Annotated in this window: 376 protein-coding genes, 4 tRNA genes, 3 rRNA genes, 1 pseudogene and 1 CRISPR repeat array (2 of these 385 only partly in view); of the genes and pseudogenes, 269 read left to right on the forward strand and 115 right to left on the reverse strand. The window is 43.8% G+C overall.

Translation table 11 applies throughout. From position 1 onward, the window contains the following. Both KIH87_RS02650 and KIH87_RS02655 read right to left on the reverse strand, forming a co-directional pair. Positions 1–1,668 carry the 5' portion of a peroxidase family protein gene (locus tag KIH87_RS02650; RefSeq protein WP_232359997.1) on the reverse strand. Its footprint begins 72 nt before the window's first position, so the window shows 1,668 of its 1,740 coding nt (coding positions 1–1,668); the start codon lies at positions 1,666–1,668; its stop codon lies off the left edge, out of view. 324 nt (positions 1,669–1,992) lie between these two features. Then, on the reverse strand, positions 1,993–3,708 hold the full coding sequence (locus KIH87_RS02655) for a peroxidase family protein (RefSeq protein ID WP_232359998.1): 1,716 nt from the start codon (positions 3,706–3,708) through the stop codon (positions 1,993–1,995). Between the two features lie 192 nt (positions 3,709–3,900). On the opposite strand from KIH87_RS02655, the gene KIH87_RS02660 reads away from it, so the two are divergent. Both KIH87_RS02660 and KIH87_RS02665 read left to right on the forward strand, forming a co-directional pair. Continuing rightward, positions 3,901–4,737, forward strand: a complete 837-nt coding sequence (locus KIH87_RS02660) for an MBL fold metallo-hydrolase (RefSeq protein ID WP_232359999.1) — start codon at positions 3,901–3,903, stop codon at positions 4,735–4,737. A gap of 116 nt (positions 4,738–4,853) precedes the next feature. Continuing rightward, positions 4,854–5,030: a hypothetical protein gene (locus tag KIH87_RS02665; RefSeq protein WP_232360000.1), complete on the forward strand. Its 177-nt coding sequence runs from the start codon at positions 4,854–4,856 to the stop codon at positions 5,028–5,030. 85 nt (positions 5,031–5,115) lie between these two features. Here KIH87_RS02665 and KIH87_RS02670 read toward each other — a convergent pair whose 3' ends face one another. Next, entirely contained in the window at positions 5,116–6,321 is a 1,206-nt protein-coding gene (locus tag KIH87_RS02670; protein ID WP_232360001.1) for a DUF819 family protein, read from the reverse strand. A 163-nt stretch (positions 6,322–6,484) separates the two neighbouring features. Here KIH87_RS02670 and KIH87_RS02675 point away from each other — a divergent pair, with 163 nt between their 5' ends. Continuing rightward, positions 6,485–7,471 carry an esterase/lipase family protein gene (locus tag KIH87_RS02675; protein WP_232360002.1) on the forward strand — a complete coding sequence of 329 codons (987 nt, stop codon included), beginning with the start codon at positions 6,485–6,487 and terminating at the stop codon, positions 7,469–7,471. Positions 7,472–7,523: 52 nt separating this feature from the next. Here the strand turns inward: KIH87_RS02675 and KIH87_RS02680 are convergent, their stop codons facing one another. Then, the gene (locus KIH87_RS02680) at positions 7,524–9,677 is read right to left on the reverse strand and encodes a GspE/PulE family protein (RefSeq protein ID WP_232361414.1); all 2,154 of its coding nucleotides are present in this window, start codon (positions 9,675–9,677) and stop codon (positions 7,524–7,526) included. A gap of 653 nt (positions 9,678–10,330) precedes the next feature. Between KIH87_RS02680 and KIH87_RS02685 the strand changes: the two genes are divergently transcribed. The 12 genes from KIH87_RS02685 (at position 10,331) to rpsQ (ending at position 17,793) form a co-directional block, all read left to right on the forward strand. Further along, positions 10,331–12,433: a serine hydrolase family protein gene (locus KIH87_RS02685; RefSeq protein ID WP_232360003.1), complete on the forward strand. Its 2,103-nt coding sequence runs from the start codon at positions 10,331–10,333 to the stop codon at positions 12,431–12,433. 414 nt (positions 12,434–12,847) lie between these two features. After that, positions 12,848–13,159 carry a 30S ribosomal protein S10 gene (rpsJ, locus tag KIH87_RS02690; RefSeq protein ID WP_232360004.1) on the forward strand — a complete coding sequence of 104 codons (312 nt, stop codon included), beginning with the start codon at positions 12,848–12,850 and terminating at the stop codon, positions 13,157–13,159. Between the two features lie 18 nt (positions 13,160–13,177). After that, the gene (rplC, locus tag KIH87_RS02695) at positions 13,178–13,816 is read left to right on the forward strand and encodes a 50S ribosomal protein L3 (protein WP_232360005.1); all 639 of its coding nucleotides are present in this window, start codon (positions 13,178–13,180) and stop codon (positions 13,814–13,816) included. Between the two features lie 16 nt (positions 13,817–13,832). Continuing rightward, the gene (gene rplD / locus KIH87_RS02700) at positions 13,833–14,438 is read left to right on the forward strand and encodes a 50S ribosomal protein L4 (protein ID WP_232361415.1); all 606 of its coding nucleotides are present in this window, start codon (positions 13,833–13,835) and stop codon (positions 14,436–14,438) included. Beyond that, positions 14,435–14,737 (forward strand): 50S ribosomal protein L23, encoded by a 303-nt coding sequence (gene rplW / locus KIH87_RS02705; protein WP_232360006.1) that lies wholly within the window; start codon positions 14,435–14,437, stop codon positions 14,735–14,737. The genes rplD and rplW overlap by 4 nt, the downstream gene beginning before the upstream one ends. Positions 14,738–14,752: 15 nt before the next feature. After that, positions 14,753–15,577, forward strand: a complete 825-nt coding sequence (rplB, locus tag KIH87_RS02710; protein ID WP_232360007.1) for a 50S ribosomal protein L2 — start codon at positions 14,753–14,755, stop codon at positions 15,575–15,577. A gap of 15 nt (positions 15,578–15,592) precedes the next feature. Continuing rightward, positions 15,593–15,868 carry a 30S ribosomal protein S19 gene (gene rpsS, locus KIH87_RS02715; protein ID WP_232360008.1) on the forward strand — a complete coding sequence of 92 codons (276 nt, stop codon included), beginning with the start codon at positions 15,593–15,595 and terminating at the stop codon, positions 15,866–15,868. 9 nt (positions 15,869–15,877) lie between these two features. Further along, complete coding sequence (gene rplV, locus KIH87_RS02720) at positions 15,878–16,210, forward strand: 50S ribosomal protein L22 (RefSeq protein ID WP_232360009.1); 333 nt, start codon at positions 15,878–15,880, stop codon at positions 16,208–16,210. Between the two features lie 9 nt (positions 16,211–16,219). Then, the gene (gene rpsC, locus KIH87_RS02725) at positions 16,220–16,918 is read left to right on the forward strand and encodes a 30S ribosomal protein S3 (RefSeq protein ID WP_232360010.1); all 699 of its coding nucleotides are present in this window, start codon (positions 16,220–16,222) and stop codon (positions 16,916–16,918) included. Between the two features lie 2 nt (positions 16,919–16,920). Next, positions 16,921–17,334 (forward strand): 50S ribosomal protein L16, encoded by a 414-nt coding sequence (rplP, locus tag KIH87_RS02730; RefSeq protein ID WP_232360011.1) that lies wholly within the window; start codon positions 16,921–16,923, stop codon positions 17,332–17,334. Continuing rightward, entirely contained in the window at positions 17,334–17,540 is a 207-nt protein-coding gene (gene rpmC / locus KIH87_RS02735) for a 50S ribosomal protein L29 (RefSeq protein ID WP_232360012.1), read from the forward strand. The genes rplP and rpmC overlap by 1 nt, the downstream gene beginning before the upstream one ends. Before the next feature lie 52 nt (positions 17,541–17,592). Then, positions 17,593–17,793, forward strand: coding sequence for a 30S ribosomal protein S17 (gene rpsQ / locus KIH87_RS02740; protein ID WP_232361416.1), 201 nt, complete (start codon positions 17,593–17,595; stop codon positions 17,791–17,793). Positions 17,794–17,840: 47 nt separating this feature from the next. Here rpsQ and KIH87_RS02745 read toward each other — a convergent pair whose 3' ends face one another. Then, positions 17,841–18,368, reverse strand: a complete 528-nt coding sequence (locus tag KIH87_RS02745) for a hypothetical protein (RefSeq protein ID WP_232360013.1) — start codon at positions 18,366–18,368, stop codon at positions 17,841–17,843. A gap of 204 nt (positions 18,369–18,572) precedes the next feature. Next, positions 18,573–20,492: a hybrid sensor histidine kinase/response regulator gene (locus KIH87_RS02750; protein ID WP_232360014.1), complete on the reverse strand. Its 1,920-nt coding sequence runs from the start codon at positions 20,490–20,492 to the stop codon at positions 18,573–18,575. A 443-nt stretch (positions 20,493–20,935) separates the two neighbouring features. Between KIH87_RS02750 and KIH87_RS02755 the strand changes: the two genes are divergently transcribed. Next, positions 20,936–21,931 (forward strand): FHA domain-containing protein, encoded by a 996-nt coding sequence (locus tag KIH87_RS02755; protein ID WP_232360015.1) that lies wholly within the window; start codon positions 20,936–20,938, stop codon positions 21,929–21,931. 20 nt (positions 21,932–21,951) lie between these two features. Next, positions 21,952–24,555 carry a serine/threonine-protein kinase gene (locus tag KIH87_RS02760; protein ID WP_232360016.1) on the forward strand — a complete coding sequence of 868 codons (2,604 nt, stop codon included), beginning with the start codon at positions 21,952–21,954 and terminating at the stop codon, positions 24,553–24,555. Positions 24,556–24,559: 4 nt separating this feature from the next. On the opposite strand, the gene KIH87_RS02765 is transcribed toward KIH87_RS02760, so the two are convergent. Both KIH87_RS02765 and KIH87_RS02770 read right to left on the reverse strand, forming a co-directional pair. Next, positions 24,560–25,039: a hypothetical protein gene (locus KIH87_RS02765; protein ID WP_232360017.1), complete on the reverse strand. Its 480-nt coding sequence runs from the start codon at positions 25,037–25,039 to the stop codon at positions 24,560–24,562. Positions 25,040–25,316: 277 nt separating this feature from the next. Next, the gene (locus tag KIH87_RS02770) at positions 25,317–26,120 is read right to left on the reverse strand and encodes a kinase (RefSeq protein ID WP_232360018.1); all 804 of its coding nucleotides are present in this window, start codon (positions 26,118–26,120) and stop codon (positions 25,317–25,319) included. 294 nt (positions 26,121–26,414) lie between these two features. Here KIH87_RS02770 and KIH87_RS02775 point away from each other — a divergent pair, with 294 nt between their 5' ends. The 4 genes from KIH87_RS02775 (at position 26,415) to KIH87_RS02790 (ending at position 28,830) form a co-directional block, all read left to right on the forward strand. Further along, a complete protein-coding gene (locus KIH87_RS02775; RefSeq protein ID WP_232360019.1) occupies positions 26,415–27,086 on the forward strand; it encodes a hypothetical protein in 672 nt (223 codons plus the stop codon). A 138-nt stretch (positions 27,087–27,224) separates the two neighbouring features. Further along, entirely contained in the window at positions 27,225–27,461 is a 237-nt protein-coding gene (locus tag KIH87_RS02780) for a hypothetical protein (protein ID WP_232360020.1), read from the forward strand. 214 nt (positions 27,462–27,675) lie between these two features. After that, positions 27,676–27,966: a hypothetical protein gene (locus tag KIH87_RS02785; RefSeq protein ID WP_232360021.1), complete on the forward strand. Its 291-nt coding sequence runs from the start codon at positions 27,676–27,678 to the stop codon at positions 27,964–27,966. A gap of 60 nt (positions 27,967–28,026) precedes the next feature. Next, positions 28,027–28,830, forward strand: coding sequence for a hypothetical protein (locus tag KIH87_RS02790; protein WP_232360022.1), 804 nt, complete (start codon positions 28,027–28,029; stop codon positions 28,828–28,830). Here KIH87_RS02790 and KIH87_RS02795 read toward each other — a convergent pair whose 3' ends face one another. The 9 genes from KIH87_RS02795 to KIH87_RS02835 all read right to left on the reverse strand — a co-directional run bounded on the left by KIH87_RS02795 (position 28,831) and on the right by KIH87_RS02835 (position 38,090). Next, entirely contained in the window at positions 28,831–31,584 is a 2,754-nt protein-coding gene (locus tag KIH87_RS02795; protein ID WP_232360023.1) for a P-loop NTPase fold protein, read from the reverse strand. A gap of 112 nt (positions 31,585–31,696) precedes the next feature. Continuing rightward, positions 31,697–32,011: a helix-turn-helix domain-containing protein gene (locus KIH87_RS02800; RefSeq protein WP_232360024.1), complete on the reverse strand. Its 315-nt coding sequence runs from the start codon at positions 32,009–32,011 to the stop codon at positions 31,697–31,699. Next, on the reverse strand, positions 31,998–32,330 hold the full coding sequence (locus tag KIH87_RS02805; RefSeq protein WP_232360025.1) for a type II toxin-antitoxin system RelE/ParE family toxin: 333 nt from the start codon (positions 32,328–32,330) through the stop codon (positions 31,998–32,000). The genes KIH87_RS02800 and KIH87_RS02805 overlap by 14 nt, the downstream gene beginning before the upstream one ends. A 90-nt stretch (positions 32,331–32,420) precedes the next feature. Beyond that, complete coding sequence (locus KIH87_RS02810) at positions 32,421–32,777, reverse strand: type II toxin-antitoxin system RelE/ParE family toxin (protein WP_232360026.1); 357 nt, start codon at positions 32,775–32,777, stop codon at positions 32,421–32,423. Beyond that, positions 32,735–32,971, reverse strand: coding sequence for an addiction module protein (locus KIH87_RS02815; protein WP_232360027.1), 237 nt, complete (start codon positions 32,969–32,971; stop codon positions 32,735–32,737). Before KIH87_RS02815 ends, KIH87_RS02810 begins: the two co-directional genes overlap by 43 nt. A gap of 99 nt (positions 32,972–33,070) precedes the next feature. Then, positions 33,071–34,900, reverse strand: coding sequence for an ABC transporter ATP-binding protein (locus tag KIH87_RS02820; protein ID WP_232360028.1), 1,830 nt, complete (start codon positions 34,898–34,900; stop codon positions 33,071–33,073). 73 nt (positions 34,901–34,973) lie between these two features. Then, entirely contained in the window at positions 34,974–36,476 is a 1,503-nt protein-coding gene (locus KIH87_RS02825; RefSeq protein WP_232360029.1) for an amidase, read from the reverse strand. 165 nt (positions 36,477–36,641) lie between these two features. Beyond that, on the reverse strand, positions 36,642–37,031 hold the full coding sequence (locus KIH87_RS02830; RefSeq protein WP_232360030.1) for a GFA family protein: 390 nt from the start codon (positions 37,029–37,031) through the stop codon (positions 36,642–36,644). A gap of 18 nt (positions 37,032–37,049) precedes the next feature. Further along, on the reverse strand, positions 37,050–38,090 hold the full coding sequence (locus tag KIH87_RS02835; protein ID WP_232360031.1) for an energy transducer TonB: 1,041 nt from the start codon (positions 38,088–38,090) through the stop codon (positions 37,050–37,052). 192 nt (positions 38,091–38,282) lie between these two features. On the opposite strand from KIH87_RS02835, the gene KIH87_RS02840 reads away from it, so the two are divergent. From KIH87_RS02840 to KIH87_RS02860, 5 genes are all read left to right on the forward strand, one after another. Further along, positions 38,283–39,077, forward strand: coding sequence for a TIGR00266 family protein (locus tag KIH87_RS02840; RefSeq protein ID WP_232361417.1), 795 nt, complete (start codon positions 38,283–38,285; stop codon positions 39,075–39,077). A gap of 99 nt (positions 39,078–39,176) precedes the next feature. After that, positions 39,177–40,229: an aldo/keto reductase gene (locus KIH87_RS02845; protein ID WP_232360032.1), complete on the forward strand. Its 1,053-nt coding sequence runs from the start codon at positions 39,177–39,179 to the stop codon at positions 40,227–40,229. A gap of 256 nt (positions 40,230–40,485) precedes the next feature. Continuing rightward, entirely contained in the window at positions 40,486–40,905 is a 420-nt protein-coding gene (locus KIH87_RS02850; RefSeq protein ID WP_232360033.1) for a ribonuclease E inhibitor RraB, read from the forward strand. A 361-nt stretch (positions 40,906–41,266) separates the two neighbouring features. Beyond that, positions 41,267–42,871, forward strand: coding sequence for a phosphoethanolamine transferase (locus KIH87_RS02855; RefSeq protein WP_232360034.1), 1,605 nt, complete (start codon positions 41,267–41,269; stop codon positions 42,869–42,871). 13 nt (positions 42,872–42,884) lie between these two features. Further along, entirely contained in the window at positions 42,885–43,262 is a 378-nt protein-coding gene (locus KIH87_RS02860; RefSeq protein WP_232360035.1) for a diacylglycerol kinase, read from the forward strand. An 85-nt stretch (positions 43,263–43,347) separates the two neighbouring features. Here KIH87_RS02860 and tolC read toward each other — a convergent pair whose 3' ends face one another. Next, complete coding sequence (gene tolC, locus KIH87_RS02865) at positions 43,348–44,652, reverse strand: outer membrane channel protein TolC (protein ID WP_232360036.1); 1,305 nt, start codon at positions 44,650–44,652, stop codon at positions 43,348–43,350. 253 nt (positions 44,653–44,905) lie between these two features. Between tolC and nudF the strand changes: the two genes are divergently transcribed. The 5 genes from nudF (at position 44,906) to parE (ending at position 49,472) form a co-directional block, all read left to right on the forward strand. Continuing rightward, the gene (nudF, locus tag KIH87_RS02870; RefSeq protein ID WP_232360037.1) at positions 44,906–45,529 is read left to right on the forward strand and encodes an ADP-ribose diphosphatase; all 624 of its coding nucleotides are present in this window, start codon (positions 44,906–44,908) and stop codon (positions 45,527–45,529) included. Positions 45,530–45,567: 38 nt separating this feature from the next. After that, entirely contained in the window at positions 45,568–46,014 is a 447-nt protein-coding gene (locus KIH87_RS02875) for a DUF1249 domain-containing protein (RefSeq protein WP_232360038.1), read from the forward strand. Between the two features lie 21 nt (positions 46,015–46,035). Continuing rightward, positions 46,036–46,782 (forward strand): metallophosphoesterase family protein, encoded by a 747-nt coding sequence (locus KIH87_RS02880; RefSeq protein ID WP_232360039.1) that lies wholly within the window; start codon positions 46,036–46,038, stop codon positions 46,780–46,782. Positions 46,783–46,870: 88 nt separating this feature from the next. After that, positions 46,871–47,410, forward strand: a complete 540-nt coding sequence (locus KIH87_RS02885; protein WP_232361418.1) for a YqiA/YcfP family alpha/beta fold hydrolase — start codon at positions 46,871–46,873, stop codon at positions 47,408–47,410. Between the two features lie 136 nt (positions 47,411–47,546). Then, entirely contained in the window at positions 47,547–49,472 is a 1,926-nt protein-coding gene (parE, locus tag KIH87_RS02890) for a DNA topoisomerase IV subunit B (RefSeq protein ID WP_232360040.1), read from the forward strand. 46 nt (positions 49,473–49,518) lie between these two features. Here parE and KIH87_RS02895 read toward each other — a convergent pair whose 3' ends face one another. Continuing rightward, the gene (locus KIH87_RS02895) at positions 49,519–49,836 is read right to left on the reverse strand and encodes a hypothetical protein (protein ID WP_232360041.1); all 318 of its coding nucleotides are present in this window, start codon (positions 49,834–49,836) and stop codon (positions 49,519–49,521) included. 289 nt (positions 49,837–50,125) lie between these two features. On the opposite strand from KIH87_RS02895, the gene KIH87_RS02900 reads away from it, so the two are divergent. Further along, positions 50,126–51,288, forward strand: a protein-coding gene (locus KIH87_RS02900; RefSeq protein ID WP_232360042.1) for an IS3 family transposase whose coding sequence is annotated in 2 segments (ribosomal slippage) — positions 50,126–50,381 and positions 50,381–51,288 — 1,164 coding nt in all. Because the reading frame shifts where the segments join, the coding sequence is not laid out codon by codon here. Between the two features lie 213 nt (positions 51,289–51,501). Beyond that, the gene (locus KIH87_RS02905) at positions 51,502–54,261 is read left to right on the forward strand and encodes an ATP-binding protein (RefSeq protein ID WP_232360043.1); all 2,760 of its coding nucleotides are present in this window, start codon (positions 51,502–51,504) and stop codon (positions 54,259–54,261) included. Between the two features lie 61 nt (positions 54,262–54,322). Here KIH87_RS02905 and KIH87_RS02910 read toward each other — a convergent pair whose 3' ends face one another. The 3 genes from KIH87_RS02910 to KIH87_RS02920 all read right to left on the reverse strand — a co-directional run bounded on the left by KIH87_RS02910 (position 54,323) and on the right by KIH87_RS02920 (position 58,846). Beyond that, positions 54,323–55,657 carry an ATP-binding protein gene (locus tag KIH87_RS02910; RefSeq protein WP_232360044.1) on the reverse strand — a complete coding sequence of 445 codons (1,335 nt, stop codon included), beginning with the start codon at positions 55,655–55,657 and terminating at the stop codon, positions 54,323–54,325. 109 nt (positions 55,658–55,766) lie between these two features. Next, positions 55,767–58,022, reverse strand: a complete 2,256-nt coding sequence (locus KIH87_RS02915; RefSeq protein WP_408635784.1) for a YgiQ family radical SAM protein — start codon at positions 58,020–58,022, stop codon at positions 55,767–55,769. A gap of 302 nt (positions 58,023–58,324) precedes the next feature. Then, positions 58,325–58,846 carry a hypothetical protein gene (locus KIH87_RS02920; protein WP_232360046.1) on the reverse strand — a complete coding sequence of 174 codons (522 nt, stop codon included), beginning with the start codon at positions 58,844–58,846 and terminating at the stop codon, positions 58,325–58,327. Between the two features lie 227 nt (positions 58,847–59,073). Between KIH87_RS02920 and KIH87_RS02925 the strand changes: the two genes are divergently transcribed. The 5 genes from KIH87_RS02925 (at position 59,074) to KIH87_RS02945 (ending at position 62,992) form a co-directional block, all read left to right on the forward strand. Then, positions 59,074–60,236, forward strand: a protein-coding gene (locus KIH87_RS02925) for an IS3 family transposase (protein WP_232360047.1) whose coding sequence is annotated in 2 segments (ribosomal slippage) — positions 59,074–59,329 and positions 59,329–60,236 — 1,164 coding nt in all. Because the reading frame shifts where the segments join, the coding sequence is not laid out codon by codon here. A gap of 194 nt (positions 60,237–60,430) precedes the next feature. After that, complete coding sequence (locus tag KIH87_RS02930; RefSeq protein WP_232360048.1) at positions 60,431–60,772, forward strand: PadR family transcriptional regulator; 342 nt, start codon at positions 60,431–60,433, stop codon at positions 60,770–60,772. Continuing rightward, on the forward strand, positions 60,769–61,440 hold the full coding sequence (locus tag KIH87_RS02935; RefSeq protein ID WP_232360049.1) for a permease prefix domain 2-containing transporter: 672 nt from the start codon (positions 60,769–60,771) through the stop codon (positions 61,438–61,440). Before KIH87_RS02930 ends, KIH87_RS02935 begins: the two co-directional genes overlap by 4 nt. Positions 61,441–61,608: 168 nt before the next feature. Further along, positions 61,609–62,619 (forward strand): tRNA dihydrouridine(20/20a) synthase DusA, encoded by a 1,011-nt coding sequence (gene dusA, locus KIH87_RS02940; RefSeq protein WP_232360050.1) that lies wholly within the window; start codon positions 61,609–61,611, stop codon positions 62,617–62,619. A gap of 121 nt (positions 62,620–62,740) precedes the next feature. Continuing rightward, positions 62,741–62,992 carry a hypothetical protein gene (locus KIH87_RS02945; RefSeq protein WP_232360051.1) on the forward strand — a complete coding sequence of 84 codons (252 nt, stop codon included), beginning with the start codon at positions 62,741–62,743 and terminating at the stop codon, positions 62,990–62,992. Between the two features lie 8 nt (positions 62,993–63,000). Here KIH87_RS02945 and nadE read toward each other — a convergent pair whose 3' ends face one another. Further along, positions 63,001–64,971 (reverse strand): NAD(+) synthase, encoded by a 1,971-nt coding sequence (gene nadE / locus KIH87_RS02950; RefSeq protein WP_232360052.1) that lies wholly within the window; start codon positions 64,969–64,971, stop codon positions 63,001–63,003. A gap of 328 nt (positions 64,972–65,299) precedes the next feature. Here nadE and KIH87_RS02955 point away from each other — a divergent pair, with 328 nt between their 5' ends. The 9 genes from KIH87_RS02955 (at position 65,300) to KIH87_RS02995 (ending at position 73,722) form a co-directional block, all read left to right on the forward strand. Further along, positions 65,300–65,578, forward strand: coding sequence for a hypothetical protein (locus tag KIH87_RS02955; RefSeq protein WP_232360053.1), 279 nt, complete (start codon positions 65,300–65,302; stop codon positions 65,576–65,578). Between the two features lie 592 nt (positions 65,579–66,170). After that, on the forward strand, positions 66,171–66,830 hold the full coding sequence (pspA, locus tag KIH87_RS02960) for a phage shock protein PspA (RefSeq protein ID WP_232360054.1): 660 nt from the start codon (positions 66,171–66,173) through the stop codon (positions 66,828–66,830). 96 nt (positions 66,831–66,926) lie between these two features. Next, positions 66,927–67,127, forward strand: a complete 201-nt coding sequence (locus tag KIH87_RS02965) for a PspC domain-containing protein (RefSeq protein ID WP_232360055.1) — start codon at positions 66,927–66,929, stop codon at positions 67,125–67,127. A 27-nt stretch (positions 67,128–67,154) separates the two neighbouring features. After that, on the forward strand, positions 67,155–67,484 hold the full coding sequence (locus tag KIH87_RS02970) for a hypothetical protein (RefSeq protein WP_232360056.1): 330 nt from the start codon (positions 67,155–67,157) through the stop codon (positions 67,482–67,484). Positions 67,485–67,723: 239 nt separating this feature from the next. Next, positions 67,724–68,200 carry a copper chaperone PCu(A)C gene (locus KIH87_RS02975; protein ID WP_232360057.1) on the forward strand — a complete coding sequence of 159 codons (477 nt, stop codon included), beginning with the start codon at positions 67,724–67,726 and terminating at the stop codon, positions 68,198–68,200. Positions 68,201–68,216: 16 nt separating this feature from the next. Continuing rightward, complete coding sequence (locus KIH87_RS02980; protein WP_232360058.1) at positions 68,217–69,185, forward strand: DUF2333 family protein; 969 nt, start codon at positions 68,217–68,219, stop codon at positions 69,183–69,185. 250 nt (positions 69,186–69,435) lie between these two features. Then, on the forward strand, positions 69,436–71,262 hold the full coding sequence (locus KIH87_RS02985; RefSeq protein ID WP_232360059.1) for an assimilatory sulfite reductase (NADPH) flavoprotein subunit: 1,827 nt from the start codon (positions 69,436–69,438) through the stop codon (positions 71,260–71,262). Next, positions 71,262–72,962, forward strand: a complete 1,701-nt coding sequence (gene cysI, locus KIH87_RS02990) for an assimilatory sulfite reductase (NADPH) hemoprotein subunit (RefSeq protein WP_232360060.1) — start codon at positions 71,262–71,264, stop codon at positions 72,960–72,962. The genes KIH87_RS02985 and cysI overlap by 1 nt, the downstream gene beginning before the upstream one ends. Further along, complete coding sequence (locus KIH87_RS02995; RefSeq protein WP_232360061.1) at positions 72,955–73,722, forward strand: phosphoadenylyl-sulfate reductase; 768 nt, start codon at positions 72,955–72,957, stop codon at positions 73,720–73,722. Before cysI ends, KIH87_RS02995 begins: the two co-directional genes overlap by 8 nt. A 58-nt stretch (positions 73,723–73,780) precedes the next feature. On the opposite strand, the gene KIH87_RS03000 is transcribed toward KIH87_RS02995, so the two are convergent. After that, positions 73,781–74,692: a TIGR03899 family protein gene (locus KIH87_RS03000; protein ID WP_232360062.1), complete on the reverse strand. Its 912-nt coding sequence runs from the start codon at positions 74,690–74,692 to the stop codon at positions 73,781–73,783. 658 nt (positions 74,693–75,350) lie between these two features. On the opposite strand from KIH87_RS03000, the gene KIH87_RS03005 reads away from it, so the two are divergent. Beyond that, positions 75,351–77,591, forward strand: a complete 2,241-nt coding sequence (locus KIH87_RS03005; protein WP_232360063.1) for a bifunctional diguanylate cyclase/phosphodiesterase — start codon at positions 75,351–75,353, stop codon at positions 77,589–77,591. 60 nt (positions 77,592–77,651) lie between these two features. Here KIH87_RS03005 and KIH87_RS03010 read toward each other — a convergent pair whose 3' ends face one another. After that, the gene (locus tag KIH87_RS03010) at positions 77,652–78,233 is read right to left on the reverse strand and encodes a uracil-DNA glycosylase family protein (RefSeq protein ID WP_232360064.1); all 582 of its coding nucleotides are present in this window, start codon (positions 78,231–78,233) and stop codon (positions 77,652–77,654) included. Positions 78,234–78,323: 90 nt separating this feature from the next. On the opposite strand from KIH87_RS03010, the gene KIH87_RS03015 reads away from it, so the two are divergent. Continuing rightward, entirely contained in the window at positions 78,324–78,638 is a 315-nt protein-coding gene (locus KIH87_RS03015) for a hypothetical protein (protein WP_232360065.1), read from the forward strand. Between the two features lie 85 nt (positions 78,639–78,723). On the opposite strand, the gene sthA is transcribed toward KIH87_RS03015, so the two are convergent. After that, on the reverse strand, positions 78,724–80,160 hold the full coding sequence (gene sthA / locus KIH87_RS03020) for a Si-specific NAD(P)(+) transhydrogenase (RefSeq protein WP_232360066.1): 1,437 nt from the start codon (positions 80,158–80,160) through the stop codon (positions 78,724–78,726). Between the two features lie 89 nt (positions 80,161–80,249). Beyond that, complete coding sequence (locus KIH87_RS03025) at positions 80,250–81,377, reverse strand: acyl-CoA desaturase (RefSeq protein ID WP_232360067.1); 1,128 nt, start codon at positions 81,375–81,377, stop codon at positions 80,250–80,252. Positions 81,378–81,504: 127 nt separating this feature from the next. On the opposite strand from KIH87_RS03025, the gene fabR reads away from it, so the two are divergent. Next, positions 81,505–82,140: an HTH-type transcriptional repressor FabR gene (gene fabR / locus KIH87_RS03030; RefSeq protein ID WP_232360068.1), complete on the forward strand. Its 636-nt coding sequence runs from the start codon at positions 81,505–81,507 to the stop codon at positions 82,138–82,140. A 63-nt stretch (positions 82,141–82,203) separates the two neighbouring features. Here the strand turns inward: fabR and trmA are convergent, their stop codons facing one another. Beyond that, on the reverse strand, positions 82,204–83,301 hold the full coding sequence (gene trmA, locus KIH87_RS03035; RefSeq protein WP_232360069.1) for a tRNA (uridine(54)-C5)-methyltransferase TrmA: 1,098 nt from the start codon (positions 83,299–83,301) through the stop codon (positions 82,204–82,206). 195 nt (positions 83,302–83,496) lie between these two features. Here trmA and KIH87_RS03040 point away from each other — a divergent pair, with 195 nt between their 5' ends. Next, a complete protein-coding gene (locus tag KIH87_RS03040; protein WP_232360070.1) occupies positions 83,497–84,957 on the forward strand; it encodes a DUF5610 domain-containing protein in 1,461 nt (486 codons plus the stop codon). A gap of 84 nt (positions 84,958–85,041) precedes the next feature. Here KIH87_RS03040 and KIH87_RS03045 read toward each other — a convergent pair whose 3' ends face one another. Next, positions 85,042–85,488 (reverse strand): RNA recognition motif domain-containing protein, encoded by a 447-nt coding sequence (locus KIH87_RS03045; RefSeq protein ID WP_232360071.1) that lies wholly within the window; start codon positions 85,486–85,488, stop codon positions 85,042–85,044. A 488-nt stretch (positions 85,489–85,976) separates the two neighbouring features. On the opposite strand from KIH87_RS03045, the gene KIH87_RS03050 reads away from it, so the two are divergent. The 5 genes from KIH87_RS03050 to rrf all read left to right on the forward strand — a co-directional run bounded on the left by KIH87_RS03050 (position 85,977) and on the right by rrf (position 91,487). Further along, positions 85,977–87,511 (forward strand): 16S ribosomal RNA (locus KIH87_RS03050). 239 nt (positions 87,512–87,750) lie between these two features. Further along, positions 87,751–87,827 (forward strand) — tRNA-Ile (locus tag KIH87_RS03055). A 232-nt stretch (positions 87,828–88,059) separates the two neighbouring features. Next, positions 88,060–88,135 (forward strand) — tRNA-Ala (locus tag KIH87_RS03060). 225 nt (positions 88,136–88,360) lie between these two features. Next, positions 88,361–91,232, forward strand: a 23S ribosomal RNA gene (locus tag KIH87_RS03065). Between the two features lie 139 nt (positions 91,233–91,371). Beyond that, positions 91,372–91,487 (forward strand): 5S ribosomal RNA (gene rrf / locus KIH87_RS03070). Together the 16S, 23S and 5S rRNA genes with 2 tRNA genes alongside form the textbook arrangement of a ribosomal RNA operon. A gap of 331 nt (positions 91,488–91,818) precedes the next feature. Here rrf and KIH87_RS03075 read toward each other — a convergent pair. The 5 genes and pseudogenes from KIH87_RS03075 to KIH87_RS03095 form a co-directional block, all read right to left on the reverse strand. Then, positions 91,819–92,470 (reverse strand): annotated as a pseudogene (locus KIH87_RS03075) (IS630 family transposase); the annotation flags it as partial. Between the two features lie 17 nt (positions 92,471–92,487). Then, positions 92,488–93,514 (reverse strand): IS630 family transposase gene (locus KIH87_RS03080; RefSeq protein WP_408635799.1). Its coding sequence is split into 2 segments (ribosomal slippage): positions 92,488–93,058 and positions 93,057–93,514, totalling 1,029 coding nucleotides; the frame shifts between segments, so codons are not numbered across the junction. 34 nt (positions 93,515–93,548) lie between these two features. Next, the gene (locus KIH87_RS03085) at positions 93,549–93,959 is read right to left on the reverse strand and encodes a helix-turn-helix domain-containing protein (protein WP_232360073.1); all 411 of its coding nucleotides are present in this window, start codon (positions 93,957–93,959) and stop codon (positions 93,549–93,551) included. Positions 93,960–94,126: 167 nt separating this feature from the next. Continuing rightward, positions 94,127–95,242, reverse strand: coding sequence for an anhydro-N-acetylmuramic acid kinase (locus tag KIH87_RS03090; protein ID WP_232360074.1), 1,116 nt, complete (start codon positions 95,240–95,242; stop codon positions 94,127–94,129). Next, the gene (locus tag KIH87_RS03095) at positions 95,242–96,552 is read right to left on the reverse strand and encodes a peptidoglycan DD-metalloendopeptidase family protein (protein ID WP_232360075.1); all 1,311 of its coding nucleotides are present in this window, start codon (positions 96,550–96,552) and stop codon (positions 95,242–95,244) included. Before KIH87_RS03095 ends, KIH87_RS03090 begins: the two co-directional genes overlap by 1 nt. Positions 96,553–96,703: 151 nt before the next feature. On the opposite strand from KIH87_RS03095, the gene tyrS reads away from it, so the two are divergent. Further along, positions 96,704–97,903, forward strand: coding sequence for a tyrosine--tRNA ligase (tyrS, locus tag KIH87_RS03100; RefSeq protein ID WP_232360076.1), 1,200 nt, complete (start codon positions 96,704–96,706; stop codon positions 97,901–97,903). A gap of 102 nt (positions 97,904–98,005) precedes the next feature. Here tyrS and KIH87_RS03105 read toward each other — a convergent pair whose 3' ends face one another. Together KIH87_RS03105 and KIH87_RS03110 are read right to left on the reverse strand one after the other, a co-directional pair. Further along, entirely contained in the window at positions 98,006–99,340 is a 1,335-nt protein-coding gene (locus KIH87_RS03105) for an NAD(P)/FAD-dependent oxidoreductase (RefSeq protein WP_232360077.1), read from the reverse strand. Next, the gene (locus KIH87_RS03110) at positions 99,340–99,918 is read right to left on the reverse strand and encodes a GNAT family N-acetyltransferase (protein WP_232360078.1); all 579 of its coding nucleotides are present in this window, start codon (positions 99,916–99,918) and stop codon (positions 99,340–99,342) included. Before KIH87_RS03110 ends, KIH87_RS03105 begins: the two co-directional genes overlap by 1 nt. A gap of 245 nt (positions 99,919–100,163) precedes the next feature. Between KIH87_RS03110 and KIH87_RS03115 the strand changes: the two genes are divergently transcribed. The 3 genes from KIH87_RS03115 to KIH87_RS03125 all read left to right on the forward strand — a co-directional run bounded on the left by KIH87_RS03115 (position 100,164) and on the right by KIH87_RS03125 (position 101,624). After that, a complete protein-coding gene (locus tag KIH87_RS03115) occupies positions 100,164–100,970 on the forward strand; it encodes an acyl-CoA thioesterase (protein ID WP_232360079.1) in 807 nt (268 codons plus the stop codon). A 127-nt stretch (positions 100,971–101,097) separates the two neighbouring features. After that, positions 101,098–101,361, forward strand: a complete 264-nt coding sequence (locus KIH87_RS03120) for a type II toxin-antitoxin system Phd/YefM family antitoxin (protein WP_232360080.1) — start codon at positions 101,098–101,100, stop codon at positions 101,359–101,361. Continuing rightward, complete coding sequence (locus tag KIH87_RS03125) at positions 101,361–101,624, forward strand: Txe/YoeB family addiction module toxin (protein WP_232360081.1); 264 nt, start codon at positions 101,361–101,363, stop codon at positions 101,622–101,624. The genes KIH87_RS03120 and KIH87_RS03125 overlap by 1 nt, the downstream gene beginning before the upstream one ends. 98 nt (positions 101,625–101,722) lie before the next feature. Here the strand turns inward: KIH87_RS03125 and ahcY are convergent, their stop codons facing one another. The 7 genes from ahcY to KIH87_RS03160 all read right to left on the reverse strand — a co-directional run bounded on the left by ahcY (position 101,723) and on the right by KIH87_RS03160 (position 111,267). Beyond that, complete coding sequence (ahcY, locus tag KIH87_RS03130; protein WP_332460725.1) at positions 101,723–103,111, reverse strand: adenosylhomocysteinase; 1,389 nt, start codon at positions 103,109–103,111, stop codon at positions 101,723–101,725. Positions 103,112–103,408: 297 nt separating this feature from the next. Continuing rightward, positions 103,409–104,359, reverse strand: coding sequence for a cobalamin biosynthesis protein CobD/CbiB (locus KIH87_RS03135; protein ID WP_232360082.1), 951 nt, complete (start codon positions 104,357–104,359; stop codon positions 103,409–103,411). A gap of 18 nt (positions 104,360–104,377) precedes the next feature. After that, positions 104,378–105,076, reverse strand: coding sequence for a 5'-methylthioadenosine/adenosylhomocysteine nucleosidase (locus KIH87_RS03140; RefSeq protein ID WP_232360083.1), 699 nt, complete (start codon positions 105,074–105,076; stop codon positions 104,378–104,380). 15 nt (positions 105,077–105,091) lie between these two features. Continuing rightward, positions 105,092–106,261, reverse strand: coding sequence for a carboxynorspermidine decarboxylase (gene nspC, locus KIH87_RS03145; RefSeq protein ID WP_232360084.1), 1,170 nt, complete (start codon positions 106,259–106,261; stop codon positions 105,092–105,094). A gap of 38 nt (positions 106,262–106,299) precedes the next feature. Further along, the gene (locus tag KIH87_RS03150; RefSeq protein ID WP_232360085.1) at positions 106,300–107,499 is read right to left on the reverse strand and encodes a saccharopine dehydrogenase family protein; all 1,200 of its coding nucleotides are present in this window, start codon (positions 107,497–107,499) and stop codon (positions 106,300–106,302) included. 514 nt (positions 107,500–108,013) lie between these two features. Continuing rightward, a complete protein-coding gene (locus KIH87_RS03155) occupies positions 108,014–110,182 on the reverse strand; it encodes a malate synthase G (RefSeq protein WP_232360086.1) in 2,169 nt (722 codons plus the stop codon). Between the two features lie 131 nt (positions 110,183–110,313). Next, on the reverse strand, positions 110,314–111,267 hold the full coding sequence (locus KIH87_RS03160; RefSeq protein WP_232360087.1) for a LysR family transcriptional regulator: 954 nt from the start codon (positions 111,265–111,267) through the stop codon (positions 110,314–110,316). A gap of 132 nt (positions 111,268–111,399) precedes the next feature. Here KIH87_RS03160 and aceA point away from each other — a divergent pair, with 132 nt between their 5' ends. From aceA to KIH87_RS03175, 3 genes are all read left to right on the forward strand, one after another. Next, positions 111,400–112,719, forward strand: a complete 1,320-nt coding sequence (gene aceA, locus KIH87_RS03165; protein WP_232360088.1) for an isocitrate lyase — start codon at positions 111,400–111,402, stop codon at positions 112,717–112,719. A gap of 205 nt (positions 112,720–112,924) precedes the next feature. After that, positions 112,925–113,872, forward strand: a complete 948-nt coding sequence (locus KIH87_RS03170) for a chemotaxis protein CheV (protein ID WP_232360089.1) — start codon at positions 112,925–112,927, stop codon at positions 113,870–113,872. 123 nt (positions 113,873–113,995) lie between these two features. Beyond that, a complete protein-coding gene (locus KIH87_RS03175; protein WP_232360090.1) occupies positions 113,996–114,925 on the forward strand; it encodes a DMT family transporter in 930 nt (309 codons plus the stop codon). Positions 114,926–114,932: 7 nt separating this feature from the next. Here KIH87_RS03175 and KIH87_RS03180 read toward each other — a convergent pair whose 3' ends face one another. The 9 genes from KIH87_RS03180 to KIH87_RS03220 all read right to left on the reverse strand — a co-directional run bounded on the left by KIH87_RS03180 (position 114,933) and on the right by KIH87_RS03220 (position 121,626). Further along, complete coding sequence (locus KIH87_RS03180; RefSeq protein ID WP_408635800.1) at positions 114,933–115,646, reverse strand: VC0807 family protein; 714 nt, start codon at positions 115,644–115,646, stop codon at positions 114,933–114,935. 176 nt (positions 115,647–115,822) lie between these two features. Then, complete coding sequence (locus tag KIH87_RS03185) at positions 115,823–116,401, reverse strand: rhomboid family intramembrane serine protease (RefSeq protein WP_232360092.1); 579 nt, start codon at positions 116,399–116,401, stop codon at positions 115,823–115,825. 84 nt (positions 116,402–116,485) lie between these two features. Then, on the reverse strand, positions 116,486–117,649 hold the full coding sequence (locus tag KIH87_RS03190; protein WP_232360093.1) for a glutathionylspermidine synthase family protein: 1,164 nt from the start codon (positions 117,647–117,649) through the stop codon (positions 116,486–116,488). 41 nt (positions 117,650–117,690) lie between these two features. After that, positions 117,691–118,368 carry a DUF1190 domain-containing protein gene (locus tag KIH87_RS03195; protein WP_408635785.1) on the reverse strand — a complete coding sequence of 226 codons (678 nt, stop codon included), beginning with the start codon at positions 118,366–118,368 and terminating at the stop codon, positions 117,691–117,693. 18 nt (positions 118,369–118,386) lie between these two features. After that, positions 118,387–118,803 (reverse strand): DUF350 domain-containing protein, encoded by a 417-nt coding sequence (locus tag KIH87_RS03200; protein WP_232361421.1) that lies wholly within the window; start codon positions 118,801–118,803, stop codon positions 118,387–118,389. 15 nt (positions 118,804–118,818) lie between these two features. After that, positions 118,819–119,466: a YjfK family protein gene (locus tag KIH87_RS03205; protein WP_232360094.1), complete on the reverse strand. Its 648-nt coding sequence runs from the start codon at positions 119,464–119,466 to the stop codon at positions 118,819–118,821. After that, a complete protein-coding gene (locus KIH87_RS03210; RefSeq protein WP_232361422.1) occupies positions 119,459–120,508 on the reverse strand; it encodes a potassium channel protein in 1,050 nt (349 codons plus the stop codon). The genes KIH87_RS03205 and KIH87_RS03210 overlap by 8 nt, the downstream gene beginning before the upstream one ends. 32 nt (positions 120,509–120,540) lie before the next feature. Then, complete coding sequence (locus tag KIH87_RS03215) at positions 120,541–121,221, reverse strand: PspA/IM30 family protein (RefSeq protein ID WP_232360095.1); 681 nt, start codon at positions 121,219–121,221, stop codon at positions 120,541–120,543. Positions 121,222–121,236: 15 nt separating this feature from the next. Next, entirely contained in the window at positions 121,237–121,626 is a 390-nt protein-coding gene (locus tag KIH87_RS03220) for a DUF2170 family protein (protein WP_232360096.1), read from the reverse strand. Positions 121,627–121,773: 147 nt separating this feature from the next. Between KIH87_RS03220 and KIH87_RS03225 the strand changes: the two genes are divergently transcribed. Then, positions 121,774–122,064: a DUF6471 domain-containing protein gene (locus KIH87_RS03225; protein ID WP_232360097.1), complete on the forward strand. Its 291-nt coding sequence runs from the start codon at positions 121,774–121,776 to the stop codon at positions 122,062–122,064. Positions 122,065–122,146: 82 nt separating this feature from the next. On the opposite strand, the gene KIH87_RS03230 is transcribed toward KIH87_RS03225, so the two are convergent. Further along, positions 122,147–123,793 (reverse strand): methyl-accepting chemotaxis protein, encoded by a 1,647-nt coding sequence (locus KIH87_RS03230; protein ID WP_232360098.1) that lies wholly within the window; start codon positions 123,791–123,793, stop codon positions 122,147–122,149. A 454-nt stretch (positions 123,794–124,247) separates the two neighbouring features. Between KIH87_RS03230 and queA the strand changes: the two genes are divergently transcribed. Beyond that, on the forward strand, positions 124,248–125,300 hold the full coding sequence (gene queA, locus KIH87_RS03235; protein ID WP_232360099.1) for a tRNA preQ1(34) S-adenosylmethionine ribosyltransferase-isomerase QueA: 1,053 nt from the start codon (positions 124,248–124,250) through the stop codon (positions 125,298–125,300). 105 nt (positions 125,301–125,405) lie between these two features. On the opposite strand, the gene KIH87_RS03240 is transcribed toward queA, so the two are convergent. The 8 genes from KIH87_RS03240 to KIH87_RS03275 all read right to left on the reverse strand — a co-directional run bounded on the left by KIH87_RS03240 (position 125,406) and on the right by KIH87_RS03275 (position 133,160). Further along, positions 125,406–125,975, reverse strand: a complete 570-nt coding sequence (locus KIH87_RS03240; RefSeq protein WP_232360100.1) for a DUF2726 domain-containing protein — start codon at positions 125,973–125,975, stop codon at positions 125,406–125,408. Positions 125,976–126,075: 100 nt separating this feature from the next. Beyond that, positions 126,076–126,528 carry a hypothetical protein gene (locus KIH87_RS03245; protein WP_232360101.1) on the reverse strand — a complete coding sequence of 151 codons (453 nt, stop codon included), beginning with the start codon at positions 126,526–126,528 and terminating at the stop codon, positions 126,076–126,078. A gap of 103 nt (positions 126,529–126,631) precedes the next feature. After that, complete coding sequence (locus KIH87_RS03250) at positions 126,632–128,248, reverse strand: alkaline phosphatase family protein (RefSeq protein ID WP_232360102.1); 1,617 nt, start codon at positions 128,246–128,248, stop codon at positions 126,632–126,634. Between the two features lie 351 nt (positions 128,249–128,599). After that, complete coding sequence (locus KIH87_RS03255; RefSeq protein WP_232360103.1) at positions 128,600–129,439, reverse strand: 2OG-Fe(II) oxygenase family protein; 840 nt, start codon at positions 129,437–129,439, stop codon at positions 128,600–128,602. 117 nt (positions 129,440–129,556) lie between these two features. After that, the gene (locus KIH87_RS03260; RefSeq protein WP_232360104.1) at positions 129,557–130,768 is read right to left on the reverse strand and encodes a NupC/NupG family nucleoside CNT transporter; all 1,212 of its coding nucleotides are present in this window, start codon (positions 130,766–130,768) and stop codon (positions 129,557–129,559) included. 12 nt (positions 130,769–130,780) lie between these two features. Beyond that, positions 130,781–131,404 (reverse strand): uridine kinase, encoded by a 624-nt coding sequence (udk, locus tag KIH87_RS03265; protein ID WP_232360105.1) that lies wholly within the window; start codon positions 131,402–131,404, stop codon positions 130,781–130,783. A 176-nt stretch (positions 131,405–131,580) separates the two neighbouring features. Continuing rightward, the gene (locus KIH87_RS03270) at positions 131,581–132,537 is read right to left on the reverse strand and encodes a hypothetical protein (RefSeq protein WP_232360106.1); all 957 of its coding nucleotides are present in this window, start codon (positions 132,535–132,537) and stop codon (positions 131,581–131,583) included. Beyond that, positions 132,534–133,160 carry a type 2 periplasmic-binding domain-containing protein gene (locus KIH87_RS03275; protein WP_232360107.1) on the reverse strand — a complete coding sequence of 209 codons (627 nt, stop codon included), beginning with the start codon at positions 133,158–133,160 and terminating at the stop codon, positions 132,534–132,536. Before KIH87_RS03275 ends, KIH87_RS03270 begins: the two co-directional genes overlap by 4 nt. A 650-nt stretch (positions 133,161–133,810) precedes the next feature. Here KIH87_RS03275 and KIH87_RS03280 point away from each other — a divergent pair. Both KIH87_RS03280 and KIH87_RS03285 read left to right on the forward strand, forming a co-directional pair. After that, the gene (locus KIH87_RS03280; RefSeq protein WP_232360108.1) at positions 133,811–136,963 is read left to right on the forward strand and encodes a TonB-dependent receptor; all 3,153 of its coding nucleotides are present in this window, start codon (positions 133,811–133,813) and stop codon (positions 136,961–136,963) included. 122 nt (positions 136,964–137,085) lie between these two features. Then, the gene (locus KIH87_RS03285) at positions 137,086–138,264 is read left to right on the forward strand and encodes an endonuclease/exonuclease/phosphatase family protein (protein WP_232360109.1); all 1,179 of its coding nucleotides are present in this window, start codon (positions 137,086–137,088) and stop codon (positions 138,262–138,264) included. A gap of 4 nt (positions 138,265–138,268) precedes the next feature. On the opposite strand, the gene argR is transcribed toward KIH87_RS03285, so the two are convergent. After that, positions 138,269–138,730, reverse strand: a complete 462-nt coding sequence (gene argR, locus KIH87_RS03290; RefSeq protein WP_232360110.1) for a transcriptional regulator ArgR — start codon at positions 138,728–138,730, stop codon at positions 138,269–138,271. A 378-nt stretch (positions 138,731–139,108) separates the two neighbouring features. Between argR and mdh the strand changes: the two genes are divergently transcribed. Beyond that, complete coding sequence (gene mdh / locus KIH87_RS03295; protein ID WP_232360111.1) at positions 139,109–140,044, forward strand: malate dehydrogenase; 936 nt, start codon at positions 139,109–139,111, stop codon at positions 140,042–140,044. A 72-nt stretch (positions 140,045–140,116) separates the two neighbouring features. On the opposite strand, the gene KIH87_RS03300 is transcribed toward mdh, so the two are convergent. Beyond that, a complete protein-coding gene (locus KIH87_RS03300) occupies positions 140,117–140,734 on the reverse strand; it encodes a YigZ family protein (protein ID WP_232360112.1) in 618 nt (205 codons plus the stop codon). 132 nt (positions 140,735–140,866) lie between these two features. On the opposite strand from KIH87_RS03300, the gene KIH87_RS03305 reads away from it, so the two are divergent. The 3 genes from KIH87_RS03305 (at position 140,867) to KIH87_RS03315 (ending at position 144,009) form a co-directional block, all read left to right on the forward strand. Continuing rightward, a tRNA-Leu gene (locus KIH87_RS03305) sits at positions 140,867–140,953 on the forward strand. Positions 140,954–141,071: 118 nt separating this feature from the next. Next, on the forward strand, positions 141,072–141,365 hold the full coding sequence (locus KIH87_RS19520; protein ID WP_232360113.1) for a VF530 family protein: 294 nt from the start codon (positions 141,072–141,074) through the stop codon (positions 141,363–141,365). A gap of 211 nt (positions 141,366–141,576) precedes the next feature. Beyond that, positions 141,577–144,009, forward strand: coding sequence for a DNA-directed RNA polymerase (locus KIH87_RS03315; protein WP_232360114.1), 2,433 nt, complete (start codon positions 141,577–141,579; stop codon positions 144,007–144,009). Positions 144,010–144,168: 159 nt separating this feature from the next. Here the strand turns inward: KIH87_RS03315 and KIH87_RS03320 are convergent, their stop codons facing one another. After that, the gene (locus tag KIH87_RS03320) at positions 144,169–144,567 is read right to left on the reverse strand and encodes a hypothetical protein (RefSeq protein WP_232360115.1); all 399 of its coding nucleotides are present in this window, start codon (positions 144,565–144,567) and stop codon (positions 144,169–144,171) included. Between the two features lie 58 nt (positions 144,568–144,625). Here KIH87_RS03320 and KIH87_RS03325 point away from each other — a divergent pair, with 58 nt between their 5' ends. The 8 genes from KIH87_RS03325 (at position 144,626) to KIH87_RS03360 (ending at position 154,389) form a co-directional block, all read left to right on the forward strand. Next, positions 144,626–145,567, forward strand: a complete 942-nt coding sequence (locus KIH87_RS03325) for a phage tail tube protein (protein WP_232360116.1) — start codon at positions 144,626–144,628, stop codon at positions 145,565–145,567. Between the two features lie 99 nt (positions 145,568–145,666). Further along, positions 145,667–146,029: a hypothetical protein gene (locus KIH87_RS03330; RefSeq protein WP_232360117.1), complete on the forward strand. Its 363-nt coding sequence runs from the start codon at positions 145,667–145,669 to the stop codon at positions 146,027–146,029. Between the two features lie 53 nt (positions 146,030–146,082). Further along, entirely contained in the window at positions 146,083–146,349 is a 267-nt protein-coding gene (locus KIH87_RS03335; protein WP_232360118.1) for a DUF1799 domain-containing protein, read from the forward strand. Between the two features lies 1 nt (position 146,350). Then, positions 146,351–149,737 carry a hypothetical protein gene (locus KIH87_RS03340; protein WP_232360119.1) on the forward strand — a complete coding sequence of 1,129 codons (3,387 nt, stop codon included), beginning with the start codon at positions 146,351–146,353 and terminating at the stop codon, positions 149,735–149,737. An 11-nt stretch (positions 149,738–149,748) separates the two neighbouring features. Further along, a complete protein-coding gene (locus KIH87_RS03345; protein ID WP_232360120.1) occupies positions 149,749–151,143 on the forward strand; it encodes a hypothetical protein in 1,395 nt (464 codons plus the stop codon). Continuing rightward, positions 151,136–151,975, forward strand: a complete 840-nt coding sequence (locus KIH87_RS03350; RefSeq protein ID WP_232360121.1) for a hypothetical protein — start codon at positions 151,136–151,138, stop codon at positions 151,973–151,975. Before KIH87_RS03345 ends, KIH87_RS03350 begins: the two co-directional genes overlap by 8 nt. A 6-nt stretch (positions 151,976–151,981) precedes the next feature. Then, positions 151,982–152,500, forward strand: a complete 519-nt coding sequence (locus tag KIH87_RS03355; protein ID WP_232360122.1) for a hypothetical protein — start codon at positions 151,982–151,984, stop codon at positions 152,498–152,500. Then, positions 152,500–154,389 carry a hypothetical protein gene (locus KIH87_RS03360; RefSeq protein ID WP_232360123.1) on the forward strand — a complete coding sequence of 630 codons (1,890 nt, stop codon included), beginning with the start codon at positions 152,500–152,502 and terminating at the stop codon, positions 154,387–154,389. Before KIH87_RS03355 ends, KIH87_RS03360 begins: the two co-directional genes overlap by 1 nt. Positions 154,390–154,470: 81 nt before the next feature. Here KIH87_RS03360 and KIH87_RS03365 read toward each other — a convergent pair whose 3' ends face one another. From KIH87_RS03365 to KIH87_RS03390, 6 genes are all read right to left on the reverse strand, one after another. Continuing rightward, positions 154,471–155,691 (reverse strand): aminotransferase class I/II-fold pyridoxal phosphate-dependent enzyme, encoded by a 1,221-nt coding sequence (locus KIH87_RS03365; protein ID WP_232360124.1) that lies wholly within the window; start codon positions 155,689–155,691, stop codon positions 154,471–154,473. A gap of 33 nt (positions 155,692–155,724) precedes the next feature. Continuing rightward, positions 155,725–156,528: an SDR family NAD(P)-dependent oxidoreductase gene (locus KIH87_RS03370; RefSeq protein ID WP_232360125.1), complete on the reverse strand. Its 804-nt coding sequence runs from the start codon at positions 156,526–156,528 to the stop codon at positions 155,725–155,727. Positions 156,529–156,540: 12 nt separating this feature from the next. Then, positions 156,541–157,389, reverse strand: a complete 849-nt coding sequence (locus tag KIH87_RS03375) for a cyclase family protein (RefSeq protein ID WP_232360126.1) — start codon at positions 157,387–157,389, stop codon at positions 156,541–156,543. A gap of 17 nt (positions 157,390–157,406) precedes the next feature. Continuing rightward, positions 157,407–158,789, reverse strand: a complete 1,383-nt coding sequence (locus KIH87_RS03380) for an FAD-dependent oxidoreductase (RefSeq protein ID WP_232360127.1) — start codon at positions 158,787–158,789, stop codon at positions 157,407–157,409. 238 nt (positions 158,790–159,027) lie between these two features. Further along, positions 159,028–159,705, reverse strand: a complete 678-nt coding sequence (locus tag KIH87_RS03385) for an IQ calmodulin-binding motif-containing protein (protein ID WP_232360128.1) — start codon at positions 159,703–159,705, stop codon at positions 159,028–159,030. 1,715 nt (positions 159,706–161,420) lie between these two features. Then, positions 161,421–162,447: direct repeats of the CRISPR family, unit length 37 nt; unit sequence GTTTCACGGGCACTTCGCCCTGAGGTTTGGTTGCAAC. A 412-nt stretch (positions 162,448–162,859) separates the two neighbouring features. Further along, on the reverse strand, positions 162,860–163,207 hold the full coding sequence (locus KIH87_RS03390; RefSeq protein ID WP_232360129.1) for a hypothetical protein: 348 nt from the start codon (positions 163,205–163,207) through the stop codon (positions 162,860–162,862). A 2,489-nt stretch (positions 163,208–165,696) separates the two neighbouring features. Between KIH87_RS03390 and KIH87_RS03395 the strand changes: the two genes are divergently transcribed. Beyond that, positions 165,697–167,631: an N-acetylmuramoyl-L-alanine amidase gene (locus KIH87_RS03395; RefSeq protein WP_232360130.1), complete on the forward strand. Its 1,935-nt coding sequence runs from the start codon at positions 165,697–165,699 to the stop codon at positions 167,629–167,631. 49 nt (positions 167,632–167,680) lie between these two features. Here the strand turns inward: KIH87_RS03395 and KIH87_RS03400 are convergent, their stop codons facing one another. From KIH87_RS03400 to KIH87_RS19465, 3 genes are all read right to left on the reverse strand, one after another. Further along, positions 167,681–168,673 (reverse strand): adenosine deaminase, encoded by a 993-nt coding sequence (locus tag KIH87_RS03400; protein ID WP_232361423.1) that lies wholly within the window; start codon positions 168,671–168,673, stop codon positions 167,681–167,683. An 83-nt stretch (positions 168,674–168,756) separates the two neighbouring features. Continuing rightward, the gene (locus KIH87_RS19460) at positions 168,757–169,038 is read right to left on the reverse strand and encodes an EamA/DMT transporter family protein (RefSeq protein ID WP_332460726.1); all 282 of its coding nucleotides are present in this window, start codon (positions 169,036–169,038) and stop codon (positions 168,757–168,759) included. Between the two features lie 36 nt (positions 169,039–169,074). Then, positions 169,075–169,602 carry an EamA family transporter gene (locus KIH87_RS19465; RefSeq protein ID WP_332460727.1) on the reverse strand — a complete coding sequence of 176 codons (528 nt, stop codon included), beginning with the start codon at positions 169,600–169,602 and terminating at the stop codon, positions 169,075–169,077. Positions 169,603–169,757: 155 nt separating this feature from the next. Between KIH87_RS19465 and KIH87_RS03410 the strand changes: the two genes are divergently transcribed. Then, the gene (locus tag KIH87_RS03410; RefSeq protein WP_232360131.1) at positions 169,758–170,255 is read left to right on the forward strand and encodes a hypothetical protein; all 498 of its coding nucleotides are present in this window, start codon (positions 169,758–169,760) and stop codon (positions 170,253–170,255) included. 177 nt (positions 170,256–170,432) lie between these two features. Further along, the gene (locus tag KIH87_RS03415; protein WP_232360132.1) at positions 170,433–170,741 is read left to right on the forward strand and encodes a hypothetical protein; all 309 of its coding nucleotides are present in this window, start codon (positions 170,433–170,435) and stop codon (positions 170,739–170,741) included. Here the strand turns inward: KIH87_RS03415 and KIH87_RS03420 are convergent. From KIH87_RS03420 to suhB, 3 genes are all read right to left on the reverse strand, one after another. Beyond that, the gene (locus KIH87_RS03420; RefSeq protein WP_232360133.1) at positions 170,738–172,492 is read right to left on the reverse strand and encodes a GGDEF domain-containing response regulator; all 1,755 of its coding nucleotides are present in this window, start codon (positions 172,490–172,492) and stop codon (positions 170,738–170,740) included. The two genes, KIH87_RS03415 and KIH87_RS03420, sit on opposite strands and share 4 nt — an antisense overlap. A gap of 8 nt (positions 172,493–172,500) precedes the next feature. Then, positions 172,501–173,250 carry a sensor histidine kinase gene (locus KIH87_RS03425; RefSeq protein WP_232360134.1) on the reverse strand — a complete coding sequence of 250 codons (750 nt, stop codon included), beginning with the start codon at positions 173,248–173,250 and terminating at the stop codon, positions 172,501–172,503. Positions 173,251–173,836: 586 nt separating this feature from the next. Further along, positions 173,837–174,610: an inositol-1-monophosphatase gene (gene suhB, locus KIH87_RS03430; protein ID WP_232360135.1), complete on the reverse strand. Its 774-nt coding sequence runs from the start codon at positions 174,608–174,610 to the stop codon at positions 173,837–173,839. Between the two features lie 426 nt (positions 174,611–175,036). Here suhB and KIH87_RS03435 point away from each other — a divergent pair, with 426 nt between their 5' ends. From KIH87_RS03435 to der, 14 genes are all read left to right on the forward strand, one after another. After that, complete coding sequence (locus KIH87_RS03435; RefSeq protein ID WP_232360136.1) at positions 175,037–175,372, forward strand: DUF6694 family lipoprotein; 336 nt, start codon at positions 175,037–175,039, stop codon at positions 175,370–175,372. A 22-nt stretch (positions 175,373–175,394) separates the two neighbouring features. After that, entirely contained in the window at positions 175,395–176,039 is a 645-nt protein-coding gene (locus KIH87_RS03440) for a DUF7424 family protein (protein ID WP_232360137.1), read from the forward strand. 130 nt (positions 176,040–176,169) lie between these two features. Further along, entirely contained in the window at positions 176,170–176,898 is a 729-nt protein-coding gene (gene trmJ, locus KIH87_RS03445; RefSeq protein WP_232360138.1) for a tRNA (cytosine(32)/uridine(32)-2'-O)-methyltransferase TrmJ, read from the forward strand. Between the two features lie 111 nt (positions 176,899–177,009). After that, positions 177,010–177,483, forward strand: a complete 474-nt coding sequence (gene iscR, locus KIH87_RS03450; RefSeq protein WP_232360139.1) for a Fe-S cluster assembly transcriptional regulator IscR — start codon at positions 177,010–177,012, stop codon at positions 177,481–177,483. 34 nt (positions 177,484–177,517) lie between these two features. After that, positions 177,518–178,669, forward strand: coding sequence for an IscS subfamily cysteine desulfurase (locus tag KIH87_RS03455; protein WP_232360140.1), 1,152 nt, complete (start codon positions 177,518–177,520; stop codon positions 178,667–178,669). A gap of 200 nt (positions 178,670–178,869) precedes the next feature. Continuing rightward, the gene (ndk, locus tag KIH87_RS03460) at positions 178,870–179,301 is read left to right on the forward strand and encodes a nucleoside-diphosphate kinase (RefSeq protein ID WP_232360141.1); all 432 of its coding nucleotides are present in this window, start codon (positions 178,870–178,872) and stop codon (positions 179,299–179,301) included. A 288-nt stretch (positions 179,302–179,589) separates the two neighbouring features. Then, positions 179,590–180,726, forward strand: a complete 1,137-nt coding sequence (locus KIH87_RS03465; protein WP_232360142.1) for a bifunctional tRNA (adenosine(37)-C2)-methyltransferase TrmG/ribosomal RNA large subunit methyltransferase RlmN — start codon at positions 179,590–179,592, stop codon at positions 180,724–180,726. Positions 180,727–180,819: 93 nt separating this feature from the next. After that, entirely contained in the window at positions 180,820–181,851 is a 1,032-nt protein-coding gene (pilW, locus tag KIH87_RS03470) for a type IV pilus biogenesis/stability protein PilW (RefSeq protein WP_232360143.1), read from the forward strand. Between the two features lie 17 nt (positions 181,852–181,868). Continuing rightward, positions 181,869–183,032, forward strand: a complete 1,164-nt coding sequence (locus KIH87_RS03475) for a RodZ domain-containing protein (RefSeq protein ID WP_232360144.1) — start codon at positions 181,869–181,871, stop codon at positions 183,030–183,032. A 42-nt stretch (positions 183,033–183,074) separates the two neighbouring features. Further along, positions 183,075–184,193, forward strand: a complete 1,119-nt coding sequence (gene ispG / locus KIH87_RS03480) for a flavodoxin-dependent (E)-4-hydroxy-3-methylbut-2-enyl-diphosphate synthase (protein ID WP_232360145.1) — start codon at positions 183,075–183,077, stop codon at positions 184,191–184,193. Positions 184,194–184,365: 172 nt separating this feature from the next. Beyond that, complete coding sequence (hisS, locus tag KIH87_RS03485) at positions 184,366–185,652, forward strand: histidine--tRNA ligase (protein WP_232360146.1); 1,287 nt, start codon at positions 184,366–184,368, stop codon at positions 185,650–185,652. 30 nt (positions 185,653–185,682) lie between these two features. Continuing rightward, positions 185,683–186,312 (forward strand): YfgM family protein, encoded by a 630-nt coding sequence (locus KIH87_RS03490; protein ID WP_232360147.1) that lies wholly within the window; start codon positions 185,683–185,685, stop codon positions 186,310–186,312. A gap of 31 nt (positions 186,313–186,343) precedes the next feature. After that, entirely contained in the window at positions 186,344–187,597 is a 1,254-nt protein-coding gene (gene bamB, locus KIH87_RS03495) for an outer membrane protein assembly factor BamB (protein ID WP_408635786.1), read from the forward strand. Positions 187,598–187,629: 32 nt separating this feature from the next. Next, on the forward strand, positions 187,630–189,075 hold the full coding sequence (gene der / locus KIH87_RS03500) for a ribosome biogenesis GTPase Der (RefSeq protein ID WP_232360148.1): 1,446 nt from the start codon (positions 187,630–187,632) through the stop codon (positions 189,073–189,075). 67 nt (positions 189,076–189,142) lie between these two features. Here der and KIH87_RS03505 read toward each other — a convergent pair whose 3' ends face one another. Then, positions 189,143–190,015, reverse strand: coding sequence for a hypothetical protein (locus tag KIH87_RS03505; RefSeq protein WP_232360149.1), 873 nt, complete (start codon positions 190,013–190,015; stop codon positions 189,143–189,145). 54 nt (positions 190,016–190,069) lie between these two features. Beyond that, positions 190,070–191,413 (reverse strand): exodeoxyribonuclease VII large subunit, encoded by a 1,344-nt coding sequence (gene xseA / locus KIH87_RS03510; protein ID WP_232360150.1) that lies wholly within the window; start codon positions 191,411–191,413, stop codon positions 190,070–190,072. 111 nt (positions 191,414–191,524) lie between these two features. Here xseA and guaB point away from each other — a divergent pair, with 111 nt between their 5' ends. From guaB to KIH87_RS03530, 4 genes are all read left to right on the forward strand, one after another. Then, positions 191,525–192,994, forward strand: a complete 1,470-nt coding sequence (guaB, locus tag KIH87_RS03515; protein ID WP_232360151.1) for an IMP dehydrogenase — start codon at positions 191,525–191,527, stop codon at positions 192,992–192,994. A 146-nt stretch (positions 192,995–193,140) separates the two neighbouring features. After that, complete coding sequence (guaA, locus tag KIH87_RS03520; protein WP_232360152.1) at positions 193,141–194,718, forward strand: glutamine-hydrolyzing GMP synthase; 1,578 nt, start codon at positions 193,141–193,143, stop codon at positions 194,716–194,718. A gap of 86 nt (positions 194,719–194,804) precedes the next feature. Continuing rightward, complete coding sequence (locus KIH87_RS03525; RefSeq protein ID WP_232360153.1) at positions 194,805–195,236, forward strand: CidA/LrgA family protein; 432 nt, start codon at positions 194,805–194,807, stop codon at positions 195,234–195,236. After that, entirely contained in the window at positions 195,229–195,954 is a 726-nt protein-coding gene (locus tag KIH87_RS03530) for an LrgB family protein (protein ID WP_232360154.1), read from the forward strand. The genes KIH87_RS03525 and KIH87_RS03530 overlap by 8 nt, the downstream gene beginning before the upstream one ends. Before the next feature lie 79 nt (positions 195,955–196,033). Here KIH87_RS03530 and KIH87_RS03535 read toward each other — a convergent pair whose 3' ends face one another. Next, positions 196,034–196,267 carry a hypothetical protein gene (locus KIH87_RS03535; protein ID WP_232360155.1) on the reverse strand — a complete coding sequence of 78 codons (234 nt, stop codon included), beginning with the start codon at positions 196,265–196,267 and terminating at the stop codon, positions 196,034–196,036. Positions 196,268–196,677: 410 nt separating this feature from the next. Between KIH87_RS03535 and tadA the strand changes: the two genes are divergently transcribed. Both tadA and KIH87_RS03545 read left to right on the forward strand, forming a co-directional pair. Further along, complete coding sequence (gene tadA, locus KIH87_RS03540) at positions 196,678–197,193, forward strand: tRNA adenosine(34) deaminase TadA (RefSeq protein WP_232360156.1); 516 nt, start codon at positions 196,678–196,680, stop codon at positions 197,191–197,193. Between the two features lie 89 nt (positions 197,194–197,282). Further along, positions 197,283–197,690, forward strand: a complete 408-nt coding sequence (locus KIH87_RS03545) for a thioesterase family protein (protein ID WP_232360157.1) — start codon at positions 197,283–197,285, stop codon at positions 197,688–197,690. Between the two features lie 83 nt (positions 197,691–197,773). Here KIH87_RS03545 and KIH87_RS03550 read toward each other — a convergent pair whose 3' ends face one another. Together KIH87_RS03550 and mltF are read right to left on the reverse strand one after the other, a co-directional pair. Beyond that, positions 197,774–197,926: a hypothetical protein gene (locus KIH87_RS03550; RefSeq protein WP_232360158.1), complete on the reverse strand. Its 153-nt coding sequence runs from the start codon at positions 197,924–197,926 to the stop codon at positions 197,774–197,776. A gap of 340 nt (positions 197,927–198,266) precedes the next feature. Then, a complete protein-coding gene (gene mltF, locus KIH87_RS03555; protein ID WP_232360159.1) occupies positions 198,267–199,655 on the reverse strand; it encodes a membrane-bound lytic murein transglycosylase MltF in 1,389 nt (462 codons plus the stop codon). Between the two features lie 306 nt (positions 199,656–199,961). Between mltF and purL the strand changes: the two genes are divergently transcribed. Then, positions 199,962–203,852: a phosphoribosylformylglycinamidine synthase gene (gene purL, locus KIH87_RS03560; protein ID WP_232360160.1), complete on the forward strand. Its 3,891-nt coding sequence runs from the start codon at positions 199,962–199,964 to the stop codon at positions 203,850–203,852. A 617-nt stretch (positions 203,853–204,469) separates the two neighbouring features. On the opposite strand, the gene smrA is transcribed toward purL, so the two are convergent. Further along, positions 204,470–205,066 carry a DNA endonuclease SmrA gene (smrA, locus tag KIH87_RS03565; protein WP_232360161.1) on the reverse strand — a complete coding sequence of 199 codons (597 nt, stop codon included), beginning with the start codon at positions 205,064–205,066 and terminating at the stop codon, positions 204,470–204,472. Between the two features lie 1,071 nt (positions 205,067–206,137). Here smrA and KIH87_RS03570 point away from each other — a divergent pair. The 16 genes from KIH87_RS03570 (at position 206,138) to KIH87_RS03645 (ending at position 262,053) form a co-directional block, all read left to right on the forward strand. Beyond that, on the forward strand, positions 206,138–207,442 hold the full coding sequence (locus KIH87_RS03570; RefSeq protein WP_232360162.1) for a phenylacetate--CoA ligase family protein: 1,305 nt from the start codon (positions 206,138–206,140) through the stop codon (positions 207,440–207,442). Continuing rightward, positions 207,433–208,644 carry an aminotransferase class V-fold PLP-dependent enzyme gene (locus KIH87_RS03575; protein WP_232360163.1) on the forward strand — a complete coding sequence of 404 codons (1,212 nt, stop codon included), beginning with the start codon at positions 207,433–207,435 and terminating at the stop codon, positions 208,642–208,644. The genes KIH87_RS03570 and KIH87_RS03575 overlap by 10 nt, the downstream gene beginning before the upstream one ends. Before the next feature lie 91 nt (positions 208,645–208,735). After that, positions 208,736–211,213, forward strand: coding sequence for a penicillin acylase family protein (locus KIH87_RS03580; RefSeq protein WP_232360164.1), 2,478 nt, complete (start codon positions 208,736–208,738; stop codon positions 211,211–211,213). A gap of 1 nt (position 211,214) precedes the next feature. After that, positions 211,215–212,966: a cyclic peptide export ABC transporter gene (locus tag KIH87_RS03585; RefSeq protein WP_232360165.1), complete on the forward strand. Its 1,752-nt coding sequence runs from the start codon at positions 211,215–211,217 to the stop codon at positions 212,964–212,966. Beyond that, a complete protein-coding gene (locus tag KIH87_RS03590; protein WP_232360166.1) occupies positions 212,956–213,945 on the forward strand; it encodes a sulfotransferase domain-containing protein in 990 nt (329 codons plus the stop codon). Before KIH87_RS03585 ends, KIH87_RS03590 begins: the two co-directional genes overlap by 11 nt. 65 nt (positions 213,946–214,010) lie before the next feature. Further along, a complete protein-coding gene (locus KIH87_RS03595) occupies positions 214,011–215,609 on the forward strand; it encodes an MBL fold metallo-hydrolase (protein ID WP_232360167.1) in 1,599 nt (532 codons plus the stop codon). Between the two features lie 38 nt (positions 215,610–215,647). Beyond that, positions 215,648–231,979 (forward strand): non-ribosomal peptide synthase/polyketide synthase, encoded by a 16,332-nt coding sequence (locus KIH87_RS03600; protein WP_232360168.1) that lies wholly within the window; start codon positions 215,648–215,650, stop codon positions 231,977–231,979. Between the two features lie 144 nt (positions 231,980–232,123). After that, complete coding sequence (locus tag KIH87_RS03605) at positions 232,124–233,098, forward strand: TauD/TfdA family dioxygenase (protein ID WP_232360169.1); 975 nt, start codon at positions 232,124–232,126, stop codon at positions 233,096–233,098. Positions 233,099–233,206: 108 nt separating this feature from the next. Then, a complete protein-coding gene (locus tag KIH87_RS03610; RefSeq protein ID WP_232360170.1) occupies positions 233,207–241,384 on the forward strand; it encodes a non-ribosomal peptide synthetase in 8,178 nt (2,725 codons plus the stop codon). Further along, positions 241,381–253,011 (forward strand): non-ribosomal peptide synthetase, encoded by an 11,631-nt coding sequence (locus KIH87_RS03615; RefSeq protein WP_232360171.1) that lies wholly within the window; start codon positions 241,381–241,383, stop codon positions 253,009–253,011. Before KIH87_RS03610 ends, KIH87_RS03615 begins: the two co-directional genes overlap by 4 nt. A 57-nt stretch (positions 253,012–253,068) precedes the next feature. Continuing rightward, positions 253,069–254,436, forward strand: coding sequence for a sigma-54-dependent transcriptional regulator (locus tag KIH87_RS03620; RefSeq protein WP_232360172.1), 1,368 nt, complete (start codon positions 253,069–253,071; stop codon positions 254,434–254,436). A 439-nt stretch (positions 254,437–254,875) separates the two neighbouring features. Beyond that, positions 254,876–256,015: a glycosyltransferase gene (locus tag KIH87_RS03625; protein WP_232360173.1), complete on the forward strand. Its 1,140-nt coding sequence runs from the start codon at positions 254,876–254,878 to the stop codon at positions 256,013–256,015. Positions 256,016–256,171: 156 nt separating this feature from the next. After that, the gene (locus KIH87_RS03630; protein WP_232360174.1) at positions 256,172–257,161 is read left to right on the forward strand and encodes a glycosyltransferase family 29 protein; all 990 of its coding nucleotides are present in this window, start codon (positions 256,172–256,174) and stop codon (positions 257,159–257,161) included. Positions 257,162–257,517: 356 nt separating this feature from the next. Further along, entirely contained in the window at positions 257,518–259,944 is a 2,427-nt protein-coding gene (locus KIH87_RS03635; protein WP_232360175.1) for an ABC transporter permease, read from the forward strand. Positions 259,945–260,033: 89 nt separating this feature from the next. Beyond that, complete coding sequence (locus KIH87_RS03640) at positions 260,034–261,290, forward strand: efflux RND transporter periplasmic adaptor subunit (RefSeq protein WP_232360176.1); 1,257 nt, start codon at positions 260,034–260,036, stop codon at positions 261,288–261,290. Positions 261,291–261,324: 34 nt separating this feature from the next. After that, positions 261,325–262,053, forward strand: coding sequence for an ABC transporter ATP-binding protein (locus KIH87_RS03645; RefSeq protein ID WP_232360177.1), 729 nt, complete (start codon positions 261,325–261,327; stop codon positions 262,051–262,053). Positions 262,054–262,339: 286 nt separating this feature from the next. Here KIH87_RS03645 and KIH87_RS03650 read toward each other — a convergent pair. Both KIH87_RS03650 and KIH87_RS03655 read right to left on the reverse strand, forming a co-directional pair. Continuing rightward, positions 262,340–262,414: transfer RNA gene (locus KIH87_RS03650), tRNA-Arg, on the reverse strand. Between the two features lie 59 nt (positions 262,415–262,473). Beyond that, positions 262,474–263,634, reverse strand: coding sequence for a flagellar assembly protein T N-terminal domain-containing protein (locus KIH87_RS03655; protein ID WP_232360178.1), 1,161 nt, complete (start codon positions 263,632–263,634; stop codon positions 262,474–262,476). A 315-nt stretch (positions 263,635–263,949) separates the two neighbouring features. On the opposite strand from KIH87_RS03655, the gene KIH87_RS03660 reads away from it, so the two are divergent. Continuing rightward, positions 263,950–264,408 (forward strand): LPP20 family lipoprotein, encoded by a 459-nt coding sequence (locus KIH87_RS03660; RefSeq protein ID WP_232360179.1) that lies wholly within the window; start codon positions 263,950–263,952, stop codon positions 264,406–264,408. Positions 264,409–264,748: 340 nt separating this feature from the next. Here the strand turns inward: KIH87_RS03660 and KIH87_RS03665 are convergent, their stop codons facing one another. From KIH87_RS03665 to flgA, 3 genes are all read right to left on the reverse strand, one after another. After that, complete coding sequence (locus KIH87_RS03665; RefSeq protein ID WP_232360180.1) at positions 264,749–265,165, reverse strand: flagella synthesis protein FlgN; 417 nt, start codon at positions 265,163–265,165, stop codon at positions 264,749–264,751. A 23-nt stretch (positions 265,166–265,188) separates the two neighbouring features. After that, complete coding sequence (gene flgM, locus KIH87_RS03670) at positions 265,189–265,524, reverse strand: flagellar biosynthesis anti-sigma factor FlgM (RefSeq protein WP_232360181.1); 336 nt, start codon at positions 265,522–265,524, stop codon at positions 265,189–265,191. A gap of 170 nt (positions 265,525–265,694) precedes the next feature. Further along, complete coding sequence (flgA, locus tag KIH87_RS03675; RefSeq protein ID WP_232360182.1) at positions 265,695–266,405, reverse strand: flagellar basal body P-ring formation chaperone FlgA; 711 nt, start codon at positions 266,403–266,405, stop codon at positions 265,695–265,697. 160 nt (positions 266,406–266,565) lie between these two features. Here flgA and KIH87_RS03680 point away from each other — a divergent pair, with 160 nt between their 5' ends. From KIH87_RS03680 to flgL, 13 genes are all read left to right on the forward strand, one after another. Beyond that, positions 266,566–267,489 carry a chemotaxis protein CheV gene (locus tag KIH87_RS03680; protein WP_232360183.1) on the forward strand — a complete coding sequence of 308 codons (924 nt, stop codon included), beginning with the start codon at positions 266,566–266,568 and terminating at the stop codon, positions 267,487–267,489. A 150-nt stretch (positions 267,490–267,639) separates the two neighbouring features. Further along, complete coding sequence (locus tag KIH87_RS03685; protein ID WP_232360184.1) at positions 267,640–268,470, forward strand: CheR family methyltransferase; 831 nt, start codon at positions 267,640–267,642, stop codon at positions 268,468–268,470. Positions 268,471–268,760: 290 nt separating this feature from the next. Beyond that, positions 268,761–269,165 (forward strand): flagellar basal body rod protein FlgB, encoded by a 405-nt coding sequence (gene flgB, locus KIH87_RS03690; RefSeq protein ID WP_232360185.1) that lies wholly within the window; start codon positions 268,761–268,763, stop codon positions 269,163–269,165. Positions 269,166–269,338: 173 nt separating this feature from the next. Continuing rightward, complete coding sequence (gene flgC / locus KIH87_RS03695; protein WP_232360186.1) at positions 269,339–269,761, forward strand: flagellar basal body rod protein FlgC; 423 nt, start codon at positions 269,339–269,341, stop codon at positions 269,759–269,761. A 9-nt stretch (positions 269,762–269,770) separates the two neighbouring features. Further along, complete coding sequence (locus KIH87_RS03700) at positions 269,771–270,694, forward strand: FlgD immunoglobulin-like domain containing protein (RefSeq protein WP_232360187.1); 924 nt, start codon at positions 269,771–269,773, stop codon at positions 270,692–270,694. A 24-nt stretch (positions 270,695–270,718) separates the two neighbouring features. Further along, positions 270,719–272,101 carry a flagellar hook protein FlgE gene (gene flgE / locus KIH87_RS03705; protein ID WP_232360188.1) on the forward strand — a complete coding sequence of 461 codons (1,383 nt, stop codon included), beginning with the start codon at positions 270,719–270,721 and terminating at the stop codon, positions 272,099–272,101. Between the two features lie 183 nt (positions 272,102–272,284). Further along, positions 272,285–273,028: a flagellar basal-body rod protein FlgF gene (gene flgF, locus KIH87_RS03710; protein WP_232360189.1), complete on the forward strand. Its 744-nt coding sequence runs from the start codon at positions 272,285–272,287 to the stop codon at positions 273,026–273,028. Positions 273,029–273,067: 39 nt separating this feature from the next. Then, complete coding sequence (gene flgG, locus KIH87_RS03715; protein WP_232360190.1) at positions 273,068–273,856, forward strand: flagellar basal-body rod protein FlgG; 789 nt, start codon at positions 273,068–273,070, stop codon at positions 273,854–273,856. Positions 273,857–273,889: 33 nt separating this feature from the next. After that, entirely contained in the window at positions 273,890–274,585 is a 696-nt protein-coding gene (flgH, locus tag KIH87_RS03720) for a flagellar basal body L-ring protein FlgH (RefSeq protein ID WP_232360191.1), read from the forward strand. Between the two features lie 19 nt (positions 274,586–274,604). Then, the gene (locus KIH87_RS03725) at positions 274,605–275,714 is read left to right on the forward strand and encodes a flagellar basal body P-ring protein FlgI (protein ID WP_232360192.1); all 1,110 of its coding nucleotides are present in this window, start codon (positions 274,605–274,607) and stop codon (positions 275,712–275,714) included. Positions 275,715–275,731: 17 nt separating this feature from the next. Further along, positions 275,732–276,724 (forward strand): flagellar assembly peptidoglycan hydrolase FlgJ, encoded by a 993-nt coding sequence (flgJ, locus tag KIH87_RS03730; RefSeq protein ID WP_232360193.1) that lies wholly within the window; start codon positions 275,732–275,734, stop codon positions 276,722–276,724. A gap of 22 nt (positions 276,725–276,746) precedes the next feature. Further along, a complete protein-coding gene (gene flgK / locus KIH87_RS03735; RefSeq protein WP_232360194.1) occupies positions 276,747–278,843 on the forward strand; it encodes a flagellar hook-associated protein FlgK in 2,097 nt (698 codons plus the stop codon). A gap of 10 nt (positions 278,844–278,853) precedes the next feature. Beyond that, entirely contained in the window at positions 278,854–280,077 is a 1,224-nt protein-coding gene (flgL, locus tag KIH87_RS03740; RefSeq protein WP_232360195.1) for a flagellar hook-associated protein FlgL, read from the forward strand. A gap of 42 nt (positions 280,078–280,119) precedes the next feature. Here flgL and KIH87_RS03745 read toward each other — a convergent pair whose 3' ends face one another. Continuing rightward, on the reverse strand, positions 280,120–281,010 hold the full coding sequence (locus KIH87_RS03745; protein ID WP_232360196.1) for a LysR family transcriptional regulator: 891 nt from the start codon (positions 281,008–281,010) through the stop codon (positions 280,120–280,122). A 98-nt stretch (positions 281,011–281,108) separates the two neighbouring features. Between KIH87_RS03745 and metE the strand changes: the two genes are divergently transcribed. Next, the gene (gene metE, locus KIH87_RS03750) at positions 281,109–283,388 is read left to right on the forward strand and encodes a 5-methyltetrahydropteroyltriglutamate--homocysteine S-methyltransferase (protein ID WP_232360197.1); all 2,280 of its coding nucleotides are present in this window, start codon (positions 281,109–281,111) and stop codon (positions 283,386–283,388) included. Between the two features lie 54 nt (positions 283,389–283,442). On the opposite strand, the gene KIH87_RS03755 is transcribed toward metE, so the two are convergent. Continuing rightward, entirely contained in the window at positions 283,443–284,381 is a 939-nt protein-coding gene (locus tag KIH87_RS03755; RefSeq protein WP_232360198.1) for a hypothetical protein, read from the reverse strand. A gap of 294 nt (positions 284,382–284,675) precedes the next feature. On the opposite strand from KIH87_RS03755, the gene KIH87_RS03760 reads away from it, so the two are divergent. The 27 genes from KIH87_RS03760 to KIH87_RS03890 all read left to right on the forward strand — a co-directional run bounded on the left by KIH87_RS03760 (position 284,676) and on the right by KIH87_RS03890 (position 310,509). After that, positions 284,676–285,503 carry a flagellin N-terminal helical domain-containing protein gene (locus tag KIH87_RS03760; RefSeq protein WP_232360199.1) on the forward strand — a complete coding sequence of 276 codons (828 nt, stop codon included), beginning with the start codon at positions 284,676–284,678 and terminating at the stop codon, positions 285,501–285,503. A gap of 435 nt (positions 285,504–285,938) precedes the next feature. Then, complete coding sequence (locus KIH87_RS03765) at positions 285,939–286,769, forward strand: flagellin N-terminal helical domain-containing protein (protein ID WP_232360200.1); 831 nt, start codon at positions 285,939–285,941, stop codon at positions 286,767–286,769. 455 nt (positions 286,770–287,224) lie between these two features. Beyond that, the gene (locus KIH87_RS03770) at positions 287,225–288,052 is read left to right on the forward strand and encodes a flagellin N-terminal helical domain-containing protein (protein ID WP_232360201.1); all 828 of its coding nucleotides are present in this window, start codon (positions 287,225–287,227) and stop codon (positions 288,050–288,052) included. Positions 288,053–288,760: 708 nt separating this feature from the next. Then, a complete protein-coding gene (locus KIH87_RS03775; protein WP_232360202.1) occupies positions 288,761–289,585 on the forward strand; it encodes a flagellin N-terminal helical domain-containing protein in 825 nt (274 codons plus the stop codon). 121 nt (positions 289,586–289,706) lie between these two features. Next, entirely contained in the window at positions 289,707–290,138 is a 432-nt protein-coding gene (locus KIH87_RS03780) for a flagellar protein FlaG (RefSeq protein ID WP_232360203.1), read from the forward strand. A gap of 15 nt (positions 290,139–290,153) precedes the next feature. Beyond that, the gene (gene fliD, locus KIH87_RS03785) at positions 290,154–291,656 is read left to right on the forward strand and encodes a flagellar filament capping protein FliD (RefSeq protein ID WP_232360204.1); all 1,503 of its coding nucleotides are present in this window, start codon (positions 290,154–290,156) and stop codon (positions 291,654–291,656) included. A 15-nt stretch (positions 291,657–291,671) separates the two neighbouring features. Next, positions 291,672–292,103, forward strand: a complete 432-nt coding sequence (gene fliS / locus KIH87_RS03790; protein ID WP_232360205.1) for a flagellar export chaperone FliS — start codon at positions 291,672–291,674, stop codon at positions 292,101–292,103. Then, positions 292,100–292,411: a hypothetical protein gene (locus tag KIH87_RS03795; protein ID WP_232360206.1), complete on the forward strand. Its 312-nt coding sequence runs from the start codon at positions 292,100–292,102 to the stop codon at positions 292,409–292,411. Before fliS ends, KIH87_RS03795 begins: the two co-directional genes overlap by 4 nt. A gap of 65 nt (positions 292,412–292,476) precedes the next feature. Next, the gene (gene pseB, locus KIH87_RS03800) at positions 292,477–293,475 is read left to right on the forward strand and encodes a UDP-N-acetylglucosamine 4,6-dehydratase (inverting) (protein ID WP_232360207.1); all 999 of its coding nucleotides are present in this window, start codon (positions 292,477–292,479) and stop codon (positions 293,473–293,475) included. A gap of 17 nt (positions 293,476–293,492) precedes the next feature. Then, positions 293,493–294,641 carry a UDP-4-amino-4,6-dideoxy-N-acetyl-beta-L-altrosamine transaminase gene (gene pseC / locus KIH87_RS03805; RefSeq protein WP_232360208.1) on the forward strand — a complete coding sequence of 383 codons (1,149 nt, stop codon included), beginning with the start codon at positions 293,493–293,495 and terminating at the stop codon, positions 294,639–294,641. Then, positions 294,638–295,354: a pseudaminic acid cytidylyltransferase gene (gene pseF / locus KIH87_RS03810; RefSeq protein ID WP_232360209.1), complete on the forward strand. Its 717-nt coding sequence runs from the start codon at positions 294,638–294,640 to the stop codon at positions 295,352–295,354. Before pseC ends, pseF begins: the two co-directional genes overlap by 4 nt. A gap of 3 nt (positions 295,355–295,357) precedes the next feature. Then, a complete protein-coding gene (locus KIH87_RS03815; protein ID WP_232360210.1) occupies positions 295,358–296,356 on the forward strand; it encodes a glycosyltransferase family 9 protein in 999 nt (332 codons plus the stop codon). An 8-nt stretch (positions 296,357–296,364) separates the two neighbouring features. Next, positions 296,365–297,432, forward strand: coding sequence for a pseudaminic acid synthase (pseI, locus tag KIH87_RS03820; RefSeq protein ID WP_232360211.1), 1,068 nt, complete (start codon positions 296,365–296,367; stop codon positions 297,430–297,432). Further along, complete coding sequence (gene pseG / locus KIH87_RS03825) at positions 297,429–298,457, forward strand: UDP-2,4-diacetamido-2,4,6-trideoxy-beta-L-altropyranose hydrolase (protein WP_232360212.1); 1,029 nt, start codon at positions 297,429–297,431, stop codon at positions 298,455–298,457. The genes pseI and pseG overlap by 4 nt, the downstream gene beginning before the upstream one ends. A 1-nt stretch (position 298,458) precedes the next feature. Continuing rightward, positions 298,459–298,992, forward strand: coding sequence for a GNAT family N-acetyltransferase (locus tag KIH87_RS03830; protein ID WP_232360213.1), 534 nt, complete (start codon positions 298,459–298,461; stop codon positions 298,990–298,992). Between the two features lie 2 nt (positions 298,993–298,994). Continuing rightward, on the forward strand, positions 298,995–299,240 hold the full coding sequence (locus tag KIH87_RS03835) for an acyl carrier protein (RefSeq protein ID WP_232360214.1): 246 nt from the start codon (positions 298,995–298,997) through the stop codon (positions 299,238–299,240). Next, positions 299,237–299,971, forward strand: coding sequence for an SDR family NAD(P)-dependent oxidoreductase (locus tag KIH87_RS03840; RefSeq protein ID WP_232360215.1), 735 nt, complete (start codon positions 299,237–299,239; stop codon positions 299,969–299,971). The genes KIH87_RS03835 and KIH87_RS03840 overlap by 4 nt, the downstream gene beginning before the upstream one ends. A 14-nt stretch (positions 299,972–299,985) precedes the next feature. Further along, positions 299,986–301,410 (forward strand): AMP-binding protein, encoded by a 1,425-nt coding sequence (locus KIH87_RS03845; protein ID WP_232360216.1) that lies wholly within the window; start codon positions 299,986–299,988, stop codon positions 301,408–301,410. Between the two features lie 14 nt (positions 301,411–301,424). Further along, a complete protein-coding gene (locus KIH87_RS03850) occupies positions 301,425–302,540 on the forward strand; it encodes a LuxE/PaaK family acyltransferase (RefSeq protein WP_232360217.1) in 1,116 nt (371 codons plus the stop codon). After that, a complete protein-coding gene (locus KIH87_RS03855) occupies positions 302,518–303,765 on the forward strand; it encodes an acyl-CoA reductase (RefSeq protein WP_232360218.1) in 1,248 nt (415 codons plus the stop codon). Before KIH87_RS03850 ends, KIH87_RS03855 begins: the two co-directional genes overlap by 23 nt. A gap of 69 nt (positions 303,766–303,834) precedes the next feature. After that, positions 303,835–304,737, forward strand: a complete 903-nt coding sequence (locus tag KIH87_RS03860; RefSeq protein ID WP_232360219.1) for a LicD family protein — start codon at positions 303,835–303,837, stop codon at positions 304,735–304,737. Between the two features lie 38 nt (positions 304,738–304,775). Continuing rightward, on the forward strand, positions 304,776–305,279 hold the full coding sequence (locus tag KIH87_RS03865) for an adenylyltransferase/cytidyltransferase family protein (protein ID WP_232360220.1): 504 nt from the start codon (positions 304,776–304,778) through the stop codon (positions 305,277–305,279). Next, positions 305,279–306,649, forward strand: coding sequence for a hypothetical protein (locus KIH87_RS03870; RefSeq protein ID WP_232360221.1), 1,371 nt, complete (start codon positions 305,279–305,281; stop codon positions 306,647–306,649). The genes KIH87_RS03865 and KIH87_RS03870 overlap by 1 nt, the downstream gene beginning before the upstream one ends. 74 nt (positions 306,650–306,723) lie before the next feature. Beyond that, positions 306,724–307,776, forward strand: a complete 1,053-nt coding sequence (locus tag KIH87_RS03875) for a TylF/MycF family methyltransferase (RefSeq protein ID WP_232360222.1) — start codon at positions 306,724–306,726, stop codon at positions 307,774–307,776. Positions 307,777–307,793: 17 nt separating this feature from the next. After that, positions 307,794–308,750, forward strand: a complete 957-nt coding sequence (locus KIH87_RS03880; RefSeq protein ID WP_232360223.1) for an NAD-dependent epimerase/dehydratase family protein — start codon at positions 307,794–307,796, stop codon at positions 308,748–308,750. Next, positions 308,747–309,304 carry an SIS domain-containing protein gene (locus KIH87_RS03885; protein WP_232360224.1) on the forward strand — a complete coding sequence of 186 codons (558 nt, stop codon included), beginning with the start codon at positions 308,747–308,749 and terminating at the stop codon, positions 309,302–309,304. Before KIH87_RS03880 ends, KIH87_RS03885 begins: the two co-directional genes overlap by 4 nt. 206 nt (positions 309,305–309,510) lie before the next feature. After that, the gene (locus tag KIH87_RS03890) at positions 309,511–310,509 is read left to right on the forward strand and encodes a GDP-mannose 4,6-dehydratase (protein WP_232360225.1); all 999 of its coding nucleotides are present in this window, start codon (positions 309,511–309,513) and stop codon (positions 310,507–310,509) included. 35 nt (positions 310,510–310,544) lie between these two features. Here the strand turns inward: KIH87_RS03890 and KIH87_RS03895 are convergent, their stop codons facing one another. Beyond that, positions 310,545–312,122 carry an FkbM family methyltransferase gene (locus KIH87_RS03895; protein WP_232360226.1) on the reverse strand — a complete coding sequence of 526 codons (1,578 nt, stop codon included), beginning with the start codon at positions 312,120–312,122 and terminating at the stop codon, positions 310,545–310,547. A gap of 283 nt (positions 312,123–312,405) precedes the next feature. Here KIH87_RS03895 and KIH87_RS03900 point away from each other — a divergent pair, with 283 nt between their 5' ends. Together KIH87_RS03900 and KIH87_RS03905 are read left to right on the forward strand one after the other, a co-directional pair. Continuing rightward, positions 312,406–313,611, forward strand: coding sequence for a glycosyltransferase family protein (locus tag KIH87_RS03900; protein ID WP_232360227.1), 1,206 nt, complete (start codon positions 312,406–312,408; stop codon positions 313,609–313,611). Positions 313,612–313,689: 78 nt separating this feature from the next. Beyond that, a complete protein-coding gene (locus tag KIH87_RS03905; protein WP_232360228.1) occupies positions 313,690–314,349 on the forward strand; it encodes a class I SAM-dependent methyltransferase in 660 nt (219 codons plus the stop codon). A gap of 82 nt (positions 314,350–314,431) precedes the next feature. Here the strand turns inward: KIH87_RS03905 and KIH87_RS03910 are convergent, their stop codons facing one another. Continuing rightward, the gene (locus KIH87_RS03910; RefSeq protein WP_232360229.1) at positions 314,432–315,295 is read right to left on the reverse strand and encodes a hypothetical protein; all 864 of its coding nucleotides are present in this window, start codon (positions 315,293–315,295) and stop codon (positions 314,432–314,434) included. A gap of 386 nt (positions 315,296–315,681) precedes the next feature. Here KIH87_RS03910 and KIH87_RS03915 point away from each other — a divergent pair, with 386 nt between their 5' ends. Continuing rightward, the gene (locus tag KIH87_RS03915; RefSeq protein ID WP_232360230.1) at positions 315,682–316,689 is read left to right on the forward strand and encodes a hypothetical protein; all 1,008 of its coding nucleotides are present in this window, start codon (positions 315,682–315,684) and stop codon (positions 316,687–316,689) included. A 116-nt stretch (positions 316,690–316,805) separates the two neighbouring features. Here KIH87_RS03915 and acpP read toward each other — a convergent pair whose 3' ends face one another. Next, positions 316,806–317,060 (reverse strand): acyl carrier protein, encoded by a 255-nt coding sequence (gene acpP, locus KIH87_RS03920; protein WP_232360231.1) that lies wholly within the window; start codon positions 317,058–317,060, stop codon positions 316,806–316,808. 450 nt (positions 317,061–317,510) lie between these two features. On the opposite strand from acpP, the gene KIH87_RS03925 reads away from it, so the two are divergent. The 18 genes from KIH87_RS03925 to KIH87_RS04010 all read left to right on the forward strand — a co-directional run bounded on the left by KIH87_RS03925 (position 317,511) and on the right by KIH87_RS04010 (position 336,397). Beyond that, entirely contained in the window at positions 317,511–318,182 is a 672-nt protein-coding gene (locus KIH87_RS03925) for a class I SAM-dependent methyltransferase (protein WP_232360232.1), read from the forward strand. 50 nt (positions 318,183–318,232) lie between these two features. Next, on the forward strand, positions 318,233–319,564 hold the full coding sequence (locus tag KIH87_RS03930; protein WP_232360233.1) for a hypothetical protein: 1,332 nt from the start codon (positions 318,233–318,235) through the stop codon (positions 319,562–319,564). Positions 319,565–319,670: 106 nt separating this feature from the next. Further along, the gene (locus KIH87_RS03935; RefSeq protein ID WP_232360234.1) at positions 319,671–320,447 is read left to right on the forward strand and encodes a phytanoyl-CoA dioxygenase family protein; all 777 of its coding nucleotides are present in this window, start codon (positions 319,671–319,673) and stop codon (positions 320,445–320,447) included. Between the two features lie 59 nt (positions 320,448–320,506). After that, positions 320,507–321,319 carry a transketolase gene (locus KIH87_RS03940; RefSeq protein WP_232360235.1) on the forward strand — a complete coding sequence of 271 codons (813 nt, stop codon included), beginning with the start codon at positions 320,507–320,509 and terminating at the stop codon, positions 321,317–321,319. A gap of 84 nt (positions 321,320–321,403) precedes the next feature. Next, positions 321,404–322,327 (forward strand): transketolase family protein, encoded by a 924-nt coding sequence (locus KIH87_RS03945; RefSeq protein ID WP_232360236.1) that lies wholly within the window; start codon positions 321,404–321,406, stop codon positions 322,325–322,327. Positions 322,328–322,334: 7 nt separating this feature from the next. Next, the gene (locus tag KIH87_RS03950) at positions 322,335–322,940 is read left to right on the forward strand and encodes an HAD family hydrolase (RefSeq protein WP_232360237.1); all 606 of its coding nucleotides are present in this window, start codon (positions 322,335–322,337) and stop codon (positions 322,938–322,940) included. Beyond that, entirely contained in the window at positions 322,940–324,094 is a 1,155-nt protein-coding gene (locus KIH87_RS03955) for a phosphotransferase (RefSeq protein ID WP_232360238.1), read from the forward strand. Before KIH87_RS03950 ends, KIH87_RS03955 begins: the two co-directional genes overlap by 1 nt. A gap of 250 nt (positions 324,095–324,344) precedes the next feature. Further along, on the forward strand, positions 324,345–325,982 hold the full coding sequence (locus tag KIH87_RS03960) for a hypothetical protein (RefSeq protein WP_232360239.1): 1,638 nt from the start codon (positions 324,345–324,347) through the stop codon (positions 325,980–325,982). Positions 325,983–325,997: 15 nt separating this feature from the next. Then, positions 325,998–326,936 carry an AAA family ATPase gene (locus tag KIH87_RS03965; RefSeq protein ID WP_232360240.1) on the forward strand — a complete coding sequence of 313 codons (939 nt, stop codon included), beginning with the start codon at positions 325,998–326,000 and terminating at the stop codon, positions 326,934–326,936. An 8-nt stretch (positions 326,937–326,944) separates the two neighbouring features. Beyond that, positions 326,945–329,725 (forward strand): formylglycine-generating enzyme family protein, encoded by a 2,781-nt coding sequence (locus KIH87_RS03970; RefSeq protein ID WP_232360241.1) that lies wholly within the window; start codon positions 326,945–326,947, stop codon positions 329,723–329,725. A gap of 3 nt (positions 329,726–329,728) precedes the next feature. Continuing rightward, positions 329,729–330,652, forward strand: coding sequence for a formylglycine-generating enzyme family protein (locus KIH87_RS03975; RefSeq protein WP_232360242.1), 924 nt, complete (start codon positions 329,729–329,731; stop codon positions 330,650–330,652). A 311-nt stretch (positions 330,653–330,963) separates the two neighbouring features. Then, a complete protein-coding gene (locus KIH87_RS03980) occupies positions 330,964–331,215 on the forward strand; it encodes an AbrB/MazE/SpoVT family DNA-binding domain-containing protein (RefSeq protein WP_232360243.1) in 252 nt (83 codons plus the stop codon). Further along, positions 331,215–331,556 (forward strand): type II toxin-antitoxin system ChpB family toxin, encoded by a 342-nt coding sequence (locus KIH87_RS03985; RefSeq protein ID WP_232360244.1) that lies wholly within the window; start codon positions 331,215–331,217, stop codon positions 331,554–331,556. Before KIH87_RS03980 ends, KIH87_RS03985 begins: the two co-directional genes overlap by 1 nt. A 101-nt stretch (positions 331,557–331,657) precedes the next feature. Then, the gene (locus KIH87_RS03990) at positions 331,658–332,728 is read left to right on the forward strand and encodes a zinc-binding dehydrogenase (RefSeq protein ID WP_232360245.1); all 1,071 of its coding nucleotides are present in this window, start codon (positions 331,658–331,660) and stop codon (positions 332,726–332,728) included. 122 nt (positions 332,729–332,850) lie between these two features. Next, positions 332,851–333,918 (forward strand): Gfo/Idh/MocA family oxidoreductase, encoded by a 1,068-nt coding sequence (locus KIH87_RS03995; protein ID WP_232360246.1) that lies wholly within the window; start codon positions 332,851–332,853, stop codon positions 333,916–333,918. Then, positions 333,911–335,146, forward strand: a complete 1,236-nt coding sequence (locus tag KIH87_RS04000) for a methyltransferase domain-containing protein (RefSeq protein WP_232360247.1) — start codon at positions 333,911–333,913, stop codon at positions 335,144–335,146. The genes KIH87_RS03995 and KIH87_RS04000 overlap by 8 nt, the downstream gene beginning before the upstream one ends. Further along, positions 335,143–335,670, forward strand: a complete 528-nt coding sequence (locus tag KIH87_RS04005; protein ID WP_232360248.1) for a WbuC family cupin fold metalloprotein — start codon at positions 335,143–335,145, stop codon at positions 335,668–335,670. The genes KIH87_RS04000 and KIH87_RS04005 overlap by 4 nt, the downstream gene beginning before the upstream one ends. Further along, complete coding sequence (locus KIH87_RS04010) at positions 335,660–336,397, forward strand: SDR family oxidoreductase (protein WP_232360249.1); 738 nt, start codon at positions 335,660–335,662, stop codon at positions 336,395–336,397. The genes KIH87_RS04005 and KIH87_RS04010 overlap by 11 nt, the downstream gene beginning before the upstream one ends. Positions 336,398–336,406: 9 nt before the next feature. Here the strand turns inward: KIH87_RS04010 and KIH87_RS04015 are convergent, their stop codons facing one another. After that, complete coding sequence (locus tag KIH87_RS04015) at positions 336,407–336,637, reverse strand: hypothetical protein (protein ID WP_232360250.1); 231 nt, start codon at positions 336,635–336,637, stop codon at positions 336,407–336,409. Between the two features lie 244 nt (positions 336,638–336,881). Here KIH87_RS04015 and KIH87_RS04020 point away from each other — a divergent pair, with 244 nt between their 5' ends. From KIH87_RS04020 to djlA, 22 genes are all read left to right on the forward strand, one after another. After that, positions 336,882–338,351: a PfkB family carbohydrate kinase gene (locus KIH87_RS04020; protein WP_232360251.1), complete on the forward strand. Its 1,470-nt coding sequence runs from the start codon at positions 336,882–336,884 to the stop codon at positions 338,349–338,351. Further along, positions 338,348–339,088, forward strand: coding sequence for a nucleotidyltransferase family protein (locus KIH87_RS04025; RefSeq protein WP_232360252.1), 741 nt, complete (start codon positions 338,348–338,350; stop codon positions 339,086–339,088). Before KIH87_RS04020 ends, KIH87_RS04025 begins: the two co-directional genes overlap by 4 nt. Further along, positions 339,089–340,633: a hypothetical protein gene (locus KIH87_RS04030; RefSeq protein WP_232360253.1), complete on the forward strand. Its 1,545-nt coding sequence runs from the start codon at positions 339,089–339,091 to the stop codon at positions 340,631–340,633. It abuts the gene before it with no gap. Positions 340,634–340,669: 36 nt separating this feature from the next. Further along, positions 340,670–341,464 (forward strand): phytanoyl-CoA dioxygenase family protein, encoded by a 795-nt coding sequence (locus KIH87_RS04035; RefSeq protein WP_232360254.1) that lies wholly within the window; start codon positions 340,670–340,672, stop codon positions 341,462–341,464. Between the two features lie 43 nt (positions 341,465–341,507). Further along, complete coding sequence (locus KIH87_RS04040) at positions 341,508–342,344, forward strand: N-acetylneuraminate synthase family protein (protein WP_232360255.1); 837 nt, start codon at positions 341,508–341,510, stop codon at positions 342,342–342,344. 113 nt (positions 342,345–342,457) lie between these two features. After that, complete coding sequence (locus KIH87_RS04045) at positions 342,458–343,081, forward strand: KdsC family phosphatase (protein ID WP_232360256.1); 624 nt, start codon at positions 342,458–342,460, stop codon at positions 343,079–343,081. Between the two features lie 37 nt (positions 343,082–343,118). Beyond that, positions 343,119–343,823, forward strand: coding sequence for an acylneuraminate cytidylyltransferase family protein (locus KIH87_RS04050; RefSeq protein WP_232360257.1), 705 nt, complete (start codon positions 343,119–343,121; stop codon positions 343,821–343,823). Further along, positions 343,820–344,632 (forward strand): SDR family NAD(P)-dependent oxidoreductase, encoded by an 813-nt coding sequence (locus tag KIH87_RS04055; protein ID WP_232360258.1) that lies wholly within the window; start codon positions 343,820–343,822, stop codon positions 344,630–344,632. Before KIH87_RS04050 ends, KIH87_RS04055 begins: the two co-directional genes overlap by 4 nt. Positions 344,633–344,812: 180 nt before the next feature. Continuing rightward, positions 344,813–345,661 carry a sugar phosphate isomerase/epimerase family protein gene (locus KIH87_RS04060; protein ID WP_232360259.1) on the forward strand — a complete coding sequence of 283 codons (849 nt, stop codon included), beginning with the start codon at positions 344,813–344,815 and terminating at the stop codon, positions 345,659–345,661. Further along, entirely contained in the window at positions 345,654–346,418 is a 765-nt protein-coding gene (locus KIH87_RS04065) for an SDR family NAD(P)-dependent oxidoreductase (protein ID WP_232360260.1), read from the forward strand. The genes KIH87_RS04060 and KIH87_RS04065 overlap by 8 nt, the downstream gene beginning before the upstream one ends. An 82-nt stretch (positions 346,419–346,500) precedes the next feature. Beyond that, complete coding sequence (locus KIH87_RS04070) at positions 346,501–347,364, forward strand: SDR family oxidoreductase (RefSeq protein ID WP_232360261.1); 864 nt, start codon at positions 346,501–346,503, stop codon at positions 347,362–347,364. Between the two features lie 264 nt (positions 347,365–347,628). Further along, positions 347,629–348,399: an EAL domain-containing protein gene (locus KIH87_RS04075; RefSeq protein ID WP_232360262.1), complete on the forward strand. Its 771-nt coding sequence runs from the start codon at positions 347,629–347,631 to the stop codon at positions 348,397–348,399. A 367-nt stretch (positions 348,400–348,766) separates the two neighbouring features. Next, positions 348,767–349,843: a methyltransferase domain-containing protein gene (locus tag KIH87_RS04080; RefSeq protein WP_232360263.1), complete on the forward strand. Its 1,077-nt coding sequence runs from the start codon at positions 348,767–348,769 to the stop codon at positions 349,841–349,843. A gap of 118 nt (positions 349,844–349,961) precedes the next feature. Continuing rightward, complete coding sequence (locus tag KIH87_RS04085; protein WP_232360264.1) at positions 349,962–350,183, forward strand: AbrB/MazE/SpoVT family DNA-binding domain-containing protein; 222 nt, start codon at positions 349,962–349,964, stop codon at positions 350,181–350,183. A 45-nt stretch (positions 350,184–350,228) separates the two neighbouring features. Further along, on the forward strand, positions 350,229–350,657 hold the full coding sequence (locus KIH87_RS04090; protein ID WP_232360265.1) for a PIN domain-containing protein: 429 nt from the start codon (positions 350,229–350,231) through the stop codon (positions 350,655–350,657). Positions 350,658–350,749: 92 nt separating this feature from the next. Beyond that, complete coding sequence (locus KIH87_RS04095; RefSeq protein ID WP_232360266.1) at positions 350,750–351,697, forward strand: DUF2608 domain-containing protein; 948 nt, start codon at positions 350,750–350,752, stop codon at positions 351,695–351,697. A gap of 280 nt (positions 351,698–351,977) precedes the next feature. Beyond that, positions 351,978–355,637, forward strand: coding sequence for a 6-hydroxymethylpterin diphosphokinase MptE-like protein (locus tag KIH87_RS04100; protein ID WP_232360267.1), 3,660 nt, complete (start codon positions 351,978–351,980; stop codon positions 355,635–355,637). Between the two features lie 92 nt (positions 355,638–355,729). Further along, positions 355,730–356,560, forward strand: a complete 831-nt coding sequence (locus KIH87_RS04105) for an FkbM family methyltransferase (protein ID WP_232360268.1) — start codon at positions 355,730–355,732, stop codon at positions 356,558–356,560. A gap of 125 nt (positions 356,561–356,685) precedes the next feature. After that, positions 356,686–357,318 carry a class I SAM-dependent methyltransferase gene (locus KIH87_RS04110; RefSeq protein ID WP_232360269.1) on the forward strand — a complete coding sequence of 211 codons (633 nt, stop codon included), beginning with the start codon at positions 356,686–356,688 and terminating at the stop codon, positions 357,316–357,318. A 204-nt stretch (positions 357,319–357,522) separates the two neighbouring features. Continuing rightward, positions 357,523–358,512: an aminoglycoside phosphotransferase family protein gene (locus tag KIH87_RS04115; RefSeq protein WP_232360270.1), complete on the forward strand. Its 990-nt coding sequence runs from the start codon at positions 357,523–357,525 to the stop codon at positions 358,510–358,512. Then, a complete protein-coding gene (murU, locus tag KIH87_RS04120; RefSeq protein WP_232360271.1) occupies positions 358,512–359,249 on the forward strand; it encodes an N-acetylmuramate alpha-1-phosphate uridylyltransferase MurU in 738 nt (245 codons plus the stop codon). Before KIH87_RS04115 ends, murU begins: the two co-directional genes overlap by 1 nt. 2 nt (positions 359,250–359,251) lie before the next feature. After that, positions 359,252–360,268 (forward strand): co-chaperone DjlA, encoded by a 1,017-nt coding sequence (gene djlA / locus KIH87_RS04125; RefSeq protein WP_232360272.1) that lies wholly within the window; start codon positions 359,252–359,254, stop codon positions 360,266–360,268. Between the two features lie 602 nt (positions 360,269–360,870). On the opposite strand, the gene KIH87_RS04130 is transcribed toward djlA, so the two are convergent. Further along, a complete protein-coding gene (locus KIH87_RS04130; RefSeq protein ID WP_232360273.1) occupies positions 360,871–361,494 on the reverse strand; it encodes a peptidylprolyl isomerase in 624 nt (207 codons plus the stop codon). 56 nt (positions 361,495–361,550) lie between these two features. Next, positions 361,551–362,879: a methyltransferase gene (locus KIH87_RS04135; RefSeq protein WP_232360274.1), complete on the reverse strand. Its 1,329-nt coding sequence runs from the start codon at positions 362,877–362,879 to the stop codon at positions 361,551–361,553. A gap of 76 nt (positions 362,880–362,955) precedes the next feature. Here KIH87_RS04135 and KIH87_RS04140 point away from each other — a divergent pair, with 76 nt between their 5' ends. From KIH87_RS04140 to KIH87_RS04220, 17 genes are all read left to right on the forward strand, one after another. Next, entirely contained in the window at positions 362,956–363,612 is a 657-nt protein-coding gene (locus tag KIH87_RS04140) for an alpha-ketoglutarate-dependent dioxygenase AlkB family protein (protein ID WP_232360275.1), read from the forward strand. A 194-nt stretch (positions 363,613–363,806) separates the two neighbouring features. Continuing rightward, a complete protein-coding gene (bolA, locus tag KIH87_RS04145) occupies positions 363,807–364,130 on the forward strand; it encodes a transcriptional regulator BolA (protein WP_232360276.1) in 324 nt (107 codons plus the stop codon). 370 nt (positions 364,131–364,500) lie between these two features. Further along, a complete protein-coding gene (locus tag KIH87_RS04150) occupies positions 364,501–364,962 on the forward strand; it encodes a TRAP transporter small permease subunit (RefSeq protein ID WP_332460728.1) in 462 nt (153 codons plus the stop codon). A 5-nt stretch (positions 364,963–364,967) separates the two neighbouring features. Beyond that, on the forward strand, positions 364,968–366,341 hold the full coding sequence (locus KIH87_RS04155; RefSeq protein WP_232360278.1) for a TRAP transporter large permease: 1,374 nt from the start codon (positions 364,968–364,970) through the stop codon (positions 366,339–366,341). 83 nt (positions 366,342–366,424) lie between these two features. Continuing rightward, entirely contained in the window at positions 366,425–367,543 is a 1,119-nt protein-coding gene (locus tag KIH87_RS04160) for a TRAP transporter substrate-binding protein (RefSeq protein ID WP_408635790.1), read from the forward strand. A 234-nt stretch (positions 367,544–367,777) separates the two neighbouring features. Beyond that, on the forward strand, positions 367,778–368,959 hold the full coding sequence (gene fabV, locus KIH87_RS04165) for an enoyl-ACP reductase FabV (protein WP_232360279.1): 1,182 nt from the start codon (positions 367,778–367,780) through the stop codon (positions 368,957–368,959). Between the two features lie 395 nt (positions 368,960–369,354). Further along, positions 369,355–370,695: a Na(+)-translocating NADH-quinone reductase subunit A gene (locus tag KIH87_RS04170; protein ID WP_232360280.1), complete on the forward strand. Its 1,341-nt coding sequence runs from the start codon at positions 369,355–369,357 to the stop codon at positions 370,693–370,695. 3 nt (positions 370,696–370,698) lie between these two features. Continuing rightward, positions 370,699–371,907, forward strand: a complete 1,209-nt coding sequence (locus KIH87_RS04175) for an NADH:ubiquinone reductase (Na(+)-transporting) subunit B (RefSeq protein ID WP_232360281.1) — start codon at positions 370,699–370,701, stop codon at positions 371,905–371,907. Next, positions 371,894–372,649: a Na(+)-translocating NADH-quinone reductase subunit C gene (locus KIH87_RS04180; protein WP_232360282.1), complete on the forward strand. Its 756-nt coding sequence runs from the start codon at positions 371,894–371,896 to the stop codon at positions 372,647–372,649. Before KIH87_RS04175 ends, KIH87_RS04180 begins: the two co-directional genes overlap by 14 nt. Before the next feature lie 11 nt (positions 372,650–372,660). Continuing rightward, the gene (locus tag KIH87_RS04185; RefSeq protein WP_232360283.1) at positions 372,661–373,296 is read left to right on the forward strand and encodes an NADH:ubiquinone reductase (Na(+)-transporting) subunit D; all 636 of its coding nucleotides are present in this window, start codon (positions 372,661–372,663) and stop codon (positions 373,294–373,296) included. Positions 373,297–373,301: 5 nt separating this feature from the next. After that, positions 373,302–373,910, forward strand: coding sequence for an NADH:ubiquinone reductase (Na(+)-transporting) subunit E (gene nqrE, locus KIH87_RS04190; RefSeq protein WP_232360284.1), 609 nt, complete (start codon positions 373,302–373,304; stop codon positions 373,908–373,910). A gap of 31 nt (positions 373,911–373,941) precedes the next feature. Next, entirely contained in the window at positions 373,942–375,174 is a 1,233-nt protein-coding gene (nqrF, locus tag KIH87_RS04195; protein WP_232360285.1) for an NADH:ubiquinone reductase (Na(+)-transporting) subunit F, read from the forward strand. A gap of 82 nt (positions 375,175–375,256) precedes the next feature. Then, complete coding sequence (nqrM, locus tag KIH87_RS04200) at positions 375,257–375,490, forward strand: (Na+)-NQR maturation NqrM (RefSeq protein ID WP_232360286.1); 234 nt, start codon at positions 375,257–375,259, stop codon at positions 375,488–375,490. Positions 375,491–375,703: 213 nt separating this feature from the next. Then, a complete protein-coding gene (locus KIH87_RS04205) occupies positions 375,704–377,701 on the forward strand; it encodes a methyl-accepting chemotaxis protein (RefSeq protein ID WP_232360287.1) in 1,998 nt (665 codons plus the stop codon). 345 nt (positions 377,702–378,046) lie between these two features. After that, positions 378,047–378,937: a diguanylate cyclase gene (locus KIH87_RS04210; protein ID WP_232360288.1), complete on the forward strand. Its 891-nt coding sequence runs from the start codon at positions 378,047–378,049 to the stop codon at positions 378,935–378,937. Between the two features lie 124 nt (positions 378,938–379,061). After that, positions 379,062–379,703 (forward strand): OB-fold-containig protein, encoded by a 642-nt coding sequence (locus KIH87_RS04215; RefSeq protein WP_232360289.1) that lies wholly within the window; start codon positions 379,062–379,064, stop codon positions 379,701–379,703. 111 nt (positions 379,704–379,814) lie between these two features. Then, positions 379,815–381,599 carry a flotillin family protein gene (locus KIH87_RS04220; protein ID WP_232360290.1) on the forward strand — a complete coding sequence of 595 codons (1,785 nt, stop codon included), beginning with the start codon at positions 379,815–379,817 and terminating at the stop codon, positions 381,597–381,599. A 35-nt stretch (positions 381,600–381,634) separates the two neighbouring features. On the opposite strand, the gene KIH87_RS04225 is transcribed toward KIH87_RS04220, so the two are convergent. After that, a complete protein-coding gene (locus tag KIH87_RS04225) occupies positions 381,635–382,981 on the reverse strand; it encodes a KamA family radical SAM protein (RefSeq protein WP_232360291.1) in 1,347 nt (448 codons plus the stop codon). A 132-nt stretch (positions 382,982–383,113) separates the two neighbouring features. On the opposite strand from KIH87_RS04225, the gene KIH87_RS04230 reads away from it, so the two are divergent. The 6 genes from KIH87_RS04230 to KIH87_RS04255 all read left to right on the forward strand — a co-directional run bounded on the left by KIH87_RS04230 (position 383,114) and on the right by KIH87_RS04255 (position 388,626). Next, entirely contained in the window at positions 383,114–384,085 is a 972-nt protein-coding gene (locus tag KIH87_RS04230) for a 2-hydroxyacid dehydrogenase (RefSeq protein WP_232360292.1), read from the forward strand. Between the two features lie 79 nt (positions 384,086–384,164). Then, the gene (dinB, locus tag KIH87_RS04235; protein WP_232360293.1) at positions 384,165–385,232 is read left to right on the forward strand and encodes a DNA polymerase IV; all 1,068 of its coding nucleotides are present in this window, start codon (positions 384,165–384,167) and stop codon (positions 385,230–385,232) included. Between the two features lie 78 nt (positions 385,233–385,310). Beyond that, positions 385,311–386,834, forward strand: coding sequence for a M17 family metallopeptidase (locus tag KIH87_RS04240; protein WP_232360294.1), 1,524 nt, complete (start codon positions 385,311–385,313; stop codon positions 386,832–386,834). A gap of 36 nt (positions 386,835–386,870) precedes the next feature. Beyond that, entirely contained in the window at positions 386,871–387,089 is a 219-nt protein-coding gene (locus KIH87_RS04245) for a DUF1653 domain-containing protein (protein ID WP_232361426.1), read from the forward strand. A 30-nt stretch (positions 387,090–387,119) separates the two neighbouring features. After that, on the forward strand, positions 387,120–387,983 hold the full coding sequence (locus tag KIH87_RS04250) for an MBL fold metallo-hydrolase (protein WP_232360295.1): 864 nt from the start codon (positions 387,120–387,122) through the stop codon (positions 387,981–387,983). 49 nt (positions 387,984–388,032) lie between these two features. Beyond that, on the forward strand, positions 388,033–388,626 hold the full coding sequence (locus KIH87_RS04255; protein WP_232360296.1) for a GNAT family N-acetyltransferase: 594 nt from the start codon (positions 388,033–388,035) through the stop codon (positions 388,624–388,626). 3 nt (positions 388,627–388,629) lie between these two features. Here KIH87_RS04255 and KIH87_RS04260 read toward each other — a convergent pair whose 3' ends face one another. After that, positions 388,630–388,986: a hypothetical protein gene (locus KIH87_RS04260; protein WP_232360297.1), complete on the reverse strand. Its 357-nt coding sequence runs from the start codon at positions 388,984–388,986 to the stop codon at positions 388,630–388,632. A gap of 1,052 nt (positions 388,987–390,038) precedes the next feature. On the opposite strand from KIH87_RS04260, the gene KIH87_RS04265 reads away from it, so the two are divergent. After that, the gene (locus tag KIH87_RS04265; protein ID WP_232360298.1) at positions 390,039–391,496 is read left to right on the forward strand and encodes a phospholipase D-like domain-containing protein; all 1,458 of its coding nucleotides are present in this window, start codon (positions 390,039–390,041) and stop codon (positions 391,494–391,496) included. A 73-nt stretch (positions 391,497–391,569) separates the two neighbouring features. Here the strand turns inward: KIH87_RS04265 and KIH87_RS04270 are convergent, their stop codons facing one another. Next, complete coding sequence (locus KIH87_RS04270) at positions 391,570–392,559, reverse strand: serine/threonine dehydratase (RefSeq protein ID WP_232360299.1); 990 nt, start codon at positions 392,557–392,559, stop codon at positions 391,570–391,572. A gap of 54 nt (positions 392,560–392,613) precedes the next feature. Continuing rightward, positions 392,614–394,836, reverse strand: a complete 2,223-nt coding sequence (locus KIH87_RS04275; RefSeq protein WP_232360300.1) for a S9 family peptidase — start codon at positions 394,834–394,836, stop codon at positions 392,614–392,616. A gap of 247 nt (positions 394,837–395,083) precedes the next feature. On the opposite strand from KIH87_RS04275, the gene KIH87_RS04280 reads away from it, so the two are divergent. Continuing rightward, complete coding sequence (locus KIH87_RS04280; RefSeq protein WP_232360301.1) at positions 395,084–395,908, forward strand: tRNA1(Val) (adenine(37)-N6)-methyltransferase; 825 nt, start codon at positions 395,084–395,086, stop codon at positions 395,906–395,908. 86 nt (positions 395,909–395,994) lie between these two features. Here KIH87_RS04280 and KIH87_RS04285 read toward each other — a convergent pair whose 3' ends face one another. The 4 genes from KIH87_RS04285 to fldB form a co-directional block, all read right to left on the reverse strand. Beyond that, positions 395,995–396,372, reverse strand: coding sequence for a hypothetical protein (locus tag KIH87_RS04285; RefSeq protein ID WP_232360302.1), 378 nt, complete (start codon positions 396,370–396,372; stop codon positions 395,995–395,997). Positions 396,373–396,715: 343 nt separating this feature from the next. Next, complete coding sequence (locus KIH87_RS04290; RefSeq protein WP_232360303.1) at positions 396,716–397,162, reverse strand: GNAT family N-acetyltransferase; 447 nt, start codon at positions 397,160–397,162, stop codon at positions 396,716–396,718. Between the two features lie 8 nt (positions 397,163–397,170). Next, positions 397,171–397,875: a dihydromonapterin reductase gene (folM, locus tag KIH87_RS04295; protein WP_232360304.1), complete on the reverse strand. Its 705-nt coding sequence runs from the start codon at positions 397,873–397,875 to the stop codon at positions 397,171–397,173. 52 nt (positions 397,876–397,927) lie between these two features. Beyond that, a complete protein-coding gene (fldB, locus tag KIH87_RS04300) occupies positions 397,928–398,494 on the reverse strand; it encodes a flavodoxin FldB (protein WP_232360305.1) in 567 nt (188 codons plus the stop codon). A 127-nt stretch (positions 398,495–398,621) separates the two neighbouring features. On the opposite strand from fldB, the gene xerD reads away from it, so the two are divergent. The 11 genes from xerD to KIH87_RS04355 all read left to right on the forward strand — a co-directional run bounded on the left by xerD (position 398,622) and on the right by KIH87_RS04355 (position 410,751). Beyond that, complete coding sequence (gene xerD / locus KIH87_RS04305) at positions 398,622–399,563, forward strand: site-specific tyrosine recombinase XerD (RefSeq protein WP_232360306.1); 942 nt, start codon at positions 398,622–398,624, stop codon at positions 399,561–399,563. A 205-nt stretch (positions 399,564–399,768) separates the two neighbouring features. Next, positions 399,769–400,494 carry a bifunctional protein-disulfide isomerase/oxidoreductase DsbC gene (dsbC, locus tag KIH87_RS04310; protein WP_232360307.1) on the forward strand — a complete coding sequence of 242 codons (726 nt, stop codon included), beginning with the start codon at positions 399,769–399,771 and terminating at the stop codon, positions 400,492–400,494. Positions 400,495–400,525: 31 nt separating this feature from the next. Further along, a complete protein-coding gene (recJ, locus tag KIH87_RS04315) occupies positions 400,526–402,241 on the forward strand; it encodes a single-stranded-DNA-specific exonuclease RecJ (protein WP_232360308.1) in 1,716 nt (571 codons plus the stop codon). 21 nt (positions 402,242–402,262) lie between these two features. Beyond that, on the forward strand, positions 402,263–402,538 hold the full coding sequence (locus KIH87_RS04320) for a hypothetical protein (RefSeq protein ID WP_232360309.1): 276 nt from the start codon (positions 402,263–402,265) through the stop codon (positions 402,536–402,538). 58 nt (positions 402,539–402,596) lie between these two features. Next, positions 402,597–403,349, forward strand: coding sequence for a DNA repair protein RecO (gene recO / locus KIH87_RS04325; protein ID WP_232360310.1), 753 nt, complete (start codon positions 402,597–402,599; stop codon positions 403,347–403,349). Positions 403,350–403,461: 112 nt separating this feature from the next. After that, positions 403,462–404,193 carry a pyridoxine 5'-phosphate synthase gene (pdxJ, locus tag KIH87_RS04330; protein WP_232360311.1) on the forward strand — a complete coding sequence of 244 codons (732 nt, stop codon included), beginning with the start codon at positions 403,462–403,464 and terminating at the stop codon, positions 404,191–404,193. Positions 404,194–404,257: 64 nt separating this feature from the next. Continuing rightward, entirely contained in the window at positions 404,258–404,638 is a 381-nt protein-coding gene (acpS, locus tag KIH87_RS04335; protein ID WP_232360312.1) for a holo-ACP synthase, read from the forward strand. Between the two features lie 34 nt (positions 404,639–404,672). Beyond that, entirely contained in the window at positions 404,673–406,085 is a 1,413-nt protein-coding gene (gene rlmD, locus KIH87_RS04340) for a 23S rRNA (uracil(1939)-C(5))-methyltransferase RlmD (protein ID WP_232360313.1), read from the forward strand. A gap of 33 nt (positions 406,086–406,118) precedes the next feature. Beyond that, the gene (gene relA / locus KIH87_RS04345; protein WP_232360314.1) at positions 406,119–408,275 is read left to right on the forward strand and encodes a GTP diphosphokinase; all 2,157 of its coding nucleotides are present in this window, start codon (positions 406,119–406,121) and stop codon (positions 408,273–408,275) included. Between the two features lie 1,316 nt (positions 408,276–409,591). Beyond that, on the forward strand, positions 409,592–409,975 hold the full coding sequence (locus tag KIH87_RS04350) for a hypothetical protein (RefSeq protein WP_232360315.1): 384 nt from the start codon (positions 409,592–409,594) through the stop codon (positions 409,973–409,975). Positions 409,976–409,995: 20 nt separating this feature from the next. Continuing rightward, positions 409,996–410,751 (forward strand): hypothetical protein, encoded by a 756-nt coding sequence (locus KIH87_RS04355; RefSeq protein WP_232360316.1) that lies wholly within the window; start codon positions 409,996–409,998, stop codon positions 410,749–410,751. Here the strand turns inward: KIH87_RS04355 and KIH87_RS04360 are convergent. The 3 genes from KIH87_RS04360 to KIH87_RS04370 form a co-directional block, all read right to left on the reverse strand. Further along, entirely contained in the window at positions 410,748–411,023 is a 276-nt protein-coding gene (locus KIH87_RS04360) for a hypothetical protein (protein WP_232360317.1), read from the reverse strand. The two genes, KIH87_RS04355 and KIH87_RS04360, sit on opposite strands and share 4 nt — an antisense overlap. Positions 411,024–412,286: 1,263 nt before the next feature. After that, positions 412,287–413,153: a ParB N-terminal domain-containing protein gene (locus tag KIH87_RS04365; RefSeq protein ID WP_232360318.1), complete on the reverse strand. Its 867-nt coding sequence runs from the start codon at positions 413,151–413,153 to the stop codon at positions 412,287–412,289. Between the two features lie 189 nt (positions 413,154–413,342). Continuing rightward, complete coding sequence (locus KIH87_RS04370) at positions 413,343–414,959, reverse strand: DUF6538 domain-containing protein (protein ID WP_232360319.1); 1,617 nt, start codon at positions 414,957–414,959, stop codon at positions 413,343–413,345. A 293-nt stretch (positions 414,960–415,252) separates the two neighbouring features. Between KIH87_RS04370 and mazG the strand changes: the two genes are divergently transcribed. The 3 genes from mazG (at position 415,253) to KIH87_RS04385 (ending at position 417,246) form a co-directional block, all read left to right on the forward strand. Continuing rightward, positions 415,253–416,044 carry a nucleoside triphosphate pyrophosphohydrolase gene (gene mazG / locus KIH87_RS04375; protein WP_232360320.1) on the forward strand — a complete coding sequence of 264 codons (792 nt, stop codon included), beginning with the start codon at positions 415,253–415,255 and terminating at the stop codon, positions 416,042–416,044. Positions 416,045–416,076: 32 nt separating this feature from the next. Then, the gene (locus KIH87_RS04380; protein ID WP_232360321.1) at positions 416,077–416,772 is read left to right on the forward strand and encodes an aspartate/glutamate racemase family protein; all 696 of its coding nucleotides are present in this window, start codon (positions 416,077–416,079) and stop codon (positions 416,770–416,772) included. 252 nt (positions 416,773–417,024) lie between these two features. Beyond that, a complete protein-coding gene (locus KIH87_RS04385; protein ID WP_232360322.1) occupies positions 417,025–417,246 on the forward strand; it encodes a hypothetical protein in 222 nt (73 codons plus the stop codon). 82 nt (positions 417,247–417,328) lie between these two features. Here the strand turns inward: KIH87_RS04385 and KIH87_RS04390 are convergent, their stop codons facing one another. Continuing rightward, positions 417,329–419,533: a beta-lactamase family protein gene (locus KIH87_RS04390; RefSeq protein ID WP_232360323.1), complete on the reverse strand. Its 2,205-nt coding sequence runs from the start codon at positions 419,531–419,533 to the stop codon at positions 417,329–417,331. A gap of 191 nt (positions 419,534–419,724) precedes the next feature. Here KIH87_RS04390 and KIH87_RS04395 point away from each other — a divergent pair, with 191 nt between their 5' ends. Beyond that, on the forward strand, positions 419,725–420,078 hold the full coding sequence (locus KIH87_RS04395; RefSeq protein ID WP_232360324.1) for a hypothetical protein: 354 nt from the start codon (positions 419,725–419,727) through the stop codon (positions 420,076–420,078). Positions 420,079–420,877: 799 nt separating this feature from the next. Next, entirely contained in the window at positions 420,878–421,306 is a 429-nt protein-coding gene (locus KIH87_RS04400; protein ID WP_232360325.1) for a hypothetical protein, read from the forward strand. Positions 421,307–421,521: 215 nt separating this feature from the next. Here KIH87_RS04400 and KIH87_RS04405 read toward each other — a convergent pair whose 3' ends face one another. Beyond that, on the reverse strand, positions 421,522–422,445 hold the full coding sequence (locus KIH87_RS04405; protein WP_232360326.1) for a LysR family transcriptional regulator: 924 nt from the start codon (positions 422,443–422,445) through the stop codon (positions 421,522–421,524). Between the two features lie 127 nt (positions 422,446–422,572). Between KIH87_RS04405 and KIH87_RS04410 the strand changes: the two genes are divergently transcribed. The 7 genes from KIH87_RS04410 to KIH87_RS04440 all read left to right on the forward strand — a co-directional run bounded on the left by KIH87_RS04410 (position 422,573) and on the right by KIH87_RS04440 (position 434,405). Next, on the forward strand, positions 422,573–424,057 hold the full coding sequence (locus KIH87_RS04410) for an NAD-dependent succinate-semialdehyde dehydrogenase (RefSeq protein WP_269751483.1): 1,485 nt from the start codon (positions 422,573–422,575) through the stop codon (positions 424,055–424,057). A 46-nt stretch (positions 424,058–424,103) separates the two neighbouring features. Further along, positions 424,104–425,390, forward strand: coding sequence for a 4-aminobutyrate--2-oxoglutarate transaminase (gene gabT / locus KIH87_RS04415; RefSeq protein WP_232360327.1), 1,287 nt, complete (start codon positions 424,104–424,106; stop codon positions 425,388–425,390). 52 nt (positions 425,391–425,442) lie between these two features. Beyond that, entirely contained in the window at positions 425,443–427,353 is a 1,911-nt protein-coding gene (pdxR, locus tag KIH87_RS04420; RefSeq protein WP_232360328.1) for a MocR-like pyridoxine biosynthesis transcription factor PdxR, read from the forward strand. 854 nt (positions 427,354–428,207) lie between these two features. Beyond that, positions 428,208–429,065 (forward strand): carbon-nitrogen hydrolase family protein, encoded by an 858-nt coding sequence (locus tag KIH87_RS04425; RefSeq protein ID WP_232360329.1) that lies wholly within the window; start codon positions 428,208–428,210, stop codon positions 429,063–429,065. Positions 429,066–429,197: 132 nt separating this feature from the next. Beyond that, complete coding sequence (locus KIH87_RS04430) at positions 429,198–431,621, forward strand: TonB-dependent receptor (RefSeq protein WP_232360330.1); 2,424 nt, start codon at positions 429,198–429,200, stop codon at positions 431,619–431,621. Between the two features lie 119 nt (positions 431,622–431,740). Further along, positions 431,741–433,180 carry a tetratricopeptide repeat-containing sulfotransferase family protein gene (locus tag KIH87_RS04435; protein WP_232360331.1) on the forward strand — a complete coding sequence of 480 codons (1,440 nt, stop codon included), beginning with the start codon at positions 431,741–431,743 and terminating at the stop codon, positions 433,178–433,180. Then, on the forward strand, positions 433,173–434,405 hold the full coding sequence (locus KIH87_RS04440; RefSeq protein ID WP_232360332.1) for an MFS transporter: 1,233 nt from the start codon (positions 433,173–433,175) through the stop codon (positions 434,403–434,405). The genes KIH87_RS04435 and KIH87_RS04440 overlap by 8 nt, the downstream gene beginning before the upstream one ends. 887 nt (positions 434,406–435,292) lie before the next feature. Here KIH87_RS04440 and KIH87_RS04445 read toward each other — a convergent pair. Next, a complete protein-coding gene (locus KIH87_RS04445) occupies positions 435,293–436,375 on the reverse strand; it encodes a ketopantoate reductase family protein (RefSeq protein ID WP_232360333.1) in 1,083 nt (360 codons plus the stop codon). A 2-nt stretch (positions 436,376–436,377) separates the two neighbouring features. Beyond that, positions 436,378–437,286 (reverse strand): acetoacetate decarboxylase family protein, encoded by a 909-nt coding sequence (locus KIH87_RS04450; protein WP_232360334.1) that lies wholly within the window; start codon positions 437,284–437,286, stop codon positions 436,378–436,380. 78 nt (positions 437,287–437,364) lie between these two features. Here KIH87_RS04450 and KIH87_RS04455 point away from each other — a divergent pair, with 78 nt between their 5' ends. Both KIH87_RS04455 and KIH87_RS04460 read left to right on the forward strand, forming a co-directional pair. Next, positions 437,365–438,315, forward strand: coding sequence for a helix-turn-helix domain-containing protein (locus KIH87_RS04455; RefSeq protein ID WP_232360335.1), 951 nt, complete (start codon positions 437,365–437,367; stop codon positions 438,313–438,315). Positions 438,316–438,490: 175 nt separating this feature from the next. Beyond that, entirely contained in the window at positions 438,491–440,560 is a 2,070-nt protein-coding gene (locus KIH87_RS04460) for a neutral/alkaline non-lysosomal ceramidase N-terminal domain-containing protein (protein WP_232360336.1), read from the forward strand. 549 nt (positions 440,561–441,109) lie between these two features. Here KIH87_RS04460 and KIH87_RS04465 read toward each other — a convergent pair. Then, positions 441,110–441,835 (reverse strand): hypothetical protein, encoded by a 726-nt coding sequence (locus KIH87_RS04465; RefSeq protein WP_232360337.1) that lies wholly within the window; start codon positions 441,833–441,835, stop codon positions 441,110–441,112. Positions 441,836–441,940: 105 nt separating this feature from the next. On the opposite strand from KIH87_RS04465, the gene KIH87_RS04470 reads away from it, so the two are divergent. From KIH87_RS04470 to KIH87_RS04500, 7 genes are all read left to right on the forward strand, one after another. Next, complete coding sequence (locus KIH87_RS04470; protein ID WP_232360338.1) at positions 441,941–442,180, forward strand: hypothetical protein; 240 nt, start codon at positions 441,941–441,943, stop codon at positions 442,178–442,180. Further along, positions 442,161–443,702, forward strand: coding sequence for a Fic family protein (locus KIH87_RS04475; protein WP_232360339.1), 1,542 nt, complete (start codon positions 442,161–442,163; stop codon positions 443,700–443,702). The genes KIH87_RS04470 and KIH87_RS04475 overlap by 20 nt, the downstream gene beginning before the upstream one ends. An 81-nt stretch (positions 443,703–443,783) precedes the next feature. Continuing rightward, a complete protein-coding gene (locus tag KIH87_RS04480) occupies positions 443,784–444,314 on the forward strand; it encodes an RNA methyltransferase (RefSeq protein ID WP_232360340.1) in 531 nt (176 codons plus the stop codon). A 143-nt stretch (positions 444,315–444,457) separates the two neighbouring features. Next, complete coding sequence (locus KIH87_RS04485) at positions 444,458–444,697, forward strand: hypothetical protein (protein ID WP_232360341.1); 240 nt, start codon at positions 444,458–444,460, stop codon at positions 444,695–444,697. 133 nt (positions 444,698–444,830) lie between these two features. Next, positions 444,831–444,989 (forward strand): hypothetical protein, encoded by a 159-nt coding sequence (locus KIH87_RS04490; protein ID WP_232360342.1) that lies wholly within the window; start codon positions 444,831–444,833, stop codon positions 444,987–444,989. Between the two features lie 8 nt (positions 444,990–444,997). Then, positions 444,998–445,195: a hypothetical protein gene (locus tag KIH87_RS04495; protein WP_232360343.1), complete on the forward strand. Its 198-nt coding sequence runs from the start codon at positions 444,998–445,000 to the stop codon at positions 445,193–445,195. Positions 445,196–445,255: 60 nt separating this feature from the next. After that, a complete protein-coding gene (locus tag KIH87_RS04500) occupies positions 445,256–446,059 on the forward strand; it encodes a hypothetical protein (RefSeq protein ID WP_232360344.1) in 804 nt (267 codons plus the stop codon). A 299-nt stretch (positions 446,060–446,358) separates the two neighbouring features. Here the strand turns inward: KIH87_RS04500 and KIH87_RS04505 are convergent, their stop codons facing one another. Together KIH87_RS04505 and KIH87_RS04510 are read right to left on the reverse strand one after the other, a co-directional pair. Next, positions 446,359–446,592, reverse strand: a complete 234-nt coding sequence (locus tag KIH87_RS04505) for a helix-turn-helix transcriptional regulator (protein ID WP_232360345.1) — start codon at positions 446,590–446,592, stop codon at positions 446,359–446,361. 113 nt (positions 446,593–446,705) lie between these two features. After that, positions 446,706–447,089, reverse strand: coding sequence for a hypothetical protein (locus tag KIH87_RS04510; protein ID WP_232360346.1), 384 nt, complete (start codon positions 447,087–447,089; stop codon positions 446,706–446,708). A gap of 373 nt (positions 447,090–447,462) precedes the next feature. Between KIH87_RS04510 and KIH87_RS04515 the strand changes: the two genes are divergently transcribed. The 4 genes from KIH87_RS04515 to KIH87_RS04530 all read left to right on the forward strand — a co-directional run bounded on the left by KIH87_RS04515 (position 447,463) and on the right by KIH87_RS04530 (position 451,312). Further along, entirely contained in the window at positions 447,463–447,933 is a 471-nt protein-coding gene (locus KIH87_RS04515; RefSeq protein WP_232360347.1) for a very short patch repair endonuclease, read from the forward strand. An 82-nt stretch (positions 447,934–448,015) separates the two neighbouring features. Further along, positions 448,016–449,887, forward strand: a complete 1,872-nt coding sequence (locus KIH87_RS04520; RefSeq protein WP_232360348.1) for a hypothetical protein — start codon at positions 448,016–448,018, stop codon at positions 449,885–449,887. After that, the gene (locus KIH87_RS04525; protein ID WP_232360349.1) at positions 449,871–450,611 is read left to right on the forward strand and encodes a hypothetical protein; all 741 of its coding nucleotides are present in this window, start codon (positions 449,871–449,873) and stop codon (positions 450,609–450,611) included. The genes KIH87_RS04520 and KIH87_RS04525 overlap by 17 nt, the downstream gene beginning before the upstream one ends. Then, complete coding sequence (locus tag KIH87_RS04530) at positions 450,608–451,312, forward strand: hypothetical protein (RefSeq protein WP_232360350.1); 705 nt, start codon at positions 450,608–450,610, stop codon at positions 451,310–451,312. The genes KIH87_RS04525 and KIH87_RS04530 overlap by 4 nt, the downstream gene beginning before the upstream one ends. Here KIH87_RS04530 and KIH87_RS04535 read toward each other — a convergent pair. Together KIH87_RS04535 and KIH87_RS04540 are read right to left on the reverse strand one after the other, a co-directional pair. Then, on the reverse strand, positions 451,307–452,869 hold the full coding sequence (locus KIH87_RS04535) for a DNA cytosine methyltransferase (protein ID WP_232360351.1): 1,563 nt from the start codon (positions 452,867–452,869) through the stop codon (positions 451,307–451,309). The genes KIH87_RS04530 and KIH87_RS04535 overlap by 6 nt on opposite strands. A gap of 216 nt (positions 452,870–453,085) precedes the next feature. Continuing rightward, a complete protein-coding gene (locus KIH87_RS04540; protein WP_232360352.1) occupies positions 453,086–454,699 on the reverse strand; it encodes a peptide MFS transporter in 1,614 nt (537 codons plus the stop codon). 426 nt (positions 454,700–455,125) lie between these two features. Between KIH87_RS04540 and KIH87_RS04545 the strand changes: the two genes are divergently transcribed. The 4 genes from KIH87_RS04545 to KIH87_RS04560 form a co-directional block, all read left to right on the forward strand. Continuing rightward, on the forward strand, positions 455,126–457,810 hold the full coding sequence (locus tag KIH87_RS04545; RefSeq protein WP_232360353.1) for an SLBB domain-containing protein: 2,685 nt from the start codon (positions 455,126–455,128) through the stop codon (positions 457,808–457,810). Positions 457,811–457,896: 86 nt separating this feature from the next. After that, positions 457,897–458,985 carry a non-hydrolyzing UDP-N-acetylglucosamine 2-epimerase gene (wecB, locus tag KIH87_RS04550; protein ID WP_269751493.1) on the forward strand — a complete coding sequence of 363 codons (1,089 nt, stop codon included), beginning with the start codon at positions 457,897–457,899 and terminating at the stop codon, positions 458,983–458,985. A 68-nt stretch (positions 458,986–459,053) separates the two neighbouring features. Continuing rightward, positions 459,054–460,262, forward strand: coding sequence for a UDP-N-acetyl-D-mannosamine dehydrogenase (gene wecC, locus KIH87_RS04555; protein ID WP_269751494.1), 1,209 nt, complete (start codon positions 459,054–459,056; stop codon positions 460,260–460,262). Beyond that, positions 460,249–461,373, forward strand: partial view of a glycosyltransferase family protein gene (locus KIH87_RS04560; protein ID WP_232360356.1) — the 5' portion only. Its footprint extends 72 nt past the window's final position; 1,125 of the gene's 1,197 nt are visible here — the first part of the coding sequence; its start codon is at positions 460,249–460,251; its stop codon lies off the right edge, out of view. Before wecC ends, KIH87_RS04560 begins: the two co-directional genes overlap by 14 nt.

Here is a 461,373-nt window from a genome sequence, read left to right on the forward strand (position 1 = left end):
TGAACTTGCGACCGCTTTTTGCTCTACCGCTGTCAGGTAATTTTGATACCAGAAACGATCACCATCACGAAGCCTTTCAAACTGACGTTTCAAAATGGTGAAGAATAACTCTCCTACCATCGCGTCTTGATAGTTGTCTTCCGCTAAACCACCAACCCAGAGATCAATAGAATTGACATCGCCATAGGCTTTTTTAAGCTTCTCTTGAACGACGGTGTCTGAAGTAATTTCAGCGAAACTGCTTACAGTACCAAGTCCCAGAGATTTTCTCGCGTAATTATAGGAAGGTAAGCCATGATCACGTCCACGCTGAATATTTAAGGACGCTAAGTCAAAACCGCCATTGCCGGGCTGACCAAACAGGAAGTTACGAACGTCGTCAATAACGTAGCTGTCGAGTTCTTGTGCAGTTTGATGCGCTAGTCCTCTTAAAATTGGGTCAATATCGTATTCAAGAATTTGCTTGGGAGCGAAGAATGAATCTCGCAATGGTAAATGTCCGCCGCTGATTTCTTCCAGGTTGGCATCAAGACGCAGAATGGTGGGGCTTAACAAGCTGTGACCTAAGCGATATGCAGCAGTCGAGAATTCGTTGGCAATGCTGGGATTCGCTTTGGGGTTGTAGCCCGCATAAGGGGAAAGTGCTCCTTTACCTAATAGCACAGGCAGAAACTCGTTGTAAGTGATCACTTGCATTTGGGCACCAACGATTTTTCTGGCTTGCTGAAAAATCTCTTCGCCACTTAAACTGGGATTTCTTTGTGCTATCAGAGTTGCCAAGCGATTATGTTCACGTACAAATAATGTATGCATGGCTGTTAGGCCAACCTGCTCATTAGCTCGTACGTCACCTGCTAGAAATAACGTGTCACTATCGCCACCTGCATTAGGCAGTCCTCTGACATTAAAAGGCAGGAACTTATCTTTGTAGGTTCTTAATTTCCCTGTTCCATCGAACGTACGTAAAGCCCTGACCCGGGTAAGTGATGAGCCATACACGTTAGAAGCATCAATCCAGGCGGTAATTTCGTTAATTTGCTGGCGAGGGTTACCCACATCAGTACCGGTAAATTCGTCGTAAATTGAACGGTTAAGCGGAATCGAAGTACCTGTCGAATCCGGGTCGAAATAAGGGTCGCCAAGAGGTACTTTGATATTGGCAGGTTCAGCAGGAGACACACCATCTGTCAGATCTATATCGTGATCCAGAAATTGTCCCCACTGCCATAGATAATCGGTTGCTTTTCTGAAATTAGCTGTGCTGCCTGTTTGGGCTAGTACGTAGTTACTAATGGATCGTGCAGAATTACGGTTCAGACCTGCCAGCTTTGAAATTCCATCACTGTAGTCTGCCACAGTGTAACGTACTAACTTCTGGTGAGTAGAACCTATATGAGTGGCATACAAGTTGTTATTCGTACCGTCGTAGGTGCGAACATCGGTTGCGGTTTCCGCAATCTCAATTGCTGATTCTTGTCTGATAATTTGACGAGCCGGAGAGGTTTCGTTCTTTTCTTTTGGCTGTTGCGCTTGTTGTGAAACGTGAACTTGCTTTTTAGATAAGTCGAGATCGGTATTCTGTGTCGTTTGGGTATCGGTTTGAGCGGCATTTGCAGTGACGCTGAATACTGCAAGAGCAACAACGCTCAGCCTTAATGTCTTATTCATGGAATAAATTCCTAATTTTTGAAAAATGAAAGTGTTAACTACGGGGAATGTAAGGTATTAAAAATTACCCGATTGTTCAATAAAGGTTAAATAAGTATTCTCAAATTAACGTATATATAAAAAGAGGTAAGTATTTTATACGTTTTTAAATTAAGGCTTTTTCACTTGAGACAGATGCAAATGTTTGTTAGGGATGTATATCTACGAATTATTATTTCTTAAATTCGAAAGTTAATACTGCTGGAAAGTGAAGAGTGAGCTTCCCAGCCAGTTTGTCTAAGGTGGGGTAACAAACTGGAGGGAAGCTCTAGGGAAAAGTGTGAATTATCTTCTTACTTTAAATACGTTACGTTGTAGTTCTGCGCCAACGTTGGTGTTTTGGCGGATCACTCGGGATAGGGAGGTTTCTTCGACCCGAGCAATTTGCTCCTGATTTAAGTCATTTTCATACCAGAAACGATCACCATCTCGAAGCGCTTCAAATTGATGACGTAAGATGCGGAAGAAAGTTTCACCTACCATTGCGCCTGGAAATTTGTTTTCGGCTAATCCGCCTACCCAAAGGTCGATGTCGTTAACATTCTTGTAGGCTGAAGCAAGGCGCTGACGTAAGTCGGGTTTTGATGTGACCTGTGCGAATGACGTATAGCGAGGCAAGCCTAATGCTTGACGTGCATCATTTAACGAAGGTAATCCGTGATCTCTACCGCGCTGGATATTGAGAGAGACTAAATCGAATCCGCCGTTACCCGGTTCACCAAACAGGAAGTTGCGCACGTCGTCAATGACATAGGTATCTACGCCTTGGCAACGTTGAGAAGCCAGCCCTCTTAAGATGCTATCGATATCGTTTTCGAGGATCTCCTGTGGCGCGAAGAAGGCGCTACGCAGTGACAAATTGCCATTAGCGATAACATTAAAGTTGGCATCCAGACGCTGTATTTCCGGGCTAAGCAGGCTGTGCCCCAGACGGTAAGCCGCAGTGGAAAACTCATTGGCAATGCCTGCTTCAACGTTGGGCTTGTAACCTGAATAGGGTCTAAGTGCATCGCGACCCAGTAGCATGGGAATAAACTCTTTATAAGTAATGACCTGAATTTCAGCCGTGACCATTTTTCGAGCGCGTTGATAGATCTCTTCATCGCTTAAGCCCGGATTTCTTTGAGCTATATTGCTGGCGATACGATTATGCTCTCTAACGAAGAGGGTATGCATGGCGGTTAATCCAACTTGCTCGTTGGCTCTAACGTCGCCCGCTAAAAACAGGTTACTTCCGTTGCCACCGGCATTTGGCAAACCCTCTTCGTTAAAAGGCAAAAAGTTCCCGGCACTGGTTTTCAGTTTTCCGGTTCCATCAAGTGTTCTCAATGCTTGAGCTCTTTCCTGTGATGAACCGTACACGTTTGATGCATCGATCCACGCAGTAATTTCGTTTAGCTGTTGGCGTGGATTGCTGGCATTGGTCCCGGAGTTGGTATCGTAAATGGAACGGTTAAATGACATGGTCACTGTGCCGGTTGAATCGGGGTCGAAGTAAATATCTCCAGCAGGAACCGAGATATCTTCATGTTCGGAAGGGGATACACCCACCGTTAAATCAATGTCGTGATCCAGAAACTGTCCCCATTGCCAGAGAAAATCCGTTGCGCCTTTGCCGTTATATTGCTCATGGCTTTGAGTGAATACTATGTTGCTTATTTCACGAGGCGAACGGCGATTTTCCCCAGCTAGTGTTGAAACGCCATCACCATAATCAGCAAAGGTTAAACGGCGCAGTTGAATGCCGGTCGAACCCATTTCAGCGTTATTGATATTGTTGTTGCTACCATCAAAGGTGCGCATTTCAACATCGGTTTCTCTTTGCGGTGCGATTACAGCCTGACGTTCAATTCGACGAGCCGGAGAAGTATCGCTTTGTGGCAAGCGAAGTGCAGGTCTTTCATTGTTGGTGGTATTAACTTCTTGTGCCTTATCCTGAGCACTAGCGTTAATTGACATAATAGCGAGTGCTAACAAACTTATTTTCATTTGTGTACGCATAATTTTTCATCCTGTGTTGTTGTTCAAGCATATTGCTTATAACTCTCAAAACGGATGACGATTCACTTGGTTGACACAATGATCAAAAAAAATTTACATTTTTTATTTTTCATGAGGAAAAAATGAGAGCGGGAAAGGGCTTGGAGCGGGTATAATTTTTCTACTTATTTTTCGTCAGGCTCATTTTTAATCATGACATCTCGTCTTTTCCTGTTTTGCTCCTATCTGTTTTTATCACTATTCAATAAAGCCATTGCTCATGAACCCGCTTCGGCGACCTATTTGGGTAATGAAGCCGTGATGATAAAAGATGGAGATAGCAAAATTTTGTTTGATCCTTTTTTCCATAAGGATTACGGGCGTTTTCAGTTAGTACCCGAAAGCATGCATCACAAAATCATGCAGGGAGAGGCGCCTTATGATGGTATTGATGCTTTGTTTATTAGCCATGCTCATGGCGATCATTTTGATGTGGCTGACGTTATTCAGTACCTGAGCGCACACCCGGAAGTGGTGTTGATTGCTCCGCAGCAAGCGATTGATCAAATGTTGTCTCAAGGAATGGAACCCACGCTGTTGCAGCGTATTCGTGGGCAGAGTATGAAACCCGGTGACGAGCCTAAGCCAATCGAACTCGGCAATATTCACGTTGAAGTGATGCGTATTCCTCATGCTGGTTGGCCTTCGTGGCAGGATGTCGAAAACTTTATTTATCGGGTTACATTGAATGAACATGTGTCCGTGATGCACTTGGGTGATGCCGATGACAAACGCATGCATTTCCAGCCTTATCAGGAATATTTTCAGAAGCATCCTACTTCAATGGGCTTTCCACCTTTCTGGTTTTTTATGTCAGAGGATGGCTTGCATATTTCCGACAAGATGTTGAATACAGCTAAAAATATCGGGATCCATGTACCCCGGTATGTTCCTGAAGCGTTAAAGGAATCGGGTAAAGATTACTTTTCCGAACCAGGGAAAAGTATTTCAATACACGAAAATACAAAGGAGAATGGTACTGAATTGTGAATGCTATCTTCACAGATTGAAAATTTTTTCTCTTGTTTGTTTGAATTTTGTCAAATGCTTGTCTATATAAACTGGGCAGTATTTTTTATGGTTAATATTTTTACAGGACAGATAAGATGAAAATAAACATGAAGTATGTTTTATTCGGTGCAGTTCTGAGTGTAAGTAGTTTTTCCTATGCTTATTCCCAATGCTGCTTGCAGTTGTGTGCGAAGTTCAGTGGTTCTCCAACCGATTATCAGGAATGCTTGCGCACTTGCGTTGATACTGGCGGTTTTTGCTATTTGATGTAATTCAACGCAGTCTAATTTGAAATCCAATTCAGACAAAAAGCCTTGCTTTCACGCAAGGCTTTTTGTTTATGCGCCTTGGCAAATTTTACGGTGCAAACATTGCCGCGATAGCAATACCTAAAGGCGTTCCAACAATATAACCTGCCACCCCAGCCAATATGCCGGGTGTTGCCAGTGCTGGCCAGCCTCTGGCCATGGCTAAGGCAGGTGCAGTGGTCGCGCCTAATATTGCCGCATTGGAAGCCGTGATCAGCTCAGGCAATGATAGGGCGAACAGATTCTTATGAGGATTTGCCGACGTTTTCTGGGCTATTTGAGATATTAAACTGCCAAGCCCTAATACAAAGATAGCGTGAATTAATAGAATGATACTCACAAAGGCCAATAGTATTGGGGCTACGTTAATCAGTTTTGTGATGTCTGCTCCTGCCGCGATGGCTGCAAAAAAAGCAAAAGCGAAAACCAGTCCCAGCGTTTCTGCTCCATGCATTTTCGCCGTGTGCTTGGGGAAGAAAGTGGCAGGAATAATGGCTAAAAAGGTGATGAATACATAACGTAAGCGCGAAACATCGAAGTTATCGGTTAGGGTGTCTAACCAGGCCACCAAAATATCGGAAAGGGCGACGACCGAGAGGGAGAACGTCAGTGCTGCAGCAATACTGAATCCTGTTACCTCACCTTTTACTTCTTTTTTATTGAGAAATTCTGCTTGCTGGTGGTTGCGCTCTGCGTATTTAGACATCAACCATTTAGAGGCTGGTAATATGGCTAATCCAGCTAAAAACAAAGCGCTCATTAAGTTATCTACAGCCGTTGCCGCAGAGATAATATTGGCATCGTCAAACCCGGTCGACTGGATAACTGCTGCGTAGTTAACTGAGCCGCCGGTGTATGTAGCAGTGAATATGCCTGCCAAATCGCCTTCTCTGGCTCCCAGATCCAGTAATTGAACTCCCACAATCGCGCCCACCGATGTGCCAATACAGGCAAGTACAAAGGCAATGCCGACACGGCCACTTTCAAAGAGAATACGTTTGATATTGGCGTTAATTAAAAACAGTGGAATCAGTGCAGGAACCAGATATTTAAATACGAACCCGTAAGCTGGCGCATCTTTGGGAATGAGTCCAATATTGGAAGCAACGATAGCGCCAAGGATTGACCATACGGTTCCGGTGACTAATGCTCCCCAAGGTTTTCTTTCTGCCCAAAAGCCAAAGAATGCAATGGCAAAGAGAGCGGCTGCGACAGCAAAGTGTTGGTCTGCCGGTATTAAACTGATTTCTGTCATGGCGATCCAGTCTTCATTATTGGTTATTATTCTTGGAACGAGATATTAAGCCATGCTGGGCGTTATTTTTCTATAGCTCCCGTAAATTTGATTGACTTAGTATAAAACTGTGCCACTGTTTAAAAACCGACCTGTTTAGAATTGGAATCCAGAGGTAAAGACGATGAATAAAGAACAGCGGTCGCATTCAGTCTCATTGCATAGAGGTACTGAGCATTCGGATGCGCAGAACCGACAACACCAACGATCGCAGTCTATGAGCTTGCATCGAGGCTCTCAACAAATAGGCGCTCATCAAACTGGTTCTCAAGAAGCGCAACGACAAGGGGCTCACGATGCTGCGCCGCCTCCACCTGCCAATAATTGGCAGAGAAGACATTTAGATAATCCACCTGTAGCTCCACCGCGGGAACACGTCATGTTTATTCACGGTACAGGCGCGAAAGATAGAGCCTTACAAAATCCGGGCTATGCGAGACCTGAAAGTGAATTTGCGCATTTAGCCAAGTCACATTATGGCTCTAAAACTACATACAGTACTTTCGCATGGAGTGGTGCGGCTACGTCAAAAGCTCGGGAAAAAGGAGCCACTGAACTACTGCAAAGTATTCGAGATTTCAAAGCAAAGCATCCTGATACGAATGTGAATCTCATTGCTCACAGTCATGGAGGAAATGTTGCGGGTAGGGCATTGCAACAAATGAACGAAGGTGAATCGGTTTCTTCTGTCATGCTATTGGGAACGCCGCAGTTCAGAAAAGGTGGACAAAATACCGTGTGGAATAGCGACGCCATTGCACACGTTCAAGGTGATATCCATAACGTTTATTCGCGTAATGATAGGGTGCAAACCCACTATGCGGGAGTGGGAAACAACACGAACATCTTTAGAACGGCTAAGGATAAGAAGACCACGAGTGGTATTACTCAACGTACTCACGCTAATCGTCGTATTGAATCGACTGATCCGAAAGTGAAAAATATCAATGCCACTAATGTTGTCCCGAAGGGGAAAGCGTTAGCGACCAGTCATAGATATTACGTTCCGGATACATTTAGTGAGATATCGGGTCAGGTCAAATCTGGTATGGCAGATGCGCAACGTTCAAGAAAGGGCAGTCTGATATTGCCGCCTAAAACTCAGAAGTAATGTGCTTGTGACGATTACAAGCACATCGTTTGAAGGGGATTTCTAAGGCTTTTTACTCTGTACCAGAAATAATTTGAACCTGAGCTATGTCGGTATCGCCTTTTATGACTTTGTAGATGCCATCTTGAATCAAGGTTCTCATGCCATCTTTGGTTGCCTGGGCTTTCATGTCGGAAACCGACGCTTCCTTATAGACCAAAGCTCTCAGTTCTGGCGTCATCGTGAGTAGTTCATGGACGCCTGTTCTTCCCTTGTAACCTGTGCCGCCACAAGTATCGCAACCTTTGCCTCTATGCAGCATTAAGGGCGAGGGCAAATTCAGTTCTTTTAGGTGCTCTTCACCGTACTGGCGCTTGATAAAGCCAATGTCGGTTTCGCTTGCCTCATAGGTTTCTTTGCAATCAGGGCAAAGGGTACGAATTAAACGTTGCGCCAGGATACCGACACAGGCATCGGAAAAGTTCACCGGATCCAGCCCCAAATCCAATAAACGGGTAATGGTTTCTGGTGCGGAGTTGGTATGCAGGGTTGATAATACCAAGTGACCTGTAAGAGAAGCTTCTATACCAGCGTGTGCGGTTTCTTTGTCACGCATCTCACCGATCAGGATAATATCAGGGTCGGCACGCAAAAAGGCCCTTAAAGCACTGGCGAAAGTGAAGCCAATTTTAGGGCTGACTTGCACTTGTTGTAATCCGGGCTGGGTGATTTCCACCGGATCTTCTGCCGTCCAGATTTTCTTTTCCGGCGTATTCAAATAACCCAGTACCGCATGCAATGTGGTGGTTTTACCAGAACCAGTCGGGCCTACAACCAGCAAAATACCATGGGGTTTTTTCACCATGTTTTGCAGGTTTTCCAAATTGTGCGGGCTCATATTCAGCTTTTCGATGGGCATTGCACCACCGGCAGCCAAAATACGCATAACCACACCTTCACCTGCAACGGTCGGAATGGTGGCAACACGCACTTCAACGGGTTTGCCTTGCATTCTAAAGGCGAGCTTGCCGTCTTGAGGCACACGCTTTTCAGCAATGTTCAAGTTCGACATAATTTTGATACGAGCAATAACGGCACTGTGGTGCGACGCCGGTACTTGGGTGATGTCTCGACAGACACCATCCACACGCATTCTGACCCGTGTCGGCGCGTTCTTTTCTGGGTCGATGTGAATATCAGAGGCATCCATACGTTTGGCGTCGTGCAAGATCCTGCTTACAAGGCGCACTACAGCAGGGGCATCGTCGGAAAGCTCATCGGATTGCTCATCAAATTCATCGGCACTGGTGCTAATCTCATCGAGGATTTCATCCATTTCGCCGGGGCCTCGGCTGCCGCCAGTGGCTTCGCCCAAGTATTGCAGTATGTCATTGGGCAAACCTGCGGAAATTTCATAGCTATCTATGCCCAGAGCGCGCTCTACTTCCATCAGAAGCGCGGCATTATTGGGCTCAGCCATTAACACGACGGGATTTTCTGCGGCATCGGCAATAACCGCGACCAGATTGCGTTTTAAATAAGACAGGTTAAGTCGGCTTTCACCCTGGTACAGATGATATTTGTCGGGCAAATAACTTAAGTAAGGGACTTGATAATGAACCGACAGAGCGTGGCCTATTTCTTCTTCTGCCACTCGATATTCTGAGGTTAGACGCTGAATGATTTGTCGGGAATCTTTGCTGCTTTCGAGTAATTGGTTTAGTTCCGCTTCGCTGATCAGATTACGATGAATCAGATATTGAAACGGTTGCTTGGTGCCACCCAGTTCAAAGCGGAATTTGTTGCCAAGCATATCGGCGAGTTGTCGAGCGAGTTCCAGATCCTTGTCGTTAAAGTCGCCTTTCTGTTTATTGATAAACTGAACGACGCCCATCAGAACGTCTGCGTTTAGTATGGGAACGCAAAGGATATTGCGAGTGGTGAAAGAACTGGATTTATCGAATTTGTCTGCAAACTTTAAGCGAGGATGTATCTTACTAAGCTCTTGTGCATCGTAAGGGTCGCTTATCACTAACGGAAGTTGGCTTAACGCGACATAACCCGCGATAGATTGAGGGCTAATCGGTACTTTGATTTCGCGAATTTCGTTTCCGGTTTTAAAACGAGCCACTAAATCCTGGTGTTGACGGCGACGCTGGAAAATACTCATACGCTCAACCTGGAATAGCTTTAACATCAGCGGTTCCAGCTTCTGGTAAGCATCCATGAGTGTTTCATGCTCTTCCAGATAAGTGTCTATCTGACTAAGAATTTCATCCTGTGAATTGGCTTCAGTTAACATCATTTCATCCATAAATTCTGTTTATCAAAGAAGCGCATTTCCGTCTGACAAAAGCGAACGGCTCTTGAATAATTTGAGTATTTGTTTGATGCATATATCGACGGACTACGTACACTTTAATATCTCGGCTTAGTATCTAATATAGCGTATGGCGAGTGTTTTAATCAGGTTAAATACACGCTATTTCACCACCAGGAGTATGACTCCTCGAATAAATCTTCCTGAAATATAACAGCATTTTCCTCTGTGATTAAAGCCACTCTTGAAAAAGAAGAGGAAATTCTGTTGTCAAACTGGCACTAATACTTAATCAAATCTGGTGCTAAACATTCCCGTTGCTTTCGATAGGATTAAAACTTAACCGATCTGTTTGCTCATATTTAAAACGAAAATGGATCAATTAATGACAAGGTTTGGAAACGATCACTATCGGTATAGGGATGACTTATTAAGCTCAATAGTCTCTGGGATTCGCTAATGCGATCGGTTAACAAGTAAAAATAATAATCATGGTATATGAGAGCGACTCTCTCGTATCACTGTTTAAAACAAATGTTGACGGTTCGCGAGGTATTAAAATGAAAAAACAGCGACTTCTACTATCTGTAATGATGGGGTTAGTGAGTTGTAGCACCTTAAGTGCTCCTATATTCGAAGAAGATTTTGAAAATGGCGCCAGTGCCTGGACTATTGGGGGTACTGGGGATTCTGGTGTTGTCAGTAAATCCGGTAGCCTTATGTTGAATTTGGCGAATACGGCTTCGGCAACTACTCAGGTAAGCACCACAGGTCAGAGCGACATTGTTATTTCTCTTGAGATGATGGCTGCATCGTTGGAAAGTGGGGAAACCTGTGTTGCGGAAGCTAAAGGCTCGGCAAACTGGGTGCTACTGGGGCAGCTAAATAATGGTCAGGATAATAGCGAGCGCAATTCGTTTTCTGTGTCGAATGGATCGTTTGACAATACTCAATTAACTATTCGTTTACGCGCAGGGGGCAATATCAACTCTGATGATTGTTACTTTGACAATATTAGCGTGGAGCCGATTTCAGGTGGTGTCCCAAGAGCCGAAGCCACTTATGCTCAATTGATGAGTAGTGCTGCTCAAACCTATTCTACTTCTGCCTTTGCGCCTAATGGCACTGGAATAACTGCCAACACGTTTGAAGGACGCTTGCAGATTTCGGGCAATCCGGTATTCCAGAAAAATTACGGTGTGACGGGGGATTTACCTACTGGCTATCAAAACTGGCCTTTGTTCGACAAACAGTTCGTTCAGGATGGTAATCGTTTAATCCCGGTTGATCGTGGGCATGGTTTCATCGGCAATGGTGCCTGGTCTATTACTGCTGGCGTCGGTGCTGTATGGGATGAAGCTGCTGATAACGGCTATACCCGAGCGGCATTTCCTTACACGCTGAAGCAAAACAACACGAATTGTGAGCATAACGGCTTGGCGACCTTCTTATTTAAAAATGACGGTTCCATTTCTAATGTTCAGGTACAGAATGTTGCTGAAACCTGTATTTTCTATGGCTTTGAATTTTATGGTGCGCTAAACGGTACTTACACGGCACAAACTATTGCTACCAAGGCTGATGTGGTTTCTGCAAGAAATGCTGAAGAAGCCGCTCGCATTCCTACTAAGCCTCTCGCCGATTTAGCGGTGGATTATCCTAGGGTTAATTTGAGTAACTATGGATATGCGATCGCCCCTGCAGACTTAAACGGCTATAGCGTGTTGGTTAATGGCACCAGTTATATGGATGGCTGCGGTACGCGTTATGGGTCGCATCCTTATTGTAGTGAAAAAACCATTGGTATTTATTCTTTCACCAAGTCGATCCATGCCTTTATGGCGGTTGCGGCTGTTGAAAAGCGTTATCCGGGATTTAAAAACCAGCTGATAAAAGATCTTGTGCCTGAGTGCAGTGATAGTCGCTGGAATGGCGTAACGGTTGAACATGCGTTGGATATGGCAACAGGCAACTACACCTCAAACCGTTATGAAGTGGATGAAGGAAGTTCTGCCATTGTGTCGGGATTCTTTGAGCAATCCACTCGAACTGCACGAGCCGACTTTGCTTGTAATGGCTGGCCTAAAAAGACGACACCAGGAACCTATCACGTATACCACACCACCGACACTGAGTTGGTAGGCTATGCGGCGGCGAAATATGTTAATAACCGTCAGAGTGGGGAAGCTTTCAATGACATTCTGGTTCCTATCTATGATCGCATCGGTCTGAGCCATTACATTCGCGGTATTCAACGCACTAGCGATACACTTGATGCCTGGGGTGGATATGGGCTATCTCTGACCCTAAACGATGTGGTTCGTATTGCGCAATACTTGCGAGATGAAGCGGCAAGTGCAGGGGATCTCGATGCCACTATGGTCAATGAAGTGTTAAGTGGCGCGAGTAAGGGGCTGTATGCTCAGTTGACGAACTTCAATTATGACAATGGCTTCTGGCGTTACCATGCTGGCGCAGCGACAGCGATGAGTGCTTGTGGTAGTCAAACTCAAATTCCCATTATGTCGGGATATGGTGGTCATACAACGGTGATCATGCCCGAAGTTATCATTACTCAGCTTACCGATGGTGGTGGTATTGGCTTTGTGAATACGATTAATGATGTGTTCAATAATATCAGTAGTGCTTGTCCGGTAAACTAAGCATTCCTGAGACGTTTTAATCACAGTTACAAGGCGCTGGTTCAGAAACGAAGATTATCTTCGACCCCTTTCTTCTGGAGCAGCGCCTTTCTGCTTTTGTTCCTTTTATATCTCTTCCCCTTTATGTCTTTTTATAGACTTCCTCTCGTAGCCTTAATCCTGTTAAAAATAATCGTAAAGCGTACTTGCATAAAATATACACGTGCGTATAATACGCGCCCACTGCACTGTCTAACTTACAGTTTAGTGCCGTTTTCCCACTCAGTTATTTATGTAAATAGGTAAGTGTAGGCAGGAAAACGTATACAACAGGACCCCGATTGGGGGTCAACGTTAATCACGCATTCTCACCCCCGGTGTATGGGTAGGTTGAGTATGTATTTTTTTGTTCTTTTTCGCTTGGAGCTTTGGTCGATGGCAAATCAAAGAATTCGTATTCGCTTAAAGGCGTTTGATCACAAGTTGATCGATCAGTCTACTGCAGAGATCGTAGACACTGCCAAACGTACCGGTGCGCAAGTTAGTGGGCCTATCCCATTACCTACGCGCAAAGAGCGCTACACAGTTTTGATTTCTCCTCACGTGAATAAAGATGCACGTGATCAGTATGAAATTCGCACTCACAAGCGTTTGGTAGACATCATTGAGCCTACCGACAAAACAGTGGACGCATTGATGAGATTGGACTTGGCAGCCGGCGTTGATGTTCAAATCAGCTTAGGCTAACGAGAGAGGGTGTAAATAATGGCGATTGGTCTTATCGGTCGTAAAGTGGGCATGACTCGCATCTTCACTGAAGATGGTGGTTCTGTTCCAGTTACTGTTATTGAAGCGACACCTAATCGTGTTACTCAGCTTCGTACAGAAGAGACTGACGGATACAGTGCTTTGCAGGTAACTGCAGGTGCTAAAAAAGCAAACCGCGTAAACAAGGCAGAAGCTGGACACTATGGTAAAGCTGGTGTTGAAGCGGGCCGTGGCTTGTGGGAATTCCGTTTGGCTGGTAACGAAGGCGAAGGCATTGCGGTTGGCAGTGAAATCACTGTTGAAATCTTCAACGATGCTAAAAAAGTAGACGTTACAGGTACTTCAAAGGGTAAAGGTTTCCAAGGTGCAATTAAACGCTGGAACTTCAGTGGTCAGCGTCAAACGCATGGTAACTCTTTGTCTCACCGCGCTCCTGGTTCAATTGGTCAAAACCAAACACCGGGTCGCGTATTTAAAGGTAAGAAGATGGCAGGTCAAATGGGTAACAAACAGGTGACTGTGCAATCTTTGGAAGTCGTTCGCGTTGACTTGGAAAACAACCTTCTTTTAGTTAAGGGGGCTATTCCGGGTGCAACTGGCGGTGACGTCATCGTTAAACCTGCTGTTAAGCTGTAACGTCGGGAGATAGATGATGGAATTAGCATTAAAAGATGCGCAAGGCGCACTTGAAGTTTCAGAAGCTACTTTTGGACGCGAGTTTAACGAAGCGTTGGTTCATCAGGTAGTTGTTGCTTTTGCTGCTGGTGCTCGTCAAGGCACTCGTGCTCAAAAGACTCGTTCTGAAGTAAGCGGTGGCGGTAAGAAGCCTTGGCGTCAGAAAGGTACAGGCCGTGCTCGTGCAGGTACTATTCGTAGCCCAATCTGGCGTACTGGTGGCGTAGCTTTCGCAGCTAAGCCTCAAGATCACAGCCAGAAAGTAAACCGTAAAATGTATCGCGGCGCGATCAAAAGCATCTTGTCTGAATTAGTTCGTCAAGAGCGTTTGGTAGTTGTCGAAAACTTTAGCGTTGAAGAGCCTAAAACCAAGGCTTTGTTAAGCAAGCTTAACGCGCTGGAGCTTAAAGATGTATTAATCGTAACTCCGGAAGTTGATGAGAACTTGTTCTTGTCTGCACGTAACTTATACAAAGTTGACGTTCGTGATGTTCAAGGCATTGACCCGGTTAGCTTGATTGCTTTCGAAAAAGTTTTGATGACTAAAGAAGCTGTTAAGCAATTAGAGGAGGCGTTGGCATGATAAACGAAGAACGTCTACTTAAAGTTATCCTTGCCCCACACATTTCGGAAAAGGCGACTTTATCTGCTGAGAATAACAACACTGTTATTTTCAAGGTATTGAAAAACGCTAACAAAACCGAAATTAAACAGGCTGTTGAGAAGTTGTTCGAAGTAGAAGTTGATTCTGTTCGTACAGTCAACACCAAAGGTAAAGTTAAGCGCCATGGCATGAGAATGGGTAAGCGTAGCGATTGGAAAAAGGCTTATGTGTCTTTGAAAGATGGTCACGATATCGATTTCGTCGGTGCTGGCGAGTAATAGGGGGCTATAGAGATGGCATTAGTTAAAACTAAACCAACTTCGGCAGGTCGCCGTCACCTTGTAAAAGTGGTGAACCCAGACCTTCACAAAGGCGCCCCTTACGCTCCTTTGGTCGAGAAGAAAGGTAAAACTGGCGGTCGTAACAATAGTGGTCGCATTACTACTCGCCATATCGGCGGTGGTCATAAGCAACACTATCGTTTGGTTGACTTCAAACGTAACAAAGACGGTATTCCTGCGAAAGTTGAACGTTTGGAATATGATCCTAACCGCTCTGCAAACATCGCTTTGGTGTTGTACGCAGATGGTGAGCGTCGTTACATTTTGGCTGCTAAAGGCATGAAGGCTGGCGATCAGGTTCAGTCTGGTGCTGGTGCGCCTATTAAAGCAGGTAATACTTTGCCAATGCGCAATATTCCTGTTGGTTCTGTTGTTCACGCAGTAGAGATGAAGCCGGGCAAAGGCGCTCAAATGGCTCGTTCTGCTGGTGCATACGTACAGATTCTAGCTCGCGAAGGTGCTAACGTAACATTACGTATGCGCTCTGGCGAGGTACGTAGAGTTCCTGCTGATTGCCGTGCCACCATTGGTGAAGTTGGTAATGCAGAGCACATGCTACGTTCATTGGGTAAAGCTGGTGCCAGCCGTTGGCGTGGTATTAAACCGACAGTTCGTGGTGTTGCCATGAACCCGGTTGATCACCCACATGGTGGTGGTGAAGGCCGTACCTCTGGTGGTCGTCATCCGGTATCTCCGTGGGGTAAACCTACTAAAGGTGCCAAGACCCGTAAGAACAAGCGTACTGATAAGTCTATCGTACGTCGTCGTAACAAGTAATAGCGAGGATTCACCATGCCACGTTCTCTCAAGAAAGGTCCTTTTATTGACCTGCACTTGTTGAAGAAGGTAGAGGCTGCAGTGGAAAATGGCGACAAGAAGCCAATTAAAACTTGGTCTCGTCGTTCTATGATCATCCCAGATATGATTGGGTTGACCATTGCGGTCCATAACGGTCGACAGCACGTTCCAGTTTTCGTATCTGACGAAATGGTTGGCCATAAATTGGGCGAATTTGCGCCAACGCGTACTTATAAAGGCCATGTGGCCGATAAGAAAGCTAAGCGATAGGGGGAGACAATGGAAGCATTAGCAACTCATCGTCACGCTCGTACTTCAGCTCAAAAAGCGCGTTTGGTAGCAGATCAAATTCGCGGTTTACATGTTGAAAAAGCGTTGGAAGTGTTGGCTTATAGCCCACGCAAAGCATCAGCTCTGGTTAAGAAAGTTCTAGAGTCTGCAATCGCTAACGCCGAGCACAACGAAGGTGCCGATATTGACGAGTTAAAAGTCGCCAAGATTTTCGTCAATGAAGGCCCAACAATGAAACGCATTAAGACCCGTGCTAAAGGCCGCGCTGATCGTATTTTCAAGCGCACCAGCCATATCACGGTAGTAGTCGCGGATAACTAGGAGTAGATAATGGGACAGAAGGTACATCCTACGGGCATACGCCTGGGTATCAGCAAACCATGGACTTCTACCTGGTACGCTAATACTAAAGAGTATGCCGACAACCTGTATTCTGATCATCAGGTTCGTCAGTATTTGACCAAGAAATTGAAGAACGCTTCTCTTTCCAAAATCGTTATCGAGCGTCCTGCCAAGAGCATTCGTGTGACTATTCACACTGCTCGCCCAGGTGTTGTTATCGGTAAGAAAGGTGAAGACGTAGAAGTATTGCGTAAGCATGTATCTAATTTGGCGGGTGTTCCTGCTCAAATTAACATTGCTGAAGTACGCAAGCCTGAGTTGGACGCACAATTGGTAGGCGATAGCATCGCTAGCCAGCTAGAGCGTCGTGTTATGTTCCGTCGTGCTATGAAGCGTGCGGTACAAAACGCAATGAGACTAGGCGCTAAAGGTATCAAAGTGGAAGTAAGTGGTCGTTTGGGCGGTGCAGAGATTGCACGTACTGAATGGTATCGTGAAGGTCGTGTACCTTTGCACACTTTCCGTGCTGACATCGACTACGCAACTTCTGAAGCATTGACCACTTACGGTATCATCGGTATCAAAGTGTGGATCTTCAAGGGTGAAGTATTGGGTGGCTTGCCTACTCAACAAGAGCAACCTGCTCAACCTAAGAAGAAACAGCGTTCTGGAAAGAGAGGTAGCTAATCATGTTACAACCTAAAAGAACGAAATTTCGTAAGCAACATAAAGGTCGTAACCGTGGTATCGCGGTTTCCGGAAGCAAAGTAAGCTTCGGAACGTACGGTCTTAAAGCGGTTGCTCGTGGACGTATGACTGCACGTCAAATCGAGGCAGCTCGTCGTGCGATGACTCGTCACGTTAAACGTCAAGGTAAAATCTGGATCCGCGTATTCCCAGACAAACCTATTACTCAAAAGCCTTTGGAAGTACGTCAAGGTAAAGGTAAAGGTAGCGTTGAATACTGGGTTTGCCAGATCCAACCTGGACGCATGTTATACGAGATGGAAGGTGTGCCAGAAGAATTGGCTCGCGAAGCATTCGGACTTGCAGCTGCAAAACTGCCGTTTAAGACCACATTTGTAACTCGGACGGTGATGTAATGAATACAGCTGAATTAAGAGAAAAGAATGTTGAAGAATTGAACGCTGAGTTGAAAAACTTGCTGCGTGAACAATTCAGTCTTCGTATGCAACACAGTACTGGTCAGTTGGAAAAAACCAACCAACTGAAAGAAGTGCGTCGTAATATCGCGCGTGTTAAAACCATTCTGACTGAGAAGGCAGGTGCGCCTTCTACTGGAGTGTAAAGTGACTGAGCAAAACATTCGTACGGTCCAAGGTCGTGTGGTAAGCAACAAGATGGATAAAACTATCACTGTTGCTGTTGAGCGTAAGGTGAAGCACCCTATCTACGGTAAATTCATCAAGCGTACAACTAAACTGCACGCTCATGACGAAACTAATCAATGCCAAGAAGGTGACGTAGTCACTATTCGTGAATGTCGTCCTCTGTCCAAGTCTAAAAACTGGATGTTGGTTGACGTTGTAACTAAAGCATAAGTTAGTTGCTGTTAAGCTTTAAAAAACGCCACTTTAGTGGCGTTTTTTTATGCTTCCTGTTGAGCTTCAAGCAGTGATTCTGAAGGTATCTTTCGTTGTGGGCAGGGCAACATGATCTTTATTTCACCTTCAACAAATCCTTTTACTTCCTGAGTTAAACAGTAAAACTGTTGTCTTATTTTTCGGACACTACCATCCTTAATGGTAAAGTTGAGCGTTTCTGTCTGTCCGGTCAGGATCATGCGTTTATATTTCACATCCTGCCTGGCGATAATCCAGTTAATCAATTGAGATTTCAGCCACTTCTTATCAACGTTTAATGGGAATGTTCCCAATTCCGAAATTTTAGCGATAAGCAAAAAAGCGCCTTCAAAAATGGCTTCTGTCATTTGAATGCCGGAAACGTAATGCATGTCGTCAGTGACTTTATGGAAAACTGGGAACACAAAATCCACGTCCATAGAGTTGTCGCCCAGATAATGAATGTCGCGAGTTAGCACTTTGTTGAGATTGTAACGAACCCGGTCAAAGGTATCTTTTATAAGAGGGTCTTGCCATGCTTGCTCGTTTTTCATCTGATCTCCATTAAGGAAATTGTTGTGCATCAGGATCGTCATTATGACAATTTGCGAAAATAAATTCTCACCCACTTTGGTAAATATCAGTCACTCCATAAGTTCTTTTTAATATATCTGCTGCTCTATAACTACCTTGGCGTTATATCATTCGTGCTTGCCTCATACTCAATCAGCATAAACAACCTGTTATAAACCAAATGTCTAATACATGAATTCCGACATGCAGGCTCTAATATTTTGTCGTGATACGGGTTTTACAAACCAATGCTGGATTTCATTCTTTATTTTGATATTGATCGCGGATTGTTGATTCGTCACCATGGCTATGGGAGTTTGCCTGCATAGACTGCGAATTTCTGAGACAAATTGCGATCCTGAAATACCCGACAACGACTCGTCTGTAAATATCAGGTCTACGCTAGCTATCTTCTCTTTGCATAGTGATAAAGCGCTGTTTCCATCACCACAAACCGTGACTTGACACCCCAACTGTTTGAAATAGGTTTCATAAATTTGTGCCAGTGACGCATTTTCTTCCACAATAAGCACATGCTTGTCAGATATTCCGACCGAGTGGTTCATTGTCTGGTTTTCCTGTTCATCGATATCATCCAAAACCGGAATGTCGATATGAAACTGCGTCCCTTCTCCTGGTGAGCTTTCAACATATATTTTTCCAGAATGGCGATTAACGATTCCCTTAACAACCGACAAGCCTAATCCCGATCCTTGCCCCGCTGGTTTGGTAGTGTAAAAAGGCTCGAATATTTGAGACATGTTTTGCACAGAAATTCCCCGGCCGGTATCACTAACACTTAATCTAATATGAGGAGAACCATACATATTTTCCTGTAAAGCATGCAGTTCAATATGAATATGACCAGGGCTATTGCCTAATTCCTGTATTGCGTTTGTACATAAGTTAAAGATGATTTGCTGGATTTGTGCGTCATTTGCTAAGGCATGAATAGGTTCATGAGGCAGATCACAGTCCATGGTAATGTGCTTGGGAAGATTGGTTACTACCATTTTTAGCGCCGAATTAACAACCTTTGAAAGTTCTGTTGTTGTCAAGGTAAAGCCATCAAGTCGACTAAAAGCAAGAATTTGATTTACTAGAGCAGAAGCGCGTTCAGTCGCACTTATCACACTATTAATATGTTCCTTTTCGTCAGCACTTTCTGAGAACTTCGAACTTAATAATTCCGAGTTAGCCAGAATAATTGCCAGAATGTTATTAAATTCATGGGCGATGCCACCCGACAAGGTTCCTAGCGCTTGCATTTTTTGAATTTGTTGCGCTTCCTGTTCGCGGCGTTTTTTCTCTGTCAGGTCTTTGATTATCGCCCATGCTGCAACCAGATTTCCCTGATGATCTAATAAAGGCCAACATTGCAAAGAAACCGGGATAAGAGAACCATCTTGATGAATGTATTCCTTCTCGAACTCTTCGATATAACCTTTGGTTGAGAGCTCTTCTATGACCAGCGAGCGTTCAAAATCGTGCCATTTGTCCGGGGTAATACTCCAAAAAGTACGGCCTATCAACTCATGAAGCTTGTAGCCGGTAAAGTTTGCAATCGCCTCGTTGCACTGGCGTATTGTGCCGCAAGGTAAATCAACCACCATGACACCATCAGACAAGGAATCGAATAGTGCCTGATAACACTTTCCTGCGATTACGTCGTGGTGAGTGACATGATGCTCTGGCAATACCTCATCATGCGATATCACCACAGCCTGAATATGATGAGCTTGTAAAAGCGGCGTTACCCGCATTTGAAATCGTGTTTGAGTAAGCTGGCATATGAAATCCATATCAAAGCCCATGCGAGAACCACTCAATACTGACTTGATACCTTGATAAGCATGATGAGCATTACTGCCATTCAAGCGTCTATAAACATCGAAGTAATTGTTTTGACGTTTGATGTCAGCACTGAAAATAGAATGGCTTTGGGTGTACTCAGTCCAGTTGGCATTGCTGCAAATAATTCTGCCATCATGAGCCACAAGCACAACAAGACCCGACATGGAGTTGATGGAATGATATTGTTCTTCAGTCAGCGCTGCTAAATCTACGGATGTCGTAGCGCCTCTGTTTCTGGTGGATTTTTGCACTTTTTCATTGCTTTTATTGTTACAGGCTCGAAAAACATCACCTGGCTGCTGTTAAGCAGCTTGTTTACGCACCTATCCCACCAAGGATTCACCGATATTATTTTCCTTTAAATTTTCAGCACTTATTCTTATTTTTCTTTTGCATTTCGACTCAAATGTTTTATGTAAAACGCTTTGAGTAATAAATGTGCCGATAAATTTTATACACGAGTATGGGCAATAATTTGAGATTTCGCGAGTGATTAGAGTAAAAAAAATACAATATCGAGATAACTATTTGAAAAATGATTGGTTAATAATTTATGTTTCACAACTATTTAAAAAATAGTTGGAGAAAGGTTGGTATTTTTTCTATCTGGAAATATTATTCTCGATGTAAGTGTGGACAAGCAATTTCTTGGTATGTCCTGAAATGTCTCTTATTTTGTCGGAGGATATGACAGTTGGCTTATCTCCTGGATGCCCAAAAAAACATTATTATTTTGTCTCAATATCATTCCATTGGGCGCATGCAATATTCCGTTGATACTGTAATTGAACGTGAAGATGTCTCTCGCTTTCATGCTGTTATTGAGTGGAGAGAGCAAGGTTGGGTGCTCAAAGATGTTAGCAGTAATGGCGTTTGGATTAACCAGATCCGTGTGCAAAAGAACGAGCTTGTCCCTCTTAAATTAGGCGCTCAGATTAGTTTCGGAAACAATAAAAGCCCTGCTTTTCTTTTCGCTGATGATGCCGCTCCTGAAGATGTGTTGTTTCTATACGACACGCACTTGGCTAAACCTGAGCAGAGCCGAGTTATCGCACTTTATCCTTATCATCTTTTACCCGACCAGCAATCCCCCGAAGTGGTTTTGTATAAAAATGACGACATCTGGTGGGCGGAAAAAATGCAAGGCGGAGAGCTACAAAAGCGCCGCTTGAAAGATCGAGACCTAATTTCAATCCAGGGTGTGCGTTGGCAGTTAAGGGTTGGCACGTCAAATGACCAAACCCGACTGGTTGATACAACAAATAATAGATTTGAAGAATTGCTTGCCGAATTTAATGTCAGCCAAGATGAAGAAAGTATTCAGTTAATGGTGATAAAAGGCGCTAATCAGATCGATTTGAAAGTGCGAAATTACCATTATCTCTCTTTGTATCTGGCAAGACGCAGGGCTTCTGACCTTGAAAAAGGATTCACGCCATCTGAGATGGGCTGGGTATATGTTGAAGAAGTCGCAAAAGATCTGGGGCTGGAAGAAACCACCATTAATCTTCATGTTCACCGAGCCAGAAAACAGTTTGTGAATTCTCTTAATGCAGTGAATAACGCGGTTCATTTTATAGAAAGGCGTCCATCCCAATTACGGTTGGGGGGGATGAAATACAGGATCTTAAAGGCCGATAGACTGGAATGTGAGATTCCTGTCGAAACCACTTCGCAGCTTGTTTCCTGATGCCTGACAGCACAATAAACATGCCTGATATTGCAGGGTATCGGATCTTGTCGCTTATTGCCCAAGGAGGAATGGGCAAGGTCTACAAAGCGGTGGATGAAAATATCCAGCGCCCTGTTGCTGTCAAGCTTCTGCAGTCTGAGTTATTGTATTTATCAAAAACCGATGCCTCCCTGATCCAGGACGAAGCCAGAGCGTTGGCTCAGGTCAATCATCCCAATGTAATGCAGGTCTTTGAATTAGCTGAATATTCTAATGGATTTGCGATAGTTGGTGAATATATTGATGGAACGTCCTTAACGGCACTGCAAACCGAGAAAGTGCTCACATTAGAGCACAAGTTGGGCTTATTGAAACAAATCGCTGACGGTATGCAGGCTGTTCATGACGCAGGATTGATGCACGGCGATCTGAAAGCGTCTAATGTGTTGGTGAATAACGCCGGGCAAGCCAAAGTGATTGATTTTGGCTTGGCATTTCAATTTGCCGCACCTGGTAATGCATCAATCTCATCGCAACACTATAGTCTTGTTAACATGGCTCCTGAACAGTGGAAGGCGGTATTAGATACATCTGATCCTTCATCTGAACAAGTCGCCAAACCCGTATCCAAGGCTGCGGATGTATTTGCTTTTGGTGTTTTAGCCTATGAGCTGATTGCGGGCTATTCCCCTTACGGTACTTCTGATGTGCAAGCATTGAAGGAACGAGTGACCCGCGGTCAGTTTTCTGATGCTTGCGATATCTACCCTAAACTTCCCCAGGCAATTTCAGATCTACTAAACCAACTTTTGCAGACAGAACCTGAACATCGCCCCGGCTCATTTTCCGTTATTAGTGATTGTATACAACGTAGTTTGCAAGGGATGGTGACTGCCAAATTGCTGGAACAACAAACCGTAACGCTTGATTCTTCGCTTAAAGAGAATAAGGCTCAATCTGCTGCTCAAGCAAGGGCAAAGAGCTTGCATTTGGGGATTGCGAGTGTTTTGTTTTTTGCACTGTTGATGAGCGCGGCGGGTTTGCTGTTTTGGCCTCAAGAACCTTTTGATGTGGTTGCTGATGAGCCTCATTATGTGGCTGTATTGCGCCCGAAAGTGCTCGTTTCTGAACTGCCGGATGCACAGCAGCAAGTTTTGGTTGCTGCAATGGATGACACATTACGCCAATCGGTTATTCGAGGCCGTAATACGCAATTATTACCACAAAGTGAATACCGTTCAGATAGCCTGACAATTACTGATATTGTTATTCAGACCTCGGCAACAGAGGTTGTTCAGCCTGAAATGCAATGCTTCGATGCATACTGCGATATTACCCTCAAAGTGTTTCGTGACGGTGATTGGCAAAACCCTCAGTTATCTTCCTGGGTAATGCAAACTTATGCACTGGGGGAAAGTATTCTGGAATTACAATCGGTGTTTGCGCAATTGCTACCCGAAGTCGCTTCTAGCATTACTGCAACAGGAATAGAAATCGCTGACGTGGATTATCAGGCGTTTCTGAGCATTTATATTGATGTCTTCTTCAAGGGTGATGAATCTCGTGAAAACTTGCGACGTTTACAAGTTTTGCTAGAAAAAGCGCCGTCTTTGTATTCGGCTTACAGCCTTTATCGTCGTATCGCTTTGTACCTCTATCGTAGTGAAAATGATGGTGTGCTGCTGGATAGTCTAAAACAGGTATTGAAACGGGCGCCGTCGGCGTATCGGAATAGCCTGCAATTCACTATTGATATGCTCTGGATTGCTTTGTATCAGGACGACAGGCAAGGAGCGGAGGAATTGCTTAAGCAAGCGAGAAATAGAGGAGCTGATACACTCACACTTGCAGAGCTTCGTGCCAGTTATTTTCTCGAGAATGAGCAACCTGAGCAGGCGATTGAACACTATCAGCAAGCATTGGCATTGCGCTTTAGTGCCAATAATCAGTTTAATCTGGCGCTGAGTTATTGGTATTTGGGTGAATATGAAAAGGTCGTTGAATCACTAAAGAAATTGATCGCGATCACTCCCGAATCGTATCAAGCTTTACAGTTACTCGGTTCGGTCTATTTGGTGCAAGGGCAATTAGAGTTAGCCATTGAGGTTCTAGCCCCGTTAACGGTTAAAACGCCGCAAAGTATGGATTTAAATAATCTGGCAATTGCCTATTCCTTAAAAAGGGAATTTCAATTAGCTCAAGCGGCAGCCTTAAGTTCTGCGAAATTAAGCCCAAATATGCCGTCCGTAATATTCAATCTGGCTGATATAGAGTGGTATTTGGGTAACATTGCGCAAGCCCAAACCTATTATCAGGAGGTGTTACAAAAAGTAGGGGAAGACGATTCATTGAGTTCGCTATTGTTAAAGGCTCAAGCTTGGGCGCATTTGGGGGAGCCGCGAAAAGCGATTACCATGCTAAATCAGGCCAATCAATTAGTGCCAAATAATGGTGAAGTGGCTTTTATATCCGCGCTTGTTTACGTGCAAATTAATGAGAAAGTGTCATCTGTGGCGAAAGTGGAACAGGCGCTTAAAGAAGGGGTTGGCGAGGTCTGGTTTAACCTTCCCTGGTTTGATGAACTATGTAGTAATGTCGATTATCGTTCCCTGTTTAAGACTCCGCCAGATTCTTGCCGATAAGTGCTCAACTAGGGCCACGTACAATAATCAATGGATCTTGTGAGCAATAATGCAGTAATTCGTTGGTTGCGCTTCTACACACCAATTGGAAATTCAATTGGGTAAGGATATCGGGAGCCGGATCGTCACCGATATAGTTCACAACCAGATGCAATACTCGTAAATCTTCTTCCAAAGCAAAATTGAAGGTGACCGGTGCGCCATTTCTGTCGATCATAATTGGTCCTTCAGAACGAAACAGCATGTCATTTTTAAGTCGATAAATGAGTTCTAACGAAGGTTGGCTGCTGTCGAAAGTGACATCAAGGGCGTCGGCATTTAACACCGTGGTGCCGTTAATGATGTTGCCGTTATCGTTCGTTGGAATATAGTCTTCATAGCCACAAAATTTAATTCCCCAGGCTAAATTAATATTGGGATACAGCTCAAAATTTACAGTGGAATGCTCGAGCGTGTTTATCGTTACAACAATACTTTCTGACATTGATTTGCTCTATTTATATAGTTGATAAGTTATGGTTAATAAATGATGGTTAATAAATTGCGCGCTGAGTGTGCAATATTTTTAACTTTTAGGGAAGGGCAGTGAAATAGAGTGAAATATTGTGGGTACTAAATAATAGTTCCAAACTATCAGTCACCAATAGAAATTTATCGCAGACACGCCGTTAATCCATCCGTGGAAGCTCCACCGTCGCTTCCCTGCGACGGAGGGTCTGCTTATCACTTTCTATAGGTGACTCGTAATTACGTACATTTATTTAGGTTACAGAATGGATGCTCCGGTCATTGCCAAGTTCAAACACCTTGTCACAGGTTGGGGGTAAGGTGTTCAAGCCATGCTCGGTCAGGCGCTGGTAATACTGAATAAAGTCCCAAATTTGCGCGTCGCTCATCACCTTGGTGTTTGAGGTTTCAGCGAGCGAGGCAGCTAATTTGTGTTCCTGCTCACAACGCCATTTGAACACTTGGCTAAACGCAGGTGCTTTTAACATCACCCAGTAATCCATCAATGCATACAGCGGTTCATAGTCGTTTTTCAGGCATTGATTTACGTACTTGCGCCATGTTCCATCCATATCTTGTTGTGACTCCAGTTCATTAACGGGTTGCTGAAGTTGCTCATCACTTTGAGCTTCAACTCCCCAACACCAACCTTCCATGATGACAATATCGACAGGGCTGGACAGTTGCGACCACTGTGATTCGGGATATGGATTGTCTTGCGCTTTATTAAATCGTGGCACGGCAATGGTAGTCGTTTTTGATTGTTTTAGTGTGGTTAGTACGTCATGCATTTTTTCTGTGTCGTGAGTACCCGGTACGCCTCGTGTTTGCAGCATGGGGTGAATGCTGTTCGCTAATGTGGCACGAGTGTTTCGATCGAAATAAAAATCATCAAGTGACATCACCACGCTGCTTAAGCCTTTTTCTTGCGAAAAATAGCGATGCAGAAAATCCGACAGGGTCGATTTACCAGAACCCTGACATCCATTCACACCAATAAATAAGGGCTTACCTGACAGAGCCGGGGATTGCTTTAATACCATCAATTCTTGAGCCAAGGGCAGAAACCATTGCTGAATGGTGCTGTTGTAGCTTTCAGGTAATTTATGCTCAGTGATGAATTGATGGATTAGTTCGGCGTTAATGGCGGCAACCCTCAGTGAATACTGGTTTGAATTTGAAAAGCAAGCTTAGCAAATTTTGAACAGGGAAATAAGTTGCTCTTTGTTACCGAGCTTTTATGAAAACGTATATGCAAACGTATTTTGGATGGATCAAAAAATTATGTTACTAATGACTCAACTGGTTCCTGATAGTTTCTGGTTTAGTTTTAGTGCAAAAGGTCAACCCAGATGAATACATCGCCTGAGTATTTTCGTCAGCAATATCGAGAAAAATATATCGGTTCCCATTACCACGGCTGGTGGCATTTTAGTTTTACTGTCACCGTATCGAGCGTCATCGCTGTATTGTGTTTTCAGCAACTGGATAATGTCGGTGGCTTGGAATGGTTAACCATTCCATTAACCTTTCTATATGCCAACTTTTCTGAATATTTCGGACACCGAGGGCCAATGCATCACAAACGCAAAGGCTTGGGGCAGGTGTATGAACGTCATACCAACCAGCATCATGTGTTCTTTAACCATGAACATATGGAATTCGACAGTTCCCGTGATTTTAAAGCCGTACTGTTTCCGCCTATTCTCATCGTGTTTTTTCTCGCGGCATTTGGTACACCTATGGCTATGCTATTGGCCTGGTTGTTTAACAGCAATGTCGCTTACCTGTTCGCCTTAACTGGCATCCTGTACTTTCTGAATTATGAATTGCTGCACTTTGCGCACCACCTGCCACCCGACAACCCCATTGCTCGCCTTCCCTTTATGAAAGCACTACGCCAACACCACACCTACCACCACGACCCCAGGTTGATGGGAAAGTACAATTTTAATATTACTTACCCCGTCGCCGACTGGGTGATGGGAACGTATTATTCGGAAAAGAACGATAAGGCTACTTAGCCGTTTAGTTGTTGCTAAAAACCAGAAATGATTTTTGGATCTTGTATTTAAAAGCCTTTGAAATAATTGTGTTTTGACCTTTTCTTTACCATTCAATATATTGATGCTTCGTTTTAGATACCCTTGATGGAGGCTGTTTTGGCGACTCAACATCCAGCCCGACAATTTGCCAAAAAGCTGAAAGATTACTACGGTGATTACAAGACCTTTTATAAGGTCGTATACGGTAAAGAAGCAGAAAGCAGTAATGAACTACAGCGCTTTGTTAACTACATTAATCGCGGTAACTACAGTTTGTCCTTCCTTGAAACTCTGGTACGAAACGCTCATCTTCACCATGTGACGATGGCTGAATTCTTTTTGGGTGAAAAGTAAGCCAATTTTAAAGCTTGTGATGTGTTGCTATCCTATTAAATATCTCTCGCTGACTTAAAAATCAAATATTATTTTTCTTGCTTGTTATCCCTCTCTCGCTCGGCTATTATTCTTACCTAATCTTTCGGGTGATGATTGCCCTGTAAAAAGCTCAGGTTACTATTGTTACCGTCATTGCCAGTTGGGGCAGTGATGAAAACGAGGAGTTAATCTGATGAATTTTAAAAAAGTATTGTGCCTGATGGCGCTGATACTTCTGCCCGGTATCGGTGCAGCAGACGAGAATGTGAGCAGCTTAAATGCGGCAAGTTCACAATCATTTTGTCTGTTGGGATTCTGTTTTGGCGGAAGTGAAGCTTCTGTCACAGGAATTGGAAGTGGAGATCCACCAGGGTCTGATCCTTCAATAAGTGGGCCTGGTAGTGGTAATCCTCCGGGTGGAGATCCTGTTATGTCCACTACGGGAATTGGTAGCGGTGATCCACCAGGATCTGATCCCAATTAACAATATAAGTATTTAATAAGGTGGTTAAAGCAGTTTCACCAAACATTAAGTGAGAAAACTATGCTGGATTATGCAATCGGATTTATTGTTAACAATATTTGGATATGGTTGTTTGCTATAGCTGCCGTTTACAATTATTGGTCGCGGCCTGATCATACTCCAGCATTTGATATGGCTGTTATTTTCTCAGCAATATTTGCTATTTCTCACATTGTTTATGTTCAATGGATTTTGTCTTTTGAAAAGTTAGATAAGGTTTATTATTTGTATTGGGCATGTATCAGTGGTTTAGCTGCTTTAGCCCTATTTGTTAGTCAAAGAATAAGAAAAAACATCATTCATTGGCCTATAGGGTTAGCTATTAGCCTCTCTCTTATTGAAGTGTTGTTCAATCTTGCAGTTCACTTGGATCGAAATGTAGTGGCGTTAAATGGTGCTTTGTCTCCAAATAACTCTATTGAATCTGCATGGTGGCTATGGGATGTCAGAAATATCGTTTTAAACTCCAATAATTTTATTGTACTCGCCTGTTTATTCTTACCCTTTAGTTTGTTTTCCCGTCAAACCCCTATCGACAAATTCTTTTCCAGCGATAGCTTAATGGACAAAGCCTTTAGCCGTATTAGCAAGCTGGAAGATTTAGTCATTGTGATGCCCGAAGGACTGCAAAAACAACACGCATGGCAATGCTTGGTAAGCGCAGAATTTCTATTGATGCAATGGGAGGGGGATGGAGAAGACCGAAGCCATCTCTACTCAGCAAACATCCTCTGCGACCGCGCCCGAATTCTCGCTCTATGCAACGACGAAGCCATTGACATAGAGCTATATAAATACTCAGAAGATCGAATCAAGATCGAGTAATTACTCGCTTGTTTCTGTATCAAATAATTCAGGATTATTGGCTACAATTTGCTTGGCATAGTTGTAGCCTTCTATTTTGGCGAGTTTTTGTAAGTAATTAAGCTGTTTTAACTCTTTAAGAAATTGAATTACTTCTCTTTCATACTTCGACCACCGATCCGTTAATTCAGAATGTGATTCCCAGAAATTTTTAATATTGTCAGGAATATATTTGTTGGTGAAGAGATTCTCTTTAAATACAACGGCAGTTAAGAGGCATAACGGAGATGAAAAACCAGGTTCAATCCCCCCTTTCCAGAATTGTTCAGTGTTCATGCTGCCATATACAGAGCTTACTTGTTCTAGTGATGGGTGATTCATAATAGCATGGAGCAATAATTTATAGTTTGTATAGCTATAAGGTATGGATACTTCATCACTTCTTTCTTTTTTGTTTCTTCCGAATATTTCTGATCTGACACTATGACTATAGGTGTGTAGAATTCTCGATATTAGAGAGTTTAACTCCTTTTCATCCTGAATATATTCTAACAATGAATAGAGGTTTGATAGCCTGATTTCGAAAGCTAGGTGATCTATGGATGTATCCGGATATAGATAGGAAATAATTCCACTTGAATATCGAATATAACTGCAAATTGGGGCTGTTTTGCCATGTTTTTTAATCCATTTCTCCCAAGTTTCATGTTTTAAGAAGTGGCGAGATTGTATTTTGAATTGAAGTGAGCTGTTCTCAAATAGTTCAATAAGTTTGTTAAGGTTCTCGACCTTTATATTTTCACTTGCACCATCTTTGTAATCTTGAGTTATTTCTAACATTGCCTGAGAAATATTCATTCCTATCTTTTCGAATTCAATCACTTGTTTTTGTTTTGTTAGAGAGATGAGGGGGTCTATAAGTGGGTAGTAATCATGCTCTAGATTTTGATAGTTTGAAGTCCAATGTAAAATGCCCTCTAACGATAGACTAGAGATGGTGCGACGTAAAAAAGCGTTGTTTTTTGTTTGCTCACTTATTTCATTGTCATTAAATAGTTTTGATATTAAGTAAATAGCACTTTTCAGAAAAGCATACTCTCTCTTATATAGACTTGGTTTTTTATCAGGAGCATTTTGATTATCAAATATACCCCATGCTATCCAAAAAGCTTGATTGTGATTTAACACTAACTCCTTCAAATAATCATATTTTTCTTCTTCGATATATTGTTCAATTACTGGCACTAACAGCAACTGCATACCCTGTTCTTTTGGTACGCCAAAAAATAGCCCGGAGAGTTCAGGATAAAGAGCCGAAGTATCAATATTTAAAAAGCTTAGAGATATGTTTTTGCTAACGAGTTTTTGACGTAATTCGGCACTGTTATTTGCTTGCCGTAGCAATGCATATAAACAGTAAGCTTGCATGCTAAATTGTTGCCCCCACTGCAATCCCAACATACCTATTCTATTGATAACAGTATTGATTTTTCTTGGTGTGGGGGAAATTTCCAAGCTGCTTTCATATCCAATAAATGTGTCAATAAGTATATCGACTTCACTTTTAGAGTAGGAATTTGAAAACGCTTCTTGCATTTTCTCTTTTAGATAACCAATCCAGTTATTCGGGATTGCCTGGGGGACTTCTACAACGATTTGAAAACATTTGTCTATGTAAGAATCGGCTAGCTGAGCTCTCGTATTACTGTAATCGTAAGTGGCTTGAAGTCCGAATTCGTCTTTGTTTGATAATACAACTTGAGGATGTGGGGAATTTCCGTCCCAAATTTTGCTCAATCCATCACGGTCAAAGGGCACGATAAACCAAACTCTATCAAGCCAGTCGCTATCTTGCGCGTTAACATTTCCAGAGCGATGCTGAAAAAAGGTTTGCAGAGTAATCCAGATATTTTTGGCATGTTCTGCGTCTATGCGGTCAAGGTTATCTATGACTAATATGACTCTGGTGTAGGATTGCCGTCTTGTTCCCGTTAACAAGTAAGACATGATTTTTTTGAAGAACCCTTCAAATTCTATGGATGTGCGGTCAATGTCTTGGGTGATACTTTGGGTTAGTGTTTCTTTATGGTTGGGGTTGAGTAAGGCAAATGAATAATCGGGATCGATGTAGCTTCTAATTGCATTGAATAGGGTGATAACAAAGGGGAGTGATGTAAATACAATGCCAAAGAAGAATAGCCAGTTGATATCTCCTGCTATCTTGTCCCAAGGGGCGTAGAGCTTATCAAAATCTACTTTTGATAAAAGTGTTGCTCCTAGCGGAAATGCAAGTATGGATACTGCTAGCCACTTGGCATAGTTTGATATTTGTTTGGTGTTTTCTGTTGTAATGGTTTTCTTTCGACCACTTGCTCGCTCTCTTATCTCTTTCAGTCTTGGGTCAAGTTGTTTGGATTTAATATTGTTATCTTTGGCTACCTCTAAAATAAGCTCTTCCAGAAAGGTTTTTCTAAGCGTGTCGCCATCATGCGCCCAAGCATCAAATACGTAGAAGAGCGTTCTTTCTTTAGCGTCATCATTTTGATCGGCTTTTAATTTATTACGTAGCAGATTGATAACGGTCGATTTACCAGAACCCCAAGCCCCTTCTAATCCTATAGTGCATGCTTTTCTCGCGGTAGTGATTAGGGAGTAGAGCGACTGGCTTATCCGTTCATGGGTTTTTTCTTCAAAGGCATCGGTATCGGATACTTCTTCGTGCAATACATTAAAGATATACCCGTCATTGGCCTGGTTTGAGGTTTCGTTTGCCACTCTGCTTCCCTTGTATCTTTATCGAGCTTTTGATTCAGATGATTTTTTAAGGGAATCAGAATAGTTAATTTTGGTTATATTTCAATCCTTAGTTTGACTTGTGGTGGCTTTCCTACAACTCCGCAATATAACCCAATGTTTCCGGGTGGCGTTGTACCAGTCTTAGTAGTGTGATGGCTTGTCCGTTGGGGACACTTCGGCCTTGTTCCCAGTTTTCTAATGTTCTTGCCGATGTGTGCATCAAGCGTGCGAACACGCCGCGCGACATATTGTACTTTTCACGAATGCTGACGATTTCTTCTGGTGAAATATCCAGTTCATTAACGTGGTTTACCTTGTGGTTTTTCAGCGTTAACTTGCCCTCTGAGTGAGCTTTCGCTTCAACAAGTGATGAACTGAGTTCTGCAAACAAATTACGATTGTTCATCGATCCATTTCTCCATAAATTCTCTCAATAATTTCTTTTGGGCTGCGGTTAAATCGGTCATTTCATTTTTGGCGTAAATTGTTAGTAAATAGAAACGCCGATAATGGCTGAGATAGTAATAAATAATACGAAAGCCACCTCGTTTGCCCTTGTCTTTTCCCGCAAATCTGACTTTGCGCAAGCCGCCAGTGCCTTGAATTACGTCCCCTTGCTCTGGGTAATACATGAGTTGAGCTTGCAGGAGGCGAAAATCTTCATCGCTTAGGTAATCTTTTCTGTGTTTCTCAAATAGGGTTGATTCAATAAATATGCTTTCCATGCAAAATGTACGCTCCTAACGTATAGTTGTCAATAAGAGGTTTAGGTAAGGCAAATAGGTTGGAATTTACTCCCTGATTGATGCTGTGTGCTAAGGTACGAATAGTTGAGATTTAATGAGCCTCTTTAACCAACGTCTGGGATGAGGTTTTTGGTGAGTGATTGCGATAATGAAAATCTCGCTGCCACTTTTTCTATAGATAATGGAGTAAGGGAAGGTGTTTAAGGGAGCAGAGCGGAAGTTTTCTGGAAGCTTATTTCGAATATCTGGAAAGTTTTTAATAACTTCAAGTTGTGCTTCGATATTTGAGATAAACTTGCTGCCTAGTCCTTGAGCTTTTGATTCGTACCATCCAAATGATCGGGATAATTCGATATAAACATCAGGATGAAAGAATATCGAAGTTAATTTTTCCCTGCCAGTAGTCGTGATTTTATGTCGTCCCATCCTTGAGGCTCCACAGTTCCGTTGTCTATCTCTTCCCATCTCGCTTGAGCAAGTTGTAGCCAAGCTGTTTCCGTTACATCATCGGTATTGCTAGTCCCCTTTGAGTCTAATGAGTCCAGCATGAGTTTTGCCAGTTCAGCCCTCTCTTTTTGTTCTAAATTGTTTGCTTCTTCGAGTAGTTCTCTAAAATCCATCGTTATTTCCTGAAGCTACAATTGTTAATAGCTAAATAATGGCATAGATATCATTGATGTACGAGTATAAAAATTGCACTAATGTAGCTGTGCTTGTACTTAATCATTCCCCAAAAATCCACCTGTTTGATGCGCCCAAAGTTGGGCGTAAATGCCTTCTTTGGCTACCAGTTCTTTGTGAGTGCCTTGCTCTACGATTTGACCTGAGTCCATGACGATCAGTCTGTCCATCGCGGCGATGGTAGACAGGCGGTGGGCGATGGCGATAACGGTTTTGCCTTCCATGAGTTTGTACAGGTTGTCTTGAATCGCGGCTTCGACTTCTGAGTCTAACGCTGAGGTGGCTTCGTCCAGTACCAGAATTGGTGCGTCTTTGAGTAAAACTCGGGCGATGGCGATACGTTGACGTTGTCCGCCTGAGAGTTTTACGCCGCGTTCGCCTACTTGCGCTTCAAGCCCTTTGTTGCCATCGGGATCGGTGAGATCTTGAATAAAGTCCCAGGCTTCGGCTTTCTTACAAGCGGCAATGAGCTCTTCTTCGCTGGCTTCGGGCTTGGCGTAGAGAATATTGTCGCGTACTGAGCGATGCAACAGCATGGTGTCTTGTGTCACCATGCCAATGTTGGCGCGCAGGGATTCTTGCTGAACGTCGGAGACATTGTAGCCGTCTATTAATAGCGTGCCTTTTTCTACATCGTAGAAGCGTAGCAATAAGTTCACCAAGGTGGATTTACCAGCACCTGAGCGTCCGACCAAGCCGACTTTTTCACCCGGTTGAATGTTCAGGTTGAGATGATCGATTAGGCCACTGCCTTTGCCGTAATGAAAGCTGACATCGTCAAAGACGATTTTGCCTGTGGCTTTGGGCATGACGGGAGCGTCGGGTTTGTCCATGACTTCTCTGGGCTGGCTGATGGTTTTCATGCCATCGATTGTTGTGCCCATATTTTCAAACAGAGAGCTGACCTCCCAGATGATCCAATGGCTCATGCCTTTTAATCGCAGCGCTAAACTAATGGCGATGGCAATAGCACCCACGGTAATGCTCTCTATTGACCACAAGTAAATAGACAATGCGCTGACCATAAATACCAGCAGGTAATTCGATACTTCCAGCGACAATTGAATGCCGGTCACTAAGCGCATTTGCTTGTGTACCGTGCCTAAAAAGCCTTCCATGCTTTCTTGCGCGTAATCGGTTTCTCGTTGAGTGTGTGCGAACAGTTTCACCGTTTGAATATTGGTGTAGCTGTCGACGATGCGGCCTGTCATAACTGAACGAGCATCAGCTTGTTCCTGGGATATTTGGCTTAATTTCGGAACAAAGTAGATTTGTATACCTAAATAAATGAAAAACCATATTGCCATCGGCATCATCAATCGAATGTCGGCCATGGCGAGCAGCGCAATGATAGAGACAAAGTAAATGCTCACATAAACAAACACATTCACCAGTTTCATGATGGTTTCGCGAATGGACAATGACGTTTGCATGACTTTGGTGGCAATGCGTCCGGAGAAGTCATTTTGATAGAATGACAAGCTTTGTTTCAGCAAATATCGGTGCGCCAGCCAGCGAATAATCATGGGGTAGTTGCCCAACATAGTTTGGTGAATGAGGGCAGATTGAAAGAAGTTGAGTGTTGGCAGAATGATTAACATAACCACGGCGAATGCTGCGATTTTCTGCCATTCGGTTGCAAAAAAGGTGGCGGGATCTTTCGTCGATAGCCAATCAACAAGCTGCCCCATAATGCCAAATAGTGCCACCTCGGCAGAGGCTAAAAGCGCTGTGAGTATGCCGATAAGCAGTAATGGCAAGCCCATGCCCTTGGTGTAATGTAAGCAAAAAGCAAGCAGGGTATCCGGTGGCGTTTCCGGTTCTTTTTCCGGGAAGGGATTTAACAGCTTTTCAAAAAAACTCAGCATGGCGTTGGCCTGATGTCATATTGTTAAAAAAAAATGTGATGCGAGCGGGCAATGCTCGCTTAAACAAGTTCCGCTATCGCTTGGGAATATTAGGGGCGATTCGGAACTGGGTCAGCTGTTCAAAATGATAAGCCGCCTCAATAATATCAGCTTCCTGGTCTTTGCTGGCAAAAAATGAAATCCCTGCTGGCATATGAGAAACGTATCCCATTGGGACTGTGATATGTGGGTAACCTGCGATGGCTGCTGGTGAAGATGATGAACCGTTGAAATGGTCGCCATTGATAATATCCAGTTTCCAGGCAGGGCCTGTCGATGGGGCTATCAATATATCCAGATTATGAGCTTTAAGTGTGGCATCAATACCTTGCTCCCTTACCATTGAGAGCAATCGGGTTAGCGTATTTTGATATTCTTTTTCTTGCTTGCCCTGACTTGAATTGGCTTGCTCAAATATATCCTGGCTGAATAGCGGCATGGTTGATGCGCTGAATTCTTTGTTTCGCAGGATTAAGTCATTGAGCGTTTTGGCTTTAATACCCGAATGTTTCAAATAATCGGCTACTTCGTCTTTAAAATCCCAAAGCAGGATATTGTATTGATCAACTCGCCATTGGTTCTTGGTTGTAATAGGGGCTTCAGTAATAATCTCTGCGCCTGCTTCACGCATAACGTTTACCGCACGATTAAATAAGGCGTTGACTTGCGGATGGGAATGCATGTAGTTAGACACGATGCCAATGCGCTTGCCTTTTAGTCCCTCTGCTTTCAAATGTTGTATTAGCTGGTTTGAAAAGCCGGAATGCTCATAACTGGCCGCGTCTTTGTCATCTTTACCCAGCATGGCTTGTAACAGGTATACGGCATCTGTGACGCTTCTTGCCATTGGGCCAGCGGTATCAAACTGGCTGGAAATGGGAATAATGCCACTACGGCTAACTGAGCCGACAGACGGTTTGAAACCCACAACACTCATCATGGCGGATGGGCAGGTAATCGAACCGTCGGTTTCGGTGCCTACGGCTACCTGAGCGAGCTCAGCAGCAATAGCCGCGCCTGAGCCTGAGCTGGAACCACAAGGTGAGCGGCTTAAATCGTAAGGGTTACGAGTTTGCCCACCATGAGAACTCCAACCGCTAATTGAGCGAGTAGAGCGAAAATTCGCCCATTCACTTAAATTGGTTTTACCGAGGATAATCGCACCGGCTTTTTTTAGCTGGTCGACAATAAAGGCGTTATGCTTCGGAATGTTATATTTAAGCAGTTCGGAACCTGCCGTATTGGGCATGCCGTCATTGGTGTCGATGTTATCTTTCAACAAAATAGGAATACCGTGCAGTAATCCAAGGTTTTCTTTGTTTGCAGCTAACGTCTTATCGGCTTGAATGGCGTCATTCAGTGCTTTGGGATTGAGTGTGATAACGGCATTGACTTTAGGATTAAGCACATCAATACGATGCAAATAAAATCGCGTAAGCTGTTCTGAGGTTAACTCGCCAGCTCGCATTTTTTCATGAATTTGAGGAATGGTAAGTTGTGAAACGATTGCATCAACCGCATGCGCCGTTTTAGACATGAAAACTAAAAACACTAAGATAAACAGATATTTTGCCATGTTTCCTCAATACGCCTGACTAATCAATAAGAAATGCACACCGAGCTGTGTGATAGGGGATAAAACGCGCAGCGATGGTATCACAGTGCGCTCTTCGAAGTCTGATGAATGGTCGGTTCATGTCGACTAAGCGTTTTCCGGATATTTCGGAAGTTGGTCATTTACTTCACACCAATCTGGATTTGACGACATCCAGATATGCTTTTTCGGTGCTGGAATATTGCCTGAATCCAATACTCCCAGTGGAATACCCCAAATTTTGTCATTTTCGTGAGATTCGTACCAAACCGGGGAACCACATTGTTGGCAAAAACATCTTAGCCCTTTACCTGAAGGGTATTTACCCACTTCCCCTTGTTGCAGATTTTTGATGTCGGAAATTTTAGCGACTGCCCATGCCATTGGCACTGTTCCTGCTGTTTTTCGGCAGGTTTCACAGTGGCAATAGAAAGGGGAGGTAAGCTTTCCCTCTATTTGAAATTGAACCGCTTTGCACTGGCAAGAAGCTTTGAACATGTCTAGATCCTATTCAATCTATTCAAAATAAGGTGCTAAATTCTCATATTGCTCTTTTTCTGTATAGGTAAATTGAGTTCCTGCGTCGCCTTTGACGAAGAGAAAGCACTCTGACTCTGCATTTGGAGCTTTAAACTCATTAAGTTCAACATCGCTTAGATCGATTATGGCATCGTTGCAGCGTAATGATTTAGTGTGAATTTTACCTTGATGAACATCAATACTGATATTTGAACCTGTGAGCCTATAGAACCAGGCATTATTTGCTGAAAGCTGAGAATCAATCTTGATTAAAGGCTCTTTATAAAATGCGTTGCTGATATCTTGTTTTGATTTATTAAACGCCTCTTCTGTGAGGCTTACTCCTTCTAAACGATTTAAAGCTCCCAATGTATAAGCTGCGCCAGAATAATTCTTTTTATACATTTGCCATTGCATCAGGTTTTGTATGTTTTGCATGGAAATATGGGCGGGTAACGAGTCGCGTAAATAGAAGGCTACTTGGGTGGCATCACGATAAGCATACCAGTCTTGAACCGCATAATAATAAAGGGCGTGAAGCCAGGCTGATAGAGCCTGCTCAGTCAGATTTTTGGCATAATCGTCTCTTAATTCTTGAAGATTTGCGGAAGCATCATCCAGCCTATTGTTTGCTAGAGCGTCGCTGATTTTGTTATACCTGCGATTGAAAGCTCTGGACATACCATTGTTGTTTGATTGGAAAAAGGCTTTTTCAAACTGCATGATATAGAAACGGCTGGAAGCCACGGGTTTGCCATCCAGTGTTGCGGGTTTGAATTCGAGATTTTCAAGATGTTTGATGGTTTTTGATAGATAAGTCTCTGAATTGTTGCTGTCAATGACCAAGTAGTTTCCGGTCTTTCCTTTTTCATCGACGGCATAATGAAGCAGTACCCAACCTTCTCTTTTTGACTTATTGGATGTTGCATCTGGCACACTGCTGTTATTGTCTTTTACTAATTCTATTTCCGTGTAGTTTCTAGCGTGTATTGCTTGGGAGAGGGTGGTGAGTAATAAAATAGCGAGGAGGCGTTTCATGATTATGTCCTTTAAGTTACTTTTCCTGAAAAATCGAGAAGTGTTTGCGTTGCAGAATCTAACCTAAACTTAAGGTGCTGTAAACGCGCTTGGCAGAATAATGAATTGATACATCTCTTCACTGACCATATGGCAGATATTGCCTTATTATCTGCTACATTGATTCTCAGTGGTGAAATACAAGCAAGGAAACTGACTATGCAATGTCATGAAATCGACTATGAAATTATCGGTAATTCAATGCAAATGGTGGAGATTGAATTAGATCCTAATGAAACCGTTATCGCTGAAGCGGGCGCAATGAACTACATGGAAGAAGGCATTTCTTTCGAAGCGAAAATGGGCGATGGTTCAGACGTGAATCAAGGCTTTATGAGTAAGTTGTTTTCAGCCGGAAAGCGCGTGATTAGTGGTGAGTCATTGTTTATGACTCACTTTACCAACCAAGGTGTAGGTAAGCGTCGGGTGGCTTTTGCGTCTCCTTTCCCGGGTACGATTGTGCCGCTGAATATGGCGGAACTTGGCAACGAAGTGACGTGTCAAAAAGACTCTTTTCTTTGTGCGGCGCTTGGCACAAAAGTGGACATCGCTTTTAACCGTCGCTTAGGTAGTGGTTTTTTTGGTGGTGAAGGCTTTATTTTAGAGCGCTTAAAGGGCGATGGCATGGCTTTTATCCACGCGGGTGGAACGGTGATCGAGAAGGAACTCAATGGTGAAATGCTGCGTTTAGACACGGGCTGTTTGGTGGCATTTACTTCTGGTATTGAGTACGACATTCAAGCTGTTAGTGGTTTGAAGAGTATGTTCTTTGGTGGCGAAGGTTTGTTTATGGCGACTTTGCGTGGTCACGGTAAAGTGTGGATCCAGAGCTTGCCATTCTCTCGTTTGGCAGATCGTGTTCTTGAACATGCCCCAAAAGCGGGCGGTTCTCGCCAAGGTGAAGGTTCAATATTGGGCGGACTTGGCGATATGCTCGACGGCGACTAATTCTGCAATACGACTGGCATCTTGTGATGCCAGTCAGCCTCTAAATCAGGCAGTTTATCAAGAGTCAATTTGGTGAACTGTGAGTAACAGGAATTCCAAATGTTATATCGAAAACTGGGCTTTAGTGAGCTGGATGTTTCTCACATTTGCCTGGGAACCATGACCTGGGGAAAGCAAAATTCACAGGATGAAGCTAACCAACAAATAGAATATGCCCTCGCTAGCGGAATCAACTTTTTTGATACTGCTGAAATGTACCCTATTCCTCCAAGCCCTGAGAATTATGGCAAAACCGAAATGTTTTTTGGTAACTGGTTAAAAGCAAATCCAGAAAAGCGTAAGGATATGATTATTGCCACCAAAATTGCGGGTAATGGTTTGCCTTGGGTGCGCGATGCTGAAGACATTACCGGGGAAAGTATCATTCGTTCCGTAGATGCTTCTCTTAAGCGCTTGCAGACGGATTATATCGACCTATACCAATTGCATTGGACGAATCGAATATCGCCACATTTTGGCAAGCATTGGCCTGGAATTGTTGATTTTACGGTTGAGGATTCTCAGCAGCATGTTGATGGCATGTTGCAGATTTTGCAGGCGTTGGATGATTGCATTAAGGCTGGGAAAATACGTTTTTGTGGGCTGTCGGATGATACCACCTGGGGCCTTAGCCAATATTTGAGGTTGGCAGAGAAACACGCACTTCCACGAATGGTATCTATCCAGAATGAGTTTAACTTATTGCATTGGAAGGATTGGCCATACCTTATTGAACACTGTGTTCATGAGAATGTTGCCTATTTACCCTGGTCTCCATTAGGCGGTGGTATGTTAAGTGGTAAATACCTTAATGGTGCTCGCCCCGAAGGAACACGTTGGAGCATTTCTCAACGTATGGGATTGTTTCGTGATACCGAACATTCAAGAGAAGCTGTTCAGGCTTATTTGGCATTAGCACAGGAGTTAAATCGAAGCTCTGTTGAGTTGGCCTTGGCGTGGTGTAGTCAGGTAAAAGGCGTTACTTCCACCATTATTGGTGCGACATCTTTAGTGCAGTTAAAGGAAGATATTGCAGCATTTGAAAAGCCCTTATCCTCTTTGGAATTAGAAAAAGTTGGCGAAATAATGCGCCAATATCCAATGTCCTTTTAATTTCAAAAAGCCTCATATTTCGCTGTGTGGGGCTTTATCTTTACCCAGAAAACGTCCTTTTTGGGTATCTTTATCGTATAAACACAAATACCTTTGTTGTGGTTATAATCTCTACAGAAAAGATCTTTTGATCTACGATGTAATCACTTTTGGTAACACACTCGTCAAAAGTGGTGTTATGTCGATGGTTAAAAGGGGATGTTTAATCCTTCCGGGATAGGTAAGCATTAAACGTTAGGTATGAAAAGAGAGTGCTATGAATACGAATTACTTACTTAGTTTTGATAGCGGTGAACAGTTTCTTGAGCAAGTGACTTCTCTTCTGGTTGAGAAGCGTTTGGACAAGTTTAAGCCTGTTTCATTCTCCTTCTACCTCGAATTTACTGATCGTCAAGACGCTCAAGACGTTAGCGTTATGCTAACTGACACTGGTTTTTCTGTGGTGATGGAACAAGAAAATGAATCTGATAAGTGGACATGTTGGTGCAATAAATCGGTCACACCGACCCCACTGAAGTTAGAGGACATGGCAAAAGGTATTTTATATGCAATTCGAAGCAGGAAAGGGGATATAAAGCGTTGGGAAACCAACCCATACAATTCAGGACAGGAACTCGGGCAGTTATTGGCTGCTTTCGAACATCAATACTTTGAATTGCAAGCGGACGCCGCATAATTTAAGCAGAAACATGGGATAAGCAACATTGAGTACAGAATTAGCAAATCCTGGGGTTGCACCAGCTATAACCCCACACTTTATATCTGGTGTAGTCGCCAGGAGATGCTAACCACCTCGTAACGTACCCTGTAAATGGATTTACTCATTAAGACATGTGAAACTTAATGTTGCTTATCTCACGTTGTTTTTGCGCAAGCCTTATTTTACCCGCCCACTATTTATTGATTATCAATTAACTTGCTATAAGTTCGTGCTTTCCAAGAACCGTTTGCTTCTGATGAAAAAAATCAGATTCTTAAGAATCTCTTAAGTTTTCTGAGCTACGCTTGTTGATATATTAGTCAAGAAGTGAATAAAAGTGACTCGTTTAAAGCTCTGTTCCAATCAGCTGATTTTTTTCATTGCTGTTTATATTACCTTTGTCGCGAACAGCGTATTTTTATTAGACTGTGTTGAAATCGTTTCAAAGCAGAGTGTTGCTAATTTTCCATTTCTTATTTCAATCCCCTTGTTGTTATTGAGTTTAACCTTTTTGCTTTTACGCTTGATCACGCCATTACGTATTGTTGTTAAACCCGTATTAATTTTGATCACTGTTATTAGTGCGTTAATCGCCGCAGGGCAAAGTCGATACGGTATCGTTTTTGATTACGGCATGGTCGAGAATATTTTTGAAACGGATGTTGATGAAGCCAGTACCTATTTGTCTTTTGGAAATCTGGGCTTGTTTCTTGGTTTTGTGGCTGTGCCACTTGGGCTTATCTCTGTTACTAAAATCAAGGCTGACCGCGTTCCTATGGAGCTGAAGCGTTCCTTCATCTTGAGTATTATGGCCTTGGCTCTTATTGGATTGATTGCCTCACTTTTCTATGCTGATTACGCTGCAACCGGGCGTAACAACCGTTTTGTTAAGAAAGAATTGGTGCCCTTTCAATTTGTCAGCAGCGCAATCAAATTTGTAAATCATCGTTATCTGGCTGAGCCTGTAGAGTTTGAGATACTTGATTCGCAACCTACCTTGATGGCTGCCGCCAATAAAAAGCCCAGACTGAATATTATGGTGGTGGGGGAAACAGCCCGAGCGCAAAACTTTCAGTATCAGGGCTATGAACGTCCAACGAATCAGTTCACCAAAGATTATTCCCCTGTTTACTTTAATAACGTTATTTCTTGTGGCACCGCTACCGCTGTGTCCGTTCCTTGCATGTTTTCGTTTCAGGTCAGAGATAACTTCGATCGAAACAAAAGCCAAAATCAGCAGAATGTATTGGATATCGCTGAAAAAGCGGGTGTAGGTGTTACCTGGGTTGATAACAACAGCGGTTGTAAAGAAGTGTGTAACCGTGTTGAAACGATCAAAGTATCGACAGATGAAATACATCCAATGTGTGATGGGGACTACTGTTATGATGCTGTGTTAGTTGAACAGTTGCATACATTACTGAATAACTCTGGAGCGCAGGGCGATTCGCTTCATGATCGTATGGTTGTATTGCATATGATTGGTTCTCACGGGCCAACCTATTACCGCCGTTATCCTGCTACGTCAAAATACTTCACGCCTGATTGCCCAACCAATGAAATACAGTCTTGTAGTCAGGATGAATTGGTGAACACGTATGATAATACGATCCTGTATTCGGATTACGTAAATGCCAGCATCATTAGGGTATTACAGGAATATCAGAATAATTTTGATGTATCCATGTTGTATATCTCTGATCACGGTGAGTCTTTGGGAGAAAATGGCGCTTATTTGCATGGCTTCCCTTATATGTTCGCACCGGATACCCAAACTCATGTGCCCATGTTGTTTTGGAGTAGCGATAACAAGCAAATGGAGTGTGCTTCCAGAAAAAGCCAGGAATCGTTGAGCCATGACTTTATTTCCCATACCTTACTTGGGTTAATGGGCATAAACTCGACACTATACAATGCTGATTTAGACCTGTTGCAGTGTTAGGAACTTTGTAAAAATGACTCATTTTGAAAAAAGAACCGGTCTGAAAAGATTGCTGGGAACTATCATTAATGCCTGGAAAGGCTTTCGCTGGATGTTGTGTAACGAGGAGGCTTTCCAGCAGGAGTTATTGCTCGCCGTTCCCCTTACGTTGTTGGCGTTGTGGCTTGATGTTCCCGTTATGAGCAAGCTGGCGCTAATTGGCGTGTTGTTTTTGGTTTTGCTGGTTGAGGTATTGAATACAGCTATTGAAACCGCAATAGACCGAATTGGTACTGAACTTCACGAGTTATCAGGATTGGCGAAAGACATTGCTTCGTTTGCTGTCACCTTATCTTTGATTCTGGCTTGTATCGTTTGGGCGACTATTCTGTGGGATTACTGGGCTGGATAACCGCGAGTATTTTATAAGCCAAGTCCTAAATACAAATAAAAAAGGGTAGCTGATGCTACCCTTCTTCGTTCATTTTCAAGTCTGACTATTTGCTCAGGCCAGAGTTAATTTCTTGAACGTCTGTTTCACTCAATGTACCTGCTGCCAATTTCAGGCTAAGTACGCTGGTGATATAACCGTAGCGAGCGGTAGACAGGTTACGTTTGGCATCATACAAGTTACGTGTACTGTTCAGTACGTCAACGATAGTACGAGTACCCACTTCAAAACCGGCTTCGGTTGCTTTCAATGCGCTTTCCGCTGAAACAACTGCTTGTTCAAGTGCCTTGATTCGAGAAATCGCAGCAGTTACATCGAAGTAGTAAGAACGCACATCTTTTACTACTGAGCGATGCGTTTGTTCACGATCTTCACTTGCTGAAACAAAGCTATGACGAGCTTGTTCTGTGCGAGCACTGGTTGCGCCGCCAGAGAAGATTGGAACAGACAGCGCAATAGTTGCAGAACGGCTGTCTACGCGATCTTGAGAATCGCTAATAGCCGCATCGGAAGATTGTCCTACAGTGTCATTCGATGAGAACGATGCTTGCAAACCCAAGGTTGGGTAGTGACCTGAACGGGCAATATCAATGTCTTTCTTGGCAATATCTACGCTAATTTTGCTAGCTGCCAACTGCAAGTTCTTATCTTCAGCCAGTTTTGACCAGCTGTTGATATCCATTGGCGCAGGCATGCTGGCACTGAACTTGTTAGTATCAAGTGCAGCGATTTCTTTGTAGTAGTTACCTGTGATTTCCCACAAGCTTTCCTGACTTTTCTCAACTTCGTATTGAGCGCGGATTTCGCTTGCTTCTGCGTTATCGTACAACGCTTGCGCTTCGTGAACGTCAGTAATAGCTGTCAAACCAACTTCAAAACGTTGTTTGGTTTGCTCTAATTGACGTGCAATGGCGCGTTTTTCTGCTTTGGAGAATTCCAGATCATCTTGTGTACGTAATACTTCAAAATACGCTTGAGTGACACGAACGATCAGGTTTTGAAGCGCCAAACCATAGTTGGCATCTGCGCGAGAAGCAACCAGCTCGGCACGACCCAGAGATTTCCATTCGGAATAATCAAAGATGGATTGTTGCAAAGTGGCAGAAACCAAATTTACATCGCTGTAGATGTCGCCACGGGTACGAGACTCTTGTACCGTTAGTGAAATTTGAGGAAGCAAACTGGCTCGACTAATATCAATGCCAGAGTAAGCTGCATCTTTGGTAGCTTTTGCACTAAGAGTCGCCGGGTCGTTGTTGAGTGCTTCCTGATAAATTTGGGAGAGATCTTCTGCCATGGCTTGAGTGGATAAACCAAATCCAACCAGCAAGGAGATAAGTGTCTTTTTCATTCGCTTTCCTAGTGTTCCAATAACCGCACCGGGCTGAGTTAAAAACAATCAAATAACAGTTTCTTATTCTTTCTTTCGCAGAGTCTAAATCATTCGCTGCTTTGGAAGTATTGCATTCTGGTAACAGTGCTGCGTAAAGTGTAACTGAATATTTATACGAATTTGTCAGTCGCACATGATAGGCTAATAAATGTCAGTTGAGAACTGTTTTTACCCCGGACGGTATGAATAGTCCCAAATAATGAGAGTAAACTTGAATAAAATTCAGCAATTTAATCATCAGGATGTCCAAATTTTGGAGAAAGAGCCTTTGTTTAAAGGCTTCTTCTCCCTGTTTAAATACCGTTTTAAGCATCGTTTGCACAATGGTCAATGGAGCCAGGAAATTGAGCGAGAGGTATTTGAACGAGGCAATGCCGTTGCTGTCTTACCTTATGATCCTGTACTAAAAGAATTTGTATTAATTGAGCAATTTCGTACGGGAGCTTTGGGCAGAGTAGAGCAACCTTGGTTGTTAGAGGTGGTCGCTGGTATGATAGAGGAAGACGAGCGTCATGAAGATGTATGTCGTCGCGAAGCTCAAGAAGAAGCCGGGTTGGAGCTTTCAGAGTTGATTCCTATTATGGAATACCTGCCAAGCCCCGGCGGATGCAGTGAAATGCTCAGTTTGTATTTCTCTTTCGTGGATGCAAAGGATGCGGGTGGGGTGTTTGGCCTTGATGAAGAAAATGAGGACATTCTGGTTCATCGAGTTCCTGAGCATGAGGTAATGCAATGGCTTCAGGAAGGGCGCATTATTAATTCAGCGACTATCATTGCACTACAGTGGTTTGCTTTGAATAAAGATCAGTTATTAGCTGATTTTAAACACGAGTAATGTTTAGATAGACAGTAAATAGATAGATATTGAGATAGATGGAAGAGTTAAATAACCGACGCTATTACCCTAATGTGAGTTCACTCCATGCGACGTGTGACTCAAATTACGTGCGTCTGTTAAAACTGTTACCGGAAGTGGATGTTGAGAATATGCAATACGAATTTGGTGTTCATAGCGCTCTACATTATTGCATTGAGATTGTGGAGTGTGCTCGCTACACCACGACGGTTGAAATGAGTCAACTTAATCCGGAGTTTCCCAAGTATTTGAAGCCATCTATGCGTATTCGCTTGTATCATGATGCGCGAATGGCAGAGGTGGTAGAATCACAGAATATTGCTCGTTTTGAATCCAGCTATCGTTATCCTAATAAGCATATGCATCAAAAAAATGAAAAAGAGATGGTGAATCAGTTCTTGTCTGAGTGGCTGTCTTTTTGTCTGGCACAACGCGCACCTCTGGAATCCGCTCAGTCTATATAAGTTAAAGTAGCAGGTGAGTTTATGGCATGTCGAATCGTTCAAGTGAGTGATTGCCATCTGGTTTCTGATCTGGATAAAACAAGTTATAACGACATTAATCCTTATCAGTCACTCAAAGCCGTTTTGCAAAGTGCAGCCAATGAGTCTCCAGATATTTTGTTATTAACCGGGGATATTAGCGGTGATGACTCGGTACAAAGTTACCAGTATTTAAAGCTGCTCTTACGTGAGCCCTATGTTCCCAAAGTGATACGTATTATCCCCGGAAATCATGATGTTCCTGACCTCATGAGAGAGGAATTAGGGGAAGATATTTGTCGCTTTGATGGCTACGAGGATCTCGGACGTTGGCGTATTCACTATATGAACAGCAAGCATGAGGGAACCTTGGGGCATGTAAGTAAAGAACGCTTGCAGGCTTTTCAAAATGATGTTCTTGAACTACCTCGGGCACATCATCTTGCGGTAGTACACCATCATCCCCTGGATACCAACAGCTGGATGGATAAGCACGAATGGACGAACCGCGATAAATTTTTGCAACTAATGCATTACTTACCTCGTCCGGTCAGGGTTTTATACGGCCATATTCATCAAGCACGCTCGCGCACATTTTCAGGACAGGAATACTATGCCTGCCCTTCCAGCTGTTGGCAGTGGGAATTACAAGATGAATTTGGTGTCAGTAATGAAGCTCCGGGCTATCGAGTGATGGAATTAGGCGATGATGGGGAATGGTTAACCTGGGTTAATCGTGTCCCGTTGTGAAATCAAGTTAGAAAATAAGTAGTAAGAGAGAAGACGTTTGCAAAAAATACTGATTTATCTGCATGGATTTCTAAGTTCTCCCAGTTCAGTGAAATGCACTGAAACCAAGGAGTATATGGCTCAACATCACCCTGATATCTTGTTAGTGGCTCCCCAGGTTCCCAACTACCCAATGGAAGCCATTACTTTGCTACGCGAAACGGTTTCTGAGGTAGTGAACAAATACCCCAATGCTCAGCTAGGTTACATTGGCAGTTCGATGGGCGGGTTTATGAGTACCAATTTAATGCAGGATTTCCCGGGACGCGCTGTACTGGTTAACCCCGCAGTTACACCACATATTTTGTTGCATGACTACCTTGGTGAGCACGAGCACCCATACACCGGCAAGTCGTTCACGTTAACTAAACAGCACATGAGCGAATTGGAATCTTTGCTTGTTCCAAAATTGCAAGCACCAGAGAACTTCTGGGTATTGCTTCAGGAAGGCGATGAAACGCTGGATTATAAAGAAGCCGTAGAGAAATATTCAGCTGGAAATGTAACCGTTGAAAAAGGCGGCGATCACAGCTTTCAGGGCTATGGAAATTACCTGCAACGCATCTTTCAATTTCTTTATCCTGAATAGCCTTGATGCCGACATTGCCCATTAAAAAATGACTTGCTACTATCGCATAAGCACATGTTGCAGCAAAAAAGCTGGGAGCATGTCATTTATTTTCGATGACACAAATCATCTTCACTTATAAGAATAACGATTGCCCATGACGAACCAAAGCGCTAATCAAAGTTCTAGCCAAAGTTATAACGCTGAAGCTATTGAAGTCCTCAACGGATTGGAACCTGTTCAACGACGTCCCGGTATGTATACCGACACCACCCGTCCTAACCATCTTTCCCAAGAGGTTATCGACAACAGTGTGGACGAAGCGCTGGCTGGGCATGCCTCCTCCATTAAAGTCATTTTGCATGAAGACCAATCGATGGAAGTCATCGACGATGGTCGAGGTATGCCGGTCGATATTCACCCGGAAGAAGGTATTCCCGGCGTTGAGTTGATCATGACCAAGCTTCACGCTGGTGGTAAGTTCTCCAACAAAAACTACCAGTTCTCCGGTGGTTTGCACGGGGTGGGCATTTCGGTTGTAAACGCATTATCCAAGAGAGTGGAAGTCACCGTTCGTCGTGACGGCAATGTGTACCAAATGGCCTTTGAACATGGTGACAAGGTTGAAGACCTGAGCATTATCGACACTTGCGGCAAGCGCAACACGGGTACTCGGGTGCGCTTTTGGCCGGATGAAAAGTATTTTGATTCGCCCAAATTCTCGGTTAGCAAACTTCGCCATATTTTACGGGCAAAAGCCGTATTGTGTCCGGGGCTTAGAATTCGTTTTGACGACAAAAATACCAAAGAATCTGAAGAATGGTACTTCGAGGATGGACTGCGTGATTATTTGATGCAATCCACAACCGGGTATGAAACCTTGCCAGAAGGCGAACCCTTTGTCGGGGCGTTCTCTGGCAACAATGAAGCGGCTGACTGGGCAGTGGTTTGGCTACCGGAAGGCGGCGATTTACTGGCTGAAAGCTACGTAAACCTGATCCCTACCGCACAGGGCGGTACGCACGTTAACGGGTTGCGTCAAGGCTTGCTGGAAGCCATGCGCGAATTCTGTGAATTCCGTAACTTATTGCCCAGAGGCGTAAAGCTGACTCCCGAAGATATCTGGGACAGATGTAGCTATATATTGTCCACCAAAATGCAAGATCCACAATTCGCAGGACAAACTAAAGAACGTTTGTCTTCCCGACAAGCATCAGCCTTTGTTTCTGGCGTGGTGAAAGACGCATTCAGTTTGTGGCTCAACCAACATACCGATATTTCAGACATGTTGGCGCAGATGTGCATTAACAACGCTCAGCGCCGTTTACGTCAAAGCAAGAAAGTCGCACGTAAGAAAGTCACCTCAGGCCCTGCTCTTCCTGGCAAATTAACCGATTGTACCACTCAGGATCCTTCACGCTCAGAAATCTTCCTGGTGGAAGGTGACTCAGCGGGGGGCTCCGCCAAACAAGCCCGAGACCGTGATTTTCAAGCCATCATGCCGCTACGGGGTAAGATATTAAATAGCTGGGAAGTGGAGTCGACACAGGTTCTGGCCTCTCAGGAAATTCACGATATTTCCGTTGCCCTGGGCATTGATCCCGACAACGAAGATATCTCGCAACTGCGTTACGGCAAAGTATGCATCCTCGCCGATGCCGACTCAGACGGATTGCACATCGCCACACTACTGTGCGCCTTGTTTGTAAAACACTTCCGCGCCCTCGTTAACGCTGGTCACGTATATGTTGCCATGCCACCCTTGTATCGCATCGACGTAGGCAAAGAAGTGTATTACGCCCTCGACGAAGACGAGAAAAAAGGCATTTTAGATCGCATCGAAGCCGAGAATAAAAAAGGCAAAGTCAACGTGCAACGCTTTAAAGGCTTGGGCGAAATGAACCCGCTACAACTGCGCGAAACCACCATGGATCCCAACACCCGCCGTTTGGTACAGCTTACCGTCGACGACTCCACCCACATGCTCGAACTGATGGACATGCTCCTGGCAAAGAAAAGAGCCCCCGAAAGGAAGGAATGGTTGGAAAGTAAGGGGAACTTAGCGGAAGTTGAGGTGTTGTAAAGCAGCTCAACTCCCGAAGTTTTTTCTTATCTCGAACTCAGGTTATTTAACAAAGCAAATAAGCATAGCCTGAATTGCCAATGGGGTGACTTTCAAAACAGTTGCCCAATACCTCAACGTTATGTTTTTCAGCGCTGTCAATGAGCTTGTCATATACACTCACATTCTTGTCAACCGCTTTATGAACTCCTAAAGACCAAAAACAACGTAAGTCATATTCTGAATTTCTCATCGCATCAATTTTTAATGAATCCTTCATTATTCCATTTAAGCAAGCTGATAAATTTGGATTTTGCTTAACTTCCAAGGCTATCCATTTCTCAGTAGACGAATGCTTTTTGCGGAAAACGAAATCAACCAGCATGTGGCTTCTATGTTTCATCTTGCGCCGATCAATGGTGTATTGAACCTCTCGAATCCAGTCAGACACCATGTTGTGAGCGTTTAAGAATGCTGCAAGTTCAATCTGTAGCCATATCTCGAATCCGCTGATATCAGTTTCCTGAATTATGTCGAATCTGTAGTGGTCTAATAATCCCGGACACCAATTTAGGTGGTATTCTTACCACTCAATAGAAAGGTGTCTGTAGTGGTCTAATAATCCCGGACACCAATTTAGGTGGTATTCTTACCACTCAATAGAAAGGTGTCTAATGTCAAAACAACGTCGAACTTTTACTCAAGAATTTAAATTGGAAGCAGCAAGCCTTGTTCTTGATCAGGGTTATTCAATTCCAGAAGCTTGCCGAGCTCTGGATGTTGGTGAAACGGCGATGCGTCGCTGGGTTGAGCAATTGAAAAAAGAACGAGGTGGGTTTACTCCAGAAAACAAGGCTCTGTCTGCTGAACATAGAAAGATCCAGGAGCTTGAAGCACGAATTAACCGCCTGGAAAGAGAGAAATCCATATTAAAAAAGGCTACGGCTCTCTTAATGTCAGACGAATGGAGCAATACGCGCTGATTGACCAATTAAGAGAGCATGAAAGCATTGAGGTACTTTGCGACGCATTTAGCGTACCGCGCTCAAGTTATTACGATTACCGTGAGCGAGACAAGTCAATTAAACGTGATGAGTTGGTGTTAAGAGCAATGATCCATGAATTTTTCAATCTTAGTCGCCAGTCTGCCGGGAGTCGCACATTAGTCGCCATGTTGAACGGAAATGGCATCGTCGTCGGCAGGTTTAAAGTCCGCCGTATTATGCAAGATATGGCGTTGGTCAGTACCCAGCCTGGAAGCCACTCATATAAAGTGGCATTGGTTGAGAGGCCGGATATTCCGAACCTGTTGGCTCGTGAATTTAATGTTGAAGAGCCGGATCAGGTGTGGTGCGGCGATATTACTTACATCTGGTCTGGCAATAAATGGATATATCTTGCCGTCATTCTGGATTTATATGCTCGCAGAGTGGTTGGTTGGGCGTTATCTGAACATCCTGATACCGCATTGGTTATTAAAGCCCTGGACAGAGCTTACGAGCAAAGAGGTAGGCCGAAGAATGTCTTGTTTCATTCAGCTCAAGGGAGTCAATATGGTGCACTTAAATTTCGTCAAAGGCTGTGGCGCTATCGTATGAAACAAAGCATGAGCCGGCGAGGGAATTGTTGGGATAACAGCCCAATGGAACGTGTGTTTAGAAGTTTGAAAACGGAATGGATACCATCAACTGGCTATCAGTCATATCTGCAAGCAGAGCGAGACATTAGCTACTACCTGATGGACTACTATAACCATCAGCGACCACATAGTCACAATGGGATGATTGCACCAGCATTAGCTGAAGAAAAACTTAATTTACTGTCCGGGAATAGTTGACCACTACAATCTATCTTTAATGTGTTTCTGCTGGAAAAATTCACTGACTAATTCAGCCGTGAAATCAAAGTCTTTTTTGAACAAGGTTTGTTCTCCCATGAACGAGTTATTAGAGCAAAGCGCTTTCATTCCACAGAATTAAGTGAACGGTTGACAGCTTTACTGGTTGGTAATCTAATCTACCTTAATGTGCGCGAATAAGATAATCCAATCATGCCTAATACCATTATTCTCAAGCGTTATCTTGATTTATTCATTTTAGCGATTGTGGTTTTTGCTCTTTTTAAGACGGTTGCTAATGTTAATTTTGTACAAAGCGGTTTTAACAGTTATGTCCGTTTAATAACCGAGTTACATTGGATTGTAAGGGGATTGTGCTTTTTTAGTTTGTTGTTGGGGTTACGTTTTTTGCTGACGCAATTAAATGTCATTCATCCAAAACGTAAATGGTTACTCAGAAATATTTTAATCGCTTGTAAATATCCCCCGGTTTACGTGGCTGCTTTTTTTTGTATTGCAATATACGCAATTGGAATTGTAATTTCTCGTCAGGTTAATTTATACACCCTTAATGAAGTGTTCTGGCAGTTTCTCAACTTCAATCCAGAGATCCCTTCCTTATTGCTGTTTTACATCGTCTTTAAGTTGTTACAGGTCAATTTGAACGCTTCCGGTGCGGAATCTGACGATATTCCGTTGCCTAAACGCGCGGGTTTGAAAAATGTTGAGCTGCAATCCACTTCTCAGGGAGCAGAAAATAAAGACGTTAATCTTACAAATGAGGAACAGGAGCTGCTGGATTGGTTAGAAAGAGAAATTCCATTAACAGACGAACACTTGCTGATGTTTAACAGGGATATATACGTTGAACGTATTACCAGTAGGTATCAGGCCAGTATCAAAGCCCAACATTTAGCGCTTTGTGGTGATTATGGTATGGGAAAATCTACGGTTGCTAATCTGGTATGCAAGCGTTTGGAGAAATGTGGAAATTGGGTAACTGTTAAAATTGATAGTTGGGGACGAAATCCAGACTCTATAGGAAGTCATATTCTAAATCATATCCTTGAAAAATTGAGTGAGCTTTTTGACACCAGTGCATTACAGCCATTACCTGAAAATTATCGTAATGCTTTACAGGCAAAAGGAGATTGGTTTAGTGCGTTTAGCCAGATAATGGGGCATTCAGATCGCGATTTTAATCGTCAGCTAGAAACGCTGGATGGGATTTTGCACACTCTGGATATCAAAATGCTGCTTGTGCTGGAAGATATTGATCGCAACCCTGAATCAGAAAAAATGGTGAGTGCTCTGGCTTCTATGATTGACAGGCTCAATGGCATCGGTCATATCCATTTTATCATCACGATTAGTTACACTGACGAAAGTGCCAATATTATTGGTCGGGTATGTAATTATCGAGAAGATTTGAGTGGTGAAGTATTTATTGATGTGTTTGACAAATTTCTCACTATTTGGATAAAACGTGCCGCGTTAGAAAATGTTAAGTTAGACAGGAAATATAGTGGAAATTTGAGTTTATCTGAATACATCACTCGATTAGGTAGATGGAATCTTACGGCTTACGATCCTTTCAATACGTTAGTCAATTCACCCCGAAAGGCTAAGGCGATATGCCGTAGGGTGAATAGTATATGGCAGAAAGGTAAATTATTGGGAGAATTGGATTTATTTGATTTATTGGTGATGCAGGTAATCAGGGAAACCCAACCCCACATTTACGATGAGATAAAGATACAATCCCGCTCTGACTTTAAAGAACTTTGGGGTGCTGATTCGTATAGCAATGAACGTAACGCTGGCGCAATTACTCTCGCAGAAAGATTGTATGGATATAAAAGGACTGTATATAAAAATAATAATGAGCTCCGTTCACGTTTGTCAGAGGAGGAAGCGATTGTGGCAAGAGAGCACCCTGTATTGATGATTGTTGCTCTTGCCTTACCTATTTTCTCTCGAAATTATCAATCAAGAAGAATTCAACGTTTATCCCATGTTGGATTTAGCAGTAGTTACTTTGACCGCTTTGAGAGGGAAACTCTGGCGCAGGGCGAACTGTCTGATCAGAGCTTTATCAGAGAGCTTGTTTCCTATCAATATCCAGAATCATCGGGTAAAGCGTATAGTGAAAGTGAGTTTATTATTCATCTATTGATTAACTCGCAATATCAACAGCGTTTGGAACATTTTTCTAGAGCATTCCAAATTCAAGACGAGAATAAGCGTAGGCTCTGGTACAGAAAGTTTTTGCTGGATGTTTTAATTATTATCAAAGGTAAACCCAAGAAATATCTTCAGAAAAATATTTATAGTGTTAACCCTCCTTATGGATTTGAGTTATTAGATAATCTTTTTAATAAAGTACGCTACGGATATGTAAGAGAGGAGAGTTTATCAAGGCTTCGGTTGCGAGTTGTCAAGTTCCTGATGTGTCACTTTTTTGATGGGCTTCATTGTTGGTTATGTAGGGCTGATAAGGTTGATTTATATAAATTGCAAAAGCCGATTATTCATTTTGTGTGTAAGGCAATAGAAAATGATTGGCTACATCGTGAGTTTGTTTATGGGCGGCATCGCTTGCTCGCTTATTCCGCGAAAGAGTATTTGTCTTGGGATAGAGAGTCACTTAATTTAAAGGAAGATTCAACACAAGAACGTAAGCTTAATACTGGTTGGCATCAGGTGATAAGGGTATTAATTGATAAATCTCAAAAAGATGGATCAGGCGTGCATTATCTGGTTATTGCTATGTTCTTCTTTCTAAAGATGCATACTGAGACTGAAAAACCTGAATTGCATAAAGAGGTAATCAATGAGGTTCCCCTTGAGCTTATGAGCTGGCTACGAGAGCACACTCTTAAGTATTCACCATCAGATTTCTTGCAAGCAACTAGTGGGGGATATCACAAAGAGATTGTTCTCTGGTTTAAAGAGCTAACATATTACTCTTAAATTGAAGATGAAAGATTTTCGCTGTCTCCAGCTGAATAATGAGTTTTTCCGGTACTATTCGTCACCCCAACATTCCCACAAATTGCAATACATTTAAATGTTCAATGGTTCTATAAGGGGATTGGATATTTTCATCCATGGAAACCACGTATTTGTTTACGTCTAGTTTGGTGTGTTGCAAGTTGCCGAATTCTCTTTCCCAGAGTGGGCTGTTTTCTTGGAGGTCGCCGAGTTGCCAGCACACTTGTATTAGCATGGTTGAGTCTTTTTTTTGTGCCCAAAAATCTATTTCCAGATTTCTGTTCTTGTAGGCGAAATAGCGTTGTACTTGATATCCCTTGCGTAATAGCTGGATGAAGACGAAGTTTTCCAGCAGTCGGCCTTTTTGTGTGTTTTCCGGGTAGTCTGCCAGGCACAAATCTCCCAGATAAATCTTGTTTACACCGCGCTTTAAAATGTCGCGGGTTCGATACGAGTAAGTCTGTGGCAGGTATACAAAAAATACATCTGCCATGTATCCGAGATATTCATTGAGTAAGGAGGTGCTTTGTTGTTCGGGTAAATTTTTAAGTATGTCTTTTGCTATTTTGGGAATGGACAGCTCTTGGGCAAAGGCGGTACGGCAATAATCGACCAGATCGTGTAGAAGCTTTGGATTACTTGGGTTATAGCGAGCGATAATGTCGTGTTTTACGGTTGAGTTGATGATGTCTGAAATGAGTGTGGTGCGCTGCTCTGTGTCCGGGGTATTAATTACTTCGGGCATTCCACCGGTATTCAGGTATGTTTCAAAATTATTGAGGGTGCTTGGTAGTTGTTTGTAGCGACAAAATTCGTCAAATGAGAATGGAAATATCTGTAATGTGGTGTATCTGCCGCCCAGTGAGTGAGCTAATTCTTCGGATAACATTTTGGAGTTAGAGCCTGTCACAATAATCCGGCAGGGAAGCATGGGATCTTCAAATATAGATGCTATGTTTTCGTCCCAATTCTCCAGCTCCTGAACTTCATCAAGAATTAAATAACTGGGTTGGCCTGGAGCAACCTGTGTTTCAAACCACCATGCAACGGCGTTGTTAAAGAGGGCTTCTTTTTTTAATTCTGCTAAGGGTCTCAGGAAGAAATTAACGTATAGAATGTTTCTGGCGGGGATCTTTTCATTCCACAGTAATTCAATATATTGCCGGGCGACGATGCTTTTTCCGCATCTTCGTTGCCCCATAATGGCAGTCACTACATTGGTTTTGTCTAATTTGTGTAATTTAGACAGCGGCTCTGTACGTTTTACATTATTGGATGGTAGCAGCAGCGATGTTGTTCGCTGCTCCCAAAATGAGCGATTGCTAATGTCTTTTTTCAGGGTATCGGAAATCATGGCAGTGGCAGAATCATGCAAAACTTTAACTTATCTTAATAACTGCATTATAATAATGCAATACTTTAGATTGTCTAATTATGTGCATTTAAAATGTGCATAACTATATTTCACATAATTTATTGCATCACTATTTCTTCTTGCGCGTCTTATTATTCGTCTTATTCGAGTTAAAAGGCTGATCCGAGCTAAAACGAGTCAGTGCTTTTTGTGGGCGTTTAGTGTTTTTGGCCTTGGCTTTGTTTACTGAACTGCGTTCAAAATCCTTCAGGGCTTTGCCTTTTAATTCGTTCTTGCTTTCTGGTGGTACTAAATGTTTAGGGCCATTGCCGATCAGGTGGGCTTTACCCATATTTTTGAGGGCTTCGCGTAACATTGGCCAGTTAGCTGGGTCGTGGTAACGCAGGAAAGCTCTGTGTAGGCGGCGGTGGCGTTCACCTTTAACAACGTTAACCGTTTCGCTGTTGCGGGTGATTTTGTGTATCGGGTTTCTTTCCGAATGGTACATGGTGGTGGCGTTGGCCATGGGAGACGGATAAAAGTTTTGCACCTGATCCAGCTTGAAGTTGTTTTCTTTCAGCCATAGCGCCAGGTTGAGCATATCAATGTCTCGTGTTCCCGGATGGGCAGAAATAAAGTAAGGGATCAGGTACTGTTCTTTGCCCGCTTCTTTTGAAAATTTGTCGAAGAGTTCTTTAAATCTGTGATAGGTGCCCATACCGGGTTTCATCATCTTGCTTAAGGGGCTTTCCTCGGTATGTTCTGGTGCAATCTTTAAATAACCGCCAACGTGGTGAGTGACGAGTTCTTTGACGTAATTCGGGTCTTCGATGGCAAGGTCGTAGCGCACACCTGAGGCGATGAGCACTTTCTTGATGCCCTTTACATCGCGTACTTTGCGGTAGAGTTCTACCGTTGGCGTTTGGTCTGTGTCCATATGTCCGCAGATATCTGGCCATACGCAAGATAGTCTGCGGCAGGTCTGTTCTGCTTTGGCGCTTTTACATCTGAGTTTGTACATATTGGCTGTAGGCCCGCCGAGGTCGGAAATGACGCCGGTGAAGCCGGGGACTTTGTCGCGGATCTGTTCTACTTCTCGCACAATGGATTCTTCGGAGCGGCTTTGAATAATGCGGCCTTCATGTTCGGTAATAGAACAAAAAGTACAGCCACCAAAACAGCCTCGCATGATGTTCACGGAAGTTTTTATCATGTCGTAAGCTGGGATTTTGGCTTTGCCATAGCTGGGGTGCGGTACACGGGCATAAGGCAAATCAAATACCGCATCCATCTCTTCGGTTTCTAGTGGAAAAGCGGGTGGATTGATCCAGATGATACGATCGCCATGTCGTTGTACCAAGGCTCTGGCACATCCTGGGTTGGTTTCCTGATGCAGAATACGTGAGGCATGAGCGTAGTGCTTTTTTTCATCCCGCACGACTTCGAATGCGGGTAGCTTCACATAGGTTTTATCCCAGGGCTTGCGCCTTGTTGCTTTGGGATTATAGGGCTGAACGCTAATGACTTGTGGTTCGTTACTGTCCGTAGCAGAATCATTTTGAGTTGCACCATTTTGTGTTGAACAGGTCTCTTCCCACTCTTGATAAGGGCTTGGAATGGGGTCGATTTTGCCGATTTTATCAATGCTGGTTGAGTCTACGCCCAGCCACTCAGCGAGTGGTTGCTTGAGAATAACGGCTGTGCCACGAACATCCTGAATGTCTTTTATGTCTTCGCCATTAGCAAGGCGGTGTGCCACTTCCAGAAGTGGTCTTTCAGAGTTACCGAACATTAACATGTCGGCCTTGGAGTCGAATAATACTGAACGGCGCACTTTATCCGACCAATAATCATAATGGGCAATACGCCTTAAACTGGCTTCAATACCACCAATGATGACTGGCTTTTTGTAAGCTTCTTTGCAGCGCTGAGTGTAGACAGTTACTGCTCTGTCGGGGCGTTTTCCGTGAACATTACCGGGGGTGTAGGCATCGTCATGACGCAACTTACGATCAGCCGTGTAGTGGTTGATCATGGAGTCCATATTGCCCGCCGTGACACCAAAAAATAGCGTTGGTTCACCAAGCGCCATAAAGGCGTCTTTGGATGTCCAGTCAGGCTGGGCGATAATACCGACTCTATAACCTTGGGCTTCTAATGTACGCCCGATGACTGCCATACCAAAGCTGGGGTGATCCACATAAGCGTCACCAGTCACCAGAATAATGTCGCAACTATCCCAACCCAGCGTATCCATTTCGGCTCGGGACATGGGTAAAAATGGCGCAGGATCAAAACAGGATGCCCAATACTTCGGAAAAGAAAACAGACCCCTCTCCGCCTTCATGCGGGGAGTTTCTTTTTTCCTGTTTTGTTGGTTATGCATTTGTTGCCCTTTTAAACCCATAAATCTCGCGCCATTAATGTTCTAATCAAAAAGAAAAGCGCGCTAGTTTAGCAAACAATTGATTGTTAGCCGAGGTTCTGGTTTACATATATTTAGTGTCGATAGGTTAAAGTATTGGGGAGCGTTTCTTGAGTATTACAGGTTTCTAGAAAACCGATATGTGGTAATGCCTGAGTTCAAGCCACTATAAACCTTTTGATAATTCAGTATGTTGGACGATGGAATAATACCAGAGACAAAGGCTTGGAATTAAACCCAAGCCTTTATTGTGTGTGATTTATTTAAAAGGCATTTCCGCTGTTAACGGGAATAAGAGTATTAAAGTAGGTGCTATTCTTTTTGAAAGTATGTTCGGCTATTACAGAAACAATTGGGCCTGGATCAACAAGACATTGATCTGCGTACCAGGTTAGCTCGGCTGTGTATGTACTGGTAGTATTTTCAACTCTTACTACCCCAATATTCTCAGGTCTTAGGAAGCCGTAACCAGAACCGCTTGAGTCTGCAACAGGGTTGTTACTGGTAGAAAAGTTTCCAGATAGTAGTTGGTTGCTTGGTACAAAGGGCTGAGCGTTGGCATTATAAAATTTGATTTTAAAGTTTAAGTTGATATCACTCATATTTCTTAATGTGAGTTGTAGATCATTCTCTGAAGCCCAAGCCCCTGATATAGAAGGGAGACGAACCGTATTTTTTGACCCTTGCCCATTGACACCGTTAGGTAAGTCATAGCATTCCACTTCAGCCGAGGCTTGGCTGGCAAGAAGTAATGTTGATAGCAATAGTAAAGATGATCTGATCATTTTATTTTCCTGTTTTTACTGAAGAATGTCCTAAATAAAGCTCATTAAAAAAGACCATAGATAAATGCGGATTTTGTAAAAACGAAATTTATTTGGGTGATTGAACTTGTAATCCCTAGCCTTATTAATAATAAACTCATCCTAACCCTATGAGCTATTTGTAGTGGTCTAATAATCCCGGACACCAATTTAGGTGGTATTCTTACCACTCAATAGAAAGGTGTCTAATGTCAAAACAACGTCGAACTTTTACTCAAGAATTTAAATTGGAAGCAGCAAGCCTTGTTCTTGATCAGGGTTATTCAATTCCAGAAGCTTGCCGAGCTCTGGATGTTGGTGAAACGGCGATGCGTCGCTGGGTTGAGCAATTGAAAAAAGAACGAGGTGGGTTTACTCCAGAAAACAAGGCTCTGTCTGCTGAACATAGAAAGATCCAGGAGCTTGAAGCACGAATTAACCGCCTGGAAAGAGAGAAATCCATATTAAAAAAGGCTACGGCTCTCTTAATGTCAGACGAATGGAGCAATACGCGCTGATTGACCAATTAAGAGAGCATGAAAGCATTGAGGTACTTTGCGACGCATTTAGCGTACCGCGCTCAAGTTATTACGATTACCGTGAGCGAGACAAGTCAATTAAACGTGATGAGTTGGTGTTAAGAGCAATGCTCCATGAATTTTTCAATCTTAGTCGCCAGTCTGCCGGGAGTCGCACATTAGTCGCCATGCTAAACGGAAATGGCATCGTCATCGGCAGGTTTAAAGTCCGCCGTATTATGCAAGATATGGCGTTGGTCAGTACCCAGCCTGGAAGCCACTCATATAAAGTAGCATTGGTTGAGAGGCCGGATATTCCGAACCTGTTGGCTCGTGAATTTAATGTTGAAGAGCCGGATCGGGTGTGGTGCGGCGATATTACTTACATCTGGTCTGGCAATAAATGGATATATCTTGCCGTCATTCTGGATTTATATGCTCGCAGAGTGGTTGGTTGGGCGTTATCTGAACATCCTGATACCGCATTGGTTATTAAAGCCCTGGACAGAGCTTACGAGCAAAGAGGTAGGCCGAAGAATGTCTTGTTTCATTCAGATCAAGGGAGTCAATATGGTGCACTTAAATTTCGTCAAAGGCTGTGGCGCTATCGTATGAAACAAAGCATGAGCCGGCGAGGGAATTGTTGGGATAACAGCCCAATGGAACGTGTGTTTAGAAGTTTGAAAACGGAATGGATACCATCAACTGGCTATCAGTCATATCTGCAAGCAGAGCGAGACATTAGCTACTACCTGATGGACTACTATAACCATCAGCGACCACATAGTCACAATGGGATGATTGCACCAGCATTAGCTGAAGAAAAACTTAATTTACTGTCCGGGAATAGTTGACCACTACAATTGAGTATTTTGATAGCTCGCGAGGTTGACACCTAAGATACCCTCTTTTTTGTTTTTGTGAACCTTTATCCCGGGTTTATTTGTATGAATAGCCACCTTTTTATTTACTCTACAAAATAAAATATATTGACATTGTATTAATATGTTCTACATTGTAGTTATTGTTTTTTGCTGTGGAATGTAATGTGGTAGATAAAGATAAATACCTTGGTGAATTTGAACAGTTCCTGTTGCTTTCAATATTGAAATTGGGTGACAACGCTTATGGCAGCACTATAAGGCAAATACTTGCAGAAACAATTCAAAGAGACGTAACGATAGGGGCGCTTTACACCACTCTTGAGAGAATGGAAAAAAAAGGTTTATTGGAAAGTCGTATGGGGGAAGTTACGCCTGAACGGGGTGGCAGAGCAAAGAAGTATTTCAAGGTGACAGCCAGTGGATTACGAGCGTTGAAGCGATCTAAACGCGCTTTGTTGTCAATGTGGGAAAACGTGGCGCTTATGCAAAGGGGAAGTTCAATATGAAGGAAGTGACAAGGAGCACTCGACAACCACCTCGATTAGCAAGTCGGTTTCTTGAGTGGGCGTTGCCCGATTATTTGGTTGAGCCTGTGTTGGGGGATTTATCGGAGGAGTATTTTCAACGATTAACAAGCCAGGATGAAGGCACAAAAGGTGCTCATGCTGCATTGTGGTATTGGCGCCAAGCAATTAAATCAGGATGTTATTTTTTATTTCAGACTCAAAGGGGATTGTTGATGTTCATTTTTAGCGTGCTGTTATTTTTGGGATTTATGTATTTAGCAATGTTTTTATCGGGTGGCGTTGATCTCTTCATCAATGTACCTTCCTTTTTGGTGGTGTTTCCGGCAGCTATAGCCTTTACTTACGGGGCGACTTCAGTGCAGTCAGTGAGTAAGGCTTTTTCTATATTACTTAGTGGCAGTACATTGGAGGATGCTCAAACCTACAGACAATCAAAACGAGTATTTGGGATTTTGGGTAACTCAGCCATGTTAATCGGCTTTTTCATGACTCTCTTGGGCTGGGTGGCGATGGCTGCCAGTGTACAAGATATTAAAATATTAGGGCTGTCTTTAGCTGTGTCGTTATTGGCCTTGCTCTATGCGCTGGGCTTAAAAGTCTTGTGTTTTGTGGCAGAACATAAGATCCAATCATTATCTGAGGAATAGTATTTTCAACAGGACTTAAAATTGTACGGGCAGATCTCATAGCGATTAGCTCGTATAGGGATCGGCATCCCCTTTGTCTCTGCCTTTTAAATACCGTACAATCCGCCTTCTTTTCTGGCTCTATGCTGGAATGAATTTAACCAACAACGTAGTTCTTTAAGTACCTTGATGATTGATAGAAGATTTTCCGTTGCCCCCATGTTGGATTGGACCGACCGTCATTGTCGTTATTTTTTGCGGCTAATGTCTCGAAATGCGTTGCTATACACCGAGATGGTAACGACCGGAGCGATCATTCATGGCAAAGGTGATTTTCTTGGTTATAACCAGGAAGAACATCCTGTAGCGCTGCAATTGGGGGGCTCTGAGCCAGAGCTCATGGCGGAGTGTGCCGTGCGTGCCCAAGAGTACGGATATGACGAAGTTAACATCAATGTAGGCTGCCCATCTGATCGGGTTCAGAACGGTAGTTTTGGTGCGTGCTTAATGGCTGAGCCTGAAACGGTTGCCGCTTGCGTTAAGGCTATGCAGGATAAGGTGTCGATTCCGGTGACGGTGAAGTGCCGCATTGGCATTGATGACATGGATGATTACAAGGATTTAACACGTTTTGTACAGATTGTGGCAGATGCGGGGTGTGAGACGTTTATTGTTCATGCCCGTAAAGCCTGGCTGCAAGGTTTGTCACCGAAGCAAAATCGTGAAATACCGCCGTTAATGTATGACCGCGTTTACCACCTCAAACAAGAATTCCCTCATTTGCATATTTCAATTAACGGTGGCGTAAAAACTCTCGGTGAAGTGGAAGAGCATTTGCAGCATGTGGATGGTGTGATGGTAGGGCGTGAAGTGTATGCCAACCCTTATATCATGGCTGACGTCGACAAGCGTATTTATGCTGATGATGTTGTTGCACCAGATCGTGAGGCTGTTGTTCGTATGATGATGCCTTATATTGATCGCCACATTGAAAAGGGTGGTCGTGCATGGCACGTGTTACGCCATATGATTGGGATCTTTCAAGGGCAACCTGCCGGGCGAGTTTGGCGTCGATTTTTGAGTGAAAATGCGGTTAAACCCGATACCGACTCAAGTATTGTTGAAGCCGCTTTGGATGCTATGGCGCAGACAAAACGTCACATTGCTGATCTTGAAGAAAGAAGATTACAGGGCTTTTAATCAGCACATTCGTACTAGCTTGTCTGACCAATCAATTACGCATTGTTCGCCGCTAAGCAACATGCGTATACTGAGATCGTCTGCAATTATTCTGCAATCGTAGCGCAGCCAGGAGTACGGTATGAGTTCAAATGAAGCATCTAAAACAACTGAAACAACAGAGCCTGAAAGCGCGGTTTCTGAGTCGGTTGTTGAATATGAGGAGCCTTCTTTAACTTCCGAAGCTCCAGTTATCAGTGTCAGCGCAGCTGAAAGCACGGATAACCTGCAAGATGAGGCTGCTGTCTTAGATTCCTCAAAACTTCACTTTAGCATGCCTATGCTGGTATCCCTGGCGCTTATTGTTACGGCCATGATCCATTGGAATAGCTAGTTTTATTTTTAACCCGGATTGTACTTTTCCATCTTTAACACTTGCTGTTTTAATTGATTAAAACGCTCGCTGGTACGCCAAGGCATTTGGCTTTCTCGAATATCGAAACCATAAGCCGATGGACTGGTGACAATAATTGGCGGAGACTGAATTCGCTTGTATACATTGCGTTGAATATTTCGAGCAAACCATTCTAAGTCCTCAACAAAACTGGCGGGCTCATCAACTCCCCAACGTTGTATCAAAGCGGTACTTATTCCCAGATTTTCTTCCATGCTGCCTTGTAAGTACCACTGCATTACGTCTTCACAACTGGTTTTGGCAAAGCTGGTGAATTTTTCCAGCAGTGCACAATGATAACCAAACTTCATTGGGTCGAGCTGGGCTTCACGAAGCTCTGCACTTGGGGCGATATCACCTTCTCCAAACTCGAACAGTTCATTCGGCAGTAATGAATGGGGAATAACTTCGTCCTGATAAATATGCTCGTTCATAAAGCGAGCCATCTCAAAGACTTCAGCTTTGGTTAGGTCGCCAATGGGGGCTATAACTCCACCCACATCGCCATATAACGTAGCGTACCCCAACGCAGTTTCTAACTTATTGCCATTGTTGGTGAAAAAACGTCCGTAACGTCCTGCGAGGTTCGACAGAATAGATGTTCCGCGAATTTTGGCCTGGATATTTTCATCAGAAAGTTTGCGCATCCATTCTGGCGATGGTAAGGCTTCATCCAGTTTGGTGAAAACATCCATTTGAGCGTCGGTGAGCTCTTGAATGGGAATTTGCAGATGCTTGATACCCAGTTTATCGGCGATGTGTTTAGCGACGTTTTGAGTTGCAGAAGAGTTATATTTGGTGGGCATATTCAATGCCCAAACGTTATCTTGTCCAAAAGCTTGTTCTATCAAGCAAACCACTAACGCGCTGTCGATTCCGCCGCTCACGCCAATAACGAATTTGGGATCGTCTTCAAATCCCAGCATGTCTTTGATATAGCGCAGGCCACTTTGAATGGCTTGGTACTTCTGTTCTATTTTGCCTGGTTCTGAGCGAACAGCTTTTTGCTGAGGTAGCTGTTCGTGTTCGACAAACATGAGATCAGGCGCAAAGCTTTTCTGGCTGCATTGAACAGGCATCCCTTGGGCGTTATATACAGTTGTACCGCCATCGAAGGTAATAATGTTCTTGCCATTGTTTTGCGGGCCGACATTATTGACGTAATAGAAAGGTACGAATTGATCAACGTCCTGAGCCAGGAATTCAATGCGACGGTCGCGTGCGTCATGTTTCTGGTTTGTCCAGGGGGAAGCGGAAATGTTAATGAGCAGTTCGGCTCCGTTATTGATCAGATAACGGCTCATATTCAGTGCCTTGCCATCTTTACGATAATCTTTGCACCATAAGTCTTCGCACACCTGAAAACCTATTTTGACTTGCTTGCCATTGTGTTCCAGCAATAGAGGCTGTGCTAAATCCTCAATACTAACGCCCATATCCAGAGCCACATCGTTTAGAGAAAAGAAATAGCGTTGATCATCAAAAAAGCGGTAATTCGGTAACAGTGTTTTGGGTTGAATGCCATCTGGTAAGTATTGAGAGTGCTTGGCTCGTTTTACCCATTGCTGATTTTGTACCACGCAGACTGCGTTATACATTCGGACTCGACCGTCTTTATTCGGATGATGGGCTGAGTCATTGAGGCGCGTATTGATTTGCTTATCCAGCACTATGTTGCCGTAGGCAATGGCAATGCCGTCACTGGCTTCTCGCATGACTTCGTTATAGCCATGCATTTCTTCCACAAAAGATGGCACTAGCCACATATCTGAGAGCATGTAACCTGAAATACAAAGCTCAGGCAGGATCAGTAAATCCACATTGTTCTGTTTTGCTTGAGCAATTGTGTCTTTGATAGTGGCTAGATTCTTTTCAGGGCTGCCAGGAATGACCTGCATTTGGCTTAGTGCGATTTTCATGAATAACCGGAATGTAAGGTGAGTAATTCAGACTCTTTGTGTTGGCGTTATTGTGCGAGCTAACGGTTTTAATGTCCAGAACTGGCGATTTGCTCAGTCGTTTCTATTTGATGTGGTTAATTTGACCAATGTATTGGTTATTTTAACCAGTTAGTGGTTTTGATATCTGGCATGATATTTATTCGTAAAAATAGAAATGATGAAAATCCCTTAAAAAACAATGAAATAAAAAGAAAATTCAAGTTGGCACAATCATCGCTACAACTATCGTACAAAGTCTAGCGACTTAATAAACGAAACACAGTCAAAATTGAAAATGGAGAAAGTCATGTTGTCTAAAGTTAATGTTGCCGCCGCGATGATTGCTGTATCTGCTCTGGGCGTATCAAGTTCTGCAAATGCCGCTGAAGTGTCGCTGCAATATGTGGTTGATACTGTTGTGAGCCGTGCTGTCAGCGCGACGGCTAACGAAGTCTCTCAAAATGTTTATAACGCAATAGCTAATACCGCTTACAGCTTTGGCTTAGAAGCTGAAACTTATGAAACCAAGGTTCTGATTTCTAAAGTTGAAAAAGCGCAAGAAGAGAAACAAAAAACAGCAGAATAATTAAGGAACCCCTATGGTAGAGCCAATTGAAGTATTTAGCTTACTCATCTCACCATGTTTAGCGTATTTGGCTGGTGTAGTTGTTTTCTGGGGTGTTGAACAATACCGAAAACAATCCAGCCCCTTTTTCAAAAGTGAACTAAAAGGCGGACAATCATCCTGATTTGTCGGCCTTTTTCTCATTCTTGCTTTTTCTTCTTCTCTATAAAGCTCCCTGTCTTTATTATTGCCAAGTCTTAAATTCTATTTCTCATCAAATTAGCTGTTGTCCCGGTTTTTAAGTTTCTGTGCTTAATCCTGAATTCCTACGGTTTGCCTGGTGTCCCTGACTCAGGAGAGGTAACAGTAGTATTCTTCTCTATTTTCCTTTTATCTTTTTCTTTTTTGCATGTTGGTCATATTAACCATATCGTTAGTTAATATGACCACTATCTGGTTTTTACTTTCCTTTGATTTTTATCTTTATCTCCAGAAAATAAAATAAAATCCTTATAAAACAATATTTTAAATGTTTGGCATGGCGTTTGATAATACATTAGGGCAATAGATGCAATTACGTTGAAAGTTAAACCACGTAGAAGGAGATGCCTAAATGGGTATGTTTTCAAGATTCAGTGATATTGTTCAAGCGAACATCAATGCCATGCTGGACAAAGCGGAAGATCCGCAAAAGATGTTGGCTCTGATTGTGTCAGAAATGGAAGGTGCTTTGGGCGATCTGCGCAGCATTGCTGCAAAGTATCTGGCAGAGCAAAAAAGTTTGCAGCGTAAAGTGAATGAGTTGGAAAAGAAATCCGCTTATTGGCAGCAAAATGCTGAGTTGGCAATGAGCAAAGGTCGTGAAGACCTGGCTAAATCAGCCTTAATTGAAAAGCAGTCTTTGCAGAATGAATTGACCTCTGCTCAGGAAGCGGCTGAAGAGTTAAATACTCAGTTGCAACAGCTTAGAGATGATGCTGACAGATTGAGTGAAAAGTTGGCGGAAGCTAAAGCAAAACAAAAATCTATGCAGATGCGTTATCACACAGCACAAGCAAGATTGAACGTTAAAGTGGTTTCGCAAAGTGACAAGATTGAAGAGGTAATGTCGCGTTTTGACCATTACCAGCACCGAATTGATGATTTGGAAGCAAAGGTTGATGCTTACGATATCGGCAGACAGGGCAAGTCGTTACGTCAGGAATTTATCGACATGGAACAGGAAGAAAAGTTAAACGAGGAACTGGAAGCCTTAAGAAAGAAAGTGGCGTAAGTGCCACTACTTTCTCAAATGATGCGGATTCTTTTATTCATGATTAGTCCGCACATTTTGAGTCAGGCAATACTTCATTAAAACTGGGAGAAAGTGATGAAAAACTATTATGACGTCAACCGTATTTATAAAGATTCTATGCGCAAAAAGCTGTCTGGAGTGTGTGCTGGCTGCGCTAGATATTTCGGCATGGAAACCTGGGTTGTTCGATTGATCACCATTATGGCTTTCATGTTGTTACCGGTACCTGTTGCCATTGCTTATGTTATGGCAGCGATATTGTTACCGACACGATAAAACTGATTTTTACCGGGAGAAAGACGCATGTTTAGGATGTTTATGGCAATCATATTGGCTTTGGTGTTGGTGTACACCTTTGGGCAGATTGCAGAAGAAATGATGGATTTTGCTATTACCGTTGATGGTGAGGTGCTAAGCCCGGTAATTGGATTTATTGTGATGGCAGTGGTTGCCGTGATTTTGGTTGGCGTTGGCTTCTTTGTCACAGTTAGTGTTTTTGGAGTGATTGTCCTGGCTGTTGGAGCTGCCTTAATAGGGATTGTTGTTGCGGGCGTATCCATGTTTTGGCCTGTATTGTTAATTCTATTGTTTGTGTATTTGGTTAGTCGGAGCAAGGAAAATACAGCTCATTAAAAAGGCATGGAGGCAAGGATAGGGATGCAAGATGTTCAGGGATGAAATCAGGGAAATGTCATGGGGATGTTATGGCGTGGACATTGGCAAGGATGCTGAAAAGGATGGGGTAGGAGCCCGGTGCAGGGACGCAGGAACGGAATCGGATAGGGAATTGGCAACATTCAGTAAAGGATTAAGGTTGCCATTCCCCCTATTATTGCTGAATAATCTCGCCAAACAATTCAGGAATATATCTTATGCATAAATGGCAGTCTCTTTTGTTCTCAGCGATTTTTTCTCTATCAGCTTCCTTATTTACTAGTGTTGTTCATGCGGCGGTTACTGTTGAAAACCCGCAAGTTAGACTTTTACCTCCGGGTGTACCCAACTCTTCAGCCTATTTTGTCTTGAAAAATGATGGCGATAAGATGAAAGAGTTGATTGGCGCTGAATCTCCCTTGGTTAATAAAGTAGAAATACACAATCATGTTATGGCTGACGGTGTTATGAGAATGGAAAAACAAGACAAGCTTGTGGTTAAAGCGGGTGCAAGCGTTGTTTTTCAGCCAGGTGGCTATCATTTAATGCTATTTGGTATTAAATCACCGTTTAAAGAAAATCAATCAGTGCCAATTACACTACAATTTGCTGATGGTGAGCAGATTAACATTGACGCTGTAGTGAGTGCTGAAATTGCTCAGACGCAGCAACATCACCACCATCACAATCATTAATTAAATAGGAAACATCATGAAACAGTGGTTAGAGAAAAAGTGGATAGTTGCTCCGATTATTGGCGTGGTGTTATTGCTTTGGGGCTTGGCAATTTATTGGAGTAGCGAACCGGACATTTTCGAAGTGCGCAAAATAGCAGGAAATTCCGCTGTAGGCGCAACCATGACTAAAACACTGATCGACGTTGGTGAAACCTTGTTGGATAAGCCAGGCGGCTATTTGTCTAATGATGTAATGCCACCCACTGTGTTTTTGGATAACATGCCCAGTTGGGAATTTGGTGTGCTGGAAATGACACGGGACTTGGCATTGGCTATGCGCAAAGACTTTAGCCGCTCGCAATCTCAATCTGTGGAAAATAAGGATTTGGTTGTAGCCCAGCCCAAGTTCAATATCGATCATCGTAGTTGGTTGCTGCCTTCTGCCGAGTCGCAATATCGTGATGGGCTAAATGCAATGCAACATTATTTAACAGCCTTAAATAATCCTGAGCAAAGCAATGCGCAGTTCTTCACAAGAGCGGATAATTTACGTGATTGGCTAAAACAGGTTGAAAAGCGTTTGGGAAGTTTGTCTCAACGTTTGAGTGCCAGTGTTGGTCAAGATCGTTTGAATACTGATTTGGCTGGCGATCCTGCTGCTCGTCAATCCACACCTGGTGCTGGTGAGCTACATATAAAAACCAGCTGGTGGCAGTTAGACAACAACTTTTATGAAGCGCGTGGTGCTTGTTGGGCATTGTTGCATTTCTTTAAAGCAGTGGAAGTGGATTTTGCTGATGTGTTAGAGAAAAAGAACGCACTTGTGAGCTTGCAACAAATTATTCGTGAATTAGAAGCGACACAGCAAACGGTGTGGAGCCCCATGATCTTAAACGGCGGTGGTTTTGGTTTTGTGGCAAATCATTCGTTAGTTATGGCGAACTATGTGTCCAGAGCAAACGCTGCTCTTATCGACCTTTCTGAATTATTAGCACAAGGCTAAATTCGTTTTTTGTTGTTTCAAATCAAGAGCCTTAAGTATTCGCTTAAGGCTCGGTTCAATTTACTCTCTGCTATCCTTGCATTTCTGATTAATCCTCTTAGTATGTTTGGTAAAAATATTTCAGTACAGTTTGTTATAACAACACGCTCTCCTAAGCACATAAAGTAATAAAAAATTAAGATTAATTCTTTCAAGTTATGAAACGGAACGGCTAATCTGTGGTCGTTCTTAACAAAGGTTAGCATCATCAATGTCAAGTCCTACTAATAATGCGGTTGCGCCTACGGCGGTTTTAAGCGAGGCACAATGGCAACAGCTAAACCAGGCAGCTTCAAGTCTGGACGGTTCCCAATTAATTTGGGCAAGCGGATATTTATATGGTTTGGCTCAGCAGTCGGGTGCCTCAGGTGCTCAAGTTGCAGCGCCAGTTTCTCAGTCGTCTACAAGCCAATCGCTGACAATTTTGTACGGGTCGCAGACCGGTAATGCGAAAGGTGTAGCTGAAAAGTATAAGCAAGCAGCAGAGGCCGCAGGCTTTTCTGCCAATGTTTATAACATGGCGGACTATAAGCCTAAAAACCTGAAGGGCGAAACTCACTTGCTTATCGTGGTTAGCACTCATGGTGAAGGCGATGCGCCCGATGATGCTGTGCAGTTACACGAGTTTGTGGGAAGCAAGAAAGCACCGAAACTGGATGGCTTAAAATATGCGGTTATCGCACTTGGCGATACCAGTTATGAATTCTTCTGCCAAACCGGAAAAGATTTCGATACCAGATTGTCTGCTTTAGGTGCTAAACCTTTGGCAGAGCGTTTGGATTGTGATGTTGATTATGAAGATGTAATTCCTGCCTGGACGGAATCTCTGACAGAGAAGCTGAAAGAAGAGCTTAAGTCTGGAGGTTCTCAAGTGGTTGCTATGCCGGGCGTTAGCTTGGCTGGTACAACTCAGCCTGCTGAATCTCAATACAATAAAGCTAACCCCTTTACTGCGACTTTATCAGCGTCGGCAAAAATTACTGGGCGGGATTCGGTTAAAGACATCCGTCACATTGAGATTTCACTGGAAGATTCGGGTATTCAGTATCAACCCGGTGACGCTCTGGGCGTGTGGTTCATCAATGATGAGAAAATTGTTGATGACATCATCAAACTGACCGGAAATGAAGCTGACACCAAAGTTGAAACTCGCGCAGGTGAGTTAACACTGAAAGAAGCTTTGCTAGAAAAGCTTGAGTTAACCATGAGTTATCCTGGCTTTGTGACCGCTTATGCGCCATTTGTAAAAAATGCTGAGTTAGATGCCTTGGTTGATGATAAGGCTAAGCTGAGAGAGTATCTGGAAGAGCGTCAAATCGTTGATGTGATCCGTGAATACCCTGCGCAAGTACCCGCACAAGATTTAGTGAAAGCGATGCGTCCTTTAACACCTCGCTTGTATTCTATCGCATCAAGTCAGGCTGAAGTTGAAGACGAAGTTCATTTGACTGTCGCGCTGGTGGAATATGAAAAATTCGGACATCTTCATCAAGGCGGTGCCTCTGGCTATTTGAGCAAGCGTCTTGAGGAAGGTCAGGAAGTGAAAGTGTATGTTGAATCAAACAACAACTTCCGCTTGCCAGCCGATCCTAATACGCCAGTTATCATGGTTGGCCCAGGTACCGGTATTGCTCCGTTCCGTTCCTTCTTACAGCAAAGAGAAGCGGAAGAGGCTGAAGGCCAAAACTGGTTGTTCTTTGGTAACCCGAGCTTTACCCAAGATTTCCTGTATCAGGTAGAAATTCAAAAATATGTGAAAGACGGCGTTTTGAATAAAGTCTCTTTGGCATTCTCTCGTGATCAGGAAGAAAAGATTTATGTTCAGCATCGTATGCTAGAAAACGGTGCAGAATTGTATAAATGGTTAGAACAAGGTGCGCATTTCTATGTTTGTGGCGATGCGAACCGTATGGCTAAAGATGTGAATGACGCATTGGTAAGCATTGTGCAACAGCACGGCAATAAGAGTCAGGCTGAAGCAGAGCAGTATGTGAATGACCTGCGCAGAGCAAAACGTTACCAGAAGGACGTGTACTAATGAGTGTTGGTAATAATAAAGGCGATAAATTAGCTGATAACGAACGTCTTAAAGACGAAAGTAATTATCTGCGCGGTACGATTGAACAAGATCTGAAAGATGATCTTACCGGCGGCTTTACTGCTGATAACTTCCAGTTGATTCGATTCCACGGAATGTATCAACAGGACGACAGAGATATTCGTCCAGAGCGCGCCAAACAGAAATTGGAACCGCTACATAATGTGATGCTTCGTGCCCGCTTACCGGGCGGTATCATCACGCCAGAGCAATGGCTAGCGATTGATAAGTTCGCGGAAGAAAACACCATTTATGGCAGCATTCGTTTGACCACACGTCAAACGTTTCAATTCCACGGTGTATTGAAGCCCAAGATCAAGCATATGCATCAAATGCTGAACAAGGTTGGCATTGATTCCATTGCCACTGCGGGCGACGTAAACCGAAACGTATTATGTACGGCTAATCCCAATCAGTCATATTTGCATCAAGAGGCTTATGAGTGGGCGAAAAAGATTAGTGAACACTTACTTCCAAAGACAAAAGCCTATGCCGAGATTTGGTTGGATGGTGAGAAAGTTGAATCGACTGAAGAGCCAATTTTAGGCAAGACCTACTTGCCTAGAAAGTTTAAAACGACAGTTGTGATCCCGCCACAAAACGACGTGGATTTGCACGCTAACGACTTGAACTTCGTTGCCATTGAAGAAGATGGCAAGCTGGTTGGCTTTAACGTGTTAGTGGGTGGTGGCTTGGCCATGACTCATGGTGATAAGAACACTTATCCACGTAAAGCTGATGACTTTGGCTTCATTGACAAGAAAGACACATTGGCTGTTGCCGAGGCTGTTATTACTACTCAACGTGATTGGGGTAACCGCTGCAACCGTAAAAATGCCAAAACCAAATACACCCTTGAAGCTGTTGGTGTAGAGGCCTTCAAAGGTGAAGTGGAAAAACGTGCTGGCGTGAAATTCCAGGACAGCCGTCCTTATGAATTCACTGGTCGTGGTGACCGTATTGGTTGGGTTGAAGGTGTTGATGGTAAACATCATTTAACACTCTTCATCGAAAACGGTCGTATTCTTGATTATCCCGGTCGTACCTTGAAAACGGGTTGTGCCGAGATTGCCAAAGTTCACACTGGCGATTTTAGAATGACAGCGAATCAGAACCTGATTATCGCGGGTGTTGATGCGAAAGATAAAGACCACATTGAAAGCCTGGCTCGCGAGCATGGTTTGATCCGTCCTGATGTTTCACCACAGCGTATTGCATCAATGGCGTGTGTGTCGTTGCCTACTTGCCCTTTAGCGATGGCTGAAGCTGAACGTTATTTGCCAAGTGCGGTTGATCGTTTGGAAGCGTTGCTAGACAAACATGATATGACCGGTGAAGAAATTGTATTCCGTATTACTGGCTGCCCCAATGGTTGCGGACGCGCCATGTTGGCCGAAGTGGGCTTGGTGGGTAAAGGCCCTGGCAAGTACAACTTGCACCTTGGTGGCGACTTATACGGTACGCGTATTCCACGTATGTATCGTGAAAATATCAGCGAAGATGAGATCTTCGAGATACTTGATGAATTGATTGGTCGTTGGAGCAAAGAGCGTGAAGAAGGCGAAGCCTTTGGTAACTTCTTGATCCGCGCTGAAATCGTTCGACCTGTCGTGAACTCCGCGGAGGACTTCTATGAGTGATCTTGTGGTTGACAATGTAACTTCTAACGTTGGATCAAGACTCACCCAAGAGTTGCTTGATAAGGGCCAGTTGGATGAGATTAATCAACGATTAGAGGCTATGTCTGCCCAGGAAAGAGTGGCTTGGGCAATGGAAAATTTGCCTGAGAACATCATGTTGTCTTCAAGCTTTGGTATCCAGGCTGCAGTCATGCTGCACCTGGTCACCGAACAGGCTCCCAATATTCCGGTGGTGTTTACTGACACTGGATATCTATTTCCCGAAACTTATCAATTTGCCGATGAGCTAACTGAGCGTTTGAAACTGAATTTGAAGATTTATCGTTCAGATATCAGCCCTGCATGGCAAGAAGCGCGCTTTGGTAAATTGTGGGAAAATGGTGAAGATGGCATCACTCAATACAACAAAATGAATAAAGTTGTTCCGATGCAACAAGCTCAGGAAGAGTTAGGGATAAAAAGCTGGTTTGCTGGATTGCGTCGTACTCAGTCTGATACTCGTCAGAACTTGTCCGTTTTACAGCAATTACCCAATGGTAAGTTCAAGATCTATCCTGTTTTAGATTGGACAAACAAAGATGTCCATTATTATCTGAAAGAACATGACTTGCCATATCATCCGCTTTGGGAGCAAGGTTATGTATCCGTTGGAGATTGGCACACCAGTCGTCCATTGGAACCGGGAATGACTGAACAGGAAACTCGCTTCTTTGGTCTCAAGCGTGAATGTGGCTTACATGAATTTGGTGATGGTATTTAAACTGTTTTTGGCTGCTGAGCTTCTTTATGCAACAAAGGTCAGCGGCTTATAAATACCACTAATTCACTTCAAAACCACCTTGCAGAGTATACTTCAAAGCCTGTAGATATTGGCTGTTGGGGATACTGCTTACTAATTTCGAGAGTTCCGCGCCAGTCGCTGTGAATTTGTAGTAATTCAGCATGATGCCGCTTTTTTTCGGTGCCAAATAATAGGTTTCAGCGCCACATTTCCATTCACTGCGCTTGCTGGGATCTAGCTCTCCGCTTTCGATTTCACTGTTAAATATCAAACCTGCATCCATCAGGGTTAATAAGTTGGGATAGGTTAAACCGTATTCAGCAAGATTCAGTTGCTGGCCTTTGGATAATCCAAGAAATGTCATTAAATTGGGTTTTTGATAATAGCCATAGAGGATTTTCGGGCTATTTTCGCCTTTCATTCTTGATGTAAGACTTACCGCATTTTGAAATATTTTCGCGTCACGCTGAGTGAGTTGCTTCAGAGTCTGCAATGTACGAAGCGAAAACGTACCGGGTTTACTGACTTCAACCGCAAATATCTTGCCCCATATTTCTTGCATCGTTGTTGAAAAGATATTTTCGGCTAAATCGACAAAGCTAAAAAACCAATCCAGATCTACTTGTTCATCTGAGCTTTGTTCGGGAGAGAACTCTAGTGCCTTTTCAAGAATTCGCTCCAGATTGGAAAGTTTACGTGACTGTTGAACCTGCTTACGTCGCGCTAGCTTCTTATTGGTATCTTCATCCAGTTTAGAAAACTTGGAAGTAGTGACACCTGCCTGATGAAATAAACGGGTAATTCTGACCGCAGCAGCTTCCCGTTCCTGAGCTGAATTTGAGTGTTGAGGCTCTGTTTGGGGTTGGCTTACGGATTTGCTCGACCGTTTACCTGTTGTGGCAACGGACGTTTGGGGTAAAGTAGATTTAATCGGGCCAATATCTGTCATGCTACGCTACTTTTACTCTGTTACTTTGACTCTGCTAAGTTTCCTCTAGAGCTACCCTTGTTCCTTACGAATTATCAGACCGGGAGTGATGGCTTAATATTGCACAATCAACTTTCGACCTAAGGAGAGAGAACCATAAATAACACTATATTCCGTGGGTGAAAATGAAAAGTTGGATTTTGTTTATTTGCTCACTAAATTGTAGCAACGCATCAGAAACTACACCTTTGTCAGAGCTAAAATACGTAACCTTGCTTAAATATTGAACTTTTTAATGCGTGAGTCTCAGCTTAAATTGCAATATTGTTGTATAAAGTGATCTAATTTGACGGTGATTGCATTAATCGTTTAAGGTGCATTAACTAGCCGAAAAATTTAACTAAGTTCTGGTAAAGTGTGGCTATTATCCATATCGTTGAATTTGTATATCCGGATCGGGTAATAATTTTTCGACATTTTTTCAAATTTTTACAACTATATTTAATGCAATGTTCTTTTTGCTGCATTATTCTAGTCAATCTCATTGCTGTTTTGGATAATAGATGAGGCTGTTTCCTTTTATCCTGAATAAGATAAGGTTTGAAGTATTACAGGCTAATTTCACTGCAATTGAAGTGGTGAGTTGTGTTTAGTAATTAAGGCGTAAGTGAATAACTAGATGTGCCCAACCGACTACGAAAATGACGAACTGATCTTCATGGATGAGGAGGATACCTCTCACGAAGAACTTGAGCCTGTAACCGGCTCATGGCAAGTGCTGGTTGTTGATGACGATTCTGAAATCCATTCGGTTACTAAGCTCGCTTTATCTGATTTGGTTCTGAATGGTAAAAAATTATCATTTCATCATGCCTATTCTGGCGCTCAAGCATTGGAATTTCTACGCGAACACGGTGAAGATATTGCCATCATCTTATTAGACGTTGTCATGGAGTCTGATGACGCAGGATTGCAAGTCGCCAAAAAAATGCGTGAAGAGCTGAAACTGGAAGAGCCTCGTATCATTTTGCGTACTGGGCAGCCCGGTTATGCGCCAGAAGAAAGTGTCATTAAAGAATATGACATTAACGACTACAAAACCAAAACAGAACTTACTCGTAGTAAATTAGTCACCACCATTATTGCTTCTTTACGTTCTTATCAACAGATTCTGACTATTAATGAGAATCGCAAAGGTTTGCAGAAGGTTATCAATTCTTCCTCCACTCTGTTAGAAGAACATTCCATCAAAGGTTTTTGTGAAGGTGTTATCAATCAGATTAGTCAACTGATTAATGAGGATGTGCAAGGTTTTGTTTGTTCTCGAGCTGGCGCTATTTTGGATGTTGATAACAACGATGTTTATATTCTTGGTGCTGTTGGGCGTTATCAAAACTTCATTCATAGCCAATTGAAACTGATTGAAGAACCTGGTGCTATTTCGCTTGCACAAGAATGCTTAAAGCAGCGACAACACATTTTTCAAACCAATGATACTGCATTTTTTATGGATAGCTCAGGTTATGAAGCTGCTATCTATATTACCGCTGGTGAAAACATCAGTGATGTACAACGTCAGCTGCTAGAAGTCTTCTTTTCCAGCGTATCTGTTGGCTATGAAAACGTTAATTTATTCCATCAACTACGTAATGCTGCATTTAGAGACTGGTTGACCAAGCTGCCTAATCGTACAGAATTTATCAATATGCTTGATAGATTGCGTTCCGACGGCATGGATTTAGATACGGTTGCTCTCGTTGATATTAGCCATTTCTCTGATATTAATGATGGGTTGGGGCAAGAAGCGGGTAACTTGTTGCTTATTGCTGTTGCAGAACGTTTGACGAGTGAATTCGCTGGCGGTGCCAAGCTGGCTCGCATTGGTGCTGATGTGTACGGTATTATCGGCACAGAAGAATTAGTGACGGTTGAGAATATTAATCGTATTTTCTCTGCCCCTTTTAAAGCGGGTGATCACAATCTTCCTATTAATGTTTCGATTGGCATATGCCGCTTGTTAGAGCATGCCAGTGGTTTGAATGTACTTAAACAAACCAATATTGCGCTTAACCGAGCCAAGAAGAGTTTGACCTGTAACTATGAGTTCTACGCGCCTGAGATGGAAGAGAAAACCACATGGCGATTAGAAATGATTCGTAAGTTACGGAATGATTTTGGTGAGCGCCGCTTACAGGTTTGGTATCAGCCACAAGTTGACTTGATGAGTGAGAAAGTCGTTGGTATGGAAGCGTTGCTGCGTTGGCCTACATCCGATGGTGGATTTATCTCTCCTGCTGTATTTGTTCCATTAGCTGAATATTCTGGTTTAATCATCGATATCGGTGAATGGGTGTTGGAAGAAGCTTGTGGCAAGCTACGTAGCTTGAATGGCATTGGCTTTGAAGATATTCGCTTATCGGTGAACATTTCCATGCCTCAATTCCGTGATCCTAACTTTTTGAACTGCATCAAGAATGTCATTGAGAAAGAGAATATCTCAGCTGGTAATTTAGAGCTTGAGATCACTGAAAGTGTTGTAATGGATGAGCCGCAAATCGTTGTAGAGGCTTTACGTGCTTTGAAATCCAGTGGTGTACAGGTAGCTATTGATGACTTTGGTACGGGTTTCTCTTCTATGAGTTACCTACAGCAATTACCGTTGGATCGTTTGAAAGTTGATCGTGCTTTCGTAAATGAAGTAGAACCCGGTAAGCCTGCATTTATCGCTGAAACCATTATTACGCTTGGACAGAAGTTAGGCTTGAAGACCATTGCTGAAGGCGTGGAGAAACGAGAGCAGGCCAGTTATATGCTGAAAATTGGCTGTGATGAAGCGCAAGGTTATCTCTATGCCAAACCAATGCCTTACGACCAACTGGTTGAGTTTTTAACTCAATATAAGCCTTCTGTTACACATTAATATGATCTGCGAGAATTGGCTCGCAGATTGACTCCCCTTTACTTTTTATTCCCATTCGGATTAATTCTGTTTCAGTATGTCTTGCACTATGCGCTGCATTTCTGGAATGACTTCAGCTTCAAACCAGGGGTTTTTGCGTAACCACAGATTGTTTCTTGGCGATGGGTGAGGGAGAACCAAATATTTCGGCCAGTAGTTTTTCCAATTTCTACAACGAGTTGTCAGTGTTTCTTTATCACCTAAATAGTAGTGTTGCGCGTATTGCCCTATGAGCAATATTGCTTGCAGTTTTGGAAGGTTATCCAGGATCGGAGAATGCCAGGTTTTAGCACATTCTGGTCTAGGGGGCAGATCGCCAGATTTACCTTTTCCAGGGTAGCAAAAGCCCATTGGCACTATCGCGATGTAACGAGTGTCGTAGAACAGTTCGTCAGATATGTTTAACCACTCTCTCAAGCGTCTGCCAGACGCATCATTCCAAGGGGTTTGTGAATTATGGGCATAAATCCCAGGGGCTTGGCCAACAATCATAATTTTTGCGCTTGCGCTGAATTGCAAAACTGGTGTAGGTTTTTTTGGTAAGTAACTTTCACACAATGTGCATTGGCGAATTTGTTTTAATAGATTTTTATCAGGTCTCATAAAGTTATAAATATAATCGAAAAAGGTTACATTTGTGAGAATTGGTGTTATATTCGCTAACACAGGGTATGCAAATATAGGAGAATCCCCATGCGCAATGTCATTTTGATTATGCTGTTTTCGTTATTCAGCGCAATACTCCATGCAAAAGAAGCCGAAACACAGCAGAACCTGTTTAAGTGTGTTGATAATGAATCTTTAGCCATTGATGATGCCTGCATTGAAGGCAAATTTGATGCTAACCTAAAGTTTCAGGAACAAAAATTTACTATTGCTGGTATGAGTGATGAGTTTGGTGAGAATGCGATGGCAACTTTACGCTTTTATCCAGACAAAATGTTAATTGAAGTTGTTGCTCATGCAGATGAACAAGAAAGTGGATTGGTTTCAAGAATTCAATACTGATCACAGCGTTAATTAAAACAAAAAAACAGAGTCAATTGGCTCTGTTTTTTTGTTTGTGCTATAGAAAAATAAGTAAAGACCAGCTTTAGGTGAATAACCGGTTTAGTCCATTGATAGCGGCCACACGGTAGGCTTCAGCCATTGTTGGATAGTTAAAGGTGGTATTAACAAAGTATTCAATATTATTGGCTTTGCCTTTTTGCTGCATGATGGCTTGTCCAATATGAATAATTTCAGAAGCCCGCTCACCAAAACAGTGTATACCCAGAATTTCCTTGGTTTCTCTATGAAAGAGTATTTTCAGGCTGCCCACCAGATTATGGGCTATTTGGGCTTTGGCCAAATGTTTAAACTGAGCTCGGCCAACCTCATAGGGAATTTTCTGTGAAGTCAGTTCCTGTTCGTTTTTACCCACAGAACTGATTTCTGGAATGGTGTAGATACCAGTTGGAATATCTTCAACCAAACTGGCATGGCACTCACCATTTAGCATGGCTTCGGCAGCAAAGCGTCCCTGATTATAGGCGGCTGAGGCTAGACTCGGATAGCCAATAACATCACCTACAGCGTAGATGTTGTCGATCTCTGTCTTGTAATTATGATCGACATTTAGCTGGCCTCGTGAGTCTGTTGTTAATCCCACATTTTCTAATTTGAGCATATCGGTGTTACCTGTACGCCCATTGGCAAACAGTAAGCAATCAGCCTTCATCTTTTTGCCTGATTTCAGGTGAAGGACAACACCATCGTCTTTGCCTTCAATGGATTCGTACTGTTCATTGTGACGGATAACAACACCGCTGTTCCAAAGGTGATAACTTAAGGTGTCGGAGATTTCTGCATCAAGAAATGATAGTAGTCGTTCTCTCATATTTACCAGGTCGACCTTTACACCCAATCCCTTGAAAATCGACGCATACTCACTACCGATAACGCCAGCACCATAGATAATAATATGCTGAGGATCGTGGTTCAGCGATAGGATCGAATCGCTGTTGTATATTCTGGGGTGGTTGAAATCGACATTGTTTGGAGTGTACGGGCGAGAGCCTGTCGCGATAACGATTTTTTCAGCCGTTATCGTTTCCATTGAATCTTTTCTATGGACTTCCAGCGTATGGCAATCCACAAACGATGCTTCCCCGTGAATAACCTGAACACGGTTACGCTCGTAGAATCCTCTTCTCAAAATGGTTTGCTTACGGATAACCGCAGAAGCACTACTGAGGATCTGCTCAAAAGTGAGTCGTCGCGTTTCTTCGCTATCGTTGAATAGAGGTGTTGCGTTGTATTCAACTAAACGGCTGACAGAGTGACGCAACGCCTTGGACGGGATCGTTCCCCAATGAGTACAACCTCCGCCAACGGAATGGTGTCGCTCGATAATAGCGACTTTCTTGCCAGCTTTGGCAAGCTGCATTGCAACCCCTTCACCACCTGGGCCCGTGCCTATTACCAGAGCGTCAAATTGATACTTGGGTTTTGTGATACGTTTTTGTGTTGGAGACTTCTTGGATGTCATGAACTGCTTGCAGTATTTGTGCTACTAATGCCATTAAAAGTAGCACAAGATACCTGCAATCGCGTTCAAGACCAAGTAATGCTTTTAAATTAAGCGTATTGGAGTTGTTGTTGACACAGTTCCAGCCACTTATCTTTTTTCACTGCGAGAGTGGCTTTGAGCTCTTTATATTTGTAGTTTAATTGAATGCCTTCATAGGTTTTCAACAAGGCTTTACGTTTAAGATCCATTAAACTTTTCTTGGCGTTGTAGAACTCTGTCATTTTGGCGGCTAACTCGTCGTATTCTTCATGCAAGCGAGCAATTAATACGTCTTTGTTAGGTACTTTGGCAATCTTGGCTTTTGCACGTAAAAACTGCATTTCCAACTTGGCTTTCTCAATGCGTTCTTCCGGGCATTTACGCAAGTTTTTGGTGAAGCCAATATAAGACAAACCTCTAATCAACCACTTGGTTGGATCCCACTGCCACCATTTAATTCCGTTACGATAATCGTATTCAAATATGTGGTGAAAGTTATGGTAGCCTTCACCAAATGTGAAGAAGGCCAAAATATCATTATCACGTGCAGTGTTTTTGTCTGTGTATGGTTGTCTGCCCCAGATATGAGCCAAAGAATTGATGAAGAAAGTAACGTGGTGAACAACAACCAAACGCAAAACGCCCGCAATTAAAATCATGCCAAGTACATCGCCATTTAACCAGCCGATAAAACCGGTAATACCGAAGTTGGCGAATAACATAATGGGAAGATAATAGTTGTGCTGCCACATGACGATTTTGTCACGCTTAAGATCTTTCACGTTGCTGTAATCTGAGTAGCGGTGCGGCTGATACTCACGTAACATCCAGCCTATATGTGAGAACCAAAAGCCACGTTTGGCTGAATAAGGATCTACGTCATTGTCATCTACATGTTTGTGATGTACACGGTGATCTGAAGACCAATGTAAGATACTGTTTTGTAATGCCATGGCGCCGCCAACGGCAAACACAAATTTAACAATGGAATTGGCTTCGTACGATTTATGCGACCATAAACGATGGTATCCGGCAGTAATCGACATGCCTGAGAAGTAAATTAAAAATACAGTCGTAAACAATTCCACGCTGTCGAAACCATTTAGTACACCTTCAATTGGTACGCCGATTAGAGCAATAGCTCCGGTTATTATGAAGACCATAAGGTTGAGGACAATAAGACGTGGTTTTTTCATATGATAGCTAATTTTCAGTTTACAAGTGTACGCCAATTTTAAATGGCAATATGAAGTTGCGCAACAACGTCTTTACATTTTTGCGATATCAGAAGATCCTATGATATTCCAAGAAGGACAAACACCCGTGAATCGACCCGTAAACCGACGCATTCAAAAGCAAAAAACCCGTCGCGCTATTATTGATGCTGCATTTCATCTTCTGGATGCACATAAAAGTTTGTCTAGCATTAGTCTACGAGAAGTCGCCCGTGAAGCGGGAATTGCGCCTACTTCTTTTTATCGTCACTTCAAGGATATTGATGAATTAGGGTTAACCTTGGTGGATGAAGCTGGGTTGGCATTGCGTCAATTAATGAGAAAAGCGCGCTCTCGAATTGAGTCCGGCGGTGGCGTTATTCATACGTCAGTTTCTACATTTATGGAATATGTCGCGGACAATTCCAACGTGTTTCGTTTGTTATTACGTGAACATACAGGGACTTCTCCCGCGTTTCGAGCCGCCGTTGCCAGGGAAATGCAGCATTTTGTTGAAGAACTCACCGATTACACGCTAAATCATACCGAGCTTTTTCAGCCTTATGCACAGTTGCAAGCTGAAGCAATGGTGAGAATCGTATTTAGTGCCGGAGCTGAAGCGATTGATGCAAACAAACTGGAACGTAAAGAAATATCTGAAAGAGTTGAAGCACAACTGCGTTTTATTATGTTGGGGGCTTTACAGTTGTGCCAGCGTAAACGAGCTCTAAAAGTAGAAGATTAAAAACGGAAATATCGGCGATGAAGCCGCTTAGTTATTATTTTTAGTCGTATTATTCAAGGCTCACTATTTCTTAACCAGACAAATCCCAACTTCTGCATGATGCGTATAAGGAAATTGATCAAATAAAGCAAAATGCTGTATTTCATGAGTATCTTGTAAGTCACTGACATTCTCTTTTAACGTCAGAGGGTTACAGGAAATATAAATAATACGTTCAAACTGCCTGATCAGATTAAGCGTGTCGGCGTCTAAACCGCTTCTAGGCGGATCGACTAATACCGTTTGGCAATTATAATCAGCCCATTCAATGCCTTTCATTTTCTTGGCATTCACGCCTGTTGCAATGTGAGCCGAGAGCTCTTCACTAGACATTTGAATAATATCTACATTACTTATGCCATTGCGCTCAATATTAAACTGTGCCGCTTGAACTGATGATTTGGCGATTTCCGTTGCCAGAACCTTGTTAAAGCATTGTGCTAGCGGCAAGCTGAAATTTCCTGCACCGCAATACAATTCAAGTAAATCGTGATTGGTATTTTGAGACTGTTTTTTCGCCCACTGTATCATGTGGCAATTCACCGCAGCATTAGGTTGAGTGAAGCTGTTCTCTATTTGTTTGAAAGTGAATTCGTGACCGTCGACAGGTAGCTTTTCAATAATGAAATCCCTGTCCAGCAAGATTTTCTGTTTTCTTGCGCGTCCAATGAGATCAACATGCATTTCTTCTCGTAGCCTTGAGCGCAGCTTCTTGGCTTCTTCCTGCCAGGCTGCATCTAAAGGTCTGCGGTAGACCAAACTAATAAGTAATTCGCCACTGAGCCCGGAAAGGTAGTCGATTTGATATAACTTGCGACGCAAAGTGTCGTTGCTTTTTATTTCTTCCAACACTCGTTTCATGGCTTTGTTGATTAACACAGACCCTGGAGGAAATTGATCGACGCGGTATTTATCTTTTGTTTCAGGATCAAACATGATGTGAAAAATGTCATCGCCATCATGCCAAATTCGAAATTCAGCGCGCATACGATAATGCAACACAGGGGAGGCAAACACTTCAATGTTTGGCGGAGTAAAATCTGCAAACAGAGATTCTATATGCGCGGTTTTCTCTTGTAAGAGCTGGTCATATTGATCCGGGTTTATATCCGTTGGGCGCATATACAGTTACCTATTTCCTGCCGAGTGAGTTGTTATAATCAAAGGGCGGAGATTGTAGCTGTTTACTTATTCAGGTCAATGTTCGGAGCTTATATCCAATAATCGGAATGCAAATATCGCCTTTTTTGCATTCCGGATTAAAAAATCAGCGCTCATGGTCGATAATCAAAGATGAGGGTATGTGAGGTTACAATCATGAATTTAGGCGAAATAAAGTCTGTCTCGGGAGAGAAGGCTCAGAATAATCATCCTAATCAAGAACTTAAAACAAAATTACAGGAAGAAGGCTTAAGACAAGCTACGCGCGTTCAAGAAACCCAGGTTTCTTTAAGTACCGCTAACTCTAAAGCCTTAATCGGTGTAAAAGTTTTAAGTGCTTCTTTTAGTCAAACCATCAGCATTGGCAATGGTAAGCCTGTCTTTGAAAAGCCGAAGCAAAAAGAGTCATTTTTCGATTTTGAAGAAATTGCGAAGAATGTGCTTAACTTTGTTGGAGGGGCTATAAAAGCGGCCAAAATGGGCGGCGCTGATGAAGCGAAATTAACTACAATGTTCGAGCAGGCCACATCTGGTGTCTTAAAAGGCGTAGATATGGCACGCAAAGACCTTGCCGGTTTTATGAATGCTGAAATTGATGAAGGCATTAATAAAAGTCTTGAGTTGATCCAGAATGGCATCGAAAAACTGCGTTCGGAAATTTTTGGTAAGCCGGAAGGTGAAGAAGACAATCTTCAGGTTGTGGGTGAGTCAGTCAGTTATAGTCGAACCGAAGCGGGTGAGATCCATATTACGACCAAAGATGGTGATGAAGTCAGCATCAGCTTTGAAGATATTCGTCGTTTAGAGTTAAATCAGCAGCTAATTGATTCTACTCAAATCCCATTGGTACAACCGAAAGCCAAAGATAAAGCGGATCAAAAATCAGAAGACGAAGCTGATAAACAGCAAGCTGAGAAAGACACGTCAACGTCTACTAATACGGCGAAGGCGGCTGAAAGTGACGGTCAAAATAGTGCAGCCCCTGTGGATGCGAAAAATGCTGAGCTGGGCAATTCACCACAAGAAGCTTCACCACAAGAAAACAAGCTCAATTTGCTCCAAGAGCTCAATTATTTTGAGCGTAGTGGTATCGCTTTTAATATTAAAGGCGAGTTGGACGAAGACGAAATGACCGCAATTGCGGATTTGGTTGGCGATGTAAAAGACTTGGCCGAATCATTTTTCTCTAACGACGTTGAAGCTGCATTCAATAAAGCATTGCAGTTAGGTTTCAATGAGCAAGAGATTTCCGGATATGCATTACAGCTGTCCAAAACAGAACAACTTCAAGTAGTGCAAACATACGGAACGGTATCTCATTACAACGATGAAGGTGAAGGTTCGCAAGGGCAGCAACCCATGAAGCAGATCAAGCCTATCGCGGATTATCTGAAAGACATGATGGATGTCATGGAAAAATCTAAAGAGTTATTGTTGGATGATTCTCAGTTTAACAATTTGGTCAATGGCTTAATGAGCAAAGTAAAAGGGATAAAAACGGATGATCTGCTTGAAGCGATTAATCAGTTCAATTCCTTTAATCAAAAATTACAGCAGGGACTTCCTCGAGCTGAAACAACAGGTGAGCAAGGTAGTTCATCTGTGAGTGAAGGCTAAAACTGACTATATAAAAGTAGCAGATAAGAAAAAGGCGATTGAGACTCGATAGTTTCAATCGCCTTTTCTATATTTAAAGCAATATTATTCTTGAGCTTTACGTTCTTTCGCCAAGCGTACCTTTAACGTGCGGTCATAAAATGTTGTATCGTTAAATTCGTTAATCATTTTATCTGCGACATCATTAGCAACTTCAACGAAGCCAAATCCTTTTTTCCGCCCAGTGCGCTTATCTTGCATAAGCCGAACCGACTTTACATATCCCAGCTTTGAGAAGTGCTTTTTAATAGCACTTTCATTTACTTTATAGGCAAGGTTGCCAATATAGAGTGTGGTTGTTTCGTTATCATCTGAGTCTTCAACACTTTCAGAAGAATTGCTATTTAATACAGAAACAACAATGCCCGTAATTACGGCACCAATTGCAAATGTGATGTTGTTAGCCATATCAGGAACGGACGAAATAATAAAAAATCCGATAAGAGCAATGATGACTGTGACGGATACATCTCTAAATAAAGAAGATTTCATGTGTGTACCTAGCGTATTGTTATTATTAAAAGGGAGCGTGGTTATATTACTTTATTATTTAAATAACACCAGCCTGCTTAGCGATGGATAAGCATACATGCAAAAATAGCATAAATAACCCCTCACTTAACCCTGGTTGAATGATTATTGAGCACTTGATTCAAGATCTAAAAATAACTGTTGAACTACCAAAAAATGGCTGTATTATTCGCGGCCTCGCTGAGACGAACAGCAGAAAACAGAGCAAATAGCCCTGACAATACGCTGGAAAAAAGGATGTCCGTCTTCAGAAAATCATCAAGGAAAAAAGTTAAATAAAAACGCTTGACAGATGATACGGATGACGTAGAATGCGCGTCCGCTTCGAGGGGTTCTCAGCCAAGGTTGTGAGGGTCTTCGAAAGCAACTGTTCTTTAACAATTCAATAAGACAATCTGTGTGGGCACTCGTTAGAAGAGTGCTAACCAAAAATTTATTATTTCGATATTTAATTGAAGAGTTTGATCATGGCTCAGATTGAACGCTGGCGGCAGGCCTAACACATGCAAGTCGAACGGTAGCAGGAAGAGCTTGCTCTTTGCTGACGAGTGGCGGACGGGTGAGTAATGCTTAGGAATTTGCCTTTTGGAGGGGGACAACAGTTGGAAACGACTGCTAATACCGCATAATACCTGAGGGTCAAAGGGGGCTTTTAGCTCTCGCCAAAAGAGAAGCCTAAGTGAGATTAGCTAGTTGGTAGGGTAAAGGCCTACCAAGGCGACGATCTCTAGCTGTTCTGAGAGGAAGATCAGCCACACTGGGACTGAGACACGGCCCAGACTCCTACGGGAGGCAGCAGTGGGGAATATTGCACAATGGGGGAAACCCTGATGCAGCCATGCCGCGTGTGTGAAGAAGGCCTTCGGGTTGTAAAGCACTTTCAGTGGTGAGGAAAGGTTGGTAGTTAATACCTGCCAGCTGTGACGTTAACCACAGAAGAAGCACCGGCTAACTCCGTGCCAGCAGCCGCGGTAATACGGAGGGTGCGAGCGTTAATCGGAATTACTGGGCGTAAAGCGCACGCAGGCGGTTTGTTAAGCTAGATGTGAAAGCCCCGGGCTCAACCTGGGAGAGTCATTTAGAACTGGCAAACTAGAGTCGTTTAGAGGGGGGTGGAATTCCAGGTGTAGCGGTGAAATGCGTAGAGATCTGGAGGAACATCAGTGGCGAAGGCGGCCCCCTGGAGATAGACTGACGCTCATGTGCGAAAGCGTGGGTAGCGAACAGGATTAGATACCCTGGTAGTCCACGCCGTAAACGCTGTCTACTAGCTGTGTGTTGTTTTATAACGATGCGTGGCGAAGCTAACGCGCTAAGTAGACCGCCTGGGGAGTACGGCCGCAAGGTTAAAACTCAAATGAATTGACGGGGGCCCGCACAAGCGGTGGAGCATGTGGTTTAATTCGATGCAACGCGAAGAACCTTACCATCCCTTGACATCCAGAGAATTTGGCAGAGATGCCTCAGTGCCTTCGGGAGCTCTGAGACAGGTGCTGCATGGCTGTCGTCAGCTCGTGTCGTGAGATGTTGGGTTAAGTCCCGCAACGAGCGCAACCCTTGTCCTTAGTTGCCAGCATTCAGTTGGGCACTCTAAGGAGACTGCCGGTGACAAACCGGAGGAAGGTGGGGACGACGTCAAGTCATCATGGCCCTTACGGGATGGGCTACACACGTGCTACAATGGTAGGTACAGAGGGAAGCCAAGCAGTGATGTGGAGCGGAACCCTTAAAGCCTATCGTAGTCCGGATTGGAGTCTGCAACTCGACTCCATGAAGTCGGAATCGCTAGTAATCGCAGGTCAGAATACTGCGGTGAATACGTTCCCGGGCCTTGTACACACCGCCCGTCACACCATGGGAGTGGGATGCAAAAGAAGTAGTTAGTCTAACCTTCGGGAGGGCGATTACCACTTTGTGTTTCATGACTGGGGTGAAGTCGTAACAAGGTAACCCTAGGGGAACCTGGGGTTGGATCACCTCCTTACGAAAAGTTAGTCTTTTTTGACTGAGTGTCCATACAGATTGTTTTATTGAGAATAAGAGCAAAGAGTAAGTCGTACCTGTTTAGGTAACGGTCGTATTCCTACGGCTGCTTGCTATAAGGTTTGCGCAGTGATTATTCGTTTAGACAACGCTGCGAATGACTTTGTGAAGGGAGTTATCGTCTGATAATGACCGAACAAAGGCAGAGCAAGGCAGTATAAACGAATAAGACCAAGCAATAGGCCTGTAGCTCAGCTGGTTAGAGCGCACCCCTGATAAGGGTGAGGTCGGCAGTTCAAGTCTGCCCAGGCCTACCAAATCATCCCCATTCTTCGTTATTTGACTCGTCGCTTAGTGGTCTAAGCGTCCTCATCAAATGCCTCGAATGAAAAAGATTTAAATCTAAATAAACAGATGCGGTTATTGCAAGTAGTTTCGTTTCAGTCGAGGCTTTTCGAGTAGCGAACGAAGGAGTTTACACTGAGTAAATGACTGAGTGAGATACGAAGAAAAACGACGAGTGAAGCGAAAGTAAGCAGCAAGAAAAATGGGGCTATAGCTCAGCTGGGAGAGCGCCTGATTTGCATTCAGGAGGTCAGCAGTTCGATCCTGCTTAGCTCCACCATTTCTTCCTACTTCTTTGTGCAAGAATCTTAATGAATTTATACGTTGTGTTTAAATTCATTAAGGTTTTGCCTTAAATGTTCTTTAACAATGTGGAAAAGCTGAAAAATCATCAAGTAAGTATTAAAGAATTAGGGTTCTAGCAAATTAGATATCCTATCTGACAAGAAAGCGGCGAAGTCACAGCTTTATGATTCTGAATTACTTAGGTAATTTGGGGTTGTATGGTTAAGTGACAAAGCGTATACGGTGGATGCCTTGGCAGTTAGAGGCGATGAAGGACGTGTTAGTCTGCGATAAGCGTTGGTAAGTTGACAAAAAACGTTATAGCCAACGATCTCCGAATGGGGCAACCCAATCCTTAGGGATTATCTGCACCTGAATACATAGGGTGTAGAAGCAAACGAGGGGAACTGAAACATCTAAGTACCCTTAGGAAAAGAAATCAACCGAGATCCCCTTAGTAGCGGCGAGCGAACGGGGGTTAGCCGATGATTATGATGTTAGTGGAAGGAGTTGGAAAGCTCCGCGATACAGGGTGATAGCCCGTACACGAAGACATCATATTCACATATTAAGTAGTCGGGACACGTGTTATCTTGACTGAAGATGGGGGACCATCCTCCAAGGCTAAATACTCCTAACTGACCGATAGTGAACAAGTACCGTGAGGGAAAGGCGAAAAGAACCCGGCGAGGGGAGTGAAATAGAACCTGAAACCGTATACGTACAAGCAGTGGGAGCAGACTTGTTCTGTGACTGCGTACCTTTTGTATAATGGGTCAGCGACTTATATTCTGTAGCAAGGTTAACCGAATAGGGGAGCCGTAGCGAAAGCGAGTCTTAACTGGGCGCTTAGTTGCAGGGTATAGACCCGAAACCCGGTGATCTAGCCATGGGCAGGTTGAAGGTTGAGTAACATCAACTGGAGGACCGAACCCACTAATGTTGAAAAATTAGGGGATGACTTGTGGCTGGGGGTGAAAGGCCAATCAAACCGGGAGATAGCTGGTTCTCCCCGAAAGCTATTTAGGTAGCGCCTCGGACGAATACCACAGGGGGTAGAGCACTGTTTGGGCTAGGGGGTCATCCCGACTTACCAACCCCATGCAAACTCCGAATACCTGTGAGTACTATCCGGGAGACACACGGCGGGTGCTAACGTCCGTCGTGAAGAGGGAAACAACCCAGACCGCCAGCTAAGGTCCCAAAGTTATAGCTAAGTGGGAAACGATGTGGGAAGGCTAAGACAGCTAGGAGGTTGGCTTAGAAGCAGCCACCCTTTAAAGAAAGCGTAATAGCTCACTAGTCGAGTCGGCCTGCGCGGAAGATGTAACGGGGCTAAGCTATACACCGAAGCTGCGGCAGCATACTTGTATGCTGGGTAGGGGAGCGTTGTGTAAGCCGTTGAAGGTGAACTGAAAGGTTTGCTGGAGGTATCACAAGTGCGAATGCTGACATGAGTAACGACAATGGGGGTGAAAAACCCCCACGCCGGAAGACCAAGGTTTCCTGTCCCATGCTAATCAGGGCAGGGTGAGTCGGCCCCTAAGGCGAGGCAGAAATGCGTAGTCGATGGGAAACGGGTTAATATTCCCGTACTTGTATGTACAGTGAAGGGGGGACGGAGAAGGCTATGCAGGCATGGCGTTGGTTGTCCATGTGAAAGTGTGTAGGAAGAGAGTTTAGGCAAATCCGGACTCTTAATTCTGAGGCACGAGACGAGCTGCTACGGCAGTGAAGTTGCAGATGCCCTGCTTCCAGGAAAAGCCTCTAAACTTATGTGCATACAAACCGTACCCCAAACCGACACAGGTGGTCAGGTAGAGAATACTAAGGCGCTTGAGAGAACTCGGGTGAAGGAACTCGGCAAAATAGTACCGTAACTTCGGGAGAAGGTACGCCTTTGATTGTGATGAGACTTGCTCTCTAAGCGATTGGAGGTCGCAGTGACCAGGTGGCTGGGACTGTTTATTAAAAACACAGCACTGTGCTAACTCGAAAGAGGACGTATACGGTGTGACACCTGCCCGGTGCCGGAAGGTTAATTGATGGGGTTAGCGTAAGCGAAGCTCTTGATCGAAGCCCCGGTAAACGGCGGCCGTAACTATAACGGTCCTAAGGTAGCGAAATTCCTTGTCGGGTAAGTTCCGACCTGCACGAATGGTGTAACCATGGCCACGCTGTCTCCACCCGAGACTCAGTGAAATTGAAATCGCAGTGAAGATGCTGTGTACCCGCACCTAGACGGAAAGACCCCGTGAACCTTTACTACAGCTTGGCACTGGACATTGACCCTACATGTGTAGGATAGGTGGGAGGCTTTGAAGCACGTACGCCAGTATGTGTGGAGCCATCCTTGAAATACCACCCTTGTATGTTTGATGTCCTAACTTTGCCCCATTATCTGGGGTGAGGACAGTGCCTGGTGGGTAGTTTGACTGGGGCGGTCTCCTCCCAAAGCGTAACGGAGGAGCACGAAGGTTGGCTAATCACGGTTGGACATCGTGAGGTTAGTGCAATGGCATAAGCCAGCTTAACTGCGAGACAGACACGTCGAGCAGGTACGAAAGTAGGTCATAGTGATCCGGTGGCTCTGTATGGAAGGGCCATCGCTCAACGGATAAAAGGTACTCCGGGGATAACAGGCTGATACCGCCCAAGAGTTCATATCGACGGCGGTGTTTGGCACCTCGATGTCGGCTCATCACATCCTGGGGCTGAAGTCGGTCCCAAGGGTATGGCTGTTCGCCATTTAAAGTGGTACGCGAGCTGGGTTTAGAACGTCGTGAGACAGTTCGGTCCCTATCTGGTGTGGGCGTTGGATGATTGAGGGGGGCTGCTCCTAGTACGAGAGGACCGGAGTGGACGAACCGCTGGTGTTCGGGTTGTCATGCCAATGGCATTGCCCGGTAGCTATGTTCGGAATCGATAACCGCTGAAAGCATCTAAGCGGGAAGCGAGCCTCGAGATGAATCATCCCTGACGGTTTAACCGTCCTGAAGGGTTGTTGTAGACGACGACGTTGATAGGCAGGGTGTGGAAGCGTTGTAAGGCGTTAAGCTAACCTGTACTAATTGCCCGAGAGGCTTAACCATACAACCCCAAGTTGACTTAAGTAACGAATGTGAACGAGTAGCGCTTGGCGTTGGATGACTTCGCAAGTCTGATAGGATACTGATACTAGCGTCCTGATTCGAATTTGATGACAGCTTTTTTACATTGTGACAGTTTATGCCTGGCGGCAATAGCGGTACGGTACCACCTGAATCCATCTCGAACTCAGAAGTGAAACGTACTAGCGGCGATGGTAGTGTGGGGTTTCCCCATGTGAGAGTAGCACACTGCCAGGCTCCTAATTTAATAAAAAAGCCCTTGTCGAAAGACAGGGGCTTTTTTATTTAACTGTGTATCTGGATGCTACTCGAACGTAGTGACAAAAACGTCGGGAGCGTTTTTGAACATGCTTTAGCATGGCCCTTTAGGGCGAGGGCTGGGACTGCCCGAGTAAAGTAGCACACTGCAGGCTCCTAATTATACCAATCCCATTAAAAATATGATCTAATTAAGTCAGTGAAGACAAAACAGATAATTAGATGCTAAAAAAGATAGATTTCACAGCGCTTTCCAAAAAGGAAACTAACGCAGCTAAAAGGATCAGGTTATACCAATCCCATTAAAAACCTAGCCATTTAACTGTGCCCATTTTCTGGTGCATAAAGAGATAACACGATGGGTATCTTTGACAAATGTATTCCAGGCGTCACTACATGCATCCACGATATCTTCATACCCTTCAAATATGCGATTGGATAGTGCGTTCTGACGAAGCCAACTCCATACCTGTTCAACCGGATTCAGTTCCGGCGAGTAGGGAGGAAGCTTTAGCATACGAATATTATCAAACTGTTGGATCGTGTCCTCTGTATGCCATCCTGCGCCATCCATGATGACGACAGCCATTCGCCCCGGTTTAGTACGTTCAGAAATCTGTTTCAAGTGCAATGTCATTGCATCCTTGTTGACCCACGGCGTTATGAGCGCTTCTGTTTCACCGGTTGCGGGACAGACAGCACCGAAAAGATAGGCATATTCAAATTGTTGCTGTTTGACTGCGCGTGGGCGACTGCCAGTTCTCGCCCATAAACGAGAGGTGGTATTTTGCTGACCAAAGCGAGCTTCATCCTGAAACCAGATATCAACATTGTTCAGAGACAGATGTCCTGGACAAAGTTTGATCACATTAATCTCCAGTTTTTTTAAACTCTTCCTGAGCATTTTGCGATTGCTTTGGATGTTTTGAACGGCTGGAAATCCATGAAAAACCCCATTGATACCAATCCCATTAAAAACCTAGCCATTTAACTGTGCCCATTTTCTGGTGCATAAAGAGATAACACGATGGGTATCTTTGACAAATGTATTCCAAGCGTCACTACATGCATCCACGATATCTTCATACCCTTCAAATATGCGGTTGGACAGTGCGTGCTGACGAAGCCAACTCCATACCTGTTCAACCGGATTCAGTTCCGGTGAGTAGGGAGGAAGCTTTAGCATACGAATATTATCAAATGGTTGGATCGTGTCCTCTGTATGCCATCCTGCGCCATCCATGATGACGACGGCCATTCGCCCCGGTTTCGTACGTTCAGAAATCTGTTTCAAGTGCAATGTCATTGCATCCTTGTTGACCCAAGGCGTTATGAGCGCCTCTGTTTCGCCGGTTGCGGGACAGACAGCACCGAAAAGATAGGCATATTCAAATTGTTGCTGTTTGACTGCGCGTGGGCGACTGCCAGTTCTCGCCCATAAACGAGAGGTGGTATTTTGCTGACCAAAGCGAGCTTCATCCTGAAACCAGATATCAACATTGTTCAGAGACAGATGTCCTGGACAAAGTTTGATCACATTAATCTCCAGTTTTTTTAAACTCTTCCTGAGCATTTTGCGATTGCTTTGGATGTTTTGAACGGCTGGAAATCCATGAAAAACCCCATTGATGCAAGAGACGATAAATGTTGGACATTTTATAATCCACATTCAGATGGCTCGATATCCAGGCTTGGATATCGGCTCCCGTCAGTCTTCCCCCAACATCAGAACGACTATGATATTCAATATAGCGAGATAGCTTTTTTATCTGTTCTGATGACAGCGATGCAGGACGACCGGGAGGAGATTTGGCATCCAGGCCATCAATTCCTTTATCCAGAAAAGCCGCTACCCATTTATTTACACTTGCCCTGCTGACCTTAAGTGTTCTGGCAATCTGTGCTTTGTTCATTCCTTCACTGTAATGAGCCAATGCAAGTAACCTGATCCTTTTAGCTGCGTTAGTTTCCTTTTTTGAAAGCGCAGTGAAATCTATCTTTTTCAGCATCTAATTATCTGTTTTGTCTTCACTGACTTAATTAGATCATATTTTTAATGGGATTGGTATGATGCAAGAGACGGTAAATGTTGGACATTTTATAATCCACATTCAGATGGCTCGATATCCAGGCTTGGATATCGGCTCCCGTCAGTCTTCCCCCGACATCAGAACGACTATGATATTCAATATAGCGAGATAGCTTTTTTATCTGTTCTGATGACAGCGATGCAGGACGACCGGGAGGAGATTTGGCATCCAGGCCATCAATTCCTTTATCCAGAAAAGCCGCTACCCATTTATTTACACTTGCCCTGCTGACCTTAAGTGTTCTAGCTATTTGTGCTTTGTTCATTCCTTCACTGTAATGAGCCAATGCAAGTAACCTGATCCTTTTAGCTGCGTTAGTTTCCTTTTTGGAAAGCGCAGTGAAATCTATCTTTTTTAGCATCTAATTATCTGTTTTGTCTTCACTGACTTAATTAGATCACACTTTTAATGGGATTGGTATTAGGGGAGAAAGCTGCAAGTGGCACGATTAAATATATCAAGCAACATGGAATGCCATATAGTTGTGATAATGGATGGGTGTATTGGTAAGTTTATATAAAAAGGGGGCTATCGAGCCGGATAAAGCCCGCCTAGAAGTGCTTCTCTACTTGCGCCTGTTACTGAGGGAATATTTCCAGGAATATTATTTTTGAAGGCGTAGGCTAGCCATGCAAAGGCCATTGCTTCGACTGTATCTGGTGGTATATTCAATGAGTTTGTGGATGATACTTTTATTGGAGCTAATAATTGCTGTAGTCGGTCCATTAAGAATGTATTTTCAGCTCCGCCGCCGCATATAAAGACTTCTTCAAGCTCAGCTAACTGTGTCAGATGTAATGAGATAGATTCAGCTGTAAATTCCAATAATGTACGTTGTATATCCACTGACGTATTAGGTTTCCCTGCATTAGAAAGCTGTTGTTCTAGCCAGTCTAAATTAAACAATTCACGCCCTGTACTTTTGGGAAATGACTGAGCTAAATACGGATGAGAGAGTAACTGTTGTAGTAGCTCGCTATCTACTTGCCCTTGTCTTGCCCAGTTTCCATTTGAATCGAATGGCTTGCCAGTATGCGTTGTACACCAGGCATCCATAAGTCTGTTTCCTGGGCCGGTATCAAATCCAACGATAGGATCTTGGCCTTTTGGTAACCAGGTAATATTGGCGATGCCGCCGATGTTCACTATGGCTCTATTTGAGGTATCTGATGAAAAAACCGCATTATGAAAAGCGGGTACTAGTGGTGCGCCTTGTCCTCCAAGGGCGATGTCTTTGCGCCGAAAGTCTGAAACAACATCAATACCTGTTTCCACGGCTAATGTATTAGGATCACCGATCTGCAAAGTGAAGGGGTAATCTGAGTTTGGACGATGACGTATAGTTTGTCCGTGACTACCAATTGCAATAATGTCATTGGGGGACAGGTTATGTTGAGCTAATGTTTGCTTAACCGCATTGGCAAAGGCTTTTGCCAATTTAATATCGGCTGCTCCCATACGCTCAATTTCATCCGCACCAGATTGGCAGAGCTGATGCAACTCGTCTGCTAAATCGGAGGAATAAGCAAAGGTTTCGTGTGCTAGTCGCTTGGGAATGCCACTATTCATATCGACCAACGCCAGATCGATGCCATCTATGCTAGTACCTGACATGAGTCCGATATAAAGCTCACGAGTAGACATTAATTCATTGCCAACATAATTCGCTTATTGTTTTGCAACTTATCCATGTAATCAGATGCGAGTGCCAGAAATTCGGTTTTTTCCTTGTTGGCAATTGGGTTCGCTTTAGGTAATGTCACCGTACGCGGATTTTGGTGCACGCCATTTACCAAAAATTCATAGTGAAGGTGAGGCCCGCTTGCAAGCCCGGTACTGCCGACCAAACCGATAGTTTGGCCTTGCTTCACCCATTGACCTTTCTTCACCTTACGTTTGGAAAAGTGCAGGTATTTGGTTACGTAGTTTTCGCCATGTTGAATGAAAACGTGATGACCATTGTATTTGTCGTATCCCGCTTTGATAACTTTGCCATCACCGGCTGCAACAACGGGCGTGCCTGTACTGGCGGCGTAATCAATACCTCTGTGTTGTTTCCAGCGTTTTTGTACTGGGTGGAAACGGCGAGGCTTAAAGTTAGAGCTGATATATTTAAAGTTCACTGGAGCGCGCAAGAAGCTCTTGCGCATACTGCGTCCTTCTGGCGTGTAGTAGTTGCCATCTTTGTAGCGAATTGCCGTGTAAGTTTCGCCCTGATTGGTGAACTCTGCCGCAACAATGTCGCCATAACCGATAAATTCGCCTTCGATGAAGTTTTCTTCAAAGATAACGTTGAAGCTATCGCCTTCTCGAATATCCAGAGCAAAGTCGATATCCCAGCCGAAAATATTGGCAAGGCTCATAATTTGATTGTCGGTTAAACCCGATTTAACCCCAGCATTCCAGAAGCTGTTCTCAATGTCGCCAGTAGAAAAGTTCAATCGAGAGCTCATGGCTTTGTGTTCTATTTGAGACGAAAGGGTGCCTTTGTTTTGCTCAATTAATAAGGTGTCTGTACTGGAAAAGGCGTAACGCAATCCTTTAAAGGCGTTGTCTTGCTCATCCAACAGTATTTGAATTTCTTCGCCGGGGAGAATTGTGAGAAGTTTCTTGGCTTCTTTGCCAGCTTTACTGACCTTATAAACATCTTGTGGGGAAAGGCCGGCACGAGCGAAGATCTTCGCTAAATTGTCGCCTGATTTAACCTTATAGCTTTTCCACTCTTGTTTGGTGTCATCGGCGATTTGTTCTTCAATTGCACTTTCTACAGGTGCTACATCAATGGAATAGCGCTTGCCCAGTTCTAGTTCTACAACGGGAGTATTACGAGATGCACTGGCTTTTTCTGAAGGCAATACTGCAAGAATAAGCAGCATGAACATAAGCCCTGACATGATCAGCTTATGTTGGCGAGGCAGTGCTTTTATGGTGTGAATTAATTGTTTTTGTACCATACAGCCTTTGGTTTAAGCGAATAAAAATAGCGCTATTAGGAGAATATACCGATTTCATGGGATTTTCTAGGGTCAATCCCCTTTTATTGCGGTTTTATGAGCAGTAGAATGCACCATTCCTTTATTCCCCAGTAGGTTGAGAGAGAGACTAATGTCGGATTGGCAACAAGCATTTGCGGAGATCAAACGCGGTGCAGATGAAATTTTGTTGGAAGAAGAGCTCATTGAGAAGCTAAAAGAAGGCAAACCCTTAAAAATCAAAGCTGGATTTGATCCAACCGCACCAGACCTGCATTTGGGGCATACGGTTTTGATCAATAAGATGAGAACCTTCCAGGATTTGGGTCACGATATCATTTTCCTGATTGGCGATTTCACCGGCATGATCGGCGATCCCACAGGTAAAAACGTCACCAGAAAACCATTAACGCGTGAAGAAGTGCTTGCTAACGCTGAAACCTACAAACAACAAGTATTCAAAATTCTAGACCCAGAAAAAACACAAGTTCGCTTTAACTCGGAGTGGATGGAAAAGCTGGGTGCAGCAGGCATGATCAAACTAGCGGCAAGACAAACGGTTGCCCGTATGTTGGAACGTGACGATTTCAAAAAACGTTATGCTAATGGTCAGCCTATCGCAATCCACGAGTTTTTATATCCGTTGGCGCAAGGTTGGGATTCTGTGGCATTGGAATCTGACGTTGAGTTGGGGGGCACGGATCAGCGATTCAACCTGCTGATGGGACGTGAGCTGCAAAAAGAGGAGAAGCAAAGACCACAGACGGTATTGATGATGCCTTTGTTGGAAGGATTGGATGGCGTACAAAAGATGTCCAAGTCTTTGAACAACTACATTGGTATCACCGATGCGCCTAACGATATGTTTGGCAAGGTGATGTCTATCTCTGATGAGTTGATGTGGCGTTACTATGAGTTGTTGAGCTTCCGTCCTATTGAGGAAATCGAAGCTTTCAAAAAGCAGGTTGAAGAAGGCGCTAATCCAAGAGATATCAAGATCTCGTTGGCAAAAGAACTTATTGAGCGTTTTCATGATGCAGAGGCTGCGGAGCAAGCGCATCAGGACTTTATTCAGCGTTTCCAGAAGAATGCGATTCCTGACGACATGCCAGAAGTGTCATTGCCACTCGATCCCGAAGGTGTTGCTATTGCTAACTTGTTGAAAGATGCGGATTTGGTTGGTTCTACTTCAGAAGCCATGCGCATGATCAAACAAGGCGCGGTGAAAATCGATGGGGAAAAGGTATCTGATGCCAAGCATACCATCACCGAAGCTGGCACTGCGGTTTATCAGGTTGGCAAGCGTAAGTTCGCTCGCGTAACGCTAAATTAATCACTTATAGTCTTACTTCAATTCGAGTGGCTTTTGAGAAGGGGTATCATTGTTTTACTGATACCCTTATCAGCTTTCTTGATTTTATCTTTCTCGATTTTACTAAGCCAAGTCCATCAAGCCTTGCCATTGGTAATAACCCCATAAGCCCAAGCGTCTGAACTGAGCCAGAGGGAAAGGCTTGGGGAAGCGCCAGTAAATGGGTAATTCTGGAACATCCTCTGGAGCTGTGATCAGCTGTGCTAATCGTTTTCCGGCAGTATGAGTAAATGCCACCCCTGAGCCACAGTAACCCATTGCATAGTAAACGTCCGGGTTGTCAGGGAAGCAACCAATGTGTGGTATCTGATCCTGAGACACACTTACCCAACCACTCCAATAATAGTCAATTTGCATATTATCCAATGTGGGGAAGCTATCTTTTAATGCGCCTAGAAGCTTATTTTTGATGCCCTGGCTATCATGATTACTGCCTTTTATCGTGCCGCGGCCACCAAATAACAGGCGATTGTCTGGCAGCAATCGGTAGTAATATTTCAAGGCACGGGTATCCATGCATAACAAGCCGGGTTGTTTGAAGAGCTCTAACTGCTCGTCACTTAAAGGTTGAGTCACCAATACGCTGGAAAGCACCGGGAATTGAATACGATGCAATGCTGGCAATGATTTATTCGGTGTGTAGGCGTTGGTCGCCAGAATAATGTATTTGCTACGCAGCAAGCCCTTCGCGGTTTTTACTTCATAATGAGGGCCGTTGCGCTCGTATGACAATACTGGTGAGTTACAGAAAATCGTACCGCCACTCTTATCAACCAGTTCTGCCATGGCTAATGCCATTTTTAGTGGGTTGATGCCAAAGGAAGAGTTGTTGTACAAACCACCGTGTTGCTTGTTGGTATCCAATAACGAGCTACTTAACTGCTCTTTACTCACCAGTGAAAGATGTTTGCGGTAAGCTTCTGGAAGTTCTTCATATTGTTGTTCAAATAACTGATAAAACTTCTGTTTATGAGCAATTTTCAGGTAGCCGCCCTGAGTGTAATCGACATCCAGTGAATGCTTTTCGATGAAGGCTTTTAATTCTTCTGGTGCGGCATAAAATTCTTTGATGATTTCATCGGCGTCTTCTTCGCCATAGGCTTTTTTTAATGCCCCATAACCCAAACGCCCCGAGCCAGGTAAAGCAAAGCCTGCATTTCTGCCTGCACAGCCCCAGCCAATTTCGTTAGCTTCAAGTAAGCAAACCGCAACGCCTTTCTGGCGTAGTTCCAGCGCTGCGGCAAGCCCTGTGTAGCCGCCACCAATAACCACGACATCGGTTTCTGTCTCCCCTTCAAATTGCGGGAAATTCAATCGTTGTTGCGTGTCAGCAGCCCAAAAGCTGCCGGGATAACCCTGATTAGGGGCTATATTCGAATGAGTTAATGGATCGTACATTAAAATTTAATCATCATTTCCGCAGCTGTACAGGTACAGAACTCTCCACAAACCGGGCAGATATAGCCGTGGCTGTCGTACCAGCCTTGCCAGCGGTTGGGGTGTTCTTTTACCAGCTCGCCACCACATTTTTTGAAATATTTGTACGCACTATTGCCAGGACTGGCAAGCCAAATATGTGCAAGTCCTGCTTTCGCGCCCTGTTTTTTTGCTTGCTCAATAGAGCGTTTAAGTAATTCTGAACCGATTCCCGTACCTCTACAGCGCTCATGAACCGTGTTGCATTTGAAGTAACACACCTGTTCTTTGTCAAAACCCCAAAGCTCAGGCGAACACCACTCATCAATGTCCCATTGTTCTGGTGCCTGGGTCAACCTAAATCCCACTAAATCATCGTCCATGTACGCCACCAAGCTGGCATTGATGCCATGTTTCAAGCTGGCGTTGTAGAGGTATTGAACTTTATCGTTGTCCAGATAGTTGTCGCCATGAACCAGGTTTCCCAGTTCAATTACGGCATCGAAAGCCTCTGGCGTAAAAGGGACAAATCGAATATTGCTTTTATTCTCTTCTGTCATTGATTCGTCTCGAACACTTGCTAATGCCTATACCAATTTAATATTGAGTGCATAGCTTAAATAAAATGAAAACCGGTGGAGTATAGGGATATTCAGGTAGGGTAGCAAATCTCCCATGTGCATTATTTGTATAAAAAGTAAAACAGCAGATGGTGACTCTTGGTTGCGATAAGCATTTTGCTGGGTAATAATGCGGCAAGCACATCCGACCAGTTGGTCGAATTTAATCTAAGAGTTTGTAAAACATGAATTTTGATGAGTTGCTACAGATCGTTGAAAATAGTCCATCTGAACAAAACTTAATGCATATTTCCGGTGTTCCCGACGAATGGTCGCAAGGCCGAACCGTGTTTGGTGGAGCTACTGTAGCGCTTGCTTATCAAGCTATTCGTAAACTGATAGGGTATGAGCGTGTATTGCGCTCTATTAGCGTGAATTTTGTTGGTCCCATTAATGCTGGCGAAGCCTTTGATATTGAGCCTGAAGTGCTCAGAGAAGGACGCAGTGTTACCCATGCAACCGCAAAAATTGTGCAAGACGGCAGAGTAGGGCTGGTTTGTCAGGCTTGTTTTGGTAATAGCCGCGAGTCGAAAATCAAAACCCCTAATATTGAGCGTCATGATATGAATTTGCCCAAAAAAGGCCGGTTCATCCCACAAATTCCTAAAGTGGTTCCCAAGTTTTTACGTCATTTTGAATTGGCATTAGAAAAAGGCATGCCTTTCACTGGCAGTAAAAACAAAGAAGTACATGGTTGGGTACGATTTAAACAGCCGCCTGAAAAAATTTCTGATGCCCATTTACTAGCGATGATCGATGCCTGGCCTCCTACGCTATTACAAATGCTGCGTTGGCCTGCTCCTGCCAGTTCTGTCACCTGGAGTGTGGATTTTGTGCATCCTCACCAACCCATTAAGCCTGATGATTGGTTTGCTTATCAGTCCGACACTCGTCAAGCATCAGGCGGTTATATTCTGGAAGAGGCCAATATCTGGGATATTCATGGTGAGCTGGTAGCTATTAGTCGCCAGACGGTGACCGTGTTTGATTAAGGTCGGCAAGTCAAAGTCTGACAGTTCTTCAGATGTAATGGATTAACAAAATACATGTTCTTTTTATTGTACATATCGAAGAGAAATATCTATACTTGTGCAATTAGTTGTACATATAAGGTGTGTTATGAGAATTGTGTCTTTTACTGAAGCAAGAAATAGCTTGAAGGCCGTATTAGATAACGTTGTGAATGACGCAGATACTACCGTTATTACTCGACGGGATTCAGAGGACGCTGTTGTCATGTCGTTAGATTATTACAACAGTTTGATGGAAACGGTTCACCTTTTGCGTTCTCCTGCTAATGCAGAGCATCTCAACAAATCTATTGCTCAATATAAAGAGGGAAAAACGACCCAGCGAGGGCTTGAAGACGAGAATGGTGCTTGATGACCAGCAGAGTGCTTTCATGGACAGATGAATCTTGGAGCGACTACTTATATTGGCAAACGCAAGATAAGAAAACCTTAAAGAGAATTAACAAGCTCATTCTGGATGTAAAGCGTTCGCCCTTTGACGGGATTGGGAAACCAGAACCACTAAAAGAAAACCTGGCAGGTTTTTGGTCTCGAAGAATTGATGATACCAACCGATTGGTATATGCAGTAGACGATGGCGCAATCACCGTTATTTCTTGTCGTTATCATTATTGACAGAAAGTTGTTGATACAAAGCCGCGATGACAAAAAGCGGTTAAATAAAAACGCCTTCCACTTGGAAGGCGTTTTTGCATTCAGTATAAGAAAACTGATTAGTATTTGTAGCTTTCTGGCTTATATGGGCCTTCTATTGGCACGCCGATGTAGTCAGCTTGTTTTTCAGTTAGAACGGTCAATACGCCGTCGAAACCTTTAACCATGTAGGCTGCAACTTCTTCGTCAAGTTTCTTCGGAAGCACTTCAACACGCATCGCAGCTTTTTTCTGCTCTGGAGTCATGTCAGCAAACTTCTCTTCATACAGGTGAATTTGTGCCAGTACCTGGTTAGAGAAGGAACCGTCCATAATACGTGAAGGGTGACCCGTTGCGTTACCCAGGTTCACCAAACGACCTTCAGACAACAAAATCAGGTTGTCGTTTTCGTCATCGCTACGGTAGATCTTGTGAACTTGAGGTTTGATTTCGTCCCAACGCCAGTTGTCACGCATGAAAGCGGTGTCGATTTCGTTGTCGAAGTGACCGATGTTACAAACAACCGCACCTGATTTGAGAGTGCTCAACATCGCTGAGTCACACACGTTAACGTTACCAGTCGTGGTTACGATAATGTCAGTGCTTTGCAGCAATGGCAGGTTGATGTCTTCTTTCTTACCAGTGTTGATACCACCGTTGTAAGGAGAAACAACTTCGAAGCCGTCCATACATGCTTGCATTGCACAGATTGGGTCGATTTCAGTAACACGAACAATCATGCCTTCTTGACGCAATGAAGCGGCAGAACCCTTACCCACGTCACCATAACCGATAACCAAAGCTTTCTTACCAGACAACAAGTGGTCAGTACCACGCTTGATCGCATCGCTCAAGCTGTGACGGCAACCGTATTTGTTGTCGTTTTTAGATTTAGTTACAGAGTCGTTTACGTTGATCGCTGGTACTTTCAATGTACCTTCTTCCAACATTTCGATCAGACGGTGAACACCCGTAGTGGTTTCTTCAGTGATGCCGTGGATGTTTTCCAGCACTTGAGGGTATTGCTCGTGCAACATAGCAGTCAAATCACCACCATCGTCAAGAACCATGTTGGCATCCCAAGGCTTGCCATCTTTCAGAATTGTTTGCTCAAGGCACCACTCGTATTCTTCTTCAGTTTCGCCTTTCCATGCAAAAACAGGTACACCCGCAGCAGCCATCGCAGCAGCAGCGTGATCCTGAGTAGAGAAAATGTTACAAGAAGACCAACGAACTTCCGCGCCCAAAGCTACCAGAGTTTCAATCAATACTCCGGTTTGGATGGTCATGTGAATACAGCCTAGAATTTTTGCACCGGCAAGAGGTTGTGCGGCACGATATTTTTCACGAATAGCCATCAAAGCAGGCATTTCGCTCTCGGCGATAGTCAGCTCTTTACGACCCCAATTCGCGAGAGAAATATCCGCGACTTTGTAGTCACCATCTTTAGTCATATTTGCTGTGCTCATAGTTTGTTTCCGTCTAATCAATAAAAATTAGTGTAGTTGGCAAGCGTCTTAGCAGCCAGTTATCCGGGATAACACTGTACGTTTTAGTGGAGCAAGGGGATTAAGTTTTTGAAAAATAACTAGTTTTTCATTAAGGTCGGTGTTTGGAAAACGCCAATTACCACTTCCACTGCTAGTTTACCTATACGGTAATTTTGTTGCACACTGTCAAACTTCAAGCACTTTAATTTATCTCGGTCAAATTAGCGACCCCTGAGCAGAAATTTTTCCCAATTTTTTGTGCTTTCAGCTTTCCAACTACCCCATACTGTAGATTCCCGCGCTCATTAATAGCAACATGGCGATGAATACTCCCTGAGTTTGATATATTCCCAAGCGGGCTCGGGCAATATCTCTCACTTGCGGGGCGTTTATTCCGCCACATTTGGGTAATCTGATTTTTTGCATGCCATAATAGGCCGGGCCTCCTAACTGCAAATCTAATGCGCCACCAAACAGTGTCAGCAATAGAGTGTGGCTGGAGACGCTTCCTCGTTGTTTATTCATAGCGGCAAATGCTTTGGAAACATTAACCGCAATAACAAATAACAAGGCACTTAAGCGCACGGGTATCCATTGAAGGATAAAACTTAACCAGGATACCGGACGACCAAAATGTTGATAATGTCTAAGTTTAATATTCCAGGTATGTGACATTTCATAGATGAAGCGATAAATAAGTGCCACCACACCGCCGCCTATCAGATACCAAAAGATAACGCTCATATATTGATAACTAAATCGTAATAACAGGGTTTCTACTGTTGCTTTGCAGATCCCTAGTTCGGAAAGTGCCTCAGTTTCTCTTAGAGTCCAACGGCTTAGCATATTCCTGGCTAATGCTTTTTTCCTTGCTTCCAAGGCTTGCTGAATCTTCTTGCTGCCAGACATTACAGGTTGAAAGCGCAGGGCTATCAGTAGCAATACGCCATCAAAGAAAAATGCATACTCGGCAAAAAACATCACAACCGTTACGATGAATGCAACAGGTAAACTTAGCACTATGATAGCTAAGGTTCCTGAAATACGTTGCTGAGTAGGCGAATTAGATTTGCTGCTATGTACTTTCTTGCCCATCGTTTCTGCCATGCTACGTAGTAATGTCAGAGGATGTGCTTGATCTGGCCAGGCAATGACCTTTTCCAGTAGCATTACCAGAAGCAGGATCAACAAAGGCTGTAATGTTGAGTTGGTTAAGATATCCAGCATCTTGAACTTGGAATTTGATTAGTGTTTAAGGTTGTCGATCATGCCCAGCACTAACTGAGCAGAGTTGCGCCCAGCTTTTTCCAGATAGGTTTGGAATGACATTTGAGAGGTTTTACCTGCAATGTCTGAAAGTGAGCGGATAACAACAAAGGGTGTGTTAAGGGTGTAACAGGCTTGGCCTATGGCTGCTCCTTCCATTTCTACAGCGCTCATTGAGGGAAATAGCTCTCTGATATTGGCAACTGCGTCGTCGCAACCAATAAACGCATCGCCAGTGCCTACTTGTCCGCGTTTAGTTTTAATCTGTTCTAGCGACAAAGCGGCTTGTTCAGCCGCTTCAATCAACGTTAATTCGCACTGATAGGTTTCCGGCATATCGAAAACCTGTCCGGGCGCAAAACCAAAATGGGTTACATCAACATCATGATGGATAACGTTGTCAGCAATGACGATATCTCCAATATCAAGCTCGCTGTCAAAGCCACCTGCTGAACCCGTATTGACCACGAAATCAGGCGAAAAATGATTGATTAATGTGGTGGTTGCCACTGCCGCTGCAACTTTGCCTACGCCAGAGCGCACCAGAACAATATCTGTACCTGATAATTTTCCGGAATAATAGGCGAAAGAACCATGTTTGTGTTCTTCCGAGTGTGTCATCTGTTCTAAAAGCAGCGCGATTTCAGGCTCCATAGCGCCAATAATGCCAATTCTCATGTTGGAGTTCCTGATTTATGACAGACGATTACGAAAATCCTCGTAGGTGAAGCTTCTTACAAGCTGGAAACTGCCATCTTTCTTTAAAATACCAATGGCAGGGTGTTGCACGCCATTAAAGAAGGTGGTTTTTACCATAGTGTAATGGATCATATCTTCGAAAATGATCCTGTCACCAATGCGTAATTCGCGGTCGAAGCTGTATTCACCAATCACGTCACCTGCCAGACATGAATTGCCACCGAGTTTATAAGTGAAGGCTTTTTGGTTCGGTAGACCTGCGTTGGTGATGGCTGGACGATAAGGCATTTCCAGCACGTCGGGCATATGAGCTGTGGCTGAAATATCGAGGATCGCGATTTTGCCATTGTTCTCTACGATATCGACCACTTCTGATACCAGCGGCCCTGTTTGCCATGCAACGGCGGAACCCGGCTCCAAAATAAGTTGAACATGGTATTTTTCGCGGAAGGTTTTCAAGCTTGAGATCAAATGCTCAACATCGTAACCCGCTTTTGTCATCAAATGACCACCACCCAAATTAATCCAGCTCATCTTGGGTAGCCATTTGGCGAATTTTTTCTCAATCGCTTTAATGGTACGTTCGGTGGCGTAAGAGTCGCATTCACATAAATTGTGAATATGCAGGCCGTCAATACCAGACAGGTCACCACCTGCGGCTTCAAAAGCTTCCAGTTCAGAAGCTCTAACGCCTAAACGAGAACCCGGAGCACTGGGATCATACAATTCTGTATCAGCTTCCTGATGTTCTGGGTTAACACGTAATCCCATTGATACACCAGCAGCAGCGACTTGATCTTTATATCGCTGCCACTGACCCAGGCTATTAAACGAGATGTGTTCAACAAGCTTAACCAACTCGTCAATGTCCTGTTGTTTATAAGCTGGCGCGTAGGCATGAACTTCTTTGTTCATTTCCTGACGAGCAAGTTTGGCTTCCCATACCGAACTTGCTGTACAGCCTTGCAAGTATTGCTTAACCAGACCAAAGGTTGACCACATGGAAAAGCCTTTTAGCGCCAGAATAATTTCGGCTCCTGACTCGTTCTGTACTCGTTGCATCAACTGCAAATTGGCTTCCAGTTTGCTTTCTTCACAAACGTAGCAAGGAGAAGGGATCTCCTGACTATTGAATACAGATGCTTTTCCGGCGGCTTGGATCATTGGTCCTGTTACTCTCTCAGCTTATATTTTCAATTGACTTATTTTTTAAACGGGCTGTCGCATTCGATGACATGCCAAGGCAAGCCATGTTCATTCAACATCGCCATGAATGGATCTGGATCGAATTGTTCCATGTTCCAAACGCCTGCTTCATGCCATGTCCCGTTCAGCATTAATGCTGCACCAATCATGGCAGGAACGCCAGTGGTATATGATACCGCTTGTGCGCCAACTTCTTCGTTACACTTGGCATGATCACAGTTGTTGTAGATAAAGATGGTCTTCTCTTTGCCATCTTTAATACCAGTGATGTAAGTACCGATACAGGTTTGGCCTGTATAACCTTCTGCCAACGAACCAGGGTTCGGTAGTACGGCTTTCAGGAATTCCAACGGCACAATTTGCTGACCCTGAAACTCAACAGGTTGAATTGAGGTCATGCCGATGCCTTCCAACACGCGTAAGTGAGTCAGGTAAGCTTCGCCGAAGGTCATCCAGAAACGCGCACGTTTCAAGGTAGGGAAGTGCTTAACCAACGATTCCAATTCTTCGTGGAACATTAGGTAAGAAGCACGAACACCAATGTTTTGGTAATCCAAGTCTTCACGAACGCTTAGTGGATCGGTTTCTTTCCACTCACCATTTTCCCAGAAACGTCCAAGTTGCGTAATTTCACGGATGTTGATTTCAGGGTTGAAGTTAGTGGCGAAAGCCTGACCGTGGTCGCCGCCATTACAGTCAACAATGTCCAGATAGTGGATTTCATCGAAGTAATGCTTGGCTGCGTAAGCGGTATATACGTTGGTTACGCCCGGATCAAAACCGCTGCCTAATAAAGCCATTAAGCCTGCTTCTTTGAATTTGTCCTGATAAGCCCATTGCCATGAGTATTCAAACTTGGCTTCATCTTTCGGTTCGTAGTTGGCTGTATCCAAATAATCAACGCCAGTCTCCAAACAGGCATCCATAATAGGAAGATCCTGATAAGGCAACGCCAGGTTGACCACCAGTTTAGGTTCAACTTTACGAATAAGTTCAGCCACTTGCTTGGCATCATCTGCGTCAACAGCAAATACTTCTTTAATTCGGTCTTTACCAATTTCTTGTTGCAAAGCTTCACACTTGGATACAGTGCGGCTAGCCAAATAGATTTCATCAAAGTATTCAGGTAAACGTGCGCATTTTTTAACTGTTACGGTACTTACACCGCCGGCGCCGATAATTAATACTCTGGACATAGTTCAATTCCTCGTAGAACCTGTGAAAAGTTGCGGAATCCTACCACTAAATTTTGATAGTGCAATAGGCGATAAAAAAACCGACTTTCAAGACAAGCTCAGGTTATTTGTCTGGGTATTATTCTAGCGGAATATTTACCATTTGCGACGGGTAAGGGATTGGATGTTGGGTGTGATAGAAATGGATTTTACCGGAATGTACAGCGCCACAGGATGTGGCCTGTCGGTATAGGTTTTTCCTTGGGACAAATGTGAGTGTGGACGCAAGTGCTGAAGCTATTACATAAGCAACGCTTTGAAATAGCTTCAGCATGAGCGGGTATTGATTACAGGGGATTGCGGGTAAGGACACCTGCAACTTGTCTGTGCATCTTATTCCTGCTAAAAAGTTTGGCATCCTTGCCACGATGAACAATTGGTTGGTTGTTTCAGTTCTTTCAATCGCTTACAGCACTTAAAGCGCGTTATTTCCTGATAAAACTATTTTACTTCGCTGATTATAAAAGCATTTTCTTTATGCTCTTAAGCGGGCTTTCATTTCGCGACGTTTTTTGTGTAAAACTGGCTCGGTATAACCACTCGGTTGACTCATGCCTTCAAAAATCAGCTCGCCCGCAGCCTGATAAGCAATGCTTTGTTCAGGGTTTGGCATCATGGCGATGTATTCAGGATCACCTGCATTTTGTTCATCAACCAGTTGAGCCATTTTTAACATGCTGGCTTCGACCTGCTCTTTGGAAACCATGCCATGACATAACCAGTTGGCAATATGTTGGCTGGAGATACGCAAGGTTGCTCGGTCTTCCATTAGGCCCACGTTGTTGATGTCGGGTACTTTTGAACAGCCAATACCTTGATGTACCCAGCGAACTACGTAGCCAAGAATGCCTTGAACATTGTTATCCAGTTCTTTCTGAATCTCTTCGGCGCTTAAGCTCAAGTTTTCTGGCATTAAAGGGACTTGCAAGATGTCATCAAGACCATCGAAGTCTTCATTCATTAATCCTGTCTGTACTTCTTTTACATCTATCATGTGGTAATGCAGAGCATGTAAGGTGGCTGCTGTGGGTGATGGAACCCATGCGGTATTCGCTCCCGCTTTAGGATGGCCTATTTTGGCTTGCATCATGGCTGCCATATTGTCAGGCTCGGGCCACATGCCCTTACCGATTTGCGCTTTACCACGTAAGCCGGAGGTTAAACCTGTGACAACATTGGCTCGCTCATAAGCCTGGATCCAGGGCATGGTTTTCAATGTCGCTTTAGGAGCAAACGTGCCTTGTAACATTGACGAGTGAATTTCATCGCCTGTGCGATCCAAAAAGCCTGTATTAATGAATACAACGCGGTCTTTAGCGGCATGAATGCAGGCTGCCAGATTCACACTGGTACGTCGTTCTTCATCCATAATGCCCATTTTCAAAGTATTGCGTTCTAGTCCGATTAAATCTTCAATACGTCCGAATAAGGTATTGGCGAAAGCGACTTCTTCTGACCCATGCATTTTAGGCTTAACGATATACACACTGCCTTCACGGCTGTTGCAGAATTTACTGTTATTAAGCAGATCATGTTTGGCTATCAGGCTGGTAATGACGCCGTCCATGATGCCTTCTGGAATGTCTTCTCCGTCTAGTTGAATGGCATCAATGGTCATTAGATGGCCTACGTTACGTATGAACATCAGGCTTCGCCCTGGCAAACTAAATGTTTGACCATCTGCGCCAACATATTCGCGATCCGGGCGCATTTTACGCAATATGGTTTTGCCGTCTTTATTAAGTTCTTGCTTCAATGTGCCTTGCATCAAGCCCAGCCAGTTTTGATACACAAGGACTTTGTCTTCTGCATCAACGGCAGTGACGGAGTCTTCACAATCCATAATGGTGGAAAGAGCGGCTTCAACAACAATGTCTTTTATGTTCGCAGGATCGTCTTTGCCTATGGGGTGCTCATCGTCAAACTGAATTTCAACGTGCAGGCCGTTATGGCAAAGTAGAATGCTTTCCAGATTGTCCAGCTTGCCTTGATAACCCTTGAACAGGCTGGGGGTTTGTAAGCCAACTTGTTCTCCGCTGAGAAGTGTTACTTGCAATTGCTTGTTTACGATATCGTAGGCTTGAGCATCGGCATGGCTGCCTTGAGCTAACGGAAAGGTTTCATCCAGCCAGTTACGAGCATATTCGATAACCTGTTTGCCACGAGCAGGATCGTAGCCGGGCTTAAGGTTAGCCAGAGGCGGCAATACGTCGGTGCCATATAGCGCATCGTATAAACTGCCCCAGCGAGCATTCGCCGCATTCAGTGCGTAACGCGCATTGTTAATGGGCACAACTAATTGAGGCCCGGCCATTGTGGCTAATTCGGCATCAACATTTTGTGTGCCGACATTAAACGGTTGTGGGCGAGGTTCGATATAACCGATATCAGTCAGGAATGATTTGTAATGCGCAGGATCCGGTTGCCCCGGATTAGCTTTAGCATAGCCATCCAACTGTGTTTGAATTCCATCACGCTTGGCAAGTAATGCCTTGTTTATTGGGGCAAGCTCACTTAATAACTGTTCAAAACCTTGCCAAAATTTACCTTGTTCGACACCTGTACCGGGAATAACGTCTTCGTTGACAAAGCGGTAAAGGGAAGGGTGGATCGTTAATCGTCCACTCTGAATGAAGTTTGGCATCACTTGCTCCACTAAAAAAACGGTTTATAGGTATCGTCAGGATTATCTATAAACGAATAACGAATAAAATCTGTCTTCGCCAGTGTAGGTGTTAGGAGCAAGTTTTGTTGAATTTATGATTTTTATTATTGTTATAACTTTTGTGAATGTTTTTGCTCTGAGGCAACTTCAGAGATTAAACGTCTTAGCCAAATATGGCCGGCATCCTGATGTAATAACGAGCTCCAGGCCATTTTCAACCCAATGGGCGGGATATCAAATGGAGGTTCCAATACACAGATAGTAGGATCATCGGCATACATATTGGCAATTTTACTGGGTAGCGTGGCAACCAGGTTTTGTGTTTTCGCAAGTTGCATCGCTACGTGATAGTGGCGGGTAAACACCCTGATATCTCGCTTTTTGCCTATTTTGGTTAACTCAGCGTCTACCCAACCCAGCTTTTGCACTTCTTTTGGGTCGATACCGACACCAACACCAAATCCGGTTTTACTTACCCACACATGCTGACTTTGAGTATAGGTCTCAAGGTTAAAGTGATTAATCAGGGGATTATCTTTGTTGATTACACAGGTAAAGGCGTCGTACCAGATGACTTTTTGATGGAAAGAAAGTGGAAGTTCGTCAAAACGGTTTATCGCCATGTCGACCTTGCCATGTTCTACATCGTGGAACGTGACGTCGCTGGGGGTGATTACATCCAATACTATGTTGGGTGCTTTTTCTCGCAGTGCTTTGAGTAACAGCAGCAGTAAGGTTGATTCAGCATAGTCACTGGCCATAATTCGGAATGTACGGTGGCTTTCTTTCGGATCGAACTCCTGTTCTGGCTGGATCGCATTTTCCAGTTTTCCTAATACGTCCCTAATAACAGGCTGCAATTCCAATGCTCGTTTGGTTGGTGTCATACCTTCACTGGTACGTACCAGAATAGGATCATTGAATAAGTCACGCAGTCGTCTCAGGCCATTACTCATTGCAGGTTGGGTAATGCTTAATCTGTTTGCCGCTTTTGTAACGCTTCCTTCTCGTAATAGTACGTCCAGGTAAACCAGTAGATTCAAGTCGATTTTATTGATATTCATAATCGTGATGTCGGCAATTAGATTTATAAATTTATTGAATTGTAACTTGTCGAACTAGACTTGTCATCGACGGGGTCACCCATTTTTAGAATTTTATTAACTGATGTATAAAACAGTTTGAGGAAGTAAGCTATGTCTAGCGGATATATCGATGAACAACAAGAGATCGCCAAATTAGAACGTGACTGGGCGGAAAATCCCCGCTGGAAAAATATCACGCGTACTTATTCGGCGGCAGACGTAATTAGACTTCGTGGTTCTATTAATCAGGAAAATACTTTAGCGACACGCGGTGCTGAGAAGTTGTGGGCATTGGTAAATGGTGAAGCTAAAAAAGGTTATGTGAACTGCCTGGGTTCATTAACTGGTGGTCAAGCTGTACAACAAGTTAAAGCAGGTATTGAAGCTATCTATCTTTCCGGTTGGCAGGTTGCTGCTGACAACAACAGTGCAATGAGCATGTATCCAGATCAGTCTCTATATCCAGTAGATTCTGTTCCTAAAGTTGTAGAGCGTATCAACAACTCTTTTACTCGCGCTGACCAAATTCAATGGTCTAAAGGTACTCGTCCAGGCGATGACAAATTCATTGACTATTTTGCCCCAATCGTTGCTGACGCAGAAGCGGGCTTCGGTGGCGTGTTGAATGCTTATGAATTGATGAAAGCCATGATTAAAGCAGGGGCTTCAGGTGTTCACTTTGAAGACCAATTGGCTTCTGTTAAGAAGTGTGGCCACATGGGCGGTAAGGTGCTTGTTCCTACCCAGGAAGCGGTACAGAAATTGATTTCTGCTCGTTTGGCTGCCGACGTTGCGGGCGTTCCTACTGTATTGTTGGCACGTACTGACGCAAATGCTGCTGACTTGCTAACGTCTGATGTTGACCCGTATGATCAACCATTCGTAGTGGGCGAGCGCACCAGTGAAGGTTTCTATCGTGTTAAAGCTGGCATCGATCAAGCGATTGCTCGTGGTTTAGCTTATGCTCCTTACGCTGATTTGTTGTGGTGTGAAACTGCAACGCCTGATTTGGACGAGGCTAAGAAATTTGCCGATGCGATTCACGCTAAATTCCCAGGAAAATTATTAGCTTACAACTGTTCGCCATCTTTTAACTGGAAAAAGAATCTTGACGATGCGACTATAGCCAAGTTCCAGCAAGAACTGTCGAACATGGGTTATAAGTACCAATTCATTACATTGGCCGGTATCCATAATATGTGGTACAACATGTTCGAATTAGCTCATGCTTATGCAGGTGGTGAAGGCATGAAGCACTACGTTGAAATGGTTCAAGAGCCAGAATTCAAAGCAGCAAGCAAAGGTTATACCTTTGTTGCTCACCAGCAAGAAGTTGGAACAGGTTACTTCGATGATTTGACTAATGTAATACAAGGCGGCGCGTCGTCTGTTACTGCATTAACGGGTTCCACAGAAGAAGAACAGTTCTAAACGTGTTAATTGCTAGATTCAGAGGGGGCTTCGGCTCCCTATTTTTTTATCTGCTTCTTATATTTTTCCCCTATTATTATTAATAAAACAAATTTCTGACTTAATATTATTAACACGCCCTAATGAATGTGATAAATGTTCGCTAAAATACAGGGCTGCCTTGACCATACGATTGGCATAAATATTCTGGAGTTTGAAGAGTTGTATGTCTGAATTGCTTGCTTCAATTGATCAGCGCACCAAGCTGGTGGGTGAAAACCGTCTTGAGTTATTGCTGTTTCAATTAAATAGTCAGCAGATATTTGCCATGAATGTGTTCAAGGTTCGTGAAGTGATTGCTGTGCCGCGTATGATCAAAATGCCGGGTTCTCACGAGAATTTGTGTGGTGTTGCGAGCTTGCGAGGAATGTCAGTACCCATTGTGGATCTGTGCAAGGCCATTCGAATGCCCAAGCGTCCCTTGGGTGAAAATCAGAATGTTATTATTACAGAGTACAACCGCTCTGTGCAGGGCTTCTTGATTGGCCCTGTATTGAATATTACTAATTTGTCCTGGTCTGACATTTTGCCGCCACCGAAAAGTGCAGGAAAGAATAATTATCTGACAGCATTTACTCATATTGAAAACAAGGGTAAGAAGCAAATCGTTGAAATTATTGATGTGGAAAAAGTGTTGGCTGAAATCGTCGCTTATGACACTCAGGTTTCAGAAAAAGTATTGGATGATGATGTGAATACACATCTGCGTGGTCGTAAGGTGCTGATTGTGGATGATTCAGCTACTGCCAGAGCACAGATTGTAGATACTTTAAATCAGGTTGGTATTCAGGTCATTGAATGCAATGATGGTTTACAGGCGCTTAAGCTGCTGCGTTCGTGGGCTAATCAGGGCAAGAAAGTCACAGACGAAATTTTAATGATGTTTACCGATGCTGAAATGCCTGAAATGGATGGCTACATGCTTACTGCTGAAGTGCGGGGTGATCCACGTATGAGTGATTTGTACATTACGTTGAATACCTCTTTAAGTGGCAGTTTTAATGAAGCCATGGTGGAAAAAGTGGGCTGTGATAATTTCATTTCCAAGTTTCAGCCCGATTTACTTGTGACGGCTGCACAAACCAGAATGAAACAACTCCTCAATAAAAAATAGCCTATAGGCAAGGCATTATGGTCTTGCTCCATTCATCTCATTTGTAAGTGTTCCGTTTGCTTTACCTGCAAACCTTTCTTTGGGAATCATTGTGAATTTCTTGATGTTTGAGAGTGTCGAATCATGTTAGCGATTCTTCGGCAGTTTAAAGAGAGGCGCTCTCCTGCGTCCCTAGGCGTTATACTGGCCTTTTTCGGAACCTTATTATTTTCGTTTAAGTCCATTGTCGTAAAACTGGCATATCAGTGGGACATTGGTAGTGAGCAGCTTATCGCTCTGCGCATGATGATATCGGCTCCCATATATTTATTGTTACTGGTGTGGCATTACCAGAAACAACCGTTTTCATCTCAGGTTGTATTGCGCTATTTCTGGCTGTTGGTATTTGCTGGAACAAGTGGTTATTACCTTGCCAGCTTTCTCGATTTATGGGGATTAGAGATGATATCGGCGCAACTTGAGCGTTTGATATTGTTCACTTATCCGGGATTTGTCATGTTGCTTTCTTTGATCTTTTGGAAGAAAGTGCCGAATAAAATAACAGTTTTGGCTTTAGTAATTACTTACATCGGGATTGCTGTTGTTGTCGGTGTGGAAGCTCAGCACCAGGCGCAAACTGTACTGATGGGGGGCGCTTTGGTGTTATTGAGTGCGCTTTTGTTTGCTGCTTACTTGGTGCTCAGTAAAACCGGAATTCAAGCTTTAGGAAGTCAGGTTTTTACCTGTTTTGCCATGTTAGCTGCTTCTCTGGCGGTGGCAATTCATATGATGGTGCTTGGCGACGTACAAGTTTGGGCATTACCTCTTCCGGTTTATCTATGGGCAGCAGTGATGTCTATATTCTGTACCGTGATTCCCTCACTATTAATCGCAGCGGCAATTGCCCGACTAGGCCCGCAGTTGGTAAGTATTTTGGGAGGGTTGGGGCCTGTGATGACCGCATTTATGGCTGTTGCAATATTGGGTGAGCCTTTTGGTTGGTCTCATTTTATCGGCACCGTACTGGTTGTAACCGGTGCCTGGCTGGTGGTATTTGAAGCTAAATCAAATTGATTTCACATCAATTAGTGGAAGGATCGTTCAAAAAGCTTTCGATGTCTTGACCGGTCAATTTCTTCATTTGAACAAACAAGTACCAAATCGCACCTATCAATAACACCATAGATGGAATAACGATGACCGGATAACTTAAGGCAGTCATTTTGCCCAGTTCTTCATTGTAAGCTGTTGTTCCTGGAGGGCTAACCAATATCCATTTTGCTAATAAATAGTTCAAGGCTGAAGACAAGAAGAACGAAGACGCAACAATAAGAGAGCTAAAGTTAACTTTGCGCTCAAATTCTTGTTGCTTATTGTGTTTTTCCAATGCTTGATTAAGCGCTGGCATATTGATGATTTGATCGTTCAGTATGAAGGTTTTCACTAATGGATATGAAGTTTTCTGAGATATCAGTACAGCAATGCCAATTAGTCCCGGAATGGCAGCTTCTTTTATTGCGATGTATTTGGGATCAAGCTCTAACAAGCTGATGCCGCCAGTGAGAAATACACTCACAATACCCAAAATTGACAGCGCGTTAACTTTGCCTGATTGTTTTAAATCCCAAAGGCCATAACCGATAGGAAAGGCTAGTGCGACGACGATACCTAACTCAGGCCCTAACATATCATCGGTACTAAGTTTGCTCAGGATCAGCGTGGGCAGAATAATATTGAAAATAAGGTTAGGCAAAAAACCGCTTTGTTGTTTCTTCGGAGCAGGTGAGGTTGCCACTGTGTTGTGCTTTTCAGACCGTGTTTCGGTTTGTAGCTGGGATTCGTTTGATTCACTCATATCGGTTTAATGGGTATCAACCTGTTTTTTCTCAAGGGGCTATTATAGACCAAGGGGGGCATAGAGGCATTAATAAATAGAAATCTGCATTAATTAAAAGGCTTCTACTTAAGTCATCAAGCAAACTTTTGCTTTGCTTGTGTGCTATCTCTAGCCCATAGCTTTGCGGCAAGCAATCCTGATATGAGTCCAAATAAATGTGATTCCCAGGATATAAAGGATTGTAATGGCAACACGCCAAAGATCAGTCCACCGTAAAAGAATGCTACCAACAGTGAGATACCAATGAGTTTGGGTTTTTTACTGAGAAAACCCGCCAGTACCAGAAAACCAAAGTATCCATATACTAACCCGCTTGCTCCCAGGTGAAAGGCTGAACGGCCAAATAACCAGACTAAAACGCCGGTTAGCGAGATAATCAAGAGTGTAACTATCCAGAATCGACCATGTCCGTATTGCAACAACAAAAAGCTAAATAAGCATAGTGGAACGATGTTCGACAGGTAATGCCAGAAACTGCCATGAATAAAGGGGCTAACAATAATGCCTGCAAGTCCTTGTGTTTCCCGTGGGAATAGGGCGAATTGATTTAGCATTCGTCCAGTTAACAGGTTAATCACTTCCAATCCTGTTATCAGGAAGAATAATCCCAACACAATTCTGAATGAACTTGATGAGGTGAGACGGTGTTGCATAATCCATATTCCTTTAATTCGGTCAGACTATATTAGAAGTTGTACGCTTGAGTGCCTATGGTTGATTTGTTACAGGATGATTTATTACAAGATGATATGAGGTAAATATCTCGACATATCCTGTGTAATGGCATTGCTGTCTTCGCGAATAGAGATCCCCGCTGCTTCGTCGCCAATTAACCATGAACCGATCAGTGTGTGATTACCGTTGAACTGAGGCAGTGGATACCATTCTTGATAGATATAACCTTCTTCACCATAAGGCCCTGGAGTTGATGTAATTACTTGCTTTCCTTGTATGATTTCAATGTTCGAACCTTCTCGTGAGAAAAGGGGCTTTTTCACCAGCTTGCCAGCGTTAGCTTTTGCCAGATCTTCTTCAAACCATGCGGGTAAGAGGTTAGGGTGATTAGGAAAACATTTCCACAACATAGGCAAAAGCGCCTTATTGGACAAGATGCTCTTCCACATGGGTTCCAACCAATAGATTTGAGCGTCTTCAATATATTGTCCGAATTCTTCTCGAAACATAAACTCCCATGGGTAGAGTTTGAACATGGCGCGGATAGGATGGTTGTGAAAGTCGGTGAAAAAGCCTTCTTCCGACAAACCGATATCTTCAATGAACACAAATGGCGTGTCGAACCCTGCTTCTGATGCGCAGTCTTGCAGGTATTGCACTGTACCTCTGTCTTCTTGCGTGTCTTTGCAGCAAGCGAAGTGCATTTCTTCAATTTGATAGTGCCGGGAAATCGCGGCAAAACGGGCAACCAGCTTTTCCTGTACCGAATTGAACTGGTCAGATCCTCTGCTCAGCAGCCCATTATCGACCTGATTTTCCAGCCATAACCATTGCCAGAATCCCGACTCATAGAGGCTTGTCGGAGTATCGGCATTGTTTTCGTATAATTTCGCAGGGCCTTTACCGTGATAAGCCAAATCAAGGCGTGAATACAGGCTGGGATCCTGAGCTTGCCAGGAATCAGCTATTGCTTGCCAGTAAGCTTCAGGAATTGCGAACTTCTGCAAAAGTTGCTCATTGCCGACTACGCGATCAACAATTTCCAAACACATCTGATGCAGTTCTTCTGTTGGTGCTTCAATATCATCTTCGATTTGTTCCAGTGTGAACTGGTAATAGGCTGATTCGTCCCAGTAGGGTTCGCCATGCATGGTGTGGAAATGAAAGCCAAACTCGTTGGCTTTTTGTTTCCAATTTGGTCGTTCTGCAATAGGCAGTCGTATCATAAACTCAATGTATCCCTATTCTTGTTCCCTATTTCTCTTAGCTAGCCGCCCCAACCACCTTTAGAGCTGCCTTTGGAGCTACTCCAGGATGATTTAGCTCGCACTGATGAGCCGAAACCGCCTCGGCTTATCGTACGAGTTACCGTTGGTTTTGGGGTAAACGCTTTGGGGCTTACCTTTTTCTTACGCATACGGTAATCACCGTAATCGTAGCCATCGGCACTAACCCAGCGATAACGATAAGGCGAACCATAGGAGTATGAAGTAAACAGTGGGGAAGAATAATGGCGGTTTGAGAATAAACCGCTGACCATGTAACCCGCCATAAAGGGCATAAACCAGGATTGACCGTTGTCGGAACGATAAACAACACATTGATTATCGCCAAAGTCTGTTTCACAGTCTTTTTGGTTTTGGAATTTTGGCGCAGTTCTGGAAGCCTCTGCTACCGCTTGTTGGTACGCCGCATCGCACGACGCTGAGTATTCCGGGTGTTGACTCTTACATTCATCCAGAGAAGCGAAAAACATGGCTTCTTGTTTGTCATCAGAACAAGCGGCAAGCATGATTGATGACACACCCAATGCCAGAGGTTTGGCTGTAAATGCCTTGCGCATTTTGGTCAGATTTATTGTATTACTGCGTTTTGACGATTTGGTGTCTGATTCAGGATGATTATCTTGTATTAACGTCCGTTGTTTAGAATTGCACTTATTCATCAACTTCACTCCTTTTGCCTAGTAGGTCATACACGCTGCGTTGAGCAAACCTACTGCAATGGATACTGAAGCTAAAATAATTCCAGCGGATGTTTCGTTGTTATCAATGCGCTCAACAATTTTGGGCATGAAAGTAAAACGCAGCAGGGCAAAAGCAAAGCACTGCGCAATAATGGCAACGACACCCCAGACACCAAAATCAACCAGATTATGAGAATTGGAAACCGCACCGGAAAGAGCAACAGCGAAACCGATTACCGCACCACCAAAGCCAATGGCTGCTGCATTGTTCTTATCTTCTTTAACCAGCTTCCACTCGTCATGGGGAGTAACAAATGTGTACGCTATTTTGAATACAAATAGCAATGCGATTGAAATTAAAAAGTACAGGGCGAAATTCCCTAGTCCTGCGACTGAATCAAAAACTAAATCCATCATGTTATTACCTGTTTAACCGTTAATTTGTATATCACTGGGTTGAATGTTAAACCCGGTACTCAGTACCAGACAACGATCCAGATTCTGTTTGATGACTTTTTCTTCACCAACCACCATCAGAGTTTCGATGTTATTGGCATCCAATTCGCGCTCGTAGAGCATTACGAATTGGTCTGTTTCACTGATATCACCATCTTCTTCGTAAGTTTTCTCGGTCATGGCTACGGGAGGAGAGCTTTCGCCTACCGCGTTCCAAACTCGATGAAACTGATGACCTTCAAGTTCATATTGCGGCTGTGATATCTGGGTTTTAATCAGTTGCTGCCATTGGCTGTCTGAACCGACGGTTGTGGTTTCGTAAAAATACCAAAGTTTCACATCGGTAATATGATTCTCGGTGTCTCCACCATCCAGGACGACTTGCAGAAATGCGTCATCATCGGTGTAGTAACGCAGAATTTTGCCACCAGTATCAAGGTTAACCTCACCGACAGCCTGGATAAGATGGTGACTGGCTGCGCCATCAATAATGAGTTGAGGTTCCAGAATTTTCAGTTTTAGTGGATCAATCTGAAATGAACCACCCAGATATAACCCCATTATTTCAGGTGCTTGTGGCTTTTTAGGCTGTTCTTTTTTACCAAATAATTTGCTAAACATTGAAGTTCGTCCATTGAATGTTTTTAATGCGTTCTGGTGCTATGTAATACACTTTGTCACCTGGTTTAACGATAAGTTCCAAAGGAGGATTGAGCGTTACTTTCTGGCGCAGACCTCCTTCTGCTAATCCAATTAATGTTGCACCATATTGTTTCTTTAATTGTGTGAATAGGGTTTCTACACTTAAATTCGGCGCTTCTTCCGGAATGTTGGCCGAGAATTGCGCTTGTCCTTCATCGTCGACATTTAACAGATCGTGGTGTAATACACTGGAGCCGGGGTCAAAAGCGGATTTAGACAACATTTCAACCGCGACACTCGGCATACACTCAACATTGGGACAATGCTGTGTAAGCAACCTTACCAGACTTTCATCGTTGAAATACGCTAATATGTGTGCGTTAGGATTTCGGTGGCTAACATACAAAGAGCTGGTCATCGTAAGGTCGTCATCGGGGTTATCAATAATAATGACCTTCGCTTTGGCAATGCTTGCTCTGTCCATGTCTTCGTCGTTATTGAAGGATTCAACTTTGACGAATTTGATTTTATCCGGCATGGGATTTTCAATATCTGCTCTGACGCACAGTACAATATGCATTTGATCATCAACAGCTTCGCGCTCACGAAGCAGTAAACGTAATAACTGGATTGTACGTGGCCCATTCCAGCCAATAATGAGCATATGATTTTCAATGTCTAGATGTTTCAAGCCTTTAACTCCTTTTCTCCATTGTTCAGCAAACCAGGAAGCGATTCGACCAATAATGAGGGCAAAAATACTCAGGCCAAAGGGGATTACGTATAGCGCAACGACCAGTTTCCCGGCGTTTGTTTCGGGGGATTGATCACCGTAGCCGACGGTGGAACTTGTGACGATGAGCCAATAGATAAAATCGCTACTTTTCAGTAGCGATTCTTCACCAGCAATGCTGAGTAATAACCATGAAATGAGACAGTAAGCCAGGAGCACGGTGACAATCGTACTCCAGCGCATCTCGGTAAAATGTCGGAGAATTAGTTCCTTTAATTTTCTAATCAACAAAACTTACTGTCCTCGTTGTTGATGGCCTGTTACTTGCCCAGAATACGACTTAGTTCGTCCTCCGCTGAGCTTTTACCGCCTTTAATACCTGCTTGTGCTAAACGTTTTTCCAGGTCATCGGTTGATTCATCGGCAGCCAGTTCTTCAGCGGCTTGTAGTTCAGCATCGCGTAATTTTTGTTTTTCCTGAATGCGTTGCAATGACTCGGTAGCCGTTTTCATTTTGCTGTTTGCACCCATGTGTCGGGATGATACGGCAACCTGAGCTTTTTGAACAGATTCAGTTGCTTTGACCATATCTACTTGTTGTTCTAAACGACGCAAGTTGGATTTCGCTTGCGTGATGTTCTGAGCAAGTTGCTTTTCAGATTGTTGGAATTGAGCAAGATATTGAGCTTCAGCTTCGCGCTGTTCTTTCAGCTCAGATACCTTTTGTGCGCAATCTAATGCCAATTGACGGTCAGTGTCGATTGCTTTACGTACATGCTCTTCGTACTCAGCGATAGAAGCGTCTAATGCATCGACTTTTTGCTGTGCCAATTTGCATTTGGCTAGAATTTGTGTGCGAGCGTGATCGGACTTACGTAGTTCTTCTTTCGCGTCGCGGATTTCCTGTTCCAGAATTCGAATAGCCTGATTATCAGCTACCGCTTCTGCTGCTTCTGTCACGCCACCTTTAATCGCAGTGACAAGTTTACTCCATACTGACATCGCAATTCTCCTGCTTTACTTAATAAATTCTTGATAAGCGTCTAAAAATGATTCGACGTTTTGGAACAAGGTGTCTACTTCAATAAGAATGCTCGACTCCTTGGATTGAGAGCTAAGAGAGCCAAATGCTGTGTAGTATTGCTCTCCATTGATATCTGAAATACCGACTGTTGTCAGTGGGAATAGCATGTGCGTTTTCAGTATTAGCTCGTTTAATGCGTTTGTGTCTGAAACTTCAGATTTGGCGAATAAAATTGATTCCACCAGAATCTGTTCACCACTAATTGCCATCCATGCATCAAGGCCATCGGCATTTGCAATTAGCAAGCAATCATTTTCTTTCGTAACGACTAAATCGGCCTGTTTACTGATCAGTGCTTCAAGTTGATCAAGATCCCAACTCATGAATTTTCTCCTTTCCGTTTTGGGTCATGGGAACGCTATCAATCATAGCCATGTGAAAATTATGTTGTCAAATTTTATTTTTTCAATTGCATAATAAAAATTTCAAATGTAAATTATGATTCACATTTTTGATGGATGGAGCTCATCATGTCAACCGTGAACCACCAAGCTGATTGGCGACAAATGCTACAGCGCTTGCTTAAAACTGAAATGTCCCGACGTGGGATCAAGTATCAGGAATTAAGCGAACGTTTAGCTGTTATCGGTGTACAGCAAAGCGCAGATAATCTGCGAAATAAAGTGAACAAGGGCATAATGGGGGCAGATTTACTGTTACAAATCATGTTTGTCCTTAATATTCAAAAAATTGCTCGGGAAGATATTTTGATCGTATTTGAAGCGATGGGCGTTGAGCCTTATTCGGGAGATATGGGGTAGAACTAAATGAACCAGCGGCTGATTTTATAATCAGCCGCTTTTTTAGGTTACTTGTTTGTCTTTGTTTAGTGTGATTTCTTGCTTAAAGAGCCGGGCTCTTCTGGCCTTTAAGGTGAGCGATCTGTCCTGCGAGTAAGGCTTCCATTTTCACCAGCGTTTCATTGTCTTCCTGGCAACTCTCGGCGTGAACCTGATTTACTTTCGCTATTTCTTTCAAATCGCGCAGATTGTTATTAATGGTTTGAGCCACATTGGATTGCTCTTGAATCGAGTCAGCAATTTGGTTGTTCAAGGTGCTGATCTGACCAATTGCGCTGGTGATCGATTTTAAATTCCTATCAGCATCATAGACCTTTTTAACACTCAGTTGAGCGTTCATTTCACCTTGTTCTATAGCTTTAACTGCATTTTGCGCACCGGTTTGTACATTTGCGATAATTTGCTGGATCTCTTCCGTAGATTGCTGCGTTCGAGCCGCTAATGTCCTTACTTCATCGGCAACGACTGCGAACCCTCTTCCCTGTTCCCCCGCTCTGGCTGCCTCAATAGCAGCGTTTAAAGCCAACAGGTTGGTTTGCTCTGCGATACTTTTAATTACGTCCAGAACCGTACCGACATTTTTTGCATCATCATCCAGCTTGGAGATGACCGTGGCGGTGTCTTTTATCTGGGTTGAAGAGTGGGTAATGGTATCGATGGTTTCCTGCATGAAGGCGATACTTTTATTCGCCGAGTTTTCTGCTTCAGATGCAGCTGAAGCAGCATTGCTGGCACTTTGCGAGATATGTTTTCCCATATCGACCATGCTTTCCATTGAGCGAGATACCATGTCTGTGCCTTTGTTTTGCTCAGATACACCATGGCTAATGGCGTTAGCACTCTCATTCAGGCTGAAACAAACCTGTTTTAAGCCTTCATTAGCGCCTGTCATTTCGGAGCAGATACCCATCAATTTTTGACGTAAAACTTCGATCGCTTTAGACATGGAACCAATTTCATCGCTGCGATAGAAGGACAGTTCCGTGGCAAAATCTCCCTTACTCACGTTGCGCAAGTGGTCAATCAATTGAATGATGGGGTATACCACTTTAGTGTTCATAAAAATGGTGGTCAAAATGGAGCTGGCAACAATGGCAAAAATGATCGCGACAGTGCCATAGGTGACTGACTGTGAAGCGCTTTCACGATTTTCAGCACTATGTTGCAATATGGAATCATTCAGTCGGTTAGTGACAGACTCAACCAGTTTGGTGGGATCGCGATCAATACCTCGAACGGCTTTGTCTGCTAATTGATGAGAGAAATTGTTATCCAGAAAAATCTGATAGCCTTCGTTGTATTTTGGCAGCAGGTTGCGATGCATTTCTTTGAAATGACGGATATCTGACAATGACTTATCAGACACGTCAAGACGTAAGAACTCGTCAACCTGGCTTTGAATTTGCTCTTGATACTCGTTAAAGCGAGTCCAGTATTTTTCTCTATCTTTGGCTACATGGCCTCGCAACAGGACGTTTTTCCACTCTTGCACCTGGCGTTTGAAATTCAGGTTGATGTTATTTGCTATGTTTGCGGCATTAACTTCATTTGCCATCATCTTGTCGTACAAATCAACATTGCCTGACAAGGTGGTGAAACTGAAAATGGCGATTAGACCAACCGACAATATCCCTAAACCCAGTAATCCTAAAACTTTGTGACGTAACTTTCGATATTGTGCAGGAATCATGTTTTAAACCAACTAAATACTACATATAGGCTAAAATCGCCCCCAGAGTCGCACAAAATTAGAGAGATTTTATTGCAGATTTATGAATGTGTAGAAAAGGGGACTGAGAACTGTGTAAATCCTGAAGAGGAAAGTTGGGTCCGGTATGGCCAACCGGACCCGAAACAAAATTGGGAGAAACAAGGGAACTACCAAATCCTTAAGCAACACTATACATTTTGGAGGAAAAAATTCCGCAACTTTATGTTATTAAAAAGGTTTTTAAGGTATGTTATTTAATACAATATGAGGGTCGGAATATGTATTAAATCAGGAAATAAGCTTACAAGACAATAAGTTGAGGGATACTTGCTTCGGTATTTATCAATCATAGAAAGAATTAATCAAGCTTTTCTGTGACGATAAATTTATAATGCCGCCCCCAAGAATATCTAAAGTGAATTGAGAAACAGGAATGAAACTAAGTGATTTTAGCTATGAGCTACCTGATGAATTGATTGCTCGATACCCGATGGAAGATCGGTCGGCGAGTCGTCTGATGATGTTAGAGGGTAATTCCGGTGCTATTCATCATGGAAACTTTACCGATTTGCTCGATACATTGAATGAACATGATTTGTTGGTGTTTAACAACACTCGCGTTATTCCTGCTCGGCTATTGGGGGTAAAAGAGTCTGGCGGCAAGGTTGAAGTGCTGGTGGAGAGAGTATTGGATGAGCATAGAGTGCTATGCCATGTGCGCAGTAATAAGTCTCCGAAGCCTGGCAACATACTGATTTTAGAAGAGCACTTAAAAGCCGAAATGGAAAGCCGTGACGATAGTATGTTTGTACTTCGTTTTCTAAATCCAGAGCCTGTCATTAGCTTGCTGGAACAGTATGGTCATATGCCATTACCACCCTATATTGATCGTTCCGATGAGCTCAGTGATAGAGAGCGTTATCAAACGGTATACGCTGAAAAACTTGGCGCTGTTGCTGCACCTACAGCTGGACTTCACTTTGACGAATCGCTTATGCAAAAGCTAAAGGAAAAGGGGGTTCAATTTGCATTTGTTACTTTGCATGTTGGTGCGGGGACTTTTCAACCTGTGCGAGTTGACAACATTCTTGAGCATAAGATGCATTCCGAATATGCCGAAGTGCCGCAAGAAGTGATTGAGGCAATACAGAACACCAGGCAAAAAGGTGGACGAGTTGTCGCTGTTGGGACGACATCGGTGCGTTCTCTGGAATCTGCCGCACAAGATGCCATTAAACAAGGACATGAGTTTTCAGCTTATGCCGGTGATACCGATATTTTCATCTATCCGGGCTATGAGTTTCAGGTTGTTGATGCCATGGTAACCAACTTCCATTTACCTGAATCGACCTTGATTATGCTGGTTAGCGCCTTTGCGGGTAAAGAACATGTGTTAAGGGCGTATCATGAAGCTGTAGATAACAAATATCGCTTTTTCAGTTACGGCGACGCCATGTTTATTACCAAAATGGATGCCGCTCGCTAGCTTTACTCGGGTTGCATTGAGAAATGGCCTTAATCAGTCAGTAAGATTAAGGCCATTGATTGGAGTAAGTGATCGAGTGCTTTTATCGTAGCTTCTATTCGATGTTTAAGCTGCGATAGGGCGAGTTAGCGTAGGTTTCTTATTGGGATTGTTAGTCCCTTCAATGATTGGCTTCTTCGGCTCTTTAAATCTCACCGGAGCCAGTTTTGCTTCGATGCAGGCACGAATGTCTTGAGGTTTATAGCCAGCCTTCACTTTTATGCGTAGATGAGGAATACGCGCGGCGTCCAGAGCGCCTGCAACGAACCAGTCTCGCTGCGTTTTGTATCCATCCCCTCTGTCGTGAACAAGGTCTACAGCGACAACGGGAGTCAGGTCTTGCTTGTCACACAATACAAAATCCAGATGACGTCCACTCGCACGTTGCATGGCAGTACGTAAAGTGCGCTTGGCTGTGTTCTTTCTTACATCAAGGATATCGGTTAAGCGTACTCGGCAGATGATGCGGTATTGGTGTCCAACTGCTGTCTCAAGCAAATCCAGAAAATTGCGCTCAACCGGAGTGAACAGATTGCTACGTTTCTTAAAAGGAAAGGCTAGCCCACCGTCATTGAGTTTAAGCGCCATGACTGACACAGCAATTAGCAATATTAGTAAAACGATGACAAGTTCCATATTTACTCCACTTTTTTATACAGCTTTTTGACACGTTAATAGAGGTTGTCTCTAATTTGTGTTTAGCAAAGCAAATTGGATGCCAAGAGTTTTCGGAGTATTAATTTTTTAACGCTAGTAAATCGACCTGGGAACCCGCTTCGTCTTCAGAAATGATAATGCGCAGCTGTTTGTCGTTGGCATGTATAACATATCGCCCTAAATGTTTACTTGTTTCAGTAATGGCAATCTGGGTGTTTTGATAAAATTCTCTAACCTGTTCAGGTGATTGCGGCACATAAAATGACAGTGCAGCCGGAAGTTGTTCCATAAAAGAATGGCAGGTTGTTGCTTTTTCAGGCACGGGTAAGTCAAAAAATTGTTGTGGGCAGGTTTCTGCATTAGTGGTTTGGCTTAATAACAGTAGGCTGGACGCGAGTGTCATTTTGATGACGCGGCTTTTGATGGTGCTGTTTGGGATGATTATGCTATTTGGGATGATAGTGCTTTTGATGGTAGCACTACAGCAACGATACATGCTGTGAATTGAATGATAGAAACGCGATTTAGCCATAAAAAAATAAAACCCCAACAAAACTGACAGCTTCACTATAGCTTTGTTGGGGGCAATCCGCTATTCATGACAGGTATAGCGCTCACCTGCCATGTATAAAGTTTTATTTGGCGACTTCTTCCAGAACGCTACCTGTCGCTCTATCCGGATAACCGATATTCATCACTGCTGACAGCGTAACCGCGATATCTTCTGGCGACGTTAAGCGTGTTATACGTTGAGGTTTCAAATTCCAACCTGCAAAGTACATAGGTACATGAGTATCGTAGAGATACGGTGAACCATGTGTTGCTGCTGAATAGTTGGCAACCATGGTTGAGGTGTTTTGCACGATAGTAATGTCACCTGAGCGTGAATCCACAAAGTTATTGATGACTTTGCTGATGACAGGATCCTGACTGGCTTTAATGGCGCTGATTTCTGTTCTTGTTAACGCTTTAGCCACGCCGGGAACTTTCATCAGCTCAGCAGAAAATGCTTTTCTAATAGTTTCCACATCAAGTTTAGCCGCTTTGATAACTTCATGGTTGAGATAAACATTCGGCAATTCGATAGCCCTGACAAGAGAGGATTCTGTTTTGTATTGCTCTTTTAATTGCGCATCAATTTTTTGAACCGCATCTGGAATTGCACCGCGGAAGCCTGCAAAACCAATAGACTTTTTGTATTCAGGAATGGCATCTACGCCGTGGTCAGCAGAAATCACTAAAAGCACGTTATCCAGGCCGATACGCTTATCTAAATAATAGAAAAACTCAGCCAGTAATGAATCTAATTTAATCAGGTTGTCTTCGGCTTCAAGACTGTTTGGGCCAAAGGTATGCCCAATATAGTCATTCACTGAAAAACTAATAGAAAGATAATCTGTGACATTGTCTTCACCTAGCTGGTGGAGCTCAATCAGTTTCTTGGCGAACTCCATTGTCATCTCGTCGCCAAATGGCGTGAAAGACAACATATTGTAGTAATCTTTGCTTGTTAACTTTGCGATTGAATGAGGGAAGCCTTTTTGAAATCCTCTAGGCGGGATCTGGAATATACGGTTTTTTGTACCGTTGTGGTATTGCCCTTCGTCTTTTGACAGTTTCCATTCTTTGCCCAGATAAGAGTCTTTCAAACCGGATTCATTGAATTCGGTGACCCACTCTGGCAATTCCTTATAGTAATAATCGCTTGTGACAAAGTTACCTGTAGATTTGTTATACCAGAATGACTTACCAAAACGCCCACCAGTTAACACCGCGCCACGATCTTTGATAGACACTGAGTAAATCTTCGCTTTACCGTTGGTGCCAAGATGAAGTTGATCAGAAAAAGTAGAAGCCATTAAGTTGACGGGTGAAGCGGATTTGCCTTCGTCACCTAACAATGTGGAGTTGGCATCGGCGACGCAGTACATATGTTGGTTATTAGATACATCGTACCAATCGTTAGCAATAATACCGTGTTGTGAAGGAACCGCCCCTGTCGCTAACGTAGCGTGACCAACCGCTGTTAAGGTAGAAGCATGGCGGTAATGAGTGTTGTCGTAAGTAACACCTTGTTCCAAAAAGCGGTTAAAGCCTTTGCGATTACGTTGGTTAACAAAGTGATCTTGATAGCGGTGCAATAGATCACCACGCAATTGGTCAACAGTCAGTTGGACGATGAGTTTCGGCTGCTCGGCATAAACGAGTTGAGAACTCAAAATAAGAGAAAGGGTGGCTAATAATTTTTTCATCTGTCGGTCATTAATGCAAAAAGTGGCACAAGGTTAGCGTAAATGCTGTTGCTTCGTCACGGATTTTAGTCAATTACTCAAGTGATTAAGCGTATCACTGGCAATAACTGAATTGAATAAGCGGGTAATAAGATTACTTTATCAGTAGTTCATAAACGCTATATGACAATGGTGTGGAAGAATAAAAGTAATGTATTCAGAATATCAGGAAGTGGCGTTTCTATTTAAACGGATGGTTTTTAATACTGATGGTGGCGGAATATTGATAGCGGCAGAGTGAATTAATATTTGTTTTGAGGGAGATAAGCAAGGCTGCCTTTGCTATGAAAAACAGCCTTCAGAAATTAAAAATTACACAACGCCTAGTTCTTTCAAACGCTCTTTCAGGTAGCTGTCGGCAGTGTATCTTTCAGACAACTTAACATCTGGACGAGGATGCAAGAACAGAGGAAGTGAAATTCTGGATCTGGATTGATCTTGTCCTTCCGGGTTAATTACCTGATGCGTAGTGGAAGGGAAGTAGTGACCAGAGGCTTCTTGCAACATATCACCAATGTTGACGATCAGGTTACCAAAGTCACAAGGTACGTCGATCCAGTTGCCGTCTTTACCTTTTACCTGTAATCCCGGCTCATTTGCTGCTGGTAATACGGTCAGCAGGTTAATATCTTCATGAGCCGCGGCACGAATGGCGTCGGGTTCTTCGTTACCTTGAAGTGGTGGATAATGTAGCACGCGCAACAGGGTTTGCTGACTGTCTTCAATCATGCTGGAAAGCGGCATGGAATAGTTCTTGGAAATCTCATCAGGGCTGTACTTTTCTACCCAGCCCAGTAGTTCTTTTGCCAGAGAAAGTGCTTCACTGTAATAAGTGGAGATCTCTTCTTTTAACTGCTCAGGGCACTTACCCCAAGGATAGTAGTGATAGTATTCCTTGATATCTTTTACTTTGAAGCCTTTTGCAACTTCAGAGACATTAGGCGGAAAGTAACCGTCCTGAGTATCTTTGTTGTACTCAAAATCCCATTTCTGTTCGCTATCGAAAAACTCTTGCCAATGCTTATAGATATTGGAAACTAACTCTTGTCTGATAGGATGATTTTTAAGTACACCGAATCCGGTTTCTTTGAGTGACTCGACAAACAGCTGTTGGGCATTCTCTGCTTGATAGTCAACGGCAACAAGTTTCATGTTAAACCTCTTGTCAAAAAATAGAAAAATGAAATGGTAGCAGCATTTTGAGCTACCATTTTGATCTCGGTCAGATTTATTTACTAACTCTACTACAGCCTGAAGAAAATGGCTTTATCACAGACTGATAAAAAAGCCTGCTAAAGCAGCGCTCATCAGGTTAGCAAAACTGGCCGCTATTACTGCGCGTAAGCCTAATTTGGCAATATCGCTTCTGCGATTGGGGGCCATTGCGCCAATCCCGCCCATCAATATTGCAATTGAGGAGAAGTTGGCAAATCCACATAATGCGAAAGTAACGATGGCTTGGCTGACACCACTCATACTGTCCTTATGACCAACAAAATCAAGGTATGCGACAAACTCGTTCACAACCAGTTTCTGACCAATAAAACTTCCGGCTAAATTGGCTTCTGCCCATGGAACACCCAGCAACCAGGCTAAAGGCTGAAACAAATAACCTAATATGAGTTGGAAAGTCAGATCTTCATGACCGAACAGGGAACCAATGCCGCCGATTAGGCCATTCAGTAGGGCGATAAGCGCAATAAATGCCATCAGCATTGCGCCCACATTGGCCGCGATTTTCATGCCGGAAGCTGCGCCTTCTGCTGCCGCTTCGAATACGTTGGCACTGGCTTCTACTTCACTGCTATCCAGTTCATCAACATCGTTTTTGGCTCTTTCAGTTTCTGGCAAAACAATTTTGGCCATCAACAATCCACCTGGAGCTGCCATAAATGAAGCGGCAACCAGATATTTGATATCAACCCCCAAGCCTGCATAACCCGCCATTACGGAACCCGCAATAGACGCCATACCGCCAACCATTAGGGCGAACAATTCTGAACGAGTCATTGACGAAATGAAGGGTTTAACTACCAGTGGGGCTTCGGTTTGGCCAACAAAAATATTGGCTGCGGCATTCATGGATTCAGGGCGGCTTGTTTGCAGGATTCGTTGTAAGAAACCGCCAATGCCGCGAATAATCCACGACATAATGCCAATGTGATAAAGCACACTGATCAATGACGAAAAGAAAATGATGACTGGCAGGACTTTAAAGGCAAAGATGAAACCTAATGAGGTGCCACCCAATTGCCCGAACATGAAGTCGATACCTTCCTGACTGTAGGTAATGACTTTTTGTACCCCTTGAGCTACGACCAGTAGAAACTGTTTTCCTGGGGGAAAGTACAATACCAGTAACCCCACAGCAGCTTGAATGAAAAGAGCACCAAAAACAGTGCGCCAGTTGATCGCTTTTCGATTGAACGATAATGCGTAGGCAGCAATAAGTAGAGCTACTACGCCGAGTAAGCTGACCATAATTGTCCCTTGTTAATTCAGTATTTGTTTAATATGTGATTTGATGACATCAAGTGCGATTCGGTTTTTACCACCTTGTGTTACTACAACATCTGCGATGAATCGACTTGGCTCGATGAACCTGTGATACATAGGTTTCACAGTTTCCTGGTATTGGACAATAACTGAATCAAGGTCGCGATTACGTTCTTGAATATCGCGTTTTATTCTTCTCAACAGGCAAATATCCAGCGGCGTATCAATAAATACCTTCACATCGAAAACAGGTAATAATTCACTGACAGCCAAGAGCAAAATGCCTTCCACGATAATTACGGGAGCGGGATCAATCTTGATTGTTTCATCCAGGCGAGTGTGTTTTGCATGAGAGTATTGAGGGTATTCAATACTGTTCCCCTTTTTCAGTTGCAGCAGATGTTCAACTAAAAGAGAATGTTCAAATGCATTCGGGTGATCGTAATTAGTACGAATTCTTTCTTCCATTGTCATGTGTGATTGATCGCGATAGTAGTGATCTTCACATAGAACAATGATATCTGCCCCTGATTGGGAGATTTCTTCTTTAATTGTCTTTGTAAATAACGACTTACCGGAGCCCGAACCTCCAGCAATGGCGATAATTCGCGTTTCAAACATTCGTACAACACAGTTATAATTTTTATTGCGACAAAGACTACCAGCGAACGCAAAAAAAGCCAGTAACACTTATCGTAGATACGAAGAAAATGACATTTTTGTTAATTTTTTTGAAATCGATCAAGTAAATTATCTTACCTAAGTAATTTCATCGGATTATTTGTCTCGACGAAAGATTATTTTCCTAACAGCTCATAATCATTTTCATGTAGTCCACTAAGTGCAAAATTGTTCAGTTTTGAGCGAGAGCCTTCGCCTTGTGCTTTCTTTGGAAAGAACTTGCCTTTAATCTCGTTTTCATTTGCTAGCACTTCGTCTAATGCATTCCTGATTTCACTCAACATTTTGTCTATATTGGCTGAGAAATCGGGGCGTTTACGTTTTGTATGTCCAAGATCCATCAAGCGCATGAAGTATTTGTCTGACAAGGCCAAAAACTCATCGGGAAGTTCTTTGTTGTGATAGAGGGCGGGATCCTTGTCAGTGGAACAGTATTCCAACATGGCCAGATAAAAACAGAAAGGCTTGTTTGCCATGGGTACTTTTAAATCTGGCGTAGTGTTTAAATACAATGTTCGACTTGTCAGATCTAAAATCAGCTTAACAGGGATGTCTTCTTCATCTTCCAAAGGTTGATTGGAGGCAAATGATTTGGGGAACAGGTGCGGAATTGCCAAATAGGTCAGTATCAAGCTAATGGCAAAAGGGAGCCAATACAGACCGTAATTTATATCATCGCGACTCACTGCAAATTGCACAGAGATGGTTTCCCGTGGAAAGAGCAGTTTTTTGGATATTTGGATATCCTGTTCAAACTCCAGCGATAACTCAGTGTCTTGAATGGCTTTAACTCGAATAGGAAATTCACTGTTTTGTAGATAATCATTCAGAGAGTTCATATATCGAGCGACTTTGGCGCTATTAGTAGCCTGATTAAATCGATTATCTGCCAATTTTAGCTCTGGTATATCCAGTGCTATACGATTTAGTGTGGCATCAACTAATTGCTTCACAGAAATCTGCCTAAAGCTTTCGGCAGTGTTGTAATAAACCAGATGCAGTATGCTCCACAGTAAAAAGAATGCTACCGCGATTCTAAACCAGGTTTTGGTTTTGCTTCCCATTTTGCTCACTGTGACATCTCTTGGCATGGGTTAACGATAGTAATGTTGTGATAGTAACGGGGATGTTCTGTTTTTTCTGCTAACTCAGCTAGAACTGCCTGTACTTCACAACGCAGGTCAGTGTTTTTTTCCAACATTTTGAGATACCACTTACTTCCGCTAATTTTCTCTTTCAATGAAGTTGTGTAATTTCTGGAAAAATCGAGATCATCTTCTTCTTGCCAAAAAGTAGAAATTAAATCTACCTTTCCACTTACCAATAAATTCCTAAGTTCTTGATGAGATTTAGCGTAGACAATCTCCACTTGCTGTGGCGATAAATCAAGATCTTTTAATAGTCGCATGGGGGCTATGTAGCCAGAACGGCTGGTTGGATAATCAATTAAACCAATGCGCTTGCCCAGCATATATTCCTTATTTAACAAGGGCTTTTCTCTGACCGACATTAAGTAAGCATCGTAGTCTGCATAGGACGCAACCATATCGTAGCTATAGGTTGTGTCGGTACCAAATGCTTGAATAAAATTTTCCTTAATGAGCATAATATCGACAACACCTTTACCAATTAATTGCAAAATATCTCGCTCTTCTGTCTGCCAATATGCGACAATCTCGCCAAATTGTTTACTCACTAATTTGTTTTTACAGAGTGAGTGCATAATTTGCTTCGCCATATAAGGGTTTGGAGCAAACAGAACTAAAGAGTGTGGATTATTCTGGTTTGATGTTTGGCAAGTATCCTCAAACTGGAGAATGCGTGGCAATGAGGTATCGACCATTTTTACCTGGCTATGTGCAACATACCAAACGAGGTAAGTCGCAGTGATAAAACATAGGTACCAGTAGGGTTTTGGCAATCTTATTAGCAACACATTGATAGCCGGTTTGAGTTTATGATTGGGGTATTTTCACCAATTAACCTTACTCATTGCAATAAGTAAAATTACTGGATTGATGTAAGTTACTGAAAAATAGAGAATATTGATAATATATTATGAATCTTGTTAAATACTACCAATTTTCTCTCTATGAACGAGAATGCGCACTCTAATTAGCCATTTCTGGTTGAAGAATAACCAGATTTGCCAGGGACATGCAATGAGAAAATTAATTCACTGCATTGACTGATAACGCAAGAGGGAACTTGGTAAAGAATTTTTAGAGTCGGGGGGCTCTGAGGGATAATATTGCAAGTTCATGTTTTTGCAACAATCTCTTTTTATCCTCTCGCTCAAAGCGATTTTAAGAAATCATTTACACTCAATAACATTAGGAAAACACAATGAAACAGTCCAATCTCAGCCGCATTGCTCTCGCAGTTGCGTTGTCTGTTGGCGTGGGAAGCACTGCGATTGCACAGGAAACTTCTTCCAGCATTCGTGGTAGCGTAGTTGGCCCTCAAGGCGCCCCTGCTTCTTATACTTCAGTGACAATTACTCACGTACCTTCTGGTAGTGTGAAAAGAGTTGAGACCAACGCATCAGGTCAGTTCAGCGCAAAAGGTTTGCGTGTTGGTGGTCCATACAGCGTATTGGTTGATTCTGAGCAATTCGAAGATACTTTGGTTAACGACGTTTACTTAACGTTGGGCGAACCATACGTATTGAACCTGGCTTTGGAAGCTGAACAACAAATCGAAAGCATCGTTGTGACTGGTTCTCAAGTGAGCAGCATCGCTTTTGGCGAAAAAGGTCCTTCTGCTAACTTCAGCCTGGAAGACATTGAGCGTGCTCCTGCTATTAACCGTGATATTAAAGACCTGGTTCGTATCGATCCTCGTGTTTATGTTGATGAAACCTATGATGATGCTATCCAGTGTGCTGGTGCAAGCCCTCGTTTCAACAGCTTGACGCTTGACGGCGTGCGCATGAACGATAACTTTGGTTTGAACAGCAATGGTTATCCTACTGAGCGTATTCCTTTCTCTTATGACTCTATTGACCAGGTTGCTGTTGAATTAGCTCCTTTTGATGTTCAATACGGTGGTTTCACTGCGTGTAACATCAACGCGGTAACCAAGTCTGGTACAAATGAAATTCACGGTGGTGTTTTCTACGATTACACCAGTGATTCTATGCGTGGTACTGATATCGAAGGGACTAACATTTATGAATCTACAGACCGTGATGAACCTAATTTCTCTGAAAAACGTTATGGTTTCCACGTTGGCTTGCCTATTCTGGAAGATAAATTGTTCCTATTCACTTCTTACGAGAAGCTGGAAGGTGCTGAAATCTTCGAATACCCAGGAAGAAGCCGTGTAACTAGCGAAGAAATTGCTCGTATTACACAAATTTCTAAAGAAATTTACGGCTATGACCCAGGTGGTTTCGCTTCTTCCATGCCGGTTGAAGATGAAAAGATTCTGGTTAAATTAGACTGGAACATCAACGATGATCACCGTGCATCTTTAGTATACAACTATAATGACGGTTTCAAACTGGCTCAATCTGACACTTTCTCCTCAGCGTTGACTTACGATGGTCACTTCTATGAGCGTGGTGCAGAATTAAAGTCTTTGGTAGCGTCGGTATACTCAAGTTGGACAGACAGTTTCTCAACTGAGTTACGTATTGCTAAATCTGAGTTGGATAATCGCCAAATTTCTTTGGATGCTGACACTGGTTTTTCTGAAGTTCAAATCCGTACTTCAGGCGGTGCTACAGTATTCCTTGGTCCAGATGACTCTCGTCAATCTAACGATTTGAACTGGGATAACTTCACATTCAAATTGGCGGGTACTTACTATACTGGCGACCACACCATTACTGGTGGTATCGAATATGAAGACTTGAGCGTATTTAACCTGTTCATGCAGCACACAGTGGGCGAGTATCGTTTTAACAGCATCGATGCTTTTGAAGCGGGCACGCCTTCTCGCATTTACTACAACAACTCTGCGGGTACTAATAACCCGGATGATGTTGCAGCTAATTTCTCTTTCCAGCAAAACACTCTGTACATTCAGGACGAGTGGGCTGTTAATGAAGACTTAACTGTTTTGTTTGGTTTGCGTTACGACAGATACACATCTGACGATAAGCCTCGTCATAACCAGACTTTTGAAAACAAATACGGTTTCACGAACGACTCCAACCTTGATGGGATCGACTTGTTGCAACCTCGCTTTGGTTTTAACTACGTAGTATCTGATTCAATTGAAGTTCGCGGTGGTATTGGCTTGTATTCAGGCGGTAACCCGAACGTTTGGGTGTCTAACTCCTATTCCAATGATGGCGTAGTTCAAACTGCGGTTCGTGAGCGTGTAATCGCTAACTTCACTAACCTGTTTGAAACTGACTTGATTGGTCAGGGTCGTCCTCTTTACGACATTCCTCAAGATATGTTTGATGCAGTTGCTGCGGCAGATCCAAATGGCCCAGGTGGCGGTGGCGTAAACGCTATCGATCCTGACTTTGATCTTCCGTCTGAGTGGAAATACTCTTTGGGTGCAACCTATGTCACTGAAGATGAGTACGTCTTCACTGCGGATATTTTGTATTCAGACAAGCAAGATGCGGCTATCGTAAAAGATATCGGTATTATCCCCGCAACAGATGATGAAGGTACGCCAATCTTTGCTCCAGATGGTCGTCCTATCTACACTGGCACTACATCAGAATACCTGTTGACTAACGTTGACGGTGACAGCGGTGAGTCTGTAACGGTGTCTTTTGCAATGAGCAAAGAGTATGACAATGGTCTTAACCTGTCTGCTTCTTATGCATTCTCAGAAGCCAACGACGTTAACCCAATGACAAGCTCTGTTGCTGGTTCTAACTACGGTAATATCGCAGTTTCTGATCCAAACAACCCTGGCGTGTCTACTTCTGACTATGAAATCAGACATCGTTTTACTTTGAATTTGGGCTACACTCACGAGTTCTTCAGTGGTTATGAAACCAAGTTCTCAGTATTTGGTTCTGCTAACGAAGGTCGTCCATACAGCTACAGCTTCTCTGATGATGGTATCTTTGGTGACAGCAGCTTCTTCAGCAATGGTCGTCAATTGTTGTACATTCCTACAGCGGATGATGCGAATGTTGTTTATGGTGATAACTTTAACGTAACCGCGTTTAATCAGTGGATCCAACAAGAAGCGCTTGAGCAATACCGTGGACAAATCCTGGATCGTAATGCGTTACGTGCAGATTGGTGGATCAAGTTCGACGTAAGAATCGAGCAAGAATTCCCTGGCTTTATGGAAGGTCATAAAGGTTCAGCATTCCTGGTTATCGAAAACTTCGGTAACTTGTTGAATGATGACTGGGGTGTATTGCGTCAAGGTTCATTCGTCAGTGAAGCGGTTGTTGACGCGAGTATCGGAGACGATGGTAAATATCACTACAATGAATTCATCGCACCTTCAGTACAAACCGTGTATGAAGATGCTTCCTTGTGGGAAGTTCGTGTAGGTGTTAACTACAAATTCTAATTTCTCTTAAAAAGAAATTGATATTAAAAACCGGCCTTAGACTCTAAGGTCGGTTTTTTTATGTCTATGGTATTCTTGCAAGATTGTTTTTCAGGGGGCTGAAAGTTTGTGAGGAGTTGGATATGAGAATCTGGTTTTGTCTTATTATTCTGTGGAGTGTGGCAAATTTGGTGCAAGCAAAAACGATCCGGATTGCGACCTTTAACGCAAGCATGGATGGCAGCAACTATGTTGCTCGTGGTGAGCGTCCGAAAGGAAATGAACTAGCCACACGTCTGGTTAGTGGAAAAGAACCTCAGATTCAAAACATTGCCGAGATTATTCAAATAGTCCGCCCGGATATCTTACTGATTAATGAATTCGACTATATTCCTGACGAAACTAAAGGCGTACAGGCTTTTCTTAAGCACTACTTATCAGTTTCGCAGCAAGGAAAAGCACCCATCAACTATCCCTATTATTTTACTGCCCCCGTTAATACTGGCGTTGGAACTGGTTTGGATCTGGATAAGGATGGAACGGCTTCTGATGTTGGAGCGGATGCCTTTGGGTTCGGCTTTTATCCCGGGCAATATGGCATGGTTGTACTGAGCCAGTTTCCAATCAATAAAGAGATGGTCAGGACGTTCCAACATTTCCTATGGAAAGATATGCCTGGCTCTCTGCTGACCGATATTAAAGATGATGAAGGGAAAGAGTGGTACAACAAAGAAGCTCAAGCCATTCTTAGACTGTCATCAAAATCCCATTGGGATATCCCGATCAGCGTTGATGGTAATGAATTGCATGTCTTGGTCAGCCATCCCACACCGCCTGTCTTTGATGGTAAAGAAAACCGTAATGGCAAGCGCAATCATGATGAAGTTCGCTTTTGGAATGACTACCTTGGTGATAAAGAGCAAGGCGGTTATCTGTACGATGATCAAGGTGGAAAGGGAGGCTTTACAGGGGGACGCTTTGTTCTTTTGGGGGATTTGAATTCTAACCCTGATGAAGGGGATTCTTACGGACATGCCATTGCAGACTTGCTTAATCATAAAAAAGTGAATGCGTCATTAAAGCCTGAAAGCCAGGGAGGTGCTAAGCATCAACCAAATAATCCATTTGCGAAACACCATACGGCAGGGTGGGGAATGCGAGCAGACTACGTGTTACCTTCTCAGGAAGGAATAGAAGTGATATCTGGAGGCGTTTTTTGGCCAACGCCAGAAGAACCATTGTATCGCTTGGTTGTGGATCGCAATGCTTCTTCTGATCATCGGCTGGTTTGGTTAGATGTGACTCTACAAACCCAGAAATAGCTCGTTAAACCGTCTCAAACAGGTTTTCTACACGTTGTCGGATATTCTCGATTTGAGAGGTATCTGCAGGGGCGATGAATATAGTATCGTCGCCAGCAATCGTACCCAGTACGCCATCGGAACGTCCCAGTGAGTCAAGCAAGCGAGCTATAAGCTGTGCCGCTCCGGGAGTGGTGCGAATGACGATCATGACGTTATTGTGCATTACGTCTAACACCAGTTGCTTTAAAGGGCTCTTGGCTGTAGGCATGCCTAGTTCTGGAGGCAGGCAATAGACCATGTCACCTTTTGCATTGCGCGCTCTTACTGCCCCGAATTTACTTAGCATACGCGATACTTTCGATTGGCTAATATGCGCAAAGCCCATTTCTTTCAGCGCTTCGACAATTTCGCCCTGAGAGCCATAACATTCATCTTTCAGAATTTCTTTAAAGGCTCTGATTTCATCATCTTGTTTTGTGGACACAGTATTACCTCTCAGTATTCAGGCCAGATATTGTCCATATCAATGATCAAAATGCAATGAATTCGAACTGATAGAGATTGAAATTCAATATTCTATAACTTGTTGGAATGACATAAGGGACAATCACTATAAATGGATGTAACAATTTGTATTTAAAGAATTTATTGGTATTTTCCGAGCCCTGCTATGGTGTTCCAAATGAAACATAATCTGCCATAGTTGTTAAGTTAGTGTAAAAGGACTGTAAAGAATGGCGCAATAAGGTTTTCATTACTACATTGTAAGTTACCCTGAAAGCTTACATGTGTACTTGTACCAAGGTGAAAAGAGCAGTATCTTTACGCCCTCATTTTATATGTGCACCCTTAGGAGAAAGAAATGAAAGTAGCAGTCTTAGGCGCTGCCGGTGGTATCGGTCAGGCTTTGTCTCTGTTGTTGAAAACCAGTTTGCCTGCCGGATCTGAGTTGTCCTTGTACGACGTTGCTCCCGTAGTTCCGGGTGTTGCTGTTGATTTGAGCCACATCCCTACCGACGTAAAAGTTAAAGGTTTCGGTAAAGATGACTTGGCTGCTGCATTAACAGGTTGCGATATCGTTTTGATTCCTGCGGGTGTTCCTCGTAAACCGGGTATGGATCGTTCAGATCTGTTCAATATCAATGCGGGTATCGTTAAAGCATTGATCGAAGGTGTTGCTGACAACTGTCCTAATGCGTGTATCGGTATTATCACTAACCCGGTAAACACAACAGTAGCGATTGCTGCAGAAACCTTGAAAGCAAAAGGTGTTTACGACAAGAACAAATTGTTCGGCGTGACGACACTAGACGTTATTCGTGCAGAAACGTTTGTTGCTGAATTGAAAGGCAAAAACCCGGCAGATGTTCATGTTCCTGTTATCGGTGGTCACTCAGGTACAACTATTCTGCCTCTGTTGTCTCAAGTTGAAGGCGTAGAATTCTCTGATGAAGAAGTGGCAAGCCTGACTCACCGTATTCAAAACGCAGGTACTGAAGTTGTTGAAGCGAAAGCTGGCGGCGGCTCTGCAACCTTGTCTATGGGTCAAGCAGCAGCTCGTTTCTGCTTGTCTTTGGTTAAAGCGATGCAAGGTGGCGACGTAGTTGAATACACTTACGTTGAAACTAACAGCGACGACGCAGAGTTCTTTGCTCACCCAGTGCGTTTGGGCAAAAACGGCGTTGAAGAAATTCTGCCTTACGGCGAACTAAGCGCATTCGAGCAGAAAGCAAAAGACGATATGCTTGACGGTTTGCGTGGCGACATCAAAATTGGTGTTGAGTTCGTAAACGGCTAATCACGCTGATTAAAGTGAATATGCTGAAAAGGGTTTCGAGAGAAGCCCTTTTTTGTGTCTGGATAAAAGCACTCAATCCGGCAAAATACATTCAACTGTACCTGAGCTGCGATTGGTTAATAATTGCTGAAACTCATTAGCTTGTCGGCTGTCGAGCGACACGCTAATTTCAATATGATCTGTATATTGTCGATCTAAAATATCTGCTGAAAACTCCTGACACAGATGTTCAACCAACGAAACGTGATCATAATCGCACCTAATGAGCATTTCCTGTTGTGGGATTTTCTCTGTGGTTTGCAGCAGTTCAAGTGCCTGTTTGACCCCGCCACCATAGGCTTTAACTAATCCGCCAGTGCCCAGTTTTACACCGCCAAAATAGCGAGTAACCACAGCACTGATTTCGCCAATACCACTACCGGATAGCTGTGCCAGCATCGGACGCCCCGCTGTACCCGAAGGTTCACCATCATCGCTGCAACCCCAAAAGGTGGAGTCATTCGGTTTTGCAGCAACGTAAGCCCAGCAATTGTGTCGGGCGTCTTTATGTTTTTCTTTCATCTCTTCAATGAATTGCTTTGCAGCATCCACGCCCGGAGTATGCGCCAGATAAGTGATAAAGCGACTCTTCTTGATTTCTTCTTCAAAAATCAGTGATTCGGCGGGTATGAGGTACGGGGAATCTGACATGGAAAAGAAAATGAACCTTCACGAAAATATGCCTGCATTATACAAACTTGTGCCAGCAAACAACAATTACCCTTGACCATGAAATAATAGATTGACAAAAAGCCCTCGCCGCTATAAATTTTGCGCCCACTTGCCCAGGTGGTGAAATTGGTAGACACGCTAGCTTCAGGTGCTAGTGGCCTCACGGCCGTGGCGGTTCAAGTCCGCCCCTGGGCACCATTCTGTTCCCCTTTCCCTTACATTCCCGCTAATATTGGCGAAACGATAAATATTTCCAAACAATAGGTACATGATGAGCAATAATCAGTCAGATCCTCTACATGGAATAACCCTTAAGATGATGTTAACTGAGCTGCAAGCCGAACTTGGTTGGCAAGGACTGGCAGATAGAATCAATATCAATTGTTTTAGTAATAATCCCAGCCTTAAATCCAGTTTAACCTTTCTGCGTAAAACGCCTTGGGCGAGACAAAAAGTGGAACAACTGTATGTCAAAACCAAGGGATTAAGCGTTAAAAACACCCCGACAGCCAATATCGATACTCATTCAGACTCAAGCGAGAATAAGCCAGTTATGGAAAATCCTTGGCAACATTGGGCTCTACCCAATAAGCGGGGATCTACCCAATAAGGCTTTACCCAATAACCGCACAATAGAATCTGACCGTTAATGATAATGAGTCAGAAAACGCCTTTCTCCGAATCTCATTCTCTCCCTTAAACATCTATTCCCTCTTTGTAATGTGATGGAAAAACCACCGCGATAAGTGAACTGTTTCACCCTCAGTTTGTGCTTTGTTGTCCGTAAATTTGCCCCATTATTTCGATGGTTAGGTAAGTGTATGGTGCAGATATCCGAGCTGGAACGTATTCAGGTTGAGCTTGAACGAAGAGGGCGTCACTTGGGGGCTTTCAGATACGACAATAGAACGGATGTTGCATTAAAAGGAAATCGGGCGAACGATACCAGTTTTGGCGTTGTTTTGATCGGCAAGTATGTGGGTGAGTTTACCGATGTTTTAAACGAGGTTTCGACTAAACGTAAAGGGTATCGAGTCCCTGCGGTTTTAGGGCTTATCGAAGAAGTTGAGCTTCCCATTGTTGCTATGGTGACCTTGTCATCCATTATGGGTTTTCTTACAACCTCAATTTCCTCAACCAGAATGGCTAACCATATTGCTGATAACCTGTTTCATGAGGTGCAAAAAGCGAAATTGGGCAAGGCGGCAAAAAATCATTATGGTCATTTGGCAAAAAATGACAGAGCTGCCGGGAAAGAAGCGGTTAATGCCCTGGAGTATGTTGCTTCTCTGAGTGGCGACTTAATCCAGCCGTGGAGCGAGAAAGACAAAACCACATTGGGGCGTTTATTGATTGAATTAGTGCGCCAAAAGTTGCACTGGATCGATATTCAACAAGGCGAACTTAAAACCAAATCTAAAACCAGACAAAACGCGCCAGAAATTGTCGTTGCCAAGCCAGAAATTAACGAATGGATTACCCAACATCGTGAAGAGGTGCGCTTATTGTCACCCGTCTATCTGCCAATGGTTGTACCACCCCGGGATTGGTCGTTAGAGACTATGTATAACGGGTGCTATTTAACCGATGAGCAAGCGCCGGTATCTTTTATTAAGCGCAAGAATCGGGTTCAAATGGCTCGGCTGAAGCAGGAAAATCCGGTTGATGTATTCAAGGCCGTTAACGCCATTCAATCTACGGCGTGGCGCATTCGGCGTCCGGTGCTAAACCTGTTAAAGCGTATTCAGGATGAAAAGCTGGAGCTGAATTTACCTATTTCTTCCATGCCACCGCAGCAGGATATTCTTATCCCCGATGAGGCTCCATATCATGTGCGAAAAGCCTACCTTAATCAAAACCGTGAACTCGCCAACTTACGTGCGGTTGTCGGGGTGAATATTGCTAACGCTGAAGAGTTTGCTGAATTTGAACGTTTTTATATTCCTCATCACCTTGATACGCGAGGTCGGGCTTATCCCATTCCTGCATTAAACCCTCAAGGTGCGGATTATATTAAAGGCTTGCTGGAATTTGCTGATGGCAAGAGAGTCGGAGATGCAGGTATTTTCTGGTTGAAAGTTCACGCTGCTAATTTATTTGGTGTTGATAAGGTTTCTTTTGAACAGCGTGTGCAGTGGGTGGATGAACACTGGCGGAGTCTACTTGAATCGGCCTTGTTTCCGCTGGAGTGTTTGTTTTGGACACAGGCGGAAAAGCCCATTCAGGCGTTTGCGGTTTGCCTGGAATTATTAGGTGTTGCCATGGAAGGGGCTGATTATGTTTCCAGAATGCCTGTGGCGTTGGATGGTTCATGCAGTGGTTTGCAACATTTGGGGGCGGCATTTCGTTGCGATGTTACAGGCAAGGCTGTGAATCTGGTTGATTCGGAGTGCCCTAACGATATTTACCAGGATGTTGCCGATAAGGTGCAAGAGCTGCTGACTAAAGAACTATCGTCCGACAATAAAGCTTTGGCTTCCCAATGGTTAGCATTTTGTGGCGGTAAAATTGAGCGCAAGATCACCAAGCGACCCGTGATGACTTATCCTTATGGCTCAAAAGTGCCGGGATTTACGCAGCAACTGTTGGATGATGTGATTAAACCCGCTATGCAAAACGATCCCGATTCAGTGCCCTTTGACAACCTTCGCTTGTCTGCGCAGTATTTGGCAAAACTTATCGAACAAGCGGTTTCAGCGACAGTATTAAAAGCGTCTGAAGCGATGGAATGGATGCAGAAAATGGCCGCAGCCATTGCTGCGGGGAACAAGACGATTCATTGGACGACACCCTTGGGTTTTCCCGTGGTTCAGGACTATCGCAAGCTACGTAGTCGGCAAATCAACTCAGTGGTGTTTGGAACCCGATTGCAATGTCGTGTGGCAGAGGTTGAAGATGCTATCGACACCCGAAAAATGGTGAATGCCATTAGCCCTAATGTGGTTCATTCACTGGATGCAACGCATCTGTTGTTAACTGTGTTAAAAGCCGAGCGTGAGGGGATCAACCAATTTGCCTTGGTTCATGATTCTTTCGCTACCTATGCGGCTGATACCGAGCGCTTTTTTGTCATTATTCGGGAAGCCTTTGCTGAGCTATACAAAAACGATGTATTTGCAGCATTGGAAGCCGAGTTTAAAGCGCAAGCAGTGACAAACTTGAAAAGTAAAACGCAGCATACCTTACCGAAGTTGCCTGCAAAAGGTCATTACCAGTTAGAGTCGATAATTCATTCATCCTTTGCCTTTGCGTGATTTTGCTTACCCCATTCGTTTTGCAAACATGAATGGGGTTACAAGCTTCTGATTTTTCTGCTTTTCCATTTTATTTCCTTCGAGTTTCATTGCTTTATTTTTTTAACTGTCGCTTCACTTAGGAAAACCTTCGCTCACTCTAAAATTCAGTGTGAATTGTTAAGGCCAGCCATGAACAACCTTGTCCATTTTTTCCGGCAGCGGCAACTGACCACTTGTCTCCACTCTCCCCGGTTGTGCGTTGTCTCGTTTGTGACTGGCCTTAACAATTCGTATTGAGTTCTTGTGAGAAAGGCTTAATACGAAGATGTGTGTCAAAAATGAATGTGTTGATGCATCTTTTGAGACCTTCGGGTCTCCTTTTTTCAAGCGAAACCTCACAGTAGAAACGATAAATAAACGACATTCATGCGCTTGCCATGCTCTTTTTATGAGTCCGATTGGCAATCTTAAGTGTGAACGGCTTTTACAACGCGATTCGCTTTCATCGCTCAGTCCTCCGTGATTGAGATTACACCAACCTTCTCCAATGGCTTTTGCCCCGGTTTTTGGAGGCATTTAACTCGGGATTTGTTGTCTCGAATTAAGTTTAATTTCCGCACATAAAGGTTCTTAAATGAAATTTAAATCAAAAACTTTGCTCGCCAAATTAGAAGCGAGCTATGGCGTAGATCCGTTACCGATTGGTACGGATGGTATTCAAACCAAAAACTTGCAGGTAAGCCCTTATATCGGCGATACCATTTCTCGTGATCTGGACAGAGAAACTTTGGGTGCTCAGGAACAGATCAACATCAATCCACATGTCGAAGTGACGTTTGAAGTGGAACTGGCTGGCTCGGGTACGGCTGGTAATGCACCGGCTTATAGCTCTTTGCTTAAAGCTTGTGGCTTTGAAGAAACAGTCAATGCCGGTGTTGATGTTTCTTATCAGCCAGTAAGCACTAACTTCCCATCAGTAACTTTGTATTACTTGCACAGAAATGATGCGGGTGGTTTCCAGCAGCAAACCATTACCGGTTGTCGCGGTTCGGTGTCTATTACCGTTGATCTTGCTGGTATTCCTGTACTGCAGTTCCGCTTCCTGGGCTTTTATCAGGCTCCATCTGATGTAGCTGATATTACGGTTGATAACTCTGATTTTGTTGATCCGGTTTATGTGTCTTACGACAACACCAGCCTGACTATCGGAGCTTACACCGCTAAAGCGTCGGCTTTCTCTATCGACATGGCTAATGAGCTAAGCATGAGAAATGTTACAGGTGCGCGTTATGTTAACTTGTTCGATCGTGCGCCTTCAGGTCAAACAACCGTTGATGCACCCGCTTTGTCAGCAAAAGACTTCTATAGTCTGGTTGAGTCTCACAATGGTGTCAGCAAGGAATCTGTGGTGTTAACGCACGGTACCTTGGCTGGCAACATTGTTGAAATCTCTGCTCCGCAAGTTCAATTCAACAGCATCACTCATGCAGACAGCAGCGGTGAGCTGGCTTACCAATTGGGTATGTTGTTCTTACCTGCTAATGGTAACGACGAAATCGTATTGACCTTTAAGTAGTCGTCAGCGCGATTTATTCAAGCAAGTTAAAAATTTCAAAATTCAGGGGCGAATTGAGCCCCTTCATACCATTCCATAATTCATTGAGGAGTTAGCTAAATGACTTTCAAATTTGTTCCTGTCGATACGCTGAAAAAAGTCATCAAAATTGAAATCCCGGGCGATTTCGGAAAAGTCACCAAAGCCGATTTCGAGGCGACGTTTAAGCGTTTACCTGTGAGTCAGGCCAGAGATTTGATCAAACAAATTCAGGATAAAACGGCTGACGAAGACAAAGTGCTTCGTGAAAGTGTTGTCGACATTGATGGCGTGACCGATGGTGAAGGCAATAAAGTTGAATTCTCCTCAGAGTTACTCAGCCAGTTGTTAGAGGAATCCTATATTCGAGGCCCTCTTTTGGCTGGATTTATGGATGTTAACTACAGCCTTGACAAGTTACGACAAAAAAACTCCAAAGGGTAGGGAAAGCCTTCGCTAATCCGTCAGGTGGACGCAGTGCCACAGACGCTGACGAGATGGCTTTATTAAAGGGCTTGTCTCCAAAATTTGCGCAAGAGCGAGAACAAAATTTGGAGATTTGGCCTGAAACCCTACCCGCTATCCGGCTATTTGCTAAGTCCATGACCCAGTGGAGAGCTGGCCCCACCGGTATCATTGGTCTGGACTACAACGCAATTAACCTGCTGATGGACTACGACGCAATCCCAATGGCAGAGCGTGGGGAGTTAATGTCTGACATTGCTCAATTAGAGATAGGCTACCTCCAAGCTATGAGGCGTTAGAATGTCGAATCAATACCAACATGGCCTCGCTATAGAGGACATGCAAACAACACAAATTTCACAGGAGTCAGATAATATTGACTCCACATTTTCCAAACTAGCAGGCAAAGTCAATCTGATTGGCGCGACATTTTCGACTGCTATTGACGTAATGCAAGCTTTTGGTTCCGTGATGCAAACGGAAGTCATTGAGCAACTAAATGTGCTTTCCGACACTGTTGGATTGTCGATGGATTCCATGAGCACATGGTCTTATGCCGCCAGTACATTGGGTGTATCGTCCTCTGATCTCGGCGCTATTTTTCAAGACATGAACTCTAAAATGGGCGAGTTGTCAGCCACTGGTGGTGGTAAGGCTAAAGCTTTATTTAATGAGCTGAATCTGTCTATTGATGAGTTTAAAAAACTGGCACCGGAACAGCAGATGTTGGCATTTGCCGACAGCGTGGAACAGTTGGGTTCGCACGGTGAGAAAGTCCATTTTATGGAGTCTTTTGCTCAAGGCTCTTCCAAGCTATTGCCTCTTCTTGAAAGCGGGGCTGAAGGCTTAAATAAAATGGCCAGAGAATCCAAACTACTTGGATTTTCTCTTAACGACATAGACGCTGAAAAAGTTGAAGGAGCCGCGGAATCATTCCGCATTTTGGGAGGTGTAACCGACGGCTTCACACAACAATTTACTGCTAAATTTTCTACTGTATTCCATGGCATGGGTGAGCAGTTACTTGGCTTTTTAGAGCAATTTGGCGGCATGGAATCTATCGCGAGCTCAGTGTCTAACTTTGTTGTTCAGGCGATTGGTTTTGTCATCGATGCGTTTCATCAACTCAGCATTGTTGCCAAATTTATCGAAATCGGCTGGTTGAGTCTCGGTGATATTGCTGCCCGAGTGATTGCTGACCAGGCAGATCTGATTTCTCAACTGATCGAAGGCCCTCTGGATCATCTCACTGATTTTATTGGCTTTATCATGGATGGCTGGGGTCAGTTATTTGAAGCAATTGGAGACTTTCTTGGTGCATCGGGAGAAAGATTTAGTAATTTCGGTGCCAAGCTTAGGGAAACCAGCTATGAAGTCGCTAACTTCAATATCAGTTCCGAGGATATCGTCGCAGGGCAGCAAGCTGTTGCTGACAAGCTGGCGAAAAGCACGGAAGAGCTTCAGGCTATGCGTAAAAGCGCACCGGGCAAAGAATTTGTGGAACGCGTTGAAGCCGCAAATTCTGCTTTGGAGGCTCAGTCTGACACAACTGAAAAGTTAGCTGAGGCTAACGATAAAGCGCAAAAGAATATCAATAAGGCTGCTGAAACGACGGATGCGCTAACTCAATCGAATAAAGACCTTAAAACTCATCTTGAAAGCACGACTGCTGCGACTGAAGAGCAAGCCAAGCAAGCCGACAAGTACACTGAAGCCTGGGAAGGGGCTGTTGCCAGTATTTCTACAGCCTTCTCTGAAGGTTGGCTGGATATTATCGAAGGCAATGCCAGCGATGTATTTGGCAATATTGCTGACAGCTTCAAAAATATGTTCAAGGAGATGTTGAACTCCAATATTTCTTCTTCCATTAAAGGTTTTTTCCAAAATGCATTTGGTGATTTAGGTTCCATTTTTAGTGGAGGCAGTGGTGGTGGTTTTAACCTTGGTTCTCTCTTGGGAAGCTTTGGTGGTGGCAGTGGCGGCGGTTTTGATATTGGCTCCCTTTTTTCTATGGGCGATATGCTGTTTGGCAGTGGTATTGGCGGTTCCATCATGGGGATCGGGAATACTATCGCTGGATTTGGTTCTTCGCTTGGATTGAGTTCATTAGGCGCTTTTGGCAGCGGGATTGGTTCTACCGGTGCAATACTGGGTACACAGGGAGTGTTTGGTGGCTTTGGTACCGCTCTCGGTAATGTCGGATCAATATTTGGCTCTGGTTCCATCATGGGTGGAATTGGTGCCGCGTTGCCTATTGTTGGCCTTGTCGCTGGTGCGGCACAACTCGTTGATTCTATTTCTGGCGGTAAGTTGTTTGGCACCAGTTGGAAATACGATGATCACGGAATTAATCTTGATTACTCCAATGGTGAATTTTCAGGAAATAACTACTCAACCCAAGTAAAACAACGTTCTCTGTTTAGAGGGCGCAAGTGGCGCACCGAAGAAACGCCTTTGGATGCGGCTGTTGCCGACCAGATGAACAATTATTTCTCTGGCATTGAAAACCTTATCACCGGTGCTGCAAGCCAGTTGGGTATTACGGAAGTTACCAAAACGGTTTCCAGTGGATTCTCTAATGAGGATTATGATCGCGGTGGCAATCGATTTGGAAACCGCTTTAAGGAATGGTTCAGCAATCTACCCGATTCTCATACGACGACAGAAAGTCTGGAAGACTATCTGGCAAACTTCTCTTCCAGCTTTGATCTGAGCCTTAAGGACAAAAGCGATGAAGAAGCACAGCAAGCGATTCAGGCCTGGGCAGACAAAGCGACTACTGAACTGATTGACGGCGTATTCGGCGACATGCTGGATGGCATGTCGCTTGAAGGTGAGAAGCTGGCCGATACCTTGGGTCGAGTCATGGCACAGTTGTCATTGGTGGATCAAGGTTTTAACTCTATTAACTTGAGCCTGGAGCAATTAGCTGCCAGTGCCGGAGTGTCTGAGTTAGCGTATTCCAACGATGTGGCGCAAGCTGCGGGTGGCGCTGACCGTCTGGCTGCGTTGTTGCAAGGTTACCAGGCTAATTTCTTCTCGGAAGAAGAATTGTTGAGTCGTACTTTGGAAAGTATGGCGGATCAGGTGAAAACTGCGCTGGATTCTATTGGATTTACTTATGGTAATGATTTTAGAGCGGAGTTTGAGGCTGCATCGACAACCGGGTTAGGTGCAGAAGATGTCGTTGCCTGGCTGGAAGCTGGAAACCTGATTGGGCAGTTTGAAGAGATCGCTCAGCAACTGGCTGATATTACAGGTGTTGCTTTATCTGAAGTGACTTCTGATCTCATCAATAACGCTGATGTCATTACCGCTGAGGCAACACAGGAAGAACAAGCTGCTGCGGTGTCTGATCCTATTGTGGCAGAGGTGTCTGGTTTGGCTGAAACCATCAATATGCAAGTGGGTAGTTCTAACGAGCATTTGGTATCTATCGATACTCGTCTTGGCGAGGTTAATACTTCAATTAACAGCACTTTGGTGGCTTTTTCTGATGAAGTAAAAGGCATCAAGTTGAACCTTGAAGGAGCGATTGCCGAAACTCAACGTCAGGTACAACTCTTTGCTAATAAGGCGGCGGCAGAAGCTTCCCGGACTACAGCATTGGTTTCTGATGTTGCCAGATTGGTTGCTGAACGCGCCACCTATTACCGACCTGTGATTGACGACAGAGCATTACTGTAAGGAGCTAACAAATGTCAGATTTTATTAACTGGCTGGAAAGCTTGGATCAGCGACGCACTGTATTGGTGGAAGTGGATTATCTCAATGAGGGTGTCTCTGGCACTCTCTATTTAGCCAATCGGCCTTTTGTTTCCCGAGCATCAGACGTTCAACGCTCAATTCCTTATGATGATGTCATTCTCGGGGGATTAACCTATGGGCGTCGAATGGGCGGACAAGTTTCTGGCTCATTGGGGCTTTCCGTTGGCTCGATCGATTTAGCCGCTTCTAGCGAAATCGTTATCGCTTCGGGTTATGAGTTTGCAGGTCAGGAAGTACGAGTTTATCTGGGCGATCAACGTTGGGCGCGAAATGACTTTCAACTGGTGGCCGTGCTCACTTGTGAGTCCTTGGTTCCCACTGGGCGTACTCAGTATTCATTGAAGTTCCGAACTGAAAGACTGGATTTAAATGAACCATTAAATAGCTCGGTTTTTACCACTGGGCCTAATGTGGACGCATTGAAGCCAGTTTGTTTTGGTGATTGTTACAACATTCGCCCGGTTCAGGTAGATGATGCCGGATTAGTTTGGGCTGTGCATGATGGCACGGTCGCCTATATTGGCGATGTCCGAGTTGATGGAACCGTTGTTTCAGCCACTAAAGACACTGCCGCAGGTACTATTACTTTGTCGTCCAAACCTACGGGTACGTTAACGGCGGACGTGATTGGGGCTGGCGGTATTGATGCTAAAACGATTCTTACTGAAATTCTTCAGCGATTAGGGGGCATTAGTATTGATACGGTCAGTTTAGATGCGTTGCCTACCGATTCTTTGGGCTTATATAGCCGCTCCGGATTGTCATATCGACAGGCATTTGATGCATTGCTCAAGAACTTTGGTGGGTTTTGGGGCTTTACCCGATTAAACGTGTTTAAAGTGGGTCGGATCGTTCGTCCTCAAGGGGGTTCATCAGAGTTACTGACTCCGGACGATATTATCTTGGATGGTGTTGCTTTCGATCGCCGTATTCGCCCAGCTTCGGTAATCGATCTCAAATACCGGAAAAACTACACCCCCCAAAACGTCAATGGTTATGAAGAAGGGTTTTCAACGGTTCGTAAAGAAAACACGGATATCACGTATGTTTATCCGGATGCTGAACTGAAAGAAGCGGAAACCTTACTTTGTTTGAGTTCTGCCGCTGATTTGGAAGCTGAACGACGCAGAATCTTTTATTCCACGCCATTGAAAGTATTCACTGTGAATGCCTTTGCTTTGCCTTTTGCTTATGAGATTGGGCAGGAGATCCGCCTGATTTATCCTTATTTTGAGATGGAAAATGGGGTGGATGCGATTGTGTTGTCTATCACGGATGACCCATTGCAAGGCGTCACACAACTAAAGGTGTTAATTGATGGCTAATTCCCGCTTAATATTTAACAATGTCTGGGATGCCGCGACCCTAACCCAAAGCGCGGGCACTTTCGAAACTCACCTCCCCATCAGCAATACCCAAAAATACAACAATTCCAGAGTCTTTCGCACATCTGACACCCAGGATGTGGAAATCTTGTTTGATTGGGATGAGCCTGTGTTTATCGAGGCATTGGCTTTGTGGCGTCATAACCTGACCAGCTCGGCTCAAATTCAGTTGCAGTTCTACAACGGAGTGAATCAAACCGGTGATGTCATTTACGACTCTGGCATTTTACTGGGTGATGTTCCCAAGAATTTGGGGGATTTGGTGTGGGGTAAAGATCCATTGGGGGTTTCAACCTATACCGGCTGGGAAACGGCAACACGTTCATTCTGGTTTGATGATACTCATGTTGTTTCATCGGCTCGTTTAACCATTAGCAACCCCGACAACCCTGACGGATATCTCGAAATTGGTCGAATCTACGCGGGGGAGGCTTTCTCGCCCACTTTCAACGTAGATTTGGGCCATATCTTCAAATGGGAAACGGATGTGAAAAGCAACCCGACTGCGGGGGGCACAGTGCATACGCTTGATGCTGCGACTTATCGGAAACTCAGTTTTAATTTGTCGCATTTGAGTCCCTCTGACCGAACCAGCTTTGCGGATCTCACCCGAATACTCTCTATCCATAAAGATTTCTTTATCTCCTTGCGCCCCAATGTTGGGGGCGCGATTGAGAGAGATTATTCCTTTGCCGCCAAGTTCGAAGAAATTCCCAGTTTAAAAGCAGAAGCGTCGCGCTATGAGACGCAATGTAAAATCAGAGAGGTTTAGCAAATTATGTCGCTACTTCAATTCGCCGCAGGCGACAAAGATTATATCGACAAGCTCAATCAAATGAGCCAGAACGCCGGAGATACGGCGCAACTTAAAGCTGACACACAGCAAATCAAAGCTGAAACCCAGCAAATCAAAACTGACACGCAAGCCATTCAAGACGCCACTCAGCAATTAAAAACCGATGTGGAAGGCATCAAGGCGGCTACTCAGGCTATTGCTGCCGCTGATTTGCTCTGGCAGGAAATCAGTGTGACTACTCAGGTTAACCACGGTGATTTACTGCTGGCGACCAGCGCTGGTGTTGAGGTAATGCTTGATGACTTGAAAACCAACTTGGCAGTAGGCCATTGGTTTTCTGTATCCAATGAGTCTGACGGCCTGATTTATGTGAATTCGCGTGCGGATTTGGCCTTGGTCGGCCGCAAGCTGACCGTTACTAATGATGATCGCATGGCGATTTCCCCAGGGCATACCTTTACCTTCCGAGCGAAAAGTTTAACTGAATTGAGGATTAATTAATGGCTGACTATTTAGATAAAAAAGTAATGGGAGGCTTAGGTGCCGAAGCCGTTAAAGTCATTGCACCAAACGTATTCCCCGACATGACAGTAAAAAAGGGAACAGAAGTGGTGTTGGAGCCTGTTACGGGCAACTACTTCCCGCGCACCTTGGCGGCTTCTGCTATTGGGGGAAGCAATGTACATCAGTCAACCTATTGTTCGGATAATCAAGCTAACCGTGCCATTTTAACCAGTGATGGTACCTTGATTGGTATAGGCGCTGGTGAAAATGTAGGAGCTGCTACAAATGCTTGGCGATTAACTCGCTGGCATCTTTATGCTGACAGCTCCGAAGTTGAGTATGTGGGGTTCTCGAACGTCACTTTAACGGCCAGTTTCTATTACTCTCAGGCGCGATTAAGTGAGTTTGTTGAGGTGGAACCTGATGTTTTCGTTGCCTTGTTTTTCTCATCGGATATTAAGACGTATCAGGTTGTTAAAGTGAATTATGATAAGTCCACTAAAACAAGTTCCCTGTCGATTAGCTCAGTTTCTGGGCACACCACGACTTCCAATAATTATCATAGTTATTCTGATATTGTTGCCAATAACGATGGTACATTTTTCGTATTCGGCATTAACGGGATTTGTGACTTATGGCAGACAATCGACTTGACCCGATTGAACTATCAGTTAAGTACAGGGGCGACTATTTCTAACAGCTCCAACTATAAGAACATTGATAGCCATAACAATTTCACCAGTGTGTTGCCATTAAGTGATGGTCGTTTTGTTTTTACTAATGGTGGTAACTTATTACTAAGAGAGTGGACTGGTTCAGCATTTAATGAGTTTGGAACCAATTCTGCGACAGGCGTATACAGCAGTGCGCCTCTGGTAAAAATTGCCACAGATGTGTTTGCCATGTCTTATGCAAATAACGCGGGTTCCATTAATTGGAAAGTTGTTCAGTACGATGTGGTAACGCAGACGTTGAGTGATGTTGCGGATCAAGTCTTTACTCTGATTAGCCAGACTTTAACCAGTACCATACAGGGACAAGGTCGTTATGGAGTTGCTGGTTCTACTTTTATTGGTTGGAATACGGATGAGCTTTACGCTATTCACTTTGACCCTGAAACCTATAGCATTGCAGATGAATCACAAATTTATATTTCTGGGTATTTGGGAAATCGAGGAAATTTAACTTCATTTGTTATTCGACCTAATGGTCTCTGTACAAGCTTTATGCTTGGTGGTCATCAGGTTCGTAGTAGTGGTGATGCGGTTTATATGACCTTTAATCGCTTTACTATTGGTAACCTGTTACCCAATATGGCTCCCATTCCTTGCGGTATAGCTTATGCTGATACGACACCAACAGAACTATCAATTTGGGTTGCATCAGTTACCATTCCGGGAGAAAATTTGCAGCCATTGAGTCTTTATGGCGATAACATTGCTATTACCGCTGATCATGCCATAGCGCTAAGAAATACCCTTTCGATTATTGAGCGATATAGTTATAACTCAGGTGACTACTCAAAAGCTGGTGTGGCATGCATACCGTCTGAAGAAAGAGCGGCTAATTTCTATGGCGGTTATGCACACAAAAGCACACTTAACAAATTCCGGGGAGTTCGAGAAAAGGTCAAGGCCGGGGCTTCTTTGACGGCGTATTTCTCGCTTTCTGGAGATGACGGAAATGACTACTCCGCTGCTACTTGGGGGGTTTGCATGGATGGCTACCAATTATTTTCTCCAATACATTTTTCTGGTAAAAGTGTGAATACATCCACGCCAACTGTATTTGCGCAAGGTGGGTTGGACATTGGTTGCTTTATTATTTCCAGAAGCTCGGCATACAGAGACACCTATCTGTTTAACAAATTTGAAGTACATCGTTAAGATTCTGCTTCTCCATCTTAAGTTATTAAGGGAACCTTCGGGTTCCCTTTTTTAATGCAGTTGATATTGCGATTCTCAGTTTTATGCTTGCGATTTCAGTCCTTTCACCAGCCTTGTTATCCCGGTTTTCACCTGCTCTCTATCCAGAGTATATGTGATACGGAACCAGCCCGGCTGTGGGCAGTGAAATAGTGCTCCGGGTGACAGGTTGATTTTGCAGTCGTTAAATATTTTATTGCTGAGCGCTTTTTCTGCTTCAAAGCTGTCGTTGTCCAGGTATTCGCTCAGGTTCACAAAAACAAATACGCCGCCTTTGGCTTCCATGTAAGGAATGTTGGCTTCTTGTAAGTCGTTGGTAATGGCGTTGTAGGCATCAGTCAGGCGTGATTTGGCTTGTTGGAAGAACTGTTCCAGCCATTTTTCATCGCTTAGAACATGCTCGACCAAACTTTGAGTATGGTTCGATACCCGACTAAAGTGTGCCAGTTCTTGTGCCGCTTCCAACAGCTCTTTATTTTTGGAATGCAGTACGCCTACGGCGAGTCCTGATAAGGCAAAGTCTTTGGCGAAACCGTACACGGTATGAACATGGTTGGCTTCGGTGCTCATGGCGCTGAAAAAGGGCTCGTCGGAGGTTCGTGTGTCGGCAAAGATTTCATCAATGATCAGCTCTAGTCCTTCTGCTTCACAGAACTGTACCAATTCTTGTAAATCATTTTTGCTTAAGGTGTCTCCAATGGGGTTGCGCGGTGAACTGGTTAACATGGCGCGTACATTAATACCTTGCTGTCTGGCTTCATCCAATGCGGCTTTAATGCTTTCAATTGAAACCGAAAACTGGTTGGAAACGTCGCAAGGAACGGGAAGCAGTTTGGCTCCAGCTCGCATATTAAAAGCGTAATCGAAGCCTGAATAATAAGGCGTGGGAACCAGTATGGCATCGTCTGGGTCGCATAAGCAGTAGGCCAGAATTTCTAAAATTGCAGTAGTTCCCGCTGCGGTGACAATGTCGTCTTCTGATATGTTTACGCCAGAGCGAGTGCTAAATAGCCTGGCAATCTGCTGGCGAAAGCTGCGTTTTCCGTGCAGTTCAGCGTAGTGGGAATCGGCTTCTGTCAGTCCGCCAACTTCCTGTGTTTTTTCTGCAATCAAATCCCAAAGCAGATAATTTTCTGCCGTGCCGAAATTGATGTAGCCATCGGGGTTATGCTCGGCATGATAGGGGGATTGCTTGCACTGAAAATAGCGTGCGACCAGTTCTTTGTCGGCAGACAGGATAGGCGAGACTCGTTTAGATACCACGTTGTAATTCCTTTCGTTCCAGTTAGGTTTAGGCTATGACAAATCAATAATTGAACCGGGGTAAGCGCCCAAGCCAAGCGATGCGTCGATGACGGTTCCTCGAAGCACCTGGCTAAACGGTTCGCACAAGTTAAAGCACAGTCGAGCAATTTCGATCGGTTCTATCATGCGTCTGCCTGGTAATCTGCGCAAAAACGCGGCTTTTTCTTCAGGGGTAAGTTTATTGGTGGTGCTGGCCTGAAACATGGGCGTGTCGGTTGCGCCCGGACATACGGTGAACACATCCACAGGGCTGTAACTCAGTTCCACCGCCATTTGACGGCCTAAATGTGCCACCGCCGCTTTGCTCATTTCGTCGGAAAGTCGAAAGCCGGGAACTTGTGTAATACCGCCGCCCACTGAGCTAAAAAACACGATTTTGCCATAACCATTTTCTTCCATTTTGGGTAATAGCGCTTCGGTTAACCACAGTGGCCCGAGGGCGTTAACGCGTAGCATGATTTCGTCTTGTTCTTCCTGAATAGAACTCATTTTCTCAACGGTTTTGGTGCCGAGCGCAGCGTTATTGATTAGGACATCAATTTGAGGTAGCTGCGACAATAGATCGCGGTGACTACTGAGATTACCCAGTTCAAACAAATGATACTCAACTTGATAATCCTTAAGTTCTTCTGCCAGTTCCTGTGCTCGTTCTTCCCCGCTGAAATAGGTGAAAATAACGCGATCGCCTGCTTGTGCGAATTGGCGTACCAATTCTGTACCAATGCCACTGGAACCGCCGGTAATCAATACGTTTCGTTTATGTGAGTTCTGTTGTTGTCTGTCTTGTGTTTGCATATTGAATACCTGCTAATTGGCTTCGGAAACAGGAAATAAAATGGGGCGAGAAGGCGCCGCATCGGTAACAAAGGCTGGAATTTGCAAGTTGAGCAAATACACGCCGTCTTGCACTTGTGAAGGCACATAAATAAATTCGGTGATGGTTTTGGTTAAATTCGGGTTCTGCTCTGGATCGGAAATGTGTTTTTCCTGCGCTGGCAGCGCCCAATAAGTCCGGTGAGCTTTTAATTCTCCACCATCGCTCATGCGATCAACGGAAGGAATGTCCACAAGCAGATGCCTTACGCCGATGGAGTTAATGTATTCCATGGCATCTTTCGACAAATAAGGCGGAATGAAATCTGAATACTGTTGCTGTTGTTTGTCGCTATTATTGGGCAATGTGCGAATAACCAACGCCGAATTGAAGTGAACAGCGTTTGATAATTTCGCCAATTGTTTCGCCAATTTTTCTGCAATGCATCGTTGGGTAATCACATAATCGCTGTTGTCCGCCAAATGGGTCGCTTCGTCTGTTGCTGTGGCGAATGATTCCGGCTCTACACTGATTAACGTCGCTGGAAGCAGTGCGTCTTCAAGGGCTCTGTGAACCGTGATGGGATTATTCACAATATGACCCACGCATTCCGTGTGAGTGCCATTGCAATGGGGCGTAAAACGATATTCCGTCACGTTGCAGCTACCGCCTTCGCGCGTGTCGGCGATAAAGTCACCGGCTGCGAAGGTTTGGGCGGTTGCAGGGGCGCTATCCCAGCCATTGGGCTGCTCGCCGTTAAAGTCCAGCGCAATGGAAATGTGGTGGCCTTTGTCTAAATGCACTTGCCACTGTGTGTTTGATATCTCAATGTAGAGTTTCAAGCGACTCTCCCCTGTGTTTAGTCGTGAGCGGGAGAACGCACTTCATCTCCATTCCAATGATTATTCATAGCGTCACGAATCACCGTTTCCCCTTGTTCTGTGTCGATGATTTGGGCGATGTTTTGCACCTTGATGATGTCATCGATGACAGCTTGATAAGCTTTGTCATACTGCAATGCTTGTTCGTAAGGAGTACGAGTGAAGGCGATGTTGTAGTACAACGATGCTGAAACTCGATCTGGATATAGATCCTGGATCTTTCTTTCAATTAATTTGCGCAATTGGAAATTAGGATCGCCTACCGCATCTTGCAGGATCAGGTAGTTTTGGTAAGAAAGGTTGGCAATGGTGTCGGTGTTGGGTTTACGAGCCTGTTCAAAGTGATTGAAGATAGCGCGCCAGTCATCGCCATGTTCACGAATGTGCTCCAACAATACCATGACATCTTCAAAGCCCGCGTTTGCTCCCTGTCCAAGGAAAGGCAATATACCGTGCGCCGCATCACCAATCAGTAACACCTTGTCTTCATGAGACCAAGGGAAACATTTAATGGTTAACATGCTGCCTTCGCGTCTATCCAAAAAGTCCATTAAGCTGTCGCCCGCCAGCGGTATTACATCGGCAAAATGAGTCTGGAAAAAGGCTTTCAGGCTGCTTTCTGTAGTAAGTGTGTCGAAGGTGTTTTCCCCTTCTCTGGGAAGCTGTAAAGATAAGGAAAAACTGCCATCAGCTTTGGGAAAGGCTGAAAGCATGAAAGTACCACGAGGCCAAACATGGAAGGTTTCATTGGACAGGCTTTGGCCTGCACTCGCATCGGGCTTAATAACAATTTCTTTATAGGAACGCGGAAGATACTTCTGCGAAAAATCGAAAAACCGCGTTTTCTGCATAGCTTGGCGAACGCGAGAGTAGGCGCCGTCAGCGGCAATAACTCGCGAATGGTATACTTCTTTTTGATTGCCATCTGCGTCTTGAAAAGCCAATTTGGGCGTAGACAAATCTACATCGAGGCATTCGTGTTCAAAATGAAAGGTAATGTTCTGATGCTTCGCCGCTTCTATTATCAGGGTTTCATTGAGTTCGTTTCTGTCTACTGCTTGTAATGCTTCGCGATTGTTGCCGTATGGTTGGAACGCTAATTCGCCATCGGGAGCATGAATGGTTCTACCGTAAATCGGCAGAGCGACATTTCTAACGGCATCGCCAACTCCGGCTGCATCCAGAGCATGTAAGCCTCTGGCGCTCAATACGATCATAAGTGAACGGTCGGAGCGCCCCATTTTGACTTTGCGGGGATCGGGGCAGCGATCATACACTGTTACATTGAAGTCTTGTTTGGCGAGGTGGATGGCTAATACCGTACCGACTAAACCGGCACCTACAATTGCGATATCGTTCATAGACAGCCTTTGTAAAGAGAATAAAGGTTAACGCGATTTATCCTGAAAATAGGCAGTATGCATAGATCAGGTTACTTAATTAAAAAATTATCCATATTGTTATGGTTGCGCATTTAACCTTGCTGTGAGCGAGCAAGTCAATAAATCGGAAACTTGTATAGACAATTGCTTGAACGTTACCTGTATAGAATGATTTCCTGATGCTGGAATGAGGTGACTTACAGTTGTGCACACTTATTTAGCGTCGGAAACTCTGATCCTTTTTGACGTAAGTCAGCACATGGTCTCGCTTGGCAACGGGAACATGAGAGTCTGAATCATCCCCTTGTTTGAGTGCATAAGGTGAAAGAAAGAAGCGGAAATTTGCTGCATGTTCTCTCGATTCAACGCCTTGAGGATTGACGTTGTCGAAAGAGATTTGCTTCTTATTACCTACTTGTACTTTGGTAAAGAAGTGGGTGTCATGCCCAATATGCGCTCCACTGTATTCGATGCGAGCGCCTGTTGCGATGGCGCTCGGTTGTTTCTCCGGGCGAACTGCATATTTTACGGCGGTAAACGGGAGTCTGTCATGTGACAATGCTTGTTGGAAATCGGCAGCCCAACGGTCACAATCGAATGCTTCCCGACTGGGTGGAGCAACGCGGCTGGCAACTTGCTTGAACTTCTCTTCCTTCGCCTTCATGCGACCCAAATGCCCACGCATTAACGATTGGATTTTGGTAGCGGCGGCATTGCGTGTAGCTTCGGTATGAGCTGGTGCGGGAGCTGGACGTGGTGCTGCAGCGGCAGCAACAGGCGACGGTGGTGGTGACGGCATCATTCTTCCGCTGGGCGAAGCTGGAGCAGAAGGTGTTGCGCTTTGTCTCTGTGCAACAACTTCCGCAGCACTGGGAGGCTTGCGTGGTGGATTCATTTTAATCTTCCTCTGGCTCTTTCGCTTCTTTAAGCTCTTTATGTTTTTCGTCAGCCACAAAACTGTACGTGGAATAATCAATACTATAGGTGAAGTAAAAACTTAGCCATTAATTATTTAAGCGAAAGATTTGTCACGGGCACTTCGCCCTGATCAGTCCGTCGTCATTCCGGCCTCCGAGCCCGATGCAAGAGAATAAAAAAACAGAGAATCAACAACGGTTGTACCTATTTGAACCGCACCACATTCAACCATGTTTATTCGTCTCATCCATGGGTATAACTTTCATTGAAGCGACAACGAGTTTACGGTTGTTTAACCCATCCATGGTGCTTGGTTCCAGCCGCGACTTCCTGTCGCGTCGTTCGTTCCTTTTGGCGTAATTACCTATTACGCCAAATCTGCTTCGCAGACCGGAGCCTCACCCCCATCGGGGCCATGCTGAAGCATGTTCACCAAGATTTGTTGGAACAAATCAGAACAGCGTTAGCTGGCTTGCGAAGCAAGTGGAGCACATGGAAGTGCGACATAAATCCATTCCCGATGGATTTGTCACGGGCACTGCGCCTAATCAATCCGTCGTCATTCCGGCCTCCGAGCCCGATGCAAGAGAATAAAAAACCAGAGAATCAACAACGGTTGTACCTATCTGAACCGCACCACATTCAACCATGTTTATTCGTCTTATCCATGGGTATAACTTTCATTGAAGCGACAACGAGTTTACGGTTGTTTAACCCATCCATGGTGCTTGGTTCCAGCCGCGACTTCCTGTCGCGTCGTTCGTTCCTTTTGGCGTAATTACCTATTACGCCAAATCTGCTGACGCAGACCGGAGCCTCACCCCCATCGGGGCCATGCTAAAGCATGTTCACCAAGATTTGTTGGAACAAATCAGAACAGCGTTAGCTGGCTTGCGAAGCAAGTGGAGCACATGGAAGTGCGACATAAAAACGCTCCCGGCAATTTTGTCACGGGCACTTCGCCCAATCAATCCGTCGTCATTCCGGTCTCCGAGCCCGATGCAAGAGAATAAAAAACCAGAGAATCAACAACAGTTGTGTCTGTTACAACCTTGCTAACTCCAACCACGTTTATTCGCGCTTTCCCTGCGCTCACCCCTTCGGGGCCATGCTGAAGCATGTTCAAAATTGCTCCCGGCAATTTTGTCACGGGCACTGCGCCCTATCAGTCCGTCGTCATAGCGGCCTCCGAGCCGCTATCCAGAGAATCAACAACGGTTGTACCTATTTGAACCGCACCATATTCAACCACGTTTATTCGTCTCATCCCTGAGACTCACCCCTTCGGGGCTAGCCTTCGGCTATTCAAAAATGTTCCCGACATTTTTGTCACGGGCACTTCGCCCAATCAATCCGTCGTCATTCCGGCCTACGAGCCGGAATCCAGAGAATCAACAACAGTTGTGTCTGTTACAACCTTGCTAACTCCAACCACGTTTATTCGCGCTTTCCCTGCGCTCACTCCTTCGGAGCCATGCTAAAGCATGTTCAAAATTGCTCCCGGCAATTTTGTCACGGGCACTTCGCCCAATCAATCCGTCGTCATTCCGGCCTCCGAGCCGGAATCCAGAGAATCAACAACGGTTGTACCTATTTGAACCGCACCATATTCAACCACGTTTATTCGTCTCATCCCTGAGACTCACCCCTTCGGGGCTAGCCTTCGGCTATTCAAAAATGTTCCCGACATTTTTGTCACGGGCACTTCGCCCTGAGGTTTGGTTGCAACTCTCAAAAACAAACTTCCGCGTTCTTCGTTTCTGGTTTCACGGGCACTTCGCCCTGAGGTTTGGTTGCAACGAAGCTCTAAACAAGCACCGTCCAGACCTGCTTGTTTCACGGGCACTTCGCCCTGAGGTTTGGTTGCAACTCCGGCTTTCCTAAGTCCCTGGACGTAGCGAAGGTTTCACGGGCACTTCGCCCTGAGGTTTGGTTGCAACGAGGGTTGTGTAATGGATAAAAACTACATCAAAAAGTTTCACGGGCACTTCGCCCTGAGGTTTGGTTGCAACGAGGGTTGTGTAATGGATAAAAACTACATCAAAAAGTTTCACGGGCACTTCGCCCTGAGGTTTGGTTGCAACCCACTAAAAAGACACTCCGTACTCGAGGCGGAGGTTTCACGGGCACTTCGCCCTGAGGTTTGGTTGCAACTTTCGATGGCGGATCCAAATCTAAGCCCAGAATGTTTCACGGGCACTGCGCCCTGAGGTTTGGTTGCAACTGGAAGCTTGCGGCTATGTGGGGTTGGGGGGCGAAGTTTCACGGGCACTGCGCCCTGAGGTTTGGTTGCAACACATGCGCATCTGGCAACGGTAAAGGAATATTAGTTTCACGGGCACTGCGCCCTGAGGTTTGGTTGCAACCAAAAAGGTTGTAGTCAAAATATCAGATCATGAAGTTTCACGGGCACTGCGCCCTGAGGTTTGGTTGCAACATGGGATCCATACTAAACACGACCTTATATGGGGTTTCACGGGCACTGCGCCCTGAGGTTTGGTTGCAACGATTTATCCAGGAAAGAGAAGGTATAGAGCTGGTTTCACGGGCACTGCGCCCTGAGGTTTGGTTGCAACGAAATAAGAAAAGCACCTCTTGATGACGACTTCTGGTTTCACGGGCACTGCGCCCTGAGGTTTGGTTGCAACGTGGGTAATATCTACAATATCCTTACACTATAGGGTTTCACGGGCACTGCGCCCTGAGGTTTGGTTGCAACTCCCTCTGTTGTTGGCCTTATTCCTCGTGGCCTGGTTTGGTGTTTTCCGCTAACCTCTTTATTTAGCCTTGATATTGAGGTTTTTGGTGCAATGTCCATTTGCGTTTGTGTTGCTAACTGGTTGATTGTTAAAGAGCTTTTGTTTTCCGCTAATCGTTTTTCTTATGTCTGGCTGAAAAAGTGTTTTATTTCAGTAGGTTAAGCTGGTTTTTTGATAAACCTTGCAATGAGCACTTTAGGTTAGCGGATGTCGGGTGGTATTAAACCCTGAGGTTGGCATTGTAAGGCAATGGGATGTTGTGAGCTAAGGTTTTTTATTTCGGCTATTTCGACTATTCCATTTCACCAATAAAGGAGGCCATTAACATAAGCCTCCCGAAACGGCCTGCCATGAATTTGCTACATGAATTTTCTACATGAGCACTGGCGTTGACCTGGTGATTTGCATGAGCAAACCCTCGATGGCATGGGAAAAGTCCTGCTTTAACTCGTCTTGCCGGAACTGTAATTCCGCAATGCCCGCCAATTGCCCACATAACTGAGGTTGAGTCGTAATTAACACATACCCGGGAAGTACCAATAACGATGCCTGAGCCTGCGAATGAGAAGAGCCGGATACAGGCTTGCCCGTGTGGTTCTGGCTGCCTGAATTCGCATGAAAAAGCGACAACCAACGCTGTTTTAACACCAAATTCCCCTGTTCAAGCGGAAACTCTTTGACAAAACATCCCCCAAAGCCCTTAAAATCATAATTAGCCATTGTAAACTCCGATTTAGTTTGTGATGGTTAGCTGCTTTTGGGTGTTGCAAGCACCTAAAAGCGGCGACTATAAAACTCATAATTATTCAGCTTGTTGCCCTATCGTCCGATTTCTTCGTTAGAAGTGCTCAAGTAGTAATCATACGTTCCGCGCTTCTGCCTCGAACTCGAACGATATGGCTTAAATCTGAACAATTACAGAATTAAGCTGAAATAATTACTCATTTTGTATTTATCCTCATTCTCTTTGATTCTTCTTATCTCCTATTTTTTTCTTTTCCTTTTCCTTTTAGCTTTTTTCTTTCTTGATTTCAGTTTCCAATTTCTTTTAAAGACAGCAATGTTAACAATTACTGGAAACAGCCAAAAATATATCAAAAATAGAAAATATAGAGAAAGAATAAAAAGGAATGCAAGGCAGAAAATAAGCACAAAAAGTGATAGTAAAAAACCAGTAATCAATTGACTTTATTGAAATAAATTGCTTTTATTTGACGCGTTGCAAAGGAATGAGAAAACACCAAAAAGAGACAATGGGATAAAAGCATAGAATGCTGAAAAAAGGACTGATAAATGTTAATTTTTGAGTTGTTTACTATATTTCAAAAAGGAATTAATACTAAAAAATCACCATGAAACTGACATAAGTAACAAGTTGTTTCGGCTTTTTAAAATAACTCAATTAAAACAATGGGTTATAAATTTAATTGCTTGCTTTTTCAAAAAATACATGGTGACACCCCTTTAATAACGGGAAGACAAGCAACAAATGAAACTTGCAAAAACAGTTATGGAAAGCCATTATTTTTACCAATAAAAAAGTGGTGGGTGAGAGCCGCCCGGAAATTGCGAGAGCGCGCAGCAATTTCAGGCTCGAACGCGAGGCATGGATGCCGAGCTGGAAGCCCTCACCATGGAAGGGTTCAACAACCGAAAACACGTTCTTTAATAAATGATGGTAGTAAAGCCCTTCTGTAGCCCTTTAAAATCAAGGCCTCCAGAAGCCCGCTGTTGCAGAGCTCTTAGGGCAGAGTGCCCGTGACAAAATTGCCGGGAGCAATTTTGAATAGCCGAAGGCTAGCCCCGAAGGGGTGAGCGCAGGGAAAGCGCGAATAAACGTGGTTGAATGTGATGGTGACTTTCAGACAAACACCTGTTGAATCTGGTGCGTTGCTGATAAGTGCGATGAACAGGGCAGAGTGCCCGTGAAACAAAGGTTCCGCTACCCGACTCGACATTTTACTAAGGTTGCAGAGCTCTTAGGGGTGAGGCTCCGGTCTGCGAAGCAGATTTGGCGTAATAGGTAATTACGCCAAAAGGAACGAACGACGCGACAGGACGTCGCGGCTGGAACCCAGCACCATGGATGGGTTAAACAACCGTAAACTCGATGGTGATTAGTGGACAGGGTTTAGTGCCCGTGAAACGTAATACGAATATAGTATTACGAGTACAGCACCTGTTGCAGAGCTCTTAGGGGTGAGGCTCCGGTCTGCGTCAGCAGATTTGGCGTAATAGGTAATTACGCCAAAAGGAACGAACGACGCGACAGGAAGTCGCGGCTGGAACCCAGCACCATGGATGGGTTAAGCAACCGCAAACTCGGTGGTGATTAGTGGACAGGGTTTAGTGCCCGTGAAACAGGCAGGCCTCTTGGTATTTGGCTAAAGCAAGTTGTTGCAGAGCTCTTAGGGCAGAGTGCCCGTGAAACTCCTTTTTTCTTAAGGGAAGAAATAACATCTTTTGTTGCAGAGCTCTTAGTGCAGAGTGCCCGTGAAACAAAGGTTCCGCTACCCGACTCGACATTTTACTAAGGTTGCAGAGCTCTTAGGGCAGAGAGCCCGTGACAAAATTGCCGGGAGCGTTTTTATGTCGCACATCCATGTGCTCCACTTACTTCGCAAGCCAGCTATCGCTGTTCTGATTTGTTCCAACAAATCTTGGTGAATAGCCGAAGGCTAGCCCCGATGGGGGTGAGGCTCCGGTCTGCGTAAGCAGATTTGGCGTAATAGGTAATTACGCCAAAAGGAACGAACGACGCGACAGGAAGTCGCGGCTGGAACCAAGCACCACGGATGGGTTAAGCAACCGTAAACTTGTTGTCGCTTCAATGAAAGTTGTATCCAGGGAAAGCGCGAATAAACATGGTTGGAGTTAGCAAGGTTGTAACAGGCACAACTGTTGTTGATTCTCTGGATTCCGGCTCGGAGGCCGGAATGACGACGGACTGATAGGGCAGAGTGCCCGTGAAACTGCATCAGATGAATGATGCTGCGTCGATCGCCGCTGGTTGCAGAGCTCTTAGGGCAGAGTGCCCGTGCAATCAGCGATATATAGCTTTGAACGCTTTTCTATAAAAATAAATTCAATGCAAATTCGGGTAAGTTTGTTAACCTGTTTGCAGGTGATGTTTGTCTGCTTGTAATAGAGCCCCATGCTTTAAATCGATAAATATCAATCTTTGAAAAATCACACTGGAAAAGAAAATAATGTCTAAGAATATAGCGTTGAAAGCTTTATCTCTTGCGGTATGCGTTGGCCTTTCGTCGAATGCATTCGCAGAGGGAAATACTCTTGTGTTGGAAGATCTGGCTAAAGAAAAGCTAGCGCAGCAGTCTCAGGTTGATCAGCAAGCTCAGATTATTCAGGAGACAAATGCCAAATTAGAGAAGCAAAGAGCGCAGTTTCAAAAATTGTTTGCCAAGGCATATACCACCTATAGCAATATTCCTGAGGGTATGTTGGAGAGTTTGGCGTTTGTTGCCACTCGTTGGGAGCATCGTATGCCCGACGGTGAAGAAAACCATTTAGGTATGCCTCAAACTTATGGCTTATTTGGTTTGTATGATAGTGAAGCGAATGGCTTTACGAATACTTTGGGCATGATCGCCAATGCTTATGGCGTAGATCAACAAGCCATGATCGATGATCTTGAAACTTACGTTATGGCAACCGCTGCCTTTATTGAGCGTGAAGTGGTTGATAATGCGCTTCAGGGTAAATCTATCGAATCTTATCGTCCGGTATTGGCCAAGTTGTCGGGTATTCCTACCGATAACAGCATCAATCAGTACGCTACTAACAGCTTTGTTTTTGACGCCTTCAATGTGTTGGAGCGCGGCTATGATGACCATGGCATTAATATCAAGAATCGCCCTGTTCAGTGGCAAAAAGCCTTTACCAAAGACGAGTTGAAACTGTTGCGAGCAAAAGGCTTGTTTATCAACGCGGATACGGGTGAAATCTCTCTTAAAGGTGAAGATGTTGAGCCTAAGGCTTCTGCCACAAAGAAAGACAGTGAGCAAGGCGAGAGCTTAAAAGCGGATGATGGAAGTGAAAGCAACTACACCATTAGCAGCACTGATTACCCGCCTGCTTTGTGGGTAACGTCGCCTAACTACAGTGCGCGTAACGACACCATTTCTCACGTTGCGATTCATACCATGCAAGGGTCTTATTCAGGCTCGATTAGCTGGTTCCAGAATCCAAGTTCCAGTGCCTCTGCTCACTATATGGTGCGTAGCTCTGATGGCCAGGTAACGCAAATGGTGCGTGAAAGCAATAAGGCGTGGCACGCCCGTACTGCTAACCCTTACACCATTGGTATCGAGCATGAAGGTTATGTGAGTAACCCTGCCTGGTATACCGATGCTATGTATAACTCATCAGCGGATATCACTTCTCACATCTGTAGTAAGTACAGTGTGAATTGTGGCAATGCTTATTCCGGTTCGGCGCACTCTGGTGTTGTGACCTTGTCGCAAACCTATACGGTAAAAGGCCACCAGCATTATCCTGACCAAACCCATACCGACCCGGGCATTAACTGGAATTGGTCAAAATATGCCAATTTGGTGAATGGTGGTTCTGGTGGCGGTACGCCTAGCACGACGATTCTGGATAGCTTTGAATCATCGGAAGGGCATTTCAATCTTGCTCCTGCCTATTCTGGAAGCACTGTAGGTATTTCGACATCGTCAACGGCGGTAAGAACCACGTCTATTGCTAAAAATGGCACCGGTTCTGAGCAAATTTTATTGGTTGATGATGCTGCAAGCAGTGCTAACTGGTCTGTGAGATTCTTGTCTGGTAGCGGTAGTCCTTCGAACAATACCAGCATGACGGTTGCGAACGGAAGAGTTGGCTTCTGGGTTTATTCTGGTGGTACTGGCTTGACGGCGGCTGTGGCTGTGGATGATGGTTCTGGCACTGAAAGATCTATCTCTCGTACTATTCCGGCTTCAACATGGACATTCCTTCAATGGAACCTGGATGATGCTTCTCAATGGAATGCCTGGTACGGTTCAGCCAATGGGCAGTTGGATTCCAGCACGGTTACGCTAGATGCTATCTGGTTCTATCGTGCGCAAACCAGCTATAACGTGTACGTGTATATTGATGATGTTCAACATAGTGTGAACTAATTAGTTGTGATCTTGAGACTCCTGCCCGAAAGAGCAGGAGTCTTTGTTTTTACATCTGCTCTATTTGTTGGATCCACTTATCTTTAGATGCCTGATCCAGAAAACTGCCTTTAAAACTGTTAATGCAGAGTTGTTTTAACTCTTGCTCCGACATACCCAAATGTTCGTTCATTGAGCGGAAATTGTCATTTATGTAGCCGCCAAAATAACTTGGGTCATCTGAGTTCACCGTGACCAATAACCCTCTGCCTAACAACTCAAGAATGTTGTGATCACGCATGTGATCAAATACACAAAGCTTAATATTGGATAGCGGACACACAGTTAAAGGGATGTGCTTTTGTATCAGTTCCTGCATGAGTTTTTCGTCTTCGATACAGCGTACACCGTGGTCGATGCGTTGTACGTCGAGGCTGTTGAGTGCACCCCAAATATATTCAGGCGGGCCTTCTTCACCTGCATGTGCAACACGCAATAACCCCAGCTCTTTGGCTTTGGCGAAGGCTTTGGTGAAGTTTTCTGGTGGATTGCCGACTTCTGAGCTGTCGAGGCCAACCGCTGTGATCATATCCAGATAAGGCGTTGCGGCTTCGAGTGTTTCCAGTGCGCTTTGTTCTGGCAAATGGCGTAAGAAACACATAATGAGCCTGTGGGTAATGCCCCATTTCTGCTTGGCTTTATCAAGCGCCCGCTTAAAACCTGGCATAAATACGTCGAAGCCAATTCCTCTGTCGGTATGGGTTTGCGGGTCGAACATAATTTCGGCGTGGACGATATTGTCTTCCTTGCAGTGGCAAAGGTATTGCCACATTAACTGGTAAAAATCGTCTTCGTCGCGCAGTACGGAAGCGCCCAGATAATACAAATCCAGAAAGCTTTGCAGGTTTTCAAAGTTATAGGCCTGTTCGACTTCTTCGATGCTGTTATAGGGGAGTGAAACACTGTGTTTGTGTGCCAGTTGCATCATGAGTTCAGGTTCCAGCGAACCTTCAATATGCAAATGTAATTCGGCTTTGGGAATTTGGTCGATAAGTTCATCCATCATAATAGCGCGCCTGCCTTATGGGTTTAAATGAGTATAGCTAACTGCCATTAATCTACATCAATAAAACAGGTGCGGGTAGTTTATTTCTTTTTACTACTCACCATGAGGGCAAGAACAATAAATATTCCACCAATACCCAGGCGAACCCAATCGGCACTGCCATTCCAAATGAGCACGTTAACCAATATGCCTGCCGGGATGAGCATGTTGTTCATTACCGCTAGTTGCTGCGCAGATACCTGTGTGGAACCGTAACTCCAGCCCAAATATCCCAAGCCAGAAGCGACCACACCTAACCAGAGCAATACGCCGTATTGTACTTCGTTGGAAGGGATTTTGTTCCAGTCAGCCCAACTGAACATGGCAATACTGGTAATGATTAACGCGCCTAAAAAGAACTAGGCAAATCGGGTTTTGTGCGGCACGTTTGTGCTTTGACTGTGATGCCGATACCAGACTTGCCCAAAGGCAAAACAGGCATTGGCTGCCTGAATGAGCAGAAAGCCTTGCCAATAGTCGCCACTTAACTCTGTCCAGCGAATGACGGCTGCTCCGGCAACGGCTAACACCGCTGGCAGCCAAAGGCTTTTGGCAATGGATGAGAGTAAACGTTTGGCAAACAGGTCGGCGAACAAGCTGACATAAAGCGGCGTAAATATGGTGAAAAGTAACAGTTCAGGCACGCTCAGATATTGATAAGACTTATAAAGAAACAGGTACATGATGCCAATTTCAATAGCTCCAATGGTCATCAGCGTGAGCGCTTGTTTCCAGTCTACTTTACGCAAGAAGGGCAAGAATATGATTAAGGCCAGTGCCATTCTGGAAGTCACGGCGATATAGGCATCAACCTGACCTGCCAAGTACACGCCAATCAGGGAAAAGGAAAACGCCCATAACGCAGTGATTAACCACAACAATGCCATTAATTCGCCTCAATCATTTTGTTTGCATGTTTTGCTGGCGCAATATTGCAGTGAGTCGCCATCCCTTGCAAGTTGTTGAAGCTGCGATTTTTCTTTGGCACTGAACTTGCTCTTTTTTGTCATCTTTCATAACGATAATGAGCAGGAATAATCGCATGATTGTAACTCAATCGGACTACATGTCTTGGCAGCAAATGTATGGACAGGCTGCTGCTGGAAAATCTGGTACTTCAACTGATACGAAAACAGACGCAATTGGTGGGCAAGCTCTTGCCACAAGCGCAGAACAAAGCGGCAACGATGTTGTCGATATTCAGTCGGAGAAAGATTTCCTGCAAGTCGCTTTTGAGAAAACCCTGAATCATCGTTTAGGTATTGATCAGGAAAAAATGGAAGAGATCAAAGAGGAAATTGAGAAAACCGAGCAAGCTATTGAAGCGCTAAATAAAACCAAGCCACTAAGTGAAACACAAAAGAAGGAACTTAACCTGTTGGAAGAGCGTTTAGAAAAATTGCAGCAAGCTTTGGAAGAGTTGGTGAAACAGGCGGCGGAACGCTCTAATGGCTCAGAAAATAAAAATTCTCAGGCAAACCTGAATTCTCAATCAAATAAACAGCTTGCTCAATATCAGTCGGTGTTTGCACTTTTGTAGCATTAATGAGCAAGGTATTGGATCGCATACCATGAATCTGAACCGTATAAACACAGAGAAATTTCGAGGCTAAAATAGCACTCTAGGTCCAGTCTGAATAAGTGCGAGTGGAACAATAATCATATTGTTCACAGGAGGATTTCGCTACGCTTGTTCGTTAATACAGTGGTTAATAAAATGCGCTCCGTTAAGTTACTCTCTTGTGCTGTTTTATCTGTGTTTTTGTTAAATGCTTGTGGCGATAAGAATACGTGGCAAGAAAAAGTCTGTATCAATGCTATTAAAAAAGTCGCTCGTTATGGTTATGAAATCCATTCCTTATATAGCCAACCTAATAAGCTGATTTCCGGACGTACCGATGTAATGGGGATCGCGACTATCGACGACGGGTTTGGTGCTGGAAAAAGAGAATCATTCCGTTGTTCAGTGGATGATGATATTCATGAAACTCCCAAAGAAGAAGATGTGAGAGTTTGGATTTACTAATCCTGGCAAGTCTCTTTGGGCTGTGTTAATGAGTCTAAAGGCTCTGGACGAGCAAAGTAAAAACCCTGGAATAAGTCACAGCCGAGTTGTTGCATAACATGGTATTCGGGTTCTGACTCTATTCCTTCAGCGGAAACTTTCATATTGAGCCTGTGTGCCATTTCGATTATGCCTGCAATGAGTGCTTGATGAGGTGTGTTTTGGTCGATATCACGTATCAGGATGCGATCGATTTTGAGGTAGTCGATAGGCAAGTTGATAATGTTGGTCAGAGACGAATACCCGGTTCCGAAATCATCAAGTGCAATAGCAATTCCATGTTGTTTCAGCATTAAAATATGATTGAGACAACGATCTGCATTTTTAACCAGTTCTCTTTCTGTTAATTCTATACACAGGTTGGTTTTAGGGATGTTTAGTTTGTTCAGGCTTCGCAGGAGAAAGTTGTAAAAGTCGGGGCTACTCAATTGTGCTGCGCTGATGTTGATTTTAATCGTGACGTTGCTATTTGCCAGATTGCTCATAAGCTGTGCCGACTTTTCCAATGCCAGCATAGTTAAGGAGTCTGCCATTGGGCCATTTTCCAAAACCGGTATGAACTCTGATGGTGGAATATTGCCGAGCAAATGAGAGTTCCATCTGAGTAAGGCTTCGTAAATTAAATTGTGTTCATTGTAGGGGTCTATCACTTTTTGAAAGTGAACATCAAACTCGTTGTTCTGTACGGCAGCATATAATTCATTTTGAATTTGTAAGGTGCGGGAAAATTGCAGACGCATTTTTTTCGTATAAAAACAAACTGGCACATTGCGCTTTTCTTTCGCTTCGTACATGGCATAGTCGGCCTGTTTTACCAATATTTCCGGTGTCGGCCCTTCTGGATAGAAAGCCACGCCAATGGATGGTTGGCAGGTTAGAGCTTGTTGCTCAGTAATAAATTCCTGTTCAAAACTTTTTAGTATTCGATTCACCAAGCTAAATACTTCGGAGCGGTAATCCAGTAAGTCGGTTAGCACAACAAATTCGTCGCCGCCGAGGCGAGCAACAAAATCACTGCTTCTGACCATGTCATTGAGCCTTTGCGCGACCTGTTTTAGTAGTTCGTCGCCCACTTCATGCCCCAATGTGTCATTAATGGTTTTGAAGCCGTTCAGGTCAAGGTAGAGCAATGCTACCGCTTTGCCGCTGAGCATGGCGTTATGGAGGTTTCGGTGCAGGACTGATTCAAAGTAGGAGCGATTGGGTAATTGCGTGAGGAAGTCGTGCTTGGCAATTTTTTCCAGTTGTTCATATCTGCTATGCGATTCTTCCAGTGCTTTTTTCAGTAGGTGCTCAGAGTTTTTTCGTTCAATAGAGTAACGAATGCTGCGAGCCAGTATGTCGGAATTGATTTGATCTTTGGTGAGGTAGTCCTGAGCTCCCATTTTCAATGCTTCAAGGGCGGTTTTGAGATCATCTATTCCGGTTAGTACCACGATGGGCAGTTCGGGAAAACGGGCATTAATTACCGACACGTTTTCCAGCCCGGAACTGTCTGGCAGGTTCAAGTCCAGTAAGATGATGTCATAGTTACCTTTATCCAGTTCCTTCAATGCATCAGAAAAATACTTTACGTTTTTAAAATTACTCGTACTCAGAGACGATTGAATTATCAATTGGTTGATAATTTCAATGTCGGAGTAATTATCCTCAAGCAATAAGATGTTCTTGGGATCGTAGTAACAACACACATCAAGGTAACGTTGAACCATGTCGCCACCTAATTTACCGGTTGTAGAAATTCAAAACTGGCGCTAAAGCCTTTGTTTACATCTGAGTGTAGTTTTAGCTTGGCTTTATGTTGCATTGCCACTAAAGCGCAATAGCTCAATCCCATTCCCAAACCCGGATAATCCCTTTCGTCAACACCTCGGGTAAATGGACGCGTTAGTAAGGGGAGCTGCTTGGCGTGAACACCAATGCCGTTATCACTGGTTGTTAACACGTATCCGCTGGTAATGGCGTTGCAATCAATCGTAATGCGTGGGGTATGGGATTTCTTTTGAGGCTGGTATTTAAGCGCATTGTCGAGCAGGCTGCTGATCAGAATTGACATCTGATTTTTTCTGGCACTAATGGTTTTGGGTAAATCCTTAATCGTAATATCCGGAATATTGTGATTACTACGAGCTCCCGATTCGTGTTTCAGTATTTGTTGATGAACGATTGTGTCGACCAGATCTGAAAAGTTGAATTCTGTTACAGGCTCTGATTCGTGTTGCAGGCGTAAGTAATGGACAAGAGCTTTAATCATGCTATCCATTTTTTCACTGTTTTCCTGGATCAGGTTAAACCAGATCTGTTCATCTTCAGAAATGTTGTTTCCGTGGTGTTTCTTTATGAGTTCTGCGAAACATCGAACGGCTCGTAAGCATGCGCCAAAATCATGAGATAAACCATGTGCAATCTCTTGCAGAAGCCCTTGCGAATTGACTTCATGTGAACCTGAAAATTGTATGTTATTCAACACTCGACTCTCCTGAACTGATAACACTGTTAATGCCTGAGCTTGTTATTATTTTTTAGCGATAAATTTTATTTAAGCCTCATTGGGTTTTTAATAGGATTATGTTTTGCTCTTTCTCCTTGTTGGAGAATGCTGGTACTTAAAATCAATTAACTGATGCCTGCTAACCATCTGGCACATTAATGATTGGAATGAGTGATTTATTTGATCTGGATGGGTGTGGGATGCTTCTGAACGTAGCTTTGCCACACCTGCTTTGAACAGGTTTGATGTTGAATATGTGGTCGCTATATTTGTCCAAATACTCATATTCATCCCTAATGACCGTTACTCTCCGATCTGATGTGCAATGACATGGAATTGACACCATATCGTCTGAAAATAAGACAATAAAATTGAGTATAGATGGTTATTCTTGAAGCGCTAATGGGAGTTAATAAATAGTTATGGCTATTTATCTATATTCTGGAAAAGCTAAATAACCCCATATATGGGGTTAAATAAAATCAGCCTGTAAAGGCATGTGATGATTTGAGAAAATTGCCTCTTTCGGTGAACAAAAGAGGCAATAGACACTATAAATGGTGGGTTACTTAAGGATTTTTACCAGCGACTGAACAATTTTAGGGTTGCCAGCAACGGCTTCTTCTTTCTTCAGATGGTCGTGCCCGCCTGCGAAATCAGTGACCAAACCACCCGCTTCTTTCACTAATAGTTCACCAGCGGCGATGTCCCAAGGCTTAATGCCTTTTTCCCAGTAACCATCCAGGCGACCTGCTGCCACATAGGCCATATCCAGAGCGGCAGAACCTGAGCAGCGTATATCGCCGCATTTTTCATAAACCTTGCCAAAGCGCTCAATAGCTTCTACAGAGTTTTCTTTCTTCTTATATGGAAAGCCTGAGCCCAGAAGCGTGCCGGTTAGTTCTTTGCTTTGATTCACTCTCAAACGGTAATTATTCATTTGAGCACCTTTTCCTTTTGATGCAGTGAACAATTCGCTACGAATAGGATCGAATACGACGGCTTGATCCAGTTTGCCTTTGTAGAATAACGCGATAGAAACACAAAAGTGTGGTACGCCCATAACAAAATTGGTTGTACCGTCGATAGGGTCAATGACCCATTTGAAGTCTTCAGAGCCTTCGGTGATACCACTTTCTTCACCCACAAAACTATGTTCCGGGTAAGATTGCTTGATTTTGTTGATAATGATTTGTTCTGCTTCTCTATCAATTTTGGTTACATAGTCATTATCGCCTTTTTTCTCTGCTTTAATGTCTACGTCGGACTCAAAACTGCGAGCAATAAAATCTCCTGCAGATCGCGCAGCGCGGATCGCAATATTCAACATAGGATGCATGTTCGTACCACCAAATTGTAAAAAGAACTGTTAGGCCGACTCGCCATTATGGTTATCCATATATGTATGGCTGTCGGGTTGTAGGGCTGTTATAGAGCCAAAAAGTATCCGCAAAAACGGGTAAAAATAAGCATAGCCCAAAAGCGGCGCGCACTCTAACAGAAATTGAAGGGAAAATAAACTGGAAAAGCAATTGTTGAGTGTTGTGGTAGTTGTTAAAAAGGATATGGGGATTTTGAAGGTGTTCCTTCGTTTGTTTGGGGAGTTATAAAAAATAAACCAATATAAAAATTTATAAAAAATAACAATGAATTAATCATTTTTTATGGAATAATCTGCCTCGCGAGCATGCTCGTTTTTATAAAGGCTTAGGATTTACTTTGATTAACGCTATGACTATTAGCAAGGATATATTGGGAAAATGTTATGAAAATTTTATTCAGACTATTAATTTTAGTTTCAACTATCAGCTTCTTGACTGCATGTGGCGAAGCCACTTTCGATTCATCTTCTGATGCTGCCAAAAAAGATTCTATTCAGGCAATGATGGAACCCCTTTCTTCAGATGACAAACAAAAGTTAGAAGAAGTTATTAAAGGCATTTACATGATAAATGTGCTTAGAAATATTGGGAATGATATTTCAAAAGAAGAAATGATTGCTCAGGTTGATGAAAAGTTGAATGGCAAGACTGCTAAGGAAATCTTGGAGCTCGGAGAAAATATTAAGGAGGAAATGAAGAAAGGAATGAATAACAATTAAATTTTTTTAAAGGAATAAAAAAATGCATTATTTTAAATTTCTTCTGTGTTTTGGACTTTTATTCCTTACAGGATGCAAAGGCTCTATCGAAACTAGGGTTAATATTTCAGATTTACTTTCCACTAAAACCAAAGATATTGTTGGAGACCTTTATGTTGAGGTTCCAAGCTGCACATCCTATAAGGATTCCCGCCAGGAATCGGATTCTTTACAAAAAGCAAAGACCCAGATATCTAACATCTTTACAGGGGCTCAGTTCAATGAATGTTTTACGAAACAATTCAAATCTTATGCTCACTTTCATATTCCCATGGTTTTAGAAAGAGACAACGATGGAAAACTTGCTTCAGAAACGAAATTAAATATTCAGTCTTCTGAAGACAATTTGTTGGCTGTTGGTTTCCCCTCTTCCATTGCAGAAAAGTTGAAACGTCTTGAAGAGAGTTCTCTTCGCACTCAGTCGCTTGACATCGAAGTTAATATTGAAGTTGTTAACGATACTGGGAAAAGTCATTCGTTTAGGGTGATATCTGCATATATCGATGGTGACCCATATGTATATGAGAGTTTGTCAGCTCCAGCAGATTCATCGTTTTTAGTGACCCTTTCTAATGTGTCAGTTGATAACGCAAAACAGAACGGCTCAACCTTCGTTTTGCTTCATTAACAATATTTCATTTCTGGCGTCTTGGGTAACTCTGAGACGCCTTATTGCATTTCGGTTGAAAATCACATTTATCAATATGCTATGATGCGCCCCTTAAAAAATTAAGAGCTATCGGGTATTCATTTCAGCTATGTTAGATAAGGTTAAGATTGTACTGGTAAACACTTCCCATACCGGCAATATCGGTTCTGCTGCACGCGCCATGAAGACCATGGGGTTGTCTGAGTTAGTATTGGTTAATCCTGTTTCACCCATTGATGGTAAAGCCAGTGCCTTGGCGGCGGGGGCGGGTGATGTGTTGGCTCATGCGCAAACCTTTGACAATCTGCAAGATGCCATTAGTGATTGCGGTTTGGTAATTGGAACCAGTGCTCGTTCTCGTACCTTGTCCTGGCCGATGCTGGATTCAAGAGAATGTGGCAAGAAGATTGTTTCTGAATCTGAGCAATACAAAACCGCGCTGGTGTTTGGTCGAGAGAACAGCGGCTTATCCAATGAAGAATTACAGCTATGTCACTTTCATGTGTGCATTGACGCTAACCCTGAATACAGTTCTTTAAATTTGGCGGCGGCGGTGCAAACTCTCTGCTATGAAGTTCGCATGGCGTTTCTGGAAAAAGACAAGATCCCGTCACAGCAAAGTGAGTACCCACTGTCGGAAGAACTTGAAGGCTTTTATGTGCATTTGGAAAAAACCTTGCAGCGTACCCAGTTCATTATTCCTAATCATCCTGGCATTGTGATGACCAAGCTGCGGCGCTTGTTTAATCGTGCTCGTCCTGAATCGCAAGAGTTGAATATCTTGCGCGGTATTTTGAGCTCGGTAAATAAGGTGGCTGACGAGGCTGGAAGAGAATAGCGTCGGCAACATTTTCTTTACAGACCCGAGTCGGCTTTGGCTCCTTTGGAATACTTGACTGATTTAGTCAGGTATGTGACTATCCTTGGCAACTCAACCAAGGCAACTGTTATGAAACTTACTTCCAAAGGTCGATACGCTGTAACTGCGATGCTGGATGTAGCGCTGCATTCTCAGAAAGGCCCTGTGTCGCTGGCAGATATCTCTGTCCGTCAGGCGATCTCCCTATCTTATCTTGAACAGTTGTTTGCCCGTTTGCGTCGTGAAGAATTAGTTTCCAGTGTTCGAGGCCCCGGTGGTGGTTATCGCTTGGGTAAAGAGCCTGAGATGATCTCTGTTGGTCAGGTGATTCGTGCCGTTGATGAGACCGTTGATGCTACTCGCTGTTCCGGTGCGGCTGATTGTCAGGGTGGAGAGCGTTGCCTTACACATAGCCTTTGGCAAGATTTGAGCGAGCGAATCGCAGTATTTCTTGATAACATCACGCTCGGAGAGTTGATGTCTCAAGCTGATGTGAAGAATACTGCGGATCGTCAGGACAGTAAGACATCATCCAGAGAAATTGAAATTAGCATGCAACTGTAAGGGTTGTGCAAAGTTCTTCTGAGTAAGGTTCTTTATGTCTGCGCCTATTTATCTTGATTATGCTGCTACGACGCCAGTCGATCCCGCTGTGGCAGAGTTAATGTCGAAATACCTCACAATGGATGGATGTTTTGGTAATCCATCATCACGTTCTCATCGCTATGGCTGGCAAGCCGAAGAAGCGGTTGAGGAAGCTCGGGAACAAGTGGCTAACCTTATCAATGCCGATCCCCGAGAAATTGTATTCACTTCCGGTGCGACCGAATCCAACAATCTTGCGATTAAAGGTGCGGCTCAGCAATATCAGGAGAAAGGCAAACACATCATCACGTTAAAGACGGAACATAAAGCCGTGTTGGATACTGTCGAGTGGATGGCAGAGCAAGGGTTTGATGTGACGTTTTTGGATGTGCAAGCCAATGGCATGTTGGATATGGAGCTGTTTGCCAAAACGCTGAGAGACGATACGGTGTTGGTGTCTGTGATGCAGGTAAACAACGAAATTGGCGTTATCCAGGATATTAAGACTGTCGTTTCTTTATGTGCTGAACGTGGCATTTTGGTGCATGTTGATGCGGCTCAGGCCACGGGAAAACTACCCATTGATGTACGTGAGCTGGGCGTTGATTTGCTATCCATTTCTGCTCATAAATTTTATGGCCCCAAAGGTATTGGAGCGCTTTACGTTAAGCGTAAGCCTAAAGTGAGGCTGGTTGCTCAGACTCATGGCGGTGGGCATGAACGTGGTATGCGTTCGGGAACCTTGGCAACGCATCAGATTGTTGGCTTGGGTGAAGCCTGTCGTTTAGCTGGTGAAAAATTGCAAGCGGAAGCGCAAAGGATTCTCAACCTGAAACAGCGCTTTTGGCAGAAAGTGCAATCATTACCTAATGTATTTGTGAATGGTGAGCAGTCGGCTGCCGTTGCGGGCATTATAAATATCAGTTTTGCCGAGGTGGAAGGTGAAGCCTTGTTAATGGCGTTGAAAGATGTTGCTGTCTCTTCTGGCTCTGCCTGTACTTCTGCCAGTCTTGAACCTTCCTATGTGTTAAGAGCATTAGGCGTTGAAAATGAACTGGCACATGCCTCTATTCGATTCAGCTTTGGTCGTTTTACCACTGAGCAAGATGTTGATAGAGCGGCTGATATTGTGATTGATGCCGTTAGCAAGTTACGTCAGGTTTAGCTTGCTGTTCAGGTTAAACAGTGAGCTTAAAGTCTCTGATTTCACGATGGTTTATTATTTTTGCCCAGGCTTAATGAACAAGCCTGTGAATAAAATGATGCAGAAAAGTTGAAAAAAAAGCTCGCAAGGCATAGGCACGGCTATTTTTATTGCATATAATCCGCGCCGTTTTTTTGAATTAAGCAAATTGGAGCCGATTCATGGCACTTGAACGTACTTTTTCTATTATCAAACCTGATGCCGTGGCTAAGAATGTCATCGGTGCGATCTACAACCGTTTTGAAACTGCTGGCTTGCGCATTGTTGCATCTAAAATGGTGCATTTGAGCAAAGACAAAGCGGAAGGTTTTTACGCAGAACACAAAGAGCGTCCTTTCTTCCCTGCATTGATCGAATTCATGACTTCTGGCCCTGTAATGGTTCAAGTACTTGAAGGCGAAGACGCAGTAAGAAAAAATCGTGAAATCATGGGTGCAACTAACCCTAAAGATGCATTGGCTGGTACTTTGCGTGCTGATTTCGCTGAGTCTATCGACGAGAATGCTGTTCACGGTTCAGACGCACCTGAGTCTGCGGCGCGTGAAATCGCTTATTTCTTCGCTGACGAAGAGATTTGCCCTCGTACTCGTTAATCTGCGATACAAAATAAGTCATCAGGGCGCTTAATGCGCCCTTTTTGCGCTTTGTTTTGTGCTTTTTGCTGAGGCGTTTTTCTAATCTTGATTCCTTATTAGCGACTCAATATTCGAAAGACATTTTTGAAACGCACTTTCAAAAGACATGATAGGACAAATTCTATAGTCGCTTTTTACACTATAAATTTGTACAATATTTCGCCTTTTTGCGAGCTTTTGACTAAACCTGTTAGCTAAGCTTGTATTTAGACAACACCTGTAACACCTAAGACTGAGGATAACAGCATGACAGCAGTGGCGCTGCCGAGCAAAACCAACCTGTTGAATTTCGACAAGCAAGGCTTGCGTGAGTTTTTTGCCAGCATTGGTGAAAAGCCTTTTCGTGCTGATCAGGTTATGAAGTGGATTTACCACAATGGTGAAAGCGACTTCAATAACATGACTAACCTCAATAAAAATTTGCGGGAAAAGCTGATTAATACCTGTGAAGTGAAAGCGCCCGAAATTTCCTTTCATAAAGAAGCGCGTGACGGCACTATCAAATTTGCCATGTTGCTGGAAGGTGGACAGGAAGTAGAAACTGTCTGGATACCAGAATCGGATCGCGCCACATTGTGTGTGTCTTCCCAGGTGGGTTGTGCCTTGGAATGCAGCTTCTGCTCTACCGCTCAGCAAGGTTTTAACCGTAACTTGTCGGTTGCTGAAATTATCGGTCAGGTTTGGCGTGTTGCTAACTTTATCGGGTTGAGCAAAGACACCTCCAAGCGTCCTATTACCAATGTGGTGATGATGGGCATGGGTGAACCCTTGTTGAATATGAAACATGTTGTTCCCGCCATGCGCTTAATGATGGATGACTTTGGCTTTGGCTTGTCCAAGCGCCGCGTTACCTTGAGTACCTCTGGTGTCGTTCCGGCATTGGATATGTTGGGCGATCAAATAGATGTTGCTTTGGCCATTTCATTGCACGCTCCCAATGATTCATTGCGTGATGAATTAGTACCGGTAAACAAGAAATATCCTATTAGTGAGTTTTTAGCCTCAGTTCGTCGTTATTTGACTAAATCCAATGCCAATCAAGGCCGTGTGACGGTTGAATACGTTATGCTTAATGGCGTGAATGACAGCATGGATCAAGCCCATGAGTTGGCTAAGGTATTGAAAGACACGCCGTCCAAGATCAACCTTATTCCTTTTAATCCTTATCCTGGTTCGCCTTATACCTGTCCGAGTAATTCTCGTATTGACCGCTTCTCCAAAGTCTTGATGGAATATGGCTTTACTGTTGTAGTGCGCAAGACTCGCGGCGATGATATTGATGCGGCCTGTGGTCAGTTGGTTGGCGATGTGATCGACCGTACCAAACGTATGATGAAGAAACAGTCGAAAGGGGATGCCATTCAGGTTGCGATGCAGTCGTAATACTTGAATATTTATCCTATCTATTCGATTTTTCTTAGGTATTATATAAACTGTTTTTAAATCATACGATTACATTCTATGTGGAAAGTCTCCATGGATGCAACGCTACAAGTCGGAGCTCGCGGTAAATTGAATATCCGTTGGCATAAACTAGTCAAATCTTTATTAGTGGCTATAGGTCTCTTGTATCTAGCGGGATGCAGCTCCAGTTCTTCGTCTGTTCATCAGAATGTGAATGAAGTGGAAGCGGCGAAAACGCGTGTTTCTCTTGGCTTAACCTATCTTAAAAATGGCAACTATACTCAGGCAAAAGCGAATCTGGACAAAGCGCTGAAATTTGCTCCCGGGTTAGTTGATACCCATTTCGCCCTTGCCTATTACTATCAATCTGTCGATGAGCCTCGCCTTGCTGAACAATATTATCAACAGGCGTTAAGGCTGGATGATGAAAATGCCGACTTGCTGAATTCTTATGGTGCGTTTTTGTGTACTCAGGGAAGCTATGCTCTGGCTGAACGATATCTGCTCCAGGCCATTAATTCTCAGCAATATGCACATACAGCCGGTTCCTATGAGAATTTGGCCATTTGTAGTCAGGCTCAAGCCAAGATTTCTCAAGCCATTGATTATTTGAAGACGGCCTTAAGCCATGAACCAGGCAGAGTGAAAAGTGCTTTTCTGTTGCTGGAAATGACGGTGTCTGCGCAACGTTGGCAAGATGCCAAGGATGCGTTGCAACGATTTGAAAAATTGGCTCCGGTCTCGGCTCGTTCTCTTGAATATGCGATTGCGATAGAGCAGGGGCTTGGAAATCAGGATGTTGCCAATGGGTATCGAGATATGTTGCAGCAGTTGTACCCGCAATATGAGCCGTCCCGTTTGATTGATGTAGCTGAGGAAACCAGCAAAGGTATTGAAAACGCTACCACAATGAATAACGGCGAATTGGAAAAGCCTGCGTTGTCAGATAGAATCCACGTGGTTCAGCCTGGAGAGAACCTATATCGCATATCGTTGAAATATAATGTACGTATGCAACGTCTTATTGAGTGGAACGGGTTAAGCACAAACTCACAGATTAAAGTTGGAACACGATTGATTGTTTCAGATCCTAACGCTAAATAGCGGGAAAAGTAGTAATAATGAGTAACGAAACACAGGACGATATTGAATTAATTAGCCCGGGCTCGATATTGAAGACTGCCCGTGAAGAGCAGGGGCTTACGCGTGAAGCCGTTGCCGATAAGTTGCACCTGCGCTTACAGATTATCGTTGATTTGGAAGAAGATAATTATTCGGCTGACATTTCTGCCACTTTTACTCGCGGCTATATCAAATTGTATTCACGCTTGTTGGGATTGGATTACAACAAGGTGTTAGAAGCTTATCAGCAGATGAATGCACAAGAGAAAGAGCCGGCAAAATTGCAGAGCTTTTCTCAAAAAGTGTCGAAACAAGCCAGCGATCAACGTTTGATGATGTTTACTTATTTCATCATCATTATTGTCTTGGCATTGGTTGTGATGTGGTGGTTGCAGCAAGGGCAATTTAGCACGAGTCTGTCTAGTAAGAGCTCACCTGCACAAACTTCCCAGAAGCAGACGACTTCAAGTCAATCAGCTAAAACGAATACAAGCAGTATGAGTCATGTGGCTGAACGCCAAAAAAATCGTGAAGAATCAGAGCTAAACACGGATGCTCCGGATGCTGATCGTATGGAAACATCGGAAACATCAATCAGTTCTGATGAGCTGGATTATTCATCTGACACTGGCGCGCCGTTTGAATCTGATAATGTGTCTGTGGCTGATTCTAAGGTTGAACAAGTCGTTGAAGATGCTGATGAAGCGTTGGCTGGTGCTAATGTGCGTGCTACGCAAGACAGTTCTTTAGCGGGCGACTCGCTACAAGAAATCACGAGGCAGGAAGATAGCTCTCAATATGCTGACGTGACTAGTGAAGAGATAACAAGCTCAGATATGAACGATTCTTCTACAGATTCAATGACTGCAGAGGAACAACCTGAGGCACAGGGTGATAGCCAAGTGGTTATGTCAGACCCTGTTGAATTGGTATTCACCTTTGCAGGCGATTGCTGGGTCAAGATCACTGACGCAACCGGAGAAGATATTGCTTACGGTGTGAAAGCGTCAGGTCGTGTTATGCCTGTGTCGGGTATCCCGCCTTTTGAAGTGGTGTTGGGAGCACCTGAGTCTGTACAAATCACCTTTGCCGGTGAGCCTGTCGATATGTCTCGTTTTAGAGCGGGATATACAGCGCGTTTTGAATTACCTCTTGGCGAATAAATTGCAGATGCTCATAGTGGAAATAGTGGAGTAAATACCTCAATGCAGACAGAGTCGCCTATCACGCGTCGTGAATCGACGCGGATTAATGTCGGAAATGTTCCCATTGGTGCTGGTGCACCTATTGCTGTGCAGTCTATGACCAATACTTCCACCACTGATGTGGACGCTACTGTCGCGCAAATTAATCGAATTGTGGCGGTTGGTGGTGAAATTGTGCGCGTGTCTGTGCCTACTATGGATGCCGCAGAAGCGTTTAAAGTGATCCGTGAGCGAGTGAATGTGCCACTGGTCGCTGATATCCATTTTGACTATCGTATCGCACTTAAAGTGGCTGAATATGGCGCTGATTGTCTTCGTATTAACCCGGGGAATATCGGTAACATGGAGCGTGTGAAAGCCGTTGTTGATAGTGCGAAAGACAAGAATATCCCTATTCGCATAGGCGTTAATGCCGGATCGCTGGAGAAAGATTTGCAGGAAAAATATGGTGAGCCAACACCGGAAGCGCTGGTGGAATCGGCAATGCGCCATGTGGATATTCTCGACAAATTGAACTTTGATCAGTTTAAGGTCAGCGTTAAGGCGTCAGATGTTTTTCTGGCGGTTGGTGCTTACCGTTTGCTGGCAAAACAAATTAAACAGCCGTTGCACTTAGGCATCACTGAAGCGGGTGGTTTTCGTGCTGGTGCAGTGAAGAGTGCGGTCGGACTCGGAATGTTACTGGCTGAAGGTATTGGCGATACGATCCGTATTTCGCTCGCCGCCGATCCGGTGGAAGAAATCAAAGTCGGATTTGATATTCTTAAGTCGCTACGCATTCGTAGCCGGGGTATCAACTTTATCGCTTGTCCAACTTGTTCTCGTCAGGAATTCGACGTTATCGCTACAGTAAATGCTTTGGAAGAGCGCTTGGAAGACATTGTTACGCCAATGGATGTCTCGTTGATTGGCTGTGTTGTCAATGGCCCGGGTGAAGCCGAAGTGTCTGATTTGGGACTTACGGGTGCTCGTAATATGAGCGGTTTTTATCTGGATGGTAAGCGACAAAAAGAACGTTTGCCCAATGACCAGTTGGTCGAGATTCTGGAACAGAAAATCAGAGCAAAAGCGGCTCAGTTAAGTGCCGAAAATCGTATTCCTACGCAAAATATTGATTAGTCTTTAATGATCTATCTACAGCCGGATTTACCGAGGTTCGGCTGCTCTCTATTCCCTACCTGTTTTTACATCGCATTAGCGGGCTTGAAGCGTTGTTGTTTGCCTCGAAAATCCCTATAATGCATGGCTTTTTGCTGAAACGTGGTATTTAACCCCCGAGAGATCTGACGTCGTGAGTAAAACAATCCAAGCTATTCGTGGAATGAATGATTGTCTGCCAGAGCAATCAAGGCTTTGGCAGTGGATGGAACAACAAATTCGAGATGTTGTTGCCAGCTATGGATATGAAGAAATCCGTACTCCTATTGTTGAAAGCACCGATCTGTTTAAGCGTTCAATTGGTGAAGTCACCGATATTGTGGAAAAGGAAATGTATACCTTTGAAGACCGCAATGGTGACAGCCTGACTTTGCGCCCTGAAGGCACAGCCAGTTGTGTTCGTGCGGGTAATGAGCATGGATTATTGTACAACCAGCAACAGCGCCTTTGGTATATGGGGCCCATGTTCCGCCACGAGCGTCCACAAAAAGGGCGTTATCGTCAATTTCACCAATTTGGTGTGGAAAACTTTGGCATTGCAGGCCCTGATATTGACGCAGAAGTGATTTTGTTGAGTGCTCGTTTGTGGAAGAAGTTTGGTATCGCAGACAATGTGCGTTTGGAGTTGAATTCCTTAGGTTCTAATGAAGCTCGTGCGGCATACCGTGAAAAACTGGTTGAGTATTTGTCGCAATACAAAGACAAGCTGGATGAAGATAGTTTGCGCCGTTTGGAGACCAATCCACTGCGCATTCTGGATAGCAAAAATCCAGAAGTTCAAGCTATCGTTGTTGACGCGCCTAAGCTGTCTGAAAACCTGGATGCGGAATCAGCAGAACATTTTCAACAATTATGTGAACGATTAGACGCTTTGGGTATCCAATACCAGGTTAATGAGCGTTTGGTACGTGGACTGGATTACTATAATCGTACGGTTTTTGAATGGGTTACCAAAGATTTAGGTGCTCAGGGAACCGTGTGTGCCGGCGGTCGCTATGACGGCTTGGTGGCTCAGTTAGGTGGCAAAGAAACCACAGCGGTTGGTTTTGCTATGGGACTGGAGCGCTTGGCGCTATTGCTTGAGCAGCAACAAGGATTGGCTATTCCTGATCCGGTTGATGTTTACATGGCGGCAACGGGCGATACTGCTGAAATTATGGCCGTGAAACTGGCGGAATCTCTGCGGGACGAATTACCCGGAGTGAGAATTCAGAATCACTGTGGTGGCGGTAATTTCAAGAAGCAGATGAAACGCGCGGATAAAAGTGGCGCAGCCATCGCTTTGCTCATTGGTGAATCTGAAGTTGAGCAAGGCACTATTACATTGAAATTCTTGCGTGCTGAGGCGGAGCAACAATCTGTTGCGATAGCTGACTTGGCATCGGCAGTGAAAACTGCGTTGGATAAAACAAGACTATAACAGGTACGAAGAGACCTATAGAGGATCAACATGGATCAATATAGTACAGAAGAACAACAAGTCGAAGCGATTAAAAAGTTCTGGAAAGAGAACGGTACTGCCATCGTTTTAGGTGCGGTATTAGGCTTCGGTGGCTTATGGGGATGGCGTTATTACAATGCTCAGATGATTGGTGCTCAAGAGCGTACCTCTGATGCATACAACGCAGCAGTTGAAAAACTGGGCGTTGAAGATAGCGCAGTTAATCAGGCGAAATCTTTTATTGAGAGTAATTCGGATACCCAATATGCGGTTATGGCTGCATTCCGCTTGTCAAAAGAAGCGGCAGATAAGGGTGATTTGCAAGAAGCCCGCAAGCAATTGCAGTGGATTGTTGATAATGAATCATCAATGGTTCTGAAAGAAATTGCACTGATTCGTTTAGCTCGTGTGCAAGCTGAACTGGAAGACTATTCTGCGGCTCTTGCCAGTATTCAAAAAGTCACTTCTGAGTCTCATAAAGGGACTGTTGAAGAAGTGAAAGGTGATATTTACCAGCGTCAGGGTAAGTTGGATGAAGCTGAAAAAGCCTATACGGCAGCTTTGGAAAACTCGGAAGGAAACAATAATAATTTCCTACAGATGAAGCTTGATGATTTAGCGGCTCAAAAACAAAGCTAAATAAAAGCTCAACAGTAGCAAGGGTAGTGTGATGATGCTGGGAAAACAGCTCCTTAAAATTCTTATTCCAACATTGATGTTGACTGGTTGTTCTTCTATGCCTGACTGGGCAAACCCGGGAACATGGTTTGAAGATGAAGAAGAATTGGAAATTCGCAAACTGGAGCCTATAACTCCAAAATTCACTCCTGAAATTGTTTGGGAAGCTCAAATCGGTGACGGTGTACGTCACTATTTTTCTCGCCTTAAACCCGCAGTTGGTTATGACAAAGTCTATGCTGCAAGTCGTCAAGGGGATGTTAAAGCATTCGACCAGGCTTCCGGTAAGGAAGTGTGGAGCATTAACCTGGCTGAGTTTCGTGACGAAGGCATTCTGACCGGTTTTTCCAAGCTATGGTCTGATGGTATTTCAGCCAAGGTCGCTGGTGGCCTGACAGTGGCTTATCAAACCCTGTATCTGGGTACGGAAAACGGCTTGGTGGTTGCACTGGATACTGACACTGGCGCTGTGAAATGGCAGCAAAAAGTGAAAGGTGAAGTGTTGGCAAGCCCTGTCGTTGACGAAGGTATTGTGGTTGTGAACACGGGCGCTGGCACTATGTATGGTCTGGATGCTCGTACTGGCGAAGAAAAATGGGTTTATGAATCTGAAGTGCCGCCTCTGACTTTGCGTGGCATATCTGCACCTGCTGTTGCGGCAGGTGGTGCGGTTGTCGGTACTGCATCGGGTAAATTGGCTGTTACCTTGTTGGAAACTGGTCAGGTTGCCTGGGAGCAAACTATTGCTACTGCATCGGGTTCAACCGAACTTGAGCGTATGGTGGATATTGATAGTCAGGCTTTGGTACTGGGGGGCGTTGTTTACGTCATTTCCTACAACGGTACTTTGGCTTCTATTGAATTACGTAGTGGACGAGTGATTTGGAAACGTGAGTATCGTTCCTATCGTCGTTTAAGTCTGGATGGTAATAGCCTGTTTGTGGTGGATGACAAGAGCCAAATTTACGCTCTGGATCGCCGTAATGGGGTTGAATCCTGGACTCATATAAGTTTACGTGGTCGTGAATTAACGTCGGCAACACCTGTTGGTGATTATATTGTCGTAGGTGATAAATACGGCTATTTGCATTGGTTAACTCAGAGTAACGGTGAATTGGTAGCACGCGTTGCCGTTGGGGGTGATGACGAAGATGAAAGCATCTACGCAGCCCCCATTGAAGATGGCAACATGGTGTACACACAAACCCGCGATGGTCAGTTAGTTGCCATCAAAACACCTGAATAACGTATTACTCTGAGCTGGAGATTAAGTAGAACATGCTTCCCGTGATTGCCCTGGTTGGGCGCCCAAATGTTGGTAAATCAACGTTGTTTAACCGATTGACCCAAACCCGCGACGCATTGGTTGCGGATTACCCTGGGTTAACACGGGATCGCAAATATGGTCAGGCCAAATATCAAGGTTTACAGTTTATCGTAGTGGATACCGGTGGTATCTCTGGTGATGAACAAGGTATTGATGCGGCAATGGCTGGTCAATCTCTATTAGCTGTGGAAGAGGCTGATATCGTCCTGTTTTTGGTTGATGCCCGAGCCGGTCTGACACCCGCCGATGAAGGCATTGCTAAACACCTGCGATCTTCACAGAAACCTGTGTATCTGGTTGCGAACAAAACTGATGGCATTGATGCCCATAGCGAAACCGCGGAGTTCTACCGTTTAGGTTACGAGAAAGTGTGGCATATTGCTGCCAGTCATGGTCGTGGTGTGGCTCAGTTGCTTGAAAGTACGCTGGAACCTTTGGAATCCCATTTTCCAGAGATGCGCATACCGGAAAAAACGGTTGAAACAGAGGAAGATGCGGAAACTCAAAGAGAACGTTTGCAGAATCTACCTATCAAGTTGGCGATTGTTGGCAAGCCTAATGTGGGTAAATCAACGTTAACCAACCGTATTTTGGGTGAAGAAAGGGTGGTTGTGTACGACCAACCTGGAACCACCCGCGACAGCATCTTTATTCCCATGCAGCGTGACGAACGAGAGTATGTATTGATTGATACTGCCGGGGTTCGTCGGCGCAAGAAAATCAGTGACACTGTCGAGAAGTTTTCCGTTGTTAAAACCATGCAAGCCATTGAAGAAGCCAATGTGGTTTTATTGGTTATTGATGCTCGCGAAGGGATTTCTGATCAGGATTTGAGCTTATTAGGGTTCGTGATTAACTCGGGAAGAGCGTTAGTGCTGGCTGTTAATAAGTGGGATGGTCTTGATTCTGATGTAAAAAATGACATCAAGCGCGAATTGGATCTGCGCTTGGGCTTTATTGATTTTGCGCGTTTGCACTTTATCTCCGCGAAGCATGGTACAGGTGTTGGGCATTTATTTGAGTCAGTTCAAGAAGCCTATAATGCCGCAACCAAGCGCGTTGGGACTTCTACCCTGACGCGTATTATGGAATCGGCTCAAGATGAGCATCAACCGCCATTAGTACGCGGTCGTCGCGTCAAAATGAAATATGCTCATGCAGGCGGTTATAACCCTCCTGTTGTGGTTATTCACGGTAATCAGGTGCAGGATTTACCAGAATCTTATAAGCGCTACTTGATGAATTACTTCCGTCGTTCATTGAAAGTGATGGGGACGCCGATCAAGATCGAGTTCCGTGAAGGGGATAACCCGTTTGAAGGTAAGAAGAACTCCTTAACCGTGTCTCAACAGCGCAAGCGCAAGCGTTTGATGAAGCACGTGAAGAAGAAAAAGTAATGCTTAAATAACCCTGGCAACGTAGTTGGGGTTATTTAGATCTCGTTGCTCTGAATTGATATCCCGCTTAATGTTTAGCGTGATATTTACCATCTGCCAGTAGATATTGTTGATATTTATCTATGTAGTTGGCATCCACAGATTCAAACCATTTTTTCACACCGTTTTGATAATGTTCGCTTTCCAGTATTCCGGGAAGTACGGCATTTATCTTTTCAATTGCCTCATATTTGAAGTCGTCATTGTCTGGGCCTGAACAGCCTACAGCACCGAGTACGACATGGTCTGAGTTTTCCTCAATGGGTAGCCAGGCCAGATTTTGCTCATTGGTTCTGTTGAAGTAATTCAATACATTGGGGTATTCAATGGTGAAGTCTACCCGGTTTAAAGTAATCAGCATCATGAGTGATGTGGTAGAGCCAACATTATTGGGTATTTCAAGCCCTTTACTCACATAACGATCCAGTACACTCTGGATTTCTGAACCGAACATCCTGCCAGATTGCTGCCCCATCAAAAAAGCGTTGGATTGCAGCAGTTTTTCTAACGAAACCGGATTGCCATATTGCTTGATAAAGTAGTCTCGCATTTCTTCCTTTAGCACGAGTACATGAGGGAGATAAACCACGGTGGGAGATGATAGTACCATTGAACCTATAGGCGTGGAGCGATGAATCAGGCAGGGGTAACAGTATTTTTCACCCGCTTGCATTTTCCTTTTTAGACGCAAGTTGGGAAACAGTGTTTCAGTGTGTTTTATATCGGGTAATGCTGCTTGTAACTCGTCCATCAACAGATCACAAATACCTTCGTGAGCCAGTTTGCCGGATTGAATAAATAACGGCGGTAAGTCGATGGTTGCCCATGGAATAGATTTGGGTGTTCCAAATGCATTTGCACTGAGCAATAACAGAAAAAATAAACGACTAATTTGCCTCATAACTGCTGGCAATCTCTACTTTGGGTACGACAAGCTGATACTTATAACCTGAGCTCAGGTTTCAGATATTGATTTAATCGTGCTGATCACATCACCATCTTTAAATCTGGTACTTATGGTATCACCTACATTCAGGTTTGCAGCGTTTTTCGCTATTTGGCCATTTTTATACGTTAAAGTGTAGCCACGAGCCAATGTTGCGAGTGGGCTCACTGTATCAAGAAGTTGAGCCACTTGTCCCAGTTTTTGTTGGCGAGATTGTAAGCGATTCGTCATGTTGACCAGTAGTTTATCCGACAAATACTGGATGCGTTGATGATATCCGGCTAATTGATGTTTGGGATGCATCTGACTCAGTCGCGAATGTTGTTTTTCCAGCGCCACGGTTTTGCGCATCAAACTGTCTTGCCAAAGCCTGCTCAGGTTCAGGCTCAAATTATCCAGCAGCTGCTGTTGTTGCAATAGCTGACTACGAGGGTGATTGCTTTGCAGTTGCTGTTTCGCAATACGATAACGATATTGCGCATGTTGTAGGTGAGACAAGCTGCATTTCTGCATGCGTTGAGTTAGTTTGTGCAAGCGTTCTAATGTGTGATGTAACGGCGCGCTAGCGAGTTCAGCGGCGGCAGAGGGGGTAGGCGCTCGAACATCGGCAACAAAATCGGCAATGGTGAAATCTATTTCGTGTCCAACGGCACTAATGATGGGAATGCTGGATTGAAAGATGGCGCGAGCTAACTGTTCATCATTAAAGCTCCATAGATCTTCCATGGAGCCACCACCGCGTCCCAAAATTAACACGTCTACTTCGTTACGTTGATTGGCAGTGTGTAGCGCTTTTAGTAATTGCTGTTCAGAGCCTTCGCCTTGCACCTGACTAGGATATAACACGATATTGATGGTTGGGTTACGGCGTTGCAATACCGTGACAATGTCATGCCAGGCTGCACCGGTGGATGAGGTGATCACGCCCACGGTTTTAGGATTTTCCGGAATGGGTTTTTTATGTACGGGAGCGAATAAGCCTTCATTGGCTAATTTTTGTTTGATGAATTCGTACTGTTGCTTGAGTAGGCCTTCACCCTCCGGCTCTATGTGAGAAACGATAAGCTGGAAATCGCCACGAGGTTCGTACAGGCTGATATTGCCTCTAACTAAAATCTTGTCACCGTTTTTGGGTTTGAATCTGCCTAAACGATTGCTGTTGCGAAACATGGCTGCTTTGATTTGAGCTCGTTCGTCTTTTAAGGTGAAGTACCAATGACCGGAAGCTGCCGCGACGAAGTTGGATATTTCCGCCGATATCCAGATCTGACCAATCTCGGATTCCAGAATGTGTTTGGCAAATCGGTTTAATTTGCTGACGGTAAAAATATGGCTACGTGCTTGATTGGTCATTAATTTTCTCGGTAAGGAGATGTTTACAGAATATTATTTGTTGTAGTTTACCTGATTAGGGAAAACCGCTACAATTGCGCCGCAACAAAATCCCCATTATAGGTTGTTGAAATGTTGCGTTTAGCCAAAGAAGCCCTCACGTTTGATGACGTATTACTTGTCCCTAGACACTCAGAAGTTTTACCTCACCAAGCTAGTTTAAAAACTCGTCTTACTCGTAATGTCGAACTGAATATTCCCCTTGTCGCGGCGGCGATGGATACGGTAACTGAGGCTCAACTCGCAATTGCTCTTGCTCAAGAAGGCGGTATGGGTTTTATCCATAAAAATATGCCGGCGGAAGAGCAAGCCAACCACGTTCGTATGGTTAAGAAGTATGAAAGTGGTGTTGTGTTTGATCCTGTTACTGTTTCTCCTCATGCTACCCTTGAAGAAGTCAGTCAATTAAGTCGTGAATTAGGATACTCCGGTTTCCCTGTTGTTGATGATGACAACAATCTTGTGGGAATCGTGACGGGTCGTGATTTACGATTCGAGAAAAACCTGTCGTTAGAAGTCAGCAGCGTAATGACACCCAAAGAACGTTTGGTAACCGTTACGGAAGGTGCTGATCCGGATCAGGTGCTATTCCTGATGCATGAGCATCGTATCGAAAAAATCCTGGTTGTTGACGATCACTTCAAATTGGTCGGTTTGATCACCGTTAAAGATTTCCAAAAAGCTGAAAGTAAGCCTAATGCCTGTAAAGATAGCTTGGGACGCTTGCGTGTTGGCGCTGCTGTGGGTGTTGGCCCTGAAAACCGTCATCGTATCGCATTGTTGGTTGAAGCCGGTGTTGATGTACTGTTGATTGATACCTCTCATGGCCATTCGCAAGGTGTATTGAACGGTGTCGCAGAAGTACGCGAAGCTTATCCTGACTTGGAATTGATCGCAGGTAACGTAGCAACAGGCGAAGGCGCGAAAGCCTTGGCTGATGCTGGCGTTGATGCGGTTAAAGTAGGTATTGGCCCGGGCTCAATTTGTACTACTCGTATCGTAACAGGCTGTGGTGTGCCACAAATTACCGCGGTTTCTGATGCTGTTGCGGCACTGAAAGGCACGGGTATTCCTGTTATCGCTGACGGTGGTATTCGTTTCTCTGGTGATATTGCCAAGGCGATTGTTGCCGGCGCAAGTTGCGTCATGGTCGGTAGTATGTTTGCAGGAACAGAAGAAGCGCCTGGTGAAGTAGAACTTTACCAAGGTCGTTACTACAAATCTTATCGTGGCATGGGATCGTTAGGCGCGATGAACCAGAAACATGGTTCTTCTGATCGCTATTTCCATATTGATAAAGCGGCTGAAAAACTGGTTCCTGAAGGCATTGAAGGACGTGTTGCCTACAAAGGCCCTATTGCCAATATCGTGCATCAGCAAATGGGTGGTTTGCGCTCAGCAATGGGCTTGACGGGATGCTCTAACATCGAAGCCTTACGTACGGAACCACAGTTTGTGAAAGTGACTGCTGCGGGTATGGGCGAGTCTCATGTTCACGATGTGACTATTACTAAAGAAGCGCCTAATTACCGTTTAGGGTAAGCGTTTTTGGGGTGAATAGTTTTAATACATTCCGGGGCGTAATTCTTTTACGCCACTTATAATTCGCCATCTGTGAATGGCAAAGTATCTGGGGCAAGCTATTCTTGTCCCATAGCAAACTAGTTGATTTTTGGATAAGTACAGCCATGACTACTGACATACACAAGCACAAGATCCTGATACTGGATTTTGGTTCCCAATATACCCAATTAATTGCCAGACGAATTCGTGAAATTGGCGTTTACTGTGAGCTTTGGGCATGGGATGTGGATGAAGAGAAGATTAAAGACTTCGCACCCAATGGCATTATTTTATCTGGTGGCCCGGAATCGGTTACCGAAGCGAATTCTCCTCGCGCCCCTGAGTATGTGTTTAATGCTGGCTTGCCGGTTTTGGGCATTTGTTATGGCATGCAAACCATGGCTGAACAGTTGGGTGGCAAGGTTCAGGGGTCAACCGAGCGTGAATTTGGCTATGCACAAATTGAGCTGATAGGTAAGTCTAACCTGTTTAGCCGTATTGAAGATCATGTGAATGCTGATGGTTTGGCTGCGTTGGATGTATGGATGAGCCACGGCGACAAAGTGGTCGAAATGCCGGAAGGCTTTGAGTGTATTGCGAAAACAGCAAGCTGTCCGCTAGCGGCGATTGCCAATACCGAGAAGCAATTCTACGGCGTACAGTTCCACCCTGAGGTAACACATACTCGCCAGGGTGAGCGAATTCTGGCGCACTTTATTCTGGATATTTGTGGCTGTGAAGCCTTATGGACGCCAGCATCCATTATTGAAGATGCAATCCAGCGTATTAAGGATAAGGTTGGTAGTGACGAAGTCATACTGGGCTTGTCGGGCGGTGTTGATTCCTCTGTAACAGCAATGTTGCTACATCGTGCTATTGGTAAAAACCTTACTTGTGTATTCGTCGATAACGGATTGTTGCGTTTGAACGAAGGCCAGCAAGTCATGGATATGTTTGGCAGCCATTTTGGCTTAAATGTGATTAAGGTTGACGCTGAAGATCGCTTCTTATCTCAATTGGCTGGGGAAGATGAGCCAGAAGCCAAGCGTAAAATCATTGGTCGTGTATTTGTTGAAGTGTTCGACGAAGAAGCGAAAAAGTGTCAAAACGCAAAATGGCTGGCGCAAGGGACTATCTACCCTGACGTGATTGAGTCGGCAGGTTCTGATACTGGCAAAGCGCATGTGATCAAGTCTCACCATAATGTGGGCGGCTTGCCTGAAGATATGGAGCTGGGTTTGGTTGAGCCTCTACGCGAGTTGTTTAAGGACGAAGTGCGCAAGATTGGTTTGGAGTTGGGTTTGCCTTACGACATGCTGTATCGTCATCCGTTCCCTGGGCCGGGTCTTGGCGTTCGTGTGTTGGGCGAAGTGAAGAAAGAATACTGCGATCTGTTGCGTCGAGCCGATGCTATCTTTATTGAAGAATTGATGAATGCTGATTTGTACAACAAAGTGAGTCAGGCGTTTACGGTATTCTTGCCTGTGCGCTCTGTTGGCGTAATGGGTGATGCGCGTAAATACGACTGGGTTGTGTCACTTCGTGCGGTTGAAACCATTGATTTTATGACTGCTCATTGGGCGCATTTGCCTTATGATTTCCTGGGTAAAGTGTCTAACCGCATTATCAATGAGATTGATGGTATCTCCCGGGTGGTTTACGACATTTCCGGTAAACCACCCGCCACCATTGAATGGGAATAGTGATAGTTCTTGAATTGAAAATATGAATACAGGCAACATGGAGTTGCAATTACCTGAGCAGTTAAGGTGGAGGCTTTATAAATCCCATGTTGCATGCCATTTTCTTTATTTTTCTATTTCAATTGCTTGGAGAAGTAATTCAAAAGCTTCTCCAAATTACCATCCCAGGCCCGGTTATCGGGCTTGTTCTTCTGGTTATCTTTCTTATTGCTAAAGAACGTTTTGGCAAACGATGGTTGTCGGAAACCTTCGAGCGAGATTTGATCGCTACTTCTGAAAGTATTTTGCGTTACTTACCTCTGCTTTTTGTACCTATTGGTGTGGGAGTCGTGTTGCATGTTTCCTTGTTTAAGGGAACCTTGTTGCAAGTGTTGGTGCTTTTGGTTGTAGGAACGTGTAGCACTATTGCATTCACCGCGTGGGTAATGCAGAAGGTGCAAGACAAAACGCAGGAAAAACGGCTAGCAAAAAGCCACTTAAAGGGAGAGATGGAAGAAAAGGGAGATAAGCATGACTGAACAGGATCGTTTGTATCAAATTTGGGTTTATCTTCAGGCCGAACCTTTATTCTGGTTAACGCTGACCATTGGTGCATTTTTGGTTGGTGATTATCTCTATAAGAAGTCGAATCAGTTTCCTTTGGTGAACCCTGTTGCGATTAGCATTATATTGGTTTCATCAGTATTACTGATTTTTGATATTGATTATGAGCGCTATTTTTCCGGTGCTAAATTTATTCATTTTATGCTTGGGCCTGCCACGGTTGCACTTGCGATCCCCATCTATAAGAAATGGCATTTGATTACTCATAATGCCAAGGCGATTATGGCTGCTGTTGTGCTTGGTTCGATCTTTGCGATCCTGACCACTTATGCTTTGGCAATTTTGTTCGATCTGGATCATCAGCTTATTTTGAGTTTGTTACCCAGAAGTGTTACCGCACCTATCTCAATGGGGATTTCTGAGCTCATTGGTGGCATACCCTCGTTAACCGCCATCATCACCATTATTACCGGTATTATCGGTGCGGCTTTGGGCGCATTCGTATTGGATTTGATGAAAATTAGAAGCTTATCGGCAAGAGGAATGGGAATTGGGTTGGCAAGTCATGGTATTGGTACTGCCAGAGCCATGAGCCGGAATGAGGAAGCGGGGGTTTTTTCTGCTGTCGCGATGGGGCTAAGTGGAATCGTGACTTCAATTCTGGTGCCTATCGCAGTGAAAATACTGTTTTAGGTTAAATCTGCTGAGTTGTAATGGAGCAATAAGGGCTGAACGCCAGCCCTTAGGTCGCATATACATTTCCTTGCCTGTATTAGCGTAAAGATTCGATTTCTTTTTTCAGATCGTATTTTTCGTCGGTGACGATTTTTTCCAACGTAGCAACGCGTTCTTGCAAATTCTTAATTGCCTGTAGCATTTCACTGTTATCTTTCCCTGAACTCTCAGTTTGTCTTGCATTGACATTACGCTTGTGAAAAACGGTATTGGTTAGCTTTACGATAGCTACACAAACAATAGCAACAATAGCTATAGCCGTTAAATTCATGATTTCTTCCTCTCGTTCTACATTTCCGTTGTTGGCTTAACTCACCGATTTAGTCTTGCTTGATAGTGGCAATTTTACATGTGAAGTCAAGACTAAACCGGCTTATTTGAATTGCTTTGCTGATAACTTATTCATTTTCCTCGTTTTCAGCATCACGCTTATCGGTGTAAAGTTCGTAAAGCCAAACGGCGGTAAAAACAACAACTGTAACGATAGCAATAGTGGTTAAGTCCATTTTGATTCCTCTTTTGATAATGGCTTTTGTACTGGTGCCAAAACATATAGCAAATATGAAACCAATAAAAATTAATAATAAAATCAAATAGATATTAATATTGCTATTTTTGCCAAGGTGAATAATTGGTTAAAATGACCAACAGTTAACGAAATTAATCAACTTCGTAGGGTATATGTCGGAAAAAGATGATAGTGAATGGATGCGATATGCGTTGTCATTGGCGGATCGCGCTGCTGCAATTGGGGAAGTGCCCGTTGGGGCAGTGGTTGTATTGGAAAATAAAGTGATTGGTGAAGGCTGGAATCAGTCAATTTTGCGCCATGATCCGTCAGCCCATGCCGAGATGATGGCTATCCGCCAAGCGGCTAATCAGGTGGAAAACTATCGCCTCATTAATGCTGCTCTCTATGTCACCTTGGAACCTTGCCCTATGTGCGCTGGCTTGCTGGTGCATAGCCGTATTGCAAAGATCGTTTATGGAGCCAGCGATTATAAAACCGGGGCGGCAGGCAGCATTATGAATTTGTTGCAGCATCCGCAACTTAACCATCAGGTTGAAGTGGTGTCGGGCGTATTGGAACAAGAATGTGCTGATAAAATCTCGTCTTTTTTTGCTCGCAGAAGAAAAGAGAAAAAGGCGTTGAAACAAGAACGTAACCAGCCTTCGAACAACAACATATCAGAGTGAAATAGTGAGCATAACAAGCGTTAATTGGTCGCTAGGCTAAACTCGTTCTAACCTGATTTAAACGATCGTTTATAGCTGGAGAAAGACTGATGCAAAAAGGCAGTCGTTATGAACTTGACTATCATGTGACTTCTGAAGACTTGGCGAAAGCATTGTCGATGACAGACGAAGATGACTTTCCAGAAGTATTGGCAACAGCAAGAATGGTTGCCCTGATGGAATTGGCGGCAGCGCGTTTGTTAAGACCTATGCTGCAAACTCAGCAATTATCCGTTGGGGTGCATGTCGATATTGAACATATGGCGGCAACACCTTGCAGTGAAGATGTTAAAGCGGTTGCTGAGTTTGTTGATATGCAAGGCAAGCTGTATTTGTTCAATGTTGAGCTTTGGGATAACGGTGGATTAGCAGGAAAGGGGACACATACTCGAGCTGTGATCGACACTGAAAGATTAGAGCAAGGCGCGAAACGTAGAATTCAGGCCGGCGCAAATTAAAGTGTTATGAATGTATTCGATGTGAATTTGTCAGTGCTGGTGGTGGGAAAAAGAACCAGGAACCACTGCCAGTGGGAAGCAGCTTAACTTGCTTCTGCCCACTCGGCACCTTCGATTTGATGTTGAAATATTTGTCTGCGCATTTGCAGTTTACGATGGATCTGTTTTAGTAATTGTCGACGACGAGATGTATTGCATAACGAGCGTCGTTTTGTCATTAGGTTACGTTTTTTCATTGTTATATTTCTCCTTATAAATTTGGGCTCACTTCATTTTTCCCTGTTTTCCCCTTGGATGAACACCTTGTGAGCTTATGTTTACTTACCTCTATTTTTCTTATGCATTCTCACTAAATATTGTGTCAATTCTGTGGCAATTCAAGTGCCTTCTCTATTTATCGGCCTTGAATGCCATTAATTCAGTGAGCTGATGCTGTTATTTCTACCACAGCTTATTTAAAAATGGAAAAATATTTACCGTTGAGTTTGTTGTTTCGGTTTACAGATTGAAATGAAACGACAATGATTTAGGTTTAATATTCCAGCCAGGAATAAGTGAGACCGGATATTTTCAGGGTTAGTTCCCGGAATCAGTGGAATTTTTATCTGAAAGGTATACCAAACTGTCGTAATAACGTCGAATATTGGTGACATATCTAATCGCTTCATCACCGCGGGCATAACCATAGCGAGTGGTTTTGTAGAAACGCTTTTGTCTGAGCAAGGGAAGATGTTGTTTTACATCTATCCAAAGATCGGGATTGCCGCCTGATTTTTCCGTTAACACACGCGTATCTTCCAGATGCCCCAGTCCTATATTATAGGCAGCCAACGCAAACCATAATCGGTCTGGTGACTGAATGCGTTCAGGAATACGACGAAGCAATTTTCTAAAATACTGAGTGCCGCCTCGGATACTTTGTTCTGGGTCAAGACGAGAAGTCACGCCTAACTCTTTCGCTGTGGGGAGCGTTAACATCATCATGCCGCGCACGCCTGTGGGTGATTTAGCTCTTGGGTTCCAATGGCTTTCCTGATAGCTCATGGCGGCAATTAAACGCCAATCCAAATCAGCGGAATATTTTTCAAACCAATCCTGATATTTGGGAAGAGTCTCTTTGGCGGCGGCTAGAAATGACGTGGTATCCACATAGTTGAACTGGCGTACATGTCCGAAGTATTTATCTTCTAAAACCGCCAATTTACCGTTTTCTCTGACCATACCGAAATATTCAATCAGTGCGGCCAGCAACGCATCATCCTGATTTTTATTTAATGCCCAAGCGATGGATTGGGTGTCGTGAATGGTAAAACCTACGCTTAACTCCGGATATAAACGGCGCATGATATTTAATGTATTTGAATCTGAAACGGTAAAGTCCAGTTTTTCATCTAACACCATTTGCAGTAGTTCTTCTTCGTCTTCATCATCCGTTTCACGCCATGAAATATTCCTCCACTCACTTTCGGTGTTTTTAAGTTGATGCAATGATTCTGCGTGACTACTGCCAGATGTTACGGTGAATGAGCCGTCAAGCTCGGAAGGATTGCGAGGACGAGTACGCCCCTGTTTAAATACCAGCTTTTGGCTGACGTCCTGATAAGCCGGGCCAAATTTGAAATCCTGACTACGCTGTGGGGTGGCGGTGATGCCTGCGGCAATAAGATCCAGGTGGTTTTGTCGCAACTGAGGAAACATGTCGTTGAGGTTGTAGTAGGGAAAAACTTCCAGCCTTACACCCAAATAGTCAGCGAAACCTTGTGCTAACTCATACTCGAAACCTTCTTCGCCAGTCGCACCTACATAATAGGTGGTAGAGCCATAGCGAGTACCTACTTTTAACACACCTTCATCCAGTACACGGGTTAGACTATTATGCTGTTGTAATAAATCGCACGATTGCAGAAGAAACAAGCAACATAGAATAAGACTGAAATTAATGAGTTTGAGTGGTTTTTTTTGCACTATTACCTGACTGGATTATGAGTAAATTTACCGCTTGCAAGCATTTTGACGAATTTACACCATAACCGCCAGTATATTCATGATATTTCCACCTCATCGGCTTACTTCGTCTGGGTATTTAGTCTATAATCGCGCCTCTTTTTCAAGCTCTTCTAAAATGTAGATATAGGCTCCAAATGATTGGCGAACTTTTGGATTTACATCCCGTTTTGACTGTCTTTTCGGCAGGTTTCAGAGTGGGTACGAAGGCGAATCAATCATTCCAATCAAGGTACTCCGAACCTAACGACGGTGGTAATTAGTAATATGTTGACGATGCGTGGTGCACCGGCACTTTCCGGCTTTAGAATTCAAAAACTTCTCACTTCAATGCAAGACATGGGGCTTCCTGTCACGGCATTGTCTGCTAACTATATGCACTTTGCGCATGTTAGCGCATCGTTAGATGAAACCGAAACAGGGTTACTTGAGACTTTGTTGACCTATGGCCCTAAATTGCAGGATGTAGAACCGCAAGGTCAATTGTTTTTGATCACGCCTCGTCCTGGCACGCTTTCGCCCTGGTCATCTAAAGCGACGGATATTGCTAACAACTGTGGCCTAAGCAAGGTTAAGCGTTTGGAGCGTGGTTGTGCGTATTACCTGGTCGCGAGTTCAGAACTGAACGCCGAGCAGCAAAAACTGGCTGCCAGTTTGTTACATGATCGCATGACCGAGGTGGTATTTTCTGAGCTGGAACAGGCTCAACAATTATTTGCAGAAGCTTCTCCTGCTGAATTCACTCGCGTTGATTTGTTGGCGGGCGGTAAAAGCGTATTACAAGAAGCCAATGTTCGTATGGGATTGGCGCTTGCTGATGACGAAATTGACTATCTGGTGGAAAGCTATCAGGGCTTGCAACGTAATCCAACCGACGTAGAGCTATATATGTTCGCTCAGGCAAACTCTGAGCATTGCCGTCACAAAATTTTTAATGCCGATTGGACTATTGATGGCGAGACTCAACCTAAGTCCTTGTTCAAAATGATTAAGAATACGTTTGAACAAAATAGTGAGTACGTACTTTCTGCATACAAAGATAATGCCGCAGTAATGACAGGTTCTAAAGCGGGTCGTTTTTTCGCTGATCGTGAAGATAGAGAATATCGTTATCACCATGAAGACATTCATATTTTGATGAAAGTCGAAACTCACAATCATCCAACCGCGATTTCCCCATTCCCCGGTGCAGCTACAGGTTCTGGTGGTGAAATTCGTGACGAAGGTGCGACTGGACGAGGTTCCAAACCTAAAGCGGGCTTGGTTGGTTTTAGCGTTTCTAACTTGTCGATTCCCGGTTTTGAACAGCCTTGGGAACAGCAATATGGCAAACCTGAACGTATTGCCAGCGCACTAGACATCATGATCGAAGGCCCATTGGGTGGTGCCGCATTTAATAATGAGTTTGGTCGCCCGAATATTCTTGGTTACTTCCGTACCTATGAGAATTTGGTTAACAGCTTTAATGGCGAAGAAGTGCGTGGTTATCACAAGCCAATTATGTTGGCGGGTGGTTTGGGCAACATTCGTGACGAGCATGTTCAGAAAGGCGAAATCACTGAAGGCGCAAACTTGATCGTGCTGGGTGGCCCAGCTATGAACATTGGCTTGGGCGGTGGTGCGGCTTCGTCGATGGCTTCGGGTCAGTCTAACGAAGATTTGGATTTTGCTTCTGTACAGCGTGACAACCCTGAAATGGAACGTCGTTGTCAGGAAGTCATTGACCGTTGCTGGCAAATGGGCGAGCAAAACCCAATTCAGTTTATCCATGATGTGGGTGCGGGCGGTCTGTCGAACGCCTTCCCTGAATTGGTCAATGACGGTGGCATGGGCGGTGAATTTGAACTGCGCAATGTGCCGAACGATGAACCGGGAATGTCGCCACTGGAAGTGTGGTGTAACGAATCCCAGGAACGTTATGTTTTGTCGGTTTCTGACGAAGATTTGCCTCTGTTCACTGAGATCTGTCAGCGTGAAAGAGCACCGTTTGCCGTTGTTGGACGAGCCACAACGCAGAAGCATTTGTTGGTGACAGATTCTCACTTCGACAACGCACCTATTGATATGCCGTTGGATGTATTGTTGGGTAAACCACCTAAAATGCACCGTGATGTGCAGTCGACTCAGGCGCAGGGTTCAGAGTTTGATACCTCTGGCATTGAGCTGGCTGATGCGGCTGAACGTTTGTTGCGTTTGCCTACCATTGCAGAGAAGACCTTCCTGATCACCATTGGTGACCGCACGGTAACGGGTATGGTGAGTCGTGACCAAATGGTGGGCCCGTGGCAGGTTCCTGTTGCTGATGTTGCGGTAACGACAGCCACTTTCGATAGCTATCATGGTGAAGCGATGTCGATGGGCGAACGTACTCCTGTGGCATTGCTGGATCATGGCGCATCAGCGCGTATGGCCGTTGCTGAGGCGATTACCAATATCGCGGCGGCGGACATTGGCGCGTTAAATCGCATTAAGCTATCTGCTAACTGGATGGCGGCAGCAGGTCATCCCGGTGAAGATGCCGGTTTATATGAAGCTGTTCATGCCATTGGTGAAGAGTTGTGCCCTGCGTTAGGCATTACCATTCCGGTTGGCAAAGATTCCATGTCGATGCAGACGCGTTGGCAGGACGAAGGCCAGGACAAAGCGGTTATCGCGCCCTTGTCATTGGTGATTTCTGCCTTTGCTCGTGTTGAAGATGTACGTAAAACATTAACGCCGCAGTTGCGTACTGATAAAGGTGACTCGGTATTGATGCTGATTGACCTGGGACAAGGTAAAAACCGTTTAGGCGCTTCCTGCTTTGCTCAGGTGTACAATCAGTTAGGTACCGAAGCGGCGGATTTGGATTCTGCTGAATTGCTCAAAGGCTTCTTTAATTCAGTACAGGCTCTGATCGCTAAAGGCTTGATTTGGGCTTATCACGACCGTTCTGACGGTGGTTTGTTTACGACAATCGCTGAAATGGCGTTTGCAGGTCATACCGGTGTTAAAGTGAATTTGAACGGTTTGGGTCAGGATGCTGCGTCAATTCTGTTTTCGGAAGAATTGGGTGCGGTATTGCAAATTCCTGCCACTGAACTTGAACAAGTAAACGCGGTTCTTGATAAAAATGGTTTGCTGAATTGCAGCCATGTTATCGGTGCATTGACATCCGAAGATGAAATCTCATTTAGCTTCAATGATGCCGTTGTATTAGCTGGCAAGCGTAGTGATTACCGTCGAATCTGGGCTGAAACCACTAATCAAATGCAATCACTGAGAGACAATCCTGAGTGTGCTGCAGAGGAATTTGCGCTTAAATCAGATGCTAATGATCCCGGTATGTTCGCTAATTTAAGCTTCAATACTTCGGAAGATGTTGCTGCACCTTACATTGCCAAAGGTGTTGCCCCTCGTATTGCAGTATTGCGTGAGCAAGGGGTTAACTCTCATGTTGAAATGGCGGCAGCGTTTGATCGAGCAGGCTTTGCTGCCATCGACGTGCATATGAGCGACATCTTGCAGGGGCGGGTTGATCTGGCTGATTTCAATGGCTTGGTTGCCTGTGGCGGCTTCTCTTATGGTGACGTGTTAGGTGCGGGTGAAGGTTGGGCGAAGACTATTTTGTTCAACGAACGCGCCAGAGAACAGTTCAGCAACTTCTTTGCTAACCAAAATACATTCAGCCTTGGTGTATGTAATGGCTGCCAAATGTTGTCTAATTTGAAATCCCTGATCCCGGGTGCTGAACATTGGCCACGCTTCGTTACCAACCGTTCAGAACGTTTCGAAGCGCGATTTGCTATGGTTGAAGTGGTTGAAAGCCCCTCTTTGTTCTTTAAGGGCATGGAAGGCTCCATGATGCCGATTGCGGTTTCTCATGGTGAAGGTCGAGCTGAATTTGCCAGTGAGTCTCAATTGCAAACTATTGTCGATGCTCAAATGAGTTTGCGTTATGTTGATCATCAAGGTCAGGTAACTGAACAGTATCCATTGAACCCCAACGGTTCCCCACAAGGTATCGCTGGACTTAGTTCATTGGATGGCCGAGCGACGATTATGATGCCTCACCCTGAGCGTGTTTTTAGAACGGTGGCTAACTCTTGGCATCCTGATGATTGGCAAGAAGATGGCCCATGGATGCGTATGTTCCGCAATGCAAGGGTATGGATAGGGTAAACTAATTACTTGTTAAGAAGAGCTTTTCGCCATTGAAGGGCTCTTTCTTCTGCGTCTAAAAGTCGAGACATTTGCTTGTTTTCTTTCAAAAATTCATGATTTTGTCAGTTTTGGTTATTAAATTGACCTGATTTTGATGTCATTTGTAGGGAAAATCCTCGATATTGGCTTTTTTCTAGCAATATGTTGTTAAATTTCAAATCGTTGTATATTATTTGGGCTTAAGGCTTGTATTTATTGCATGCCTTACAGGGTGCGCCATATACAGTTTGTATTCGCTGATAACTAAAATAATAATGGCCGAGAAAATTTATGAATCGTTCATCTAGAGGCTTTGGCTTAATTGGGGTGCTTCTCGCAGTAATAGTCCTGATTGTTTCTGCGGTAATGAGTACATCAGCTTCTTCTCAGGAAGTGACAATATCTGTAAATGTCGTCAACGATACTGACGTAAAAAAATAACAGATATCGATTCTATAAGAGTAGAGAACCGTAAATGCTTAGTCATTTGCGGTTTTTTGCGTTTTTAAAATTCACTATTATTACCTTCTTTCCTTATCTCCCTTTTCCTGACTCATTCTCCTGAATAAGCGCCGCAAATTCGTTGTTATCAATTACTACCGCGTGCGGTGAACTTCGCGATTGTCCTGCTTTTGTTTTTCGTTCTTTTTTAACAACACATAAACAGCGCCATAGCCGCCATGATGTTTTAATGCGGAATGAAACGCCAAGACTTCCGGCATATCTTGCAGCCATCGATTCACATAGCTTTTATAGAAGGCTGGATAAGGTTTGCTATTCACGCCCATGCCATGCTTCAGCAGCACTGCCCGATAGCCTTTGTTATAGCTGGAGACAATAAACTGAAAGACAGTTTCATGAACGGTTTTGAAGTTCATGCCCTGTAAGCTGGAAGCTTGCTCAATATTGTATTTACCCATGCGCAGGTTTTTAAAAACGCCCTCCTGCACACCATCTTTCTTATAGGCAATGATGTCATCAGGTGCGACCGGATCGACTGCGTCAGTTGTCAGATGATTGCGATATCCACCGAGCTCCTTTTCTATCGCTTCACGTCTTAATTGTTTGGCGAGGAGATCTTCAGACTGCCGGCCATGAAATACACGGCTGTCTTGTTGCAATGGTTTGACACCCTCCAATTCCGCCATCTGGCGAGAAAAATCCCATTCGGTATTGTCGTCGGCGTTCATCATGGAAACCTCTTAAACCATGTGTTCAGGATAATATTTGCAAGTGGGAATATTGGGACTTGAATTTAATATTCAAGATGCTGGAAATTTCTAGTTCTGAAGTTATTGTGTCTCTACATGGGTTTATTTAAAGCTTGGAAGACTTAACTTGCCTGAAAGTTTGAAAGCTATATTAATTGTTAATGTTTGTAATAATTTGAAGTAGTAGTCTCATTCCTAAAAAACGCTATTTAAACTTGTTCTGGACTTTCACTATCTTTGTAAGAGCATCATCATTTTTGAGAAGATTTTCAAATATTCTTTTGGACTTTTTAGGGATAACTACTTGAGCTCATTTGAAAAATGAATGGCTTTTCCTTAATGAGCTCGCTGTGTTAGTTCGCCATATATATATATTTATCGAATTAAGTAATTCACAAGAGTTCAATAATCTAACGGTTTTTACAGAATTATTGAAATAATTGTATCAATTCGCCTGCTCAATAAACGATCTAATTCTTTATCATAATTCTCTGTTGTTATGTTAAGTATAAAATATTATTTACCTTGATATAATGTTTGAATTTGAGTAATGTTCGCTTTATTTTTCGTTGATTTTTATCAAGTTTTTATTTTTGTGTAATTAATTATCCGCAATTTTGATAGGGGCTATTTAGGCTTTTTCAAATGGATAAAGGGCGTAGGCTTTATTTATTTGATATTTATGTCTTGATATCTTTTCTTAAAGAATATCGAGTTCATTATTGATTTAATGCCATTAGTTTTCTTGCGATAGCTATTGACTTTAATCGGAAATTGATTTCATGGGCACATATCTAATGATTCTTTAGAATAGAAGAAAAGAAATATCATTAAACCTGATTGTGCCCCCTGTAATTTTCTTATTTCTTACAGTGTTAAAGTGTAAATAATGTATATGGAAAAATTTATATTTAGTGAAGGTGTAAAAAATGTAAGTTTTTATTGCCTGATTATGTAGGCGGCTTCTCACTAAGGGGTGGTTAAGTTCTTATAAGTAACAAAAGATGGAATTTAACTGTTGGGCTGATTTGTAAATGAAGAGATAAAGGTTAAGTGTTGTCCTCAAGCTTTAATGAAGTTAAAAAAGAAATACAGTATGCATATGATAATACGGTTTTTTTTCGTAAACATATGGAGCTGGCTGGGCTTACTCCAAAAGATATATTGGAGCCTGGTGACTTAGCGCGAATTCCTCCAACTGTAAAAAAAGATTACCGGAAAAACTTCCCGGCAGGAGTTATTGCTTCCGGATACAATTTGAAAAGTCCATACGTGATGCGCTTTCAGAGTTCTGGAACTGAAGGAGATCGACTTGTAAGTGTAGTTTTGTCTTATGATCTCGCAAGACGTCAGGCTAATTGCATATCAGTTAATCCAAAATTCTCATCGTTGTGGCAGCCCGGGCTTAAATTACGAACCTGTAGGTATGCTGCGCCAAATTGCTCTGACGTTGAATGTGCCAATCCCAATAGCACAATGGAGAGCCGGATGTTATCTGATGGGACGCTAGTGCTGCCTGTTTATCACGATCTTCTTACCACTCCTGAGCGTATGGTCAATCGTGCGCTTGACGAGATAGAAGAGTATGACCCGCACTTGTTGTTCATTGATCCCACTCACTTCGCTTTTTTAATTCGAGCGATGAAAAGGGCTGGGCGAGTCCCTCATAAGAAACAGGGATTTTGCATTATGTCTGGCTACACCATGTGTACCCAAGTAGCTCGTCGTCAAATCAAAGAATGCTTCGGTGAGGATGTAGCTTTTGCGGATATGCTAGGTATGTCTGAACTTGGTTATCTTGGCTTTGAGTGTCCTCACGGTCGCCAGCATATGAATGTTGAAGATTACCATATTGAGTTTATCCATAACGGAAGGGCGGCGGAACCCGGTGAATTAGCTGAGTTGGTCATTACCACATTGAGGGATCGCTTATCTCCACATATTCGATATGCCACTGGAGATATGTATCGTTTAAGCGCGGAACCATGTAGCTGTGGTAGCTCCGCACCTTTAGTCAGAGCAGAAGGGCGTGTTAAAAATGCCTTGTGGCTTCATGACGATACAGTGGTGACCCCCAAAGAGTTAGATGAATTGATTGGTCCTGCGGAATGGATCGATATGTATCAAATGAATCAAACCAACGACGATGAGTTTGCTTTTCAATATTTGCGTAATGATGCTTGGACACAACAACAGGAAGATGAACTTGTTGAAAAATTTCAAGAGAAATTGAAAACCAAAAACATCAGTTGTTCCCCTACTCAATATTTGCCAGCTGATCGGGGAGGTAAGTTTATCTCTTGTGTGTCCAGTGTCGCAATGAGAGATGAAAAAAGGAAGATGTTGTCATGGTTATAGCTGAATGTAAGGGCGATTTCCCGGTTCTGGAACGCCAAATTGATGGTCAAAATATTACTTATTTGGATAGCGCAGCAACATCCTTAAAGCCAAGATCAGTTATTGATGCCATGTCAAATTATTATTCCCAGAATGGCGTCAATATTCATCGAGGCAAATATTATCTTTCTGAAGAGGCATCGGATTCTTACGAGCGGGTTAGATATTCTATCGCCCAGTATCTTGGAGCTTATGGCAATGAGATTGTCTTTACCAAGGGTACAACTGAATCGTTAAATCTTGTGGCTTATGGGCTTGATTTAAAAGCCGATGACGTTGTAGTTGGTTTTATTGATTCTCACCATGCCCAACTGCTTCCGTGGCGACGTTTTGCCCAGTTGAAACTGGTCAATATGGATAGTGAGGGGAGAATCGATCTTGAGCATTATCATGAATTGTTAAAATTGAAGCCTAAAGTGGTCGTTCTGACTCATTGTTCTAATGTCTCGGGAAATGTGGCTCCTATTGAGCAAATGGCTATTGCCGCTAAAGAAGCCTGTGATGCTATCGTCGTTGTTGATGCTGCGCAGTCTATCCCTCATCCGCATTTGCATATTGACGTTTCAAAAATCCCCGTGGATTTTGTGGCTTTTTCGGGGCACAAAATGTTAGGGCCTACGGGTGTAGGATGTCTGTACGGTAAAAGCGAGGTGCTCAATCAATTGCGACCACTCATGTTAGGCGGTGGCATGGTTGATTGGGTGGATATTGAAGGTTCTCAGGAACGCAAAATTCCTCATCGATTTGAAGCAGGCACCCCTCCCATTGCCGCAACACTTGGCTTGGGTGCTGCCCTGTCTTATTTGAATCAGATCAGCCAAAAAGAATCGCATGAGCACACTGAGCAATTAACCGCGGCCATCATTAAAGGCGCTATGGACAGGGACTACCTTCAATTATTAGGGCCCAAAACAACTGAAAACCGCTGTGCTATCGGTAGTTTACGAGTTGTAGGCTGTGATGATTTGTCCGATATCGCCAGAGCATTGAGTGATTCATACGGGATCATGTGTCGAACCGGGCATATGTGCGCTCAGCCTGTAGTAGATAACCAAATGGGTGGCGAAGTTCTACGGATTTCAACTTATATCTACAACACCACAGAAGAGATCGAACGATTTTACCTGGCTCTTGACGAGTTGGTTTCTTTCCTTGGAATTTAACGATGAATATTAACCGCTATTTGAGAGAGTTCACTTTCTCTGGAAACTATTGTTCGCCAACAGAAGCAGAGTTTTATAAGGAACAAATGAAATGTTAATGCGTTCTTATCCTATTTTATCGCGTTTACTTATCTGGATATTCGTTCCCATCATACTTGTATGCGGCATCGGTTATGGCTTTTTGCTGCAAAGTTTGCCTCAAACTGAGGGGACAATTTACCTGAAAGGTTTGGGCGCACCTGTGCAGATAGTTCGTGATGAGCACGCAATTCCACATATCTCTGCCGAATCGGATAATGATGCCTTTTTCGCATTGGGCTACCTGCACGCACAGGATCGACTTTGGCAGATGAATTACAACCGGCGATTAGCTCAAGGCCGATTAAGTGAAATAATGGGTCGAGGCTCGCTTGATAGCGATAAGTTCATGAGAACGCTTGGTTTTGCACGTGCAGCTCAGGCCGACCTGCAATCATTGGATGAGTCCGCGCTCCAGGCATTAACGTCTTACGCCAATGGTGTCAACGCCTGGATTAATGAAGGGAATGTATTACCTGTAGAGTTTTATATTTTAGATACAAAACCTGAAGTTTGGCATCCATCCGATTCACTTTTAATGTCGAAATGGATGGCTTTTAACCTGGGGCGGAATAATTTAAATATGGAAGTGAGCCTTGATTTATTGATCAAGGAAATGGGAATCGCTAAAGCTCTTGAAATGTTCCCGGATGTTAATGCAAAGGCTTTCTCCGTTACAGAGGTTACGGGGCTTGTAGATGAAGAAATACAGCAAGGCTTATTAGCACAGAGTAACCGATTACAAGATAGATTTGATATAGGTGACAAGGGGTTAGGAAGTAATGCCTGGGCTGTTTCAGGGCAATTTACCCAAAGCGGTCTGCCTCTTTTGGGAAGTGATCCCCATCTGGCAGTGCAAATTCCCACAATGTTTTATTTGGCTGCGATTCAAGGGGATCGCTTAAATGTCACTGGTGCCACCTTTCCTGGCATACCTGTTGTGCTGGCTGGACGTAATGAGTCCATCGCCTGGGGTACAACGAATATGATTGCGGATGTGCAGGATATCTACGTGGAGCGCACGAATCCGTTAAATGATGATCAATATGAAATAGACGGTCAATGGATGGACATGGAGATCGACGAAGAATTAATTTATATCAAATCAGATTTCCCCAGCTTTTTAACCAATCCTATTGCACCAATTAAATGGCAAGTTCGTAGAACCCGAAATGGCCCCTTGATCAGTGATGCTATTGGTCGAGTTGAGCGTCCTTTAGCGCTAAGGTGGACGGGATTTGATGAGGCCGACAAATCCTATCAAAGCTTTCTGGGTATTAATTATGCTGTGGATTGGACAAGCTTTAAATCTGCGTTTAAGGATTACGCAGTTCCTGCAAGTAACTTCATCTACGCAGATGTACACGGTGATATCGGTTTGTTTGGCGCGGGTAAAATTCCCATTCGTAGCCATAGCAACGGTAGATTACCTGTGCCAGGTTGGCAATCAATCTATGATTGGGAAGGTTATATTCCGTTGGATTCCGTACCACAGATCTTGAATCCTGAAAAAGGATACGTGGCAAATTCCAATAACAAAAATCACCCTGATGATTATCCATATATGGTCTCCCACCTTTGGGCCGCGCCTTACCGGGTGGATAGTATTCGTCAAACACTGGAAAGCCACATTAAAAAGGGCGAGAAGCTTACGGTTCAGGACTTTGTGAATTTACAAGGTAGTACCGATAGCTTACAAGTGGGTGAGTTACTTGGTTTTATTCAGAATATGACCCCCAGAAATTCGAAGCAGGAAGGCGCTATTAACAAACTTAAAGAGTGGAGCGGGTCACTTTCAACGGATAGCACAGAAGCCGTTATTTATTTGGTTTGGGTCAAGCATTTTCGTGGGCTACTGATAGCTGATGATTTGAAAGGAAACGCGTTACAGGAAGAACGCTCAAATCGCTTGCAGTTCCTTACGGGACTCAGGAATCCCAAGTTTATTAAGAGCGTTATTGAGCAAGGTGAGGATCTGCAATTCAAATGGTGTGATCTAATTGACACAGAAGTACAAGAAAGCTGTGAGGATTTAGGGTTGATGGCCTTGGATGAAACCCTTAAGGAAATCGATCGTAAAATCGGAGCGGATAAGCCTTGGGGCGATGTGCTTAAAGTTCATTATGGTCATCAGGCTTTTACAAATACTCAATTACTAGACTTGGTTTTTGATCGAGATATCGGCAAAGGCGGTGATCGATACTCCGTAAACAGTGTGAACTGGGCCTATGCAGAAGATACAGGATACCGAGTAAGCACTACAGCTAACTTCCGGCAGGTAGTTGACCTAAATGATTGGGAGCAGGGTGGTTTTATCATAGATACAGGGCAAAGTGGCAATGTCTTAAGTCAACATTACGACGACAACATTGTACCTTTTAAAGCGTTAACCTTGTGGCCATGGCGTATTAAGGCCGAGCAGGGAGCAAGAAAAGAATCAACACTGATATTGGAACCAATCAAACATTCGAGTGGGAAAAAGGAGTCATAAAATGTCAAAAAACAAGGCCGACTCACCAACACGATTAATGGGACTTTTAAGTGCGACTTCACCTAATAAGGTCTTTATAGCGACCCTTCTAGGTTCTGTCGCGGGGCTGGCATACGCCATTGTAGTCCCCTTAATATTATTGTCTTTACAGCCTGAACTTAGCCGATTTATGCAACCGGAATTTGCATCTTCATACTGGTTATTCGGAACGTTTGAAATATCCAATCCGGCGCAGGCTTTGTTCTTTTTCTCTGTTGTCCTGTTTATTTTGTTTTGTCGAGTGATATCTGAATCGTTAATAGCACAAAGCTCTATAGACGCCACAGTAGGATTGAGAAAGAAGCTATATAAAAGAGTTTCACAGTTGCCTATACAAAAGCTGGAACAGATTGGCCCATCACGATTATTGACAGCACTGAACAATGATATCGGTCAGATAACTGCGGGCGCTTCGGTGATGCCAAATATATTGGTTGCTTCAACTACCATCTTTGGCATGTTCTTCTTCTTAATTTACTTAAAGCTGGAAATTTTCCTGTTCATTGTTGGAGTAATTCTCTTTGGCGCATTGACTTACCGCATTCCTCTATTGATTGGGCGTAAGTATATGACTAAAGCCCGTAATAGCTATGATGGGATTCAGGAAGGGATGAGAGGGCTGATTTATGGGGCAAAAGAGTTAAAGCTAAATCAGCAAAAACAGCAGGCCTTTCTGATAGAAGATATTCACAGATTTGAAGATGAATTCAGTGCTGCACAAAAGCGCGGCAGGACTCTCTTAAGCATAGGGATGAACTATGGCACGTTAATCAGTCTTTTCGCCATCGGGATTGTGACCTACATAATGTCAAATTATTTGGCGCTTTCCCGTGAGAATTTGTTAGGTATCGTCATGGTGCTGCTATATCTAACCGGCCCTGTTGCAACCGTAATGAACTCCATGAGTTCCATTATTATGGCTCGCGTTGGCGCAAGGAAATTAGATGCGTTATTAAATGAGATGCCAATTGAAGTTGCGGGAGGTGTCGCAGAGGGAGTTGATTGTCAGAATCTATTGGTGAAAAACCTCGAGTACCATTATTCCGGAGGGAAAAATGAAGACACTGCATTTCAGTTGGGCCCCATTGATTTGACCTTGAAACGTGGGGAAGTGACTTACCTCGTGGGTGGTAATGGCTCAGGTAAAACGACCCTGGCCAAAATATTGTCGCTTCATTATATCCCAGAGAAAGGTGAAGTTTATTTTGGTGATCAAATCGTAACTGATAGCAATCGGGAGTCTTGCAGACAGCATATTTCTGCTATTTATTCTGATTTTCATCTTTTTACCAAATTATTTGGTATGTCATCTCAGGAACTGGATTCTCAGGCTGCGGCTGTTCTCCAACAGTTGGGACTGGAGAGTAAAGTGACGATCAAAAATGGAGAATTTTCCAGTACAGATCTCTCTGCAGGACAGAAAAAACGCTTAGCCTTATTAGTTTCCTATCTTGAAGATCGCGCTATTTATATTTTTGATGAATGGGCTGCCGATCAGGATCCTGGTTTCAAAGAGATTTTCTATTACAACATTTTACCTGAGTTAAAAAAGCGTAACAAAATGGTGATCGTAATTACCCATGATGATCGTTATTTTCATTTGGCCGACAAGTTGGTGAAGATGGAAAATGGCAAAGTATTGGAAGAAATGCCCAAAGAAAAACCAGGAAAAGTGTCAGATAGACACGCAGAGGAAGCAAAGAATGTCTGCTAATAAAAAAGAAATAACAGGTGATGCTGATTTGGCCAAGTTCTTTAGAGCATTTGAACTTGCAACTGAGTTCAGAGAGGTAAACTCTTCTGATAAATCCCTGCTGCATCATCTTCCCAGATTGATAAAAGGCGGTCTTGAGTATCAGTTTCTTCCCTATTATTTTGGTACCGTGCCGAAATGGAGAGTGTTGGCGAGAAAACTTTTCCCAAGACCCCGTATAGCGCCAAATTACGTGATGACCGGGCCAAGTAAGAGCGGCTCCAGCGATTTGGTTAGCCACCTTTTATTACATCCTAATGTTATGCCACCTCTGGCTAAAGAGCTCAGGTTATATGCGAATAAAGACTGGCGTTTGTATTACCCGACGGTGACAGAAAAACAGGCGTTGGAGGAAAGAATTACCGGCCCGGCCATGTGTGGATACCTTGAACCAACTTTAAGTAATATGCAGGTAATAGAAACACTTCATGAAGTGAATCCGGATTGCAAAATCATTATTACTCTCAGAGATCCTGTTGCCAGAGCCTATTCTTATTGGAAATGGGAAGTCTTTGTTGGTGGCAATCGACTTAAACGAAACAAGAAAAACGTCTATTTTCAGGATTTCTCGCAATATATTGATCGCGCCATCGATTTGTTCCCAAGCATTCCAATGGAAACCATTTGTGGGCCGCAAGTTTTGGCGTCAGGAATGTACTATAAAGCCGTGGAAAAATGGCGTCTCTATTTTGGCAATGAGAATGTGCTGGTTTTAGATGTCGCAGAATATTTTCAATCCAGGCAACCCGTTTTCGAGAAAATCCAGAAATTTCTCGGAATACCCATTATTAACATTCCTGAGTATGGTAAAAAAACCAACGAAAATCCAATCAAACTACCACCTCCGGATCAAGCAACAAATGAAAAGCTTGCCGCGTTTTATAAACCTTACAATCAAAAATTATTTGATTTAATCGGTACTGAATTTAATTGGCTGTAAACGGGGAAGTCTATTAAAGGATGCCCTGAATTTACCTTTTTTAAAGAATATTGAGATTAGTAAAAATGACAAGCGAAAGGTTCTATTTAAAAGCCGAAGCGTACTTTGAACCGCTGATAAATCATTGGTATGCATGGCCCTATCTATTGCCTCCTGTTACAGGGGCTCGCCATATAGTTAACACCCACAGACGGATCATGCAGTCCTTCGTCAAGAATTATAAGCTGCATATCATTGCATCGAAGGAGTCGGTGTTAACTGGCGGTGAGTTTTTAAATTGTACCGAAGATCAGGTTGGCGACATTCAGGCATTGATCGAAGAGTTGGATGCAAAATGCGGTGACCTGATTGAGTTATCAGATGCCGTAAAATATTTGGATGAGTTGCTATACAACCATACCAGTGGAGAAAGTATTGAGTATCTCTATGAAAAGGTACCGGAACCACTCAAAGGTTGTGTTGAACTATTTATGGATATGGAGCATCGCCCTTCGTACCGCATCATTGAGCCGTTGATGTACAGAAGTTCTTATTACAAACCTGCATTGCAAACCTTGTCTTTTGGATTGTTATCGAAAGTGGAAGAGCGTCCTTTTGTTCTTAGCACTCCGCGGTTACCTGATGAAAAACACTTGCAGGTAAAAGCTGATTTTAACGCGCCTATTGTTGATGCCATTTTTCGTTCTAGAGAAAAGCCCCTCTCATCTGAGGACATTGATGAATTATTTAAAGGCTATGAGCTGGTTGGTGGGTTGTCGTATAAGGAACTGTTTACTACGGAAAAACCAGTCATTAATCATGTTCCGGTAGAACAGGGCATCAGGTTAAATTACACCGGGCATGCTGGCTTTTTAATCGAAACCAAAGATGTCAGCATCATGGTTGATCCTATCATCGCGTCCAGAGAAACCAATGACGATGACACCATGCTTAGCTTTAGTGAGTTGCCAGAAACCATCGATTATATCCTTCTCACTCACACTCATATGGATCACGCCAATATTGAGACTTTGCTGCAATTGCGTCACAAAACGAAAAAGATAGTAGTGCCAAAAAATAACGGTGGAAGTATTGCAGACCCGTCATTGCGCTTGATGTTACGGCAACTGAATTTTGATGTGATGGAAGTCGATGATTTGGATGAAATTGCCATTCCTGACGGCCGTATAGTGAGTTTGCCTTTCTTGGGTGAGCACGGAGATTTAAACATACGTTCTAAAGCTGCCTGGTATGTCGAAGCCTATGGCAAGAAATGCTTTTTTGGCGCTGATTCTTCCAACCCAGACCGAAACTTGTACGAAAAACTAGGTCTTATATTTAATGACCTGGACGTACTTGCCATCGGTATGGAGTGTGTGGGAGCTCCGTATACCTGGGCCTATGGTGCTTTGCATACCAAAAAAGTACCAAAGGCAATCAAGAATTCAAGGCGTTTGGACGGCTCTGATTGTGAGCAGGCTTTGCCAATGGTGAAAGCCTTCAATGCAAAATATGTTTGTGTTTACGCGATTGGGTTGGAAACCTGTTTTAAATATTTTAACGGGCTTGAACATGAGGAAGATTCCAGACAGGTTCACGAGTCAAACAAGTTCCTCGAAGCCTGCAAACAAATCGATGTTCCGGCAGAAATGCTGTTTTGTAAAAAGACCATCAATCTCAAGTAAGACAAAAAATAAAAGATCGCACTAGGTAAGGTATACCAATGGAAACTATTCATGACTTTCTGGCAAGCAATGCTCGATTAAAATCTGACAAACAGGCGTTTACTTTCATTGAAGATAACGGCGAACAAGAGCAGGTAAACTTCGGTGAATTGCATCATAGGGCACAATGTATCGCTCAAACTTTGTCATCGGAGGTTGAGCCTGGGTCTCGGGTAGTTTTATTGTACCCACCGGGTCTTGAATATATTCAGGCATTTTTAGGCTGTCTATATGCAGGTGTTGTTGCGGTTCCTTTATATCCGCCACAAAGCAAAAAACATGCTGGTCGTGTATTAACTGTCATTGATGATTGTCAGGCCAGTCTGGTACTTACCAATGCAGCCTTGAAACAGCAATTAGAAGTGGAATTATCACCATTACCTGTACAGGGATTTGAGGATTTAATTGTTTCCGGCAGCACCAATGAGATGCCTTTACCTAAAGCTGATCAAATTGCGTTTCTACAATATACCTCAGGCTCCACTGGTACCCCTAAAGGAGTGATGATAACTCACGGTAATATTGTGGCTAATTTGAAAACCTTGCAGCAGGCTACAGGGTGTGCAGAAGAGGATGTTTTCTGTAACTGGCTACCGTTATTCCACGATTTGGGATTAGTTAATACTCTGCTATTACCTATCTTCCTGGGGGCTCATTCTGTCCTCATGTCGCCAGTTAGATTTATTAAGAGTCCTTTGGCCTGGTTTAAAGCCATTACCGAGTTTAAAGCTACGATTTGTGGTGCGCCAAACTTTGCTTTTGATCACTGTCTTGAACGCATCAAGCCACACAATTTAGCAGGCATTAATCTTTCAACCTGGCGTATTGCGTTTAATGCCGCCGAGCCAGTTGATGCTGATACATTGATGCGCTTTTGTGACCGTTATGCGCGAGTTGGCTTTAAAGAATCTGCCATTTTTCCTGCTTATGGTATGGCAGAAGCCACGGTGTTTATTTGTGGAGGCATTCATACTGCACCATATACCGCTAATCCGTTTGACAGTGGAGAGCTGCAAAATGGCATGGCACAAATTCAGGAAGATTCTGCGAAACAGCAGATCCTTGTTGGACACGGTCATGTTCAGGCAGAGCACCAGCTTAAAATTGTTTCCCCTGAAACGTTGAAGGAATTGAAAGACGGTGAAGTGGGTGAAATCTGGTTTGCTGGCCCAAGTCTTGCCCAGGGTTATTGGAACGATGAAGAAAAAAGCCAGGCGAGTTTTGGTTTTAAATTGGAAAACGATGAACACCGTTATCTTCGTACCGGCGATCTGGGTTTTATTCACAATGGTGAATTGTATATTTCAGGTCGAATTAAAGATGTTCTTATTATTAAGGGGCGTAACTACTACCCTCAGGATTTTGAGAAACTGGCCTACAACGTTTTTCCAGGATTAAGTCAAAATGGCGCAGCGGCATTTGAAGTGAATGGTAATGCCGTTTTATTACTGGAAGTTAGCCGTAATGAAATGAAGTCGTTTGATTATGAGCTGGCCAGTGAAACTATTAAAACCGCTGTTTTTGAACAATTTGAGGTAGTGCTGGAAGATATTCTGTTTTTGAAAGTTGGAAGAATAAGCAGAACGTCCAGCGGAAAAATTCAGCGCTCGCTCATGAAAAAACGCTATCAGGCTAATGATATTGAATGCCTGTATAAAGCCTCAAAAGGGAAAGCGCAAAACAATCAGCAAGTTGATGAAACTGCAACACCTATCTCTGAACTTGAAGCACAACTTTGTGCTTTATGGCAGGAAGTATTTGGACTGGAAAGTATCGGTGTGGATGATAACTTTCTTAGTCTGGGAGGGCATTCCTTGCTCGCCAGCCAATTGGTTGCGCAGATCCAGAAAACATGGCAGGTGGATGTGTCCATCAGAGACTTCTTTACCGCCAATACCATCCGTAAATTGGCGAAGATCATTGAGAGTGCCTCTGTCAGCCAACTTCCAGCAATTCAACCTGTCGCAGAAACGACTTTATTACTTCCATCTTTCGCTCAGGAAAGAATGTGGTTTGTGGATCAAATTGAATCTGAACCGGCGCAAAATAATCTTTCGTTCTCCTTAAAGTTTTATGGGGAACTTAACATCGCTTATCTAGAGCGGGCATTTACCACCATTATTTCTCGCCATCAGGCATTAAGAACCACCTTCAATGAAAGCGAAGGACAGGTATACCAAAAGGTTCAGGATACTTTTGCATTTAATATATCTATCGTCGATCTAACAGATCTCACGCGTGATAAACAAGAAAGCAATGTCGAAAAATTAAGCCGTGAAGAAGCCTCAAAAGCCTTCAACCTGGCTAAGGATTTGATGTTGAGAGCAACATTGCTGAAGCTCAACGCTCAGTCTCATATTTTGTTGCTAACGGTACATCATATTGCAGCAGATGGCTGGTCTCTAGGGGTTTTGACCAAGGAACTTAACGCTCTATACGCCGCACAAATTCATAACAGGGATAATCCGCTAACCCCACTGGATATCCAATATAGCGATTATGCCCATTGGCAACGCAACTGGTTGAATGGGGCGGTGCTAGAAAACCACTTGGCCTATTGGAAAGCGCATTTAAGTGATTTACCTGTTGTTCATGGCTTACCTCTGGATCACCCCAGACCTTTAGTACAAAGTTTTAAAGGGGCATCAGTTCATCATACGCTTGATAGCGAGCTTGTGGAGAGTTTGTATAACTTGGCCAGAGGAAATCAGGCGACGTTATTTATGCTATTAAATGCTGCATTTGCCTGCCTTTTGAGCCGTTACTCTGGTGAAACCGATATTGTCATAGGTTCGCCAATTGCCAACAGGGAACAGGCTGAAGTAGCACCGCTTATAGGGGTGTTCATCAATAATCTGGTGTTCCGCTCGGATCTGTCTGGTGATCCACGCTTTATAGACTTGCTAGAACAAAGCAAAGAACGCACCTTTTCTGCCTATGAGCATCAGCAATTGCCTTTTGAAAAGCTGGTTGATGAATTACAGCCTGAGCGTAATCTAAGCCATAGTCCTTTGTTCCAGGTAATGCTGATCCTGCAAAACCAGGAAATGGAAGCATTGAATCTGCCGGGACTGGAAGTAAAGCAATTGCAACCAACAACCTCTTACGCTCAATATGATCTCACGTTGACGATACAAGAAGACGATAATGGGCTGAAAATGGATTGGCAGTATGCTGCTGATATATTTGATTTGACCACTATTGAGGGAATGGTCAAACATTTTGACGTGATGTTGCGGGGAATAGTCCAATCACCGACGACTCAAGTCAGCCACTTGCCTCTGCTGGCTCAAGAAGAATCATCGCAGATATTGAATGCATGGAATGACACTGCAACGGAATTTCCTCAAGACAAGTGTATTCATGAACTGTTTGAACTGCAGGTGCAAGCAACTCCAAAGGCGATTGCAGCAGTATTTGAGAGTGAATCTTTAACTTACGAACAGCTAAATCAGCGGGCGAATCAGTTGGCCAGATACCTGATACAGCAGGGGGTAAAGACAGATTCTGTAGTCGGAATTTGTATTGAGCGTTCACTTGATATGCTGGTGGGAACGCTTGCCATAATGAAAGCAGGTGGTGCTTACCTACCCATGGATCCCGGTTATCCCAAAGCGCGTTTAGAGCACATGATTGAAGACTCCGGCGTGCAATGGGTTATTTCACACAAACAGGTGGCAGAGCAGCTAAAACTGAAAAACAGCATTTGTTTAGATGATGAGCGCTTGTCTGCAGAATTAATGCAGCAGGAAAATACCAATGTTGCTAAAGAAAGCCTGGGACTGACGTCGAATAATCTGGCTTATCTTATATACACCTCTGGTTCTACCGGTAAGCCAAAGGGCGTTATGTTGGAACACCTTAATGTGGTGAATTTCCTGACATCAATGCAAGCCACGCCCGGTTTAACAGATAAAGACACCTTGCTTGCAGTAACCTCGTTATCTTTTGATATCCATGTTCTGGAATTGTATCTACCGTTAGCTGTTGGTGGAAAAGTGATCATCGCCTCATCTGAGGCAGTGCTGTCTCCTGATCATCTGTCAACGTTAATGGCAGAACATCATGTGACAGCCATGCAAGCAACACCTTCTACTTGGAAAATGCTGGTTAACAATGACTGGCAACCTCGTAGCGAATTAAAGGCTTTGTGTGGTGGAGAGGCACTAAATGATGATCTTAAGCAAGCTTTATTAGCGCGAGAGTCTCTTGAACTTTGGAATATGTATGGCCCTACTGAAACCGCAGTTTGGTCGGCAACTCGTAAGATTGAAAAAGAGATTTCTTTAGGAAGACCCATTGCCAATACGCAGTTTTATGTATTGGACAACCATCTAAACCCCGTGCCTGTTGGCGTTGCTGGTGAGTTATACATCGGTGGGAAAGGGGTGGCCAGAGGCTATTTCAACCGCCCAGAGCTGACTGCTGAGCGATTTATACTGAGCCCATTCTCAGAGACTCGATTATATAAAACGGGTGATTTGGTTCGCTGGTTGCCAGACGGCACTCTGGAGTATCTGCGCCGTGTTGACCTTCAGGTAAAGGTACGCGGGCACCGTATTGAGCTTGAAGAAGTGGAAACAGCATTGAAACAACATGCTGACGTTATAGACGCCGTAGCACAGGTCTTTACGGAAGACGGTGTATCTAGTTTAGTGGCGTATGTCACCAGCAATGCTGCTGATATTGAATCAGGGCTAAAACAAAAAATGACCGAGCACCTTGAAGGGTTCTTACCTGTATATATGGTGCCGACTTCCTTTATGGTTCTGGAGCAAATTCCACTTACGCCAAATGGAAAAATTAACCGTAATGCCTTACCTAAACCACAAATCGTGTTGGAGGCAGAGTATGTTGCACCAACAACGGAAACTGAAAAGCAACTATGTCATATGTGGCAGACGCTATTGAAGTTAGAGGTTGAGCAAGGCCAATTTATCAGTGTTAACAGTAACTTTTTTGATCTGGGCGGGCATTCGTTATTGGCTGCTCGACTGGTGGCGTTGATACGACAAGAATGGCAGGTAGAGGTTCCCATCAAAGCGTTGTTCTCGGCACAGTCGGTACGCAAGCTGGCAAGTGTGATTGACCAGACGTCTTGTAGCCAGGTAGCCGAAATCTTGCCTGCCGCCACGGATAAGCCAATACCATTGTCGTTTGCACAACAGCGTTTATGGTTAATTGAGCAGATAGAAGGCGGTACAAACCAATACAACATGTGTCAGGCTTTCCGGTTGTCGGGCAAGCTGGATATCGCTGCCATGACCGCAGCTTTTGAAGCCATTGTTGAACGCCATCTTGTATTGCGTACTCGTATCCAGACAACCGATTCTGGTGAGGGTATGCAAGTGGTATCTAATGATTGGGACTTTGCTGTACCTTACCTGGATTTGAGTGGCTTGGCCGAAGATGAAAGAGAGCCGGCTATTTTCCAGCACATTGCAGAAGAATCATCGCAGCCCTTTGATTTAAGCCGTGATCTCATGATGAGAGTCAAACTACTGAAATTGGCTGATGAGGTTCATGTTCTGTTGGTGACCATGCATCACATTGCTGTAGACGGTTGGTCTGTCAGTATTATATTTGATGAATTTAACCGCTTGTATCGTTCTCCGGAACAGCAATTACCAGAGATTTCGGTTCAATACGGTGATTATGCCCAATGGCAAAAAGCCCAGCTTCAGGGAGAGGTGCTAAACCAGCATCTGACATTCTGGAAAAACCGCTTAAAGAATTTACCAGAGGTACATAATTTAGCGACAGATCGTCCCAGACCGCCAGTGCAAAATTATGCCGGGAGCCATCATCTTCAAACTATCAGTGCAGAAGTTCAAAAAGGCATATACAAACTGGCTAGAGCAACAGACACGACACCATTCATGGTGTTGCAAACTGCGCTTGCTATCTTGTTGTCCAGACATTCCGACAAGGGAGAAAATGCTGCAGAATCGGAAAATATCATTATTGGTTCTCCTGTTGCGAATCGTGAACAGGCAGAACTGGCACCCCTTGTAGGCTTTTTCACTAACAGTGTTGTATTGCAGACTGATCTTTCCGATAACCCCTGTTTCTCTGATTTATTGCAACGCAGTAAAGAGGTTTTGCTTGATGTTTACGAGCATGCACATTTGCCTTTTGAGAAACTGGTCGATGAACTAAAACAGGAACGTAATTTAGGATACTCACCATTATTCCAGGTGAAATTAGCTCTACAGAACAATGAGCAGGGCTGGTTTGATTTACCGGGAATCGTCGCAGAGAAAATTGAACAATCTCATTCTGTGGCATTGCACGATTTAAGTGTTGATATTTACGAGTTAGACAAGGATGGTGAGGCTGACGGGTTAAAGCTTGACTGGGAATACGCAACAGCTTTATTTAATGCGGCAACAATAGAGCGTATGTCCGCTCATTTTGAGGTGTTGTTAAAAGGCATTATTGAAACGCCGAATGCAAAGGTGAGTGAACTGCCGTTTTTATCTTCTAAAGAAGTTGAGCAGTTGTTAACCTGGTCAAAATGGCCTTCACAAGACTCTAATAAACAGGATGTTTCTGTTCTTGAACTGTTCGAAGAACAAGTCGCCAAGAATCCGGATAACATTGCTGTCGTTATTCAGCAGTCTGCACAACACAGTGAAAAAATCAGCTATCAAGAATTAAATGCTAAAGCTAACCAGCTGGCTAACTATCTGGTAAATGAAGGCGTAAAACCTGACACCCTTGTGGGACTTTGTGTTGAGCGCTCTCTTGAAATGATGATTGGGATTTGGGGGATCTTAAAAGCCGGTGCTGCTTACGTGCCTATTGATCCTGATTATCCGGAAAAACACATCGAACATATTTTGGATGATTCAGGGATTGAAATCATGCTCACCAGTTCAGAATTGCTTTCAGAACTGCCCTTTGATGACCTGCAAATATTACCTCTTGATGATGAAATGTGGGACAGCTTCTTAGGGGATTATGATGAGGAAAACCTTGATAGACAGCAGCTTGGTTTAACGTTAAACAATCTGGCTTATGTTATCTATACCTCGGGATCTACCGGATTACCTAAAGGTGTAACTGTTGAGCACAAGGCATTGGCTCAATCAACACTATCTCGCTTCGAGGTGTATCAGGAGTCACCTCAAAGCTTTGCGTTATTTTCTTCTTTTGCTTTCGACAGCTCAATTGTTGGTATTTTCTGGACCTTGGTGTCGGGTGGCAAACTATGCATTGTGGATACCAGTCGAGGGATTGATCTGCAAGCCTTCCAGGTTCTGCTGACAGAGGAAAAAATCAGTCACTTCCTAACCTTGCCTAGTGTTTATCAAACCATGCTGATGGCGGATTTACAGCCGGGAGAAGCAATCAAAACAGTGATTGTTGCCGGAGAAGTCTGTGATCAGAATCTGGTAAAACAACATCAGTCAAGCGATCACTGGCGGAACAGCCGTTTGTTCAATGAATATGGCCCCACAGAAGCGTGTGTCTGGAGCAGCTTCTATGACTGTACGCATCATGCTGGTGGCTCGATACCCATTGGTACTACAGTTCCCCATGCCGAATTGTATGTTTTAGATAACCGCTTGCAGCTTTGTGCTCCGGGGGTTGTTGGGGAACTTTACATTGGCGGTGAAAATCTGGCTCGTGGTTACCATAATGCGCCGGCGCTCACTAAAGAGAAGTTCATTGAAAGCCCTTTCCAGCAGGGACAGCGTCTATACAAGACCGGTGATCTTGTTCGTTGCTTGCCGGAAAAAGATGGCAAACCAGGATATCTGGAGTTTATCGGGCGTCTGGATCATCAAATTAAAATTCGCGGTTTCAGGGTTGAGTTAGGCGAAATTGAAGCGGCTATTGTCGCCAGTGATCTGGTGTCTGAGGCCGTTGTATTAGCCAAATCTTTAGACCCTGCTCAGGAAGCACAACACTTGGTGGCCTATGTCGTGGCTAATGAGACTAACTGTGAAGTGTTTTCGAATGAAAAAGGGTTGGATGAATCGGCTTTCCGCGAGGCATTAAATACTGCTTTGGCGAGTAAATTGCTGAGTCATAAGATCCCGTCGGTGTTTGTGTTGTTGGATAAACTACCGCAGACCCCTAACGGTAAGGTTGATCGTGCAGCTTTACAAGAGAAAGCTGTACCGACTCAATTGACACAAAAGTATGTGGCTCCCAGAACAGACATTGAAAAACAATTAAGTGAAATTTGGCAAAACTTGCTGAAGCGCAAAAAAGTTGGGATCACGGAAAACTTCTTCTCTATAGGTGGTGATTCCATTCTGGCCATTCAGGCTGTTACCTTGGCTGGAAAAGAAGGGCTGATGTTGACTACTCGTCAGATCTTCGAGAGTCAGACCATTGAAAAACTGGCTCCTCTGGTAAACTCTGAATCCAAAGTTGTAGCACCACAGCAAAGTATCTCCGGGGAACAGATTTTAATTCCGATTCAGAAGGCGTTTCTGTCTACCGATTTAGTGGATCTGGATCATTACAACCAGTCTGTTCTTTTAACGCTACCAGAGAACTTCTCAATTGATGCTTTGCAACGTATTGTTTCTGCCATATATGAGCGTCATGACGTGTTGCGCTTGTCTGTGTCAGACGATAAAGCGACCTATATCCCATACAGTGAGACGTTGGCAGAGCGTGCCGTCAGAAGGATCGATCTTGGTCATTTAGACGGTGAAGCCTGGGAGGCTGAGCTGGCTAAGCTGGGTACTGAGATAAAAGCGGGTTTGTCCTTGGCTGATGGTGACGTTTTCCGTGCTGTTTTATTTGATGGTAAAGTTGAACGCCGTCGTTTGCTGTTGACTATGCATCATATGGTTGTTGATGGTGTGTCCTGGCGTATCCTGCTACAGGATATGGCCTCTGCATTTGCATTGTGGCAGCAGGGAACAACCATAACATTGGCGCCTAAAACCTCGTCATTTCAGCAGTGGGGCGAATACTTGCTGGAATATGCCAACAGCGACAATTTACAACCAGAGAAAGACTTTTGGTTGGCGCAGTGCCAGGAGCCAGTGGATGCTCTACCGGTTGATCATGAAGGTATTTCCGACAATAGTATCGCTGCCTCTAAAACTCTTACTTTCCAACTTCGGGAAACAGAAACTCAAGCTTTGTTGAATGTGTGTAATGCAGCCTATCGTACAGGGGTTAATGACCTATTGTTGTCGGCATTGTATTTAGCGCTACACAAATGGACGGGCGGGAATACCTTCCGTATCGATCTGGAAAGTCATGGTCGAGAAGCATTAACCAATACTTTGGATTTAACCCAAACCATGGGTTGGTTTACCAGTGTATTTCCGGTGACGCTAGCATCAGCATCCGTTGCCTCATTGGGTGATGTGATCAAATCTCTTAAAGAGCAATTAAGAAAAGTACCAAACAATGGTATTGGCTTTGGTTTGTTGCAGCAGATGCTAAAAGATTCTGCGCAAAATCAAGTCTTTAGGCAGGCTACCGGTGTTGCCCCGATTTTGTTTAACTATTTGGGGCAATTTGATCAGGTTGTTAACAGTGACGGTCCATTCCAGGAAGCCGTTGAGTTCGCCGGAGATGATGTTAGCTCTGCCCGTCAGCGTGGTCATATGATTGAACTCAATGGTATGGTGACTGGTGGTAAACTAAGCTTCTCACTTCGATTTAATGCTTTGCAATATCAGCAGGAAACAATGGCCTCTCTGGTACAGGGTATTGAATCTTCGCTATATGAAATCATTGAGCATTGTCAAGGTGATAGCGTCGGTGGTGTCACGCCATCCGATTTCCCGCTGAGTCAGGTTAGCCAGGTACGATTGGACGACTGGTATCAGGTGTGGCCTGATATGGAAAAACTCTATATTACTACCGGAATGCAACAAGGTTTACTATTCCATAGTAGTTTGGATGTGTCCGCTTATTTGACGCAATTATCGGTTAATATTGAAGGTTCTTTGGACGCTGTTGCCATGCAACAAGCATGGCAAGCGGTGGTCAGTCGTCATGATGTGTTCCGTACCGTTTTTGTCGATGATCATAGCCATCAAATCGTATTGTCCGACGTAGCTTTGCCGTTTATGCATTTGGATTGGTCTGAATTCAGTGAATCTGAGAAGGACGATAAATTAACTCAATTCCTGAGAGAAGATAGAGCGTCAGGTTTTGATCTGACACAAGTCCCTTTGATGCGAGTTACCTTGATTACCTTCTCAGAGATGCGTCATAGCCTTGTTTGGTCAAACCATCATGCCTTGTCTGATGGTTGGTCACTACCATTGGTATTGAAGGAAGTGATGTCCTTCTACAAGATCGCTCACAGCAACGCGGATACAACATCATTAGCCTCGGAACTGCCTGCTCCTCCAGCTTATGAGAACTACATCGCGTGGCTACAACAACAGGATGAAGACAAAGCCAGAGAATTTTGGGCGGACACACTTGCCAGTGTTGAATCACCGACTCACATTCATCTTGAGCATTCAGTTGAGAATGAAACAACCGGGCCTGGCAAGCAAACATTAAGCCTGACCCCAACAATGAGCCAGCAGTTGCAGTCGCTGGCAAGGCAGCATCAGGTAACCCTTAATACCCTTGTTCAGGCCGCATGGGCCTACACCATTCATCAATACAGTGGTGAACAGCAAGTGGTCTTTGGTGAAACTGTTTCAGGTCGCCCACCAGAATTGAAAGACGTCGAGCACATTGTTGGACTCTTTATAAACAGTCTTCCAGTTGTGGTGAATATTGATCCTGCACAGCCAATAGGTAGCTGGTTGCGTGAGTTGCATCAGGCCAGTATTGGTCGCGTTGAGAATGGCTTCCTGGCACTGTCTGAAATCCAGAATTTGAGTCCGGTAAGTCAAATCGGCGGCAAGGGGCGTACTCTCTTTGATACCTTGGTGATCTTTGAAAATTATCCTGTCGATCAGGAAATTCAGAAAATTGTTGCCGATTCAGACTTAACTGTTACAGGCATCAAAAATGAAGAATACACCAACTACGCTTTAACCTTGATGGTGCTACCGGAAAATACGGACTTGAATGGTAAGCTCAGTTTTGAACTGGGTTATCGTCGGGAGCAGTTTAATTCAAACTCTATCGCCAGATTGTTAGGCCAGTTTGAGTTGATTTTGTCGACGTTCCTGGAGCAATCCACACAGCGTGTGGGCGAGCTGTCAGTGCTTGGCTCTGATGATGAGAAACAGCTGATAGAGTGGAATAGAACAACTGCTGAATACCCAGAAGATAAATGCATCCATGAATTGTTCGAGCAACAGGTAGCGCTAAACCCTAACGCTGTTGCCGCAGTATTTGAACAGGAGCAATTCACTTATGCTCAGCTTAATGAACGTGCTAATCAGTTAGCGCATTATTTAGTGGCTCAGGGAATCAAACCTGATTCTGTGGTAGGCGTTTGTATTACCCGTTCAATGGATATGTTGGTCGCAACACTGGCCATTATGAAAGCTGGTGGTGCATACCTTCCAATGGATCCGGGCTATCCTAAATCGCGTCTGGATTATATGGTGGAAAACTCAGGGGTTAAATGGGTCATTACTTCTAAAAACATGGCTGAACTGCTCACAGTGGAGCAGACCATTTGCCTGGATGACGCTGATTTTGCTCAGCAGTTAAGCCTGCTTCAAAGCAGTAACCTGGCAAAGGCCGATTTGGCACTGACCTCTGCTAACCTGGCTTACCTGATTTATACCTCGGGTTCTACCGGGAAACCAAAAGGCGTAATGCTGGAACATCGCAATGCTGTTAACTTCCTGTTTTCCATGGAAAAATTGCCAGGGTTGACGTCTGAAGATACGTTGTTGGCTGTGACCTCTCTGTCATTTGATATTCATGTACTGGAATTATACCTACCGCTCTGTGTTGGTGGAGCTGTGGTGATTGCATCCAATGAAGCGACTACCTCGCCAGATGATTTGGCAGCACTACTGCAAGAACATCAGGTTACGGCCATGCAGGCCACCCCTGCTACGTGGAAAATGCTGCTGAGCAATCACTGGAAACCGCAACAAAAATTGAAAGCTCTTTGTGGTGGTGAAGCGATAGGTGAGGATTTAAAAGATGCTTTAATCGCACTCGAAGGCATCGAACTTTGGAATATGTATGGCCCTACAGAAACTGCTGTATGGTCGGCGACCCATAGAATTGAAAATAAGATTTCTCTTGGTGCGCCGATTGCAAATACTCAGTTCTATGTGTTGGATAGTCAACTTAATCAGGTACCAATCGGTGTAGCTGGAGAGCTTTATATTGGTGGCGCAGGCGTCGCCAGAGGGTATTTCAATAAGCCTGAGCTAACAGCAGAAAGGTTTATGCAGGATCCATTCTCGGCCTCTCCTGACGCACGTTTGTACAAAACTGGTGACTTAGTGTGCTGGCTACCTGATGGAACATTAGAGTACATCAGTCGAATTGACCAGCAAGTGAAGATTCGAGGTTTTCGTATAGAGCTGGGTGAGATTGAGTCCCGATTAAACCTGCATCCTGAAATCAAGGAAAGTGTGGTTGTTGCTCAAGGAAAAACAGGCAACAAACAACTTATTGCTTTTTATCTTGGCAAAGATGCAGAGGTTGCACTGGATCATACAGAGCTGAAGGCATTGCTGCAGCAAGCTTTACCTGAATATATGTTACCGACAACTTTCGTCAGACTTGATTCTATTCCACTGACACCAAACGGCAAAGTCGATCGTCTTGCGTTGGAAAATCTGGACGTCAATCTGGAATCAAAACAAGCCTATGTGGCTCCGCGCAATGATACTGAGCAACGGCTTGTTGATATTTGGGCTGAGGTGCTAAATCTGGAACCTGAAAAAATAGGGGTTAAGGATAGTTTCTTTGAACTGGGCGGACACTCTTTGCTTGCGACGCAAGTGATTGTCAAGATCCGGAGTCAATTTGAAATTAATCTGCACCTGAAATCCTTATTTGAGCAGGATTGCATCGCGCAGTTGGCGGGTTTGATTCTTGAAGCTGAGAAAAGCAAGTTTCCAAAGATATTGCCTGTTAATCGAACTGAATTGGCAAAACAGGGACAGAATTCTCTGCCGCTTAGCTTTGTTCAGGAGCGCTTATGGTTCATTGAACAGCTTGACCCCAATAGCGCCAACTACAATAACCCGGGTGCTGTTACTATCAAGAGTCATGCAAGCCGCCCCTTGAATGTTGATTGGGTAGAGCAAGCACTTAATATCATTATTGCTCGACATGAAAACTTGCGCACTTTGTTCCCGAGTGTGGAGGGGAACGTACAGCAAGTCATTTTAGCGCATTTGGACTTTAAGCTTGAAACTGTTGATTTGAGTGGCGTTCAAAATCAGGAGGCTCGTAATCAAGAAGCTCAGGCAATTTGTCAACTCGAAGCCTCTACACCTTTCGATTTGGGTCAAGGGCCGCTGATTAGAGGCAAACTCATTAAACTCAGTGAGAATGAGCATATTTTCATGCTAAATATGCATCATATCATCAGCGATAACTGGTCAATGGCGATCATTATCAAAGAATTCCGACTCATTATGGAAGCCTTTGAGAAAGGCGATACGCCAATTTTGCCCACATTACCGATTCAATATGTCGACTACAGTGTTTGGCAAAGGCAATTCATGGAAGAAAGTGGGTTGCTGCAGAATCAGATGGACTACTGGCAGAATAAATTGGCTGGTGTTGAAGAGAGCCTTAATTTGGCGACTGATTACCCAAGACGGACTACACCAACCTTTGATGGTGCAACGGAGGTGTTTAGTCTCGATTCTGAACTAGCCAATAGCCTGAAACGTTTAACTGAGAAGCAGGGTTGCACACTCTATATGACCCTTCAGGCAGCCTTTAAGTCACTGTTCTACCGATACACTGGACAGGAAGATATTTGTTTCGGCGGTTCTATTGCAAACAGACAGAATGAAGAAACCGAAGGCTTAATAGGGATGTTTGCCAATACGCTTGTTTTTAGAGACCTGGTAGAAGGCGAAGACTCTTTTACTACTCTTCTGGCACAGGTTAAAAATACTTGTCTTGAGGCTTATCAACATCAGGACACGCCGTTCGAGAAAATAGTCGAGCTCGTACAACCTGAGAGAACTGTCGGTATTAGTCCGTTATTCCAGGTTATGTTTGTTTTGCATAACGTGCCAATGGATCTGTCGGAAAATGATATTCAGGACTATCCCTTGGAAATCAATTCCAGTCGTTTTGACCTCATCATACATTTTACGGAAACCGCCAATGGACTGGATGGAATGATTGTGTACAAAACGGCACTGTTTAAACAGCAGACAATAGAACGCATGGTGAAACACTTTATCGCGCTGTGTAATTCTATTGTTGCCAAGCCAGAGACTAAAATTTGCGATCTGGATTTTCTGGGAGAGCATGAAAAGCATAAGTTGCTAGTAGAGTTCAATGACAACCCATTAGATTATCCGAAAGAAAAATGTATCCATCAGCTATTTGTGGAACAGGTAGCAAGCAACCCTGAAAAAATAGCCGTTGTGGAAGCTCTGCCCTCTGGTTCTGTGGGCGCTGATGATTCCAGGCTGCTGACTTTCAGACAACTTCATGATCAGAGCCGTTCCGTTGCTTTATACCTGCAATCACAAGGTGTTAAGCCAGATAGTCTGGTGGGATTATGTGTTGAAAGATCTACTGCAATGATGATTGGAATGTTGGGGATATTACAGGCTGGTGGTGCTTATGTGCCGCTGGATCCTGATTATCCTGAAGACAGACTTGGCTTTATGTTACAAGACAGTCAGGCGAACATTGTCATTACCCAGAAGTGCTTCCAGGAAAAAGTACGGGCGTTAGTCAAAACCGGGGTTCAGGTCATCGTGTTAGATGAGCAGGGTAATCTGCCTACAGAGTGTCTTGCGGAAGTTAACCGAGAAAACATGGTATTGCGGGAAGATGTCAGACCTGACAATTTAGCTTATGTGATATATACCTCAGGCTCCACTGGTCAACCGAAAGGGGTAATGATTGAGCACCGAATGGTGGTTGATTATTGCTATTCCGTGGTTGAGAAAATGGATCTGCAACAGTGTGACACCTTTGCTGCGGTATCTTCGTTTTCTTCTGACCTGGGCAATATTGCTTTATATGTTCCAATCATGTTTAGCAAAACCCTATATGTGTTTTCCAATCAATTTGTTAACAATCCGATAGCGTTACACCGTTTTATGGATAAACACCCTATAGATTGTATGAAGATAACGCCATCGCATTTTGAAATGTTCAAAGTATCGGACGAAGAAATTGTGACAGTGTCAAAAGCCTTAATTTTTGCAGGTGAGCCATTAACGAAGTCCACTGTGGATATGGTTAACAAACTTAATCCAGACTGTAAGGTGTTTAACAACTATGGGCCTACTGAAACGACAATTTCAAAGCTCTCCTCTTCGGCCTTGACCAGTTCAAATACTCACAATCTGACCAGTATTTATTTAGGCAAGCCATTGCACAATACTCAGGTAATTATTCTGGATCCGAAAGGTAATCTGGTTCCTGTAGGCACTCCAGGTGAGTTGCATATTGCGGGTAATGGTGTTGCCAGAGGCTACTTAAATCGCCCAGATCTCACGTATGAGAAGTTTATCCCGAATCCTTATCAACCTGGGACTCTGATGTATAAGACAGGCGACTTGGGACGCTGGCTGGATGATGGAAATATTGAGTTCCTGGGGCGAATTGATACTCAGGTTAAAATTCGCGGTTTCCGTATCGAAACGTCGGAGATTGAAGATGTGCTCAACAGACACCCGAGTATAAATAACAGCGTTGTGGTGGCACAAAGTCAGGAAAGTGATACAGGGGCAGTTAATAAGCAACTTATCGCCTTTTATATTGCCAATGCTGCGGATCTGACAATTGACAGCGATGAACTTAAAGAACATCTGTTGCAAACCTTGCCTGACTACATGCTGCCGGTTGCGTTTGTTGAGCTTGAGGAGATCCCGCTTACGGGCAATGGAAAGGTCGACCGCCGACGTTTAGAGCAGATGAATGTCAGTTTGGAGTCTGGTCAGGTATACCTTGCGCCACGTAATGATATGGAAAGACAGCTCGTCGGTATTTGGGCTGAAATATTAGGTCTGGAACCTGAACAAATAGGCATTAACGATAGCTTCTTTGAATTAGGGGGGCATTCACTGCTAGCTGTATTGCTTGTGTCCAAGATTAGCAAGCAACTTGATTTGGATTTACCTTTGCACGCCCTCTTTGACTTGAAAACCATTAGTGGCATAGCAGAAATACTCATCGCGAGTACAACATTAAATCAGCAAGATGAGTTTAACGAGGAAGACGATTCTACCGAACATGATTTTGTAGAGGGGACTCTTTGATGTGAGAGATTTGTTATTCATGTTTTTTGAGAAATATCCCACCTTCCAGGTTGCTCCTATAGGAGCGCCTGAGAAGAAAGATTATGTGTTTGTTGGAAGAGATGATTCTTCTGGTTATCCGAATAAAATAAAGAGAATGTTCTAATGTCAATAATAACAAAAGTGTATGATGAGCAGGCTGGATCCCCTTTTTTGGTCGAAGGGGAATCGACCCACAATAGTGCTGGTTTTGATATTTTGGCCGAGTGGAAAGCTGGTAATTCTGAATTGTTAAAAGAGAAATTGCTGGTTCATGGTGCCATTTTATTTAGAAACTTTGGTATCAATACGGTTTCGAATTTTGACCAATTCCTGCAACTTTTTAAAGAATCAACATTACTGGATTATGTTGGAGGAAACTCTCCCAGAACAAAATTATCAAAAGGGATTTATACCTCAACAGAGTACCCTGCGGATCAGTTTATTTCTCTACACAACGAGCTTTCGTATGCTGAACAATGGCCAACTCATCTGTTTTTCTGTTGTGTGATCCCGCCCAATGAGCACGGTAATACGTTGATTGCTGATGGTCGTAAAGTCATTGATTCATTGCCTCCTGAGATAGTTGAAAAATTTGAAACCCGAAAAGTCAAATATATCCGTAATCTTCATGGCGGAAGAGGCTTGGGGCCATCCTGGCAAGACACGTTTGAAACTCAAGACCGAGATGAAGTGAATGAAATCTGTAGAAAATCCAATATAGAACTACTTTGGAAATCAGATGGTACTCTTAGAACGAGTCAAATTGCGTCTGGTGTTGAAGTTCACCCTGTAACAAAAGAGAAAGTTTGGTTCAATCAAGCTGACCAATTTCACCCTTCAAATCATTCCCCTCAATTCTATGAAGCACTAAAACATATGCATAAAGGGCAATTGGAAAACTTTCCAACTCATGCTTGTTTTGGCGATGACAGTCCTATTGACGAGGATGAATTGGCGACTGTGCGTGAAGTGTTTAAAACCCACACTGTGTATTTCCCTTGGCAGAAAGGAGACGTTCTCGTCATTGATAATATGCTGATGACGCATGGGCGTGCTGCCTATTCAGGCCCTCGAAAGATCCTGGTTGCGATGTCCTGATGCGACATCAACAGGGTCTATAGAGCCAAAGGATTAAATCGGTAAGTTTATAACATTAAAAACACCATCAGATGTTAATACAAAAAAATGTTTTAAAGGGGAAGTACAGTGACCATAGCTAAACTTATAAATGAGATTCATGCTAAAGGCATAAAGTTATGGCAGATAGATGGGCAGCTTAAATTTAAGGCCTCAAAAGAAGCTTGGACAGACGATATTCGTGACAAAATTATTGCTAATAAAGAGGACATTATTGCTTTTTTGTCCCAGGCTTCTAAAACCAGTGACATCCCGCCTATTGAACCTGTAAGTCGGATCGATGCTGACGGTCGCCCTATTGCTTCTTTCCCTTTAAGTTTTGCTCAGGAAAGGTTGTGGTTCATTGAGCAAATGGAACCTGACAATACCAGTTATAACCTTCCTGGAGCCGTTACTATCAGCGGCGATCTGAACACTGAGCATTTGGAACAGGCATTCAATCTGTTGATCGAGCGCCATGAAAATCTTCGCACCATTTTCATCAACGAGGAAGGACAGGGACGCCAGGTCATACTGCCCAGTATGGATTTTAAATTGAAGCGTATCGACCTCAGTCAAATTGAAAATGAAGCAACCCTGCATGAGCAATTGCAGCAATTGGGCCAAGAAGAGGCCGCCACTCCTTTCGATTTGACCAAAGGGCCGTTACTTAGAGGAAAACTGGTCAAACTAGGTGAGAATGAACATATGCTCATGCTGACCAAGCATCATATTATCAGTGATGGTTGGTCCATGGGGATTATGATCAAGGAGCTTGGGTTTATCATGGACTGTTTAGGTCAGGGTAAACGCCCCGAATTACCCCCTTTGCCAATACAGTATCTGGATTACAGCGTCTGGCAACGAAAATTGTTGGGTGGCAACAGCAAAGGAGATAGCGGCACAGAACAAGGCAGTCTGCTGCAACAGCAACTGACTTATTGGCAGGAAAAACTCAAGGGTGTACCTGAAAGTCTTAATTTTGCGACGGATTACCCAAGAGCCAGTGTACAAGACATTTCTGGAGCCATGCATACCTTCAGTTTGGATAGAAGCCTGACAGACAAGTTAAAGAAGTTGGCAGAACAGCAAGGTGGCACACTCTACATGATCTTGCTGGCGGCCTTTAATGCATTGTTGTATCGCCTCACAGGGCAAGAGGATATTTGTCTTGGTAGTCCTGTTGCCAACCGGAAATTTGGTGAAACTGAAGGCTTAATTGGCCTTTTTATCAATGTATTGGCACTAAGAAACCAGGTGCAAGGTGATGCATCCTTTATTTCTTTGTTAGCGCAAGTTAAAGAAACGTGTTTAGAGGCATACAAGTATCAGGATACTCCTTTTGAGAAAATAGTGGACAAAGTAGCGTCAGTGCGTAGCACGGCGATTAATCCCATCTTTCAAATCATGCTTGGGTTGCATAACGAGCGCAAGGAGTTGCCTGGACAAAATATTCGTCGCCATCGTTTAGACATTGATACCAGTAAATTGGATATCACTATCTCCTTTACCGAAACACCGGAGGGAATGGATGGTGAAATTGTTTATAAAACCTCCCTCTTTAAACCGCAATCTATTGAGCGACTAGCCCAGCATTTTGGTGCCTTGTGTCAATCAATAGTTGCTGCTCCTGACGCGCAGATCAGTGATTTGGAATTTATTAGTGCAGCTGAAAAACAACTGCTACTGACAGAGTACAACAACACACAAGCCGATTATCCCCGAGATAAGTGTATTCATGAGCTCTTTAAGGAACAGGTAGCGCTCAATCCTGATAAACCCGCTGTAGTCTGTCAGGGGGAAACATTGAGCTTCCAACAGCTTTATGACAAGAGTCTGGCGCTGGCTTTATACCTGCAATCAAAAGGAGTTAAACCGGATAGTCTGGTGGGATTGTGTGTAGAAAGAACTCCGGAAATGATGGTGGGAATACTTGGTATATTGCAAGCAGGAGGAGCTTATGTTCCATTGGATCCTGATCTCCCGGGAGATCGGCTTGCCTATATGTTGCAAGACTGCCAAACCCCTATAGTTTTGACGCTGGAAAAGCTAAAGAACAAACTCAGCGATATAGCCACTGATGAGACACATGTTGTTGCGTTGGATCAGCAATGGTTTCAGATACAAGACGTTGCTGATTCAATGCGTCAGCAAGCGGCATTGAGTCAGGAAGTTAAGCCTGACAATTTGGCTTATGTCATTTATACATCAGGATCCACAGGGCAACCGAAAGGCGTAATGATAGAGCACCGGATGGTGGTTGATTACTGTTATTCAGTGTTCAGGAAAATGGATTTACAGCATTGTGACACCTTTGCGGCAGTATCCACTTTTTCTGCTGACCTTGGAAACATTTCCATATATGTCCCTATTCTTTTTAGTAAAACCATTCATTTATTTTCCAATGACTATGTCAATTATCCTCACAGGTTGAAGGATTATTTTGACTGTCATCCCATTGATTGTATGAAAATTACTCCGTCTCATTTTGAAATGTTCAAAATGTCAGACACTGAGATAGTCGCGTCCTCAAAAGTCCTTATTTTCGCTGGAGAACCTCTCACACAAAGAGTTGTTGAGATTGTCAATACGCTGCAACCGGACTGTAAGGTGTATAACAATTACGGGCCAACAGAAACAACCATTTCCAAACTCTCTACATCGGAACTAAAAAGTAGTGAGTTATCCAGTATTTATTTAGGCAAGCCACTAGACAATACGCTGGTTTACATACTTGATCGCAATAACAAACCTGTTCCTGTCGGTGTACCAGGAGAGCTGCATATTGCCGGGGACGGGGTAGCCAGAGGATATCTGAATCGCCCTGAGTTAACTCAAGAGAAGTTTATTGCTAATCCTTTTGCTCATGCACAAAGCGGCGAAGGTTCACGAATGTACAAAAGTGGTGATCTGGTTCGATGGCTGGATGACGGAAATATTGAATATCTGGGTAGAACTGACAATCAGGTCAAGATCCGAGGCTTCAGAATAGAAGTAGGGGAAATAGAAGAACGACTAAATCAATACCCACAAATCCAGGATGCGGTTGTTGTGGCGCAAGGTGAAGCAAGCGATAAAAAGCTAATTGCATTTTATGTAGCTAGCAATACCAAAGGAGAAGAGCTTGTAGAGCTGGACAATGAAATGTTACGGGCTTGGTTACAGCAGAGTTTACCTGATTATATGTTGCCGATGGCTTTTGTTAGCCTTGAAGGAATTCCACTGACACCCAATGGTAAAGTTGATCGTAATGCATTGGCACGCAAAGATATTAGCCTGGAATCAAAAGAGGCTTATGTTGCACCTCGTAATGCCAGAGAAAAACAACTGGTTGCTATTTGGTCAGACATATTGAATCTTGAGGCAGAGAAGATTGGCATTAATGACAATTTTTTCGAACTCGGTGGCGATTCGATCAAAATCATCCAGGTTATCTACACTGCGTCACAGCATGATATTCACTTTGATATCAATGATATGTTTGATTATCAAAGTATTCGGGAATTGATGGAGAATTGTGATACCAGTGGATCCAGAGAAATAATTAGCGAAGACGGTATCCTTGAAGGCGAAGTTCAATTAGGCCCTGTTCAGGCACATTTCTTTGAGCATGCCCAAACGGACGTTCATCATTATAATCAGTCGATATTGTTAAATCTGAATGTCGGTTTATCCACAGAAGATTTACAGAGCATTGTCACTGCATTAGCTCGACAGCATGATGTTTTAAGGCTTCGATTCACCAAAACCAGTAATGGTTGGCAACAACGATACCTTGGCTCAGTGCCCGATACATCTTCTGAACTTGGCATCCACTCTTATGATATTGCGGCCGTTCAGCAAGATCAGATTGCAGACTATGTGAAAGAGGTTTGCAATCAGTGGCAGAGTAGTCTCGATTTGGAAAATGGCCCTATCATGAGATGGATATGGTTTGATTCCAAAGGTAACAGCAGTGATCAGTTAGCTATTATTATTCACCACCTTGCCGTTGACGGTGTGTCGTGGCGTATCTTGCTCGAAGATCTTAATCATCTGATCGGACAGCAGTTAACCCGGAAACCACTTCAACTTTCAGATAAACGAAGCTCCTATCGGGACTGGGTCAATTCACTGGCAGCCTATAAAGATTCAGAACAAGGTCAAAAAGATCTTGGGTTCTGGATTGAGCAGAGCCAAAAAGCGCAGGGGCTGGATAATGCGCTTGAATCGAAGACCTGGCGTAATGATGATATTTTGGATATCAGGGTTCAGTTATCAAAAAGCAGTACCCAAAAGTTACTAAAACATTGCCATCAGGCTTACGGTACGGACATTAATGATCTGTTATTAACGGCGGTTGTGCTGAGTTATTGTCAGGCCACAGGAAATGATGGGCTGATGCTTGATTTGGAAGGTCATGGCCGAGAGCAGTTAGATCCCGCTATTGATATTACAAAGACCTTGGGCTGGTTCACCAGCATCTATCCGGTTATTTTCCAGCTGTCAAATCCACAGGACATTGGGCAAAGTATTAAGGAAATCAAATCGACTTTGCATGAAATTCCTAATAAAGGCGTTGGCTTTTCCGTATTTCGTTACATCAATCGCCATGAATCGGTACAAAGCATTCCGGAAGCACAGGTTGTATTCAACTTTCTGGGTGATTTTCAGTCGATTGAAAAAGACTCAGGTGGCAATTATTTTTCATTAAGTGAGCAGGCAACAGGTGATGCTATTTCGCGGCAAAAAGAAGTCAATAAGCCAGTGAAAATTAACGGTTTGGTTGCCTTTGAGCAATTGTCTTTTACCTTTAAGTATCCTAAAGAATGGAAAGAACAGCCTATTGGGCAATGGCAAACATGCTTTATTGAAGCGTTAGAAGCTCTCATTGAGCATTGTTGTGATGCGCCCCGGTTAGGGTATACACCTGATGATTTTCCGCTACTGTCAGCTTCGCTGTCGCAACTGGATGATTTAATACCGGATCTGGCTCAACAATGGAATGTTGAACTGAATAACATTCAGGACATTTACCCATTAACTCCGTTGCAATCAGGCATCCTCTTTGAAACGTTATACGCTCAAACTGAGGACAATAAAGGTATGTACCTGACCCAATCTGCCATTGGCATCAATGGTCGGGTAGATATACAAGCATTACGCCGAGCCTGGCAGCTGGTTGTGAACCATTATGATGCCTTGCGGATGCAGATTTTTACGGCTGATGTGAGCAACATCAATACCAGCTTACAGATGATTCTAAGGCATGTGAATGCCGAGATAGATGAAGTGAACTGGTCTGAGAAAACCGATGCGGAACTTAAATCTGCCTGTGAAGACTGGATGCAAAAAAGCAAGCGTTCAGGGATAAGTTTTGAGCAGGGAGCATTGATGCGGATGACTCTCTTCTCTGGCCAGACTTCCAGTTGTTTGCTTTTTGAACAGCATCATATTGTGATGGACGGCTGGGCAAAGGGGATCGTCCTTTCCAATCTCTTCAAAGCCTATCAAGCGCTGGTACAGCGGCAGGAATATCAGCTGCCGGAAACGGCTCCTTTCCGCGCCTACGTCGCGTCGTTACTCAACCGTGACAGCGACAAGGACGCTTCATACTGGAAAGATTATCTGTGCCATTATGACGAGAAAACACCTTTGCCAATGATGAACTTAAAGGCTGAGCAAAGGGAGGCCAAAAAGGCATTTGAAACGGTAGATTTTTACCTGTCTGAGGATGCAACTAAACAGCTTGAGCAACTGATTAAAACCCACCGATTGACGATGAATACGGTTCTGCAATTTATTTGGGCTTTAATGTTGCATTTACATAGCGGTAATAAAGTGGTCACTTTTGGTAGTGTCAGCTCCGGACGTACCGGCATACTTGATATTAAGCACAGTGATCAAATTGTGGGTCTGTGCATTAATACAACCCCTACCTGCATTGGGTTTGATGCAAACAGAAGTTTGCTGGAGCAACTCAAGCAAATGCAAATCCGGGAATCAGAAAAATTAAATTTTGAAACCACGTCATTGGTTGAAATTCAGCAAATGTTAGGAAATAACAGCAATGAAGACTTTTTCCAGACCCTGTTCGTTTATGAGAACTATCCGGTTGAAAGAATTGCTGAAGCCGACAGCCTTATTAACAGTTTTAATGGTGATGAAACCCCTAACTATCCTCTGACAATCAAGGGAGCGGCTAAGGACAAACTGTCAATTTCGTTTACTTATGACGGTTATTACTATGAGAAACAAACCGTTGTTACTCTGACAGAGCAGTTTGAGAGGTTAACCTTGCAGCTGATTGCTTCTCCCGATGCGGCAATTAAAGACTTAAGTTTATTGACCCCTGAACAAAAACAGCAGGTACTCACTCATTTTAATGCCACCCAGGCTGACTACCCGCAGGATAAGTGTATCCATGACCTCTTTCAGGAGCAGGTCGCGGTTAATCCGGACAAGACTGCGGTGGTCTATGAAAATGAATCTCTTAGCTATCAGCAGCTTTACGACAGAAGTCATGCTCTGGCGTTATATCTGCAGTCGCAGGGCGTGACTCCGGATACCATGGTGGGGCTGTGTGTTGAAAGGTCAATTGAGATGATGGTTGGGATATTGGGGATACTACAAGCCGGTGGTGCATATGTACCTCTGGATCCGGACTATCCTCAGGAACGCCTGGCTTATATGTTGGCAGATTGTCAGACAGCGCTGGTACTGACTCAGGAAGCACTGCTTCCTAAGCTTTCAGAGGTTGTTACGCAGGATACAACACTGATCGCACTGGACGGGCAATGGGCTGAGATTGAGCAGTGTGCAGCAGGCTTACAAAGCGAAGGCATTTCTCTGGAGCGAAATGGGGTTCGAGAGATGAACTCAGAGCACCTTGCCTATGTGATTTATACGTCCGGCTCTACCGGACAGCCCAAAGGTGTGATGACGAGCCACCGTGCAGTTAACCGACTGGTGAAGAATACCAACTTTATCGCTATCTCGGATGAGGATACTTTCTTACAGTTTGCCTCATTGTCCTTCGATGCGGCAACGCTGGAAATTTGGGGGCCACTGTTAAATGGTGGAAAACTGGTCATTGCACCGCGAGGCAAAGATGCCGTTGAGCATCTTGGTGAACTCATCGCTCGATATCAGATAAGTGTGCTGTGGCTGACATCAGGGCTGTTCCAGTCATTGGTAAAAGATAACGTTGCTCAGTTGGCTGGTCTTAGAGTGTTATTGTCAGGTGGTGATGTGGTTCCGGTGGACACAACCCGGAAGTTTTTAGAGCACTGTCCGGATAGCATCTTTATTAATGGTTATGGCCCCACTGAAAACACCACATTTACCTGTTGTTATGTGGTAACAGAGGCGTTGCCTGACGATATGAGTAGCTTACCCATTGGTTCACCCATTGCTAATACGCAGGTTTATATTCTTGACCAATACCAACAACCTGTACCCGTGGGCGTACCCGGTGAGCTTTATATCGCTGGCGATGGCCTGGCGCGCGGATATCTCAATCAACCTGAACTAACGGCTGAGAAATTCATCACTAATCCGTTTATGCCTGGCAGCAAGTTGTATCGAAGTGGGGACATGGTTCGCTGGCGAGAAAATGGCACGATTGACTACCTTGGACGTATTGATACCCAAGTGAAAATTCGAGGCTTCCGTATTGAAACTGGCGAGATTGAAAATCAGTTGAAACAGCATCCCGGAATTAAAGATGCTGTTGTGGTTCCTCAGGGCTCTGCCGGTGACAAGCAACTGTTGGCCTGTTATGTCGCCAAGAACAGTAAAGAGGGTGAGCTTGTGCAACTAAGTAACGAAGAATTAAAAGCACAGCTTCGGAAAAATTTACCTGAGCATATGCTCCCTGCTGTATTTGTTAGCCTGGCAGCAATTCCGTTGACGGCTAATGGTAAAGTTGACCGACGTAAATTGGCTGCAATGGATGTGAGTGCTGAGTCGGATGCAGACTATGTTGCACCGCGCAATCAAACTGAATATACGCTAGTCGGCATCTGGAGTGAGGTGTTAAAACTTGCGCCTGAAAATATCGGAATAAACGACAGCTTCTTCGATTTAGGCGGGAATTCATTATTGGTGACTCAAGTGATTGCCAAGATCCATAGCCAATTAGACATAAAGATCCCCATGAAAGCACTGTTTAGTGCCAATACTATTGCTGGTGTGGCGGAAGTTTGTCAGGTCATTAAAGTCCAGCAAGATAATCTGCTGTCAAATGCAGAGCGTACAGATGTTGAATTTGAGGAAGTGTCACTATGACCGCTTTTGCATTAATCACTGAATTACATAGCAAAGGAATAGAGCTATGGCAGGAGAACGGGGAACTTAAGCTAAAGGCCCCGAAAGGCGTTCTAACTGAGGAGCTGAAACAGAAACTGATCAGTAATAAATCTGAAATTGTTGCTTTTCTACAAGAAGTAGCGGCAGCAGATAAGCTTCCTCCTGTACGACCCATGAATAAGGATGGGGCAGGTGCCTCTGGTCAACAGCCTCTCAGTTTTTCCCAGCAGCGGTTATGGTTTATCGACGCTTTGCAGGGGGGAACGCCGGAATATAACATTCCCAAAGTGTTCGAGGTGAAAGGTCAGCCAAATCTGATCATGCTAACCGATGTTTTTAATACCATTATCGAGCGCCATGCAATCCTCAGAACAGTGTATATCAACGAAGGTAATGAGACATTTCAGCATGCTCGAAATATGTCTGATATCTCTTTCGCTATTAAAGTACAAGATCTGAGTCACCTCACTGGCGAAGCGCTTCAAGCACAAGTCAACGCACTGATTGAATTGGACATTTCCACTCCATTTAACCTGGCAGAAGATCTGATGCTGCGGGTGAGCTATGTGAAAATGACCGCTAGTAGTGGTGTGATGATATTTAATATGCATCACATTGCTTCAGATGGCTGGTCGATGGAGGTGTTGGTTAAAGAATTTGTCAGATTATATGCAGCGTATAGTCAGGGGCAGGTTAATCCACTTCCTGAATTGGCAATTCAGTACGCTGATTATGCCCACTGGCAGCGAGATTATCTCGAAGGAGAGGTGCTGGAGTCACAGCTTGGCTATTGGGAGAAGCAACTGAATGGATTGCCCGCGGTGCATAGTCTACCTTTGGATTATACTCGCCCGAATACAAAGCAATACAAAGGCGCGGTGGTTCTCGGTCAATTATCCGCTTCCATAGCCAAATCGTTGCTCAGTGTGGCCAAGGCACATGAACTTACACCGTTTATGTTATTGCATGGCGCGTTGGCACTGCTTTTGTCCAGACACAGTAACACTAGCGATATTGTTATTGGTACCCCTGTTGCGAACAGACTGCAAGCAGAGCTGGAGTCATTAATTGGCTGTTTTATTAATACGTTAGTGCTTAGGGTAGATACCAGCCACAGCACGTTGTCTGAGTATTTTGCTCATATCAGGCAGGTGCATTTAGACGCACAATCAAACCAGAATGTCCCTTTTGAGCAATTGGTTGAACGCTTAAATGTGCCAAGAAGTACAGCTCATAGTCCGCTCATTCAAATTATGATAACCACCAATACGGATTATCGGGTCAGCGATACATCGGGTGATGCCGCTTTCACCTTGGCTGATGTAGGCATTCAAGCGTATCAGACAGATTTTATCCGGGAAAAGTTTGACCTGAGTGTCAAAATGAGTCTTTCTGAACAGGGGGGGGGGTTAAACTGGAGCTATGATGTCAGTCTGTTCAGCGCAGAACATATCATGCAGTTGAATGCACATTTGTGTCGTTTGCTTGAAGGTATAGGTCAGGCGTTGGATACAAGGTCTCAGGCACTTCATGCCCTGCCCATGTTATCGACGGAAGAAATCCAGTATCTGGTTCATGACTTAAACAATACAGGGAACGATTATCCAAAGGATAAAGGCATCCATGAGCTGTTTATTGAACAGGTGGCTGCTAATCCGAATAAGACAGCAGTGGTGTATGAGGGAGAAAACCTAACATATCAACAACTGTATGAGAAAAGCACGGCTCTGGCATTGTACCTGCAATCTCTGGGGGTGAAACCTGATTTCCTCGTGGGATTATGCGTCGAGCGTTCACTCGATATGATGGTGGGGATACTGGGTATATTGCAAGCAGGTGGCGCCTATGTGCCATTGGATCCGGATTCTCCGGATGACAGGCTGTCCCATATGGCTCAGGACAGTCAGTGCGCCATTATTCTGACCCAACAAAAGCTCAAAGGTAAGCTTTTCGATATTGTGACATCAGATACACACATCATCACTTTAGATGAGCAGTGGTCTGAGATAAAGGCTTGTGCTGCTGATTTAAATCGAAAGGGAGTGCAGCTAGAGCAAGAGGTAACTCCTAAGCATCTGGCCTATGTAATTTATACCTCTGGCTCTACGGGTAAGCCCAAAGGTGTAATGATTGAGCATGGAATGATTGTTGAGTATAGCTATTCGCTCTACAGCAAAATGGATTTACAGTCTTGCGACACATTTGCTCTGATATCTACAATTTCGGCAGATCTGGGCAACACCAATTTATATATTCCGGTTATTTTTGGCAAAACTATCCATCTGATTTCCAATGAGTGTGTGAATGAGCCGGGCGAGTTAAGAGCTTACATGAACGCTCACCCCATTGATTTCATGAAAATTACACCCTCTCATTTTGAAATGTTCAAAACGTCAGATACGGAAATTGTTGCACCTAATAAAATACTTATTTTTGCTGGCGAGCCGCTTCCTGGAAAAATTGTTGAGACGGTTAATCTGCTATGTCCCGATTGCAAAGTGTTTAACAATTATGGGCCGACAGAGACAACCATTTCCAAGCTATCAACCACTGAACTAATAAGTACGGAATTGTCTCGTATCCATTTAGGTAAACCATTAGGTAATACTCAAGTTTATATTCTTGATCCCTTTAATAATCCGGTTCCGGTGGGTGTGCCTGGTGAGCTGCATATTGCCGGTGCCGGGGTGGCAAGAGGCTACCTCAACCGACCTGAACTGACGAAAGAGAGATTTGTCCCCAATCCTTTTGCTGAGCAACATGGTGGAGGCGACAGGATGTATAAAACGGGTGACCTGGTACGCTGGCTGGATGATGGCAACATTGAGTATTTAGGTAGGGCTGATACACAGATTAATATCCGTGGTTTTCGTGTTGAAACAGGCGAGATCGAATCCCAGCTTGACCAGCACCCAGACATTAAAGATTGTGCCGTCGTTGCGCAGGGGCAGGGTAGTCATAAAAGACTGATTGCCTTTTATGTGGCTAAAACCCAATCAGCCCAAGATGCAGGTTCAGATTTAAACTCATTACCCGGAGTGGAATTAAAAAGCTTCTTAGCGAAATCTTTGCCGGAGTATATGCTGCCAGCCGCGTTTGTGAACCTCGACGCTATTCCTCTGACCGCCAATGGCAAAGTTGATCGCGCGGCATTAGAGCGAAGAATGGTGACCTTGGAATCAGGGCAGGACTACCTCGCTCCGCGAAACCTGACAGAAGAAAAGCTGGTATCTATCTGGGCCGAAGTGCTGGGAATAGATGCTGAAAAGATCGGTGTTAACGATAACTTTTTTGAACTGGGTGGGCACTCGCTGTTGGCAACTCAGCTTAGATCCAGAGTTCGTGAACAATTTAATGTTGATTTGCCTTTAAAGGCTTTATTTGAACAGCCGTGTATTGCAGGTTTTGCATTACTGGTGTCTCAGGCTGATCTGAGTGACATCCCGGCTATTACCGCTTCCCGTCGTACATTGGAAGATGGTACGCCTGTGAAATCGTTTCCGCTGAGTTATGCGCAGGAGCGTTTATGGTTTATTGAGCAATTGGAACCTGGTAAAGCAGACTACAACATGCCTCAGGCCGTGACCATAAGTGGCAAACTCAATGTTGAATACCTTGAGCAGGCTTTCAGGTTAATGATTTCACGTCACGAAAATTTGCGTTCTGTCTTCCGGAATGAGGAGGGGCGCGCTCGGTTGGTTATTCTTGAACAGATGGATTTTAATATAGAGTCCAGAGATCTGAGCCAGCTCAATGATATTGCAAACCGTGAACAAATAGCGAAACAGCTTTGCCTGGAAGAAGCCGCAAAACCCTTTGATTTGGCTAACGGCCCCCTTTTAAGGGTAAGGCTGCTGAAATTGGCAGAACAAGAGCATATTTTACTCCTGACTATGCATCATATTATCAGTGATGGCTGGTCTGCAGGGGTTATGATTAAAGAATTCAGCCTTATCATGGCTGCCTTGCAAAAAGGCGAGAAACCTGAGCTACCTGCCATGTCGATCCAATATGTGGATTACAGTATTTGGCAACGAGCCTTGTTGGAGCAAAGTGGTTCCGGAAATGTAACCAGGCTACAGCAACAACTGGACTACTGGCAGAAAAAACTAAAAGGTGTCCCTGAAAGCCTTGAACTTATTACGGATTATCCCAGACCCAGCACTCAGAATTTTGCTGGGGACAGGCATACATTCAGTCTGGATATTGGCTTAAGTCAGCAATTGCAATCCCTCTCCGAGCAGCACAGTTGCACATTGTTTATGACCTTGTTGACCGCCTTTAATGTATTGCTATATCGCTATACGGGTCAGGAAGATATTTGCATTGGTAGCCCGATTGCCAATCGCCATTACGGAGAAACAGAAGGGTTGATTGGCATGTTTGTCAATACGTTGGCCTTACGAAATCAGCTGGATACTGAATCCTCGTTTCAGTCTCTTCTAGAACAGGTTAAAACTACCTGCCTAGAGGCTTATGAGCATCAGGATACGCCGTTTGAAAAAGTGGTTGATGCGGTGCAGCCGGGACGTAACATGGCATTTAGCCCGCTATTTCAGGTTATGTTTGTATTGCAAAATACGCCGGAGGAAGCAACCGATCAGCCCATTCGTTTATATCCTCTGGAGCGCCACAGCAGTAAATTTGATCTGACACTTTCGTTTACTGAAACCTCCCAGGGGTTAGTCGGTACTATTGAATATCGCACGTCGCTTTACCAGGCTAACACTATTGCCCGAATAGCACGTCATTATGAATTGCTGTGTCGAGCTATCATTAGTTCGCCTGATACCAGTATTAGCCGGTTCGTATTTATGGAAGAAGCCGAACAGAAAAGGCTTATAAGGAGCAATAACGAGACTCGGAGAGACTATCCAAACGATAAATGCATTCATGAGTTATTTATCCAACAAGTTGCCAAAAATCCTGATAAAGCAGCCATTGTTTTTGAGAACCAGTCTCTGAGTTACCAGCAACTATATGACAAGAGTCGTATGCTGGCGTTATACCTGCAATCCAAAGGTGTTAGGCCCGATAGTCTGGTTGCTGTCTGCATGGACAGAACTCTGGATTTGTTGGTAGGAATGCTGGGAATTTTACAGGCTGGTGGCGCCTATGTGCCTTTAGATCCTTCATACCCTGACGACAGACTGGATTATATGCTGAAAGATAGTCAGGTAAGTATTGTCCTGACCCAGGAAAGCCTTAAGGATAACCTGTGCGGTTTAGTGAAAGATGACGTTGAACTGGTTGCATTAGATCAGCAATGGTTAGAGATTGCCGAATGTGTTGCCAGGCTGGATGCTGGTGATGTGGTCTTGCGAGAAGAAGTTAGACCTCATCATTTGGCTTATATGATTTATACATCCGGTTCTACCGGTCAACCCAAAGGTGTTATGGTCGAACATCAGGGGCTGGTTGCTTTATGTGCATGGCATGAAAATGCTTTTAAGGTTACACAGGACAGTAGAGCAACGCAGTTGGCCAATATCGCATTTGACGCCTCGGGATTTGAAATCTGGCCTTATCTGACTAATTCAGCAACTGTTTTTATTGGCACCAATGATACTTATATTGATGCAACAAAATTAAACGCTTTTATTACCGAAAATAAGATTAGCCATTGCTTTTTAGCCACACCTGTTGCGCAGTTACTCATGCAAAGCAATGAGGTTATTAATCCACACCTGGAATATCTGTTTATTGGCGGCGATAAGCTGTCACATTATCAGGAGCGGGATTATTCGTTTGCATTGGTGAATAATTATGGCCCTACTGAAACTACGATTGTAGCGACCTTCCATCGTATAGAAGGAGAATTCCCATCTCAGATTATTGGACGCCCCATATCCAATACACAGGTCTATATCCTTGATCAGCATAACAACCCTGTTCCTGTCGGTGTGCCCGGTGAATTGCATATTGCCGGTGATGGTGTTGCCAGAGGCTATTTTAACCGTCCAGAGTTGACTAAAGAGAAGTTCATTCCTAATCCATTTGTATCTGGTAGCAGAATGTATAAGTCGGGTGATCTGGCTCGCTGGTTGGATGATGGCACTATTGAATACTTGGGACGGATTGATACCCAGGTGAAAATCCGCGGTTTTCGGATTGAAACTGGAGAGATTGAGGCGAAGTTGAATCAACACCCAGCCGTTAAAGATTGTGCTGTAGTGGTACAGGAGCGAGACGGCGACAAGCACCTGGTAGCGTACTATGTTGAGAGTGGTGTTGCGGTTGATGACGCGCAAGTTGAACTTAACGATTCAATATTAACCTCATTTTTGCAGCAATCCTTACCTCAATATATGTTGCCATCGGCCTTTATATGTATAGAGGAAATTCCGTTAACCGCTAACGGCAAAGTAGACCGCCGAGATTTGCAACGCCGCCGGGTTAATCTCGAGTCAAATAAGGCTTATTTAGCACCACGTAATGCAACAGAAGCGCAATTGGTTGATATCTGGGCAGAAGTGCTGAATGCTACAGCCAGCAAGATCGGTGTGAATGATAACTTCTTTGAACTGGGTGGGCATTCCTTGCTGGCAACGCAACTGATATCCAGGATAAGGGCTCGGTTTGAAGTTGAACTACCTCTGAGGATTTTGTTTGAACAAGGCACCATCTCAAGCCTTGCGCCATTAATTGAACAGGCCGAATGCAACAAGATCCCACCCATCAAACCGGTTAATAGAACAAATCCTGATGGCAGTGCAATTGAGTCTTTCCCATTGAGCTATGCACAGGAAAGGATATGGTTCATTCAGCAACTTGAGCCTGGTAGTGCGGGTTATAATATTCCTGGCGTATTTATCGTTAGCGGTGAGATTGATATCCGCCTTCTGGAGCAAGCATTTAAGCTGATCATTGATCGCCATGAAAATTTACGTACAGTCTTTCCAGAAGAAGAGGGACAAGCCAGGCAAGTTATTCTGGATTCTATAGCCTTTAACCTTGAAATGATTGACTTGAGCGATATCCGGGATATCGAAGCTCAACATAAGAAGGCACGGCAAGTCTGTCAAAGTGAAGTCGAGAGGCCATTTGATCTTGGTACTGGGCCTCTTATTCGAGGAAAAGTCGTTAAACTTTCAGATGTAGAACACATTCTTGTTCTGACAATGCACCATATTGTCGGTGATGGCTGGTCTGTGGGTGTAATGATCAAAGAGTTTGGGCAGATCATGGCACAGCTGCAACAACACCAACATCCGAGTTTGCCCGCCTTGCCGGTTCAGTATCTGGATTATAGTGTCTGGCAAAGAAAGTGGCTGGATGAAGACGGGGTGCTTAAGAAACAACTTTCCTACTGGCAACAAAAATTGAACGGTGTACCAGAGAGTCTTAACTTCCCGACAGATTATTCTCGTCCAGCTGTTCAGGATTTTGTGGGAGCTCGATATACATTCCGTATGGAGCCTGAGTTATCAGAGCGATTAAAAGCATTGTCAGAAGCACAGGGATGTTCACTGTTTATGACTATGCTGGCAGCTTTTAACACCTTGCTTTATTTGTATACGGGGCAGGATGATATTTGCCTTGGTAGTCCAATTGCAAATAGGCAATATGGCGAAATTGAAGGACTTATTGGTATGTTTGCAAACACCTTGGCGTTACGCAATCAGGTGGAGGCAGAGGCACCATTTACGTCATTACTGACCCAAGTAAAAACAACCTGTCTGGAAGCCTACGAGAATCAGGATACCCCGTTTGAAAAGGTAGTGGATTTGGTGCAACCAGTGCGAAATATGGCTCTTACGCCATTGTTCCAGATCATGTTTGTGCTACAAAAACCGCTGGCAGACGATACTCAACAGAATATTCGCTCTTACCCATTGGATAGCAACATTAGTAAGTTTGATCTGGTAGCTTCATTTACCGATGCTCCAGATGGTTTGGTGGGGATTTTTGAATATCGAACTTCCCTCTACAAATTGCAAACCATGGAACGTTTAGGGCAGCACTTTAATGAGCTGTGTCAGGCCATTGTCGCTAATCCTGGCTGCAATATTGCGGATCTGGTGTTTATTGGTGAGGCAGAAAAGCAGCAGGTACTACATAGTTTCAACGATACTCAGGCGGATTATCCGAAGAACAAATGTTTACATCACTACTTTGCGGAACAAGCGATTAGCCATCCCGATAATTTAGCTGTGGTGTATCAGGATGAAACCTTAACTTATCAACAGTTGTACGAAAAAAGCCAGACTCTGGCATTGTATCTCCAGTCTAAGGGAGTAACCCCTGATACGCTGGTTGGCCTGTGTGTGGAAAGATCGCTGGAAATGATGGTAGGCATTTGGGGGATTCTACAGGCTGGAGGAGCCTATGTACCTTTAGATCCTGATTACCCGGAAGACAGACTGGCTTACATGATTGAAGACAGTCAGGCGACCATTATTCTTACTCAGGATAAATTAACCGAAAAACTTAGGTCTCTGGTAGCGCAAAGCACCGAAATTGTGACGTTGGATCAGCAATGGTCAGAGATAAAAGCTTGTGTTAATGAGTTGGAATCTCAACAGATTGAATTGCAGCATGAGGTGAATTCTCGTCATTTGGCTTACGTCATATATACATCCGGTTCTACCGGAAAGCCAAAAGGTGTAATGGTAGAACATCAGGGCGCTGTAAACCGCCTTGACTGGATGCAGCAAAAATACCAGATCGACCAGAACGACAGGGTTCTACAGAAAACCCCCTTCAGCTTTGATGTGTCGGTATGGGAGCTGGTGTGGCCGATGATGTACGGTAGTGCTCAGGTGATCGCAAAATCTGGAGGGCATAAGGACAATGACTACCTTGTTGGACTGATCAACAAAGAACGGGTGACTACCCTTCATTTTGTCCCTTCAATGTTAAGAGTTATGTTGCAGAGTAAGGAATTCGGACAATGCCATTCGCTTAAGCAGGTTATTTGCAGCGGGGAAGCATTGGAGCCCGATTTGGTCAGGGAATATTACAAAATGACCAATACCCCTTTGTATAATCTTTATGGGCCAACTGAGGCCTCAATAGATGTCACCAGTTATGATTGCCTTAAGGGCGAAGAACTGGTTTCTGTACCAATTGGTCGACCGATTAATAATATTCAGCTCTATATTTTGGATAAAAACCTACAGCCAGTGCCTAAAGGTGTGCCCGGCGAGCTACATATTGCGGGTGATGGGTTAGCAAGGGGATATTTAAATAAAGCGGAATTAACGCAGGAAAAATTCATTAATAACCCATTCGCTTCTCAAAGTGGTGGGAGCGCTCGAATGTATAAAACAGGCGACTTGGCTCGCTGGATGGACGATGGAAATATTGACTATCTGGGGCGTATTGATGATCAGGTGAAATTGCGCGGTTTCAGGATTGAACTGGGAGAAATCCAGTCGCAATTATTGCAATTGGACGAGTTAAGCGACGCCAAGATATTGCTTAAAGAAGAAGGTGAGCGTAAAGAACTGGTTGCTTACATTGTACCCAACATGCATAAAGAGCCGATCATATGGAAACTCCTGCAAATGCAGAGTCAAGGCGAGAACATGAAAGATGTGCATCGCCTCCCCAAAGGTTTGCCAATTTTCTGTATTAACCCTCAAGAGGCTGATTTTACCTATGAGGAGATATTTGAAGATGAATGTTATTTACAGTACGGCATCACCCTGAAAGACGGTGATTGTGTACTGGATGTGGGGGCAAATATCGGTGTATTTTCCATGTTTGTTAACGCTGTTATATCCGATGCCAGAATTTTTGCGTTTGAGCCTTTACCGCCAATATATGACGCTCTTCGACGCAATGGGATGCTTTATGGCGACAATATTCAAACCTTTAATTATGGTATTTCCTCAGAGTCAGGGGAAATGACCTTTAGCTATTATCCTCACGCGTCAATTCTCTCTGGTGGCTATGCCAGTAAAGAAGAAGAGAAAAATACGGTCAGGAGCTATATCGAGAATACTGAGGCCAGCCTGTCAGAAAAAGAATTGGAAGAGCTTCTGGAAATTCGTCTTGAAACAGAGGAGTTCAGCTGCCGCCTGAAAACAATATCTGAGGTCATTGAGGAAAACGGCATAGAATCTATTGATTTGCTTAAGGTGGATGTTGAAAAGAGTGAGGCTGAAATTCTGAAAGGGATTCGGGATGAACATTGGGGAAGAATACGTCAACTGGTATTAGAAGTTCATGATACTGAAGGCCGACTACAATGGGTTGAAAATCTCTTGCAGAGCAAAGGCTATACCTATGTCTCGGAACAGATTGATATTCTTGCCGGAACTAACCTATATCAGATTTATGCTCGATTGGACAATAAAGCCAATGATCAGCTTATTAGCTCCGAGCATCCATCGCTTCAGCAATTAACTCAGAACAGCACTTTCCTGGATGTTAATGAATTCATCCATTATCTGCAGGAAAAACTTCGGGCTACTTTACCGGAGTTTATGGTTCCAGCCAGATTTTTAGCGCTTGATAAACTGCCTCTGACGCCAAATGGTAAGGTAGACAGACGAGCATTAAAAAATATGGATGTTGGCGTTGCTTCCAGTCGTGATTATCTTGCTCCTCGCAATGAGATGGAAAAGCAGCTAATTGCTATTTGGGCTGATGTTTTGGAACTTGAACCGGAAACCATTGGGATTAACGACAGTTTCTTTGAACTGGGTGGGCATTCCCTGATGGCTGTAAAATTAATAGCGAAAATAAACAAGCAGTTTAATCAATCACTCGCTCTGACTACCCTTTTCACCGCTACCAGTGTAGCGGCAATAGCAGAAGTTATCGGCGGCAATAAAGACAGCGATACAGGGGTTTTAGTATCTATTAAGGCAACAGGAAGTGGTTCGCCAATGTTCGCGGTGCCGGGAGCCGGGGGAAATGTATTGCCTTTCCAAGCTCTTGCACGGGGAGTGGAACAGCCACTTTATGGTTTACAGGCCATTGGACTTGATGGCATCGAACCGCCGCTAAACAGCGTTGAAGAGACTGCTGAGATCAATATTAAGGCTATGAAGTCTATACAGCCCGAAGGACCATACACTCTAATAGGTCATTCCTATGGCGGAGCCGTGGCCTTTGAAATGAGTAAAAAGTTATTGCAACAGGGTGACGAGATAGCTTCATTAACCTTGTTGGATTCTTTTGCTCCATCTCTGATTCAGCAACTTATTACACCTGATGAAACGGCAATGTTGACTGAGGCTTTAACTAGTTTGATGAATCTTTATGGTGTGCATTTAGGTGAAGCTGACTTTAAAGCTTTGTGTATTGCCTGCAAAAATGGCGTTGATGAAGACATTGCTGTTCTGTTTGAAAGTCAAGGTATCGAAATGGCACCAGAACAATTCCTGGCTTATTTCAATGTGTATAAGGCAAATCAGCATTGTTACCATACCTATAAGCCATCGAAACTTGGTCATGAGATTGATGTGACTTTATATCGAGCCCGTAATAGTCATCGGGAACAAATGCTTATTATGGATGATTATGGATGGAATGAATTGCTGCAAAGTCCGATTAAAATTCATGATGTGGAAGCCGATCATTTTACCTTGTTGGATGAGGAGCATATCCAACAGATTATTAATCGTCTTTATGGACTATCTGTCTTTGAATAGTCGGTAGGTCTTAAAGAGGTGTTATGGGTATGAAAGTGATTATTTTATGGGGCTAAGTTGAAGTTGAAGAAGCCACGCATACTGATAGTTGATGATCGACATGATATTTATTTAAGCACAAGCTTTGTACTTGAAGACAATGGATATTGTACGATTGAAGCAAATAGCCCGGATCAGGCTCGCCAAATTATCCAGCAAGACAAGGTAGATCTGATCTTGCTGGATATGAATTTTTCTCTGGATACGACTTCTGGAGAAGAAGGCATCACCTTTTTATCCTGGTTGTCAAAATCTGATTTCAATATACCCGTCGTTGCTATGACTGCTTGGTCTAACGTTGCACTTGCTGTAAAAGCGATGCAGCTGGGGGCTGGAGATTTTATTGAAAAGCCTTGGCAAAATCAGCGCTTACTACAGATTATCAAACAGCAACTGACCTTATCGAGTTTGCGGGTTCAGAACAAAAAAACGCAACAGCGGTTGGAGTCGATTGTTCAGCAAGAGTATGTTTGGCGTTCACCTTGTATGCGGAAATTGCTGGAGCAGATCAAAAGCGTTGCTGTTACGGATGTTAACATTTTACTTACCGGAGAAAACGGTACAGGAAAAAGTCAATTAGCTAAAGCTATTCACCTCTTGTCTGGTTATCGAGCAGGGCGTTTTGTATCTGTCAATATGGGGGCGATAGCGGAGAGCTTATTTGAAAGTGAGATGTTTGGGCATAAAAAAGGGGCGTTTACTGATGCGAAGAATAATCGCATCGGTCGTATTGAACTGGCTAATCAGGGCACCCTGTTTCTTGATGAAATAGCCAATATTCCGATGTCGCAGCAGGTTAAACTTTTACGTGTGCTTGAGTCTGGGCAGTACGAAGTATTGGGCTCCAGTCATACCCAATATATGAATACCCGTATCATCAGTGCCACAAACAGCGACTTGCAAAAACTTATTGCCAATGAAGAATTTCGAGAAGATTTATTTTATCGCCTGAATACATTGGAATTTAGAGTGCCGACCTTGAGGGAGCGAGAGCAGGATATTGTGCCATTAGCAGAGCATTTCATTAGCCAGCTAAGCCGGAAATACAAAAGGGAAGCTGTGGTTCTCACCGAATCGGCCAAACGAATGCTCAAAACTTATCATTGGCCAGGTAATATCAGGGAACTAAGCCATCTTATGGAACGTGCAATACTGCTTGTTCAGGGGAATGAGCTCTGTGCAGACGATTTACCTATGATCTCTGCTTCTTTGAATCAAAAGGAAGATAAGTTTGCGATGATGACATTGGAACAAGCTGAAAGAAAACTGATCAAACAGGCTTTGGTCAGTACAGCAAGTAATATGACGCAGGCCGCTAAATTACTGGGTCTGACTAAATCGTCTCTGTATCGTAGACTAGAAAAGTATGACGATATTCAAAGGTAATTAAATAGTAGTTTCGCGAAACCTTGGGGCTTTTTGATGTCTTTCAGTGTTCCGAAATCGGACGCTGAGAATCCGAATTCGGACGCTTTTATTACGACGAGAATCCACAAATATTGAGTTGTACATTTTTACTACTCCTGAGAGTGTAATTAACCGCTGTTATTGAACCTTATTAGAATGTTTTGGGGTTGAGCAGAGTCCCTATATTTCAAGGCTTGAATAAGTTTGAGCTACTTATTGAAAGATTTAATTCTGTTCTCTCTCATAATTCCTTCAGGAATTATTGTGAAAAAATGATTTTGGCATGTTATTGGCTATGTGCAGTCCAGATTAGGTAAGTTTTTCGCGATCTAAAAACTCAGTTGCCATTACGTTAATTGCAAGGGGTTACGCTGCAATGCCGAAAAGAAAAAAAACGAAAGCAAGTAGAGGTATCTAAATGAAAACAATGACTTTTGGTCACGTCGTGATGACGAGATTTTCTTACAGACAGAATCGCGTAGACTATCAACACCAGTCTGGTGATCAGTTTTCACCACGAGACCCACTCAATCCAGAATTGCTTGATTTTCGATTCGTGTTGTTTGAGGCCGCGTGTTTGCCTAATGTTCTGGGGCAAACCAACCAAAATTTTGACTGGGTATTTATTATTGACCCTGAGCTCCCGGCTAAGTATCGCCAAAGGCTGGAAAAACTCATTTCCAAGAGAGAAAGAACATATCTTTACGAATTTAACCATGGCGATAATTTGGGGAGCCTGGAGTGGCTAGAGCAGTACATTCCTGACGATCTTGACTACGTTTTGACAACAAATCTCGACGATGATGACATTTTACCTCTCAATTTTGTTGAAAAAATTCAATCGCATGTCAAAGAACTTGGTGAAAATGCTCCTTCAATCAAGATGTTAGGCATAAAGTCGACCTTTCAATGGGATTTGTACTCTTCTTCCAAATATCCTTTTGGAACCTGGGCTCCGTGGCATCGTACCAAGTATTTCAAATCCACTGGTTATTCAATGTTGTGCAATGCTTCCATTCGTCGATTGACGGTGTTTTCGCTGCACCATTCTCATGGAGATATTTGGTATGCACATGGCAGTGAAGAACAAAATGCACAAATTGCGCGGGATACTTGGGGTGTCTCAGATAGCGCTCCTTTCATGTTCAGACAGAACCTTCTCTCTAAGTTTCAGGAAAAGCTCGAGAAGACCAATGCTCCTGGTGGGGATGATTGGAAATCTCTTCAGGCAGCAGATTTGCACTACGATTTCAGTAAGGATGGCCTTTTCGCGATTCATTTAAATCATTTTGTAAATGATCAGGGAACCCGGTTATTCGAGCTCAAATCGAAAGATACACCTGTCGTTCCAGAGCAGTTTTTTCCAGATGATATACGTATTGATTGGAATGTTATTAAACAACACGGTGACCGTTTCAGGTTATCGTGGGAACGATACAAAATATACTTATCTGAAATCAAACTATACCAGAAGCGCTTAAGGCTAAATTGGTGGCAGAGCATCATTCAATTTGTGGGTTGGACTACAAGACTGACATGGTGGTTTTTACGACACTAAAAGGGCCTGGCTACAATCCCTTTTTATTTGAAATTTATTTCGAGACTGGTCATCAAGTCACTTGATTTGTGGATAATTTCCATGAGGTTATTTACAGATTAGGCGCGGATGACCATATGAAAAAGAATCAATCTGGAGGCCGTTATTTTTTCCATTTTGGATAAATTAGCTAAAAGTAAATGGGTTTGTATTTGCTATTTCTACATCTTAAAAATGCTCCCGGGTTCTGTATTGTCATACTTGATAAAGCGTTCACCTGTTTTGTGCGCTTTAGCACTGGAACTGGTGCGAACAATCTCCAGGTTCAAAGCTATCCCTGAGAAGTTGCTAGATATATTTCTTCGTGAACAGGCCATTCTGCCTTCTTACGGCATTGTTAGTATTGCTGGGCTATTTTTGCAGAAAGGCAATATTGAAAAAGCTCGGGATCTTATTCAGTCAAGTTTGCATAGAGATGATTTAAACGCTTGCATCAAAAAAAACGTTAGTGTTTCTTCAATGATGCATGAAGATTTAGCTTTAGATGATGAGGTAAATCTTTATAAGTCGATGCTTGAATCTGATACATATACTTCCTTTTGCCAATATTTAAAAGATTCATCTATTGTGGTGGTAGGCAATTCACCTTGTGAGCTAGGCAAAGGAAAAGGGAAGAGTATTGATCAGTATGATGTGGTAATGCGTTTTAATAATTTTAATTTGGGTATAGAAGAGCATCGCGCTGATTACGGGAGTAAAACATCTGTTTGGGTGCATTCCGGAGTCGTTGATGTTGTCTTCGATCCTGCTGTGGTGGATGCCGTTGATTACGTGGTCTTCACTCAGGAAATGCATTATTTGTCATGGGCTCATTTGCAAACCGTATTAGAGCTTTATCGATATGCTCCCGATAAGGTGGTTTTTTTCCCTGGAGAGGTATGCCGCACCATTTACAGTTATTTACCTTTATTGTTACCCAGCTCAGGTATTAAAGTTTTATCCTGGCTAACGCTGAACAATCTGAAATTTAAATATTGTGGCTTCAAGCTTATTGATCAGGTAGAGGGAACGAGGAAATACTATTTTAATCAAAAAACACAGCAGGGAACCTGCCATATCTGGTACAAAGAAGCTCGGGTGTTGAGTAAAATTAGTGGGGTACTCTAAACCTAAATCCCATGACTTCATTGGATTAATTTGGGTTTTTACTAGACGTCCGATATCGGACTGGGTGAGTACGATATCGGAAGAATGTTGCAATTATTCACTCAAATATCAGTCATAGCACCCTTCTTCCGATGTAACCCTTTGCCACTTTCGACTTCTTTCGATACCTCAGGTGTCCTCGAAGCCTTTATGATTAAAGTATTTCGCCGACTCTTCTATGTGGTGGTCAATATTCCCCGAATTCTGAGGGGGGATAAGTAATGTTGGCACGTTATTCGCAATAATAGCTGTCAGGAATAAAATAAATTGATATTAGGGCTTACCATAGCCGCAAAGTAATAGCAGGATATAACCGGATGAACCATAGCATTTATTTACTCAAACAGGCCTGGGCAGGTTTGAGTGCCAAAAAAGGATTCCTGGTGACTATTGTCACTACCCTTGGCCTCACATTAGGTGCCTTATTGTGCATTCTGACTTTAGCCTATGTCGTGATTTCCAAACCTTTACCTTATCCGGAACAAGAAAACTTATATCAGGTAAATTCTGTCATTGTTGATAAGAACCGCGGAGTGATCGCGCGCGCTTACAACTACCCCACATTAGTTAATTTTTTTGAAAAACAAACGGTTTTTTCATTGGCTGCATTGGTTCGCTACGAAGATGGAGTGTTAAGCTCTCAGCCAACTCAACCAACCGTGAGAAATACCTTTGTCACGCCAGACTGGTTTCCTATGATGGGCGCTACAATGGCTATGGGACGTGCTTTTGAATCAACAGAAGAGAAAGATAGCTATAATCCGGTGGCTATCCTCAGTTATGAGTTTTGGCAAAATGAATTTAATAGCGACACTTCTATTCTAGAACGATCGGTGACTCTTGGCGGTACCAACTTTAGAGTTGTGGGAGTAATGGCCAAATCTTTTATCGAGCCACAACTTGCAGGTACTGGCGTAAAAACTGATATATTTTTACCTTGGGATTTCAATACCTTGGACGCTGCACAAAGGGAAGGTTTTGGTTCCTTTAGTGTAATGTCTCGTTTTGTTGGAAAGCTTGATAGTGATCGCAGTATTTCCCAAATCGAACAAGAACTGAGACTTCCGGTTAATGATTTTTGGCGAGGCAATGTCGCTGAAATTGCACGTTACGATAATTGGACTTTGGATACCGAACTACAATCGTTTAAAACAGCGATTTTGGGCGATAGTAAAAATACCGTTTTATTGCTGTTAGCAGGTGTGATTGGTTTGGTGTTGATCGCTTGTACCAATATTACGAACCTTTTCATGTCACGCACCGCTGATCAGCAACGTGAGTTAGCCATCCATGCCGCAGTGGGTGCGAGCAAACGCCATTTATTCCAAACCCTCTTTTCTCAGTCGGGGCTGGTGGTCTTTTTGTCTGTGTTAGTGGCTCTTATAATTGCCAGTGCTGGCTTTTGGGTGTTGAAGCAATATCTGGCGCTACGACTCCCTCGCGTTGATGAATTAGCAATTAATAGTGTTACGCTAATTGCGGCACTTATTATTGCTCTGCTGTTGGGGCTTTTGTTTGCTCGTATAAGCGCCAGTATGATTAATTACCGTGCTTTAAATGCTACCTTGCAATCCAGTGGTAAAGGTACGGGGATCCAGGTATCAAAAACAGTAAGACGATTGTTGATTATCTCCCAAGTCTCCATTGTTACCTTGTTGGTGTTTGTCAGTATCGGCTTGTTGAGAGATTCTCTAAAAGCGATTAATGAACCCCTTGGGTTTGAGACTGATAACATCACGGCGTTAACGCTAAAAATCAATTCTTCGAGTAATTTATCTGAGGAAGAGATCAAGCCCCTCATGCTGGAGTTTAAGAACAGGTTAATGGAGTTGCCACAGGTAGCGGATGTTTCACAGGCGGTGCTCCCTCTTGGCAGAGCCAGACGTATTAACCAGGGTGTTGAAGGATCCCAAGAGCTTCAGTTGATAGAGACCCGATTTATTGATAATCGCTATTTTCAGATTATTGAACAACCTTTGATTGAAGGCGATTTTTTCAGTGCTGCAGATTTTAACGATGAAAGTAGCTTGATAATTGTCAACGATTCTTACGCCGCCCAGTTAGCAGGGGAAGGTAGTGCGCTTGGCTCTAAAATCGTGTTAGGGGGGACTACTTATACCGTTAGTGGTGTGGTTAAAGGTGTGAAAATGCCAACAGCAAACGATATTCCTGTGCGTGCCTACTTGCCATTAGCCGAAGCAAGGCCGCAATTTATAGTCAAACTAAAGCCAAATCAAACTTTGTCACGTGAGTCAGCGGCAAAAATCGCGCAAGAAGTTAATCGTCAATTATTATTGTCGGAGCTTGAAACACTGAATGATCAGCGTGACGAATTATTGTTTACGCAATACACCACTGCTATTACCAGTTCAGTTTTGGCTGTATTAACTTTCTTTCTTGCGACCATCGGTTTATACGGCATTCTTAGTTACGCAACGCAGATGCGCCGTTTTGAATTAGGCACTCGGCTTGCCATCGGTGCTAAACGCAATGATGTGATAGCCTTGATTATCAAAGACAATGCAAGTTCTGTAGCTATTGGCTTTGTTATCAGTCTGGTGATTCTTCTTGGGCTGTATATTGGCTTCTCAGAGGCATTGGTTAATTATGTCAATGTGCAGATTGTTCCGTTATATGCAGGTACGCTTGTCTTAATCAGTATTATGACTTTGTTTGCTTGCTACTGGCCTTTACGCTCGATCATAAATGCCCGACCAATCCACTCTCTTCGAGGAAGTCAGTGATTCCGAGGATATTGAGCATTCCTGGCAGGTTACGCTGCCAGGAGGCGGGTAAATCATCAAGAGGTTATGTTTAGAAGGGGCCGGGTTTAATGGATGTAATTAAAAATAAAACACAAAATAAAAAGTTTACCAGGAAATATCAGCTGATTGTTTCGGCTACCGTTTTTGTTGGCATTTTACTTATATGGGCAGCACAAACCGCTAGTGTCGTATCTGTATCTCGCAACGATCTTCTGATTGAGCGTGTTGAAAAGGGTGATCTGGAGGTCATCACTGAAGGTTTTGGGGTGCTAAGCTCAAACAAACAACAGCTCTTAACGACATTAACTCCGGCCACAGTAAAAGAGATTGTATTGAAGCCGGGAGCTGAGGTAACCGCTGGCAGTGTTATTGTTCGTCTGGATAACCCTGAATTAGCTCAAGAAGTGGAAAATGCACAGCAAGAACTGGTACAAACTAATGCTAATTTGCGTCAGTTGAAACTGAATAATCAGCGGGAAATATTAAACGAAACTGCCAATTTGGCAGAGATGACCGCTCGTTACGAAACTGCTGTGCTAAATCGCCAGGCAGAGGAAAAACTGATTGTAGAAGGCATAGTGTCGCAGCTGGCTTATCAGGAGTCCGTTTTAGAAGAACGTCAGTTGGCAAAACGTATTGAAATTCTGGAACAGCGCATAGAACAGTTGAAGTTGGTTCACGAAGAGTCTGTCAATATTCAAAAGGAGCGAGTTAAACAACAACAGGGAAGATTAAACATTGCTCAGTCTCGTCTGGATGCCTTGGAGGTAAAAGCAGGTTTTACTGGCGTTCTGCAACGGCTTTCAGTGGAACTTGGTCAAAGTTTAGCGTCTGGACAGGAAATCGCCTTAATTGGTAGTGTGACGGATTTGATTGCTCTTATCAGAGTGTCTCAAAGTCAGGTTCAACAAGTGGTTGTGGGCCAAAGTGCCATGATCAACACTCGACAGGATCGAATTCCTGGTAAGGTTACCCGCATAGATCCTATAGTGCAGGACAATACGGTAGAAATTGAAATTGCATTGCCCGCTAATTTGCCTGCCAGTGCCAGACCTCAGCTAAACGTAGACGCTACTATTACAGCGGATACATTAAAGCAAATTTATTACATAAAACGTCCTGCGAATGTCCAGCCTTACAGTGAAATTTCTTTATACAGATTAGATACAGGAGGTTCTTCGGCGCATCTTCGGACTCTGGAATTGGGGCGTCAGGCAGGCCGCTATATTGAAATCATATCCGGTGCAGACGTGGGTGATGTGTTTATCATTTCAGATTTACCTAATCTGAAAAATACTACATCAGAACTAACCATTAAATCTTAAATAAAGTTAGAAGTTTATAAGTAGGAAACGCATCATGAGCGACATCAAAATTCAAATGAAAAACATCTCCAAGGTCTTTGAAACAGAAGATATGGAAACTCATGCACTTAAAGATGTTAACCTGACGATTTCAGCTGGTGACTATGTTTCCATTTCCGGCCCATCAGGGTGTGGTAAGTCCACTTTGTTATCTTTACTTGGATTGTTGGACATCCCTTCTAGTGGCGAGTATCTGATTGAAGGTGTCAATGTGGAGAACCTTTCACTGGATGAAGCTGCCGAGATCAGAAATAGCAAAATTGGTTTTATCTTTCAGTCTTTTAACCTGATTGATGAAATTTCCGTATTTGACAATGTTGCGTTACCTCTGCGTTATAGCAAGACTAAACTGAGTGTCTCTGAAATCAAGCAGCGTGTAGATAAGTGCCTGGAAATGGTAAACATGACTCATCGCAGCCAGCATAAGCCCAATCAATTGTCTGGTGGTCAACAACAACGCATTGCTATTGCCCGCGCATTGGTGGCAGAGCCCGCTATTTTGCTGGTTGATGAGGCAACCGGTAACCTGGATTCAAATACCGGTGACCAAATCATGGATGTGCTTGATGAGCTAAATCAAAATGGCACCACTATTTGTATGGTTACACATGAATCACGATATGCAGACAGAGCCACTACTCAGCTTAAAATATTAGATGGTGTGATTTTGACTTCACCAGAGACAACGAAAAGCCAAAAGTATGTTGAGGAATCTCTCTGCTAATCTGGACAATCCTTTTTTATCTGAGTGTTAATTACCGTGGAACTGAGACTGGAAAAAGTGGAATTTTTATCTCATTTGTCTTGGTTCCAGAGCTGATTTTTATGGCAGAGTATTATTCATATCGTTATTGCGACAAAGTCGCTTGATAGTCATGCCACCTCACATTCTATACTCCTTCTTACGGCATCAAAGTGCCATGATTGAATTTGTAGAACAATCAAAATGGGAGAACATCAATACATCAGGTTAGTTAGCGGGTGTTAATGATAAATTCTACACTATGTCATGGCGTCCCCAGCAGGAATCGAACCTGCATCTAAGTCTTAGGAGGACCTTGTTTTATCCATTAAACTATGGGGACTTTTTGAGGAATAGCCTCATGCCTTTATTGTAAACATGAGGCTGTGTATAAGAAAAGTGCTACTGCCTGACCACGAAGTCGTTTGGTTGAATATTTGCCAAAGGCATGCCGTTATTAGGACGTAATACGGATGAATTGTGGTAGACCTTGGCGACCACCATAGTGACAGGGTGGATGTCGTACTGGTAATGAGGTTCGCCGGTTGGGGTGAAGAACTGACGCATTTGGAAGATCTTTAATTCATCCCCCTGTTTTACGCCTTGCGATGAACCAATATTGGCTGCGACCTGATTGTTTCTTACTTCTATGATTCGACCATAGGCGGGTATACAACTGACGGTTTCATCGACTTCCTGAGCGATGTCTTGCAATATTTGTTTTACGCCGTTACCAAAGGCGGAATCCCATAATTTACCGCTACGAACGTCAACCGATTCAAAACGGTCGAATGTCCATTCAACTCGGTTTCTAAATATCTTGTCCATGAGTAATTCGCCAGTGGAGCCGTCGATAAGCTTCATGTGAAAAGCGATATTGCGGGTAGGGGATTTGCTGTTCCAAAACGTCAAATAATCGCTGTAGGATTCTTCTGCTTCCTCTATGCTCAGATTTTTGACACTACCAAGTAATACAAATTGCCCTCCATTTTTGCGAGCGATATCCATGGCTCGGTGTTGAACTTGTTGTTCATGAGGGGAGAAGTAGAAGGATTCGACTTTGGTGATCCCGGCGTATCGGGAATACATATCAAACTCTTCTTTTAATAAACCAGCAATGGGTTGGCCGATGTCGAAAATGTTGCCAAAAGCGGCTTGTTGACGGTTTTCGAGCGGAAACCAGGTGGTAATAACACTTTTCTTATAATCTGAGGATTTGCATTGAGTGTCCTGAGGAAAAATGTCAGCTCGGATAGTGACTGTGACATAGTCATCTTCTATCAGTTCATTAACCAATTCGATGCTGCTGACTTCACCACTGGCACGCACTTCAAAGCGGTCATCTTTGAGTAAGCCGTGTGCCATGGTTTGCACACTACGCACAGAGGCTCCTGAAAAAAGTAGTGCCTGTTGAATGGCTTCTTGCGTGGCACGCTGCCTGGCCATTTCTTTGTTATTGTTATGGATGGCGGCTTGGCCGGTCGCCTCAAACCAAATAGCGGAGCTGCTAAAGCTTAGCGATGACAGACTCAATAATAACCAGAACTTAATCAGTTTATTCATAACGTTACCATTTCAATAATTTCACCGTCATGGCACTCATCGTGCTTAATTAATAACTTGATGTATCAATTTATGACGCTTATTAACCGATGTTGGTTAGCATGATGGGGAGTAAGCATTTTTCATACCGAAATGACAAAGATTCAGAAAAAATATTAAATTTATGGTAATGCTTGTCTTTTTAGGCATGGGTATTGCTTGGCTAAAGAAAATTGAGTTGGTGCAGATGATATAAGTGTCGGCTCATTGACGTTTACATTTAGCGGCTGTTTAGAACAAGTGGTAGTCGCTGTCTGAGCTAAATAGAGGTGCATTATGAATGCCAAGGTGTGTTTATTGGTTGGATTACTCGGTTTGAGCGGGTGTTCGACGGTTTTTGATAAGCAGGTGGAATGGGAATACGTTGAACCCGAATCATATCCTGTGCTCACTGCAGTTGGATATGCCCCTGTTTCAGCTCAACCTGGCGAAAGCGACTCTATAAAGATGTTGATGGCAATCAAAGCGTCAAAGCTTGATGCCTATCGAGAGTTAACTGAGCAAGTGTATGGCCAAAAGATTGGCGGCAATCAATCGTTAGCTAACTTGGTAATGACAGATACGAATTTGAAATCCACTGTGCAAGGCATTATTCGTGGGGCAGAAGTGGTGAAAACCTATCCCGTTGGTGAGGACACCTATGCAACGGAATTAAGCCTGGATTTTAGAAAGGTATACGACATTTACATTTCAACGTCTCGTCCAAGACGCATTAAGGACGTGACTTACTTCTAATCGTTTTGAAAAGCAGATTAGTCCGATTTTGGTATTTGGTTTTCGTTAAAACCTTCCTTCAGCGTTCCCCACCAGTACATTGTACGGTGGGGCTTTTTTTATCTAAACAAATATGATGGTCTTCTCCTTCTTATGGTATCAAAGAGCCATGATTAAATTTGTAGAAGAATCAAAATGGGAGAAGAGATCAAATCAGCTTATTTAAGCAAGACAGGGCTAATTCGTATTAATCTCTTGATTCGTATTAGGCGATTGGTTCGTATGAACTGGATAGCTAGGAAGTATTCTATATTAGATGTAGAGAAGAAAATGAAAAGGGAGATGAAAAAGGAAAGATAAACTAGGCTTTAATGCCTTTTAGCGCGGTACCACCTTGAGCGCGACCGCTTTTATCGTAGGTCATTGACTCACGATTACGCGCTTCAATAAGCACTTTACGCAGGTGCTCTAGTCGAAGCTGGCCTTGTTCAACGGCTTTAGAATTCACTTCTGTGCTGTATTTACAATCTTCCAGCAAAGACTTGGCTTGCTCAAAAAGAGCCGACACTTCATCTGACTGAGGTTTGTTCGGATCATACAATTCTGAAATACGTTGATCCTGCTCTTGAATTTCGTTTAACACTTTTTGTTTTTGTTCAACCAAATTCAATAGCGCCTCAGCATCACGAGTGCTGATTAATTGAAGCTCACTATCAAGCAACATTTTTAGCTTTGAAAGCAAAGCTATTTGTTGTGTGATGACTTCAGTTAATGACATTCAGGATACTGCTCTTAACGTTATTAGTTCTTAGACAGCCCGAACATGTCGGCTTCCAGTTTCGCAATTTTCTGTGCAAGTGCTTCAGGATTAATGCGGTATTCCCCGCTTTGGATAGCCTTTTTCAGCTTATCCACTTTTTCCTGATTCACTGGTGCGTCAGTGCCTTTCTTCTGTACCTGAGTCATCTGCTGGGCAGACTGAGTCAATGACACAGAATCTTGTCTAGGTGCTGCAACGGCATTAGCTTGTGCTTTTTGGGCACTTGCTGCCTGATTTTGAGCCTGCTGCTGTTGATTGAGTTTCTGACTCTCCAACTGAGGCTTGTGATTTGTGTTGCCTACATTATTGATAGCCATAACTATTTTCCACTACTTTGATTACCTCAGCCTTTGTATCGGCATAACTCTAATTAACTTTAGGGTTTTTACAATATTTAAAGGTGTCGGCAATAGATTGCCCCGGAATGCCGCAAGCCCTTGTACATTTGCTTTTACATTACTGCTAACCAGCATTCTAGCAGACTTCACTAGATATGCACCTGTACCTGATTAACGCTGACTACTTTCGCGTCAATAACCTTCTTGGAGCGGCGGTTCTTAACGAGGATTGTATCACCAATATTGCCATCTTGTTCAGCTATTCCGGAAGTTTTTATTTTCATACCTGATACTTCCGCCATAATAACAATAGAGTCCCCTTTGCAAACAAAGCACAGCATGTTTGGAGTGATCGGTTGATTTGGCCGACTGCGTCGTTTCAAGCGCGCGCCAATCAAGGATTCTACACTAGTGTAGGTACTTCCCCGCAAGCGCTTCTTATCAACCTGTACAACATCTAAATCATCGGCTGTTAACACACTTCCTGGAGATAATGCGGTATTAGGAACTACCACAGGTTGAACTTCGTTAACATTAACTACTGTATAAATGAACCAATTGTTACTTGGACAACTTACTTTTACAGTGACATTGCTTTGCATGAGTGTGCCTGAGCTATTAGAAACCTCTAATGGTAATGGACACACTGGAATATTTAACCTGGGATCGATGCTATTAGCTTCAACGGTAATAATTGAGTCATCCGTTTGGGGAATATTGTTGCGAACAAAGGATTCTGCAGCCTCAACAACAAGTTGATGCGAAGGATTTTCTTGTGCAACACTGTGACCTTGAACCGCTAACGCAAGACCGAGTAAGGAATATTTTAATATTTTCATCATCTCAGGTATATTTTTCATGTTCGTTTGTCTTCAAGTTGGCTATGCTTTTGTATAAGGCAACTTACGAAATATTGATAACGTCAATATTCAGGCAGTATGCAAAACTTTATTCACCAACAAAGGCTATTAAAGTTTTGTTTGCAAGTTTTGCGCCTGTTTGACTCGAATCGAGGAATTTATGGCTGGAATATTAGACTCAGTAAATCAACGCACCCAATTGGTAGGCCAAAACCGACTTGAATTATTGCTATTCAAGCTACAAGGCAAACAGCGCTATGGAATCAATGTATTCAAGGTGCGAGAAGTATTGCAGTGTCCACAGTTAACCAGCATTCCCAAATCAAATTCATTGATTCGTGGTGTTGCGCATATTCGTGGACAAACCATTTCTGTTATCGATATGAGCCTGGCAACAGGGGGAAGAGCGATACAGGATATTAGTAACGCATTTATTGTTATTGCTGAATACAACAGAACGGTTCAAGGATTTTTGGTTTCATCGGTTGAACGTATCATTAATATCAACTGGGAATCCATAATGCCTCCACCGGAAGGTACGGGGAAGGCTAGTTATCTAACGGCAGTGACAGAAGTTGATAAAGAACTTATCGAAATTCTGGATGTTGAAAAAATTCTGAATGAAATCTCTCCAGCTAACGCTGAAGTGAGTCAAAAGTTTGCTGAAAATATCCATGTAGAAAACCCTCGCGGTAAGATCATCTTTATTGCAGACGATTCATCTGTTGCCCGTAGCCAGGTTAAAAAGGCATTGTCTAGCTTGGGTATGGATATTGAGATGGCTAAAGATGGAAGGGAAGCGTTGGTCAGATTAAAAGAGATCGCATCTGAAACTGGAGATATAACAGATAAAGTTGCTGTTTTGGTTTCAGATATTGAAATGCCAGAGATGGATGGTTACACCTTAACCGCTGAAATTAAAAGTACGCCTGAGTTAGCTAAACTTCATGTAATATTGCATACGTCGTTGAGTGGCGTCTTCAATCAGGCAATGGTTCAAAAGGTCGGTGCAGACGACTTTATTGCTAAATTTCACCCCGATGAATTGGCTGCATCAGTTCAAAAGTGGATGGATGCTAGCTAATACGTCTATGCTTTAGGCTGTTAGGAATTCGTTTTCGCTCATATGAGTTGTAAGTTTGTAAGCACCTGTCCGGGTGCTTACCCTGTCTATTTGTTGAAAGCGGTGTGTTCTTCGCTGTTGGCATTAAGCTTTTTATAGGAATCTTACGTAGTGCCAGATAAACAGATTTGTGATGGCGATTATGTGCGCTTTAGAGATTTTCTGGAGCGACGCTGTGGTATTGTGCTTGGAGAAAACAAGCAGTATTTGGTGCGCAGTCGTCTTTCACCATTAATGCGTAAGCATGGTTATATCAACCTTTCTGATGTCGTTGATGAAGTGGTCAATGAAAAATGCAAAGGATTGGTTGATGAAGTGGTTGATGCGATGACCACGAACGAAACCCTATGGTTTCGTGATAGTTACCCTTTTCAGCTCTTAGCCGAAGAAATCTTTCCAAAGTTTAAGGATCGCAAACAGCCTCTGAAAATTTGGAGCGCCGCTTGTTCTTCCGGACAGGAACCCTATTCTCTGGCAATGACAGTGTTGGAATTTCAGCGTCGTTATCCAAGTGCCTTTCCTGGCGGAGTACAAATTTTGGGAACCGATATTTCATCTGAGATGCTGAATAGATGTAAAGAAGGTGCCTATGATAGCCTGTCATTGTCTCGTGGCTTATCAGAAGAACGTAAGCGTCAGTTTTTTGACTCGGTGGGTGACGGGGTGTTGGCGGTGAAAAGCGAACTCAAGCGTATGGTGAGTTTTCGTTCGTTGAATTTGCTGGATCCTATTTCATCCCTTGGGCGTTTTGATATCGTGTTTTGCCGTAATGTGTTGATTTATTTTTCATCAGAAATGAAATCAACAATATTGTCTCGTATCGCCTCGACACTAAACCACGAAGGGGCTTTATTTCTTGGCGCTTCTGAATCTATGTCTGGGTTGTCAAACGACTTCAATTTAATACGTTGCCCGCCTGGATTGTATTACTCCAAGAAGTAGTTTTGTGTATTGAAAAGGAGAGTATCACTCTCCTTTTTTAAAGCGCCAATTTAGCGTTTTTGTTGTTAGTTCATTTCTCTTTTAAGCCTTTATTTATAAGGCTTTCAATATAAATACTATCCTTTTTTTTGTTTTGCTATCCCATTCTTGGCATCAAGTTTGCTTTGATCCGACAAAGTCACAACAAAGCCAGATTCTGGCATTAACTGAATAAATTTTTGACGCTTTAGTTTTAAACATACTGCGGTTTCAAAAATTTCGTTTTAGATATTTCAAAGGGGAGTAAAGCAATGGCGATTAGTTTAGATAGGCTGACTGCTTTTCATCAACGGGCTGTTAACGTGCGTAATGACCGCATGGAGGTTATTGCTGGAAACCTCGCTAATGCCAATACTCCCGGATACAAAGCGCGAGATATTAATTTTCAGGAAGCAATGAGGAGTGCAACTTATGGGCAGCAGCACAACCTGACCAGAACAAACGAAAAACACTTGTCTGCTAGCAGCAGTGCGCTTCCTCGCGAAATTCAGTTTAGAGAAACGAATCAACCTGATACAGGTGATGGCAATAACGTAGAAGTTCAAAAAGAAAGAAATATGTTTTTGGACAACGGCCTGCGTTACCAAGCCAGCTTGCAGTTTCTTGATGGCAAATTTAAAGGTTTTAAGAAGGCTCTCACTGGCGGTCAGTCATAAGCGAGTAAGTCTTTTTGAACGGTATTTTTTGTATTGGTACGGAGTTTGCTTTCTCCAATAAAAAAGCATCATAAGCGGCAATCATTGCCGAGCTGGTACTGCCAATGATGGTGGGTATCGAAGAGTTTTTTGACTTTGCCTTAGGCAAATAATGTAGGTGGAGGGCACTAATCATGAGCCTGTTTAATGTAATGAATATCGCTGCTACAGGAATGCATGCAGAAAATGTTCGCTTGAATACAACAGCCAGTAATGTGGCAAACGCGAATAGTGTCAGCAGTAGTTACGATCAAACATACAAGGCGCGTCACCCGGTTTTTGCTGCTGCATTGGATCAAGCCAATCAGGATCAAACGAGAGGGACTGGTGTTGAGGTGTTGGGTGTGGTTGAAAGTCAGAAGCCTTTGCAGGTTGAGTATTCACCGGGTCACCCAATGGCTGATGAAAATGGCTACATCTACAAGCCTAACGTTAACATCGTTGAGGAAATGGCAGACATGATGTCAGCGTCAAAAAGCTATGAAACCAATGTTCAGGTTGCCGATACAACCAAGCGAATTTTTAGTCGTGTTCTGATGCTCGGTCAAGGTCGTTAGGGGTAAATAATGTCTAGCATAAGTGGTTTAGATACAGGGCTATACTGGCCCTCTGAAGATGCTGTTCCGGTTGCTGATAATAGTAATTCACAACTATCGCAGGAAGACTTCTTCGCCATGTTAACTGAGCAATTGTCGAATCAGGATCCCACCAAACCGGTAGACAATGATCAAATGGTTGCCCAGATGACGAGTTTCACAATGGCAGACAGCTTATCCAGGCTGAATGATAAATTTGATGCTTTTGCTCAGTCCATGAACTCGAATCAGGCTCTTCAGGCAAGTAGCTTGATTGGCCAGGAAGTTCTGGTTAATGCCGATTCAGGTACAACTTGGAAAGAAGGCAATGTGTATGGAGCGATCGTTGCTGAAACAGATGTAGAAAACCTGCAGATTCAAATAACTGATGAATATGGTCAGGTGGTCAGAACGATTGAAGGCGGTTCACAGAGCGCGGGTAATATCTCATTTGGTTGGGATGGTACTGACGACTACGGCAACTTCTTGCCTCGCGGAAAATATATCATTGAAGCCAATGGCACTGTGGGTGGGCAAAACCAGTCACTGGATGTGGTGATGGAAGCTCAGGTAACAGGATCTGCGGTTGCCGCTGATGATATGAAAGATGTGCAAATTATCATTGAAGATCAGGCCGGGCAGGTTATCCGCAATATTGATGTCGGCAACCAATATGCTGGCAGTATCGATTTTGGCTGGGATGGTACAGATAACAATGGATATCTCGTTCCCCCTGGCGATTACAAAATAAAAATACAGGGAACAGTGAATGGTCAGGACGAAGCATTGCAATTTGGCATTAACCGCCGAGTTACAAGCGTGAGTCTGACTGGCAGTGGAACTGATGGTGTCATCCTGAATTTAGCGGGTGATCAGAATATTAAACTTGCTGATGTTATACGGGTCGGCGGTTGATAAAAATCCAAGAGGAGAATACGAATGTCCTTTAATATAGCACTGAGTGGAGTTTCTGCTGCTCAGAAAGATTTGGATACTACAGCCAATAACATTGCGAACGTTAATACGGTTGGTTTTAAAGAATCTCGAGCCGAGTTTGGCGATGTATTTGCTGCATCATTATTGTCGGGCGGCAGAACTAAAGTGGGTGACGGTGTGTTGACTAATGAAGTCGCGCAACAGTTCTCACAAGGTAGCTTGCAGTTCACGAACAATGCCTTGGATTTGGCGGTTACCGGAAACGGCTTTTTTGCCACGGTTCCTGAGCAAACATCTCGAGATTTCTCTTTTACTCGAGCAGGCCAATTCAAACTGAATGACGACAACTTTGTTGTTAATTCCAATGGTGACAACCTATTGGGATTCCCGGTAAACGCCGATGGTACATCAGCATCAGTTGCATTAAGTACCGCAACACCGGTACGTATTCCGGATTCATCTGGCTCTCCAACACCAACTTCTGCTGTTGATATGAGAATGAACTTGCCGGCGGGTGTTAATGGTGTTGATCCATTGTTATTTAATCCGGCGGATCCGTTAACTTTCAATGCATCTACCTCAGTGACCATTTATGACTCGCTAGGTGATTCACACGTAATGACGTATTACTTCATGAAGGATGCGGGCGCGACTAACGAATGGTTGGTTACGGTTGAAGTAGATAATACGCCTATCGAAATCACCGATGACACCGGAACCGGCTTTGCTGGTGCCATCGCTGCAAATACGGTTGGGACAACCTTTTCCGCGCCAGGTATTCCTGCGTTCAGAATGGTATTTAGCCCAGGTGGTGACTTCACGGGTATTCAAAACTCACAAGGTACATTTCAACCTACAGGTGACGTAGTGACCATGCCATTAGGTAATCCACCTATCAATAATGGTGCATCTACTACGCAACAAATTACTTTGGACTTTGCATTGGATGCCGCGAACGCAACACCAGATGAACCGACTCAGTTTGCTTCTAACTTTGAGGTAACGTCACTGGAGCAAAATGGTTTGCCAGTAGGTCGATTGACTGGTATCGATATCGGCCCTGACGGTTTGGTTCGTGCAACCTTCTCGAATGGTACTTCCACACCGATTACTCGAGTTGCGCTGGTTCGTTTTGCTAACGAGCAAGGTTTGACTCAGGCGGGTAATACACAATGGAAAGAAAGTATTTTGTCAGGCGAAGCTTTGGCAGGTGAGGCAACAACCGGAACATTCGGTACGATTAACTCATCGGCGTTGGAACAGGCTAACGTAAACCTGACTACCGAATTGATTGATATGATTATCGCGCAACGGAACTTCCAGGCCAATTCAAGAGCGTTGGAAGTCAATAACCAGTTAAACCAGACGGTATTGAATATCCGATAAATTGACACTGTAAGTACGAAGTTGAGGTCGCCAAAAAAGCGGCCTCAATTCATTCTTCCTTCCAAAATCTCTTCTTCCATATCCTTTATTTATAAGCCTTACAGGCTTGTTTTGTTATTTCTGTACACATTGGCACCAACATTGCTTTAGTCTGATTAAGATTAATTACGTCAGATTATTGTCATGGATAAAATGCTTTATATCGCAGCGAGCGGAGCAAGTCAGGACTTGCTGGGTACTGCGGTACGTTCTAACAACCTGGCAAATGCTCAGACTACAGGTTTTAAAGCTCTGCTAACTCAAGCCAGAGCCATGCCCGCCTTTGGTGATGGTTTACCAACTCGTGTCTTTGCAATGACCGAGGGCTATGCCAATAAAATGACTGGTGGTTCCATGGTTCAAACCGCCCGTGATATGGACTTAGCCATTCAGGGCGATGGTTGGTTTGCTGTTCAAGATGCTAAAGGCAATGAAGCCTATACCAGAGCCGGAAGTTTCCAGGCTGCGGCAGATGGTATGTTGCAAGATGCTCATGGTAATCCTGTCATGGGTGATGGCGGCCCGATTTATCTTCCACTTCCTTTGGATAATCTCAATTTTGCGGTAGATGGCACCATTACTGTTCGCCCTCAAGGCGCGCCAGAGAACGTGCAAGAGGAATTGGGGAGATTGAAGTTGGTCAATCCTGATGTGCGCGATTTGGTTCGTGGTCAAGATGGATTGTTCCGAACCAAAGACGGCAATGAGGCCGAGCTGGATCCCACAGTACGAATTCGTAGTGGCGTTTTAGAGTCCAGCAACGTCAATCCGATTGATGAAATGATGAAAGTAATGGAGTTGCAAAAGCATTACGAGATGCAAGTCAAGATCATGAAGAAAGCCGACGAACTTGATATGCGTGGCAACCAGTTGCTCAGAATTATTTAACGAATATTTAGATTTGATTAAACAGGGTGGAGGTGACTTATGCACCCAGCATTATGGATCAGTAAAACTGGATTGGATGCGGCACAAACTGATGTGTCGGTCATTTCCAATAACCTGGCAAACGCCAGTACGGTCGGTTTTAAGAAAGATCGCGCTATTTTTGAAGATCTTCTGTATCAGAACATCAATCAACCCGGTGGTCGTTCTTCTGCAGATACCGAGTTACCTTCCGGCTTAATGCTAGGTGCAGGTAGCAAGGTTGTGGCAACGCAAAAAGCACATACACAAGGTAACCTGATCACAACAGATAACGCTTTGGACATGTCAATTCAAGGGCGTGGATATTTTGAAATTCTGCAACCTGACGGTTCTTTGGCGTATACCCGAAACGGTCAGTTCACTTTGGATAACCAAGGTCAAATCGTTACTCCGGGCGCGGGTTTCCTGTTGCAGCCTAACATTACTATTCCTGAAGATGCTCAGCAAATCACCATTTCTCAGGATGGTGAAGTATCAGCAACGGTTCGTGGACAAGCAGACCCTATCGTACTTGGACAGTTAAACCTGTCTGACTTTTTGAACCCTGCTGGATTGCAGCCAATCGGGCAAAACCTGTATGTGGAAACGGCGGCAAGCGGTAACCCCATTCAGGGTATTCCTGGTTTGGACGGTATCGGTTCAATTGCACAAGGTTCGCTGGAAACTTCCAACGTGAACGTAACGGAAGAACTGGTGAATCTGATTGAAAGTCAACGTTTGTATGAGATGAACTCCAAAGTGATTTCATCGGTTGATCAGATGTTGAGTCAGGTTATTCAGCAGCTTTAATCATTAGTTAACGAATTTGGTGAGGGTAGTGAAATGAGGTCATTAGTAAAAACAGTCAGCATTACATTGTGTTCCGTTGGAATGCTGTCGGGCTGTATGTCAACGGCTCATCATGAACCCATGCCTAATGATCCATTTTACGCACCTATTATTCCTGATATGCCCTCAGAAAAAGTGAATGATGATGGCAGTATTTTTCAGGCAAGTATGAGTAGTAGCCTGTATTCCGACGCAAAAGCGCGCCGAATCGGCGACATCATCACGGTTATTTTGCGTGAAAACACCACCGCGACCAAGTCGGCAAAAACCACCATGGGACGTGACAATGCCATGACAGTCGAGCCAATCATTGGCTTGGGTGGGCAGAATGTTACGGTTGGCAACCAGTCTATTCAAATGGATTTGAACACATCGAATTCCTTTGAAGGTGATGCTCAGGCGAATCAGAGTAATAACCTGAATGGCAACATTTCAGTCACCGTGGTTCAAGTGTTGCCCAACAGTAATTTGGTTATTCGTGGCGAGAAATGGCTAACCCTCAATAGCGGTGATGAGTATTTGCGCTTAACAGGCATTGTTCGCCCGTCGGACATTAATCCGGCGAATGAAGTGTTATCGACCAAAATCGCCAATGCCCGTATCAAATACAGTGGCACGGGGGAGTTTGCCAGAACCCAGGAACAAGGCTGGTTAACCAAATTCTTCTCATCGTCCTGGTGGCCATTTTAAGTTGAACGTGGAGAGAACAATGAAACAGTTACTGATATTAATGGGATTGATGCTGTTGTTGCCTCTGAATGTTCAGGCTCAACGCGTGAAAGATGTTGCCACCATTCAAGGTGTGCGTAGTAACCAGTTAGTGGGTTATGGTTTGGTTGTCGGTTTGCCAGGAACGGGTGAGCAAAGTCCCTTCACTGAACAAAGTTTCCGTGCCATGTTGTCAAATTTCGGTATTGCACTGCCCAGCAACGTCAAGCCAAAAATCAAGAACGTGGCTGCTGTAGCGGTTCATGCTGAATTGCCGCCATTTATCAAGCCGGGTCAAACCATTGATATTACCGTATCGTCTATTGGCGAAGCGGGAAGCTTGCGTGGTGGAACCTTGTTGCAAACCTTCCTTAAAGGTGTCGATGGCAATGTTTATGCGATTGCGCAAGGGAGTTTGGTGGTCAGTGGTTTCGGCGCCGAAGGTGCTGATGGTTCTCGTATTGTCTCTAACACGCCAACAGTCGGACGTATCGCTAATGGGGCTATTGTTGAACGTAGTGTTCCTAGCGGTTTAATGACCAATGACTATTTAACGCTGAACCTGAATTACCCGGATTTTGGTACTGCCAAGAATTTGGCTGAAACGATTAACCGTCGTTTGGGAGCGGATCCGTCAAAAGGCTACGTGATCGCAACACCTATTGATGCTGCTTCAGTGCGAGTGTCTGCTCCACGCGATGTAGGTCAGCGAGTTGGATTTCTTGCCACACTACAAGATTTTGAATTTACCCCGGAAGAAGCCCCTGCTCGGGTGGTTATTAACAGCCGCACCGGCACGATTGTTATCGGTAAAGAAGTGCGCTTGTTACCTGCGGCGATCACTCACGGTGGGCTGACAGTGACCATCGCGGAAAATCAAACCGTATCGCAACCCAATGCTTTTGCGCAGGGGGAAACGCAAACGACGACACAATCCATAGTCGACGTGAATCTTGATGATACCCGTATGTTCAAATTTGAGCCGGGTGTGACCTTGGATCAGTTAGTTCGTGCAGTGAATGAAGTAGGTGCTGCGCCGGGTGACTTAATGGCAATTCTTGAAGCGCTACGTGAAGCCGGAGCGTTACAAGGTCAGTTGATTATTATCTAATCAGGCAGGTCAATATCATGGATATGTCAGCTCAAGTACAAAGCCAAATCGACCAAGCTCAAGTCGCCTATGACATCAAAGGTTTGGATGTGCTGCGCCAAGGTGCGCAAAAAGGCGATAGAAAGGCATTGGAAGCAACGGCTGAGCAGTTTGAAGCGATTTTCGTTCGCATGATGTTGAAATCTATGCGTGATGCTACCGATGCCTTGGCTGATGAAGATAGTCCGTTTAATTCGCAACAAGTGAAGTTTTATCGCGATATGCAAGATCAGCAAATGGCGTCTGATTTAGCGAAAAATGGCAACCTGGGTTTGGCGGAACTCATTATGCAACAGCTTGACCCAGAAGGAAGTGGTGTTATATCGGCAAGTGTTATTCGCAGTGGTGCGAATATGTCAGATTTTCATACTGGTAACACGAACAGCACTTCTGCAAAACTGGATTTGCCGGTAATGAAGTCTTCCGATTCTTCAGAGTCAAGTCGCGCAGAATCAAGTCGTGGTGTGGCTTATAAGAAATCAGCCTTTGAATCACCCGAAGCCTTTATCGAATCATTATTACCTGTGGCTGAAAAAGTGGCCGGAGAGTTGGGGTTGGATCCTAAAGCGCTTGTTGCTCAAGCGGCAGTAGAAACGGGCTGGGGTCAACACATGATCCATTCTTCCAGCGGTGAAAATTCTCATAACCTGTTTGGTATCAAAGCTAACCGCGATTGGTCGGGAGACAAACAGGTGGTCGAAACACTGGAATACAACCAGGGTTTAGCTAGGAAACAAAAAGCGGCTTTTCGTTCTTACGACGATTTCCATGCGTCAATGCAGGACTATGTGCAGTTTATTAAAGACAGTCCTCGTTATCGCAATGCCGTGGAGCAGTCAGCCGAACCCAAGGCCTACTTTCAGCAGTTGCAACAGGCTGGTTATGCAACTGACCCGGCATATGCTGAGAAAGTGATGTCGGTATTTAACAGTGAAAAGCTGTCTTCTTTATCAGCTCGAAGCTCTATTTGAGTGTTAAGGCGAGGAACTTATTGTGATTGATTTATTCACCGTTGCATCGTCAGGATTACAAGCGCAAAACCAGCTGTTGAATACAGCCGGTAAGAACATCGCGAATGTAAACACCGAAGGTTATGTTCGTGAGCGTACAACTCATGTTACTCAAGAATTGGGTGGCGTAGGTCGTGCAACAACCGAACGTGTTATTGACCGATTTGCGCAAAATCAGCATCGTCGTGATACGTCGGTATTGGGTTTATACGAAACCTATACGGCGAAAACCAGCCAAATAGACAACATTTTTGCTAATGAAGCGAACAGTATCGCTTCAGCGATGAGTCGTTTCTTCGGTTCCATGCAAACGGCTACCGATGAGCCGACCAATATTGCCGCTCGTCAATTGGTGTTGGGGCAAGCTGAATCTATGATTGGTCAGTTCTCTACAATGGAAAGCTTCCTTGAGAACAAACAGCAGGAATTGAATGAGCAACTAACAACGACCATCACTCGTGCTAACGAGTTGATCCAGAATATAGCTCAGTTGAATAACCAAATCAGAACGACTCAACATGCTAATCAATATAGCGAGCCGGGAGCGTTAAAGAACCAGTTGGATTTATCCATTCTGGAATTGGCGGAGATGATCGCAATTGAAACGCGAGATAACGGTGACGGTTCTACGTTAATCAACTTAACCACGGGGCAGTCTCTGGTATTGGAAGATGGCACATTCAATGTATTTGAGTTGAATGGTAACCCCGATATCAACCGTAAAGATCTGACCCTGACAACCCCGAATAATATTGTCAATATTCCGTTGGCTGAAACCAACTTGGGTGGCGAAATAGGTGGTTTGTTTAAGTTTCGTGATGAAATTTTGGAAACAAGTCGTCGTGAATTAGGGCAGATAGCTTTGGCTTTAACCGACGCTTTGAACGAGCAAAATAACCTGGGTATGGATTTGGACGGTCAGTTGGGAGCGGATATTTTCTCTAGACCTAACTTTCAAAGTTTGACCTACACGGCTAATTCATCAGCCACTTTACTGGTTAATGCGCGAGTGGAAGATGGAGGGCATTCAAGCCTGACCAGCGCAGATTATCAAATTACCATTGACGCGGTTAACGCGGGCCCAAGTCTGGATATTACGGTTGCATTCTTGAACCCGGATGGTACTCCTGTTAGAGATACTGCGGGCAACCCTATCACTCAAACATTGGTCGGTGTTAACGCCACGCCGGGTAACTACTCATCAATTAATGGTGGTTTGGAAATTGAGTTTCCGAATGGCGGTGCTTATGCGGTTGGTGATCAGTTTTTGTTTCAACCAACCAAAGATGCGGCTTCTAAAATTGATTTGTTGATGAGTCGTCCGGAAGATTTGGCTATGGCGATGCCTGTGCGTATTGAATCTTCCATTAATAACCTGGGCGATACAACAATAACAGGCACTACCGTTACCAATACCCATGTTGATACAGCAGCGCCTTTTGATGCTAATTCATCGGCTTTTGATGGCGCTGGTGGGTTGTTAAATGGTGTGGGTGCGGGTAATGCGCCTGCCAGGATTGTGTTTACAGGAACCAATAGTTTTGAAGTTCAAGACAGTGGGGGTGCGGTTATTGTCACTGTTGCCGGTGCGACAGATCTCAATAACATCATGACCCAGGCGCAGGGCGCCGCTGGTTGGCCTTTTGGTGCTTTTCCTGATTACCCAGGCTACGATTTTAGTGTTCAAGGTGTTCCGAAAGCAGGAGATACCTTCAACATAAACTATAATACCAGTGGTACGGACGATAACCGGAATGGCTTAGCCATGGCAGATTTGCAAAGTGCTGATACTATGGTTCGTGATAATGGCTCTGGTAGTAGCAACCTGATCAGTTTTCATGAAGCTTATTCCACCATTGTGAGCGATATTGGTGAAAAATCCGCTTCTGCCGATATATCCTTAAAGGCCGCAGAAGCGATTGAGCGTCAATCAAGAGAATTGTTTGAGTCGACATCAGGCGTAAATCTGGATGAAGAAGCATCCAACCTGATTCGGTTCCAGCAAGCGTATGCGGCTTCGGCTAAAGTGCTGACAACGGCACAAAGCCTGTTTGATACTATATTGAGTGCGGTGAGGTAGATAAAGCGTTATGCGTATTTCAACAAATCAGTTATTTGACAGAAGTATTCAGGGCATCCTGGATAATCAGGGTGATTTGTCTGATATTCAGCAGCAACTTTCTTCAGGGAAAAAGCTACTTCGCCCGTCGGATGATCCTGTTGGTGCTGCGCAGGTAGTACGCCTTACCGAAGAATTGGATCGTATCGAACAGTTTAAAAAGAATAATACATTGCTCGAAAATGCCTTATCCCAGGAAGAAGCCATTCTTAGTGGTGTTACCGAGGCAGGGCTTCGTACTCGTCAACTTGCGATCCAGGCCGGTAATGGTGTCAATACCATTGAAGACAGACGAGCACTGGGCATTGAGATTGGTCAAATCCGAGATCAGATATTTGACTTGATGAATAGTCGAAATGCTGACGGTGAATACATTTTCGCAGGCTTTCAGTCTGACTCTCCGGCTTTCATTTATGATGCCACCGCTGCTGGAAATAAATACCAGTTTCAGGGCGACGATGGTCAAAATGAAATTCAGATTTCCAACACTGTGCGTGTCGAAAGTGGTGATTCTGGCAAAGTGGTATTCGAAGATGTGTTAGCTCGTTTGAAAGGTAATATTACGGGAGGAACGGCGGGTTCTTCAAGTATGAAGATCACTCAGCAGAGCTCGTTTGATTTTTTCCACAAGACCAATTACGACGCAGTTACGGCAGCCAATAACGTTTATCGAGGAACGGTAAATGGTGCGGGTAACCAGGTTGATTTTATTAATGTGGGCACTGGTGCTGCGGTGGGTTCTGTGGCGTTTACTTCAGGTCAACCATTTACCTTCAAAGGTCTGGAATTTGATGTAACGGCAACGGCAGGGCAAACGGTCGAGTTTACATTGCAGCAACCAGAGAAAAAGAATATTGCTGAAACATTAAACGATTTCTACATTGCATTAAACGATGCCAATATCTCGGATTCCGATTATGCTGCGGCACTGGATGATGTCATTGTCGGTTTGGATAACGCCTTGCAAGCGGTGGCAGACGCCAATTCTGCGGTAGGTGGACGTTTGAATGTGGCGGAATCGGTACTTAAATCTAATCTGGATTTGGAAATCGCCAATAAATCAGCGCGTTCTGACATTGAAGATGTCGATTATGCCGTTGCGGTTTCTGAATTAAGTAAACAGGAAACCGCGTTGCAGGCTGCTCAGGCGACATTTTCTCGAGTGACGCAGCTTTCTTTGTTTGATTATATTTAATCAGTTTTTGCTTATAGCTTGATAGTAAGATAGCGCTTACTATCAAGCTAATAATTCTAATCCCGCCATTTGAATAAAATCGTTGATGTAATCCACTTGCCTGTCTTCATTTCTTATCCCTAAAAATATTTGTTTATGAATACCTTCTTCGCCAAAGCGTATCCCCTGAATATTCATTTGTTTTGCGTAATCGCGAATTAACCATCCGGGGAGTGCCGCTACGCCTCTGTTGGCTGCAACCATTTGCAGCATGATTTCAGTGGTTTCAATGATTTTATGCTTTTTGACTGTACATCCGGCAGGCACTAAAAAACGACTGAAAATGTCTAACCGAGAAGGTTCTACCGGATAAGTAATGAGCGTTTCATTGATTAAATCGTGAGGTTGTACATGAGGTTTATCGGCTAAAGGATGATCCCTGGCAACCACAAGTTGATGTTCATAATCAAATACGGGAATAAAATCGACGCCCGGTTTGAACAAAGGATCGGGCGTTACCAGCAAATCAATTTCATATCCTCGCAGTGCTCCCATGCCTCCAAACTGAAATTCCTGTTTTACGTCCATTTCTACGTCTGGCCATTTTTTCAGAAACGGCTCTACCACTTTCAATAACCACTGATAGCAAGGGTGGCATTCCATTCCGATGCGTAAAAGACCTCGCTGACCTTTAGCGATTTGACTTAACAACAATTCGGCTTGTTCAAATTGAGGATTAATTCGATTTGCCAAAGAAAGAATGAGTTTTCCTGCCTGAGTCAGCTTTAATGTTCTTCCCTGTTTTTCCCAGACTTTCATACCTAATTGGTTTTCGAGCTTTTTGATGGCATGACTTAATGCCGATTGAGTTAAATGCAGCTCTTCCGCTGCTTCAGTCACAGTGCCGGTTTTCACAACACTTTGCAAAATGGATAAATGGTAACGTTCTAACATTATTTATGAATGAAATTCATGGGATTCTGAAAATATACCATTTTTATACATGAATTGAGCTCGCTAGCATAGGAGAAAAATAACTGGCGGAGTAGATAATGACCAAAATACATAACCTGGGGTTTCCTCGAATTGGGGCAAACAGAGAATTGAAATTTGCAGTTGAGAAGTATTGGCAAAACGAAAGTTCGCTTGAAGAATTGCTGCTTGTGAGTAACCAAATTAGTCATGAGAATATTGAACTTCAGGCGAATCTGGATTTTGTGCCTGTTGGCGATTTTTCCTTGTATGACCACGTGTTGGATCATAGTTTCTTGTTGGGAAATATAGCCTCTCGTTTTATCCGAGATAATGAAGCGTCAATAGATAGTTATTTTCGTGCCGCGAGAGGCAGAGCTCCAGCGGATGGCGCTTGTTGCAATACTGCCGCAGGGGAAATGACAAAGTGGTTTGACACCAACTATCATTTCATTGTGCCGGAAGTGTCTGCTGACACTCGTTTCACCTTAAATGCCGATGCGCTGATCAAGAATATTCAGCAAGTACGTTCCCAAGGCTATGAAGTGAAACCCGTTTTGCTTGGGCCTTTGACTTATCTATATTTGAGTAAAGCAAAGGATGATATTGATCCGTTGTCGCTATTGGAACCCTTGATTACTGTCTACTCCGAATTACTGGAGAAGCTGGTTCGAATTGGCGTTGACTGGGTACAAATGGATGAGCCTGTTCTGGTACTGGAGCTGTCTGAAAAATGGAAGTTGGCATATCGCTACGCTTATAAATGCTTCAGTCATTCAAGCCCTAAATTGCTATTAACGACTTACTTTGGTGATTTGGGCGACAACCTTGAATTAGCGACGCAATTGCCCGTTGCTGGATTACACATTGATGCAGTGCGTGGGCGAGATTCTGTCGAGGATGTTTTAAATGCGTTATCTAATGACAAAGTGTTATCGCTGGGTGTGATTGATGGACGCAATATCTGGAAATCGGATCTCAACAAAATACTGGATTGGGTCGAGCCTATTGCTCTGAAAAGACAAAACCAGCTTTGGCTAGCGCCCTCCTGTTCATTACTGCATGTTCCGGTTGATTTAGATGTTGAGCAACATATCGAACCAGACATTAAGCAGTGGTTAGCCTTTGCAAAACAGAAGCTTCAAGAGCTGTGTATTTTGGGAAAAGCGTTGAAAAAAGGGCGGCAATCGGTTGCAGTAGAGCTGGCTGATAACGCTGAAGCCATTGCGTTACGTAAAGGTTCTTCCAGAGTTCATAACCCGGTTGTGCAACATCGTATGCAAAATGTCAGTTCTGCTGATTATGAGCGCCAAAGTACCTATGATGTGCGTAGAGAAAAACAGGATATTCGTTTTAACTTGCCGCGTTTTCCCACAACAACGATCGGTTCTTTTCCGCAAACCAAAGAGATCCGTCGCGCTCGTCGAGATTTTAAACGAGGAGAATTGAGCGAAGCTGAGTACAAGTCTTTCATCGAATCACAAATTGATGATTGCATTCAGAAACAGGAAGAACTGGATCTGGATGTATTTGTTCATGGTGAAGCCGAACGTAATGACATGGTTGAGTATTTCGGTGAACAACTGGATGGATTTGTGTTTAGCCAGTTTGGTTGGGTTCAGTCCTATGGTTCCCGTTGCGTTAAGCCGCCCATTATTTTTGGAGATGTTTCTCGTCCGAAGGTCATGACGGTTGAATGGACTCGATATGCGCAGTCGCTTACCGACAAACCCATGAAAGGTATGTTAACGGGGCCTGTGACTATTCTTAACTGGTCTTTTGTGCGAGATGATCAACCGAGAGCTGATACCTGTAAGCAAATTGCATTAGCTATTCGTGATGAAGTACAGGATTTGCAAGCGGCGGGGATTCGTATGATCCAGATAGATGAAGCGGCACTAAGAGAAGGATTGCCGCTGAAAAAATCCGATTGGCATGAGTATTTACAGTGGGCGGTTGATGCTTTTCGTTTGTGCGCCAATGGTGTGGAAGACGACACCCAAATTCACACTCATATGTGTTATTCCGAATTTAACGATATCATTGAATCCATCGCACGCCTGGATGCTGACGTGATTACCATAGAAACTTCCCGTTCCGATATGGAATTGCTGGACGCTTTCGATAGTTTCTCGTACCCCAATGATATTGGCCCGGGAGTATACGATATTCATTCACCTAATATTCCAAGCGTGGAAGAGATGCTTTCTCTACTGCAAAAGGCGGCAGAAAAACTGCCGGTGAAACAGCTTTGGATCAATCCTGATTGTGGTTTGAAAACTCGTCGTTGGGAAGAAGTGATACCTGCTTTGCAAAATATGGTGACCGCAGCCAAGCAGTTACGCACATTATTCAAATAAATAAATTGATTGTGAGTGGCGATGGCAAGGACATTCCTTGCCATCTCCTTATTTCTAATCGTTTTCTAATTTTAATTTGGCTAAATAGATCTGGCAGCGCTGATTTTCATGAGTGGAGTAGTAGCTCAGCAAAGCATGGTCATCATGGATAACCAAACCTGGATAGGCATTGTCGCCAGCGGAAGGAAGTATCAGTTGACGTGTCAATTTTCCAGAATCTAATTCAAGAGTTGAAACCACGGTTCTTGGTTGACGATTTAACCATTGTCTGCCGGATACTAACAGGGTGTTAGAGTTAAGCGGTTGCATTACCGGGCTGGCATAGTATTCACCAAGATCTTGCCATTGCCATTGAGTATAAGGGGGCTTTGAACGGCCTAATTGCGCTGTACAAGAATCAGCATCTCTGCGGATCAAAGCATACATGACACCGTCGTTATCAACATGGATATCTGATTCATTTGGATAGCCAAGGCCATGTTTTTGTAAGCTCATTACTGAGGCTTTTTTGAGTTCAAATGTTCTTCCTGGAACGCCGGCATATAAATCCAGTGCTTGCTCTACTCTGTTGTAAGCCAGTCCATAAGCATTGTTGGTATACCATCTCAAGCGCCAAAGCCACCAGTAGCTTGGGCCGAAAAATTGAGGTTGTGACCAGCTTTTGCCATTCACTGAGTACCAAACCATTGAACGCGTCCATCGAGTACGATTTTCTTCATCAGCAAATCGCGCATAGCTGATGAGCATTAAACGACCATCAGGAGCAATGGTTAGTTTGGGATCTCTTAAATCGGCTTTGGAAACAGTTAAAGTATCAGACCAAATTTTGTCGCCTTCTTCGTCCAAAGTCAGAATTTTGATTCTGCCATCTGCGCTAATGTGATTTGTTGCTTCTCTAAAACAACAGAAATATTCATTTTTGAATTCACATAAATCGGTAAATGCATTGTGGCGAGGTGATTGCCAGATCGATTTTACCCACTCTATTTTCATTTTTTCAGATCTTTTTTACGCAATTTAAATTGCTCGATAAGCCGCATGTTATCAGGCATTTATCTTCCTTAATAGTCAGAAAATTGGCACTTGAAAAATTCACAGATGAAGAAATTTTGGATTTTTTACTAAAGGGAAATCTGGCTGCGTCGATAACCTAAGCGAGAGAGCCAGTGACAGTAAATACTATTAGGTAACTTACTGTTTTTATTAACCATATGACGATTATTATCGTCAGGTACCAGTGTATATTTAGAAAAGCACTGGGAGATTAAGAGTGTAGGAGGGACAGTTATGTCCGGTTTATATGTAAATACCAACGTATCTTCATTGAACGCACAGCGTCAATTATTCAACTCTGGAAATGCTTTAGGCACTTCATTCGAAAGATTATCATCAGGTTTCCGTATTAACCGCGCTGCAGACGATGCTGCTGGTTTGCAAATCACGGATCGTATGACTTCTCAAATTCAAGGTCTTAACCAAGCTGTTCGTAACGCGAACGATGCTATTTCTCTTGCGCAAACTGCTGAAGGTGCGTTAGGTGAGGTAACAAATGGCTTACAACGTATTCGTCAACTAGCTGTTCAATCACAAAATGGTATCAACACTTCTGCAGACCGCTTGGCTTTGCAAAAAGAAGTATCAGCAATCAAGGCAGAAATCAGCCGTGTTGCACAAACAACTCAATTCGCAGGCGTTAACGTACTAAGTGGTGGCTATTCTGCTGCTTTCCTGGTTGGTGCAAACGCAGGTCAGACTATTTCTGTTAACTTGTCTCGTACTGGTGGCTTCGGTGCTTCTGGTCTGAGCTTGACTAACACTACCGTTGCGACTCATGCTGGTGCTTCTGCCGCGATTGCTTCTATCGACGCAGCGATTTCTACTATCGGAGCTACCAGAGCTGACTTGGGTGCGCTGCAAAACCGCTTCCAGTCTACTATTCGTAACTTGAGTAACATCTCTGAAAACGTATCAGGCGCTCGTTCACGTATCCGTGATACTGACTTCGCAACTGAAACTGCTGAGTTGACTCGTAACCAGATCATCCAACAAGCCAGTACAACTGTATTGAGTCAGGCGAACCAACGTCCTCAAGCTGCATTGTCATTGTTAGGATAATCGCTCATTAAAAGTTCTGTCTGAACTGAGGACGCCAGGAGGTAGATTTCAGGAAGAGGTAAAAGTCAGACAGAACAGAGCAACGCTCACTCACTCCAATCGTGAGCATAGGCCGGGGAAAATCCCCGGCCAACCTTTTAAAAAACGAACTGAAAAGAAGAAAAATACACCAAATTAATCACCAATAGGCTACAAAATATTATTTATAACTAATTGAAAAATAAGACTATTCAAAAAAACTTATTTTTTTTCTAAAGTAATTTTTGCTTCTCGACGATACATAGAGCAAAGGCACTGAGCAATTAACAAAAATAACAAGCCAGAGCCAAGATAAGAGTCAATAAAAAAACAATAAAAACCAGACCTTATCAACCAGACCACAAACAAAAATAACAATTGGTCTGTTGCTTATAAAAATCGTTAGGAGAAACAAAAATGAGCTTATTCGTAAACACTAATGTGTCGTCGTTGAATGCGACACGCCAATTGTTCAATTCAAATATTGCATTAAGTACAGCATTTGAACGTTTATCTTCTGGTTTCAGAATCAACAGTTCAAAAGATGACGCAGCTGGTCTACAAATTTCAGACCGTATGACTGCCCAAATCCAAGGTTTAAACCAGGCTGTTCGTAACGCAAATGATGGTATTTCGCTAGCGCAAACCGCAGAAGGTGCGTTATCTGAAACAACTACTGCTTTACAACGTATTCGTGTGTTGGCAGTTCAATCACAAAACGGTATCAACTCATCAGCCGACCGCTTGGCACTACAAAAAGAAGTGTCTGCATTAAAAGCTGAAATCAGCCGTATTGCTTCAACAACTCAATTTGCCGGTGTGACTATTCTGAATGGAGCTTATTCTGCTGTATTCCTGGTAGGTGCCAACGCAGGCCAGTCAATTAGCGTCAATATTTCTCGTGCTGGTGGTGGTTATGGTGCATCCGGTTTGGGATTGGCCAATACGACGGTAGCGACAGCGCAAGGTGCATCGGCAGCAATCACCGCAATTGATAGTGCAATCTCTGTTATCGGCGGTGTTCGTGCAGACCTTGGTGCAATTCAAAACAGATTTCAATCAACCATTCGTAACCTGAGCAGCATCTCAGAGAACGTATCAGCGGCAAGATCTCGCATCAAAGATACAGACTTTGCCGTCGAGACGGCAGAATTGACCCGTACCCAAATCTTGCAACAAGCGAGTACAACGGTGCTGAGTCAGGCGAATCAAAGACCACAAGCGGCATTAAGTCTACTGGGTGGTTAATCCAGATAGACAGCTTCCTTGAACGATAGTTACGGTGTAAGGAAATACAGTAACTATCGAAAAATAAAAGGAAAAGTTGGGTAGCAAATAACGGGGAAAAGCTGCACCTGACTAAAGATCGCAAGCGTTTTATTACCGGACATTTTTTAAAGACTATGTATTGAGGCAAGGATTGCCGGGTTATTCCGTGGCTTCTGGGGTAACAGCTGACTCACAGAACCAACGCCAGGAGGTAGTGAGGTATTGAGGTATTAGGCCATCAATCCTGTAAGTCAGCCAGAGCAAACGCTCCCTTTTAGCATAGGCTTTTGTTGTTTAAATGCCCAGCTAATTGTCTGTCAGAAAACCGTCAGACATAAACTAAAAAGCACATAGTGTGCCAACAATTAAAAAAACTGAGCAACCTTGAATAAAACAAATAACAAAATCAAGGTAAAAACGTTAGGAGAAAAGCCATGAGCTTATATGTAAATACCAATGTATCGTCACTAAATGCGACCAGACAGTTATTTAATAGCAACAATTCATTAAGTACATCATTTGAACGTTTGTCTTCAGGATTCAGAATTAACAGTTCAAAAGATGATGCAGCAGGTCTACAGATTTCAGACCGTATGACGGCACAGATTCAAGGTTTGAACCAAGCTGTGCGTAACGCGAACGACGGCATTTCTTTGGCGCAAACCGCAGAAGGTGCACTGGCTGAAACTACTACAGCATTGCAACGTATTCGTGTGTTGGCGGTGCAGTCGCAAAATGGTATTAACTCATCTGCCGATAGATTGGCACTGCAGAAAGAGGTATCGGCATTAAAAGCAGAAATTAGTCGAATCTCCTCGACGACTCAGTTCGCAGGTGTCACTATTCTTAATGGAACGTATTCGGCTGTTTTCCTGGTTGGCGCAAACGCCGGTCAGTCTATCAGCGTTAATATTTCTCGCTCGGGCGGTGGATTTGGAGCGTCTGGATTAGGTTTGGCGAACTTAACCGTTGCCACTGCACCAGGAGCTTCGGCTGCCATAGCTTCGATTGACGCCGCGATATCGACGATTGGTAGTAAACGAGCAGATTTAGGTGCGATACAGAACCGTTTTCAGTCTACAATTAGAAACTTGAGTAGTATTTCCGAAAACGTATCGGCTGCTAGATCACGTATCAAAGATACCGATTTTGCGGTAGAAACAGCGGAATTAACGAGAAATCAGATTTTACAACAGGCGAGTACAACTGTGCTGAGCCAGGCTAACCAAAGACCGCAAGCTGCGTTGAGTCTTCTGGGTTAATAGCCAACACGGCGTTTCCTATAAGGGTGGAAGTGAGAGGCCAACCCCGGAAACGCCGGCCAACAGGATTAAGAGTGTAGAAGTAGGTTGAGAGGCCAGTTTCAAATTCTTTATACCTGCTAGCCGGACTAGAACCGATTTTTTGCTCGAACTCCTAACGTGAGCAAGTTGGCCGGGTCATTTGACCCGGCTTTTTTACGTCCGTATTCCCATCATTTCCCTTCAAATCTTCCGTAATCTTAAATGTGCAAGGATTCACATTCGGGAGCCACATTGTCTTACTGTCAAATTTTTGTTGTTGTGACCGATTCAACTTGTTCACGAAAATAATAAAGCAGGTATCGTGCCAAAGTTTCAAAACAACAAAAATTCACTAAATTCTTTTTTAAATATCTGCCAAGTCATTAATACCTGTCAATGTCGATTTTCTGGTGTGGTCCTCAAACTCACTAAAATCATTAAATAAACTCCTTTAAAAACATAAAGATAAAAATATTTAAATTTTTTTGATTTTTTTCCTAAAGAATCTTTAGTGGGCGTCGATAACTATAGCTGAGGGGTATTTTAACTGTTTGAATTTAGTTAGAGGTAGCTGGATTCAATAATAACAGTTTACTAGTGAGGCGACATCTTCGGATGTTGAATATTAGGCGAACTGACCTGTGATGATAGAGGTGTCATCCGATTCAGTTCTCAGGAGGTATTATCATGAGTTTATATGTAAACACCAACGTGTCTTCTTTGAATGCACAACGTCAGTTGTTCAACTCTGGAACACAATTAAGCACTTCTTTTGAAAGATTGTCTTCAGGCTTCCGTATTAACAGTGCTGCTGATGATGCTGCAGGTTTGCAAATTACGGATCGTATGACGTCTCAAATCCAGGGTCTTAACCAGGCTGTTCGTAACGCAAACGATGCGATCTCTTTGGCACAAACTGCTGAAGGTGCATTGAGCGAGGTTACAAGTGGTTTGCAACGTATCAGACAATTGGCTGTTCAGTCACAAAACGGTATCAACTCTTCTGCTGACCGTACAGCGCTTCAAACAGAAGTATCTGCACTTAAAGCTGAAATCAGCCGTGTAGCACAAAACACTCAATTTGCGGGCAACAACATCTTGAATGGTTCTTTCTCAGCTGCGTTCCTTGTTGGTGCGAATGCTGGTCAAACTATTTCAGTAAACATTTCCCGTTCAGGTGGCTACGGTGCTTCTGGTTTGGGATTGGCTAATACAACAGTAGCGACTGTTGCAGGTGCATCAGCAGCGATTGCTTCTATTGATGCGGCTATTTCTACCATTGGTAGTACACGTGCGGATTTGGGTGCCTTGCAAAACCGTTTCCAGTCTACGATTCGTAACTTGTCGAACGTATCTGAAAACCTGTCTGGCGCACGTTCACGTATCCGTGATACTGACTTTGCCGTAGAGACCGCTGAGTTAACGCGAAACCAAATCGTACAACAGGCGAGTATCTCGGTATTGAGTCAGGCTAACCAGAGACCACAGTCGGCATTATCCTTGCTTGGATAAGGCTAGCTGGAAATCAGGTTAGTATCATGAATGTTGGCAAGGCTACTATACTTAATTATAGTGGCCTTCTTTTGCCTTTATTTTGTCATCCTCTAAAGTTCAATTAAGGGGGAGGTGAAAGATGGATGTTGAGTTTTCACAAACAAGCCAGCTTGCTAGTGCTGTAGCTAGCCAACAAATTGCTAATAATCATCGTGTTGTGCAAGAGCAAAAGCCGGAAGATAAAGGAACTAACGTTTCTATAAATTCTGTTAATACTCTGAACACAAATGCCGATATAAATGGTAAGAACGATGTATCAACTGCTCCTCAAGAGGATATTGAAACGGCAGTTGGAGAAGTTAGCGAATTTGTGCAAGCGCAGAACAGAAATCTGAATTTCTCGTTTAGCGAGGAGTCCAATCGATCCGTTGTAAAAGTAACGGATTCTGAAACTGGAGAATTGATTCGACAAATTCCCTCAGAAGAGGTGCTGAGGTTGTCAGAAAAAATTCGAGAGCTTCAAACCGATGTGGGTGCAGCTGTAGGAGTTCTGTTCAATAAAGAGGTTTAATTAACGAGGTAAGTCATGGGTATCCAAAGTTTAGGTGTCGGTTCAGGTCTTGCGTTAGATGATTTGGTTACACAGTTAATCGAAGCTGAGCGTAAACCAAAAGAAGAACGTCTTAACCAGAAAGAAGAATCTTTGGATGCCATTATTTCTGGTATTGGCTCATTGCAGTCCAAGTTAAGTGATTTTGAAGATTCAGTTGATGAGTTGAGAAATGACTATAACTTGAATGCCAGAAAACCTCAGATTGATCATCCCAGTTCACTCAATTTGGGTGAGGGGGATGATGGCCCCTTTACTGCTGAAGCGTCAACAAGTGCGTTGGAAGCTTCTTATGATGTAGTTATAACTGGATTAGCAAAAGGAACCCGTTACGAAAGTACCGATGGTGACTTTGCTAATACCAGTTCGTCAGTCCTTTCTGCGGGTTCAGGCTCGATTAGTTTCAAATTTGGAACGTCGACCGATACCTTTAGTGTCAATGTTTCTGCCGGCATGTCATTGCAACAGTTGGCAAATGCAATTAATTCCTCTTCGAATAATTTACAGTCCGATGGTTTAACACCGCTGGTTACTGCAAGTATCATTGATACTGGTACTGCTGCTGGTGCCAAGCTGGTGTATAACTCCTCGCTGACTGGAGCCAATGACAACCTGATCGTTGTTAATAATAACGATTTGGCTGATTTGGATCGTGTTACCAGCACTGATTCTACCGAAACCATTGACCGTAATTTGAATACCAATGGTCTGAAGAAAGATGCCGCCAATGCAACCGCGACAATTGACGGTATCGCTGTTCAAAGTAGCACCAATAAATTTGAAAACGTCATTCAAAACGTTTCTTTTGAAGCGACAGCGTTATCACCTGACGCGAATAATGACGGTACACCAGATACCGCGTCAAAATTAACCATTGGTAACGATAAAGATGGAATGAAGTCCAAAATTAGAGATTTTGTTGATGATTACAACACTCTAATGGATGAAATCGGTCGTTTAACCAAGTACGGTCAATCTGAGCTGGAAGATGATGGTGCTTTGGCTGGTGATTTCATGGTGCGTGGTTTGCAAACCCAGCTATCAAATATTATCAGCAATAAGGTACCAGCTTCTGCATTGGGAACATTGTTCTCAATTGGTGTTGGTTTTACTGATAAAGGAAAACTGGAAATTTCCGCAATTGATGAATTTGGCTTGGGAAGCGGCGAAGAACGCATGAAAACGGCATTGGAAGAAAACTTCGATGAAGTTGCCAAATTGTTTACTGATTCTAATGATGGCATCGCTAAAAACTTATATGATTACATAAGAGAGTTCACTAAATATGGTGGATTGCTCCGGACGCGCGAGCAGAACTACAAAGACGAGAAGGATAATCTGGAAGATGAAAGAGCTCGTTTTGAGTTACAAATGATGAACTTTGAGCAGATCCAACGTGATAAATATCTCAATCTGGATCAGACTGTATCTCAGTTAAATCGTACAGGTAATGCTCTTATGGCGTCCTTGGGTTACTAGATTGGAGATTGATTAATGGCTCTTAAAGGTATTCACGCATACAAGAAAGGCAACTTGAAACAAGAGTTGGCTTCTGCTGATCCACATAAAATTACGCTTATGTTGATGCAAGGTGCGCTAGAACGAATGGCTTATGCTAAAGGGGCGATTGAGCGTAAAGAATATGAAAATAAGTCGGAACACATCTCCAGAGCCGTTGCGATTTGTTTGAATTTGCGTGACACATTAGATATGTCAATCAAGTCAGAGATCTCGGACAACCTGTTTGCGCTCTATGACTATATGGTGCAACGTCTGACGGACGCGAATATACAGAACAGCTTGAGTATTCTTGATGAAGTGATCAATCTCATGCTACCAATTAAGAATGCCTGGGCGCAAATTCCTGATTCAGCGAAGCAGGAAGCATATGCCGCCCAGCGTGAAAAAAGACAAGCTGCAGTTTGAACACTAAGCCCCAGCTAATACACGATTTAACACCACCAAGCCTGATGGAAAACTGTCAGGCCATTTCCGATTTGTTGGACGCAGAAGAACTGGATAGCCAACGTCTTCTGGAATTAGTTCAAGAACGAGACAGATTGATCTTGGAATACCTTCCCTCTTTGCAAAAAGATGATAAAAACGCTTATATTAACAAAGAGTTAGAAGTTAATAAGAATTTGCTGGATTGTGCGCATAAACTTCAGACTGAGCAAAAGAAATTATTGCTGGGACTTGTTCGTGGCAAAAGTGCAATCTCACAATATAGATAATCGCTTAATTACAAGGTGTTCTCTGCATCGGCGTTAGGACACTTTACCGCAGTTGGTAGGTAATAATGTTTAATGATAAATCAATCTTGATAACTGGTGGTACAGGCTCCTTCGGCAGAGCATTCATAGCAAGAGTTCTGGCTGAGTATAAACCCAGAAAATTGATCATCTATTCCCGAGACGAATTGAAACAATATGAGATGCAGCAAGAGTTTGACCATTCTTGCATGCGTTATTTTATTGGTGATGTGCGTGATAAGGATCGCTTGAAATCAGCGATGAGAGAAGTGGACTTAGTGATCCACGCCGCGGCGCTTAAGCAAGTTCCTGCTGCCGAATATAACCCTAACGAATGTATCAAAACCAATATTATGGGAGCGCAAAATGTTATTGACGCTGCCATTGAAAGTAACGTTCGTAAGGTGATTGCACTCTCTACCGATAAAGCGGCAAACCCGGTGAATTTATACGGGGCAACCAAGCTGGCTTCCGACAAATTGTTTGTTGCTGCAAATAATATTTCTGGTGCGAAAGGTCCTCGTTTTGCTGTTGTTCGTTATGGCAATGTAGTGGGTTCCAGGGGCTCAGTTGTCCCTTTTTACCGTTCCTTGATTGCCGAGGGCAAAACGTCATTGCCGGTAACACACAAAGAAATGACTCGCTTTTGGATCACGCTTGCTCAAGGCGTTGAGTTCGTAGTGAAAAACTTTGAGCGAATGCAAGGCGGAGAGATCTTTGTACCCAAAATTCCATCTGTCAGAATTATTGATTTGGTGGAAGCCATGTTGGGCGAGTGTAAATATGAAATTATTGGCATTCGACCAGGAGAGAAGCTTCATGAAGTTATGGTACCGGAAGAAGTTGCGCACCATTCTTTGGAATTCTCTGATCACTACGTGATTACACCACCCATCACTTTCTTTGATAAAAATATTGATTATAAAAAGAATAATCTTGGTGAAGTGGGTAATTGGGTCGATGACAAGTTTGAGTACCACTCAGGTACTAATCCTCATTTTCTCAACATTGATGAATTGCGAGAGCTGGATAAAAGCACTGCTTAACTCATTGAGTATAAGTTATGATCCCATACGGAAAACATTGTATCGACCAGTCTGATATTGACGCTGTTGTTGATGTGCTCGAAAACCAGTTTTTGACTCAGGGACAAATGGGGCCCAAATTCGAGAAAGCGATATGTGACTATGTTGGCGCTGAGTATTGTACTGTTGTTAATAGTGGTACATCAGCTTTGCATATTGCCTGTTTAGCTGCGGGCGTTGGGCAAGGCGATCTGGTTTGGACATCTCCTATTTCTTTCGCTGCTTCAGCTAATTGCGCTCGTTATTGTGGTGCGGATGTCGATTTTGTTGATATCGACCCTGTAACCCGCAATCTCTGTATAGATAAACTCAGCGCTAAATTATCGTTGGCTCAGCAAAATAATCGCTTGCCTAAGGCGATTGTTGTTGTGCATTTTACTGGCGCATCCTGCGATATGCAGGCAATTCAAGCGTTAACTCAGCCATTGGGTATCGTGTTAATTGAAGATGCGGCGCATGCTCTGGGTGCCACCTACCAAGGACGTAATATTGGCAGCTGTCAATATTCTGACATGACCATTCTCAGTTTCCACCCGGTTAAAGCGGTGACGACCGCAGAAGGCGGAGCTGTAACCAGCAATAATGCTCATTACGCCAAGCTGCTTGGGCTGTATGCCAAACATGGCATCACTCGTCAGGATTTAATTAATAGCGAGGAGCATGAAGGCGAAGGTTGGTTTTACGAGCAACAACTACTGGGTTACAACTATCGCTTAAGTGATATTCATGCTGCATTAGGCCTTTCGCAACTACAAAAGCTGGATGGTTTTATCTCCCGGCGACGCGAACAAGCGCGCTTTTATGATGAAGCGTTATCTGCTTTGCCGCTTAAATTACCTGAAGTGCCTGCCTATACTGACAGTGCCTGGCATATTTATGTGGTTGAGCTGTTGCAGCACGATCGAAAAAAGGTGTTTCAAGCCTTACAAGCAAAACAAATTGGCGTGAATGTTCATTACATTCCTATTCATCTTCATCCTTATTATCAAGAACTTGGATTTAAGCCGGGAGATTTTCCTGTCGCGGAAAAATATTACAAGATGGCATTAACCTTGCCTCTGTTTCCGACATTGTCTCGTGAAGAACAAGAGTATGTCGTGCAAAGCTTAAAAGAGGTGCTAAGTTGAATTTAGCCATTATTCCCGCCAGAGGGGGAAGTAAGCGTATCCCCGGAAAAAACATTCGACGGTTTTGTGATAAACCCTTGATTGCCTATTCTATTGAAGCTGCCAAGGAAAGTGGCTTGTTTGAGAAAATCATCGTATCTACCGATAGTGAAGAAGTGGCCAGCATTGCCAAAGAATTTGGTGCTGACGTACCTTTTATGCGCCCTGAGCATTTATCTAATGATATTGTTGGTACTCGTCCGGTGACTAACCATGCCATTGAATATTGTATCGAGAACATGTTCGAACCTGAATATTGTTGCTGCATTTATGCCACCGCTCCTTTTTTGCAACCTGAGTATTTACGTCAAGGGCTAGAGGCATTGCAACAAAGCCCCGACAAACAGTTTGCCTTTTCTGTGACATCGTTTCCTTTTCCGGTGCAACGTGCCATTAAATTACAAGATGGTGGTGTTGAAGCCATGTATCCGAATGATATCTGGAAGCGTTCTCAAGATTTGGAAGAAGCGTATCATGATGCGGGTCAATTCTATTGGGGCTCAACCAAAGCGTATCTTTCTGATGAGCCAATATTCTCAAAAGCCAGTATTCCGGTTGTCTTACCAAGGCACTTGGTTCAAGATATTGATACTCATGAAGATTGGGTTAGAGCCGAACTAATGTATAAAGCCTATGTTGGCGATAAAGCTGACAAACATAAAGCGGGGGTATAACAGATGAATGATGCAGCTCCGCAACAACGTATTTTGTTGATCCGTATGTTGGGTTTGGGGGATGTTACCTGTATTGGCATCCCGGCGATCCGTCACTTCAAAAAGAAATTTCCCGAAGCCGAAATTACGGTTTTAACCTATGCCGCAGGAAAAGACATTCTTGAGCTGGCAGAACCTGATGTTCGCATCATCAGCATGGAAAAAGGCCAATGGCCCGATGATTTTTTACCTGCGATTGAAGCCTTTTTAGGTTTGGCTGAAGTGATCATTGGCGAGTCATTTACTCAAATCGTGAATCTGGATACCTGGTTTATGCCGTGCTTTTTGGCTCGTTTCCTGAAAGATGTTGGTGAAACCGTGAGCGGTAATTATCTCAGTATTTCTCTTCAGGAAATCATTGATGGATTTCAGAATCAAACGCTCAAGCCTGAGTATGTGAATGATCCTTCGGAATATATTGAAAGCTCATTTATGTCGATGCCTCGCTGGCACAGCCCTTGGTGGGAGTTCGGAAAACTTCCGGATTACGGCTATCCTGAATTCTTTTTACGTTCTTGCTGCGGCTTTTCCGATATTGAAATGGACATGGAGATCGATGTTCCAGCTAATGAGCGCTTGAATAAAATGCGTGGTCGTAAGAAAGTCATTGCCTTAGCCACCAGTGCTCGTACCGAAGAGCGTAATTATCCTTATGGCGACAAATTGGAAGCCTTACTGAAAAAAGAAGGGTTTGAAGTGTGGAGCGGCTTCGATGGCAGTCAGCCAATGCGCAAAACCTTATCGAAACTGAAAGCTTCTGATTTGCTTATCACGGTCCCGTCAGCGCCGCAGTGGTTGGCGACAACAGTAGGCTGCCCCAGTTTGGTGATCAGCGGTATTGTTGACCCTCGCACGCTGATGCCTGATTTTGCCACTGACCCAAGTGAAGAAGCGATTTCAGCAGAAGAACTGGTAGAGAGCGTGAAGTCTATCTTTTCAGAACAACAAGCAGTAAACGAATAGTTGCATTTATGAGTATGCAAACACAGTCGGTGAACATTGGAGGCTTTCTGGTTGGTGCCAGAGAGCCTTTTATTATTGCTGAGTTAAGTGGCAATCATGGGCAAGACTTATCTCTTGCTATGCAAATGATTGATGAAGCGGCGAAAGCCGGAGCTCATGCAATTAAATTGCAGACCTATACTGCCGACAGCATGACGTTGGATGTGGCTTCTGACGAGTTTTTGATTAAAGAAAAAGACAGTCTTTGGCATGGCGAATCTTTACATAAGTTGTACGCCAAAGCCGCCACGCCATATGAATGGCATCAGCAATTGTTTGATCATGCTAAATCTCTGGGCATGTTAGCGTTTAGTTCTCCTTTTGATGAGGCGGCAGTCGACTTTCTGGATGAACTGGGCGTTCCCTGTTTCAAGATCGCTTCTTTTGAATTAACCGATATTCCACTGATCCGTGCCGCAGCCAGTAAAGGCAAACCCTTAATTATGTCTACCGGGATGGCTACGCTGTCGGAAATCGAAGAAGCGGTGAAAACGGCTAAGCAAGCTGGTTGTGACGATATTGTCTTGCTTAAATGCACCAGCACTTATCCTGCGTCGCCCGAGAATACTAATCTGAATACCATTCCTCATTTAAGAGACGCTTTTAGGTGTCAGGTTGGACTATCTGATCACACGGCTGGAATCGGCGTTTCGGTTGCCAGTGTTGCATTAGGCGCAAGCGTTATCGAAAAACACTTTGTGCTGGATCGCAATGCGGGGGGCGTTGATGCCGCTTTTTCCATTGAGCCAACAGAACTTAAATCTCTGGTTGAGGAAAGTAAACGAGCCTGGCAAGCCATGGGGCAGGTGACTTATGGTGGTTCTCAAGCCGAAGAGAAATCGAAACAATATCGTCGATCTATTTATGTCGCCGAAGATATCAAAAAAGGTCAGCGCCTAAGCAAAGAAAATTTACGCGTTGTTCGCCCGGCTTTTGGCTTGGCTCCCAAACATCTTGATGTCGTGCTAGGGCAAGTGGCTGCTTGCGACTTGAAAAAAGGCACGCCGTTAAACTGGCAACACATCACAGAATCATGACTGTATTAATCCGGGTTGATGCTTCGCGCCATATTGGAGTGGGGCATCTTATGCGTTGTTTGGCTTTGGCTCAGGCGCTGGATGAATGCCATGTTGAAGTGACATTCATTATTCGTGCGGAAACTCGCCCCATCTGTTTATCGCGTCACGATTGGGTTGGGCAAACGCTAGTCATACCCGAGCATATTACTCTTGAAGAAGAGAGCGCATGGATTAAAGCGCAAGAACTGGAAGCCTGTTTATTGATTTTGGATGGCTATCAGTTTGATGAACACTATCGTTTAGCCATTAAACAAACGCTGGGGCTGCCCTTGGTTTTATTTGATGACACCAACAGTTCGGGTATGTTACATGCCGACATTGTCATTAATTCAGCACCTGAAGCTCGAAATTTGGGGTATGAAAAAACAGCGCCGGATGCCATTTTATGCCTGGGTGAAGAATATCGGGTGTTACGCCGAGAATTCACTGTGTTGCCCGATACATCCTGGTCTCAACGTCATACGTTAACACTGGTCTTTGGGGGCAGTGATGTGGCTAATCTCACTATTCGGTTATTACAGGCGCTTGAATCTACGGATCTGGAATGCCCGATTAGAGTGATGACTGGCGCAGCTTATCCTTTCAATGATGAACTGCAACATGTCATCGCCGACTCCCGGTTTGCGATTCAGCACATGCCAAATTGCCAGCAAGTGGCTGAGGTCTTTTGCCATTCGCGCCTGGTGGTTTCGGCTGCGGGCTCTAGTCAGTATGAATTACAAGCCTGTGAGACCCCTGCAATATTGGTAGTGGTTGCGGATAACCAATTCCCGGCAACAGATTCAGCGGTTAAGCAAGGTTGGTGTCAAATGTTTGATCTGCGAGAATTGGGAAACACTTCTCAAAATCTACAATCTATCGCCAATGATGTCACCAAATTGTGGCAAGATAATGAGGCATTGCAATTGATGCACAAAAAAGCCAGGGAAAGCCGCATAAATGATGGCACGGCGCTATTGGATATTTTGCTAAAACAGGTGTGAAATGGAACTACAAGGATATCACGTCAAATTGATGCAATTACGTCGGGAAGATCTGGAAATGGTTCGCCAGTGGCGAAACGATCCCAAGATCCAGCAGTTTATGTTATCCCAATCTCAAATTACGCCAGAGCAGCAGCAAGCCTGGTTCGAAAAGATTAATAACGATCCTCGGCACTTACAGTTCGTTATTTACTATAAGGATGCGCCCATCGGTGCCGCTAACCTGAAAGTAATCTCGGGTGATGCCTTGCAAAACGCACAAGTCATAGAGCCAGGCTTATATATTTACGATGACAAGTACCGGGCAAATTTGTTGGCCTTCGCACCGACTTTGTTGTTAAATGATTACTGTTTTGACACTTTAATGGCACAAAAATTAAGAGCAGTTGTAAAAAAGGACAATATTGCTGCGTTGAATTACAACCAAAAATTAGGCTATCAGGTTATCAAGGATGGAGATTTGGTGGAAATTGAATTGGACAAGCTCAACTATGAAAAAGTGAGCAAGCCATTAAAAAGACTTTTATCAAGATAATCATGACTAAAGAAAATCAAGACAAGTTAATTGAAGCATTTGCAACCGCACTCAACATTGATAACAGTGCAGTGACTGAGCAATTGGCATATAATACCATCCCTGAGTGGGATTCTACTGCTCACATGGTACTCATCGCGGAGCTTGAGGATGTGTTCGACATTATGCTGGACACTGACGATATTATTGATATGAGCTCCGTCGCAAAGGCAAAGGAAATATTGATCAAATATGGGGTTGAGATGTGATTCTAAAGGATAAAACGATTTTCGTAACTGGAACTTCCAGTGGTATTGGATTAGCAACTGCTAAGTATTGTTTGGAGCAAGGAGCGAAGGTTTACGCTAATGTGCTCGATGAATCTCTTATTCCTTCTACTAGTGAAATCTTGACAGGAAATGTGCATTTCCTTCCCTATGACGTATCTGAACCTGCACAAGCCGAAAAAGCTTTTTCTATAATTTCCGAAGAGTCCGGTCAATTGCATGGCATGGTAAATAATGCCGGGTTGCTTGAAGAGGGGGCTTTTTTGGAAACCTCCCTCGACAATTTTGATCGCATTATGCAAGTCAACGTAAGGTCGGCCTTCCATCATATGCAATTGGCTTGTAAGGTCATGCTGCCCTATAAAAGTGGCTGCATTGTTAATCTCTGCTCTTATGTTGGGGAGCGAGGTGCCGCTGGTTTTGTTGCCTATTCCGCAACCAAAGGAGCACTTGGCTCAATGACTAAATCGGTTGCCAAGGAAATGGGGGGCGCTGGTATTCGAGTGAATGGTGTTGCCCCTGGTTTCATCGAAAGCAATATGACAGAACATTATCAGGGGGAAATTCGAGAAGCCTTAATGACCCGGGTTTCATTGCAAAATCGCGCTGGCAAAGCGATGGAAGTGGCAAGCGCAATAGGCTTTTTATTATCTGATCAAGCGACTTACGTCAGTGGGCAGCTTCTTGGCGTAGACGGTGCCGCCTGTTTTTAACGAGGAAACCGGATTTGCCAGAGTTTTATAATGACTTGCAACGATTTGATGATTCTCCGGCAATCAAAGTCTTACAAGACGATGGAGCTATTGCAGCGTTAAGCTATTCTGAACTGGAAAGACGTTGCAACGATTTTTCCCAACAATTACCCCAAACAAGAGGTTTATGTTTTGTGCTGGTTGATAACTCACCAGCAAGCCTAATTGCCTACTTGAGCTGTTTGCGTAGCCAACACATTGCCATACTGTTGGATGCGAATATTTCTGAAGAACAACTTAATGGGTTGCAACAGACTTATCATCCCGATTGCCTTATTCAAGGCGGAAACATAACGCGGTTTGAAAATCTGGAGGTTCTACAAGCGCCTCGCCAATTCGATAAACGCATTGCGGTTATGCTTTCAACTTCCGGTTCTACCGGCTCTCCCAAGCAGGTGGCGCTGAGTGCAACGAACCTTCAAGCCAATGCTCAAAGTATTTGTCAGTACCTGCCTATTCACCAAGCTGATACCACTATTACCACTTTACCTTTTAACTATTCTTATGGTTTGTCGATAATTAATAGTCACTTACTGACAGGCGCATGTATTTTCATGGGCAATGTGTCGGTGGTTGATCGACAATTTTGGGATATTTTGGATAAGGCCGAAATAACCAGTTTTGGTGGTGTTCCCTATTCCTATGAAATGCTGTTGCGATTGGGCTTAACCAAGCAAGAGTTGCCATTTTTGCGTTATTTCACCCAAGCTGGTGGCAAGCTACAAGCCAAACGGGTCAAAGTTTTGAATGATTACGCACAAGCACATCATAAAAAGTTCTTCGTCATGTATGGTCAAACCGAAGCGACAGCACGTATGGCCTATGTGGAACCTGATGTGCTGGCAAACAAGCCCGAAACTATTGGCAAGGCGATTCCTGGCGGCAGGCTAACTTTGGTGAATGAGCAAGGCGATGAAATATCCGAACCCAATAAACAAGGTGAGTTGGTATATCGTGGTGATAATGTCATGTTGGGCTATGTTGAGTCGGAAGCAGATTTGAAGCAAATCACACCGCTGCAACAGTTGCATACTGGTGATTTAGCTTATTTTGATGAGGATGGCGATTTTTTCATCGTTGGGCGTTTAAAGCGTTTTATTAAAGTGTTTGGTTTACGTATTTCTCTGGATGAAGTGGAGCAAATGTTGCGTAAAGCCGGAATTGATTGCTATGTTGTTGGAGAGGACAATCAAATTCAATTAGCCGTGACTCACACAGCTTTGGATGATAATAAACTGGATGAAAAAGCATTGATAAAGCAGGTTTCAACTCAATTACACATTCACCATTCAACAGTCAAAGTGAAGGCTGTAGAAGAGCTACCTGTTACCGCCAATGGCAAGGCTGATTATCAAGCTGTTACCCGTTTATTCAATGGCAGCTCGTTGAAAATCCGCTAGCTTAAAGAGTAAATATGAAGTCAGCAGATAATATTCCTCAAGACGAGTTGCATTACGAAACCCTGTTCAATGCTTTGTTGGATAAGCCAGTTTATGGGGTGCCTCAAGAACATAAGTCTAAGCTACTACTTGATATTCTCAATCTACTGCATGGCCATCATATGCAGGATTGTCCTGCATATTTCAATATGTTCCAGCATCAAGGTTCTCACCCTGTAGCCACTCTGGAAGAATTACCTTACATGGCGGTGCGATTGTTTAAGCATTTAACCTTGCAGAGTGTTCCTAACGAGCAAGTATTCAAAACCTTATATTCATCAGGTACAACAACGCAAACTCCAGCGAAAGTGGTGCTTGATAGAGATACCAGTGCTCGACAATCCAAGGTGTTGGTGAAGATCTTACAAGCTTTTTTGGGCAAAAATCGTTTGCCTATGTTGATTATTGATACGCCCTCAGTGTTAAAAGACAAGTCCAGCTACAGCGCTCGTGGTGCGGGTATTCAGGGTTTATCTATTTTTGGACGTAATCACACTTATGCTTTAGATGACAATATGCAGCCGGATTGGTCTGTCATTGACGCCTTTTGTGAGAAGCATCAAGCGCAACCGGTTTTGATTTTTGGCTTTACCTTCATGGTGTGGAAGTATTTTGTACAAGCTCTACGCCAGCAAAAGCGACGCTTTTCCCTGCCTCATGGAGTGTTATTGCATAGCGGTGGCTGGAAGAAGCTGGAATCGGAAAAAGTAGGGAACGAAGAGTTTAAATCCGAAGTGAAAGACGTGCTGGGCGTGTTGAATGTACACAATTTTTACGGCATGGCTGAGCAGGTTGGCTCTATCTTTGTTGAATGTGAACAGGGTCATTTACATTCGCCACTATTTGCTGACGTTATCATACGTAACCCTTATTCTTTACAACCTGTTGGTGTCGGTGAAAGCGGGATTATTCAGGTGCTATCTGCATTACCGACCAGTTATCCCGGACACAGTCTTCTCACTGAAGATTTAGGCAAGCTGTTAGGCGTGGACGATTGCCCTTGTGGTCGAGCTGGCAAATATTTTCAGGTCGAAGGACGTTTACCCAAAACTGAAACGCGAGGTTGTAGTGACACTCATCAGCCAGTCTAAGCAACTTATCGAATATTTGACGCCATCGTCGGTGGCAGACGTCATTAATGATGGTGACAGCTGCCCGGCGCATTGTTTGTTGCAACAAGCCCCTTTGTCTCCGTTTTCAGAAGACATTCTGGCTTTTCTAAAAGCCTTTTCCAAGAAGCTGTTGAAGCGTTCCGAGCCTGAGCTGGTGGCGCTTGGCTTTTGGTTGAGAGAAAGCCGTTTAAAGCAATTTCAAAGCCGCATGCAAGTATCGCAGGATGATGTGTTTATCCAGCCGATTGGACGAGTTCTGCATTTTACTCCGGCGAATGTCGATACCATGTTTGTTTACAGTTGGGTGTGCTCGTTGCTGATGGGAAATGTCAATCTCGTCAGACTTTCCAGCCAGGAGTCGCCTTTAAAGCAAGCCTTGCTGGCATTGATTAACGAACTGTACTTGCTTCCTGAATTTCATCCTATCGCTAAACGAAATGGTTTTATTTACTATCCTCATGACGACACTACAACCGCTTTGTTATCGGCCAATGCCGATGCGCGGGTCTTATGGGGCGGCGATGAAGCGGTTATGGCTATCCGTCATATTTCAGCCAAGCCTCGTACCCGGGATATCAGCTTTGCTGACCGCTATTCACTGAGTTTGATTGATGTTGCCAAACTGGATAGCAAGGAGACGATTCAGTCGGTAGCGGAAAAGCTTTGGCGCGACACCATTCCTTTTGGTCAAATGGCTTGCTCGTCGCCCAAGGCTATAGTCTGGCTGGGCGAAGATGAAAATGGAGACAAGCATGTCTCGAATCTGACCGAATTGTTAGAAGCGATAAACCAGCATGCCCTGCAAGAAGCTCGTGAAATCAGCCAAAAGAATAATCATCTGATTACCAGTCAACTTGCTCAAGCCTGGGGATTGGCTGGCAATGTTAGATTTAGTGATGCGATTACTGCACTTGATATCACGGAAATTAGTGAGCAGATTTTCAATTGGCATACGGGAAGTGGCCTGTACTTCCTATTGCACATTAATTCTTTGCAAGAGCTGCCAGAGTTTCTGGAAGAACGTTGCCAGACGGTTAGTGTGTGGGGCATTGATCACAAAGAATTAATAAAGCTGTTTGCAACAACGCCGATAACAGCAGTAGATAGAATTGTGCCCATAGGGCAAGCGCTGGATTTTGACCCCGTTTGGGACGGCTACGATTTGTTACAGCAACTGAGCCGTAAAATCACTATTCAGACCTAAATCTAAGACTAAACCTAAGACTAAATTTTAACGCCTAAATTGATATTGAATCCGGATACACGTACGGAAATGAAAGAGCAACAGTCACAACAAATAACGGCTATTATTTTTGGTGCCAGTCAGTCCGGCAGCAGTGCCTTTGACAAGCTTTCCAGCGAATATCATATTCTTGCCTATGCCGATAATTCTGTAGAAAAAGCGGGTTCAACCTTAAAAGGCGTACCGGTTATAGTTCCTGTTGATATCCCGTCTTTCAATCCAGACAAAGTGTTTATTGCCAGTGAGTTCTTCGAGCAAATTCAAAAACAGTTGGTGAATGAACTGGGATTACCAGAAGACAAAGTTCAAGTGCTACCTACTTCATACATCAAACCTATTTCCATGGGCGATAGCGAACAAACACTTAAAACCGCAGAACAAATCCTGTTTACCGTGTGTGATTCGTTGGAAAAAAATCAGGTTCCTTACCATGTCGATGCCGGGACGCTATTGGGAGTCTACCGGGATGGAGGGTTAATTCCTTGGGATGATGATCTGGATATCGCCGTGTCGTCGGAATTTACTCTGCTGGCAAAACAAGCATTATTAGATTGCCTGGAGCAACTACAGGAAATCACGGGTGAATCCTGGCAAGTGGCAGAACACTTGGCTAATCAAAATTTCGGAGCAGTTTCTATCGGTGATGTTCGTGGCCTCAAATTGAAGTGTGAAAACGACAGTGCGGGCTTGCCCATGTTGGATATTTTCCTGAAATATATTGATGGCGATACCATGGATTACGTGTTGTCTTCTCGCGGTATTCGTATGCCGAGTTGCCATTTGCAGGAAACCGCAAGGTTTGAATTTAAAGGCTGGCAATTATCTATTCCTTCAGATGTGGAAGGTTATTTGGAACGGCACTATGGTGACTGGCGAACGCCGGTCAAAGATTGGCATTTAGGTATGCTAAAAAATGCCACCGTGTTTGAATAGTGCTGGCCTGAGACGCGGTTTAAGGTACACTCACCCTTATGACAGACAATAACAATAATAACTCTGCTATCTCTTCATCACATCCTAAAACGGTGCTCACCTATGGAACCTTCGATTTGTTCCATATCGGTCATTTGAAAATGCTACAGCGCCTAAAAGCAATGGGCGACAAGTTGATCGTTGCAGTTTCCACCGATGAATTCAATGCACTAAAAGGTAAACGTAGCGTATACAGTTACGAAGAGCGGGCTGCCATTATCGCCGCTTTATCTTGTGTTGATTTGGTTATCCCGGAACAAAGCTGGGAACAGAAAGCGCAGGATATTCAGCAGTATCAGGTTGATATTTTTGGTATTGGCTCAGACTGGAAAGGCAAGTTCGACGAATTAGCGGATCTGTGCCAGGTCGTTTATCTGGATCGCACTCCCAGCATTTCAACCACTGAAGTAAAGCGTGCGTTATCGAATCTGGACTCTGACAAAATCAAGCAGATTAAGGATGGTCTGGATAGTGTGCTAAGTATCGTGAAGGCTATTGAATAATGGTTGAGCATAAAGCCAACAAGGATTTAGCGGCTGATATTCCGGGTGGAGCCAAGGTACTGCTTTACGGAACAGGCTCATCGGCTGTTTATTTTATTCAGCAGCATCAACAGGCGCTTAATCTTGTGGGTGTGACTGACGGTCAGGTGAATGCCCCTCTGTTTCAACACTTTCCTTGTTTTCCTTTGCAAGACATCTCGCAAATTGATTGCGACTTTATTGTAGTTGCGTCATGGGCCATTACCGATATTTCACAGCGCCTTATGAATAGTGGTGTGGCGAAAGAGAAGATTCTTTGGTTCCAGCATAATAAGAACCGAGTTGTGGCATGTGATCACCCCGATGCATTGGTTTCACATCAAGAGTTATCTAACGACAATATTTTGTATGCCTTCTACGACCTTGACGTAGCCAGAACCACCTATGACGTTTTAGGCTTTTTATGCCTTGCTGACATGGCGCGAGAAAAAGCTGAGTGCGATGCAGTGCATGTGGTAGTGGTGAATGCTTCGAACAACGATTTTAATGTGGCGGCTCGTGGCATTATTTCCACCAAAGAGCATGTTTGGCGTAAGCGCCAGATTTTGGCTCAGTCCTGTGGTTTATTACCGACTTGCAGTGGTTTTAGTTTTACCAGCACTCGTCAAGAAGCGATTTCTTTGTTTGAACAGGCCAAGCATATTTTCCCGGAAGACTACCAAGTCACTAAGCCGACGGCATGTTGGGAATTTGATAACCTGTTTAAGGTGACGCAATTGGTTAACGATGTTTCTCGTTTGCAGGCATCAGAGCAAGCGAGAAATTTGGTTCAGCAGTTTCTTGATAATGTTAATCCTATTGCAGCTAATGGTGAGCGCAAGAAGGTGATTTGCATTACTTTGCGAGAGTCAGATATCAAACCAGCCCGTAATAGTAATCTGGTTGAATGGCAGGCGTTTATTCAGCAATTAGATAAAAATACTTATTTTCCTCTGATTTTGCCCGATACAGATAATAGTTGGTCTGAATCATTGATGGCATTTATCGCTGATACGGGAGCCGCAGTCTTCACCGAAGCCTGTTTCAATGTTGAGCTTCGTATGGCGATCTATGAACTGAGCTATGTCAATTTGGGCGTGAATAATGGACCAATGCATTTGTGTGCGTTAAGTCCAACTTGCCGCTACATCATGTACAAGCAGGTGACAGAAGACTATGCCCACACATCAACTCAGTCCTTTATCGACAGAGGGTTCACCATAGGAGGTGACTTTGCCGGGGCGAATCAATGGCAAAAACTGGTATGGGCAGATGATGACGCTCCAGTGATTCAGGAAAGTTTTGAGCGTTTGGTTGCAGAGATTGAAGCATCGTCTGCTAGCGACAAATAATCTTTATCTCGTGCTCATTGGATACGAGATGAGCACGATGAAATTGAAACAGATAAGAGATGGTAACGAGATCAATGAGTACACAAACAGTGTTGGCAATTTGGGGAACCGGATCATTAGCTCAGCGATATCTTGATATTGAAAATACCGGTATCTCGGTTGATTATTTTATTGATTCAAGTAAGACCGGAGAATTTGCTGGCAAGCCTGTTTTATCACCAGAACAAGTCGTTGAGCACGGAATTACCCATATTGTTATCTGTTCCACTTATGTCGACGATATTGCACCAGTTTGCTTGCGGCAAGGGTTTGACATTGAGCAATTGTCGGTAGTGTTACCCCGTACTTTGGAAAGAATTCCCTTCGAGCAATTCAGTCATGTTGAGGGAGCCTTTTATTACTATTTGCCTTGGACGAAACAAATTCCCGCTATTGAACATTCATTAAGCAGTGACATTGTGTTTCCTGATGTATACAAGGAAATCGCCAAGAGTGTTGCTTATGTTTATGTGTCTTCCGTCGAAGGCGATTTCGCCGAGTTTGGAACTTGCACAGGATATACTGCATCATTGATTGCATATGCAATGAAATATTATTCTGAATTTTTTGTGCACCACGAAACCATGCATAACATGACGCCAAGAGAGTTATGCCTGTTCGACAGTTTTCAGGGCTTTCCTGCTTCAACCAAAGCGCCGGATCTGGATTCTCCTCATGTGGCTTCAGGGGCTTGGGGCGAAGGAACCGCAAAAGGCTTGAATGCGCAGCAATTAAAACAGTTATGCAGTCAGTTTATTGCGCCAGAGAGAATTAACATCTACGAAGGCTGGTACAAAGACACACTCACCACCATTGATGCCAACAAACGCTTTGCTTTTGTGCATTTGGACTGTGACTTGTATGAGTCGACCTACGATGTGTTGTACCATCTGTTCAGTAATAATTTGCTCTCTGAAGGTGCCAAGTTATTGTTTGATAACTGGTATTGCAATAAGGCATCGCGTCACTTTGGTGAACAAAAAGCCTGGCATGAGATTTGTGAGCAATTCGATATTGAATACACCAATATAGGTATGTACGCCTGTGTTGGACACAAAATGATTATTCATAGTTACCGTAAGAAATAAGACAAGAGATAACGTAAATGAAAGTATTGGTGACCGGCGCGTGTGGATATAAGGGAACAGTATTGGTTCCTAAACTGTTGGAAAATGGCTATGACGTCGTAGCATTGGATACACAATGGTTTGGTAATTTCCTGCCGGATCATCCCAACCTGACTGTCATGAAGCATGATGTGCGAGACACTCACGGCATTAATCTTGATGGCGTTGACGCTATTGTTCATTTGGCTTCTATCGCCAATGACCCGTGCGGCGACCTAAACCCCAAACTGACTTGGGAAGTCAGCGCGTTGGCGACGATGCAGTTAGCCGATAAAGCCAAGCGTTGTGGCGTGAAGCATTTCGTTTACGCTTCTTCCGGTAGCGTTTATGGCGTGAAAGATGAAGATCAGGTCACAGAAGATTTGTCGTTGGAACCTATCTCTGAATACAACAAAACCAAAATGGTCTCCGAGCGAGTTTTGTTGAGCTATTCCGATGATATGGTGGTGCAGGTTGTTCGCCCTGCTACGGTTTGTGGATTGTCCAAGCGTATGCGTTTGGATGTGTCGGTTAACATGCTGACCATGCAAGCATTAACCAATGGCGTGATTACGGTATTTGGCGGTGAGCAGACTCGTCCGAATATTCATATCGATGATATTACTGATTTATATGTTTTCTTGTTGCAGAACCCACAAGTGACCGGTGTTTATAACGCTGGTTTCGAGAATATCTCTATCTTGGATATCGCCAATATGGCGGTTGAGCAAGTGTCGCAACTGGATGGTAAACACGCTGAAATTATCGTGACGCCATCTAACGATCCTCGTTCTTATCGCATTAATTCAGATAAGCTGTTGGCGACAGGTTTTAGACCGAACAAGTCGGTATCGATTGCCATTAGTGAGATTATCGATGCCTATCAATCTGGCGAACTCAAAGACGAGACTCGTTTCCATAACCTAAAATGGATGCAGGAACAGAACTTAGCATGATCGAGCATATTCATCAGTATGTCAGCCGATTAGAGTCTGTATTGCATGATGCAGACTGGTCGCCTGTTGAACAATTAGCTGAAGACCTGTTACAAGCCGTGAAATCAGGTAATCAGGTGTTTTTGTGTGGCAATGGCGGCAGCGCTGGTAATGCCATGCATTTGGCCAATGATTTTTTGTATGGTATCGAACCTGGTGGTGCTTCTTTAAGAGTGGAAGCCTTGCCTGCAAATTCTGCTGTATTGACCTGCTTGGGGAATGATATTGGTTACGACAATATCTATAGCCATCAATTAAAAGTGAAAGGTCAGGCGGGCGATATCCTGATTGTGCTTTCTGGCAGTGGTAATTCCCCTAATATTCTAAATGCTCTGGAACAAGCCAAGGCATTGAATATGAAGACTTATGCGATTCTTGGCTATGCGGGTGGCAAAGCGAAACAAATGGCCGATACGCCCATTCACTTTGCCATTCACGATATGCAGATCTCCGAAGATATGCAGATGATCGTTGGGCATATGCTGATGCAGTATATGGCTGAGAAGTTGAAGTAAGGATAGTTAAATGTGTTTAATTCGAGGTCATGTATAGAAAACTATCGCATACTCGCCGTGTATCGTTCCATGGAGGCTCCACAGCCACTTCCATGCGGTTGAGGGGCTGCTTATAGTTTCCTATAAATGATTTACAAGTTAGCTATTTCTGCTGATGTCCGAATACCAAATAAAGCTAGTTTCAAAATGACAGAATTGGAGATGTCATGACCCGTAAAGTCTGTGTTGTTGGAAGTAATTCGTTTTCCGGTGCTAATTTCTGTCAGCATCTGTTAAATCAAGGCTATGAAGTCATTGCCATGAGCCGTTCCGCAGAGCCGGTTGATGCATTGCTGCCATACAAATGGGTGAGTGCAGACAAGCTTAAAAACCTGCAATTTCATCAACTGGATTTGAACCAGCATCTACCTGAAATAGAAGCCTTACTGGATAAGGAAAAGCCTGCTCATATTTACAATTTTGCAGCTCAAAGCATGGTAGGACAAAGCTGGGAATTCCCAGAACACTGGTTTATGACCAATGCGGTTTCTACGGTGAAATTCCACAATGTATTGCGTCACAAAGACTACATGGAGCGTTACATTCATATTTCTACGCCAGAGGTGTATGGCAGTTGTTCCGGCTTTGTCAAAGAAGACCATGTGTTCAACCCCAGCACACCTTATGCGGTATCGCGTGCGGCGGCGGATATGAGCCTGAAAACCTTTTTTGATGTGCATGGTTTTCCGGTAATCAGCACACGAGCAGCCAATGTTTATGGTGAAGGTCAGCAGTTGTATCGCATTATTCCTAAAACCATTATGTGCATTTTGCTGGGTGAAAAACTGCCTTTGCATGGTGGCGGTCATTCAGAGCGTGCGTTTATTCATATGGATGACGTGTCGGATGCCACCTTGAAAATTGCTGAAAAGGGCGAAGTGGGCAGCACTTATCACATTTCTACCAAGGAAACGATTTCTATTCGTGGTCTGGTAGTGAAGATCTGCGACATGATGGGCGTTAAATTTGAAGACGTTTGTGAAGTAACAGACGATCGTCTAGGCAAAGATGCAGCCTATCTACTTGATGCCACTCGCTTACGCGAAACGCTCGATTGGCAGGATCAAATCTCTTTGGACGAAGGGCTTGAGCGTACCATCAAATGGGCGCGAGATAATTTCGATGTGTTAAAAGCACAGCCTAATACTTATATTCATAAGCCCTAGCTCATACCAACAGCCCAAATCAATATATTCAAATATCAACTCAGGCTATGCAAATAGCCTGAGGCTTTGCCGTGTTCAGGAATAATGCTTAGGCATAGTTGGAAATAGTGTTTTGCCTGGTCACTATGTCCAGACTGCAATTCCAGTTCACCCAAATGGAAATAGGTATTAGCAAGAATAGGCGACTTTTGCGGTTCTTTTTCAAGTAGGTTTTTTAACTCTTCAAATACTTCTTTTGATACTGCATGTTGAGCTTCTGCTTTCAAAAATGATGCAATACTGTATGTAAGGGCTTTTCTATTCGCAGAATGATCAATCTGGGTGAATTCAGTAATACAGGCTATTGCATTATTTAAGTGTTGTTCTCTATTGCTGGAAAAAGCGATGGTATGCTGCTTTAAGTATTGGATAAGCTCATAGAAAAACGCCACGCTTTCTCCCGACTCTTTCAGGATATTTTTCGATAATTCATCATCGAATAGTGACTGTTTTACGCGGTTTTCCCAGAGTAGTTCGGCTTGTGTGTTCAAGCCATAAGCACGTAATAAGGTTTCAATACTGGAGTAATGTTTGTTTTGTTGTTGTAGTTGTTCGCACAAGAAGTGAATGACTTTGTCTAGTTGATAAACATAAGTGAAGAATTCCTTGTTAGGATAGTTCTTTCCATTAGGGCTATTTAATACCTTTTTAAAGGTTGTGGGGTATACCTTGGGCAGTTGCTGAATTGCAACGATTAGCTCATCTATAAGCTTCAAGTATTCTGGTTTGGATGAATGCTTATCTATAGTCGCATCGGTTGATGTACAGCGATTCAGGCAAGCAACAGAGAATTCCATTTGATCATAAATTAACGCAATAAAAGCCAGCTTTTTAAGCATGAGAGTTTTCAATGAGCTGTTTGTCAGATTATCCAGAGTTTCTACTTTGCGGATAAACAGTGCATTTGCGTAGGAGTGAAAACCTTTAGCTCGAGTGCCAATGGATCCTCTATGAGGTGTATATTCGTGGAGGTCGAGGAATCTGGCGAAGGTAAAACCCTTGGCATCGAGATATTCACATATTTCACCAAAGCAGCTCTGTTCTTTGTACAGCGGTACAAATTCAACTTCCAGACAAATGGCCAGTACATTTTCATTAAGTGTTTTGGTCGCACCTTTTAAAATATCCAGTTCTGCTCCCTGGACATCGAGGGACAGGAAATCTGGAGGAGGAAATTCAGCACCTCTTTCAAAGAGCTCATCTAAAGAGACTGTGTCTATTAGGATCTGTTCATTAACACTGAAGGATTCTTTCAAGGGGTAATCAAAGCCGTATACAAAACTGTAATGGTTTTCATATTCAGGATTGAGTTCATATAGCGAACTGGTGAACGGGTCATGGTTGATATTGAAAGGAACCTGTGAGCCCTTATATTCACTGATACAGTAAGGTAAGACCAATACTTCTGCGGCACTATTTTGATTATACGATTGTGCTTCATCTATGCATTCGGCATCGGCATCGTATAACACTTTTACAAACCCTTGCTCCAACTTACCCAATTCAGGAAAAGAGCCATTACCATATCGAGCTCCTATATGATGAGTTGTGAATCGGGTATCAAGTTGAGTCATTGTTAAGTATCCGCTAAGCAAATGTTTTTGTGACGAGCATGATTCTGAGTTCTGTATCGACTTGTCGCAACCAAATTTGAATTCTTTGTGATTTGTTACTCTTCGACAGAATGGTAGCACCATAAAAGAAATGTAAGTGAAGCATGTCTAATGGAATGAAAATGCTAACTCTGTTATTTCTTTAACATGCAAAGGTGGATAAAAATCAAAGAATTTCAGGTTTGAGACGATATAGAATATTAGAAAGCTAGATGAATTTGGCGCTTTGCCATTTGGAGCATGAATGAATAATTACCATGTAGTCAGGGTTGCCCCTATTGTTGGCCTTACTCTTAGACAGGAAATTGCTGCGGATCCCTCTTATCAGGGTTTGAGCTATGATGAGTATTTAGAAAAGATTCTGGCGGGCAATTACAATTACTCAGATGTATTTGCTTACGAAATGCGTAAGTTGGGCAATCAAGTAGAAGAAATAGTCTATGATGTTGAGGGATTGCAAAAGCAGTGGGCCAAGGAAAATGATCTGCATCTTGAACCAGATGAACTTTGGCAGGAAAAGATAGTTTTAGCGCAGCTTAAAAAATTGAATCCTGACGTAGTATATATTCAAAGTTTTTCCCGAATTACACCCAAAGCCATCTATGCGATTAAGGATCAGATCCCTAACCTCAAGAAAATTGCGGTACATTCAGGTTTTCCAAATGGTATGGATGTTGTTACCAAAGACACTTTGGTACTTGCTGGCTTTCCCAATATTCAAAAAACATTTAGTGAATTGGGATGTGAAACGCACTTGTTATACCATTTTTGGGATGAGCGAATTTTGGCGCGTATGCAGCCAACAGAGCGTCAAATTCCTTTTAGTTTTATTGGTACATCCGGGAATGGTTTTGGTGATGGGCACAAAACTCGTTATTGGGAATTATTAAAACTGGCTCATAACACGCCGTTAGAGTGCTGGGTTGATGACAAAGACGCATTTCAAGATCCTGAATCGGATGCAAATCCTTTTGTTGAGTTTCCGTTAAAAGAGCATTTCTATAAAGATTTAGCTGCGGATTATAGTCAATATCCCAAGCCAACATCACCCTTAAGATATCTGCTACCTCGTGGAACAGCACACAGGCCAGTCTATGGGGATGACTTCTTTCAAACCTTGCATGACTCGCTTGTGACCTTTCAGCGCCACACCGATACTATGTATTCCGAAATCGGTGCTATGAGAGTGTTTCAGGCAACGGGAGCCGGAGCCTGTTTGTTAACCAATGATGGTGACAACATGACTGATTTGTTTGAGCGTGACACAGAAGTAGTTACTTACTCTTCATTGCATGAGTGTATCGAAAAGGCCAACTACCTTATTGATAACCCTGAGAAAGCAAAGGAGATTGCTAAAAAAGGTCAGGAAAGAACGTTACGCAGTCACACCGCTAAAGAGCGTTATGCAGAAGTGCATGATATTCTTCAAAAAGCACTAAAACGCAGTTAAACGACGACAGTATTTATCTTTAGATTAGCCAGACATCAGTGAATGTCTGGCTTTTTAACAATTGAAACGGGAAACATAATGGAAATTGATCTGTTAAAGAACTATCCAAAAAGTAAGCGTGACACAAAAGGGCGTAGTGAAATTATGACCGAAGAAGTCAGAGCCATTGCTCGTCAATATGGTAAAGAGTTCTTCGATGGCGATCGCCTTTATGGTTATGGCGGTTTTAACTACAACGCTCGTTTTTGGCAGCCTGTCATTCCCGATTTTGTTCAGCATTTTGGTTTAACCAGCGAAAGTCGTTTTCTTGATGTGGGTTGTGCCAAGGGATTCACGCTTTTTGATTTGATGGAAGGTGTTCCTGGAATTACGGTTGCAGGTATCGATATCTCCGAATATGCGATAGAGAACGCCAAGGAAGAAGTTAAACCTTTCCTGACCGTTGGAGATGCTAAAGCGCTTCCTTATGAAGACAACGAGTTCGATGCGGTAATCAGTATCAACACGGTTCATAATCTGGAGCGTGATGAATGCGCGAAAGCCTTGCAGGAAATCATGCGAGTCACCAAAGATTCCGGCAAAGCCTTTATTACGGTTGACGCATATCGTAATGACGAAGAAAAAGAACGCATGATGCAATGGGCATTAACGGCGAAAACCATTATGCATGTTGATGATTGGAAGCAGTTCTTTAAAGATGTGGGCTATACCGGGGACTATTACTGGTTTATTCCGTAACTTATTTCTTTTTCAGGTAACAGAGTGAACGAAGCCTCTCACAATAATTTATGAGAGGCTTTTGTTTATTTAACTGAAGTTGTTAGGGAAGGAATGGCAAGAATCCAATATAAATACTGCATGAGCTTGAGTAACGAGTTTGATCAACTTGCCAATATTGACCTTTCTTAACGGGAGCACTCATGCCACCAATATGGTCAACTCTGGTTAATAAGGCTGAAGTCGCTGAAGTGTCTCCCACTTTCAAGGCATAAGTATTACCTTGGCAATCTCCGCTGTTTACAAATGTAATGATGGCATCTGTTTCCGCTAGATATGGAGTATCTATTGAATAGGTTGTTCCTCCAATCATAGGGTGATTCCAATCACCAAACTTACTACCGCTACTAGGTGTTCCGGCCGCAGAGCTTAAGGTGAAGTTATCAAAGTTTACCTGACCGGTATTTCCTGTTGCTTCCAGTTCAATAACCATAGGGTTGCCAGCATAGGAACTGTCGCCTGTACTGAAATTAAGCGTGACGGTACTAAAGCTGCCACCGTTAGGAATAATGGGGTCAATAGCAGTGAATATCGTGTTCCCTGCGGCTTTTATTCTGACAATATAACTGGGGAAATTGGTATCCAGGCGGTCACCTACATCAAAGGTCAACGTATAGTCTGTATTCGATGTCAGGTTTGTCGTCAGGGTTTGGGCTACAATGGAATGTCCGTTCATATAGAGAGTATTGGTATGGTATCCATCGCCAGCTTCTCCTGTTAAAACACTTTCAGGTGGATTATAGACACCTGCGTAGCCATTTATAACAGCCCAGCCTTGAATGCTATGGGTGAATGCTCCGTCTGCTAATACTTGGGCATTGAGGTCGGGGTTACTGATTGTAATGGGGTCGGCTAAAAGGTTGCTGCTTAAGAATAGAAGTGAGGCGGAAATAAGCTTTAATCTCATATTATTTTTCCTTGTTAATTGAAAATTTCCAAAATAGCTATCTGTGTTCCTGCCCTTGATAGACTTTTAAAATATCGGGCGGTTTTAAAAAAGCTTTACATTTTCGCTTAATAATCTTTTAACCTGTACCCTGTTTTCGCTAAGCAAATATGTTATAAAAGCCCGTCTTCAAATGTTTTTTCACATTGAACCGTCTCTTTTTACTCCCCCTTTGGCTATTTATTGACCCTGAAAACCAAGTATTGACCCTACACACCAGTTACAGACTGATTGGTGCTATGCAATCACAAAGCGTTGTGGAAGCAATTTTCCCCTTCTGGTATTTCTGTTTGTTAAGTAATCAATAAAAATTCTTAACAAAGTGTTATCAAGTCGGAAGGATGGTTATGAAAAGCATAATTACTAAAACATTATTGGCAGCTGCAACATGCTGCATGTTATTGCCAGCCGCGAATGCGGATATTACTACCTCTGTCGATAGAGTTCGATGGAAAGAAGGTTTCCTTAACTGGGCAGATCACAATGAGTATCCAGAGTGGAAAAATGAAGGTATTTGGACTGAGTATCGCAAAAATACCTTCGTTTCCAAGTATTGGGAGCCGACTCGCTCTAATGTAAGAACCATGGTGATGATGATTGCTGGTCAACAAGGTTTTTCCGGTTCTTCAGGCGCATCAAACTGCTTAACTGGTCAGAATGACACTTGGGACAGTGGTTGGGATAAGGGCGACAAGTCGAAAAATACCAGCTTGAAAAGCCAGTCATTGGCGGAAAAGTTAGTTAACTCTGGCTATTTTAGCAGCAGCAATACTTTTTTCAGTGTTGTCCTTAACAGTAACTTCAACTGGGAAAATACGGTGGATGCAAAGAACAAAGCAGAAAGAGCCTTTGCAAAGTGGTTCCTGAAACATGGTGACAGCACTAAGGTTGACCGTATTATTCTGTTAGGTTCTAGTCGTGGTGGTGCTTTGTCAGTACGCTTGGCAAGAAAAATACGTGACCATGCCGGATGGGGCAACACGCCTATTTTCGTAGGTTTGATCGATGCAGTACCAAATTCTGATCAAAATGAATTATTAACCGAGAATCAACCTAGCTGTACCAACCCGTACAACAGCAGCTATTACTCAAGAAAAGCTGACCTTGCTACCTATTTCTCAGGTGTTACCAAGCCGAAGATCCGCCACATTGCTACTGGTGCGCCAGTCATTGAAGCTGTTGGTGCTGTACATTCATTCTGTGCCACAGAATCTTCATGGTACGAACATAGCTGGGCAAACTTGAGCCATACACAGATTGGTCGTTGTAATGATTCTGAAGGTGCAGCGTACAAATACCAGTATATGGATGCGGGTATTGATAAGTTATTGGATTGGGTCATCGCTCATATGTAAACCACATATGTAAGACCTATATAAGCTTCGTCCAATAATACGCAAAAGCCCCGAAAAGTTATCTTGTCGGGGCTTCTTTATCTAAAGTAAACAAATGTTATGTGGGAAAAATTAGACTAAATTTCAGCAAGTTCTGGATCGTAATTAACTTCTATGTAGCGTATTACATCACCTACAACTTTCATTTGAGGCAAAGCTTCTTCATAAATATCGATATCGAAAGCTTCTTCAAACTTAAGCGTTAGCTCCACTACGTCAAGGCTATCTAAATCAAGAGACTCGACCAATTTAGAGTCATCGGTAACTTGTTCCTGTTTGACATTGAGTTGTTCGGCAATGATTTTTTTAACTTTTTCGTCGATATTAATCATTAATGGGCTCAAAAGGTGAAATGAGAAAATAAAGATGCATTATGGAATTTTGAATGGCTCACGGAATGCAATTTCAAGTGCTGTATTCTAGTCAATGTGAATGTTAAAACAAGTGGATTTGTTGATTTTCTGAAGTGTAAAAGTTGTAACATCATGCCACAAAATTCACTTGTATTCATTTCTCATTAAATGTTAGCGCCCTCTCACATAGGCTATTTGTTCATCTGGTGCAAAACTGTACATCTCACTTGCATAGACTAAGTTACAATGCATTATTTTTCGTCTCAGCGAGAATATAAAACAATAAATCTCAAGGATTTTGCTGATTGAGACGATATAAGACAGTAGAGAGATATAGGCACTAATTAATGTGCCTCAATAATGTTATATGGAGTTGCGCGGGCATATTCGTGTAGCGAAATACCTAACTTACACAAGAACTGAATCAAGATGACAACAGAAAAGCGAGCGAAAGAGCATCAATACAGCGGCAATTTTGATTTTGAAAACACAGAATTGGGCTGGATGACCAATCAGGTTTGGCATGAAGATCCCAAACGTGTTGTTTTCGTTCTTTCACGATATAAATTTGTTGCCAAAATGCTCTCTGGTAAGCATCGAGTGGCAGAAGTGGGCTGCGGTGATGCGTTTGGTTCTCGTATTGTTGCCAGTGAAGTCGGCAGTTTAACCGTTACTGATTTCGATCCGTTGTTCATTGAATCCATCAATGCATCTCCAAATAAAAAATGGCATGAAGACGCCCTGGTTCACGACATTACCAGCGGAGCGCTACCACAAGATAAAGGTGCATTTGATGCGGTTTATTGCTTGGATGTGTTTGAACACATTGAATCGGATAAAGAACATCAAATCGTTGAGAACCTGAAAAACTCCACCCACGACGACGGTGTCGTGATTATCGGCATTCCGTCTTTGGAATCTCAGCAGTACGCATCCGAGCAAAGTAAAATTGGTCATGTGAACTGTAAATCTGGCAATGATTTCAAAGCGTTACTACAAGAACATTTTCGCCATGTTTTCCTGTTTTCCATGAATGATGAAGTGGTTCATACCGGGTTCTATCCGATGGCGCACTATCTTTTTGCACTTTGTGCTAAATAATAAGATACAAAGTCATCCAGACAGGAAAATGAACAAATGAGAAGTTTGTCATGAGTAGTATTAAACAAGACGCGTTGGTGTTCGGTGCGGGCGTTGTCTTCGAGAAATTTATTCAATCGGGTGATGCCAAGCCCTATGACATCGTCGCTGTTTTGGATAACAACAAAAGCGGAGATTTCCTTGGGTTTGATGTGAAGAAACCGAGTGAAGATTTCTTACGTGATACCGAGTTCGATCTTGTCATTCTCACCTTATGGGACAAGCCAGAAGTCATTGAGGCTGTTTCTTCACAGCTCATTTCGATGGGCGTTGACGCTGCAAAAATCAAGGTCTACAGCTACGACAGGCATGTGATGTGCGGGTTGTCTGAGCATAAGAACATGCTGGAAGATATTCAGGCGGATAAGATCCTGTACGCCTATTACGACTTGAACCGCAGCTCGGAAACCTACGATGTCACATCGTTTCTGGCGACTGCCGATTGTTACCGTGAACAGCAAGGTTTAACGCACCTGCATATGGTCATCGTGGCGCGTGACAACCAATGGCAAGCGCAGGCTTATTGTTTGGACGAGGAAGAGCGCTTGTGGCGAGCGGAAAATATCGTGAAGCAAGCCTGTGCGTTAATTCCTGCTTGTAAGGGCATGACCTATTGCACTTCCCGTGACCAAGCGCAAATGTATCTGGACAATACCTCACAAGTATTTCCACCGGATTATCGCTTGGATAATCCGCCGCCGATTACGGTGCATAAAGATTTCTATTACTGGCTGGATCAAGGTTTCGACCCTCGTCGTTTTCATTCTACGCCCAAAGCCAGTCACTACATTCAGCAATGGGTTGATCATCAGCTTCCCGACGGTAAAAAGCAGTTTGTTACTGTGACCTTGCGTGAGAGCACATTGCAACCCAAGCGCAACAGCGTTATTGCTGAGTGGGACGGATTCTTTCAGTGGTTGTCTCAACAACATCCGCAATTGTCGGTCGTTATCATTCGTGATACCGAGCGTGTATTCAAAAAAGCCCCATTTACGGCCAGTAATGTGTTTTATATGCCAACAGCGTCTTTTCATATGGACTTGCGCATGGCGTTATATGAAATGGCTTACGTCAATATGGGCTGTTCCAACGGGCCGAAGCAGCTGTGCCATTTGAGCAAAACGGCGTCCTATATCACCACCAAAATGATTGTGGAAGATTATCAGGGGTCGAGTAGTGAAAGATTCATCGACCGCAATATCACCATTGGTGAAGATTTCCGATTTGCTGATGATAACCAGATGATTGATTGGAACCCGGATAGCAAAGACTGCCTCATCAAGTCGTTTTTGCGCTTTGAAGCGGTTCGCCCGCTCTTGTCTACACCGGTCTTGTCCGCATAAGAACAAGGGGCACAATTGTTAGATATGAATCAACATTGAGCAACGTTTGGAACTGTATGGTAAGCACACTCAAAACCAAGATTGCGAATGAGCAAGGGGAATAGAAATGCAGGTTCATGAGATTAACGAATTAAGCAAAGCTTCTTTGTTGGGTGAAGTTAACGAAGGTGCGGGTTTTTATCTGGCCAATATGTCTCAAGATGATTTGGCGCAACTACGCGCTTTGGTTACTGAACAGTTTTTACATGTTATTCAATGTGTTGCTCCGGAACAGGTAGCGAAATACCGAGCTGCGGGCTTGGCTCATTATCATGAAGTTTATCAGGAAAGCGATTTTGACCATGGCAGTGTATGGAACAAAGCCTCTCGTGTGTTAGGGCCTAAAGCGGTAGAGCAGGTTGCACAACTGGGCTTTTATCAAAAGTTAACCTCCTGTTTGGGCGATTTTCTGGTTTCCGATGAAGAAGGATTTAGCTGGCCGGGGATTTATTGGCGCTTGGTACGCCCCGGCAATTCCGACATTGGCCCCGTTCATGCCGACAAATGGTTTTGGGACTTGGGGCATGGTGAAATGCCCGGCGAACCCGGTGAATACTATCGTTTAAAGATTTGGATGAGTTTGCAATCGCAATCGGGCAAAAGCGGTTTGCGCGTTGTTCCTCATTCTCAGAAAAGCGAACAGTGGCGTTATCACGGCGAGAACAAAAGCGGCAAGATGAAGCCGGTTCTGGATGAAAAAGAGGAAGATCTGGATTTGGTGGCATTGCCTTTATCACCCGGTGGCTTTGTGGTGTTTCACGACAAACTATTACACGGCGGAATGCCTAATTTAGGTGATACCAGCAGGGTCAGCATGGAATTTACCATGTTGGTGAAGGCATAGGTTCAGGCATAACAAAACGTAACAACAGGATTAACAGCAGTTAAATTGGCGAACAAGACATGAATACCGAAGCAAAGCAGATTATCGCAAACATTCGACAACAACTTGTCGAAGTCTCGAACAAAAACAAAGTACCGCATTTGGCTTGTTCGCTATCCAGTGTTGAGATCCTGTACACCCTCTACTTCCACATTATGAATATCCGCCCTGAGCAGCCCGACTGGGCAGACAGAGATAGATTCCTGCTAGGCAAAGGCCATGCCGCCGCTGTGCTTTACAGCGTGTTGGGCTTTCGCGGTTATTTTGCGCCAGAGCAAGTCATGACCCTGGGGCAAAATGGCAGTGCCTTTGAAGAGCATCCGGGCAAGAATCCCCCTCCCGGTGTTGAGAATATCTCAGGCTCGTTAGGCCATGCGTTAGGTTTGGCTACCGGTATGGCGAAAGCGGCCAAAATAGCTGGTTCCAACGCGCATTTTTATGCCTTGGTAGGCGATGGTGAATTAAACGAAGGGACGAACTGGGAAGCCGCCATGTTTGCCCCGGCAAACGGCCTGGATAATTTGACCGTGGTCGTGGATTTCAACAAGCTTCAAGGCACAGGCCGCAGTTGCGAAATCATGCAACTGGAAAACATGGAAGACAAATGGAAAGCCTTTGGCTGGAATACCTCCAGAGTTGATGGCCACAATGTTGATGCATTACATGAGGTATTAAAAGCAGACAATATCGTTGCAGGTAAACCAAGAGCTATTGTGGCGGATACCATAAAAGGGGCAGGCGTGTCCTTTATGGAAGATGACAACAACTGGCACTACAGAATACCTACCGTTGAAGAAGTGGATGCGGTGGCAAAAGAATTGGGCTTGGTTTGAAGCTAATCCGATAAGAAACTTCCAATAAATAGCGCTGAACAAGCAACACCGAATAAGCAACACCGAATAAGCAAAGAGAAGATCATGAGAAACAAATTCGCTCAATGTCTGACAGAAATCGCCGCAGAGCAACAAGATGTATGTTTGCTGTACGCAGACATTGGCAACCGCCTGTTCGACAAGCTTAAAGACGTTGCGCCGGAGCGCACCATCAACGCCGGTATTGCCGAAGCGAACATGGCAACTATGGCATCGGGCATGGCAACCATGGGGTTGCGCCCTTTCATTTACACCATTACGCCATTTACCACCGCGCGTAATTTTGAACAGATTAAAATCGACCTGGCCTATGCCGATGTGCCCGTGGTGATTGTGGGAACCGGTTCCGGTTTGTCTTACGCCAATTTAGGCCCAACGCACCACTCTTTTGAAGATATTGCTTTAATGCGAATCTTGCCCAATATGCAAGTGGTTTGCCCGGCTGATTCCCTGGAACTGGAAGCCTTGATGCCGCAAATGCTCACCGTAGAACACCCTACTTATTTGCGCATTGGCAAGAAAAACGAGCCCTTGAACTACGACAGTGTCCCCAATATCAAACTGGGTAAAGCCCATGTGTTACAGGAAGGGCAGCGCGTATTGTTGCTCTGTTGCGGCACGGCGTTGCAAATTGGTGGCAAGCTGCATGCACAACTGCAAGAACAGGGCATTTCCACCGAATTAACCAGTATGCATACGGTCAAACCCTTAGATGAAGATTACCTGCAAAAAATGGCGGACTACGATCTGGTTGTGACATTGGAAGAGCACAGTTTAATAGGTGGTTTTGGCTCGGCGATTAATGACTGGATTGTGGATGTGTACGAACAACCGGTAAACCTGTTGCGCTGTGGTATTCCCGATAAATTTATCGACCAACTTCATGATCCAGATTCAGCCAGAAAACGAATTGGTTTGACGGCTGAGGATATTTTGCCCAAAATTTTACAACGATTGAGCAAGAAGTAGCGTTGATATGTTGCGAATAGGCATTGATTTTGACAACACCATCGTTAATTACGATGGTGTTTTTCATAAAGCCGCAGTGGAATTGGGCTGGCTGCCGGAAGAATCTGACAAGATCATAGGCACAAGCAAAGAAGCCGTTAAAAACTACTTTATTGAACGGGACGAAGAGCCGCGATGGACAGAACTTCAAGGCATCGTTTACGGCAAAGCCATTGTTCATGCCAAGCCATTCCAAGGGCTGATTCGAGCCATTCACGACATGCTCGCCGACAACATGCTGCTTTTTATTGTTAGCCACAAAACCCAATATCCCATAATTGGCGACAAACTTGATTTTCATGAAGCCGCGAAAACCTGGCTGGCAGAAAACGGCATTGAACCGCACATTAGCCAAATCTATTTTTGTCCGGAGAAAGACGAGAAAATCCAGCAAATCTCAGATTTGCATCTGGACTGGTTTATTGATGATTTACCTTCCATTCTCAATCACCAACAATTTCCCGAACATACCAAAGGCGTGCTGTTTGACCCCGACGGCGTTCATCCTGCCATCGAGAATCATTCACTCGCTCGCCGCTGGTCTGACATTCCTCATATTCTTCGAGGAGAGTAATGTCAGCGCCCGCTAGCATTCAATTAGACTTGCACATACAACACTGGATTGAAGCGCAATGCGGGCAGTCTATTGAGCAAGTGATCCCGGTTGCAGGTGGCAAGAACAATCAGGCACTGAAAATAGTCACAGGGCGGCAAGAACTGTTTTTTAAGCAATACTTTGCTGACGACTGCCAACGCTTTCAGCGGGAAACCGAATTTGTTCAACTGTTGAATCAACACAATATTGATTCAGTTGCCCAGCTTATTGGTTCGGAGCAGGTTGCTAAACATAAACGCAATGATCATGAATACGCCTTGTTCTCTATGCTTCCGGGGCAAATGCCAACCCAAGCGCACATAAGCAAAGCCCTTGTGCTGCAAGCTGCACAATTCGTCGCGCAAATTAACCAACCACAAGTGCAGCAATCGGCGACTCATTTATTGAATGCAAGGGGCGGATTAGCCACAGCTCAGGACTTTATCGACGAAATACCCAAACGCTTGGAAGGTTTCAAAGCAATTGAAGCTATATCAAAAGACGAAGAGCTTCTTGTTCAAGCATTACTTGAATTTCTCAATGGCGATTTCACTCAAGCCTTTGAACAAGCCAAACAGCAAGCGATGGACTATTTTAGTGACCAGCTAACGCAACCCTTTGAGCGCGTGTTGTCACCGTCAGATATCGGTTTCCACAACACACTATTTGATGCTTCAACTAGCAAACTGTCCTTTTTTGACTTTGAATACGCAGGATGGGACAGCGCAGAAAAACTTATCACTGACTTTTTCGCGCAACCGCGCTTTGATATCGCTCCCGAATACCTGGAAGATTTTATCGCCACCGCATTCCATGCATCTTCAATGCAGCAACAAGCTCGGTTACTAAAACACTGCCAAGTGCTGCTACCGTTAGCGCACTTAAAATGGGCACTGATATTTTTAAATGAATTTAAACATCACGACAGCCAACGCAGAGCCTTCGCTGCCAGCGGATTGTCGTCTCAAGTATCTCCGCAAAGCTCTTCGCCAATCTCTTCGCCAATATGTGAGCAAGCCTCGAACTCGGGAATAAAAGACTCGGAAATAGAAGAAAACCATGAGCTGATTGAGCTGATAAAGCGCCAACAACAATTGGTAAAAGCGCAGAAGCGCATAGCCCGCCTGTTCTAATCGCCTTCTGCTACCTAAACGTCTTCCACCTAAACGCTTTTTACCGCTATTTTTAGAGCTTATTTACGCACCCCCGCTCTTAATCTTTACACTCGCCAAACTCAATAAAAGAAGATAAAAATAACCATTGTTGAAGCCCTGTTTATTTGCCTGTAATCTGCCCTTTGCGTCAATTTACATCATCCCTGATCCAAGTGAGTGGTATGGAAGGCGTTGAGGATTCAAGCAAGCACTAGCCGAGAAAATGCATATGAATGAAAGGATCACTCCATTAGATGTTTGGTTTAGCTATTCAGGCAAACAACAACCACTGGTGAAAACCATTGTTGAAACGATGAACGCCATGGAAGTAACACTTATTCAGGAGGCTTTGAAAGCTGACGAAGAGAAAAACTGGGATGATGTAAAACAGGCCCGGTTCACACCCAAGCGCTATCAACATGAAGACGATAGCGATAATTCCAAAATCATATATCGCTTACCTCCCACGGGTAATATCAACTTATTGGTGAAAGAAATCGCCAAATCGTTTTTGAAAGTGATTGTGCTCTCTCCTGAATATTTCCAAAGTGACACGTGCTTACGGGAGCTGTGCTTAAGTTTGAGTGCATTCCATACCAGTGAAGGGCACCTTCCCATGTTTTTGTTAGATGGTTTTGATGATACTTCAGAGGTTTTTTTGAATGGTTCATTCGACTTCAAAATATCAGCTTCGGATGAGCTAAAAGGAAAAACACTGCAAGAGGCTTTAATCGAAGTACATAAAAGACTGGATCCTAAAATGTGGGAACTAGCCAGAGACTTTGATTTGTCAGAAGAATTTAGAAAGAACCTTCCAACACAGTTAGACAAACTCAGTTCTTGTATTTATGCCGTCTCGCAAATGAGCCCGGAAGAGATTGTAAGGGAAATATATCGATATGGTTTTTCTTCCCTAAAAGAACTGAACCAGAATTACCATCCAGCCTTGATGGAAAGCCTGTACAACGATTGGAAAAAGCGCCCTTATCCTCAGAAGTTACTGGCAAGAATGGAAGATGGCAGTGATGGGGGAATGTCATTTTCAGCCATACAGTCTCCTGTCGGCGCTGGAGTATATCTAAGCCAAGTGCTCGACGTACTTGACGATTTCTATTCCGAGCTCGTATTCAATGACAATAAGGCCGAAGAGAGTGTTATGCAGCTCTGCGGCATGGTCGTCCTAAAAGTGTACGACTCCATGGATGCTGCGTTGCTCTCATATTTTGGTAACGTGAACTCGATTCTGGGGGTAAAGGTATTAAAAAATTCAGATCCCAACTTTAATACGGCACTGCATACTGCCATCGCGTTTTCATTGGCCTGTGGGAATAACATAAAGCTACAAACACCTAACGGCGACTTAAAAGGCACGAAAGAATGCGATTATGTTAAAGGCGCTATTTTGCCACACAAGACAGGGATCACCGCTAATACAAGGCAGGTGGAGTATGTTTTTCAAGAGCTGGTGAAGCAATTACTTCCTCATAATGGTAAGCCAACCATTGATTTAGATGCCATCCGTAAAGACAAGGATCTGATTGGTCAAATTCGAGCTCAACTGCAAATTTTTGAAGTTGCCAGTAAGCAAAAGAACTTACGGGCAATGGCGAGGGCGCCTTATGCGTTTTTAGCGCTAAAAGAGGTGATTAAAACAAATGTATTTAGCCCTGTGCTTAAGAGCGTGGAAGATATTTTAAACGAAGGGTATGACGAAAAAGTACACATCCCCTGTATTGTCATACAAGAAGAATCCAGGCAGACACATAAAGCGAATTACACCATTCAGATGTCTCAGGAAATCAGCAATATGATCTTTCCCAAGCTTCAAGAGATCAGCAACATGTTTAACCAAAACAGGCAATCATAGAGAGATATGGCGGGTATGGATTTATCAAAATTTCAAGTTAATGAACCCTTTGAAGTTGGCGCAATGAATGGATTGGCAAAAACCTATCATGTTTTTGACCAGCAACAGCTAGACGCCATAAGAACAGCATGGTTTGCAAAGCGCCCATTGCTTATTAAAGGAGAGCCAGGGTTAGGTAAAAGCCAAATTGCTCAGGCGATTGCTGACAGAGCCGGATGGAACTTAATTGTTCATGTTGTCCACTCTCGAAGTGAGCCTGAAGACCTGCTTTATCACGTCGACCATGTTTCAAGGTTGGCACAGGCACAACTGGTAAGTAACCATGTATCAGACAAAAACAGCCTTAATAAACAGCACTTCGTTGTTCCTGGCCCTCTTTGGTGGGCATATTCCCCTGAAACAGCACAAGCCTTTTTTGACTCAGAGGAAAACGACTATAAGACATCCATCGAAATTAATTTAGCTAAGCCCTCAGTGGTGTTGATTGACGAAATCGACAAAGCAGGCAGCGAATTGCCCAACTCATTATTGGAAGTTCTGAATAACAAAAGCTTCCATGCTCATGGGCACGACAAAGCCATTTGCTCAGATCCCGACAAAATTCCTTTTGTGATCATTACCTCGAATGCTCATCGCCCTTTACCTCACGCCTTTTTAAGACGTTGTGTGGTTTTGGAATTGTCATTAAAAAAAGGCAATGAAGGTAAAAAACAATTGCAGGAAATCGCCAAGGCACACCATCCTGAATTGGGTAATTTGTCACCTGAGCTAATTGATGACGTGATTGATGTGGTTTTGGACTTTCGCAGCCAACGATCCGATCAGCAATACAAGCCGGGAACCTCTGAATTTCTGGATTTACTGAAGGTGTTAAACGACGATGACCAATACAACAATGAAACCGACAGAAAGGATGCCATCAAGATTATTAGTCGCCATGTTTTAAACAAGTAACAAAACACATGAATAATAAACCTCTTGCTCTTGATGAAATCGCACTTGTTGTGGCTCGGCACTTAAAAGGTGATGCAAGTGCTACACGTTATTTACAGCAGCATCAAGTGGATTTAATGGTGTCCGAGGAGGGGGAAGAGTCAAATGCCCCTCAATCATCGAAACAGAAAAAGCCGGTTTCCCCGGGAGTAGGCAGTGCTAAATCCAGAGGTGATTTTGCGTTTCCAATATTGACAGTAAATCGTCGTTCCCAACTAAAAGACAAAGCCAACCCTCCTGAATTTTCCGTAAGGCCGTTTACGGAAGCCGACGACGCACCCAATGAAAACAGCATCATAAGCAAGCCAGCAATTGAGGATTGGACAGCATTGCTTTCCCGGTTGGCTAATGGATTACGAAAAACCAGTGCCCAAGGGCGAGTTAATGTACGCGAGTTAGTGGAAGATACAGCGAAGCTGAAAGTTGTTAACCCTCTACCCTTGTTGCCAAAGTCAACCATGCCTAATCATTTGCTGGTATACCTTGATGATTCTCAAGCAACGAATGGTTTGCACAATGACATGCTGAGCCTTGTGCCGCAGCTAAAGCGCCAGTTTGCCAACTGCAATATTGACATTATTATTTTGCCAGAGGGAGCTAGTGGAAACTGGTATTTTCTCGATCAGGAAGAGCAACAGGAAGGCGCTCTTGCCTTACCCGCAAAAACAGAACCTGCTTTAATTGTCACTAATATTGACCGTAACACAGGCTACCAATGGCGCTTTCTAATAAGCGAACTACAACAAAACAACTCGCCAATCTGCTGGCTTTCGCTTACATCGCCTTCTTTTATCAATGCGCGCCATCAAGATAAGCAATATCGCTATCAGCAAAACTATCTGCCAGGGGTTGTGGTTAGTTGGGGGCAGCAAGAGCTGCCGACCGATGGCAGTCATTTAGGCATCATCTGTGCATTATTGACGACAACCCGGGTAGTGACAGGGGCTATGTTAAGGGAGCTAATTCAGTATTTTCATCTGCCTTCCCGTAGCGAGACTGCATTTTGGCAAGAACCAGATTTTACCTATTATCAGGGTTCTGACACAGGTTGGCGCAACCAGATAAGCAACACAAAGAGCCAGCGATACCTTGATATTCTGCATACCATGCAACCCGAAAAGTTAGAATATTGCTCGGGAATAATCGAACGCCATTTGGCCGCTATTAGCCAGAGTGTTTTACATGAGCATAGAATGCACTTGTCTTTTTTATCGCCATGGCAACACCCCGAGCTGAACCAAAGCCAACAGTTTTTTGATTCCATCGGCAGCACAATACAACAACAAGGGGCGCTGGTGAGGGACGTTGTGGAGTTTTTAGCTGACACCATGCACCAGTATGGTGACAGGGTTGAAATGGCTAATGCCAATGTCAGGCATTTATTGGCGCTGGCTGGCGCATATTTAGCGAAACATTGCCAATACACAGATATTCCACCTTCCCTCGCCGAACAGGTGCAGCAATTATTGCAGGATGACAATGAGCCTGTTGAATGGGTTCATTTCTATCAAAAAGGTCATGAAATATTGCCAGTTGCTGAGAGCGAATTAAGGGATTCGGAAACTTTACCGCAGGTCATTAAGAACAGCGTGCTGCTAGGGAAGGTGAAGCACCAGATGTCATCTCCCATACTGTTAAAGAAAAATCGGGAAAATCAAAAAAAGCCAACACAAAAAGCAAAGCCACTGGCGCTTAACCAACCCATTCCTCTATCCCAGGTAACGGATTTTGTATTGCAAAGTCAGTTTGAAGCGTTGTCTGTTAGCAAACGTTCGTCGAAAGATTTCTACTGGGCGAAGCAGTTGTCGGTGACATCGCAAGGCGTGATGGCGCAAGCGCAGGAGTTTGCCTTGTTTTGGCGATCGGATATTTCTGAGTCAGAAGTATCAAGTGCTTCCGATTTGAAGTTTCTGGGAAATTACTCTTTGGCGATTCATCATGAAGATGGTTACCAAATTCTTATAAAAGAAAGCGCGCCAAAATGGCTGAGTAAAACCCCTCCTCAGTTAGACCAATACGGTATTTTTGTGGAGTTAACCTGTAAGGACATTCCTTTCCAACTTCGTTATATCCCATCAGGGAGCTTTTTAATGGGGTCACCCGAACATGAACTTCAAAGAGTTGAGGATAGAGAGCTACAGCATATGGTTAAGATTACAAAGGGCTATTGGCTTGGTGAAACTGCAGTTACACAGAAGTTATGGAAGGTTGTAATGGGGTATAACTCAAGTGAATTTCAAGGCAAAGAAGAACTTCCAGTTGAGCGTATTAGTTGGGTTGAATGTGTGAGATTTGCTAACAATCTTGGAAGTCTTTTGGGCGGAATTAACTTTAATTTGCCTACTGAAGCTCAGTGGGAGTTTGCATGCAGAGCTGGAACGAAGACTCCATTTAATGTTGGTGATAGTTTATCTGTTAGACAAGCTAATTTTGTGGGTAAGGGGAAATTATATGGCGTGAATACTGTTGATGTGAATTATTTCGAACCTAATGCTTGGGGGCTTAAGCAAATGCACGGCAATGTTTGGGAATGGTGCCTTGATGATTGGGAATATTATAAAGGAGAACTTCAAGTGGATCCTGTAGGGGTGGGGAATTTTCATGTAAAAGTTTTTCGAGGAGGAAGCTGGTTTAGCAGTGTAGATCGTTGCCGCTCTGCAAGTAGGGCAAGGGATAGAGCTGATTATCAAGTTGGTAATATTGGACTAAGAATATCAGTCTCTACTCTTGTAGATAAAAATATAGGATAAATCATGGGAAGAAATAGAGAGCATTGGGATTTAGCTGAATTTGATGTGCGGGAGCGTTGGCGTTCACGCCCGCCTAAAGAGTTTCCTTCCCCTTGGGCATGTGAATGGGGATTTGATGAGTATGGCCTATGGCAAAGCTTTGCTTTGCAAGGCCAACTGGAAGGCAATGACAACAGCGGTAGCAACCATGCGAGCAATAGCCAAGATAGCAATGGCAAGAATACCAATATTAAAAATAAAACTACCCCTACCATAAAATACAAAATGCGCTTTATTCCCGATGGACATTTTTTAATGGGTTCACCAGAGGATGAACCAGAAAGGCTTGAAAATGAATTACAACATTCCGTCACACTGACGCAGGGCTTTTGGCTGGGCGAAACCACAGTAACACAAGCTTTATGGCAAACCGTGATGGGAGAAAATCCAAGCCGTTTTGAACCTGATAATGCTGATGAACAATTACCTGTTGAGCAAGTGAGTTGGGATGATTGTGTACGCTTTTGCGAACAGCTTAATCAGCTTGTTCCGGGGCTAAATGCCAATTTGCCCACAGAAGCACAGTGGGAATATGCGTGCCGGGCGGGTACACAAACTCCATTTTCTACCGGGGAGAAATTAACGGCTGCTCAGGCCAATTTTTACGATAGTGAAAAACAGAAACAGAAAATAGACAGATTTGGTGGGAGAACTGTTTCGGTGGATAACTACAACCCTAATCCATGGGGACTCAAGCAAATGCATGGCAATGTATGGGAATGGTGTGCTGACGATGACCAAAAAAAGGACGCTTTACGTGTCCTTCGTGGTGGTGGCTGGATTAACTTTGCTCAGCGCTGCCGTTCTGCTTATCGTAACAGGTTCCACCGTGACGGCAGGAACGACTACATTGGCTTGCGTCTCTCAGCGTCTTGTTCACCACAGTAGCCGCTGACGGGACGGAAGCGGCTTAGGGCCAGGGCTAATACTAAGCCCGATGCTCACTTACGCTCGTATGAGCACGCTCGAAGCGCCCTCGGAGAGGGAGCGAAGCAAGAGCGCGCGAAAAAGAGTGTAAGTGAGCGCAGGTTAAAGATGCCCTTAACGTATGAGGATTTCAGGCAGTTCATCAGCAAGATCCCGGTAGCAAGATCCTGGTAACAAAAGTACGCTTTGAATTTTTAGTATTGTTATAACAGTGTTGACACTTTCTTGCATCGTGCTAACGTTAGTACATTGTTGTTACTTAAGAGATCACTATGGAAATTGTGTTACGTAAAATTGGTAATTCCAAAGGGGCAGTGATCCCGGCGGCATTATTAAAAGAACTGGGTTTGAATGTTGGCGATACTCTTGAGGCTGTGGCGAAGGATGGAAACCTGATCATGGCGCCCAAAAATAAGAAAAAATACACATTGGCTGAGTTATTGGCCAAGTGTGATGCTAATGCACCTATGCCAGACGAATTTAAAGAATGGGACAACCTGGATGCCGTGGGGAATGAAGTGTAATGGCAGTATTTGAACGTGGCGATATTGTCAGGGTTTGTTTAAACCCGACTTCTGGCAAAGAAGTACAAGGTGATTTTAGACCTTGTTTGGTGTTGTCCCCTAAGTCCTTCAATAAACTTGGTATTACATTGATAGCACCTATCACTCAAGGCGGGGATTTTTCACGCTTCAAGGGCTTTACTGTTGCTTTAATGGGCGCGGGAACCGAAACACAAGGCGTAATCTTGGTAAATGCCATCAGGATGGTCGATTTACAGGCCAGAAAAGCCAAAAAGCTTGAACAGACTCCTGCTAATATCGTTGAGGAAGTTTTGGCGATACTGGGGGCTATTTTGGAATAAACTTCCAACTGCTTCCAATTAACTAATGTTCTACTCCCTTGTGCCGAAAATCATTACACTATTCTTCCTTTTTTCTCCCATTTTCTTATTAAGGACTGACTATGAAAGCCGCTGTGTTATTTGAAACCGGAAAACCATTGCAAGTTGTGGACGGTGTGCAAATTCCTGAATTGCTGCAAGGGCAGGTGCTGGTGGATGTGCATTATTCTGGCTTGTGCCATTCTCAGTTGGCGGAAGTGCGTGGGCATCGCGGTGAAGACCGTTGGGTGCCGCACTTGTTAGGTCACGAAGCGGTGGGAACGGTGAGCGCGGTTGGCGCTGGCGTTAGCAAGGTGGCAACAGGCGATAAGGTGGTTTTAGGCTGGATTAAAGGTGAAGGGCAAGATGTGCCGGGCGCACGTTATCCGTTGGTGAAAGACGGTAAGGAGTACCTGCTTAATTCTGGTGGCGTGACCACTTTTAGTGAGCAAACCATTGCATCGGAAAACCGTTTGGTGAAATTACCTGATGGTATGCCCGACAAGTTAGCCGTGCTTTTGGGATGTGCCTTGCCGACGGGCATGGGGTTAGTCTTTAACGAAGCCAAGTTGCTGCCCGATGCGCTAGAATCGCAAGGCAAATCTATCGCTGTCTTTGGCTTAGGCGGCGTGGGATTAAGTGCCTTAATCGCAGCGTATACTACTCAGCCTAAAGTTCTGATTGCCATTGATGTGGAAGCGCACAAGTTAGAACTGGCTAAGAAGCTTGGCGCGACCCACACCATTGATTTAAGCACTGAAAATTGGCAAGAAGCCTTGCAAGCCATTTGCCCCGGCGGTGTGGATTACAGTTTTGAAGCAGGTGGTAAAGCCGAGACTATTGAAATGGCTTTTGAAGCGGTGCGCGATGCTGGCGGGCAGTGCATTTTTGCTTCTCATCCGAAAGAAGGCGAAATGATCCGCTTGGAGCCTCACGCGTTCCATCGTGGTAAATCTATTCGCGGTAGCTGGGGCGGTGGTAGCCAACCCGACCGTGATATTCCGTTGTTTGTTGAACTGTATAAAGCAGGCAAGTTGCCTAATTTGGAATTGCTGCTCAGCCATGAATATTCATTAGATGAGATTAATCAGGCGTTGGATGATTTAGAAGCAAGAAAGATCACAAGAGCTTTGATTAAGATTGCCGGGGAATAGCGATTAACTGAGAGCTTAAGGTTCAGTTTTCCCGGGAATCGGCAGATAATTAACATATTGTTTTTTCTCAGTTGGTTTTTCTTCAAACAGTGTTCTATCAATCACCAAGCTCAGGAGCAAGCATGATTAAATTCGGGATCGTTGGATTCGGTCTGGCTGCGAAAGTTTTCCATTTACCCATTCTCACTCGACTTTCAGGTGCGCAAGTCACGGCTGTTTATTCTTCCAAGGCAGTTGAAGAGGTTCACCAAGTCTTACCTGATGCCGCTGTTTTTAACGATGTAGACGAGTTTATTGCACAGGCTGATATTGATGTTGTGGTGGTGCTTACGCCCAATGATTTGCATGCTCCGATTGCGGCAAAAGCCCTTAAAACAGGCAAGCATGTGATTATTGATAAGCCCTTTGTTTGCCATGTGGATGAAGGCAAAGAGTTGATTGCGCTGGCTAATGAGCATGGGCGCTTGTTGAGTGTTTATCATAACCGCCGCTGGGATGGTGATTTCCTGACGCTACAAAAATTACTGAGCGAAGGTCGTTTAGGCGAGCTGCGTTATTTAGAGTCTCGCTTCGACAAATACCGTCCTCGTGTTTGGGGGCGTTGGCGTGAGCAGGACAGAGCCGGAGCCGGGTTACTGTTCGATATTGGATCGCACTTGATTGATCAGGTATTAACGTTACTTGGTAAGCCGCAAAAAGTATCGGCGAAGGTGTTGAAGCAACGTGATGGTTCAGAAGCGCCCGATTATTTTGATATTCAACTGAGCTACAACAACAATGCCACGTTAGTTCGATTACGTGGTTCCTGTTTGGCTCGTCAAACGCCGCACCGTTTTTATGTGGAAGGCTCGCAAGCCACGTTTATCAAGAAAGAGCTGGATATTCAGGAAACGCAAATGGGGCAGAACATGTCTCCTTATGCCGATGAATGGGGTGTTGAAAGTACCGAATTTTACGGACAACTGCTACGTATGCCGCCTGATGGCAATATTCAGAATAAAGAACACGACGAGCCGGTGATTATCCCTACCGAGCGTGGTGCTTACCAAACTTACTACGAGAACTTTGTGAATGCATGTAATGGCAAAGAGGCTTTGCATGTGACCGCAGAACAAGCCTTGGATGTGATTAAGATTATTGAGTTGGCGACAGCGTCTTCTCAGTCTGGCAAGGAGTTGGACTTTGACTAGCGCGAATAACCAATCTGGTGAGTTCAGATTAGTCACTGGTGAGCCAGCTAAATTGCTGCTGGATGTGGGAGAACATCCGGTTGCCCATAAGTTTGTTCCACAGAAAGGGCAAATGGAAGAGAGCTTTCCTATTCAGCTTGGAATTGGTCAGCAATCCGGTTTGGTTGGCTTAATCCATCCTCCTGCATGGCAAGCGTTAACGCCTATCTATCCCTGGATTGTGTGTAATGAACCGGAAGATCATCTGGATGAATTAGCCCAGGTGCTAAATGAAAAACTGGCTGAAAAATTGGTAAAAACCACCGACTCACCAAAACAATTACTCGGCTTAAGCTATAAAGACGACACTCTGTTAGAGCGTTTAAACAAGCTGGGCGTAGGAGATATTTCACAGTTTCAACATGCCAGATTACAGCAGGTGGTTAAACCGGGTGTTGAGGTGGTGCAAGCGGTGATTTCTGACGCTGATTTTGCTGAAAATCAAAGTGCAAAAGGCCAGTATGATCTGATCCTTGGCCGGCATATTCTGGAGCACACCTGGGACACCCGAGCCTTCCTGAATAATGTGTTGAGTCTGTTGTCTGACGATGGATTGCTCATGCTGGAAGTGCCTGCCAATGAAAAGGCGTTTCAGAATGCGCAACATACAGTGATTTGGGAAGAACATAGCCTGTATTTCACCGAACATACCTTAAAAGGCTTGATGCAGGAATATGGCTTAAGTATCGAATCTTTTATTCGTTATCCAATGGCGTTGGAAGATGTGCTGATTGTACTGGTCAGAAAAGGCTTATCATCAACCCAGGACGTTCCAGAACAAGACTTGATAAAACCGGATTTGCAAGAAGAAAAGTGGGTAGAGCACTTTCAGCAAAGTTTTCAGTCCTCAAAACAATTTTTCCAAGAAAAATTAGCGGGTTATCGAGCGCAATACGGCAAGGTTGCCATATTAGGTGCGGGGCATTTAGGGGTGGCGTTTGTGAACTTCTATCAATTGGGAAATTTGATTGATGCCGTTATTGATGACGACCCAAACAAGCAAGGTATGTATATGCCGGGATGTCAGCTTCCTATTACTGGTTCCAAAGCACTTAACGATGGTGAGTATTCACTATGCTTGTTGACGTGTAACCCTTGGAATAACGAAAAAATAGCTCAGCGTAATCAGGATTTCATCAATAAAGGCGGTGTGTTTTTATCGGTGTTTCAACCGGAGAAATGGTCATGAAATATAGAACGATTAATGAAGCCGTACTTTATAACGATGAAGAAATCTGCACCTTAACCAAAGACGATTTGGCTGAATTGTCGGAGCTGGGTTTGGCGACTAAAGAACAACGTACCCGTTTGTGTGTGCATGAAGAACCTGGTTCACTGGTGCATGAGATGTTTATTATTCACACCAACGACACCTATGTTCGCCCGCATCGACATCGTACAAAAAGTGAATCATTTCAGGTGTTGGAAGGCGAAGCTTCTTTGGTATTATTCGACGACAACGGGCAGGTGCAGAGGGTTGTGTCGTTGGGTGGGTTAGCGAGTGGCAAAACTTTCTATTTCAAGATGCCAGCTCTGGTTTGGCATATGTTGGTGATTCATTCCAAAGTCCTGGTATTTAAAGAAGTGACTCAAGGGCCATTCGATTCTGAGGATTGTGAATTCCCGGATTGGGCTCCTACCGGACGACACTGCGACGAAGTACCTGAATATATGCAAACAATAAATAAAATGATTAATCACTATGACGCATAATATTCCTTTTCTTGTAGTAATAACGGGAGCAAGCCGGGGCATCGGCTTGGAGCTTGTTCGGCAATACGCTCAACAAGGATTATCTAACGGACGTTTTTGTAAAGTGATCGCGACCTGTCGTGATCCGGAGAATGCGCCACAACTTCAAGCTTTAGCCGAAGATGTTCGACGTAATGGCAACGACAATATTGTTATTCGTGAATTGGACGTGACCAATCAGGATTCTGTCCAAGCGTTTAAATCTTCCTTACGTGGACGTTCTATCGATATTCTCATCAACAATGCAGGTATGTACGGCTCCAATGCGCCGCTGTTACCGGTTGATATCGAGCAATGGCATGAAGTGTTTCATTTAAATTGCGTGTCGCCAGTCTATTTAACCCAGCAGCTTTTAGAGAATTTGAAACAGAGCCAGTTGGGCAAGGTAGTGACTATTAGTAGCGACATGGGCAGCATTACCAATAATACGGGCGGCGGGGCTTATTTGTATCGCTCTTCCAAAGCGGCCTTAAATGCCGCTATGTATAGCTTGTCATTAGATGTGAAAGAGTTTGGTATCACGGTAATGATGCTGCATCCGGGGCATGTGAAAACCGATATGGGCGGCCCAAATGCCAAGATCTCGGTTGAGGAATCGGCATCAGGGCTGCGTAAAACCATTGATGATGTGAGTTTGGACGACAGTGGTGCTTTCCGTAACTGGAAAGGCGAATCTATGCCTTGGTAACGGCGAGCTTTAAAGCATTATCGCTAATAGCCACACCAGCAATATGACCTCAGCAAGCCCAAACGCAGTAATTCGATATTCATGATCCTGGGCTTGTTTTTTATTCGGATAGTTGCCTAGTGTGAAGAGTTGTAACGACCATTTTCCAATAAAGTAGAAGATGGTAGCGATAGTTTCTGCGATTAATACGTTGAAAACAAATCTGAAGAAGCCTGCTATCGAGTCGGTAATTATATCCATTGTTAATGTCCCTCTTTTACCGCTATTGCTTGAATGTGTCCGATTGAAAGTAAATTGGGGCTAATCCGTTTTTTACAAGCATGATAATTGAATGAGTCGGATTTCCCCTCACCCCTTCAAGAAATTTTCAACATTTCCGATAACCTGTTTAAGTGCCTAAAAAGTCGCTTGTGTTTTGGTAGAGAAATTGTCAATCTTCGCACCGAAGCACTCGCGTGTGTCACAGGTTAAACAATGGGCGACCATGAGTAAGAACAGTAACACCAAGCATTATAACAATAAGAAAAGTCGAGTATTTATCTCCGGGATCTTCAACGTATTGCATCCTGGACATATCAGGCTGTTTAAATTTGCATCCGAATTAGCGGATGAAGTGGTTGTGGGTCTGCAAATGAAGACCGAGCACGACCATAATATGCTCGACGATAACGAGCGTCTGCAAGCATTACAAGCCGTGAGCCTGGTCAATAACATTGTCCTGATCCATGATTTGGTAGCAGTGCTTAACGAGCTGAAACCCGATTTGGTATTGAAAGGTAGTGAGTTCAAACATCGCGATAATATCGAAGAAAGTATCGTTCAGGCTTGGGGCGGTAAACTGGTGTTTAGCTCGGGTGAAAACCAGTTCTATTCCGAGAAGTTTATCCATCGTAATGGCTACAAGAATGAAGCCCATTTCCCCACTGCTTATCGTAACTACATTACTCGCCATCAAATTAATCGCGCTTTAATTGAAGATGCCTTAAGCAAGATCAGTGCAACCCGAGTGGCGGTGATTGGCGACATTATTCTGGATGAATACATTGATTGCGATCCGGTAGGACTTTCTCGCGAAGACCCTACTATTGTGGTGACTCCGACCGATTCTAACTTATTCGTTGGCGGTGCAGCCATTGTGGCGCAGCACACTCGTACTTTGGGCGCGAATGTTGATTTTTATTCAGTGGCTGGTGTCGACAGCAGTGCCGACTGGCTGGAAACCGAGATGTCAGCGCATGGTGTAAATACTTTTATTTATCAGGATGATTCACGCCCCACGACGGTAAAACGCCGTTATCGCACCCAGAATAAAACCCTGTTGCGGGTTAATGAATATCGTAGTCATTCATTAGCGAAGAATCTTCAAAAGCAATTGTTAGAGGATTTTGAGCGCAATATCGATAGCTATGATTTGGTGGTGTTTTCTGATTTCAGCTATGGCTTATTAACCACCAACTTTATTACTCAGTTGCAGGCTATTGCCAAAGCGCATGGCGTGAATATGGTTGCCGACAGCCAAACCTCGTCGCAGCGTGGAGACTTAAGCAAATTCAAAGATCTGATGCTGGTTACGCCCACCGAAATTGAAGCCAGGCTGGCGGTTGATAACCACGACAATGATATTGGTTTGGCGGTGGTGATTGAAGATGTGGCGCGTCAGTTGCGTTCTGAGCATGTGATTATTACCCTGAGCGCCGATGGGGCATTGATGCTGGATTTCACCGATCCTTCCAATCCTCGTTTGGATTCACTTCCTGCCTTGAACAAGAACCCGGTGGATGTATCGGGAGCGGGAGATCTGTTGCTGATCACCACATCATTGTTGAAGCAAATCGGTTGTGACTTATGGCATGCTTCGCTAATGGGCATGGTGGCTTCCGCTATTCATATCAGCCAAGTGGGCAATAAGCCCATTGATATGAAGAAAGTGCGCCAGTATCTGGATCAAATATGAAGGCATTTTTATTGGCGGGTGGCTTTGGCACCCGCTTAAAGCCAATGACCGATCATACGCCCAAATGCTTGGTAGAAATCGACGACAAGCCCTTGTTGCAATACTGGCTTGAGCAATTGCAGTTATTGGGTTGCTCGCACATTTATATCAATACTCATTATCTGAATGAACAGGTTGAAGCCTTTGTTGCATCGTCGTCGTTTAAAGACATGGTGACTTTGATCCATGAACCTGAATTATTGGGCACCATGGGTTCGATTCGACACAATCGAACGCTGTTCGATGATGATGCGACGTTAATCGCTCACGCCGACAACTTCTGCCTGACCGATTGGCAAGCGTTTAAAACTGCCTACGAACAGCGCCCTGAACATTGCGACTTAACCATGATGCTGTTTGAAACACCCACGCCCTGGAGTTGTGGCATTGTTAAGAGTATTAAGCAGGATGCCAGTCACATTCTCAGCGATTACATAGAAAAGCCGCAAGACGCTAAGCAACACCCTGAAAAATACGGCAACCTTGCCAATGCAGCGGTGTTTATTGCTAGCCAGAAAGCTTTGGATGATATCTGTGCCATGCCGGATGATTGCGATGACCTTTGTCGTGATTATTTGCCACTGCAAATTGGCAAAGCCAATGTGTTTGTCAATCACGATGTGCATATTGATATTGGCACACCGGAAACTTATGCCATGGCAAATGACTTAATGCAGCAACGCCGAGGAACTGCATAAGTGTTGCAGCATAACGAAAAAAGTATGGTGGATGTGTTCGTTAGCATGGAGCGGGTGCTTCCAGTGCATGAGTTCGAAATGCACGGTGTGAAGGTGTGGCCTTATGTGCGCTTGTCGATTAAAAACAAACTGGATTCGTATTTTTTGGTGAACAAAGGCAAAGTACCGGTTCATCGTCCCGAGCCTTCAATGGGGCAAAAGCTGCGACAACTTGCTCAAATTACCGGCAGTGCGCTTAAGCTTTCCTGGAGAGCTCTAAGGCATTTTTCTGCGAATCGTTTTGCCTTTGTTCGTCAGTTTTTCCAATCAAGACCTGTCGATTTTCTCATGTTCTGTTTTAACTCCGAGTACATGCAAGTAGGCGAAAAACAGATTAATCGTAACCTGATGGGTATCCTACAAGGGCTAAAACAGTCAGGCCATGAGAACTATCAAATATGGGAATACACCAGTGTTCCGGATGTGAAAATTAAGCTTGATTTTCCCGGTTTTAATATCACTCCCTTGAGCGCCATGCTGAATGAATGGTGTCGTTGGCGTATTGCTTTATCGTGTTTTTTCAGTCAAAAAGAAGCGCCTTTTGTGCAGCAAGTGAATGATTATCTAGCCCTGCATGATATTCCAGTGAAGCTGGAAACCTACAAGCTTGATCACGAAGTGCGTCGAATCGTTTGGTTAGCCAATATCATTGAGCGCTTTTTGCGACTACATAGTGTGAAAAAAGTCATCAATATTTGTTATTACGGCTATTTGGGGATGGCGGTGAATCTGGCGTGTTACCGAGCGGGTGTGTTGTCTATTGAGTATCAACACGGTGTTCAGACTCAGTTTCACCCAATGTACAGCAATTGGCGTAATGTTCCGGAAGAGGGCTATGAGCTGTTACCGGAAGCTTTTTGGGTGTGGGGCAATGCCACCGAAAATATGATAACGGATTGGGCGCAGTCGCATTCATTTCATAAGGTACTAACCGTCGGGAACGCCTGGCTGGAGTTCTTCAAGCAGCAAATACAGTCACAGCAGCATAAAGAAGATGCCTTGTTACCGGTATACCAAAACAAAACCCTGATTCTGGTATCGCTACAGGCTTTTCCCGAGCATTATCAGAGCCATGTGACAGAAGTGATGCGTCGTTCGCCTGATGATTGGGTCTGGATTTTAAAAGAGCATCCCAGATATTTACTCACACCAGAGCAACTACAGGCTGAATTTGGCGATATGGTAGCGAAAGGAAAGGTCGTTCTGGAGCGACGTTTTTCTATTTATGAGCTATTAAGCTTGTTGCCGATTAAGGCGCATTTAACGGCATATTCAACGGTTGCCTTTGAGTGTGAATACTATGGTGTGCCGACGGTGTTCTTCCATGAGAACGGCATAAATGGAAATTCTGAATTAATTCCTCAAGCTAACCATTTATTTGCGGCACTTGATGCCGATACCCTATATAAGTGTGTGGAAAAGGCATTGCAATTGACATCCATTAAGCCGATTTATATGGCTGAACACATTACCGTTGTGGATGAATTACTTAAAGATGTCGCTTGATTGAATAGTCAATGCTTAAACTAAAAAGGTAAAACAGTGATTAAGTTGTCCTCATTAGTGCGGTTTGCCAAGTACGAGAAAAAGTATGGTATGCACAAATTGGCGCTGCTGAAGAAGCCCATTCAGTCGGATGTACTGAACGTGGGCTATCACGTTATTCCTGATTTTTGGACTGCCGAGCAATGCCAAAAAGCGCGCGACTTAATCGACCATTTCCTGGATTCCCCTGAGCGAGAGAACATTAAGGTTTGGGCGGATGAACTGGGCGCAGATTTGCGCATTATGGGCGCTAACCATTTGTCCTCTGATTTGGATATTTTTAGCGACGCGCAAGTCAACGAGATTATTACCAGCTTGTACGGCGTGGATGCTTTGAATGGTTTTACCATGGCCGCCAGAATGAAAGCCGTGCAAGGAAACCTGGGTTCAGGGCAAGGTTGGCATCGCGACAGTTGTATTGAACATCAGTACAAAGCCATTTTGTATTTGTCGGATGTGGATAGTAACACCGGGCCATTTCAATACTGCCCGAAAAGCGGTAATGCGCTGGACATAGTGCGTTTTGAAGGTCGCACACATATCGACATGGATCAGAGCCGATTAGATTCCTATGAACACCATATTTTGCAGCAACCTGTCGATGAGCTATGCGCTCCGGCGGGTTCATTGGTGATTGCCAATACGCGAGGCATTCACCGTGGAAAACCTATTGTGGCAGGGCAGCGCTATGCCCTGACCAATTATTATTGGAAGAAGAGCATCCCTCAGCACATAGTGCCCTACTTAAATGATGTACAAAACCGAGGGATGAACGAACAAGCTGTTCACTAGAACAGAACCGTATTAGCAGAGCAATTAAAAGCCGGAGAAGAACATGAGTATTTTTATCATTGCTGAGATTGGTATCAATCACAATGGCGACTTGGATCTTGCCAAAAAGATGATTGATGTCGCTGTGGAAAGTGGCGCGAATGCCGTGAAATTTCAAAAGCGCACACTGGACAAAGTGTACACTCAGCAAGAGTTGGATGCGCCGAGAGAAAGCCCGTGGGGCACAACCAACCGCGAGCAAAAACAAGGTTTGGAATTTGGCGTAGAAGCGTTTCGTGACATTGATGCCTACTGCAAAGACAAAGGCATTGAGTGGTTCTTCTCTGCATGGGATGTTGATTCACAATTGTTGATGCGTCAGTTTGAATGCAAATACAATAAAGTGGCTTCTGCGCGTATTTCGCATATGCCATTGCTTAAAGCCATTGCGGAAGAGAAAAAGCACACGTTCATTTCTACCGGCATGGCAACAGACGAAGAAGTCGACGCGGCAGTGGCCTTATTCCGCGAAATGGGCTGCCCGTTTGAACTAATGCATTGCGTCAGCACTTACCCTGCCAAAGTCGAAGACTTGAACCTGAAATGCATCTACACGCTGCAAGAAAAATACGGCTGTGACGTAGGCTACAGCGGCCATGAAACTGGCTTGGCAACCTCTGTTGCAGCAGCGGCGATGGGCGCGACTTCTGTAGAGCGCCACTTAACCCTGGATCGCGCTATGTATGGTTCTGACCAGGCTGCATCCGTAGAGCCTCAAGGTTTTAAGCGTTTGGTGCGCGATATTCGTGCCATCGAATCTGCCATGGGTGATGGTGTTAAGCGTATTTTGGAAGCGGAAAAGCCTATTGCTGCCAAATTGAAACGCACCGAAGATTTATAAGTTTATCTTCGTTGGAAAAGAGGATCCTCCGGGGTTCTCTTTTCATATGAGTCTTTTTGACAGGACTTTGATTTTCCTCACCAACACAAAAGCATGACAGAAGTGAGTGAGTTTTGAGACAAAGCGACAAGCAACGATTGCAAAAGCAAATAGCCAACCTGATAGCCGCTGAAGGCTTGCCTGCCAGCGCTGCGCCAACAATAGAGGCTGCATTCCTGTTGTGGCAGAAAGATGGGCTTGAATCTCATAGAAATAATGCAATTCCAGCACAAAAACTGCAGCCTATCGAATATGTGTTTTTTGATTTCGATGGCGTGATGACCGACAACAAGGTGTATACCGATCAACATGGCAACGAATCTGTTATGTGTGATCGCGCTGACGGCTTGGGGATTAAACAGCTTAAGCAGCAAGGAAAGCAGGTCTATATTTTGTCAACGGAAGCGAACCCGGTGGTAACCATGCGAGCGAAGAAGCTCAATATCGAGTGCTTCCATAATTGCAGTAATAAAGCGGAATTTATGTTGGCCTGGATGCAAGACAACTGCGTTCAAGCAGAAGAAGTGGCGTTTGTTGGTAACGACATTAATGATTTGGAAGTGATGAAAGTGGTTGGCTTGGCGCTTTGCCCTGCCGATTCTGACACATCCATTTTAGCCATTGCCGACTATGTTATTCCACGCAACGGCGGCGATCGCGTTGTGCGCGAAGTAGCCAGCTTGTGGCATATCGAATAGTGGCATAAGAACTAAGTTACTTAATCAAGGTGTTTAGGTGAATATAGCCTGTATTATTCCTGCTCGTGGCGGTTCCAAAGGGATCCCCGGCAAAAACATTAAATCTCTGGCGGGGAAGCCGTTAATTTGCTGGAGTATCCAGCAGGCATTGGAAAGTAAACTGATCAATCGGGGCGTTTACGTGTCATCCGATAGTCAGGATATTTTGACTGTTGCCGAGCAAGCCGGAGCGACAGCGATTAAGCGCCCGGATGAGCTGTCGTCGGACTCGGCTTCTTCCGAATCAGCACTGGTTCATGCTATTGATACCATTCGCGCTCAGTCCGACATTGATTTAATCGTTTTCTTACAATGTACATCGCCTATTCGCAAGCGTGACGATATTGATAACGCCATTACCACTTTGCAACAGCAACAGGCCGACAGCCTGCTTTCGGTTTTGACCATCAAGGACTATTTCGTTTGGCAAGCCGGTTCAAATGAACAAAGTGCCAGTTCGGTAAACTTTGATTATCAGAACCGCAAGCGCCGTCAGGATTTGCCTACGCAATACCTTGAAAATGGCTCTATCTACGTATTCAAACCTGAGATTCTGGAACAGTACAATAACCGACTTGGCGGCAAAATCGCCTTGTATCCCATGGAAAAATACTGTTCACAGCAAATCGACGATGAAGCTGAATTTATGTTGTGTGATGCTATCTTACGAGGCTTGAGTGAAGAATCCGGGGTGGCATTGTGAGCACTGACAACTCTAGAACCAACAAACCCTGCATCGTTGTAACCGGTGCTACGGGTTACTTTGGCGGTTATTTTGTTGAAGCCTTAGCGCAGGATTATCACGTTCTGGCGATGGCACGGAATCTGGAAAAGCTGGAAGCCATGCAGCAACGATTGGGCGATAATGTCACGCCGGTCTGTTGCGATTTATCGGATCTGGAACAAGCTCGCACATCGATGCGTTATATCATGCGTGAATATAATGTGGTCGGCTTGGTCAACAATGCCTTTCCTCTAGGCAAGGCAACTGGTTTTAATACGCCCGACGGTGCGTTGGATAAAATCACCACTGACATGATGTTGAACGCCTTTTCCGCTGGTGCAGTCGCGCCTATGGTGCTGATTCAGGAATTCGGCAATGCCTTGATGGAACGAAAAGCCACGGGCAAAATCGTTAATATCTCCTCTATGTATGCTTCGGTTTCCCCCGATCCTGTTTTATACGAAGGCAAAACCACCTTTAATCCGGTTTCCTATGGTATGACCAAAGCGGCGCTGGAATACCTGACCAAATACGTTGCCAGTTTTTGGGGAGCCAAGGGTATTCGTTGTAACGCTATTGCGCCGGGGCCGTTTCCCAATGTGGAGTTTGACAGTGAAAATGCCACACGAGATAACCAGTTTCTGGATCGCCTAAGAGCGAAAAACTGCAACCATGAAGTGGGGCATCCAACGCAACTGTTGGGCGCTTTGCGCTTGCTGTTGTCTGACGATGCTGAATTTATTAATGGCGAAGTGATCCGGGTTGATGGCGGCTGGACGGTGCGTTAGCGGGTTGTGGAGACTCTAGGAACGGATCCAGTCGAGTCTGCGATCAATTTCTGTAGGTGACTTGCAGTTATGCAAACTTATTTAGCATAGTTAGCGTCAGGGCTAATTTTATTCTACGATCTGCACTTGAGCTTCTACATCGTAAATAGCCGTTGCGAATAAAAAGGTAAGAACCAAATCATGAATAATCCTTTAGGTATGATGCAAGGTCGATTGTCGCCCCGAAGCGACGGTCGTTATCAATCTCACCCTGTCATGCATTGGCAAAATGAATTTTTTGTGGCTAAAACATTAGGGCTGCAATTAATCGAATTCATTCTGGATAGCTGGTCGCTGGAACACAATCCATTGCTCACCAATGAAGGCCGAGCCGAGATTCAAAGAGTGATGAAGCGAAGCGGAGTTGGCGTAAAAAGCATTTGTGCCGACATTTTTATGGATTACACCTTCGCCAGCGACAATGACATTCATGATCCCGCACAAGCGCTTTCTTTGTTGGAGCAATTGATTCATATCGCGGATGAACTGGATATTCAGGACATCGTTATTCCTTGCGTTGACCGCTCATCGTTGCCCGATGACGTGAGTCAGGCGCGTTTTATTGAACGCATATCGCCGCTTTGCCAGTTGGCGGTAAATCATGGCGTTAGAATTAACATTGAAGCCGACTGGGAACCGCAAACTTTTGCTCGTGTGTTGGATGGCATTGGGCGAGACAAGGTCTGGGTGAACTACGATATTGGTAATTCGGCATCGCTTGGATTCGATCCAAGAGAAGAGTTTGCCGCTTACGGACATAACATTTCAGACTTACACATCAAAGACCGCAAGCTACACGACGCATCGGTGGTGCTAGGCACAGGTGATGCAGATTTCGACTTTATTATTCAGTGGTTACAGCAGAATCAATTTTCCGGTCACATGATTTTCCAGGCCGCCAGAGCCGATGATTACATTGACGATTTACAATTAGTGCGCTCTCAAATTGCCTGGTTTAAACAGCGCTGGCAGGAAATTGCAAATGGCTAAGGCGAGTGAAAACGGAAAGAAGGCATTGGTAACAGGCTCAACCAGTGGTATTGGCTATGCCATCGCTTATGCGCTATTGGACGAGGGCTACCACGTTATTCTTAATGGTCGTGATGCTGAAAAAGGGCAACAGGTTTTAAACAAGTTTAAGCAACAGTTTGAGCATGTGGATATGTTGATTGCAGACGTTGCCACACCTGCTGGAATTCAGAGCTTGCAATCTTATATTCAAGAGCATGATTTGGCTTTTGACCTCGTGGTTTCCAATGTAGGCAGTGGACGTTGCAGCAATGAATTGACTGTGTCTATGGACGAGTATCAACGCGTGTTTGATACCAACTTTTTCTCTGCCGTGAACGTGTGCCAGTTAACCATTGGTAATATTAATCGCGGTGGCGCGATTATCATTATCAGTTCCATTGCCGGTGTTGCGCCAATAGGCGCGCCCATTCCTTATGCTTGTGCCAAGGCGGCACTGAACATGCTGGTTCAAGAATGGGCGATGCGCACCGCTAAAGACGGCATTCGCGTGAATGGTATAAGCCCGGGCAATGTCATGTTCCCCGGTAGTACCTGGGACAAGAAAATGCAGGAAAACGCCGATAAGACCAGGCAATATATCGCTGACAATGTGCCACTAAACACCTTTGTTGAGCCAGACGATATTGCCGATATGGTGTGCCAAATCGCTCGTTCCAGGTCGATGACAGGCCAGAATATTGTGCTAGACGGTGGGCAAACTCTCGGGCGTTCATGATAGTTCGTTATTAGAATCTTCCTTGAACTGATTTCGACCTCCATTATCAAACTGTCAAAATACTAAAATCTAGAGAACCAATATGATTAAAACAGGATCTAGTGCCAAATTTAGCGCCGATTTGTCCAATAAACGAGTGGTCATTACCGGAGCTGCCGGACTTTTAGGAACTGAATATTCTCGTACCTTGGCAAGTTGCGGAGCTACGTTGGAATTGGTCGATATTGATATTCAAGGGCTTGAGCAACTACGTGAACAGCTACGTGAGCAATTGACCTCGAAGTTTCCTGAAAATGTTTGTCATATCCATGCCGTTGATATTACGGATGAATCTCAGGTGAGTGAACTCGCTTCTCGTATCGCGAATTCCTTGTCTGATGATGAAGAACTGGCCTTGATTAACAATGCAGCCATAGACGCCAAAGTTGGCGGCGGACATGGCAAGAACTTGTCTCGCCTGGAAAATTTCAGCTTGCAGCAATGGCAACGTGAAATTGATGTGGGTTTAACTGGCGCGTTGCTGTGGTCGAAACATCTGGGAACTGTTATGGCTCAACGTGGTTCGGGCATAATAGTGAATGTCGCTTCGGATCTTGGCGTTATCGCACCTAACCAGAATCTCTACAAGCAAGATGATGTTGCCGACGACTTGCAAAATGTAAAACCGGTAACTTATTCGGTGATCAAACATGGCTTGATTGGCTTAACCAAATACCTCGCTACTTATTGGCCGCAACAAGGCGTGCGTTGTAACGCCATTGCTCCCGGTGGCGTCTTTAACCAACAGCCGGATGAGTTTGTTGCCAAGGTTTCGTCGTTAATCCCAATGGGCAGAATGGCAAAAGTCGATGAATACAACGGTGCCATGCAGTTTTTACTCAGCGATGCCTCACAATATATGAATGGTCATGTGTTGGTGATGGATGGTGGACGCACGGTTTGGTGATGACTCGGTGTATCTGAGACTACCTTATCCTGTAGGGAGCTTTTTTCCAAAGGAGTGAATGTTTATAAGTGTAGAATTGTAGGCAACTCTGTTGTTACTATTCTAAAAGCCGCTGAACTGATCAAAATGGAATTCTAGAGAAAGTGTTCTCTAACAAGTCATTTAAAAATGGAAAGCATTGTTTGTTGCTTTCACTCCGTTCAACACGTTAACCAACAATATTTCGCCGCTTAATGCGGGTGTTAAATTTTATGAGGCTGTTAAATGGAACAAGAAATGATGATTTATGACAGGTTTTCATGTGAAAACTGTGCTGATAGAAACACTCTTGATTTTGATTTCACAATGGCTTTCCAGCCTATTATTAACTGCAAGACTCATGAAATTTATGGATATGAGGCATTAGTTCGCGGGTTGAATAATGAATCTGCTTTTTCAATATTGTCTCAAGTGAATGATGATAATCGTTATTTATTTGACCAGCACTGCCGGATAAAGGCTATTGCTCTGGCGTCTAAACTTGAACTTGACTCAATGCTTAGCATTAACTTTCTTCCCAATGCGATATATAAGCCAGAGCGCTGCATAAGAACAACATTAGACGCAGCTAAGAGGTATGGTTTTCCTGTCGAAAGAATCATGTTTGAGTTTACAGAAGCTGAGAAAATTGAAGATACGGACTTAATCAAAAATATTGTTGCTCATTACAAAAAGTTGGGCTTCCAAACCGCAATAGATGATTTTGGCTCTGGCTATTCAGGTTTGAATTTATTAGCTGATTTTCAAACCAACCTTATCAAACTTGATATGGAGCTTATCCGCAATATCGACAAGGACACAGCTCGCCAATCAATAGTACGGAACTGTTTAAACATCTTTCGTGATTTAAATATTACTCCCTTAGCTGAAGGCATTGAGACTAGAGAAGAATTTAAATGTTTACGCGATTTAGGTATTGAATTAATGCAAGGGTATCTTTTTGCTAAACCTGGTTTTGAAGAGTTACCACAAGTTGATTTTTATGCTCTTGAATAGGCGGGTAAATTTAATATAACCCGTTTTTTGTGAAGGCGAACAAAAACTGGCAGCTTTGTGCTGTCCCATACTATTAGTCACCCACAGAAAGTTGTGAGCAGACCCTCAGCAACATGGAGGCGGCTGTGGAGCCTCAAGGGATTGATTCACGGCGAGTCTGCGATAAATTTCTGTGGATGGCTTGCAGCAAATAATATAGTTCAACGCCTCCCTCATATTAAGCCATTCAGACAAACTATGCCGATGGCACTAAAGTTAAGTGCCCCTATTCCGTTAACATATGAAGCCGTTAATATAATAGGCTGTTAATCTAAACATTCGGTTTTATACCTAATAACCCTTATTCGCATAGTCATTGGAGATATTCATGCAGGTTGAGCGTGTCAGTGCTGATCATTTGGTAGTGCAACATACTGCCGAACTAGAGCTGGTTCGGGATTTGTTAGTGATTCAGCAACACCCAATTTGTTTTGTGGTTGATGAGCAGGGTGTGTTTGTTGGTGCCATCACAAAAGGCGATTTGCTAAAAGGCGAGCCGTTGGCTAATGAAAGTAATGGGACGCTTTACTCGGCTGGAGCGATTTGTAACCGCAACCCCAAACGCCTGCAAGAAAGTAAGCCCGACAGTGTTATCTCCAGATATTTTAACGAGCGAATCACCTGTATTCCCTTACTTGATAACAACGGCAAATTAGCCGCGTTAGCAAGGCCGCAAAGCAAGAATTTACGTTTGAATCTGAATATTGGTGCGGGAGCTCAGGTTTTTGATGGTTTTATCAATCTGGATGTTAAGTCTGATTGGTATGAGCAGCATCACAAGGAAGCGGACAGTGCGCAATTTGTGGAATACGACATTCTTACCGATGTCCTTCCCTATGACGAAAACACTGTTGATAACATCTACCTTTCCCATGTCGTTGAGCATATTAGTAATGATGCTGTGGCTAATTTGCTTGCTGATTGTGTTCGAGTGCTAAAACCGACTGGGGTTATGCGTATAGCCTGCCCCGATGCGGAGTTTTTGGCTCATATCAGTAGCTTTCAAAATGACTTTTGGTATTGGCGTCGTGACTGGTTTAGGTTACATGCCAACCATATGGATGCCAAGGACATCACTCAATTCGATTTTCTGGTGCGTGAAGTGGCAACTGAGAGAGTGGGGCAAGTTCGAGCAGAGGATTTTGCCGAAGATTGTTTAGCGCCTGAAAATCGCATTGCAACCTTGGAAAAACTGGTTGAAGGATTGAGTTTTAACAAAGATCACATTGGCAATCATATCAACTATTGGACCTTTGATAAGCTGAGCAAGTTTGCGCAATCGGCTGGGTTTACACATATCGTACGTAGTAAATACCAAGGCTGTATTTCACAGGATATGAAAGGAAAAGAGTTCGATGCTACGCGCCCGGAAATGTCTTTGTATGTGGATTTGGTTAAGTCTTAAATTGAAGTTTTAAAGAGAACTTTTAAATTATTTGGGTTTTACTCTTGCTTTGAAAGTAAAACCTTGCTAACTTTTTAAGCAGTTAAATATTATTGATTTCAAGACAAGCTTAAACGTCATGGCAAAGGTTAGCGCAAAAAGACAGATTTCCCTTCCTATCGAGCAGTGTGCTCAGGCTCATATTAATGTGGGTGATGAGGTTGAATGCTACGTCGATCGCGAAGGTGTGATTTCCGTCGTCAGGAAATCGGCGGGCGCTGCCAAAGGCGTGTTAAGCCATATTCAAGTGAAAGAAAACATGACCGATGAAGAGTCTATGCGGTCAGCATTAGGTTCTTAAGGTCAGTGAGTGGAAAGTTAAAGGAATTTAAGGAGAAATCAGGGAATGATTGCCATTGATACTAACGTGTTACTGCGTTATCTGCTTCAAGACGACCCGCATCAATCACCTATCGCCAATCAGCTATTAGAACGCGCAGAAAAAGTGCTCATTACCGACGTTGTATTGGTTGAAGCTCTATGGACATTAAAAGGCAAAAAGTACCAATTAACTCGTGAACAGATCATTGATGTTGTTCATGCCTTGTTTGCCGAGTCGAATTTTATCTTTGAGAACAATCAGGTGGTATGGCGAGCCTTAAGAGACTTTATGCAAGTGATGGGTGTTAAAGTAAACGGCAAAACCCGGTTTGCAGATTTCTCCGACGCACTCATTGCCAATAAAGCCGTTAGCTGTGTTCATCTCGGGGAATTTGAATCTGTTTACACCTTCGATATTGCTGCGCAAGAGCTCGCTATTTGCCAGCGGCCGTAGTTTCCCTTTTTATTTATGAAAAAACTTCTCATATAGAATTCCCATGCTATGGTTACGCACTGATTTAATTGATCCTGCTAAGGAAATGGAAAATGAAAACAGTGTTTCGCCAAACGCTATTTGCTGCGTCTTTGGTTTTGCCTTTGGGCGCTTGTGCAGCAACGCCTCAATCAGGCCAATCTTCGAATCAAATTTCTTCTGATTCATTTAATACGGTTCTGGAATATGTCAAACAATGGAACAAGCCCGGAAATACACTGGTTGCTTCCGATAACGACGATACCTTAACCATGATGGCGTGCCCTGATTTGAGCAGTCCTAAAACCTGTCAATTCTTGGGCGGTGCAGCCTGGTTTTCATGGCAAAACGGTTTGTTGAAAGTGCCGGGTAAGCAGGCGGGTGAAGTGGCAGATAACTTTGATGAGCTATTGGAAATTTCTGCATTGTTGTTTTCCATGAACGAAATGGACTATACCGAAGATGCGGTTCCCAATGTGTTGCAGGAACTGGCTGCGATGGGTGTTAAAACCATGGTGGCAACGGCGCGTGGCAATGAAAACATTTCTGCCACTGAGCAGCAATTTGATGATTTGAATGTCACTGGCTTCGATAACCTGCTGGATTATTTCAGCAAGCAAGCACCAAATTTGGGTGATGATATTGAGCCGAATCCTTATTTAAACTGCACCAATAACAAAGCCATTAGTTATCGCAATGGGGTGATGTATCTGGTTGGGCAGAATAAAGGCCAGAATTTGCAATGTTTCATTCATGAATATAATCAGGACAAGCCAGCATCTCTGCAGATTACTAATCTGGTTTTCATTGATGACACTTTGAAGAATGTTGAAGATGTCACGGTTGCATTTCAAAAGTCAGGCATGGAGTTTGTCTCCATTCACTACACCGCTTTGCAGGAACATAAAGATGCCTTTATCAAAGGGGATAAAGCCGCTGAATATCAACAAGCGGCGACCAAGCGTTGGGAAATCTTGAAGCAGGCAATGGATAGTCAGTTATTAAAGCCTGTTGCCAAGTAATCGCATATACAAGGCATATCACATTGAGGCGGCGTTTAAGCCGCCTTCTTTATACTCTAATAGCCCGTTGCACTGGCATTTCCATTCAATAAAAGCCACGGATTGCCGACATAAGTACCTGAGCCGCGCATAAGAATGCATAAGAAAAGTTTTCAAGCGGGTTATTTGAGATGCATATGCCCAGTTCAGCATATTCGCGCTCTTACATTATTTGGAAACTTCAAGTAGTCTACATACTTAAAACGCGCAGATTTAGCCAAGCGAGTCATCGGATCAAGAAATGTTAAAGAACATCAGGTTGCACATCGAAAAAGATGAGCAAAAGCAGGAAGAATTAGAAGCGAAACTGGCAGCTAGCCTGCAAACTGTTCATAAAGATAATATTAATGCGTTTCAAAGGCACATTCCTTCTCTGATTCCTTACATCACTCAGGTTCAGTCTCAAAACCTTTCTATTTTTTGTAATAAGTTTGGTCAGTTCAATATCGTTGATTATGGTTTGGGACGTGTTTTATACGGGTTTGATCCGAAACAGGATGCGCAAGATCAAGTTGACGAGTTTTTGCGCCATGGGCTTTATGTCAACTTGACTCAAACGGGTAATGAATGCGACAAACAAGGCGACAAGCAAGCCAGCGAAAATCAACCCAATGCGCAAGTTGATATTGAGCTATTGGAAGCATTACCTGCGCTGGAAAAGCATCTGGAATATCCACCTGTACCTGACAAGATAGACTGCCTGGTGGTGATGGGGATTGGCCTTGGCTATCACATTCAAGCTTTGATTGAGGCTTGCTCGCCGCGTTTCGTTATTATTTATGAGCCTGAAGTTCAGTATTTTTCTTCTTCAGCAATGGTGTTTGATTGGAAGTCTGTGCTGATTTACGCCAAACAGAACAATATCTCGTTATTCTTTATGTTGGAGAAAGACGGGCGCGATATTTTGTCGAATATTGAAGAGTTGCGCGAGCAATTCCCCATCGACGGTTTTTATCTGTACAAACACTACAATCACCCGATTTTTAACTCGATTCAAAAGCAGCTTCTCAGCACTCAGTGGGATTCCATCAAGAATAAGGGCTTCCATTTTCAGTTTTCCGAAGACCCTAACCAATATACCCAGATATTTTCAGACACAACGCATTTGGAACAGTATCACTTAGCGCACAGAGAATCGGATCTGTTTCAGAAAAACATCAAGGCTTTTAACACTTATTTCCCCGCTATCGCCAAAGAGTTTAAAGAATATACCCCCAAAGTCTGGCTTCCGGTTGAAACGCCCGATGGTGAAATCAATCTGGTCAATAAAGACAATTTGATTTGTTGGTATAGCGATCATCCACAGCAAGACTGTTTAACCAACTTTAGAGGTTTTTCCGATCACCCTAATAAAGATGGTTTGGTGTTGGGATACAAAGGGAAAAAGCTCGCTCATTACCTGCATTATAAGTTTGTTAAAGAAACCGATGACTTGTTAGAAGCGGTTGAAGACGAAGAAGGCGCGTTACCTGAAAATATTCAATCCATGATTATGTTTGGCTTGGGTGTGGGTTATCAGCTTGAATCGTTGCTCCAGTCGCACACAGTTGAAAAGGTGTTTTTGTGTGAACCTAATCCAGACTTTTTCTATGGCTCCCTTTTCGCGATAGATTGGGAGACGATATTCCAGTCTATTGATGAAGAAAAAGGCAAGCTGTACATCAACATTGGGGATGATGGTACTAACCTGTTCAGAGATTTGTTGAGCCAGTTTTATTCCATTGGCCCTTATATTTTGAACAATACTTTCTTCTATCAAAGTTATTATAACGCTGATTTGAATTTGGCGATTAGCAAGCTGCGTGAGCAATTGCAGGTTGTTATTACCATGGGAGAGTATTTCGACCATGCGTATCATGGTATTGCACAAACAAAAGCGGCATTGCAGCGAGAAATTCCAAGCCTGATTCGAGATCCCAAGAAGGTATTATCCTTTTATGAAAGGGAAGTACCGGTATTTCTGGTCGGTAATGGACCTTCGCTGGATAAGTCTTTTGAAGTGATCCGCGAATGGCAGGATCAGGCCATTATCGTTTCTTGCGGCACAACGCTTCAAGTTATGCATCGCAATGGTATTGTGCCGGATTTCCATGCCGAAATTGAACAGAATCGAACCAGCTACGATTGGGCCAGTATTATTGGTGATTTTGAATACTTGAAGCAGGTATCGCTGATTTCCTGTAACGGTATTCACCCGGACACCTGTGATCTCTACAAAGATGTGTATATTGCTTTCAAAGAAGGTGAATCGTCCACGGTTTCAACCTTGTCTGTCATAGGTGAAAAAGACTTTTCGGTACTGCAATTTGCTTTCCCTACCGTCGCCAACTTTGCCTGTAATTTATTTTCAACGCTTGGATTTAAAAACCTTTATCTCATCGGCATTGATATGGGGTTTATCAACAATAAAAACCACCATTCCAAACAATCTGCCTATTACAAGGACGATGGTGCAGAGATGTATGATTATTCCAAGAGCACTAATACCTCGTTTGTGGTTCCCGGAAACTTTCGCAAAACGGTCTACACCAAGCATGAATTTAAAATTGCGAAAATGGTATTGGAACAGGCCATTGCTACTTCACCCAAAGATGTGAGTTTCTTCAACTGTAGTGATGGCGCCCAGATCATTGGCGCGGCTCCGTTAACCATTGATAGCGTTCTGGTTACGGCTTCTTCGGAAGATAAGCAAGGCGCGGTGTCGAAGTTAAAGAATAACGCCTTTAAACAGCTCGATAGTGAAGATGTGATTACCCGCTACGACAACCGATATTCGAAAGATATTTTAGCGAAAGAATTAGAGGCGTTTGGGAATTGGCTAAACAAGCCTGTTGCTACGATAAAAGAAGCCGAAGCCATGATTGATCAGCAAAAGAACCTACTGTTTCTTTCCTACCAAAACGGGCGTTCATTGCTGTTTTATTACTTATATGGCACGGTCAACTTTGCTAATGCCATGTTGACCAAGCTGCTGTATTCATCGAAGGAAAATGGCGTTGAGCAGTTTGGAAAAGGCTTGGAGATATGGAAAGAGTATTTTGAGCAATTCAAAGAGATGATGCTGGGGCAGCAAGATGCCTTTGATATTTCCACATCACCTAACGACCTGCTTAAACGTACCTATAAGGTGATGCAGCATAAATATAAACATAAGCGTGTGGCTGTCATCAATAATTCAGCCGGTTATGTGCAGGCGATGACCCACTTCATCGAGCATTCCTTGCAATTATTCGATATTGAGCTGGTGTTTCTCAATGAAGAAGAGTTCCTAAATAACGATTTCAGCAAGAGTAAAGCGTCGTTCGACTATGTGATTTATCATTTCGTAGAAGAGTTCGACGCGCCTGATCTCAGTTCACCTAATGAGGCATTGCAGTTTATGCAATTGAAGGGGGAAGCGGGAACTTTGCTGGTTGATTATCACTTCAACCGTAGTGAACTGGAGCAGCTTCATCAGCAATGGCAAGGCAATCTGACGGTACTGAAAATCGCCAGAGATCCAAGGCCATTTGAGCAATACACCTGGTGTAGTGATTTAGCGCGTACCGCTTTAGGTAGTATCTTTGGCGCATTGGAAAGTCATTATCATGTGATATTTGCCAAATATCCTGTCATTGAAAATTACGATGTTGAGGAATTTAAAGCGGCGGCTTGTTTTCCGGTAGAAGAGGGCGATCGGGTTTACAATCATTACCGACATCTGTGCATTGATTTTCATGGGGAAAAAGGCTCTACAGGGCTGATGGCGGTTGGAGATCGTGGGACTCACATCACAACACTTTCAGACCATACTCCCTTCGTTTCTTTTCAATCGACAGCTGAGCAATTTCAGGTCACTTGCCAGAAAATGCAGGAAATTTGTCCATTGGTCGTTAAAGATATTCCGTTTGCGTCCGTTTAATAAGGTACAGGTAATGCCGTATTGAGTAATATGGCATTAGAGGCTACTGAGTTTTACTCAAGTAATTCCAATGATAATGAGTATTCAAAGACATGATTAAGCGCATTAAAAGGCACATTAATGGAATAAAAAGATATTACAAAAGAGATGGCCTGGATGGCGTTGTCTATTACATAAAGCATCGTTTTTATAACCAGCTTATTCGCCCTGTTAAGTATTCAGATTTATTTATCCCTTTTAGCCCTGAGCGGTTATTGGCTAAAAAGTATGAAGAAACCTTTCCGGTTATTGATGATATGAATTTCTCAACCATGGGAAATTACAGTATTTACAACAAAAACAATCTATCGCCAGAGTCTGTGATCTATTCGCTTGGGGTACTGTCTGATACTCAATTTGATGATGCCATTAGCCATACCTATGGTTGTTCGGTTTACTTGTTCGACCCATCCAATATTGCCAAGGATCATATTGAGAAGGTGAATAACCCCAAGTTTGTGTTTTCCCAAGTAGGGGTTTGGAAAGAGACCTGTGATATTGAGTTTTCAACGCCGAAATACGGTGGTTCTCCTTCCATGATTTTGAAATACGATGGCAAGCACTTCGTGCATCGTTGTGTCGATTTGAAGGAAATCCTGGAACAAAACAATCATACCCATATTGATTTGGTGAAAATGGATATTGAAGGTGCAGCATTTGGTGTGATTAATCGAATGCTGGATATTGAAGTGTATCCAGGGCAAATCATCGCAGAATTTGAGCGGCCAAGAAGTGACAGCATTTTGGACTACTTTGGCTTCTATTCCGATTTAATGGCATTAAACGAACGATTAGTTGGTTTGGGCTATCGAGCCTATGTGATGCCGAGAGAAAAATTTAAATACTATTCGATAGAGTTAATTTTTGTGCGTCTGGATCACTAATTCATCTTTGATGACGAGCCCCCAGTTTTCTTCTGGTTTGATCAATGCTGGAGGAATCAGGGTTTCGGTCGATATTAGTTGGATAAGCACAGTTAACGAACAATATAAATGTGAGAACGTTGAAAATGGCTAAGCTTCATGAGTTAGGAATTAAATATGGCACAGATAAAACCGCTATTTCTGCCAGCGGTGATTTAAGTTACTTGCATATTTACGAGCACCTGTTTTCCACTCTGGATCAATACAAAGAGCTCAAAATTCTGGAAATTGGCGTCCGTGGTGGTAATTCCATCAATATGTGGCTGGAACGTTTTCCTAACGCAACGGTTGTTGGCATTGATATTTGTGAATGCGATTTTGAGGTGATTGACCCGGATCGTTTTATTTTTTATCAAGCCGATCAGAAAGACCTGAAAAAGCTGGGCGAAATTGGTTTAGCTCATAAATCTTATGATTTGATCATTGATGATGGTAGCCATTTGATTAGTGACTATATCGAAAGCTTCTATGTGCTTTATCCGTTCTTGCGCCGCACTGGTTACTACGTTATTGAAGACCTGTACAACAATTACGCCGAGTGGAACCTGACGCGCACCACTCGCCCTAATGGTGACGGCAGTGCCTTTAATGAGTTTCAAAACTTCGTTACCAAATCTATTCATTTAGGGCGTGCTTTTGATCAAACCAAGTCGAATTTCAATGTTTTCTCAATTCATCAATACCCGGGCTTTATGATTTTGAATAAAGGACTGGTTTAAATAAATGTACGTAACAGATAGTTTGGAATGTTATTTAGAAAGTTGTTAAAGAGAATTAGCGTTTTGATTTAGAAGCGTCCTAAGGCGCTTCACTTCCACTTTTCTTTTGTAATCCGTTCACGAAATAAAAATTGTTATGGGTGGGTGAGTGTTCAGGGCGATCTTGAGTCGCTATAATGTTGAAAAAAATGAATTTAATCGCCTATGTCAACGGATCCTCGTCAATCAGCATTATTACAATGGCTTTCCAGCCTTCCGGAAATATTTCCACAAGACTTTCATATGATTTCTGGCGATGCCAGTTTTCGTCGCTATTTCCGATTTCAGTCTCAAGGAGGCTCTTTTATAGGTGTCGATGCTCCGCCCGATAAAGAGAAAAACCACGAGTTTGTTGCGTTAGCGCGTGAGTATCGAACCAACAATGTGCCGGTTCCCCAAGTGTTGCATTCAAATATGGATCTGGGATTTTTGATGTTGCAGGATTTCGGCGATTGCCTGTTTTCACAACGTATTGAAACTGAAGACCCCACACATTGGTATCAACAAGCCTTGTCTCATTTACCCGCTGTGCAAAAAGTGCGAGCAACGGCAGGTGAGCCTTTGCCAGCGTTTGACCAAGAGCTATTGGCGAATGAATACAGCCTGTTCAATGACTGGCTATTGCAGACCCACCTAAATCTGACGTTGACTGACAGCGAATGGAAAGTCATTCATGAAGCGCAAGCCTTTCTCAGCGAAGTGTTCTTAAGCCAGCCGCAAGTGGGTGTGCATCGTGATTATCATTCCCGCAATTTGATGATCCTGCCAGACGACAGTATTGGCATTATTGATTTTCAAGACGCCGTTACCGGGCCTATTACCTACGATGCGGTGTCTCTTCTTCGTGATTGTTATGTAGTGTGGCCGATAGAGTTTGTCATGGGGCAACTACAGGAACTACATGTTGCCCATTATGCGGAACACGACTGGGAAACCTTTAAACACTGGTTTGATTGCACCGGTATGCAACGACATATTAAAGCCAGTGGCATTTTTGCTCGCTTATGTCACCGTGACGGAAAAACGGGGTATCTCAATGATATTCCCAGAACGTTGCAATATTTGGTGACGGTAGGCCGGACAATTCAGGAATGTACTGAATTTGCCGAATTAGTCGCGAACAAAATCCTGCCTGCCGTCGAGGCCAAGCAATAATGAGTCATGCTGGCACTAGCAAACAATCGGCGATCACTACTGCCATGATTCTAGCTGCTGGGCGTGGTGAACGTATGCGCCCTCTGACGGATACGATCCCCAAGCCTTTGCTGGAAGTAGCTGGCAAATCGTTATTGCAATGGCATCTGGATAAGCTGGTTGCTGCTGGTATTAAGCGCGTGGTGATCAATCTGCATTGGCTTGGCGAGAAAATAGAACAAGCTTTGGGAAATGGCAGTCAGTTTGGTGTCGAGCTGGTTTACTCGAAAGAGAATCCTGTCTTGGAGACTGCCGGAGGCATCGCCAATGCATTGCCATTGCTAAATCTGGCTGACAGTGAAGCCTTTTTAGTGGTGAATGGTGATGTGTGGAGTGATATCGATTACGCATTGCTATGCCAGCAGGCTAATGAACGGTTAGGTTCAGATGATAAAGCCTGTTTGGTGATGGTCGACAATCCTGAACATCATCCTGAAGGTGATTTTGTTTTGTACCATGATCGATTGATACAGCATGCAGATGCATCGAATGCTCGACTTACTTATTCAGGCATGGGCGTTTTCAAGCCACATTTGTTTACAGATTTAGCCATTGAACCTGTGCCACTGGGACCAATATTAAGACAGGCAATTTGCAATGACCAGTTAGCTGCAATTCATCATCAGGGGCGTTGGAGTGACGTTGGCACCCCTGAGCGATTGCAGCAACTGGATAAGCAGTTACGGGCAGGAGAGTAACGATGTCGATTTGGGGCAAGGTATTAGGCACATTATTCGGGTTTATGTTTGGACGTTTACCCGGCGCCATACTTGGCTTCATTGTCGGCCACATGTTTGATAAAGGTTACAGTCAGGATTTTAACCAACTGGGTGGTTTCGGACGTTTTTTTACCAGCAGTGAAGCAGTAAAAAGTCAGGCTATCTTTTTTCATGCCTTGTTCTCTGTATTGGGGCACATCGCCAAAGCCGACGGTAGAGTCACTGAAGAAGAAATTAAAGTCGCATCGGATCTCATGGATCAGATGAATCTGACAGGCGATACTCGCCGTGAAGCGCAACAAGCATTCCGCGAAGGTAAAGCCGCCGACTTTCCTTTAAAAGGCATTCTTAAGCAGTTCAGCGAATCCTGCTACGGACGCAAAGACATCTTGCAGATGTACCTGGAGATATTGATTCAGGCGGCTTGTGCTGATGGTGTTGTCGATAAAGATGAAATGCGAGTGCTTGACGAAGTCGCCAAACATTTGGGCTTTAAGCAGCACCATTTACGATTCCTGATTTCATCATTTGAAGCGGAAACACGTTTCCGTCGAGCATGGAAAAATGCGTCACAACGCAGCAATCAGAGAACATCATCCAGCTCGTCTTCTGGCTCATCATCGCAATCGTCTTCTAGTTCGTCATCGAACTGGTCTTCTCGCTCCTCTCACAGTTCATCCTCGCAGTCATCAAGCAGAAGTTCCAATTCATCAAGCTGGCAGCATCGGCAACGCTCGCACTCTCATTCGCATCAGCAACAAAGAGAGCCCCAATACACGCAACAGCAATCTATCGCCGATGCATTTCGTATTCTTGGTGTAAAAGAAAGTGACGACGCGAAAACCATCAAACGTGCCTATCGCAAACTCATGAGCGAGCACCACCCCGATAAACTGGTATCAAAAGGTTTACCCAAGCAAGCAATGGAATTAGCGAAGCAGAAAACGCAGGATATTCAGGCGGCGTATGAGTCCGTCCGAAAGCACAAATCTTTTTGATGGTGGGAAATGGTCTTTTCTCGTTTACTCTGCGTTAGGAGTGCTCATGTACTATTCGTACACTCCGCCCTCCCGCCTTGATTAAACAAGAAAATCCTCATTTCCGATGGCTTGGGTTAAGTAAAACTTTAAGCTGCATGTACACTCAGTCTTTTTTCCTTGCTCTCAAGCTGACTAGTCGTTTTTTGGGGTCGTGATAATGCTCATGTACTATTCGTACACTCCGCCCTCCTGCCTTGATTAAACAAGAAAATCCTCATTTCCAGAATAATAAATGGTTTTTACTTTCCAATTCTTCGTTGGAAGTGCTTATGTATCATTCATACATTCCGCGCTTCCGCCTCAACTTGAAAAGCAAATTCTCATTTCCGATGGCTTGGGTTAAGTAAAACTTTAAGCTGCATGTACACTCCGTTTTTTTCCTTGCTCTCAAGCTGACTAGTCGTTTCTTGGGGTCGTGATAGTGCCCATGTATGACTCATACATTCCGCATTCATGTAGATGTTTCAATGGTTTGTCATACCGGAAACGCTTTGCGTTATCCGGTATCCAGACCGAGGCTTTTCTATGGAATACGCTGGTTCTTATGTGAACTGAGGCGGTTACTGGCCTTCTGGCAAAACAGTCGCTTTCAGCAAAATAACGGGTTCTACGGGTACGTCTTTCCAGCCGAGTTTTATGTCATAGTGAGTTTCGGTTTCGGCCATTTTGTCCAGTATTTCTGTACCTTCAACCGCTTCTCCAAATACGGTATATCCCCAGTTCTTACCGGGATCCAGATTTGTCGTATCGTTGAGGTTGAAATAAAACTGGCGGTTGGCTGTGTGTGGGTCTTCCTTACGCGCCATGGCGATAGAGTAAGTAGTGTTTTTCAAGCCATTTCCCGACTCATTGATAATAGGCGGATAGCTGGGAATTTCACGGAAATTAACATCGTAACCACCGCCTTGAACGACGAAGCCGGGAATAATGCGATGAAAAATAGTGCCGTTGTAACTGTCTTTGGCTACGTAGCGCAGGAAGTTGTTTACCGTTATTGGGGCTTTGGAGCGGTTTAGTTCAATAACTATATTGCCAAAATTGGTTTCCATTTTTACTTTTGGAAACAGGTTCTTAGGTTGTATCCGGGCTCCTTCTTCAATGACTAGAGGGTCATGAGCCTGCGCGTTGCTGATGGTGAAAAGTGTGAGGATAAGAAGAAGGAAACGTCGTGTTATTGTTTGCATTGTGCTCTCTGTCTGATATTGGATGGTTAAACAACCGTGCTTATTCGGTTAAATCTTTACCGCTTAATAGCCGATAAAATACTGAATTTTTCATTACTTGCAATCACCTGATAGCCACCAAACAAACGCTTTAACTTGTCATGATGTTGCAAATGACGGTTTGCCACCACTCGCAATTCCCCCCCTTTATGCAAAGCCTGTTTGGCATCCTGGAACATTTGCCAGGCAATATGGTCGGTAATGGTGTTTTGCTGATGAAAGGGTGGATTACAAACCACGATATCCGCTTTCTGCTCGGGTAAGTCTTCAAGACAGTTGCTGGCAACGAATTCGCACTTTTGCAATTGTTGTGGCAAATTTTCCTCAACATTGAGTTTGGCAGATGCAATTGCCATGTAGGATTCATCAACGAATATCATCTTTTTCACGTCGTTGTCATGCAGCATGGTGAGACCAAGAACACCGTTACCACAGCCTAAATCAATGACGGTTTTGTTGCTTGCCTCGGGTAAATGTTCCAGTAGTAGGCGTGCGCCAATATCTAATTGACCTCGAGAAAACACGTTGGCGTGATTGGCAATGGTGAATTCTGGCGATTCGGTTTTCCAAATGGTTGGGTAGGGTGAGGGCTTTGCTGTGTTTAACTCTCCCACTTTGGAAAATATTAAGCGTGCCTTTTTCACTGCCAATGAGGTGGTGGTCTCAACCAGATATTTCTCAAATAACTCCAGCACTGAAGTTTGCACCGCTTTTACTTTGCCTCCTGCAATCACCGGAGTTTGTGCTGGCAGCTTTTGCAGCATGGCTAACTGATGTTCCAATAAGGCATGACTTCTTGGTAGTTTGATCAAAACTAAATGCGGGGTAGGAAAATCAGCGCTTGTTTCATTCATATCTGCCAGTGAATTCATCATGTACACACTGGCATCAGAGATTTCATTGAGCTCCAGGTTTTGCCGTAATGCCTTCTCGGCAATGATGGAATCGGATTGCCAAAGAATGCTGACTTGTGATTGTTTCAATGTCGATAAAGCACAGGCAATTGCGCCAAATTCATCATTTAGAATGAGAATGGTTGCGGTCTCAGGTAGTTCCATCTCATTAACATGTTGAATCAAATACTCGTCGGCAGCGTCCCAGGCTTGCAGGCTGACATGTTGTCGTTCTTTCGGGTAGCGAAAGAGTTGCAATTTTACGGATGCTTGATTGTCACTCTCTTTATTTTCCTGATTTCCATGAGTAGGAAATGCTATGACAAGTTCGCTATTTGGAACTTGTTGAGCTGAGTCTGATTTGATCTCGGAATGCTTTCTTTTTACTCCGGAATAACCCCGTTTTCTTCCTGAGTTACTTGAATTGTTAGAGCGGCGAGTTTTACTTGTCATGATATAGTTCTTAGTCTGGCTCGGCTTGGAGTGTTCGAGCCATGCGCTTAAATCGGTTTTGGAGTGGGCATTATATATGAAGCAGCAAAGCTTGTTCGATAGTGAGTTGCAAAATCAAGATGATAATGAGCTTGAATTGATCCGCTTTCCACAATTGCCTGACGCAGAATTGGCGTATTACCCTCAATTTCTGGCAGTAGAGCGTGCTGATCATTATTTGACTGTGCTTCGTGAGTCGTTGGCGTGGAAACAGGAACAGATTCAGTTGTACGGAAAGTCTCATCTTATTCCTCGGCTTCAGGCCTGGTACGGCGATCCAGAAGCTAAATACCAATATTCAGGGTTACCTATGCAGCCGGTTCCCTGGACAAAAGAACTGCTGGAACTGAAACTCCAATGTGAGTACCAACTAACTTGTTCTTTCAATAGTGTATTGGCTAACTGGTATCGAGATGGAAACGATAGCATGGGGTTCCATGCGGACAATGAGCCTGAATTAGGGGCTCAACCTGTCATTGCTGCCGTGAGTTTGGGGCAGGAAAGGGTAATTCGCTTTCGCCATAAAAATAAAAAAGATACACTCGCGCTGCATTTGCAGCATGGAAGTTTATTGGTCATGGCTGGCAATACCCAGTCTTACTGGCAACATGGGATTAGTAAGTCCAAACGTACCTTAAATGATCGCATTAGTTTGACCTTTCGCAGGGTCTTTCCAAGCTTAATAACAGGCTAAGTTAGACTAAAAAAATATATTGCGAACACTCAAATGTTTATCAAAATGCAAGCTGTTTTTCTGCAATTTGCAGTGTCTATTTTGACAATACAAAGCTAAATTTAGCAGTACGCCAGTAACGGAAATCGCCACAAAAATGTGGCAGGCATACAGGTCACTGTTGCACTTGGAAGCATTCATTATCAGGAGCGGATATGAACATACAAAACAGTATTGAGCAGAAGTTAGCTGAACACTTCGAGCCTGCTTTTCTAGAGGTGACAAACGAAAGTTCTCAACATAACGTGCCTATGGGTTCTGAGACTCATTTTAAAGTGGTATTGGTTTCTCCCCAGTTTGATGGAGAGCGTTTGTTGAATCGCCATAGAGCAGTGAACTCGGTATTACGTGAAGAGATTGAAAATCATATTCATGCTCTTGCGTTACATACTTACACTGGGTCTGAGTGGGAAAGCCTGTATGGCGATATCCCAAGTTCGCCTTTGTGTATGGGTGGTTCGGCTAGAAAAGCCTCTTAAACAAACATATTGGGCGTAATTCTGGATTTTTGTTGTTTAGTGAAAATTCAAATCAGTATTTCATGAATTACGCATTCCGGTGGCATCTCGGTTCAAGTTGCCACTTAGTTTTTTTGAGTCTTTTTTCGCCACTTTAACTATCCGTAATTCCGAAATATTCGGAAAACGAGTAGTTCCTATCATCAATTTTCATTTATTTTTATCCCTGCAATCGAGATAGAAATTTCACATTAGAGCGTTTTTTTGTTAAAACGCAGCAACAAGAACAACAACCATATTGTGACTTATGTCCTTTCTTGCATCTCTGCAATTGATTATTGATAGATTTCATCGTCTGCTAGGTAAGGTAGTTAGCTGGTTTACCATTTTCATGGCAGTGCTTACTTTTTTTATTGTCGTACTTCGTTATGGTTTCGATATGGGGTGGATAGCCCTGCAGGAAACCGTGATGTATTTGCATGCTGCTGTTTTTATGCTTGGCGCTGCTTTTACGTTAAAAGAAGATGGGCATGTTCGTGTGGATATTTTCTATCGCAATTTCTCTCCCAGAAAACAGGCTTTTGTAGACATCTTTGGCAGCCTGTTTTTATTGATGCCTATTTGTATTTTCATTTTGAGCATGAGCTGGAGATATGTTGCTAACTCCTGGCAATTGATGGAGTCTTCGCAGGCCGCTGGTGGTTTACCTTTTGTCTTTGTTCTTAAAACCCTGATCCTGCTCTTTGCCTTTACCTTACTGCTGCAAGCTATTGCTGAACTGGCGGGTAATTGCCTGGCACTTAAAACGGGTAAAGGCTTACCGCATCATTCACAACCTACTTCGGGAGCATAAGGCTAATGGAATATATGTCGTTATTTATGTTTGCCGCAGTATGTTTGGTCTTACTATTAGGATATCCCGTGGGATTTTCCCTGGCTGGAACCGCGTTGGCCTTTGCCGGTTTCGGTATTATGACAGGAAGCTTTGATGCTTCTTATCTACATGCTGTACCGAATCGACTGTATGGCATTATGTCGAATCAAACCTTGTTGGCTGTGCCACTCTTCGTGTTGATGGGCGTTATTCTGGAAAAATCCAGGGTTGCCGAAGAGTTACTTATAGCCATGTCGCAATTATTTGGTCGTTTAAAAAGTGGTTTGGCGATATCTGTGGTCTTGGTTGGAATGCTCTTGGCGGCCAGTACCGGGATTGTTGGTGCAACCGTGGTGACAATGGGCTTGCTGTCGCTACCAACCATGTTGAAACGGGGCTACAGCGCAGAATTGGCAACAGGTACTATTTGCGCCACTGGTACGTTAGGGCAAATCATACCGCCTTCAATTGCGTTGGTTTTACTTGGTGACGTGCTTTCCAGTGCTTATCAGCAAGCGCAATTGGATATGGGGATTTTCTCGCCTGACAGTGTTTCCGTTGGCGATTTGTTTGTTGGCGCGATTATTCCGGGTATGTTGCTGGTTGGTTTGTATGTCATTTATGTGTTGTCGATGTCGGCATTGGGCAAAGTCGGTGACACGGGTGTTATGCAGAATGAAAATGCCAACAGCGATGATGAGCCTTCAATTTGGGGAGCGTTAATTCCGCCTTTGGCGTTAATTATTGTTGTGTTGGGCAGCATTCTGGCTGGTTATGCGACGCCAACTGAGGCTGCTGGTGTGGGGGCAGTTGGTGCGCTTTTACTGGCTATTGCTAAACAGAAATTGAACTTTCTGGGGCTAAAAGAGGCCATGCTGGACACCACGAAAGTCACATCAATGGTGTTTGTTATCTTAATTGGCGCTTCTATCTTTTCACTGGTTTTCCGAGGTTTTGGCGGTGAAGAACTGATCGACGAGTTCTTTTCTAATCTGCCGGGTGGTGTATTTGGAGCCATGCTGGTGGTGATGGTGATCATCTTCCTGCTCGGTTTTATCTTGGATTTCATTGAAATTACCTTTGTTGTTGTTCCTCTTGTGGCTCCGGTATTGTTGGCTATGGGAGTTGATCCTGTCTGGTTGGGAATTATGATAGCTGTCAATTTACAGACTTCTTTTCTTACCCCTCCATTCGGATTTGCACTATTCTATTTGCGGGGTGTGGCTCCAGAAACGATTCGAACTGAGCAAATTTATCGTGGAGTTGTGCCTTTTATCGGACTTCAAGTCTTGTTGTTAATCGCCCTGGCTATTTGGCCAGAACTGGCAACCTGGCTTCCTGAAACGGTGTATAAGTAGAGGGATCTCGATAAAGTTTGAATAGAGTCGAATAAAATAAATTTTTGTATCTGACACTCACTTGATTATTGGAGAACCTATTGATGAAAGGTTTACTTAGTTTGGTCAAATCGTCCCGTTTGGTGGTTTGGCTTGTTGCGTTGTTTATGTTGGCTTCCTGTGGTGGTGAGCAAACAACAGCAGGAAATACTACTGCCGCACCAGAAGCGAAAACCTATGAGTGGAAACTAATCACCAGCTGGCCGAAGAACTTCCCTGGATTGGGGAAAGGGCCGGAGACATTTGCCAAATATGTGAACGAAATGTCCAATGGGCGTTTGAAAATCAAGGTTTATGGTGCCGGTGAGATTGTGCCGGGATTTGAAGTATTTGATGCGGTTTCTCAAGGTTCCGCAGAAATGGGGCATTCAGGCCCTTATTACTGGAAGGGTAAAGCGCCTGCAGCGCAAATTTTCACGGGTGTTCCTTTTGGTATGAATGCTCAGGAAATGAATGGCTGGTTGCACTACGGCGGTGGTATGCAGTTGTGGGAAGAGCTATATAAGCCATTTGGTTTGATCCCGTTTGCGGGTGGCAATACTGGCGTGCAGATGGCGGGTTGGTTCCAGAAGGAAATCAATTCGGTTGAAGATTTAAAAGGTTTGAAAATGCGTATTCCGGGTCTGGGCGCGGAAATCCTGAAAAAAGTGGGTGGCGTACCTGTCTCTTTAACCGGTGGTGAGCTATTCACTTCACTGCAAACGGGAGCCATTGATGCGACCGAGTGGGTGGGCCCATACAACGATTTGGCATTTGGTTTATATAAAGCCGCGCCTTATTACTACTACTTCGGTTGGCATGAACCGGGCACAACGCTTGAGTTTATGGCGAATGAAAAAGCGTTTAACAGCTTGCCGAAAGATCTTCAGGCGATTATTCGTGTTGCTGCTCGTGCGGTAAACCAGGATATGTTGGACGAATACACGGCGCGTAATAACAATGCCTTGCAAAGCTTGATTCACGAGCACAAGGTGAATGTTCGTGCGTTGCCTGATGATGTGCTGGAAGCGCTTCATGGCGCAGCCTTGGAAGTGTTAGATGAACAAGCGAAAGCAGACCCTATGTTTGCCAAGGTTTATGGGTCTTACAAGAAGTTCCAGACTGAAGTTGCGCAGTTCCACGCGTTAACGGAAGCGCAGCTGTATCGTTCTCGTTCAAAATAGTAAATTTTCTTCTAACCAACGCATCCCGCTAAAAATAAAGGGGATGCGTTGGTTAATCTTCAAATTTGTAGCTAAATCTTGGCCTTAGGTGAAATAAAAGGTCTGCTCCGATTTGCCTCTTTTGGTTACAGCATTACAATAGCGCCAGCAAAAAGTAGAGCAGTCTCTATACTGTTATCTGCATTCGTCTTTTTTAGTACCAATAAGTACCAACACTGTTAAGGATCGTCGGATATGGTGATTAAACCAAAAATTCGTGGCTTCATTTGTACCAACGCTCACCCTGTGGGTTGTGCCGCTAACGTTCAGCAACAAATAGCCTATGTTAAAAATCAAGGTGATTTGGGCGATGGGCCCAAAAACGTGTTGGTTTTAGGATGTTCAACTGGATATGGTTTGGCATCACGAATTGTGAGTGGTTTTGGTTATGGCGCCAAAACATTGGGTGTGTGCTTTGAAAAGGAACCTTCCGAAAAGAAAACCGGAACTGCCGGTTGGTATAACACTTCTGCCTTTCATCAAGCGGCTTCTGACGCTGGTTTGTACGCCAGAACGTTAAACGGCGATGCCTTTTCAAAAGAGTGTAAGCAAAGCGTTATTGCGGCCATTAAAGAAGATTTGGGTAAGGTCGATCTGGTCATTTACAGTTTGGCTTCACCACGTCGTACCGATCCTGAAACGGGTGAAGTGTATAAGTCGACTTTGAAACCTGTCGGTCAGGCTTACACCACCAAAACCTACGACACTGATAAGAATCTGGTTCATGAAGTGTCTTTGGAACCTGCCAATGATGATGAAATCTTCAACACGGTTAAAGTGATGGGCGGGGAAGATTGGGAGCTTTGGATGCAAGCGTTAAATGACGCTGATGTCTTGGCTGATGGCTGTAAAACCACAGCTTACACCTATATTGGTAAAGAGTTGACATGGCCAATTTATGGACATGCCACTATTGGTAAGGCGAAGGAAGATTTGGATCGTGCCGCCGCTGCTATCATTACAGACTATGCATCTAAAGGTATTCATGCATGGGTGTCATCTTTGAAAGCCTTGGTAACTCAGGCGTCTTCTGCCATTCCTGTGATGCCTCTGTACATTTCATTGATTTATAAAGTCATGAAGGAAGAAGGCACACATGAAGGTTGTATTGAGCAAATTACCGGGTTGTTTAATGAAAAACTGTTTGCTGATGCACCTGAAACCGATGATGTGAACCGTTTCCGCATGGATGGTAAGGAAACCAATGATGCGACTCAGGCGAAGATTAAAGCGCTTTGGGATCAGGTGACTCAGGATAACTTCCATGAGCTAAGTGACTATGCAGGTTATCATCAGGAATTTTTGCATTTGTTTGGATTTGGATTTGATGGCGTTGATTATGATGCGGATGTGAGTCCGTTGGCTGATTGGAGCTAGTTATTTCCTGAAATTTAGAGAAATTTCAAAAACATCAGGGTGTGGTTAATAATTAATCACACCCTTTGCTATATTTAGCAAGTGTTAACGTAAAGTTAATGAAAAATTACGAGTTGTTTCGTGTTGTTTAAAAGATGAGCAACTGTGGTCGGGGATGCAATTTAGCTTGGCGAAATGTCGCCGGATAATGCTAAAATCCCGAAGTTAAGTGCGGCGGGTTTCCTTGCTTTTTTGTTGTTGGGTTTTAGGTGGTTAAAACCTTTACCTGCCTGAAGTGATAGCGTGCCGATCGTCCAAATTTAAATTCTGAATGTTGTATTTGCATGAGGATTGTGTTGTTAGCGATCACAGCACAATCCTGATGCGTATATAAACTTTAAATGTAGTGCTAGAGTATGATCAAAATAACAAAAGGGTTAGACCTCCCAATTGAGGGAGCACCCAAGCAACAAATCGAGGATGGGCCTAAGGTCTCTCGTGTTGCGATACTGGGTGAAGAATACATCGGCATGAGACCAACCATGTCGGTTCAAGAGGGTGACAAGGTCGCAAAAGGTCAGGTTCTTTTTGAAGATAAGAAGAACCCAGGTGTTAAATTCACCGCTCCTGCTGCCGGCACCGTTACTGAAATCAACCGTGGTGCGAAGCGTGTTCTGCAATCAGTGGTTATTACCATTGAAGGCGACGAGAAAGTCAGCTTCGACAAACACTCATCTGACAGCTTATCTGGACTGGATCGTGAAAAGGTTCAATCTCAGCTTGTTGATTCAGGTTTGTGGACAGCGATTCGTACCCGCCCATACAGCAAGATCCCTGCGATTGGTTCTACACCAAGAGCAATCTTCGTTAGCGCGATGGATACCAATCCTTTGGCAGCCGACCCAGCAATCATTATTGCTGAGCGCTCTGAAGACTTTATCAATGGTTTAGCTGTTCTGGCTCGTTTAACTGACGGTAAGTTGTACGTGAGTAAAGCTCCGGGCGCTAACATTGCAACGGGCAACGTTGGTGTAGAGAGCAACGAGTTTGCAGGCCCACACCCAGCTGGCCTGGTTGGTACTCACATCCATTTCCTTGATTCTGCAGGCGCAGGCAAGGTGGTTTGGCATGTTGGCTATCAGGATGTTATCGCTATCGGTAAGTTGTTTGTTACTGGTGAGTTGGATTCTTCCAAAGTCGTTTCTATCGCTGGCCCAGCAGCTAAAAACCCTCGTCTGGTTCGTACCCTGAACGGTGCAAGCACCGAAGAGTTGGTTAAAGGCGAAGCTAAAGACGGTGAAGTTCGTGTTATTTCCGGCTCAGTACTACACGGAAGTCATGCGCACGGTGCACATGCTTATATGGGACGCTACCACACTCAGATTTCTTTAGTGAACGAAGGCCGCGAGAAAGTATTCCTCGGTTGGTTGAAGCCCGGTTCAGATATGCATTCTATTACCCGTGCTTATCTTGGTCACTTAAGTCCTAAACGCTTATTTGGTATGACAACCAGCACAAATGGCTCTGATCGTGCCATGGTGCCAATTGGTAACTATGAGCGCGTAATGCCTCTGGATATCCTTCCTACCTTGTTGTTGCGTGATTTGCTTGCGGGCGATACTGACGCAGCTCAAACCTTGGGATGTCTGGAACTGGATGAAGAAGATTTAGCACTGTGTAGTTATGTTTGCCCAGGCAAGTACAACTACGGTGAAACCCTTCGCGATTGTTTGAACAAGATTGAGAAGGAAGGATAAAACATGGGCTTGAAAGCTTATTTAGAAAAGATTGAACCGCATTTTGAACATGGCGGTAAATATGAGAAGTGGTATGCCCTGTACGAAGCTGCTGCAACCATTTTCTATACACCTGGTAAGGTGACGACTTCTTCTACTCACGTACGTGACAGCATCGACTTGAAACGTATCATGATCATGGTTTGGATGGCGACATTCCCGGCTATGTTCTACGGTATGTTTAACGTTGGTCAGCAAGCTCACAATGCTATTGTGGCTGGTGCCTCGTTGCCAGACGTTTGGCAAGCAGCCTTGTTTACCATGTTTGGTGGGCAACTGGGTGTTGATGGTGTTAGCTGGCTAGGCATGATGTTCTACGGAGCCTGTTTCTACCTGCCAATTTATGCTGTTACTTTCGTTGTCGGTGGCTTCTGGGAAGTGTTGTTTGCGTCTATTCGCAAGCACGAGATTAACGAAGGTTTCTTCGTTACTTCGGTACTTTTCTCGCTGACATTGCCTGCAACCATTCCTTTATGGCAAGTGGCTTTAGGTATTACTTTCGGTGTGGTTATCGCTAAAGAAGTCTTTGGTGGCACTGGACGTAACTTCCTTAACCCAGCGTTGTCTGGTCGTGCATTCTTGTATTTTGCTTATCCTGCTCAAATTTCAGGTGATGCAATCTGGACTGCGGCAGACGGCTTCTCTGGTGCAACTATGTTAGCTCAAGCTGCGGCGGGTAATATGGACTACAGCAATATGGATCTGTGGTGGAGTGCATTCCTTGGCAACATTCAGGGTTCTGTTGGTGAAGTATCTACTTTGATGTTATTGATTGGTGGCTTGTTCATCATCTACATGCGAATCGCTTCCTGGCGTATCGTGTTGGGTGTGATGTTTGGCGCCATGATTTTCAGTACCTTCCTGAACATGATGGGTAGCGACTCTAACGCTATGTTTGCTATGCCTTGGTATTGGCACCTGGTTACTGGTGGTTTTGCCTTCGGTATGTTCTTCATGGCAACAGATCCGGTATCTGCTTCATTTACAAATCAGGGCAAGTGGGCATATGGCTTACTTATCGGCTTTATGTGTGTTCTGGTTCGCGTGGTTAACCCGGCCTTCCCGGAAGGTATGATGTTGGCGATTCTGTTTGCTAACTTGTGGGCACCGTTATTCGACTATTTTGTCGCTCAAAGCAATATCAAGAGGAGAGCAGCACGTGTCGGCGCATAAAGAAACTTTAGGAAAAACCGTTGGCGTTGTCGTCGCGGTCTGTCTGGTTTGTTCTATCATCGTATCGGCTGCTGCAGTAGGTCTTAGAGAACAACAGAAAGTTAACGTTGCTCTGGATAAGCAAACCAATATTTTGGATGCGGCAGGTTTGCTTGATACCGCGGGCAAAAATATCGGTGCTACTTACGACAAGTATATCGAAGAGCGTTTTGTTGATTTAGCTACTGGTCAGTATGTGGAAATGCAGCCTGGTTTTGACATGTTCAAAGCGGCTAAAGATCCTCAATACATGGTTAAGCCAAGCCCTGATACAGCAAGCATCTTCCGTCATTCCAAGATCGTGAGCGTTTTTCAGGTGAAAGATGACAACGGTCATGTTAACCGTTTGGTTCTACCTGTTTATGGTAGTGGCTTGTGGGGCATGATGTATGGCTTCCTGGCCGTTGATAGTGACGGTAAAACAGCGCGTAATTTAGTGTATTACGATCACAAGGAAACTCCAGGATTGGGTGGTGAAGTACAAAACCCTAAATGGAAAGCGATGTGGGATGGTAAGCAGCTTTACAAAAATGGCGATGTTGCAATTCGTGTAATGAAAAACCCTGTTCAGGGAGACGTACATGCAATTGACGCGCTATCAGGTGCGACACTGACCAGTAATGGTGTTCAACATACATTGGATTTCTGGTTGAGCAAAAGTGGTTTAGGTACATTCCTGGCCAATCAACCTTGGAAATCGTAAGGGGGTCTACAATGTCTGCAGATTCAAAAGAAATGAAAAAGGTGTTATTTGGCCCTCTTCTGGACAATAACCCTATCGCGTTGCAGGTTTTGGGTATCTGTTCTGCCCTTGCTGTAACATCTAAACTGGAAATCGCACTGGTTATGTCATTGGCGTTAACCTCGGTAACGGCGTTTTCTAACTTGTTTATCTCGATTATTCGTAATCACATCCCTTCCAGTGTGCGTATCATCGTACAGATGACCATTATCGCCTCACTGGTAATTGTGGTTGACCAAATCCTGAAAGCTTATTCTTACGAAATTTCCAAGCAGTTAACGGTATTCGTTGGTTTGATTATTACCAACTGTATCGTAATGGGACGCGCGGAAGCTTATGCCATGAAGAGTCCTCCTATGATGAGTTTCCTCGACGGCATCGGTAATGGTTTGGGCTATTCGCTGGTTCTTATCGTTGTAGGTATCGTTAAGGAAATCACTGGCTTCGGCACCTTGTTGGGTTATGAGATTTTGCCTCTGATTCAAAACGGTGGCTGGTATCAGGCTAACGGTTTGCTTATTTTGCCATTCAGTTCTTTCTTCCTGATTGGTGGTTTGATTTGGTTCATCAGAACCATTCGTCCAGCACAAGTCGAACCTAAGGAGTAATATCAATGGAACATTATATTAATTTGTTTATCCGTTCTGTTTTCCTTGAAAATATGGCGCTGTATTACTTCCTGGGTATGTGTACGTTTCTTGCGGTATCCAAGAAAGTTAAAACGGCAATGGGACTGGGTGTAGCGGTTGTTGTGGTACTGGGTATTGCAGTACCTGTGAATCAGCTGATTTATGCCAACATTCTGGCTCCTGGTGCGTTGGAATGGGCTGGTTTCCCAGAAGCTGATTTGAGCTTCCTTAACTTTATTACTTTCATTGGTGTTATCGCTGCTTTGGTACAGATTCTGGAAATGGCTTTAGATAAGTTCTTCCCTGCACTGTACAACGCGCTGGGCATCTTCTTGCCTCTGATCACTGTAAACTGTGCCATCTTCGGTGGTGTGTCGTTTGCAATTCAGAAAGAATACGATTTCGCTGAAAGCTTCGTATTTGGCTTGGGAAGCGGTGTTGGCTGGGCAATCGCAATTACGTTGCTGGCCGCGGTACGTGAGAAACTGAAGTATGCTGATATGCCGGATGGGATCCGTGGTTTGGGTTCTGTATTTATGATTGCTGGATTAATGGCGTTAGGCTTCCAGTCTTTCACTGGTATAACCATTTAAGCAACTGACACCAAGTAGGAGTTTTTTAAAGATGAATCCAACAGACATCTACCTTGGCGTAGGTATGTTTATCGCCATTGTCTTGGCGTTGGTCTTTGTGATCATGTTCGCAAAGTCCAAATTAGTACCTTCTGGCGATGTAAAAATATTAATTAACAACGACCCTGATAAAGCCATTACGGTTTCTCCGGGTAGTAAGTTGCTTGGTGCCTTGGCATCAAACGGTATCTTCGTATCATCCGCTTGCGGTGGTGGTGGTTCTTGTGGTCAGTGTCGTGTGAATATTCACTCTGGTGGCGGTGAAATTCTGCCAACTGAACTTGACCACATTACCAAGCGTGAAGCGCGTGAAGGTTGCCGTTTGTCATGTCAGGTTGCTGTTAAGCAAGACATGGACATTGAATTGCCAGAAGAAGTGTTTGGCATCAAGAAATGGGAATGTACTGTTATCTCTAACGATAACAAGGCCACGTTCATCAAAGAATTGAAGTTAGGCATTCCTGATGGCGAATCTGTACCTTTCCGTGCGGGTGGTTACATTCAAATCGAAGCGCCGCCTCATCATGTTAAGTACAAAGATTTTGATATTCCGCAAGAGTACCGTTCTGACTGGGAACGCTTTGGCTTCTTCAATATCGAGTCTAAAGTAGACGATGAAACAATTCGTGCATACTCCATGGCGAACTATCCTGAAGAGGAAGGTATCATCATGTTGAACGTACGTATTGCTACGCCTCCACCTAATAATCTGACCTTGCCGGCTGGTAAAATGTCTTCATTCATTTGGAGCTTGAAAGCGGGTGATAAAGTGACGATTTCTGGCCCATTTGGTGAATTCTTCGCGAAAGACACTGATGCAGAGATGGTCTTCATTGGTGGTGGTGCGGGTATGGCTCCAATGCGTTCTCATATCTTTGACCAACTACGTCGTATCAAGACAAATCGTAAGGTTAGCTTCTGGTATGGTGCTCGCTCTTTGCGCGAAATGTTCTATGTTGAAGATTTCGATATGTTGGCAAAAGAGAACGACAACTTTGAATGGCACGTTGCTTTGTCTGATCCACAGCCTGAAGATAACTGGGAAGGTTACACTGGCTTTATCCATCAGGTATTGCTACAAAACTATTTGAAAGATCACCCTGCGCCGGAAGATTGTGAGTTCTACATGTGTGGACCTCCTATGATGAACGCAGCGGTTATCGCCATGCTGAAAGATTTGGGCGTAGAAGATGAAAACATCTTGCTTGATGACTTCGGTGGCTAATTAACCATACTGTTAAGTTGGTTAGGATGGGGGGGTAATAGCCCCCATCTTTGTTTTCACACTTTATATTCAGGGCATTATTGTGAGTACATTTATTCTGGCTTTTGTCTTTTTCCTGATTATTTTTCTTATCATGGCCGTGGGCTATTTGTTTCAGAGAAAGACCATATCTGGCAGTTGTGGTGGATTAGGTGCATTGGGTATAGAGAAAGCCTGTGATTGTCCTGAGCCTTGTGATCGTAAAAAAGCACGTATGGAAAAAGAGCGCATTCGTGAGGAAAAATTGAAAGAATGGAAAGATAATCAGATTATTTAATTGCTGATATGTGCCTGTTTTCGAGTTGTCTATAATATCTCCAAACTCCGACGTGTGAATTAAAATTACCTAAGTGGCAGCTAAAGTTAACGAACGTGCTGCCATCCTTCAAGAAATCTTCAACTGTACAAAATTAATACTTTACAGCCATATGACATTTGCTGAAAATGTTACCCCTTCACTTATAACAATAAAGCAGTAACAGGGTTTTTCATGTGGTATCAAAAATCCATTAGCCAGCGTTTGATTGCTGGTTGTGTTGGTAGTATTGCCGTTCTTTTTTTCCTGTACGGTATTTGGCAAGTACAAACTGTAAAAAGCAGCACGACTTCAAGAGTTAACAATGATTTAGCGAATTTGGTGGCTCAAAAAGCGACAGAAATTCAGGGATTTTTTGATGCAAAGGGACAAGTAATTCATAGCGTATTTGCTAATCCCTACATATTAGATTGGTTCAAAAACTACGATCAGCGTGGTAGCGATATTAGTACCGATCCTGGTTATATTCAGATCCGCGAATATTTCAAATTCTTCTCCGATAAAGACGATTCGATCAAGAGCGTATTTCTTGGTTCCGCCAATACCTTTGAATACTTTGATTTGAATGGTCGCTATGACGGCGATCCGAACTATTACACCAATAAACGTCCCTGGTGGTTTGAAGCGCAAGAAAAGAACCGTATGTATGTGTCTGACCCTGCGGTAGATGCCAATGATGGTTCTATTTCGGCGACAGTAAAAACCGTTGTTCGTGATAACGGTCAATTTGTTGGCATCGGTGGGATGGATATTCTGATCACAACTATCGGTGAGGACTTACTAAGCAAGATTAAGTATGAAGGTGCGGGTAATGCCTTTCTTGTTACCGATAAAGGTGTCTTGGTGTATTTCCCCGGTTTTAATAAAGATTTCCCTCCCGGTAGCGACATCACCAAAGTAGACAGTTTATTCAAAGATACCGATGGCTTTTCTGCTTTAAAGCGCCAAATGAGTAACCAACAAAAAGGTACTGCCGTGGTGGAATGGAAAGGTGAAGAACATCAGGTTGTTTTTGACAGTGTTGCCGATGATTACCCTTACCTGAACTGGCGTTTGGGATTCTTGTTGCCAACCGAAGTTAGCCAGAAGCCTGTAAACAATGCTGTTATGTCGGTCACATTTTACATGGTTGTCATGTTGGGCATTATTGCAGTAGCCATCTATTTCATTATTCAACCCATGTTGAAACCATTGCGTGGCATGTTATGGGCAATGCGTGATATTTCTCAGGGCGAAGGGGATTTGACCAAGCGTATTAATGTTGAACGCCAAGACGAAATAGGTCAGTTGGCTCATGAATTTAATGTGTTTGTTGACAAGATCCGCGAGTTGGTTGCCCAAACCATGGATATCACTACAGAAGTGAAGAACTCCACGGAAACCGTGTTTAAAACCACGGCTCAAAACGTGAACCTGGTTAATAACGAAAAGATTGAAATTGAATCGGTTGCCAGCGCCAGCTATGAAATGGCCGAAACCAGTAAGGATGTATCACGTAATACATCAGGAGCAATGGATGTCGCTGATAGCGTTAAGGTTGATATGGAGAACGGCGGTACTGTCGTTAGAGCAGCAGTAGAAGATATCAAATTGCTCTCACAGCATATTGGTGATGCCGCAGAGGTTGTCACTGCGCTGGAAGGGCAAACTGATAAAATTGGTGAAGTGTTGGATGTGATCACCGGTATCACAGAGCAAACCAATTTGTTGGCTCTGAACGCGGCTATTGAGGCAGCCAGAGCCGGAGAAATGGGTCGAGGCTTTGCCGTTGTTGCCGATGAGGTAAGAACCTTGGCAAGCCGTACTCAGGAATCGACACGTCATATTCAAGAGATTATCGGCGCTTTACAAACTACCGCTAAACAAGCTAGTCAGACAATGAAATCCAGCAATGAAAAAGCGGATCGTGGTGTTGTCAGAGTCGGTGAAATTCAAAATGTACTGGACAATGCATTCTCGGGTGTTGAAAAAATCCAGCAGCAAATGCAAAGCATTGTGGTTGCCAACACTCAGCAATCTCATACTGCCGAGGAGATCGCCAAAAACGTGTCTCATATCACTGAGCTGGCAGACGAATCGGTAAAAGAATGTCGTGAAGTTGAAAGCCATATTCACCAGTTACAGCAACTGGCTTCTGAGTTGGATAGAGCTTTGCGTCAGTTTAAGGTTTAAGGGAAGTCATTGCTATTTGTAACACAACGGCGAATGAATCCGATTAGCCTATCTAAAAAGCACTGATGTTTAAAAGGATCAGTGCTTTTTTCATTTCTGCTCTTCTTTTAGCAATATTCTATGTTTGAACATAATCGTTTTGATCTGTGATCTCACTACTTGAATGAATATTGCGCAATTCCATAGTTGTACTTATCTTTTAATAAGATACAGAGTGAACCGAATAACTCGGTAAAAGAAACCAGATTATTAAATGTTTTATCTGCTCTTATCGTTTGTGGGTAATAACACTCGCCGTTTGCGTCTGTAAGTCAAACATTTCACGGTTATTTTTGAGGTGCCAAGATGCAATTGTTACCTAATCAAGATGTTGATCCTGTTATAAAACGCCTTGATCAAGCTGTTGAGTATCACAGAAGATGGCTTAAACACTTATTAAGAACGGTTGTTTGTGATTTGGTACATCTTGATGAAGATAAACGTCCAGATGCTCATACCCGGTGTGAGTTTGGCCAGTGGTACTACAGTGAAGAGAACGAATTTCTGAAAGACAATCATTCTTTTAAAAATATTGAAAAACTGCATCAGGGAATGCACCAAATAGCGGCGAACATGCTACTACTTAAGGAGTCAAATCAAACAATTTCCCCCTCACAATTCAATGATTTTTCTTCTTATGTGGATGCATTTACGGCAGAAGTTGAGAAGTTAAAAGAGCTTCTGCAAAAGCTTCATTACAACCGTGATCCATTAACCGGAGCTTATAATCGTGCAACATTAAAAGATGAGCTTTATCAGGTAAGAGAAATGGTTTCACGCAAAGTCTGTACGGCATACATTGTGATGATGGACATCGACTTTTTTAAATCCGTCAATGATAGTTATGGACATGCTTTTGGTGATCTTGTGTTGAAAAGTGCCACTGAATTTGTTCAAACCCATTTGCGTGCATTTGATAAGTTTTTCCGAATTGGAGGGGAAGAGTTTTTATTAACCTTGATTAATACGAATGTTAATAGTGCTACTGCGCTTACCGAGCGTATAAGAAAAGGATTAGCTGAGTTAGAGATAAAAGACAACGACAAGCATTCAGTATTAATTACCGCCTCTTTTGGTATTGCAGAGGTTCAGGCCGATATGGATATGGATGAATGTTTAAAGCGGGCTGATCAGGCAATGTATCATGCTAAGCATAATGGTCGGAATCGAACCGAAGTTTGGCATAGTGATAGTTAAAAGAATTCGATTGGCTATTTCCCTCTACTTGTGAAAACGAAATGAGAAAACCCTGATTGGGAGCTTGGCAACTTCTGTATTTGAGATTAATATTCTTGATGCTAGATGGGCAATGGAATGAATTATGTTTGAGTTTTTTACGGCGACGGGAAACCTTCCTTATACTTTTGGTCTCTTTCTTGTTTTGGGTATTGCACTGATTGAAGGTGTCGGCCTTTTGATTGGCTTGTCTGTGATGAGCTGGATCGACGAACTAACCCCTTTTGATCTCGATGTAGACGCAGATGCTGACGTAACCGCAGTACCTGGCTTCATGGCGTTTCTGGGCTGGTTATGTTTATCCAAACTGCCGTTGCTGGTTTGGTTGATCCTGTTCATTGGTAACTTCTCGGTTGCCGGTTATATCATTAACTACTTCTGGCTCAATCTCACCGGAGACATTCTCTGGCAAGCAATATCTGTTGTCCCTGCCTTATTAGCCGCTATGTATCTTACTCATTTGCTGGGTGGATGGATCGCGAAAATCATGCCGAATACCACAACCGATGCTGTCAGTGTTGAGAGTTTTCAAGGCACTGTGGCGGTGCTGGTTCAAGATGGTTGTCGAAAAGGGCGTCCAGTGGAAGCCTCCATGCACGACAGCTTTGGTACTCAACAGCAGGTTTTGGTTGAACTGGTGCAAGAGCATCTGGAATTGAATACGGGTGCTCAGGTTGTGCTAACGGAGTTGGATGAACGCGGAATTTGGCGGGTCATTCCTTTTTAACTTCTTTTTAAGAGGTTCAATTTTACTTTCTAAGCAATTTAAAACTGATTGGTGGTGTTTAGTTGTCCAATCAATGAGTCATTTCTATGAGTAATCAGGAGATTTTATAAAATGGAAACAGCAGCAAATACTAACTTCGATCTAATCTTTATGGCAGTTATTGCCGGTATTGTCCTCATCGTTTTACTCACCACTGGCCTAATGCTGGCCAAACTGTTCAAGCGTTCCACCAAGGAATATTCATTTGTTCGTACAGGATTTGGTGGTGAAAAAGTGGTGATGAACGGAGGCGCAATCGTATTACCGGTATTGCACGATATGGTATACGTGAAAATGAGCACCTTGCGTATTGAAGTCGAGCGCTCTAAAGAAGAAGCTTTGATTTCAGCTGATCGCTTGCGTGTTGATGTAAAGGCTGATTTTTACATCCGTGTTCAACCGACCATTGACGGTATTTCTAAAGCTGCCACTACATTGGGCAACCGAACACAGAATCCGGAAGAAGTGAAAATGCTGATGGAGTCTAAATTCGTTGACGTACTGCGTGCCGTTGCCGCGGAAATGACCATGCAGGAAATGCATGAGCAGCGCCCTGAATTTGTACAGAAAGTTCAGGTAGCTATCGTCAATGATCTCCAGAAGAACGGACTTGAATTAGAGTCGGTATCTCTTACCAGCTTCGATCAAACCAATGTGGAATATTTCAATCCCAATAATGCCTTTGACGCAGAAGGTTTGGCTAACGTAACCAAGATCACCGAAGCCAAGAAAAAAGAAACCAACGATATTCAACAGCATAACCGTATTGCCATTGAAACGCGCAATTTTGAAGCTGAGCAGGAATCTTTACTGATCAAGCAGCGTCAGGAAGAAGCGCGTTTGGCTCAGGAAAAAGCCGTTGCGTTGGCGACCGCAGAGCAGAAAGCACAAATAGCAGCACAGCGAGCCGATAAAGAACGCGAAGAACGTGAAGCAGAAATTAGAAAGGAACAGAACATTGAAGCGGCTGAAATTGCCAAACAACTTGCGATTCAGCAACAACGCATTCAACAGCAAAAGGCTGCTGAGGAACAAGAAATTGCCAGAATGCGTGATATTGAAGTTGCGCGTCAGGATCAGAAAATCATTATAGCGAAGAAATCAGAAGAAGAATCAGCAGCTAGAGCTCAAGCTGCTGAAGCAGAGAAAACACGCGTTGCCAAGGAAGAAGAAGTTATTACGACGCAGAAATTGGCCGAAGCCGAGCGTGAGCGATTAATTGCGACAACCAAAGCCAAACAGGAAGCTGAGGAAGAGGCCGTAACTATTACTGTTCAAGCGGAAGCGGGGCGTAAAGCGGCAGAAGACAAAGCAGAATCGGTTCGTATCGAAGCTCAGGCACAAGCTGATGCGGCAAGACTACGAGCCCAGGCTGACAAGGTTGTTTATGAAGTGGAAGCAGAAGGTAAACGAGCCATTAATGAAGCAGAAAATGCTGTGCGTGACGAGGTGTTAGAACTGAAACGTGCGCTTGAAATGATCCGTATATTGCCTGAGTTGGTTGCTCAAACAGTGAAACCGTTTGAGAAAATCTCTGACATCAAGGTGTTACATGGATATGGTGCGGCTGGGGTATCTGGCAATGGACAAAGTGACAGTGGCTCCAGTAAAGGCTTGGCCGATGACATAACCAGTGCGGCTTTGGCCTACCGAGCCAATGCACCGTTGGTTGATAACATGCTAAAAGAACTGGGTATCGTCGGTGACAATGGTTCTCTGGACGATTTGGTTCAAGGTCGTGTTAGCGTGCCTTCATCATTAGCCGGGGCTCAGGATAAAGTAAAAGAGCATCTTGATGAGGTTGTGTCTGTGCCAGAGTGTTCAGAGAAAACAACAGTTATGACAGAAAAAGAATAGCTTGAAAGGTTTGTCTATTTTTTTAATGCAGCCTGCTAATTAGCGGGCTGTTTGTTTTCGAGTTCAAAGAAAAATTTCTCTTCACCAAAAGCAGGCTTAAGGTCATTCAGCCAAACGGCTTTTTCGCAATATTTGGCAAAGAAGGGGCGTTGTACCCAGTCAGGGTTTCTGGCCTGAATAAAACGCAATACAAAGACCTTTTCACCTGCAATTTCTGTTACACCGGCAATTTCTACTTTACCGGGTTCGGTGCTCATTGATGGGCCTCGAACCGTTCTACTTATACCGGAAACCTGTTTATACGCTTGCTGGAAAATTTCCCAGGTTTTGTACAGAGGCAACTCAAAATAGCGTTTTGCTCCGGTGTCTCGTTCGACAAACATGTAATAAGGAACCATTCCCAAACGGGTTTGCTCTTTCCACATGTCAGCCCACATATCGGCATCGACATTTACATGGTTAAGCAGTGGCGCTTGAGTGCGAATTTGAGCTCCTGTGGCGCGAATTCGGCGAATGGCTTCGTGCGTGACTGGCGAACGTAGTTCTTGAATATGGTTAATATGCGCCATGATCGAAACATGCTTGCCTGCTTTTACCAATTCACTGAGCAGTGCTAACAACTCCTCTGCATCCGGATCAGTAACATAGCGATAAGGCCAGAAGGTGAGTGACTTGGTGCCAATACGTATGGTTTGAATATGAGCGAAGTCTTTATGCATTAAAGGTTGTAGGTAATGCTCAAATTTCGACGTTCGCATTACCATTGGGTCGCCACCCGTGAGCAATAAATCGGTGATTTCCTTATGCTCACGCAAGTAGGTATGAAGTTGCTCAGCATCGTTACTGTTCATGCGAGTAGCTTTACCCACAAATTGAGCCCATCGGAAGCAGAAAGTGCAATAGGAGTGGCAATATTGCCCCTGGCTTGGGAAGAAGAGCAGCGTCTCTCGATATTTGTGCTGCATTCCTTTTATAGGTTCACCTTGCAGTTTAGGGACATTCTTATCCATTTGACCTGAAGGATGCGGATTGAGTTTAGCGCGTATCTGTTGCGCTAACCCTTGCACTTCTGCGTGAGTCGCGGCGGGTGTCTTCTTCAACAGCGCCGCCATCTGCCCATAGGATGTTGCATCGAGCATGTCGCGTTGCGGAAATGTCAGTTGGAAGATGGGATCGTCAGGTACTTTGTCCCAATCAATCAACTCGTTAATCACAAAGTCGTTTACCCGAAATGGAAATACAGTAGATACTACGCGCATATCAAACATTAACGCTTCCGGTAGCTTTTTGAGTTGCGTTATTTTGTCGATTTGCGCGTTTTGATAAGCTTTAAATTGAGGCGCGGAAGTATCGACAATTTTTATGCTTGCGGAGTTTTCCATTATTGTTGGTGTCTTTGTTTGATGAATTTTTAGTGTCTAATGGATCGATTTTCTGACCGATATTCTAACATTGAAATTGTGATCCCGGATTCGAGATAAAATAATAAATTTATAAAACACGGCATGAGTAAGATGAATAAACACTCATTACAACCTGTTATTCCTCTGATCGGAGACTTCTCTGAACAGATGCAAGGATTATGGTTGCAACAATTGAGCTTGGCAATGCCAGAGTTTAAGGTTGTCTTTTGGGATGGCTTGAGCGAGCAAGAAAAAAGCCGGGTGGAAGTGGCTGTTGTGACCAATATCCAGCCTGAGAGGATTAAGCAGTACCCCAACCTGAAATGGGTGCAAAGCCTGTGGGCTGGAGTGGAAACCTTGCTTCCAGCCATTCAGGATCTGAACTTAAAAGTCGTGCGCATGAACGATCCTCAACTGGCACAGAGCATGTCTGACAGTGTTCTACTCTGGACGTTATATTTGCATCAACAAGCGCATGTTTACCGACAGCAACAAAACATCGCGCTTTGGCAGCAGTCACCTACATCGCTATTTACATTGTTACCTCATGCAACACGCGTTGGTATTTTAGGGCTAGGCAACCTCGGCAAAGTTGCTGCGAACAGATTAAAAGATAATGGCTTTACTGTTCAGGGTTGGAGCCGCACCGCTAAATCGCTTCCCGGTATTCCTACTTATTCGGGTGATACCGGGTTGCAACAATTACTTAGCACCAGTGATATTCTGGTTGTGTTACTTCCATTGACACATTCAACTCGTTATTTACTGAATCAGCAACGTTTACAAATGCTGCCTGATGGTGCTGCGGTGATTAACTTTGCCCGCGGTGCAATTATTCCTGAACCCGATTTATTGCAGTGTTTGAATAATGGCAAATTGAGCCATGCTGTTTTAGACGTTTTTGAGCAGGAACCTTTGCCGTCGAATTCACCTCTTTGGCAACATCCTAACATTACAGTGTTACCTCATATCTCAGCACAGACTAACCCTGTCACAGCGTCTAAAGTGGTGGCAAAGAATATTAAACCGTATTTTCAGAATGGAGAAATACCTGAATATATTGATGTCTTGAAAGGGTATTAGGTTTGATTTAGCTCTCTTGCACATCCTGAAAAAAAGGATACTATAACTGTATAAATAACCAGTTAAGTTATCTCCCTCTGTGCGTAAAATTATTCATATCGACATGGATTGTTTCTATGCTGCTGTCGAAATGCGGGATAACCCTCGTTATCGTGATATTCCTATTGCGATTGGTGGGCGTTCGGATCGGCGCGGGGTGATTTCTACCTGTAACTATATTGCGCGTAAGTTTGGGGTGAAGTCTGCCATGGCAACTGCGCAGGCAATGAAGTTGTGTCCTAACTTGGTGGTTGTTCCCGGGCAAATGAAAAAGTACGTGGAAGTGTCTCGGCAAATTCGGGATATTTTTGCTCGTTATACATCGCTTATTGAGCCTCTTTCCCTGGATGAAGCGTATCTTGATGTTAGTGATTCTGACTTGCTTGGTGGTAGCGCTACGCTTATTGCTCAGCAAATTCGCAGGGATATCCTGAATGAAACCCAACTTACAGCGTCTGCGGGTGTCGCATCGTGTAAATTCGTTGCTAAAGTCGCGAGTGATGTGAACAAACCCAATGGTATTTGCGTTGTGACTCCTGATGAACTGGACAGCTTTGTTGCCAGCCTTCCTCTGGGTAAAATTCCGGGCGTGGGTAAAGTCACGCTGGAAAAGCTGCATAATCTGGGGTTATACCATTGCCGTGATGTCAGGGAGTATTCACAGGAGTTGCTGAGCAAACGCTTCGGCAAATTTGGATTGGCGTTGTGGCAATATTGTCATGGCAAGGATGAACGACGTGTTAGCGTAGAACGTAAGCGCAAGTCTGTCGGGGTTGAGAGAACTTTACCTCACGACATTCATTCTGCCGAAGAATGTTGGCAGGTAATCGAAAAATTATTGCCAGAACTACAGCAACGACTTCAGAATGTGCGTCCTGATATGGATATTCATTCGCAAGGGATTAAACTTAAGTTTTCTGATTTTCAACTCACCAGCATTGAGCAGAGACAACTTCATTTAGTACCCGAGTTGTTTAAAAGCCAGCTACAAGAGATTTTGCAACGACAGCGAAATCGTGGCATTCGGCTGGTGGGATTACAAGTAGGGCTACCTGATGAGCAGACGGTTCGGCAACTGCCTTTGCCGTTTCCACAACAAGTTATTTGATACTCAAAGAATCAGGTGAACCAAAAAAATAATAGCCCAATACAACATTTGGAACGAATTAACGATAAAAGGGGTTTTATGTCTTATCCAATCGCAGTAAGAGCGACAGTAGACGCTATCACTGATGTAAACGGAACCTGGGATGCGGTTATCTATATTTCTCCCAGCGCCACTTCCGGTACATCGTCTGTTATTTCTGAAGCCATTTTCAAGTATGCCGATATCGACAAACGAGTCGGCGTGCAGCCTATGTTGCTACCGGCAGAAGGTGTTGCTGGCGGACGTATTATTTTTGCGCCAACGGGCAACCTGATGCGTTATTTTGATGATGTTCGTCGCTATGGTGATGCGGCACACAAGGCTGCTAAAATCGCCAAAGATGCCGGTATCGTGAATCCCTTACTGGTTGTGGAAACGCCCAATGATTGGCGCTTCCAACACGCATTGGAAGTGGCTTATCTACAAGCTTGCCAGTCTCTTTGGCAGCCTCTGGAAGCCAGAGAAAGTCTAAATGAAGCCGAATTGGAACCTGTAAATCAGATCGGTTTGGTGCACGAAAGTGTTGATGCTGATTGGTTGGTTGCTGTTGAAGGCGGACGTCGTTTGGCAAGAGATCTCTGCGGTACTAACCCCGAAAGAATGGCACCTCCGGGATTTGCTGATTATTGCGTTGACGCTTTTGCTGGAACCGATGTGAAAGTTGAAGTGATTTCCTCGCAAGAACAATTGCAAGAGGAGTATCCATTGCTTGCTGCTGTGGCGCGCGCTGCAGTGCAAGTGGAGCGCCATCATGCTCGCGTTGTAACCCTGACTTATGAACCGGAAGGGGAAGTGACCCAAAGCCTGTATTTGGCGGGTAAAGGTGTCACTTACGATACTGGCGGTGCAGACTTGAAAACTGGTGGTTTCATGGCGGGTATGAGTCGTGACAAAGGTGGTGCTGCCGCCGTTGCTGGTTTAATGAAAACCGTTGCCATGTTAAAACCCAAAGGTATCAAAGTCGTTGCTGAGTTAGGCTTGGTGCGTAACAGTATTGGTTCCGATGCGTTTGTTTCTGATGAGATCATTACCAGCCGTGCTGGTGTGCGTGTGCGTATCGGGAACACCGACGCAGAAGGTCGCTTAGTGCTGTCTGATGTGTTAACTCATTTGAAAGAGTTGGCGGAAGGCGATGATAAGGCTGAGTTTTTCTCTGTGGCAACCTTGACTGGGCATGCTGCTCGTGCTGTAGGGCCTTATACCGCATTGGTAGAAAACGGTTTTGCCAGAGCCAATCGAAGTGCTCAAGCATTGTCTGACGTTGGTGATTTATGGGGCGATGCCGCTGAGGTTTCTCGTTCTCGCCGAGAAGACTTTGATTTCGTTGCGCCTCGAAGCAAAGCTGATGATGTATTGTCTTCAAATAATGCTGCTTCCGCAGTGACTCCTCGAGGCCATCAATTCCCAATGGCATTTTTATGCATATCGTCCGGTCTGGACAAGGTTAACGCTCCTTACACTCATGTTGATATTGCGGGTAGTGGTGTGGAGAAAGGTGATTGGCAGCACGGTAAACCAACGGCTTCGCCTGTGACTATGCTGGCGGCAAGATACTTTAAATAGATATTAAACATGACTGAATTGAACGAACAGCAAGCAATGGAATTAAAGCCCGGGAAGTATCGCCATTACAAAGGCAATGACTATCAGGTGATTGATGTTGCCACTCATTCTGAAGATGAAAGTAAACTGGTGGTATATCGGCCTTTGTATGGTGAAGGTAAGCTATGGGTAAGGCCGTTGGAAATGTTTGTTGAAGAAGTTGAATTGCCTGATGGGCGCAAAGTACCACGCTTTGCGTTTGTTGGTGAATGCTAAATATTCATTCTGACTATTGGATATGACTTTATGAAAAAATTTGTGTTGTCTTTATGTTCTGTTGCTTGTCTGCTAGGCATTAGCACTGCGTCAGCAAAAATGGATTTTGATACGGTTGAAATTAAACCCGAACAAGTGACTACTTCCGTTTATATGTTAACGGGCTACGGCGGTAATATCGGTGTCTCTGCGGGTGAAGATGGTATTTTGATTATTGATGATCAATTTGCGCCCTTGGCTGACAAAATATCAGCAGCCTTAAAAGGCATCGCCAATACCAAGCTTCGATACATTATCAATACCCATTTTCATGGCGATCATACTGGCGGTAATGGGGAAATGAAGCATCATCATGAGGCTACTGTTTTTGCTCATGATAATGTGCGAGTTCGTTTGCAAAACGACCCCGAGCAAAAGCCTGAAAATCTTCCTGTAGTGACTTATGCCGATGGCGTGAAGTTCCATTTTAATGGTGATGTATTGCATGTGAAGCATTTGCCGGGCGCGCATACCGACGGCGACAGCTATGTGATTTTTGAGAAGCAAAATGTGCTTCATACTGGCGATATCATGTTCAACTATATGTTCCCTTACATTGATTTGGATGCTGGAGGTTCTGTACCCGGTTATATCAAGGGCGTTGAAGTTCTGTTAAGCGAAATCAACGATGACACCAAAGTGATGCCTGGTCATGGCAAATTGGCGAGTAAAAAGGATGTTGAAGTTTTCCTGGATATGCTGAAAAGCACGCGCCAATTAGTGATGGACATGAAATCGGAAGGCATGACATTGGAACAGGTGACAGAGAAAGGATTGGGTGAAAAGTGGCAATCCTGGTCATGGAGTTTTATTCCTGAGGCGAAATGGATCGCCACCTTGTACGATGGTCGATAGTCGTCGTTTTCCTTCTTTCACATCATTAACATCATTGAGGGCAGTGGCAATGGTCACTGCTCAACCTGAACACATAAAACAACTTTTTCACTGGTTCGATTCCAAAGCGTCCATGTTTACCTGGGGTGGGCCTGGCATGCGTTATCCCTCTAATCAAACCTTGTTCTTACGCGACATTGGCTGGTTGCGTTTGGCTAGCGTGGCTCTGATCCCCCAGGATGATGTGTTTTTACCCAGTGAGGAGCAACGGCTAATGGGTTTTGCCCAGATTTATCCCAGATTGGGGCGCTATCATTTTGGCCGGGTTGCCATTTCTCCGAATGTTCGAGGGCAGGGGCTGGGAAGCCGATTTCTGGCGCGTTTAATCGAAAGCATTGAACTTGGCGCTTATGTACCGGAACAGAAATGGGATGCGGTAGAAAAGAACTGTAATCCACAAGGTTTTATTGATACCACGACACAAAAGATTTATCTGCCTTTTGTGGCTGCGGGCTTTTCGCTATTTGTACTAACACATAATCAGGCGGCGATTCATTGTTATCAAAAACATGGTTTTCGAGAGCGAGAATACCCAGAGGCTCTACCCGGGAATATGCAAGATTGCTTGTATATGGTTCGTGGTATGGCGACCGAGATTAGTTGAGTATTAGTCGCGGCAGCTCATTAATATATCCACCAAGTCAATGTGTTCAGACATATTCTGAGTCAGCCTGCCTTTATGATTTAAAATCGCAATATGATTACCTTGGCGAGGTAAGTTGAATGCTTTGCGTAACTGATTGCGTTCCCGCCCTGATAACGTCGTTTTTTGCCAGTCATTGAGATCCTGCATTTGAATTCCTTGACGTTTTATTTGAGAGCTTAAGGCTTGCTTCTGCTCCTCAAAGTCCTCGGCAATATTGCCATGTAAGCTGTATAGCACTGTGCATCGAGCATTAGCCAAAGCATTGGCTTTGAATGTCAATGAAATGAGAGTAATTGTAAATAACAGAATATACCGCATAAGCGATATTGTAGGCTGATACTGCCAATAAGTCCTGCGGCCTTTAATATTTCTCACAAAAACAATTTCATTTAATTAACGCTATGGTTTTTATTAGATAAATCCAGTGAAACTTCAAGAGTAACGATATTTCTTATCCCGAGTTCAGGTTAAATAGCTTATTTGAACTTTCTGTGAGGAATTAAGCAATTATGTGAAGCAGAGGTTATTGGGATAAAAGAGGTCAATTACACACTATTGTTCAACATCGATATCCTTGATTTCATGAACTCACTAATAACGTTTCTTAGGTATTTAAGGTTATAAATATGTGGGCTCCAACTTCATTTTTGCTTGTCAGTTAACATAAAAATTAGCTTGTAATTTAATCAGTTAAATGAACTTTAATATTTTGGCTTAAGTGCCAAGCTATTACGCTATTTTCTTTGTTTATTGATATTTAAGGTAATTAATTGGGCGGAGTGCGTTCTTGATATTGTGTTTGTGACTTTAGTCGATTAGTGAATGGTGTTGCTATTTAACGTATTGATATAAATAAATTATTTTTCATTTTCTTATCTGCTTTTAATGCATTTTCTCTGTAAAAACAAATAGGCTTAACTCTCATTTTGTTACCAAAAATGATACGTAATAGAGAAGTCATAATGGGTTTGTGTATGTAAAAAAACCGTCTTTAAACAGTCAAAAATCGAATATATAATGCGCAAATTGAATAGCCGAGAATGTACTGGATGTGATCACAAGTATGTGAAAAGGGTACGTTGTAGTCTTGGATGATTATCATCAACTTCCTAAAAAATCCTTGCAGTAAAAGGACTTTCCTCGACCAAAAAATGGTCAATCTCTTAAATACGTGAATAACTAATTTCCAGACCGGAATTTTTTTATTAGTTATGCCGTTTTTGAATATTACTTAAAACCCGATTTCCGTGCATAAACATGCGTGGACAGAAAAAATTTGACCATTTATATTTCTTATTAAAACAAATACAAAAGTATTAATAACAATAATATCAATTAAAAAAACAAGTGTTGCTGTAGGAGAAACAAATATGAAAACTAACATCAAGAGCATTGCGTTTGCTTTAGTAAGCACCGTTTTTACTGGCCTCACGACGAGTGCTTACGCTGACGACATTAAAGTTTATTTCAACCATGATGTGAATTTGCCGGCGATGAAGGCTAATTTAGAGAATGAGATCATTAAGGTGATTAATTCTGCAAATTCCACCTTATATATGGCTGTTTATGATCTGGATTTGCCAGGTATTGCACAGGCAATGGTGGCTGCAAAAAACCGTGGCGTTGATGTTCGTTTTATTACCGATGAAGACAATATTGCAGGTGAAAACGTCGAAGCATTAGGTATTCTTGATGCTGGCAATATTCCCTGGATTGATGACACTGAAAACGGCAGTGCAGGATCCAAAATCCAACACAATAAATTCATTATTGTTGATGGCGCTCGTGTATTAACGGGAAGCACTAACTTTACTCAATCCGGTATCCATGGCGATTTGGATGCGACTGGAAACCTGATTAGTGCAGGTAATGATAATCACATTGTGGTGATTGAATCACAGCAACTTGCTGGTGTGTATACCACTCAGTTCAACATCATGTGGGGTGATGGTGCGGGTGGTGCTAAAGATTCTTTGTTTGGTTTGGGTAAACCTGATCATCAGATGGAGACGGTTTATACCACTAATGACAACATTCGTATCGACGTTCAGTTCACACCTCAATCTCCTAGCCTGTTTGCCGGCTCTACGTTAGAAAACATGGTTAACTATGTTGCATCAGCAAAACAGCGTATTCGCCTGGCTCAGTTCGTTATTAGTGCTCAGGATGTTGCTGATGCAATGAAAGGCAAAAAAGAGGCGGGTGTTGATATCCAGGGGATTGGCGATTCCAGCTTCTTCTTCCGCTATTACTCAGAGTTTATGGATATGTCGGGTCAGCAGGAATTGAACACTAATGGAGTCTATGAAACCGATTCTTATACCGGTGCACCTAATAACCCTTGGCAGAATACCGCAGATGTAAGAGTGGCGAATATGGATGGTGGCGACAAATGGCACCATAAATACATTATCGTTGACGACACGGTCTTGACCGGCTCTCATAATATCAGCGGTGCAGCCGCGTTTGGTAACGACGAGAACGTTGTGATTATTCATGATTCTCAAACTGCCGCAGAGTTTGAAGGTCATTTCAGCCGTTCATTTTGCAATGCCGGCTCTGGCGGTTCCTGTGGGGTGACTTATCAGGGCGGTACTTGGGACGGTGTTGCTCTCTCTGCCGATGAGGTGGCGACTGTTCTTGAAATAGTTAACTATGCAACGCTTGAGCAATTGGATATTCAAGCCGCTATGAACAGACGTGCTGTTGATAATATTTTGGCAGCTCGCACTATTACCAGCATGGATCAGCTTGCAGCAGTATCTTATGTCGGTACAGCGGCAATGCAAGCTCTGAAAGATTACATCCCGGTCTGGTTGTCGTTGTAAACAGTTTCTTTATTCAAAATCGATGAATGTGTTTGGGGCTTTTTAAGCCCCTTTTTTTGATCTTAAAACTGTTTTAAAGAGAAGGAACCCGGCTTAAATGATCTTCTGCCCAGATGTTACGCATACTGGCTTCTGAGATGTTGCCACCAGAGAGAATCACCAATACTCGTTTTGGTTCAGACTGTTGTTTCAACCATTCGACAACACCACCCATACACATGGCACTGGTCGGTTCAACATGAAGCTTCAACAAGTGTTGCAGCCATTGTGTCCAATAAGCGATATCGTTTTCATTGACCTCAAAAAAGCCATCCAGCTGTTGTATATAGGGGAAGGTAATATTGCCGACCGCCGGAGTTGCTGCTCCATCGGCCAATGTCACGGGCGTTTCGGTTAAGCTTTGAATGCTGCCTTTGCGGCGAGATTCTGCGGCGTCATTGGCGTTTAGTGGCTCACAGCCTATTACTTTGGCTTTGGGTGATAAGGCGCGCGTTGAAATGAAAGTGCCCGATACCAAGCCGCCACCACCACAGGGGGCGAACACAGAATCTACATCACCGATTTCCATTAGTGCTTCAAAGGCTGCTGTGCCTTGGCCTGTAATAATATCTTCATGATTAAACGGTGGGATCCATACTGTGCCCGGCTCTTGGCTGGCTTCCTGAACTGCGGCATCGGCTTCAGCTCGGGTGGCAAAACGTCTTACTTCTGCGCCATAGCTTTCAGTTGCAGCGGCTTTCACTGAGGAGACATTCTGAGTAGTGAATATGGTGGCAGGTATGCCATAAAGCCGGGCGGCGTAGGCCACTGCCTGGGCATGATTGCCTGAGCTATTGGCGACGATCCGTTTCGGGAGCGAATCTGTTTCCGCTAATTTGGTGACGACATTGACCGCACCACGAATTTTAAATGCCCCGATGGTTTGTAAGCATTCAGCCTTGAAATAGATTTCGTGCCCCAGCCACTGATTCAGCAATGAGGATTCAACAACAGGTGTTTCATGAATATAGGGTGCGATACGTCTATGAGCCTGCACTATGTCTGCGATGCTTAAATTCGACATTTAAAGAGATTCCTTTGCTAATTAACCCGTGCTCAGTATGTTGCTCCGAAGCGCTTAGTGCGCTTCGGGATGCAAGTTACGATCAAAGAAATTGGTGATGGTTTTGTACAAATGGATGCCGGTTTCCTTGCCACGAATACTATGCTTCTTACCAGGGTAATCCATCACTTCGAACGGCAGGCTCAGATCTTGAAGGTGCTTATACAAACGAGTGCTGTGAGTGAAAAGCACGTTGTCGTCAGCCATGCCGTGGTAAATCAACAGCTTGCCTTTAAGGTTCTTGGCATAAGGGAACACGGATGAATTGGTGTAGGCATCGGCATTGGTTTTAGGATTGCCCATGTAACGTTCGGTGTAATGTGTGTCATATAATAACCAATCGGTCACTGGTGCGCCGGAAACGCCGGCAGAAAAGTAGTCTCCCGCTTTGAACATTGCCATCAAGGCCATGTAGCCGCCATAGCTGTGACCATAAATACCAATTCGTTGCTTATCAACATAGGGAAGGGTATGCAGGAATTTCACGCCAGCAACCTGGTCTTGAACTTCAATTTCGCCCATGCGCTCGTAAATCGGTTCTTCAAAGGCTTTGCCGCGATAGTTGGAACCGCGATTGTCTACCGTAAACACGATATAGCCTTTGTTTACCCAATGTTGCATTAGCAAGCCGCGCTGCTTATACCATTCATTGGTAACGATTTGCGCGTGTGGGCCGCCATATACAAAGACGATGACAGGGTGTTTGCCTTTAATTTCTTTCGGCTTCCATAAGCGGTAATGCAAGGTAACGCCATCCTGGGTTTTAAACTTGCCAAATTCCGGGGCAATCCAGTTCGCCATATAAGGATATAAAGGATGGCCTTCTGTTACGGCGTTTTCATGTAGCCATGCAACTTGTTCGCCGTCTGCTTTATGTAAGCTGACTTGCGGAGGTGTATTCACTGTCGAGAAATCATCAACATAGACGCTGGCATCGTCGCTGAATGCGATTTTATGGAAGCCGCTACGCTGACTGATTCGAGCCAGTCCTGAGCCATCGAATCCAACTTTGTACAGGTGTTCTTCGATTGGCGTATCAACGCGGCCGGTGAAATAAAGGGTTTTGCTGGCTTCATCTACAGCTGCAATTTCATTCACCACCCAGTCGCCTTTAGTGAGCTGTTTAACCAGGCTACCGTCGTTATTGTGCAGATAGATATGTTTAAAGCCGTCTTTTTCCGACAACCAGATAAATTGCTCAGTGGAATTCAGGAAACGTAGGCCGTTATGCAGGTTGACCCAGGTGTTGCTTTTCTCTTCTAAAAGCTGTTTTTGTTTCCCGGTTTTGGTATCAAAGGATCTTAACTGCAATGTTTTTTGATCGCGGCTTTGCCATTGATAGGTGAAGTGCTGGTTGTCGTTCATCCAGTTTCCGCGAGCAAAATAGATATCTTGCTCTTTACCCATATCAACCCAATCGGTTTTACTCGCCTTCAGGTCGTAAATAGCCAGTGCAACCTTGGCATTGGGTGTGCCTGCCCGGGGGTAACGCTGTTCGATCATCTTGATGCTGTCAGCATAGATTTCACTACGGGTAATGATCTCAACCGGGGTTTCGTCAATTCTGGTGAAGGCGATTTTTGACTCGTCTGGAGACCACCAATAGCCAGTCATTCGCTCCATTTCTTCCTGTGCGACAAATTCCGCCATGCCGTTTTTGATGTTACCACCACCCTCTTTGGTGATAGGGAATTCTTCACCCGATGCGATATCCATCACGTATAGATTTTGCTCTCGAATGTAGCTGATATAGTGACCTTTAGGGGAGAACTGGATGTCGGTTTCGAATTCCGGCGTATTGAGCAAGCGCTTGGCTTTTTCGTCACCAATGCGGTAGTAGTATGCGTCGCCAGCGAGTGGGAAAAGCAATGCTTTACCATCTTTCGACCATTCGTAGTACATGATGCCACTACCGTATTCTCTCATGCGTTCACGGCGAGCTTTTTCTTCATCAGAGAGCGATTCGTTGCCTGTGTGCAGGTCGTCAGCGTCAAACAATAACTGGGTTTTGCCACTGGCAATGTTGTATTCCCATAAATCATAACGCTCGTAATCATTTTCTTTGCCTTGAATAAAGGTGATACGTTGCCCGTCGGGTGAAACTTTAAGGTTTTGCGGTGCTGTGCCATCTAAAGCGGGGGAACCATAAATACGTTCTATGGTGAGTTGCTCTGAGTAACCATAGCCAGAAAAGGCCAGGCCGGTGAGTAAAGAGAAGATAACCGTTTTATTCTTCATTCCTGCATCCGTAATCTGAAATCATAATCTGCGTCCCTTCACTTTATTGTGCCTGTCATTAGATGGCTGTATGGATTAATCAGTTATTAATCGAAAGATGAAGGTGGACGCGTTTAAACATAGTTTAATCATTGTGCCTGCAATAATGAAGATTCTCTTACGGGATGCAAGGACAATTCGGTATTCCTGTTGAACAAAGTGTAAAGTATTGTCAAAAAGCCGTGTTTTTGTCTGGATAAGGAAAAATATGCCTAATAATGGTTTCCAATTTAAACAGTTTTTTATCGCTCATGATCAATGTGCCATGAAAGTGGGCACTGACAGTATCGTGCTAGGAAGCTGGGTTGAATTTCATCAAGGGCTGTTTTCTGGCGAGGCAAGAAGCAATGCCGATCAAGATGATGGGAATCGTGTAATCAACCTGTTGGATATCGGTACGGGAAGCGGTTTGCTTGCCGTCATGATGGCACAAAAGATTGCTGAATATAGTCAAACGCATCAGGTCGACATACTTCCTTATATTCAAGCCATTGAACCAGATGAAGCCGCGTTGCTACAAGCTCGTGAAAATATGGCAGCAAGCTTATGGAAGGATTGGTTTCAGCTTCATCATGGACGTATTCAAGACATTGCTTTCCAGCCAGCTTCCATGGATCTGATTGTTTGCAATCCTCCTTATTTTCAATCGCAACAGATGAGCCAAAACGATATTAATGCTGAGCGGTTTAGTCAGCAACGCAGAATGGCGCGTCATCAAGACTCTTTATCTTTGCATGAACTGGTGAATCAAGTGGCTCTTTTGCTAAAGCCTTCTGGTGAGTTTTACTGTGTTTTACCTTATGAACAAGCTGAGGACTTTATTCAGATATTGGCTGAGCACTCTTTGCATATAAAAAGTCGGCTATCTGTTAAGGCGACCAGCATGAAACCTGTTAAGCGCATTATTTGGCGTGTCGTTAAGGAGCCGCCAACGGATGAAGTGCAAGAGCTGGAATTAGTGATCCACGATGCCAGTGGTGGATACAGTGATGATTACATTAAGCTGTGTCGCGCGTTTTATGTGAATTTTTAGATGATTATAGTGAAGAGGAAAGTAGTAAAAGAAAAGGAATGACAGGTAGACACGAGCTAACAACATCTACCTGGGTTTTGCGTTAATTAAACGAAATCTTTCACGATGTGTTTTACAGAGCGATGATAGAAAGGCAGGCTAACATTTGGATCAACATTATCTGCTGGATAACCAAATAAACCGAAACGATTACCTTTACAGTGACTAACAACCACCACATGCTTGGGTTCTTCATTTAAACTGCCGCGAAATGGGTCAATGACCGGAATCACATAGTTCTTAACTTTAATTAACCCAACACGGCGCTTGTCTCTGTACATAAAGCTGTCAAAGACTGGCTGATCCAAAATGGCATATACAGCAAATTTGGGGATCTGAATTGGCACATTTCGCCAGTGTAGCTGGACAATCTGTAAATTCTTCACCAGATCTGACATAGCGTCGGGTAATTGAATTTCGCGCATAACCGCCTCTCCTCAATATTAATACCGCAGGCTACGGCTTCCAGCCATTTTTCACCTCTTAAAACCTATCGAGTGATAGATTTGTTAAAAGTTCATTTTTGTAACTTTTACGTTATTAAATATAGCAAGGCAAATAATTATTGGAACTAATAATTGCACAAAAATTAATTAACCCGAGTGGAATAAAATCGACATTTTTAATTTTTTATGACAGGTTATTTTTTATTAAAAAAATAAATACTGTTTATCTTTCAAATGGATAGCTTGAAAATTTTAATTTTAAACATCCAAACGAAATCATCTATAAATGAATATTTTTATAATTTCTTGGTTAAATTCAGGATTATTTTGCGACTAAAGTATAGTAATCAAATTCAGTCATTTTCTTAAATCCCAACTTTTCATATAACGCTTGAGCATTAAAATTGTTTTTTGCTGTGGCTAATTTTATGGAAAGCGCTTTTGTTTCTATTGCGTGCTCTCTTGCTGCGCCGATTAATGATGTTGCGACCCCCTGTTTGCGAAACGATTCATGGACATATAGGTCATTCAAGATCCAAACGTTGCGCATGGCAACCGATGAAAAACTTGGATAAAGCTGTGTAAATCCAGTTCCCTTGCCTGAATTGTCCAGTGTGATAAAAAACACAGAATCTTCATTTTCCAGGCGTTGCGCTACAAATTTACGTGAAGCTTCGATATTTGTTGGTTGCTGATAGAATTGACGATATAAATCAAAGAGTTCGCTAAGCTGAGATAGGTCATTAAGATTGGCTTGTCTGGTGTTCATGGGGAACCTTAAGGTAGTTTTAGGTTGCGTCCCCCGTTGAGGGCAAGAACCTGTCCAGTAATATAGTGGTTGGTGAGCAAATAAAGTACAGTTTGGCTAAAGGTTTCTGCGCCCGCTTCGACACCTAATAGGGATTTTTGCAGTGCCTTGTGGCGATATTCTTCATCATCGGCATCATTAAAGATAATCATGGAAGGCGCAATGCTGTTTACCCGTATTTTGGGAGCCCATTTGCGTGCAAATGAACGGGTCAGATTATCCATCGCCGCTTTCGAAGCAGCATAGGCGATATGCTTTTCACTGCCCGCTTCTGCAACAAAATCGCTAACGTGGATAATGTTCTCTAGCGTTTCATGAAAATGCGCCTGCAAAGCCAGATTGATTAAATAGGGCGCTTTGGCATGAACTTGCATCATGGCATCAAATACAGATTCGGGTTGCTCCAAACTATCTCGATGCCAGCTTGAAGCATTATGGATAATGGCATTGAGGTTTGGGCATTGTTGTTTGGCAAGCTGAATGAAGTCTTTTACGCCCTGATCGGTACTGAAGTCGGCGAACAAGCATTGCACGCCCTGTTGTTGCAACATTTTTAGAGAATCATGCTGGGTGCGATAGGTGATCGTGACTTGATAGCCTTGTGCAACCAGTGCTTGCGCGCAGTGTAATCCTAAACGCTGAGCTGCTCCTGTAATAAGAAGGTGTTTCAACAATTGCTCCTCATTCCTCATTTAATCAATGTGCCAGCTCAGGCTATTGAGCTTTTCAGTCGTTCTTGAGCACGTCTTCAACCGCATCCATTTCAGCCAGAATCTGATCTACCCAAATAGCGATGCGCTCATCGGTTTTATCGAACTGAGTTTCATCATCAAGGCTTAAGCCGACAAATTGAGAACCATCTTCGGTCAGGGCTTTGGAGGCGTTAAATTCATAACCTTCAGTAGGCCAATATCCAATAAAATGGCAGCCTTGAGGAGCAATTTTGTCGTGTAACATGCCAATAGCATCTTGGAACCAGTCCGGGTAACCTTCTTGATCACCTAAACCATAAATTGCCACGATCTTGTCTTGCAGATTCACCTGTTCGATATCATCCCACTGCGATTCCCAGTCTTCTTGCAATTCGCCAAAGTCCCAGGTGGAAATGCCGAAAATGATGATGTCGAAAGCTTCAGCTTTCTTTAAATCCACATCTTTAATGTTGTGAACAGAAACTCTGTCATTGCCATTACAAGCTTCTTTAATTGCTTCCTGAATTTTTTCTGCTGCCATTTCAGTGTAGCAAGTGGTTGAACCGTAAAATAAACCAATGGGAGTTGCTGAATTTGACATAGTCTTTGAATGATAAAAAACGTGTTGCGATAAATTATGGTGCGCGATTGTAACATGGTTGAGCAAATAAACACTGCAACGTGTTACTATTCTTAGACTCCTGAAATATAACCACTTTAATTCTTTTATGACGCGTCCAGATCGCCGAGTTAAGCCTCGTAACCTATCCGAATCTAATGCTGAAATAATAGAGCAGTTTATCGATTCGTTATGGCTGGAAAAGGGGTTAAGTAAGCACACACTTAGTGCATATCGTACGGATTTATCCAAATTCGCTGAGTTTTTGAAAGTCAATCAAGGTGCGAGTGAGTTATGTGATATTCAAGGGGGAGATATTAATCATTATCTGGCTCAGCGCTATGAGCAGGGATTTTCTGAGCGCAGCACTGCGCGATTTTTAAGTAGTCTCAGAGCCTTTTTCAAGTGGCTGCATGAACAGCAAATGCGGGAAGATAATCCACTGTCTCTGATCCATAATCCCAAGCTTTCCAAACCCTTGCCTAAAGTGATATCCGAAGCACAAGTACAAGACTTACTGGAAGCTCCACTTTATGAAGAAGACAGCGTGCAATTGCGCGACAAAGCAATGCTCGAACTGTTGTATGCCTCTGGTTTGCGGGTATCTGAATTAATCGGTTTGTCGCTGAATCAGGTGAGTTTACAACAAGGATTGATTCGGGTGACGGGTAAGGGAAATAAAGAACGTTTAGTGCCAATGGGAGAATTGGCGATTGAATGGATCAATGAATTTTTACGTAAAGGACGCCCAGATTTGCTAAAAGGACGTAGCGATATTTTATTTCCCAGCAGCCGAGGCACAATGATGACCCGGCAAACCTTCTGGCATCGTATTAAGTATTATGCTCAAAAAGCCAATATCGACTCGCGAATTTTATCGCCTCACACACTTCGTCATGCGTTTGCTACTCACTTGTTGAACCATGGCGCAGACTTAAGAGCGGTACAGATGCTGTTAGGGCATAGCGACCTTTCCACAACGCAAATTTACACTCACATTGCCACGGAGCGCCTACAAAAACTGGTTACAGAGCATCATCCCAGAGGGTAAATTTAAAGCTGAACAAAGAGTAAAGGCAAGCTAAGCAAACGACCTAAACCAAAGCTGAATACTATAAGTAATATGTTAATTTGCGTAGAAATCCGTTCTCTGCGGAAATATAATGCCAAATCTTGGGTCTAATACTTTGAATATTCATGTTTAGACAACAGCAGATACAACGAGTGGTACAACACCACGTTAATCGGGATTTTTTATGCAAATCATAACTCGTGTCATGGCTTTGGTATTGGTTGCTTTTGCCTTTGTGGCTCAAGCGCAAGAAGTAGCCGCCGTTGACGGTAAAACAGCCGTTAAAGAAAAAATTGAAAACCTGTTGAAAATGGACGTTATCAGCGTTACTCCATCACCCATTGATGGCTTATATCAAGCGATGACCGAACGTGGTTTGTTTTATGTCAGTGCCGATGCCAGGTATTTTGTTCATGGGCGCATCTTCAACCTTGATGAAGGCATGCGCAATATGACAGAAGAAGCGCTTTCCGGAGCTCGCCTTGATGGTCTTAAAGCTTTCCAAAACGACATGATTGAGTTCAAAGCTAAAGATGAAAAATATGCTGTAACCGTATTTACCGATATCACATGTGGTTACTGCCGTAAGTTGCATAACGAAATGGACGAATATAACAAGCGTGGTATCACTGTTCGTTATTTGGCGTTTCCTCGTGGTGGCCCTCAAAGCCAGGGTTTCAGTGATATGCAGTCAGTTTGGTGCGCTAAAGATAAGCAGGCTGCTTTGACCGCTGCTAAAAATGGTGGAGAAGTTGAACCTGCTGTGTGCGACGACAAGGTTCATGAAGAATATATGTTTGGTCAGCAAGTGGGCGTAACCGGTACTCCTGCCATTGTTTTGGCTGATGGAACCATGATGCCAGGCTATCAGCCGGCTGCTCAACTTGAGCAACTGCTGAGCGCAATGTAGTTTTAACCTGACTTTATAGCATTATTAAATCTTGAATATTCAACAACGCCCGTCTGTTACGACAGATGGGCTTTCTTCTGATTTACACCCTGTCATTCAACAAATCTATGCCCGTCGAGGAGCATTAACTGACGCTGATGTGCAGCGAACTACTTCTCATTTACAGCATTATCAAGGCTTGAAAGGTATTTCCGAAGCAGTGGCTATTTTGGCGTCGGCCATGGCTGAGCAGAAGCATATTATGGTGGTGGGTGATTTCGACGCCGATGGCGCAACAAGCACTGCTCTGGTCATTCGTGCTCTTAATCAATTAGGCAATAAAAAGCACAGTTATTTGGTGCCGAACCGATTTGAATTTGGTTATGGTCTGAGCCCTGAAATTGTCACCATGGCGTATGAGCAGGGCGCAGAGCTAATTATCACAGTAGATAACGGCATTAGCTGTATTGAAGGTGTGGCGTTGGCAAAACAGAAGGGAATGTCGGTAGTGATCACCGATCACCATTTACCCGCTGAGCAGCTACCCAATGCTGATGCCATAGTTAACCCCAATCAATCCGGTTGCGAGTTTGCCTCTAAAAACCTTGCCGGAGTGGGCGTTGCTTTTTATCTCATGATGGCATTGCTTCGACATTTGCAGCAGTCGAACTGGTTTGCCGAGCGGCAAATAAGCCCGCCTAATCTAACTAATCTGCTGGATTTAGTGGCTTTGGGTACGGTTGCTGACGTAGTGAAACTGGACGGCAATAATCGCATTTTGGTACATCAGGGCATTCAACGTATTCGAGCCGGGCAATGTTGCGCGGGGATTAATGCCATGTTGCAAGTTGCCAAGCGGACTAACTCCGATATCGACGCTTCGACAATGGGCTTTGTGTTAGGCCCTCGACTCAACGCCGCTGGGCGCTTGGATGATATGTCTTTGGGCATCCAGTGTTTGCTTACCGATGACGAGTACACGGCGATTCATTTAGCCAGCCGTTTGGATAGTTTGAACAGTGAACGCCGTGAAATTGAATCCAGTATGCAAAAAGATGCAGACGCATTTTTGGCGCAGTTTGCTTTAGGCAATGACACCATGCCAAGTGGCATTGTGCTTTATGAAGAAACCTGGCACCAGGGTATTATTGGTATTCTAGCCGGGCGTGTTAAAGACAAGTACAACCGACCAACTGTGGCAATGGCGTGGCAAGACGAAACCACCTTAAAAGGCTCTGCTCGCTCTATTCCCGGTGTACATATTCGTGATCTGCTGGACGAACTCTATAATCGCTACCCCGGCATTATTCAGAAATTCGGTGGTCATGCCGCTGCCGCTGGTTTAACCATTAATGCAGATAAACTGGCGGCATTTATTAAAGTCTTCGACCAGTTATGTGAAGAATTTCTTGAAGGCATGGAATTGCAGGATGTGATTTTAAGTGACGGCCAGCTACAGAAAGAATGCTTTAATTTACCCTTTGCTCAGCAACTAAAGGCCGCAGGCCCTTGGGGACAAGGTTTTCCTGAACCTGTATTCGATGGTGAGTTTCACATTGTGCAGCAGCGACTGGTGGGAGCCAAACACTTAAAGCTGGTACTGCGTAGCGAACAGGGCGAGGTTGTTGACGGTATTATGTTTAATGTTGATTTGGACGTATGGCCTAACGAAGCTCAGAAAGCACAAGTGGCTTACAAGCTGGATATCAATCGCTTCCGCAATAACGTTTCTTTGCAATTGATGATTGAGGCAATCGAGCCTGTTTAGGGGCTCAAAGCAGGAAAAATCATGGCAACCGAGACACAAAAGTTATTGGCGAAACATCAGAAGCTGATCCAGTCAGATGGTCGAAAAGTAATATCTCATGTGCAACGTGAAGATGGTGAATGGATACAACACACCTTAATGTTGGAAGGGATGGAAGTACCGTTTAAGTTTAAACGCAAAAAGAAATATCAGTCGCTAAAAGGCGCGCGGGTCAACCTGATCTACTATCCTGAAACCGAAAATGTTGCCGGGATGGAGTTTGAAATGATGAAAGTGGTGCGTTTAAAGCGGACTTAACTGTCTGTATAGAAGGCACTTAAAGGCCAACAGACTCAAGAGTAAGAGATTAACGATTGTGAGTATTCGTTCTGGTGAACCTGTTACAGCGACGCTCTATGTTTTACATAGTCGGGCATACCGTGACACCAGCGCTATCATAACGGCCTTATCTGAGGAATTTGGCAAAGTCACTTTTGTTGCCAAAGGCATTCGGAGTAAGAAGAATGCCAAAATTGCATTATTGCAGCCGTTCGTTTCCCTGAGTGCGCAAATCTATGGCAGAAATGAGCTTAAGAATTTAGCCAAGGTCGAAGCGTTAGGCATAGGACTATCGCTGTTCGATACCCGATTATATTCCGCCATGTATTTGAACGAATTACTAATGCGCTTGCTGCCTGTTGAAATGCCTTGTCCTGATATTTATCGACTCTATCACCAAGCGTTGCAAAAACTGGTTCATGGCAGTGATATTGAACCTGTTTTAAGAGAATTTGAAATCGCCTTATTGCAGGATTTAGGCTACGGTATGGAGTTTCATAGCGATTGTATTACTGGTGATGAAATTCAGCCGGGAGTATTCTATCGCTTCGATTTGGAACAGGGGTTTAGCGCAACAGGCAATAATCAACCCAATGCGATTATTGGACAGGTGTTACTGAACATTGGTCAGCAGCAATGGGACACGGAAACCTTAAAGGTCGCTAAGAAAATCGTGCGTTTGGCTATGGCTCCGTTACTGGGAAACAAGCCGCTAAAAAGCCGGGAATTGTTTAGTCGGCCAGCCGGGCAAGTATCGAATTCGTCTGTTCAGCAGACAAAAAATGAATAACCGTGTATCTGTGGCAAAGTACATTGATAGAAGATTAAAAGATGCAAGTCAGTAGAAGGCCACAGCAACAAATATTGAGTTAATCGCAAAATAAGAAAAGGCATACTCACACATGAAAGACATTCTATTGGGCGTCAACATCGACCACATTGCCACATTACGTAATGCGCGTGGCACCAGTTATCCTGATCCTGTTCATGCTGCAGATATTGCTGAACGAGCCGGTGCCGACGGCATCACGGTTCATTTACGTGAAGATCGTCGTCATATCGTTGACCGAGATGTGCGTATTCTTGCTCAAACCATCAATACCCGACTCAATCTGGAAATGGCTGTCACCGAAGAAATGATTGGTATTGCCTGTGAAGTTAAGCCGCGTTTTTGTTGTTTGGTGCCAGAAAAGCGCGAAGAGTTGACCACTGAAGGCGGGTTAGATGTGGTAGGTAGTTTCGATAAAGTGAAAGACGCCACGCAAAGATTGATGCAAGCAGGTATTGCCGTATCCCTGTTTATTGATGCTTCTCATGAGCAAATTGATGCTGCTAAAGCAACAGGCGCTGAATATATTGAAATCCATACCGGACATTATGCCGACGCGACTACAGAAGAAGCACAACTCGCCGAGTTAGAGAAAATCACCGAAGGTGTGCGTTATGCTCATAATCTGGGCATTAAAGTGAATGCGGGTCACGGATTGAACTATCATAACGTAAAACCCATTGCGGCTTTGTTCGAGATTATTGAATTAAACATCGGGCATGCCATTATCGCTCGCGCCGCTTTTGACGGCCTGGAAAAAGCAGTGGCGGATATGAAGCGCCTAATGTTAGAAGCAAGAGCCTGATAAGGGCTTTGCTTCCAGCAAATATCAACAGCGTGAACTTTCAATAAGAACAAACGGAAAAATCATGGCGATTGTAGGTATTGGTACCGACATTGTTGAAATAGCTCGTATTGAAAAACAGCTTGTTAAGTCAGACCGATTAGCAAAGCGAGTGCTTACTCCCAATGAGCTTTCCGTGTTTGAAAATCATGGTTTCCCCGCTCGATTTCTGGCAAAGCGTTTTGCTGCCAAAGAAGCTGCGGTGAAAGCGATCGGCAATGGTATTGGCAATGGCGTGTCATTTCAGCATGTGGAAATTGCCAATCGAGACAATGGTCAGCCTTATTTGCTTTTCTCGGGGGAAATGCAACGTTTATGTGAAGTGAGAGGCGTCACTCACAGCCATATCTCTATTTCCGATGAACAACATTACGCTATGGCTACCGTAATCCTGGAGGCGCTGTAAATGACATTGGTATTTAACACAAGGAGTTTGAACGGTGGTTAAAACCTTTCGTCCACCCAAAAAGCAACGTAAACCCAATAGACAACATCAGGCTTCCCTGCCAGTGTTGGAATTGGATATTCAAAGTCTGGATCATGAAGGGCAAGGTGTCGTTCGTGAACATAAGCCCGTGGTTTTTGTTGATGGGGGCTTGCCGGGAGAACGCTGTCGCGTTGCCTTAACCGAGCAAAAGAAAAATTTCAGTAAGGGCAAGGTGGTGGAAGTGCTTTCTGCACATCCTGAGCGCCAGAAGCCATTTTGTCGTCATTTTGGTGAGTGTGGTGGCTGCCAGACCCAGTACATAGGGCATGCTGCTATGATGCAATTGAAGCAGCAAGCTGTGTCTGGCTTGTTGCAAAAGCTGGCAAATATCACCGATGATACGAGTGAACACTGGCAACCAGCTATTAGCGATAAGGGTACAGGTTACAGACGTAAAGCCAGATTAGCAGTGGATTTCCGTGATGATGCGCATCGCAAGGTAGGTTTTCGAGGTAAGGGTAGCAACAACGTTGTTGCCATTGATGAGTGCCCGGTTTTACAAGCAGGTCTGCAAGCCTTGCTTTCCCCCATACGTGAATTATGTGAACAGTTAGATGCTAAAAGTGCGATTGGTCATATTGATTTGCTTCAAGGTGACCAACGAGTTAATGGTCTGGTGGAAGTAACTGATCCTCTGGTGGTTTTCCGGGTGACCCGAAACCTGTCTGATCAGGATAGACAGCGTTTAGTTAACTTTGCTCAACAGAATGCCTGTCAGCTGGTCTTGGAAGTGCGCCCCGGAGAGTACGAAAGCCTCGATGGACAGCGTATTGATGAAGGCGCTTATATCCACTATGCCTTACCAAATGATGTTCAGTTACAAGTGGGAAGCAATGATTTTATGCAGGTGAATGCCAGCGTAAACTGGAAAATGGTTGAAACTGCGTTATTGTGGTTAGAGCTTGAAGCTAGCGACAAAGTATTGGACTTATTTTGTGGTTTAGGTAATTTCAGTCTTCCTATTGCTCGTCATGTTGCTCATGTTACCGGCATGGAAGGTGTACCCGAAATGGTGCAACGAGCACAACAGAATGCACTACGAAATGGCATTCAAAATATTGATTTTATTTGTAAAGATTTGGAACAACCTGAAACTTTACATTATTGGCGCAAGCTTGATATCAATAAAGTGATATTAGACCCGTCTCGCCCCGGGGCTAAAGAGATGATGAGCCGGATTTTGGAACTTTCTCCGGAAAAAGTGCTCTATGTATCCTGTAACCCCGCCACTTTCGGCAGAGATATTGCAGAGTTGGTTGGTGTAGCCGGGCAAGGCAAGTATCGATTAGACAAAATCGCTTTACTGGATATGTTCCCCTATACGGCGCATACAGAACTGATTTCATTGTTTGTTCGCCAAGGTTAAGCGTTACAAAGGCCAAATAACGAAAGAATAATTATGGTTTCAATTCGCAAAGTACATCAGACGGATCGCCCATGTTTTGCAGAATGGTTAGAACAACTGAATCTGCCTGAAACCACCAAAGAAAAGCTTGCGACAATCTCTGAGCAGCCGGAAAGTTTGCTCATTGGGCAAGAAATGGTGGAAATATTACATGAATTGCAAATGGATGATGAAACCCTGCAAGCTGCGCTGGTTTTTCCCTTCTGCCAAATTCACGAACTCAATGAAGCTCAAATAGAAACTGAGTTTGGTGCCAATATTTGTCGCCTGGTAATGGGTGTCCGTGAAATGGATGCCATCCGCAGTTTATATATCACCCAGCACGTTCGAGCCAATGAAGCTCAAATCGATAAAATTCGTCGTATGTTGTTGGCGATGGTAAAAGACGTGCGCGCCGTATTAATTAAATTGGCAGAACGGATTTGCCGATTAAGACAGTTAAAAGACGCGGATGAAGAATCCCGTGTAATGGCGGCGATGGAATGTTCCAGTATCTATGCGCCATTGGCCAATCGCTTGGGCGTGGGTCAGTTAAAGTGGGAATTGGAAGATTTAGCCTTTCGTTACCTGCACCCTGAAACCTACAAGCAAATTACTATCATGCTTAAGGAGAAGCGTTCTGATCGACAAGGCTTCATTGATGATTTTGTCGAGCATTTGCAAGATGAACTGGATAAAGGTGGTATTCAGGCCAAAGTTTACGGGCGTCCGAAACATTTTTTCAGCATCTGGAAAAAGATGCAGTCCAAGAATCTCGACTTTGAACAGTTATTCGATATTCGAGCAGTTCGGGTTATCGCTAAACGTGTTCAGGATTGTTATTCCACCCTTGGACTCGTGCATTCCATTTGGAGACATATTCCCAAAGAATTTGATGATTATATTGCGACCCCAAAGAGCAACGGCTATCAGTCCATTCACACAGTGGTATTGGGGCCGCAGGGTAAGACGGTTGAAATTCAGATAAGAACCGAGCAAATGCATGAAGACGCCGAATTAGGTGTTGCTGCGCATTGGAAGTACAAAGAAGGCAAGAGCGGAAGCGATGCCAAGTACGAAGAAAAAATCGCCTGGTTGCGCAAAATCCTGCAATGGCAGGAAGAAATGGCTGCCGATGCTGAGCTGGTCGATGAATTACGTAGTCAGGTGTTTGAAGACCGGGTTTACGTGTATACACCTAAAGGTGATGTTTTAGATTTGCCGACAGGCAGCACGCCGCTGGATTTCGCCTATTACATTCACAGTAATGTAGGGCATCGCTGTACCGGAGCAAAAGTAGCCGGGCGCATTGTGCCGTTAACCTACAAATTGCAAACCGGTGATCAGATTGAGATCCTGACCAGCAAAAATATTAATCCAAGTCGTGACTGGATGAACCCGGCTACCGGATATATTCATTCTTCTCGTGCGCGCGCCAAGATCCAGGCCTGGTTTAAGAAGCAAGACAAAGACAAGAACCTTGCTGCTGGTAAGGAAATGCTGGAACACGAATTAACGCGTTCCCGCCTGACTGGCGATGGATTAGAGAAGTGTATTGAACGCTTTAATGTGACTTCTCTGGACGATTTGTACGTCGCTATTGGTGCCGGTGATATTCGTATTATGCAGGTCATCAACTTCCTGCAGCACTTGCATAAGCCCGAGCCTGAAATTGATCCTCGCGCTACACGACATAAACCTAAAACCACCGGTTCCGGTAAAGATCATATTATCGTGGAAGGTGTGGGTCGTTTGATGAGCCAGATTGCCGGTTGCTGTCAGCCATTGCCGGGAGATCCTATCGAAGGTTACATCACTATTGGTCGAGGGGTGAGTGTTCACAAGCGTGACTGTGAACAATTGAAATCACTGTTGCAGCAACACCCTGAGCGAGCTATTGATGTTAACTGGGCGCATGATTTACATGAGAAATTCCAGGCCGTGTTGGATGTTTCCTGTGTTGATCGTAACGGTATATTAAGAGACATCACCACTATTCTGGCCAATGAAAGAACCAGTTTGTTGGCAGTGGAAACCTACCCTCAGAAAGATGCGCAAAGTGCGCGTATTCGCTTGAGTGTTGAAGTGGCTAACGTCAATGCGCTGAGCAAAACCATGCAGAAAATACGTAACGTAAATAGCGTTATTGATGTGCATCGGGTTGGTAAATAGAGCGAACGTTTACAATGGGAAAATCAGCAGGAGGAGTGACATTTGAACTTCTGAAATGGATCCCGTTTCTCATAAAAAATATAATAAAAACAATTAGAAAGCAACATTTGATCCATTAGGTCGAGTACATAGGTTACTAATGCTTTGTACTCGACTTATTTGGAAAATAATGAACTAAATTATCGTCTGTACTTGTACCTAATAGATACAAAAAAGTTATCTGTTAAATGCTCTGTTTTTTAATATGTTTGTCTCTGACTTCGTTAGACGAATCTATATTTTTGCGATTTGCCAGTGGGGTTGTCTCGATTGGTCATTTCAGTTAAACCGCTGTCCTTCTTATGTGCGCCTTTCACGCTGGCGCTGCACACAAATCTGGCTTTGGCATTGTTCCCCTGTTGCCACTAAACCTTTTTCCTGTTTTTCTTACGGGGCGTTCTTGCTGGTGGGTTTTTATAAGGTCTTTCAACCCCGACAACATCGGCGCGTCTGTTTACGTGCTCTTTGTATTCGTTAATGACAGGCTCCGCGTTTTTGCCTACCTCGGCCTTACGTTTATGGTTTCTAAGGTGCAAGAAAGCCCAATGTAGCGTAAAACAAAGCGAGATAACCATTATCCATAGCTCATATATAACGTTCGATATGAGCATTAACACTAAGACCATAACCAGATAAACATTGAGTAATCTAGATTCCTTTCTGACTTCTCGCATCTTTTCAATGTGGGGGTAAAACTTCTGTTTGTCCTGCCATAAGCGAAGCTGGTTTATTTCAAATTGACTCAGAGGTTTCTTGGACATAATACAAAGCCGGGTCTGTGTGAATTAACAATGGTTCAACCAAAAGCGAAAGGCTAAGGCAAGTTAAGTAGTTGAGTAAGGAAACGCGCAGGATTTTAACCGAATAACGACGAGAATGAAATTTTGTGTCTGTGTTCAAGCTAAAAAAGCCCTGGGACATTTCCCAAGGCTGGCTTACTGTTTCGGCTGGTGGCATTTTGTGAGCTCTAGGGCAAATCTAGAGGGCGTTACTGTCTTCTATATACATTCCGATGAACCCAAGGTTATATAGATTAATATTATTACCTTGTGCTGATTTCTTATGGCTTTAATACTGGTCGCAAGATGCAACCATAAAGACTTGGCTTTGAGCTTTTCATTTGAATGGCAGGCAGCTAGAAAACCCGCTAAAACCCCTTGCAAATAAAGACTTCTAGGATGTTTCAGCATGTTAATGAATCACCCAAAAGACCCACCAGTTAGATCAATAGACCGCATAAATATTAATCCTTAACCTAAAGCTTTCATGCAAACAAAATGACAGATATTAAATTTAACCATAAGTTGCAGGCGTGTTTCGTTCGGAGTAGTATAATTACCGTTTTAAAAAGCTTTATTTATTATCTAAAGGCTAAGTTTATGAAAAAGATCAAGTTATGTTGTGTTGTTGTACTTGGATTGCTTGCTGTAACGCCTGTTCATGCTTCGGATAATTGGCTATCAAGTCTCTTTCCTTGGTTGAATGTTTCCGGCGTAGGTTTTGGCGGTGGTCATCCAGAAGTTAAGGATAAAGAAAGTATTTACACAGCAAATGGTGTTGGATTTGGGGGCGGAGATCCTGTTAGTGCAAGCGGTACTGTATACGTTCCAAACGGCGCTGGTAATAGTGGTGGTAATCCATCAATCCCAGACCCGAATTAATTAAGAGGAACTTGCTAAATATGAGTACCAACCTTGCTTTCGTCTTGTCCTTGATATGGGTAATACTCTTGCTGGGCGCGACAGTATTGAATTACTTAAAAGGAAGAAGCCCGTTATTTTACAGTAGTGTGTTTTTACTTGCGATCTACGCTACTACACATTTAATCAATATTAACTGGTTAGCAACATTACCAGCTATTGAAGCAGTAAAAGTACATTATTTGTTTTATAGCGCTGTACAGGCTGTTATCGGCATTGGTTTATTTTGGTTAAACCGTAAAAACATGACATTGACGATGGGTCTAGCGATATTTCTGTTAGGTTTAGAAACCATTCTTAACTTTGCTGTTCATGTAGACAGAAATGTAATGGCATTGAACTTTAATGCTGTTCCTAATTTGGCAAGTAGCAGTCAATGGTTTTTGTGGCACATAAAAGATGTTATAGCAACGTTGAACAACCCTGTACTTATCGTTGCTGTAGTCTTGCATAAGGTCTATAAATTTGAACCAGCAGACACGAATGAAGCGATTGATATTGGCGAAGATGTAGAACGCTTTGTTAAGGGTTGGAAGGACTCAACGCTGAAAGTAGAGCTTTTGAATATGCTGAATAAAGGCATTGCCGAATTGTTAGAACATAATTTGAAAAGAGAAAAAACAAGGAACCTGATAGGTTTAACGCTTATAGAAAAGGCAATCGCTATTAGCTACTACGAGCCGGACAGAAGCAATTGCGGAAGGTTTGCCCGTTTCATGTATTGGTTAAGAAGCTAATTTCTGAATAACTCATCGTTATCTACATTCACATCGAAAAGTCGGCGTAGGGAAACCTCGCCGATTTTTGTTTTCTGAGACAGTAGATCCATAAATTCAACATTGACTATTCCTCTTTTAAGGAACATTTCAAATCTTCTTATTTCCCCTTCGTGGGTCTCATTGCCATATAGGTGACGGTAAAAGTCAGCAACCCCGTTATAGTCTGTCTGGATCAGGTATCTCATACGTCGTTTTATTTTCTCAGAACTATCGAGTGTAAACTCAACCATGATTTTCTCTCTATCGGTAACAAAACAAGCCGATGATAACACACCTAGACAACAAAGCTTTAAGGCCAACAACAAAAACTGTGTTGCTGAATTTGTCCCTCGTTGGCTACCTTAGAAGCTATGGTTTCCCTTGGCCTTACCTTGAAGCTTTAACCCGGACAACAACAAGTAGTGGTGATGGTCTAAAAATCCCTCCCAGAAATGAAACGACGAGGTGCGAATTACCCTTGGTTGAGCGTCTGGAAAGTACCTTAGCCACCATTAAACACCCTCTAAGGCTTTCTCAGAGGCATACTAATGGAGATTTTGACCTAAAGTTACGTCATTACATTACCAGAATGTCAAATCCTCTTAGAAAGGCTTACAGAAGCTTTCTTTATGTTGCCAACATTGAAAGCTAAACAGCATAGACAAATACCGGACGTAAGCCATAGAGGTTAACTAGGGGCTGGTTCTTCTTGGTTGGCCTCTATGGTGGGTCGTCCGGGTATCTCTGGGTTGTTATTTTATTCTGCTACCACAACGAATAAATAACCCTCTAGGGTGGGCTTAGAGGGGGCTATAGAATAACGCCGGGGCTAATGCTTGTTTTATCCGGGGGTTATGAAAATTGGCTGCTGCTGGTGGCTTTCCAAGTCTGGAACGTTGGTAATGCTTGAAGACATCATAAAGCCAACCTCATAGATAACTTTTGCGTGCCTTTGGTCTTGATATTCTTGATGTTCTTGGTGCTTATGTAGTCTCGGCTCTCGTTGGCTCATAGAACCCCCGTGGATGTCTCTCAAATACTTCGAGGCGGCTTTATGTCTCCTTCAAGCTTCAAGGGTTCTCAATCAAGAGAAATGATATTCGACTAAGAAGACAACGGCCTATCGGTTTCTCGGTTGGCCTTAAGGTTGTCTTGAAGGTGACACAAAGGATCTTAAGGTTAGTCTAAAGATAATGTTTCTTCTGATAGGATCTTAATAAGCTAAGTCTTACCTATAGGTTATCCTAAAGGTGATCTCATAGTTGATCTTAAAGGTGATCTTATAGGTGTATCTTTTGTTTTTTTGTTTTTCCTTTTATTTCTCCTGAATGAGGGGGAAGTAACAAGTCATTGATTTTACTTAAGATTTCCATTGTTATTTTCTGTCTGATTCTGGGGCTGTCTTTAGGGATATTTAGACACAAGAATAAGACAGCAAACGTTAGGTTTAACCGGGTCTTTAACCAAAGTCATACCTCTAGGTAATTCAGGGGTTCCACCAGCAAGAGACAATCTTAAAAGTCTGCGTCTTCGTCATCCTCGTAATACTTGGGTTCTTCAATGCGATGAACGGTTATGTTCAGGTCTCTATTGTTTTTGTGAGCGACTTTCTTCAAGGCTTTCAGGAAAACGATATAGTCTTCATCTACGATAGCCTCTAGGGTTTTGGTCAATGCCGCAACTCTAGCCGTCTGAGTCGGTTCTCGGGTATTTGCTTTACGTTCCAGAATAAAACGATAGGTAGGGAACCTATGATCGTCTAACTTGAATAAACGAGCACCATCACTGCTATAGCAATTACGAGGAAGTCGATTTATCCAAGCGCCTATCTTTTCGTCTATCTCGTCGGGGTTATCGCTGGGGTTAATCTCGGCTTCTTTCTTTAGCTGTCTGGCGGCTTGGGTTATCTTCTGAGCTAATCTTTCCTTGATACCTTCCCTTTGTAACGCTTTCGCTTTTATGTCCTCGTGGCTGTATACACAACTCCTCAAGGCGGCTTGGGATCGCTCGGTGTCGTTGAGTCCTTCCCCGTGGGTTGTGTTGACGTAATACCCTTTTGCTAAGGCTTCATGATAACTAAAGGGCATTATCTCTATGGCGACTTGAGGATCATCATTAGGGAAAGCTTCTTGGTAAGCCTTTAGGCGGTGATGTCCATCAAAGACGAGGTATTCACCACCATGACGAATAACCTTGATAGGCTCAATCTTTTGTCCTGCCTCTAGGCTGGTGGCTATACGATCAACCATAGCTTCAAGTCTTAACCCTTTGACCTCTTTTTGTCCTCGTTGAAGCATGGCATCTGTACGAACTTGAAGACGAAAGTCCGTGGTGATCTCAGAAAGTGGAAGGTGAGTCTTAATACTCTGAGGTTTTTTCATTATCCTTATGTCCTATTCTCCGGGGTGTCTTCAAGCGTAACTGTACGTCTTTCCTTTTAGACACCAATTAAAAAACGCTGTGAGGCTTTATATTAAAGGCAAAGTTAAAAAACGTGAAGCCGTACAGAAAAATCCAAAATCAAGACTTTTTTACTTTTCATTGCTCTTTTCTTTAGCCCTCAAAGCCTCCTAAAACGCCTCAAATTCTATCATATCCAAATACCGTTTCTTTTCTGCCACGGGCAAGCCTGAGCCGTAGTCGTCAGCTACCGAGACCTTATCCACTGTCCAGCCTCCGAGTATTTCGGCGATCTCTTTGGGTATCTCCTGTGCCTTTGCCCTAAATGCGTCTCTGAATGTGTGCCGGAAGCTGTGGAAGGTGTAGGGCTGTTGTCCGTTACCATCTGGTTTACGAATGCCTAACGGAACAAGAGTTCTATTGAATTCCTGTGAAATTTTACTCGACAGGTAGCCGCCCGAGCTTTCGGAACTGAGATTAAATATCAAACCTTTATTGGGGCGTGTCGCTAGCCATTCCTCAAAGCCCAAATCGAGTATTTTTTGTGGAATGGGTAGGGTACGCCTAGAGGCTTTCGTTTTGGCTCTTTGGCCTTCAAGCGAGGCGATTTTAACGCACAAAATATTGTCTACTTCCTGAAAGTTGGCTTTCTCTAACTGGCAAATTTCATTCAGCCTTAAACCCATGCCTAAAGCCAATCTTGTACCCCACTTAAAGAAATCATCTTCCTGTCTGTTTCTTAATATCTTTTGTAGTTGCTCAGAGGTAAACGCTAGGCGCTTTTCAGCTCTTTTTACTTCGTCAGAAATTAGCAATTTAGGATCGTAAGGGTTAGACATGATCCAATCATTACGCACAGCAAAATCAAGCAGTTCTTTAACTTTTTGCATGTAAGCATTCACGGTCTTTGGGGATAGGCTGGGCAAATGATCGAACTTACCTGACGGTATGAGTTTAAACACTTCCTCTAGCGGTAAATTGCGGGTTTCTCTTTTCAAATTGACATTAGAAGGAAATCGGATCAACAAGTCTCTAAAGATGCGCAGTTCCTTGTAACGAATGTCTTTTAGTTTGGTCTCTGCACCTAGCATCGCCACCAGCGCCCTTGCTGCTACCATTGGTTTGTCCATATATTTAGGGTTACGGTATTTGGTTTTGTCGTTACGAATATCTTCGAGGTATTCCTCGGCGGCTTGCCCAAGCTCCGGGACTCTTGCATGGCTTATGTCTATTTTGTTGGCGCGTTTCTGTTCCCATGGCTTTGAATACTCATTGAGAAAACGTGTATAGACTTCAACCATGTTTCTTAACCAGTAAAAGACTAACCGTTGCTCTTTGTCTTTGGGTAGGTTCTTCGGGACTAGGTGACGTTCCTTAAGTTCGTCTAACTGCCAAGTAAGGTGCTTCAATTCGTTTGGATTGCCGTCAAGAGCATCTGAATATTGCTCTTTGGCTATGGATAGGTCATCAATCAGGTTTTCCCTTTCGCTTAATACCTTGCCGGAAATGTCTTTTTCTATTTGGTCAAACTGGTAGTTAGCTTCGTTCATAGCGATAACCTGTAAGTCGGAATCGCTGATTGCTTGAAGGCGTTCACGTTGGCGGCGTATGGCTTGAAACTTGGCGTCTAGCTCAACGCTGTGTAAACGGGCTTTAGCCTTGGCGGTTTCTCTGTCTTTGGTTCTAAGAGAAAATCCCAATTTCGTTTTACCGAAATCAGCTTGAAGATCGAGAGGGATCCGGCGCTGATAATAATAGACGCCAGTTTCTTGTCTTACTGTGTGCATTGGATTGCCCTCCCTATCCCTGTTTTCCTTTTCAGGTGAATCATGAGAAGACGATTTATCAGACATTTTAATACTACTTTACAACTAATTATCTTGGGAAATAGTAGCACGACAAAGACACCCAGAGTTAACTTAATGTACTCGACCCATGTACTAGAGTTGTCCTTTTGCAGCCCTTTATAAACGCTAAACCCAGCGATTATGGTAGGTTCAGCGATATTATAAAGGAGTGACATTTGTGCTTCTCCTGTGTACATTCCATGCATCACCTGAGTAGATAAATTCTGATATCAATGCAATTTCATAATGTATCCCGCTTATTGTGGGTTATGGAACAACTTCGCGATCCTGAAACCGGATGTCCTTGGGACAAGCAACAATCTTTCGCCACCATCGTCCCTTACACTATTGAAGAAGCCTATGAAGTCGCCGACGCCATTGAATATGGCGATATGAACGACATCAAAGATGAATTGGGCGATCTCCTGTTTCAAGTGGTGTTCTATGCCCAATTAGGTAAAGAACAAGATGAATTCGATTTTGAATCTATCGCTGGTGCTGTGGCTGATAAGTTAATTCGCCGTCACCCCCATGTGTTTGCTGATACCAATGTGAATTCGACCGACGAGGTAAAGCAAAACTGGGAAGCAATTAAACAGCAAGAGCGCGAAGATAAAGGACTTACCGACGATGCCAGTGTGTTGGCTAATATTCCCAAGGGAATGGCTCCATTGGTGCGAGCCCTTAAAATTCAGAAGCGGTGTGCTAAAGTTGGATTTGATTGGAAAGAATTATCTCCTGTTGTAGATAAAATCAAAGAAGAAGTTGAAGAAGTGCTTGAAGAAGCCAATCGTAACCCACAAGATCACGAAGCGCTCACCTCAGAAGTCGGTGATTTGATGTTTGCTGTGGTGAATCTGGCCAGGCATCTCAATGTTGATCCGGAGGCAGCACTGCGAGCTACGAATAATAAATTTGAAAAGCGATTTCGGGCAATTGAGACAAGCTTAAAGGAACATGGCAAATCCGTTCAGGACGCCACGTTAGAAGAAATGGAAGCCATTTGGCAACAAGTGAAACGCTAAAACATTAGCGCCAGACAGAGTGAGGTCAGTCCATGAAACTGATTGGTTTATTGGGTGGCATGAGCTGGGAAAGCAGCGCCGTCTACTACCAGGCTATTAATGAAGGAATAAAACAACGATTAGGTGGACTGCACTCTGCCGAATTATTGATGTACAGCATCGACTTTGCCCGTTTGGAGAAGATGCAAAGAGAAGGTGACTGGCAAACGGCTGCACAATTGCTCATCGAAAAAGCGAAGCGCATTGAAGGCGCTGGAGCCCAGTGCTTGTTAATCTGTACCAATACCATGCATATCGTGGCAGAGCAGGTGGCTAACGCGATATCCATTCCTCTGATACATATTGCTGATGCGGTTGGTGAAAAGCTGGTCAAGGCCAATGTCGATAAGGTTGCGTTGTTGGGAACCTCATTCACTATGACCGAAGCCTTTTACCGTGTGCGATTGCAGGAAAATTTTGGTTTGAATGTGATCACGCCCAAAGCTGATGACCGTAAATTGATCCACGATGTGATCTATAACGAGTTATGCCTTGGGAAAATCCAGCCTGAATCTAAACAGGCTTACCTCGATATTATTGCCAAATTAAAAGAGCAGGGAGCGGAAGCTGTCATTCTTGGCTGCACAGAAATCGGCTTATTAATACAGCAAGATGATTGCCCTTTACCGCTTTACGACACCGTAATGATTCACGCTAAAAAAGCCGTGGAATTCGCATTGCAGGAATAATCTCTGGATGCCACATCAAGTGTGGCATGACGGTAAAACGAGATTTGCTTTCGTTATTTTTGGCCTTGTCATAGCGGCCTGCGAGCCGCTATCCAGCAAAACCACAACCATTTTGATTCAAAACCCACCATAGATAAAAAAATTCTGTATAGAACGTCAGTAAAATACTTCTTATGCAAGCGGGATTACTAAGCGCAAAAGCGCAGAGATGGTATATACCCCTATATTTTAGTCTTTGGAAAAATAGATGAGATGAAAATATGGATGAGAAATAGCGCGATAAAATTCACTATTTTCTACATTTGTGTGCTGGTATTGATGCTCTCTTTTATTAATTCCTTCATGGATGATGATGCGGAACGTTCGATGAATGCTGCCAAACAAGATTGCGTTGAAAGCGATGTAAAGGAAGAGGTTGAGTCTGGGCATTCTGAACAGAAAGAAAAACGTTTCTGCAATAATCTGATTCGCTGAGTTCGTCGAAGGGCTTTTGTACTTTGATGGCGCTCTCCCAATTAAATGGGAGAGCGTTTTTGATTGGAGTCTGTATCAGGGGTTACTGACAGAAGTTATAAATTTTGTTCAGTTCCACCACAGAATCTGAGAAAGAGTATTCAGAGTTGTCGCTAAAGTAGTAGTAGTTAATTCCACCCGGCAACATCACCACACCAATACCACCGTAACCTGACATATAAGGGATCCAGGTGTCGTTAGTACAACCCAGTTTGGATTTGGCATTCCACGCCCAGAAGCTGTGTTGATACTTGGCAGTAGCACTGCCTGCTTCCAAACCGCGATTCGCTGTTTGCTGCAAGCCTTCAGCCAGCATAGTGGCATCTAACATTTGCACACTGTTGATTTGCCCTGCATCGTTATTCAGGAATTCAGCCAGTTTGATGACGTCATCAGTGTGATAGGTCAAACCGTAGCCAGAATAAGCCTGTGCCGTGGTATCAAAGGTTCTCAATGTAGTGTAAGTGGTTGGGCTTAGATTCAACGGTTTCCACAATTCTTCCACCAGCATATCTGTGTAGAAATCCTTTGTACTACCTTCCTGATTACGGAAGTAAGTATCGATTGCTGTACCCAGAATGTAGGTGTCAGTGGTGTGATATACCCAGCTTGTTCCTGGTGTAACTTTACGTGTGTAGCCACATGAGAAGTTAGCTTTGCCTGTGTGAGTGTAGGTCAGGAAGAAATTATTCAACATGGCGGTAGAACCTTCATCCACTTCATAGCCTGCTGAGTCATAGTTACCTGTTGCCATATCCAATGCATTGAGCAGGGTAACGTCTTGCCATTGGCTACCAGAACATTGGCTAACCCAGTTGGAGACAGTCATGGTTTTTTGCGTTCCGGCATATTTCTGTTCCAGACGCATCAAACCAATGCCGCCCACAACAGATTTGGCCGTGGAGTAAGAAGGCAAGGCTAACACTTCACAGTATGGGTGAGTGCCGTAACGAGTATCACAGCCACCGACATAGTGAACGTTATTGATGGCGACACCAAAAGCACTACGATGCGCTGAGGTTTGCTCACTGCCGATGTTAGCAATAGTTACGCCAGCTGATGGATAGTCGGTAGCCAAAGCCGAGATGGGCTTGGTTGGCATACGTGCTGCCACTTCGGCTTCATAAGCGTCAGTAAGGGCTTGTTGACCACTAATTGCATAAGGCGTGTAAGTGGCAGACATTTGTCCCCACATATTGTATTTAAAGTAAGCGCAGGTCTCACTGGCGATCTGATAAGACACCTTCGACATAGAACCATCGTCTTTAAATAGGAAGGTCATTACCCCGTTGTGAGTACAGTTCGCGCCATTTTCTTGCAGTGCGAAAGGCAGTGCCACACGGGAATAGCCATTGTCGTTGTTCTCTTTCCACACACGACCAGGCTCAAGAATGTAAGACCATGACGGGTGAGACGTTGAGATCAATCCGCGTTGCACCGGAATAATGTGAGTTCCGTGCTGGACGTATTCAAAAGAAAATTCAGGCAGATGCCCTGGGTCAGTATAGGACGAAGCCATATTCGTGCCTTGTTCCTGAAAACTGCCTGTGGAGCTTTCATTGACAAACTCCAGCAAACCACTAAAGGTATTGTCCGGGTTTGCCGCATTTGCGGGAACCGCAAAGGCGCTGTAGTTGGTCAGGCTATAAGTGCTGCCCATCAGGTTACTATAGGTGATGGAAGAGCGCGTTACTGCGCCTGTACCCGATAGTGAATCATAAACCGTTGGTGAGCCACCACCACCGCCGCCACTGATCACATCGCCTGTAACAGTGATGTTATCGGCCCAACAGTAATCGCTGGTCAGGTTTCCAGCTGAACGTAGGCGGAGAAGCAGATTGCTGCTGTCATCGTAAGATGCAGAGGAAGATGAACCAGTGTAAAGCGTTACCGCATCATCTTGTCCATCGACAACTTGCACAACCGTAGTCCAGTTGGAACCACCATCACTGGACACTTCGCCATAGCAGGCATCAGTAGTTTCCAGAGAGCTGGCTGCCAATTGCATGCTAACCGTCACATTCTCGTAACCTGTGGTTGCGATACTTTGCTGAGCTTGACGTTGTTTAGTGAGTCGAAGGGAATAGTTTCCGGAGTACACGGTTACTTGATCGCCACCGCTTCCAGACATGGCCCAGCCGTTGCTGTTACCATCTTGAAAATCTTCAGTGAACAGATTAACTGCCTGGGCATGGGTAGTTAATGCAAGTGTTGCTATGAGGCCGTATTTTATACTGCTTGGTTTCATCTTATACCTCTTGATGTTTTTTTGACCTTTAGTGCATCACTGTTGCTTATTCAAGCGCTATTGTTAAGTACCAAACGCTTGTTTTAAATGGATCCAGAGAACTCTTCTTACCTCACTCTTGCCTTACTCTTACCTCAGTTGGCGCTTTTCTTGATGAGCCTGTTATTCAACGTGACAGGAAGACTTTCTGGATGCCACATCAAGTGTGGCATGACAGCGGAAAGCTAAATCAGAAGAATGTTGGATATCTCCACTACCGTTATGCCGGAAGCGCAAAATCAAAAAAATGGCAAATACACCCACTGCCGTCATACCGGAAGCGCGCAGCGCTGTCCGGTATCCATCTGGAAACCATCAACGCAACTAAAATAAAACAGTTTGTGCAATACACTGGATGGCGTATCAAGTGCGCCATGGCAGCGGAAAGGCTAAATCAACAAGATGGCAGATACTGCCATTGTCGTCATGCTGTGAGTGTACAACTAACATTGTTATGCCGGAAGCGCGTAGCGCTATCCGGTATCCATCTGACAGTCATCAACTGAACTAAATAAAACAGTTTGTGCAATACACTGGATGGCGTATCAGGTGTGTCATGGCAGCGGAAAGGCTAAATCAACAAGATGGCAGATACTGCCACTGTCGTCATGCTGTGAGTGTACAACTCACATTGTCATGCCGGAAGCGCGTAACGCTATCCGGTATCCATCTGGCAGTCATCAACTGAACTAAATAAAACAGTTTGTGCAATACACTGGATGGCGTATCAAGTGCGTCATGGCAGCGGAAAGGCTAAATCAACAAGATGGCAGATACCGCCATTGTCGTCATGCTGTGAGTGTACAACTCACATTGTCATGCCGGAAGCGCGCAGCGCTGTCCGGTATCCATCCGGCAGTCATCAACTGAACTAAATAAAACAGTTTGTGCAATACACTGGATGGCGTATCAGGTGTGTCATGGGGAGAAACGCGGAGTGATGGAGGTAGTGTTGGCACTCTGCGCTTCGATGCTACCGAGAGGCACTCGCTTGAGGTTCGTTATTGAACTTCAAGTGGAAATTCTTTCTTTCACACAGCAAAAGGCTTGTTTGTAACAGTGCGATGTTTCTATATGGTTGATAGTTGGAAGTAAATATATTAACCATTATATTTTAAGGGATCTTTGCAAATTGCAGTTCTCGCTTTCCTTAAAGTATCATCTTATAATAAGGTTGAAAAAAATGGCTAAAGTGATTGGGGCTGTAGGGTAAACTTGCGAAGTTACGAGCACGATATATTGCCAGAAACGGTATTACCGAGAATTCGCAGTAATATCCTGTTATGCAATCTAAATGGATAAAGTATGGATGTTAAATTTGTTGTTGCATTAATTGGTTTAACTGGAGTACTGATTAGTGCTCTTGTTCAATTTTACCTAGGTCGTCGCGCTGATTTGAGTAAGAAAAATATTGAAGTTCGCACTGAAGCATATCTTGATTTAATGAACTCAATATCAGAAATAGCCAGCTCAAGTAAGTACAATGAAGCGAGAAGTCTTGAACAATTACAAAAACTAAATCAAGCAAAAACAAGAGTAATTCTAATTGGAAGCAATGAAGTTGTAGAGACAATAAATAATTTTTGGTCAGAATTTGGTTCATTAAATAGTGCAGAGGCTTTTTCTTCATTTAGCCTAATTGTTTCAGCAATGCGTAAAGATTTGTCAGGTGAAAACTCTTTATCACTTAAGCTTATTTCAGAGGCACTGTTTGGAAAACAAACTAAGGCATAACAAAAAATTCCAGTCGACCGTTGGCAACGCAGTTTGCTTTCAAAGGTCGTTTATTATCATTGTTCAGTGTGTTTGCAAAATTCGTCGTATATCTGCCAACGGCCACTGAATTTAGCGTTGGTATGTAGTGAGCTAATAATCCCGGACACTCATTTGGGTGGTATTCTTACCGCTCTCTATAAAAGCGCCAACCTGAACGGGTTTCAGCTTCGCTCCTACAAATTGCTTTGCAAGCAATCAAAAAACAAACTCACTGCTGCATGATTACGAGCCTGTTTCTTTCTAATCGCTTCGAACTTGTTGGTGTAATTGAATTTCTCTGGCAATAACGGCTTAAGTTGATATTCCAAACCCCAACTGGCAACCAAGTGCTTGGGCAAGTAGCCCAAATACTCACCGCTAAGAATTAACATGGTTCTGGCTTCCTGATGATGTGCCCTGGCTTTTTTATTCCAACTCACAATTTCGGCAAATGGCTCTCTGCCCGGTAGCAATCGAGCGGATTCAACAAAGGCATATTGTTGCAGATCTTTACTGGTAATGGCTGAACTGTGACGAGAGAAAAGAGGATGGGATTGCCCGCAGTACAACTGCATTTCCTCGGTAAACAGCGTTAAGCAATGTAGATCAGAATAGGGATGAGACAGTACCGTAATGCCCATATCCACGGCGTTATTGAGCACGGCTCCGGTGACATCGTCCGAACCCATTGTGGTGATTTGTAAATTCACATCGGGGGCACTTCGGGTAAACATGGCAAGGGCATTCACAACACTTTTGTTTTGTTTGCCCAGCATGTGTTCGGCGAAACCCAAGTGCAAGTTACCGACGATTTTCTGATGGCTTTGATTAATCTTCGATTTAAAGGATTCCAGCGAATGTAGCAACTCCATAGTGGCTTCATACACCACTTTGCCTTGTTCTGTAATGCGAAAACCCGCTCTGCCACGCTCGCACAAATGCATATCCAGGCGCTTTTCCAAATCCGCGATGTAGTTGGAAATAGTCGAGTTTGCCAGATTCAAGGTAGGTTCGGCGGCGGAAAAGCCGCCAGCTTCCACTACGGTTTTAAAAATTCTGAGTTGGCGCAAATCAATGTCTGACAGTTGCCCGGTAATAGCCGCTTTCTTTTTACCCATAAAAGGAGCCCGCAGATGTTAAATATTGCATTTGAATATCCAAATGTAAAATCGTGAATATCATTATATTAACAAAAGAATAGCGGCGTTAGGCTTAGAGCACAATCAAATGTTATCGGGAGTCGTTATGGACAAGTTAAATGATCCAGCACTTCATAAAACCAGCTCATACATTCAGGGTATGTGGCAAAACAGCAATGAGAAAGACCATAAAGACAATGGAAACAAGGACAAAGTTGCGGTTATCAACCCTGCTAATGGTCAGGTCGTGTCTTATGTGAGTAATGCCAGTTCAGTAGATGCTGAATTAGCCATTAAATCAGCGAAAAAAGCCTTTTCAAGTTGGTCGAAAACACCAGCCGCCAAGCGCTCAGAGCTAATGCGCAAATGGTTTGAATTGATGTTGGCAAATAAAGACGATTTAGCGCGAATTCTCACCTTGGAACAAGGCAAGCCATTGGCCGAAGCCAAGGGAGAAATCGCCTATGGCGCGTCGTTTATCGAGTGGTTTGCCGAAGAAGCCAAGCGCGTGTATGGCGACACCATTCCGTCACCGGGACAAGATAAACGCATTATTGTGATCAAACAGCCAATAGGCGTTGTGACTGCGATCACACCGTGGAATTTCCCTAACGCCATGATCGCTCGAAAGGCTGCTGCTGCGTTAGCGGCGGGTTGCACTTTTGTAGTTCGTCCAGCGATTGAAACCCCGCTTTCAGCGTTAGCAATGGCTGAGTTGGCAGAACGCGCGGGTATTCCTGCTGGCGTGTTTAACGTGGTGGTGGGCGACGATGCGCCGGGTATTGGCAGAACGCTGACCGAGCACCCCGACGTGGCTAAATTCACCTTTACGGGGTCAACTCAGGTGGGCTCTTTGTTAATGCGCCAATGTGCAACGGGCGTGAAACGCACGTCAATGGAACTGGGTGGCAACGCGCCATTTATCGTGTTTGATGATGCCGATCTCGACGCTGCTGTGCAGGGCGCTATCGCGTCTAAATATCGTAACGCCGGGCAAACCTGTGTCTGCACTAATCGCATTTTTGTGCATAACAAGATCAAAGAGCAGTTCTGCGATCGCTTTGTGTCGGAAGTGAGTCGATTGGTCATGGGCAATGGCTTGAATGAAGCGGTAAACATTGGCCCGCTTATTAGCCGTAAAGCTGTTGATTCAGTGCATTCATTGGTGCAAGACGCGGCTCAGCAAGGCGCGAAAATCCTCATTGGTGGCACACCGTTGAACGATTCTCTGTTTTATCCACCGACAGTGGTGTGTGATGTTACCAACGATATGTGCCTGGCTAATCAGGAAATCTTTGGCCCGGTGTCACCCATTATCGGTTTCGACTCGGAAGAAGAAGTCATCGCTATGGCAAACGACACCGAATTTGGTTTGGCGGCTTATTTCTATTCCCGTGACATTGGTCGTATTTGGCGCGTCGCCGAAGGGCTCGAATACGGCATGGTAGGTGTTAACGAAGGGTTGATTTCCAATGCCGCTGCGCCTTTTGGTGGCGTAAAGCAATCGGGTAATGGTCGCGAAGGTTCAAAGTACGGCCTGGATGATTACATGGAAATTAAATATTTGTGCCTCGGCGGTTTAGATAAATAGCCAGCACAAATAAAAGCATAGCAGCTGAAAGTGGAGTAAATACGTGATGAATAATATCGAATTACAACAACGTAAATTAAAGGTCTTTGCCCGTGGGCAAGGCAATATGTACCCAGTGTATGTAGAACGCGCCCAAAACGCAGAAGTCTGGGACGTAGAAGGCAATCGCTATATTGATTTTGGCACCGGGATCGCCGTGTGCAATACCGGGCATAGTCACCCTAAAGTTGTCGCAGCGGTAAAACAACAAATCGACCAATTCAGCCACACTTGTGTCATGGTGAATCCATACAAGGTAGCCGTCGAGCTTGCGGAAAAACTGGTGGAGATTGCACCGGGCAACACGCCGAAAAAAGCTATTTTTGTTTCTACTGGCGCAGAAGCGGTAGAAAACTGTATCAAGATTGCTCGCGCTCATACTGGGCGTCGCGGCATTATCGCGTTTCATGGTGGGTTTCATGGACGAACCAACTTGGCGATGGGTTTAACAGGCAAAGTGGCACCTTACAAAAATCAGTTTGGCCCTTTCCCGGCTGATATTTACCATGCGCCGTTCCCGAATGCCGTGCATGGTATTAGCATAGAAGAGTCATTAAAGGCGGTGAAGAATATCTTCAAGGTGAACCTGGCGGCAAACGATGTAGCAGCCATTATCATTGAGCCTATTCAGGGTGAAGGTGGTTTTTATCAAGCGCCACCTGAATTTATGCAAGCGTTAAGAGCCTTGTGCGACGAGCACGGCATTATGCTGATTGCCGACGAAATTCAAACCGGATTTGGACGTACTGGCAAAATGTTCGCTAGTGAACATGCGGGCATCGAACCAGACTTGATGACAATGGCAAAAGGCATTGCGGGTGGTTTCCCTATTGCTGCTGTGGTTGGCAAGCAAGACATTATGGACTCACCGCTTCCCGGTGGTTTGGGTGGAACTTATGGAGGTTCCCCTGTTGCTTGTGCTGCTGCCTTGGCGGTATTGGACGTGATTGAATCTGAGAAATTGGTGTTGCGAGCACAAGAACTGGGCGAGATTTTTAGTGCCAAGTTACGTGGTTTGCAAAAGCAATTCCCGGATTTGGTCAGCGAAGTTCGTCATCAAGGAGCGATGATTGCGTTGGAATTGATGTCTAACGGTGATCCGGCTCAGCCTAATAGCGAGCTGACACAACAGCTTGTGGCTCATGCTGCGCAACATGGATTGATTATTTTGTCTTGTGGCTTGCATGGTAATGTTATTCGTTTCTTGCCAGCCTTAACCATGACCAATGAGCTGGCGTTGGAAGGTCTGGATCGCTTTGAAGCCATGTTTACACACTTGGTTGAAGCCAAGTAGTATAATCTGGCACCAACCAGATATGACTGGGCAAGGATAAGGTGCATTTGTCATGACTCATGATAAAGCGCTATTATCCTTCCAATCGGCCTTGCAATCAGCCTTGCAACCGGGCTTACAACAGGTAATTCAGTATTCGCCTATGACCCAGCATTTAATTCATCTAGAACCATCCAGCAGTGAAAGTTTGCAAAGCCAGATCCGCCGTAAGATGGTGGAAAGTATTCTGGTTGGATCTTTCCCGCCGGGTACCAAATTGCCGTCTTCTCGCAAATTAGCCGACCAGTTGAAAGTGTCACGCAACACCGTGTTATCTGTGTATCAAAAACTGATTGAAGAAGGTTATATCGTTACTCGTGAGCGTAGTGGTGTGTTCGTGACGGATAATCTGGTGCAGGGCAGGGTGGAAGTGGCAAAGTTGCCGGAAGTTCAGGTTGAATACCAGCAAAAGGCGAAATACAAATTCAAAAGCAGGGTGTCATCTACCAAATCGACATCTTGCCCTTCAAACTGGAATTCATACAGTTTTCCGTTTATTGATGGCAAGTTTGATGTGTCTTTGTACCCCATCAAACAATGGCGCGAAGCCACAGCCAAAGCCAGCTCCACACAAGAGATTTACCACTGGTCGCGCCAGCAGGGCAATGGCGATGATCCCATGCTGATTGACGAAATCCGTTCCAAAATTTTGCCGCGACGCGGTATTCAGGCCAGTAGTGACGAAATCTTGATTACCAGTGGCGCACAACAAGCTTTGCATCTTATTACCCAACTTTTTGTTGATAACAAAGTGGTGGTTGGGGTTGAAGAGCCCGGTTTCCCTGAAATGCGTGAGTTGCTTAATTATCAGGGCGCACGGTTAGTCCACCAGCCTATTGATCAGCAAGGATTAGTCGTTGATGATGCATTGAACCAGTGCGACATCGTGTACACCACGCCAAGCCACCAAACACCGACCAGTATTACCATGTCGATGGAGCGACGTCAGGCTTTGCTGAATAAAGCCAATGAAAAGGATTTTTTAATTATTGAAGATGACTTCGAGTTTGAAAGTAATTTTCTGGGTAAACCTCACCCGGCACTGAAAAGCCTGGATAAAGGTCATCGCGTGATTTACGTTTCCTGTTTATCGAAAGTCTTGGCTCCCGGCGTGCAAATTGCCTTTATTGTCGCTGACAGTGAGATCATTAATGAGCTTACCAAACTGCGTAAATTACTGGTGCGTAACCCGCCTTTAAACAACCAACGTGCAGTGGCTTACTTTTTATCACTAGGGTATTACGACGCCTACATGATGCACTTGCATAAAGTGTTTTACGACCGCTGGCTAACCTTGCGAGAAGCGCTTAACACCTACCTTCCCAACTGTATCGACACTGGCCCCATCCAGGGGGGAACTGCCTATTGGATCACTGGCCCTAAACAGCTTGATGGCGAATATCTGCGAGAAAAGGCCGCGGAGTTAGGCATTCTGATCGAACCGGTTAAACGTTATTTTGCAAGCACTCACTACCCTGAAAATTGCTTTCGTATGGGCATAACCAGTATCGCCAACGACAAGATCCAGTTGGGCGTGTCCATGTTGGCCCAGTTGATCCACCAACTTACGGCCGAGTACGAAGAAAAGCTTACCAACGCCAAAGGACGCTTGCTTAGCCAGGCCATGCTTGCTGATTTACTGCCCAATGCCAGACTGGAATGCCAGATGGTTTACGGCGTCCCATGTACTATCGACCTAAGAAAAGATGGTTCCATGTATGGCGAAACCGGCGGCATGGACAGTGAAGTCGACACCGGACGCTGGTGGATAGAAAACGGCATGTTCTACCGCCAATGGAACCTATGGGGTTACAGTGAAGTAAAAGGCTTCTATGTGATCATGGATGGTGACGAAATGAAATGGTTCGATGAAAACTACTGCTTTGTGCGCAAGCTGGAATTGAAGGGGCATGTGCCTGATTGATACAGTTCCTCCAAGTTTCCCTTTAAAAAGGTGAGGGGCTAGAAAGTGTTAAATTTACTTTCATTGTCATGGTGCACTTGATGCGCCATCCAGAACATTCCGCATATATATAACATTGGCGTCATACTGAGCTTGTCTCAGTATCTCGTGAACAGTCATTCAGATTCCGAAACAAGTTCGGAATGACGAGGAAGTGGGGGCATTTGATTGTGTGCTCATTTGTTGTCATGGCGCACTTGATGCGCCATCCAGAACATTCCGCATATATATAACATTGGCGTCATACTGAGCTTGTCTCAGTATCTCGTGAACAGTCATCCAGATTCCGAAACAAGTTCGGAATGACGAGGAAGTGGGGGCATAATTACGAGGAAGTGAGCGCATAATGACGAGAAGGCGGGGGCATAATGACGAGGCTCAGTGGATTACTGCTGGATGGATACCGGACAGCGCTGCGCGCTTCCGGTATGACGGTAGTGGAGATATCTGGCACCTTCTTGATTGTGCTTTTCCGCTGTCATGGCAACCCCCCTCTATTGTCATGGCGCACTTGATGCGCCATCCAGCATATTATCTTTGGTTTATTACATTCAAGTTAAGAGAACCTGAAACGAGTTCAGGTTGACGAGCTTTCTGTAGGTATAAACTGTTGTGGTTGTTATCTGGATAGTGGCTCGAAGGCCGCTATAACATTGGGATGATTTTTCCATCGCCCAATCCACTTACCAACCAGATTACCCATCCTATTCCATCTGGTACTAAAGGTTGTCGTATACTGGTACTAACGTAGGCGAAGCAGAACTTCTACAGTGGTCTCAATCGAATATTGCTTCAAAATGGGTTAGTCGCAGTTTATGAACCATTTTTCCATTGCCGGATTACAACTGGCACTCCCCGCAGGAAATTGCTTGTCCTATATCGACAACGCTATTGCTCGAACCAAGAAGAAATACCCCTGGATAGACATGATTGTCTTGAGCGAGCTTTGCACCTTTGGCCCTGAAACCAAGTATGCCGAGCCGTTACCCAGCGCTACCGAAAATGCCTTTTGTGAGATGGCGCAGAAATATAACGTCTGGTTGCTGAACGGGTCGCTGTTTGAAAAAGTCGGAGACGACATCTACAACACCGCTTCGGTTATCAACCCCCAAGGGCAAGTCGTTGAGCGTTATCGCAAAGCTTATCCATTCCATCCATACGAGAAAGGTGTGAAATGTGGTCAAGACTTTGTGGTGTTTGACGTACCCGGTGGTCGCATTGGTGTTGCCATTTGTTATGACCTCTGGTTCCCCGAGGTGGCACGCGAGCTGTCATGCCGTGGAGCCGATGTGATCCTGTACCCAACCCTGACTGGTACTATCGACCGTCCACTGGAACTGGTACTGGCGCAAGCCACTGCCATTCAACAGCAAGCTTATGTCTTTAGTATCAATGCCACAGGTGAATACGGTAATGGGCAATCTATTGTTGTGTGCCCGGAAGGTAACGTGATGTATCAGGCCAATGAAGCGGAAGAAATCATTCCTCTGGAAGTGGATTTTGCTCACGTTAAGCGCGTTCGAGAGCGCGGTACACTTGGCCTTGGGCAAACATTAAAAAGTTTTCGAGATAATCCTCTGAACGCAAATCGCAAGTGTTTGGATAACTCGTTTATTAATGGATTGGGAACCTTAAGCATCCCTGGAACAGAAGAAAAGTCAGAAGGCAAATAGGGTCTTTGACTATTTAGGTAACTTGTTTCGGCTGGATCCAAAAGTGGGTGAAAACTGGTTCTATAGCAAACATCCGTGATCGAATAGCCTGAAACTTGGCAAGAAAATAAAGTAAGTATCTGGAGCCGCAAAATGAAAAACACGATTTTCAACAAGTCTGTAGTATCGACTGCCATTGGTGCAGCCTTGTCCGTATCAATGCCGGGAGTCGTTGTTGCTCAAGAGCAAGGCGCTCAACAGCAAAAACAATATGAAGTCATCGAAGTAACAGCTAACCGCCGCACACAAAGCATTCAGGATGTACCCTACAATATTTCCGCAATGTCAGGTAGTGAGCTGGAAGAAGGTAGCATTCAGGATGCATCAGAAATGATGCGCAACATCGCAGGTATTACCGTTGTTGATCGTGGTTATCGTAACTCAGGCACGGTTAATGGCGTGATTATTCGTGGTGTTAACGTTGATAATGGTGCCAACGGTGACGTGCCTCTTTCTGCGGTTCCAACAGTGGCTTCCTATATAGGAGAAACACCTCTTTACGCCAACTTTATTCTGAAAGATATCGAGATGGTGGAAGTCTTGCGTGGCCCACAGGGTACGCTTTACGGATCAGGTTCTTTGGCGGGTACGGTCAAGTATCGTATGAACAAGCCTGAAACCGACGAATTTTCGGGTAATGTGAGCGTTAATGTGAGCCAAACAGACGGTTCAGAAGGTAACAACCTGACCACTGATTTACTCTTGAACATTCCTTTGAGCGATAATTTAGCGGTACGTGCCAATATCGGTAAGGTCGATAACGACGGTATTATTGATTACACCAACGTGTATGTACTGGATTCAAACAATTATGCACCAGTGCCAGACAATGGCGATTTGGCGACCGGCGGCCCTAAGTTCCGCAGTGTTGAAGATGCCGATTATGTTGATATCGAATACGGCCGTATCTCCGCGCTTTATCAGGCTTCTGAGGGCTTCTCGATTTTGTTATCACACCAGTTCCAACAAGATGATATTGGTGGACGTCGCCAAACTACAACGGGCAACCATTGGGTGAATGGTACTGAAGAAGCCTATGGCGAGTACGAAAACGGTGCAGTTTTACTTGAGCCGTCGGAACGTGATGTATCGTTGACTGCTTTAGAAATTGAAGTTGATTTGGGCTTTGCAACGCTAACATCCAGCTCTTCGGTTTACGATCATGAAGGTCAGGCAACCAGCGACAATACCGGCTTTTATGCACAACAAAACTGGTTCCAAAACCTGTACTATGGTTCGCCTCGTCCGTTGGCAAAAGCCAATCGTGGTTACAAGGATGAAGCCTTTGTTCAGGAAGTGCGTTTGGTGTCAAACGAACGTGTTGCCAATATGGACTGGGTTGCCGGTTTCTACTACATGGACAACGATTCCTATACTTTCCAGGACAGCTTTATGCCGGGTTACCAGGAGTGGGCGGGAGCCGCTTTTGATTGGTGGCCTACCATGGAAAACTTTGGCATGGTGTATACCGACAACGATTTCCGCTATCGCCGCAACGTTAACTTCAAAGACAAAGCCTTGTTTGGTGAGTTGACCTATCACTTCTCTGATGAATTTAGAGCAACAGTGGGTGTACGTGCGTTCAAAAATGAGTACGACAATAAGACCGATTTGTCTCTGCCTATTTGGCCGTACTTGGGCGCTCAGCCTAACTTTAAAACCGACGAAAACGACACTTTGTTCAAAGTTAACCTGTCTTATGACATCAGCGATGAAACTATGGTGTACGCCACAGTTTCAGAAGGCTACCGTCGTGGCGGTGCCAACGCAGTGCCTCTTGATGGCAACCTGGCAGAACGTCCGGAATGGCAACAGTATAATTCCGATATGGCCACCAACTATGAAGTGGGTGTGAAAGGGCGCTTTGGCGATGGCATGCACAGCTATACCTTGTCGGCCTTCCGTCTGGATTGGGATAATCCTCAGTTGAATACTGCGTCTACCTGGGGCTTCTTCACTGTTGCCAATGGTGAATCAGCACAAACCCAAGGTTTGGAATTTGAATTGTATGGCTACCTGACAGACTCGCTGCATTATGTGTTGGGCTATGCAATGGTACAGGCTGAGCTAACGGATGATTTCTATGCACCTTCATCTGTTAGTGCAGCCTCTTCCACTCGTTTGGTTGCGGAAGATGGTTCGGAATTGCCGCTAGCGCCAGAACATACCTTTAGTTTGTCACTAGACTATACTCATGAGCTGGACAATGGCATGTACTGGGTTTCTCAGGCGAATATGTATTATCAGTCTGATTCATTAAACTGGTTGGGTGATGACCCGGCTCGTCAGGCTGATATCGACGGTTTTGCTGTGGTGAATGTGAGCACCCGGTTGAGTGCCGATGATTGGGATCTGACCTTGTACATCAAGAACCTGACCAACGAGGAAGGCATTACTGGTTTAATCACCGAAGGTCACATGGGAACGGATCCAGCAGAAAACTTTTTGGGTAACTCGTCTCGTAATTACATCAGTTTGCCCAGAACCATTGGATTGTCAGCGACATATCGCTTTTAATTTAGTTTAATAAATAAGATACGGATCGGTCTGAAGCCTCTGAGATCATTAACAGAGCCAGGCCGATTCTTATTTTCATTTTCTGATTTTTACTCGACGAAAAGTATCAAGAGAAGTGTATGCGTGATATTCAGTCGGTTCTGGTGAGTATTGAAAAAGCCATTGCCTTGGAACCTCACAATGCCAAGTGGTTATTGCAAAAACTGCAGTGCCACTTGGCATTGCAAGATAAAGCCAGCGCGAATCAGGTTGCCGACAGCCTATTAACCTTTCCTTCCTTAAGCAATGATCTTTACCCAGAATTTGCTTTGGCATTGAACGCTTTGCAACGTTATCAAGAAGCACTTACTTACTACAAAGTTGCTTTGCAGGAAGCGTCAGATGCCAATGTTCAGAGCCAACTGTTATTTAATATGGGCTCCATTTATCGGTATCTGGGCGATCTGGGGATGGCCAATGAATTGCTGGATGAAGCGCTTAAACTCAATCCGGAAGATGCAGAAGCTCAGTTATTAAGAAGCTCGTTGCGTAAGCAAACCTTAGAACAAAACCATGTAGACGAGCTCACCGATTTATTCGCTCACGAAGGAAACTCGCCACTACAAAAAGCCACCTTTGCTTATGCCTTGGCGAAAGAACTGGAAGACTTACAGCGTTACGAGCAAAGCTTTGAAGTGCTCTATTCTGGAGCGCAGAGCCGACGTAAGAACATGCGTTATCACGTTGAGCAAGACATCAATACTCTTCAAGACATCGTCGCTACGTTTAATGACGACTTTGCCAAGAGAACCCAGGATTCCGGTTTCGATTCCCAAGAACCGATTTTTATTCTGGGTTTACCGCGCACTGGCAGCACCTTGATTGAACGCATCTTGAGCCAGCACTCAGATGTTTACGCCGCAGGTGAACTCAACGATTTTGCCTTAAGTATGATGGCGCAAGTGAAGCAACAGTTTCCAAACCAGGCAAGTAACAAGAGCACCTTGATCCATGCCAGTTCACAACTGGATTTTGCCAAGTTGGGAGAGAAGTATATTCAGGAAACTCGACCTGAAACCGGGCACACTCCAAGATTTATCGACAAATTACCGCTGAATTCGCTCTATGTTGGTTTAATTCGAGCCGCATTACCTAGGGCAAAGATTATCTATGTAAAACGCCACCCAATGGATACCTGCTATGCCATCTATAAGCAGTTATTCACGCAAGGTTATCCTTTCTCTTACGATCTGGATGAATTGGCTGAATATTACATTGCTCATGAGCGCATGATGCAACATTGGTTGGCCTTATATCCGGATGCTATTTATGCGCTTGAATATGAAAAGCTGGTGGCTGATCTCGATACGCAAGCGCGTAAGTTATTGCAGTTTTGTGAATTGGATTGGCAAGCCCAATGCGTCGATTTTGAACAGAATGCGCAGCCTTCGACAACGGCGAGTGCCGCTCAGGTACGTCAGAAAATCTATGCCTCGTCTATCGGTAAATGGCGTTGTTATTCAGAGCAGTTAGCGCCCTTGAAAGCGAAACTCCAACAAGCAGGAATCGCCTGTGACTAATTATAAAAGCAGTAATAACGGCAGTAATAAAATGACCAATGAATTAAGCACAACACAGTCTCCTCGTATTATCGTAGACCCAAACGGGATTTGGGCGAGCGTGATGCTGGCTTTTCTCACTACCGCCGGGATTTTTTACATCAATATCATGCCTGCGGTTGTCAGTGGCTTAAAAGAAGGTTTAGGGTTTACCAATCAACAAGCGGGATTTGTCAGCTCTGCCAATCTTTATGGCGCTTCACTTGGCGCGCTTACCGCGGTGTTTATCATTAAACATATCGACTGGAAGCGTTGGTCATACGTGCTGATGGGCTTGATTATCGCCATTGATTTAATCTGCATTGTGATCAGCAGCCCCTGGGTGATGATTGCCACACGCGGGTTGCATGGTTTGGTTGGTGGCCTGTTAGTCGGCATTGGTTTCGGCATTATTTCCCGTACTGCCAGCCCGGATCGTACATTTGGTTATTTGCTGTTTATTCAGTGGGGATTAGGCGGCTTAGGCTTGATGTTTCTGCCCGGACTGGTTCCCGAATATGGCGTTACAGCGCTATTCTTGTCATTGGTTGCCTTTACTTTGGTGTCACTGGTTATGCTGGTTTTTCTTCCTGACTATCCCGTGCCTCAACGACATACTGAAAATGCGAATCAGGATGCACCTACAGGCAACAATAACCGGGTGAACAAACTGCCATTGGTGCTAACCTTGCTGGCGATACTGATTTTTCAAGCGGCGAATATGGGGCTGTTTGCTTACATGATCGCCCTGGGTAAGGCGGAAGGCTTGAGCATTGATTTTATGAGCCCGTCGCTGGCTGCGGCAAGTTGGGTGGCGTTAGGCGGGGCATTTTTGGTGATTGTCATCGGTACTCGCTATGGTCGAACCTTGCCATTAGCGATTTCTATTGTGTTAACCGCGCTATTTTCATGGCTACTGCATTTTAGCGAAAGCCCCGATGTGTATTTATACAGCAATGTCGCCATTGGTATTTGCTGGGCATTTGTGTTGCCGTACCTGTTTGGCATTTGTTCCGAGCTGGACAAAGGCGGTCAGTATGCCGCTTTGGGTGGTTTTGCTTCAAAAATGGGTTTGGCCTCCGGGCCTATGGTTGCGGCATTGCTGTTGTCGGATGACCATTATTCTATTGTGATCAATGCTGCTGTTGTGGGTTTGTTGTTGTGTGTTGTCGTTGTGTTTCAGCCCGCGCGGATGCTAGACCGATAGTTTTTCAGGTTTAGTTCGTATCAGTTATGTTTGCTTACTCAGGGACGAGTAACTTTCTAGAGTGATGTCCGAGGGCTCGTCATGCTGGAAGTGCGAAGCATTGTCCGGTATCCATCTGGCAGTCATTCACTGAGCCTCGTCATTATGCCCCGCTTTCTCGTAATTATGCCCCCACTTCCTCGTCATTATGCCCCCACTTCCTCGTCATTCCGAACTTGTTTCGGAATCTGAATGACTGTTCACGAGATACTGAGACAAGCTCAGTATGACGCCAATGTTATATATATGCGGAATGTTCTGGATGGCGCATCAAGTGCGCCATGACAGCGGAAAAGCGAAATCGGAAGAATGTTGGATATACCCACTGTCGTCATACCGGAAGCGCGCAGCGCTGTCCGGTATCCATCCAGCAGTAATCCACTGAGCCTCGTCATTATGCCCCCGCTTTCTCGTCATTATGAGCTCACTTCCTCGTCATTCCGAACTTGTTTCGGAATCTGAATGACTGTTCACGAGATACTGAGACAAGCTCAGTATGACGCCAATGTTATATATACGCGGAATGCACTGGATGGCGCATCAAGTGCGCCATGACAACAAATAAGCACACAATCAACTGTCGTCGTGCCGGAAATGCGTAGCATTGTCCGGTATCCATCCAGCAGTAATCCACTGAGCCTCGTCATTATGCCCCCGCTTTCTCGTCATTATGCGCTCACTTCCTCGTCATTCCGAACTTGTTTCGGAATCTGAATGACTGTTCACGAGATACGGAGACAAACTCAGTATGACGCTAATGTTATATATACGCGGAATATTCTGGATGGCGCATCAAGTGCGCCATGACATTACTAGAAACGTGAAGCCTTATCCCGAGCCTGGGTTCATTAACCACACAGTGCCTGATACAAGGCTTTCACCGACATGGGTTGAAATGCCTCGGCGGCAAACTGTTCCTGACAGAGCCGATACAAAATCCCATTAATGGGAGCCGGAATACCATGTTCCGCGGCAATCTGTAGCATTTCGCCGTTAATACTTTCCAGCTCATGGGCGTGGCGTCCGTACAACACAATGTCTTGCGCCATACTGCTAATCACCATTTTCTTCATATTGCGCATAAATAGCGGGCGCGTTACCCAGGCTGGCATTTTGGCGGCGAAAGCAAGGGTGAACCAGCTTGGCATACCATCCAACTTGCATTCCTGATATCCGGCCTGTTTGAGAATTTGCATACCTTCATACAGCACCGACACCATAATGCGTTGAAATAGCTCTGGGTGATCAAGTTCCCGAAAGCCAAAGCCCACCAGTGTCGTGACCGAGTTAGTCAGGTTTGCCAGCATTTTGCAGACCACGGCGTTTTGCAGAGCTGGCGTAAGCTGTGTCGGCACACCTGAATTCAATAAGGCAACAATACTCTGTAATGCGCTTTGACTTAAATGATTCTCTGTATCGTCATCAAGCGAGCTATCCAACATGCTATTCAACATGCCATCCAACATTCTATCCAACATGCCAAGAACCAACGGCCCCTTTTTCTGATAACCAACCTTGCCCACCTTATCTTGCCAAGCGTTGTAGCAAACCACTCCGTAAGCGACTTTTGAGAAATAACGGGGCAGGACGCGCTGATTTTCGCGACCATTTTGCAAGCCAATGATCACAGGATAATCGCCATAAGCTTTCTGGATCACCTGTGCTACGCCATCCAGACTGTAGTTTTTCACGCACAGTAGAATAACGTCCGGTGGTGGGATTTCCGACAAGCTTGAAATGCAGGTTACCTGACGAACGCTTTCTTCTTTTGCTTGCTCATAACAGGTAATGCCGCTTTTTAGCTGAGCGATAATTTCGGGCTTATCGAACAAATATAAGTTCGGAATATAAGGCGTTAGCCAGTGCGCCAGCGTTGTGCCTATCGCGCCGGCACCAAAAATTAGTACGGTTTGTTCTGCGGGATTTGTCATGCTTACATTCCCAAAGTGCTTTCAGAAGCAACAGAAAACCCGGCTTGATAATCAGGATCGGATAAATCGAAACAGGCTTGCATGTTGGTGCAAAAGCGCGTTTGAAATGGATACGGGTCAATGTTCAGTGCGCGTAACTGTTCAGCAAATTTTCCCGTGCCTATTTGCAGTGCCGGCGTATTGCCCGACTTCTTCCATAAGCGACTCATGTTCTTCTGAACCAAAAACTCACCGGTAAAGCAGGTTTTGCTTTTGAGCAGTTGATTATTGAGCACTGAGTACAGGTGTGTTTTCACATCAAAGTGTTGCAACTCGGCGTATTTAAGATCCGTCGGTACGTCCAGTTGAATGTAGTTGTTGCCTTCTTCGTCGCTGGCTGTGGTGCGCACTTGGTTGCTTTGCTGTTCTATTTCAATGTTGTGCAACACCTTGGGTAAACCCCAAATATTGTTACCTCGAATTCGGTTTTCCAGCGAAGTCACCGGCATGTTAAACACATAGTAGCCAAAGCCGGGGTAGCCGGGGATCAACATGGGTAACAAGGGAATCGAGTAGGTGGGGTCTATTTGCACCGGTATGGTCATGGCTATTTCATTGTAAGGGGCAATGTGCATAACGTCGCGATAGATATAACTGGAAAACACCACCAAAGAACGCCCGCCGGGAACGCGCACCGGTTTCATTTTAGGATGCGGCATTAGCGATTGTGCTGCCTTGTAGTCACACAGGAAAATGGCTTGAGCACAGGTAACGTTGTTATAGAACGTAGGGAACAGATAATCCTTCTGAATGTTTTCGTTTAGCTGCAATGGTGCATTGGCACGACGTAGTTTAAAGCGCTGAAAAAACGGCGTGTTAAATTTGTCTTCGTTGGCAACCAGCTCTTCGGTTAATTGGGTGTTTAATTTCATTTCAATACTTCCTGCCGCATCGGGTTTGCAGTATTGTTTTCTAAAACCCCCTGTTATTGCATTGGTAAAAACAGCCTAATGTCTGAAATTGAAAACCTGATCCGCCGTTTATATTGCCAGTCGTCACGGATTGCGCCCGAAGCGTTTCGGCAGTGGGCGTTGATGCAATTAATCGACCTGATGAATGCCGATGCGGCGTTATGGGGAACCGGGAATTTAGGCACCTTAGAGTTTCATTATCAGGAACATATTGGTTTGGATGATCATTATGGTGAGCGCTTAGCCAATACGCTGGATATCAACCCTATCCGCCAAGCGGTACTACAAAACCTGCATGAACCGGTTCTGATGAGCGAAGTGTTTCCCGACGAGGCGTTTTTTCAATCTGAACTCTATCAAAACCTCTTCGAACCTTATGGTGTTAAACGCATTCTGGCAACAGGTTGCTATGAGCAGGAAAGTGGCTTGTATACCTTGATTAGCCTGTATCGTTTCGATGCCGAGAATGATTTTAACAATACCGACAAAGAACACATGCAGCGCCTTGTTTATCACTTAAATGCCGCTGCTTCCTACAATTACTTCTTGCATTTACAACAGCAAGACGAGGGGCAAACAGCGGCGATTTGCGACAAACACGGTATTTATTGGCAAACGCATCCAGAGTTCTTTGCCTTACTGCATAATCAGGCTAACAGTGAATCATCACAAACCGCTGATACGCCTAAATTCTCGTATCCGCTCGTTGATGGCGGTGAATATCAGCAAGGCGATTTACACATTCGGGTGACGGCTCAGGGGGAGTTATTCAGAGTGAGTGTGCGTCAGCTTAATCCGCTTGATACCTTGTCGGAAAGGGAACAACAAATCGTAAACTGGATTGTTCAAGGGCTTACCTTTAAAGAGGTTGCCAAAGAATTGGATTTGGCACCTTCAACCATTTCCAACCACTTATATCGCATCTATCGCAAGCTGGATATTGCCAGCCGTAGTCAACTCGCCAAGCTGTATGCCAAAGCTCAAGCCTGAGCACCAAGTTATCATTAGGTTATTTTTACTATAGCCTTTATCCGAAATAATGGGTAAAAAAGAAACCAAATAGTCGTGTGTTATCAACATATGGCTAACATGACCGCCCGGATAAATAAAAATCATAAATTGTGCCGGGTTAGGTTTCATTCATATGAGAACAGGAATCATCGCAATGAGAAAACATTTAAGTCGTTGGTTATTAGTACCAGCCTTATCGTTGCTGAGCACAGTGAGCTTGGCGGGCGATTGGCTGATTGGTAGCGGTAAATACGATATTACTGGCCCTGTCGCAGACGCGGGCATGGTGGGCTATGGTGAAGTCAGCCAAACAACCAAGGGAATTCACAGTCGTTTATGGTCACGCGCTTTTGCCATTACTGACCCTGAAACTGGCAAACGTGTGGTGTTTGTGTCGGCGGATTTGATGGGCATTACCCAAGGCGTAAAGCAGGGCGTAGTCAATAAGCTAAAAAGTCGTTATGGCAGCACTTTTAGTGACGCAAACGTAATGTTAACCGCGACCCACACTCATGTTGGCCCCGGTGGTTTTGACCATTATGTGATGTTGAACATGACCGCTTTGGGTTATGACAGCTTGAACCAAAATGCCATCGTGAACGGCATTTATCAGTCCATTGTTCGAGCTGTGGATTCTTCCGCTTCTGGCAACATCTACATGAGCAATGGTGATTTGCTTAACACCAGCGTTAACCGCAATCCCATTCCTTATAGCCAAAACCCGGAGGCGGGCGACTATCAGTACAATACTGATAAGCAAATGACCCTGTTGAAACTGGTTCGTGATGACGGCAAGGAAATCGGTAGTATTAACTGGTTTGGCGTGCATAACGTGTCTCTCGGTAATGATTATCGTCGCGTGAGCGCAGACAACAAAGGTGCAGCCAGCCAGATGATGGAAGATTGGGCGGCGGGTCGCGGTCAAACAAGCATGGTTGCCGCGTTTGCCAATAGTGCCTTGGGCGATTCTTCCCCGAATGTGTGTGGCCCCAGCAATGGTTGTGGCTCGAATGATGAGCAAAGCTTGTTGATTTCAGCCGGTAAGCAATTCAACAAAGCTCAGGCGTTGCATAATACGGCGTCGAGCCGTTTGTCTGGCAATCTGGATTATCGTCATAAGTACGTTTATATGCCGGGTTATCAAGTGTCTGACAAGTACACAGGAAGCGGTACTCAGTCTATGTGTGATGGCGCTGTAGGTTGGTCGATGACGGCTGGCGCAAGTTGGGACGGCCCCAGCAATATTCCGGGCGTGTTTGAAGGCATGTCGGTGGACAACGAAGGTGTTGATTGGAATCGCAATCAAAGCTTCTTTAGCACCATTCTCAATGGTTATCCCATGTTTGCGTTAATGAATGGCTTCTCTAATTTGGTCATGTTCAACGATGCAGTTGACGACCCTTGCCAATACCCTAAACCCACTTTTGTAAACCGCGTTACTTTGGGTTCTGAGCTGTATACCGCTTATATTCCATTCCAAATGTTCCGCATTGGTTCATTAGCCTTGATTGCCAGTGCCGGTGAAATGACAACCATGTCGAGCCGTCGCTTGCGTGACGAAGTTCGCTCTGTGCTGGAAAGTCAGGGAGTGAATACTTACGTTATCGCTGGGTTAGCCAATGCTTATCATGGTTATATCACTACTCCTGAAGAGTACAATATGCAGTATTACGAAGGCGGACATACTATTTACGGCCCCAATACATTGGCGGCGTACAAGCAAGTGTATAACCAAATGGCTACTGCCATGCGAAATGGTCAAAGTGTGTCTGCTGGCCCAACACCGCCAGACTTAAGCAGCTCGCAAAGCATTCACGTTGTTGGTGTGGTGTACGATGATAAACGCCTGTGGGAGTCATTTGGTCAGGTGTGGACAGATGCTAATTCCAGCTATTCCAAAGGCAATACGGTTAAGGTGAAATTCCGTTCAGGCCATCCTCGCAATAATTTGAAAACCAACAGCAGCTTCCTGGAAGTGCAACGCTATGTTAGTGGCAGCTGGCAAACAGTGTACACAGACGATGATTTGAATACTCGCTTTGTCTGGATACGCGACACGGCGGTAGATTGCCTGGCTTGCTCGTTTGCCGAAGTGCAATGGATAACCGACAGCTCTATTCCTTCTGGTACGTATCGTATCAGACATAAAGGCCATTGGAAGAGTGGGTGGAACGGCAGCATTAATAGCTACACCGGAACATCAAGAAGCTTTTCGGTGAATTAACATCTGGATGGCGGCTCCTAGGCCGCCATGACCGCAAGGAAGCACACAATCAAATGCCGCCACTTCCTCGTCATTCCGAACTTGTTTCGGAATCTGGATGACTGTTCACGAGATACTGAGACAAGCTCAGTATGACGCCAATGTTATATATACGCGGAATGTTCTGGATGGCGCATCAAGTGCGCCATGACAACAAATGAGCACACGATCAAATGCCGCCACTCCCTCGTCATTCCGAACTTGTTTCGGAATCTGGATGACTGTTCACGAGATACTGAGACAAGCTCAGTATGACGCCAATGTTATATATATGCGGAATGTTCTGGATGGCGCATCAAGTGCGCCATGACAACAAATGAGCACACAATCAAATGCCGCCACTTCCTCGTCATTCCGAACTTGTTTCGGAATCTGGATGACTGTTCACGAGATACTGAGACAAGCTCAGTATGACGCCAATGTTATATATATGCGGAATGTTCTGGATGGCGCATCAAGTGCGCCATGACAATAGAGGGGGTTTGCTATGATGTGAAAGAGAGCTTTCGCTTACTTTCTAAATAGCTTTGGTGTTGATCTGGCCTTACTGTAGTCAACCTGACCATTGACCAAACGCTGCGAATAGTGACCTTTATCTTTCTTCTGTTGCTGTTTTTTATCGTAATCACTGCGTCCCGGCGCATTTTTGAACGCATCTGTACCGAAAGGTGAGTTGGTCAATTGCCCGTCATTCATCCACTGCACAGTGTTTCCAAGATGTTGTTGGTGCTTGTAAATAAAGCGCATTTCTTTCGATGTGACGCTGTTGTAATGCTCGTGTTGTGGGTTGAAGATCGACTCTGGCGTAATTCCCTTGGTTTCATAGAAGATACGCTTATTATTTTCATGAGCGGAAATAACCCCCATTTTACTGGTTCCACCCCATTTCATTTGTTCTTTTTTAGCTCGCTCGGTTGCGTTTTGCTCCCGATTAATAATGCGATCCATGTTATGAAGATTCAGATAATGGCGCTCCCGCTTACCGCCACTATTGAAGGTATTAATATGAGCCGTGGTCGAGGCGTGATCCGTTGCTTTGGTCTGGCGTAAATTGGCTTGAGGGCCCGTTGCTGCGTTAGGTGTTCTTTCGGTTATCGGGTTGATGTAATTTGCTGGCGCATTGGCACCACTAAAGCCCTGCTTGTTAGCGGTGAGCTCTCGCTGACGCGCTGAAACCGTTTCATTACGACCATAAATCAGGTCACCCTGATTAAAATTGTCATACCACTTTGGCATACTCAGAACCTCACTTAGCCCATCAAGCCCTATTAAGTTAGCGGTGAAATTTCCACTCGATAAATTTAATCCTAATAGAAAATAGTGGAATCTCCAATATGTCTGATGTTGGGCTTGTCTTTTTCTCTGACTCCAACTTTGATAGCTTCCCTAAAAGCAAATACTACAGGTTTGCTAAAAGCAATCTTTGCAAGTATGCTAAAAGCAAGTTTTGCGGGTTGTTTAAGTACAAGTTATAGCGATGTCCCTGGAGCAGATTTTCAATCTGATTATTCACTTAAGTTTGGGGAACGCCGTGGCTTAGCACTTAAAGAGGTATTCATTGATGGCATTAACAGAAAATGAAAAGCTGGCTGCGGCGCTGGAAAAGGCGGCATCTCTGTCGGTGAACAATATCGTTCACTCTAAATTGCTAACGGCAAGAGAACGAGCTCTGCTTAACAAGCATGGTTTTTTGAAGCCAATTATTCGCGGCTGGTTTATGCTTGATGCCGATACTTCAACCCATAATGCTGGTGAATCAGCGTTGTGGTTTGATTCTATTTGGGGCTTTGTGAGTCAATATTTATTTGAGTTATTTGGAGATAATTATTGGCTAAGCCCAGAATCGTCATTAGATCTTCTCACCTCAAGTAATGCCTTGCCCAAACAAATCATCGTTTACGCGAATACGTCTACACGAACGGTATCGTTACCTCATGACATGGGGTTACTTATTATCAATAGTCCCAAAATACCTTATAAAGTGATTCGGGCATCGGAGGTGAACGTCATTTCTATGGAAGGGTTACTGGCAGACATTGCGCCTTCTGCCTATCGGCGAGATCCGCTGTCGTTGCAGTTAGCATTGAGAATGGCGGATATCAGTGAATTAGCACAAGCGTTTGAACACACTCGCAATGTCGCGGCACTTGGACGAGTGCTCGGAGCGTACAAAGCAATGGGAAAAACAGAAGAATACCAACAGCTTAAGCGAATCGTTGACGGCATAGGGTTAAAGGCACAAGAAGAAAACAATCCCTTTGAGCAGCCGATAGTGAATATTGGCGAAAGACGTAATGAAAATGCCGCTGCCATGAGGGTGAGAGCTCTTTGGCACACATTGCGCGATGATGTTGAGCAGACTTTTTCCAAGGTGCAACCGAAATTCAATTTTGCCGACAAGCCAATAGAGTCAATTCTGGCAGACATCGAGGAACTGTATATTCAAGATGCTTATCACTCGTTATCTATTGAAGGGTATCGAGTTACGCCGGAATTGATCGAAAAAGTGAGAATGGGAAGTTGGGATCCTGTGAACGCGAGTAAAGACAGGGAAGCCAAAGATGCGTTAGCGGCACGAGGCTACTTTGAAGCATTTAATGCGGTAAAAGCCTCACTCACAGCCATGCACAAAGGCACAGTAAGCAGTTTGTCTTATGCGGTCGCTACGGGAGTAACAGACTGGTATACCTCGCTATTCCAACCTTGCGTTACGGTGGGGCTAATATCCCCTAAAGATATAGCCGGATACCGAAAAGGCCCCGTTTATATTCGCACATCTCGTCATGCACCACCGGCCGACATCTACCTGCGAGATTGCATGGATGCATTAAAAGAATTAATCGACACCGAGCCAAGCTATCCTGTTAAAGCAGTGCTCGGGCATTTATGTTTGGGCTATATTCATCCATTTCCTGATGGCAATGGCAGAACGGCAAGGTTCTTAATGAATTTCCTCTTTACCTTGGGCGGATACGACTGGTGCATTGTTCACTTGGAAGATCGTAACCAATACCTTGATTCTCTTAACCTTGCGTCGCTAGATCAGCAAGGAAAGGCATTCGCAGAGTTTATACGTGAGTCAATGGAGAAAACCAATCGCTAAAGCCTGAGCCTCCAATTTTCCTGTTAATTCAATTAGTATGTCGCCACGTTTATGTATGAGTACAAGCGAGCAGTACCGGAAGTGAATAAGTCATCTTTTGTAGCAGTAGGGTTAGTGAACCCTAAAAGCCCAACTAATGTTGGAGCGGTGATGCGGGCTGCGGGGTGTTATCAGGTTGACGCGGTGTTTTACACTGGTGGGCGTTACGATAGGGCTGTGGCGTTTCAAACCGACACCAAAGATGTCACCAGCAAAATTCCGCTAACGGGCGTGGACTCGCTGCTGGCTCATGTGCCTGAAAATGCCAGCATCGTGTGTGTGGAACTGGTGGAAGGTGCTACACCGCTACCTGAGTTTCATCACCCGGATAATGCCTTTTATATTTTTGGCCCCGAAGACGGCACTATTGAACAAGAAGTGGTGGATGCTGCCGATGCCGTGGTGTACGTGCCGACTATTGGTTGCATGAATTTGGCGGCGACGGTGAATGTATTGCTATATGACAGGTTGGCTAAATCGGATTTGTCGTTCGCCAACGATGAGCTTATTCGACAAAGCAGAGATCGCAATAATAGAGTGCGCAATAATAAAATAAAGGTGGCCGCTGACTGATTTTCAGTTTTGTCTGTTTGTAATATTAGAGTGATGAAACTGATTTATAAAACAGGTGCTTAAGAATAAAAAGTGTGAAAATTTTTTGATCTATCAGCGAGCTTTGAATATATTCGTAGCTCTTTTTTCGCGGAGATAATCCTTTGACCACAAAACACCATCCAGCCAGATTGTATGTCAAGAAATTGAAAGACGTGTACGGCGGATATAAAGACTTCTACGTGCTTTTGTATGGTCATGATCCCGAGTCGCCCAATGAGCTGCAACGCTTCATCAATTATGTGAACCGCGGTAGTTATAATCTGGAATTTCTAGAAATGCTGGTAACCAAAACTGATACCAAAGGCATTACGCTGGAAGAGTTTATATTGGGTAAAAAGTAGCCTTTACATTTTATTTTCCTCATTTGACTTTCCTCATTTGCCCATAAAATCCCTTGAAATTTATTTCACTTGCCTTTTAATCATCTCGCGGATAATATTCTGACCTTGATGTTTTTGGTTCATCAATCACTTGATGCTCAGCCTTCACGAAGCGGTAAGTCATTATCTGGATAAGAGCCATATAACGGCTGAACTAAAAGCCACAGGTATTCGTATTTTCATAGCCTATGGTTCAGGTTACTATATTTACCGCCTTGGAAACCTTGCAGATGAAGTAAGGTGGGCGATGTAGGAGTAATTATGAACTTAAAAAAATACGTGTTAGCAATAGTGCTTGCCATGACATCGTTAGTCGTGGGAGCAACGGAAATGCAGGTCAGCAGTGAAGCAAATGCATCGGCATCGTGCTGGTGGATTTTTTGTGTGTCTTCGGCTTCTGGCACTGTAACAGTATCTGCGGGTGGTGCTGGTGATCCTCCGGGTCCTATACCTAATTAGCAGATTGAAAAGCTTTTCGGTGGATTAAGCTGCTCCACCGAATTCATAGAGAATAATGAAATGTTTGATTACGCAGTTGGCTTTGTTATTGATAACGTTTGGGTTCTGGTTTATCTCATTGCTGGATTTTATGGTTTTTATACTAAGCGGTTATATCGTCCATTCCTCCATACTATATTTACCTTGGCTATCACTTTCGGCTTAAGTCGAATAATCTATTCTCAATTTTTGCTACCGTTGGATAACCTTTATCAATTCTATTATTTATATTGGGCAGCAGCGTGTGGTGCGATTGTTCTAATCTTAGCTATTGACCACCATCTCTCTGGATTTGTTTATCACTGGCCATTAAAGCTCACTATGGGGTTGTTATTGATAGCTATGTCACTACACATTGCTGTTCATATTGATCGAAATATTGTGGCACTAAATGGAGCGTTAGAACCGAATCTTCATCTGAAGGATGCTTGGTGGTTATGGGCTGTTAGAAATATCTTCGTTAGTTTGGATAATGTACTAATCCTGGCAAGCTTACTTTTCCCTTATAAAGCCTTTCGCAGCTCTGAAGACATCTACCGTATTCCGGTGTCCGTAATGCAAATGGACAAAGTGTGCGACCGTGTGGAGTCGCTGGAAAAAATGCTGATGACCATGCCCAATGGCTTAAACAAAGCTCATGCTTTTCAGTGCGTTAATAGCGCAAGAACCTTGTTGAACCTGTGGGGAAGTGGGGGCGAAGACCGTAGCCATATCTACAGCGCCAACCTGCTATGCGACCGCGCCAGAGACCTCGCCATCTACACAGAAAAAGCCCTGGAGAAAAGGCTAAAGGCCGAATCGGAAGGGCGCGTAAAGCTGGATTAGATATCTGTGTTAGAGTCGATCCCTGAACCGGATTTGACCCCTCCCAGCCTCCTATACGGACACCTCACATTTGTCTATATAGGAAGGCCGGGATAGGGTTCTTTGCCTTCTCTGTCGGTGACTGATTATTGCAACTATTATTCAGGTTAGATAATTAGGTGGCAGCAAACATGGTGTTGAAACATCTCCCACACATTGTAAAACGTAAGAGAACCGGAAAAGAGCAGCAACACTTTTTCGGTCAGCTTATTGCTGTCATATTTTGTCATGCATTTTGCCTGTGATATTTGCCTTGCACATTACTTGCGCTGCCGAGTTTTAAGGAACTTTCTAAAATCATTCAGCTCATTCAAGGTCATACCGCAACCTTCCACCAAGGCAAAAAACTGGTTCACATTGGGCGTACCCACATTCTTTTCCCAGTTCTCGTAAGTTTTACGGGTTTTCACACCAGCAATATTTGCCATCTGCTGAGTGGTTAACCCCGCAACCCTACGCATAGCGCGTAAATCACTACCACGAATCATCTCCATACATACCTCGTTTAGATTAATTTAACACTCTGTATGGTAGATATAATAAATCTTTAAGGATTTTAATGTCAAATCCTAAATCATTTATTTTTTAACGCTCCAATGCATAGGGGCTAAATAGGTATATTTAGTCGAGCCATTTCCTCAGAGACATCCCAATCCGCGTTACTTACTCTTTGCACAAACTGCGATATGGAATAGTTGCTAATGGTGGCAGCCTTTTCAGTATGCATGCTGTTTGCTTGAGGTATGCCGTGTTCAAAGGCTTCGAGTATTGTCCAAACATGGTCGTCTACGCTAGGAAACTGGAATTGCGAAGCAAGTAATTCTGACGGTGTAGGTAGGCCAACTTGATGCGCGATGATGCTGTCTCCGTCTTCAAGGTGCTGGGACAAAGTGGTGATTTCTTCAGTGGTTATCGCGCCGGATAATATGATGGTTAGATAGCTTTTGTAGTTACTGGCATCAACGTATTTAAGAGATAGTTCCGTGTTCATTTTTATCTTCATTGGTAAATAAAGATATTATATTGTCTTTCTGTGGGTTTGATAGTGTCATCTTAGATGCATTATTCATCTGGTTGCTGTTGCTCGATGACTTCTATGCCAAGGCTGTGTTTTAGTGTCTTTCAAATACTTTCGAAAAATTAAGGAGAGTAATTACAGATGAATAAGTTCAGATGGAGAAGCTGAGAATAAAACCCCCACAGTCCATGTCGAGCTGTGGAGGTATGAATAGAAGCTGGTAGGTTATTTAACGCCAGTAATGATCAATGCAGAGCAAAGTAGAATACGTTTAGTGCTGTTATGTCTTGAATTTTAATGGTTTCTTTCATTGTTGGAATAGGAGGATATACGCACTAGACTCAAGGTGAATTTATTCAAAATAGAGCTGATTCTCTTGGATATTGTTACCCCTAAAAAACGAAGCCAGATGATGTCTGGTATCAAGAGTAAGAATACTCGTCCGGAAATATTGATTCGCAAGCAACTGCATAGGATGGGGTATAGATATAAGCTTCATGACAAGTCTTTCCCCGGTAAACCTGATTTGGTCTTCCCAAAATATAGAGCTGTAGTTTTTGTTCATGGCTGCTTCTGGCATCAGCATCATTGCCATTTATTTAAATGGCCGAAAACCCGACCGGAATTTTGGCGTAAGAAGATCCAAGGTAATGTTATTTATGATGAAAAAGTGAAGGAGCAGCTACTAGGGATGGGATGGCGGGTTTGTGTGGTATGGGAATGCGCAGTAAAGGGAAAAAGCGAAGATAAAATTAAGGAAGTAGCAGAGGCTATCAGCTACTTCCTCAGGGAGGATAGGTTAATTATTGATATCTGAAAGGAGTTTTATAAAACCATTTTAATATTGGCTTCTTATTTGTATTATTTGCAGTGAAATTACGCAATAAACAGTGAAACCTATGAAATGGAAAAATATCCCTCTTCGTGCAGAAGAAGTTGAGACTGAAATTACTCAGAGAGACCATTTTAATAATGATGATGTTGATCTTTCCGACACAATAGTTCGAGAAGCTATCCAGAACAGTCTGGATGCTGCCAATGAGCCTGTTGTTGAAGTTCATTTTCGCTTTATTGATAAAAGCAAGGGACTAGATGTTTCTTATTTGCAGGATTTATTAGATGGTCAATTAGAGCATGCTCGAGCAGCTAATTTGGATATAGATACGATAGATTTTGAGTCTCCGGACGCCTTGATTATAGAGGACTTTGGTACTTCAGGTTTAACTGGGGCAACAAATAAAAGGGAAGAAAGTCATTTTTCTGATTTTTGGCGAAGTCATGGGAAATCTCATAAGCATGGGGCTAAAAGAGGAAGGTGGGGACTAGGTAAGCTTGTATATTCGACTTCAAGTAGAGTTGGAGCTTTTTGGGGAGTAACAAAAAGAGGAGAGGATAATGATTTTTACTTGATGGGGCAATCGGTACTTAATACTAGGCATTTAGAGGGTAAATACTATAAGCCTCATAGTTATTTTGCGGATTATGAAAATGAGAATGATGAAAATTTAAGAATCTCTGTGCCAATAAAAGATGAAAAAATTAAAAATAAATTTTGTCAAGTATTCTCTATCGACAGAAGTAAAAATCCTGGGTTATCTATAGTCATTCCTTTTCCTGATAAAGACTTCAAAAAGAATCGAATGATCGATGTGGTAATTTCTAATTACTTTTATCCAATTATTTCTGGAAAGCTGCGAGTTAATCTGGATGGCGTGATAATTTCCAGTGACAGTATTCGATATTTGGCAAGCAAATATTCAGTCGATTTCTTTAAGCAAATAGATCTATTGTTTGACTTCATTGAAACAGCTTCAAATGTGAAAGATGAGGATTTGGTCTTACTTGATTTTGATGAATTCGATGATGGAATCTTGAAAAAGGAGAATTTTGATGAAGATGAACTAGAGAACCTGAGAACAAAGTATAGAAATGGGGAGACTGTTGGTATTAGAGTCAACGCCTCTTTTAGAAAAAAAACTGGTGATAAAAAAAGTTCATTTATTAAACTTTTGATTTCTAAACCAGACAGTATTGAGAGGGGGATAGACCTTTACGTTAGAGGGGGATTAACGTTACCTCAGGAAGAGAAGTTCAAAAGTAGGAAAGCTCTAGGGGTTATGATAGCTGAGGATGAACCCATTTGTGAGTTGTTAGGAGATGCTGAGAACGCTGCACATACTAGGTGGACTCAAAAAACAGAAAAGCTATCAAAAAACTACAAGGCTCCAAATCGGATAGTGAGATTAGCTCAACTTTCATTAACTTGGCTACATGATATATTGGCTGAAGTAATCAACGAAAGGGATGAAAATGCTTTACTTGATTTTTTCTATTTCAGAACTCAAAAGCCAGTAAAGAGTAAAAAGAAAAAAAACAAGTCGCCTATGCAAGTAAATGTTCCTGATATACCCAAGAGAGAGAAGAAAATACATATTGATAAGTATCAAGATGGTTTTTCCATTAAGAATGGGGCTGGGTTTGATGAAAGCTTTCTTCCTTATTTTCAAAGAATAAGAGTGGCCTATGATACCTCCAAGGGGGACGCATTTAAGAAGTATGAGGAGAGCAAAATTAAAGATTTCTCTGTTGGAGCTGGTGGTGATATTGAAGTATTAGAGCAGGAAAATATCGAGATTGTAAAAGCAGAAGAAAACCTATGGGAGCTCATGATTAATGAGTTACCTTTTAGGTTCTCAGTTACTGGATTTGACAGCAATAGAGATCTAAAGATTAGTTTGCCGGATGGGAAGAAAAATGCTGAGAACGATTAATTATACTGGTAGAAAGAAGATAACTCAGCAAGAGATTTCTATAACAATGGATGAAGTGGGAGGAAAAAAAACTTTTGATATTGAGTTTAGAATCCTGGAAGGTTCTTTTCCCGACCATGCATCCTTGTATGTTGAAGCTTATTTTAAAGAAACTAGACAAAGGTTTAGTTTTGGTACTATTGGAAAAATCTGTCCTCCTGAGAGCAGAATTATAGACAAGGTTGATTTTTCAGGAGAAACCTTATTTAAGGTTCTGGTTGTAGATGAATCCAATAGTACAGGTGTTTTATTGGGTGTAGGAAAAGAGCTCAGGGCTGGAAATATTGATTATGTAGATCGAGAAAGTTTAATTTCTGTTGAATCTAGAGATTTGGGGAATGAGCTGTGGAACCTCCAGTTTGATGAATCAAGAAGACCAGTTATTTATCTTAATAGGTCTATTCCCAATGTTATTGGAAGGTTAAGTGAAGACATTACATTTCAGGCACTAGTGCTTCCTGAGGCATTTAGACGAGTTTTGATGTATTGCGTGTCAGAGTCAGACGACTTTGACGACGATTCGTTAGAACGATGGAAGGAGTTTGCAAAAAGGCATTCAGATCGATTTCCGAATGAAGATGAATCTGACGAAGAAAAGTCTGAGTGGATTGAGGAGGTTGTATCATCCTTTTGTAATTCGTTTAGATTTTGTGAGCGGTTTATTTCAGAGAATTATGAAAAATGACTCTAATTAGAAGATTAAATAATATCGGGCTGGAAAAGTTTACAGATTACATTCAGAAATTGAAAGCTGGTGTTGATATACAGTATCCCGAGTATTTGCTGGATTCTATTGAATTTAGTGAAGATTGTGAAATTGATGTTGAAGTTGAGCAAGTGCAATTTAAATCAAGATATGAGCTAGGAAAATATTTGGTTGGCAAATTTGCTGATATAGATATGCAACCGTATTTGGGAGATAGAGGAGTGTGGAGTTGGTTGGCTCTTTTTTGGTTTAAACAGCTTTGCCCCGTAGTGTCAGGAAAGTTTAAACCGAGTGAAGCACACCATTATGTATTGAGCCAATTGTACAACCATCGCCCAAGACATTCAGTTTTATATTCTTGGCAATTGGTAGAGTTACATGGTGAAGATTCGTTGTTTATGTTAGCTAAAAAGCCCTCTGTTAGAGGAGAGCTTAGTGAGCAGTTATTGGCTCGACAATATATTCTCTATTCTAAAGGAGTTATCGCTCTTGCTAATCACTTGTATTTTGATGCTAATACTGAATCTTTTAAAAGGGGGGCAGCTGGACGCGGAAAGGGGGGAGTAACTAGGTTAATTTCCTGGATTCGGCAAATAGACCTTACTTATGATATTTTTAGTATGGAAAAAGAAGACTTTGTTAAGATTCTGCCATCAGAATTCGGTAGATTTTTATCATAGTTTAAGCAAATCAAATACGAGCTCAGCCAATTTAAATGCTAAAAATGGTGGAACGGCATTTCCAACTTGAACGTATTGTTGCGTTCTATTTCCAACAAAAAAGTAGTTGTCTGGAAAAGTTTGTATCCTTGCTGCTTCTCTAACAGTTAGGCTTCGGCACTGCATTGGATCATAGTGAATAAAATAGTGACCATCCTTACTGATATGGCTTGTAACGGTTGTTCCGTGTGAGTTTGCTCGTTGTACTCTAAATCTGTCTGCAAATTTCCCCGAATCAAAGTTTTTGTGAGCAGGCCAAAGTGCTTTGGGTAAGTTATATGATTTCGGTGAAACACCATTTACTTCGGTATAGATGCTGTAGAAAAGATATCGGTGCAGATCTGTCGTGATGTGGCCTCTTGCCTCGTGGTTCACAACGTAAGAACCCAATTGTTCATCTATTAACCAACTTTTCAATTCTGAGTTGATATCTTTAAAAGCCTTTGTTTTCTGTTGGTTGAGATTTTTACCAGTGCTTTCTGGTGAGTCAGAGATTACAGATATATGTTTCAAAAAGCTGTTATAAACGGCTTGGTTTATGTCTTTATTGTTTTTTATTTCGGTGAGTAGTCTTTTATCGTAGTTCTTAATAGCATTGCGCCATTTTTCCAAAGAATCGCCACCTTTGGATAACTTACTTCTTAGAGGGGGTAAGTCAGCAATAACGTCTTTTACTGTTGGTGGTTTTTCTACTGGTTCCAGTAAGTGCCTTTGTGTTTTGCTATCTATATCTTCTCTTACACCTAGTAGAATGACTCTATGGCGAGCTTGGGGAATACCATACTCTTCAGCCTTAATGATGAAGTCTTTCGGGGTGAGTTCTTCCTTGTCTGAGACAAAAGAGTATATGTTGTATTTGTGTTTCTCTTTAATGAACTTTGGTTTGGTGTCTGTGGCTTTACAGGGATCTTGTAAATCGTTCAGTATTTTTCCAAAGATGAGCTCACCATCTACTTTGGCAGACAACATTCCTTTGACGTTCTCCATAACGAATACAAGGGGGTGATACCGGGCAATAATTTTCAAATATTCTTTATAGAGAAAATTTCTGTGGTCTTGTGTCGCATCGTAATTTTTAGATCCAATATTACGAGCTCTACCAACCAGAGAGTATGCCTGGCAGGGTGGTCCTCCAATAAGGATGCAGTTTTCTTTACCTATTGCTTCGTCGATGCATTTAAAGGCACGGGTTTCTGTTTCTTCACCCAAAGTAATACACTGGGCTTCCCGGCGAGCTTCTTCTAATTCATTTTGAAACTTCGGCAACTTAAATAATTCTTGCTCGGGGCTATCTCCTAACTCTCCTTTTAGGAAATCGTAGTATTCAGGAGGAAAAGATGAACCATCAAATTGCCTTAGAAAGGATCTTAAAGTGAGCGTTCTATGTGCGCTTTCTTCTTTTTCTATAGATACGGCAATTTTAAATACATTCTGATTATTTTCTTTTAGTTGAGAAAAGCCTTCACCCAAGCCGCCCGGCCCTGCAAATAAATCAATGATTTTTATTGGCTTTCTCATTAGAAGGAAAATAATGTGAGTGTTTACAAAAGTGGCGCAAGTTTACATTAAATGTATTTGTTTTTTTAGTTTTTAAAAGAGGGATTGTTTAAGTAGCGTTATTGGGGTTTATTCGATGAATAAATTTTATGCAAGTCTTTGGTAATTGATTGGCTTAATAAGAAGAATCCCCACAGCCCATGCTGAGCTGTGGGGATATCTATAACGTTTGGTGAGTTATTTAACGCCGTGCATTCCGCGTTTCAGGATGGGCGAGATAAGGATCATGAATACCCCTACACCAATACCAACCCACATCAGGAATTGGAACAATTCTGTGTAGGTTGCTGCAACTGCGTGGATGTCGTTTAGGTCGGTGTGCTCAGTGTCTACTGCTGCCATTTTACCTAAGCGCATTGCTACGGTTTCTGCCAATGCTGTTGCCAGGAACCAGGTTCCCATTGCCATACCTACAACACGATGAATGGCTAGCTTGGTTACTGCCGACAATCCAACCGGTGACAAGCAGAGTTCGCCAGTGGTGTGCAGCAGGTAGGCTAGTGCCATCCAAATCATGCTGATGTGTCCGGTTTCATCCGGGTATTGAGCGCCAATTACCAATGCACCGAAGCCTAAACCTGCTTGCATAATGCCTAAGCCAAACTTGACCGGGGTGCTGGGGTTTAGATTTCTCTTATCTAGCCAAACCCATAAGGCTGCGAATGGTAGTGACAATAACATAATGTATAAGGCGTTTAAGCTACCAAATTGTGATGCGGTGATTTCGAAGTCGCCTATTTGGCGGTCGATGACGCGGTCGGTGAACAGGGTCATTGAACCAGCGGCTTGTTCGAACAAGGCCCAGAAGATAATCGTGGATGCGATAAGTACCATTAGCACTATCATTTTATGCACATCTTCTTTTTTGCCTTTCAGCACTGAATAAGCAACAAGACCTACCCCCGCAAGCACTAATAACGTTTGTTGAGTCATGAATACTACGGGTTCATGTTGTACCATCAACCAAGAAATGCCCAAACTGGCAAAGGCTGCCAGGTAGATGACATGTTCTTTCTTAATACCCATGAACTTCTCTTTTAGAATTTCCGGGTTTTCTGGCTCTGCTAATCCGTATAGGTATTTTTGACCATAAGAAAATGTGATCAAACCAATTAACATGCCGATACCTGCCGCGCCGAAGCCATAGCCCCAGCCATAGACTTCACCAAGGTAGCCACAGATCATGGTTGCCAGGAATGAACCTACGTTGATACCCATGTAGAAAATGGTGAAGCCTGAGTCACGACGAGGGTCGCCTTCTGCGTAAAGCTGACCAACGATGGTGGAGATATTAGGTTTCAGGAATCCAACACCGGTAACGATTAATGCCAGAGCAAAGTAGAATACGTTGAGTGCTGCGGTGTCCTGGATTTTGATGGTTTCTTGAAGGGTAGTACCTGCGGCTAACACGGTTCCGTCGGAAAGGGTTAACGCGGATTGCAGTATGGTTCCTGCGTCGTATTGCACAGCTTGATGGCCCTCGACTGCCATCAATAAGTGCCCCAGGCAGAGTAAAATACCGCCAAATAAAACGGCTTTTCTCATGCCGAGATATCGGTCGGCTAATACGCCCCCGATTACTGGAAGCGCGTATACCAATCCTGCATAGGCTCCCAATACTTCCAACCCTTCACCGTCGCTGAACAGGTGGTATTTTGTAAGATATAAAAGGAGTAGGTATTTCATCCCGTAGAAGGAGAAACGTTCCCACAATTCTGTCGCGAAACATACGTAAAGTCCCTTTGGATGACCAAATAAATTGTCGGAACTTTCAATGGCAATGGCAGTCATAAATCAGCCTCAAAATTCGGTTTTATAAGTTTTATTATCGAAACGAAAGCACGGTTATACCGGGCGAGGTGGGCAAAAGCAAGCTTGAGAAAGAAAGCAAGCCTTTGTTATGTGTATTAAATTGTTTGTGAATTTGGCTGTGGTTAGGGATTTTGTTTGAGGGAATGAGCTCTTGTTTTTTCTGATTCTTTAATTAAGGCTTGGTTAATTCAATGTTGGCAACATTGCCGATCATACAAATAATAACACTCTTATACTGTTCAAGCTGTTGGCAAATCGTGTAAAATCGGCGCCCTTTGTATATTGCTTGGATTCCAGCGTGCGCTCCGTATGTAAATACGGTATGTAAAGTGGGCGATTAGCAGCGCACAGTAAAAAACAATATTCAGCGACTTAGTAATAAAAATAAGCAGGTTTAAGCAGGAAATGAAAAACAGATTTGGATATATTTTATGCCTCTTTCTAGTTTTCTCACCGTTAGCATTTGCACAACAAGCATTCCAGCCGACGAAAGAACAATTAGAAATATTTAAAAAGCTTTCACCTGAACAACAAGAAGCGCTGGCAAAAAAGTATGGCATGGATTTGAATATGCTAGGGATGGGAGATGGAACTTCTACCAACTCGTCTAAAGAATTAAGTAGCCCGTATATGCTGCCCCGTGCCGATGGCATGAATAAGGAGCAAGACAAACAAGCTCAAGAATATTACGAGCAGACTGATGAAGAAGAGGATGAATTAAAACCCTTTGGTTATGATTTATTTGCTGGCCAGCCTACGACTTTCTCTCCTCTTGCCAAAGCCCCGGTTCCTTCCAATCATTTAATGGGGCTTGGCGATAAGCTGCTGATTAGCCTATACGGTAAAGTTAACGAGCAATACGATCTGGAAGTTAATCGTCAGGGGCAAGTTGTTGTTCCCGGGTTGCCCCCGATGAATGTGGCTGGATTAACTTATTCGGAAGCAAAAGATTTTATTAAACAGCGCGTTGAAGAGCAGAATATTGGGGTTTCGGCTCATGTTGCCTTCGGTGAGTTGGGATCTATTCAAGTTTTCGTACTGGGTGATGCTTATACTCCGGGTACATACACTGTCAGCTCCTTGTCGACTATTACCCACGCCTTGTTTGCCAGTGGTGGCATCAAAGAAATCGGCTCTTTGCGTAATATCCAGTTAAAACGCGCGGGTAAAGTGGTGGTTAATCTGGATTTGTATGATTTGCTGTTGCGCGGTGATACCAAAGATGATGTCCTTTTACGTTCTGGTGATGTGGTATTCATTCCTTCTGTAGGTAAGCAAATAACGGTTGATGGAGCGGTAAATCGCCCTGCGATTTACGAAGTGAAACCGGGTGAAACCTTCAAGGATTTGCTCGCTATGGTCGGTGGGCCTGCCAATGAAGCTTATCTTCGTAAAGTGAGCGTGTATCAATATAAAAATGGCACCAAGCATATTCAAAATGTGGATCTGAATAAGTCTGCACAGTTGCAAAAAACCGTTGAAAATGTTGCACAGGTCATTGTTCCTAATGCGGGTGAGCGTTTACAGGACGCTATTCAATTATTAGGTGAAGTGACTCGTCCTGGATTTTATGAGTGGTATGAAGGCATTTCACTGTTGTCATTAATTGATTCTGAAACCGGGTTCTTTACTGAGCATTCAGATATTAATTATGGCCTGTTGTTACGTCGTAATAATGGTGAGATTCAGGCTATACAGTTTAGCCCTGCAAAGTTGTTGACAGATAAAAGCTACGATAAGCCGCTTATGCCTGAAGATAAGTTGTTTATTTTCTCAACCAATACCAAGTCCAAACAACTGTTGAGCTTCGAAGAATTAACCGGGGAAGAGTCGAAGCAAGATTTGATTAAGGAACGTGTTGAGAAGCAAATCGAAGAGCAATTTTTCTGGGATTTATATGCTAATTTGGATGAAGAAGATGATGCCAATATCAAGCAGAAGAAAGAGGAGGTAACCACCGATTTACCTACTTTGTTTGAATTGGAGAATGAAAGCTTTTCTGAGTTAGTTGAGAAATACAAAATTTATCGCTGGGATACCAGTTCTCGCCATTATTTGCTATGGCCTGCATACAAAATGGTATTGGATGCCAATCGTATTGGTAGTGTTCTACCTTTAATTGAAGTTAGTGGAAATGTGCGTTACCCCGGTGCTTATCCTTTAAGTGAAGGTGGCTCTTTGGAAGATGCGCTTGATGCGGCTGGTGGGGTGACTGATTTGGCATCGCCCATGATCAAGGTCTCTCGTGAAACGCCTTCGGGTGTTGAGCAGTTTGATGTCAATATTAAGGTTGCTAAAGACTTTCTTATTTCAGGTAAAGACAAGATTTCTGTCTTTACCAAGCCAGAAGCTAATGATTTTGCTCAGGTACAAATTCGCGGAGAAGTGAAGTTCCCGGGAACCTATACGGTGAAGCGTGGCGAGTTGCTTTCCAGTTTGATCGCCAAAGCGGGGGGCCTAACTAAGTACGCTCATGCCGATGGTGCAGTGTTTACCCGTGAGTCCTTGAAGTCGAAAGAGAAGGAAAACTTGTTAGCTTTGGCTGATGAATTACGTAAGCAAGTTGCAGCCAAGCGATTAACGAATAATGTTACTGATAGCAGTAATGTTAACTACAACGAACTGCAAAAGGTGCTTGCGGATCTGACCAACACTGAAGCTGTAGGTCGTATGGTTATTGATTTACCTTCTTTGCTTGAAGGAAATCTGGATTCAGATGTTGAGTTGATTCGGGGCGATATTTTAGTTGTTCCTCCCAGATCGCAAACCGTTTCTGTGGTCGGTGAAGTGTACTTGCCTACCTCTCACCGTTACCGTACAGGGTTATCGATTGATGACTATCTGGATAGCAGCGGTGGCGTGAAAAAACTGGGTGATGAAGACAATGTTTTTGTTATCCAGGCAAATGGTTCGGTTATTCGTCCTGATAAAGGCTTTTGGTATTCGTCGGCTTCTTCTTCATTGAAGCCGGGGGATACTATTGTTGTGCCGCTGGATGCAAACCCCATTGATAATTTGACATTGTGGTCTTCAGTAACGCAAATTCTGTATCAATCTGGTGTTGCGATTGCTGCGATTGGTTCTTTGTAAGGCTATGTCGGTTTAATTTCGTTTAGAGTGGATTGTAAGTGTTAAAAGTATTGACTGTCTTTGGGACGAGACCTGAGGCGATTAAAATGGCGATGGTTGTTAAGCAACTCGCCGCAGCTGAGCATATTGAATCTAAAGTATGTGTGACAGCTCAGCATAGAGAAATGCTGGATCAGGTTTTACAGTTATTCGAAATACAGCCTGATTATGACTTGGATATTATGACCAAACAGCAAGACTTGTACGATGTAACCAGTCGTATTCTGCTTGGGTTGCGAGAAATTCTACAAAATGAAAAACCCGATGTTGTGTTGGTTCACGGAGATACCACCACGACATTAGCCACCAGTTTGGCTTGTTATTATGCCAAGGTGAAAGTAGGGCATGTTGAAGCTGGGCTTCGCACTGGTGATATCTACTCTCCCTGGCCGGAAGAGGCTAACCGTCGTTTAACGGGGGTGCTAACGAATTTGCATTTTGCTCCAACGGATTCTTCAAAGCAGAATTTGCTTGCTGAAGGCGTTGATGAAAGTGCGATTTGGGTGACTGGTAATACTGTCATTGATGCCTTGTTAGAAGTTAACAAGATAGTTAATGAGAAGCAGGATGTACAAACTGCAATTGTTTCTCAGTTACAGCAGTCTTGTGACTTCGATTTAAATCGAGAGTTTGTATTAATCACTGGGCATCGTAGAGAAAGTTTTGGTTCAGGCTTTGAAAATATTTGTGCTGCCATTAAAACTTTGGCAAACAAGTATCCTGAGATTGATTTTATCTATCCTGTACACCTTAATCCGAATGTTCGCGAACCGGTAAATCGCATATTGGTTGATACACCGAATGTGAAGTTAATCGAGCCCTTGGAATATTTGCCGTTCGTATTTTTGATGGGGCGAAGTAAAGTCATTTTGACCGATTCTGGTGGTATTCAGGAAGAGGCTCCTTCATTAGGCAAGCCTGTTTTGGTGATGAGAGATACGACTGAGCGTCCTGAAGCTGTTGCTGCCGGCACGGTTATTTTAGTCGGTACTGAACAGGATAAAATTGTTCAGGAATTATCATTACTGTTAGACGATGAGCAGCACTATGCTGCTATGGCTGAAGCTCATAATCCTTACGGGGACGGTCAAAGTGCCAAGCGCATCGTGGATATTTTGCAATCTGTTCAAATTTAGGTAATTCACCCTTGTTTAATAAAATTTCAGTTATCGGATTGGGCTACATTGGTTTGCCCACCGCTGCTATGTTCGCTTCCAGAAAGAAGCAGGTTATTGGTATTGATGTAAATTCACATGCTGTGGACACTATTAACTCAGGTAATATTCATATAGTTGAGCCTGATTTGGACATCGTCGTTCGCGCAGCAGTAACACAGAAATACTTAAGAGCCAGTTTAATTCCTGAAGCTTCTGATGCTTTTTTAATCGCTGTTCCCACGCCATTTAAAGACGATAAACAACCTGATTTGAGCTATATCGAAGCGGCTTGTAAGGCGATTGCTCCAGTATTGCAAAAAGGTAATGTATTGGTGTTGGAATCTACCTCGCCAGTTGGTGCAACCAAGCAAATGGCACAATGGATCGCTGAATTAAGACCGGATTTGAGTTTGCCGAGTGGTGTTGATTCTACTGAGCAGGATTTGTTTATCGCTCATTGCCCCGAGCGCGTTTTACCAGGACACGTGATGCGTGAATTGGTTGAAAACGATCGCGTTATTGGTGGTTTGTCGAAAGCTTGTGCTGAGAAAGCCAAAGCCTTGTATCAGATTTTTGTTGAGGGTGAGTGTGTCCTTACCGATTGTGATACCGCTGAAATGGCGAAGCTAACAGAGAACGCTTTTAGAGACGTTAATATTGCCTTCGCTAATGAGTTGTCCATTATTTGCGACGAGCTAGGCATTAATGTGTGGGAATTGATTGCTATTGCTAACCGTCACCCACGAGTAAATATATTGCAACCTGGGCCGGGTGTCGGTGGCCATTGTATCGCCGTTGATCCTTGGTTTATCGTAAGCCGTACACCTGAACTGGCTTCGCTGATCGCTACTGCCAGAAAAGTAAACGATGGCAAGCCTGAGTGGGTTCTGGATAAGGTGAATGCCGCTTTGGTTGAGGTGGCGAATGTGAAAGGTGTGGCTCCGTCTCAGTTGAGCATCGCGTGTCTGGGTTTGGCATTTAAACCTGATATTGATGATTTGCGTGAAAGCCCTGCGCTGCAGATCACTAAAACCTTGTCGGAAAGGCATACTGGACAGATTTTAGCGGTTGAACCAAACATTCATGAGTTACCTGCTAAGTTGTCGGCTGGCAATATTCGTCTGGTTGATGAATATACGGCAGTGAAAGAGGCCGATATTGTGTTGCTATTGGTTGATCATAAGCAGTTTAAGTCTATGCCTCTTCAGTTGAGTGATACGCAACGCTTGGTCGATACTCGTGGTGTCTGGAACTAATTCCAACACACCGTCATTACCGTCAGTGCATATGGTCATTAAGACCAATGCGCTGATTTATGATGATAGATTCAGAAAGGAAGTTCAGTCGTTACAGCGCATCGGATGCCAAGTAAGTGCTTCAGTGCTTGAAGATGCTAACCAAGCTCGAAATGGTCATGACTACGGTGATGGTGTTCAGCAGAACTTTCGTGTGCTTTCTCTGCTTACCAAACGCCTATTGAAATCTCGCTTGTTTGTGCTTTTTCATTTAAGTGAGTTTATTCTTCGCACTTGTCTTCATATTATTCGTTCCAAACCTGATGTTGTTTGGATACATGATCCTATCTTGATGGTGTTTGTGCCTTTTCTTCAGTTATTGAAGGTAATGGGGTTTACGCGGAAAATCATCTGGGATCAGCATGAATTGCCTATTAAGCGTATTGATCAGTCTGGTGCGTTGCGCCGAGTGTTTGCGTGGTTTTGTCGAGGTGCGGATCTGGTTGTTGCTGCAAATCAGGAGCGCCTGGATTATTTGAAAGATCATTATCCAGGGTTTGATAAGGTTGCCCATGGCGTGATCCGTAACTATTCCGATCATGAGTTTATCGAACAACCATCCAAGCCTTTACCCGACGATCTGGTTAATTGGTTGGATGGTAGAGAATACTTTCTGGTACAAAGTGGCGTTGTTGAGCTACGTAACTTTCGTGCGGTCGCAGAAGCCATTATTCCCGATGACACTTTGCCTGTGATTGTTGCTGTTGGTGGTGGTGATAAGGCTTTAATTAATGAGCTGCAACAACGTTATGGTGAGCGTTTTCAACAGCGGGTTTATCTGATTGGCAAAGTGCCGCAAATGGAGCTGACACGCTATTTGGATGGCTCTGTTGCCAGTATCATTTTTTATCAGAAGTCATACGGCATCAATAATTGGTTGTGTGAACCTAATCGCTTGTTTCAGGCTCTGAATCGAAATCGTCCTGTGATCGTGGGTAATAACCCTCCAATGGCGTCTGTATTACAAGAATATCCATTGGGTGAGGTTGTCGCTGATGATGGCTCTGAGCCTGAATATCTGAAACAGGCATTAAAACAGTTTATGCAGAATCGGGGACAACTTCCTGCATTA

This window comes from Paraneptunicella aestuarii, assembly GCF_019900845.1.
Lineage (GTDB): Bacteria > Pseudomonadota > Gammaproteobacteria > Enterobacterales > Alteromonadaceae > Paraneptunicella > Paraneptunicella aestuarii.

Excerpts from the sequence above, each read along its gene's own strand:
- KIH87_RS03765 (WP_232360200.1), top strand. The coding sequence starts at position 285,939 with ATGAGCTTATTCGTAAACACTAATGTGTCGTCGTTGAATGCGACACGC.
- acpS (WP_232360312.1), top strand. The coding sequence starts at position 404,258 with ATGGCGATTGTAGGTATTGGTACCGACATTGTTGAAATAGCTCGTATT.
- fabV (WP_232360279.1), top strand. The coding sequence starts at position 367,778 with ATGGTGATTAAACCAAAAATTCGTGGCTTCATTTGTACCAACGCTCAC.
- KIH87_RS03815 (WP_232360210.1), top strand. The coding sequence starts at position 295,358 with ATGAATGATGCAGCTCCGCAACAACGTATTTTGTTGATCCGTATGTTG.
- KIH87_RS04075 (WP_232360262.1), top strand. The coding sequence starts at position 347,629 with ATGGAACAAGAAATGATGATTTATGACAGGTTTTCATGTGAAAACTGT.
- KIH87_RS04350 (WP_232360315.1), top strand. The coding sequence starts at position 409,592 with ATGACAGATATTAAATTTAACCATAAGTTGCAGGCGTGTTTCGTTCGG.
- fliD (WP_232360204.1), top strand. The coding sequence starts at position 290,154 with ATGGGTATCCAAAGTTTAGGTGTCGGTTCAGGTCTTGCGTTAGATGAT.
- KIH87_RS02660 (WP_232359999.1), top strand. The coding sequence starts at position 3,901 with ATGACATCTCGTCTTTTCCTGTTTTGCTCCTATCTGTTTTTATCACTA.
- KIH87_RS03205 (WP_232360094.1), bottom strand. The coding sequence starts at position 119,466 with ATGTTTAGCAAATTATTTGGTAAAAAAGAACAGCCTAAAAAGCCACAA.
- KIH87_RS03340 (WP_232360119.1), top strand. The coding sequence starts at position 146,351 with ATGTCGAATCAATACCAACATGGCCTCGCTATAGAGGACATGCAAACA.
- KIH87_RS04240 (WP_232360294.1), top strand. The coding sequence starts at position 385,311 with ATGTCTTATCCAATCGCAGTAAGAGCGACAGTAGACGCTATCACTGAT.
- KIH87_RS02935 (WP_232360049.1), top strand. The coding sequence starts at position 60,769 with ATGAAGGAAGTGACAAGGAGCACTCGACAACCACCTCGATTAGCAAGT.
- KIH87_RS02775 (WP_232360019.1), top strand. The coding sequence starts at position 26,415 with ATGAATACATCGCCTGAGTATTTTCGTCAGCAATATCGAGAAAAATAT.
- KIH87_RS04070 (WP_232360261.1), top strand. The coding sequence starts at position 346,501 with ATGATTAAAACAGGATCTAGTGCCAAATTTAGCGCCGATTTGTCCAAT.
- KIH87_RS03615 (WP_232360171.1), top strand. The coding sequence starts at position 241,381 with ATGACCGCTTTTGCATTAATCACTGAATTACATAGCAAAGGAATAGAG.
- KIH87_RS04355 (WP_232360316.1), top strand. The coding sequence starts at position 409,996 with ATGAGTACCAACCTTGCTTTCGTCTTGTCCTTGATATGGGTAATACTC.
- purL (WP_232360160.1), top strand. The coding sequence starts at position 199,962 with ATGTTGACGATGCGTGGTGCACCGGCACTTTCCGGCTTTAGAATTCAA.
- pspA (WP_232360054.1), top strand. The coding sequence starts at position 66,171 with ATGGGTATGTTTTCAAGATTCAGTGATATTGTTCAAGCGAACATCAAT.
- KIH87_RS03580 (WP_232360164.1), top strand. The coding sequence starts at position 208,736 with ATGTTAATGCGTTCTTATCCTATTTTATCGCGTTTACTTATCTGGATA.
- KIH87_RS03040 (WP_232360070.1), top strand. The coding sequence starts at position 83,497 with ATGAATTTAGGCGAAATAAAGTCTGTCTCGGGAGAGAAGGCTCAGAAT.
- KIH87_RS04400 (WP_232360325.1), top strand. The coding sequence starts at position 420,878 with ATGGATGTTAAATTTGTTGTTGCATTAATTGGTTTAACTGGAGTACTG.
- KIH87_RS03315 (WP_232360114.1), top strand. The coding sequence starts at position 141,577 with ATGGTGCAGATATCCGAGCTGGAACGTATTCAGGTTGAGCTTGAACGA.
- KIH87_RS04380 (WP_232360321.1), top strand. The coding sequence starts at position 416,077 with ATGAAACTGATTGGTTTATTGGGTGGCATGAGCTGGGAAAGCAGCGCC.
- KIH87_RS04160 (WP_408635790.1), top strand. The coding sequence starts at position 366,425 with ATGAAAGGTTTACTTAGTTTGGTCAAATCGTCCCGTTTGGTGGTTTGG.
- pdxJ (WP_232360311.1), top strand. The coding sequence starts at position 403,462 with ATGAAAGACATTCTATTGGGCGTCAACATCGACCACATTGCCACATTA.
- KIH87_RS04535 (WP_232360351.1), bottom strand. The coding sequence starts at position 452,869 with ATGAGAAAGCCAATAAAAATCATTGATTTATTTGCAGGGCCGGGCGGC.
- KIH87_RS04095 (WP_232360266.1), top strand. The coding sequence starts at position 350,750 with ATGAAAACAGTGTTTCGCCAAACGCTATTTGCTGCGTCTTTGGTTTTG.
- djlA (WP_232360272.1), top strand. The coding sequence starts at position 359,252 with ATGTCGATTTGGGGCAAGGTATTAGGCACATTATTCGGGTTTATGTTT.
- KIH87_RS03110 (WP_232360078.1), bottom strand. The coding sequence starts at position 99,918 with ATGACAGAAGAGAATAAAAGCAATATTCGATTTGTCCCTTTTACGCCA.
- KIH87_RS03010 (WP_232360064.1), bottom strand. The coding sequence starts at position 78,233 with ATGAGACCTGATAAAAATCTATTAAAACAAATTCGCCAATGCACATTG.
- KIH87_RS03170 (WP_232360089.1), top strand. The coding sequence starts at position 112,925 with ATGTCTGAATTGCTTGCTTCAATTGATCAGCGCACCAAGCTGGTGGGT.
- KIH87_RS04385 (WP_232360322.1), top strand. The coding sequence starts at position 417,025 with ATGAAAATATGGATGAGAAATAGCGCGATAAAATTCACTATTTTCTAC.
- xerD (WP_232360306.1), top strand. The coding sequence starts at position 398,622 with ATGACGCGTCCAGATCGCCGAGTTAAGCCTCGTAACCTATCCGAATCT.
- KIH87_RS02980 (WP_232360058.1), top strand. The coding sequence starts at position 68,217 with ATGAAACAGTGGTTAGAGAAAAAGTGGATAGTTGCTCCGATTATTGGC.
- KIH87_RS03875 (WP_232360222.1), top strand. The coding sequence starts at position 306,724 with ATGAGTACACAAACAGTGTTGGCAATTTGGGGAACCGGATCATTAGCT.
- acpP (WP_232360231.1), bottom strand. The coding sequence starts at position 317,060 with ATGATTAATATCGACGAAAAAGTTAAAAAAATCATTGCCGAACAACTC.
- KIH87_RS04445 (WP_232360333.1), bottom strand. The coding sequence starts at position 436,375 with ATGACAAATCCCGCAGAACAAACCGTACTAATTTTTGGTGCCGGCGCG.
- KIH87_RS03595 (WP_232360167.1), top strand. The coding sequence starts at position 214,011 with ATGACAAGCGAAAGGTTCTATTTAAAAGCCGAAGCGTACTTTGAACCG.
- flgL (WP_232360195.1), top strand. The coding sequence starts at position 278,854 with ATGCGTATTTCAACAAATCAGTTATTTGACAGAAGTATTCAGGGCATC.
- KIH87_RS03255 (WP_232360103.1), bottom strand. The coding sequence starts at position 129,439 with ATGAAACTTGTTGCCGTTGACTATCAAGCAGAGAATGCCCAACAGCTG.
- KIH87_RS03190 (WP_232360093.1), bottom strand. The coding sequence starts at position 117,649 with ATGATACGACTGCCTATTGCAGAACGACCAAATTGGAAACAAAAAGCC.
- KIH87_RS03225 (WP_232360097.1), top strand. The coding sequence starts at position 121,774 with ATGTCAACCGTGAACCACCAAGCTGATTGGCGACAAATGCTACAGCGC.
- KIH87_RS03970 (WP_232360241.1), top strand. The coding sequence starts at position 326,945 with ATGAATAATAAACCTCTTGCTCTTGATGAAATCGCACTTGTTGTGGCT.
- trmJ (WP_232360138.1), top strand. The coding sequence starts at position 176,170 with ATGTTAGATAAGGTTAAGATTGTACTGGTAAACACTTCCCATACCGGC.
- KIH87_RS04365 (WP_232360318.1), bottom strand. The coding sequence starts at position 413,153 with ATGAAAAAACCTCAGAGTATTAAGACTCACCTTCCACTTTCTGAGATC.
- KIH87_RS03860 (WP_232360219.1), top strand. The coding sequence starts at position 303,835 with ATGAAAGAGCAACAGTCACAACAAATAACGGCTATTATTTTTGGTGCC.
- KIH87_RS04155 (WP_232360278.1), top strand. The coding sequence starts at position 364,968 with ATGGAATATATGTCGTTATTTATGTTTGCCGCAGTATGTTTGGTCTTA.
- KIH87_RS03965 (WP_232360240.1), top strand. The coding sequence starts at position 325,998 with ATGGATTTATCAAAATTTCAAGTTAATGAACCCTTTGAAGTTGGCGCA.
- iscR (WP_232360139.1), top strand. The coding sequence starts at position 177,010 with ATGAAACTTACTTCCAAAGGTCGATACGCTGTAACTGCGATGCTGGAT.
- KIH87_RS02895 (WP_232360041.1), bottom strand. The coding sequence starts at position 49,836 with ATGCTGGTTGATTTCGTTTTCCGCAAAAAGCATTCGTCTACTGAGAAA.
- KIH87_RS03465 (WP_232360142.1), top strand. The coding sequence starts at position 179,590 with ATGACAGCAGTGGCGCTGCCGAGCAAAACCAACCTGTTGAATTTCGAC.
- nadE (WP_232360052.1), bottom strand. The coding sequence starts at position 64,971 with ATGAAAATCGCACTAAGCCAAATGCAGGTCATTCCTGGCAGCCCTGAA.
- KIH87_RS02675 (WP_232360002.1), top strand. The coding sequence starts at position 6,485 with ATGAATAAAGAACAGCGGTCGCATTCAGTCTCATTGCATAGAGGTACT.
- KIH87_RS03980 (WP_232360243.1), top strand. The coding sequence starts at position 330,964 with ATGGAAATTGTGTTACGTAAAATTGGTAATTCCAAAGGGGCAGTGATC.
- KIH87_RS03105 (WP_232360077.1), bottom strand. The coding sequence starts at position 99,340 with ATGTACGATCCATTAACTCATTCGAATATAGCCCCTAATCAGGGTTAT.
- ahcY (WP_332460725.1), bottom strand. The coding sequence starts at position 103,111 with ATGAGCACAGCAAATATGACTAAAGATGGTGACTACAAAGTCGCGGAT.
- KIH87_RS03935 (WP_232360234.1), top strand. The coding sequence starts at position 319,671 with ATGCAGGTTCATGAGATTAACGAATTAAGCAAAGCTTCTTTGTTGGGT.
- KIH87_RS03660 (WP_232360179.1), top strand. The coding sequence starts at position 263,950 with ATGAATGCCAAGGTGTGTTTATTGGTTGGATTACTCGGTTTGAGCGGG.
- KIH87_RS03090 (WP_232360074.1), bottom strand. The coding sequence starts at position 95,242 with ATGTCTACTCGTGAGCTTTATATCGGACTCATGTCAGGTACTAGCATA.
- KIH87_RS04115 (WP_232360270.1), top strand. The coding sequence starts at position 357,523 with ATGTCAACGGATCCTCGTCAATCAGCATTATTACAATGGCTTTCCAGC.
- KIH87_RS03850 (WP_232360217.1), top strand. The coding sequence starts at position 301,425 with ATGAAGTCAGCAGATAATATTCCTCAAGACGAGTTGCATTACGAAACC.
- KIH87_RS04545 (WP_232360353.1), top strand. The coding sequence starts at position 455,126 with ATGAAAAACAGATTTGGATATATTTTATGCCTCTTTCTAGTTTTCTCA.
- relA (WP_232360314.1), top strand. The coding sequence starts at position 406,119 with ATGGTTTCAATTCGCAAAGTACATCAGACGGATCGCCCATGTTTTGCA.
- KIH87_RS03770 (WP_232360201.1), top strand. The coding sequence starts at position 287,225 with ATGAGCTTATATGTAAATACCAATGTATCGTCACTAAATGCGACCAGA.
- KIH87_RS03745 (WP_232360196.1), bottom strand. The coding sequence starts at position 281,010 with ATGTTAGAACGTTACCATTTATCCATTTTGCAAAGTGTTGTGAAAACC.
- pilW (WP_232360143.1), top strand. The coding sequence starts at position 180,820 with ATGGATGCAACGCTACAAGTCGGAGCTCGCGGTAAATTGAATATCCGT.
- KIH87_RS03590 (WP_232360166.1), top strand. The coding sequence starts at position 212,956 with ATGTCTGCTAATAAAAAAGAAATAACAGGTGATGCTGATTTGGCCAAG.
- KIH87_RS03440 (WP_232360137.1), top strand. The coding sequence starts at position 175,395 with ATGCATTATTTTAAATTTCTTCTGTGTTTTGGACTTTTATTCCTTACA.
- KIH87_RS04430 (WP_232360330.1), top strand. The coding sequence starts at position 429,198 with ATGAAAAACACGATTTTCAACAAGTCTGTAGTATCGACTGCCATTGGT.
- KIH87_RS03635 (WP_232360175.1), top strand. The coding sequence starts at position 257,518 with ATGAACCATAGCATTTATTTACTCAAACAGGCCTGGGCAGGTTTGAGT.
- metE (WP_232360197.1), top strand. The coding sequence starts at position 281,109 with ATGACCAAAATACATAACCTGGGGTTTCCTCGAATTGGGGCAAACAGA.
- KIH87_RS04490 (WP_232360342.1), top strand. The coding sequence starts at position 444,831 with ATGCTCAGCCTTCACGAAGCGGTAAGTCATTATCTGGATAAGAGCCAT.
- KIH87_RS02835 (WP_232360031.1), bottom strand. The coding sequence starts at position 38,090 with ATGAAACGCCTCCTCGCTATTTTATTACTCACCACCCTCTCCCAAGCA.
- rpsS (WP_232360008.1), top strand. The coding sequence starts at position 15,593 with ATGCCACGTTCTCTCAAGAAAGGTCCTTTTATTGACCTGCACTTGTTG.
- KIH87_RS04210 (WP_232360288.1), top strand. The coding sequence starts at position 378,047 with ATGCAATTGTTACCTAATCAAGATGTTGATCCTGTTATAAAACGCCTT.
- KIH87_RS03000 (WP_232360062.1), bottom strand. The coding sequence starts at position 74,692 with ATGACAGATATTGGCCCGATTAAATCTACTTTACCCCAAACGTCCGTT.
- KIH87_RS03925 (WP_232360232.1), top strand. The coding sequence starts at position 317,511 with ATGACAACAGAAAAGCGAGCGAAAGAGCATCAATACAGCGGCAATTTT.
- KIH87_RS02785 (WP_232360021.1), top strand. The coding sequence starts at position 27,676 with ATGAATTTTAAAAAAGTATTGTGCCTGATGGCGCTGATACTTCTGCCC.
- KIH87_RS02945 (WP_232360051.1), top strand. The coding sequence starts at position 62,741 with ATGAGTTCAAATGAAGCATCTAAAACAACTGAAACAACAGAGCCTGAA.
- KIH87_RS02955 (WP_232360053.1), top strand. The coding sequence starts at position 65,300 with ATGTTGTCTAAAGTTAATGTTGCCGCCGCGATGATTGCTGTATCTGCT.
- KIH87_RS03890 (WP_232360225.1), top strand. The coding sequence starts at position 309,511 with ATGACCCGTAAAGTCTGTGTTGTTGGAAGTAATTCGTTTTCCGGTGCT.
- KIH87_RS02655 (WP_232359998.1), bottom strand. The coding sequence starts at position 3,708 with ATGCGTACACAAATGAAAATAAGTTTGTTAGCACTCGCTATTATGTCA.
- KIH87_RS03600 (WP_232360168.1), top strand. The coding sequence starts at position 215,648 with ATGGAAACTATTCATGACTTTCTGGCAAGCAATGCTCGATTAAAATCT.
- KIH87_RS03420 (WP_232360133.1), bottom strand. The coding sequence starts at position 172,492 with ATGGTTCAACGTTACCTTGATGTGTGTTGTTACTACGATCCCAAGAAC.
- KIH87_RS19465 (WP_332460727.1), bottom strand. The coding sequence starts at position 169,602 with ATGGCATTGTTGTGGTTAATCACTGCGTTATGGGCGTTTTCCTTTTCC.
- KIH87_RS03835 (WP_232360214.1), top strand. The coding sequence starts at position 298,995 with ATGACTAAAGAAAATCAAGACAAGTTAATTGAAGCATTTGCAACCGCA.
- KIH87_RS03095 (WP_232360075.1), bottom strand. The coding sequence starts at position 96,552 with ATGGTACAAAAACAATTAATTCACACCATAAAAGCACTGCCTCGCCAA.
- KIH87_RS04245 (WP_232361426.1), top strand. The coding sequence starts at position 386,871 with ATGGAATTAAAGCCCGGGAAGTATCGCCATTACAAAGGCAATGACTAT.
- nqrF (WP_232360285.1), top strand. The coding sequence starts at position 373,942 with ATGAATCCAACAGACATCTACCTTGGCGTAGGTATGTTTATCGCCATT.
- KIH87_RS03350 (WP_232360121.1), top strand. The coding sequence starts at position 151,136 with ATGGCTAATTCCCGCTTAATATTTAACAATGTCTGGGATGCCGCGACC.
- KIH87_RS03320 (WP_232360115.1), bottom strand. The coding sequence starts at position 144,567 with ATGCCTCCAAAAACCGGGGCAAAAGCCATTGGAGAAGGTTGGTGTAAT.
- KIH87_RS03400 (WP_232361423.1), bottom strand. The coding sequence starts at position 168,673 with ATGGATGAACTTATCGACCAAATTCCCAAAGCCGAATTACATTTGCAT.
- flgC (WP_232360186.1), top strand. The coding sequence starts at position 269,339 with ATGAGCCTGTTTAATGTAATGAATATCGCTGCTACAGGAATGCATGCA.
- KIH87_RS03880 (WP_232360223.1), top strand. The coding sequence starts at position 307,794 with ATGAAAGTATTGGTGACCGGCGCGTGTGGATATAAGGGAACAGTATTG.
- KIH87_RS04455 (WP_232360335.1), top strand. The coding sequence starts at position 437,365 with ATGTCTGAAATTGAAAACCTGATCCGCCGTTTATATTGCCAGTCGTCA.
- KIH87_RS03625 (WP_232360173.1), top strand. The coding sequence starts at position 254,876 with ATGAAAACAATGACTTTTGGTCACGTCGTGATGACGAGATTTTCTTAC.
- KIH87_RS03435 (WP_232360136.1), top strand. The coding sequence starts at position 175,037 with ATGAAAATTTTATTCAGACTATTAATTTTAGTTTCAACTATCAGCTTC.
- KIH87_RS02810 (WP_232360026.1), bottom strand. The coding sequence starts at position 32,777 with ATGGGACGACATAAAATCACGACTACTGGCAGGGAAAAATTAACTTCG.
- KIH87_RS03915 (WP_232360230.1), top strand. The coding sequence starts at position 315,682 with ATGAAAAGCATAATTACTAAAACATTATTGGCAGCTGCAACATGCTGC.
- KIH87_RS04525 (WP_232360349.1), top strand. The coding sequence starts at position 449,871 with ATGCTGAGAACGATTAATTATACTGGTAGAAAGAAGATAACTCAGCAA.
- KIH87_RS04110 (WP_232360269.1), top strand. The coding sequence starts at position 356,686 with ATGGCTAAGCTTCATGAGTTAGGAATTAAATATGGCACAGATAAAACC.
- pseI (WP_232360211.1), top strand. The coding sequence starts at position 296,365 with ATGAGTATGCAAACACAGTCGGTGAACATTGGAGGCTTTCTGGTTGGT.
- KIH87_RS02760 (WP_232360016.1), top strand. The coding sequence starts at position 21,952 with ATGCCTGATATTGCAGGGTATCGGATCTTGTCGCTTATTGCCCAAGGA.
- KIH87_RS04185 (WP_232360283.1), top strand. The coding sequence starts at position 372,661 with ATGTCTGCAGATTCAAAAGAAATGAAAAAGGTGTTATTTGGCCCTCTT.
- rplW (WP_232360006.1), top strand. The coding sequence starts at position 14,435 with ATGATAAACGAAGAACGTCTACTTAAAGTTATCCTTGCCCCACACATT.
- KIH87_RS03910 (WP_232360229.1), bottom strand. The coding sequence starts at position 315,295 with ATGAGATTAAAGCTTATTTCCGCCTCACTTCTATTCTTAAGCAGCAAC.
- suhB (WP_232360135.1), bottom strand. The coding sequence starts at position 174,610 with ATGCATCCTATGTTGAATATTGCGATCCGCGCTGCGCGATCTGCAGGA.
- KIH87_RS03185 (WP_232360092.1), bottom strand. The coding sequence starts at position 116,401 with ATGCAACACCGTCTCACCTCATCAAGTTCATTCAGAATTGTGTTGGGA.
- udk (WP_232360105.1), bottom strand. The coding sequence starts at position 131,404 with ATGTTTGAAACGCGAATTATCGCCATTGCTGGAGGTTCGGGCTCCGGT.
- flgM (WP_232360181.1), bottom strand. The coding sequence starts at position 265,524 with ATGGCTATCAATAATGTAGGCAACACAAATCACAAGCCTCAGTTGGAG.
- KIH87_RS02680 (WP_232361414.1), bottom strand. The coding sequence starts at position 9,677 with ATGGATGCTTACCAGAAGCTGGAACCGCTGATGTTAAAGCTATTCCAG.
- KIH87_RS04435 (WP_232360331.1), top strand. The coding sequence starts at position 431,741 with ATGCGTGATATTCAGTCGGTTCTGGTGAGTATTGAAAAAGCCATTGCC.
- KIH87_RS04140 (WP_232360275.1), top strand. The coding sequence starts at position 362,956 with ATGAAGCAGCAAAGCTTGTTCGATAGTGAGTTGCAAAATCAAGATGAT.
- KIH87_RS03280 (WP_232360108.1), top strand. The coding sequence starts at position 133,811 with ATGAAACAGTCCAATCTCAGCCGCATTGCTCTCGCAGTTGCGTTGTCT.
- KIH87_RS04500 (WP_232360344.1), top strand. The coding sequence starts at position 445,256 with ATGTTTGATTACGCAGTTGGCTTTGTTATTGATAACGTTTGGGTTCTG.
- KIH87_RS03195 (WP_408635785.1), bottom strand. The coding sequence starts at position 118,368 with ATGAATAAGTGCAATTCTAAACAACGGACGTTAATACAAGATAATCAT.
- KIH87_RS02995 (WP_232360061.1), top strand. The coding sequence starts at position 72,955 with ATGAGTGATCTTGTGGTTGACAATGTAACTTCTAACGTTGGATCAAGA.
- pseC (WP_232360208.1), top strand. The coding sequence starts at position 293,493 with ATGATCCCATACGGAAAACATTGTATCGACCAGTCTGATATTGACGCT.
- flgA (WP_232360182.1), bottom strand. The coding sequence starts at position 266,405 with ATGAAAAATATACCTGAGATGATGAAAATATTAAAATATTCCTTACTC.
- KIH87_RS03775 (WP_232360202.1), top strand. The coding sequence starts at position 288,761 with ATGAGTTTATATGTAAACACCAACGTGTCTTCTTTGAATGCACAACGT.
- KIH87_RS03975 (WP_232360242.1), top strand. The coding sequence starts at position 329,729 with ATGGGAAGAAATAGAGAGCATTGGGATTTAGCTGAATTTGATGTGCGG.
- KIH87_RS03380 (WP_232360127.1), bottom strand. The coding sequence starts at position 158,789 with ATGAACGATATCGCAATTGTAGGTGCCGGTTTAGTCGGTACGGTATTA.
- KIH87_RS03215 (WP_232360095.1), bottom strand. The coding sequence starts at position 121,221 with ATGTCAGTATGGAGTAAACTTGTCACTGCGATTAAAGGTGGCGTGACA.
- KIH87_RS04360 (WP_232360317.1), bottom strand. The coding sequence starts at position 411,023 with ATGGTTGAGTTTACACTCGATAGTTCTGAGAAAATAAAACGACGTATG.
- KIH87_RS03725 (WP_232360192.1), top strand. The coding sequence starts at position 274,605 with ATGAAACAGTTACTGATATTAATGGGATTGATGCTGTTGTTGCCTCTG.
- KIH87_RS02765 (WP_232360017.1), bottom strand. The coding sequence starts at position 25,039 with ATGTCAGAAAGTATTGTTGTAACGATAAACACGCTCGAGCATTCCACT.
- dsbC (WP_232360307.1), top strand. The coding sequence starts at position 399,769 with ATGCAAATCATAACTCGTGTCATGGCTTTGGTATTGGTTGCTTTTGCC.
- KIH87_RS04225 (WP_232360291.1), bottom strand. The coding sequence starts at position 382,981 with ATGGAAAACTCCGCAAGCATAAAAATTGTCGATACTTCCGCGCCTCAA.
- KIH87_RS03160 (WP_232360087.1), bottom strand. The coding sequence starts at position 111,267 with ATGAATATCAATAAAATCGACTTGAATCTACTGGTTTACCTGGACGTA.
- KIH87_RS02830 (WP_232360030.1), bottom strand. The coding sequence starts at position 37,031 with ATGTTCAAAGCTTCTTGCCAGTGCAAAGCGGTTCAATTTCAAATAGAG.
- KIH87_RS03525 (WP_232360153.1), top strand. The coding sequence starts at position 194,805 with ATGTTGCATGCCATTTTCTTTATTTTTCTATTTCAATTGCTTGGAGAA.
- KIH87_RS04520 (WP_232360348.1), top strand. The coding sequence starts at position 448,016 with ATGAAATGGAAAAATATCCCTCTTCGTGCAGAAGAAGTTGAGACTGAA.
- KIH87_RS04025 (WP_232360252.1), top strand. The coding sequence starts at position 338,348 with ATGAAGGCATTTTTATTGGCGGGTGGCTTTGGCACCCGCTTAAAGCCA.
- KIH87_RS03045 (WP_232360071.1), bottom strand. The coding sequence starts at position 85,488 with ATGAAATCTTCTTTATTTAGAGATGTATCCGTCACAGTCATCATTGCT.
- KIH87_RS03985 (WP_232360244.1), top strand. The coding sequence starts at position 331,215 with ATGGCAGTATTTGAACGTGGCGATATTGTCAGGGTTTGTTTAAACCCG.
- KIH87_RS03545 (WP_232360157.1), top strand. The coding sequence starts at position 197,283 with ATGCAAAAAGGCAGTCGTTATGAACTTGACTATCATGTGACTTCTGAA.
- dusA (WP_232360050.1), top strand. The coding sequence starts at position 61,609 with ATGATTGATAGAAGATTTTCCGTTGCCCCCATGTTGGATTGGACCGAC.
- mdh (WP_232360111.1), top strand. The coding sequence starts at position 139,109 with ATGAAAGTAGCAGTCTTAGGCGCTGCCGGTGGTATCGGTCAGGCTTTG.
- KIH87_RS03885 (WP_232360224.1), top strand. The coding sequence starts at position 308,747 with ATGATCGAGCATATTCATCAGTATGTCAGCCGATTAGAGTCTGTATTG.
- KIH87_RS04020 (WP_232360251.1), top strand. The coding sequence starts at position 336,882 with ATGAGTAAGAACAGTAACACCAAGCATTATAACAATAAGAAAAGTCGA.
- KIH87_RS02985 (WP_232360059.1), top strand. The coding sequence starts at position 69,436 with ATGTCAAGTCCTACTAATAATGCGGTTGCGCCTACGGCGGTTTTAAGC.
- KIH87_RS03200 (WP_232361421.1), bottom strand. The coding sequence starts at position 118,803 with ATGGATTTAGTTTTTGATTCAGTCGCAGGACTAGGGAATTTCGCCCTG.
- pseB (WP_232360207.1), top strand. The coding sequence starts at position 292,477 with ATGTTTAATGATAAATCAATCTTGATAACTGGTGGTACAGGCTCCTTC.
- ispG (WP_232360145.1), top strand. The coding sequence starts at position 183,075 with ATGCAGACAGAGTCGCCTATCACGCGTCGTGAATCGACGCGGATTAAT.
- KIH87_RS04250 (WP_232360295.1), top strand. The coding sequence starts at position 387,120 with ATGAAAAAATTTGTGTTGTCTTTATGTTCTGTTGCTTGTCTGCTAGGC.
- KIH87_RS04150 (WP_332460728.1), top strand. The coding sequence starts at position 364,501 with ATGGCAGTGCTTACTTTTTTTATTGTCGTACTTCGTTATGGTTTCGAT.
- KIH87_RS19460 (WP_332460726.1), bottom strand. The coding sequence starts at position 169,038 with ATGTTCAGTTGGGCTGACTGGAACAAAATCCCTTCCAACGAAGTACAA.
- KIH87_RS02790 (WP_232360022.1), top strand. The coding sequence starts at position 28,027 with ATGCTGGATTATGCAATCGGATTTATTGTTAACAATATTTGGATATGG.
- fliS (WP_232360205.1), top strand. The coding sequence starts at position 291,672 with ATGGCTCTTAAAGGTATTCACGCATACAAGAAAGGCAACTTGAAACAA.
- flgB (WP_232360185.1), top strand. The coding sequence starts at position 268,761 with ATGGCGATTAGTTTAGATAGGCTGACTGCTTTTCATCAACGGGCTGTT.
- KIH87_RS03585 (WP_232360165.1), top strand. The coding sequence starts at position 211,215 with ATGTCAAAAAACAAGGCCGACTCACCAACACGATTAATGGGACTTTTA.
- tolC (WP_232360036.1), bottom strand. The coding sequence starts at position 44,652 with ATGAAAAAGACACTTATCTCCTTGCTGGTTGGATTTGGTTTATCCACT.
- sthA (WP_232360066.1), bottom strand. The coding sequence starts at position 80,160 with ATGACATCCAAGAAGTCTCCAACACAAAAACGTATCACAAAACCCAAG.
- KIH87_RS03410 (WP_232360131.1), top strand. The coding sequence starts at position 169,758 with ATGATTGTAACTCAATCGGACTACATGTCTTGGCAGCAAATGTATGGA.
- ndk (WP_232360141.1), top strand. The coding sequence starts at position 178,870 with ATGGCACTTGAACGTACTTTTTCTATTATCAAACCTGATGCCGTGGCT.
- KIH87_RS03645 (WP_232360177.1), top strand. The coding sequence starts at position 261,325 with ATGAGCGACATCAAAATTCAAATGAAAAACATCTCCAAGGTCTTTGAA.
- KIH87_RS04260 (WP_232360297.1), bottom strand. The coding sequence starts at position 388,986 with ATGCGGTATATTCTGTTATTTACAATTACTCTCATTTCATTGACATTC.
- KIH87_RS04465 (WP_232360337.1), bottom strand. The coding sequence starts at position 441,835 with ATGCCAAAGTGGTATGACAATTTTAATCAGGGTGACCTGATTTATGGT.
- rplP (WP_232360011.1), top strand. The coding sequence starts at position 16,921 with ATGTTACAACCTAAAAGAACGAAATTTCGTAAGCAACATAAAGGTCGT.
- wecB (WP_269751493.1), top strand. The coding sequence starts at position 457,897 with ATGGCGATGGTTGTTAAGCAACTCGCCGCAGCTGAGCATATTGAATCT.
- KIH87_RS04530 (WP_232360350.1), top strand. The coding sequence starts at position 450,608 with ATGACTCTAATTAGAAGATTAAATAATATCGGGCTGGAAAAGTTTACA.
- KIH87_RS04320 (WP_232360309.1), top strand. The coding sequence starts at position 402,263 with ATGGCAACCGAGACACAAAAGTTATTGGCGAAACATCAGAAGCTGATC.
- KIH87_RS03665 (WP_232360180.1), bottom strand. The coding sequence starts at position 265,165 with ATGTCATTAACTGAAGTCATCACACAACAAATAGCTTTGCTTTCAAAG.
- KIH87_RS04495 (WP_232360343.1), top strand. The coding sequence starts at position 444,998 with ATGAACTTAAAAAAATACGTGTTAGCAATAGTGCTTGCCATGACATCG.
- KIH87_RS03995 (WP_232360246.1), top strand. The coding sequence starts at position 332,851 with ATGATTAAATTCGGGATCGTTGGATTCGGTCTGGCTGCGAAAGTTTTC.
- KIH87_RS04460 (WP_232360336.1), top strand. The coding sequence starts at position 438,491 with ATGAGAAAACATTTAAGTCGTTGGTTATTAGTACCAGCCTTATCGTTG.
- KIH87_RS03230 (WP_232360098.1), bottom strand. The coding sequence starts at position 123,793 with ATGATTCCTGCACAATATCGAAAGTTACGTCACAAAGTTTTAGGATTA.
- KIH87_RS04290 (WP_232360303.1), bottom strand. The coding sequence starts at position 397,162 with ATGAACACCAGACAAGCCAATCTTAATGACCTATCTCAGCTTAGCGAA.
- pdxR (WP_232360328.1), top strand. The coding sequence starts at position 425,443 with ATGACTCATGATAAAGCGCTATTATCCTTCCAATCGGCCTTGCAATCA.
- KIH87_RS03175 (WP_232360090.1), top strand. The coding sequence starts at position 113,996 with ATGTTAGCGATTCTTCGGCAGTTTAAAGAGAGGCGCTCTCCTGCGTCC.
- KIH87_RS04005 (WP_232360248.1), top strand. The coding sequence starts at position 335,143 with ATGAAATATAGAACGATTAATGAAGCCGTACTTTATAACGATGAAGAA.
- KIH87_RS03575 (WP_232360163.1), top strand. The coding sequence starts at position 207,433 with ATGGTTATAGCTGAATGTAAGGGCGATTTCCCGGTTCTGGAACGCCAA.
- KIH87_RS03945 (WP_232360236.1), top strand. The coding sequence starts at position 321,404 with ATGAGAAACAAATTCGCTCAATGTCTGACAGAAATCGCCGCAGAGCAA.
- KIH87_RS03005 (WP_232360063.1), top strand. The coding sequence starts at position 75,351 with ATGTGCCCAACCGACTACGAAAATGACGAACTGATCTTCATGGATGAG.
- KIH87_RS02815 (WP_232360027.1), bottom strand. The coding sequence starts at position 32,971 with ATGGATTTTAGAGAACTACTCGAAGAAGCAAACAATTTAGAACAAAAA.
- KIH87_RS04220 (WP_232360290.1), top strand. The coding sequence starts at position 379,815 with ATGGAAACAGCAGCAAATACTAACTTCGATCTAATCTTTATGGCAGTT.
- trmA (WP_232360069.1), bottom strand. The coding sequence starts at position 83,301 with ATGCGCCCAACGGATATAAACCCGGATCAATATGACCAGCTCTTACAA.
- KIH87_RS04370 (WP_232360319.1), bottom strand. The coding sequence starts at position 414,959 with ATGCACACAGTAAGACAAGAAACTGGCGTCTATTATTATCAGCGCCGG.
- KIH87_RS03370 (WP_232360125.1), bottom strand. The coding sequence starts at position 156,528 with ATGCAAACACAAGACAGACAACAACAGAACTCACATAAACGAAACGTA.
- KIH87_RS03245 (WP_232360101.1), bottom strand. The coding sequence starts at position 126,528 with ATGGCTAAATCGCGTTTCTATCATTCAATTCACAGCATGTATCGTTGC.
- KIH87_RS03870 (WP_232360221.1), top strand. The coding sequence starts at position 305,279 with ATGGTTGAGCATAAAGCCAACAAGGATTTAGCGGCTGATATTCCGGGT.
- KIH87_RS03335 (WP_232360118.1), top strand. The coding sequence starts at position 146,083 with ATGGCTTTATTAAAGGGCTTGTCTCCAAAATTTGCGCAAGAGCGAGAA.
- KIH87_RS03285 (WP_232360109.1), top strand. The coding sequence starts at position 137,086 with ATGAGAATCTGGTTTTGTCTTATTATTCTGTGGAGTGTGGCAAATTTG.
- KIH87_RS02920 (WP_232360046.1), bottom strand. The coding sequence starts at position 58,846 with ATGATCAGATCATCTTTACTATTGCTATCAACATTACTTCTTGCCAGC.
- KIH87_RS04170 (WP_232360280.1), top strand. The coding sequence starts at position 369,355 with ATGATCAAAATAACAAAAGGGTTAGACCTCCCAATTGAGGGAGCACCC.
- KIH87_RS03830 (WP_232360213.1), top strand. The coding sequence starts at position 298,459 with ATGGAACTACAAGGATATCACGTCAAATTGATGCAATTACGTCGGGAA.
- KIH87_RS03120 (WP_232360080.1), top strand. The coding sequence starts at position 101,098 with ATGAGAATTGTGTCTTTTACTGAAGCAAGAAATAGCTTGAAGGCCGTA.
- KIH87_RS04040 (WP_232360255.1), top strand. The coding sequence starts at position 341,508 with ATGAGTATTTTTATCATTGCTGAGATTGGTATCAATCACAATGGCGAC.
- rpsC (WP_232360010.1), top strand. The coding sequence starts at position 16,220 with ATGGGACAGAAGGTACATCCTACGGGCATACGCCTGGGTATCAGCAAA.
- KIH87_RS03390 (WP_232360129.1), bottom strand. The coding sequence starts at position 163,207 with ATGGCTAATTATGATTTTAAGGGCTTTGGGGGATGTTTTGTCAAAGAG.
- KIH87_RS03640 (WP_232360176.1), top strand. The coding sequence starts at position 260,034 with ATGGATGTAATTAAAAATAAAACACAAAATAAAAAGTTTACCAGGAAA.
- KIH87_RS04090 (WP_232360265.1), top strand. The coding sequence starts at position 350,229 with ATGATTGCCATTGATACTAACGTGTTACTGCGTTATCTGCTTCAAGAC.
- KIH87_RS03360 (WP_232360123.1), top strand. The coding sequence starts at position 152,500 with ATGGCTGACTATTTAGATAAAAAAGTAATGGGAGGCTTAGGTGCCGAA.
- fldB (WP_232360305.1), bottom strand. The coding sequence starts at position 398,494 with ATGTCAAATTCAGCAACTCCCATTGGTTTATTTTACGGTTCAACCACT.
- KIH87_RS04280 (WP_232360301.1), top strand. The coding sequence starts at position 395,084 with ATGCCTAATAATGGTTTCCAATTTAAACAGTTTTTTATCGCTCATGAT.
- guaA (WP_232360152.1), top strand. The coding sequence starts at position 193,141 with ATGACTACTGACATACACAAGCACAAGATCCTGATACTGGATTTTGGT.
- KIH87_RS04395 (WP_232360324.1), top strand. The coding sequence starts at position 419,725 with ATGCCACATCAAGTGTGGCATGACAGCGGAAAGCTAAATCAGAAGAAT.
- KIH87_RS04130 (WP_232360273.1), bottom strand. The coding sequence starts at position 361,494 with ATGCAAACAATAACACGACGTTTCCTTCTTCTTATCCTCACACTTTTC.
- KIH87_RS03550 (WP_232360158.1), bottom strand. The coding sequence starts at position 197,926 with ATGAAAAAACGTAACCTAATGACAAAACGACGCTCGTTATGCAATACA.
- wecC (WP_269751494.1), top strand. The coding sequence starts at position 459,054 with ATGTTCGCTTCCAGAAAGAAGCAGGTTATTGGTATTGATGTAAATTCA.
- KIH87_RS03680 (WP_232360183.1), top strand. The coding sequence starts at position 266,566 with ATGGCTGGAATATTAGACTCAGTAAATCAACGCACCCAATTGGTAGGC.
- KIH87_RS03135 (WP_232360082.1), bottom strand. The coding sequence starts at position 104,359 with ATGCTGGATATCTTAACCAACTCAACATTACAGCCTTTGTTGATCCTG.
- KIH87_RS04175 (WP_232360281.1), top strand. The coding sequence starts at position 370,699 with ATGGGCTTGAAAGCTTATTTAGAAAAGATTGAACCGCATTTTGAACAT.
- KIH87_RS04540 (WP_232360352.1), bottom strand. The coding sequence starts at position 454,699 with ATGACTGCCATTGCCATTGAAAGTTCCGACAATTTATTTGGTCATCCA.
- KIH87_RS03900 (WP_232360227.1), top strand. The coding sequence starts at position 312,406 with ATGAATAATTACCATGTAGTCAGGGTTGCCCCTATTGTTGGCCTTACT.
- KIH87_RS03385 (WP_232360128.1), bottom strand. The coding sequence starts at position 159,705 with ATGAATCCACCACGCAAGCCTCCCAGTGCTGCGGAAGTTGTTGCACAG.
- KIH87_RS03220 (WP_232360096.1), bottom strand. The coding sequence starts at position 121,626 with ATGAGTTGGGATCTTGATCAACTTGAAGCACTGATCAGTAAACAGGCC.
- KIH87_RS02805 (WP_232360025.1), bottom strand. The coding sequence starts at position 32,330 with ATGGAAAGCATATTTATTGAATCAACCCTATTTGAGAAACACAGAAAA.
- KIH87_RS03260 (WP_232360104.1), bottom strand. The coding sequence starts at position 130,768 with ATGGTCAGCTTACTCGGCGTAGTAGCTCTACTTATTGCTGCCTACGCA.
- KIH87_RS04425 (WP_232360329.1), top strand. The coding sequence starts at position 428,208 with ATGAACCATTTTTCCATTGCCGGATTACAACTGGCACTCCCCGCAGGA.
- KIH87_RS04450 (WP_232360334.1), bottom strand. The coding sequence starts at position 437,286 with ATGAAATTAAACACCCAATTAACCGAAGAGCTGGTTGCCAACGAAGAC.
- KIH87_RS03780 (WP_232360203.1), top strand. The coding sequence starts at position 289,707 with ATGGATGTTGAGTTTTCACAAACAAGCCAGCTTGCTAGTGCTGTAGCT.
- KIH87_RS02670 (WP_232360001.1), bottom strand. The coding sequence starts at position 6,321 with ATGACAGAAATCAGTTTAATACCGGCAGACCAACACTTTGCTGTCGCA.
- KIH87_RS03330 (WP_232360117.1), top strand. The coding sequence starts at position 145,667 with ATGACTTTCAAATTTGTTCCTGTCGATACGCTGAAAAAAGTCATCAAA.
- KIH87_RS03395 (WP_232360130.1), top strand. The coding sequence starts at position 165,697 with ATGTCTAAGAATATAGCGTTGAAAGCTTTATCTCTTGCGGTATGCGTT.
- KIH87_RS02850 (WP_232360033.1), top strand. The coding sequence starts at position 40,486 with ATGAATACGAATTACTTACTTAGTTTTGATAGCGGTGAACAGTTTCTT.
- rplV (WP_232360009.1), top strand. The coding sequence starts at position 15,878 with ATGGAAGCATTAGCAACTCATCGTCACGCTCGTACTTCAGCTCAAAAA.
- KIH87_RS03240 (WP_232360100.1), bottom strand. The coding sequence starts at position 125,975 with ATGGAACTTGTCATCGTTTTACTAATATTGCTAATTGCTGTGTCAGTC.
- KIH87_RS03490 (WP_232360147.1), top strand. The coding sequence starts at position 185,683 with ATGGATCAATATAGTACAGAAGAACAACAAGTCGAAGCGATTAAAAAG.
- KIH87_RS03990 (WP_232360245.1), top strand. The coding sequence starts at position 331,658 with ATGAAAGCCGCTGTGTTATTTGAAACCGGAAAACCATTGCAAGTTGTG.
- smrA (WP_232360161.1), bottom strand. The coding sequence starts at position 205,066 with ATGATGAACGCCGACGACAATACCGAATGGGATTTTTCTCGCCAGATG.
- KIH87_RS03355 (WP_232360122.1), top strand. The coding sequence starts at position 151,982 with ATGTCGCTACTTCAATTCGCCGCAGGCGACAAAGATTATATCGACAAG.
- guaB (WP_232360151.1), top strand. The coding sequence starts at position 191,525 with ATGTTGCGTTTAGCCAAAGAAGCCCTCACGTTTGATGACGTATTACTT.
- KIH87_RS03940 (WP_232360235.1), top strand. The coding sequence starts at position 320,507 with ATGAATACCGAAGCAAAGCAGATTATCGCAAACATTCGACAACAACTT.
- KIH87_RS04105 (WP_232360268.1), top strand. The coding sequence starts at position 355,730 with ATGATTAAGCGCATTAAAAGGCACATTAATGGAATAAAAAGATATTAC.
- KIH87_RS04255 (WP_232360296.1), top strand. The coding sequence starts at position 388,033 with ATGGTCACTGCTCAACCTGAACACATAAAACAACTTTTTCACTGGTTC.
- KIH87_RS03505 (WP_232360149.1), bottom strand. The coding sequence starts at position 190,015 with ATGAGGCAAATTAGTCGTTTATTTTTTCTGTTATTGCTCAGTGCAAAT.
- rplB (WP_232360007.1), top strand. The coding sequence starts at position 14,753 with ATGGCATTAGTTAAAACTAAACCAACTTCGGCAGGTCGCCGTCACCTT.
- KIH87_RS03115 (WP_232360079.1), top strand. The coding sequence starts at position 100,164 with ATGAATTTTGATGAGTTGCTACAGATCGTTGAAAATAGTCCATCTGAA.
- KIH87_RS04475 (WP_232360339.1), top strand. The coding sequence starts at position 442,161 with ATGGCATTAACAGAAAATGAAAAGCTGGCTGCGGCGCTGGAAAAGGCG.
- gabT (WP_232360327.1), top strand. The coding sequence starts at position 424,104 with ATGAATAATATCGAATTACAACAACGTAAATTAAAGGTCTTTGCCCGT.
- KIH87_RS04275 (WP_232360300.1), bottom strand. The coding sequence starts at position 394,836 with ATGAAGAATAAAACGGTTATCTTCTCTTTACTCACCGGCCTGGCCTTT.
- KIH87_RS03905 (WP_232360228.1), top strand. The coding sequence starts at position 313,690 with ATGGAAATTGATCTGTTAAAGAACTATCCAAAAAGTAAGCGTGACACA.
- flgE (WP_232360188.1), top strand. The coding sequence starts at position 270,719 with ATGTCCTTTAATATAGCACTGAGTGGAGTTTCTGCTGCTCAGAAAGAT.
- KIH87_RS03155 (WP_232360086.1), bottom strand. The coding sequence starts at position 110,182 with ATGCCAAACTTCATTCAGAGTGGACGATTAACGATCCACCCTTCCCTT.
- KIH87_RS04015 (WP_232360250.1), bottom strand. The coding sequence starts at position 336,637 with ATGGATATAATTACCGACTCGATAGCAGGCTTCTTCAGATTTGTTTTC.
- KIH87_RS02965 (WP_232360055.1), top strand. The coding sequence starts at position 66,927 with ATGAAAAACTATTATGACGTCAACCGTATTTATAAAGATTCTATGCGC.
- KIH87_RS03475 (WP_232360144.1), top strand. The coding sequence starts at position 181,869 with ATGAGTAACGAAACACAGGACGATATTGAATTAATTAGCCCGGGCTCG.
- nqrE (WP_232360284.1), top strand. The coding sequence starts at position 373,302 with ATGGAACATTATATTAATTTGTTTATCCGTTCTGTTTTCCTTGAAAAT.
- KIH87_RS04270 (WP_232360299.1), bottom strand. The coding sequence starts at position 392,559 with ATGTCGAATTTAAGCATCGCAGACATAGTGCAGGCTCATAGACGTATC.
- KIH87_RS04080 (WP_232360263.1), top strand. The coding sequence starts at position 348,767 with ATGCAGGTTGAGCGTGTCAGTGCTGATCATTTGGTAGTGCAACATACT.
- KIH87_RS02975 (WP_232360057.1), top strand. The coding sequence starts at position 67,724 with ATGCATAAATGGCAGTCTCTTTTGTTCTCAGCGATTTTTTCTCTATCA.
- KIH87_RS03125 (WP_232360081.1), top strand. The coding sequence starts at position 101,361 with ATGACCAGCAGAGTGCTTTCATGGACAGATGAATCTTGGAGCGACTAC.
- KIH87_RS03325 (WP_232360116.1), top strand. The coding sequence starts at position 144,626 with ATGAAATTTAAATCAAAAACTTTGCTCGCCAAATTAGAAGCGAGCTAT.
- KIH87_RS02915 (WP_408635784.1), bottom strand. The coding sequence starts at position 58,022 with ATGCATAACCAACAAAACAGGAAAAAAGAAACTCCCCGCATGAAGGCG.
- bolA (WP_232360276.1), top strand. The coding sequence starts at position 363,807 with ATGAACATACAAAACAGTATTGAGCAGAAGTTAGCTGAACACTTCGAG.
- KIH87_RS04085 (WP_232360264.1), top strand. The coding sequence starts at position 349,962 with ATGGCAAAGGTTAGCGCAAAAAGACAGATTTCCCTTCCTATCGAGCAG.
- KIH87_RS04285 (WP_232360302.1), bottom strand. The coding sequence starts at position 396,372 with ATGCGCGAAATTCAATTACCCGACGCTATGTCAGATCTGGTGAAGAAT.
- KIH87_RS03605 (WP_232360169.1), top strand. The coding sequence starts at position 232,124 with ATGTCAATAATAACAAAAGTGTATGATGAGCAGGCTGGATCCCCTTTT.
- KIH87_RS04100 (WP_232360267.1), top strand. The coding sequence starts at position 351,978 with ATGTTAAAGAACATCAGGTTGCACATCGAAAAAGATGAGCAAAAGCAG.
- xseA (WP_232360150.1), bottom strand. The coding sequence starts at position 191,413 with ATGACCAATCAAGCACGTAGCCATATTTTTACCGTCAGCAAATTAAAC.
- KIH87_RS04510 (WP_232360346.1), bottom strand. The coding sequence starts at position 447,089 with ATGAACACGGAACTATCTCTTAAATACGTTGATGCCAGTAACTACAAA.
- KIH87_RS03960 (WP_232360239.1), top strand. The coding sequence starts at position 324,345 with ATGAATGAAAGGATCACTCCATTAGATGTTTGGTTTAGCTATTCAGGC.
- KIH87_RS03530 (WP_232360154.1), top strand. The coding sequence starts at position 195,229 with ATGACTGAACAGGATCGTTTGTATCAAATTTGGGTTTATCTTCAGGCC.
- KIH87_RS03085 (WP_232360073.1), bottom strand. The coding sequence starts at position 93,959 with ATGCTAAAAAAGATAGATTTCACTGCGCTTTCCAAAAAGGAAACTAAC.
- rplD (WP_232361415.1), top strand. The coding sequence starts at position 13,833 with ATGGAATTAGCATTAAAAGATGCGCAAGGCGCACTTGAAGTTTCAGAA.
- KIH87_RS02685 (WP_232360003.1), top strand. The coding sequence starts at position 10,331 with ATGAAAAAACAGCGACTTCTACTATCTGTAATGATGGGGTTAGTGAGT.
- cysI (WP_232360060.1), top strand. The coding sequence starts at position 71,262 with ATGAGTGTTGGTAATAATAAAGGCGATAAATTAGCTGATAACGAACGT.
- KIH87_RS04505 (WP_232360345.1), bottom strand. The coding sequence starts at position 446,592 with ATGGAGATGATTCGTGGTAGTGATTTACGCGCTATGCGTAGGGTTGCG.
- KIH87_RS04470 (WP_232360338.1), top strand. The coding sequence starts at position 441,941 with ATGTTGGGCTTGTCTTTTTCTCTGACTCCAACTTTGATAGCTTCCCTA.
- queA (WP_232360099.1), top strand. The coding sequence starts at position 124,248 with ATGAAACTAAGTGATTTTAGCTATGAGCTACCTGATGAATTGATTGCT.
- KIH87_RS03150 (WP_232360085.1), bottom strand. The coding sequence starts at position 107,499 with ATGTCCAGAGTATTAATTATCGGCGCCGGCGGTGTAAGTACCGTAACA.
- KIH87_RS03955 (WP_232360238.1), top strand. The coding sequence starts at position 322,940 with ATGTCAGCGCCCGCTAGCATTCAATTAGACTTGCACATACAACACTGG.
- flgJ (WP_232360193.1), top strand. The coding sequence starts at position 275,732 with ATGGATATGTCAGCTCAAGTACAAAGCCAAATCGACCAAGCTCAAGTC.
- KIH87_RS03015 (WP_232360065.1), top strand. The coding sequence starts at position 78,324 with ATGCGCAATGTCATTTTGATTATGCTGTTTTCGTTATTCAGCGCAATA.
- aceA (WP_232360088.1), top strand. The coding sequence starts at position 111,400 with ATGTCTAGCGGATATATCGATGAACAACAAGAGATCGCCAAATTAGAA.
- KIH87_RS04215 (WP_232360289.1), top strand. The coding sequence starts at position 379,062 with ATGTTTGAGTTTTTTACGGCGACGGGAAACCTTCCTTATACTTTTGGT.
- pseG (WP_232360212.1), top strand. The coding sequence starts at position 297,429 with ATGACTGTATTAATCCGGGTTGATGCTTCGCGCCATATTGGAGTGGGG.
- KIH87_RS03755 (WP_232360198.1), bottom strand. The coding sequence starts at position 284,381 with ATGAAAATAGAGTGGGTAAAATCGATCTGGCAATCACCTCGCCACAAT.
- flgF (WP_232360189.1), top strand. The coding sequence starts at position 272,285 with ATGGATAAAATGCTTTATATCGCAGCGAGCGGAGCAAGTCAGGACTTG.
- bamB (WP_408635786.1), top strand. The coding sequence starts at position 186,344 with ATGATGCTGGGAAAACAGCTCCTTAAAATTCTTATTCCAACATTGATG.
- rpsQ (WP_232361416.1), top strand. The coding sequence starts at position 17,593 with ATGGATAAAACTATCACTGTTGCTGTTGAGCGTAAGGTGAAGCACCCT.
- tadA (WP_232360156.1), top strand. The coding sequence starts at position 196,678 with ATGTCGGAAAAAGATGATAGTGAATGGATGCGATATGCGTTGTCATTG.
- KIH87_RS03535 (WP_232360155.1), bottom strand. The coding sequence starts at position 196,267 with ATGAATTTAACGGCTATAGCTATTGTTGCTATTGTTTGTGTAGCTATC.
- KIH87_RS04390 (WP_232360323.1), bottom strand. The coding sequence starts at position 419,533 with ATGAAACCAAGCAGTATAAAATACGGCCTCATAGCAACACTTGCATTA.
- KIH87_RS03300 (WP_232360112.1), bottom strand. The coding sequence starts at position 140,734 with ATGTCAGATTCCCCGTACCTCATACCCGCCGAATCACTGATTTTTGAA.
- tyrS (WP_232360076.1), top strand. The coding sequence starts at position 96,704 with ATGTCGGATTGGCAACAAGCATTTGCGGAGATCAAACGCGGTGCAGAT.
- KIH87_RS02825 (WP_232360029.1), bottom strand. The coding sequence starts at position 36,476 with ATGTCTAAAACGGCGCATGCGGTTGATGCAATCGTTTCACAACTTACC.
- KIH87_RS03700 (WP_232360187.1), top strand. The coding sequence starts at position 269,771 with ATGTCTAGCATAAGTGGTTTAGATACAGGGCTATACTGGCCCTCTGAA.
- KIH87_RS02845 (WP_232360032.1), top strand. The coding sequence starts at position 39,177 with ATGTTATATCGAAAACTGGGCTTTAGTGAGCTGGATGTTTCTCACATT.
- KIH87_RS03140 (WP_232360083.1), bottom strand. The coding sequence starts at position 105,076 with ATGAGAATTGGCATTATTGGCGCTATGGAGCCTGAAATCGCGCTGCTT.
- der (WP_232360148.1), top strand. The coding sequence starts at position 187,630 with ATGCTTCCCGTGATTGCCCTGGTTGGGCGCCCAAATGTTGGTAAATCA.
- KIH87_RS04065 (WP_232360260.1), top strand. The coding sequence starts at position 345,654 with ATGGCTAAGGCGAGTGAAAACGGAAAGAAGGCATTGGTAACAGGCTCA.
- KIH87_RS02970 (WP_232360056.1), top strand. The coding sequence starts at position 67,155 with ATGTTTAGGATGTTTATGGCAATCATATTGGCTTTGGTGTTGGTGTAC.
- KIH87_RS04205 (WP_232360287.1), top strand. The coding sequence starts at position 375,704 with ATGTGGTATCAAAAATCCATTAGCCAGCGTTTGATTGCTGGTTGTGTT.
- KIH87_RS02800 (WP_232360024.1), bottom strand. The coding sequence starts at position 32,011 with ATGAACAATCGTAATTTGTTTGCAGAACTCAGTTCATCACTTGTTGAA.
- KIH87_RS02745 (WP_232360013.1), bottom strand. The coding sequence starts at position 18,368 with ATGAAAAACGAGCAAGCATGGCAAGACCCTCTTATAAAAGATACCTTT.
- KIH87_RS04410 (WP_269751483.1), top strand. The coding sequence starts at position 422,573 with ATGGACAAGTTAAATGATCCAGCACTTCATAAAACCAGCTCATACATT.
- KIH87_RS02665 (WP_232360000.1), top strand. The coding sequence starts at position 4,854 with ATGAAAATAAACATGAAGTATGTTTTATTCGGTGCAGTTCTGAGTGTA.
- KIH87_RS03025 (WP_232360067.1), bottom strand. The coding sequence starts at position 81,377 with ATGAAAAAACCACGTCTTATTGTCCTCAACCTTATGGTCTTCATAATA.
- rpsJ (WP_232360004.1), top strand. The coding sequence starts at position 12,848 with ATGGCAAATCAAAGAATTCGTATTCGCTTAAAGGCGTTTGATCACAAG.
- KIH87_RS03865 (WP_232360220.1), top strand. The coding sequence starts at position 304,776 with ATGACAGACAATAACAATAATAACTCTGCTATCTCTTCATCACATCCT.
- KIH87_RS03250 (WP_232360102.1), bottom strand. The coding sequence starts at position 128,248 with ATGAAAAAATTATTAGCCACCCTTTCTCTTATTTTGAGTTCTCAACTC.
- nspC (WP_232360084.1), bottom strand. The coding sequence starts at position 106,261 with ATGATCCAAGCCGCCGGAAAAGCATCTGTATTCAATAGTCAGGAGATC.
- KIH87_RS03930 (WP_232360233.1), top strand. The coding sequence starts at position 318,233 with ATGAGTAGTATTAAACAAGACGCGTTGGTGTTCGGTGCGGGCGTTGTC.
- KIH87_RS04405 (WP_232360326.1), bottom strand. The coding sequence starts at position 422,445 with ATGGGTAAAAAGAAAGCGGCTATTACCGGGCAACTGTCAGACATTGAT.
- KIH87_RS04265 (WP_232360298.1), top strand. The coding sequence starts at position 390,039 with ATGAAAACTAACATCAAGAGCATTGCGTTTGCTTTAGTAAGCACCGTT.
- KIH87_RS03455 (WP_232360140.1), top strand. The coding sequence starts at position 177,518 with ATGTCTGCGCCTATTTATCTTGATTATGCTGCTACGACGCCAGTCGAT.
- KIH87_RS03895 (WP_232360226.1), bottom strand. The coding sequence starts at position 312,122 with ATGACTCAACTTGATACCCGATTCACAACTCATCATATAGGAGCTCGA.
- KIH87_RS04135 (WP_232360274.1), bottom strand. The coding sequence starts at position 362,879 with ATGACAAGTAAAACTCGCCGCTCTAACAATTCAAGTAACTCAGGAAGA.
- KIH87_RS02880 (WP_232360039.1), top strand. The coding sequence starts at position 46,036 with ATGGCATGTCGAATCGTTCAAGTGAGTGATTGCCATCTGGTTTCTGAT.
- KIH87_RS03655 (WP_232360178.1), bottom strand. The coding sequence starts at position 263,634 with ATGAATAAACTGATTAAGTTCTGGTTATTATTGAGTCTGTCATCGCTA.
- flgH (WP_232360191.1), top strand. The coding sequence starts at position 273,890 with ATGAGGTCATTAGTAAAAACAGTCAGCATTACATTGTGTTCCGTTGGA.
- KIH87_RS02860 (WP_232360035.1), top strand. The coding sequence starts at position 42,885 with ATGACTCATTTTGAAAAAAGAACCGGTCTGAAAAGATTGCTGGGAACT.
- rpmC (WP_232360012.1), top strand. The coding sequence starts at position 17,334 with ATGAATACAGCTGAATTAAGAGAAAAGAATGTTGAAGAATTGAACGCT.
- KIH87_RS04230 (WP_232360292.1), top strand. The coding sequence starts at position 383,114 with ATGAATAAACACTCATTACAACCTGTTATTCCTCTGATCGGAGACTTC.
- murU (WP_232360271.1), top strand. The coding sequence starts at position 358,512 with ATGAGTCATGCTGGCACTAGCAAACAATCGGCGATCACTACTGCCATG.
- KIH87_RS03950 (WP_232360237.1), top strand. The coding sequence starts at position 322,335 with ATGTTGCGAATAGGCATTGATTTTGACAACACCATCGTTAATTACGAT.
- mazG (WP_232360320.1), top strand. The coding sequence starts at position 415,253 with ATGCAATTTCATAATGTATCCCGCTTATTGTGGGTTATGGAACAACTT.
- rplC (WP_232360005.1), top strand. The coding sequence starts at position 13,178 with ATGGCGATTGGTCTTATCGGTCGTAAAGTGGGCATGACTCGCATCTTC.
- flgG (WP_232360190.1), top strand. The coding sequence starts at position 273,068 with ATGCACCCAGCATTATGGATCAGTAAAACTGGATTGGATGCGGCACAA.
- parE (WP_232360040.1), top strand. The coding sequence starts at position 47,547 with ATGACGAACCAAAGCGCTAATCAAAGTTCTAGCCAAAGTTATAACGCT.
- KIH87_RS03345 (WP_232360120.1), top strand. The coding sequence starts at position 149,749 with ATGTCAGATTTTATTAACTGGCTGGAAAGCTTGGATCAGCGACGCACT.
- KIH87_RS03760 (WP_232360199.1), top strand. The coding sequence starts at position 284,676 with ATGTCCGGTTTATATGTAAATACCAACGTATCTTCATTGAACGCACAG.
- KIH87_RS03415 (WP_232360132.1), top strand. The coding sequence starts at position 170,433 with ATGCGCTCCGTTAAGTTACTCTCTTGTGCTGTTTTATCTGTGTTTTTG.
- KIH87_RS19520 (WP_232360113.1), top strand. The coding sequence starts at position 141,072 with ATGATGTTAACTGAGCTGCAAGCCGAACTTGGTTGGCAAGGACTGGCA.
- KIH87_RS04010 (WP_232360249.1), top strand. The coding sequence starts at position 335,660 with ATGACGCATAATATTCCTTTTCTTGTAGTAATAACGGGAGCAAGCCGG.
- KIH87_RS02820 (WP_232360028.1), bottom strand. The coding sequence starts at position 34,900 with ATGCTGAGTTTTTTTGAAAAGCTGTTAAATCCCTTCCCGGAAAAAGAA.
- KIH87_RS02905 (WP_232360043.1), top strand. The coding sequence starts at position 51,502 with ATGCCTAATACCATTATTCTCAAGCGTTATCTTGATTTATTCATTTTA.
- KIH87_RS04060 (WP_232360259.1), top strand. The coding sequence starts at position 344,813 with ATGAATAATCCTTTAGGTATGATGCAAGGTCGATTGTCGCCCCGAAGC.
- KIH87_RS02875 (WP_232360038.1), top strand. The coding sequence starts at position 45,568 with ATGGAAGAGTTAAATAACCGACGCTATTACCCTAATGTGAGTTCACTC.